This window comes from Paenibacillus graminis (assembly GCF_000758705.1).
Lineage (GTDB): Bacteria > Bacillota > Bacilli > Paenibacillales > Paenibacillaceae > Paenibacillus_AQ > Paenibacillus_AQ graminis.
Genome location: NZ_CP009287.1, coordinates 173,015 through 634,387 on the forward strand (window position 1 = coordinate 173,015; position 461,373 = coordinate 634,387).

A 461,373-nucleotide genomic window follows, 5' to 3' on the forward strand; every position below is an offset into this window, starting at 1 on the left:
TATGCGCAATTCCGTCAACCGGATCGTCAACTGCGAAACGGCCAACCTCAACAAGACCATCAGCGCGGCCGTGCGGCAGATCGAGAATATCAAGCTGCTGCAGCGTGAAGTGGGACTGGAAAGCCTGCCGGATAAGCTGCGTGAGGTAGCCGAGATCAGACTGGCACACCCCGACATTAACCTTAAGGAAGTCGGCGAAATGCTGAAGGGTACGGTCAGTAAATCCGGGGTAAACCACCGTCTGCGCAAAATTGACGAGCTGGCGGATAAGGTCCGGGGCGGCTGAATATTTTTTTTCTAGTGTGGTTGAGGTTATAATGATATAATATTATAAAATTAATGTGAAATTTTTGGGCAGATCTCAAATAGGGGGTAAGCGTTTCATGACAAAGCACCCGGTAGTTGTACGGTTGAAGACGGGGCTTCACGCTCGGCCGGCAGCATTGTTCGTGCAGGAAGCTAACAAATTCTCGTCGGAGATTTTCGTTGAAAAAGACGATAAAAAAGTGAACGCTAAAAGCATCATGGGTATTATGAGCCTGGCGATCAGTTCCGGCACGGAGATTTTTATCAGCGCGGACGGCGCCGATGCGGATCAAGCTGTAACCGCTTTGACAAGTCTTGTCAGCAAAGAAGAGCTTGAGAACCAGTAATTTGTTGCAGGATCGTACTTTTAAATGGTGTGACAAAAGGCCCCCTCGGGGCTTTTTTTAATATCCGGGTATAGACAAGCCTTTGTGGGGAATAAATTTTTTTGAAGCAACCAATAACCGTTATGCAACTTTTGCCAAGCCACTCCGTCTAGAGAGTACCAACAACTTATAATTAACGAAAGGGGATGGCAAACATGAAGGCATGGAGCAAAAAGCTCGGAGCAGTAATGCTGGCAGGAAGTTTGATGATTGGAGGTATGGCTTTGGGTGGAGTTATTCAAGGCCCTGAAAAGGCTTACGCCGCTGAGGATGTCCAGAGAAATGTTGTGAGTGTCGTCGGCAAGGGTGAACTTTCGCTCAAGCCGGATGTCGTCTATCTGTCCATCGGGGTTAACGCTACAGCAGCAACGGCGGAAGAAGCACAGAAGACCATTGGAGCCAAGATTAGTAAGATTTCAGCGTTGCTGAAGACGACTTGGGGCATTGCAGACAAGGACATTCAGAGCACACAATTCATCGTGCAGCCGAACTACAGTTATACTGAAAAAGAGGGTCAACAGATCAAAGGCTATATTGCCCAGCATTCGCTGAAGGTCACCTATCGTGATCTGAATAAGGTTGGACAACTGCTTGATGCGGCTTCCGCGGCAGGAGCAAACAACATCGGAAATACCCAATTTGCTATCGAAGATCCTTCCGCTTTAGAAGCGCAGGTGATTGAGAAAGCCATGGCAAATGCGGATGCAAAAGCCGGAGTCATTGCCAAAGCAGCTAAGCGGAGCCTGGGCCAGGTGATTACGGTCACGCAGAGCGATGATGGTAATCATCCGGTCGTTTATATGGAGAATGCGACGATGGCCAAATCATCGGCAGATGCAGCCGGCGGCACCTATGTTGAACCTGGGGAAGTTAGAGTCTCAACCCAGCTTAGTGTAATGTATGAGCTGAAATAAACAAAACTCCTAAGAGGCGCTTCTTCTGCTGGGTACAGCGGAGAGCAGTGCCTCTTTTTATTTTTACTGCGAAAGGTTGCGAAATCTCTCATTTTGTTTAAAGAAATGTAATAAGCAGACCTGGAATCACCGGCGAAGCTTAAAAAATTGTAAAGGGCTTTGTAACAACCGCCATCCCTAATGTCTTTATAATGGGAAGAGTGAATGGGAGACAGCAAGCTAGCTGTCACTTCGATATTATAGAAAACACATCAAGACTATCAACATTATAGAAAACACATCAAGACTATCAACGTACCAGCGGAAGGGGATACTATTATGAAGAACATCAAGAAGAATCAAGCCCGTAAATGGGGCGCAGGCATTGTAGCAGCAGGGGTTTTGCTCAGTGGAGGACTTTTGCCCGCAGAAGCCGGTCAGGCTGCAGCAGCTACGGTACAGTCCAAAGCCGACCAATCCCTGGTTGTGCTAAAAGTGAACGGGACAATCACCCCGCAGACCGGTATTGTCCGGGAGGGTAAAGTTTGGATTCCGGTTTCTTTTCTGCATGATTCCCTGGGCATGCCTTTAACCTACGATAAAGCGGAAAAAGCCTACACGATCGGTAAAGGAACATCTAAGGTTAAGCTGACAGTCTCCGAATACGAGAGTTCAATCTCGATCAACAACTTTTATCTAAATGAATATGAGGGCAAAAACATCAATAACAGGCTGTTCGTTCCGTTTGACCTGGTCAGCGATTTTCTGGGATACAAAGGGGAGTGGAATGCAGCAACGGGCCGGCTGAACGTGGTCAGCAAACCGCAAAATGCGATCACTATAAAGACGGAGAGCATCGTCAAGGACCATAAAGACGCACCGGTCAAGCTGGATTACCCGCAGTTCAGCGGGCTTGCGAATGCCGAGGCGCAGAAAACGATCAATGACACGATCAAGCAGACCTTTACCAAGTTTGCAGCCGAAGCGGAAAAAGAGATTGCGAATAAATCCTCAGATGATCGGCCATATGAGTATGACGGCGGATACGTGATCACTTACAACCAGGACGGCATCCTAAGTCTCATTACACAGCAGTATGAGTACACCGGAGGGGCTCATGGTATGACCTACCGCAATGCGTTTACCTTCTCTCTGAAGGACGGCAAGCGCCTGCTGATCGGGGATGTGCTGAAGGCCAACCCCAACTACAAAAAAGAGCTGAATGCCAAGCTGTCCAAGCTGTTTAAGGCTGACGGCGGCTACCAGGGCGGTTTCAACGGCCTTAACACTGAGAAGAACTTTTACGTGAAAGACGGGAAGATGGTAGTCTTCTTCCAGCTCTATGAATACACTGCATATGCTGCAGGTTTCCCTCAGTTTGAGTTCACCTTTAAGGAATTGCTGCCGGATGGCAGCAGCCCGTTCGCCGGGCTGAAATAGTACAATTTTTAATAAAATAACAGATGAGTCCGCTCCGCGTATGACGTGTATGGACACCTTTCTGTTACCTAATGCCTCCCCGGTTCATAAGCTAAAAGAGAAACCAGCTTATACGCAGGGGAGGAAAGAAGAGATGAGCTATCAGTACACGGCCATTGGCGATTCCTTGACGACCGGATTCGGAGCGCTGCCTGGGAACGGATTCGTGCCGGTGTACCGCAGAATGGCTGAGGGACGGCTGCGCGAGCCCGTCGGCGCTGTGAATCTTGGCATCAATGGATTAACTACGGCTGCGCTGGAGCAGCGTCTGAACAGTTACCCCATATTCCGCCAATCCATCCGGGATGCAGAGATCATTACTATATCGATCGGTGGGAACGATCTGATCAGGGCAGCCAAAGCTGTGTCATTTCGTCCGAGTGACCTGTCTCCTGCACTGGCGCGGGCGCTTCACGAATGCAAAAGAAATTTCGGTGGGATTATGGGTTCGCTCCGGCAATTGAAGAACGGAAGCCGACAGCCCTACATCATCCGGATAGTAGGACTTTATAATCCTTATCCTCAGCTAACGGAAGCTACAGACTGGGTACGCCAGTTTAACGCCTTTGCTGCGGGTTATAGCAGCAGTGTATGCGGGTTTGCCTCCATCTATCATGAGTTTGCCGGCAATGAGCGCAGCCTGCTGTCTCTGGATCATGTGCATCCGAATGGAAGAGGTTACCGTGTAATCGCCGGTAGGCTGGATTCTCTGGGTTACGGGCGGCTGGGATGACATGCTTGTTATGCAAATACAGAAGAGGCTGCACCAGACCAATGGTCCGGGCAGCCTCTTTGTGATGTGCTTAAATTATACGCCTGAAGGAAGCGTCTTCTCGATAACCTTATCGACAATACCATATTCAGCTGCATCAACAGCACTCATGAAGTAGTCGCGGTCTGTATCCTTCTCGATGCGTTCCAGCGGCTGGCCGGTACGTTCTGCGAGGATACGGTTGAGCTTGTCGCGAAGCTTAAGGATACGGCGGGCGCGGATTTCGATGTCCGTAGCCTGTCCTTGAGCACCGCCCAGCGGCTGGTGAATCATAATTTCGCTGTTTGGCAGAGCGAAGCGTTTGCCCTTGGCACCGGCATTCAGCAGGAAGGCTCCCATGGAAGCGGCCATACCCACACAAATCGTGGAAACATCCGGCTTAATGTACTGCATTGTATCAAATATAGCCATTCCGGCTGTAATGGAACCGCCGGGGCTGTTCACATACAGGTGAATATCCTTATCCGGATCCTCGGCAGCCAGGAAGAGCATTTGTGCGATGATGGAATTGGCTACCACGTCATTAACCTCCGTTCCGAGGAAAATGATGCGGTCCTTCAGCAGGCGGGAATAGATGTCATAAGCGCGCTCGCCGCGGTTGCTCTGTTCTACTACCATAGGAATATAACTCACGTGGAAAACCTCCTTGAATTGGTTCTTCGAATGTGTTCATTGTTACTGTTACCGTAATAACCACATGATAAACAAATTCAAACAAAAAGTCAAAGAAAGTCAAACTTAGTTAATAAAAAAAGAGCCAATCAGCGGCTCTTTGGTTAAATACTATAAGTAGGTGCTGCTAAATTATGTACAAAATAGAAATTAATGGCGCGCCCGCCAAGAATCGAACTTGGATCTCAGGCTTCGGAGGCCTACGTCATATCCATTGGACCACGGGCGCAACAAAAATTATTATAATCTATTTATGGATTAATTGCAATGGATTAATTCTGCTGCTGCAAAAATAACTTCGTCTTGCTCGTTATAGTGGCCGCTAGTTCGGGAGAGTTCCCGCATAGCCGTTCATACCTGCCGGGATTTTATGAGCTGGTCACGGGACTTTCAGCACTTTCCTTCGTGCGGCAGATGTATAAGATGAAAAGAGGTTGAGAATTATACTCTCGGAAGACTTGCACTCCGCGTAATATTTGGGTAGAATATGGGTGGGACTTAAAAAGTTAACCCGGGACGTTTTAAGACCATGTACAAGGGAATAAGAGGAAGACGAAGTTGCAGGAGTGAAGGCATGCGTAATTTATTAGAAATCCAAAAGCAGCTTCTGCCTGATCTCATGGAAACCCTTAAGAGACGTTACACGATTCTGCATCAGATCATGCTGTCCGATATTATTGGGCGCAGAACGCTGGCCGCTTCGCTTGATATGACCGAGCGGGTACTGCGCGCCGAGACGGATCTTCTGAAATCGCAAGGGCTCATTGAGATCGAGAGCGTAGGCATGCGCGTAAGCGATGCCGGACGCAGACTGCTTGACCTGCTGGAGCCAATCGCCAAGAGCCTGTTTGGCCTGGATGATCTGGAGGAGAAAATTCGTACAACGTATGGTCTGAACAAAGTTATTGTTGTACCCGGTGATTGCGAAACGTCGCCGTTCACCAAGCGTGAACTGGGACGCGCGGGCGCCAAAGCACTGCTCGGCGTACTGCGTTCCGAAGATACTGTTGCCGTTACCGGCGGTTCAACGCTTGCTGAAATGGCAGACCAGCTCACACCACCAATCCCCCTTTCCTATAAGAATGCCTGGGTTGTCCCGGCACGTGGAGGGCTGGGTGAGAGCATGGAAATTCAGGCCAATACGATTGCTTCAACAATGGCCAAGAGGATTGGAGCCAATTACCGCCTCCTCCATGTACCTGATTTACTAAGTGAAGATGCGTACCAGTCATTGGCGCTCGACTTCAACATAGGGGAGATCGTGCAAATCATCCGCAGATCGCGTATTATTGTACACGGTATTGGAGATGCCATTGAAATGACCCGCCGCCGGAAGCTGGATGAGGCCACCATCTCAGAAATCCAGGAAGAAGGAGCGGTTGCCGAATCTTTCGGCTATTATTTTAACGAAGAGGGGCAAGTTGTCCATACCATGCTGACCATGGGGCTCCGCCTGGAAGATATCATCCGCACCGAAGTGGTTATCGGTATTGCTGGAGGCAAACGCAAGGCTAAGGCGATTCATGCGATGCTGCGCTTTGGACAGGAGGATATACTCGTTACCGATGAGGCGGCTGCTGTCGAAATTGGCAAGGAAATTGACAATCAGAGCCATACGGTCCTATAGTTTCCACAATATGGGGAGCAAGCGAAGGTATTATGCATTATACTTAACATTGTTGTCTTGACAAGCTTAACGGCTTGTCTTGAATAAATAAAACGAAATCTAGGAGGAACTATTCAATGAGTGTAAAAGTTGGTATTAACGGTTTTGGACGTATTGGACGCCTTGCATTCCGCCGTATTCAAAATGTAGAAGGTATCGAAGTGGTAGCAATCAACGACTTGACTGATGCTAAGATGCTTGCTCATTTGCTTAAATATGATACAACTCAAGGTAAATTCCAGGGAGACGTTGAAGTACATGACGGCTTCTTCAAAGTGAACGGCAAAGAAGTTAAGGTTCTGGCGAACCGCAATCCAGAAGAACTGCCTTGGGGCGACCTCGGCGTTGACATCGTTCTGGAGTGCACAGGCTTCTTCACAACTAAAGAAGCAGCTGAGAAGCACCTGAAAGGCGGAGCTAAAAAAGTAGTAATCTCCGCTCCAGCTACCGGCGACATGAAAACCGTTGTATACAACGTTAACCATGACATCCTGGATGGTACTGAAACTGTAATCTCCGGCGCATCTTGCACAACTAACTGCCTGGCTCCAATGGCAAAAGTCCTGAACGACAAGTTCGGAATCGTTGAAGGCTTGATGACTACCATCCACGCTTACACTGGCGACCAGAACACATTGGATGCTCCACACGCTAAAGGCGACTTCAGACGCGCCCGCGCTGCTGCTGAGAACATCGTTCCTAACACTACCGGTGCTGCTAAAGCCATCGGTCTGGTAATTCCAGCACTGAAAGGCAAACTGGACGGTGCAGCACAACGTGTGCCTGTAGCTACTGGTTCCCTGACTGAGCTGGTTACTGTTCTTGAAAAGAACGTTACTGTTGAAGAATTGAACGCAGCTATGAAAGCAGCTTCCGACCCAGACACATATGGTTACACTGAAGATGAAATCGTATCTTCCGACATCAAGGGTATGACTTTCGGTTCCCTGTTCGATGCTACACAGACTAAGGTTATGACTGTTGGCGACAAACAACTGGTGAAAACTGTTGCTTGGTACGACAATGAAATGTCCTATACTGCACAGCTCGTCCGCACTTTGGAACACTTCGCTAAGCTTGCTAAATAATACCGATTTCACATAAGCAGCATCTATAGAGCGGAAACAGAAGTTCCTTGTTTCCGCTCTTTCTAAATGGATTCGTGAATGACCAATTTTGGGTGTGGAGGAAATGTTAATCATGAACAAAAAAAGTGTCCGTGATGTAGAAGTTAAAGGCAAACGCGTATTTGTGCGCGTGGATTTCAACGTGCCAGTGGAAGACGGCAAGATCACTGATGATACCCGTATCCGCGAAACCCTTCCAACGATTAAATACCTGATTGAGAACGGTGCAAAGGTCATTCTTGCCAGTCACATGGGCCGTCCTAAAGGCCAATTCGTCGATTCCATGCGTTTGACAACTGCTGCTGTGCGTCTGTCCGAGCTGCTCGGCAAACCGGTGGCAAAGGCTGATGAAGCTGTCGGCGAAGCTGTAAAAGCAAAAATTGCCGAACTGAACGAGGGCGATGTGCTTGTTCTTGAGAATGTCCGTTTCTATCCGGGCGAAGAAAAGAACGATCCTGAACTGGCGAAGCAGTTCGCAGAACTGGCTGACCTGTTCGTTAATGACGCATTCGGCGCGGCTCACCGTGCACATGCTTCAACAGAAGGCATCGCTCACTTCCTGCCGGCTGTATCGGGTCTGCTGATGGAGAAAGAACTGAATGTTCTGGGCAAAGCTCTATCCAATCCGGAACGTCCTTTCACTGCCATCATCGGCGGTTCTAAAGTGAAAGACAAAATTGACGTTATCGACAACCTGCTGACTCTGGCTGACAACGTTCTGATCGGCGGCGGCCTGTCCTACACGTTCACCAAAGCTCAAGGTTACGAAATCGGAAACTCGCTGGTGGATAACGATAAGATCGATGCGGCTCTCGGATTTATCGAGAAGGCCAAAAAACTGGGCAAAAACTTCGTGCTTCCGGTTGACGTTGTTGTTGCAGACAAGTTTGGTGCGGATGCTAACACCAAAATTGTAGATGTAACTGATATTCCTGCCGGCTGGGAAGGTCTGGATATCGGTCCTAAAACCCGTGAAATTTATGCGGACATCATCAAGAACTCCAAACTGGTGGTTTGGAACGGACCGATGGGCGTATTCGAAATCGATATTTTTGCCGAAGGTACAATCGCCGTAGCTAAGGCTTGCGCAACTACAGAAGGGTACACTGTAATTGGCGGCGGAGATTCCGCAGCTGCAGCAGAGAAATTCCACCTGGCTGACCAAATGGATCACATTTCCACTGGCGGCGGCGCATCACTCGAGTTCATGGAAGGCAAAGCGCTCCCTGGCGTAGAAGCACTGAACGACAAGTAAGACGTAGAAGGCAGAAGGAGGCAATTCATTACTATGAGCAGAACACCTATTATCGCCGGTAACTGGAAGATGTTCAAAACAGTTTCCGAAGCGGAGGGCTTTTTCGCTGAAGTCAAGGGCCAGGCCGAAGTGAAAGGCGTAGAGACCGTAATCTGCGCGCCATTCACGAACCTGCCTGCACTGGTTGCAGCGGCAAAGGGTACCAGCATCAAGATTGGCGCACAGAACCTGCACTTCGAAGATAACGGAGCTTACACAGGCGAAATCAGCGGCGTAATGCTGAAGGACCTTGGCGTAGATTATGTAATCATTGGCCACTCCGAACGCCGTGCATACTTTGGCGAAACGGACGAAATCGTGAACAAGAAGATGCATGCGGCATTCCGCCACGGCATCACTCCAATTGTCTGCGTAGGCGAAAAGCTCGAAGAGCGCGAAGCCAACCAGACGAAAGCTGTCTGCAAGGTTCAAACCGAAGGCGCATTTGCCGGACTTAGCGCTGAGCAGGCTGCAAGTGTAGTTATTGCTTACGAGCCCATCTGGGCTATCGGAACAGGCAAATCCTCCACTTCCCAGGATGCTAACGAAGTTATCGCCTACATCCGTACGCTTGTAAAAGACCTGTATGATGCAGCGACTGCTGAAGCAGTACGCATCCAATACGGAGGCAGTGTGAAGCCGGAGAATGTTACGGAGTACATGAGTCAAAGCGACATCGACGGCGCGCTCGTCGGCGGTGCCAGCCTGCAGCCTGCTTCGTTCGTTTCCTTGGTTGAGGGGGCGAAGTAAGGATGTCAGCACCCAAACCCGTTGCTTTGATCATCATGGATGGTTTCGGTCTGCGCAATACGACTGAAGGCAACGCTGTTGCCCAAGCCAACAAACCGAACTATGACCGTTACCTGAAGCAGTATCCGAACACCACGCTGACCGCTTGCGGCGAAGCTGTGGGCCTGCCGGAAGGACAGATGGGGAACTCCGAAGTGGGTCACCTTAACATCGGAGCCGGCCGGATTGTGTACCAGGACCTGACCCGCATCGACAAGTCGATTCGTGATGGAGAGTTCTTTGATAACGAAACTCTGGTTGCAGCTGTAAGAAGCGCCAAGTCAACCGGTAAGAAGCTTCACCTGTATGCGCTGGTATCCGACGGAGGGGTACATAGCCATATCAATCATTTGTTTGCTATGCTCGATCTGGCCAAGAAAGAAGATATGCACGATGTGTATATCCACGCTTTCATGGATGGCCGCGATGTACCTCCTGACAGCGGACAGAAGTTCGTTCAGGATCTGCTCGCCAAGATTGAGGAAGTGGGCGTAGGCAAGATTGCTACAGTATCGGGACGTTATTTCGCGATGGACCGCGACAAACGCTGGGAACGTGTAGAGAAGGCTTACCGCGCAATGGTCTACGGCGAAGGACCGCAATATACCGATGCGCTGCAGGCGATCACTGCATCCTACCAGAACTCTGTGTATGATGAATTTGTTGAGCCTAGCGTGATTGTGAACAGCGAAGGCAAACCGACGGCGACAGTAGAGAGCGGCGATTCCGTCGTATTCCTCAACTTCCGCCCGGACCGTGCCATCCAGCTGTCGCAGGTATTCACGAATTCGGATTTCCGCGGCTTCGACCGGGGTCCTTTGTTCCCGCAAAACCTGCATTTTGTATGTTTGACTACCTTCAGCGAAACGGTTCAGGGCTACGTGGCCTACTCGCCGAAGAACCTGGACAATACGCTGGGTGAAGTGCTTGTACAGCAGAATAAGAAGCAGCTGCGTATCGCGGAAACCGAAAAGTATCCGCACGTAACCTTCTTCTTCAGCGGCGGACGTGATGAGGAGCTTCCAGGCGAAACCCGCATCCTGATCAACTCTCCGAAAGTGGCAACCTATGATCTTCAGCCGGAGATGAGCGCATACGAAGTGGCGGCGGCCTGCGTAGCGGAAATCGAAGCGGACAGACAGGATGCCATTATCCTTAACTTTGCGAACCCTGACATGGTAGGACACTCCGGCATGCTGGAACCAACCATCAAGGCTGTAGAAGTTACGGATGAGTGCGTGGGCAAGGTTGTGGATGCAGTAGTTGCCAAAGGCGGCGTTGCCATCATCATTGCCGACCACGGCAATGCAGATATGGTGTTTGACGAGCAGGGACGTCCGTTCACGGCTCACACCACCAACCCGGTTCCTTTCATCGTAACGACTGAAAATGTTGTACTGCGTGAATCCGGTATTCTCGCAGATGTGGCACCGACAATTCTGGATCTGATGGGACTTCCGCAGCCTGCGGAAATGACCGGACAATCCATGATTGCCAGCCGCAAATAGGCTTACCCGACAGTATCTGCAAGACTATAACCGATAATAAAAGGAGATTAACTTACATGACTATTATTTCTGATGTGTACGCTCGCGAAGTCCTCGACTCCCGTGGTAACCCTACAGTAGAGGTTGATGTTTATCTGGAATCCGGCGCTAAAGGCCGCGCTATCGTTCCTTCCGGCGCTTCCACTGGCGCTCACGAAGCTGTAGAGCTTCGTGACGAAGACAAAAACCGCTACCTGGGTAAAGGCGTTCTGAAAGCTGTTGAGAACGTGAATGAAATCATCGCTCCAGAAGTAATCGGTATGGACGCTCTGGATCAGCTGGGCATCGACAAACTGATGATTACCCTGGATGGCACTCACAACAAAGGCAAACTGGGCGCTAACGCAATTCTGGCTGTATCCATGGCCGTGGCCCGTGCTGCAGCAACAGCTCTGGACGTGCCTTTGTATGTATACCTGGGCGGATTCAACGCGAAACAGCTTCCAGTTCCAATGATGAACATCGTAAACGGCGGCGCACATGCCGACAACAACGTTGACGTACAAGAGTTCATGGTTCTGCCAGTTGGCGCACCTAGCTTCAAAGAAGCTCTGCGTACAGGCGCAGAAATCTTCCACGCTCTGAAATCCGTGCTTAAAGGCAAAGGCCTGAACACTGCAGTTGGCGACGAAGGCGGATTCGCTCCTAACTTCACTTCCAACGAAGATGCACTGTCCTCCATCATGGAAGCTATCGAAAAAGCCGGTTACAAACCAGGCGTTGATGTATTCCTGGGTATGGACGTAGCGAGCACCGAGTTCTTCAAAGACGGTAAATACCACCTGGAAGGCGAAGGAAAATCCTTCACACCAGCTGAATTCGTAGACCTGCTTACTTCTTGGGCTGACAAATATCCAATCATCACCATCGAAGATGGCTGCTCCGAAGATGACTGGGAAGGCTGGAAATTGCTCACCGAAAAATTGGGCAACAGAATTCAGCTCGTTGGTGATGACCTGTTCGTAACTAACACTGAACGTCTGAACAAAGGGATCGAAGAAGGCATCGGTAACTCCATTCTGATCAAAGTTAACCAAATCGGTACTTTGACTGAAACTTTCGACGCTATTGAAATGGCAAAACGCGCTGGCTACACTGCTGTTATCTCCCACCGTTCCGGTGAGTCCGAAGACAGCACTATCGCTGATATCGCTGTGGCAACCAATGCCGGCCAGATCAAAACAGGTGCTCCTTCCCGTACAGACCGTATCGCTAAATACAACCAGTTGCTTCGCATCGAAGATGAACTGGGTGAATTGGCTCAATACAACGGCCTGAAATCCTTCTACAACCTCAAAAGATAATTGCTTTTGAGCTAAGCTTTTTCTAAAGAGTCTGTCTTAATGGCAGGCTCTTTTTTTGCATCTTATCCTCTGAGAAGGTATTCTATAATTGTGGATTACTGGAATGGAGTGGGATGATGAACGCCATTATAGCCGGCATAGGAGTTGGAGTGCTCCTGGTACTGATCAGCTGGTTGCTGTCACGGAACGGGGGCCAGAGGAAGGGCTTTATTTTTTATCCGGGGTTGGTAGGGCTGATAGGCAGTGCTGTTTTGCTGGCCTGCAGCTTTTCTGTAATTGGAGGGTGGGAGGGAATTGGAATGCCTTCTTTTCCGTGCCTATTCTTGTAATTTCCTTGTTGCTTTTGCTGTTTCTGCGCTCGTTCAAAAGACAAACTTAAGAAATTGCTAAAGTTATAAGGAGATCCGGAATTGTATAGTTGTATTCGTACTATGGCTATGATAAAATTAAAATGCTGTTTATGAAACGTAAAACCTAAATTAGCATAGATAGTGATGCTTGGACGTAGGAGGTGGAAGTGAATGGATATCTTTTTGAAAGTATTGCTCCTGATTTTTTCCGTCGGTCTAATTGCGGTCGTTCTTCTGCAAAAAGGGAAAAGCGCAGGTCTTTCCGGTGCCATCTCCGGCGGTGCTGAGCATCTCTTTGGTAAAACAAAAGCACGTGGTATGGAACTTGTACTGCAGCGTGTAACAGTTGGACTGGCAGCAGGATTCTTTATTATGTCGATTCTTGTGGCTGTCCTGGTTGACTAGATAGCTTACATTAAGCCTTTGCTCTGTTCTGAATGGAATGGGGCAGGGGCTTTTTTGTTGTGGATAAGTAAGTTTTGTGTTTTCGTTAACCTACGGTTGATCATTACAGGGATGCCTTGGATTAATTTCGTGTATACTAGGGTATGAGTATATACAGGTAAAATTTACTGGAATACGCACAGGCATTATAGGACAAGACATACATATATGCCAGCGGCATACGAAATGCTGCGGAGGGCCGAGGTGACGAAGTTGATAACACAGGAACAATTATTGAATTTCATGCGGGAGACCGCTTATAAGCCGCTCACTTATGACGAACTGGTGAGCCATTTCGCATTAGAGGACAGCGAGTCGTTCAAAGCGTTCGAGGAACTGCTGCTCGCACTTGAGCAGGATGGAAGAATGATACTGACCCGGAATGCCCGCTACGGGGTACCGGAACGAATGGATCTGGTGCGCGGACGTGTACAGGCTCATGCAAAGGGGTTTGCTTTTCTGATTCCCGATGACCGCGATCATCCTGATATTTATTTGAATGCCAATGATCTGAAGGGTGCGATGAACGGCGATATCGTGCTGGTGCGCATTACCTCGCGAAGCCCGTCCGGCGGGCGTATGGAAGGCGAAGTTGTGCGGATCGCCAAAAGAGGGGTGCTGCAGACTGTAGGCGTGTTCCAGAGTCTGGAGACCTATGGGTTTGTGCTGCCTGATGATAAGCGGATTAACCGGGATATTTTTATTCCCAAGCAATCCTTCAAGGGTGCGGTTGACGGAGAAAAGGTCGTTGTCCGTATTGTCAATTACCCGGAAGGCCGGGCAGCGGCTGAGGGGGAGATCATAGAGATCCTTGGTCACAAGGATGACCCGGGTGTGGATATTCTGTCGGTGATCCGGAAGCATCAGCTTCCGGAGGCTTTTCCGGCAGAAGTAATGCATGAAGCGGAGCAGGCTCCTGATTCAATTACGGAGGAAGAGATCGTCCAGCAGGGACGCCGCGATCTGCGCGGGCTGAACATTGTCACCATTGACGGTGCGGACGCCAAGGATCTGGATGATGCCGTGAATGTATCGCGTCTGGAGAACGGCCACTACAAGCTGGGCGTGCATATTGCTGACGTTGGATATTATGTGCGTGAAGGGTCTGAACTGGATAAGGAAGCTTTTGACCGCGGGTGCAGCGTCTATTTGGTGGACCGGGTCATCCCGATGCTGCCGCATCGCTTGTCGAACGGTATCTGCAGCTTAAATCCTAAGGTGGACCGGCTGACGATGTCCTGCGAGATGGAATTTGACGAGCATATGAAGGTCGTGAAGCATGATGTTTTTACGAGCGTAATCCGCACCAAAGAAAGAATGACCTACTCCGATGTCCGCAAAATTGTTGAGGACGAAGATCCGGAGCTGCTGGAGCGCTACAGTCCGCTGATCGATGATTTCCGCCTGATGAAAGAGCTGGCGATGAAGCTGCGTGGTGCGCGGATGCGCCGAGGTGCGGTTGATTTTGACTTCGAAGAGAGCAAAATTATCGTCGATGAGAACGGTAAGGCTATAGATATTGTAAAACGCGAGCGTTCCGTGGCTGAGCAGATTATCGAGGAGTTCATGCTGGCGGCTAACGAAACAGTCGCAGAGCATTTCCACTGGCTGAAGGTACCGTTCCTGTACCGGATTCACGAGGATCCGGACCCGGAGAAGCTGCAGAACTTCATGGCTTTTGCAGCGAACTTTGGCTATCATGTCAAAGGCCGGGGCAATTCGGTGCATCCGCGCGCCCTGCAGGATCTGCTGGAGCAGATTCAGGGGACGAAGGAGCAGACTGTGATCAGTACCATGATGCTGCGCTCCATGAAGCAGGCGAAGTATGATGCTGAGAGCACAGGCCATTTCGGGCTGGCTGCGGAGTTTTATTCCCATTTCACATCGCCGATCCGGCGTTATCCCGACCTCGTTATTCACCGCGTCATGCGGGAGGTCATTGAGAACGGCGGAGCGCTGACGGAGAAACGCCATGAGTATCTCGCCAGCCGGATGCCGGAGATCGCCCAGCAGTCCTCGGAACGCGAGCGTGTGGCTGTAGAGGCCGAACGCGATACGGAGCAGCTTAAGAAGGCTGAGTTCATGCAGGACAAGGTTGGCGAGGAATTCGACGCCATGGTCAGCAGTGTAACCAGCTTCGGGATGTTCATCGAGCTGGAAAATACCGTCGAAGGCTTAATCCGCCTCAGCGCGCTGAGCGATGATTATTACCACTTCGACGAGGCCCATATGGCGCTCATTGGCGAGCGCACCTCGAAGGTGTTCCGTATTGGCGACGAGGTGAAGATCCGTGTCGCCAAGGTCAACATGGACGACCACACGATTGACTTCGAGATGGTCGACATGAAGCCGCGCGCGGCGGGAGAGCACCGCAGCTATGGCGGGCGCGGCGGCAAGGGTGGCCGCACGGGCGGCGGCTTCGCCAAGCCGCCGGGAGCCAAAGCCGGCGGCAAGGGCCGCGCCGGCGGTAAAGGCAAGCCCGGCAGCGCAGCAGCGGGCCGGGGGAAGGCCGGCGGCGCAGCACACGCCGGCAAGTCCGGCGCGGTGGCACGCGCCGGAGAAGCTCCCCGCGCAGCGGAGGAAGCCAGCGGCGGTGCGCCGGCTGGCGGCCGCGGCAAGCGCGGGGGCGGCGGCCCGGCAGAGGCAGCGCGCCGGGCCTTCGCGGCCGTGAACCGCGGCGAGGCTGGCGGGGCCAGCGCGCCGCGTGAGCGGGACCGCAGCGGCGGGCGCAGCCGCAGCGGTGAGGCCGGAGGCGGTGCCGGGGGACGCGGCATCAGCTTCGGCTTCGGCTCCGGCAAGGGCGGCTATGGCGCCCCTACCGGCGGTGGAGCCGAGCAGGCCAGCGAGCTGCGCGGCGTGGACGCCAGCACGCGGTTCCGCAGCCGCGAGGATCTGGGCAGCGGGGCAGCGGCCAGCGGCGGCGAAGGCAAGAGCCGCCGCAAAAAGAAGAAAAAGGGCGGCGTTTTCATCAGCCCTTCCGTAACGCCGGGCAACGTGGAGCGGAGCGACAAAAGCGGCAACGCTGAGGGCAGCGGCCGCCGCAAGAAGAAGAAAAAAACGCAAGAGTAAACCGGAAACAATAAGAGCACTGCTTCCTGTGTGAGGGAGCAGTGCTTTTTTGACAGGCAAGAATATTTATTTTGGGGAAAGTGAGGACTACCTCTTATTACCAATCTGGAAATTATGATTTCCCCACCCTGTGTATAAAATGTGTATAAAGTTGGGGATAAGTAGGTGTGAATTCAGTTTATTCACCTAAAAGGGTGGAAATCAGCCGGATTTGATAGCCTTTTTCCAACTGGCGCTTGCGAGAAGCAGGAGAGCAGTGCTAGTTGGAAAAAGGGAACTTATTTTTCCCGAAAAACAACAATTGTGAGATTTAAGTGGAAATAGGGAACTTATCTGGGCCCTATTGCCACGCCGGGAGCGAAATGAGCTGAATTAGTGATTCTTTTTCCAACTTAGGCTGCGGAGAGCGGTTGCTCAAGCAAATTAGTGATCCTTTTTCCACTTGGGATTTCCGCAGGATTCATGAAGGGCGCTCAAGCAACGCATACCTGAAATCGAAAGCGGCTACCTGTGCAGCCAAGAACAGCGTAACCGTGTTTGTTTAAATTGGCATGAGACGTGTATGTTGTCATAGCTTTCCTTCTATGATTGCAGAGGTAGATGTGCCTCTGTTTTGTTTAGTGGATCATCCCTCCTTGCGTTAGCGCAATCGCATTTGATACAATATAGATCTGACGTTTGACTTTGTTCAAACAGGAAATCCGATGCAAGGAGTGACTTTCATGGGTAAAAAAGCAGACGGGAAAGTGCTCGCCCAGAACAAAAAAGCTTCCCATGATTATTTTATCGAGGACACTTATGAAGCGGGCTTGGTGCTGACCGGTACCGAAATCAAGTCGCTGCGTAACGGCCGCGCTAACATTGGTGATGCTTTTGCCACCATTCGAAATGGCGAGATTCATGTGCACAATATGCACATCAGCCCTTTTGAACAGGGGAACCGCAACAATCCGACGGACCCGACACGTACACGCAAGCTGCTGATGCACAAGGTGCAGATTCACAAGCTGCTCGGCCAGTCCAAGCAGGAAGGCTACTCGATTGTGCCGCTGAAGATCTATGTGCGCAATGGCTATGCGAAGCTGCTGATCGGCCTGGGCAAAGGGAAGAAGCAATACGACAAACGCGACACCGCCGCCAAAAAAGACGCTCAACGCGACATCCAGCGTGCGCTGCGCGAGAAGCAAAAGATCGCCAGATAAGCCGATTGCCCGGCTCTTCCTCACGTTCCAGATCTACCCTTCAATTCCTTTAACCCACGTGTTAAAGTGTTGATAAATGTGCTATACTGTGTAAGTAAGATTTTTGCTTCGTGACAGTCCTCTAAGACAGAGACTGCCTGGATCTCTCTTGCTGGAGGATCCGCTTGATCCGAAGCGCCCTTTTCTAATGAGGGGCCGTTCTTGGATTCGACGGGGGTAGTTCGAGCATGAGCAGCGAGTAGTGGGGACGCGTCCGCTTCATCAACGCTAAAGCCTATTAAACGGCAAACAACAAACAAACTACGCTTTCGCAGCTTAATAACCTGTGTGCGTGCTTCTACCCTGCATCGCCCATGTGACAGGGATAGGGGCTAACAAGTAGTGGGATACGCTGTCTGGTCTCCGCCTGGGGTCAGCAGAAGAAGATAATCAGGCTGACCCAACGTATAGCCGGTTACGGGGCGATACTCGGGTGACATCAAAACTGTAACTACACTCGTAGAAACTTATGTGCCGTTATCTTCGGACAGGGGTTCGACTCCCCTCGGCTCCATATGGAGTATCAGTGAAAGACACCTTTAGGGGTGTCTTTTTTCGTTTTTAGTTATTTCCTTCAAGGCTCAGTTTCCTTGAAAGATGATATAATAATAACCAATTGAGCTGATGCCGATGGAATTGTTGGATCCGCGTGTAGATTTTGTATTCAAACGGATATTTGGCAGCGAGAATAATAAGGATGTGCTGCTGGCGTTTCTTAACCGCATTTTTATGGAAGCTGGCGAGCCGCCGCTGACTGAGATCATTCTGATGAATCCTTATACAGATAAAGATGATCCACTCGACAAACAATCCATTTTTGATGTTTACGCCAAGACCTCAGAAGGTAAACTGATCGATATAGAGATGCAACTGTTTAATAAGTACGATATAGAGAAGAGAACACTCGTATAAAAATTTTTTTGAAAAGATTATCATCCGTAGAAAGGAAAATTATTCATCTTTTACTTTATGAAAATGATTTAAAAAAGATCTCAGATGAGTTAAAGCTTTCTTCAGGACATGTTGAATTTTATAGTGGAGCAGCTTCAAAGTAAAGCTAAGCATTATTTAGGTGTGGACTTAGAATAATATATGTTGGAGCATAATTGAAGGCTGTCTCATCTCCGCCTAGTGTCAGCAGAAGAAGATAATCAGGCTGACCCGCAGGGGACCCGGTTACGGGGAGCTTCTAGGGTGACATCAAAATTATAACTACACTCGTAGAAGCTTATGTGCCGTTATCTTCGGATAGGGGTTCTACACGGGTTAATAGAAGAAAGGTATAGTCATTCATAAAATGAACCCATAATCCCAAACCATATGGTTTGAAGATACGGGTTCATTTATTTTATATGGCTTACCCAGTATTCTTTTCTGGATAGCACCATTTACAGCCATTATATCCTTGAGCAAAGTAAACCTGGGCATTGTCTGTATCAATTCTATGTTGGGGTTTGATTTCATTAATTCTGCAGCGTGACTCTACTTTAGCAGTTTTGTGAACTTCCTTTGTATTCGTATTCACAATATAAGTCGTCATAGTACACCTCCTTTTAGGTGTATTTTACTGTATATTAATTCATTAAACAAGAACATTTGTTCTAACTTTTATTGTTTGTCTTGCTATATATAATAATCAGCTACCTGTCACTGTTCGTTGTTTTAAATCTAGTAAATAGGAAACACTAGTATTGTAGATTTGAAAGGGGGAATGGAATGAGAGAAATACTGAGCGAGGTAGCCGCTAGAAGACATCTTGAAACGTGGGGAGTGTGTTCTAACAATCCTCAATATCAGAAGGGCAAGCGAAGAGTCTTCTTATGCAATCAATCGCTGCACAGTAGTTGGACTCAACGTGAATTGTACGGATTCATGGAGGAGGCTATGAGCATAGAACAGGGTCTCGAAGAAGAGGAAGCTTTTGTAGTTGGATTTCTGGAGGGATACCGCTTTATAAAAGAGCTCCAAAGATCGGGTGGAGGTCTGACTCTGGTTTAGATGTTGACACCTGATATGCTATAATAATTGTAATTATTCAACCGGAGGTGTCCAAGATGCGATGGGATGAAGTTCAGGAGCGTTTTCCGAATGAATGGGTCGTTCTTGAGGCGACTAAGGCCTATTCTAAGGAAGGCAAGCGTTTTATTGAAGAGATGTCCGTGATCGACTCCTATGAGGACTCTACCAAAGCATTGAAGCGGTATAGTGAACTGCACCAGGAAGATCCCCACAGAGAGTATTGTTTCTTTCACACCTCCCGTCCTGAGGTTGTGGCACGAGAACGATATGTTGGTATCAGAGGGCCGAGATGAATATAACAGAAATCTATGGACTTCCCTTCGTAAGCATGATAGTTGTGTTTAGGGGGAGAGAATTAAAGCTGGGGAAGGTATTGCTTGACACAGGCTCTGCCAGCACACTTTTGAATGCGGATATTGTACAAGAAATAGGTATGGTCCCTGAAGGAAATGATATCGTTGATATTATACGGGGTGTAGGTGGTGTGGAGTATGTGTACACCAAATACCTGGACGCGATTATAGTCGATCAAGCAATACTTAATGATTTTCAAGTGGAAATCGGGAACATGGATTATGGTATGGAGATCGACGGAATACTTGGTTTTAACTTCTTGAAACAAGCAGGGGCTGTGATTGACACTGGAGAAATGCAACTGAAAACTAACTAAACGGCTATCTCGTACAGTTCTAACAGTCGTTCCCGCCGAATTGTGGCTCTGCACGTCCACGCCTCAGTTTCTAAAATCCCTTTCCCATCAAGGGTTTAAGGCCCTTTTTGGGAAAGGGGTTCTACACGCCCAGCCTATTTTTATACGCTTTGTTACAACTCCGCCCCCTTATATCCCATCTTCCGATATCCCTTTACTCTTTTCTTGAACATCGCCATTAACATTGGAACCTGAAGATCGATGTAATCATATATTTTCACTTCTTCTTTATTCACATGACTTCGGTGCAGGCGGCCTGCATATTGCTGCAAAGTACCTGTCCAAGAAATCGGATGGACAAGAAACAAGGTGTCCAGTCTGGCGTCATCGAAGCCTTCACCGATTAGCTTGCCAGTAGCAATAACTACACGCTCCTGATCATCTGGAATCGAGGCGATTTGGGCACGGAGAGCCTCTCTCTGCCTTTTCCCCATCCTGCCCCTTAGCACAATTACGTTTTTGGCGAAGCCATGTAATCTCTCTGCAAAATATTCAGCATGAGCGGTTCGTTCAACCAGCAGCAGCGGAGAGCGGCCTTCATCCAGACAGGTAAGTAAATCATCAAAAATAAGTGTATTACGTTCCTCGTTGTCTACAAGCTGCTGATAGATGTCCTGAATTCCGGAAACCAGCTCACCTGGCTTGATCTGAAAATGAGTATACCGGGGGACTACCCTTAATGAAAATCCTCTGGAACTGCTTAGGGTTTTGGCGTCCACCTTCAATAGCACAGGTCCAAGCTGGAACCGTACGATTGCTTCTTGTCCATCCTGACGTTTGGGAGTGGCAGTTAAGCCAAAAACATACTTTGCTTTGACTTCCCGAAGAACTTGTTCGAAGCTGTAGGCTGATACGTGGTGGCACTCATCCACAATGACCTGGCCGTATTCACTTACGAAGGGCTTAACATTCCCTTTATAGTTCAGGCTCTGAATGACAGCAATGTCGATGATGCCGGTTCGTTTATTTTTGCCGCCGCCGATCAACCCGATTGCCTGTTTAGGAACTTCAAGAAAGGTGTGTAACCGTTCCTGCCATTGTTCCATAAGCTCCCGGCGGTGCACTAAGATAAGGGTGTTTGTCTTTCTTGAAGCGATAATGCTGGCTGCTATGACAGTTTTACCAAATGCGGTTGCCGCCGAGAGAACCCCTATGTCCCGGTTTAGAATCGCTCTGGCTGCTGTATCCTGGAGAGTGGTCAGCGTACCGGTGAACTCTGCCTCTATTGAGGTTCCAGACGAACGTTGATCCTTAAGCGATACCTTAACCTGATTATGCTCGAAAAAAGATAACAAATCCGGCAGGCATCCCCTTGGCAGAACTACATAATTCTCCCGATCCTCTGCGCATGAGATCACCCGGGGTTTACCGTAGGTGGAGAGCCGCATCGCTTGTGCTTTATAAAAATCAGGGTTGGAGAAGGAAGCTAATTTGATCAGAGCATGAATTGCACTTGAGGGAAGTCCAGACTTGAGAATATAAAGGCGATCCGAATACAGGACCTGTATTTCAGCAGGTAAAGATTCCATTAGAACCTCTGCTGCCTGAGTCTGGTTCTCTTGTAACAAGGTCAATCCATCTGCTTCTTGGTCTGATCCCGCTGTAATGCTGTCATTGGTAAAAAGCCCACGCTCCGCGTACTTGTATATAAATTGCTTCACCTGGTCTTCGCCCATCTTACCAAGTTCGGATAATGTACCCCATTGGTCAGCATAGGGCTCAAAGCGCTCGTTAACAAAGACACTGTTTCCCTGTTTACGCGGCCCCCCCTGAAGGGGAAGGGCAATGAGGTTGCCGAATCCGCCTTTGGGCAGTGTATCCTGATTGGGAAACAGGCGGTCATAGGACTCCATGCCGATCTGATATCTGTTGTTCATGGTTAGACTCAGCAGGGTCATTCCAAATTTCCTGGCTGTAGCTGTCTCAATATTTTGACTGAAGAAAATCCAGATATGCCCCCCATTGCCGGAACGCGAGCGCTCTAAGAGGGCAGGAATTTCATGGCTTTTGCATAACTCTATCACGGCAGTCACATCCTGCTTCCAATCATGTTTGTCAAAATCCATGGCCAAAAACCAGCAGGTTTCATCCGGCAGCATTGGATAGATACCAACCGTCCGGTCTTGCCGTGCATCTAAATGGGCTGACAGCACTTCACTTGTAAGAGGCATGAAGCTCTGGTATTTGCAAACCGAACACTTTACCCGGGGTTTCTCGCAGACAGAAGTCCACTCATTAGCGCAGGCGGGCGAATATCCGGACTTTCCTTGCTTGTTACTCCAGCGAATCGGGTATACATCTTCTCTGCCGCGAAAATAACTTTTATATAGGGCGAGCTTCTCCTCTACGGTAGAGTACTGGTGAACATTACTATCTCCAACAGTGGTCTCTTTGCTTTCTTTAGCCGGTGAGGTGGAATAAGGCGTCATTTGTTCATTAGTACTTGTTGTATTGTCATCATCCAAAAGCCCCAGCAGACTTCTTAACCGGGTGACTTCCAGCTTAAGTTCCTCAATATGAGCCAGAGCCGCGTTATATTTGTCCTCGATATTGTCCATTTATAAGCCCTCGTGTTTTAATTATATTATACCTTGTAAGCTGTACAATAATAATGCTGGGAAGTATAACCGGATTAAGGAGATTATAATGCTGAAATTGGGTAAATCAACCATTAAGAAGCATTTAAAGAATCTAACGAGGGAAGAGCTTGAGGCTGAAATCTTAAATATAACCAGGATATATCCGATCATTCAGGAGCACTATTTTTCAATACTATTTCCTGAGAGTGAGGAAGTCTTAGAAAAGTACAAGAAAATTATTGAGAAGGAATTCGGCCACCACAAGGGAGAGATTCTGCGATACCCGATTGTGAAGCAAGCAATAAAGGACTTTAGTAATGTTTCAACAAATAAGGAGCAAATTGCAGAGCTAATGATTTTTACAGTGGAATGTGGAGTAGACTTTACGCTTTCATATGGAGACATAGATGAAAAATTCTATCGTACTATATCAAGCATATATGAACAAGCTTTAAAGTATATTGTGGACAATCAATTAGAAGAAGAGTTTGTTGATCGATGCAACGAATTGACGCAGAGCAGTCAGGGTATTGGCTGGGGTTTTGGAGATTGGATGATGGAGTTGTATAGTGATTATTTAGGACACATGGATGAAGAAGAAGACCTTAAGTAGCGTATACGAACGAATTATTTAACTATAAGGATTGTGTTATAATATTATAAAATAAATTCGAAATCCGAGCGAGGTGCTATCCTGATGCTGCCCCAAAGAGAAGAATTGCAACGGTTATTGAAAAAGGCCAACCAGCATGCAGTCGCAGAGGCCAAAAAGGCTGGAGCCTCCATTTATTATATAAAAGACGGCAAACGGATACGTGAAGATGCCACTGGGCAAAAATTCGAGATTACTTACGATGTAGCCGGAAATCGCACTGAGCTTATTAGTCATGACTGATCGGGAGTCTGTAATGACTGTTTTTGCTGGCACTAATGGAGCCGGGAAAAGCACAATCAGTTTTCAAATGAGGGATTATGTTGGAACCATTATTGATCCTGACCAGATTGCCAAAGGATTAACCCGGAGGACCCCAGAAGTGCAGACCTGTCTGCCGGACGAGAGGCTGTAAAGCAAATAAGGGAATTAATCGGGCGAAAAGAAAATTTTGCTATAGAAACTACTCTGTCGGGAAGTTTTGTTTTACGTCATATGAAGACAGCTAAAGAACAAGGTTATAAAGTCGTCATGTACTATATTGGTTTGCAGGATGTGCAAATGCATATTGATCGGGTAGCTTCAAGAGTGGAACAGGGAGGGCACTGGATCGCCGAAGAAGATATTCGGTGGAGATATGGTCAATCATTGAGTAATCTGAAGCCTGCCTTGGAGATTTCAGATGAAGTCACTATTATCGACAACACCAGTGAACCTGAAGTTGTGGCGGAGATCAAACGTTCACAGATTAGCTTTTGCCGTGATGAGATTCCTACATGGGCTAGGGGAGCTTTGGAATTGTACTTGTATTAAGTTGGTCCAAGTTAGGGCCAATTAAGCGGAGCAAGGGATTTATACGTCTTCGCTAACCGGCAACTGTGTACAGTTCTAACAGCGGTTTCCGTCGAATTGTGGCTCTGCACGTCCACCCCTCGGCTCCATATGGAGTATCAGTGAAGACACCTTAATCGGTGTCTTTTTTTATTCAGCGGCTGTTTTGAACAGGCCTTTCATACAAAAAGCCTCTCCTTGTTAAGGGTTGTCTCGTGCAACCATTTTAAGGAGAGGCTTATTTAACAAATGTATTAAAATCTGCCGTAGAACGCATTCCGGTAAATGTCTGCAAGCTCTTTGACTAGCGGCATGCGGGGATTGGCTGTGGTGCACTGGTCCTCGAAGGCACGGTCGGACAAATAATCGACCTTTGATTCGAAATCGGACGGAGCGAAGCCAAGATCCTGGAATTTCTCGGGAATGCCAAGCGACTGGTTCAGCTTGCGGATAGCCATAATCAAACTATTAACCCCCTCTTCGGTGGTGCGTGCTTCCATTCCCAGCATTCTGGCGATTTCTGCATAACGTTCATCGGCGATGAAATAGTTATATTTCGGGAACGATGCAAATTTTGACGGCTTCGTGGCATTATAACGGATAACATGCGGCATCAGAATTGCGTTCGTACGCCCGTGCGCCGTATGGTATTCACCGCCCCATTTATGCGCCAAGCTGTGGTTGATGCCGAGGAAGGCGTTGGCGAAAGCCATCCCTGCGATCGTTGAGGCATTATGCATTTTCTCACGGGCAACCGGGTCCGCCGTATGGAATGATTTCTCCAGGTACTGGAATACGAGCCTTATGGCATGCAGCGCAAGTCCATCGGTATAGTCACTGGCCATGACGGAAACGTAGGCTTCAATAGCATGCGTCAGCACGTCCATCCCGGTGTCTGCGACCGCCGCTTTTGGCAGGGAATAAACAAGCTCCGGATCAATGATCGCCACATCCGGCGTCAGTTCATAATCCGCAAGCGGATATTTCGTATGTCCTTCTTTTTTATCCGTGATTACCGCAAATGAAGTTACCTCCGAGCCTGTTCCTGAGGTTGTCGGGATCGCGACGAATTGGGCTTTGATGCCTAATCGCGGATATTTGTAGACCCGTTTACGGATATCCAGGAACTTCTGTTTGATCGAATGGAAGCTGGTATCCGGGTATTCATAAAATAACCACATCGCCTTCGCCGCGTCCATGGGTGAACCGCCCCCCAGTGCAATGATGCAGTCCGGCTGGAAGTTCTCCATCATGCGGGTTCCGCGTTCAACCGTCTCTACGGACGGATCGGGCTCGACATCCGCAAAGATCTCAACAGAAACTGGCTCGGTCCGTTTTCGCAAGTAATATTCGATTTTTTCCACATATCCGAGCTTAACCATCATGGCGTCAGTAACAATAAGCACCTTGGAGATGTTAGGCATTTTCTCGAGATACTGCGTGGACCCTTTTTCAAAATAGATCTTGGGCGGAATTTTGAACCACTGCATATTCACCCTCCGGTAGGCGACACGTTTGATATTGATCAGGTTAACTGCAGTTACATTGGAGGTGGTTGAGTTTTTGCCGTAGGATCCGCAGCCTAAGGTAAGTGACGGTAAATTGGTGTTGTAAATATCGCCGATAGCCCCTTGTGTTGAAGGGGAATTGACAATCACACGTCCGGTCTGCAACCGTTCCGCGAAGGCCTCAATCACTTTATTGTCCTTAGAGTGAACGACAGAAGAGTGTCCCAAACCGCCAAATGCGACGATTTCCGCTGCACGGTCAATGCCTTGTTCGGCAGAGGTTACTTTATAGCATGCCAGAACCGGGCTCAGCTTCTCAGCAGACAGCGGGAAGTCCGTTCCTACGCCCTCCAATTCGGCAACAAGAATTTTCGTATGCTCAGGAAGCTGAAGACCGGCCATCTCGGCAATTTTGTAAGCAGGCTGACCGACAATAGCGCCATTAACTGCACATTTCTCCCCGGTGATCACGAGACTCGAGACTGCCTCTGTTTCCGTTTTATTTAAAAAGTAGCACCCGTTGTCTATCATCATTTGGCGAACCTGATCATACACCGGTTCCTCAATGATGAGGGCTTGCTCGGAAGCACAGATCATCCCGTTATCGAATGTTTTGGAAAGAATAAGATCGGTGACCGCTTGTCTGAGATCGGCTGTTTTTTCAATAAAGCAAGGTACATTTCCGGGTCCGACGCCAAGTGCCGGTTTGCCTGTGCTATAGGCGGCCTTAACCATGGCGGAGCCGCCTGTGGCCAGGACCAGAGCTACATCCGGGTGGTTCATGAGCAGCTGCGTCGCTTCCAGCGACGGATTCTCGATCCACTGTACACAGTGTGACGGCGCTCCTTCTGCTACTGCTGCATCCAGCAGTGTTTTTGCCGACTCGCTGCTGCATTTCTGCGCGGAAGGATGAAAAGCAAAAATAATGGGATTTCGCGTCTTCGTGGCAATCAGTGTTTTAAAGATCGTTGTGGAGGTCGGATTCGTAACAGGTGTTACGCCTGCGATAATGCCAACAGGTTCCGCTACCCGCTGATAATTCTCATAAAGATTCTCCTCAATAATTCCGACGGTTTTGTTATGTTTGATACTGTTATAGATATACTCTGAGGCAAAAAGGTTCTTAGTGATTTTATCTTCGTACACGCCTCGTCCGGTCTCTTCCACGGCCATCTTGGCAAGCAGCATATGCTTGTCCAGTCCGGCGAGTGCCATTGCTTGTACAATGCGGTCAATCTGTTCCTGATTCATGGAAAGGTACGCTTCTTGCGAAGCCCGGGCACGTGCAACCAGACGGTTGACCTCTTCCTGGGCGGTAAGCTTTTTATCGGTGATGCTTTCGTTATTTTCTGCCTGGCTTTGTTTGACAGCCATCATTTTTCCCCTCCCTGGCATCTACTCGTGCTTCTTGATTCAGGTTGCAAAATCACAACAAGCCTTAACAAACACAGTTTTACCTGCATTCGTGTTATTATCCCCGTTTCCAGTCTCTACCGTTTAGGTCTTGTGTAAAAGTGGCGATATCCTCCATAGTATCCATTGATGTACCTCCTTTATATTAGGCAAGACGGATCATACTAAGCACAGCCCATAAACCCATGGCAAAGTAATAAAGGAGGAAATGTCACGATGCAGGCATGGGAAGACTTTAAATCAGGAAGCTGGCAGGAAGAGATTGATGTCCGCCAGTTTATTCAGCTCAACTACGAGCCTTATGAAGGAGATGCGTCTTTTCTGGCTGGTTCCACGGAAGCCACGTTACAGCTCTGGGAACAGTTCATGGAGCTCGCGAAGCAAGAACGTGATCAAGGCGGAGTTCTGGATATGGATACTGAAGTGGTTTCCAGTATTATTTCCCATGGCCCCGGCTATTTGAATAAGGAGCTTGAGGTCATCGTGGGTATTCAAACGGAGAAGCCGTTCAAGCGGGCCCTTCAGCCTTACGGCGGGATCCGAATGGCTAAGAATGCTTGTGAATCTTACGGTTATGAGCTGGATCCGGAAATCGAGCATATTTTCTCCACTTACCGGAAAACTCATAATCAAGGCGTATTTGACGGCTATTCACCTGCCATGAGCTTAGCCAGAAAAGCCGGCATTATTACAGGGCTCCCGGATGCGTATGGCCGGGGACGGATTATCGGCGATTACCGGCGAGTTGCATTATATGGCACGGATTTTCTCGCCAAAAGCAAAAAAGAGGAGCTCTCCTTCTTCGACGAACGCACGATGACTGAAGATGTAATTCGGGCACGTGAAGAAATCGCGGAGCAGCTGCGTGCCCTTACGGAGCTGAAGCAGATGGCGGCCAGCTACGGATTCGATATTACAAAGCCGACGGAGACCGCGCAGGAAGCTTTTCAATGGCTGTACTTCGGGTATCTTGCCGCGATCAAGGAGCAGAACGGGGCTGCAATGAGTCTTGGCCGCACCTCCACCTTTCTGGACATCTATATAGCGCGCGACCTGAGGGAGCAGAGGCTGACGGAGCAAGGGGCGCAGGAGCTCGTCGATCATTTTGTCATGAAGCTGCGTATGGTAAAGTTCGCAAGGACACCGGAATATAACGCGCTGTTCAGCGGCGATCCGACATGGGTCACCGAGTCCCTCGGAGGCATCGGCCTGGATGGTCGTCCGTTAGTCACCAAGAATACTTACCGGTTCTTGCATACGCTCGAGACGCTTGGTCCATCGCCGGAACCGAATTTGACCGTACTCTGGTCCACCCGTCTCCCTCAGAAGTTCAAGGAATATTGTGCACGCATGACGATTCAGACCAGTTCTCTTCAATATGAGAATGATGATTTAATGCGGACTTATTTTGGCGATGATTACGGGATTGCCTGCTGTGTGTCCGCAATGCGGATCGGCAAGCAGATGCAGTATTTCGGCGCTCGGGCGAATCTGGCAAAAGCACTGCTGTATGCGATTAACGGCGGGATGGATGAGCAGATGAAGGTGCAGATAACCCCGCCATTGCGGCCGATTCTGTCGGACAAGCTGGACTTTGACGAAGTGATGCCCGCTTTCGACCATGTGATGGAATGGCTTGCGGAACTCTATATCAACACCTTAAATGTAATTCACTACATGCATGATAAATATTGTTATGAACGTATCGAGATGGCGCTTCATGATCAGGAAACGATGCGGACCATGGCAACCGGAATTGCGGGTCTTTCGGTCGTAACCGACTCGCTCAGTGCCATTAAATATGCAGAGGTTCGGCCAGTCCGGGATGAGAACGGTCTTGCTGTCGACTATATAATTGAAGGCGAATATCCTGCTTACGGAAATAACGATAACCGCGCGGATGAGATTGCGGTAGATCTCGTCAAACGGTTCTACCGCAAGCTTAAGAAACACTCCACCTACAGACAGGCTAGGACCACGATGTCGGTGCTGACCATCACATCTAATGTGGTATATGGTAAGTTGACCGGGAACACCCCGGATGGGAGAAAAAAGGGCGAGCCATTTGCCCCGGGAGCGAACCCGATGCACGGCAGGGACCGGAAAGGTGCGATTGCTTCATTGGCCTCCGTAGCGAAGCTTCCTTATGAGTACGCTTTGGATGGCATATCGAATACGTTCTCGATTATTCCTGGCGCTCTTGGGAAGAACGAAGAGGATCGGGTCCGTAATCTGACCGCGCTGCTTGACGGGTATACAGCCAAGGATGGCCATCATCTTAATATTAATGTGTTTGACACCAAAACCTTGCTTGATGCGATGGAGCATCCAGAGGAGTATCCGCAGCTCACGATACGAGTGTCAGGCTATGCGGTTAATTTCATCAAACTGACAAGAGAGCAGCAGCTTGATGTCATCAACAGAACCTTTCACGAAAAAATCTGACGGGGGAAGCGCTATGGAGCAGCACGAAGGCCGCATTCATTCCATTGAAACATCCGGTATGGTAGATGGCCCGGGGATCCGGTTCGTTGTTTTTATGCAGGGATGCTTACTGCGCTGCCAATATTGCCACAACCCCGATACCTGGACGATTGGGAAAGGCCAACTGGTAACGGTACAGGAATTAGTTGAGGAAATTCGCGGATATCTCCCCTTCCTGCAGTTTTCCGGGGGCGGAGTAACGGTTAGTGGCGGAGAGCCTCTATTGCAGGCTGATTTTCTTCTTACTCTTTTCCGGGCTTTAAAACGAGAACTCGGTATTCACACTGCAATCGATTCTTCAGGCGGTTGCTTTAGCCGTCGCGGCCATTTCTTTGAGACGCTGCAGATGTTGATGCAGCATACCGACCTCGTTCTGCTTGACCTGAAGCAGATCGACCCGCAAAAGCATCTCGACCTAACCGGTAAGCCCAACGATCATATTCTCGACTTTGCCCGTTTTCTCTCAGAAACTAATATCCCCGTCTGGATCAGACATGTCCTAGTTCCCGGACTGACTGATGATGAATCGGATCTTCGGAAGCTGGCCGACTTTATTAAAACCTTGCGCAATGTAGAGCGGGTGGAGGTCCTGCCTTATCACGAAATGGGAAAGTACAAGTACGAACAGCTTGGTTTGAAATACCCTCTTGTCCATATCAAGCCACCCGATGAGAAGACCATTCGAATGGCGAGGGAGATATTAGGCGCACATTAGCACTGCTTCTCTGTCAGCTTCGTACATTGGGCGGCGGATCTTACTGAGTCCAGTCCCGGTTCTAAATGGAGTAAAGCAAAAGACACCTATGGGGTGTCTTTTTTTTCGCGCCCAGAGGCAGGCATTATCTATATCACCGAGGCTAAATGTATGCGTTTGGAGAATGGCTCCCTAATTTCGTAGTAATGCCAGCCCCCAAGACAATCGAAGAGAACGGCAAACAAAACGTAAACAATCCCTCATCCTGGTAACAAGTTAAGGGAATGTCTTTTTTATTTCATATTACTTGATATGCGAAGGGGTCGTTTTTTGAATATGAACCAAAATGTCGAATTGCTCTTGAAGGGAAACATCATCATCATATTGCGGTACGTTAGGAATGATCTGTGCACCGCCATCCAAGAATGGCTGCTTTTCTTTTGCCCATTGCTGTGCGGCTCCATTCAATTTGCGGAGATCTAACAGGAACTGATCGTAATGAACTTGTCCAAGCATATGATTGGAGCTGTTCTCGTTCTTCTGAATGGCATCCGCTCCAATCTTATTTTCACTGAGTGATATAAATGCCGTAAATTTGCCTTCCGTGGTGGTGGAGCCAATGGCTACATATTGATTACCTACACGTTCTTTCAGAAACTCCCCGGCGACTTTAGGATACATCTTCTCAGTGATAACACCTTTAGCTATGTGAATATTGTGCCCCCAAACCATCGTTTTACCGCCCAATTTTTCTTGAGCCCAAACAGCGTGCTCGGCTAGATACTGATCATGCAGCTTCACCAGGCTCGGATAGTCAGCCGGAATCACCATCTTTGTAAAATTCTCTATCACCTTAGCCGTCTCTTTCACCCAAGCTAGCTCGTATGAATCCGTCTCATTATTCGGCCTCGTTTTGTCTTCAAGTAGTTTGACTACTTTTTGCGCATTAGCCATATGCTTTTCTTTCACTTCAGTAGTCAGCTTCATATATTCCTGTAGATTACCTGCTACCGATGATAACTCTTTGTAGCTTTGCTCGACTTCGGGCAGCAAATCAGGATGATACTCTTTTACATAGTTGATCACTTTATCGAAGACACTTTGATCCAGCATTTTTAGGTCGAGTCCGATGAATTGAATTTTCTTTTTATTTACAGGATCAGAGTTGTATTCCCGCATCCATTCTACCATAGCGACGATCTCATCCGTTGGGTACAACAGCTTCAAAAACTCCCTAGGGTCGCCTTTTCCCGTTTGGATATACTCGTTCAGCTTTAAACCGCTGCCCCAATCCTCTTCAATCCCAAAATTGGTGAATCCCAGCTCAGTGACCAAATACTTCACGAGGCGATGCTTCATCATAAAAATCTCCGAGCTTCCGTGAGTAGCCTCTCCCAAACCAACATAATTTGCATTTCCTATCATGTCTTTTAGCGGTTTTAAATCATCCAATGGTTGTTTTGGATCTGACGTCTTCAGTTGCTTCGCCTGCAATTGGAGTGATTTTGCAATACTGTTTTGAGATATTTGAGCTGTCTCAACGGGTTGGGTTGTTCCTATTTGATCCGTCTTTTCAGCTGGTCCCGTACTGCAACCTGTAGTTATAATCGCAGTACTTAGCATTACGGCAACTCCACCGTAAATCATTTTTCTTCTTTTGTTCATGGTATCACCTCATGGATTTTTTTGAAGTAAGACTCTATCTGCATACAAGCAAATTGGGTCGTCTTCAGTAGTCCAATTGTCACTCCCTCCCTATCATTTAAGCCAGTTACAACTCTTCACTATTTCATGTGATGCAATCCACGCTAACGAATCGATCAGCCCCAACATATCACAAAGCAAATGATGACATGTTGTCACTGGTGGAGATGACAGCTGTGCGGTTAGTATGGAGCAGGTTGGATATATTCCGAATGTCACATAACATTTTTACACTGGTGCGGTTGACGGAAGAAGCTAACCATACAATACCGCTATTACACGGAGAGGAGCGATGAACCTTATGAAATCAGGTTTCATCCAAAATGGTTGTTTTTTAGTATTAACTTTCATTACAGGCTTATTTTACTTTTGCTTTTATATGTTAGCTCTGTCGTTCAGTTTAAGTCTTTCATTTATAGGAATCGGCATTCCACTATTTACACGGGTATTGCGAACTACGACAACCTTCATCCAATTCGAACGCACGCAGACGAAAATTTATACAGATATTACGACAGCACCTTACGACAAAAAAACAACAACGGATGCATCGATTTGGGTTCATGCCAAATTAGAACTTACGGATCGTCGCAATTGGCTCGCCGTCTTTTGGCTAATGCAGAAGTTGGGGATCGGACTCGTCAGTCTCGTCAGCGTAGTCGTTCTCTATTTAACACCGCTTGCATTCCTGTTGGCACCAATTTTGTATCGGTACATCGATATGAATGTCATTTTCATGCAAGTAGATACTTTTGCGAAATCACTCCTTATCATGGTTCTGGGAGCGGTGCTTGCCGCAATAAGCGTCAAGTTGGGTGACCGGTTGGCGAAAACATTCGGAGGTTATACGCGAACCATGATTCAACAGCTGGACCGATAGCTATTTTTTTCCGGCCTTATGCAGGTGACGGAGCGTAAACAGCCAATTACACACTGCATAAAGGTTTGGTTTATAATAACTATAGGAAACACACAGATAGCTGCTTAGGGGTTGAAAGAATTGTTGGAAATGATCAAAAAATGGTTTTGGTACGATTGGATTATGCTGGGGCTCCGCCTTATTACTAGCGTTTCGCTCATTCTCACGACGATCAGATTTCAGGAAGGTCTAGCGCTGCCTTTATGGACCGTTATTTTTTGGGAGATTGCCGCTTTCTCCATTCCCTGGGTTTGCTTGCTGCTCAACTACAAATATTATTTATTCACAGAGATACTGCTCTTTGGCGGGCTATGCGTACATTTAACCTCGTTGTTTCCAGAAGCTTTTCCTTCATTTCTTGTATCAGTCTTTCTGATCGCGGCGAATAGCGCCCGTCTGTCCTATCATTGGACGGCACCTGCAACGGTCTTGGTAATTCCCGGAATTTTTTATGTTGTTTCGCCAAATTACAGCTATTGGCTCATGGTAATCTACTACGGACTTGCTTATGTGATGGGATTCGCTTTTCATTTATTGACCGTCAATCATCGGCAAAATGAAACGATCCGCAAGCAAAACGCGGTGCTTGAGCAATATATGTCCCAAATCGAGCGTATTACGCTGGCAGAAGAGCGAAACAGGCTGTCGAAAGAGCTTCACGATACTGTCGGTCATGCATATACTTCCATCATCATGGGAATGGAAGCGTTCCGCTCCGAGCTTACTACTGAAAAGGGTAGACAGAGGCTGGATTCCTTGCTTGAGTTGGGCCGCAAAAGTATAGAGGAAGTGAGGGGCTACTTGCATCAAATGGAGTCTTCAGAGCAGTCGCTTTCCTTGGTCCAGGCTCTGCAAAAGCTTGGAGATGAATTTCAGGAGCATGCCCGGGTCGAGGTAAGCTTTCGTGCGTTCGGAGAGGAGTCCCGACTGTCCCAACAAGCGAAAATGGCGTTCATTCGCTGCTTGCAGGAGTCGCTCACGAATGCGGTTCGTCACGGCCAGGCGACGGATATCACTGTTTCTTTGCAATTTGGGCACCAAGATACAAGATTGGAGGTGCATGACAACGGAAGAGGGATGGAAGAATGGCAGGAGGGCTTCGGCATGAACGCGATGAAGGAGCGGGCCATGAATTTGCAAGGTCAAGTGTTCGTCTATACGAAACCAGGGGAAGGTACACTTGTCACCTGTACGTTGCCGCGACAAGCGGAAATGGAGAACGACCTTATTCAGCTGTTGATCGTCGACGACCAGCCTTTTATTCGGGAAAGTCTGCAGATGCTGCTCGGCAAATACCAAGACTTGAACGTAGTCGGCTCGGCAGAGGATGGCAAACAAGCCGTCGACCTGTGCGGACGCCTCCAGCCCCACGTAGTGCTAATGGATTTGGATATGCCACGCATGAATGGAGCCGAGACAACCAAAATGATCAAGCAGCAATGGCCGCATATCCGCATATTGATTTTCACGACGTTCCAGGATGCGGAGCAAGCATTGGACTTACTGCGCAGCGGTGCGGACGGCTTCCTGCTAAAATCAGCCGAACCGTTAGAGCTGGCCGATACCATCCGGCTTATACACAGAGGAGGCACATTAATCGATCAGGGAATGTCCCAAAAAATATTCGAGAAGCTCGATAAGAGCGTCGAATCAACGCAACTGAAAGCCGTCAACGACTATGACCTGACTTACAGGGAAATAGAAATATTGCAGCTTGTTGCCAAAGGGCTCGGGTACAAGACGATAGCGTCCAAGGTGTATTTGTCGGTCGGCACGGTCAGAAACTACGCCTCCTCAGCCTATATTAAGCTAGGAGTACGCAACAAGGAAGAAGCCGTCCAGAAAGCGTTGGAAATCGGGATCATCGTTAGCTAGAATTCGAAGGACAAAAGGGAAAGAACAGGCAACTGATTCTGAGAGAGCCAAATAAACGCGGCAAACCACTTAGGGCGTGCGCATCATAAAATAGAATAAGGGTCTTATCCATGGTGGGGATGAAGGCTAAACGGTACAGTGAACTGTACCAGAAAGATCCGCATCACGAGTATTGTTTTTTCACACTCCCGTCCTAAGGTTGTGGTGTGAGAGCAATATATGGGAATGCTATTATACGAGGTGTAGGTGGTGTGGATTATGTGTACACTAAGTTCCTGAAACTCCATTAAAGACGCCAAAATCTGTTGGATTCTTAAATATCCAGAGCTGAAGTAGCGGGATAGGCTATCTAGTCTCCGCCTGGAGCCAGCAGAAGTTAACTATGAAACAGGGCTCCTTGGTATATTTGAAAAGCCCAACCGTGAGGTCGGGCCTTTATCTACATGATTGTGTCACCTTATTTGGCATGCTTATCCGGCTGATGAATACCAAATATATTACCTTCTGTGTCCAGGTAATACCCTTGCCACGCCATCCCAGGTAATGCATACTTCGGCAATGCGAGCTTGCCCCCAAGTTTCAAAATTATTGCTTCAGTAGAGTCGTAATCCTCAACTCCCATAGTACAAGCATAACCATTCATTGCTTGTCCGGATTCTGGAGACGCACCCCGACGTTGCATCAAAGCCCCATTGATGCCGAGTTCGCTCGCATCTCCCGTGGTAGCTCCGAAATAGGGCGTTCCAGCATATTCACTCCAATCCTCAAAGGTCCATCCGAATACCTCACCATAAAACTTCTTAGCACGTTCCATGTCATCTACATGAATTTCGAAATGAACTAATCGGCCCATGATCTCCTCCAATGCTTTGACTTCAAACATCATGCCTTTATTATACTTTCCTTTTTCGCTAAATATATAAAATTTAATTGAAAATTTTCTTTAAGGTCAATTATATGGGTTCATGGAGGAGGCCAAGCACAGAACAGGGCCTCGATGAAGAGGAAGCCTTTGTAGTCGGATTTCTGGAGGGATACCGCTTGGATTCTTCCAGGATATGGTGCCGGGCTAAATCCCCGTGTATCAAGGGCTCGGGAGGCGCAAGCCTGTCCACGTTTACATTACTTGGAGATGAGTAGGGATACCATGTGAAAAACCGGCTTGTTCGCATTGCATGCGAACAAGCCGGTTTTTGGTTTTCTTCAGTTTGACTGAATCATTTCGGTCATTCGTTTTTAGCTTTACTTATTTCAATTTTCCTGCACGGATGTCGTCTGTCATCCCTTTATAAGGCGCTTTGGAAATCAGCTCTTGATTGTTAATACCGGCGTTTTCTAGAAAGGTGATATCAGCAAATTCAGGAACAACATACTTTGGATAAGTTTCATATTTTTCGCGCGATTCTTTCATTAATTCAAGATGATCATTTTGATAACAAACCGTAATTTCCGGATGTTCATGAACCCACTTTGGGAAAAAAATAACACCGTGCATTCGTTTTTCATGTGGCATAAAGTTCAGGGAAACGTCCGTTCCTGTTGGCTCGGTCCATGATACTTTATAAACGCCTTCTGTTAGTTTTACAATATCAACTTCCTGGTCGCGCACCCAGCGGCCCGCAACCATGCCGCTATGGATACGGTAATCAATGGTATGGTCATTCTTGATGTAGATTTCGTATTCCCAACCAATTTCATAAGTATAAATCATATGGCTTCCTACAAAGTCTTTTAAAGCTTCCTTCGGCTGCAAATGGATTCCTCCTTATTTAAATAGCTGCCTGCTTGAACGGTTTTATTTCATATCCCGCCAGTTTTGAATATTGTTCTCCCAAATATATTTATATTTTCCGACAATATCTCTTGCTGTTTTTGGCTTTTGTCCAGTCAAAGCTTCAATGGCACCGGATTGAACGTTTAAAAGCCCTTCTTTAATGCTGGCATCGGTTGTCACGAGATCATCGCCGCAGAATGGAACAGGCGAGCGGGAGAAATCACCGGTAATTTCTCTGGGAATGTGCAGTTTTTCCAGGTGTTTGTAATATTGCTCGGCATTCACAGGAGTATACTCCAGGTCTCTACCGGAAACCTCTTTAATGAGATTGCACAGATCCCTTACGGAAACAGACTCGGATCCTACAATATTATAAGCCTGGTTGTCTTTGCCTTTTCCAAGTAGGGCTGCGGCTGCGGCCCTTGCGCAATCATCCTTGTGAACTAAAGTAGCCCGGCCTTCGCCGGCAGTGCTTAACCATTTATTGTCGGACATTAGTGCCAACATCACATACATAGTCAGATAGTTTTCTAAATATAAGTTATTTCTCATTGCATTGTAGGCAATACCTGTTGACTTTAAGTAGTTTTCAGTTGCTGTATGGTCTGGAGTTACAAAAACATGAGCGTAGTTAGGATCTGTCGCACCGATAAATGAACTATATGTGATGTGAGAAATTCCTGCTTTGATTGCCGTATCAATCGCATTTTTGTGTTGTTGGACTCTTCTGCCTACTTCAAGGCCAGAGACAATATAGATACGATCACCATCTTGGAAAGCCCGTTCCATGGATGGAATGTCATCATAATTAATTTCAAAGATGTTGACTCCCGCATTTTCCCAACGTTGAACCGTATCCTGGGGAATTCTGTCTTTCTTCATGCATGTGAAGGTTAAATTGCGGCCATCTACTTCTGCGAGAACCGTTTCCGCCACACGGCTTGCAAGTTGGCCATCTACGCCTGTTACAATATAACGCATGTTTTAATCCCTCTTTTCTAGTGATAACTTTCACAAGGAAAGAATAGCATAGGTTGACACTAGAGTGAAATTACCCTATGTTATGATTTATAAAAAAGATTTATTAATAAAAGGGATGTTTCAAATGAATATTCAGCAATTAAAGTGCTTTGTTTCACTTGCCGAGACACTGAATTTTTCAAAAACGGCTGAGAAATTAAATTTGACACAACCTGCTGTAAGCCACAACATAAAAAGTTTAGAAAATGAGCTGGGAATCATTTTATTTGTTCGCAACAAAAGGACTGTTAATTTGACTTTAGCCGGCAATAGCTTTTACGAAGATATGGAAGGACTTCTATTTAGATTAGACCAATCCATTAAGAAAGCAAAACGGCTCTCCGGAGAATATGAAAGCACTTTGGTTATCGGATACACGGAGACTGTTTTTGAAAAAAAAGTTTTGCCGGACATTATTAAGCGATTTAAGGAAAAATACCCGCAGATTCAAATTCAGTTGAAAAAGTCTAATTTGACCAGAGAGAAAGAAGATTTATTAAACCAAAAGTTTGATATCATATTTACTTCGGAAGATAATTTGGGAAAGGACATTGATTTTTGTTTTTATCCGATACTTCAAGGGTCCTATGTTTGTGTACTGCCCAAAAATCATTCTTTCGCGAATGAAAGTGAGCTGGACATCGAACAATTAAATCATCAATCGATCATTTTATTTGACGAACACCAATCCCCCCCAACCCTAAAAAGGATGAACAGGAAAATTATTGAGAATTGTCCCGATTCCATTTATACCTATGGAGACACCATAAATACAGTACATACCATGATAAAAAGTGATCTTGGCGTTTCGGTTCTGCCGGACTTTGTGATTGGAGAGGATAGCGAGATCGCCATTGTTCCTTTAAGCTATACTGAAGAAGTGGTTTACGGCCTTGCTTGCCTTAGAAGCGAAGAGCGCTTAGAAGTAAAACGCTGGATTTCAATTATAAAAGAGTTACTCACTCTTTGACCCGGCAACGGGGCTGGCCCTCTCTTTAGTAGGGTAGTCAGAGCACACGGCATACACCGATAAGATTCTTCATTATTTTCTACTGTCGGTTCAACGTAAAATCCAGCTTCCGCCAATAAAGCCACACGGCAGGAATATCTCCACCACTCAACGAATCCCTTACATATTGAGCGATGGCATTAATCAAGTGCAATTGAGAAGGGAGGCTTCCTTATATGGGAACAGAAGCGGATCAGCGGTTGAACGATGGCCCTAAAATTCGAAAGGAAAAAGATATTGTTGCAAAAATGATTCGCATATATTGCAAGAAAAAACATCGTGAAAAAGAGCTCTGTGCGGAATGCCAGAGCTTAAATGAGTATGCTATGAAAAGACTGTCCCACTGCAAATTCGGTGAAGAGAAAACGGCTTGTGCGAAGTGTCCGATCCATTGTTATCAACCGGTTTACCGTCAAAAAATCAAGGGTGTTATGCGTTTTTCAGGCCCGTGGATGCTGCTATATCATCCATTGGAGTCCATAAGGCATATCCCTATACCCCATAAGTTAAGAAAATCAATTTCACGCTAGCTATCTTAGCAAGCTGCTCCAGACTCCGGCCGGTGACACGGAGGATGGAAGCAGGGGATGTGATTGACGTCAGAGCAATAGAACAATAACCGGCGGCTGCTGGCTGACCGGCCACTGCGTACAATTCTAACAGCGGTTCCCGCTGATTTTTGGCTCTACAGGTCCACCCCTCAGCTCCACGATGTAAATCCACACGCATGACCAGATTCTCTATAGATTCTCCAGGGTATCGCCATTTCTATGCTTTCTCCGATATTGGGCCGGTGTCATTCCATACACCTTTTTGAAGATGGAATAAAACGTATTAAGCGACGAGAATCCGGAATTTTGGACGATGGGCTCAATGGGCGAGTCGGAGGCAATTAACTCCTGACATATGAAATTTAGGCGTTTCTCCGATATCTTGTCCGTAATGGACTGGGTTGTCTCCGCTTTATACAAACTGCGGAAATAATTCACGGACAATCCCAAATGATCGGCCAGCATTTTTGCGGACAAGTTCGGATCGGTTAATTGTTCTTCAATGAACCGGTCCGCCTGCTCAATCAGGGCCACGTTTTTGGACAGACTGCGGGCAGCCACAATGTCTTCGAGCGTCTTGGTTACCAATGCTTCCATCCATGGCACCACGTTTTCCATCGTCTCCTGCTGGATGATCTGTTTCTCGATGGAAGTCAGCCCCCATGAACTCGGCAGCGGCTGAGCGGAGTGCTCTTGCATGAGCCGGCGTATATCCATAAACAACGTAATCAGCGACATTTTACATTCAAAATAGGGCATTCCCCGCAGCTTGACTACGGCTGAGCGTATGACTTCCAGAACCGTATCTGCATTCCCCTTGGGAAGAGCCTGAGCAATCTGCCGCTCTTTGTTCACAGGGAGGTGATACAGTTCTCCGGGCGCGCCGGGCAGCCATGCTTTTACGATGAGCGCTCTGTGTCCGAACCGGAACCGTTCCTGCGTCAGTTCATACGTCTCCATATATACCTCATGCATGTCGGTCAGGCTGGGCAGCGTCCTGCCCCAAGCAGCGGTCGTTCCAACTGACAAATACTGCTCTATTAACTGTTGGGATACTTGCAGCTTCTTCGCATATTCTTCGGACAATGGGGCGGATAAGACAACTGCCACGTGATCGTCCCCCATGTCCACCGTTTGCAGCTTGTGCTTGGACGACTGCAGCGACTCTTGAATAATATTGGACATTGCAAACCGGAGCAGACGCCGGTCCTTCTCCGGGTAGGTCTCCGAAAACTCCGAGAAGTGGTCAATCCGGAAGATGGCCACCGACAGCTGATCTTTCGGCAGGTCAATTCCCCATTCCAGAAACTGAGAACCAATTTCCTCTGCTGAATGGTAGGTCTCCCCCAGAAAATCCCGTAAAAACCTCTCTCTGCCCAAAAATTTATTAAGCCGCCATTGCTCAGTCAGTTCATTAATCTGATTACGCTGGGCTATAAACACATTGGATAAGTAGTCAAGTTCATTGGTGTCGTATCCTAGACCGGGCTTTTCCGCCTGATGCTGCCTCATTACTCTAGTAATCAGTTCTTGAATGGGCGAGTACACCCGTTTGGAAATCAGAACGATAACGGTCAAGGAGGCTACGAACAGGGCGAAGAACAAGATCAAGCTTGTGTTGCGAAGAACCGTGATTTTCCCCAAAATGACAGACTTCGGTATCGTTTCGATAAAGGTCCAATCCTGGATTCCTTTGATAGAGGTGCCTGCGTAAACCATTAGCTGCTCTCCCTGAGTGCGGGGATGAAAGAGCTTCCATCCGCTTTCACCCTTAATCACGTGGCTCCTCAGCTCCGCAATCTGTTCCTGATTCAAAGAAGTGCTGCTAAAAACCGTCTCATCCCGGTCATTTAGAACCGAAACCGATCTGTTGGCATAATTCGAATTGTTCTGAAGCAGGGTCATGAGATTATCTGTATCTACATTCATAACGAAAGCGGAGATGGAACTGCCTTTTTCGTAAAATCTTATGATGGTCATCACCTCTTTGGGCTTATTCCCGGTAAGAGGGAGGGACAAGGTTCTTGGAATGAGAACGCTGTGGTTCGCTGTAACAGGATCCCGTAAACGCTTAATAATGTCCTGATCGTAAAAAGCTGCCGCATCATTTAATCCAAGTCTGGAATCGACTACCGTATTCGTGTAATCGTTGATGAGGTATACCGAATCGATAGACGGATTAGCGTTCTTAATGTCCATAAGCCGGCTCCATACCTCGAAAGTTTCAAAATCGCTGTATTGTTCCGAAAGAGCATATACCTTGAGGGTGCTGTCATTGCTGGAGGAGAAGCTAAATTCCAGCGCCCATTCCATCAGCCGGGCCGTGTTTTGGGCGCTGTTCACCAGCAAGGATTCGGAATGATCGCCGATCTCTTCCAGAAGCGTTTTGGAGGACTGCCAATAGAGCAGTGCAAAAGAGATACCCAGCACCAGTACATTTGCACTGACAAAATAAAAAATGAGCTTCATATAAGTAGGATGCCGCTTTAGCGATGCGAAGAGTGGATGTCTGAATTTCATTGCTCTGGACCCCCGTAATCATGACTGTCGATTCATAAATTGTTAGGTTGATTATAGCATACGGGGCATTTCCGTCCTCAGAATCGTTTATTTTCGAAGTAGTGTTGTTTTTGGGAAGTTCGTAAATCTGCGCTTGCAGGATAAATTGGAGCTTTTCTGAATTGCCGTTGCCGTAGGGGCTTGATAAGGTAACGGCAGAGATAACGGGACGCCGATGCGTTTGCCGGTCTTGATGAAAGGGGGGATGTAACAAGATGCAATATCAACTTAATGCAAATAAAGGGTCCAAGCTGAAGCATATTATCCGGAATCCATTTCTATATGCTATGGCTGTACCGGGGCTGTTGTTTTTTCTCGTGTTCAGTTATTTTCCTATATACGGGATAATAATCGCCTTCAAAGACTATAATTTTGCCAAAGGCATTACGGGAAGCGATTGGGTCGGTTTTAGAAACTTCGATTATTTTTTTACTTCAGATGATTTCTGGATCATTCTGCGTAATACGCTGGTGCTGAACATGCTGTTCATTGTATTTACTACGGTGGCTGCGGTTATGATTGCTCTTATGTTCAATGAAATCCGCAATAAGTATTTCAAACGAATTTCACAGTCGCTCATCTTCCTTCCTTATTTTATGTCCTGGATTGTGGTAGGAATGATTGTCCAATCCTTATTTGGCGGGGAAGAGCCGATGATCAACACCTGGCTGCAGTATCTCAGCCTGGAACCGGTCAACTGGATGTTTGAGTCCAAGCTTTGGCCCTACATTCTGACGGTAATCCGTGTATGGCAAGGAGCCGGTTATCTTTCGATTATTTTTCTGGCGGCGATTACCGGCATATCGGAGGATTTGTACGAGGCTGCCCGGATTGATGGGGCTTCCAAACTGCAGATTGTGCTGCGCATTACGCTGCCGCTGCTCGTTCCTACCATCATGATCATGACTTTGCTGGCCGTAGGCAAAATTTTCAATGGTGACTTTGCCATGATCTATGCCATCATTGGAGACAATTCATCGTTGTATCCGACTACCGATGTCATTGATACCTTCGTCTTCCGCTCCATGAGACAGCTGCATGACTTCGGCATGTCCTCGGCGGTTGGCCTGTTCCAGTCGATAATGGGTCTAATCTTCGTCATTACCGCCAACTGGATAACCCGAAGGGTGTCTAAAGAATCTGCTTTATTCTAGGAGAAGAACTATGAGACAGAAACAGAGCGCTGCGGATCGAACTTTTACGGTATTTGCCCATACGTTCATTTTGTTGTTTACCTTATTTTGTGTGTTTCCTTTTCTGCTGATGATTATCGGCTCTTTTACAGACGAGGGGGAACTGATTGCACACGGCTATACTTTATTTCCGCAAACCTTATCGCTGGATGCGTATAAGGCGGTTTTGCAATCGGATGTGCTGTTCAACGGCTATTCGGTCACGATCTTTATCACTGTCGTAGGCGCATTAACCGCGTTGTGCATTTCGGCAATGCTCGGCTATTCGCTGGCTAACAAACGGAATGTCCTGCAAACACCGTTTCTGTTTTTTTGCTACTTGCCTATGCTTTTTTCCGGAGGCATCATTCCATTTTATATTGTGGTCAGCCAGTGGCTGCATTTGCAGAATACCATCTGGGTGCTCATTTTGACGATGTTATGCCAGCCGTTCCTCGTCTTTTTGCTGGTCAGTTTCTTCCGCACCATTCCCGAGGAATTGGAGGAAGCCGCAAGAATAGACGGAGCGAATGAAATGAGGGTTTTCTTTCAAATTATGATTCCGATCTCGAAGCCGATTCTGGCTTCCGTCGGCCTCTTCTATGCCTTGAGCTACTGGAATGACTGGTTTATGGGACTGATGTTCGTGGATAATGAGAAGTTGTTCCCGCTGCAGCTGATTCTGCGCCGGATGGTCTCCAATATGGAAGCCGCCAAAAATCTCATTCCCGCCTCAGCAGCCATTGCCGTGACGCCGCCGACCTATGGCGTACGGATGGCGACGACCGTGCTGACGATCGGCCCGATTGTCCTGCTGTATCCCTTGCTTCAGAAGTATTTTGTCAAAGGTCTAACGGTAGGAGCGGTAAAAGGCTAACGAAGCATTTCCGGCATTAACCGGATTAGTCCGGGTGAATCATAGATTGTTTTCCATAGACATGGGAGGGTTGCGGAATGAGGTTAAAAAAATGGTTTGGCACAACGACGACAGCGGTATTGGTATCCTCACTGATGCTGGCGGGCTGCGGCGGCAATACGAAGACTGGCGGCAATGAGGGAAGTTCTGGAGCGAATGCGCAAAGTGCTGCACCCGCAGCGAAGGAAACGGTGACGTTGAAAGCTTATTTTCCAGGGGATAAACCGGCCGGCTTTGACGCTGTGCTGCAGGCGGTCAACGACAAATTGAAAGCGGACAACGTCGGAGCAGCCTTGAATATCAACTTCTTGCCTTGGTCCGATTACGGGAATGCGGTATCCGTGAAGATGTCTGCCGGCGAAGACTTCGATATGTATTTGGATGCCCCATGGTTATCCATGAATCAGATGATCGAGGGCAATTCTTTAATGGAACTGGATGCCGCAGTGGCCAAACGTCCGGAGCTCAAAGCATCCATTCCCGAGGAAATGTGGGAATATAACAAATTCGGCGGAAAAATTATGGGAATTCCGCTGGGCACTACCCAGGGCCAGCTCTATGGCCTTCTGATCCGCAAAGACTTGCGCGAGAAATACGGACTTCCCGAGCTGAAAACCCTTGGCGATCTGGAGAAATTTTTGTATACGGTCAAGGAAAAAGAGAAGGATGTCAAGCCCTTCGTGATTAACGGCATCAAAGCCGATAAACTCCCGTTTGTCCTGAGCGAATCCGCTAATCTGGCGCTGGATGAAGTGCTTGAAATCGGTGTCAACATGTTCGCGTATTCCATCAAGGACAAGAAGGTAACCGGCCAATGGGCAAGTCCGATGATTGCCGATGGTTATGAACGCGTCACCAAATACTATAAGGACGGCATCATCTCCAAAAATATCGCGCAGGAGCAAAATGCAGAAACACTGTTCAAGCAGGGCAAATATGCAGCTACCTATTATGCGGCGGATGGTGTAGAGGGACTGAAATATTCGGAAATGCTGCAAGACGGCAGCGACAAGCTGGAGATTTTCATTCCGAACGGGGATAAGGCCAAGCCGTATACCGCTTTCCAGCAATGGAATTTCCTGTGCATTCCGGCTTCCTCCAAGCATGCTGATCTGGCTCTGGACGTAGCCAATTGGATGTCGATTAAGGAAAACCACGACTTGATGGAATACGGCATTCAAGGAAAGGACTGGGAACCAGTCGGCGATTCGAGCTATAAGGTGCTGTCCAGCTATTCATTCCCGGGCTATGTGTTGACCTGGCGGCCAACGCTCAACCGCACGCCGGACAAGATGATGAAGGATGACAAGAAGTGGTTCGACTTCTCTACCAACCCGGCCAATTTCACACTTAGTCCAACGGCGGGCTTCAACTTTAACGCTGAAAAGGTGAAGACGGAATATGCTAAAATCACTCCGCTTCATGATTCGACCTTCCTGCCGCTTAGCCAGGGCCTGGTGCCTGCCGAAGAAGGCAAGAAGATGATGGACAAAAAAATGGAGAGCCTCGGCGGACAAAAAGTAATTGATGAAATTCAGGCGCAAATCGACGCTGTCACATCCGGTAAATAACAGCATTTAAAATACTGAAAGAGGTATTTCACATGAACATAACACGCAGCGCGCAAAATCCTGTTATACGGGTTCGGGACGTTGTCCCCTCCCGCCCCGATTTTCGGGTGCTGGGTGCGTTTAATGCAGGAGTTGCGCAGTTAGGGGATGAAACGATCCTTTTACTGCGCATTGCGGAAGCGCCGATACCGGACCGGGCGGACGAAGTGCTCGTCCCCCGGCTGAATGAAGCAGGTACCGATGTACGGGTAGAGCGCTACGACAAAAACGATCCGGGCTATGATTTCTCCGACTCGCGCTTCATCGCAAGGGACGGACGAACGGTCATGCTCACATCCTTATCCCATCTGCGGGTGGCGCGAAGCAAAGACGGCATTCATTTCGACATCGAGCCGACGCCGGCCTTGTTTCCGGAACACGCTCTGGAAGCGTGGGGAATTGAGGATCCGCGCGTAACTCAAATCGGAGACATCTATTATATTACTTACAGCTCCGCCTCCGCCCACGGCGTTGGCGCCGGCCTGGCGGAGACCCGGGATTTCCGGACATTCAAGCGCCGCGGACTTATGCTGGCTCCTGAAAATAAGGACGTCATGATATTCCCGGATAAAATCAACGGCAAATACTATGCTTTGCACCGTCCGGTGCCGAAATCCTTCGGCTCTCCCGAGATGTGGATCGCCGAATCGCCCGATCTCGACCATTGGGGGAACCACCGCTTCCTGATGGGGCTCAGCGAACAAGGCTGGGATTCGGCCCGTATGGGCGGCGGGGCGGTTCCGATTCGAACCGAACGCGGCTGGCTCGCACTGTACCACGGAGCGGACAGCAAGCATCGCTATTGTATGGGTGCGGTGCTGCTCGATTTGGAGAACCCTGCCAAGGTAATCGCGAGATCCCGTGTACCGATATTGGAGCCGGAAGCTGCATATGAGGTGAATGGATTTTTCGGCAAGGTCGTGTTTTCGTGCGGAGCCCTATTGCTGGATCAGACGGTCCGCATGTATTACGGTGCTGCAGACGAAGTGATGGCAGTGGCGGACATACCGCTGGAGGATATATATAATACGCTTTTGTAAAAGGCTGGAGGCAGTGCGAACTGCCTTCTTCAATCCATAAAAAGGAAAGCGCTGTCATAAACGATTGAAATTAGATGGACAAAGGAGCGCATGTGCATGGCTGACAAGAAGCAAAGGGTTGTAATGAGGTGGACATGTCTGGTTATGGTTTGTTCAATGATATCGTCCATATGGTTCTATTCCTCTGCATCGGCAAGCACTTCCGGGACGATGAACGCTTCTCAAGAGACCGCTGAAATGAAACTGATGAAGAACCGGATGGTTGATTTTTACATCTCCAGAGATATCATCAACGACGGAACGAACGGCCGGGTCGAATGGACCTTCAAATCACAGGCTGGCACTTACTTATCCGATCAAAACGCTAATGGAAGCTGGGGGGATGTAGATTACGCGAGTACAACCTCCAGTGCCAATGGGCGGGCGTGGTCGCCTTATCTCGCCTTAGACCGGATGCAGTCGATGGCTCAGGCGTTTGCTGACCCGAATGGTCCCTACTATCATAGCGAAACCCTGCTAGGAGGGATTCAAAAGGGGCTGGACTATTGGTTTACGGTAAAGCCGACTTCAACCAACTGGTGGGAGACCGGAATCGGCAAGCAATTAAGGCTGGGGAAAATTGCGCTTTTATGTGAAGGCTATTTAACTGCAGCGCAAGTATCGAATATTATCGGCACGCTGGACAGCAGCCCGCACACTGTCGATGGAGCCAACTCGTCCTGGTACAATCAAAATTATATGATCCGCGGCTTATTGCTGGAGGATGCCCAGAACGTCCGGAACGCTGTGGAAGCGTTTAACGTGCTGTCGAATGTGACGACGACTGTGACGGGCATCCAGTCAGACATGTCATTTTTCATGCATGGGAAAACCAATTATACGACGGGCTATGGAAGAAGCTTTGCCAGAGATATGTCATTCTGGGCGTATGTAACCTCAGATACCTCATTCTCCTACAGCAAGGCGGCGATTGATTCGCTATCGTCCTACCTGCTGGACGGTACCCGGTATCTCGTGAGAGGCGATGTAGCCGATCTGGGTATGGGGATGAATGGACCGGAGTGGCCGGGTTATGAGAGCGCGGCTCTAACCTTCTATGAAGATCCGCTGCAGTGGATGCAGGCGGCCAACCCGAAGCGGGCTGGGGAGTTCGCGAGTTTTCTTGACAATATCCGCAGCTTCGGCACGAGCACGAGCAACGGCCTGGACGCCAACAATATGACGCAATGGCAGACGCTGGTCTCCTCCCATATGCGAAATGATTATGGAATTACGGTCAAGATGTCTTCCAAAACGGTCAAAGGCGGCGAATGGAGAACCATTAATCCCAGCGGATATAACCTGTTGTACTGGACGCCGCAAGGAGCCACTGCCATTCAGAGAACCGGCGACGAATACAGGCCTGTGTACCCGCTGATGGACTGGGCTCATGTTCCTGGCACGACGGCCCCGTACGTACTCACGAAGGATGGGAATTTCAACAATCCCAAAACGTTTGTAGGCGGCGTGACAAATGAGCGTTATGGAGCCACCGCGTTTGATTTTAACAAGCTGAGTACCAGCGGCAAAAAAGGCTACTTTTTTTTCGATGATGAAATGGTCGCGCTGGGCGCAGGCATCGCTTCGACGAATGCCGCACCGGTCCACACGACATTGAACCAAAGTCTGGCGGTAGGCGATGTGCTTGTAGACGGCGCTGTAATCCCAGACGGAACGGCGCAAGCTAACGGGCGCTGGGCTTATAATGATAAGATCGGCTATGTTTTCCCGAATCCCACGGATTTTCAAGTAAAGCGGGAGACGAAGATGGGGAAATGGAGCGACGTCATCACGGGAAGTTCAACGGAGCCGATCACCAAGCCGGTTTTTTCCATTTGGCTCGATCATGGCGTGAAACCGACAAACGCTTCCTATGAGTACATCGTATTGCCGAACAAAACCCCCGAAGAGGTCGGCAGCTACGCGAGCGTGAACCCGATCAGTATTCTTTCCAATACACCGTCGGTTCAGGCGGTACGGCATAATGCTCTGGGCATTGCGGAATTGCTGTTCTATCAGCCCGGGACAGTGACGGTAAGAGACGGCTTGACGGTCACAGTTGACCAGCCGTCCATGGTGATCATAGACGAATCTGTAACACCTGTCCGCATCTCGGTCGCTAATCCCGAAACACCGGGGATTACAGTGAACGTAACGCTGAACCGGGACGGAGAAAAAGCCACGACCACCTATAGACTCGGCAAGGATACGTTTACCGGCCGAAGCATGACCCTAAACGAGGGAACCTCCAGCGACGACAGCGGGTTCGATCTCGCTTACAGTAAAGGAGCAACCGCTTCCTCCAGCCAAGGCAAGCAATTTGCCTCGAATGCTACGGATCTATACAGAAGTTCTTATTGGAGTTCAAATGCCTCAGACAACGAATGGATTTATGTTGACCTGCAAAATCAATATACGATCGATAAAGTTAGGCTAAATTGGGAGAAGGCATACGGGAAAAGCTATAAAATTCAAGTATCCGACGATGCTGTCACCTGGACGGACGTTTATACAACTTCGATGGGGGATGGCGGAATCGACGACATTTCTTTCGGTAAGGCCAGTGCCAGGTTCGTCCGGATGCAGGGCGTTCAGCCGGGTACCGGAGACGGCTACTCGCTTGCTGAATTTAACGTATTTGAAGCGGTGGCACCCAATCTCGCCGAAGGCATGCCGGTAACGGCAAGCTCGACCAGAGCCGCCGACGTGTCGCCCGGGAATGCGGTGGATGGGTCATTGACGACCCGCTGGGGATCTAACTATGCCGATCCGCAGTGGATTTACGTTGATCTTGGCTCCAGCCAACCCATCGCGAAGGTCATGCTGCATTGGGAAAGTGCGTATGGCAAGGAGTACCAAATTCAGGTTTCCGACAATACGACGGACTGGACGACAGTATACAGCACCACAACCGGAGACGGAGAAATCGACGATATCTCCTTCGAACCGGTGACTGCAAGATACGTTCGGATGTATGGCACGAAAAGAGCGAGCACGTACGGCTACTCGCTCTGGGAATTTAAAGTGTATGGTACAGAGAACGTACAAAAGGTTCCGACCCGGGTCGAACTTCAAGCAACACCGTCTTCCGTGGCGGCTGGAGGCAAAGTATCCGTTACGGGAACCGTCTATGACGGCGACGATCTGCCGGTCCCCGGCGTAGAGGTTGAAATCGCGGCTGCCTCGGGCAGCATCGAAACGGCTAAAGCAGTAACGGACGCGAACGGCCGGTTCAGCACGGACTTTACAGCCCCGTCCACAGCCGGTGACGTGACGATCGCGGCCCTTCTCCCTGCAAGTCCGGCCGTGACGGATACGGTTACCGTGTCCGTGAACCAGGACGTACAAGTGCCCGCCCGGATCGAACTTCAAGTGGCGCCGTCTTCCGTGGAGGCTGGAGGTGAAGTATCCGTTACGGGCGCCGTCTACGACAGCGGCGGTCTTCCGGTATCCGGCGTAGAGGTCGAGCTCACGGCTGCATCGGGCAGTATCGAACCGGCTACAGCAGCCACGGACGCGAACGGCCGGTTCAGCACAGTCTTTACAGCGCCGCATGCTGCCGGAGAAGTGACGATTACGGCAGCCGTGACCGCGAATCCGTCCGTGAGGGGGACGACTGCCGTTTACGTAGATGGGGTCGTACAAGTGCCCGCCCGGATCGAACTCCAGGAGGCACCGTCTTCCGTGGTGGCCCAAGGCAAAGTACCCGTTACAGGAGTCGTCTACGACGGCGGCAATCTTCCGGTCCCGGGCGTGGAGGTCGAAATCGCGGCTTCGTCAGGCAGCATCCAGACGGCTAAAGCAGTAACGGACGCGAACGGCCGGTTCAGCACGGTCTTTACGGCGCCTTCCGCAGCCGGAGAAGTGACGATTACAGCCGTCTTGACTGCGAGTCCGGCCGTGACGGATAAGATTACCGTCTCCGTAATTAAGGCCGCACAAGTACCTGCTCTAATCGAACTCCAGGCGACGCCGTCTGCTGTGACGGTCGGCGACGACGTGTCCATTGCAGGAATCGTCTACGACGGTGACAATCTTCCGGTCTCCGGCGTGGAGGCCGAAGTCGCGGCTTCGTCGGGCAGCTTCAAAACTGCTACAGCAGTAACGGATGCGAACGGCCGGTTCAGCATGGTCTTTACGGCGCCTTCCGCAGCCGGAGAAGTGACGATTACAGCCGTCTTGACCGCAAATCCGTCCGTTACAGGGAAAATAAACGTTTCCGTAAACGAGCGTTCAAACGGCGGAAGCGGCGGAAGCGGAGGCAATTCGGGAGGGGGAGCTCCTGTGACCCCGCCGGTAACTCCCAATAATCCGAACGTTAATCCGAACGATGATCCAAACGATGGTCCAGGCACGCAGGACGTTCCGGTACCCGGTCATGCCTTCGCGGATATTGGCGGTCATTGGGCCGAAGCCAATATCTTGGAAGCAGAAAAGAAGGGGATTATTACAGGCTATCCGGACGGTTCGTTCCGGCCCGATCGCACAGTAACGCGCGCTGAATTCGCGGTAATGCTGGCGAAAGCGCTGAAGCTTCAGAACGAAGAAGCAGTCCTGTCCTTCAAGGACGCGGACCGGATCGGGCAGTGGGCCCGGACAGCTGTTGCGCGAGCCGTAAGCCTGGGTCTTATCCAAGGCGATAAGAACAGTAACTTCCGTCCAGATGCGCCTTTGACGAGATCGGAAATGGCCGTAATGCTGGCGCGAGCCTTAAACCTCGCACCTGAAGCCCGTTCCGCCGGATTCGCAGATGACCGCGACATACCGGTCTGGGCTGCCGGAGCGGCAGCCGAGATGAAGAAGCTGGGGATTATGCAGGGTAAGGGCAACAACAGCTTCTTCCCGAAAAATGCCGCGACAAGGGCGGAAACGGTCACGGTTCTGCTCAGGATGCTGGTTGCTAAGGATCAAGAATAAAAAGCAGAACAAGGAGGGGGACGGAGAGGCTGACGGTGATGCAAGAAAATCGCCTAGAGGAATTCATGCCGGCTTCGTTCCCAACCATGGTATGGTTCCTATCCGTTCGCCAATATGGAGGTTCAGCAGAGACACCTTAACCGGTGTCTTTTTGCGAAAAAGCAGGTGAGCAGTGCTAGTTGGAAAAAGGAAACTTATTTCTCCCACAAATCAACAATTATAAGAATGAAGTGGAAAAAGGAAACTTAATTAGGCGATATTACTCCGTTAGGAGCAAAACCAGCAGAATTAGTTCCCCTTTTTCCACTTAGCCAGTGGGGAACAGATGTTGCCGGGGCAATTAGTTATCCTTTTTCCACTTAGCCCCCCTTCGTTTGGATTCGTTTCCCACATAAGATCTACAGGGAAGATTTGAATAATTTGAAAAAGGGCTGGATCAGGGGTTTGATTGTCCCTGTATCCGGCCTCTTTCATTATTTTCCATTCAGCAGGCTGCAGCGGACCCCGAAATAAACCAAAACTGCCCGGTCCAGATTATTGGGTACTTGTACAACTCCCTGCATTTTCAAGATTACTATCACGAGGAGGAGAATCTCCTGAATCGAATGAATGATTAACGATAGCTATCAAACCCTCCAGTAAGACACCACCCTATAGATCATTTGTTATACTGACGTCCTAAGATTTATTTAGGAGGTTAGAACATGGTATTAAAGGTTGGGAATTTGACCGTTACATACGGTCAGAAAAAGGCTGTCGATCTCATTAGCTTTGAAGTAAAGCCGGGGCAAGCATTTGGATTACTGGGTGCGAACGGGGCAGGAAAGTCTTCAACCATTGCTGCAGTGCTTGGTATTGTGAAGAGCACTTATGATGAGCTTGTTATCGTGGGTAAATCGCCAATACGCAATCGGAAGGAGATATTTGAACAGGTAGGGGTGCAGTTTCAAGAAACCCATTTCCAGGATAAACTAACCGTTTCCGACGCATGTGAACAATGGCAATCACTCTATAAACAAACGGCGGACTTACCTGCTTTACTACAAACCTTTGGGTTGGCAGATAAGAAACAACAACCGGTTAAATTGCTTTCTGGCGGGGAGCGTCAGCGGTTGGCCGTACTCCTTGCCCTAATTCCTGAACCGAAACTTGTGTTTTTAGATGAGCTGACCACAGGGCTTGATACAAAGGCGCGTCGGATGTTGTGGAAACAGCTCGTAACAATGAAAGAAGATGGTTTGGCAATTGTTTTAACATCACATTACATGGATGAGGTTGAAGCGTTGTGTGATGAGATATTAATTCTGCGAGAGGGTCAAACCGTCTTTCGTGGAACCATTCAGGAAGCGTTAGCCGCTAGCGGGAAAACAACGCTTGAAGATGCATATTTACATTTTGCCGGCGAGGAGGACTGGGGATGAGTACAATGTTTACGCTTTTAAAAATAGAAGGTAAGCTGGTATGGAAAGGCATTGATATTTTAATCTTCGGGATATGCTTTCCGGTTATTTTGGCGGCCTTGTTTGGTTACGTGCTTAGTAAAGATGCATCTGCTGGTTCATCTGATTTTGAATTATCTTACGCAGCCGTTATAACGATTGGTGTGCTTGCAACGGGCGTAATGGGTCTGCCATTAACCATTGCTGATTATCGGCACCGGGGCATTCTGAAACGATTCCAAGTGACACCGGTATCACCTTTACAGATTTTATTCGCCCAAGGCATAATTCAGCTTTCCTCTGCCCTTGTTTCATTTATTGGGGTTACTCTCGGTTATTATTTATTTTTTGATTATCAGATAGCAGGCTCCTGGCTTATATTTTTGAGCGTATATGCCTTTGTTGTTTTAGCCATGTACAGTATTGGCACTTTTATTGGCAGTGTCGTACCTGATCAAAAGGCAGCTAATATGTGGAGTTCTATTGCGTACTTTACGATGTTGTTATTCTCAGGTGCGACCATTCCATATGAAGTAATGCCACGCTTCGTTCAATGGATCATGGATATCTTACCCTTGTCACATGGGATTCATTTATTAAAGCTAGTAAGTACAGGTAGAGAAACAGAGGGGATGATGGTACCATTTTTGATATTAGGCATTGTTACCGGAATCAGCTTGATTGGGGCATTCAAATTTTTTAGGTGGAAGTAGGGTTGAGGGATGTACCGGACCAAAGAAATTGCAGCAATGGTTGGGGTACATCCCAACACTGTGCGGATTTATGAAGAATGGGGATATATCTCAGCTGTTCCGAGAGGTGTGAACGGCTACCGCATTTATTCTGACTTGCATTTATTTCAACTGAACATAGCTAGAACCGCTTTTCGTTGTGAAATTGTTCAAGGACTCATTCGGGCAAAAGCTAGAGCCATTGTTGAAGCTAGCGGCAAAGCGGATTTTACTCAAGCACTAGAATATGCACAAAGCTACTTGTCCCATCTAGAAAAAGAATATAACCGGGCGCTAGAAGCTATTGAACTTTCGGAGCAGTGGTTATGTGGAATACAATCCACACCTGCTCAAACGTATACACGCAAAGAGACTGCCCAGGTTCTGGACCTCTCAACTGAAGTTATCCGAAATTGGGAGCGCAATGGATTAATAACTGTTCATAGACTTTCCAATGGCTCGCTGGCATATACAGAAAATGAAATAAGACGGTTGAAAATAATTCGGACCTTAAGGACGGCACATTATTCGATAAGTGCAATTCTCCGGTTGATGAATCAGGCAGAGAACATGAGGTGGACGAATCTTAATATTAAGAAAGTGCTCGACACACCAGAAGAGCATGAAGATATTATTTCAGTGACAGATCGGTTAGTCTATTCACTGGAACAAGCTATTGCGTCTGCTAAGGAGCTAATATGGATGCTAAGGGAAAAATTGAACTTGGAGAGATGACGTTGTAAACATGAGGCAGTGAGACTTCGAGTCCTACCTGTCTTAGAGCATCGGTCATCATAATGCCAAGGCTAGTGCCGAATTTTGAGACTTTTCGTTCCATTTCGATCACCCTTAAGAGGTTCAGAATCCTCGAAGGATGATATAATAATAACAAATGGAGCTGATGCCGATGGATTTGCTGGACCCGCGTGTGGACTTTGTGTTCAAACGGATATTTGGCAGTGAGAATAACAAGGATGTACTGCTGGCGTTTCTTAATCGTATCTTCACCGAAGCTGGCGAGCCGCCGTTGACTGAGATCATCCTGATGAATCCTTATACGGATAAAGATGATCCGCTCGACAAACAGTCCATCTTCTATGTTTTCGCCAAGACCTCTGAAGGCAAACTGATTGATATAGAAATGCAGCTTTTTAATAAGTATGATATAGAGAAGCGAACGCTGTTTTATTGGAGCAAACGGTACGCCAGTCAACTCAGTGAAGGCGACAAGTATCCGGAGTTAAAAAAATGCGTGACAATCAACATTTTGAACTATTCGTTCCTGAAAAACAATCAGTATCATAATGTGTTCCATCTGGGGGCGGATTGATCAATTGGCTGTTGTTTCTGAAAGGTGCCGATACATCACACTGGGAGGTGCTGAAGATGAATGAACCGGGTTTGGAAAAAGCGATGGATACCCTGCAATATTTGAGTCAGGATTCGGATGCCAGACGGTTGTATGAGGCCAGACAGAAGTATTTGCATGATGAAGCTTCCATGATTGAGGGAGCGAAGTCTGCTGGGATAATTGAGGGCAAGCTACAGGTCGCTCGAAATTTGTTGGCGATGGGAATGGATTATGTGGCTGTCGCTAAAGCAACTGGTCTGAGTGAAGATGAAATCAGGTCTATAAAGCTTTAATATTTGTATTTTTCCAGATGAATAATATTAATAAATAAGGACGTTGGAGGGCTCATCCACGTCCTTGTTTTTGTTTGTAGCGGCTCTCCGAAGGCGGTGGGTTTGAGGCTGTTTCTAAGTGTATTACTGCTTATTAAGCATGAGCACACATGTATGTTCTTTTGATTGTGATATGCATCTTATAATTCTCGTTGTTATTTTTTCTCGATTTATCTGATGAAAATGCCTGATATAGAATCGAAAATACAGATAATTCCCTGATCAAATAGGCAGTTAATTAAGAAGGTATCAATTTTAGATTTAAGGGTGGGGATGTCATTCTCGAACTGTAGGTATGATCTTCATAATCTAGGTGTTTTTGGATAGCCCTGTTTACAGTAATGGAGAGTAAAGCTAGATTCCCCGATTTTGAAAATGAGTTTAACTGAAGGAGAACGCATGTCTAGGCTTTACGATAAAATGGAAAAAATCTGACATCAAAACTGCCAACTACACTCGTAGAAGCTTATGTGCCGTTATCTTCGGACAGGGGTTCGACTCTCCTCGGCTCCACCATGTAAATCCACAACCGCATGAGGTTGTGGATTTTGATTTTCTTCCTACGATAATTTCGAGTTAAAGGCACAGGCGAAAGTTCGCCGACATCACTCAACATCGGATCAACCAGTATACGTTTACCGTGTATGGTTAGAATTGATGTAGCGTGCCGAATATGTTGAACTGAAATGAGCATACTAGACAACTCCTCTAATTTAAATGCGGACCGGTCCATTTTGAAAATATTATATTAATTTCATAGTATATAGGAAGCCGTTTCCCTCGGATGGCTAAGAGGAAAATGATGACCATATGGAACAACATCAATTTTACCAAGATGTAATGGAGCAGAATAGCTTCTATCATGATCTCCCCAAATAATATGAAGATTATACCTTGGTACTTTGGTGAAATCACCCTGAGAGTCTTTCGATAGAAAACGGTTAAGCTGAAGAGTTGTATTTAAAATTCTAGGCGAAGTAAAGCTACTGCTTACTTTTGCAATATAATGTTTCGGAATGCTCTCCGTATTTTCAAACAGACCATTTCCAATTAAAAAACGTTCTATTGAATTAGCAGTTGCTAACTTCAATGCCCATTTATTCATAAATTGAGGAGCATTAAACGACTTAGAGTTTTTTTTCACAACAGGTGGCTGAAGTAAAGTAATAGTATTCTTCGTATCTATGTACTCTCGCACTAATGATTCCAGCAGAATAACCGATCCGAAGGAATGGCCAATCCAGTGCGCGCCATTAGTAGTTTTTTCCAATAACGCTTTCACTAAATTCAAATAGAGATTCAGAAGATTTTTCTCTCGTTTAAAAGGGGAACGTCCTAAACCTGGAAGATCTACAATCCATATAGGTTGACCAGTTTTTTCATGAAGTTCTATTCCTAATGGAAATAAATCCTCTCCATCACTCAATAATCCGTGTAATAAAATAAACGGTTTACCCTCTCCTTGTATTTGATAAATCACAGTGTTTCCGATTAATGTTCGTTCAAATGCATGATTATACTGGTCATTTTGATACGTCAAGCGATAATCCAAATCCGCTACTACGACTGGAAAAAATTTCATTACACTCGTCTTTTTAAACCAATCTTCTCCCATGACTTTTTTCGATAAATCATTTGAAAACTTTCTATTTGTAATAAAGTTCAGTCCATCAGATGGAATTGTTGTTATTTTACTTATCCCACTTTTCATAAGTGCCTTCATAAAACGAATGGGCACAGAGATTTTAGGTGCTGCCATATTCATACTTTCTGACATAACATCTAATAATTCAGATATATCCGGATCAAGCTGTTTGTCTTGAACAAGTGTATATGTATGAATAGACGATTGCTCCAGCTTAAAAACCTGAACAATAAACTTCGCTAGCTCATCGTTTGAAATAAGCGGTAATTTATACCCCTTGCCTCCAGGAATAACTGGCATTAGCCCTCTTCGCATACTCGCCACAAGCAAGCCTAAGCCTGCTACTTGCTCCGTACTCCCTGTTTTACTACTGCCGACTACAGTTGGCGGATTAATCACAGAAAGCGGATAGCCTATTGCGGATGCCTGCTGGCGAATATAAAGGTCTGCTAAAAATTTTGTTCTTTCATAAGGATTTTTTATTTTCAAATAGTCGTGACCCACTTTAAACACATCAATCGCAACCTTGCTATTCTTATCATCAAAGGGGGTCATATATCCAACTACATGAATAAATTGCTGCAATCCCTTCAATTGATGAATACTTTTTGCGAATTCACTGATATGCTTGGCACCGTTTAAAAATACAGATATTGCCTCTTGCTTTGTTGCTTGAATATCCATTTGTCCACCTGCGTGAATAATAACATCCGTGTTCGATACCCGATCCTTATCTTCATCACTTAAACCTAAATCTGTTTTCGTCAAATCACCTTCAATAAAGTGCATGGCTGCTTCATTTAAAATGCCTTTTTCTTGAAAAGTACGTGTTGCTTTACTTTTCGACCTCACTAAAAGAAAAATCATAACATCTTCTTTAAGAAGTTCCTCTACTAATTGCCTCCCAATAAAGCCTGTTCCACCTGTTAAAAATATTGTCCTCACATCATCCACTCTCCCTTTTTAGTACTACCTAGTACTAATTTAGTGTAAAAAAAATGCTTCTCTTATCGAAGCAAGTTAAAAAATTGGCTGGCTGTTTTCGTGATAACAGTTGCATCCTTCAATGTTTCTGAAATAAACAGCGCTCCTTCAAGATTCGTTATAAAAAGTGCCGCTACCTCGTCAATATGAATCGTATTTCTAAACTCTCCTTTTTCTACTCCTTGTTTTAATAATAGAGAGACTTTCATTTGTAATCCTGTAAAAAAGAGACCTATTTTTTCTTTTATGTGCGTAGCATGTGTAGGACTTTGAATATAAAGAGTAATAAATGGACAGCCACCCTTATACTCTCTTGACTGAACTCCCTGCGATAAATGCTTTAAAAACATCTGGACACGATCTTCAACTGATAATTGGTTCTGAGAAAGTATTTGATCAATTGCACGCTGATACGTTTCAATCCAATAATCAACGACCCCTTCTAACAATTCTTCCTTGTCAGAAAAGTGATAATACACATTAGATTTTGATACTTTGCTTACACGCACTAATTCATCCATGCTTGTATAAGCAAATCCTTTTTCTAAAAATAATGTTGCCGCTACTTCAATCACACGTTTTTGATTCATTAATTTTACCTTTGTCATAACTAGAACTATACAGTACTAATTTGTATGTTGCAAGTGAGAAGATAGTGCAACTGAAATTTCATGTTTCTTGGACATGTCAACAATGGGAAAAAAGGGATAGGGATCAGGGCTAGAGATGATAAGTAAGTACGGAACTGGGCGGTGCGGGACTGCATACACACGGGGAGCCTTTGGGTGCCTTCGCAGACGGGATTTTTAAAGGCTTGAAAGAGGGGAAACAGGAGATCGGATACGGCACTTCTGTGGACCGCTTGCGCATGTCCCGGGATGAAGTGGACGAGTACACGGCAAATATGTATCAGGCTACGAAGGGCATGATCGAATAAGTGGCCAGAAGGTAAAATAGGGAAAGGCAAGGCCTTCGGAAGCCGGGGCCCTGCCTTTTTTTATGAGCAAATGAATAACTCCCAAGACGGATGGACTGCGCTCTTAAGCAACCTTTTATTTAGTGGCAGCTTCTATGTACGTGACACCTATTATCCGGGTTTCAGGACTGATGGGGTCCTTTATATTTTTTTGCAAGTATAAAAATAAATGAGATTGCCAGATAAACCATTTATAATAGGGATGATTTCAATATTTAACCATATTAGGGGTGCCGGATGAAAAAGGGAATAGCCACATTAGGGCTGCTGAGTTTAATTATGATTTTTACAATGGGCGCTGCCGTAGTCAAGGATCCGTTGGATGTGACCCGGAAGCTGTCTGTGAAGAACGACCAGAGCCACAATATCATTTTAAAAAATGCTGCCGAATATGAAATGAAATGGTCCTTCACCGATAAGAGCCCTTATCAAATGTACAGTTTGTACAAGGGGCCGAATGGACTGGTCTATGCCCAGAGTTTTGAAGAAATCTTCGCAATCAACGCCGCAACGGGGAAGGTGGTCTGGAGGCATCCAAGTGATTGGCAGAGTGAGCTTACTCCTTTGCTGGGAGCAGACGGTACATATTATAAGGTTTCATATGATGATGTCGAGCGCTTGTCCCCAAAGGTATATCAAACGGACGTTACCCGTCTTGCCAGTTCAGGCGAAGTAACCACTTTTCATGATGTCAAGCTGCGGGTAGTATCCCGCTTTGAGGATGGCTCTTTATTTGATCTTTTTCAGGCAGGGGATCATAAAGGGAATTACATAGTGCTCACAGATGAAGGATTGAAATCCATTCAAAAAGACGGATCAACGAACTGGTGCCTCACCACAATTCCTTTCAAGAACGGGGTTCTGGATGTCAACGATATAGAGCAGCTCTACACGGATTCCAAAGGCAATATTATTGCTGATTTTGAGAAAGTGGAGGCTACCCTGGATCTGAGCGGTAACACTCTGCGGGTTGCGGATTATAATCAAATCCAGAACGAACCGGTGAGTTACTCAGATATTATTGACAAGGATGAGCACGGGGGTTATTACATATTAGATGAAGATGAGGGGAGCATTACGGATAAGGATTTTAAGACAAGGAAGCAGAAGTGGAAATATTCATTGAGTACATATGAAAAGGCTGCTGGTATAGGTCTTTTTACAGGCAGCTTCACGACGGACAGTAAAGGTAATGTATACTTCGGCGCCAACAACGGCAATGTGTATTCATTGGATTATAACGGGAAGCCCCGCTTCACATTGTCGGTGAGCAGCAGTCAACTCTCCTATCCGGATATCATTGCCGTAAATGATAATTTTACGGTGATTAGTGTGAATAACAACATCATTTGCCTGCAAAAAAAGAGTAAATGATTCGTAAAAGATTATCCATTCTAAAAACCAAAGACACCCCAAAAGGTGTCTTTTTGCATTCCTGGCACCAACACTAATTCCTATTCTTGATTATGGCCCCTAAATATTAAGCATACTGTAACGTTTTTTGATCTAGCCAGTCTTATATACGTAAGGTGGTGAACCCTTGGATGAACTAGACGAATTAATTGAAGCCTACGATCACTATTTCCGGGATGTGTATATTTTTGTGCTGTCATTAAGCCGGAATGAACAGATCGCTGAAGAAATTACGCAGGAGACGTTCTACAAGGCAATAAAGCAAATTGAACAGTTTAGGGGGGACTGTAAAATTAGCGTCTGGCTGTGTCAGATTGCGAAGAATACTTACTTCACCTATATCGGCAAGCAGCGGCGGTTCGATCCGCTTCAGGATCAGGAGGAGACGTCGGGATTCAATCTGGAACAAAAGCTCATCGACCAGGCCGAGGCTCTGAATGTTCACAAGGTTCTACATGCGTTAAATGAGCCTTATAAAGAGGTATTCATGCTTAGGGTGTTTGGGGAGCTGTCTTTTGATCACATCAGCCAGATTTTTGGCAGAACGGAAAGCTGGGCAAGAGTGACTTATCACCGGGCCAGGCTGAGAATACAGAAACTTTTGATGGAGGATGAACAATGACCCGAATCTCATGCGATGTCGTTCAGGATATCCTGCCTCTGTACCATGACGATGTATGCAGTGCGGCTACCAGGGAACTTGTGGAAGAACACCTTGTGGAGTGTGAAGATTGTCGTTCTTATCTGAATCAGATCAAATCAAGCTTCAATGTGCCAGTACAAGCCATGGAGCAGAATCAACTGGAGGTGAACGGGCTGCAAAGGTTCAAAAGGATGTGGAGCCGTGCCCAATCGGCAGCGTTTGTGAAAGGATTAATCGTGACTGCTTCCGTAGCTGGAATATTGTTTTTGGGGTATTGGGGTCTTTTTCGCTGGAATGTCATTCCCGTTTCTTCCGATGATATAAGTATCTCTAATATAAGACTTAGACCCAATGGTGAAATCGCCTTTCAAATTCAAATCAAGGATGGATACGGCGCCGATCGAGTGATCTTTAAGGTTCACGATGATGGAGGCTATTATATTACCCCCGTCCATCCTGTCATCAGATTGAATAAATCTCCAAATTTTAATTTTGTCAGTGGCGAGTTGTTCACCAATCCTGATAACGTAAGGGCCTACGAGAAAAAGAATCACGGAAAGGATGTGGAGATTACCTCCATATACTACGGGCCTCCGAACAATCCCATTCTAGTTTGGAAGAAAGGCGATAAACTGCCTGTGAGAAAATGAGGGCAGATTGGATAGAGCGGGATTTACAGCTGCTGATGCAGCTAATCGAGTCCGACCCGAGTACAGGCTCCGCATGTCCCTGCCTTCTCAGTAGTATAACCAAAGACACCCTCCCCGGTGTCTTTTTCTTTCCCCTAATTTAAAGTAAGCTGTACCTAAACACTTTACTGTGGCGAAGCGCATTTCTGTATGAGCTCCCAACGGGAGCTATGGCCCGGTCCCAAATCAATCTCAACCGGGTCAGCAAAGCAATCTCGATCTTTTAGCATGCATATGCAATTTCTGTGGCGGACAGGCGGAAATTAATATATCGATATCGCAGCAAGAATGGAAGATAGCCAGGGCGGCGGGCTGGCTTTAAGGTGTAAGGGCAGGAAGCAGTTCAGGGCAGCAGGGGATTGGCGGTACAGGTGAGGTTAGGGTTGTCGGCGTAACGGCTAAGAAGGGTTAAATATGGTTGCGTTTTCAATTGGTGCTGGATCAGCAATTCAGCTTACCAATTTAGCAGTGTTCTGGAAGGGCCTTCCTTGCTTAGCATACGAACCGCTCAACAGCTTCAACACGGATGTGCTTCCTGCGCGTCTACCAAATAACACATGGGGGAGATGTGAAGCTATGAAGAGAACATGGAAACGGCGGCTTGCGCTTGGTACCTGCCTGATGCTGGGGATCACAGGACTGGCTGGCTGCTCAGACGGGAACGGTAATGGCGACGGGAATGGGGATGCGGGAAAGCAGGCAGCAGATGGCGGTCCGACCCCGATCTCGATTTGGGCGTCGCTGAATACGAATGTCTCCATTACGCTGAAGAACATGAGTGAGATTACGGCAATTAAGGAATGGGAGAAAAAGACCAACATCAAGACGGAATTCCAGCATCCCGCTGTGGGTGCGGAAACGGAGCAGTTCAATGTCATGCTGGCTTCCAACAAGCTGCCGGATGTGATGTTCGTCTATGGAGACTATTCCAAGCTGTATAATGACGGGTCGATCATCCGGCTCAATGAGCTTATCGACCAGTATGCACCGAATCTGAAGAAGATTCTGGATGACAATCCTGAGGTCGCCAAACAATTGAAAGCGGATAACGGCGACATCTATGCAATTCCCCATCTGCGGCTGGGCAAATACAAAACCTTCGGCGGCACATTCATCCGCCAGGACTGGCTGGACGAACTTAACCTGCAGCAGCCGGAGACGCTGGATGAATGGGAGACGGTGCTGAAGGCCTTTAAGGAAAAGAAAGGTGTCACCGCGCCGCTTCTGTTCGGTGCACCGCCAAAGATGACAACGATGGGACCGGCCGCGCCGACCTTTCTGGAGGCCTACGGTATTACGAATACGGTCTATCTAAAAGACGGCAAGGTGGCGTTCGGCCCGACCGAGCCTGAATTCAAGGAATTCCTGACCACGTTCCACCGCTGGTATGAGGAAGGCCTGATTGATCCCGATTTCGCGACCAATGACCAGAAAACCTATGATGCCAAGATTCTGGGCAGCGAAGCAGGCGCGTTCTTCGCTTTCATTGGCGGCGGCATCGGCCGCTATCTGCCTGCGCTGCAGGAGAAGGAACCGGATGCCAATCTGACGGCGGTCCAGTATCCGGTAGTGAACAAGGGAGATGAGCCGATGTTCACCGGGCGGTCGTGGGAATGGAGCGGAGCCGGGGCCACGATAACCAAGAGCAACAAACATCCCGAAGAAACGGTCAAAGCGCTGGATTACTTTTTTAGTGAAGTGGGCCATATGCTGAAGAACTTTGGCGTGGAAGGCGTCACCTATACGATGAAGGACGGGTATCCGACCTATACGGATGAGATCCTGAAGAATCCGGACGGACTGTCTGTGGTTCAGGCGATGGCGAAACATTTTATTGCCAATTACCCCTTAGTAGGCGAGGATGACGACCGGTATAACGAGCAGTATTATCAGCTGCAGCAGCAGAAGGATGCGGTAGCGCTCTTTTCCAAGTATAGCGACAACACGCTCAAGGTCAGCCTTCCCCCGGTCAGCCTGACCACAGAGGAGTCGAGCGAGTACAGCAAAATCATGAGCGACATCACTACCTACCGTGACGAGATGTTCATTAAGTTCGTCATCGGAGCGGAGCCGGTAGAGAACTTCGATAAATTTGTTGAGCAGATCAACAAATTCAATCTCAAGCGGGCGATTGAGATTCAGCAGGCGGCTGTGGACCGTTACAACGCCAGATAACAAGCCGGACAGCCTGCGGAGGGGCGGAAGGAGGCTTTTGCCCCCGCGGGACTTTTCATCCTAACATGAAGAAAGGAGGGAGACTATGCCGCACAAGCTTTCCCTGATATGGCTGAATTACAAAAAAAACAAAGCGATTTATTGGATGGCCCTTCCGGTGGTGTTATATTTTCTCGTATTCAAATATCTGCCGATGTACGGGGCGGTTATCGCTTTTAAGGAGTATACGGTAGGCAAAGGAATCTGGGGCAGTGATTGGGTGGGGCTGCAGCATTTCCGGGATTTTTTCCAGAGCTATTATTTCTGGCGGATTCTGAAGAATACGCTGGTCTTAAGCTTTTATCAGCTGCTGTTCGGATTTCCGGCCCCGATTCTTCTTGCCCTGCTGCTTAATGAGCTGAGGCAGGAAATGTTCAAGCGCACGGTGCAGACGGTTTCCTACATTCCGCATTTTATCTCGATTGTGGTCATCTGCGGAATGGTGGTCGATTTCTCGTCCCGCGACGGGCTGTTCAACTCCATTATTACCTTTTTTGGCGGTGAGAGCAGTGCGCTGCTGAGTGATCCGGGCAATTTCCGCACGATTTATACCGCTTCCTCCATTTGGCAGGAGCTCGGATTCTCGACGATTATTTATTTGGCTGCGCTTAGCGGGATTAATCCTGAGCTGTACGATGCCTCCAAAGTGGATGGAGCCAGCCGGATTCGCCAGGTTTGGCATATTACGCTGCCGGGGATCATTCCGATGATTGTCATTCTGCTCATTCTGCGCATTGGCGGACTGATGGAGATCGGCTTCGAGAAGATCATCCTTCTCTATAATCCGAATGTCTACGATACGGCGGATGTAATCTCCACCTTCGTCTACCGCAAGGGGATCAGTGAAAGCGCTGAGTTCAGCTATACCACTGCCGTGGGTCTGTTTCAGTCGGTCATTAACTTTATCCTGTTGATCGGCGCCAACCGTCTGTCGAAGGCGGTATCCGACAATAAGCTGTTCTAGGCACGCCCTAGAGACAAAGTGAGGGATTATCCATGAAAATAAAAAGAACGGCAGGAGAACGGCTGTTTGACGGGGCAAATGTGCTGCTAATGATCGCATTGATTGTCTTAACCCTGTATCCGCTGTGGCATGTTCTGAATGCATCGCTTAGCGACTCCGGCCGGCTGATGGCTCACCGGGGGCTGCTGCTGTTCCCTGAAGGGTTCAACCTGGACAGCTACAAGCTGGTGCTGAGCAATCCAAGCATTCTGTCCGGCTACCGGAATACCCTCGTGATTGTGGTGCTGGGGACGGCGCTGAATCTGCTCTTCACCATTCTGGGTGCCTATACCCTGTCCCGTAAAAGCTTCATGCTCCGCAATCCGATCATGCTCGCTATTGTGTTCACGATGTTTTTCAACGGCGGAATTATACCGACCTATCTGCTGATCAACAACACACTGCATATGGGGAATAGTCTGCTGGCCCTGATTGTACCGGGACTGGTCAGCAGTTATAATCTGATCATTATGCGGACAGCGTTCCAGGAGATTTCCGAGAGTCTGCTGGAATCAGCCAGAATAGATGGTGCGGGAGAGGTGCGCATCCTCTGGCGGATTGTAGTCCCCTTATCCATGCCGGTAATCGCCGTAATGGTTCTTTTTTATGGCGTTGCCCATTGGAACTCCTGGTTTGGAGCCATTCTATATATCCGCGACCGCAGCCTGTATCCGCTTCAGCTGGTGCTGCGGGAAATTCTGATCCAGAACAGTACGGACTCCATGACGACCAGCGCAGCCATGGGCGACAAAGAGGCGATCGGAGAAAGTGTGAAATACGCTACAGTTATGGTGGCTACACTACCCATTCTGCTGATCTATCCGTTTCTGCAGAAATATTTTGTGAAAGGCGTTATGATTGGTGCCATTAAAGAGTAATAAACCGTAAAGCCTGGCCAATCACTGACATGAGGAGGGGACCCATGAAAAAGAAGAGTATCCTAATGTCCTGGAGCATCTCTTATCTGGTGATCCTGCTCATTCCGATTACGATCGGGGCAGCGGTCTTTGCCGAGTCCCGCAGCCTGCTGAAGGAAGAAGTGAACCGCTCCAATATGGTTCTGCTGTCCCAGGTACAGGAGAACATCGACAGCCAGATCGGGGATATCGGCAGCATCAGCAGCCAGCTTATGGCGGATTCCCAGCTCAGCAGCTTCATCAATCACGCCTCCGAGCAGGATGCCAGATGGCGGCTGATGGCGCTTGATCTGATCAAAAATCTTAAATCTATCCGCAGCGGGAACGGTCTGATCCGTGAATTGTATCTCTATGTGAAGTCTGCCGATGTTGCGCTGTCTTCCTCATCGCTCGTGTCTAAGAACTTTTTGTATGAGATCTTTTATGAGGGGACCGGGGTCACCGAGCGGGAATGGACTCAGCTGATGCAGGAATCCCGTGAAAGTGTGTTCCGTAAGATGGAGGTACGCAGCGAGGACCAGCGCATTGAGGAAACGCTGGTGTATCTTCAGCCTTTTCCTATTCAGGTAGCGGAGGACAGTCCGGCGACGTTTGTGGTCACTTTGGACCCTGACCGGTTCCAGCAGGCGATTGATAATGTGCGTCTGGAGAAGGAAAGCACCGTATTCATACTGGACCGGGACGGACGGACGTTATTTTCCACCGGGCCTATTGAAACCCCTTACACCATCAATGCTTATTTGAAGCTTAACCAGGATATAGGAAAAAGGACAGGAACAACAGAGTGGAACGGGGAATCGGTGACAGTCTCGCAGATTTCCTCCAAGGTGCAGGACTGGCAATATGTCTCGATCATCCCCACGCGTATTTATGCTAAGAAGCTGACGGTGATCCGCAATATTACCTTTGCCGGGATAGCGGCGGGGCTGCTGATCGGAGGCATCGCGGCGTGGTGGTTCACCCGGAGAAATTACCGGCCGATTGGCCGGATCATGAATATTATCTCAGACAAAGTCAAATGGAAGCTGGAGCAGCCGGACAATGAGTTCGGCATTCTGCAGACTGTGCTGACCCGTGCCTGGGAAGAGCAGGACCAATTCGCTACGAGGCTAAAGGAGCAGCAGACCATGGTGCGCAGCAGTTTTCTGGCTAGACTGCTCAAGGGAAGGGTGCAGGCAGGGACAGAGCTTGCTGCGGAAATGGAGCGTCTGGGCATACGCTTCGACACGGATTCTTTTGCAGTGCTGCTTCTGCATATCGAGAACTATGAGGGGCTGTTCCGCACCAGAGAACCGGAGGACAAGGAGAAGAAAATTCAGTTTGTCCACCTGATTCTTACGAACGTGATGGAGGAGTTGATGGGCGCTGTCGGCCCGGTCTATTCTGCGGAGATGGATGGAAGAATTGCCTTTCTGGTCAATATCCGGGAAGGCGCTGAAGAAGCGTCTCAACGGTTGATTAAGGCTGCCGGGGAAGCCCGGCATTTCATTCAATCGCGGTTCTACGTGTATTTCTCGGTAGGCGTAAGCAGCATCCGCCAATCCATAGAAGAGATCGCCGTCTGCTTCCGGGAATCGGAGGAGGCGCTCGAATACCGGCTGATTCTGGGCATTGGCCAGATTATTGACCAGAACCGGATCCGCCAGCCCAAAGAAGAGCTGTATTATCCGCTCGATCTGGAGAGACAGCTCGTCAATTATATCGCCTCAGGCAACTATGCCCGCTCCACCGAAGTCATGAATGAGATCCTCATGACCAATTTTGCTGGGGAGCCCCTTTCCGTAGAGCTGGCCCGCTGCCTGATGTTCGAGCTGATCGGCACGATGCTGAAGGCCACCGAGCAGATTAAAGCGGATGACCGGAAGGAAATGAACCCGCGTAATGATCTGATCCGGCAGCTGTTCGCCTGTGAAACCTTCGAGGAGATTGAAGCGGAGCTGCTGCGGATTCTGGAGACGGTCTGCCAGCTGGTTCATGAGCGCAAGCGCTCGCATAATGCGGAGCTGAAGGATCAGCTCGTAGAATTCATTCATGAGAACTATGCGGATGTGAATCTGGGGCTGACGCATTTGTCCGAACGCTTCCGCTTTCACCCGACCTATGTCTCCAAGTATTTCAAGGAACAGACCGGAGTTAACGTCATCGATTATATCAACCAATACAGGATTGAAGCGTCAAAAAGGATTCTGCAGGAGGATGAACGGACTGTGCAGGAGGTATCCGAGCGTGTGGGCTTCCTGAACAGCAACTCCTTCATCCGTGTCTTCAAGAAATATGAGGGGATCACCCCCGGCCAGTATAGACAGAACAACCGGCTGATGCATCACGAAAGCTGATGGCCTGTTGGACTGCTGTGTACATTTAGCGCGGCATGGTGGACTAGTGGTCAGAGCCGGCGGGTCTTTAGCTTCCTTGCAACATTTAGCCTGAAGTATTTATTTTATGAGAGTAAAGGGGAGATCCGGCATGTGGACGAAAGCGATTGAAGATGCGCTTGGCGTAACTAAACGTAATATTGAGAGATTTGGTGACCGGTTCCCCCATGTAAGTATGGGCGATGAGCACTATTCGCTGAATAACAACACGGAATGGACAGCGGGATTCTGGTCGGGCATTCTATGGCTGTGCTCTGAATATGCTGAAGATTCCATCTATCGTGAGCAGGCGGTAAGAACGGTCCGGAATTTCCGTACCCGCATGGATCACAAGATTATCTTTGACCATCATGATATCGGCTTTCTGTACTCGCTGTCCTCTAAGGCGCAGTGGATACTCGAGCGGGACGCCGCAGCCCGACATCTGACGTTGGAGGCGGCGGACATGTTAATGAAGCGCTGGCGGGAGTCAGCAGGACTTATTCAGGCCTGGGGGCGGGAAGGCGACCCGGTCAATGGCGGGCGGATTATTATTGACTGCCTGCTTAATCTGCCGCTGCTGCTCTGGGCTTCGGAGCAGACCGGAGATCCTTCTTACCGCCGTGCGGCTGAGCTTCATGCCCGGAAGGCCCGCCGTTTTCTGGTGCGCGGCGATGATTCGAGCTACCATACCTTCTATTTCGATCCGGCTACCGGAGAGGCAATCCGGGGCGGGACACATCAGGGCTACAATGACGGGTCCACCTGGACCCGGGGACAGGCCTGGGGGATCTATGGCTTCGCTCTGATCAGCCGCTATTTGCAGAGTGCGGAGATGCTGGAGACGGCGAAGCGCCTGGGGCGTTATTTTGTGGCCCATCTGCCGGAAGACCAGGTGGCGTACTGGGACTTTAACGCCCCTGTGGGGCCAGATACGAAGCGGGATAGCTCCGCCTCAGCCATTGCTGCCTGCGGACTGCTTGAGATCGCCGGACAACTGCCGGCGGATGATCCAGAGCGGCGGGTTTTCAGGGGGGCGGCTGAGGCCTCCATGAAGTCACTGGCAGAGAATTATTCCACGCAAGGTGCTGAAGACGCAGAGGGTTTATTGAAGCATGGCTCCTACTCTGTAAGAGGTGGTGATTCCCCTGATGATTACACGATCTGGGGTGATTATTACTATCTGGAAGCGCTGATGCGCCTGGAGCGGGGAATCCCGGGGTATTGGTACGAGCGGTAGCATTCGCCGCGGCAGCGTTATTTCGAGGAGAGATTGGATAGATCGATAAAAGGGTGTCTCAGAAGCCATACAGGGCTTCTGGGACACCTTTTGTTGTGACCTTCCCTGATCTGCCCAGAGCGCCTCTAACCTAGCACCCGTAAAGAAGTGATTTTATGATTGCCGAATTGCTAGTACAAGCACAGCAACACCACAATCCAGAGGCAATATTACATATTTTGGAACACACCAAAGCTCAAAGCCTCCTTATTACAAGTACCCGCTGATCATCGTGAAGATTTAAAACAGGAACTCTATGTCAAAATGATTGAGGTGATACAAACTTTTGATATTAGTAAATTGAAATAAAATTCGAAAGTGGTTGTAAAATCAGAGGCTCATTTCTCTTTATATAGTGAGACGCCGGTGATCTACAAAAAAATCAATGGAGGTAATATTCATGGCAATTGGTGATCCACTAACTTCGAAAAGTCAGCTTTACGGGCGGGACAGCACTGATCTGTTGGCAAGAACACTACTCGGCGAAACAGAAAATGACTCTGCATCACGTGTTGGTGTTGCATGGGTTGTTATCAACCGGAAGAATGATAAAATATACGAATTCAAAAATCAGAATAGTATCGAAGAGGTTGTACTTGCTCCATGGGCCTTCTCCTGTTTTAATGAAGGTGATGTTAACTTAGCTAAATGCCTCAGACCAAATACATCAAGTCAAATTTGGAAAAACTGTGTTTCTGTCGCTCAAAATGTTGCTTCTCTTGAAAATCCAATCGGAGACAAATTGTTTTATACTCAAGTCGATGTTTTCAACGCAAATACCAAAACTGAAAATGGAAAACTTTTGTATAAAATGAGTGGTAAATGGGTAGTTATCACTTCTAAAGTTCTGAAAGGTGAACACATGTTTTTCAACTATCAGCACTAATAATCTTTAATAAAAAAGAAGCTGACCAGTTTGGGCCAGCTTCTTTTTTATTCATCAGGGGTAACTTCAATTTGATCTGCAACAAACTCATTTAGGGCTTCGTCATATTTATACGTTACATGAACAGTGCACACATAGTCAGGAAGCACGCCATTAATTGGTTTAACAAATCCGCCTATGTTAACTGTTAGTTTCTGATCCTTTAAATTATTTAAAATTATATCACCAAAGTAAAGTTTGTTTTCAAATTTATCATCCGGCTTATGTGCCAGCGCTAGCTCGCTGACATTCTTGCTGAATTTGTATTCTTTCCCTTGAGCTTTAGCTTTAATTAGAAGCTCATTACCATTTTGTTTGACTTCAGTTTCTAAATTTGCAACAATTCCATCAACATTTTGCACCTTTATTTCTGAAAGGTTTTCTCCGTTTAATACATGAGCTTCATTAGTATCTAAATTAGTACCATGTCCGGTAACAAGAATGATGACCGCTTCTTCTTTACCATCCCCTGTAAGATCAACATAAGATATCCTGGGTCCAGTTACTCCTCTTAGTATTTTCCAATTAAATTTTTTTTGGCTGCCGTTAATGTCTACAATTACTCCATCTTTTGTTTCATAGAGTTTTATTTGTTCCTTCTCGGAAGATGCAATCAATTTCGCATCCGTATCTTGCACCGACTGTGTTATTACTTGTTTACTGGGAGACTCACCCGAACCTTGCGTAACCGCTGCGGGCTTATCTGATCCACATCCTGAAAGTAAAACAACACTTAACAACATCACTGTACCAAGCTCTTTTTTCAATACATAATCCCCTTTCATCTACCCAGAAGAAATTATATCAAAGCAAATAAACTGATGAATGACATAATATTAACATTATTTACGAATAAAGTTAATATTATGTTATCTAATCGCAAACAGCAAAACGCCCAAATGAAGCCCCATTTACCTGAACCCTTCATCACGTGCTTAAACCATAAAACGGTTGACACCAGAAAACGAAAAAAAGGTGCTCCCCGACAATCCAGGAGCGCCTATCTCATCCTCAGTTATATATAATTGAGCGTTCTTCCACGACTTAGGAATATTGGGGAATAAGAGTCTTTTAATTCAGTTCGTCTTTAAGACGGGCTACTATACTTAACTTTCAGTGAGCAGCCTTACCACCCTCCAGAGCGGCGCCAAGGAATCTTGTAGAAAAGAAGGAGATTTGTAGAGTTAATGTAGAGGTCTGTCGGCTACTATTAGGAACTAAGAGAATATTATACACAAACCGGCTGCATCCGTTTAGCACGATTTGGTGAACGGCTGTATCTGAAGGGGGGAATTACGGGGATAGGAAGGCAGTAATGAGGCTTCGAAGTGTCGGCTGATCAAATAAAAGTATATTTATATGAGGAGTACAGAAAAAGATGACAACATCAAAGAAACGGAACAAAAAATGGTCCCGCAGTCTCGCAACCTCTTTATCATTTGCATTGGTTGCCGTTAACTTTGCAACACCCGGCCCAATGGCCCATGCGGCAATTGGAAATGACGGATCGGAACAGATTTTCACATCGGACAAGTATCGGGGTTTCACCAAGGATGGCGGAGCTGTAAACTTAACCTTCCCGGAACTCTTTATCACCGGGGATACCAGTGAAATGATGACGGGTGCCACTGTTGTGATTAACGGATATAAGACGGGTGATCTGATTACGTTCGTAGCGTCCGGTACAGGAATTGCCGTTAACTCCAGCAAAGGAAACGGCGTTTATATATTAACGGGCAACGCAAGCATTGAAGCCTATCAGACTCTATTGGAAAACGCCAAATTCACGATGACGTCACCTGGGGAGCGCAGCATAACCTTTGGCCTTGGCCCCGTTCTCGCTTTCAATAAAAATGGCCATTTCTATGAATATGTAACGGATACCGGCATCAAATGGCCGGAAGCCCGGGCGAATGCCGAGCTGCGGACCTACTATGGACGCCAAGGGTATCTGGCGACGATTACTGATCCCGAAGAAAACGCTTTTATTGCCGAAAAGGCTCAGGGGATAGGCTGGATTGGCGGTAAAGACGTGGATCGGGCTGAAGACGCAAACGGTAAGGCTACCATACGTGTTTCCACCTTGCAGAACAGCGGTATTGGCTATGGCGATTGGCGTTGGGTAACAGGACCGGAAGGTAAACTGCAGTACGGCAGCCAATTCGGGCTCCCCTTCTACAAGGGGTATATTGCTCAAGGCGGCATTAATGATGCTGCTACGGTCACTAATGCAACTTACGGTCTCGGCAGTAATAAGACCATGCACAATAACTGGGATGCGGGAGAGCCCAATGACTATACTTACGAGCACGTGATGCATATCTTTGCGAACGGCAAGTGGAACGATTATGCAGCCGACAACAAGGTGGATGCTTATCTCGTTGAATACGGCGGCATGGAAGGCGACGCAGCCACCAGTATCAACACCACTATAACGCTGGTGGACAACACACTGTTGAAGCAGGATGCCGATACAGCGCAGGGCTATCTTGACACTGCTCCGCCGGTCTATACGAAGGAGTCTCTGGCGGTTCTGAAAGCAACAACGGATGCAGCCAAAGCCGTCCTTGAAGGCGAGCATGCCTCCCCTGAAGAGATTGCGGCGGCCCGCAAGAGTCTTGCGGATGCGGTTGACGGACTGGTCAAACAGCCGCCAATAGCTAATAGCGCCAGCTACACAGAGGGAACGAACAATCAGGTATCGGTTGTTTTTGACAAACCGGTCAAGTTCAATAAAAACGATGCAGATTCTACGGATGACTTCCGAGTTACACTGGACGGTAAATTGGTTGATGTTGCGCATGCTGTAGTATCGGATACAGATCCACGGGTCATTATTCTGACCTTGGCCAGCCCGTTGTCCAATGACCCTGTGGTTAGAATCGAATATGATTCCCGACAATCGGCAATAGAGGCACAGGACCCCGAAGAAGCGCCGGTTACGGATTTTACGCTTATCGCAAACGGGCCATTCGGTGATTCTTTGCAGATTCAAGAGCCTGCCTCCGGTACAGAGGTGGATGGAGCCGATTTCCCGGTGCCCGTATCTGGACAGGCTGCGCTGGGTTCAACCGTAACGGCTAGCGTCTATAATGTAGATGCTCATCCCGATGCCTATCTGTTCGACCTTGAGGTGGGAATTACCGTAACCGATGATGTCTATAAATGGGATACCAAGCTGCCGGGTCCGCTTGCCCCGGGTTCATACCACGTCGCGGTAACTTCAACCAAAATGTTCGGAGACGAAATAAGAACGGAAACCAAGCTGGTGCCGTTTACCGTCCCGCAGCTTCAATTGACTCATGTAGCAGTAGACGACGAGAACCCGGCTCAGACAGTTCTGACATTCAATCAGAACATTGGCTCTGTGCTTAACGAAGCTGATTTCGCCGGACTCAAGATCGATGGCCGGAAAGTGGTCGCTGTCAAATCTATACAGGGTAACAAAGCTGAAGTCGTTCTGGAGGAAGCACTAGGTCCGGACGATGCGTTAACCGTAGAGTACGAACCTGCTGCCGGTAGTGTTACGGCTGAAGGAAACATCCTGAATGAGCTGCGGCCGGTCCATGCCGGCAATCAGGCAGGCATAACAAAGGAAAATGATATTATTCCGCTCCAGCTCATTGCCGCTTACCCTGAAGAGGGCAAGCTCAAGCTGGTATTCAACAAGCCCATCAACGACTTAACTGTTCTGTCCGGATTCACTTACGGCGGAGTGCCGCTTAAGGAACCTTTTGAGATTCATGGCAATGAACTTATTGTTTCAATCCCGGCTGATCATAAGGGCGGCCTATTGAGCTACGATCCTAAACTCGGCAATGTCACCGAGAATGGCAATGTGAATAACCCGCTTACGGGACTTCAGCCGGGAATTGATCTTGGCGATGATTCCACATATATCGCAGACGAAGGCAAGCTGCCGGCGAACGGTCTGGGATTGGCTGTTGGGGACAAGGCGGTTCCGCTGACTCCAGGCTTCCAACCGGATGTGCCAAGCGGCTATAAGGCGTCCGTGCCTAACGAAACGGATAGCATTGCCTTGAACCTCGCCCCGACAGGAAATGATAACACGCTGGTAAAAGTAAGCCTGAACGGAGTGGAAGTTCCTGGCGGAGACTGGAGCAAGCTTCCGCTGCAGGAAGGGCTGAATATCATTCAAGTGGATATTGTCGATGCGAAACATCCGGGCGTTAAGCTGGGACAATATCAGATTCAGGTAACTCGCGCAAGAGGAGTTTCACAGGAGCCTTCCAGCGGCGGGGGCAACGTCCCTGCACCTGACAAGTCCAACACCGAAGTCATTCAGGTGGATGTGGCGATCGGTGGAGCAAATGCGGTTGGCATCACTAAAGTGCCGGTTCAGCGGACAACCCGCAGTGATGGAACGCTTACGGATCTGGTCCGCTTTACCAGGGATAAGGCAGAGGAAGCGGTAAAGAAAGCGAAAGAGACGGGACAAAACATCGCCCGAGTGGTCATCCCGGATGCCGCAGACAAAGTCAGCGAAGTAAATGTCCAAATTCCCGCAGAGACAGCCAAATTGCTTAAAGAGAGCGGTATCGTGCTTGAAATATATACAGAGAATGCCATTGTCCGCATTCCGAACGCCTCTCTGGACGGAATCGGGAAGGACTTCTATTTCCGGCTTGTGCCGGTAAGAAGTGCAGCGGAGCGGAACGAAATCGAAAAGAGAGCCACGCTCGAAGCCGTTGTCCGCGAAGTGGCGAAAGACAATAGAATTGAAGTGGTCGCCAGACCGATGACCATCGAAACGAACTTGTCCAGCCGGGCGGTGACCCTGATCCTGCCGCTGAGAGATGTGAAGCTGCCGGCGAATGAAGCGCAGCGCAATGCGTTCCTGGCGCAGCTGGGCATTTTCATCGAGCATACCGATGGCCAGAAAGAAGTCGTAAAAGGAAAAGCGGTCACCTACAAAGAGGGATTGCTGGGGTTGGAATTCTCCTTAACGAAGTTCAGCACCTTTACAATCATCAATTTCAATAATCAGGCTGCCGCTTCACATGGGTCTTACATTATCGGATTTCCGGACGGCGAATTCAAGCCGGACGAACAAGTAACGCGTGCACAAATGGCGCTAATGATCGCCAGAAATCTGGGGTACGATGCCAATGCGGCTGTAAGCAGTCTTCCTTTCGGGGATGTGGCTGTACGGCATTATGCCGCTGGAGCCATTGCTTTTGTTAACGCGAAGGGTGTGATGAAGGGCGATCCGGACGGACAGTTCCGGGCGGCAACGCCGATTACGAGAGCGGAGATGGCAGCCGTCGCCGCCAATTACATGAAACTTGCAGTATCGGCAGACAGCAAGTCCAGCTTCAACGATACGACCGGACACTGGGCACAATCGGTGATCGAAGCGAACCTGACGGCCGGCCTACTCAAGGGATATCCTGACGGCAGCTTCAAACCGAATGCCTATCTAACCCGGGCTGAAGCTGTGGTAATGGTCAATCAGATGTTTGACCGCGGACCATTGTATGGAGCGGATGCCATCAAGTTCCCGGATGTTTCCGGCAGCCATTGGGCATACCGGGATATCCAGGAAGCTGTGAATGACCATCAGTACCGGATTGACAGTGAACAGAAGGAACAACTGGTCTCAGAATAAACCATGGGGGTTGCAGGAGAGGTTATTCTCCTTCAACCCCCAAATCATTACAAATTTAAAGTATAATGAAAATACGGTTGTACCGATTTACCCGTTGTGAAGGAGATTCCAATGAAAGCAATCCTGATTGACGATGAAGAATTGGCGTTGAAATATTTGGAGCACCAGCTGCTTATGCTCGGCGATTTTGAAATTGCCGGAAAATATACCGACCCGCTGCAGGGGAAACAAACAGTGGAAGAGACGGATATCGATATCGTATTTCTGGATATCCATATTCCCGAGCTGAACGGGATCGAGCTGGCTGAAATGCTGTTGGAACGCAAGCCTTGTCTGCAGGTTGTATTTGTAACGGCATATGATGAATATGCGATTAAAGCGTTTGAGCTCAATGCGCTCGATTATGTGCTAAAACCGGTTCACCTGGACCGCCTCAGACTTACGGTTCAGAGATTGAATTCCTACCGGAAGGCCGGCATGGCGGCTTCTTCAACGGCACAGTTCAAAAACTGGAAAATCCTAATGTTCGACGACTTCAGGATATACGAAGGAACGCAGGAGCATGCACCGCTTCAGTGGAGAACGGCGAAAGCGCAGGAAATCTTTTATTATCTTCTTCATCATCGCGGCAAAGTGGTCAGCAAAGCGACTTTAATCGAATTGCTTTGGGCCGATTTTGATTTGAACAGAGCCTATCCGCAGTTATATACCGCTGTTTATCATATCCGAAGAATGCTTGAGCCCTTTAGCAGAGACCGGATCCTTCTTCAAAACACAGCCGACGGCTATCTGCTGAAGCTGGAAGGGATCTATCTGGACGTCGACGAGTTTGACCGCTTTGTTAAGGCCGGCTTGGAGCTCTCAAAGGACACGGTGTCTGAATATGAACGCATTCTGAAATTGTTCAAAAGCGAATATCTGGAAGGGTATGATTATGTATGGGCAGAGCTTGAAAGGCAGAGATTCCAGCTGCAGTGGATCCGGCTGAAACAGAACCTGGTTCATTGGTATGTGGAGAGCGAAGAGCTGGAACAAGCGTTCAAGCACATTGAGCATGTTTGCACCCGCTATCCTTTAGAGGAACAGGCGCAGTTATTATATTTACAAATATGCGACCGGATGGGATTTCATTTTCTGGTGCAAAGGCAGTATGCGCTGCTGGAGGCGGTTATGGAAGCGGAGCTGTCCGAGAAGCCAAACCAGGAGATTGTGAAATGGTATAAGAATTGGGAAAAGAAGCGGCAAAAAGGATGAATCCGGGGATTCATCCTTTTTGGTATGGAATCTGAAAGCTGACCCGGGTTCCCTGCTCCAGCGAGCTTTGAATATCCAGACTCTTGCCGAACTGCTGCATCAATCGGCGGTTAATATTTATAAGGCCGATACCGCTGCGGCTGGAGGACCGGTTCGAATGGGTCAAAAGCTGGCTCAGATAATCCTTGTCCATTCCGTCGCCGTCGTCGACGATTGAAATGTCAACAATTTCGGATAACCTGCGGACGTTGACCGATACAGTTCCGCCCCGGTTTCGGCTCAAGAGCCCATGCTTAATGGAATTCTCAACCAGAGGCTGGATCGACAAGGGCGGAATGAGAATATCAATCCCGCTTTCGATATTCCACTCTACCGTTAACCGGCTGCCGAAACGTTCCTTTTCGATATAGACATAGGAACGGACGAGAGAGAGCTCATGCTCAAGGGGGACAAGAGGAGACGCATTCTTGAAATCAAAGCTTAGGCGCAGGTAGTTGCTGAATTCATCGAGCAGGGTCTGCATTTTATTGAAATCGATCATGCCTAATGCGGCAATGGAGTTCAAAGTGTTAAACAGGAAGTGAGGCTGAATTTGCGACTGCAGCCATGCGCTTTCCATTCGCAGACGGTCGTCGATGGAGGTCTTCAGCTGGGTCAATGCCTGCACCCGGGCCTTTAACTCCCAGGCATCTACAGGCTTTTTGACATAATCATTAGCTCCTACCCGGAATCCGGTTAAGATATCCTCTGTCCGGACTCTGGCCGTTAACAGCAGGATCGGCAGTTCCGAAAGATTGAACCGCTCGCGGATGAGCTCTGTCAGCTCGTAACCGGACATATGCGGCATCATGACATCCGTAATGACAAGATCGTACCGTTGCCGCTTGATTTCCGCGAGCGCCTGTTCCGGACTTGTAGCGGCATCGATCACATATCCTTCCGTTTCCAGCGTTTGGGTAAGCACATTCAGATTCACCGCATCGTCATCCACAATCAATATCCTGCACCCGGGTGCTGCAGATGCATAGGATAAGAAGGCCGTTTCAACAGGCATGTCCGCTGTGGCTGCAATCTTGTCCAAGGATACGGATAAATTCGTTATGGATAACGGATAGACCTCTTCTTCCACAGGGTTGCCTTCCGCTAATGGCAGCGTGAAACGGAAGAGGGTTCTTTCCCCCAAAGACGATTCCACAGTGATTGTTCCCCCATGAAGCTCCACTAATTGTTTGCAAATACTCAGCCCGAGTCCAAACCCGCCGCTGGCCCGCTTCAACTGGTTGTCCGCCTGCTCATAAGGATGGAAAATCTGGAGCAGCGCTTCGTCGGGAATTCCGATTCCGGTATCCTCCACCTGCACCTCTGCCATAAGCCCCTTTCTTACAGCGCGTACGGTGATGGCGCCTTTATCCGTAAATTTCACCGCATTATGCAGTAAATTGAACAGGATTTGGATCACCCGCTGTTCATCGGCCTGAACAGCAGGGAAGGCATCGTCAATGTCTGCCCGCAGCCGGATCGGTTTCCCATCCACCATGACCTTAATCATGTCCAGCACACCGGAGATGACCGACTGCAGCCGGACCGGCCTAAGCTCCAGCGGGATGGTCTGTTCCTTCAGACGGGTGATGTCGATCAGATCGTCCAGCATAAAGCTCATCCGGCTGCTGACTTTTTTAATGATTTCCACACGTTCCTGCTGCTTCGGATGAACCGGGTGGGTCTGATCATCCAGGATTACCTGCAGCATCGTTGAGATTCCCTGCAGCGGATTGCGCAGTTCATGCGACGTGTTGACCAGAAATTCATCCTTCCGTTTATCTTCAAGCTGGAGCTTCCCGGCCAGCAGCAACGACTGATCGATTGCGTGGAAGAACCGTTTGAACCAGAAGGCAGCAAAGGCAAGCAGGGCGAAAACCAGGTCAAACGGGTAATGAATGAGTTCATTCTCGGATGAAAAGTGCATAAATGCCGCCCACAGGATATTGACTCCTATGCCAATGCAGGCGAGCAGCAGGAAAATGACATCTTCTTTTTGCTGAATGGCTTTGCGGAGGGCGTGGCTGCCCAGAATGACCGAGGCGAGGCCGAGTACAAGCAGTAGTTTGGATGTAGTCTGAATATACGATGATGGGGCTATCAGAATAAACAGGGCATATAGGGTCCAGCAGACGGCTATAGCGGGCATGGTTGATTTAGGGACATGGGAAGGGAACAGGCTGCTGATCAATAGGCACATGAAGACATTGACACCGATATAGGTGAGATACACAATCTTTATCTCCCAGGCATCGCCCATATGGAACCATTGGAAGAGCAGCCTCTCATCGGAAATGAGTACGCTGAACAAGGTGAATATCATAAAAAAAGCGAAGTAGATCAAGCCTTTGCTGGAGCTCAGGAAATGCAGAACTATGCCGTAGAGGGCATTAATGAAAAGAATGACACAGAGCAGCAGCTGTAGTCCGGCCAGCAGGGAATTCCGTTGTTGAATGGCATCGGCCGTACCGAAGCGGATCGGTCTTTCAATACCCCCTTTGCCGGCATCATGGGACACCTCAATGACCAGATCCAGCGTGGCGCTTCCGGCAGGAATGGTTACGGTATAGGGAACGTTTTGCGCCCGATGCGTGCCGGGATCAGAGGACGGATGCCCGGAGGAGGCCAGCAATTGACCGTTCACATATACCGATGAGGCATTGCCTATTCTGGATATTTTCATGCCGAGGGTTTGCTTCGTCTCCGGATCGAGCCTGATCAGCAAGCGGTAAGTTCCATAATGGAATGCTGAGTCATCCTGCGGGAAGTATCCGTCCCATAAATCCGGCACGAATACCTTTTCCGCTGGGGCTGCCTTAACGATTCTATTATCGCTGCCCGAATCAGAAATCAGCAGAGCTGAGGGGTAGAAGGTCCATTCCCCCTTCAACTGCAGCGTTTGGTGCCCGGTAAAGCTGAAATTCCGCAAGTCCAATACGCCCTCTTGGGCGGCAGGAGCTTGCGGATAATCCATAGTCTTCAGGTAGTCCATCCATACCAAACGGACAGCGGTGATGAATAATATAAAAACAACGATAGCGATAAACGGCCTTTTTAGGATTCCCAGCATGTTTTTGACTTCAACCTTCGCCTTCTAGATGTGAAATGAACTGCAGTTGGGTCTATTATACTATTCAGCTGACCCAACAACTATAGAAGGCTGTAAAAAAGCATAAAATCCATTTGGCAGACAGCCCGGCTATGCCCGCCGGTTATTCAACCCTTGACAGCCGAACTCGCCACACCTTCAATGATGTATTTCTGTCCAATCAGGAAGACAATAATCATCGGAATAATTCCCGCGGTGGCAGCGGCCATCATGCCGTTGTAGTCCACGTTGTTCTCCAGAATGAAGTTTTGCAGACCCAGCGGTACGGTGAACAAGTCATGATCGATTAGGAAGACCAGGGCGTTCTCATAATCATTCCAGTGCCAGGAAAAGTCAATGATGGCCAGCGTAGCGATCGAGGGTTTGGCCATGGGCAGAATGATCCGGGAGAAGATCCGGAAGTGGCCGGCTCCGTCAATAAAGGCTGCCTCCGAAATCTCATAAGGCACAGAGAGAAAGAACTGCCGCATCATGAAGACCCCGAAGATGGTGAAAAACCCCGGCAGAATAAGCGCCCAGTGGGTGTTGTAGATGCCTGCCCAGTCGAACATGATGAATTTGGGCACGAACAGCACCTGAGGCGGTACCATCATCATGGACAGGTACACCATGAACATGGTATCCCGTCCTCTGAACTGGATTCGTGCGAAGCCGTAGGCGGCGAGTGAGGATAGTGTGACTGCACCAATGGTACTAAGCACTGCAACTTTAAGGGAATTTAAATAATAGAGCACGAAACTATTGTCTCCCGTCCATACCTTCACATGATGGCTCCAGTTGAAGTGAACGGGAATCCATTGAATGGGATATTGGAATACTTCGGACGGGGTCTTGAACGAGGTGCTGATCATCCAGAGGAACGGAACGATCATCACAATGCTCAGGAACAGCATTACAAGCGTGATAACACTTTTATTGAACACAGCTTTATTCATGGCCGCTCCTCCTTTAGTAGTGAACCCAGCGTTTTTGACCCAGCCATTGGACGACGGTGAAGATCATGATGATGACGAACAGCGCCCAGGACACGGCGGATGCATAGCCCATTTCGTAGTAGCGGAAGGCATTCTGGTAAATAAACAGGGACAATACGGTGGTGCTGTTCCCCGGTCCGCCCTGCGTGATCGCCTGAATAATCCCGAACTGCTTAATCGACATAATAAGTCCGGTAATCAGCAGCAGGAAGGTCGTGGGACTGACCAGGGGCCACAGGATGCTGCGGACGGTCTGCCAGGTGCGGGCCCCGTCGATTTTGGCCGCTTCCAGCAGTTCGCCGGATACCTCCTGCAGCGCAGCCAGATAGATGATCATATTGTAGCCGAGCATGAACCAGACCCAGATGATATCAATGGCATACATGGAAGATTCCATGGTAGACAGCCATCCGGGAGGGTGGGCAATGCCGATGGCCCGCAGGATGCCGTTGATAGGGCCGTTATTCGGCTGGAACAGGAGCATCCAGACAAAGGCAACGGCGACCCCGCTGGTAATGTAGGGCATGAAATACAGCGCCCGCAGCAGTTTTTTCAAATATACAGAACGGTTGAGAACTACTGCCACAATGAAGGCGAGTCCAATGGATACAGGTACGGACAACAGGAACATCAGGGTGTTCTTGATGGCAATATAGAATACTTCATCGCCCAGCATTCTTTGAATGTTGTCCAGGCCTACAAAATTTGTGTCGGGACTCATAAACTTGTAGTCTGTGAACATCAGATAAAAAGAATAGATGGCAGGTATAATAAAAAATAGAATCACGCCAATCATATTGGGCCCGATAAACAAATAGCCCAGATGCTGCTGCCGTTTCATCCAAGATGTTTTCACATCAGTTCACTCCTCTTCTTCATTTGCTTCTTCCTGTCAAGCATAACAAGCGGAATGAAAGCGGTTAAGGAACAAAACCTCCGACTTCATGCTACAGAAGTATACATTTGCGCCAGGCGGCTGCACGGCCCATTCGTAGTTTTGTTCTATTTTCTATGTGCACACCAAAACAGCGGCCTTCCTGTATGGAAAGCCGCTGTCTGTACAGCCGGGTGAAGTCAAGGCTCAGATGGTCATGGGTTCGGGTTTGCTTTTTTGATTCTGCCTGTACTGGCTTGGCGTTTGTGCGGTCAGGCGCTTGAATATTTTGATAAAATAATTATCGTTTACGAAGCCCACCCGGTTGCCAATCTCATATACGGGCAGGTCGGAATGGCACAGATACTGAATCGCCTGATTCACGCGCACCCGGTGCAGGTAATGGATTAGCGTTTGCCCGGTTTTCTTTTTGAACAAGGTGCTGACATAATTTTCACCCATCATGACATATTGGGACATCGATTTCACGGTAATATCCTCCGGGTAATGGACATGGATATACTGCAGAATTTTCTGAATCTCCGGATGGGAAGTGACTTCTTCATGGAGAAGCGGCTGCAGCCCTTTGGTGCTCCGCTCATCGGTTCCGGTTTTCTCCTGTACCGGGGCAGGACTACTGCCGCGCTTATCACCGTCCTTCAGCAGCTCATTGCTGATTTTGCGCAGCGTTTCCCGCAGCGAATTCACACTCATGGACAGCTTCAAAATGTAATTCGAAGCCCCGTATTCCATCGCCTGCCGGACATATTCAAAATCGCTCATGCAAGTGAGCATTACAAAACGGGAGCCATAGCCTTCTTCCCGGGTTCTTCTAAGCAGCTCAACGCCATCCATTTCAGGCATAATGATATCCGTAATTACCAGGTCGGGTACATCCCGCCGGATCATATCGAGGGCTTCTGCGCCGTTTCCTGCCTCTCCGCAAACCGTGAAACCGAGTTCTTCCCAGGCGATGATCTCCCGCACAGACTCCCGTACAAAAACTTCATCTTCAACCAGCAATACTTTCCACATGAATGATTACCTCCCGGTGTATAGGATGTATTAAGCCGGATGTTCCGTGCCGTAAGGTGTGGATAACAGAAAAGGTAGGGTGAACCGGACCGTAACGCCTTGGTCAGAGGAGAGGATGTCCATAGAGCCTTCCCCCCGGAACAGGAGCCGCAGCCGCTCCTCAATATTGCTGAGTCCGATGCCCGGACGCCTGCGTTCCGTACGTTTGAGCTTGGATTGCTCGATGCCCACTCCGTTATCCTTAATCTCCACGATAAGCTTGCCGGACCCCTCCCGGTATACTTTAATTTCAATTAAGCCGTTGCCCGGCAGCGGTCCGATCCCGTGAATAATGGCGTTTTCTACAAGCGGCTGCAGGCTGAGCTTGGGGACCAGCGCGTACAGAATGTCTTCATCATACTCACAGGTGACTTCAAATTTATGGCGGTACCGGACCTGCTGAATATGGACATAGGCCTGGACCAGCTCGATTTCATCTTTTAGATAGATCAGATCCTTATCGGTGTTCAGACTGGCCTCCAGCAGCTTGCCGAGGGAAAGGGTCATATTGGTGATGTCCTCATTCTGCTCCCGGATGGCGATCCATTTGATGGTATTCAGCGTATTCAGCAAAAAGTGAGGATTGGTCTGGGCCAGCAGCATTTGAAAATGGACGGCTTCCTTCTGCCGCTCTTCCGTCTTCAGCTTCTGAATCAGCAGGTTGGTGTCATCGAGCATAGTATTGAAGGTCCGGGTCAGATCCAGAATTTCACCTCTGAATTTGTGCTCCGGCAGCCGGATTTTCAGACTCTTCTGCACAGCAGCCTTCATCTTGTTCTGCAGGTGGGACAGCGGGCGGGTAATTGTTGTGGCAATGACGAAGGTCATCATCAGAAAAATACCCATCAGCGCAAAAAAAGTGATAAAGTACTGCCGCTTCAGCTCCTCAATCTCCACAAACAACACGGACTGGGGGATGCGGTTGACGATATACCAGTCCAGGGATTCCACATAGATATAATTAATCAGAGAGTTAGAATCTTGGTCGATAAAATATTGCTGCTGCGGATGCTCCGCGATCCTGGCCTTGACCTGCTCCGGCAATATGCTCTTGGGAACCGACTGGGAGATATCTTCTCCCGTATGCGTGATTAAAAAGTACTGCTGCTGAAGATCGGATTGCTTGTGAATGGACTGCAGCCAATAGGAATAGTCAATACTGATCCGGGCCATGCCGTAAGGCTTGTTCTGCGTATTCTCCAGATAAGCGTACAAGGACAGCAGGTAGGCACTGGTCGACACATCCCTCAGCACATAGTTGTTGTCATTGGGAACCCAATGGTACGAGCTGGGATTCATAAGTTTCCGGTCAAACCCGGGATTGCTGCGCAAATCCTTGTAAATCAGAGAATCTCTTGGCGGGTAAGAAGTGTATGCGCTTTCATATAAATCGAGAATCATAAAATAAACCGAAGGATTATAGAGAAAGAAGCTGTTATTCAGATTTTTGAAAATGTTCTCGATCCGCCTTTTGTTTTCAAGCCCGCTTTGCTGCTCGGGATGGGTCAATACGGATCTTACCGTCTCATCCTGCTTGAGGAAGATTAAGGTTTTGAAAGCGATGCTGATCTGATCCTCCAGTGTCCGGTACATCTGCTCCAGCTGATAGTGGCTCTGCTGGCTGATTTTTTTCTGAACCAGGCTTTCAATGCGCTGATAGTTGTATAAATTCAGGGCACAGAAGGGCAGCAGGATCAAAAAAACAAAGGCTGCGAACAAGCGGTATTTCAGCTTTTGGGGAACCAGTAAACGCATTAGTTTTGACACACGGATGCGACCTCCAATACGTTGTGGGTGTTGCTTAAATTATAGCATATTAAAAAAGCTGCAAGCGCAATATTTAAAATTGTATGGTTTTGTTTCAGGAAGGGGGTTTTGAGGCGGAATAATGCAAAGATTTGTTCTATTCGGGTGGCATTGTACATCAAAAATAGCGGAGAGGGAATCAGTCGGACTAAAAATCCCTTTTCACTAGCGCTTGCGAAGAAGCAGTCGGGCAAGCGCTAGTTGAAAAAAGGGAACTTATTTTTCCGGAAAATCAACTATAGTGAGAGCTAAGTGGCGCTGCATCAGCAGCCCGGGGATGACTCTTTTATTTGTTTTGCTTCAAATAACTATCATGCCGGGCCGCCATGGCATCAAGGGTCTGATCCAGCGACTGTGAACCAAGGAAGTATTTCTCATACTCTTGGGAACGCAGATCCATGACTTCCTGCGGCAGACTGCGCACATAAGTTGGCGTCTTGTCGTCGAACATGACATACATGAGTGAATCCAGGTCATAGGTATCGCGTTTATCACCGAGGAGGCTGTTCAGGGCATCGTCCTGGTTCGCATCCTTAGAGGCCGGGAGTCTTCCCCCTGCAGCCATTGGGGCCATCCCCCCGTCAGAGTACCATTTCAGGAATTCCCAGGCTGCCTCTTGTTTTTTGGAATTGGCGTTAATGGAGATGTAATCTCCCAGCCCTCCGCGGGTCACATATTGGTCTGCACTGTCTGCAAGCCGGGGAACCTGGGCAAAGGCAATCTTGAAATCGCGCGGGAAATCTGTGAAATTGTTCGAGCTGCGCAGCAGCCAGGCCCCGATGTTAAGCATAGGCACTTCACCGCTCAGGAATACCTGTTCAACGGGCATTTTGGAAGTCAATTGTTCTCCCAGCGGCGGGGTGGTCTTATCCTCCTGCATCATTCCATTCAGCGTTTCCAACCATTCCCGGACGAGCGGATGATTCAGATTTGAAGTGCCGTCGGCTTTGGTGTAGCCCTCCTGCGACAGCACAGAATCAATAGGGTCCACGAACGGTTCCATATTCTGAATGAATCCGTATTTGTCGCCTACCTTCAGCTTTTTCGCGTATTCACGCAGCTCATCCCAGGTCCAGTCCTTCGGGACCGGCAGGCCCGCAGCGTCAAGGGCATCTTTGTTCAGAGCAATGAAGAACGCGCTTTTTGTCGTGGGAACACCGTAATATTTACCGTCTATCTTCCAGCCTTCCGCGTCACTGCCCATTTTTTCATCAATATTGTAATCCGTGAATTTGCTGAGGTCGAGCGCCAGATTGGATTCTACCCGTTTGGCCGCATGGGAGACCGTATAGTTCACGTATAAATCTACATCCTGCCCGGTAATCATGGCCGTGTCGAGCTTGAGATTTCCGTCATCATCATTGACGAAGCGGACGTATTCCACCTGAATCTCGGGATGCGCCTTATTCCAATTGTCGATCACCTCTTGCGGACCTGATTCCGGCGGTACGCCGCCCCACATTTTCAGCGTAACCGTACCCTTGGATGATCCGGAAGCATTTTTGCCAGCGCTTTCATTATTGGAAGCAGATGAGTTGCTATTTCCGTTACCGTTGCCGGAACATCCTGCCAGCAGCCCTGTGAGAAGAACGAGTGATGTGATCCCCGCAAGCCATGATTTCTTTTTCAAAAGCGACAACCTCCCTTATGAACTTTGTAAGATCGCTTACAAATCAAGAATAGCAGATCAAGAAAACCGCCAGAAGTAACAAAATAACAGAGTATATGGAACATAACTTTACAATAAAGAGGCTTATACGAGCCGCCTTTGTATGAAAACGTTCTATTTTAGCGGTCCGGTATGAACCCTGTCCTAATTATGATATATTTAATCTTGATCGTTAAGTTCTGTATAGATTTGAAAAAGGAGTACCCCATGAGCCAATTTGTCTACAAGCAAATTATTGATGACCTCAAAATGAAGATCTTTGCGGGACAGTTTGCCGATATGAGGTTGCCGGATGAGCGCAGCCTTAGCGACACATACCAGGTGAGCCGCAGTTCGGTCAAACGTGCGCTGATGAAGATGGAGAATTCGGGAATTATTTTTAAAAAACGGGGTTCAGGCACCTTTATCAACCCGTTATACATAAAAAATGAATCGATCTTTAACTACGAGGGCTCCAATCTGGGGGTTACGGACAACTTTCAGATGCACGGCAAAAAGCCTAAGGTTAAAGTGCTGGATTTCGAAGTCATTCGGCCTACGGAAGAGCTGCAGCGGGATTTGTTCCTGCAGCCCCATGATTTTGTATACAAAATTATCCGCCTGCGCCTGTTCGATGACGAGCCGTTTATGATTGAAACAGGCTACATTCCCATCAAAATTGTCCAAAATCTGGACCAGACGATTATCGAAGGTTCGATCTTTCATTATTTGGAGGAGTCGCGGAATCTGGCGGTGACCAAATCCTTTTTATCTATTTTTGCCGAACCGTCCGGGACCCATGATCAGGAGCTGCTCCATCTGCAGGCAAATGAACCTGTGGGGATTATGGAGGGAATATTCTTCCTGGACAATGGCACGCCCTTCGAATTTTCGCATATGCGGTTCCACTATAAATATTTGAAGTTCAACACGTTTGTATCAGTTCAATAACGAAAGGACCGGGAAATTTCCCGGTCCTTTTTAGGTCGGCTCGTTAACTATAGCTTCGATTTAGCGCGGATTCACTGTTTTTTGGCTTCAAAGTTGTTCAGGTCATTCTCCTTAAACTTGATAGAGAAGCCCCCGCCCGTACCCGGATATTCCGCATCAAAAGCGTAGGATACCCGTTTGGCAATCCCCCCTCCAATCTGGCTTACCATCTTCTGTTTGAATTCCATTTCACTCAAAGCCCGGAACCCTTTTTTCCAGTGCTCTCCTACTTTGAACTCAAAGCCCGGCATTTCGAACCGCTGAGGCTCTGTGCCTGCATCTTCGGAGGAAAAGCTCATGTCATCCTCGAAGCGGAAAAACAGTTTTTTTAGACGATGGCTTTCCGCTTCACTGAAGAATGCTTTGGCTCTGGAGGCGATGTCGTCCAGATTCCCCCGGGTCACCACGATGAAATTTTCATCGGATATCTCACGGGATGAATCCGTCCCCCGATAAACCGAAACAGGAATATCCTGTAAGCCGATTCCAAAATGTTTTTTTACCAGGAGAGGGTAATACTTTATTTGTGCGGTTTCCTCATAATTGTCGCTGAGCTGTCTCCAAAGCGGAAGGCCGCCATCAACGTGGCCGTTGGCCCGGCTTACCGTAAATACCAGGCTGCGGTCATTCGCCGGTGACGCTTTTAACACCTGATACCCATCATTATTCAGTCCCTCTTTAGACACGATTACAAATTTAGATTGATACGTTGAATTTAAGGCCCGGATGATACCCTTTTGATAAAAATGTCCGCTTTTGGCAAAGAATAAGCCGAGTCCAATCCAAATAATCATGCCGATTGCAGCGATAGTGAGGAGTCCTATGATTGTAAGTATTACCGGATTGCGGAAGCGGGAGGGCATAAATGATGTTCTCACTGTTATTTTGTTCTCCTTCTTGATCGCAGTGTAAAAGCGGGTTGTTTTCTTTCCATATTTGCGGATAAATTCCACCAGAATAATACCGTATTTGGAATGAGGTTGTCCAGATCATCTAGTGAACTTAAGGCCTTTTTTTCTAAATATTGAATTGAATATAATTACATTTTGCATAAAATAAAATCTATTTTACAAAGTATTGCTCTGATTTTCATACTATGTTCAAAATTTCACAAAATTGGACCGTATCAATTGTTAAAATGATTGAATTTTATAAACGCAGAGGTATGATGTACTTGTGAAAGTAATTAGGTTCAGGATAAAGAAAAATGGATTAGGAGTGGATTGAAATGGGATTGTCAACTCTGCCTGTGGATTATTCATCAAAAACGTACTTAGCCAAACTCGACGCTTACTGGCGTGCAACTAACTACATATCGGTAGGACAGCTGTATTTGAAGGATAACCCGTTGTTAAGAGAACCTTTGAAGGATGCAGATGTCAAGGTTAAGCCTATTGGACACTGGGGAACCATTCCCGGCCAGAACTTTATTTATGCCCATCTGAACCGCGTGATTTGCAAATATGATCTGGATATGTTCTATGTTGAAGGTCCGGGCCATGGCGGCCAGGTTATGGTATCCAACTCCTATCTGGATGGAAGCTACACCGAAATCTACCCGGAAATCACGCAGGATATCCCTGGCCTCAAAAAATTGTTCAAGCAATTCTCCTTCCCTGGCGGTGTGGCATCACATGCGGCTCCGGAAACTCCAGGGTCGATTCATGAAGGCGGAGAACTCGGCTACTCCCTATCCCACAGCGTAGGTGCGATTCTGGATAACCCGGATCTGATCTCTGCAGTGGTAGTGGGTGACGGGGAAGCTGAAACCGGGCCGCTGGCAGCTTCCTGGCTCTCCAACCGGTTCATCAATCCGGTTACAGATGGCGCAGTGCTGCCGATTCTGCATTTGAACGGCTTCAAGATCAGCAACCCGACGATTCTGTCCCGGATGTCAAAAGAGGAGTTAACCGCATATTTCACAGGCATGGGCTGGGAACCGTTCTTTGTGGAAGGTGAAAATCCTGATCTGATGCACCCGGAAATGGCGAAGGTTCTGGATACCATCATCGAGAGAATTGCAGCAATCCAGAAGAATGCGCGTGAAAACAATGACACTGCCCGTCCATTATGGCCAATGCTTGTCTTCCGTACACCTAAAGGCTGGACCGGTCCAAAAGAATGGGATAAAGTGCCGAACGAAGGTTCTTTCCGTGCCCACCAGGTTCCTATTCCAGTGGATCAAAAGAACATGAAGCATGCACCTGCGCTGCTCGATTGGCTGAACAGCTACAGACCTGAAGAATTATTCGATGAGAATGGCCGTTTGAATGCAGAGCTTGCCGAAATCCTGCCTACTGGCGACAGACGTATGGGAATGAACCCTGTGACTAACGCCGGCAACCTGATTAAAGACCTGCACAAGCCAAATTTCCGCAACTATACGCTCGATAACTCCGTTCCCGGGCAAGTCATTGCCCAAGATATGGCGGTACTGGGCAAATACCTGAAAGAGGTTGTAACGCTCAACGAAGAGAACCGCAACTTCAGAATTTTTGGACCGGATGAAACGATGTCGAACCGCCTGGGTCCTGTGTTTGAAGTAACCAAACGCCAATGGATGGATGAAATCAAGGAACCGCACGATGAATTCCTCGCACCTTATGGACGGGTTATCGATTCGCAGTTATCCGAGCATCAGGCAGAGGGCTTCCTGGAAGGTTACGTATTAACAGGCCGCCACGGCTTCTTCGCAAGCTATGAAGCGTTCCTGCGTGTAGTGGACTCGATGATTACCCAGCACTTCAAATGGCTGCGCAAAGCGACAGACCAAAGCTGGCGTGCGGATATTCCGTCCCTGAATGTCATCGCAACATCGACAGTGTTCCAGCAGGACCATAATGGTTACACTCACCAGGACCCGGGCTTGCTCGGCCACTTGGCAGACAAGAAACCGGAATTTATCCGTGAATATTTGCCGGCGGATGCCAATACCCTGCTGGCTGTCTTCGACACGGTTCTGAATGACCGTCAGAAGATCAACCTGATTGTGTCGTCCAAACATCCCCGTCCGCAATGGTTCTCGGCTGACGAAGCACAAGAGCTGGTGGACAAAGGACTGAAAATCATTGACTGGGCAAGCACCGACAAGGGTGGAGAGCCTGATGTGGTTATTGCTTCGTCCGGTACTGAGCCTACCATGGAGAGCTTGGCTGCGATTTCCATCCTGCATGAAAAGCTGCCCGGCCTGAAAATCCGCTACATCAACGTGGTTGATCTGTTGAAGCTGAGAAGCCAGAAGCTGGACCCGCGCGGTTTATCTGACGCTGAGTTTGATCAATTTTTCACAAAGGATAAACCGGTCATTTTCGCATTCCATGGCTATGAAGGGCTGATCAAGGATCTGTTCTTCGACCGCCACAACCATAACCTGCATGTGCACGGGTACCGTGAGAACGGCGATATTACCACACCATTCGATATGCGTGTACTGAATCAGATGGACCGCTTCGACCTGGCGAAGGAGGCTGTACTGAGCTTGCCTGATGCCGGTAAATATCAAGCTATCGCGGACGAAATGGATGCTATGGTGAAGAAGCACAACCAATACATCCGTGAAGAAGGCATCGACCTGCCGGAGGTAGAGAACTGGGTGTGGAAGGCTTTGAACTAAAGGTATAAAAATCAATTATAGGGGTGTCCTGAACGTCATGAAAATGGCTGCCGGGGCATCCTTTTTTATTTTTTAGCAGGTGAGCAGTGCTAGTTGGAAAAAAGGAACTTATTTCTCCCACAAATCTATAATTTTTGGGAATTAGGTGGAAAAAGGAAACTTAATTGGGCCATATGGCTCCGTCAGGAGCAAAATGAGCTGAATTAGTGTGCCTTTTTCCACTTAACCTACGGAGAACAGGATACTCCGGCAAATTAGTTAACCTTTTTCCACTTGGAATTGTCGAAGAATTCAAAAAAGATTCTCCAGGCAACGCTAAACTGAAATCTTTCCAGTCAGGAACGGTGTAGCCGTTTTGTTCTTCCGATTACGGAGGGTATATGCCGGGTGGAGTTTACTCCTGCGACCTGGGGCTTTTGCTTACTGTGTGAAGAAGTGCTATTTTAATGTGAAACGGGTGAAGGAGGTTCTCAGAATGAATAAAGGTATTTCGGAAAAGGTATTGAACGATGGCTTGAAGGTCCCGGCGATTGGCTTCGGAACTGCCTGGATTAAGGGGGCAGAGGGGGTAAAGGTGCTGACAGGCGCGATTGATGCCGGCTATCGTCTGATTGATTCGGCGTTCAACTATGAGAATGAAGGAGCTGTGGGACAAGCGGTCCGTCAGAGCCCGGTGCCAAGGGAAGAACTGCTGATCTGCTCGAAGCTGCCGGGGCGTCATCACGCTTACCGGGAAGCGCTTGAAACGATTGAGGAATCATTATATAGAGGCGGTCTGGATTACTACGATCTTTATCTGATCCATTGGCCCAATCCCAAGGTGGATAAGTATGTGGAAGCCTGGCAAGCGATGATCGAGGCGAAAAAGCGTGGCTATATCCGTTCCATCGGAGTCTGCAATTTCCTGCCGGAGCACAACGAACGTTTAATTAAGGAGACGGGTATCGCCCCAAGCATCAATCAGGTGGAGCTGCATCCTTGGTTCAGTCAGGAGCATCAGCGTGCCAAAGATGCTGAACACGGCATTGTCACCGAGTCGTGGAGCCCGCTGGGCCGTGGCCATGATATGCTGAAGAATGAAGCGATTGGAAGCATTGCGGCAGCTCATGGCAAAACGCCTACCCAGGTGATACTGCGTTGGCATATTCAGCTTGGCGCGATCCCAATCCCCCGGGCAAGTACTATAGAGCACCAGAAGGAGAATCTGGATATCTTCGATTTCGGGCTGTCGGAAGCGGAGATGCAGGTAATCTCTGGACTCAGTAGGGAGGACGGCCGGTTGTGGGATCAGGACCCGGCTGTGTATGAGGAGATGTGATAGGATCGATTAATAGTTGAGATGTATTGAAAAATAGCAAAGAGGGGCTTCTGCCCCTCTTTTTTTATGACTTACTATTCGACCATTCGGAAAGAATGATTCCTAAGTGACAAACATCTTCGTATTTGCCCCATTTCAAAACTTCATTCCTCGCAAGTCCTTCAACAATTAATCCTGACTGTTCCATAACTCTTTTAGAACTCAATTTATCCTTTATCGTTGTATTTGAATCTCCTCCAGGATGATGATTTGCTGTTCTGATTAAATCGTTTTGGCTTGAACCTTCACCATCTTCCAGCCGGAACGGACTCTCTTCCAGCCTCGTGCAGCTGCCTGTGGGCTTGCTGTCCTTTATTGCTGTTGTGCTGCCTTTCATCTCCGTTAGGTGCTTCCAATACCGCTTGGGCATCAGCGAGGACCGCAGCCGGTCGTTCTTGCGCTCGCGGATACCGATGGCGTTATAGAATCCCTTCCACAGGCGGCGGTATTCTTCCTCAGCCGCATCCGGCTCCGGCGGTATCCATTCCTCGAGCGGAATAATGGCCTGCCGTCCGGGCTGGTGGATAAGGGCCATGCGGTGGGTTTTGTCGTAGATCATGAAGCTCTCGCCGTAGAACCGGTCGCAGAAATGATCCTGAATGACGGGCAGTACGAATCCCTTGGGTTCAATGACCGCCGCCATAACCGGTCCATACACAGAAAAGCGCACAAACCCCAGGTACAGATGTGCCTCCCGCTGGAGCTGCTGAACCGCCTTATGCAGGGTATTAACCGTATCGTCAGCAAGCATGTTCATTACCTTGCGGCCATGGGTGAAGCCGAGGTATAGAAAATTCAGCAGCAGCAGCTCCTTGTCCGGCGTGCATGACCAGAATCCCAGGCGCACCAGTTCCTCTGCCTCAGGACAGATGCGCAGCGGGAGCGATTTCAGCACCCGGTCCGCTCTGCTGCGGTCGGTAGCAATCCATTTCGATTCCAGCAGCAGGCCTTGTTCTTCTCCGTCCGAGTGAATGGCGAGCGGGGTTTCCTTCCACTCATAGCTCTCGAATACACAGCACAGAAGGCCTTCAAAGCTGCCGTCGTAGGTATAGGCCAACGAAGACGTTGTAAACATCAAGGCCAGTCTCCTCTCTTATGCGCCGCTATCCCAGCCGCCGGCAGCGCTGCGAGATCGGAGTCGTTGAAGAGGGTGAGCTGCTCGTACTGCGGCGGCTCTAGCGCGGCAAGCTCCTGCCCGGACATAAGTGAACGCAGCAGGGTGTGTTCACTTACTTTTAGGCCCTCAAGCATTTTGCCTTTGCAGGTAATGAAGAATTGTGCGCGTTTGAGTACCACGCCAAGCTTCTTCAGGGCAGCGAAGTCCAGAGCTCCGGCCCGGCGGGCCTTCACAATCCGCTGTGCACTCCTCACACCGATTCCGGGTACCCGCAGCAGCTGTTCATATGCAGCACGGTTGATTTCAACCGGGAATTGCTCCCGGTGGTTCACCGCCCAGCTGCATTTAGGGTCCAGCAGGGGATTGAAGTTGGGTGCTGCTTCATCCAGTAATTCACCCGCCTGAAAGCCGTAGAAGCGCAGCAGCCAATCGGCCTGATAGAGGCGGTGCTCCCGCAGCAGCGGCGGTTTGGTGTCTAGAGCAGGTAGGAGGGAATGCTCCACCACAGGTGTATAGGCAGAGAAAAACACACGTTTCAAGCCGTACTTCCGGTACAGCCCTTCGGTGAGGGTCAGAATACGGTAGTCCGTGTCAGGCGTGGCCCCTATAATCATCTGGGTGCTCTGACCGGCTGGAGCGAAGCGGGGGGCGTGGTTATATTTGACGAGATCCGATCGGTTCTCGTTAATCTTTTCCTTAATCAGGGACATGGGCTTCAGAATAGAGTTCTTGCTCTTGTCGGGAGCCAGCCGGCCGAGGCTTTCTCTCGAAGGCAGCTCGATATTGACGCTCATGCGGTCAGCCAGCAAGCCAAGTCTGGACAGCAGCACATCGTCTGCGCCGGGTATCGCCTTCACATGGATGTAGCCCCGAAAGTGGTAGGTGTTCCTTAGCCGTTCAAGAGCGGCAATCATTTGCTCGGTTGTATAATCGGGACTCCGCATAATCCCGGAGCTGAGAAACAGGCCTTCTATGTAATTGCGGCGGTAAAACTGCATGGTCAAATCCGCGAGCTCTTCTGGCGAGAGTGCAGCCCGGCGTGTCTGGTTGGATTTACGGTTCACGCAGTAAGCGCAGTCGTATATGCATCCGTTGGTCATCAGTACCTTAAGCAGCGAAATGCAGCGTCCGTCTGCTGCAAAGCTGTGGCAAATCCCCATGCTGACTGCATTGCCCAGGCCGCCGGCCTGGTTCTTACGATCTGAACCGCTGGAGGTGCAGGCGACATCATATTTGGCCGAAGCCGTTAAAATTTCTAGTTTCTCCATCATATCCATACAGAATCCCCCTCATATTGGGAATTATATACCGAACATGTGTTCTTGTCAAAGGTAGATGGAGTGAGTGATGCCGGGCTTTTTTGCGAAAATGTATGCGCATTCCTTCTTATGCTATAATAGCAACTAATAGCTAGGAGCATAAACATTATTAGTTGTCATAAATAATAGAACGGGAGTGTTGAGGGGATGAGAGGGTATAATATTTGGCGTCCATTGATGCTGATTATGGTTGCGCTGCTTACGAGAACATTGGTGAATAGCGTGTGCCTCATGTTTGGAATGTCACCGGATTCGGCAAGCAGTGTTGCGATGATCGGGATGATTATTGCCGCGCTGGTGATGTATAACCGGATGATGAAGCATCGGAGGAAATAACCGAATACGTCCGGCAGTCTGCATGACCAGGTTTTTTGGAGTTTTCATTTCACCCATGGGCTAATTGGAATGATATTGTGAGTATAACAGCCAAATAAGCTCTCTGCGGCTGCTGACGCCAGCTTTGGTGAAAATGGATTTCAGATGATCCTGTACTGTATATGCAGAGATATGGAGGTATTGGGCAAGCTCCTTGGTGGATTTCCCCTTCGACAGTTGGTCTACGATTTCTTTCTCGCGTTCCGTCAAGCCATATGCTTCGGTGATCAGGGGGAGCAGCTCTGATGCCTTTGTTGCCGTAAAAGAAACTGCAAGCTGAACAAGGCCGGAAGGTCCTTCAAGCTTGCTGGCTGTAAGCGTCAGGAATTGCCCGGTCTCCACTGGAACACAGAGCTTTGCTCCCGGAAAACTGCGGTCTGGAGTCTTCCCTTCAGCCAACGCTCTTAAGCTGACCGAACGAATGGGGCCGGGTAAGGACTGCGGTGCCTGACGCTCTGTAAGCCGCAGCTTGTCCAGCCAATATTTCCCTCCGGAATTAAGGCTTACTGGAACCAACTGCTCATTAAGCACTAGGATGCCTTCCTCCAGTGGCTGCTCAAGGCCAGAGCCGCGCATCCGGCTGAGAGCCTTTGCTTTTAGCTGGCTGGCTATTAAGGGGCCGGCATCGCTTATTAGTGTTATCTCCTCAGGCTGAAAATAGCCGCCACCCCTTTGGCGGAACAGGGTCAAAAACCCCCAGCAAGCGTTCCCTACCTTAAGAACCGCCCTCAGTTCATCCCCAAAACCTGCCTGATGCAGCACCTCACGGTAACGGCGGCTCCGCATCGGCTGTCCGGCGGTTGCCTCCCATAAGGACCCTGCAGCAACCGGAGCCTGTGCCAGGTCGGTGAATTTGTTGTAGTCGTCATCCAGATACTCATTATCCAGGAGATTGCCGTGAATGGCTTCAATGCCCTGTTCAGTCATGGCACCTGTGGTGAGCAGGGTAACAGGATCGACGGACGTACAGCAGGCCGCATCAAAAGGCAGCACCGTTCTTAGCCTTGTTAACATGATCTCCCTGTACATCAGAGATGACAGTTCCCGGTCCCCATCCAGTTCCTGAAGAAGTCTGGTAATCCGAATAGCTGCTTCTTTCATGATGCCGCCCTCCCTAAATCCCATAAATGTGGGATAGTGTATTTGATGTCCGGTCCTGATAATTGAGAATAGTTCTTATTATATCTGATGGTAACCGATCATCAAAATGGAGGGTTTGCTATGAAAGACGGTATGGGCCGCATGGATAGCTGCTGCAGGAGGAGCGCGGAATGAGAACAGATATTGTTGTGATTGGCGGATATGGCCATGTGGGGGCACAAATCTGCTTGCTGCTGAGTGACAGGTTTCCGGGCGTCGTCTATGCGGCAGGCAGAAGTCTGGATCGTGCGGAGCAGTTCTGCAAGAGCACCGGAGGCAGAGTTAGTCCGTTACAAATGGATGCCGCCGAAGCTTTTTCCGCAGAAAAAATGCGCGGCGTTAAAATGGTGATAATGTGTCTGGATCAGCAGGACAGCTCTTTTGCAGAGACTTGCCTGACCGGGGGGATTCATTATATTGATATTACGGCGAATCTTGCGTTTTTCGGACAAATGGCGCGCCTTAACCAATCTGGCAATAAGGTTGGAGCAACTGCGGTACTCAGTGTAGGGCTGGCCCCGGGGCTGACCAATTTGCTTGCGGGCGAGGCAAGGCTGATGATGGATGAGGTTCAGCAGCTGGATATTGCCATAATGCTCGGGCTGGGCGACAGCCACGGACAGGCAGCCATAGAATGGACCGTTGACAACCTCTCTGCGCGGTTTGAAATCTTGCAGGATGGCAAGATGGCCAATGTAGACAGCTTTACCGGTGCCAAAAGAACAGATTGGGGTGCAGGCCTTGGAATACGCCGGGCCTACCGTTTCCCCTTCTCCGACCAGCTGATTCTGCCGCAGACATTAGGCATCCCTTCGGTGTCTACCCGCCTATGCTTTGACTCCCGGGCGGCTACCGGCGGGATAGCATTGCTCCAGAAGCTTGGGCTGCTCCGCTGGCTCAGGCGCGGACGTTTGCGTGCGGCGGCTGTGCGTTCTTTTGGCAAAATCCGCTGCGGTACAGAACGTTATGCCATCAAGGTGGAGGCAACAGGTCTGAAGAATGGGGCAAAAGCAACCGCTGAGTATGTAATACAGGGCTTCCGGGAATCGGCGGTCACGGCTCAAGTGGCTGCCATTGCAGCCGGGGCTGTGTACAGTAATGGCAGCGGCACACCGGGAATTTATCATTTGGAGCAGCTGCTCCGGGTCCGGATGGGCGAAGACCGTATTTCGCTCTACTTGCCGGGTAAAGAGAGTGAGGGGGTGGAAGAGATTACAGGTCTGTATTGCTGGTCAAGGGTTTCTGTATAGATAACGTGGCAGAGGGGAAGATCAGATACTTACAGAGCGATAGAGTACAATACCTTTGCTTCTCGAAAGTGGATTCATTATAGTAATAGATATGCATAGGTTCGCAAAATCTTAGAGATTTCGGAAGGGGCAGGGCCTTCTATAGAACCTGCACTGGATAGGCAAATGACAATCAGGAGGAAAAGAAATTGACTACACAGTATTTAGGAGTTCCATTAGAAGGCTTTGCAGAATTCAGCCGGACTGTAGGTGCAGAAGGCGCGGTGCTGCTGAGCAATGAAGGCCAGGTGCTTCCGCTGCGGGATGGTGAAACCGTTTCGGTGTTTGGCAGAACCCAGGTGAATTATTATCGCAGCGGCACAGGTTCGGGCGGGAGTGTACGTGTCTCCTACACCACCAACCTGCTGGCTGGGCTGCGCAGCAAAAAGAACCTTGCTGTCAACGAAGAGCTGGCGGCGGTCTATGAGAAGTGGATCGAGCACAATCCCTTTGACAACGGCGGCGGGGCCTGGGCGGCAGAGCCGTGGAATCAGCAGGAAATGCCTCTGACCGATGAACTGGTAGCCCAGGCCAGAAGCAAGTCGGATAAGGCGGTTATTATCATCGGACGCACAGCAGGGGAAGATCAGGATAACGCCGATGCGCCGGGAAGCTACCAGTTAACGGCGGACGAGCAGACGATGCTGAAGCAGGTAACGGCTTATTTTGAGCAAACCATCGTCGTGCTGAATGTGTCGAATATTATGGATATGAGCTGGCTGAATGATACCAGCTATGTGCATCCTATTCCTTGTGTGATTTACTCCTGGCATGGCGGGATGGAGGGAGGCAATGCCATTGCCGACGTGCTGTCCGGAGAAGTGACGCCAAGTGGTAAATTAACCGATACCATCGCGTATTCCATCAACGATTATCCTTCAACTGCAAATTACGGCAATGAGTTCAAAAACTTCTATCAGGAAGATATCTATGTGGGCTACCGTTATTTCGAAACCTTCTGCCCGGAAAAGGTTCAGTTCGAGTTCGGCTACGGGATATCTTATACCACCTTCAATATCGAGCCGGAAGAAGCCAAGCTGGTCAGCCGGGACAGTAAGAAGTATGTTGAAATCGCGGTGAACGTAACCAATACAGGAACCGTTTATGCCGGAAAAGAGGTTGTCCAGGTCTATTACGAAGCACCGCAAGGCAAGCTGGGACAACCGGCCAAAGTGCTGGCGGCATTCGGCAAAACCGGGGTCCTCCAGCCGGGTGAGTCGCAGCGCCTCCTTGTGAGCTTCCCGGTTCACTCGATGGCCTCTTATGATGACGCCGGTGTGACCGGGCATCCTTCTGCTTATGTGCTGGAAGCGGGGACCTACCGTATTTATGCAGGATGCAGCATCAAGAAACTGGCGGAAGTGCAGGTAGAGGGACGCAGCGGATATGTGCTGGATGCTCTTGAGGTGGCTGAACAGCTGCAAGAGGCGCTGGCGCCAACCGAAAGCTTTACGCGGATGAAGCCGGGCGCCCGGAAGGAAGACGGCTCCTACGAACTGCTCTATGTTGACGTACCCACACGCAAGGTTTCGATGAAAGAGCGGATTGAGCAGAATCTGCCCGCAACGCTTGAACAGACCGGCAATCAAGGCTATACCTTAAGGGATGTCCGTGATGGAAAAGTAGACATGACCGCCTTCATCGCGCAACTGAGCGACCAGGATCTGGCCGTCATCGTCAGAGGGGAAGGGATGAGCAGTCCGCTGGTTACACCGGGGACGGCTTCGGCTTTTGGCGGGGTCAGCGACCAGTTGTTCAACTACGGGATTCCGGTAGCTTGTACGGCAGACGGCCCTTCCGGGATCCGGATGGACAGCGGACACAAGGCAACTCAGGTTCCAATCGGTACACTGCTTGCAGCTACCTGGAATGCCGAGCTGGTTGAAGAGCTGTATGTTATGGAAGGCCAGGAGCTGGTCAGAAACGGTGTGGACACTTTGCTCGGGCCGGGACTGAATATCCGCCGCAGTCCGCTTAACGGGCGCAACTTTGAGTATTTTTCGGAGGACCCGCTGATTTCCGGGGTTTTTGCGGCAGCATGCACGCGCGGGATTATGAGAGGCGGTTCTAATGCCACCCTCAAGCACTTTGCCTGCAATAACCAGGAGAAGCACCGCAGCAAGGTGGATGCCATCGTATCTGAACGCGCTGTCCGTGAGATTTATCTGAAGGGCTTTGAGATTGCAGTAAAAGAGGGTGGGGCCAACTCGGTCATGACCTCCTATAATCCGATTAACGGACATTGGGCCGCTTCGAACTATGACTTGAACACTACGATCCTACGCGGAGAATGGGGTTTCCAGGGCATCGTGATGACCGACTGGTGGGCAATCATGAATGATGTTGTGGATGGGGGACCGGCAGACCGCAAGAACACAAACTGGATGGTCCGTGCTCAAAATGACTTATACATGGTAGTAAGCAACTATGGCTCCGAAGTCAATGCCTATGATGACAATACGCTGGATTCGCTGGACAATGGCACGCTGACCCGGGGCGAACTGCAGCGCTCAGCGATGAATATCTGCCGATTCATTATGAATGCGCCAGTATTCTCAAGACCGCATGTGAGTGAGGAAACGGTCGAGAGCTTCAAGGCCAACCTGACTCTTTCAGCTGAACAGGCACAGTCGCTGGCCCACAATGCACAGGTGAAGCCGGATGCAGCCGGGCGGGCTGTTATCAATGTGGAACAAGCCGGGGAGTACCGGATTATCGTGGGCATCATGAGCACCGAAACGGAATTGGCGCAGAGTGCATGTAATGTGACACTGAACGATCAGATGCTGGCCACTATTCAGACGAACGGTACGGACGGCAGATGGATCAGACAGAAGCTGGTGAAGGTCCGGCTGGAAGCCGGCCTGTATGAAATGAAGCTGGATTTCGTTAAGCCGGGCTTGCAGATTGACTGGATTGAATTCAAATTATTGTAGTGCAAGTGTTCATCATATTTAAGAGTTAAGATAATCAGCATGGAGAAAAAACGGCCTCGCTATTACAGCAAGGCCGTTTTTATTTTTGGGGCCAGAGGGATTTGGAGATATTTGTCGAATTAGCTTAGGTATAGCTTGCATGTGAAGGAGGTGAATCCCGGTGCCGCTGGTGAAGTCTTCGGCAGGCATACGGGAGAGGCAATGTGGAACTGGCTGAGAACACCCAAAGCACTGGTGGCCGAGCAGGAGAGTGTGGACCAACTTGCGGAGACGCCAGCAGAAACCTTCGATCCCAAAATTGTTATCATAACCGGAACAAGCGGTGCAGGGCGGAAGCGTACGGCCAAAGAGCTTAGTGCCGCTCTTGGAATCCCTTATGTCATCCCCTATACTACACGTGCGATTCGTTCTCAGGAGCGGGACGGGGAGCATTATCATTTCATCTCTGAGGGTGACTTTCAAGCAATGGCCGATAAGCATGCCTTCATCCAGTCAGTCCATTTAGAGCGGGGGCGCTATGGCATTGCAGAGGTTGAGCTTGTGAAGGGTCTGGAACAGCATAATGCTGTCATTGTTGTGGTGAATCATGAAGGTGTCAGGGCATTTCGGGAGAAATACGGCGAGGATGCCTTGCGGATTTTTATATACGTGACGAAGAAGGATATCCAGCTGCGGCTGGAACGGGAAGCAGCTCCGTTTGACCTGATAGATGAGTACTTGGGAAATTATACGGAGCAAGTAGTCTATAAAAGAGAATCGGAGTTTTTAATTCAAAATATGGACCCGGAAGTCACGGTCCAGAGAATCAAGGAGTTTGTGGAGACGAGAATATCAAGGCAGATTTAGAGTGTGCAACCAGATATAAACGGCAAGAAGGCACCCTTAGAGGGTGCCTTCTTGCCGTTTATGTGCGCCCGGCATGGGCGATAACTCGGCGGTGAAAGTCCGCTACAGGCTTGGCAGTAGGAACTGTTAGCCAAAGGCAAGGGTGTCCGCCGCGAGGCGGAATCTGAAGGAAGCCGGAGGCAAAACCTCGGTCTGACGAACAGAAATCACATACAAGGCATACTGGGACGGACGAGCTTGCATATCAAAGCAAAGTCCAATACTGCCCGAATCCCAGCATGTAAATGTGGCAGATAGATGAGGGGAAGGTTATCGCTCTTACCCGGGGAGGTCTCACAGACGTCCGGTAGGAAAAAAAATCCGAACGACGGAGTAAAGCTTGCTGTGAGAAGTCAGCAGAGGCCATAGTACCGGGAAGTTTTTTTTTTCGGGAAGGGCCAAACAATCGTAAGTCTCGAGTACACACGGAAAGGAGAGTCGGTGCAATGAAAGCAGAATACCGAAAGGGCTGCCGGCAAAGGGATAGCGTGGAACGCGAAGAGTATGCGGGAGCGCGGAGTGCCGGCATTCGGGAACGTAGAGAAAGAGGCGGTGCAGCGGACCTGCTCGAACAGATTCTGGACAGAGATAACCTGAACAGAGCGTACAAGCAGGTCAAACGCAACCATGGAGCGCCAGGAATCGACGGAATGACCGTAGAAGAGGCGCTGCCGTGGTTGCAGGAACATAAGGACGAACTTCTGCAAAGGATCCGGGAAGGCGAATACAAGCCTAGCCCGGTACGGCGCAAGGAAATTCCCAAACCAGATGGAAGCGGAATGCGGAAGCTGGGCATCCCCACGGTCATCGACCGGGTGATTCAGCAGGCTATCGCTCAGAAGCTGCAGCCCTTGTTTGAGCCGCTCTTTTTAGACGGAAGCTACGGCTACCGCCCCGGACGGAGTGCACAGCAGGCGATCCGGAAGGTAAAAGAATATGCACAGGAAGGCTACGGCTACGCAGTCGAAATCGACCTCTCCAAATACTTTGACACCCTGAACCATGAGCTGCTAATGAATCTCCTGCGTAAACAAATTCAAGATAAGCGTGTAACCGAGCTGATTAAAAAAATATCTGAAAAGTGGGGTTATGGAGAATGGGGTACACTGCAAAACCGAGGAAGGCTCTCCGCAAGGAGGCCCCTTATCTCCATTGCTTGCGAATATTTATCTGAACGAATTCGACCAGGAGATGAAGGGCCGTGGAGTGAACGTCATCCGGTATGCGGATGACATCGTGGTGGTCGCCAAAAGCAAACGGGCAGCAACGCGGCTTCTGGAAACCTGCCGGAAGTACCTGGAGAATAAACTCAGACTCCAGATGAATCCGCAGAAGAGTAAGGTTGTGAGCGTTGTGGCCCGGAAGCATTTCAAGTTTCTCGGCTTTGCCTTGGGCAAGAACGGAAATGGGCTGTATATACGCGCCCACGGTCAATCCCTTGCCAAAGCAAAGAGGAAGTTGAAAGAACTGACGAGCCGCAGTCAGGGCAGGAATGTACGACAAGTCATGGAAAAGGTGAAAGCCTACATTCGTGGCTGGATTGGCTACTTCTACGTAGCCGATATGAAACGGACCCTACAAAGCTGGAGCGAATGGGTGCGTAGAAGGCTTCGAATGTACATCTGGAAACAGTGGAAGAAGCCCAAAACAAAGGTACAAAACCTAAAGAAACTGGGAATACCGGAGTGGCAGGCCCACCAATGGGGGAACTCCCGTCTGGGCTACTGGCGAGTGGCCGGAAGCCCGGTGCTGTCTCGGTCCATAACAAACGAAAAGCTCGTACAAGCCGGGTATTATGACTTCCCTGCACAGTACGAGCATCTACGTAAATTGCACTTATACGGTTGAACCGCCGTATACCGAACGGTACGTACGGTGGTGTGAGAGGTCGGCTGCTCAGTTAATGGGTAGCCTCCTACTCGATTGAGCGGGAGGAGGGAAAAGCTATGTTTAGAGCGGAAACAACTCGGTTACATTACAAGAAGTAAGGGCTCTCCAGACGGAATCAATTCAACTCAAGAGGAGGAAACATAAAATGACTGACCAATACAAGATGCAGGACCCGGTTAAGCAGTACACTAAGGCTGGTCCGGAATTTGAGCAGCAGCAGAACCCTCCAGGCCTTGAACAGGAAATGAACCCGCTGCCGGATGCGGGGCAAGATACGTACCGCGGAACAGGGCGTCTTGCCGGCCGCAAAGCGATTGTCACCGGAGCGGACAGCGGAATCGGCCGCGCGGTGGCGGTTGCCTTTGCCCGGGAAGGTGCAGATGTGGTTCTCTCTTATATGCCTGAGGAAGAGAAGGATGCTCAGGAAGTGATTAAGCTAGTGCAGGAAGCCGGCCGCACCGCAGTCGCCGTGCCGGGTGATCTGAAGGATGAGCAATACAGTGAACAGCTCGTGGCTGCCGCGGTGGAGAAGCTGGGAGGCATTGATATTCTGGCGAATATCGCGGGTATGCAGCAGTTTGTCCCGGAGATTGCCGACCTTACCACAGAGCAGTTCGATGCCACGTTCAAAACCAATGTCTACGGACTGTTCTGGCTGTGCAAAGCGGCGCTTAAGCATATGAAGCCGGGCAGCACGATTATCAACACCTCTTCGATTCAGGCTTATGAGCCTTCGCCGATTCTGCTGGATTACGCGACAACCAAGGCTGCGATCAATACGTTCAGCAAGTCTCTCGCGCAGCAGGTTGCCGGGAAGGGTATCCGGGTCAACGTTGTGGCCCCTGGTCCGGTATGGACGCCGCTCCAGGTATCCGGCGGACAACCGACGGAGGTGCTGAAGGATTTCGGAGCGAAGACCCCGCTTGGCCGACCGGGCCAGCCGGCCGAAATGGCTCCGGCCTATGTGTTCCTGGCCAGCCAAGAGTCAAGCTACATCAGCGGTGAAACGCTGAACGCCAACGGCGGCATGCCGACGCCATAAGCGTTGGTTCCGGGAGGCGGGCCAGGACAGCTGCCGCCTGCATTAAGCTGGATATGCCCGCCTGCGGGCATCGTGAATACTGTACAGACCGCCCCTTAAATAGGGGCTTTTTTTGAGATGTAAGGATTTATGTGTTTCACGCCACAAATCCTGGCTGCATACCCTCCCGTTCAGCCGAATAAAATGTAATATTCGTTGTCCGGGGATGGAGAGGGTGATACTATGCAAATTCATGTTGTGCAAGCAGGTCAATCGCTGTACGGTATCGCACAGGCTTATGGGGTAAGCGCAGGTGAGATTAGTGAGGCAAATCAACTGTCCGCACCTGGCAGACTGGTGGTTGGACAAACGCTGGTAATTCCAATAACAGGGATGTATTACTGGGTTCAGCCAGGAGACAGCTTGTATACTATCGCCCGAAGGTTTGGTATAGGCATAAGTGATTTGGCTGCAAGCAATCAGTTATCGTTGAATCAGCCATTGCAGATAGGGCTTCGCTTATATATTCCGCCTGGACCGAAGCGGACCGCCGAAATTAACGCCTACATAGAGCCAAGAGGGGAAGCAGTATCCCAGAGCTTGCAGGCCGCTGCCGCAGAAGCTGCGCCCCATCTCACGTATCTGGCTCCCTTCAGCTTCCAGGTGCAGCGGGATGGTTCACTGGAGGCGCCGCCTCTAGATGATCTGGCTTCGACTGCCGCACAGAACCGGGTAACCTTGATGATGGTTGTGACCAATCTGGAGAATGCGCAGTTCAGCTCCGAGCTGGGGCGGATCATTTTAAATGATCAGGCTGTTCAAAGCCGATTGCTGGAAAACATCATCAGCACCGCGAAGCAGCTGGGTTTCCGGGACATCCATTTTGACTTTGAATTTCTCCGTCCGGAGGACCGTGAGGCGTACAATGCTTTTCTGCGGAAAGCAGCGGGCCGGATTCATCAGGAGGGGTTCCTGCTGTCAACCGCTTTGGCCCCTAAGACCAGCAGAACCCAGACAGGTGCCTGGTATACCGCCCACGATTATAAGGTGCATGGCGAGGTTGCCGATTTTGTGATCATTATGACGTATGAGTGGGGGTATAGCGGAGGGCCGCCAATGCCGGTCTCGCCGATCGGGCCTGTCCGCAAGGTATTGGAGTATGCCTTAAGTGAAATGCCGGGCTCCAAAATCATGATGGGACAGAACCTCTACGGCTATGACTGGACGTTGCCTTATGTTGCGGGAGGAGCCTATGCCAAAGCACTAAGTCCCCAGGCGGCGATTGATCTGGCCAGAACCAGGAACGCGGCGATTCAGTACGACTATAAGGATCAGGCGCCGCATTTTGACTATACCGACGATGCCGGCAAGCGGCATAAGGTCTGGTTCGAGGACGCCCGGTCAATTCAGGCCAAATTCACGCTGCTGAAGGAGTTGGGTCTCAGAGGGATCAGCTACTGGAAGCTGGGGCTTCCATTTCCGCAGAACTGGCTGCTGATTGAGGATAATTTTCGGGTGGTTAAAAGATAACCGGATTAGGCGAGAGGATCTGTGGACGGATAAAAGGCAGACCCAGACACAGGCCCGAAAGACACCTCAAGGGGTGTCTTTCGGGCCTGTGCTCATCTGGGCCTACAAGCTTATCCGCCGGTTCCCATAAGGCCCTTCAGACCGTTAAAAAAGGGCCGGATGGTTTTGATCATACCGTAGCCCATCTTCATCACCGGCATCGCCTTTTGGATAAATCCCAGGAAGCGCAAGCCGCCGCTAAGCCCCGACGCTATGCCTCCGCCTGCACCTGCTCCCGAACCTCCCAAAAGTGAGCCGAGAAGCGGCATGAACGAGGAAACTTCAGCTTTCTGCTTACGGTTGGATGGTTTCCTGCCGGATTTCTGGGTTGTAGTTGTATAGGGTCTGGAGAGAATCAGCGCTTCCTTTTCCACCCCGGTGATATAACCTACATACGAACGTCCGTCATGAAGTGTAATGCAGACTGGCCGGCCCTTCAGCGCCTTGGCCCGCTTGCGGATCTTAGTTGGCTGTCCCATTTGCTATTCACCTCGTTGTACTATTTACTCCTATATTACTCAAGGAATGGGGTGCGGTTTGTGCGAATGGGAAAATTTTTAGGGGGGAATACCAGCGTCACTGTCACCAAGTGCAAGCGTACGGGTTAGATTGAAAATTTGTTGATAACCTTGTTGTACTCGTTTTGTATGACTTGGGCAGGTTCAATTTGGGCGTATTGTTGTTTGTGATTTAGATAACATAAAGTTAACCTTATTCATAAATAATGTTAATTTTATGTCATTCATCGCTTCAATTGCTCTGATATAATTTCTGCTAGGTAGATGAAAGGGGTATATAGTGTTGAAAAAAAATACTGAGGCAAAACTGATAAAAGCATCGGAAAATAAAGAAGAAGTATCGCCCCATTTGTTATACAGCAGTGAAGGATTACTCGCTGTATGGAAGTAGCTTTTAGCACATGGTGATATAAAAACGATGGAACAGGAGATTTTAATCCATACGGGGAATTAATTCAGAGTAGGAGTGTGAGATATGAAAAAAACATTATTGGCTTGTATTATGATCATGTTGATGCTGGCATCGGCGTGTGGAAATGTTGAAACGATATCGAATCCAAATACTTCCAGTGAGCCTGAACCTGAAACGGAAGAGTCTATTATTCCAAAAAACACATCCGAATATTGTGATTCAGAAAGTATAAATTTGGATAGTGAAACTGAAACATATTTCTATGGTACTTGGAAAGTTGAGAAGCTTTTAGGATTTGCAAATTCATATAATGATGCTTCTGAATATCCAACAGGGCAAAAATTTATTGGAGATGAAATTATAATCGAAAAAGATTTTTTTTCCTCAAAAGGACTTAAAAAGTATAAGAAATATCAATATGAACTAAAAAATCCATTATATGAGATTACAGAGACATGCAATAACTCTGACTCTTTTTATAGATTATATAAAATTGATATCCCCGACTTAAATATAAATGATGTAGTAAAAGTAATAGATATAAGTGACCCTTCTACAAAACTAAGGATACCTGTAAGTGTAGGTTTTTTTGTTGTTAATAACAATAGGCTTATCTTGTCATCAGAGGCAACTATTTTTGAGCTTAGAAAAATTACTGATTAAATGAATTAAGGTTATATTTTTTAAACAAGAAAGGTCAGCCTCTTTAGGCTGACCTTTCTTGTTTATGCCGTAATACGATTGAACTATAGTGTATATACTGGATATTTGTGAGTATACTTTCTGCCTTTACAGAATAAAGTTGCTTCTTCATTTCTTCGTCTTTGTAGCTTTATTTCATATGAAAATGCCTTGCTGACCAATCTTGAACAAGTATCAAGTTCATTTGCTGAAAGTGGACCACTAAAAGTTGGATATATTTGCTTATAATTAAGCAGAGCTGTTACATCGTTGGTTGCTAGCACCCTAGGGCCTGCATTAAAAGTGAGCGAAACAAGGGCATCAAACTGGGATTGTGACAAAGACATACCTGAAGGAAGTGACAATCTATTTACTGCCGTTACAGCCTCTGCAGTATCCTCAGCAAAAAAAGTTTTTGCCTTAGACTGAGAAATTGGTGAAGTATAACCTAGATTTAAAGAGCTTGATAGAGCATTAGCTTCTGCTTGGGTTAGAAGAGACGTTTTTGGATTACCTGATGTATTTTTAGTATATGTTTTAGTCCTTGTTATCAGATGCCCCCATCCAACTGTTGGATACCCAGCAGGATCTCCATAAAATTTCAAGGAAAATCCCTCATGCTTTTTGATAAGGGTTGATCCACCGGTTCCTAGATTCATAATAATCACTCCTGAAATTATTTTTAGTAGAAGAACAATAAGGAGGAATCATAGCCAGAGCACCATTCCCAAGTTTTCTGCAATGCCGTATTGCCTTCACATTATATAAAGAGAAATGAGTCTCTTTATTTACAACCACTCTCCTAATTTTATTTCAATTCACTACTATCAAAAGTTTGTATCACCTCAATCATTTTGACATAGAGCTCCTGTTTCAAATCTTCCGATGATCGGCGGGGACTTGTCGCAAGGAGGCTTTGATCTTTGGTGTGAAAGATTCTAGGATATGTAATGTTGCCCCCTGATCGTGGTGGTGCTGTGCTTGTACTAAAAGTTCGGCCAACATAAAATCACCGCTTTACATTTTTTTGTATTTCATTCTTCAAGCCATTAATGGCATCGCTTAGATCCGATATTTTTTTTTCAAAACGAATAAGTAGATACAAAGTAATTGCAATCGGGAAGCCTAAATTAGCAATAAAAGTAGCAATGTCACCCTCCGTCATCATTCATCCCCCTTCCGTTATTAAGCTGCGCAATTTAGTTAGAGCTTTTAAGCGGTGTTTCGAGACATTTTGTTGGGATACTCCCAATATTCTGGCTATTTCCTTGTCATTGAGCCCTTGAACATAAGCTAGTGATAGTATCTGTTGTTGTTGTTCTGGAAGGGATTCACAAGCTCGATAAAGTGAATGATCCGTAATGTGATCTTTTAAATTTGGTGGCACAGATTCTGAATCATGAACAGTAAGTAAGACAGATTCTAGGTTTTCATCGTTGTCTAAAGTCAGCGGGAATCGGCTGTCCCTCATTCGTCTCTTTTTGTCATAATTGATAGAGTTATAGTGAATAAGATTGGCCATATACTTGATAAAACGACGATTTACCTCATCATCCTTATTCAATATAAGCCCCCCCTTTCCTTATGAAGAGATTGCTCCTACTTAATAAAGAGAGATGAAACAGTGTTTTACAACCAATTTCTAAAAAAATAAGAACAAATGTTCTACATTTTATCATTAATAGAGCTAAGGTCAAAGTCTTATCTAGAAAGATCAGGGAAGGCATGGAGGCATCATGTCCGCTCTGCGTTGTTGTGCTCCCATCAAGCAGTCATACATAAAGGCAGCACCATAATTGTTAACATATAAACATTTTCTTTGCTTGTAGTACCAGCGAAGCTGACACTACAAGTAAGAACATGTATTAAAGCAGAACGTAAACGTTCAGTAAACGGTACCGGAGAAAAATCCATTTAATTACATTAACCTGCACTTGGTGACAGCGATGCTGGTACTACCCCGGGAAGGGGAAGAGAGGCTCTTTATAGAATTAAGGGCTAAAGCACTGCAATCCAAGTCAAAACTACAACTCCCGGCTCTGCTAAGATCAATAGAGAAAGGAGGGAACACGGCATGTACGAATGGAATGAGATGGTTCAACTCATGGTGGATTGGGTCGACAGCGATCTTGCCACAGTGCCATCGCTTCTGAAAATGTCGGAGCAGCTTGGCTACTCGCCATATTACTGCACGAAGCAGTTTCACTCGCTGACTGGAATGACCCTGCGGGATTACATCTGGCAGCGAAGAATCAGCCGCGCCGCTCTGGAGCTGCGGGATACGGATGCCCGGATTCTGGACATTGCCTTGAAGTTCGGCTTTTCGTCACAGGAAGCGTTCTCACGGGCGTTTGTGAAAGCTTTCAAGATTACACCGCATGCTTACCGGAAGGCACCCAGGCCCATTCCGCTCGCGATTCGCCCTGAAGTGTTCTCCCCTTATCACTACGTAATCAAGGAGCGGGATAAGATGAGACAGGTGCATTTGCAGGAAGCGGAAATCAAGATCGAGTGCATACCGGCCCATAAGTTCATTGGGATCTGGGATGCTGAGGTGGACAATTACGGCCAGTTCTGGAAACACGGTCATGATTGTGACGAGGTGTCGGGAACGCTGGAAAGTATGTCCCATCATACTCTGCCCGGACAGATTGGCCAAACGGCGGGCTGGTTCTACCAGAACGGGCAAAAAGGGTACCTGTACGGAATCCCTGTGGCGGCGGACTATAACGGGGAGATCCCGGAGGGAATGGAGGTCAGAGATATCCCTGAATCCGAGTATCTGGTCTTCTTCCACCCGCCGTTTGATTATCTGCAGGACAACGGTGAAGTGATGCGGACCGTAGAACAGGTGGCCTGGAATTATAATCCGGAAAGCATGGGCTATCAGTGGGATGAGGATACCAAGCAGGATTACCAGCGCCATTATCCGGAGGGTTACGGGTATGCGGTGCTGCGGCCGGTGAAGAAGCTGGAGTAGGGTTTAAAGGCCCGTCAAAAGTATTGCCTGAAAAAAGAGAAGCGCTCCTGCGCTTCTCTTTCATTAACCCTATAATCTTTCGGCTAATGTTCCAAAAACATTATTACAATAACTGCTCCCAGCTTAATGGAGTTCCAATTTTTAGATCTCTTTTAATTTGCTTTCCTAAGAGCAGATCATAGTATTTTGGATCTAAACCAAATCCAGGACGGATCACGCTTATATTTTCCATCGTCAACACTTCGCCAGCCTTTACATCCCTGGAAATATAAATTGATCGTCTGAATTGAAGTGAATGTTCTTCTTCCTTTGTGGGACCGATTGAAACCCCGCCTAGTGCTTTCCAGGCTGTATCCGTTTCTCTCACAAGTGCAGCAAATTCTTCAGGCTCCAGGGAAAAAGCAGAATCAACGCCACCTTCATCACGGTTAAGTGTAAAGTGCTTTTCAATGACTGTGCTGCCAAGTGCTACACTTGCAACGGCTGCCCCAACTCCCAATGTATGGTCCGATAGACCAACCTGACAATGAAATACATCTCTTAAGTAAGGGATTGTATTCAGATTCGTGTTTTCGGGTGAAGCCGGATAACTGCTTGTGCATTTTAATAAAATGAAATCATCGCAGCCTGCATCCTTAATAGTTTTTACTAAATTTTCAATTTCACCCAGGGAAGCCATCCCTGTAGAAATAATCATCGGCTTTCTCTTGGATGCAACTTTTTTTAATAAAGGGATATCATTATTTTCGAAGGAGGCAATTTTGTAGCATGCAACATCAAGGGTTTCTAAAAATTCAAGCGAAGTTTCATCAAACGGTGTACTAAAAGGAATCATCCCTAATTTCTTGCAGTAATCAAAAATTGGCTGATGCCATTCCCATGGGGTATACGCCTCTTTATAGAGCTCAAATAGAGACTTCCCTTTCCAAAGTCCATTGGATTCAATCATAAAATCCCCGTCTTGAATATTAAGGGTCATCGTCTCAGGAGTATACGTTTGAATTTTGAACGCATGTGCTCCTGCTTTTGCCGCTGCCTTAACAATACCCAGCGCCCGGTCGAGGGACTGGTTATGATTCCCTGACATTTCCGCTATGATAAAGGGAGGATTGCCGTTGCCTATACGTCTGTTACCGATCGTTATTTCCTTCATTTGCTTTTACAACCTCCTCTTTTAGAAATTCACTTTGCTTCTCCCATTGTTCCTTAAATATTCCCATGAACACCACATCGGCATATTTATTGTTTTGTAGAATTTGCTTTATTAGCCTGCCCTCTTCAGCAAAACCTAATTTTGTATGATAGGCTAAGCTCTTGCTATTAAAGTCTAGTATTTGAGCACAACATTTCCTCATATGCCTCTCCTTAAAAATTAAATCCAAAGCTAAGATCCCCATGACCTTCCCGGACCAGCGGGGACAGGTCTTATCCCCAATATAAAATCCCCATTCGCAGGTTTTGTTCTTGGGATCGATTTGTGAAAAGTTCACTACACCAATGGGGGTTTCTTTATACAAACACAGTTTTACTAGTTTATTTGCATCTTTTTCCACGGTCTCAAACCATCGGAAATGATCTTCTAACGGGATGAAATCATCATTCATCATAAATGGACGGATATAGTCTGCATTACGCCATTCCCATACAAGTTTTAGATCTTTTTGACCTAAATTCTCCAGTTTATAATCGTTAATGTCTGCCATTGTCCCCTCCCATGATCATTGCTATAACGTCATTAAATTTATCCTCTCCCATCAGCTGAAGGGCTTTGAGGGACATCTTTTTCACCAGTGACGGGTTGGCAAGCATGGAGTTTATTCCGTCCTCAATCCTTTTCGTTGTTACATCAGCACTAACCCCTAAGCAGCAAGCAGCCCCTTGATCATGCACCAGCTTAGTTATTTCCCTTTGATTATCTGCAGTTATAATTGAAAGTGAAGGTAATCCTAAATAACACCGCTCCCATGTGGAACTTCCGCCTGCTCCGATTGAAAAGTCGGCCTTTCTCATTAATTCGGCCATATAATCAATCTGACAATGAAAAATTACATTTGGCATATGATTGCATATTTGTTGAATGACATCCTTGTTTTTATTCATTTCACCTACAACGACATCGATGTGTAAACTGGAGAAATGGAAATCACTTAATGCCTGTAATGTTTTTAAGGTTTCATTGGTAGGGTCTGTGCCGCCAAAAAACACAAGAATTCTGTTGATCCTTCCATCACGATCCGCTAACTGCTTCTTAACTGTCCGAAATTCAGGCCGAAGTATTGCATAACGGGTCCCTACTAATTTCACGCAACCTTTGGGGACTAAATCCTGGTAACGGTCCTCAGTATACGAACAATTTGGATCTAGTAAAATGCTGCATTGATGCGGCCGGTCGGCTAAGTCATCAATCACCACAATCTTCGTCACATTCTTTTCTATTAATTTCTCCCATCTTTGATCAATCCCATAATGGTCAATGATCAAACAATCAACAGGCGGGGATTCCATAAGGATTTGTGCGGTTTCCATCGCATCTGTTTGGAAGTCCACTTGTAACCAGGAGGAATCCCCTTTGATGTGGAAAGGCAGCAAAAATACAGGATAACCTCTGTCCGTAATATAGTTTGTCAGATTTCCAGGCAAATCACGGCAAATGAACGAGACTTTTGCTCTTTCTTTTGTAAGTTCATCGGCAAGTGTTAGACAACGCATGACGTGACCCGTACCCATTTCATAGGAAGAATCCACTCGAAAGATTATATTCATATCAACAACTTCTCCTATTACCATGCTGTCCAGCCGCCATCGACAGAAATATTCTCACCTGTGATATAAGCAGAAGCAGCGGATGCAAGAAAAACCATAATTCCTTTTAGGTCTTCAGGTTTACCGATCCTGCCTAAAGGGTTTTTCTCTTCAAGGTGTTTAATAAAATTTGTATTCGCTTGAACCGATTGATTTGGAAAGGGGCCGGGTGATACTGTATTTGCCCGGATCCCATGTTTACCGTAGTGGCAAGCGATATAGCGGGTAAATTGATTAATGGCTGCTTTGCCTGCTCCGTAATTAGCCGGGTTATCCATTCCGCTATCGCCATAGACCTCAGGGTTTGGAGAAACTATGCCATACATAGAAGACATATTGATGATTGAACCCTTTTTCTGATCCATCATGTAGGGTAATACAGCTTGGGTACATCTAAAAGTTCCATTAATCGTTCCATCCATGCCCCTTAACCAATCCTCTTCACTCATGGTGACTAATTTTCCCGGTGAGCTAAATGCAGCATTATTCACTAAAATATCAATACTCCCGGCGGCTTCAAAAATTTCTTGAAAACACTTTTTGATGGAGGCTTCTTTTCGGATATCGATATATTTACCAAAGCATTCTGCTGCAGTTTTTTTGGCAATCTTTTCCGCTAAACCGATACATTTCATTTCATTTGGACTTACAATGTAAACATTAGCACCAGCCTCAGCAAGACCTTCTGATATTGCCTTTCCTAAATAACCCGCACCACCTGTCACTACTGCTGTGTTACCTTCTAAATTAAAAATTCTATTTCTTGTAGACTCCATTTTAGTTCCACATCCTAGGATCAATAATCTTTGAGGGAATATCTATAAATAATTGATGGATCTCTTTAATCACCTCTTTTTTTAAAGGAGGTAATTCCATCATCGTGAGGTTTTCCTTTAATTGATCTATCGTCTCACACCCAATGATGATTTTTGATACACCTGGAAGATCTCTTACAAACAGAAAGGAAAGCTCCTTTATGGATATCCCTGTTTCTCCGCAATATTGTAATAATCGTTCCAATGGTTTTTTGGCTTGTTTCAGCTTATCGGGAAGATGCTCTGGAGCCATCAATAATAATCCTTGAAGATAGATACTTCGTGCAAATACTTCTATTCCTTTTTCTGATAGTTTTTCAAGCATTCCATTTCGTATCAATCTTTGGTCAAATAAATTAATGGGTACCTGAATACTGTCAAAACAACCTAAGTTTAAATACATCTCAATATCTTGTGGATCATATACGGAAACACCAATTTTATGGATAATCCGTATTTGCTTCAGATCACTAAGAATGTTAATTATCTCGCCATTTTGGTAGGTCATATCCATAGGATCATGCAAAAGACACCTATCTAAAGCAGAAAGTTTTAAATTTTCCAGCGAAGAAACAAGGGAAGAATACACAAAGTTTTTTCGTTCTTCTTCAGTTCTGAAACCTAATGTCCGTACAGAGGGGAGCTTCGTCACAATAACCGGCTTGCTATTCAAATTTAAGTTATTCAAACAATCCCCAATCATTTTCTCACTTTCGCCATATCCCGGCGCTGTGTCCAAATAACCAATACCTGAGGTAACGGCATATTTGATTAATTCACAGCTTTTTTGTCTGGACGGCATACCTGCCACATTAGAAATCCCATATTTTGTGCCTAATTGAGCCGTACCCAACATAAGTTTAGAACCATTTCTCATCCGGCAACCTCACACTTTCATGGTTAAATAAACTTTGTCGCTTTATTCAACTCGTTAATTAGTGACGTATCCTCCAACCATTTCACTTTGATTCCCCTATTCATTTCCATCAGCTTCGGGTTATTCAACAAAAAGGACTTTAATTCTTCAAAGTAAAGCGGCCTTTTTCCAACATCTAACTCATTAAATATTTTCTCGAATAATTTCAAATCCTCAGCTTCATCCAGGGTTAATCGCCAATCCGGAAAAATCCATTGATCTGGAATATCGATAGAGTTTACATTGAACAGGGTTGGATTATTCATAAAATAAAAAGACAGATATTCTGTATAAGTGAGGTCTTCTGAATGCTGTAATAATTGCAATAATCTTCTAAGCGCTTCAACTGTAATCACATCACCAACAGTCCCCATTGTAGATTCCTTTGCATGGGAAAAATCGGCTCCGCTTTTTATATGATGATCTATCAAATAACTGAGCATTTCCGGTGAAATAAAAGGATCGTCACCAGTGACACGAACAACAATATCTGCATTGGTTTCTTCAGCAGATTTGAGTATTCTTTTAGGAACATTTGTTGGATCTCCAGTTACAATTTTCACCTTATGATCCAAAGTGAAGTTGGTAAGGGGTTGATCCTCTGGAAGATCAGAGGTTGCCAGGACAACCTGATCACAATTCGGGACTGCCAAACAATTCATTAGACATCTTTCAATGGAAGGGACACCATTTAGAGGAAGCAAGGCCTTCCGCCGAAGTCTTGTTGATTTCAATCTGCAAATCACTACAATGCAAACCTTGGGTTTATTAACCATGTCCGGGGTGATCGGGGTATCGGCGGGAATAACTGATTTTGAGATAAGCGGAAATCGTTCGGAAGTGTTTTGTGCCCTAAATGCATTGGGTACGGAAGACCGTTTATATCTTATTTTTTCGTCTGTTATAATCTCACCCGGGCTAATCCCTTTTCTCGAAACTATTTTTAAAGATGAATCCTCAAGATACTTTCTTTCTGATTCTTTTATGTCCAGGCTACCCCATACAACCTCTGCCCTGCGCAGCTTTTCAACCATTACTTTAAATTCGTGCGGTTCCAGTGCTGAATAATAATCAATCCCTTTACTCGAACGGTCAATGGTAATATGCTTCTCAATGATTCCTGCCCCCAATAAATAAGCATAGACAGGCAAGTCTATTGCCATTTCATTGCCGGCATCTTCGTGATCAGCAAAGCCAACTTCCAATTGATATCTTTGTTTGAAGTAAGCGAGACGACTCAGATTGGAATCCTCTGTTCGCGTAGGGTATCCTTGATAACCATGCATTAAAATGATTGGACCCTTAAAGTTATTTTTAATGTAGGATAGCTGTTTATCAATTTCTTCTTCATACCAACCTCCCACACCAATTAATAATGGTTTTTCAAACTTCTTTAGAGCTTGAATCAACGTATCGGACTGTAATACTGTTGATGCTAATTTCAGACCATCAACTGAACCTTCAAGCTCAGCTAATAACTGGGCTCCCCATTCATCGTATATGTCCACCCAAACTTCTAATCCCAAACCTTTCGCGAGGGTTAATGAATCGGCCCATATTTTGTTGTCGATGGATAAATCAATATAAGTTTGATAGTGAATAAAGTCCGGTGTAGCTATACTGTCGTATTTAAACCACTGAAATTTCACGCCATCTGCGCCACTATCTGCGGCAGCAATGATCAATTCTGCCAGCCTGGCAGGGTCACCCCAGTGGGCATTAGCAATCTCGGCAAGGACTTTCGCTGTTGCCACCTTGATCACTTCTTTCTTTATTTATTGGAATAGTAGGTTATAACCTTCTTCACAGCCTCCACAACATCCATCACATCGCGATGATCCATTCCTGCATATAAAGGGAGTGTAATGAATTCTTTATAACAGCTTTCAGCGATCGGACAAATTCCCTTTTGAAAGCCTAAGCTTTCGTAATAGGGGTGAAAATAAACGGGGATATAATGGACATTTACACCGATATTTTCTTTTTGCAGTGCTTGAAATATCTCTTTCCTGCCGGCAGTCAGTTGTGAGAGCTGGAGTTTTAGAATATAGAGATGCCAGCTCGAATCAACATCGGAAAGCTGATGCGGGAGGATGATTTCTTCTATCGAGCCCAGTTCCTTGGTATAGAGTTCTGCAAGTTGCTTGCGCTTCTCTATAAAACTCCCGATTTTCTTCAACTGTGATATGCCTAGTGATGCCTGAATATCCGTTATTCTGTAGTTGAACCCGAGAAACTGCATTTCATAATACCAGGGTCCATGGTTTTCCCTTAATAGTTTTTGCTCCCTTGTAATTCCATGTGTCCGGAATTGCAGTAATTTCTTATACAATTCTTCTTTATTCGTTGTAATCATTCCACCCTCACCAGTTGTTATATGTTTCACTGGATGAAAGCTAAACATCGTCATATCACTAATTGAGCCAATCCTTTTATTCTTATATTTTGCACCCAGCGCATGTGCGGCATCTTCGATCACAACTAAGTTGTTTTCCCGGGCAATTGTTATGATTTCATCAAGCTGGGCGGGCTGGCCTGTAAAATGAACTGGAATGATTGCTTTTGTTTTTTCTGTAATGTTTTCCTTTACCAATTTGGGGTCCAGGTTATACGTTAGCGGGTCGATATCGACGAATACCGGTTTTCCTCCTTGGTATAATACACAGTTAGCTGAAGCGGCAAAGGTCATTGGTGTTGTAATGACCTCATCACCCTCGCCAATCCCGGCAGCATGACAGGCACCATGCAACGCTGCTGTTCCGCTTGAAAATGCCACAGCATACTTCGCTCCTGTGAACCTTGCAATGTCAGCTTCAAATTGCTCAATGGCAGGACCGCTTGTTATGAAATCACTTTGCAATACCTCAACCACCGATTGGATATCCATCTCATCGATGACTTGTTTTCCATAAGGCAGATAGTGGGCACGTACGGGAGCTCCGCCATGGATTGCTAATTTACTTTTGCTCATGATTTGAAAGGCTCCTTTCTATGAAAGGTTGATTGTATCCATTTTTCCGTCTGTTTTATTCCCTCTTCAATCGTTACCTTTGGTGTCCAAGACAGCGTTTTTTCAGCTTTTTGAAAATTACATAACAGCTTTTGAATCTCACTTTGAGGATGAATATGGGGAATATGGTGAATAGGCACTTGCCCTTTTGAAATAAGCTCTGCTAACTGATTGATTGAAATATCTCTCCCTGTACCTGCATTAACAATTTCTCCATTTAACTGATCGCTGTAACCAGCTTCAACCACAAAATCAGCACAATCTGCTACATACAGCAAATCTCGTGATTGTGTACCCTCTCCATAGATATTCAGTGGTTCGCCTTTTAACTTATTATGAATAAAGATGGCCACGACTCCGCCTTCACCGCCGGTTCTCTGGAAAGGACCATACGTATTAAACGGTCTTACGACAACTGCCGGTAAACCGTATGCGAAGAAATAGGATAACACCATATTTTCAGCAGCAATTTTTGCTCCGGCATATGGAGAAGCTGGTTTGATCGGCGATTGCTCGTCAATTCCATGCTCATCACTTGCTCTGGCGTAAACCATGCATGTACTCATAAAGACAATTTTCACTTGCTGCCGTCTGCACTCTTCCAGTAAATAAAAAGTAGCAACAGTGTCGTTGTTAAAAGTAGTTTCAGGATCATCAATGCTGTCTTGAACATTGATGCTTGCTGCAAGATGGTAACAAAGCTCAAATGTGGTCTCCCGAAAAAGCTCGTGTAAGGGTTCCCGGTCTTTAAGATCCATGATTTTGACCATTTGCAGGTTTTTATTGTCAAGAAACTCGTTCACATTCTCAAGTGAGGAATTTGCTAAGTTATCTATTACCCATACCTTGTGTCCATCCCTTAACAAACGTCCAACGACCCATCTGCCAATAAAACCGGTGCCACCGGTGACTAATATATTCATATTTACCTCCACTAGATTAGATTTTGTTCAATCGTTAACTTCCGCACTTGTTCCTTAGTCAGCGGGATCGCTCCTTCCGAGCTATAGGTGCCGGGTTTCGGTCTGCTTGCATCCTCGTATGTGTTTCTAGGGGCAAACGGAGAAGGAACAATATATAAATCGGGTAATTCATAAGCACTTAATGATTCATCATACGTCATCAGTTCTTCATATCTTTTTTCGCCAGGCTTTAAGCCAATTTCAACGATACCAACCGTGGACGGGTCAATCCCGTATTTCTTCGGCGTTTCTTCTACAACAATCTCTGCTAAGTCCTGTAGTTTAATCACAGGCATTTTCAAAATAAACGTTTCTCCGCCTTTAGATATTTGCAGTGATTGGATTGTAAGTTTAGTCGCCTGTTCTAACGTCATCATAAATCTTGTCATCGATAAATCTGTTACCGTTATAGCTTTGCTTTCTCTGACTTGCTTAACAAATAACGGGATGACCGAACCTCTGGAGCCCATTACATTACCGAACCGCACAGTAGAGAATACGGTTTTTCCTGAACCTTTCGAATATTCTGCGGAGGAAATAAGTTTCTCAGCGGATAGTTTAGTTGCTCCATAATTGTTGGTCGGAGAGATGGCTTTATCTGTACTTGTAAACACTACTTTTTTTACGTTTTGTTGTTTCGCTGCTTTAATCACGTTATACGTGCCGATAATATTCGTAAGCACAGCCTCGAAAGGGTTATATTCACAAAATGAAACATGCTTCATTGCTGCTGTATGAAACACGTAATCAATATCCTCCATCGCACATAAGACACGATCATAATCACGAATATCCCCTATCAAGTAGCTTAACTTTGAATGTCCATTCACTTCATTTTGCAGCTCGAACTGTTTATACTCATCTCTACTAAAAATTCTGATAGCTTCAGGCTCCTCTTGTAAAATATGTTTCACAATACTTTTCCCGATTGTGCCTGTACCACCAATAACCAAAATTTTTTTATTCTTAAAAAACATACCAGCCCTCCTCCCTTTTTCATTTATTTATGTCTTTCATTGATCAATTGGTTAATCAACTCTGAGAGCTCTTTGCCAGAATGTTTTGTTGTATAGGATTTTAGTAAAAAGTTATTTTTCACACCTTCAAAATTTAATTTCTCTTCTTCACTTGTAAAATATGAAGAGACCGTTTTTATTAACTCTGTTGGCTCCTTCTGAATATAATTCTCCAGGGAATTATAATAATCGTATTCACGGTTTGCTTGAATGAAATCAAAGACAAAAACGGGTTTATTAAATAAAAAAGATTCCAGAGCAACGGTAGACAGTGAAGCGATGACACCGTCTGAATTGATTATCAGATCGCGTGTATCTGCTTTTTTATCCTTGATAACTTGGACGGATTTACACGTTCTTTCCAAGTCCGTGTAGAGTGAAATCAGCTTTTTTGAAAGCTCCCAAGGATGGGGTTTTATGATGAATTGAAATTTCTGATTCTTAGCCAACTCCGTGATTAGCGCTTGTATCTTATCTGCATCTAATCCCGGCCCTGTAGCAACTAATAACGTAATTCTATTTGGGTCAAGATCGTACGCTTCACAAAAAGTATCATTTGGCAGTCGGGTAGAAGTGAAGATTTCATCATATCGGGGGTGACCGATCACTGCGATTCGTTTTTCCTCAAGCCCCCTTGTCATATACCATTCTTTTTCGTACTCTCCGTATATCCCTATATGACTTGAAAAAACGGGGATAAACGCTTCTTCCCCCATTAAAATCCCATGTTGCAAACAAATGCTGGGAATTCCTTTTATAGCTCCAACGACCGCAAGAGACCGGCTAACAACATCTTCTGTCGTACCTATCAATACAGCACCTACCGGGATTTGCTCGTAAAGGTTATTAACAGTTTCTATTGCATCGACAATACCGGGAATTCGCTTAATGAATGTTTGGCAAAATAAGGGATTACTAAAAGCAGGATGTCCTTCGTATTCCGCTAAAATTGAAGTTGCCTGCTTGATTAACGCATTGGACGCCTCTCCGGTGTCGCTCTTAAAGCTTCCAATACATACATTTGGAATCCCGAAATATTCAGAAGCTCTGGAACGTGACAACATTATCGTATGATCTCTACTAAAATGATCACTTAGTGTTTTCACTGGAATTCTTGTATAGTCCAGATTGATCAATATCTTTCCATTTAAATTAGTCTTATAGGGTTGCCTTAAAGGTGCTACCATCTTCTCGAAAAAAGGTTGAATCTCGTTTGGTTTCTTAATCCTTGAATCGTTCAATTTCATCTCAAAATCTGTTCGCTCCATATCACTTCTAAGATCATCATTAATTTGTTGATAGAAATTCGTCATGAGGGCAATGGGGATGTCTCTATACTTTAAATCCTTCAGAACACTGATGAATTCACTATACAGAGACCAGTAATTCGATAGGTAGATAGACACTCCGTTTTATCCCTCCTTATTTTATGGTTTTTTGCTGTTTCATTGATCTTAGTTCTTCTCTAAGCTCTTTACATGTTCTTTGAGGGGGCAGCATTTGTATAAATTCACTCTTTTCTTGCTGCTGCAGTTGATAGTGAATGGATAATTCCGTGATATAGTTATCATCTAAAATATCCTCTATCGGATAGAAATCCCAAAACTGATTTAGCCGCCAGAAAAACCTGGCATCGCCAATTCTATAAAATTCCGGGTTCTCGTCCCAATAGGAGCCGAATTTTTCCTTTATGACAGGGAGAATGGAGCTTCTATGCATGACTGAACAATGATCTATTTGGCAGGGGGCTACCGGGACCATTCTTTTTGCATGTCTTAATTGTTGTTTCGTTATTTCGCTCCTCTCATTTAAGTAATTGACTAATGAGGCAGAGTAGACAATCATGGCACTCTGATCGCTCTCTAAATAATCCACCATTTTTTCCAGTCTATTTTTTCTATAACAGTTATCATCAGTTGCATATGAAATGTACTCACCCGACGCTTTGTGCAGGGCTTCATTTATTAGCGCAGCATATCTGACCTTCTCCACTCTTTCGTTCATGGTTTGTATATCACTCTGATAAAATTTGATTCTTTTATCATTTAAAAAAGGTTCAATTGCTTTAATTGTTTCTGCATTCGAGTTATCATCCATCAAGAAGAGTTCAAAGTCTGTAAAAGTCTGATCTACAATGGATTGAATGGACTTCGCGATATATCCAGGCTTATTGTAACTAGTCATTATTATGGATACCTTTGCCAAATATAAGACCTCCCTTGCTGTTTACTTTCTATACTATGTTTTGATAACCAAAATGTAATAGGTTATAAGGCTAAATTTTCCAAACTACTAATAATAGGGTAAATAAGCATCGGAATTACGAACCAAATAAGAGGGCGGTGTACCTTTGAAGGGGAATCGTAAAGAAAGTAAATGCAGCTTTAGGGCCGGGTGAGTTTTTTCGGGTGGGAAATTCGGTGAAGCGTAGGGGGAGCTGCTTGAGGGAAAACCTCACGGGCTGCTCTTATTTATAATTCTCATTGAAGCTTCATTAACAAATGATCGATTCGATGTTGAAAGGTGTGTGAAGTCAACACGCGTTTCCTTGCATTGTGAGCAATTTGTTTGCGTTCTTCGTCGTGGGCCATATAATAATGAATCTTCTCAAGTAAATCATGCTTATCTTTAAAACAAACAATTTCCTTCCCGTCCTCAAAATGATTGACCAGATCTTCTTTAGAATCAAGAAGTTGAAATGCTTCACAACTGGCAGCATCGAAGGTGCGGTTGTTGATACTTTTCGCAATAATACCCATACGGTTTTTATTATATTTCTCATCAGATGGACGGTGGATATTTAGAATGATTTTAGAACCATTATAATAATTCACAACGGTTTCGGGCTTTACCCAGGCATTCACTAAATCTAAATCCCGGTTTGAATTTTTTATCCATTCATATTTATGCTTGCTCCACCCTCTCCCAACGATTTGAATTTGATAATCTGTTCTCTTTAACAAGAATTCAATAAGCTCAATCCGATTACTATAGGGTACTCCTACTAAACAAATATCACTTGCAAACTCTTTAGAGACTAATGTGGAATGAAACACTTCTGGATCTGTTCCTAGCGGAAGATGATAGACATATGGATGCCCAAGTCTTTTATATTGTTCTACTGCAGCTTGATCGATGGTAAAAATATAGTCGAAATAAGGGATAAGCGGGAGGGTCCAGTCCATATAATAAGGATCTTCAGTCATCCAAATGGCCGACTTTGCCTTTGTTTCTTTTAAGAATTCTAGTATAGGTACGGAGATTTTCAAACCGGTCATTGCAAAAATAAGATCCGGCTGCAAAGACTGTTCCATAAGTTTCAGAGCATTTAAACCATTATTATTTAATGTGAAGGATTCACAGTAGTGACCCGCATTCTGAAATGCTTTTACTACACACTGTTCAAAAAAGTTATAAACTGCTTTAAAACCTGAAGTAATAAAAATAATATTCATTTTTTTCCTCCATTGTAAATTTGAGATTTTTTTAGTTGATAGGACATTGCCACAAACATAAAATGAGATAACTCATATGATGATTTATAAATAAGTGGAGGTGAAAATATGGCACAGACCTTAGTTGAATTCGGTAGAAGCTTCCAGACAAACCTAGATAATGGGGTTATTATTCCCATTAATGCAACAGCAAAGCTGATATTAGAATTTGGTATTAATGTTCCACAAGCAACCAACTTTGTAGAACTCACTACTACAGTAGGTTGGCAGGTGACGAACGTTTTTGCTACACCGCCAGATCAACCAAAACTCTTCCTTCAAGTCCTTATGGATGGGATCGTTGTTGGTAGTGCTGAGCAAGAGTCCATTTCAAACGATGAAGAAGAACCGCTTGAAATGACCACAACGTTCCAGTCCATTCTTACGAATGTATCAGTAGGTTTTCATGTACTTCAAGTGTTTGCTTCAAACCCGGAGGATATCCAGGGGGATATTACCTTAACTGGTCCAATCAATATTACTGGAAAAGTTTACACGCCTGTATAACTCGGCTGACTCTGTGGGGCTAAGAAATTTTCAGCAGTAAAAACTCCTTAGTAGAAGACTTGTTTGTTTTAGGGAACAAACAGGTTAACACCTTCTACTATAGGAGTTTTTTAATTATACTATGCATCAGAATGGCAGCGTATGCCAAAACAGTTGAACATAAACATATTCATCCCAAGAATCCTGCATTACATGTGCCCAGCGTCAAGTGCGATTACGCCATAAAGAAATAAACTTATTCTAAAAAACCTCTTGCGCTTACGTCATAATCATGATATATTACTTCTTGCGTTGCATTTCATAATTTGCGGTCATGGCGGAATTGGCAGACGCGCTGGCTTCAGGTGCCAGTGGTAGCAATATCGTGGAGGTTCGAGTCCTCTTGACCGCATAATAACCAAAAAGCTTCTGTACTGCTCATCCGGGCAGCGCAGAAGCTTTTTTATTGTTCAATAAGACATGAACAGAGGATAATAAAGGCCGGACATGTGATTTGCTTGACTTATGCAGCTCATATGTTAGAATAGCGAGGCCCTAAATTCTACTATAAAGAAGTGAACTTATGCTAGAGCCCAAGGTGAATGTGAAGCAGGGCCGCCTGTTTCTCGACAAGCATTTTTCCGGAGAATCCATCGACTACCGTCAAATTATATCGTTATTTCTTCCAATATTAGTAGACCAAGCCTTTGTAGTCGGGCTGAACGTCGTGAACACAGCGATGATCAGCTCTTCCGGAGTGGCCGCAATCAGTGCGGTGAATATGATAGATTCGCTGAATATTTTTCTGATCAGTGTGTTCATTGCCGTGTCAACGGGAGGTACTGTTGTAGTAGCGCAATACAAAGGCAGCGGAAACGAGTTAATGGTCTCCAAAGCAGCTGCAGGAGCCGTATCCTCCGTATCGCTGATGGCCTTTGCCATCGGCTTGTTTGGCATTGTGTTCCATGGCCCTCTGCTGCATTTGCTGTTCGGCGCGGCTTCGCCGGAGGTTATGTCGAACGCCCGCACGTATCTCATCGGCAGCAGCCTGTCCTATCTGGGGATTGCTGTGATGGAGGCAGTATGCGGCGCGCTGCGCGGCATCGGGAGGACCCGGGTCTCGCTTGTGCTCTCGCTGATTATGAACTTTTCGTATGTGCTGTTGAACTTTGTGTTCATCAACGGGCTGCATATGGGAGTGTTCGGGATGACCATTGCGATCAACACCTCCCGGTACCTGGCGGCGGTCTGCGCGCTGATCTACCTGTTCCGGCTGGACAGCAGTCTGCGTGTAAAGATCCGGGACCTGCTGGCCCTCAACTGGACTATGGTCAAAAGAATTATGTTCATCGGCCTGCCGTTTGCGGCGGAGCAGATGTTCTTCAATGGCGGCAAGATACTGACGCAGATCTTCATTGTCAGCCTAGGCACCTATGCGATTGCCACGAATGCAATCTCTTCCTCACTCGCCGGGGTGATGCAGATTCCGGCCAATGCGTTGTCGCTGACCCTGATTACCGTCGTCGGCCAATGTATGGGCAGCCGGAATACGAAGGATGCGCGCAAATTCGTCAAATCCTTTCTATGGCTGTCTTCCGCTTCCTTTGCGTTCATGGCGCTGCTGATCTTCCCGGTATTTCATCCGCTGGTATCGCTGTTTCATCCGCCGGAGGAGATCGTCCGGGATATCTTCATCGTTTTTCTGATTAACTCCATTGCCCAGATCCCGCTGTGGTCGGTCAGCTTCATTACGCCTTCTGCACTTCGGGCGGCGGGTGATTCCAAGTTCACCTCCATTGTGTCCATGCTGTCCATGTGGCTGTTCCGCGTTGTGCTGGGCTATGTCCTCGGCATCGTCCTGAATATGGGCATTGTCGGGGTATGGCTGGCAATGAACTGTGAGTGGGGCGTGCGCGGCTTCATCTTCCTCCGGCGTTTTCTCGGGGAGAAGTGGGTCCAGCATAAGGTGATTTAAGCCTTGAGTTAATGGATTGAATAGTAGAAAAAGAATCTATTATGACTGTGGGCTATGACCCGTAAGCTGGCAACTTTGAAAAAAAGCGGCCTTCTTACGGGTCATTTATATTTTAATGAACTAACGAATCAGCGCCGTTAATGTGCCAGGGGTTCAGATGGTACTTTTAACTCCGTTACCGGTCGTGAGCATTACTGTTTAACCGGGTGACCTCCGTTCTTCGGAAACTTGGGAGCATAATCAACATATACAAAAGTGCAACACAGCCAACAGAGAGATATGAAAGTTTCAGCCCGATGGCATCGGTCAGTACGCTGCCGGTCACTGGTCCTAAGATCATTCCGAATGAGTAGGCTGTGTTATAGATCGCAAAGGTAATTCCATAGGAAGGAAGTCCGCTTTGTTCCGAAATGTCCGCAAGTGCGGGAAGGCAAGGTGCAAGAACCATACCCATGCTGATTCCCAGCAGCACTAGAGAAGCGGCCTGCATCCACATGGAGTCCGGCAGAGCGGAGAGCGGCAGACTTATGGCAACTACTGCAAGTCCGATCAGCACAGCTTTCTTATATCCAATCTTGCTGGATAACTTGCCGATCCAAGGGGTGGCGAGCGCGTAGGATAATGTAGGAATAGCGAATAACATTCCGATAAAACCTGGCTCAGCATTAAACTTCTCCTGCAAATGCAGTGGCAGGGTAGGCTCCAATACACTGGGGATAGCCGAACCAATAATAACAACACCGCTGATTAGCAGCAGACTGCGGTTGCGCAGCAAACCGAATGAGGAGAGGAACGTCCCCGATGTTCTTTCTGGTAAATCACGCAACAGAAAGATCCTAAGCAGTCCATCAGCTATGGCCAGAACTGCTGCAAAGAGAAAAGGAAGCTTATAACCGCCTAATTGATACATCCAGCCGCCTAAGCTTGGCCCAAGAAGGATTCCTGCAGCCTGTCCTGATAAGGCCAGCCCCATCGCTTTGCCGCGCTCTTCGGAAGGGTAAAGATCAGCAAGTATAGCTAATCCGGATGTCCAGGTGATAGCTGCGGCAAGTCCCTGCAAGGCTCTTGCTGTTATAAGCATCCAATATTCTTCGGCAAATGCAAACAATAGTGTAGCTGCAGCCAATCCAAGCAATCCCCAAAGCATAGGGGTCCGTCGTCCAATTCGGTCAGATAAAGCTCCAAATATAGGTGTGGCGATGAACAATGCGATTGCGTAGCTCCCAAAGAGCAAGCCGATTCCGGTCTGGGAAGCCCCCAGAGCGCTTGCATATTTCGGAAGAATAGGCACCACCAGCCCATAAATCAGCATATCCAAAAAAATCGCTATCCCGACTACTAACAGAGCGGCTTTTTGTTTTTTTGGGGTAATCGTGTTCATAATAAGACCTTCTTTCGCTTGTTTGGTTGAAAATGAGTTTAAGATATTCCCATCGGGCAAGTCATTACTAAAGGTATAGTAGTAAAACTATAATACTAAACATTTAGTATTGGACTTACGATTGTATTATAGCAACTAACCCCTATGGTGTAAAGTGAGAGCCATTCGTAATGAATGTTCTTTACAGATGAAATGTTGAAATATAGAATTGAATGTAATAATTAGTACTATAGTTTTAATACTATGAATTTACTATTTGAGCGGAGCGAAGATCATGACAGATGTAATGGTACTTGGATTATTATTGAAATTCGGATCAATGTCCGGCTATGAGATCCAGCAAAAGATGATATCTGCACAAACAGATAAGTGGGCATACGTGCAGCCTGCCTCTATCTACCATGCCCTAAGAAAACTGGACAAAGATGAACTAATCCGTCTGGAAAAGCTTGAGCAAACGGGCAATCGCTCAAAAGCCATTTATTCCATCACCTCTAAGGGAAAACATGAGTTTAACAGCATGTTGATTAGCTCGTTTAAGAAGGCTTCCGTTGTGTTTCCTTCCGCTTTGTACACAGTTCTTACGTTCGTGGATGAAGCGCCGAAAGAAGAAATCATTGAAGCGTTGGAGGTACAGGAGCAGGCAATCCAGACTATATATGATGAAATGAAAGCAGGGCAAAAAGAAAAGGAGAAGTATTCCGAGGTTTCAAAGAATGTACTGTTAATTTTCGAGAATATGTATGAGCAATGTGAGGTGCAACTGCAGTTTTTACAGAAGCTTAAGCAGGATCTATTGAATGATTTGCTGTAGCGGGAATCTCTATGTTTCATAAGAAAAAGGCGTGCTCTTCTCAGGAAGGCACGCCCTTTTTGTGTTTTTTTAGACCGTTTTTGCCTGTTACATTTTCCAGATGTCGTCTACCTTCACCGGCTGGCCGGTACGCATGGAGCGGTTGGCCGCAATCCCGGTCATGATCGACATGGCGCCATCCTTGTGCGAGGCTGCACGGCCAAAGCGGTCCTCCTGTTTCTTATCGAAAATGTCGCGCAGCAGCACCGGATCACCGCCTCCATGGCCGCCTGCACTGCTTTCGAACTGGACGCGGTAAGGCTCCTTGAAGTGAGGGTAGATGGTGATGTTGACACCCTCCAACGCGCCTTCGTTTTCTTTTTTGCCGCCGGAATTGACGTAGGATTGTTCAGTGATGCGAACCTCCATACGGCCTTCCGTGCCGTTGAAGACGATAATGAACCCTTCCCAAGGCATATAAGCGTTCAGCGAATAGTTCATAACGGTCTTATTCTTGTACTTGACCATTACATTCATGGTATCCTCGATGCTGATATTGTCACCGAATACACTTTGGTCGCGCTGATACCCGTCTTCATGCTCTGCGTCCAGATACATGCTTTTCAGGTGCTCGTTGCGGTCCAGATGGAGCGCGAAGGGATCATTCTCGGCAGCTTTGCTGCCATAGGCACGCTGATAGAATTCGGTGATGCCTCTTTTCTCTGCATTTTCTTTGCCGTAGAACCGCAGATCGCCCATGGCGAAGACCGTATCCGGCTGTGAAGCCAGCCAGAAGTTCATCAGGTCGAAGTGATGCGTCGATTTATGTACCAGCAGGCCGCCGCTGTTCCGTTTGTCCCGGTGCCATCTGCGGAAATAATCCGCTCCATGCTGGGTGTTCAGCAGCCACTCGAAATTGACGGACAGGATTTCTCCCAGCACGCCGTCCATAATAACCTCACGGATCTTTGTGTTATGCGGTGCGTAACGGTAATTGAAGGTTACCCGCAGATTTTTGCCGGTACGCTGGATGGCATCGAAGATCTGCTGGCATTTCTCCTCATCAATGGTCATCGGCTTCTCGGATATGACATCACAGCCCAGCTCCATAGCGCGGATAATATACTTGTGGTGTGTACGGTCAATGGTCGTCACCAATACGAAGTCGGGCCGGGTCTCCTCAATCATGCGGTCGAAATTCCCGGCCTTGTAGGTAGGCACCTTATGGTAGCCGTATTTGTCCGTCAGCATATGGTTAGCAAAATTCATCCGCGTCTGATTGACATCACAGAAGGCTGCGAGTTCGGAGGTTTCGCTGTAAGCGGTAACCAGTGCGCCGTAAAAAAACTCGGCCCGGCCGCCGGTACCGACTAGCACATATTTCTTTTTGGACAAGGGGATCACTCCATTTACTTGGATTTGATTCTATTTTATAGTATAGGAAATGCAAAAAGTGAACGTTATTTAGTTCGATATAGAAAAAAGTATGCATATTTTATCCTAGAGGGAGGCGCGGTGTGGAGCCTTTTTTTCAGGTGGAGCAGCTCAGGCGGTCCGGTAATTTCAATATGGATACCGATCATTTCCATGATTCCTATGAAATCTATTATTTGCTGTCCGGGGAGCGGCATTATTATATCCATAACCGGATTTATGCCTTGCAGGCAGGCGATCTGGTCTTCATCAACAAAAATCAGCTGCATCGTACAACCAGCCGCAACCGCTCGCGGCATGAGCGGATTCTGGTCAATTTTGACGATTTGTTCCTGGAGCCTGCGGCAGGCCTTGTGCCGGACTTGGCAGAGATGTTCCAGGGAGAGAGCTTTTTGCTCCGGCCCAATGCCCATGAGCAGGGGGAGATTGCCGATCTGTTCCAGGCGATGCTGCAGGAGCAGCGGGAGGGAGCGCCGTGGAGCAGGCCGTATCTGCAGACGCTGCTGCTTCAGCTGCTGATCCGGCTGGACCGCATCCGTAATGCGAAGCCGGCGGTGGTGATTCCGGAGCAAAGTGAAGCACAGCACCGGGTCTACGGCATTATTGAATATCTGGATGCCCATTATGGCGAAAAGTTGACGCTTGGAGGCATTGCCGAGCATTTTTTCATCAGCTCTACGTATTTATGCCGGACGTTCAAACAGACGACAGGGTTTACAATGATCGAGTATTTGAATTATGTCCGCATCCGCGAGACGAAAGCCCTGCTCCGGACAACGGATTGGAGAGTGACCCGGATCGCCCGGGAGACGGGATTCGAGAGCATTGCCCATTTCGGTCGGGTATTTAAGGAAATCACCGGACGTTCGCCGCTGCAATACCGGAAGCAGAACCGGGAGTAGTCCCGGAAGTGTAATCCAAGCCGGTTTCCCAACATATCAAAACAGCTAAGAGGTGCTTTAATGAAATTTCATGAATTTTATGTCGGACAAGTCTTTAAAACCAAGTCTATAACAATCACTAAAGAGAGTATTACAAGTTTTGCAGCGGAGTTTGATCCGCAGTATATGCATTTGGATGAAGACAAAGCAAAGCAAGGGAGATTTAATGGAATCATCGCTTCAGGAATACAAACCATGGCAGTCTCATTTAAGATCTGGGTTGAAACGGGGAGTTATGGCGATGATATTATTGCCGGAACGGCTATGAATCATCTGAAATTTATAAAACCCGTGTATCCAGAGGATGAATTGCATACTGTTGTTGAAGTAACAGCGCTAAAAGAGAAGAAAAATGAAACAGGGAGCGTTACTGTATGGCTGTCAACGTTCAACCAGAAGGATGAGAAGGTATTTGAAGGTGAATTAACCGTTCTGGTTAAGCGGTAAACGTAATTACTCAGCTCCAAAGGTGAAGATGCACAGTAAAGGCGGCGAAGACTTCACGTACTCTAGTATTTCCAATATAGAGCCGCTCAAGAACGGTACGCTTGTCTATCTCGCTGAGGTGCCTGACGAAGTAAAGTCCGGCAGCAAACCACTCTATGCCGAGGTGAACATCGAAGGCGAAATCTATCGTTATACCATTCGTTGATAAAACCAAAAAGAGACTGGCCTCTCCGCAGAGTATTCTGCGGAGATAGGCAGTCTCTTTTTGCTGAACACAATTATTGTCTATTGTGCTGGTGTTCCGGCAGTCTCCTTAGCAAAAAAGTTCGGCAAATACTCCTTGTTTGCTTCCAGCATTTCGTCCAGCATGGCGATGGCTACTTCTACCGAAGGCACCAGCGGATGATGCGCCAGCGCTTGGATCGCCAGGCTGCGGTCGCCGGTCACGGCGGCGTCAATCGCGAGCTGCTCATAGGTTTTGACGGAATGGATCAGTCCTTTGGCCATCGGCGGAATCTTGGTCAGCGGCAGCGGCAGCGGTCCGGTCTTGGTCACCACACAGTTGACTTCAATGCTGGCATCCTCCGGCAGGAAATCAAGGATTCCGCGGTTTGCGACATTCAGCGTCTGGATATCGTTCGTGCCATTGTGAAGGGAACGCATCAGATTGACTGCGGCCTCGGAATAAAAGGCTCCGCCGCGCTGCTCCAGCTGCTTCGGCTTTTCGCTCAGCTCAGGATTGCCGTAGATTTCGAACAGTTCTTCCTCAACGCGTTTGACGACCTCGGCGCGGTTGCCGCCCTGCTTGAAGGATTCCAACTGCTCTGCGAGCATGGCATCGGTCATATAAAAATATTTCAGGTAGTAGGAGGGCAGAGCGTGTAAGGATTGCAGGAACTCGGGATTCCACTCCCGGGCCGGCACATTCTTTGCGCTGTAGCCTGCAGTATCAGCCAGCATGTCATCCAGTTTGTCTTCACCCTCTACATCAATGCGGGTAATCCAATGCAGATGGTTCAGGCCGACGAATTCGGCATAGATCCGGTCAGGCGCAGCATTGTATTTGGCGGATACCTGCTTGATCAGTCCGATCGGGGCATTGCACAGCCCTATACTTTTAACGTTCGAATACCGCAGCACGGCCTCGGTAACCATGCCCGCCGGATTCGTGAAATTGAGCAGCCAGGCATTCGGGGCCAGCTCTTCGATATCCCGGCAGATATCCAGGATTACAGGGATAGTGCGCAGAGCCTTCAGCATTCCGCCCGGGCCGGTCGTTTCCTGGCCGATCACACCGTATTTCAGCGGGATTGACTCGTCGCGGGCACGGGCATCCAGCATGCCGACACGAATCTGGGTGCTGACGAAATCGGCCCCTTCAATCGCCTTGCGGCGGTCCGTTGTCAGGTGGATTTCAATCGGAAGCCCTGATTTCTCTACCATGCGTTTCGCGAGGCTGCCGACAATATTCAGCTTGCGCAGGCCCGGTTCAATGTCCACAAGCCATAGCTCGCGGACGGGAAGCTCCTTGTGATGAAGAATGAAGCCTTCGACAAGTTCGGGGGTATAGGAAGAGCCGCCGCCGATGACGGCGATTTTGAGACCTTGGTTAGCTGCCAAGATAAATCACTCCTGTCTGGTTGTGATGGGAATTGCTTCGAAATCCTGAAACACACGCATTTTCTCATAAATCCCGTTGGTTACGATAATGCCGTCCTCCTCCAGTGCCGACCATACGGCACCAACGACAGGCTCCGTAGTTAAGGTGACTACCGAAGCATTCGGGGCTGCATTGTGAACCGCCTGCTCAATCGGGCCGCGGATCCAGCCCCGGTCGCCCCGGGTGAGCAGGCTTCCGGCCAAGACCACATCAAACACATCGTTTGCCATGCCCAGCCGATGGATGACAGCAGCAGCGGCTTTGCCCAGCTCCACGCCCTGGCGGTGCAGAATAGCCAGCGCGGCGGCGTCGCCTTCGGCCGCTGCCGGGAACAGCAGGCGGGCCGCGTCCAGCGGCACAGACTTCCCGTGATCGAGGAAGTCATTGAACATGTCCTCCACCTGTGCATAGCCGAGCAGCTTCAATAGCGGCTCTGTTAGCAGAGTGGGCGCCTCGCGCCCGTCCCAGGCCCGGAGCACAGTGCGGAATACCTCGATGTTCAGCGCTCCGCCGCCGCCGAAATCGCCGTACATGTAATCAAAGCCGCCGCATTGATAATGACGGCCGTCGCGGCTGCGCCCGGCGGCGTTCGTGCCGGTGCCGCAGATCAGGGCAACCCCGCAGGGGCGGCTCGTGCCCGCCCGCAGACCGATCATCGGATCGCCGCTGATCGTATAATTCATAAATCCGATGGTGCGGATCATCGGATGGAGGATATCGTAATCGGTCTTGCGGTCAGCACCGGCAAGTCCCAGGTAAGCGTGTCTTATATCGCTAAGCTGAAGTCCGGCTTCCGCAAGCGCCTCGAAGGCCGCCGCGCTGATGCTGGCGGCGGCCCGGCGGGCTCCCGTCTGGTGGTTGCCATTGCCGCTCCTGCCTTTGCCGAGCACATTGCCGTGCTCATCGCAGAGCAGGGCGTAGGTTTTGCTTCCTCCGCCATCGATGCCCATGTAGTAAGCCAATGGTCGTCACTCCTAAAGTTTTGTAGTCCACACTTCCTTAATATACTTCGCAAACCCTGCTTCGAAAGCATACGCTAAGTTTGGTTAGCTTTCGCATCCTGAAGTACTTCTAGTGAAACACGGTGTCTACTTGGATGAGGTAGATTCCCGCACAATCAGCTCCGGGTCAATCCTTACGTTGGCACCGCGCTTCATGGTCCCGCCTATGCGTTTCAGCAGCATATCGGCAGCGGCCAGCCCTATCTTGTCCGCCGGCTGGCGCAGGGTCGTCAGATGCGGGCGAAGCTGCGAGGCGATGTAGTGATCGTCATAGCCGACAATGGATACCTCTTCCGGGATGCGGACTCCTGCCTCCATCAGGGCGTTGATTACCCCGAGGGCGATATTGTCATCGCCGGTAAAAACAGCCGTGGGCAGATTGCCTTCGGACAGCCAGCGTTTTGCGGTATCGTAGCCCTGGGCGATTTCGAAATCGCCATGAACAACTTCGAAGGGCGCCAGCCCTTGTTCCTCAAGCGCCTTCAGGAATCCCGCGCGCCGTTCTCTGGTACTGCGGAACATCTCCTGTCCGCAGAGATGGGCGATAGAGGTATGCCCCAGCTCCAGCAGGTGGCGGGCTGCGGCATACCCGCCTTTTACATTGTCAATGGTAATCGAATAGCTGTCATTCTCGGGCTGCTGGTTATCAATCAGCACATAGGGGATGCCCCTCCGTTTCAGCTCTACAATATAATTATCCTCCTGCATCGGAGAGAGCAGAATTAGACCGTCTACCCGGTCCTCCTGGATCAGGTAGTGGTTCTCGTCGGAGCCGATGCCGGTTGAAATGGAAATGGCCAGAAAATATCCATGCAGCGCCAGCACCTCATTCAGCTCCTTGACCACCGCATCGAAAAAGGAGTCCTGCAGTGTAGTAACGATCAGGCCAATGATGCCGGTCTTGCCGCTGGCCAGGCTGCGGGCCGCCGCATTGGGGCGGTAATCCAGCTCTTTGATGGCTTCCAGCACCTTCTGGCGGTTTTTCTCGCGGACCGAACCTGCGCCGTTGATGACCCGGGATACCGTGACTACGGATAACCCGGATTTTTTGGCTACATCAAAAATACTTACTTTCATCTCAAACGCTCCTTGCAGCGGATTTTCCGAATCTAACCTTACCTTCAGTATACAGGGCTTGCCGGATATCCGCTAAACGTAGGGATTTATCTCTTAATAATCTCGGTCACTTTCTTCTGGATGACCGGCATAACCTCCTCCAGTGTCTTATGTCCGGTTTCGACCGGCTGCAGCTCATTGATGAACATGTCGTTGATCTGCGAGTAGTTGGTGATCAGATGGTTGTAGGATTCGAAGCCGTATTTGACCGCGCCCTCGTAGACCTTTTTCACATCCTGCGGATCAATGCCTTCAAAATGTTTATAATACGCTTCCGCGGCTTCGGTGTTGACCGGCGGGTTGCCGCCGCTCAGCTCGATGGACTTCTCCTGGACTTCGGTAGTCACCAGATATTTAATCCATTCAAAGGCTTCCTTCGGATGCTTCGAATCCTTCAGAATCATCAGCGGATCAACGAACAGTGTGCTGCGCACCTTGTCATTGCCTCCCCAAGGAACGGCGGCTACACCGATTTTGAATGGAAAATCATTTGCTCCCGCCAGGTTCCACGAGCCGCCGATGGACATGCCGATTTTACCTGCGACGAAGGGATCGCCGTTCTGGCCGGCCACGCTTTTGCTCCACTCGGAGGTCGGTGAGACTTTATCCTTGAATATCAGATCGAACAGCTTTTGATAAGCTGCAATCACCCCGGGAGAGTCGAAGTGAGTTTCGGAAGGCACGCCCCCGTTCGACCAGGTATCTTCAGAATAAGGCTCAGCTCCAAAATAAAGCGGCCGCATATCGCGTTCGGCCCAGGTGAAGTCCACACCGTACTGGGTCTTGGCAATATCATCAGAGACCACGGTCATTTTCTTAGCTTCTTCGACCATCTTGTCAAAGGTCCAGCTTTTGTCCTCGTAATCGCTTGGCGGGTAGGAGAGCTTCGCCGCATCGAACATGTCTTTGTTGTAGAGCATCAAGGTGACATACATGTTGACCGGAATGCCGTAGGTGCGGTCCTTGACGGTGTAGATCTTCATGAGATTGTCGGGGATGTGGTAATCCTCCTGCTTGAACCCGTCCTCTTTAATCAGATCTGTCAAATCCAGCAGCATGTCCTTGTTGTAATATTCGGCAAAACCGCCATATCCGTAATGGCTCGTGACATCCGGAGATTTGCCTCCGGCGATCAGTGTCTGCAGCTTGCTGTCAAACTGCTCGTAGGGCGCTTTTTCCACCTTGACCCGGATGTTCGGATGTTCCTTCTCGAAGTCGGGAATCAGTTTCTCAATAAACGTGCGGTCCTCGGAATCAATGGTATAGTGGGTGATCGTTACTTGTTCCCCTGAGCCGCCGCTGTCTGCTGCGCCATGATTTCCTTCAGCCACATTGCCCGCCGATTTGCCTCCGCTGCAGCCGGATAAGGCCGCCATTGCGGTTAGACCGGCTGCAAGCAGCAGGGCGGATGTTTTGCGGTTACGGTTATTCATCAGCTAATCCCTCTTTTCAAGTCGTATTGGGCCGCCGGATTAGGGCGGTAATTACTTGATGCCGGTTAGTACAATGCCTTCGACGAATTGCTTCTGGGCAAGCGCAAACAAGGTAACGATAGGAAGCATCGCCAGTACAGAGGCAACCATCAAGAGATGCCAGGGCGGAATGCGGAAGCGCGACGAGGTCAGGGAAGCCATGCCGACCGGCAGCGTGAACTTCTCCGACGAGCTTAAGTAGAGAACGGGCGTAAGCAAGTCATTCCAGCTGTAGATAAAAGCAAAAATCGCAACCGTTGCCAGCGCCGGAGCCGACAGCGGCAGGGCAATTGTCCACCACATCCGCAGCTCGCCGCAGCCGTCGATCCGTCCGGCATCGAACAATTCTTCCGGCAGGGTGGAGAAGAACTGCCGCAGCAGGAAAATGTTGTACGCCGAGCCGAAGAACGCGGGCACGATCAGCGGCAGGAAAGTATCAATCCAGTTCATGTGGGAGAAGAGCACGAACTGCGGAATCATAATCGCCGGATACGGCAGCATCATGGTGCTGAGCACCAGGACGAACAGGAACTGGTTGCCTCTTCCTCTGAACCGGGCGAATCCGTAAGCGACCAGCCCCGAGGAGATCAGGGTGCCGATGACCGTCAGCACGGCAATGATCAGGCTGTTCTTGTAGAGCGTACCGAACTGCAGCGTATCAAAAATATCCCGGTAGTTGCTCCACGCCCAGCTCTCAGGCAGAAAGGTCGGCGGAAACTTCAGCATCTCCTTCTTCGACTTCAGCGAGGTGGAGACCATGAAAAACAAGGGCAGCAGCATTAGAAAAGTGGTGATCAGCAGTGTGATGAAGCTGGCTGCCTTCACGGGATCGATTCTCCGGCGGTGCGCGGAAGCGGCAGGGCGGTGGTTGGCTGTTCGGACAATGCTCATCGGCGTCCGCCTCCTTCATAGTGCACATAACGGTTCGACAGCTTCATAATAATCGCCGTGAATATCATGACGACGATCAGCAGCACCCACGCCAGGGCAGAAGAGTAGCCGGCCCGGTATTCCTTGAAGGCGCTGGTGTAAAGATTGTAGACATAGAACCAGGTAGAGTAGTTCGGACCGCCTTGGGTCATGACGAACGCCTGGGTGAAAACCTGGAATGAATCAATCAGGCCCATAATGAGCTGGAACAGCAGCACCGGTGAGATCATCGGCAGGGTGATATTCAGGAAAATTCTGAACCGCCCGGCTCCGTCAAGATTGGCGGCTTCGATGAGGCTGGCTGGCACACCCTGCAGCCCGGCCAGGAAGAGGATCATGCCAGAACCAGCAGTCCAAAGGGACATGATAATCAAGGCATACAATGCTGTGTCCGGGTTCATCAGCCAGGCCGGGCCATGGATGCCGAACCAGGAGAGCATGTAGTTGAAGAGGCCGATCTGCGGGTTGAAGATCCAGTACCAGAGGAGCGACATGGCTACCCCGGACACCATGCTCGGAAAATACATCGCCGTGCGGAAAAATCCGCGCAGCGGGATCGTCTGGTGCAGCAGCAGGGCGAAGCCAAGACCCAGCAGCAGCTGTATCGGCACACTGACGAGGGTGTACCTCAGGGTAACCGTGACCGATTTCCAGAACAGCTCATTGTGGAACATCTCCGTGTAATTGGCGAGTCCAATGAATCTTGGCGGGTGAATGATGTCATAATCGGTGAAGCTGTAATACAGCGACGAAAGGATAGGATACAAGGCGAACACCAGAAAACCGACTAGCCACGGAGAGATGAACATATACATATAGAACGTCTGCCGCCTGCTCTCACTCTTAATCACTTACACACCAGCCCCTCATGTCATAAAGTATAAGCGCTTTAACTTTTATAATAAATAAACGTTGTAATATAGAATAAATAAAGGGTATTAATTTATAATTCGCTTTAAAAGTTTAATCGTTTAAACTTTATGTTCGACCTGATGAGAATATCATAGATGATGGCCGGAAAATAATCAACCCCTAATTTAAAATATAAAGCGCTGTCAGTGAAGAAATATGACACAATATAAAATTTACGTATTGTTTTGGAGGTGTGAATGCTGGAATTTCGAGGGTTTGTGTGAAGTAATATGACATTTTGGTGGCGTGAATATAAATAAAACAGCAAACCCCCTAATGATCGGTAGGCTGCTGTTTGTATTTTTGCTACTATGACCGGTTCTAACGTTCTTCCAAAATCAGTTAACGGGTAGTCCGCTTTGGGCGGCTACTATAGATATCACACCAACGGAAGTTCGTCGAGCCGTTCGTAAATCAGCAATCCTTTCTCTTTCGCCACCCTTACCATTTCGTCGGCACCCTGAGATGCTCCCCCGACTCGAAGCACGGCGTTACAGTAATCAAGCAGGCGAATGGAAGACGGATGAAAAATGTTGTTAAAAATCTCATCTCCCTGAGCAGTGGAACCGGCCGTCGCGATAAGAGGCAAAGCATACCACTCCCCCAGCACCGGCATGTGTCCAGCCTCGTAAACTTGAAGGGCGATTTCATTCATGTAGTTGACGTTTTTCTCGATTAATACATGATCATCATTCGTTCCAGAACGATAGGGGCCGGCGATGAGAATATGCAGTGGTTTTGATTGCACTTTTAAGAGGCCTTGAATCTGGACGTGCTGGAGCAGCATTATCGTCTTAGCGTCACGAATCTCCCCGCTTTCGACCATGTCTAGTGCTTGAGCAAACGGAAGTTCCACCACCTCAATGTTTTCCTGCTCCTCCTCAAGGCCCCCGCCGCGGCCCGTTGTCATATCTTCACTATATTCGGCTACATAGAAGTGCAGGATTTCGGTAACGGAGCCCGGCGACATATAAGCCTCGCCAACTTTTTGCACATGGCGGATACGGTACCCTGTCTCTTCCTCCGTCTCCCGCAGAATACCTTCTTCCGGTGTTTCTTTATCGAGCAGCCCCGCACAGGTTTCGATGAGCATTCCAGTCTCATTGCCGTTCCTGTAAGTAGGCATTCGGAACTGCCTGGTCAGTACAACAGTTTGTTTATGCCGGTTATAGAGCAGGATCGTCGCGCCGTTGCCGCGATCGTACACCTCACGGGATTGTGTCTCCCATTGTCCATTGTCTTTTTCAAACTCGAATGTAACCTTCTTTAAGGTGTACCAGTTATCCGATAAAAGCTCCTCTTGTACAATCCGTACTCTTGGGTAATCCTGCTGTGCCTTCATCTCATTTCCTCCCTAAAAAGATTCCGTTCTCTTTAGTCATTACGAGGGGCCCGTTCTGCTGCAGAAGCCCGTTGATATGGTCTCGAAACTTGTCATTAACCGCTCCGACAAGCCGCTGTCTTGCGTTCATCGGCGTAGAAATCATATATTCGATCAGGGGCTCCGCTTCGTCAACCAACAGCCGGTCTTCGTATCGAAGCAAGCGAAGATCGGAGAAGCAAGAAGACAGTAAGTCCCTTCCATTATCCAGGTGGAACCGTTTAATAGCCTGATCCAACACATGCAGGTCGGGGTCAAACGAGGCCGCCAAGTGTTCAATTTCTTGCAGGTGCTGCGTGCTCATCGTAGCGGTGCACACTAGACCTCCTTGTTTTAGGACACGGTGCATCTCGAGGATTGCTCCAGGGATGTCCGGCACGTGGTACAGCATGTTGTTAGCGATAACCATATCGAATTGCTCATCATGGAAAGGGATTTGCTGTGCATTAACAGATAAGAACTTAAACTGCGAATTGTTCCTCCCCAAGCTGGAACGCGCTTCTTCCACCATTCCGCCCGACATATCGGTAAGCGTGATGCGCCAGCTGCTTGGAATCCGTTCGGCGTTTCTTATCCAAAAGGTCCCGTCACCGCAGCCCAGCTCGAGAATGCGTGCTCCCGGTTGTCCCTCCAGTTGTTCAAAGATCCAGCGATGCCAGCCTTGGGGATTCGTACTATACCTGTCGTAAAGATGTATCCGCGTTTGCAGGCGGTTCGCCGTCTGATACTGCTCTCCCCAATTGTTCTCACTCTGCACGGTTTGAATAACATCCGCCAAACGGTTCCAATCGGACCCGTAAGCAGACATTTCCAGAGCATCCCGTATTGCATGCACTACGTGCTCCGTATGAGCGGCTTTTCTCTGTAGGACATCGAGTTGTGCTTGCAGGGAGTGTCTGATGTCCACGCTCGATAACGATTCTGCATCTAAAATGTCCTTTATTTTTTGAAGCGGCAACCCTAGATACTTCAACATCTGGATTTGCTGTAATCTTTCCAGGTCTTTCATGTTGTACGATCTTTTGGCTCCGGTGTGATGATCTTCTGGACTCAGAAGCCCGATTTGATCGTAATACCGCAATGTCCTGACCGTGATCCCTGTACGTTTGGCAAGCTGTCCTGTCGTCAGACCGTTCTGTTTGTCCATCCAATTCTCACATCCAATTGTTTACTCTTGCAGGTCGTTCTCAGTCAGTATAGCAAATGACGTAACGTCACCTTCAAGCAAAATAATAATTTACCCTAAAGGGACTTTTTACCAGTCCCCGGTGGGTCTTTGGTATGGTTGAAACAAGCGGCCGACTGAGACTATACGACGATTTTTTCCGATATGCGGTTGGAATGTTGTCATGGCAGGGATGGCTGGGTAATAGAGATGATTAGAACTATCAAATTTGGCTGGGCTTGGATTAGGAGCCAAGAAAACGGAGGGAAAGATCATGGTGGCACAGACAGTATCAGGCATCAGCCCGGTACAGGCCATTGCAGCTTACGGTGGCACACAAAGCGATGTCAGTTCCATGGAGAAGCAGCGGAACCAGTTGCTGATGGAACTGGACAAGGTGAATGCAGCGCAGGGCGGAGAGCGGCAGGCTCCATATCGCCGTGAGCAGCTGCAGCGGAACATTCGATTGCTGGAGGCCCGACTGGTGCAGAAAAGCGGGAGCAGCGCCTCAGCCAATTTTGTACCTGCTCCACCGCTTCAAGACCATCTCCCGCTCTGGCGGACTGAACGAAAGGGAGGCCTCCAGGGCATCGGTCAGACTGATCCCCGGACGGCGACGGTGAATTCAGAAGGCCGCTTCAACGTGTTGATTTAGACAAGAAAGCGAAGGTGCGAAAAGCGTCTGGTGATGAACCGGCTTCCCGCACCTTCTTTTTTTAACGCTGTTTCCGCAAAGTTTGTTGTTTTATACAGAATGCAATTGATTTATTTGTTGAATAACATATAATGTAAGTTGTGTTTTTTTAATCAAGTTTGGGTGGTGGTATTTATATGAAAGTGGTCATAGGAGCAGGGCAGACAAAGTATGATGATTGGCTCAATACCCAAGAAGATGAATTGAATTTACTATCTTTGGAAAGTTGGATCAATTTATCTGAACCAGAGAGTATTGATGCATTTTTGGCTGAACATGTATGGGAACATTTAACTTACGAGGAAGGGATTACGGCGGCGAAGCATTGTTATCAGTTTTTAAAACCTGGTGGGTACATTCGTTGTGCAGTTCCTGATAAAAATTTCCGTAACGATTGGTATCAACAGATGGTTCAAGTCGGCGGTCCTGGACCAGCGGATCATCCTGCGGCATCTCATAAAATAGTTTATGATGCAAAAACCTTTGTATCTGTATTTGAAATGGCAGGGTTTGAAGTAACGTTGTTGGAGTATTGCGATGAGAATGGAGATTTTCATTATACATACTGGAATGAAATGGACGGGAAGGTAGGGAGATCATTTCGCTTTGATACAAGAAATTCCATTAAAGAATTAGGAATGGTATCCATTATTATAGATGCAAAAAAGCCGTTACTAATAAAAAGTAATACTGCAGATTGACACGTTAGTTTATAAAAGGATCACCTCTTTCGGTAGTCCTTTTAACTTCGCAAATTTCTTATAGTATGTAGCTGTGTCAGTTAAACTCGCATTGATGCGTTGTTGGTTTATTCGACGAGAAGCAGCTTGCCGATACCTCTATAAGAAGTTAAAGATCCTCGTTATTTCCTTTGAATAAAGAGAATAATCTCAATATACAACTCTGTCATTTCTTTTGGGGTTTTATCTAAACCATTTCGAATCCATTGTTCAATTAATCCTAAAAAAGCAGAGGTTATAAAGGATAGAAAGTATTCCAGTGGGACCTCTAAATCTGCATAGAAACCTTCATGCTGTTCTAAATTAAAACGCACCTTTTTTGAAAAGGCATTCATAAATCGAATGTGGAAACCCGCTCTGCCATGATTGCCTAAAAATATCTTTATAATTGGAGCATTGATTTCGATGGAACTGAACAATGAATCAGCTAATTGTTTTTGTTCTATATCGATCGTGCGAGTAGGCAAGTACCGGGATTGTAATTCATCAATATGATTTCCTATATCTGAAAATAACTGCTCTTCCATTTGATTCAGTAAATCGAATTTATCTGAATAATGCAAATAAAATGTCCCGCGATTAATTTGCGCTATTTTCGTAATGTCCCCTATCGTAGTCAATTCGAACTTCTTTTTTTCTAAAACTTGGAGAAATGATTTTTGAATAAGATATTTTGTTTTTTGTTTCTTCTCTTTATATATACTCATTAAAAATCACCCTCTTCTTTAAATACAACAACTTCCCTACTTCTGTTCATTGCTTATGCTATCCCCAGATTATAAGATAATCACATGCTGGAAATCAACGTATTGAAAAATGAGAAGGACTAAAATCCATTGAGATTATTTAACGGAAAATTAGCATGCGCCGCTCCGGAGTCTGCATTAAATGCCTCAACGGCTAAAGAAGGCGCGCAATATTCTGCTAGCTTATTGGATCAAATGGGCAACTTCATGTTACCTCGAGAGAGACTAGATGGGAGTGAGGCATAATGAGAGGGAAGAAGTTCATGATGACCATCAGGAACAAAGTAATTCTAACGATTGCCGTTACTGTAATCACCAGCCTTGTGATCGGAGGCGTTGGGATTTACAATTTGAAGCGGGTACAATCCTCGCTTGAGGAGAGCCTCAGTGTCAGGGCGGAAGTCATTGATATCATTCGTACAGCGGATGTCGACCTATATCAGATGCTGTTGGCGGAACGATCGTTGTATAGTTATGAACCAGGGTCGGAACAATTTTTGCTGCAACTGGAGGATTACGGAAAACAAAAGGAGTCGGCAAAGAAGAAACTTAATAAGTATAAGTCGATCGGAACTATTTTTGATAATGAGGAAAAGTTGATTCAAGACTACGAAGCAGCGGTTGTAGCGTATGAATCGGTCTCCAAGAAAGTGATTGACGGATTATCGTCAAAGGATTCAACTGTCCGTGAAAGGGCGAATCTTCTTTCTTATCAGGAGGGCAACGAAAAGTTTGACCAGATGGAAGACACATTGGACCACATAGGCGATCTGTACTACGATGATAATCAAATTATGTTGGAAAGCACACAAAAGCAATACAGCTTCCTCCGATTGGTCAGTATCCTCTTAACATTGGCAGGCTTGATTGCATCATCGCTGCTTGGTTATCTGATCATCCGATCCATCCATCATCCGATCCGTTATTTGCGCGGGCGTGTCCGGGAGATGGCGGAAGGCAATCTGGCCGTCGAACTGCGTACCTTCTCCCGGGATGAGCTTGGGGAATTAACCGCTGATTTTAATATAATGGCATCTCATATGAAAGAACTCATTTCGACAGTAAGCCAATCGGTTGGCAATGTGAATACTTCCGCTCATGAACTTACCTCGATTGCGGAACAAACAACGGCAACCGGCGAGGAAATGTCGCTGGGCATTAATGAAATTGCAGTGGGTGCTTCCGAGCAGGCGTCCTTGGCAGAGACAACGAGCCGTGAAACGATGGCGCTGTCGGACACGATTGAAAAGGTAAATGTAAGAAACAAGAAAATGACCAGCTTGTCTTCGGAGGCGGAAATCGTTCTAAAAGGCGGCATGGATAAAGTAAAGAAATTGCAGGATCACAATCTCCAAACGACAGAAGCAAACCAACTGGTCGTACAACATATTGAAGGCCTGGCAGAACAGATGCTTACGATTTCCACAATCGTACAAACGATTAATGAAGTATCCGAGCAAACGAAGCTTCTGGCATTAAATGCGAGCATAGAAGCGGCGCGTGCCGGCGATTCCGGAAAAGGCTTTGCAGTCGTCGCTACAGAGATTCGCAAGCTGTCGACCATGACTTATGAATCAACAGGGAGAATTAATACAACTATTGAACGCCTCAAGGAAGAAGTCTCTCAAACGTTGCAGGTCATGAATCAGACAGAGGTGGTTATCTCCGAACAATCTCTTATTGTTCAGGAGTCGGGAACAGTATTTGAATCAATTACGGATATGCTAAGTGAAATCATAGGCTCGATTCAAGAGATGGATGGAGATATAGGGCAGATGAATGTTAACAGGGAACAGGTCGTCTCATCCATTATCAAGATATCCGATGTAGCGCGAGACGCAGCGTCTGCCACAGAAGAGATAAGTTCGGCTTCTAACGATCAGAGTCAGGCGTATTCCCATCTGCATAATGCAGCTGAACAATTGAAACAATCAAGCCAACAAGTGAGCGAAATGATCAGCAGGTTTCGGATTTCCGAGGTACTGTAACCCCAAATCTCTCCTGCCAACCCTTCATAGATGGCTGGTTCACAAAAAAAAGCCGCCGGGAACTCCCGGCAGCCCTGCTAGACTCTGACCTTTATTTTCCAGTCCACTGATGGTCGCCCGACAGATATTTCTCGGTAAGCACGGACAGCAGCTGGATCCCCACTTCATTCTGCCCGCCTTCGGGGATGATCAGATCAGCATATTTCTTGGATGGCTCTATAAATGCTTCATGCATCGGTTTGACGGTAGTCAAATACTGGGTATGGATGGAGCGGATGGTCCGTCCGCGCTCCTCGATATCCCGGAGGACGCGGCGGAGAATGCGCACATCCGGGTCCGTATCAACAAAAACCTTAATATTGAGCTGCTCGCGGAGCTTCTCGTCGGAGAGGACATGCAGCCCTTCCACAATGACGATGTTGTTCGGCAGCAGTTCAACAGTCTTATTGGCAGAGCGGGCATGAACGGTAAAATCATAGACCGGGGCATAGGCAGCCTGTCCGGCCTTGAGGCAGTCCAAATGCTCAATCAGCAGCTCGGTGTCAAAAGCAAGCGGGTGATCATAATTGATCGATCCGCGTTCCTCGAAGCTGAGGTACGAGTGGTCTTTATAATAGTTATCCTGAGATATGAACGTCACTTTATCTGTTCCCAAACGGTCAATGACGGAGCGCGCTACCGTCGTTTTGCCGGAGCCGGTCCCGCCGGCGATACCAATAATGAGCATGGTGTTGTAAATAACCTCCCTAAGCGATTGCCTTTGCAATTCCAATATTGTAGCACAGCGATGCATTAATTTCACCTGGACAGCAGGGGACAAAACGTGAACTTTCGAAAAAAAGCGGATTTGCGGCAGAAAATGATATAATTTTTTCGAATGGGTGAGATGCAGGCAGGCTGGAGAGGAGACGCAGGGTATGAATATCAGCAAAACATTGAGGGATGAGCGCAAATCGTTATCGGCAGCTTTTAATGCTGCACCTGTACAGCTGGCAGGCCACGGCAAACGGGAGATCCGGGTGCTGAAGGAGGCTTTTGCCGGGATCGGGGACAATAGTGTCAGTGATATGTACGGTGCAGGGGAGCTGATCGAGGAATTTCAGGCAGAGATGGCGGAGGTGCTGGGGAAGGAAGCGGCTGTGTTTTTTCCCAGCGGCACGATGGCGCAGCAGATTGCGCTTAGAATCTGGAGTGACCGCAAGGACAGCAAGCGTGTAGCGTATCATCCGCTGTGCCATTTGGAAATTCATGAACAGGACGGGCTAAAAGAGCTGCATCATTTGCAGCCGCTGCTGCTCGCGGACAAAGATCGTCTGATTACACTCGAAGATGTGGTGAACATGGGTGCCGGGATCGCCTGCCTCCTGCTGGAGCTGCCCCAGCGCGAGATTGGCGGACAGCTGCCGGACTATGCGGAGCTTGAAGCGATCTCCGCCTATTGCCGCGGGCAGGGCATTATGCTGCATCTGGACGGCGCGCGTTTGTTTGAGGTGCTGCCGTACTATGGCAGAACCGCCGCTGAAGTCTGCAGCCTGTTCGACAGCGTATATATCTCTTTTTATAAAGGTATTGGCGGGATCGCCGGAGCTATTCTTGCGGGAAGCGCCGATTTTACCGGAGAATCAAAGATTTGGAAACGGCGGCATGGCGGGGACCTGATCAGCCTGTATCCATACATCATTCCATCCAGGTACTATTACCGGCAGAGGGTGGACAAGATGGGGCAATATTATATGGAAGCTAAGGAGCTGGCGGAGCTGTTCAACGCCTGCCATAAGGTTGCCACTCTGCCGGAAGTGCCGGTGTCAAATATGTTCCATGTGCATTTTGCCCTGTCCAGGGAGCAGGTAGAACTGATTCTGATTACAGTCAGCGAAGAAACGGGTGTGGGATTTACCCCGCGTCTGAAGGATACCGGCGAGTTCTCCTGTTCTTGCGAAATGAGTATTGGAGATTTGTTCAGCAGCATTCCCAAGGCAAAGCTGGAAGCGGCGTTTGGGCTGCTGGATCGATTGCTGAAGGAAGTGTGAGGAGTGGAGAGTAAGGGGAATGCTTGTTGTTTCACCCCTTAACGGGGACACAAAGCAGCGATTCTCTCGTTATTGGAGAATCGCTGCTTTGTGTTTGCGGCTTAAGAACACCCGCGCCTTTGTCTTACCTGTTTGCTTTATCCTCCTTCTTATAGGAGAGAAATCTACCGGTTCAGCAATGCCCGGACAAACGACACACGCAGCAGCTGCTTTTTCATCAGCTTGGTGCGGAACTGGCGCTTCAATTGGCTGTAAGCCTTGGGGCAGTGGTCGCTGGCCCAGCTGTACATGGACTTGAAGTCGGTGTGGCTTTTGGCGGAATTCATCAGGTAGTACGAAATGGTGTCATACACGTTGTGGTTGAACCATTCATTCATTTCCGTCTTACTGTAGCCGTAGTGCTCGATGGCCATGTTGCGGATCAGCCGTTTTTCCTCCAGATTCTCGATCAGGAAGGACTGGCTGAGGTTAAACGTAATATTGTTTCCATGAATCCGGTACACTCCGGCAATGGTGTCAATAAACCCGGCATCCCCGATCAGCAGGGCGCGCAGGTAGATGGAAGCATCGTTGACCATGTTCATGTTCAGAATATCCATTTTCATCAGCGTGTCTCTTTTGAAGATGGCTGTCAGGGTAGAGGCTGGCTTGGGATAACCTTTTTGTTCAAAATTCTTGAAGTAAGCCTCCTTCGGGACAATCCGGCTGAGCTTCAGGCTGGAGGGTTTCAGCTGTTCTGTCTTGGAATACTCCAGGAACACATTCGCGGCCACAAAAGCGATCTCCGGGTGCTGCTGGTGAAAATAGACAGCTTTGCTGAAGTAGCTGCGGTCAATCAGATAATCATCATCATCCAGGAAAAGAATATACTCACCGTCGCCATGGGCTTCAAGAGCCTTGCGCCGATTATGGCCCGGGCCCTGGTTAGTCTCGTTCTGCATAAAGATCACCCGCGGATCATCACCGAAACTCCGGCTCATGAGTTCTGCGGTGCCATCGCTGGAGCAGTCGTCAATCACCGTGATCTCCTTATGGGGATAATCCTGCCGCAGGATGCTCTGGACAGCCTGGTGCAGGAAGTCTTTTCTATTGTAGGTAGTGATAATTACACTGACCTTGGGGAGGGTAGAAGGATCCGCCGATGAAGGAAAAAGAATCTCCTGCTCTCCAAGGTCCGCTCTTAACCCGGCAAGGCCTTTCATCAATTCAAGAACATTTACGGCTTGAATGTTGAATTGCTGAGACAAGTAATAATCCAGTACATCCTCTGAAGCCCTCTCCGACAGGTAGGCCTCAATCACCCCGGCCAGATTTTCGAGATTCTCCCGGACCCCGGCGTCGGCTTCGCTGCCAATGCTGTCCCTGCATCTCCGTATAAGCTCTTCGCTGGACAGCGCCCCGGTTGGCATATGCTGCATATCTTCGTTGAGCTGGTTCAGCAGGCGGTATCCGGCCTGGTGCAGTTCCTCGCTGTGAGCCATAATTAGACCTCCTCTAAGTTTTGTAAGGTTAAGCTTCCTTGAATTCCCGTCGTACAAAGCTTACCCCGTAACTGTAAGCCAGGTTTTGTGGCGCTGGGCGCCTTTTGCGCTGAACCTTCCAAATTGGCAATTACCAAGTTAGTTTATTTGGAGTGCTCTATCTCCGCCATTAAATTAGTGGGGATTTCGACACTTAATTTCGCTGGAGCAATGAATCTGTAGATACGAAGTGGAAAAAGTATACTTAAATCAGCGAATACAGGCTAATTTCGGTGAAAAGATAAGAATTAAGGTTACTTTTTCCACCTAAATTCCCAAAAAGAGCCGAAAGAGGGGAATTAAGTTTCCTTTTTCCACTAACGAGGATTAGCACGGTGGAGAGCAGACTGAAAATTGGTCACGACCAGTAATCCTGGGCGTATGCTGCCCGCGAATAGTGTCTTCGCAGCCAGCCGAACGCATAACAGGTGTCTCATCACCAGTAATCCCCGGCGTGTACCCTTACGCGGCTATCCTACGTCTGGCTAGCCGTAACCTTGCTCCGCTTGAGCTTCAGCTTCGTTCGGAAACGTTTGGCATAGCCCCAGGCGTAGAGGAACACCTCGCGTTCCATCAGAGAGCCGACGATGTAGTAAATGGGCAGAATCACCAGGCCAAGTACTACGCCCCATAGAATGACGCCGGTATACGAAGTGATGCTGAGGTCGAGCTTAGTGGTGATAAAGACAATAGCCGCGAACACGCCGACATTAATCAGCCATCTGCGGAAGGTTACCCAAGGGCTGCGCTCCAGCAGCACGCGGCTCGCGTAGATGACAATATCAATGGAGCGGTACAGCAGCGCTGCGATGGTTCCCATCAGCACGCCGTAGATCCCGAAGAACAGGACGAAGATAATTGAAGCGCCCAGGTTGATGGCCGACTCCATAATCGAGCGGAACTGGGTGTTGCGGAAATGCCCGGCGATCGTGATCAGATTGTTGGACGATGTGCGGGCATTGGTCAAGAGCTTGATGGCTACGAACAGTATCGGCAGCCAAAAGTTAATATAGTCCACATCGTTGACCCCGGCCGTATACAGCCGCATGAACGGCAGAATAAGAATGTATACGACCGTCAGAATGGAGAAGATCAGGCCCATGAAATAGACCTCATACGCATCGTAGAATTTGACAAAAGCCTCTTTGCCTTCGTGATAGCTCTGCCCCAGCGCCGACTTGATGCTCCCGTTGACGGTCTGGACAATGTTGTCGACAATCGTAAAAATCATATTGTACATGACGTAGATGCTGACCACCTTCAGGTTGGTGAAGATTGTCAGGATCAGCACATCGGTGTTGCGGAAAATCAGATAGGAGATCTCGTGCACCATAACTGAGTTTTTTTGCCCGATGGCTTCAAAGTCCGGTTTCCGGGTGAGGTCAATCCATTTGTAATTCCGCTTCGCGTAGATATGAAAGGCGGCGATCTGCAGGACCGTCAGCACGAAGAAGGACGCCTGTACAGCGATAATGTCCACACCCTGCAGCAGCAGGATGATCCGCACCACGTTGTTCAGAATGTTCGCAACCGTAACGATGGAGGTTTCAATATAGCTTTTGCCCTCGGCGATCAGCAGAACCCTGAATTTCCCCTGGTAATAATAATTGATCGCCCCGCCCAGACCCGAGAATAGAATGATCGCCATAATGCTCAGCTTACTGATTTCGGAATGGATCACCAGCGGGTAGATGACCGCCAGCAGCACGACCGAGATGAAATAGTAAATCCCGGTTTTCTTGTAGTAACTGGAGGTGGCGGCGAGAATCGAATTGATATGATTGTAGTCATTCTTGGCAACCGGCTTATACAGGGCCTGCAGCGAAGCTGCGCCGACACCGGCTTCCAGCAGGGCGAAGTAGCTGATGATCTGCACAATGGATGCGATCAGACCGTTGGCCTCAGAGCCGTAATTGACCATGATCAGCCGGGGGATGAAGAAGCCGAGAATAATGGTGATGACCTGGCTCGTAAGTCCGAAGCCGAGGTTCAACATACTGCGTTTAGCTTTCATAACTTCTTCTCCCTTCCACAAGCGGTGCCGGTAAGAGGTAGGCATCGAGCTGTTCGAAATGCTTCTCCGCCTGGTTCGCCTGCAGCGTCACATCCAGGCTGTTCCGAGCCATGCTCTCATACACCTGCTCCGGAGTAACCTCAGCCAGATGTGCAAAATCCGTATACCGTCCGTCAAAATGAGCATCCTGCATGACGTTGATCATTTTGCTGCTGTACGCCACCGGAAACACAGGTTTGCCAAACACCCAGCCGAGGATCATCGCGTGGAAGCGGGAAGCAACGATGAAGCTCGCGCCTGCCAGCGCACCCAGAATCTCATCGATGTCCGTCTTATAAAAGTGAACCTGCGTCTCACGCTGCAGCTCCGCCGGAATAAGGCTAAGAATCTGTCCGATCGCTTCCTGGTCCCCTTCATGCTGGCAAAACGACAGAAAATGCACGGCATAGCCCTGCTGAATGAAATGAATTGCAACATCTTTCATTTTTTCATAATAGAGGTTGTCAAAACCGCTCAGAGCTTTGGAGGAAGGCTTAATCACCGAGATGGCGATATACCGCTTCTCCGGAGCATTTCCTGCGGCCTGATCATACTGGAGCTGAAAAATAATGTCCGGGGCCATCCGGACGTTGCCCAGATCCTTGAACAAATCATAGGAGTACTGCTCTCTGAACGAGATGTCGGTATATTCCTGGAAGATCCGCCGGTGTTCCTCATAATAGGCCTTATCGGTAAAGGGGCCAAAGTTAGCGCCCATCAGGTAATACGGTTTGCTTTTGTTACGCAGGCTTTCCTTATTCGCTACGTATTCAACCCATTGCTCCCCCTGCATAAAAATCGACCCGCCAATATGCACAGTGCCGTCTCCCTGATCCGCCAGAAACTTCTGCATGAAATTTGGATGCAGCTTCAGCTTGCGGAAGAAGTAGTTGATCCCCCGGAACAGTACAGAGTCGGAAGCATAGACCTTTAGATTGCCTAGGTCCTTAAAGACTACTTTATACAGCCGCGGGGCAATAAGCAGGAACTGGGTATCGGGGTAGCGTTCGCACAGCACCTTAATAAACAGATCATCGCCGAGGTTAAATTCAGTGTATGCGTAGATCATCATTTTCTTCTTCATATCTTAATTTCCTTTCTGCTGATCACGGCTTTGAGCTTCTGTTTGAACTGCAGCCAGCTGCGGTCCAGATGAATCAGCCTCCCGTACAGGGCTGGAGAAATTAAGAAGGCTTTGATCTGAAAGGCAAGCTGCCGGTCGTCCCCCTGATAATTCCGCATGACCGCCAGCATTTCCTGATTCACACCGGGGTAGGCGAGTTCGATGTCACGAAGCAGCTTGCGGGTGCCGATGCCGCTCGTGCCGTTCAGGCAGGTCTTGAGATTGTAAAAGTAGTTCTCGGTCATTTCGCGGTTCAGCAAGAGATCCGATATCGTGTGAACCTCATGGAAAGGATGGGCGCTGAAATACTCAGCCACCCGCTTGAAGGCGGCGACTACATCGAATTTGTTCACATTGTACGTTCCTGTGATCGATGAGGTCCGCTGGAGATAATAAGACAACACATCAGGGATGGAGATGACCCGGGAGGCCCTGGCCAACGCCTTATAGATAAATTCCTGATCCTCTCCATTTACGCAGCGCTCGGTATACGAGATGCCGTTCTCCAGCAGGAAGGTGCGCTTGAAGGCAATGCTGCCGGTCCAGATCCGCAAGGTTTTATGCACAAAAATATTCTTCAGCGCTTCGCTTCCTGTAGTATCGGAAGATGCTGAAGTAAAGCTCACGATCGTTGATCCATCCTCGCGGACCAGGTTATAGCCCCAGCAGAGAATGTCTGTTTTCCCCCCGGCAGTAGAGGACTCTATCCGCTGCACCAGACTGCGGTCCGCGTAATCGTCACCGTCCAGGAACAGCACATAATCGCCGCTTGCTGCGGCCAGCCCTGTATTTCTGGCGGCACTGACCCCGCCATTGGCCGTTCGGATCAGCTTCCCCCGCAGAATGGGATGGCGCGCGAGCATCTCCTCGGCAACCTGGGCTGTGCGGTCCCTGGACCCGTCATCCACCAGAATCAGCTCGAACTGCTTCTCGCTCTGATTCAGGAGTGAATTCAGCAAGGGCTCGACATAATGTTCTAAATTATACATGGGAACTACAATGCTTAGGCTCATGCGGCCACTCCCTTCCTGAAGTAGTGATCGGTTATCCGGCGGTCTGTCTGGAGAAGATTTCTTTCAGTCCTTTTTTGTAGCCTTTGATGGCTGCGACATTCTTTTTGGGCTGTTCCCGGAGGATGAGATAAAGTGTGGTCCAGACAAGAGCAAGATATCCGATAGGACCTGATTTCTTATCCTTCAGCAGATATACATGGTTCAGCACCCGGGTATAGGCCACGTCTTCAAGATTGTCTCTGGAGGCCGGTGACTCGTGATGCAGAAGCTTCAGTTCGGGATTGATATAGAGGGGGCCGGATTTTTGGGCGATGCGTGACATTAGAATGTCTTCACCGACGCTGTAGCTTTTGAGCCAGGGCACGGGTCCCAGATCCTTAATGGCCTCCTTCTTGAACGACATGTTACAGCCGTGCTGGAATTCGGTCTTGAAGATCTTCCTCGCCTTATGCCAATTGTACATGGAGCCTGCTTGGCCGCTTAGAGAGAGCTTGCCGCTCGATAGAGATTGCTGGAAGGACAGCAGACAGCGGATTGTGCCCAGGAAGCTGTTGCTCATCCCGATGGCAATACCGCCAACCCCTGCGCAGTTTGGATAGTCGAGGTAGGTTTGTATCAATGTGGACAGATAGTGTCCGGGGATTTCGACGTCATCGTCAAGGAAGAGAATCTTATCCATCGTGGACAGTTCCACAGCCTTGATCCGGGACAACCATAATCCCCGGTCTGTCTTGCTGTGATAAATAAAAGAATAACCGCATGCGGTCAATAACGCTTCGAATTCGCTTAGAATTTCTTTGGGTATGTCGCCGTCATCTATAATGATAACCTCGATCGGGGAGGTCCGGCCTATGTCCTGTTTGGTGATAGAATGAATGCACCGTGTCAGGTCCTGTACCCGATTCCTCGTGCAGATAACCACTGACAATCCTTGCATATACTCCACTCCCTTATCCATTTCTCCCATTCTATGTTTGGTATTATAACCTGGGATTATAAGCTAACTTAAGCTTACTATTGGCAGAGAAAGGTTGTATATACTACTTTAGTTTACTTATTGGCTGCCGCGGTTTTGAGGGTCAAAGGCCCGGATTTTGATGATCAAATGGTTCTGGGACCAGACGGAGGTTTTCCGTGAGTAATTAGTAATAGTTTTTTTGATAATTAACATAAAATTCTATAAATTCGACATAAAATGCAATGCGCAACAATCCGATAGAGTAAATTATGAAGACAAAGAAGGCCGCTAGTCACCTGTCAGGTGCTGCGGCCTTCTTTGTCTTATTCAAAGGATGAAAAACTGTGGTGGCGCGAGCGGCCGTTAATCAATTTTTATGGTCAATGAACTGGTGAAATGATCTTCTGGTGCCAGGGTGACAATACCTTCTTTTTCCGGGAGCTCGCCTTCGAATCCATCGCCGTCTGCGAATCCCTGCCAAGGCTCGATGCATAAAAAAGGCGCATTCGGCTTCTGCCAGATGCCGAGATCCGGGAAGCCTTCGAAGGATACGGCGACGCTTTTTGCAGTGAGCTTGCTCTTCAGCGTAATGGTCCGGGAGGCTACATTCTGGAAGACCAGCGCGTCGTCCTTGAACATTTCATGGGTCAATGGAAGGATGCGCTCATCCTTCAGCACTGGCTCTGATTTACCGCTGATCCGCAGTCCGGCACTATTCAGGAACTCCCGATCCAGCGTTTCGTTCCCGGAGAACTCAAGTACATAATCGCTGAAGCTTCCGTTCTCATCCAGCGGGCAGTTGAAGGCAGGGTGTGTGCCAAGCTGAAAGAAGATGTTCTGTCCATCGATGTTCTCCACCCGGTATTCCAGCTTAAGGGTGCTTTCATTCAGCGTGTATGTAATATACAGGTTGAATTGAAACGGATAGCTGGACAGGGTATGCTCGCTGCTGGTAAGCCGGAAGACCGCGCGGGATTCGTCCGCTTCAACGATTGTAAATTCGCTGCGTCTGGCGAAGCCGTGATTGGCAAGCTTATACGCTTGTCCCTGCACCCTGATCTCTCCGTTACGGACAGCGCCGATGATTGGGAACAGCACCGGAGAACGGCCTGTCCAATAGGCGGCATCGCCGCTCCAGATATATTCAGTGCCGGTATCGTTTTTGGTGAAGCTGACAAGCTCTGCTCCAAGGCTGCTGATCTCAGCCTGGGCGGAGCCGCTGCGCAAAATAGTGTTCATATACTTACTCCCCTTTCCATTGGTTGGCCAGCTCCGTTCACTGCTGACTGCTCATATTCTACCAAACTTCTGCAGGACCGTTGTAACACATCGTGTACAATTTCAAAAAATAATTATTACAGAATGTAAAATGACAATGAAACGGAAAGGTATAACATATATAGAAAGCAGTGATTCTGTATAAGCCAGCGTTCGAAACGGAGGGATAGGCCATGCAGCTTAAGCAAATATTCGTGAACGGCGGGAGATTGAAGGATACGATTGAGGCCTTTGCCGATTTTGGGCGTACGGAGAACAATGGGGTAACCCGGCTGTCGTTGTCCGAGCAGGATGTGGAGGTGCGGAGTTACTTCAGTGCATGCTGCGAAGAGCTGGGAATGTCGGTAAAAATCGATGACATGGGAACCATGTACGCTACGCTCGAAGGAACAGAAGCGGGGCCGCCGGTGGTGATTGGCTCGCATTTGGACACGGTCAAAAAGGGCGGCCGCTTCGATGGTGTGCTTGGAGTCATTGCCGGTCTGGAAGTGGTGCGGACCCTGGTTGACCATGGCATCAAGCCCCGGCTGCCGGTGACGGTGATGAACTTCACGAATGAGGAAGGCGCGAGGTTCGAGCCTTCAATGATGGCTTCCGGCGTGCTGTCCGGCAAATTTGACAGGGCGGAGATGCTGAAGAAGAAGGACCCGGAAGGGACGACATTTGCGGAAGCGCTGGAAGCGAGCGGGTATGCGGGGGAGGCTGCGAACCGGATTAAGGAAGCAACGGCCTATCTGGAGCTGCATATCGAGCAGGGACCTGTGCTGGAAAAAGAAAATCTCTCCATCGGCCTGGTCGACTGTGTCGTGGGCATGGCCTGCTATGAGATTGAGGTGACAGGCGAATCTGACCACGCCGGAACCACGCCGATGGCTATGCGGAAGGATGCCCTTTTTGCCGCGACCGATCTGATGACGGAGCTGCGCCGCAAGCTGGGCATACTGGATTCGGAGCTGGTCTTCACCATGGGCCGCATGAACGTGCTGCCCAATATTCATACGGTCATCCCGAACAAAGTGATTTTCACCGTCGAAGCCAGACATAAGAATATGGACATCGTACACACGGTGGAAGAGATCCTGAATGGCCTGCCTGAAGAGCTGCTGGGCTGTACCCTGTCTAAGACCAAGCTGTGGGGCCGGGATACGGTATGGTTCGATCCTGCAATCTGCGCATTGGTAGAACAGGCGGCTTCGAAACTGGGCTACAGCAGCAAAAAAATGGCCAGCGGAGCGGGGCATGACGCTCAGTTCGTGGCCGGTTTTCTGCCGGCAGCCATGATCTTTGTGCCCAGCGTCAACGGCAAAAGCCACTGCGAAGAGGAACTGACCTCTTATGAGGAATGCGAGCAGGGAGTCAATGTTGTACTGGAAACGGTCCTTGGTATAATAGCCAAAGAATAAGTGTGAAGAAAAATAACATTAATTTTGAGTTTTCGTGTAATTCCACTTGTGGAGATAGAGAATGACTTCTAATGTGTGATATAAGTTGCTAAACAAACAGACCCCGGAGACGGTGTCTGTTTGTTTGGTTTGATGATGATTTTGTCAGGTGCCCCAGTCAATTGGGTGTTTAACATAGGGTTACATAGAGTTTTTACCCCTTTCATTGTGTTAAAACACAATCATGGCAGATAAAGTTTTTCTTTTTACCCAAAATGAAAAGTGAATTCGTGTGTTATCATTCTTTACATAAGAGAAACCCACTAGACAGGAGCGATGAGCTATGATTATTGGAGTACCCAAGGAAATTAAAAATAACGAAAACCGTGTCGCCATTACGCCTGCAGGAGTCGTAAGTCTGGTAGCCGATGGACATAAAGTGCTGGTGGAAGCCGGAGCCGGAACAGGCAGCGGATTCCTGAATGAAGAGTATGCTGCAGCCGGGGCTGAGCTGATGACTGAAGCCTCCGCTGTATGGGCTGCCGCAGAGATGGTCATGAAGGTCAAAGAGCCGCTCGAAAGTGAATACAGCTACTTCCGTCCGGGCCTGATCCTCTTCACTTACCTGCACCTGGCACCTGAGCCGACGCTGGCTTCCGCGCTGAAAGACAAAGGCGTCTTCGCCATCGGATATGAAACGGTTGTGGACGGACGGACACTTCCGCTGCTCACTCCCATGAGTGAAGTGGCCGGACGCATGTCCGTGCAGCTCGGTGCCCAGTTCCTGCAGAAAAACTATGGCGGCCAGGGCATCCTGCTCTCCGGCGTTCCCGGTGTCAGCAGAGGCAAGGTCAGCATTATCGGCGGCGGCGTAGTCGGTACAAATGCAGCCAAGATGGCGATTGGACTCGGTGCCGATGTGACGATTGTTGATCTCAGTGCGGACAGACTCCGCCAGCTGGATGATATTTTTGGCGCACAGATTAACACGCTGATCTCCAATCCTTACAACATTGCCAGGGCTGTAGCCGACGCGGATCTGCTGGTAGGCGCAGTGCTGATCCCGGGAGCGAAGGCACCGAAGCTGGTTACCGAAGAAATGGTCAAGACGATGAAGCCGGGCTCTGTCATTGTTGACGTAGCGATTGACCAAGGCGGTATTGTAGAAACCATTGACCGGGTAACCACCCATGACCATCCTGTCTTCGAAAAATGCGGCGTACTGCATTACTCGGTAGCCAACATGCCGGGTGCTGTAGCCAAAACCTCGACCATAGCGCTAACCAATGTTACGGTTCCTTATGCCCTGCAAATTGCCAATAAAGGCGTGTTCAAGGCGATTGAAGACAATGCCGGCCTGAAGAGCGGCGTCAACGTAGCCAATGGCAAAATCACCTGCCGGGCCGTGGCCGAGGCTCTTGGGGAAGAATACTGCACGGTAGAGCAAGCCATAGAGCAGAATTTCACCCTGATCTAGAGCAAACGAACCGGTCACAGGCAGAAGTAGAGAGAACAGAGGAGAACAATAATTGGAGCAGTCCGGCGAGCGATCATCCGGGCTGTTTTTTTGTGGTTTAGGAAATTATGATGTATTTCGCCTGTGAATATAATGTGCATAACGCGCTGGCGAAGAAGCAGGTGAACAACCGCTAGTTGGAAAAAGGGAACTTATTTCCCCCTCCGAATCAACAAATGAGAGAAATAAGTGGAGAAAGGAAACTTAATTGGGTAATTTTACTGCCTCAGGAGCGGAATGAGCTGAATTAGTGTTCTTTTTTCCAACTTAGGCTGTGGAGATCCGCGTGCAGGGCGAATAAGTGATCCTTTTTCCACTTGGAATTGCCGCCGGATTCATGAAGGGTCCTCCAGACAAAATCAGGCTCGCTCTGAAATCCTTCTTCCGTTTGCATTATCGAACTATACAGGCTTGAAGGGGAGCCGCCCTATAGTCAGCCGCACAGCTGCGGGCTATAATGAAATCACTAATAAGACAAGATTTCGGCTATTTTTCAGGTTGGGGCGGGTGGGGACAATGACAGAATCTGAGCCATCATTTGATCGTTTTTTTGACAGTATGGAATCCCTGGCGGATACCCTCAGCGAGTCGCTGCAGTCGCAGGTGACAATTGAGGACAGCAATCATCACGTGATCGGATATAGCTCCCATCAGTTCGAGAGCGATCCTGCGCGAATCTCCACCATTATCGGCAAACGTGTGCCGGACACGGTCATCGTCGGCCTGCGCAAAAAAGGCGTGATGCACCAGCTTGAGCATACCGCGCATCCGATCCGCATTCCGGCGGTCATGGAAGTGGGGCTTGGTCCAAGGCTGGCGATGTGTATCCGGCATCATCAGGAAATCCTCGGCTATATCTGGGTCGTGGACAGAGGCAATCTGGCCGAGGGGCATGCCGAGCGCGTGGTCGAGAAGGCTGCCGGGATTGCCGGCCGCTACCTGCTGAAGCAGCGCGGCTGGAAGACCAGGCAGGAGAAGGTGCATGAGGACTTTTTCTGGAAGCTGCTGACCTCCCATTACGAAACAGAGCCGCGTATCCGCCAGGAGGCCGAAGGCTCCTCGATACTTTTGCCCGAGAGCTATTATATCGGAGTGCTGGAGAGCGACAAAGCCATCGATGAACGGTTTATGCAGCGGTTCCGCCGGCTGATGGAAACCGATGCCAACCAGCGGCTGCTATTTCTGACCGCCGAGCATAACCGGCTAATTATCCTGTTCACCTTTTTATTTCCGGTGGCGGAGCCGGAGCGGCTGTCTTCGTTCGTGCACAAGCTGCTTCAAGAGCTCAGCCAAAGCGAAAGCTGTGTTCTGACGGCGGGCTGCAGTCCCGGCTACCGGGAATACCTCTCTGCTGCTGCTGCATATCAGGAAGCTCTCACCATTTTGGAGGTCAAAAAACTCCTGCCCTATCATACCCGCCACCTGCTGCTGTATGAGGAAATCGGTTTTTGGGCATACATTCCGGCGATTATGGAGCAAAAGCGGAGCCGGATGCACAGCAGCCGGCTGCTCTATCCGCTGAAAGCGCATGACCGTGAGCATAAAAGCGATTTTCTCAAAACCATCGCTGTCTATCTGACGCTGAACGGCAATCTCAAGGAAGCTGCGGCTTTTCTGCATATCCACACGAACACCTTGATGTACCGGCTGAACCGGATCGCTGAGATTACGGGCCGAACCCTGAAGGAAACCGATTACCGCACCTCGGTTTATCTGGATATTCTGACGGAGGAGACCGCCCGGGTCAACGGCTGGTTTCAGGAAGGACAATGACTGTACCCAAACTGCTGCGCACCAACCGGAGGCCCGACACGTACAATAACCTATCTATTGTGACAAGAAAGGGGAAATGGATAGTGGCCTATGGATATGGGAATCCTGACTCGGGATTCGAGCGGAGTATGAGGGAACGGATCATTGAAACAGCCAAGGCGATGAGTGTTGGGGGCACGGATTTTTCCACATTTAAAGATTCGCGCTGCAACCCGAAATATTGGATTCGTACCGCGAACGGAGGGTTCCAGCTGCGGAGCGACGTCACCCCTTCGGCAGCAATCAACGATATTTTTGTGAACGGGCGGCTGTACGCTTTCGAATGCGCCATGGCGATGGTCATGATTTTCTACAAGGCAACAATTGATATGATTGGGGAAGATGCATTTAACCAGCATTTCACCGATCTGTTCCTGTGGGACTGGAACTATGACAGCAACCTGCGGCTGATCACTACCTTTGATCCCTCGGAAATGCAGCCTGGAGACGTGGTATACTTCAAAAACCCTGACCATGATCCGGATAAGCCGGAATGGCAGGGTGAAAATGCGGTGCTGCTCGGAAACAACAGCTATTACGGACATGGGCTGGGAATCAAAGGGGCAGAAGGGATGATTGCTTCACTCAACCGGGAAAGAGTCCCGGGAAGCCGAATCTCTGCATATCTCACGGATGAAGCGCTTCACCCGGATTTTGCCTATCTTCAGACACTGTCCAGCCGGGCTGCCGGGCCTCTGAAGAGAAATGGTGATGCACGGAATAAGATTTTCTCCAGAATTGGGGTTAAATCCTACGTCAGTATATAGGAGACGGAGTGTTGGCTCCGCCCCGGAATTATTTGGACTGCTGCTCCGTATTCGCCAGCTGCTCCTGGGCCAGGCGGATCATTTCCCGGACCATGGAACCGCCGATTTTACCGCCGACCTGGCCTGCCGATTCTGTAGTCAGCGTCCCGTTGTTGCCAGGCTGCAGAGGGATGCCAAGCTCCTTGGCCACTTCATATTTGACGTCATCCGGCCGGTCTGGATCAACCCTGTAGCCTTCATTTTTCATTACATTGGCCTTAAGTGTCTGCATTCCCTGCGCTGCCCCTGGCACTGCATATCTTCTGTTTCTTCTCGCCATGCGGACTCACTCCCTTGCTGTCTTTGCCTTAACTTGCCCGGAAGTGCAAGGGTTCATTCCCTTCTCGTCTGCTGGCTGCCCGACCGGTATTTGAGCGGATGTACACCGACGGACTTTTTGAAGACCGTGCTGAAATAATGGGGGTTCTCATAACCGACAAGCTCGGAGATTTCCATGACTTTAAGATCCGTGGTGCTAAGCAGTTCCTTGGCCTTGTCGATGCGGATTCTGGTGATGTAGTCCGTCAGTGTTTCGCCTGTTTCTTTTTTGAAAATAAGGCTGATGTAGTTGGGAGTCAAAAAAACCTCCTCGGCAATCCGGGCAATGGACAGCTCTTGGGCATAGCCTGCCTGGACTATAGCTTTGATCCTGTTGATGGTTTTGCTGTTCCTGGAGCTGTTTTTGCCGGCCATATAGGTGCTGAGATCATAAAAAAGAGAAAGCACGTAAGTCTTTAGCCCGGATAAATTCCTATGCCTGTAAAGAGTATCCATGATCGTCAGCCGATCCTGCAGCACCAGCTCAATATCCTCATCCAGCTCATAGAGGGCTCTTGCAGAGGTGAAAATCATCTCGGCGCAGATGCTCTGAACATAATCGATTTGCAGCTTGGGGGCGGCCAGCCGGTCGAACAGCTTCTCCAGCAGTTCCATCACTTGCCCGGTATGCCCTGCCTTCAGCTCATTCATCAGCCGGGCATGAAATTTGTAAAAAAAGGCGCTTTGCAGGGTTTCCGTACCGGGCTGGATATCCTTGATGTAAAGAATGGAGCGGCTGCCGGTATAAAAGGTATGCACCAGCGCAGCCAGCGCATCTTTATAGGAGTCCTCCAGTTCACTTACGCGGGTGCAGGCTCTGCCGACTCCAATGGAAGCATCCAGCCGCAGATACTCGTGAATGCTGCCAATGATCTTTTCACAGTAGCCTGTAATGGCGCCGCCGCCGGGAGAAGCATCCTCGTCCGGGCCAAAAATGATCATAAATTCATTCTCGCTGGCGGCAAAAGAAACTCCGCCGGGCGGGTGCTCCAGGCATTCGCTGATGATATTCTGAATGGAAAAATACAGCAGCTGCTTATCATCCTCCGAAAACTTGTTGACCGCGCTCTGATAGTCGTCCAACTGCAGTACACCTGCCGTCAGGATGCCGCCCGGCTTGAAGGGAAGCTGGAAATAGCGAATCTTCTCCCACAGCTCCCCTTCATCCCGGTAAAGACCTGCAACCCAGTTCTGAAGAAATTTCTCGCGGATCAGCGGCATATGGGTCTGCATTTGCCTGCGCAGCTGTTCCACATCCATCTGCTGGTCTTTCTCCCCGCGGAGCCGGGAGACGACTTCCTGAAACACCTCACGTAGTTCGGGTAATTTGACGGGCTTCAGTATATACCCCTCGGCATTCACCTTCAGCGCACTTTGGGCATAGGAGAAGTCCTGGGCTCCGCTGATAATAATGATGCGGGTCCGGCATTGCCCGGCTTTCAGCTTCTCGGCCACTTCCAGCCCCCCCAGCAGGGGCATCATAATATCTGTAAAAAGAATGTCCGGCTGCAGCTCCATACATAATTCATAGGCCTCCTGTCCGTCCGAGGCTTCTCCGATAATCTCGATGCCGAACTCCTCCTGCCAGTTGAACACTTGGATCAGACTTCTGCGGATAAACGGCTCATCATCCGCCACGATCATCGTCAGCATCTTCCATCACCTCGTTCCATGTAGTCACGACCGGAAACCGGACCACGGCCAAGAGGCCGCGCTGATCTTCGGTATTGGCATAATAACGGATGCCATAGGCCTCGCCAAAAAATTGCTGGATTCTGGTATGCACATTGCGGATGCCATAGGACTCATTGCCTGGCTGCTTATCTGTCAGCAGCTGGTTCAGCCGCTCCGGATCTGCGCCCGCTCCATCGTCAAACACCGACACACAGAGAATATCCTGGGACCGCTCCACACGGATGCGGATTCTGCCCTTGCCCCGCCGCTTCTGTATTCCGTGGATAATGGCATTTTCCACCAGCGGCTGAAGGCTCAGCTTGACGACTAGGCATTCCTCAAGCACCTGGGGGTCCGTCTCCTCCAGCCCGTAATCCAGCTTATCCTGGAAGCGAAACTGCTGAATTTGCAGGTAGCTGTCCACCTGCCGCAGCTCATCGCGCAGGGGGATGATATTCCGGCCTTTGCTCAGGCTGTACCGGAAGAAATCGGACAGCGAGGTAACCATATTGCTGATCTCAGGAATGTCATGATTGATCGCAATCCAGTTGATCGAATCCAGTGTGTTGTAGAGAAAATGGGGATTGATCTGGGCTTGAAGTGTTTTGAGTTCGGCTTCTTTTTTGCGCAGCTCCGTAACGTAGAGCTTGTCGATGAGTGCTTTGATTTGCTGCAGCAGCTTATTATAGCGGTTGAACAAATAAGAGAATTCGTCCTTGCGCCGGTAGCGGATAATAATGTTGAAGTTGCCGCTCTCGGCATGGGACATCGACTGGATGAATTTCCGGATGGGGGCCGAGATATTCTCCGACAGCAGCAGGGCCATCATCAGTGAGATGAGCATACAGATGCCGATGGCGATATACATGACACGCTGGAATGAAGCCAGCTCTCCATTAAGCTCTTTTACGGGTGAAAAGGAAAGGATGGTCCAGCCCGTTTCGGGTATTTTGATGTAGGAGACCAGCATGTTCTCTCCCTGGATTACCTGACGGAAGGAATGGAGGGTTCCGCCGCCTTCAACAGTTTTCATTTGGCTGTAATAGTCCTGTGTGCTGATATTCTGTCCTAGGAGTGCCGCGTCCGGGCTGATGGCAATCGTTCCGGTCTGGTCGGCGATATAAATCCGGCTGCCTGCCGTGGGCTTGTAATGGTCGAGCAGATTATCGAATTCCGTTACAGGAATATCAATGGTCAGCAGCCCGACATAGGGAAGCTGGGCATGGCGGATGCCGAACAGGCGCTTTGCGAACTTCAGGGTGAACCTGGCGTCCAGGGAGCTGAGCCCGACCACGGTGAAATCGGATCTGGCCGGAATGCTAAGGTACCACGGCTTCAGTGAAATCAGATCAATATTGAATACCCGTCTGGAAAAATTATACTGTGTATATTCCGGGCGGTTCAGCATATATAGCATAGGAACAAAGCTGCTTTCCGCTGTTCCGCTGCCCGAAAAGTTCTCCAGAATTTTGTTCAGTGCGGCCAGTTCATTGATGATTCCTGTGCTGTCCGTCGGACGGTTAGAGGAGATCAGGTCAGCGAACTCTGTATTGAGGTATAGCGAGATCATGGCATTATCCGCAGCGGCGAACCGCTGGGCCAGATTATCCTGAACCAGGTTCAGGTTGTTTTCGATCGATGTATGGACATTGCGGGTGATGATATCGGCTGATTTGTTATATACCGTAACGGAGATGATTGTTGTCGGTAAAAGGACGAGAAAGAGGAAGTAGAGGATAAGTCTGCTGCGAATACTGAAGTTGTACAGGAAGAGGGTTTTGGACAGAGTATCAAATAATTTCTTCATCTGAACCCCCTTCAGTTCTGCGGATAATCTTCACTTGCCATTTACCAGGGATTAATGGAAAATATCATTCAATAGATGGTATACATTGTAAAACGGGGACGCCACGCTGTCAACGCAGGAGGTGAAGGATGAAAAGGCTGCTATTCTATATTATTGGCCTGGCTCTATGCGGTCTTGTCGTGTATGCCCTCGCCTATGACCGTCCGCTTCTGGTGGAGTTTAGTCCGGAACCGGTGCCTAAGGCCGCCCCCAAGATTCAGGTCCGGATTGCGCTATACGACTGGACGGAGAACCTGGAGGTAAAAAACGCGATCCGGCAATTCAACGAGACCAATCCTGATCATATTGAAATTGTAATAGTCAACCTGTCTGCGGATACTTACAATGACATGCTCAACATGCTGATGACCTCTGGTCAGGGGCCGGATGTGTTCAGCGTGGACAACAGCTGGCTGGCAACCTATGTAAACAAAGGGTATCTAACCAATTTGACTGCCTACCTGGGCCCTGCTGATCTGAACAGATTTCCGGAGTGGGCCCGTGATTATGCCCACAGCCCCCTGTTCAAGGGAGGAGTCTACTTCATACCCTCCAGTATTGAGACTGTCCGGCTTATCTATAACAAGCAGCTGTTCCGCAGTGCCGGTCTGGACCCGGAGCAGCCGCCCATTACCTTCGCGGAAGTGAAGCAGGCCGCTGCCAGGATCAGCCGGGCCGGGGTAGGCGTGAATAAATACGGCTTTGCACTGGCTGCGGGAGACAGCCAGGACAGCTTGCAGACGGGGCTGGAGATGTCCAATACTTACAGCGGGATCTATCTGTATAACTACCGGACAGGTCGTTATGATCTCAGCGTGTATGCCCCCTGGCTGCAGCTGCTGCTGGACATGAAGGCAGAGAGCAGTCTGTATCCTGGTGAGGCTCTGCTGAAGCGGGACAGTGCGCTCCGGCAATTTGCCGATGGCAACATTGGCATGATGTATGCAACCAGCAAAGATTATGTGAAATTGCAGGAATATATGCCAAAGGATGACTGGGGGGTGGCTTTGCCGCCCGTGACCTCTTCAGCCAGCAAAGGCAGCGGAGCGCTCATGATGATTCCCCACTCGCCGCTGGCGGTGAATAGCAGTGCCCCGGATCAGGAAGCAGCAGTGAAGGTATGGAAGTTCCTTCAGTCTGAATCCTTCCTGAACATTTTGTTCCAGCAGGCTTTGGCGCTGCCTGTGGTAGACGGCATCACGGACCTGCCCGGCCAGGTTCCAGGTCTGGGCCATTTTAAGGAGTTTTATCCTACCGCAGAGGAATCTATTTATCCGCTTTCTCCGCAGATTATGGACCAGTACGATCCGAACACCGTTTCAATTGAGCCGCGTGACTCTGGAGACCGCCCCCGGATGCAGCTCTACCAGCAGATCCTTTCCGGAGGGGTAAATGCAGGCAAAGGGCTCCGCGCGGAAAGCGACCGTCTGAATCAGATGCTGGACATTGCGGCTACCGGATATTCGTTCAAGCATGATGAGTATATCTATCCGGACTTCAATCCCCGTTCGCCGCTGAAGGCCGAGAGCCTGGAGAGCCGGTTGAATGCAGGGCAGGAATAAGGAAAGAGGAGAGGGCTGGAACGTTGTCATTCGTGCAGGGTGCGGATAGAGGAGGATAACAACTCGTTGCATCAGTTAAAGGGAAGGACTGTTTCTCAAGGCCGAACGGCTTAGAAACAGTCCTTTTTGCTTTGGAGTCGAATAGCCGTCAACCCGACGACCCGGCGAACTTGACGAGCCGTTAAACCGATGAACCGACAAACCGATGAACTTGGCGAACCGACGAACCGACGAACCGTCAAAGTGTCAAACCGACGACCGACGAACCGTCAAAGCGTCAAACCGACGACCGACGAACCAACGAACCGTCAAGTCGTCAAACCGTCCGGGGGGCGAGGATTAGGTGGAAAAAGTATAACTATTCTAAGAAAAATCGCTCTGCAGCGAGGGTTAGTGGGAATTAGTAGACTTATTTTCGGTAAATCAGGCGTTGATGAAGGAAGATGAACATATTAGTGGTACTTTTTCCCACTAAAGGTCGCTTGAAGCTCAAATTATTTGGATTAGTGGTACTTTTTCCACTTTGTCTTGTTGCAGCTGTCCGTGCAGATCCAAAGAGGTACAAGTTGTGCGGAAGCTTGCAGTCGTTACGTCCACGCATTATGCCATACGTTGGAATATTACTATATAAATCGCTCTGGAGTGCTGCTAGTGCTAGATTCCTTAAAGAACGGGGCCATGCCAGCCAGAGCTGAGGGATTTGAAATTCATTATAAAGGAGAACTGGAGAGATGAGCTTTTTTTCAACAGGTCCAATAGAAAATAATGCGGTCAGCGGTGTAAGACCTACTCAGTCAGTGACCCTCCGAATCGATAACCGCAGCAGCTCACAAGCTTCCATGGTGTCAATTGAAGGTTACTACATGAGCGGAGGATTACGGAACTTATATGTGAGCCAGTCCTTGAATTTGGCTCCTAATCAAGTGGTGACCAACAACTACTTTGCTGATCTGGATGCATTTGAGTTTATTATTACAACGCCAAGTCCAAGCCCGGCAGATGATCCTGTGCAGGTTTCATTATGGGGGAAGAGCAGCACGGGGCAGCTTGTAACAGCCCACCGGCTGGTATCCGCTGAATTGCTCGGAGATACCCCAGGAGCAACAGGAGCGAATGGGGCAACAGGTGCAACAGGAGTGACTGGAGCAACCGGGGTAACGGGAGCGACAGGGATTACAGGTGCGACGGGAGAAACCGGAGCAACTGGTGTAGGAGTGACTGGAGCAACCGGGGCAACGGGGGCGACAGGGGTAACAGGTGCGACGGGAGAAACCGGAGCGACTGGTGTAGGAGTGACTGGAGCAACCGGGGCAACGGGGGCGACAGGGGTAACAGGTGCAACGGGAGAAACCGGAGCAACTGGTGTAGGAGTGACTGGAGCAACCGGGGCAACGGGGGCGACAGGGATTACAGGTGCGACGGGAGAAACCGGAGCGACAGGTGTAGGAGTGACCGGCGCAACCGGGGCAACGGGAGCGACAGGGGTAACAGGTGCAACGGGAGAAACCGGAGCGACTGGTGTAGGAGTGACCGGCGCAACCGGGGCAACGGGAGCGACAGGGGTAACAGGTGCAACGGGAGAAACCGGAGCGACTGGTGTAGGAGTGACTGGAGCAACCGGGGTAACGGGAGCAACAGGGGTAACAGGTGCAACGGGAGAAACCGGAGCGACTGGTGTAGGAGTGACCGGCGCAACCGGGGCAACGGGAGCGACAGGGGTAACAGGTGCAACGGGAGAAACCGGAGCGACTGGTGTAGGAGTGACTGGAGCAACCGGGGTAACGGGAGCAACTGGTGTAGGGGTGACTGGAGCAACCGGGGTAACGGGGGCGACAGGGATTACAGGTGCGACGGGAGAAACCGGAGCGACAGGTGTAGGAGTGACCGGCGCAACCGGGGCAACGGGGGCGACAGGGGTTACAGGTGCGACGGGAGAAACCGGAGCGACAGGTGTAGGAGTGACCGGCGCAACCGGGGCAACCGGAGCAACTGGTGTAGGAGTGACTGGAGCAACCGGGGGAACGGGAGCGACAGGGATTACAGGTGCAACGGGAGAAACCGGAGCAACTGGTGTAGGAGTGACTGGAGCAACCGGGGTAACGGGAGCGACAGGGCTAACAGGTGCGACGGGAGCAACGGGAGCGACAGGGATTACAGGTGCAACGGGAGAAACCGGAGCAACTGGTGTAGGAGTGACTGGAGCAACCGGGGTAACGGGGGCGACAGGGCTAACAGGTGCGACGGGAGCAACGGGAGCGACAGGGGTAACAGGTGCAACGGGAGAAACCGGAGCGACAGGTGTAGGAGTGACCGGCGCAACCGGGGCAACGGGAGCGACAGGGGTAACAGGTGCGACCGGAGCAACGGGAGCGACAGGAATTACAGGTGCAACAGGCCCGAATATTGCGGCGGAAGGGTTCTCGGCATTTCTGCCCACAGTCTCGGCCAGTGCCAGCACCCAGCTTGCCGGCTGGACGGTGACATCACCGTATTACGACAGCACCTCGTTTAACGAAACAACGGGGAACTATACGGTTCCGGTTACGGGCCGGTACTCTTTTGAAGCAACGATCAACTACTCTACCACCGCAGCAATTTCGGTTGCGTTAGGTGCGGGAGTTAACCCTGCATTTGTGATCCGGAGAACATCTCCTACGGCTATAGATTTGGTAACCGGACTATTCCCTCTGCTGAATGTTAACATTGCGCTTGTATTGTCCCTTAGAACGATCCTGGGCAACGGGACAGTCACCTTGACCGGTGAGTTTGATCTGACAGCAGGCGATGTGATCGGCCTCTTCTATGAGGCGGATGGTTTAACGGTTCCACTTGATCTGGGAAGCACATCCTCTGGCGTGGTCTGGTCAGTCCACAGATTCATTTAATGCATCCTAAGAAGAAACAAATATAAATTACAACCGGAAGGGGCCGACATCCACAGGGTGAAGGCCTCTTCTTTTTTTTCGTGGACCAGCGATCTTCAAACTCTGTAGATTATCGAACTTTTATTATAGATGGCCTTATTTAGCATCCGCCGTTCTCCGGCTACACTTAAAGCATAGAAGAGAGAGACTGCTGAAGAAATCAGGAGGCGTAAGCGATGATCACTCATGAAAAAAGAAACGCGCTGGACACCAGGCAGCATCTGCCAGTGCGGATACATCCGAAAAGAAGCTCCATGCTGGGGCATCTGCTGAAGCATAAGGTGCTGCTGCTGATGCTGCTGCCGGGTGTAGTGTTCCTGCTCATTAACAACTACCTGCCGATGTTCGGGATCATCATTGCCTTCAAAAATATCAACTATGTCGACGGAATTCTCGGAAGCCCTTGGGTAGGGCTGGATAATTTCAAATTCCTGTTCGCCACCTCGGACGCCTGGATCATCACCCGGAACACGGTGCTGTACAATTTCGTGTTTATCATTCTCAATCTGGTGATTGCCGTATCCATTGCGATTGCCCTGAATGAGCTGAAGAATAAGCTGGCCGCGAAATTTTATCAGAGCATTATGTTTTTTCCGTATTTCCTGTCGATGGTGGTGGTGAGCTACCTTGTATTCGCTTTTCTAAATGTTGAATACGGTTTCATTAATAAAGGAATCCTGGCCATGTTCGGGCTGAATGAGCTGAACTGGTACTCGGAGCCGAAATATTGGCCGTTTATACTGCCGCTGATCAACCTCTGGAAAGGGGTAGGGTACGGCTGCGTCATTTATCTTGCGGCAATTATCGGTATTGACAGCGAGTATTATGAAGCAGCGCTAATCGATGGGGCCAGCAAGTGGAAGCAGATTCTCCATATCACGATCCCGCTTATCCGTCCGGTCATCATCATTACAACCATACTTGCCATCGGCGGCATTTTCCGCTCTGACTTCGGACTGTTTTACCAGACCACACTCAACTCCGGGGCGCTCTATCCGACAACGCTGGTTATCGACACCTACGTCTATAATGCCTTAATCAATATGGGCAACCTGGGCATGTCCGCTGCAGCCGGGCTATACCAATCCATCGTCGGCTTCTTCCTTGTCCTAGGCTCGAACTGGATCGTGCGCAAGGTTGACAAGGACCAGGCTGTTTTCTAAAACTTTAAAAAGGGTGCGAGCACCTTTGAAATAGCAATTTAGAAGGAGGATGGAACCAGTGACCAACAATGAAATATCCCGGCCGGCGAATGTTATACTCCATATTATTTTTATCATCCTGGCGATCACCTGCCTGCTGCCCATTGTGCTGGTGTTCATGATTTCGATTACCGACTATGATTCCATTGTGCTGAACGGGTATCAGTTTATCCCGGAGAAGCTAAGTCTGGAGGCGTATGCATATATCTTCAAGGATTATACTGTCATTGCAAAAGCCTACGGCGTATCCATCTTCGTAACCGTTGTCGGCACCCTGCTCAGCGTATTTATCTCTTCCCTGTATGCGTATCCGATCTCGCGGGCTGACTTCAAGTACAGAGGTTTCTTTGCTTTCCTGATTTTCTTCACGATGCTGTTCGGCGGCGGGCTGGTGCCCTGGTACATGGTCTACACCCAGGTGCTCGATCTCAAAAACTCAATATGGGCGCTCATCGTTCCGATGCTGCTGTCCCCGTTCAATGTGCTGATTATGAAGACCTATTTCCAGATGAGTGTGCCGCCTGCACTGATTGAGGCCTCCAAGATTGACGGTGCCGGAGAGCTGCGGACGTTCTTTCAGATTGTGTTCCCGCTGTCGCTGCCGGTATTCGCTACGATCGGCCTGTTCAACACCCTGCATTACTGGAATGACTGGTTTAACAGCATGATCTTCGTCACGGATACGGATCTTTATTCCCTGCAGTACCTGATGTACAAAATGATCTCCCAAGCGGACTACCTGAGCCGCAACGGGGCTTTGATTCAAGGCTCGGCGACCGAGCTGGCCAAACTGCCGGGTGAAACTATCCGCATGGCCATGGCGCTGATCGGCATTGGTCCGATTGTGCTGGCATATCCATTTTTTCAAAGATATTTTATCAAAGGCCTGACGCTGGGCTCCATTAAAGGCTAACCTCGGATTCTACCGATTTAGCATATATTGATTCACCTAGGGGAGGAAAACAAGATATGGCGGGAAAAAAGGGAACGGGTCTACTGCTTTCATTTGTACTGTTGATTGGGCTATCTTTAAGCGGGTGCGGCGGAAATAACAGCAATAATGAGGCGGCCCCGGCTGGGACACAGGCGGACAGCACCGCTGCCCCGGCTGCTTCGGATAAGGCGGCGGCCACCGAAAAAACAAATGAGCTCGAACAGGTGGAGCTGTCGCTGTATCTGCCCGGCGGGCCGGATAAGGATGTGGCCTCCGTCGAGCAGGCGATCAATGAATATCTGAAGGATAAGATTAACGCCACGATCAAGATCAACCAGCTCAGCTGGGATAAACCGGCCGACAAAGTGAATCTGATGATCCAGTCCGGCGAAGTGTTCGACATGGTCTATACCTGGAACTTTATGACCAACGCCGCAAAAGGCGCTTATCTGCCGCTGGAGGAACTGCTGGACACTTATGCCAAGGAGACCAAGGCACAGATCAATCCGGCCTACCTGCAGGCCGCTACCGTCAACGGACATTTGTATGCGATTCCAACTGAGAAGGAGCTGGGCCAGTCGGTAGGTTTTGCTTTTGACAAAGCGATTGTCGACAAGTATGGGTTCGATGTCAACAGCATCAAGAAGCTCGAGGATATTGAACCGATGCTGAAGACGATTAAGGAGAAGGAGCCTGCTATCACCCCGCTGTTCATGAACCACACCGACAGCCTGAACTGGTTCACCGTGTACCCGGACAGCGAGGACCTCGATGGCAGCAATGAAATTCCGACACTGCTCGATTATAAGACGATGAAGGTTTTTAACGAATATGACACCCCGGACATTCTGGCTCGTCTGAAACTGATCCGGGAATGGTACAAAGCCGGTTATATCAACAAGAACGGGGCCACCGACAAAACCGAGCTGAAGGATGCGGTAAAAAGCGGCAAGGCCTGGTTCACTTATGGCAATATGAATCCAACCTCTACCAATGACTGGTCCCGTCTCGCCGAGAAGCCGATGGTCATCAAAACTCTTTTGCCGGTACAGGTCAGCACCAAAAGCCTGCAGGGCTCAATGCTCGCCATCTCCAGAACTTCCAAAAACCCAGAGCGGGCCATGATGTTCATGAACCTGATTCATACCGATCCGGTCCTGTATAACCTGTTAACCTTCGGCATTGAAGGCAAGCATTATAAGAAAGTAGGCGACAATACGGTTGAATTTATCCCGGACAGCGGCTATAACTCCGTATCTTCGTGGATGATCGGGAATGTGCTGCTGAACTATCTGAACAAGGACGAAGACCCGAAACGGGTACAGCTCTATACCGACTGGAACAAAAACTCCAAGGTGTCCCCGGTGATCGGCTTTGTGTTTGACTCGACCAAGGTGCAGTCGCAGATCGGCGCGCTGATCAACATTACGAAGCAGTATAAGAATACCCTGTACTCCGGGGAAAAAGACCCTGAGCCCATCCTGAAGGAAATGAACAGCAAGCTGAAGGCTGCTGGACTGGATGCCGTCATAAGCGAAATTCAGTCGCAAATGGATGCGTTTTTGGCCGCCAAATAAGATGTTGAATGATTAGCAGACCCAATATCCGGTACAGTTCGGCCGCCTCCCTGATTCTTACTTCAGCTTGCTGCGGCCGCTTGCCTGGGTATCGGGTATTCCTATTCGCCGAATTAGCAATTGGGGGCCCTGTTTCTATTCTAATAGAAGAGGGTGTTAATGTGCGAATGATTAAAAAAACAGCTGTACTGCTTACCCTGTTATGTGTGCTGATGACGGTTCTGATGCCGGGCGGGCGCATAGTATCCGCTGATCCTCCAAGTAAGTCGGGAGTGGGCCGGGAGATCTCAAAGACCGCGAAATCCGAAGACTTGGTTACCCCTCCGGATTTCGAAGCCCCGCTTCCGTTGACCGCTACAACCGCCACCTGTGAGTGTGAGCCTTCGGGCTTGCTGTGGCAGGTGGGCGAACCGGACAATAGCTCGGCCGAATTTACAGTGTACAATAATGTGTACAGCAACCTTACCCTGCCTCTCCCCGCTGACAGCTGGAATACGGTATCCAAAGGAATGAAGGCCGATGTCAATCCAGCGATGAGCCTTACGTTTGATTTGACGGCGGTTCCCCAGTATGGAGTGGAGTTCAGCTTCAAGGTGATTGACGCAAGCACAGCAATTCCCCAGCTTGCCGTATTCACAAATGGTCTGATGAGCGGGCTCATTCAAATCACAGGTCTGAATAACGGAGAAGCCTCCCTGGAGAATACCTGGAAGCAAACCTACAGGCTGTATATCCCGAAAGAACAGCTGCACACGGGTCAAAATGAGCTTGAACTAGTGGTTGACCGCGGTTTGTATGCGGACCCGCAGGCACCAGGCTATGACGGTGACCGGTATTTATGGTTCGAGTGGGACTATTTCAAGCTGAAATCCCGGCATCAGCAGGCTGATGAGCCGATACATGGACGGTACGTGCATCTGGGAACCACACTGGCGGCAGCAACCTTCAAATATGACGAGAATGCGATACGCCATCTGGCGCCGATGACCAAATGGATGGGCATCGCCTACAGCGGCAATTGGATGCGGGCCTCCTTCTGGTCGGATACGAGCGCAGGCTGGGATCCGCAGGGCCGGAACTATCTGGAGACGCTGCGTGATCTGAATCTGGAACCCATGGTGAATATCATCGGGGGCAATTGGAAGAACAATGCCGATCTGGTGGGCGGAACGATCAGCACGGCACTGAGGAGCTATTACTCCGCGTTTGTCAGCAAATTCGGGGATTTGTACCAGTATGCGGAATCGGGCAACGAGCCCGGCTTGTTCAGGTGGTCCCAGCAGTCTGTGCTGGCAATCCATGAGCTGATGGATCAGGAACGTCAGACCAACAACCAGCCCTATCTCAAGATTGTGGCACCGGGCTGGGCCTATTGGCCGTACAACGGAATTCCTGACGGGTGGGAGCGGGACGCTGCCCAGCGCGAAGAAATTGAAGCGCTTTCAGATGTGACAAACGGACACAGCTATGGCGGAACCGGCGTCCAGCCGCTGCCGGGCGGCAGCCTGTACGAGAATCTGCAGGTGTACGGCGAAGCGGATGAGGGCTTTGGCAAAGAGATGGCGATGAGTGAAACCGGCAGCAACGACAATCATTCCGACAATACGAAATACGGCACATATGCCTACAGGTTCGCATCGGCATTTGACCGGGAGCTGCGGGGCGATATCGGCTATGTCGACCATATTATGCAGCATGCAGCCTTCTTCAATGACGGGACGGAGTTCGGGTTGTTCGATTCCGGCATCAACTGGAATACACACCGCTTCGAGGATACGGCGGCTGTAGCGGCCAATAGCAACGAACCGGGGGAGACGCGGCTGAAGACATTCCGCAGGCTTGCCGCCGCGTATGCCACCCATGGGCGCCCGCTCAGCTACGAGATTATGAATCCATCTGACCTGAGCGGAAAAAAAGCGTATTTCCGCGCGGTCGACACCTCGGCGCTGGATACTTCGGAGATCGGGGCATCGGCAGATAAGATCCTGCTGAATTTTGTGAACTTTGAGACGCAGCCTGTGACGATGCAGGTGCGGGTCACGATGCCAGAGGGCGGGGAATACGCCGGAGAGCGGTTCGGCCCGGGCGACACCTATGCCGCCGCCCACTCCAATCTCCAGCTTACGGCAACGCCGGATCTTACGCTTACAGTAACCCTCGGCGCAGGCGAAACCGTGCAGTATATTCTGGATGAACGGGAGACAGAATCGCCTGCCGCTCCAACCAGTCCGGCAGCGGTGGCGGTGAGCCACGAACAGGTGAAGGTGACCTGGAATGCCGCAACGGACAACGACAGTGTTGTGAGTTACAATGTGTACCGGGACGGCGGGACAGAACCGGTAATGACGATTCCGGGGCGGATTACCTTCTATAATGACTACACCGTAGCTCCTGAGACGTCATACAGCTATAGGGTTCAGGCGGTGGATGATTCCGGCAATGTCTCCCCCTTAACTGCAGCCGTATCTGCAACCACACTGCCGATGCCGATCACGCCGCATGTGGCGGGAGACCCGACCAAATTTGAGGCAGAAGCGACTTCCTTTGCCCCGCCGCTCAAAATCGGCTACTACAGCATCGCTTCCGGGGGAAGAGTAGTGGAGCAGACCCATGCCGGAGGTTTGACAGTTCAAGGGTTCTATTCGGAGAACGGCGGAAGTTACACTTTAACAATTGCATACGCTTCCAATCAGGAATCGAAGAAAAATATCCTGATCAACGGCAAAAAACAATCGACCGTAACCCTGCCTTCCACCGGAAGCTGGACCTCTAACTTTACCGCGAAACAGTACGGCATTACACTCCAGCCGGGGTATAACATGATCAGCTTCACCTCTGCCGGGAACGGCGCAAATCTTGATTACTTCAAGCTTGAGGAAGGGGCTTATGTTCCTGTCTCGGCCTGGTATCCCGTGGAGCACGATCACCCTTATATCGACTATACCGGCTTCACGACAGCTTCCAATAGTGTATCTCACGTGACCTATGCGCCTGACGCCACAGCGATGTTTAATTTCAAAGGCATCGGGGTCCGCTGGAGATCCGATGTCAAAAGTGATATGGGCAGCGCCGATGTCTACGTCGACGGGCAGTATAAGGAGACGGTAGTTATTCCCCAGGCTGGTCTTGAGGGAGATAACAAAATTGTCTATGAGCTTACCGGTCTGGAGTATGGCCTGCACCGGATTGAGATCAAAGGGACTAACGGGCTGGTGATGGTCCATGGGTTCGAGTTTGAGAGCTATGAATCCACACTTCCTGCCCCGCTTCCGGACCTGACCGTTACAGATATCGGCTGGAACATCGTTAATAGCGACGGCACTCCATCTTCGCACACCACTCCGCAGCTTGGTGATTCCTTAATTTTCTGGGCTAAGGTAAAAAACATTGGAGTGCGCCCAACGCCGCTGAACACCTCTACAGGACTTGGTCAAATAACAGGCGGCGCTTTTTCCGTCAATGGCGGAGTGGTCTCGTGGACGGATACGAACAACACCGTGATCCAGCCGGGAGAAGAGATTACCCTGACCGCCAACAGCAGTGCCCAAGGCACGCCAAGGTGGACAGTTCCCACCATCGGCGAATTCACCATCGGCTTCTTCGTGAACGATATCTGGCGGTATGAGGAGATGAACAAGGAGAACAATAAATGGAGTGAGACGCTGAGCATCGGTTTGGACTGAGTGAGCTTGGGTCTGAAGCGCATAAGTCTGCAATAGCGTCCCGCCGCCCTGTGAAGTGTGGCGGCGGGGATTTACATAGGGGACAGTCAACGGATGGCGTTTCCCCATTCTAATGTGTTTCCTGCAACAGAATTTGATCCCAAGGGGTCAAAATTGGATTTGATTGCACTTTGTGCAGCAGTTTTGGGCAGCGAAAGCTTCCCGTGCCTTTACAATTTGGTGGGGAGCGCTCTCCGCACACAGCAAGCCCGGGAGCACAACGCCCCCGCCCCTGCCAGCCATCCGGGTGTCCAGAGGGCCGGGGCCCTTGGAGTCCCCCTTGGCTAAGGGGGATTCAGGGGGATCGAAAATCCAATAGGATTTCGAACTTTTATTATAGATGACCTTATTTAGTCACTGCCGTCTTCCGGCTACACTTAAGACAGTGAAGAGATGCCGCACTGCATGATCTGAGTATGGAGATGTCTGGTCTTTTTCTGAAAGGGTTAGGGGCAGCGCAGCGTACCCTTGTTTTTTGCAGCAGGCGGACAACAGCCAAAGCGTCCCCGCAGGGGTGAAGCGCTCTCCGCACACAGCAGCCGGGAGCACAACACCCCCGCCCCCGCCAGCTATCCGGGTGTCCAGAGGGCCGGGGCCCTTGGGGTCCCCCTTGGCTAAGGGGGATTTAGGGGGATCGAAATGCCTTTAGGGGGATCGAAAACTTATCGGGAGGAAATCACACATGCAAAGGGCGCTGACAAGGGAAGAGCAGGATTGGATAGAGCATACGCTCGCGTCCATGAGCCTGCGGGAAAAGATTGGGCAAACGATGCAGGATCATGCGGGTCGGCTGCCCTTCAAGGGCAATGACGAGGCGGCGCTTGCGGCATATTTGAAAACGTATCCGGTAGGCAGCTTTTTTATCGGCGGAGAGGTCATTCAGAAGGCAGCGGGCAAGGCAGAGGAGTACCGGGATTGGGCGGAGCAGCTGCAGCGGATCAGCAAATATCCGCTGCTGTTCTCCGGTGATCTGGAGTTCGGCGCGGGGTCGGCGGTGAAGAGCCTGACCGCGTTCCCGCCGCTCCTTGGGCTCGCTGCTGCCGACGATGAGGCTCTGGCCTATGAATACGGCAAATTTACAGCAATGGAAGGGCGGGCTGCGGGTTTCACCTGGGCGCTGGCACCCGGCACAGATCTTTTGCTGAACTGGATGAATCCTGTAATTACCACGCGCTGCCTGGGGGATGACGCCAAACGGGCGGCCAGACTGGCGGGCGCAGTCATGCGGGGGATGCAGGACCATGGCCTGGCGGCATGTGCCAAGCATTTTCCGGGAGACGGGGTGGACTATCGGGACCAGCATATTGTCACCACTATTAACGGCTTGTCTGAGGAAGAGTGGTTCGCCACTTACGGGCAAGTGTCGCAGCATATGATCGATCAGGGTGTCCTGTCGTATATGACCGGACATATTGCCCTTCCTTGGCTGGAAGGGAATGTGCAGGGAGAGATTCCTGTGCCGGCAACGGTGTCGGCGCGCATTACCACGGAGCTGCTGCGGGGGCGTATGGGTTTTGAGGGCGTGGTGCTGTCAGATGCGCTGGACATGGGCGGATTCCTGGCCTGGGGCGGTTATGAGAAGCGGATGGTGGACTGCTTCAACAGCGGAACGGATGTGCTGCTGTGGCCGGGTGTGGATTATTTCGAGGTTATGGAGCAGGCAGTCAGGGAAGGGACCGTCCGTATGGAAAGGCTGGATGCCAGTGTCCGCCGGGTGCTGGAGCTGAAGGCCCTGCTTGGGGTACACCGGGTGGATCAGAAAGGCCGGGACCCGCAAGCGGTTCCGCTGCTGAACGACCGGTTGCCGCCGAAGCTTGACCTGGAAGCCAGACAGCTGAGCCGGACGATTGCGGAGCGCTGCATTACACTTGTCCGCAATCGTGGCGATATCCTGCCGCTTAACCCGCAGACCACCCGCCGGGTGCTGGTGATTCTGCTGAACAAGGTGACGGAAGGCCGCAAGTATGAGCGGATGAATGTCTTTGTGGAGCTATTACGGGCGAGAGGGTTACAGGTGGATATCCTCGATGAATTTGAGCCGCTGAGCACACTGCGCAAATGGGAGCTGTCGGGGATTCGCTGGGATGCTGCGTTTGCGCCTTATTTTCTGCCACTGCACGGCATGATGAATACAGCCCGGCCGGTGGGCGAGGCGGCCAAAGCGATCTGGGCGATGCAGCATGCGGAGACCATCCGTCCGATTGGAATTTCTTTTGCCACGCCATATTTGCTGCAGGATATGCCGTTTCTGGATGCGCTAATTAATGCCTATTCACTGCATGAAGAGACGGTGGAGCTTACGGTTAAAGCGCTGTTCGGAGAGGTGCCCTTTCAGGGGCAGTCTCCGGTGAAGGCGGACCCGCAGGACGGTTCTTTGGATTTAAGGGGGCTTCATCATCATGAACACTGAGCGGAAGCTTGCGGAGACGCTGGATGTAATGTTTCAATACATGATTTTGGAGGAGCATAAGGGACACTGGGGAATGGACATCGATCACTGGGATTGGGTGCCGGGGGTCGGCGTGATTTCGTTGATGGAGTACGGCACAGCCAGCGGACGGAGGGAAGTTCTGGATTATCTGCTGCAGTGGGTGAACCGTAATAAGCACAAGGCCGAAGGGGCAAAAGTGATCAATTCATTGGCACCCTTTGCGCTTTTTCCAGAGCTGTACCGCCAGACAAAGGACCCATGGTTTCTGCAAAAGGCCATGTCCACCGCCGATTGGATGCTGAACACTGCTCCGGTCACGCGTGAAGGCGCATTGGAGCATACCGTAACAGAAAATGTGGATTTCCCGGAGCAGGTATGGGCGGATACAGTCTATATGGCTGTTTTGTTCCTGGCGCGCCTGGGTGGACTGACTGGAGAATCCAGGCTGGCGGATGCTGCAGTCCAACAGGCGCTGCTGCATCTGCAATTGCTGCAGGACCCGGAGTCGGGACTGTTGTACCACGGCTGGAACAGCCGGGAGAAGAATCATATGTCGGCTGTCCATTGGGCGCGTGCCAATGCATGGATTACCCTGACGGTTCCCCAGATCATAGCGGAGGTTAGAGGTTTGGCTGCAATACCGGAAGAGCTGCGGAGCCGGTACTGCTCGCTTGCCGCAGGCCTGCGGTCCTGCCAGGCGGGGAATGGGTTATGGCATACGGTTTTGAACAGACCGGATTTTGTTCAGGAGACTTCAGGCAGTGCGGGAATAGCCTGCGGGTTCTTCAAAGGCGTGGAGCAGGGCCTGCTGGATTCCTCTTTTCTGGAGGGTGCCCGGCAAACCGTTCAAGGCATTCTTCCGCTCATCGCGGAGAACGGAGAAGTGCAAGGGGTGTCCGGCGGGACGCCTGTCATGCCCTCGGCAGATGCTTACAATACCATCGAAACCTACCCTACGCTGTATGGACAGGGGCTGGTGATGCAGCTGTTCACGCACGCGCCGGATCTGTTATCGGGTACACATCCGGCATGGAAAGTGTGATTTGAGTCTGAGTCCCCTTACCTTGAGGAAAGGAAGATCATCGTGAAGAAAACGGCCGAACAGCTAAATAAGCATGAAGCCATAGATCATCAGCGGATGCTGATCCGCAAAATACAGTCGCTCGGTTCCCGCTATAACCCGGAGCTCCGCATGCTTCAGTCGCCGTTCAGCAGTCCGGGTTATCATACCGCGCTGCGGGATGTCGAATTCATCCATTCCACCCGGGATTCGCTCTCGTATGCGCTCGGACTGCTGGATACGGAGCTTGCAGAGTTTGAGCTGCGGGCCTTCGAGATTATCGGCCAGGTGGTGTCTCTTCAGGATACTGACCGCAGTCAGGATACCTTTGGGATCTGGTCCTGGTTCTACGAAGAACCGCTGGCACAAATGGCGCCGCCCGACTGGAACTGGGCGGACTTCTGCGGCAGCCGCCTGGTTCAGGCCCTCAAGCGCCATGGGAACAGGTTCCCCGAGGCTCTGCGCAAGGCCGTTGCCGATTCCATTGGCTATGCCTGCGAGGCCATTATCAAACGGAATGTCGGGCCGGATTACACTAATATTGCGATTCTGGGGGCCTTCGTTACGAGAATTGCAGGAGAGCAGCTGGAGCGTAGGGATTTCGCGGACTATGGATTAAAGCGTCTGCAGAAGCTGTATGAGTATACGATGAAACGCGGTGCCTTTCAGGAATACAACAGCCCGGTCTATACGTATATCGCCATCCTGGAGTTGTCCAAGCTGCATTCCGAAACCATGGACGACAAGGTGCGCGGGCTCACCAGAGAGTTGATTGATCTTACCTGGAGGACGGTGGCCGGTTATTACCACCCGGCGACCAGGCAGTGGTCCGGCCCTCATTCCCGCTCCTATGAGACACTCTTGAATAAGCAAAGCAAGGCTTTTTTGCAGGTTGCCACCCGGGGTGCAGTGATGTTTTTTGGCTGGGAAGAGCTGCCGTACGAAGAAGAATGGTACAAAAGCGGCTTCGAATGTCCGGCAACCTGCCTGGAGGCCTTCCGCGTTCCGCGTACACAAGAAATCAGGCAGCTCTATGCAGGAGATGAGACGGATGGCACCGGCAACTGGGCCGTTACTTATATGACCCCCCAGATCAGCATCGGGTCTTTTACAAATAGTGATCTGTGGAATCAGAGGCGGCCGCTGCTGGTCTATGCGGATAACAACGGCCTCCCTGCTTATATACAGCTCCGCTGCCTGCACGATGGCTATGACTTTTGCTCGGCCCGCTTCAAGTCGAAGCAGGAACAGGGGCAGGTGCTGTTCGGCATTGACTTCATCACAGACGGGGGGGATACCCATCCCAATCTGGATCTTACAGGCGGCGCAATCGAGGCTGGAGATTTACGGCTGCGGCTGGAAATTGGAGGCCAGCTCGAGGGAGTGGTTGCCGAGTCTACGGAAGCAGGGGCTTCCATTCGGATCGGAGAGGCGCACTGTGTGCTCACGACATGGTTTGCGGCGTTTACCGGGCACGCAGGTAGGGGCCGTGACTGGACCTGGGAGGTTCAGGAGACGGGGGACCGGATTCTGGTGGAACTGATTCTGTACACCGGCCCGCGCAAACGCATAGACCTTCATGCCCTTCAGCAAGCGGCAATGGTTTTTTCTCTGGATATGGAGCAGGCGCCGGGAGGCCCCGGTCCGCAAATAGAGGTGACAGAGGGCAAGCTGCGGGTGAGCGCCAGCGGGGAAGAGGCGGAAGCCTTCTCGCTTCGTCTGCGTCCTGGTCAAGCGGAGTAGAACTGCTGCCGCGTGCAGTCGTCGCAAAAAGAATAAAGCAGTAAAAGAAGGCCGGGAGTTCCCCCGGCCTTCTTTGCTGCTTCCAGATAGATGGACAAGTATAAATTTGGGCCGGGGCAACGGGGGATTCAAGCGTGCTCTCTCCACTTATTCATTCTCTAATAAGAACACAGAAGAGGAAGAGGGATGATGGGAGCATTAATAGAAAGTGAGGTGGAATTAGTACACTTAAATGGACGCATGAGCTTCTTTTAGAACGGTTAGTGGGAAAAAGTAAAGTTAATTTAAGTGGATTCCCCTCAAAGGGCACGGTTCGCTAGGATTAAATATCCTTTTTCCAACTAACGCTAGAATAGAAGTGGCATGGGGAGGAATTAAGTGTACTTTTTCCAATTGGGCTTGCCGTCAGGTCCCAGAATTGTGGAAAGTCTGGAGGGCCTTAGGCTCAGGTGGCGAGACCAACTACGTGACAGTGAGAGTCCACTACACGGTCACCAGGTAAAACAGAACCTATAGTCCATAACGGCTGCGCGTCCAGTGAAGGACGGCGCAACCCGTGTGTTCATTCTGTTCTCCCCTACTGAGAGATCACAACAAAATCGCTTTTGAACCGCTCATAATCGGCGGCCCGGCATTCCAGCTTCAGGCGTGTGCCTTGTTCTTCATAGCTGATCTCCTGCACATCGGCATGGTCATTGAAGTAGGAAACCACGCTGCCGCGGTCGAACGGCACCAGTATTTCGCACTTGATATAATCATTGAAGACATGCTGCCGGACCAGGCCGATCAGCTCGGCGATTCCGCGTTCCTGCTTAGCGGAGAGGGTGACGGTATTCTCCTTTACTACAGGATAAGGCAATTCCGTCAGGTCAGCTTTGTTATAAGCCTTAATGGCCGGGATTCCGTCCGCGCCCAGAGCCTTCAGGGTCTCCTCCGTAACAGCGATGTGCTGGCTGACCTGCGGATCGGAAATATCGGCTACATGAATCAGCAGGTCAGCCTCGGTAACTTCTTCGAGCGTAGAGCGGAACGCCTTGACCAGATGATGGGGCAGCTGGCTGACAAAACCGACCGTGTCGGTCAATAAAAAGGTTTTACGGTCAGGAAGCTCAATGCTGCGCACTGAGGTTTCCAATGTGGCGAACAGCATATCCTTGGCCAGTACCCCTTTTTGAGATCCGGGATGGTAGGTTTCCATTATGGTGTTCATTAAGCTGGACTTGCCGGTATTGGTATAGCCGACGAGACAGACCACAGGCACCTCGTTTTTGCGCCGCTGCTTGCGCTGGACCTGCCGCCGGGCTACTTGAGTCTGCAGCTCCAGCTGCAGCGCCGTGATGCGTTCCTCAATCCTGCGCCGGTCCAGCTCCAGCTTGGTTTCCCCGGCGCCGCGATTTTTCAGTCCAGCTCCGCCGCCTTGTCTGCCGAGGGACTCGCGCATTCCGGTCAGCCGGGGGAGCATGTACTGCAGCTGTGCCACCTCCACCTGGAGCTGGGCCTCCTTGGTCTTCGCACGTTCGGCAAATATATTCAGAATCAGCACGGTCCGGTCAATGACCTGACGGTCCAGCGCCGATTCCAGATTGCGGATCTGGGAAGGGGAAAGCTCATCATTAAAAATAACAATCGGCGCCTCCAGTGCTTCCAACAGGGCTTCCAGCTCCCCGATTTTGCCTGTACCGATATAATGCGACGGGTTAATGCGGCTGGATTTCTGGGTCAGCTCTCCGGCCACCTCAAGCTCACAGGCGGCCGCCAGATTGCGCAGCTCTTCCATGGAATAAGCGAAATCCTTGTCATTCTGCAGCTGAACACCAACAATCACTGCCTTTTGCTGTGCGGTTTCCATATATTCATTCAACCTCCATTAGTAAAATTGGACATAAAAAAGCACAGGCGGTCTGCCTGTGCTAACAGTATCAATAGAGGACAACAGAATAGGGCTGCCGGGGGAATCTGCATTCCCCCAGTCCCTTCGCCGGCATTTCCATAGCAACAATGAATGTATGCCAAAATACAGCAGCCCTGCAGAACAGCAGCTGTTACGCCTGCCTGCGGGAGGGTTCATTGTTATTGCCGAATGGAGCTGCGAATATTCCTAAAGGCCGAGGCCGGCGGGCCCGATTTGTCCGCCGGACGGGTGGTTCAAGCTATGGGCTGCCTTCAAAAATAGATAGACCTATCCTGAGTCCTCTGCACGGGGCAGAGCTTTAGCGCTATACAATTAGCTTAGCCGCGTAAAGTGCGAATCCGGATATAGTCTATCACACGCAACCCTCCGTTCTTAAAAAGTTACGTTGATTTTAACACATCTGCGTAGGTGCTGGCAACTTGCTCCATTTCAGGAACCGCCGGAATGCCCTGCCGTGCTGCCAATCTGCCGTTTTATCTAGAAACTTCCAAATCGTGCCGCATACGATATAAGAACGGCATTACTAGAAGGAGGAAGGACTGTGCCTTATTTAACGACTAATACATTAACAAGCAGACCCACCAAGGGACTGGGTGCCATTAGCCAAGTAATAATTAAAGCAGTCAATAACGGATCGTCCAAAGCTGTGGTGTATATAACAGGCCTGAATAATGATGTAACCCCGGAAACGCTGTTTGCCCAGGAATTATTTGAAGTGAATTACCGGGAAGTAGTAACCAAAACCTATAACATCACCCAGACTTACTTTCAGTTCAATGCCGTATATTCCCAGGAGCTGCTGCAGATCCAGATTTTCCTTGTGGATAGTGCAGGTGTCTTGTCGCCGGTTACGCAGAAGCAGCTTGAAGTCAGCCGGATCACCTCGGAATTCCGGGAAAATGTCGCTGTCACAACGTCCGACTTTGCCCTTATCAGCTTCCGCAGAAATGCTGCAGTCGTAATTCCGGAGGCTGCTGCTGCTGAAATCAAGCCGGACAGCAGCTTTTGTACAATCTGACGGATGAAATCATCACGCTGGTCGTCAGCTCGCTTGCGGGTTCAGACAATCTGGCGGCGGTCTTCAGAATGTCCGAGGAATAGTGAAGGCTTAATGCGCCAGCTTAGGGCCGGTCAGCCTACCCACTCCCTACGCAGCGTGAACAGGTCCTTCAGGGCATCGGTGGACAGCTCGGTAATCCAGCTCTCCGAGCTGGAGATCACATCATCGCTGAGCTGCTGCTTGCTCTCCAGCATTTCGTCGATTTTTTCCTCCAGCGTTCCCAGGGAGATGAACTTGTGCACTTGCACATCCTTGGTCTGGCCCATCCGGTACGCGCGGTCCGTGGCCTGATTCTCAACCGCCGGATTCCACCAGCGGTCGAAATGGAAGACATGATTGGCTGCGGTCAGGTTCAGGCCGACCCCTCCCGCCTTCAGCGAGAGGATGAACACATTGGGCTGATCAGACTGCGGCTGGTGGCCAGCCGGCGGGGCTTCGCCTTGTGGCGGCGCAGGTGTCTGGAATTGCTCTATCATGCGGTCGCGGGCGCTTTTGGGTGTGCTGCCGTTCAGATACAGCACGGGTTCCTGCAGCTCCTGGGACAGCACAGCCTGCAGCATCTTGCCCATGCCGACATACTGGGTGAAGATCAGGCAGCGCTCATTCTCCTCGCGCAGCTCACGCACCATAGCGAGCAGCCGCTCCAGCTTCGCTGACCGCTCAATCAAGACAGCGGTATCGAACCGGCCCTCCGTTTCTGTCCCGGGCAAGGCATCCTTGCTCAGCAGCAGCGGGTGATCACAGAGCTGCTTAAGACTGGTCAGTGCAGCCAGAATGGCCCCTTTGCGTTCAATTCCCTCCAGCTTTTGCATCCGTTCCAGCAGTCCGTTGACGTTCTGGTCATATAGGGCAGCCTGTTCAGCCGTGAGGTGAACATAGGTTTTCATCTCGTTTTTGTCCGGAAGATCGAGCTGGATTGCCGGGTCTTTTTTCTTGCGGCGCAGCATGAACGGCTTAACCATCTTCTGCAGATCCGCCGTCCGCTTCGCATCCCGTTCCTTCTCTATAGCATTTGCGAACCGGTCCTGGAAGGATTTAGCGCTGCCGAGGTACCCCGGGGTGATGAAATCATAGATCGACCACAGCTCCGAGAGCCTGTTCTCGATGGGCGTTCCTGTCAGCGCGATCCGGTGGAGTGCCGGGAAGCTGCGTACAGCCGAGGACTGCTTGGTCCCGGCGTTTTTGATGTTCTGTGCTTCATCCAGGCAGATCGCTGCCCAGGTGAATTGCTTCAATAACTCTTGATCGAGCGCAGCCGTGGCGTACGAGGTCAGGACCACATCCGCCTGAGAAGCTGCGCCGTAGAAGTAGCCGGCATCCAGCCGCTTACTTCCATAGTGCAGCATCACCTTCAGGGAAGGGGCAAACCGCTGCAGCTCCTTCTGCCAGTTGCCGAGCACGGAGGTCGGGCAGATGATCAGGGAAGGCCAGCCGGGCGGGTCCGTCTGCCGTATCCTGCCGGCAGCGGGGTCAGCTTCGGCTGCCTCCTCCAGCTCCTTCAGATGGAGCAGATAGGCAATGAGCTGCACAGTTTTGCCCAGGCCCATGTCATCGGCCAGCACGGCCCCCAGGCCGAAACGGCGCAGGAAGGCCAGCCAGGCAAAGCCCTCCTGCTGGTAGCTTCTCAGCTCAGCATGCAGCCCCGCAGGCACAGCGGGCTGCGGCCACCGGTCACGCTGCCCGAGCTGGCCGATCAGCTTGACCAGATGCGCGTTCAGCTCCACCTCCAGCCGGAAGCGCGCCGCGTCCTCTTCAGCCTGCTCCGCCGCAGCTTCAGCGGATTCATCTTCGCTGCTGCCGAGCAGATGCAGCTGCAGCACATCCTGGAAGGACAAGCCCTGCGACTTGTCCATTCCGGCCATGGCCCGCTGGATCTGGGCCAGGAGAGCAGGGTCCAGGGGAATCCACTGGCCCCTGAACTTCACAAGCCGTTCGCCGCGCGCGACCAGCTCAGCGAACTCCGCCTCGGAGAGGTCGGCGTCGCCGATGGAGATGCGCCAGTCGAAGTCGACCAGCGCATCCAGCCCGAACAGCGACCGGCCTCCGCGGCTGCCCTCGCCGGAGCTGATCTTGGCGCGCAGGCGCGGCTTTTTGCGGCTGGCGGCTTCCCACCATGCCGGCAGCAGCACCTGCCAGCCGGCCTCCAGCAGGCGCCGGCTGTCGACCGTGAGGAACCGCCATGCGACCTCGTCGCTAAGCGGCTCCCCAAGCACATCGCGCCCGCGGCCGATGTGCTCGCCGGGCAGGCTCTCCCGCAGGCGCGACAGCCACCCGGCCGCCCGCTCGCGGACGTGCTCCGCCCACGGTGCGGGCCAGCGCCCATGCGGCTCTCCGTCGTCCGAGAGCCGCAGCGGCACAAGCGCGGATTCGTCGCGCTTGTCCTGCAGCAGCAGCTGAAGTCGCCAGAAGGACGAGTCCCCGTCCGGCTCCAGCAGCTGCAGCACGGGACGGAACGGCGCGGAGTCCGCCTTCCAGCCGATGGACATCAGCCAGCTGTCCGCGTCCATCCCCGCGGCCGCCAGCCCGCTGCGGCTGAACAGCAGCGGAAATTCACTCCGCAGGTCGCCCGCTTCAGCTTCCGTGCTGTAATACCGCTGAAAGACCGCCGCCGAGAAGGCGGCCTGCAGCCCTTCCTCAAATCCGCTGCGTTCCCGTAGTCCGCGCAAGCCGGCTTCGGCTTCCGGGTTACCTCCCGCCGCGCCTGCAAGGGCCTTGCCGTCCCAGGCCCAGCGCAGCTGGCCTTCGCGGAAAGCGGAGAAGCTGGGAACATACTGTTTCTCATCCAACAGTGCGGCCAGAACCGGGGCCAGCGCAGTCAAGATTCCCGCATTGCCTTCCCAGCTCCATCCGATATGCCGGAGCACCTTCAGATCCGCGAAGAATGGGATTACCTGTTCGGCAGGAAGAATGACCAGTTCCACGCCGTCGGCGTTCTGGGTAGTTAATTCCGTACCATAGAAGGATTCCTCATGCCAGGCGAATAGCTGCTGCTTCAGCAGCAGGCCGGAGACATAGTCATCCCGTTCATTGATGCCGTAGATCAGGGCATCGCCATATTGGCTCAAGGCCAGCTGGACGGTAATATTTCGTGTATACATGCTCATGGGATCAGCTTTCCTTTCCTCAGCTCCTCCTGCAGTGCGCGAAGCCGGCTGTGCCGGCCCGTGAAGGCATCCAGGAATTCTGCCCACCGCTCCTCGCGCTTCATCTTTTTGTACAGCTTGGCAAGACGCTTCAATAGTTTCACCGCAGCTTTATAGCTGTGGCGGTTTTTCTCCAGCACGAACCGTTCCGCAGCCTGATGGTAGAACGGCAGCAGCAGCTCCGGCGCATTTTTCTCTACCGGCTGCAGGTCGCTCACCCGGAAATCGGAAGGCTCCTTGCCGGAGGACAGCTGATAGTCCATCCATTCCCGCCACTTGCCGTGGTCCAGCAGCTTGCCTTCATAGATATCGCCTGAGAGCGGAAGCATCGCGGACAGCGTGTCCCACATTCGGGGTTCCGTCTCTGGCAGGCGGCGGACCACTTCTTCCCAGTATCCGGCATATCTGTGCAGATTATATAAGCGGCTGCTCAGCAGAGGTCCTGTCGTTTCAAGCCAGGCTGCAAGACGGGACCAGTGCCCGGCTTCGGCGAGCGGCTCCAGGCAGCCAAGCAGCTCGTCCGGATGCAGGCCCGGCCGTTCAGAGGCGGCAGCCAGCCGTTCCCAGGCGGCTTTGTCGTCGCTCAGGTAGAAGTACATCCGGCTCTCAGCCAGCAGCAGTGCCGAGCGGTTAACAGCAGCGCCCAGCCCGCCAGCCCGTTCACGGAGCGCTTCAAGCTCCTCCAGATAGAGCGCCGGATCGCTGGCGTTCGGGGCAATCCAGCGCTGCCAGAGCTGATCGTAGCAGAAAGAGAAATAAGGCTGCTCCCGCAGACGGTCGCGTGATTCCGTCAGCATCTCAAGCTGTACATGAGCCAGCGTATCCTTAAGCCTCGGCCATGCCTCCGGCTCAGAGGCGAGCGGCAGGCTGCGCTTCATGAGGCTTGTAATCGCTTCTTGAAGCTCAGAGACGGCAATGGCGGTATAATATCCCAGCGAGTAACCAAAAGATGAGAGGGACCCTGCGTTATGCGAGCCGCTAGGTGTAATCAGGCTCTCCAGGATGAACAAATGCGCATTAAGCTGAAACAGCAGCTCAGCGCCAGGGGGGAGGTCGGCCTTTGCCTGCGCAATGGCGCTGAGCGCCCGCTCCGCATAGTGCGGATTGCGCACAGTCTGCGCCAGCGGCGCGGTGAGCAGCGCCATGTAGTTACGCCACTCTTCTACCGTTGCCCCGGGAATCAGCCCGGCGAGCTCTTTCGCCTGTTCCCGGCGGCCGCCGGAAACGCCGGCAGCAGCGGCAGCCTCCAGAGCCTCTGCCTTCTTCCGGTCGATGACGGCCTTGGCATTGGCCAGCATATTCACGGACCGTTCCTGCGACTCGGCAACACTCATCAGCACAGCCGCCATATGCTTGCAGGGTCCCTGAACGGGGCAATCGCAGTGGCTGTCCGTCAAGCTGTCCAGCTCCATACTGACAGCGTAATCCTCTCTGCCCTCGACAACCGCCATCACTCTCCGGGACGAGATCATCCGAAAGGAACGGACACGGTTCTGTTTATAATATTGAAATCCCCGCTTGAGGGTCAGATCCTCAAAATAGTAAGCCACATCTGAGATGAGCTTATCCCACTCGGCATCGTTTATCATTAAATTAGGCTGCATTAGGGTTAATCTCCTGTATAAAGGTCTTTTTGAACCTGGAACGCTTTTTTAGCTCCTACTATTATATCATTTATCAGGTTCTTCACTCTAAACGTTTAAAACCTTAAAGAGTATGATATGCTCCATATTGAAGGATGGACGACACATGCTACTCTATGGTCTGGAACAGAGAGACCTGCGGAAGGATGAAGCAATACCAATGCTGCGCTTTAAGTTAAAATATTTGCTGAACAACAAACAAAACCGGCTGATCCTGATGTTGACCGTCAGTGTGTCGCTGCTGATTATACTGATTGGCCTGTTCTCCTACAGAGAGTACCGGAATGCGCTCGATACGGAGCTGAACACGCCAAATATTGAACTGCTGCAGATCAATCTGGATGTCACCAACAGGGCATTCCGCGAGGCGGACAATAAAGCGGTGGATTTATCCTTTCACCAGGCTGTTCTGAAATACATCAATGCAGACGCTGAAGATGCGGAGATCGCCGCCGAGCCGCAGGATGTACTGAAAACGCTCGCCACAGAGCCGGACATTCATGCCATCAGCGTGATCAAATTCAAAGATCATTCCGTGATTTCGAGCGGCTACGGCTACAAGGCCTCCTGGGAGGAAGCGCCGGAGCATGCCTGGACCCCGTGGATTGAGAAGATGAAGGAGAAGCCGCTGCTGATCAAAAGAAGAGTCTACACCGGCACCGACCCCCAGCTCAGCAATACGGAGCTGCTCTCGTTAGCCCGTCCAATCGTCCGGAACGGGGAGGTTGCGGGAGCGGTATTGATTGATCTGGATTACGACATGCTGTTCTCCAAACTGTACAGCCATTTGTCGAGCTATCAATTTGTGTACAATCTGGAAGGCGAATTGATCTATCCCAAGCTGAACCTCCCGTTTCCCCTTACGGAAATGGATAAGGTGCTGAAGGATATTGATGTAAGCCCTTTTACCCACGTGAAGATTGAAGGCAAGGCTTACATGGCCAACCAGACCTTCTCCAATGTGACCGGCTGGCGGATGCTTTCACTGGTTCCCATGGAGCAGCTGCTCAAAAATGTGACCACCGCGCGCAATATGATGCTTATGCTGTCATTGATTTCCATCGCTGTAGGGTGCTCGGCCATTTACTATTATAATTTCGCGGCCTTCCGGCCTTTGAAACGGATCAACAAGCTGTTGACTCCGGATATAGCGGCAGCCGGTCATGGCAATCTGTATGATCTGGAGCCGGTGATCGGCAAGCTGGTGGGTGATTTCCAGAGCAAATCGCTGGTCGCGGATTGGAGTCTGCCGGAGCTGCGGTCCAAATACGTAAATGATCTGATCAGCCGGAGCATGGGCACGCAGGAAATGCGGACCAAATGGGAGCATTATTTTGCAGATTGGGAGGAAAACCCCCTCGAGCTGCTGATAATATCCATTGACCGCCATGCACAGTGGGCAGCGGCCTTTGTGGAAGAGGATCAGATGCTGCTGAAATATGCGATGAACAATATTGTACTGGAATATTTCGAACCAGCCTGGAGAGCCGTGACCACTGCTCCGCAGAAGGACAGTCTGGCCGTGCTGCTTCAGCCCCGGGAGCTGGAAGAGAAGGAGCTTAAGGAGGAATCGGCCAGACTGGTCGTTCTACTGCAGGAGGTGCTGAAGATCTCTGTGTCCATCGGTGTGGGCAGCACGGCTTCAGGCGTTGCACAAGCGGCCCGTTCCTACGATCAATCCATGCACGCCTTGTCCGGTCGCTTGTATGAGGGGTACGGCCTGGTTCATGCTTACCCGGAAGCGGAGAGCAAATATACCGAAAGTGTCGGTGCTGCGGATGAAGCCTGGAGGCAGGAAGTGCTGCACGCGCTGAAGTCATCGGATGGGGGGACAGCCCTGGAGTGGGTACGCAGAGGTACAAAAGATACACGCAAACTAGGCATACAGCCGCAAAAGGTCTTCCGCTCCATCAATGACCTGCTGGAGGAGATTATGAGTATGGCCACAACCGGAGGGTATCCGCTTCCCGCTGAGCTTGCGGATTACACCAGGCATCAGGTGACAACTATGGATCTGGCTGAAATTGAGGATATGCTGTGCCGCATTGCCGTTCATATGGCGGGTGTGCTGGGAGCGCACCGTCAGTCCAAGGAATATCTGCTTGTGCAGAATCTGATTGCGTATATGGAGAGCCACTTGCAAGAGAATATCGGGCTTCAGGATATCGCAGGGCATATCAATATGGGGGTATCTTCTGTCAGCACGATCTTCAAGGAAGAGACCGGATCAACGGTATATGACTACCTCACCAACCTGAGAATTGATAAAGCCTGCGGGCTTTTGCAGGATAGCGGCCTGAAGATTGCCGACATCGCCCTTCAGGTGGGGTACCAGAATGAGAACAGCTTCATCCGGGCCTTCCGCAAAATCAAATCGACGACACCGGGCAAGTTCCGGGAGAGCAGCAAATATCCCAGCGGATATGCAGATCGGCCAAAACCGCGCCGTTCCGGCGTTTCTGAGGATTCAGAATAAGATAATATGATTGTAGGGCATCCCCGAATGCGATAAAGTTCTACTTGAGAAAACTTTCACAGCTATGCAGCGCAGGAGCTGATGTTTAGAAATTCGGGGGTGGGGCGAAAGAGCAAACGGCAGGATTTGCAGGTTCCGGCCAGCAGCCCGATATCCTTAATAAAGAGAAGAGGGATGCTTTTGAAACGGGGAATGCGAATAGGAGTCTGGACAGCATCGTTACTGGCTGTGGTCAGCCTCTTTCTTATTGGAAGCCGCATAGCGAACGATCGCGGCAACAAGGGGAATAACGCTGATTTCCCCGAGAAGCCGATCACATTAATTGTGCCGTACGCTGCAGGCGGAGGAACGGATGCAACAGCAAGGGCATTAGCCAAAGCAGCAGAGAAGATTCTGGGACAGCCCGTTATCGTTGTCAACCGGACAGGCGGAGGAGGCTCCGTCGGACTGATGGAAGGTGCAGGGGCCAAGGGTGACGGATACACGGTGACTTTTTTGCCGGCCGAATTGACCATTCTTCCGCATCTGGGCTTGCTGCCGATTACCTATGAGAAGTTCAAACCCATCGCTCAGACAAATTTTGACCCTTCCGCCATTACCGTAAGGCAAGGCGCGCCGTGGCAAACCGTAAATGAATTTCTCGACTTTGCGAAAGCGCATCCAGGCGAATTGAAAATGGGAAACGCAGGAACGGGAAGTATTTGGCATTTAGCTGCCATAACGTTGGAACGGGAAACAGGTGTGAGGTTCGCACATATTCCCTTTGAAGGTGCCGGGCCCGCCGTTTCCGCTTTAATGGACGGTTTTGTGGATGCGGTGCCGGTGAGTCCCGCTGAAGTGAAAAAGTATGTGGACGAAGGAAAGCTGCGGACACTGGCGGTTAACGCCGACAAGCGCTCTGATGCGCTGCCGGGCGTTCCCACTCTGGAGGAGCAGACCGGAATACATGTGAATTTCACAGGTACATGGAGGGGACTTGCTGTACCCAAGGATACACCGGACGCGATTGCGGATATACTCGCCGGGGCATTTATCAAGGGAACCGAAGACAAGGCCTTCCGTGAGTATATGAACGTAAATGGACTTGGCCTGCTGGTTAAGGACGGCAAAGCCTTCTCCCGGCAATTGAAAGAAAGCGATGATACATTCGCCCAAATGATTCCGGAGCTGGGACTCAGCCGCAAGTGATGTGAAAGCGCAGTCAAGCAAACTTTTTCTCAGAGACAGCTGCTCGCAGGTTTAACAAACTGTAGCGGACAGCTAGGCTCGTGGGACTGATTTGCTGCGCCCATAACATACAAAATATTCATTAAATGCAAAAAATAAGTGGAGAAGGGTATGATCATTCACATGAAAATTAAACAGACCTTAGATAAGATTCCCGGCGGTATGATGCTGGTTCCATTATTTCTTGGAGCTGTCATCCACACGGCTTTTCCGAATGCGGGCGAGTACTTTGGCGGCTTCACCAAAGGCCTGATGACAGGAACTGTGCCTATTCTGGCCGTCTGGTTCTTCTGTATGGGCGCTGCCATTGATGTCAGGGCAACCGGAACTGTCATCCGTAAATCCGGTACACTCGTATTGACCAAGATTGCCGTAGCCTGGGTAGTCGCCATGATTGCCATTCGGTTTCTGCCTGAGGGCGGTGTGCAAAGCGGATTTTTTGCCGGATTATCTGTTCTGGCGATCATTTCCGCAATGGATATGACCAACGGCGGCCTGTACGCTTCCATTATGCAGCAATATGGAACCAAGGAAGAATCCGGCGCATTTGTACTGATGTCATTGGAATCCGGGCCGCTCGTAACCATGCTGATTCTGGGCAGCACCGGGGCAGCCGTATTCGAACCGCATCTGTTTGTAGGCGCTGTGCTTCCTTTCCTGATCGGCTTCCTGCTGGGTAACCTGGACCATGATCTGCGCGCCTATTTCGGCAAAGCTACACAGACACTTATTCCCTTCTTCGGGTTCGCACTGGGCAGCTCGATCGACCTGGGTGTAATTGTAGATACAGGCCTGCTCGGTATTCTGCTGGGTGTCGTTGTCATTATTATTACAGGTGTCCCGCTGATTTTGGCGGACAAATTCATTGGCAAAGGTAACGGGACTGCCGGACTTGCCGCCTCCAGTACTGCCGGTGCTGCTGTAGCGAACCCGATGCTGGTCGCCAACATGAAACCCGAATTCCTGCCAGCCGCCGAGTCAGCAACCGCGCTTGTGGCTGCATCGGTTATCGTAACCTCCATTCTTGTACCGATCATTACAGCGTACTACTCCGATTATATGAAAAAGAAGAACCCGCCCCTTACTAAGGGCCCTGTAGATATGCAGACTCAGAAAACTGCAATATAATATATTCATATAACAACCTGAATTATACATTAATAAAATAATCATGTGACAGATTCAGCCCCTCCAACCGCTGTCATGGCGGCACTGTCGTAATCTTGCTCTCCTGTTCCAAAGGGCTGCATAAGGTATATTGAATCGTATATACTGGCGGTATGAGGTGATTACCGATGGAACAGGCATTATTCGAGCGGGTCTACGAATCCGTTGTGCGGCGTGAGCCGACCTATGATGGCGTATATTATACGGCGGTGCTGACGACACATATTGTCTGCCGCCCGTCCTGCCGGGCGAGGACGCCGAAGCCGGGCAATGTGGTTTTTTATGAATCCTTGGAGCAGGCGGTAGCCGCCGGATTCAGGCCCTGCAAAAGATGCCGCCCGGAGGAAGGCGGCGTGCTGCGCCCGGACGCAGTGCTGGCGGCCGAGGCAGATCAGCTGATGGAGGCACAGTTCGGGCAGAAGGTGACATTGGAGATGCTTGCCGGATGGCTGAGGGTCAGCCCGTTCCATCTGCAGCGCACCTATAAGCGGGTCACCGGGCGGTCGCCCGCCGGGCGGCTCGATCAGCTGCGCATAGAGAAAGCCTGTGCGCTGCTCACAGATACAGAGCTAGCGGTTGCCGAGGTGGGACAAGCGGTCAGCTTTCGCGGGCCGTCCCATTTTACCGCATGGTTTACGCGGAAGACCGGTCTGCCGCCGACAGAATACCGTGCCCAATTCAAAGGAGGGATTCATCATGAGTGAAATTACGATTTATCGTCATACCCTGAACCTGGGGAGCCGGGATTGGACCCTGTGGGCCAGTGAGAAGGGCGTGGTCCGTTTGTCTTTCGGGCTAGAAGAGCGGCTGCCTGAAGGGAAGTGGCTGAACACCTATGTTCCACGGCACCGTTATCAGGAAGATCAGACGGTGTTCGAGGAGCTGGGAATTACCCGGGAAATGGAGAACTATTTCGCGGGAGCAGCAGTCAGCTTCAGGGATATCCCGCTGGATATCTGGGGAACTCCGTTTCAGCAGGAGGTCTGGAAGGGACTGGCCACTATTGGGCATGGTGAAGTCATTACCTACCGGGAGCTTGCTGAGAGAATTGGCAGACCGCAAGCCATGCGCGCCGTGGGGACAGCCAACGGACAGAATCCGCTGCCGGTCATTCTGCCTTGTCACCGGGTCATTGGCACGAATGGCACATTGACCGGATACCGGGGAGGGCTCAAGCTGAAGCAGGAGCTGCTTGCCCTGGAAGGCATTAATCATGTGGGGGCGGCGGGCCATGAACGATTTGCTTTTTGAGCTGCCGCTGCCGGAATTTTTCGATTTCGGGGTCTGCCTGGAATACCTGAACCGCTCGCCGCTTGAGTGCCTATACCGGATGGATCAGGAGGGAGTGACCCGTTATTTCAATCTGGATAACCAGCCGCTGCTTATCAGGCTGACAGTTCCCGGGGAGAACAGAATGCATGTAACACTGCTGCACGGAGACATTCCCGATCCAGGGGCGGCAGAATGGCTGGCCCGCTATATCCGGGAATGGTTCGATCTGGACCGCGATCTTGCGCCATTCTACCATCTGGCGCAAGCTGATCCGCTGCTGGCACCGCTTGCTGAGCAGCATAGGGGACTTCGGATCGTCGGAATTCCCGATCTGTTCGAGGCGCTATGCTGGGCCATTCTGGGCCAACAGGTGAATCTGGCTTTTGCCTACAGGCTGAAACAGCAGCTGACCGCTGCCTACGGCGGATCGCTGGAATGGGAAGGGGATGTCTATTATGCATTCCCCGGCCCGGAAGTGTTCGCGGATGTGCAGCTGGAGGAGCTGTGCGCCCTGCAATTGTCCCGCAGCAAAGCACGGACGGTGCTGGACGTGGCTGCGCTTATAGCCAGCGGCGGCTTAAGCCGCGAAGCGCTGCTGGCGCTGCCGTCCCCGGACGCCGCCGAGCAGCGTCTGCTGCAGATCCGCGGTATCGGTCCATGGACCTCGCAGTATGTAAGGATGCGATGTCTGGATGACACCACAGCCTTCCCGGTGGGAGATGTGGGGCTGCAGAATGCGGTCAAATTTCTGACCGGCATGGACCGGAAGCCTACCCCGGCAGAGCTGCTGAAGCTGGCAGAGCCCTGGCGCGGCTGGGAGGCTTACGCCACGTTTTATTTGTGGCGGGCGCTTTATTAATTTTAAACAAAATTTAAACAGCCCCTGCCCCGGTATTTAAACTAAGCCCCTTACAATGAAGTAATGAAGAGAGGATATGAGAGCAATCATCTTCATTCATCCATCATTGGGTAAAGGGGCTATTCATTTTATGAAAACGAAGAAAAAGTTCAAGTTATTGAAAATAATCAGGAACATCATGCTGTTTGTAGTCGCAGTCCTGCTTATAGTTATGTCGGGTAACGGCATAATGACAATGTATGAGCATAAGCAATATCCGGCATGGGGCCAGTATGTTGAAGTGAAGGGCAAAAAAATGCATGTGTACACGAAGGGAACAAAGGGCCGCACAATTGTAATGTTACCCGGGCTGGGGACAGCCGCACCTGTGCTGGATTATGAACCTTTGCTTAATGAATTGGCCAAACACAATAAAGTGGTAGTCGTAGAGCCTTTTGGGTATGGCTGGAGTGATCTTACCAATGAAAAGCGGACGGTGGACAACATCGTCGGGGAACTCCGCAGCGCGCTGCAGCAAGCGGGCATCCCGGGCCCATACACGCTTTTGTCCCACTCTGCATCCGGCATCTACAGTGTGTATTATGCCAATAAATATCCCGATGAAATCGAAGCGATTGCCGGAATTGATATCACCCTGCCGCAGGCTGTGGAGTATTTCAAGGAATCTGTACCTGGGATCCCTGCATATATGAGCCTGATTGCACCAAGCGGTGTGGCCAGACTTGTAGCCTATATCAATCCGTCAGATTTCCTGCCAAAAGCGGACAAGGGCACGTATTCTGATGAGAATATAAAACTGACCAAAATGATTACAGCCTGGAAAGCGTACAATAAAGACGTAGTAAATGAAGCGAATGAAATGGAGCGTAACATCAACGCAACGAAAGAAATGACCTTTCCGCCCAATTTGCCTGTGATAATTTTTGCGCCCAAGATAGATAAGGTAACTGAAGACGGCAAGTCCAATATCACCTTCTACGAAGAGCAGCTCAAGAATGTAAGCACCCATCAACTTATCGTATTAAAAGGGCATCATTATCTGCATTGGACACACTATAAGAAAATAGCCGATGATGTGAATGCATTCTTAAGTGCTTCCCCGGCTCGCCCTTTTTGATCTATGAATAATATTGGCATGCGTGATTGCACTTCGTGCAGTAGAATGCTCACTGTTCTGCGCCGAATCGCCTTCTGCTGTATTTTGTGCAGCAGATTTGGAGATTTGGAGCCAAACCCGGTTTTTTCGGGGGATTCTAATGTACAAAGTGCAATAAAGACGACATTCATTCTGAATTCCGGATGAAGAGTCGTCTTTTATTTTTGAAAAAAGCTCTGCGTATTTCTATAAGAATTACGTAAAGCTCAAAAAAATGATTTACGAAATTGAACCTTTTCATTAATACCGGACTTACATTCAGTAGTTAATCTGTTTGATGTGGGAACGATCTCATATGGGAACGGTCTCACAGAGAAAGCGAGGGTAATCCGTGAGAAATATCAAAGAGATTGCGCAGCTGTCTGGTGTATCCAAATCTACAGTTTCCCGGGTAATTTCGGGCAGCGGATATGCAAGCCAGGAGGCAAGAGACAAAGTGCTTAAAGTCATTCAGGAGCTTCAGTACAAACCCAATGCGGTTGCGCGGGCGATGGTTTCGCAGCGGACACACAATATCGGCGTACTGATCTATCGGCGTGAGTATCCTGTTGCGTCGCATCCTTTTTACGGAAAAATACTGGATGCCATCCTTGCGTCGGCTTCCTCCATGAACTATTCGGTATTTGTGACCACCGATCATGAGATGTCGCTGCGCTCCGCTGACTTTATGCTGGAGAAAAGGGTGGATGGGCTGATCCTGATCAGCCGTCTTGAACAGAATGTGATCGACCACATCGGCAAATTTGGCGTTCCGTATATCATGGTGAACGGGTCCACGGATGTTCCCGGGGTCATTCATATCGTCAACCGCGACCAGAGCGGAGGCCTGGAAGCCGCCCGTCATTTGAGCGGACTCGGGCACAAGCGGATATTCATGCTCGCCGGACCGCAGTCCCACCGGAGCCATCATCTCCGGCTGGAGGGCTTCCGCGCCTATATGAACGGGCAAAGGGTAGAGTTTGGCGACTCCGATATTGCTTATCTGCTGTCATCAACCTTTGAGGAGGGCTATCGGATGATGAAAGAGCATTGGGAGCATTTCCGAAGCCGGGCGTACACTGCGATCTTCGGCACCAACGATATGATCGCGCTGGGGGCGATGAAGTTTCTAATGGAGCATTCCATTAGTGTTCCCGGGCAGGTAGCTGTTATGGGCTTCGATGATAATGATGTTGCATCCATTCTGACACCCTCACTGACTACGGTGAGAGTCGATACGGAGAAGATGGGGAGGCTGGCCTGCGTAATGCTGGACAAGCTGATCCGGCATGAGCCGGTAGAGGAAACAGCGGTCGAGCTGGAACCGGAGCTGGTGATCCGCGACTCCACCCAACGATTCTAATAACGGCGTGATGCTGATGCAGAGAGGAGAAACCCCTGTAATGAGATGGTATTTAAAAGCTGTTGGCCCCAAAAAAATCATCGAGTTTTTGTTGCTGGCCGCCTTCGTGATTTTCTTTATGGGGCCTTTGTTAAATCTGGCGCTCCTGGCTTTTACCGGAAATTGGAGCTATCCAGATCCGCTTCCCAGAGAGTGGTCGCTGAAATGGTGGTCCTTTGTGCTGTCAAGGGACGGTATTGCCGAGTCGATTGGACTTTCATTCGGTATTGCTGCCATCGTCACCGCAGTGTCGATCCTGCTGTGCGTTCCTGCAGCTTATGCGTTCGCACGGATCCGGTTTCCGCTCAGCCGTTTCTTCCTGTTCTCGTTCCTGCTGACACACGCTTTTCCCAAAATGGGCCTATATGTTTCGATCGCTGTATTGTTCTACAAAATCGGCCTGATGAACACCCTGCTGGGAGTGGTGCTCATCCATATTATCAACGTGCTGATGTACATGACCTGGATTCCCACCGCTTCCTTCCGGAATGTCCATACGGCACAGGAAGAATCGGCAAGGGATGTGGGAGCAAGCCCGTTCCGCGTATTCCGCAGCATTACTCTTCCGCTGGCGATGCCGGGAATCATTGTCGCTTCAATCTTCACCTTCCTCAGTTCATTGGACGAAGCGCAGGGGACCTATCTTGTAGGGGTGCCTAATTTCAGGACAATGCCCGTGGTCATGTATGGCATTATCACGGATTATCCCGCTTATGCCGGCGCAGTGTTCTCCATTATTTTGACAGCTCCGACCTTGATTCTGCTGCTCGCCGCCCGGAAATTTGTCAGCGCAGATGTCTTGTCGAGCGGCTTCCAAATGAAATAACAGGCGTAATTCCGCAGTCACTTTGACAGGAGGTCATTATGGAGGCTCATTTATCGATACAGAAGCTGACGAAACGGTACAAGACTGGCGACGGTGTCACCGGTATTTCATTGGATGTGAAGAAAGGAGAGATGATCACCCTGCTTGGTCCTTCCGGCTGCGGTAAAACGACGGTGCTTCGCAGCGTCGGCGGTTTCCTGGACCCGGACTCCGGTGACATCATGATCGAGGGGAAAAGCGTTTTAAGCACTCCTCCGGAGAAGCGGCCGACATCCATGGTGTTTCAGGGCTATAATTTATGGCCGCATATGACGGTTTATGAGAATTTGGCCTTTGGGCTCAAAATCAGAAAAATCCGGAAGGCTGAACGCGATAAAGCGATTTCAGAGGTGCTTGAGCTGGTCCGGCTGCCCGGCTCGGAGAAGAAATATCCCGGGCAGCTGTCAGGAGGACAGCAGCAGCGTATTGCGGTGGCGAGATCGCTGCTGCTGAAGCCGGCGGTACTGCTGCTCGACGAGCCGTTCTCCGCCCTGGATGCCAAGCTGCGCCACGAGATGCGTGAGGAGCTTCGGGAAATCCAGGCCGAGCTTGGACTGACGATGGTGTTTGTCACTCATGACCAGGAGGAGGCATTATCTATTTCCGACCGGATCGTAGTCATGAACCATGGACAGATCGAGCAAATTGCAACACCGCAGGAAATTTACGATGAGCCGAAATCCTTATATGTCGCTCAATTTATCGGGAAAATGAATTTTATGAAGGGGGTGATCACTGAAGATGGCATTCAAGTAGGTTCACTTCACTTTCCCAATGCCACAGGCCTTTCAGGCGAAGTAACTGTAGCGGTTCGGCCTGAGGATATTGTATTGGAGAGCTCGGCAGGAAGCGGACTTCATGGAATCATTAAACAAATTATGGTGCTTGGGCATTATGCCGAAGTTTCTGCTGACATCCGGAATTATGGCGTGATCCGTGCCTTCATGGCCCGTGACAAGGTTAAGGAACTGCAGCAGGGTCAAGAGATTTCTGTCCAGTTCTCGAAAATATTGGCGTACCCGCAAGGGTAAGTCCATTTCTAAGACTTTTACAAATTCATAAATCCTGAGGAGGCATTTGTGTATGTTGAATAAGAAAAAGGCTCTATCCCTGACGGCAAGTCTGGTTCTGGCGGGTGCGGTGCTGGCTGGCTGCAGCTCTGACAAGAAAGCCGAATCCGCTGCGGACGGGGGCGGGAACTCCACTTCAGCTCCAGCCGCTCCATCGACAGAGTTCACTTTCTATTATACAGGTTCGCAAAATGTGGATGATTTATGGAAAACGCTGATTCCAATGTTTGAAGCGAAGAATCCGGATATTAAGGTTAACCCGGTCTACGTTGCTTCCGGTACAGCTGCTCAGCCTACCTATGATAAAATCATGGCTGCCAAGCAGGCGGGCAAAGGCTCGGGCGGTGTTGATCTCTATGAAAGTTCAATTGATGACGTAACTAAAGGCAAAAATGATGATCTGTGGGATTCGCTCAGCGACGGCCAGATTCCTAACTTGAATAACGTTGACCAGAAAACCATGAATGACGTATCCAACCTGGCCGTTCCTTACCGTTCGTCTGCGGTAGTCCTCGCTTATAACAGCGATAAAGTTACTGCGCCTCCGCAAACACTGGACGAGCTTTACGACTGGATTCATGCCAATCCTGAGAAGTTCGCCTACAATGATCCGTCTACCGGTGGTTCAGGCAGCTCGTTTGTGATTACGTCAATCTACAAATTTCTGCCGGAAGAGGCTATCCACAACTCCGATCCAAGCATGGAGAGCCAGTGGACGCAAGGCTTTGAACTGCTGAAGGACCTGGGTAAATATGTATACGGAAAAGGAATTTATCCAAAGAAAAACCAGGGAACACTCGACCTGCTCGCCAGCGGCGAAGTAGACATGATTCCAGCCTGGTCGGATATGGTTTTGGATCAGATCGCCAAGGGACAGCTGCCGGCTTCCACCAAAATGCAGCAGGTGACGCCAGGCTTTAATGGCGGCCCTACTTATCTGATGGTACCTAAACTTTCTGACAAAAAAGATGCGGTGTACAAATTCCTCGATTTCACGCTATCGCCTGAAGCACAGGCGGAAGTTGTGAATAAAATGCAGGGCTTCCCGGGCATTAAGCTGTCCAATATGCCGCAAGACATCCAGGAATCCTTCAAAGGCGTGTCCGAAGGCTACCGGACATTCAGCCTTGGGGATCTGGGCAAGGATATCAATCAAAGATGGCAAAGTGAAGTTGCTGCCCAATGAGCAGACAAGCCAAAAGGGGGCTGCTGGGGATTTCCCTGGTGCTCCCTTCCTTTCTAATTCTGGTGTTTATCGTCGTCCTGCCTATTATAGGCTCTTTGAAGGAAAGCCTCACGAATGATGGGGGCGGCTACGACCTGTCCAATTATAAATTTCTGTTTACAGACAAGCTTATGCGCTCCAACATCATCTTCACCCTTAAGGTCACCGTGATTTCTTCATTGCTTGTACTGGCGGTCAGTTATGTTCTTGCGGTCTATATGCGTTTCAATAACGGCTTTGCTGTGCGCTGGATCCGCCGGATGTACATGATTCCGATTTTTATTCCTACCGTTATTGCTACTTACGGCCTGATGCAGCTGCTCGGCAATCATGGCTGGGCGGCGCGAATTTTGTACCATCTGGGGCAGGACAGCTTTCCGCGGATGATTTACGACATGAAGGGCATCATTATCGCAAATTTATGGTTCAATATACCGTTTACGACGATGCTGCTGGGCTCCGCTTTATCGTCCGTGTCAGATGCCGTTATTGAAAGCGCCAAGGATGTAGGCGCAGGACGGCTCCGGATTTTCTGGAGATTAATTCTTCCATTGACCTATAAGACACTGCTAGTGGCGGTCACCTTCGTGTTTATGGGTGTGATCGGCTCCTTTACGGCGCCTTATCTGGTGGGTCCCAATGCTCCACAAATGCTCGGCGTGTCCATGGAGCAGGTCTTCGGTGTTTTCCAGGACCGTCAGCTTGCTGCAGCCTTAGCCTTCTTCACCTTCCTGTTATGTTCGTTTATCGGATACTTCTATGTCCTTTCCATGATTAAAGAGGAAGGGATGCGGCGGTCATGAAAACGGCAATCTTGGATGCACGGGGCAGAGTAACGCCTGCAAGCTCGAAATCGCATATTATCCACCGGTTCTTTCTGACTTCGGCGGGAGGGCGGCTAGGGATCGATTTTTCGTACGGACCCAAGCAGCTGGAAGATTTGGAGAAAGCGAGGACTTTGATCGAGCGCAGTATTGATCTCTACTTTGAAGAAGAAACCCTGGCACAGGCCAAAGCGCACTTTAAATCGTATTTGCCGCTTAACAATCTGATTACGGTCTCGGTTGATAGTCCCCATGGGCATCTTGGTGCTGCGCACCGGCATGATCCGGAACAGTTTCTGCATGTATCCAGACATGAGGCCTCTCCCGGTCTTGTCTCCGGGGATATCGTGCCGGGAATGTGGGAGGTTACCTTAAGCCTGCATGCTATCGTAACCGACTACTGTGAATATTCGCTGCAAATCTGGCAGGAAGAGGAGGAGGCGAAATGACCTGGATAGCCTGTGAGCTTCATACGCATACGTTCCACAGTGATGGCAGGCAGTCTTTGAACGAGCTGGCTTTGGGGGCCAAAGCGCTTGGTTTTGACTGTATTGCCCTGACCGACCACAATACGATGGCAGGACTGGCGCACAAAGAACAGATTGAACGTGAAACCGGACTGTTGATTATCCCGGGTATGGAATGGACCACTTTCTTCGGTCATATGGTTACAATCGGGGTCAAGGATTACCAGGATTGGCGGAGGGCGGGGCCGGGAGATATCCATGCCGGACTGGCCCGGGTTCATGAGCAGGGCGGCCTTGCCGGCATGGCTCATCCTTTCCGTCCGGGCAGTCCGATGTGTACGGGCTGTTTCTGGGAGTTTGAAATCCGCGACTGGAACGAGATCGATTATATCGAAGTCTGGTCCACGACCTTTGCCCCGGTGAAGAAGAACAACATCCGTGCTTACCGGCTGTGGACGGACAAATTGAACGAAGGTTTCCGGCTTGCTGCTACTTCGGGAAGGGACTGGCATTTCCAGGAGCAGACGGATGCACCTTTATCCGTGACCTACTTGCGGATTCAAGAGGGGGAAGCGCCTAGTACTGAACGGGCGATAGCAGCGTTGTCCTCCGGCCGGGCTTCTGTCACCTTGGGACCCAGGCTTGATCTGGAAGTGAATGTTAACGGGGAAGTGTATCAAATCGGTGATGCAGTAAGTAGCTCGGACGAAAGGGAGCGGCTGGCGTCTGTTAAAGTTCCGGCGGATTTCACCTCCCGACATGAGCATTGGCATTTGCCGGAGCAGTCATTTACGGTCAGTCTGAAGAGCAATTTAGGCGTACTGTACGAGCATGCCGGTATACCGGAGCAGTTTCCGCTTCATACTGAAATCTCCGTTCAAGGCTTGCTGTGGATGCGCGCCGAGCTGTGGGGGATTATTCAGGGTGTGAGAACGCTGATTGCGTTTACGAATGCCATATATTTCGACTGAACAAAGAATTTATTCAACAAGAAGGCGAGGGATCGGAGATGGATGCAGAGGGAAGGAAATGCTTCCCATTCATAACAGCGCATACTGGCTGTATGGAGACGCTGGACAATACCCTGGACGCTGTTCGGATGGGGATTAAGCTTGGAGCAGATATCGTTGAGGATGATGTGCGGGTGACGAAAGACGGAATTCCCATACTGGCCCATGATGATATCTGGACTACGGCAGCAGGGCGGAGCATCAGCATCTCAGAGATGAGTTTCGTTGAGCTGAAGAATGTAGAGGTCGCTGTAGATTATGCCGGCAAGCGGGGCAGCATGACCTTCAGCACGCTGGAAGAGATGCTGCGGTTAATCAAGCCGTCCGGAGCAATCGCCAATCTCGATCTGAAAGTGGATGAAGCCGTGGACGCTGCTGCAGAACTGGTCCATAGATTAGGCATGCTGGAACAGGTCTTTCTGTCAGGCTGCGAAAGGGAGCGTGCCCTGTTGGCACAGCGCAGACAGCCTCAGCTCAGAAAGCTGCTTAATGCGGACATCCGGCTCTTCAGAACCTCACCTTATGAGCTTGCCGTGGAACAGACCTGCCGGGAGGCACTGGAGGCTTCTTGTTTTGGAATCAACATTTATCATGAAATTGTGACTCCCTGGTTTATGGAGCGCGCCCATGCTTCCGGGCTGCCCGTGTATGTCTGGACCGTGAACGAGACGAGGCTTATGGAGCGTTTCGCCGATCTGGGCGTTGCCTCCATCACGGCCCGGAATGTGCAGGCGTTGGCGGACTTGAAGCAGGAGAGAGCCATTGAAGCATGACCATATTCCTCAATCCAAACTAACCTGCAAACAAGAGAAAAGGCTTGAGCAGTGGAGTCTGCATCAAGCCCAAAACCTACTTTGGGGCATTCACCGTCCCCGCTTCGTGAATATCTGGAAAGCCACACCGAACTTGTCAGTGACCATACCATAAGCGGGACTGAAGTAGACGGGGGCAAGCTCAATATCAACTTGGCCGCCTTCTTTTAAAGAGTGGTACAGCTGCTCAGCCTCTGCGGTGCTGTCTGCCGTGATACAGATGTTGATGCCGTTGCCCGGAAGCAGTGCCTGTCCTTCCTCCAGATCGGCCACAAAAAAATCCGTTGCTCCCACACGCAGCACAGAATGGGCAATGCGTGCCTTGGCTTCCTCAGATATCGGTGCATCGGGATTCTGCGGCCCTTCTCCGGCGGTTTGCTTGAAGAGCAGCTTAGCCCCCAGCACCTCCTGATAAAATTCAATCGCCTGCTGTGCATGGCCGTCGAGCAGTATAAAAGGGTTCAGCTGTAATGTCATATTCCAATCTCTCCCTGCTAGAGCTGGGCTATAAGTTCATTGTAGGGTATAATAGTGACAAGTATTGTCACATATAAAAAATTATTGGAGCTATGATATGTCAAAATCCAAACGGCTGCTGGATCTGATGATGACCGTCAACCGCAAGCGAAAGTTCACTGTAAAAGAGCTGGCAGGGGAGTTCGGCGTGTCCCCGCGGACCATCCTCAGGGATTTGCAGGAGCTTGGGGAGCTGGGGGTTCCGCTATATTCCGAAGTGGGGCCGCATGGCGGCTACCAGGTGTTGAACGAAAGAATCCTCCCGCCGATTGCGTTTACAGAGGAGGAAGCGGTGGCGATCTTTTTTGCCAGCCATGCCCTGCGCCACTACAAGTACCTGCCCTTCAAGGAAGAGTCTGTGGCCGCATTGCAGAAGTTCTATCATTATATGTCCGGGGATGTCCGCGACCGTATTGACGAGATGAAGCACCGGATAGATTTCGTAACCCCGGCGCGGCAGGCGGAGTTTCCATATCTCGCTATTCTGCTGGAAGCCGCCACAGGACAGAAGGTGCTGCAGATTGATTATGAAACGAAAGGCAAACGTATGGACCGGGCCATCCAGCCGATCGGCATTTATGCCAGCAATGGGCTGTGGTATTGTCCGGCCTATTGTTTCCTGCGGGGCGGCATCCGCGTGTTCCGCTGCGACCGGATTCATACAGCTGATTATGCAGTCTCCGGGCCTGCGCCGCTGGATTTGCGGCATGTGCATCTGGGGAATAGGGATAATTACAGCAATGTGCAGCAGAGAGAGGAGGCAGAGGGGCAGAAAGAGCCTAGGCAGGGAGCAGACCGGAAACGGGTTCAGGTGCCAGTCAAGGAGCCGGGTTGCAGGCAGGCCGGAATATACATAGAGCTGACGCAGGAAGGTGTTCAGGCTTGTGAGGCGGAGCTGTGGTCGTCATCGCTGCTGCATATCCGCGAAGACGGCACCGGCTGGCTGGAAGGCGGGGTCCCGCACAAAGACCTGTCCTTCTTCGCCCGGTTTGTGATTGGCCTCTGCAATGAAGCCGAGGTGCAGGAGCCGCCGGAATTGGCCGGGATGGTAAAGGCGCTGCTTGCCGGGATGCTGGACAGATACAAGTAGAGCGGTGCAGGGAGTCCTGTTCAAGCTGCACACCCCGGCTAGAAGCTGAACACCCTCCTCAATCCTGTCCTCGGCAATGCCGCCGCTGTGAAGGGTGAGCAGAATGTGGAATCCTGCCCCTTGGCCGCGTACCGATGCTTTTCCCCCGAAATTCCGCTGGATGGCACCCAGAAGCAGATCATGTTTCCTCTGGTAGACCAGACGCATTCTCCGCAAATGCTTCGCAAAGTGCCCCCTCTCCATGAAATAATGCGGCGCAATCTGATTCAGACGGGAAGCGGAATGCTCCAGGTATAGCTCGCTTTTCAGGCGGTGATAATCCGGCACAAGTGACTTGGGCAGCACCATATAATGAATACACAGCGCCGGAGCCAGCGATTGGGCGAAGCTGCACATATAGATCACAGGACTGTCTTCCAAAAGTCCCTGCAGCGCGGGAATCGGACGCCCATGATAGCTTGAACTCGCCGTCGTAATCATCCTCTATAATATAGCCGCTGTTTCCCCGTGCCCACTCCAGCAGCGTCACCCGCTTCGCTATTGGCATCACCATCCCCCGGGGGAACTGGTGGGAAGGTGATACATAATATCCGCTGCGCGGCTTGCTCACCATGAAGCCCTCGGACAGCAGCTGCTGGTAGGCCAGCTCTACCGGAGTGGTGCTGAGCTGAAGCTGGGCAGCCATGATGCGGATGGAGGGCAGGCGGGTGCCCATAGGCAGCGAGCCGCTGATGATTTCTTTTTTGAAATAGTCATATAGCTGTATGTAGTAAGGCACTCCGCCAGTGTCGCTGAGATTCGGGACAAGCAGCATAGGAACTCCAATCTGTCCTTCGAAAAAGGACGGTTTTGTCTATATGTAAGTATACAATTCAGTCATATCATAGAGTAGAGCTACATTAACGACAGGGGATGAAGAGAATGAGCAGGAACTCCGGCATGTTATGGGGGGAAAAGGTATATCTGCGCCCGCTGAACGGGGAAGACGCCGAGCTGTATTACCATATGTTCTACGATGCGGAGACCCGCAGGCTTACAGGAACGCAGAAGCATATTACGAAGGAGCAGATCGCGGCATATATTGGGCGCAAAGCGGAAGATGACAGCGCGGTGCTGCTGCTGATTGCACTTAGGGACAACGATGAGACGATCGGTGATATCGCCATTCAGGATATGGACCGCAATAACCGTACGGCCAATCTGCGGATTGCTATAGGAGACGAAACCCATCAGGGCAAAGGCTATGGCCGGGAAGCGCTGCTGCTGATGCTTGACTACGGCTTCGGTATTCTGAATCTGCACCGGATTGAACTCGAGGTTTATGCATATAATAAGCGCGCAGCGCATGTGTATGAGTCGGTTGGTTTTGTCCGGGAGGGTGTGCGTCGCCAGACGCTTTTCTATAACCATGAGTACCATGATGTAGTAATGATGAGCATGCTGGAGAACGAGTATCGGGAGCGCTACCTATCCTCTAAGGTCAAATAAGGTCAAAAAGTGAAATACACTAAAATTTGGTTTGCAAAATGAGCTGAAATGCCGGATTATCCCGGTTTTTCGGCTTATACAGGTTTTGTCTTCCCCGAGGAGGGGGACTATAATGAAGCCATAGGTCAAATAAAGTCAAAGTCAAAGTCAAAGAGAGGAGAATGTAAAATGTTTGATTTGGTTCCTTTTGGAAAACGCAGAGATGATGCTTTTGGTGTGCTGGCCAAGTCCCTGAATGAAGTGTTTAATGATGATTTTTTTGCACCCATTAAAAGCTCCACCATGTCCTTCCGTACGGATATCCGTGAGAACGAGCAGGCGTATCTGATCGAGGCTGAACTGCCCGGCTTCAAAAAAGAAGAAATCGACATTGATTACGCCAGCCCTTATTTGACGATCAAAGCGGTACGCAAGGAAGACAACAGTGAGGAAAACAAGGACCATCAGGTGGTGCGCAGGGAACGCCGGTATGGGGAGTACGTCCGCCGGTTCTATGTGCAGGATGTTGCCGAGGATGGAATTCGCGCTTCGCTGAAAGACGGTTTGCTGACCCTGTCGGTACCGAAACAGCAGAAATCGCTGGGTAAACGCATTGAGATTCAAGACGATGGTTCTTCCGGAGAGCGGCTTCAATAAATGCTTCATAAAAAGCTTCAATGAACTAGAAAAAGCTTCAATAAACAGAAAGTTGGCACATGCGGCGTTATGCGGCAGGCATCCGGGGGAAGCGGAGCGCGTTGCTGCATCGCTGCAGTGTAGAAGAAAGCAGATGTTCAAGTCCGGCCGGACCGGCTGGTAAAAGGGGTCCCTGGGACGGCGGCAGCGCCCTCCCTCTAAGCTCCCTGCAGGAACAGCGGATTCGCCGGGCTTTTCATATAGCACCATCATACAGGCGCATTGTAGTGGGAATTCCGGCTATGGTGCGCCTTTTTACGGAATTGGAAATTTCTATATTGCAGCAGAGTGAGACACAGCAATATAAACAGGCCGGAAAACAGGGTAATAAATAATAAGGAACAGATGGACGGTACGGCTCAGCTTATGAAAGGAGGAGATACCATTGGCGGCAAACTTTTACGAAGCATTGGGTGTAGGGGAAAAGGCTTCCAAGCAGGAAATCAAAAAAGCCTACCAGAGGCTTGCCAAGAAGTGGCATCCCGATGTCAATAAGGCTCCGGAGGCGGAAGCCAAATTCAAGGAAGCGGCGGAAGCGTATGAGGTGCTGGGCAATGAGGAGAAGAGAAAAGCCTACGATCAGGAACTTCACTACGGGTTCGGCGGTGCGGCCAGCGGCGGGACGCGGCGCAGCGGAGCTTCTTCGTCGGCGTATGGGGATTCGCCTTTTGGCGCGGGGTGGGGCGGGAGCTCCTCCTTCGGCGGGAGTATTCCCGATGATGATTTGTTTGGAATGTTTTTTGGCAGCCGGGGAGCGGCGGACCGGGCGGGGTTTGATTTCTTCTCGGGCAGCGGCAGCGCCGGCAGCCCTTTCGGCGAGGCCCGCAGCACGATGCAGGCGCAGCTTGAGATTTCACTGGAGCAAGCATACAAGGGCGGCAGCATTCGGGTTCAGGTGGGCGGCAAGGATGTGAACGTCAGCATTCCGCCGCGTTCCGCTGAGGGGACGGTTATCCGGGTTCCCGGCAGCAGCGGGAGTGGGGCGGTGCAAGGCGGGGATCTGCTGATCTCCCTGCACCTGCTGCCGCATGACATTTACGAGCCGGACGGCGGTGATCTGTACGGCACAGTAGAGATCGCGCCTTGGCAGGCCGTGCTCGGCAGCGAAGCCAAGGTTCCGCTGCCGGACGGCAGCAGCGTGAAGCTGAAGATCCCTGCCGGGATGGCGGGCGGCCAAACGCTGCGCCTCTCCGGTAAGGGGCTGAAGCGCCCGAATGGCGCGAACGGAGACATTCTGTTCGCAGTAGAGATTGTGATTCCCGCCGGGCTGACGGAGGCGGAGAAGAAGCTGTACCGCCAGCTGGCCGAAGCTGGCAGCTTCCAGGCCGGGCCCAAGCGGAAGGGTCCGGGTGCATCGCGGCGCAAGGCTGCGATGGGCTAAGCGTGGGCGCGGCTGCGCTGGCGTGGACGGGCGGCGCGCGCCCTGGGGGGCTCGAAAAGAACGGCAGAAATGCCGTTGTTGGGCATCCAACGGCTGGAAATGAGGGAATGAGAGGTATAAGTACCTTTGAATTTGACGCAGGCGGGCGATACGAGGGAATGAGAGGTAAAAGTACCTTTGAATTCGACGCAGGCGGGCGATACGAGGGAATGAGAGGTAAAAGTACCTTTGAATTCGACGCAGGCGGGCGATACGAGGGAATGAGAGGTAAAAGTACCTTTGAATTCGACGCAGGCGGGCGATAGGAGGGAATGAGAGGCAAAAGTACCTTTGATTCCGGCGCAGGCGGGCGATAGGAGGGAATGAGAGGTAAAAGTACCTTTGATTTCGGCGCAGGCGGGCGATAGGAGGAAATGAGAGGTAAAAGTACCCTTGATTTCAGCTTAGGCGAGCGATTTGAGGAAATGAGAGGTAAAAGTACCTTTGATTTCGGCTTAGGCGGGCGATACGAGGAAATGAGAGGTAAAAGTACCCTTGATTTCGACTTAGGCGGCTATTGATGGTTTGAACAACATATCTGCCGTTGTTGGGCCCCTACGCCCGCCCGAACGGGCCTATCATCGACGTGGGCGGCCGCCCAGAGTCACGGCGAACAAGCAAAATACAGAAAGGTGATGAAGGAGATGGACTTCAACAAGTTAACACAAAAGCTGCAGGAGGCGGTTGCCGCAGCGCAGTCGCTGGCAGCGGCTGCCGGGCATCAGGAGATTGACAATCTCCATCTGCTCAAGGCGCTGCTCCAGCAGCATGAAGGGCTTCTGCCGCGCCTGCTGCAGAAGATGAATATTCCTGTACCCGAGCTGCTGCAGGGTACGGAGGCGCTGCTGCAGCGGAAGCCTAGCGTCAGCGGCTCCGGGGCGGGGACGATGCGGCGGTATGCATCGCCGTCGCTGATCGCTGTGCTGGAGCAGGCCGAGAAGGAAGCCGCACAGATGCAGGATGAATTTGTGGCGGTGGAGCACGCTGTGCTTGCGATGGTGTCTGATTCCAGCAGCGGGAACCGGGAGCTGCGCGGGCTGTTTACCAGCCGCGGCGTTACGCGCGACAAGCTGCTGGAGGTGCTCGCCGAGATCCGCGGACATCAGCGTGTGACCAGCCGTGAGCCGGAAGCAACCTATGAGGTGCTGGAGAAATACGGCCGCGATCTGGTGGCCGAGGTGCGGGCGGGCAAGATTGATCCCGTCATTGGCCGCGATGGGGAGATCCGCCGGGTCATCCGCATTCTCTCCCGCAAAACGAAGAACAACCCGGTGCTGATCGGGGAGCCCGGCGTAGGGAAGACAGCGATTGTCGAAGGGCTCGCCCACCGGATAGTCCGCAAGGATGTGCCGGAGGGGCTGAAGGATAAGACGATTTTTTCACTCGATATGAGCGCGCTGATCGCCGGAGCCAAGTACCGGGGAGAATTTGAGGAGCGGCTGCAGGCGGTGCTGAAGGAAATCCGTGAGAGTGACGGACGGATCATTCTCTTCATCGATGAGCTGCATACGATTGTCGGCGCGGGCAAAACGGAGGGGGCGATGGACGCCGGCAACATGCTGAAGCCCATGCTGGCGCGCGGCGAGCTGCACTGTATCGGTGCGACGACGCTCGATGAATACCGCAAATATATTGAGAAGGACCCGGCGCTGGAACGCCGTTTCCAGCAGGTGCTGGTCAGCGAGCCGGATGTTGAGGATACCATTTCGATTCTGCGCGGGCTGAAGGAACGTTTCGAGGTCCATCACGGAGTGAAAATCCATGACAGCGCGCTTGTGGCGGCCGGTGTATTGTCGAACCGGTATATCACGGACCGTTTTTTACCGGACAAGGCGATTGATCTGGTCGATGAAGCGTGTGCGATGATCCGCACAGAGATTGATTCCATGCCGGGCGAGATGGATGAAGTAACCCGCCGCCTGATGCAGATGGAGATCGAAGAAGCTGCGCTCAAAAAAGAAACCGACGATGCCAGCAAGCGCCGCTTGGAAACCCTGCAGCGTGAGCTGGCCGATCTTAAGGAAAAGCATCTGGAAATGACAGCACGCTGGGAGAAGGAAAAGTCAGCCATTCAGGGTCTGCGTGAACTGAAGAAGAAGCTGGAGCAGGCCCGCAAGGACCTGGTGGATGCACAGGAGGTTTACGATCTTAACAAATCTGCCGAGCTGAGCTACGGCATTATCCCCGATCTCGAGCGGCAGCTCAAGGCAGCGGAGGAAGCGGCGTCGCAGGATCAGGAGAGCCGGCTGCTGCGTGAAGCCGTGACCGAAGAGGAAATCGCCGACATTGTATCCCGCTGGACTGGCGTTCCTGTAAGCAGACTCGTGGAAGGCGAACGGGATAAGCTGCTGCGGCTGGAGGATACGCTGCATGAGCGGGTAGTTGGGCAGGAGGAGGCCGTCCGGCTGGTAGCCGATGCTGTGCTCCGGGCCAGAGCGGGCATCAAGGACCCGAACCGGCCCATTGGCTCATTCCTGTTCCTGGGGCCGACGGGGGTGGGTAAGACCGAGCTGGCGAAGGCGTTGGCGGTATCGCTCTTTGACCGCGAAGATGGCATGATTCGCATTGATATGTCAGAATATATGGAGAAGCACAGTGTTTCCCGTCTCGTCGGTGCGCCTCCTGGTTATGTCGGCTACGAGGAAGGCGGCCAGCTTACCGAAGCGGTACGCCGCCAGCCCTATACGGTGGTGCTGCTGGATGAGGTGGAAAAGGCCCATCCTGATGTGTTCAACATCCTCCTGCAGCTGCTGGATGACGGGCGGCTTACGGATTCGCAGGGCCGGATGGTGGACTTCAAGAATACGATTATCATCATGACCTCGAACATCGGCTCGCCGCATCTTATCCAGGGGACCGATGACAACGGGGAGCTTACGAATGCGGTCAAGGACCGGGTCATGAAGGAACTGGGCGGTCATTTCCGGCCGGAGTTTCTGAACCGCGTGGACGACATCGTGATGTTCAAGCCGCTCCAACTGGATGAGATTGAACAGATTGTTGTCAAATTGGTGGATGGACTCCGGCTGCGTCTGGCTGACCGCGGTGTTGGCCTTGCGCTTAGCGAATCGGCAATACGGTTTATCGCCAGGGAAGGCTTCGATCCGGTATACGGCGCAAGACCGCTGAAACGGTTCATCCAGCGCAGTCTGGAGACCCGTGTGGCGCGTGCGCTGATCGCCGGTGAGGCAGAAGAAGGCTCCGTAATGGAGGTCAATGAAGCCGGAGGAGAGCTATCCGTATCAATTACGCACCCGAAGCCGGCGGAGGCGCTGAACTCTATCTAATTGAAGGGGATGTGAGCCGAATTCTGGATTGTAAAGGGCCGATAGCTGCACTTTACACAATGAAACAGGCTGTGAATGATGAGTTGAAGTGGGGAAGAACAAAGACGGGTTATGTCGAATATATTGCAGGCTGCAGGCAGGACTAGGTTTGGCGGTTGCGAGAGAGCAGAAACGGAGGTTCGTATCTTATGTGCGCGGAGAAAGATATACCCTTTGTGTCAAAAGACAACCCGCTGGCTGTTTCCGTGATTAAAGCGATTCGTACTGGCGATGTACCATCGCTAAGGCGGATGCTTGCCGAGAATTCCGGGCTGGTCACGTCAAGAATTGCCGGAATAAACGACGAGTGCAGCAGCAAGGGGGAGTCGCGTACTCTGTTGCATATTGCCACCGATTGGCCCGGCCATTTCCCAAACAATGCTGCGACTGTTGCCGCGCTGATAGAGGCCGGTGCCGAGGTGAACGCTCGATTTAACGGACCGCACAGCGAGACACCGCTCCATTGGGCGGCGAGCTGTGATGACATCGAGGTGCTTGACATGCTTCTCGGTTCCGGTGCCGACATCGAGGCTCCCGGCGCTGTCATCGCCGGTGGAACGCCCCTGGATGACGCAGTGGCGTTCGCGCAGTGGCGGGCGGCGCACAGGTTGATTGAGCACGGGGCTAGATTCGCTCTTTGGCATGCGGCTGCGCTGGGTCTGCTTGACGCCATGGAGGCACATTTCGCCGGAATATCGCTTTCACAGCGGTACCCTTGGGGAGCAGGACATCCTTCACCTCCGGACGAAGTGACCGTCGCTTTCTGGTGTGCTTGCCACGGAGGGCAGCAACACGCCGCCGAATACCTGCTTGACCGAAAGGCTGATCTGAACTGGATTGCGGTGTGGGATGGCCTCACCCCCCTGGACGCTGCTAAGCGCAGTAATGCTGCTGATTTGGCAGAGTGGTTGCGCGGGCTGGGCGCCAAATCCGCAAAAGAGCTAGGCTGATCAGTCGTGCTATGAAGGCCTAACGGAAACAAGCGTCCACAAGCCGTAAAGGCGGGGACGCTTGTTTTTTGGCGCGGAACCCGTATCCGCCCAGGGCAGCTTGTGGTATAAGCTGCCCTACATTAGCTGCCCTCTGATTTTCAGATGGCGGTACAACCAATATGCCGAAACCGAGCACAGCAGCGCGCACAGTCCGATGAAGCCGTAGCCGGCCTGCAGCCCGCGCAGCAGCCCGGCTCCATCCTCCTGCCCCCCGGAGAACAGCTGCTTGATCCCCTCGGTGATCGCACCGATGAAGTAATTGCCGAGGACGCTGGCCACACCCATCAGAGTGACGATAAAGGTGATGGCCGTATCGCTGCCTTGGCGGTAACGGTCGGCGATCAGTGCCATAATGGTCGGGTAGATGGGGGCGATGCCGACACCGGCGATGGCGAACAGGATCGCTCCCGATTCGCCCCAGAGAATGGCAGCGAATGTGCAGATGCCCGAGAAAGCGGAGAACAGAATCAGGGACAGGGCGAAGCCGATTTTGTCGGTGACAGGACCCAGTACGAGCCGGGCCAGTGTGAAGCAGAGGAAAAAGGCCGACAGCATGCCCGCAGCAGACGAAGCCGTCCAGCCGTAGGCTTTTTCCAGAAAGTTGACCAGCCAGCCGCCCACAGCCAGCTCCGAGATAACGCCGAACGAGAGAACAGCTACCAGCAGCCAGATGACCGGATCACGGGAGATAGCGGACAGCGGAATCCGGTCCTCTGTAAGTGTGGCATCACCTGGAAATTTACCCAGAAAAGCTGGAATCATAGGAATCATGGACAGCATCAGAATAATCAGATAGACTCCCCGCCAATCCAGCATATGGCCAAATACGGTTACTGTCATCAGCCCGGAGGAGATCAGCGGAGCGACTGTCGAGCTTAGGCCGTAGAAGAAGTGCGACAGGTTCATCATGGTCCCGGTATTCTTCACAAAGATTCTTGCCCCAAGCACAGCCAGCCCGATTTCCAGCATGCCGTTGCCGATATACATCAGGAAAAAAGAGCCCGACAATACCGGATAGCTGTGGGACAGAAAGATGAACACACCGGAGACGGCCATGGAGCCGAAAGCGAGCAAGCTGACTGCCTTGATGCCGATCTTGCGGATCAGCAGGGCGGTGAAGGTGCAAGCCAGCAGGTATCCAAGTGAGTTCAGGGACAGCAGAGTGCCGAGCTGCATTTCGTCCAGCCGCAGGTCGCTCTGGATGCGCGGGATGGCGGGACCTTTAATATTTTCAGAGAAGCCAAAGACCAGAAAGCCGACGAATACCGTCAGCAGCTGCAGAATATAATTGCGTTTGGATGAGGCGGGATGGAGAGTCGTGTCAGCTTTCAAGATATACCTCCAGGTGAAAGTAAGACATAGGTTAATGGAAAAAGCGCATAGGGTCCATTATACCACCGTTTACTCTATCCAGGGAACAAGGTTCGGATGCTGGTCAAGAATGGATGAATACTGTTCTTTCCAGCCGTACTGCCCATCGGGATCAAGCAGCATATAGCGCAGATACTTATCCAGGCGGTATTCCGCCTTGGACCAGCCCAGATGCTTCAGCCGCAGGTTGCTTAACAGATGGGGGAGCTCAAAAATATTCTCCGGCAGCCGCCCGCAGTGCTGGGGAAGATCATTCCACGCAAAGTTGAAATCTTTACGGTAGCGGAGCAGAAAGGGCCGGTACCGCAGGTGGGAGCGCCAGTATTCATCTTCACGGTAATGCCGGTCGTCCCAGAAATCGTACAGCCTGAAGCAGAACAGGTCGCAGCTCTCATCACCAAGCAGGCTGTCGATATCACTGGCAAATCTGTCTTCAAAAATCTCATCCGCATCGAGACAGAGAATCCATTCAGGATTGCTCTTCACGACCTCCTCCCACTGCTGCCTGCGCAGCTCGGATTCATTGCTGAACTTGGAGACGCTGTTGCGCACAAGGTGCAGCGGAATACCCTGCAGAACCTCCCGGCAGATATCAGCCGTGTCATCGGTGCTGCCATCGTCAATGATAACGGCCTCATCGATGTACTTGCGGTGCATCTGCAGAACCTGCCGCAGGAAGCGCCGGCCTTCATTTTTGACCACCATGGTTAAGGTCAGCTTGGGCCGGGGGGAAGCGCTCTGCCCTGTAAAAGCCGCGGCAAATTCAGCCGCCGCCCGGCCGGTTTTCTGGACACCTGTCTCCTCTTGCTGCAGCGGGTCCTTGCTCAGGCGCTGCCGGGCCCTATCCTCTGTCCAAGGCCGGGCCCCGTCCCGGGCGGCGGATGGTGCCGCTTGCCCTTCCATGTCTGCCGTTGTCACTGTCACTGTATTGGCTTCCGTTCCCCCCGGTACATCCGCCTTGTCTGCTGATTGGGCCTTAGATCCCTGTATGTCTTCTGCCGTCCTTTCATGGATTGCGTCCTTCCTGGCCGGGGCATCCGGCTCGATTACCGTCGTAAGCCGGATGAAATCCGGTACCTTGTCAAGGTCGCTGTCTCTGTACAGGTGCAGTGCGGGATAATGGGTATCCACATACAGCGGGATACCCAGGGCGGCGGCACGGATGCAGAAGTGGCGGTCTTCGCCCCAGTAGGAGATATTGCGGATTCTGTCATAGCTTGCGCCTGAAGCGATGGCCCGGCTGCTGATCAGGGTGCAGGCGCCCAGGCCGCCGACTTCATAAATGCCCGGCACCTGCAGTTTGGCCAGAAATTCATGGAATCTGTGGTTGATCTCCTCCTGGCTGAGCTGTTCGCCCGGTTCTGCTTCCCATTGGTTGTATTCATCATGCATCCAGACCTGAGGCTGCAGTATAGTTCCCGGTTGCCAATGCGTCCAGAACACCTCGGAAATAATATCCCTGCCGGTTCCGGTCAGATGCAGGAGGGTGTCCGGATGCAGGATCAGATCGGAATCGATCAGGAACAGATAATCGTAGCCGAAGGCTTCGGCCCGCCGGATCATCAGGTTTTTGAAGCCTGCGACCTTCCAGACCAGGTTCGAATTCCAGAAATGGGTGGTATCATTGCGGATATAGGCATCATGCAGCCCGGAGGATTGGAGGAAGACTTCATTTCCGCCGGCTGCGAAGGTTTCAAGCAGACGGCTGGATTCCTCCTCGTCGTTGTCATCGATCAGATAGAAGTCCAATTCCAGGCCCTCGCGGTTCAAACGCAGCAGAGAATCCAAAAAATGCTGCAGAATATGCGGCTTCTGGTGGATCGGGCTGCCGATCAGCACCCGCTTCTTGCTCTCGCTCATTATGGTCCACTCCAGTACAAAGAGGTGTAATGGTTATACGTATTCAATATATTTACAGAAGTACTAGACTAACCCTCATTTTAGCGGAATCCGTTAAAAGATTGGGTCTGCGGTAGAATGTTATGCAGGACCATTCATAGGAGGGGAAGGCTGCCAAGATCTCGCTTTTCATTTTCCTGCGTGTTACAGTAATGTTAATTCTAATCCATTGTAATTCCGACTATTCCGATATATAATTCAAAAACAAAGAGTGAAGCTGCTCATAGACAATGGAGGAGAGAGATATGCGTAAAGGGTTATCTGGGGTTATAGCTATAGTATTGTTAACATTTTTGATTAGTGCGTGCTCCGGGGGGAATAACGCGGCAGCACCGGCAGCAAGCGGTACACCTGCGGAATCACAGCAGCCGGCCGAAGGGCCAAAGGATGGAGGAAACCTGATTATCGGAGTTGCAGCCGATCCGGTAGTGCTCAATCCTAACTATGCGGGCGACCGTGTCAGCCTGACCATTGACCAGGCGCTGTACGCACCGCTGTTCCAGGTCAACAACGGGAAGAAAACCTTTTATCTGGCGGACAGCCTGACACCATCTGCCGATAATCTTACCTATACATTGAAGCTGAAGAGCGGACTTACCTGGCATGACGGGGAGAAGCTTACAGCCGATGACGTAGTGTTCACTATCGAGAAGATTCTGGATGAGAAGCAGAACAGCTTCCTGCGGGCCAACTTCCTGATTAACGACAAACCGGTCACAGCCACGAAAGTGGACGATCTCACTGTGGAGTTCAAGCTGCCGCAGGTCAGCCCGGCTTTTGAAGCTACGCTGGTGCAGGTCACTCCGATTCCCAAGCATATTTTTGAGAACGAGACTGATATTGAGAAAAGCACCAAAAATGCTGCTCCCGTCGGCTCCGGTCCCTTCAAGTTCAAGGAATACAAGGCAGGCGAATATCTGACGCTGGAGCGTTTTGACAACTACTTCGGCGGCAAGCCGCACCTGGATTCGGTCACCTACCGGATTGCCAAGGATACGAATGCTGCCAACCTGGCCCTGCAGAATGGCGAAATTAATGTGCAGTACCTGGATCCAAAGGATGTAAGCACCATTCAAGCTACCAACAACTTTGAAATCCTGCCGTACGCCGAAGGACGCTTGTCCTATCTGATGTTCAATGCGAACAGTGATACCGGTGCCCTGGCCAAAAAAGAAGTCCGTCAAGCCCTGTCACTGGCGCTCAGCCGTGATGAATTGATCCAGACGGCCTACACTTCGGGCGAATATGCCGATCCGGCCAAGTCTTTCCTGACTCCGGATGCACTGTACTTCACCAATGATGTGCCTACCTACGATAACGATCCTGCCAAGGCCAAAGAACTGCTGCAATCGGCAGGAGTCAGCAATCTGAAGCTGAGATTTATCGTACAGAGCGGCAACAAGGCGCAGGAAGCCATCTCGCTGTATGTGCAGCAGAAGCTGAAGGCAATCGGCGTGGAGGTTAAACTGCAGAATATGGATTCCTCTGCCTGGGTACAGAAGTTCATCGACCTGAAATCTGCCGATTATGAACTTGCTCTGACCGGATATATTATGGGCTATGATCCGGATGCTTACCGCATTCTGTTCACCTCTGGCGGGTCTTCGAACTATTCGCATTATGCGAACCCGGAAGTCGATAAGCTGCTGAATGAAGGTGCGGGTGAAGCCGACACAGCCAAACGTGCGGAAATTTACAAAAAAGCGCAGGAGCTCGTCGCCCAGGATGCGCCGATCTATCCAATTGCTTATACCAAAACCGTTGTCGCTGTATCCAAGAACTACGGCGGTCTTGAAGAAGCGGTGCTGAAGCCTGTTGTTATTTTCGAAGACCTGTCCAAGATCTACCAGAAGTAAGCGCGGGGAAAAATAAGTGCGGGAGAAAATAAGCTGGGCGGCCCAGCTTATTTTTTTGCCGATAGGGAGCGGGAGAAGCTGCGTATGAGACAACTCATCGTCCGAAGATTGCTGCAAACACTGCCGATGCTGTTTTTTGTATCAGTAGTGTGCTTTACCATGATTAAACTGGCTCCGGGAGATCCGGTGCTGTCTTTTGTTACACCGAATATGCATGCGGATGACATTGAGCGTATCCGTCATAACCTGGGACTGGACAAACCGGCCTATATTCAATATTTTATCTGGCTGAAAGAAATGGCTAAAGGGAACTTTGGGTATTCCCTGGTTAATCACCAGCCTGTACTCGGGCAAATTCTGGAGCGTCTGCCGGCAACGGCCGGTCTGATGGGCAGCGCAATTGCACTGGCTGTACTGCTGGCGATTCCGCTCGGCCTGATTGCCGGCGCGAACCGCAACCGCTGGGCCGACAAGCTGATTAACTTTATTTCCTATGTAGGAATCTCCATTCCTTTATTCTGGCTGGCGATTCTGCTGATGTATCTGTTCGCCATTAAGCTGCATTTGCTTCCCAGCATGGGAATGCGCACGATTGGTGTCGAATCGGCAGCGGATGTGCTGAAGCATGGAATTTTGCCCTGCTCGGTGCTGGCCTTTGGTTTCCTCGCCGGGTATGTGCGCTATATCCGTTCCGGTACAATTGGGCAGCTGAAGGAGGAATATGTGCAGATTCAGTATGCCTTCGGCTCCAAGAAGTCGACGATCCTGTTCCGGCATGTCATGAAGCATGTGCTGCTTCCGGTCATTACGCTGCTGGGGATGTCCATGGGCGATCTGGTGGCGGGCGCCATCGTGACTGAGACGGTTTTTTCCTGGCCGGGCATCGGCTCGCTGGGCATGACAGCGGTCAAAGGAATGGATTACCCGGTGATTATGGGGATTACCCTGTTCTCTTCACTGATGCTGATCTTTGGCAATATGGTAGCGGATATACTCTACAGCTTCGTGGACCCACGAATCAAACTTAAGGGGTGATCTCATGAACCGCAGTAAATGGAAAAATGTAAAAGACGAACTGTTTGCCAACGGTCTGGGCGTCGCCGCTGTGCTGATTCTGGCGGTCTTCACGCTTGGGGCAGTGTTTGCCTTTCTGTCCGGCTATGATCCGAATGCGATGGACGCCATGGCCCGTCTCACGCCGCCGGGGGCCGGCCACTGGTTCGGGACGGATGACTATGGCCGCGATTATCTGGCGCGGGCGCTGTATGGCGGGCGCATCTCTCTCTTGGTCGGCTTCGCTTCAATGATCGTGGCAACCGGCATTGGAGTAACGATTGGTGTATTCAGCGGCTATTTTGGCGGCTGGCTGGATAATCTGCTGATGCGGATGGTGGATGTGGTCCTGTCGATCCCGTCCTTTCTGATTCTGCTGCTGCTCAGCGTGTATTTGAAGCCAAGCGTCGGTAACATTATCATTATTATTGCCCTCTTAATGTGGATGAACGTAGCCCGGGTCGTCCGGGCCGAGACCATGACGATTAAGGAACGCGAATATGTGCTGTACGCCAAAGCCTCAGGCCAAAGTGCCTCCGGCATTATATGGCGGCATATTCTTCCCGGCCTGGTGCCGGTCATTATCGTAGGCGCGACCAACAATATCGCTTCGGCGATTATGATGGAATCGTCGCTGAGCTTTCTCGGCTTCGGGGTGCAGCCGCCGAATGCGACCTGGGGCAGCATGCTGAACAGCGCACAGGGCTATATTGCCCAGGCGCCTTATCTCGCGCTGTTTCCGGGTCTTTTGATCCTGCTGACTGTACTGAGTTTTAATGTACTGGGTGATATTTTGCGTGTCGGCTTTGAACCGAAGCTGACGCGGAGATAGGGAGAGTGAAGTTATCATGACGAAGCGGCTGCTGTCTGTTGAGAATTTACAGGTTTCGTTCGCGACCCGGGATGGGGAGAACCAGGCCGTCCGGGGGGTCAGCTTTCATATAGATACCGGTGAAACAGTAGGTATTGTCGGGGAATCCGGCAGCGGCAAAAGCGTAACGGCCAAAGCAATCATGTCGCTGATTACTCCTCCGGGCCGTATAACGGCCGGGAATATCAGGTTTCGCGGCGAAAATCTGACCGGACTATCGGAGAAGGAGTGGCGGAGTCTGCGCGGCAACCGGATCGCGATGGTTTTTCAAGACCCGATGACCTCCTTGAATCCGGTGAAAAAAATCGGCCAGCAATTGACGGAGGTCATCCGCAGGCACCGTGGACTGAACAAAGAAGCGGCGTTTGCCGAAGCGGCCAAGCTGCTGCGCCAGGTAGGCATCCAGCATCCGGAGCAGCGGCTGAAGCAGTATCCGCATGAATTCAGCGGCGGGATGCGGCAGCGGGTAATGATCGCGATGGCGCTGTCCTGCCAGCCGGAGCTGCTCATTGCCGATGAACCGACAACGGCACTGGATGCCACGATACAGGCGCAGATTCTCGATCTGTTCAAGGAGCTCAAAGAAAGTTCCGAGACGGCGATTGCGTTGATTACGCATGATCTCGGAGTAGTGGCGCAGGTCTGTACCCGTGTGATTGTCATGTACGGCGGGTTGATTATGGAGGAAGGAACGGTGGAGGATATCTTCTACCGCCCCCAGCACCCATATACCCAAGGCCTGCTGCGCTCCATTCCGAAGCGCGGCGGAGGCTCGCGCGAGCGGCTGATTCCGATTGAGGGCACTCCGCCCGATCTGCTCGACCCGCCGCCCGGCTGTCCGTTCATGGAGCGCTGCCCCCATGCTTTTGGCCGCTGCAGCGAACGTCCGCCTGTCGTAGAGCACGCTGCAGGCCACCGCTCTATGTGCTGGCTGTCCGAGGGGAAGCGGAATCAGGCGGCATATGCCGAGGGGAGGATTTCCGGTGAGTGAGAGCAAAATATTGGTAGATGTGAATAACCTCCAGAAGCACTTCTCCAAAGGCAAGGATTTGCGCGGACGCGATACTGCTGTATTGAAGGCAGTCGATGGTGTCAGTTTCCAGATCCGCCAGGGGGAAACCTTCGGGCTGGTGGGTGAATCCGGCAGCGGGAAGTCTACAGTCGGGCGCTGTCTGCTCCGGCTGTACGACTATACCGGCGGAGAGGTGTTCTTCGATGGACAGCCGCTCGGCAAGCTGGGAGAGAAGGGGCTGAAGCCTTTCCGCCGCCGCATTCAGTCGATCTTTCAGGACCCGTATTCTTCGCTGAATCCGAGTCTGAATGTGCTGGAGCTGATCAGCGAGCCGATGAAAATCCACGGCATTTACCAGGGGGAAGAGCGCAAGGAAGCGGCTGCGGCGCTTTTGGAACGGGTAGGACTGAAGAAAGAGCATCTGTACCGCTTTCCCCATGAGTTCAGCGGCGGGCAGCGCCAGCGCATCTCCATTGCCCGGGCGTTATCGGTCCGGCCTGAATTTGTCGTCTGCGACGAGCCGATTTCGGCACTGGACGTTTCGGTTCAGGCCCAGGTTGTCAATATGCTGGAGGATCTGCAGTCGGAGTTCGGGCTGACCTATTTGTTCATTGCCCATGACCTGTCGATGGTCCGGCATATTTCGGACCGCATCGGCGTCATGTATAATGGACGCCTGGTTGAGGTAGCGGACAGCGATGAATTGTATGACAACCCGCTTCATCCCTACACCAAAGCACTGCTGTCCTCTATATTGGAGACTGACCCGCGCAAGGGCAGCCAGAGAATCAGGCTGGAAGGTTATTCTGGAGGAAGCGGTGCGGATGCCCAGGCAGTGCTCAGGGAAGTAAGCCCCGGCCACTATGCGGCTGTTGACTGAGCGTGGACAGCACCAATGCAACCTACAGGGAGTACTCAGGGAAGAAGCTCCGGCTACTATGCGGCTGTTGATTGAGCATAGCCGCACCCATGTACAATCTCAGGCAGTGCTCAGGGAAGCGAGCCCAGGCTACTATGCGGCTGTTGGCTGAGCATAGCCGCACCATATGCACAACCATAGTGGGAGGTTTTGAGATGATAGGGACGATAGACAAGATAAAATGGGAGGTTTTGAGATGACAGAGACGCTAGGCAAGGTGAAGCTGTCGCAGTGGGATGCGCTGCTGGTAGAATCACTCCGTTCCCTCGGCTGGTCCGATGAGGAACTGCTCCGCAGAGTAGAGGCAGGCGAGCTGCCGGTAGATGAGAGCGAATACCATTTTGATTATGCCCAGCTGACCCATCTTGCGGGGGAGCAGCCGGAAGTGTTCCGGCAGGCGGTAACGCAAGGCTACCAGATCAAATACAATACGATTCGCGGCATCCGCAGCTGGATTTTCGTTGCCCTCGGTAAAGAGGCCGAGCTGGAGCTGGAGGAAGGCAAGGAAGCGGCGGAAGTGACATTGACCGAGTCTGAGCATGAAAGACTCGAAGCCGTGATCTCTTTCGGCTGGCGGATTACAGGTGGTCCTTCGGGCACAGAGGGTACCGGAGTATACCGGATTGAACCTATCCAGAGATAAATTCAATGTGAAGAATAACTGCCCCCCGGCTTTGCACCGGCGGGGTTGTTTTGTATTTATTTAGGTAATTAGATTTTCTCATTTTGGATAAGATGTGTATAAAGTTGGAGGTAATTTGAGGTGGAATTTAGCGTGCTCACTCAAAAGAGGTGGAAATTAGTCGAATTTGATAGCCTTCATGAGCCTTTTTTCTAAATAGCGCCTTTCGTAGAAGTGGCTGAGCAGGGCTAGTTGGAAAAAGGGAACTTATTTCTCCTCAAAATCAGCAATTGTGAGATTAAAGTGGAAAAAGGGAACTTAATTGGTCCATATTTTCTCGCAAGGAGCGAAATGAGCTGAATTAGTTATCCTACTTCACCTGCGGAGATAGGGTGCACGGGCCAATTTAGTTATCCTTTTTCCACTTGGAATGGCCGAAGGATTCATAAAGGGTTCTCAAGGCAGCGCTAAACTGAAATTCCAAACGGCTACGTTGTCCGGTGAAGGAGGGGGCAGCCGTATTTAGTACAAATATAAGGATGTATATGTTTCACGCTACAAATCCCTTATATTCCTCGCTGAAATGGTATTGTTGTTCTTTTAGAGGACAGTGAAGCCGTTTCTGCTTGAAGGGAAGTTCAAACGTCTCCGGTGCTGATCTGCCGGTAGCGGGTTCACTGATTTAGCCTGGGGCAATAGTTGTACCGTTGACTGTATGGTTGTTCTTTCATTGGCTGTATTGGGATTTACTTGGGTGTATTTGGTGTATGGGGTTATATTGGTGTTTTTAGCTGTATTGATTGTCTTAATTGTATTGATTGTAGTGGCTGTATTGATTGTATTGATTGTATTGATTGTATTGATTGTATTGATTGTATTTGCTTATTCCATTCTGTTTCCTTCTGAAACGCACGCTGCATAATAGACGTATGATAAGAAACAAAAAAATGGCAAGAGCTGTTGAGAATTAGATAAGAACAAAACCTGTTAAGTTAGAGCGAACTGAAGAGTGGCTGAGTACAGCCGGCAAGTTTATGATTAGGGAGGGGAAAATCAAGTGCTGAAGTGGAAGCGTAGTGACATCACCTTGTTCCAGAGTGAGCTTTATGAGACCAATTCACTGGTTATTGAGAGTGCCGAACATGTGCTGGTCGTTGATCCTTGCTGGCTGCCGCGCGAGGTAGAGGAGATCCGTCAATATGTCAGCGGCATCCTTGGCGGAAAACGTCTGCTGCTGTTGTTCACTCATTCTGATTTTGATCATATTATCGGATATGGGGCCTTCCCGGAGGCTGAAATTATAGCAAGCAGGGGCTTTGCAGACAAAAGCCTGGAAGCGCGGGAAACGATTCTGGAAGAGATCCGTATCTTTGATGATGATTACTACCTGACAAGGCCTTATGAGATCGCTTATCCAGTTGTGGATCATATCATGGAGCAGGATGGCCAGGAGATGATATTCGGGGAACTGCGGCTTACGGGTTATATGGCGCCGGGTCATACCAATGACGGTTTGTTTACGGTGATCGATTTACCCGGAGTGGTCATTGCCGGAGATTATTTGTCGGATGTAGAGTTTCCTTATATTTATGACAGCAGTACTGCCTATGAAGCTACGCTTGACAAGGTGGGGCAGATTATAGCTCAGCATCCTATCCCGCTGCTCATCCCCGGACATGGGGAGGCAGCAGAGAGTCTGCTTGAGATCGAGTGCCGCAGGGCAGCGGGACTGGGCTACATCCGCAGCCTGCGCGCGGCTGTCGCTGCCGGGGACCGGGCTGCGGCGGATCAGCTTATTACAGGCTGTGCCTTCCCCCGCAATATGCGCAAATTCCACCGCAGCAACCAGGAACTGATGCAGCAGGAGCTGCTCTATGGGGCGAATGAAACTGCCGGTTTTGTTTGATGGCAGCTCTGCAGTGGATCAGAGCACAATTACCGGGGAACGTTGCGGTAACGTCCTTTGAAGTCTGTGCCCATGGCCCAGCCCGAACAGTACGTGCGGCCCCGGGCTAGCGTAAGACTGCAGCCCCAGTACCGGGTTTCCTGTCGTGGTTCGTCTGTCACCGCTAGCGGTATTCATGCCCTGATCCCCCCGTGTTGGAAGCACCCTTACATATTCAACTGGATTTTGCGGATGCTGAGCACCCCCTCCAGACCGGTAGGGTCTGTGCTTACTTTGCGGGAGACAAAGTTCTCTGCCTGTTCCGAAGTGCGGATGCGGAGCGGCTTGGTCTCCATATGCACCAGGTTCCACATAACTTCGGCTACAGAATCTGCCGTCTGAGGCACCACATTACGCTGGAGGAACGCCTGGGTATATGCCTCAATTACCGGTTTGTATTCGTCATCGAGCACCCCTCCGGTATCGGATACATGCCCGAGCACGGTGTTGTTGAATTCCGTCGCAATAGCGCCCGGCTCAAGCAGGGAGATGTCAATGTTGAACTGCGGCTTATAATATGTAGCCATACTTTCAAGAAGGCCTTCCAGTGCGAACTTGCTCGCACAGTAGATCTCATTCATGGGCTGGCCCACCAGTCCGCCTACGCTGGAGGTGGCTACGATATGTCCATAGCCGGTCTTGCGCAGCAGCGGAAGCGCTGCCCGGATCGTATGCATGACTCCATAGACGTTGGTATCAAACACGCGGTGAATATCCTCTACCGGTGCTTGCCCAAGCGCTCTGAGGTAGCCGAATCCGGCATTGCAGAACAGCACATCTAGCGCGCCTTGCTCCTGCTCAATCTGATCGATGACCTGCTGAATACTCTCAGGTTGTGTAACTTCCAGCTCTACAAATTTCAGATGCGCCACATCGCTGTACCGCTCCTGATCGCGCTCCAGGTTGCGGGTTCCGGCATAGACGGTCCAGCCTTCCTTGGCGAATTTCAGGGCCGAAGACAGGCCGATGCCGGATGAAGCGCCGGTAATACAGATAATTTTACCCATAAAGGATACCTCCATTTTTTTACACATTATAGCACACTGAGGCCTGGTTTTTGTCATGCTCGACATAAAGTTTGTTTTTTCGCAGATTTGACAGGTCATTCAGTTGCTATAAGTGATTTCGGTACTGTAGACTGTATATAAAGACCTAATCGCAAGCGAATAGAGAGGAACAGAGGAATAATGGATGTGTTTAAGCGTTATTATGCCAATTTAACAGTCCGGCGCTTTTTGATCCTGGCGCTGATTGCACTGCTGCTGTACAGTATCCGGGATATGCTCAATCTGGTGCTGCTGACGTTTCTGATTGCTTATGTGATGAACAGCTTTCAGGTGCTGCTGTCCAAGCGGATCGGCAAATTCGTCAAGGTGAACAGCAAGGTTATTATTATCATTTTATACCTTGCGCTAATTACGATGATCGTGCTGGCGCTCGTCAAATATCTGCCCAAGGTGTATACGCAGATTAAGCAGTTAACTGATTTTTTGACCACTCTAACTCCTGATGATCTCCCGCAGAACGAAATTACACAGTACATATTCAATCAGCTGAAGGATTTGAACTATGAGTCCTATGTGACCCATGGCATTGGATATGTGCTCAAAATCAGCAACTGGGGGACCACCTTCGTATTAGCAACCATTCTGAGCTTTGTCTTCATTCTGGAGAAAAACCGTATTGTAAGCTTCACCTCCCGCCTGAGAGACAGCAAGATTTCCTGGTTTTATGTGGAACTGGAATACTTCGGCAAGAAATTCATCTCTTCTTTCGGCAAAGTCATTGAAGCGCAGATTCTCATTGCCTTGTTCAATACCTTGTTTACTGTAATTGGCTTATGGATACTGGGCTTCTTTTTTGAGCCGTTTCCGTATCTGTTCGCGCTGTCGATTATGATCTTCCTGCTCAGCCTGATTCCGGTAGTAGGGTTTGTGATCTCACTTATTCCACTATGTATTATCGCGTACAGTATCGGCGGGCTGGCGATGACGCTATACGTGCTGGGACTGATTGCCGTGCTGCATTTCATGGAGGGCTACTTCCTGAATCCGAAGCTGATGTCCTCCAAAATGAACCTGCCCATGTTCTACACCTTCATCGTGCTGCTGTTCTCCGAGCATTATATCGGCGTATGGGGACTAATCCTCGGTATTCCCATTTTCGTCTTTTTCCTTGATATTCTGGATGTTACCCGGGAGAAGCCGGAAGTGTAGGCCGCACCAAGACATAGCAATTTCAGCATACTATAAAAGTGACATTCGACTGATTCTGGTTTGAATGCCGCTTTTTTTAGTTCGTGTGGATATAAGAATAATCGTTGCAGCCAAAAGATAACGGGAGGATTTCAATGATCAGATATCCGTCTTTACAAGCAGGAGCTGTGATGGGGACAACCGCCCCTTCATCCGGGGTGCCAACGGAAACGCATGCATTGCTTAAGCTTGCGGTTAGCCGCATGGAGTCCAAGGGCTTCAAGATGGTATGCGGAGATACAGTATGGACACAGGCCAAAGCTGCATCAGCGCCGGCGAAGGTGCGTGCGGCCGAATTCAATCAGATGATGGCAGACGAGAGCATTCAGCTGATTATTCCTCCTTGGGGCGGAGAGCTGCTGATTGAAATTCTGGAGAATATTGCTTGGGATCAGATAAAGAATAAATGGATCTTGGGATATTCGGATATTAGTGTGCTGCTGCTGGCCGTCACTCTGAAAACGGGAATTGCTACGGCACATGGGACAAATCTGATTGATCTCAGAGGGGGAGTTACGGATGAGACTACAGGGAAGTGGCCAGAGGTGCTCGCTGTGCAGGTGGACGAATCCATTCTTCAGCATTCATCTTCGTTGTATCAAAAGGAATGGAACTTTGCGGAACCCTCGCCTTGTGTATTTCATTTGACGGAGCCAACCTGCTGGAAATCCGTATCCGGTGCGGATGTGCATATGCGGGGCCGCCTGCTTGGCGGGTGCATCGATGTGATCAGACACTTGATTGGGACACCGTTCGGGGATGTGCGGCATTTTCAGCAATATTACACCGGGAACGAACCGATCCTGTGGTATTTGGAAAATTGCGAGATGTCAGTAACCGACCTGCGCCGGTCGCTGGTTCAAATGAAGCTGGCAGGCTGGTTCCACAATTCGGCAGGGCTGATGTTTGGCCGGAGTGCTGCGAACCGTCCAGTGGAAGACTATACAGTGGAAGATGTGTACCGGGCCTTGTCGGAAGAACTCCAGATTCCGGTTATCTACGATATCGATTGCGGGCATGTCCCGCCACAGCTTACCTTCATCAACGGCGCGTACGCCGAGGCAGGGCTGAAAGCCGCTGAGGGCAGCGGCTCAGTGAAGCAGACGTTCAAGCCGTAGCCTGCTGGCAAAAGGATGGCGCTGTCCCAAGGGATAAAGGATCTCTGATTTCGGAGAACCGGGCTACTGGGCCAAATGAGAGTCAGAAATACCTTTTGATTTCGCCAGAAGTAGGCTAGTGGTGGAATGAGAAGGTAATCCAAGTGGAAAAAGGGAACTTAAATTCCTCAGAAATCAACAATTTCGAGGCTCAGGTGGAAAAATGGACTTCCGTCAAGAAAGTGGACACAAAAAAATAGATTTATGCAGTCTTTCTCTTCTTGAACTTCGCTGCAAATTGGGCAGGGGAAACATAACCCAGCGCACTGTGGATTCGCTTGCGGTTATAAAAAAATTCAATGTACTGGAACATCTCGTCCTGCGCGTGCTGCTTCGTTTTGAACTTGGTGCAATAAACAAACTCTTTCTTTAGTACGCTATGAAAGGATTCGATGCAGGCATTATCATAGCAATTTCCCTTACGGCTCATGCTCGCCTTCATGTGATATTTTTTCAGACGTTTACGGTAATCGGCAGAGGCGTACTGTGATCCCCGATCGGAGTGATGGATGAGTCCCTTTGGGGGCCGCTTGGCCTTGTAGGCGTCGTCCAGTGCGCCCAGTACCAGATCCGTCGTCATTCGTTCCTCCAGTCTCCAGCCGACAATTTCTCTCGTGCAGAGGTCGAGCACACTGGCCAGGTACAGCCTTCCTTGCCGGCAGGGAATGTAGGTAATGTCTGTGACCCAGACTTTGTTAGGCTCAGCCGTCGCAAATTTTTGATTCAGCAGATTGGGAGCAATGGGCAAATTGTGATTGGAATCCGTCGTTTTTACACGAAACCGCTTGGCTACACAGGAACGTAATCCGAGCTCTCGCATGTATTTTCCTACCGTCCGCTCGCTAATGGTGAACCCTTCTTTCAGCAAAAGCTCGGTAATTTTGGGGCTAACATAACGTTGTCTGTTGTCCTTGAAATGATAGATGATCCGCCGGAGCACTAGCGCCTTACGCTCGGCTTGAGGGCTCGAGGTAGCACTTCGCCATTTGTAATACCCGCTCCGGGACACTTCAAAAACGCTGCACATCTTCTCCATTCGAAACTCGGAGCGATGATCTTCGATGAACTGAAATCTCAGTTCTTTGGTTTGCTGAAGATGTGCACAGCTTTTTTTACGATGGCGAGCTCCTCTTCGACGTCTGCAATTCGCTGCGCCCTTGCCTGTAATTCTTGTTCTTGTTCCGCCAGTCGCTGCTCAAGTTCGCGAACTTTTTCCGCACTGTTTACAGGTTCATTCCCGAACTCCCGATACTTTGCCAGCCAGTTGTGCAGTACGCCAGGGGAGATGCCCAGCTCCTCCCCAATCTCCGTCACCGTCTTCGTCTGTTCCTGAATGTACTTGACCGCTTCTCTTTTAAATTTTTCATTATACCGTTGCCGTTGTTCACCCATGTGAACACCTCCTCGTTAAGTTCATTATTCATACTCTCTTAACGGGTGTCCACTTTTTATTCTACTTTCAAAAGGGAACTTAATTCAGCAATATTCCCTTATCTGGAGCGAAACGGACTGGATTAGTGTCCCTTTTTCCACTTAGCCTGCCGGGCTGCTTGGTGCTTAAGCAAATTAGGGATACTTTTTCCACCTAAGCAGCAAACGAAGGGCCAAGAAGGCATACCCTCCTCACACAAACTTCTTGACAGGACACTGCCTGCTGCAAGCGGCAGGGCATGAAACAACGGCAGAAGTGCCGTTGTCGGAGCCGCCGCAAGCGGCAGGGCGTGAAACAACGGCAGAAGTACCGTTGCTGGAACCGCCGCAAGCGGCAGGGCGTGAAACAACGGCAGAAATGCCGTTGTCGGAGCCGCCGCAGGCCGCAGGGCATGAAACAACGGCAGAAATGCCGTTGCTGGAACCGCCGCAAGCGGCAGGGCGTGAAACAACGGCAGAAATGCCGTTGTCGGAGCCGCCGCAGGCCGCAGGGCATGAAACAACGGCAGAAATGCCGTTGCTGGAGCCGCCGAAAGCGGCAGGGCGTGAAACAACGGCAGAAATGCCGTTGCTGGGGCCGCCGAAGCGGCAGGGCGTGAAACAACGGCAGAAATGCCGTTGCTGGGGCCGCCGAAGCGGCAGGGCGTGAAACAACGGCAGAAATGCCGTTGCTGGAACCGCCGCAAGCGGCAGGGCATGAAACAACGGCAGAAGTGCCGTTGTCGGGGCCGCCGAAGCGGCAGGGCGTGAAACAACGGCAGAAATGCCGTTGTCGGAGCCGCCGCAAGCGGCAGGGCGTGAAACAACGGCAGAAATGCCGTTGTCGGAGCCGCCGCAAGCGGCAGGGCATGAAACAACGGCAGAAGTGCCGTTGTCGGGGCCGCCGAAGCGGCAGGGCGTGAAACAACGGCAGAAGTGCCGTTGCTGGAGCCGCCGAAGCGGCAGGGCGTGAAACAACGGCAGAAATGCCGTTGTCGGAGCCGCCGCAAGCGGCAGGGCGTGAAACAACGGCAGAAGTGCCGTTGTCGGAGCCGCCGCAGGCCGCAGGGCGTGAAACAACGGCAGAAGTGCCGTTGTTTCACGGCCCTCCTCACGGCCCTCCTCACGGCCCTCCTCACGGCCCTCCTCACGGCCCTCCTCACGGCCCTCCTCACGGCCCTCCTCACGGCCCTCCTCACGGCCCTCCTCACGGCCCTCCTCACGGCCCTCCTCACGGCCCTCCTCACGGCCCTCCTCACGGCCCTCCTCACGGCCCTCCTCACGGCCCTCCTCACGGCCCTCCTCCAGGCCCCTGCCTCCCGTAGGCCGCCCGCCGCTGGCAATAAACAGGCTGTCCCCTAAGCAGATATTCTGCGGAGAGGACAGCCTGTTTTTCAAGACCCTATAGAGACGGAACGGCCCGTCGGGTGTAGAGTGTATGTACCCTCTGTCAACCGAATGAGGTCATCACACTTTGTGTTACGATCTCTTTCAATTCGGCTTTTTGCGCGGTGTATTGCTGGCGGGTGATGCTGCCGCTTGCAAGGCGCTGATTCAACTGCTCTGTGAGCTGGCTCACCTGCAAATCAATGACACCTGCAATATTCCCGCCGTTCTCTTCGGCGATATCCATCAGAGACTTGCCATCATACAGTGCGTCATACAGTTCCACATCGGAGGACTGATTCAGCGCTTTTAATAAATCATCTTTATCGGCTACACTAGTGGCAGACCATTTGGCGACCGGACTCGCATTTAGGGCGGGCTTGCCCCAGGCAGTCCCTCCAAAGGAGATGGCCACAATCATTGTCCCGACAATCATCACTCGTTTAATATTCATCATTCATCCTCTTTTCAGATTTTATTATATCGGTCAGGGTCATTAGTTACGGTAGTTAAGGGCTTTAGGCTTATTTTCATTCTAACCGGCAAAGCTGAGGTTAAGCTTAACTCTTCTTTAAGATAACCTAAAGAAATGAATCTCTCCCCGGTACTACGTTTATGATTACAAAGAGGGCTCAACTATTTTTAGCCAGCGGGAACTTTTCAGGGCCAGGCACATCTGGAAATATACGGCCTCCGCAGTGTATTTGCCAATACACAAACAGCTGACATTTTGATGTATCTTATTAGCAAAGACCATTATTACTAGGACCAGACCGGAATCGTACCGCAGGAGCATACCATGAGTAGTTGTAGAGTTCAGGGACAAAGGTAAAGGGCATGGGCCTGCGTGTATATTATGATTTTATTAGGAACAAGCAGGATGTATAGGCTCTTGGTGCCATAGATTTACTTGGGGGACATGAGTTCGCCGGTGAGGACCAGGGCCATGAAATAAATAACCGCAAGCGGAAGAGGTGAACCTACAATGACCAAAAAAGTGCTGGTAGTTGATGACGAGCCGGGTATTGTAAATGCGATTGCCTATGCGCTGAGGCGTGAAGGCTATGAGGTGGATACCGCCGGGGACGGCGAGGAGGCGCTTGCCAAGGCGCAGACTTTTCATCCGAATGTGATGGTGCTGGATGTGATGATGCCGAAGCTGAATGGCTATGAAGTGTGCCGCAAGCTGGAGGACCGCGATGACATCGGAATTATACTGCTTACCGTCAAAAATGATATCGTTGATAAAATCGTCGGCCTGGAGCTGGGTGCGGATGATTATATGACCAAGCCGTTCGAGGTCCGCGAGCTGCTGGCCCGGGTGAAGGCGCTGCTGCGCAGGCTGGACAAGAATACGGCCGAGGTCAAAGGCGGGCTGATCCAATATGGTGCGCTGCGGGTTCACGCGGACCGGCGTTCCGTTCAGCTTGGGGAGGAGCAGCTGGAGCTGACACCGAAGGAATTCGACCTGCTGCTCCTGCTGCTCTCCCATCCGCAGCGCGTCTATATGCGGGAAGAGCTGCTGGAGCAGGTCTGGGAGATGGACTATGCGGGCGGCACGCGCACCGTGGACATCCACATCCAGCGGCTGCGCAAAAAGCTGGGCGACCCCTACCAGAATATCCTCCAGACCGTCTATGGGGTCGGCTATAAGGCCGTTCCGGCGGGGAGCTTCGCATGAGGATCAGCATCAAGCTGAAGTTCAGCCTGTTCCTGGCAGTGCTGCTGATTTTATCGGTTAGCATTCTGAGCTATTTCGTGCTGCACGGAGTTGGTCGGAACCAGCAGGCGCAGACGGAGAACGCGCTGGCCCAGCATGTCAAAACGGTGAATCTGCGGGTCAAGCAGACCTATTATACCGGGACCCGCCTTACGCCGCAGGAATTCATGCGTCAGCGGGGGAAAGCGCTGGCCGCAGAGCTGTCCGGGTTCACCGGGCTGCAAGTGACGCTGTACGACACCAAGGGACAGCAGGTAGGGACGTCGCTGCAGAAGGGAGAGCCTGCTGCGGAGCGGAAGCCTGCTGATGCGCTGGCCTATGCGCTGCAGAACAAAATCGCCTACCAAAGCTCAGGCGATACCCTGCTCTATCTGGCGCCGCTGCAGGGACCGGAGCACCAGATGGGGGTAGTGCAGCTGGAGTATCCGCTGCAGGAGGCCCGGAGCTTCCAGCGGACGCTGCTGAATCTTTTCCTGACCACAGGCGCCGCAGTCCTGGTCCTGAGCTTTATTGGCGGCTACCTGTATTTCAACAAGGCCGCAGCGGCAATCGGGCGGCTGAAGAAAGCGGCGGAATCGATCCGCCGTGCCGAGTACATTTCCGCGCCGCCAGTGAAGCGGAAGGATGAGCTGGGCGAGCTGGCCGAAGGCATTTACTTCATGAGCCGGGAGATTGACACCAGCATTGCCGCGAAGGATGAGGAGCAGCGCAAGCTGCAGCTAGCCGTGCAGAAGCTGCAGGCGCTGGAGCAGCAGCAGAAGCAGTACATCGGCAATATCAGCCATGAGTTCAAGACGCCGCTGACTTCGATCAAGGCTTATGTCGACCTCTTGAATATGTACGATGATGATCCAAAGCTGCTGTCCGACGCGAAGCTCAGCATTGCCAAGGAGACCCAGAGGCTCTATGAAATGGTGGAGAAGGTGCTGCAGCTGACGGCGCTGGAGAAATATGATTTTGAATCTCAGGCTGAGCTGCTGGAGGTGGCGGACGTACTGCAGGATATCTGCAGCCGCATGAAGGGCAAGGCGGAGCGGTATGGTCTGAAGATTACATTGGACGCAGAGCCTGCGCATATCTGGATCGATAAGGAAAGCTTCATGCATATCTTCATCAATCTGCTGGATAATGCGATCAAATATAATATCCCGCAAGGGACGGTGTATCTTCACAGTGAAGTCAGGAATCACCGGGTCTGGATCACCGTCAGGGATTCCGGCATTGGCATTCCGGCAGCGTCCAGGGACAAGATCTTCGAGCCCTTTTACACGGTCAACCGCGACCGTTCCAGACAATCGGGCGGTACAGGACTGGGACTGTCCCTTGTCCGCAATCTGGTGGAGAAGCAGAACGGAACGATTGAACTGCTGGAGGCGGACGGTGAGGGAACGGCGTTTCAGCTGTCTTTTCCCGTAATGCCCTGAAGGGCTTAAGTTTACAACTTGGATACATTTGGCGGGTCATTTGGAAATAAGCATCCGGTATGCTGGGAGCAACACAACCTGGGGGGATCATCTATGAATTCGAATAAAAGGCGCAAGCTTAGAAAAACGGGCATGATTCTGCTGTGCAGTGCGGTTCTGCTATCCATGGCTGCCTGCCGTCCGGAGAATACCGAAACACGGCAGACGGTCGAGAAATCCGGCCAGAAAATCACAGTCATAGACAACACCAGCGAATCGGTCTACACGAAGCTGAAGCTGGAGGGCATCGACAAGATTGAGGGCGTTCGCGGGACCGATTTTGCCGGTGAGGATACGATCGTGGTGGATAAAGAAAACCGCAATCTCTCCCCGCAGACAGTGGAAGGGCAGGAACGTTATCCGCATAATCTCTACCTCCGTACACTGTCTTCAGGCACCGAAACGCCGCTGCAGGAGGGTGAAAAAAATTACGGTGCGGCACAGGTGTCTCCGGACAAGAAGCAGCTCTTTTACAAAGAGCTATATGACGCTACCGGCCTCGGCTTTATTATGAATCTGTCCACGGGAGCATCTGTGAAGGTGGGCGATGCGGAGTTCAGAAGCGAGGAAGGGAGCTGGGCCGACAACGAGCATGTGATTTACCCGGATATGGAAGGGACTATCGTAAATGCGGATGTGAACGGGAAGCAGGAAACGGTGGTGAAGACCGGGGTCCCCTATGTTCATGAGGTGATTCAGACCGGCAGCCGGATTCTGTATGTCACAGGGGAAGACAGCCAGTTGAGTGCTTATGACATGGAAACGAAGCAGACGAAGGTGTTGAAAAAGAATGTGCTGTGGGCTATTCCGTCCCCCGATGGAAGCAGGCTGGCGATTGTCGAACGGGTGAAGCCTGGAGAAATGGTGCTGCTGCTCTGCGACAGTGAAGGCAGCGAGCAGTCCCGGCTGGCTGCGGGCCAGCAGATCTTCGGGACCAGCTGGTCGCCGGACGGCAGCAAGCTGGCTTATGCAACGACTGCCGCAAGCGCTGCTGAGGACCAGGACGGCCTGTTCATCACCGAAGTGGAGACCGGGGAGCAGACGCCTGTGCTGAATGACATCGAGGTGGCTGACCAGCTCCGCTGGAGTCCCTCGGGCAAGAAGCTGCTGGCCTCCGTTTCAGTCCTGAAGGATAATGTGTATCAGTTTATTACGTATGTTGTAAGGCTGTCTTGATGTGTCAAAGTCATCGGATCTTATATGTTCAAGTACGGCCGGCTAATCTCCCGGAAGGGAGGTGATGCCATGAAGTTGTATCAAGTGTTTATTCCTGGCAGTTTCCCTTTTTAGAAAAAAATCTTACTTGACAGGTATGAATAAAGGGTTATATGATAGCAGCAATCCTTCACTGCTAATTAAATGAACAGTGAAATAAAACCTTTGAAAATAATAACCGAGCTGATTGGACCGCCAAAGGCTCCCGAGTATCTTCCCGCATCAGGGAATATTTCGGGGGCCTTTTATAGTTGGCCTATGAGTGGAAAGCAGGGGAAGAGCATGGATGATAAGCAGTGGGAACGGCTGCAGGAGGCCGACTACCTGTTCCGCAAAATGGTGCGCAGGTTTGTGAAGGAACGCGACCGCGTGAGCGTGGAAGGGATTGCTTTGCCGGGCATGCTGATTCTGCAAAAGATCATCCGCGACGAAGAGCAGCGTCTCGGCGATCTCGCGGAACAGCTGGATTTCACCTCGGGTGCCATTACGGCCCTGAGCGATAAGCTGGAGGCGGGCGGATATACGGTGCGCAGGCGCAAGGAGGATGACCGCCGGACGGTACTGATGGGCATAACAGCCAAAGGCCGGGAGATGGTGAAGCGCAACGGCAGCATCGGGGAACGATGTATTACGCTTCTGTTCGATGGGTTCACGGAAGAAGAGCTTGAACAGCAGAGCCGTTTCTATGAACGGATCATCAGCAATCTGGAGGGATTCTCGGAGACTCTGCTTAAGCTGGCACAGCAGAATGCGGAGATTCGTGTCCCGCAGGCCCCTGAACAGAAGCCGCGGACAGCCGCGAAGAAAAATTATCTTAGCTACTGAAGCTACTAAAAACGGGAGCATCGGCTTAAAAAACTTAAGCCAATGCCTTCAGGGCAAGTTTTGCACGAAGTGAAATTAAGGACACGGGTGCTGACAAAACTATAAGGAGAGATGATCATGGGACATTCGACGGTATATCCGACAGGAGCAACAGTATATAATCCTGCCAAGGCATGGAGTGGCTACACAGTTTTCCAGGCGGGCGACGAAGGGGTTGTGCTGATCGATATGAGCGGCAAGGAGGTGCATTTGTGGCAGGGCCTGATCGGCTTTCCGGCCAAAATCCTCCCCGGAGGCTACGTGCTGGGCAGTACGGGCAGAAGAGATCCGAAATTCGGCATTCAGGACAATGTTGATCTGGTTCAGGTCGACTGGGACGGCAATGTAGTCTGGAAGTATAACAGCTATGAGCAGATCGAGGACCCGGGCTATGAGCCGCTGTGGTACGCACGCCAGCATCACGACTACCAGCGGGAAGGAAATCCGGTCGGCTACTATGCTCCCGGCCTGGAACCTTCTGCTAACAGCGGTAAAACACTGATTCTGGCTCATAAGAATCTGCATAACCACCAGATTTCCGACAAGCAGCTGCTGGATGACACAATTATCGAAGTGGACTGGGAAGGAAAAATTATCTGGGAATGGGCGGCCAGTGACCATTTTGATGAACTGGGCTTTGACGAGGCAGCACGCAATGTCCTGTTCCGTGATCCTAACACGCGTTCCTTCGGTGATCTGGGCGGCGGTGTAGGCGACTGGCTGCATATCAACTCGGCTTCGTATGTGGGACCGAACAAATTTTATGATCTCGGAGATGAGCGTTTCCACCCGGACAACATTATATGGGACGCCCGGGAGGCGAATATTATCGCTATCACCGACAAGCGGACCGGGGCTATCGTCTGGCGGCTGGGGCCGGACTATTCATCGCCGGAAGTAAAGCATATCGATTGGATTATCGGCCAGCATCATGCCCACATCATTCCGAAGGGGCTGCCAGGCGAAGGCAATCTGCTAGTGTTCGATAATGGCGGCTGGGGCGGCTATGGCCTGCCTAATCCCTCTTCGCCTTTTGGACAAAAGAATGCGCTGCGCGACCACTCGCGGGTACTGGAGATCAATCCGGTGACACTGGAGATCGAGTGGCAGTATACCTCGGCAGAGGCGGGGTTTTCCGTTCCGACCGATTCCTACAAGTTCTATAGTCCGTATATCAGCTCGGCGCAGCGGCTTCCAAATGGCAACACGCTGATTACCGAAGGCTCCAATGGACGCCTATTCGAGGTGACGGCGGAGCATGAACTGGTATGGGAGTATATTTCGCCTTACACTGACCGCAGAAATACGAACATGGTGTACCGCTCCTACCGCGTACCGTACGTTTGGGTGCCGCAGCTGGTGAAGCCGGAGGAAGCTGCCATTGAGCCGATCGATGTATCAACGTTCAGAGTGCCAGGTGCAGCTCCCAAAGGTTCGGATTCTGTAGTAGTGGTAGCGACATCACTGCCATTTATGGAGGGCGCCGCTTGTGTGGCTACTGCCAATGAGGGCAGCGGCCGGAGGACCAGTTAGAGCAATCAGGAAAATCCATAATGAAGAGGTGCATAGTGTGAAAAAACCATGGTACGGCTCTGCTTTTCTGTTCTTATCCATATCTCTGGTTCTGGTTCTCTCGGGCTGCAGCTCCAAAGGGGACGCGGCGGCGTCCTCTGGTGCGGACGGCGGCAAGCCAAAGACGCTAAAGATCAAAATTGCCGACATTAATACCAACCCGACCTTCCGGGTCGCGCTGGACAAAGGCATCTTCGCTAAGCATGGCATTGCTGCGGAGATCATTAACTTCGGCACTCCGGCGGAAGGAGTGAATGCGCTCTTCATTAAGCAAGTGGATATTGCCTTCGGTGCAGACTTCCCGGTACTGAACGCCGTTGCCAAAGGCGATTATTCGATTATCGCTTCGGCCGGCCAGGCCACAGACCAGGCAGCGGCGGTATGGAAGCTGTACGTCAAAGATGAAATCAAGTCAGCCGCCGATCTAAAAGGCAGGAACCTAAGTTTCATGCGCGGCACTTTTCTGCCGTACCTCTGGGATGAATACCTGAAGGAGCAGGGCATCGCATTGGGCGATGTAACGCTGACAGGGCAGGGGGCGTTCGACGAAGCCTTCATTGCACTGAAGCAGGGCGATGTGGATGCCGCCTGGTTCAGTGGCTCGGCGCTGACCGATAAGCTGGCTGCGCTGGAGGGTGTGCATGAACTGACCGACATGTCCAAGACCCCGGTTCGGCTGGGGATGGGGATAGTGGCTGGGAATGCTTTTGTGCAGGCCAACCATGACGGAATCGGGCAATTCCTCGCAGCGGTGGAAGAAGCTTCGGCGTATGCACAGGAGCATCCCGGGGAAGTGGCCGACCTGATGTTCAAGGAATTGAAGCAGCCCAAGGAAGCCACGCTGAAAGATCTGCCGGTCAACCCCTGGAAGGTCGGATTCACGCAGGCCGCGTATGACAGCCTCGCCGGACAGAAGAAATATATGGTCGATACAGGCATTATCGAACAGGATTTTGACCTGGACAGCAAGCTGAATCTGGAGCCGCTCAGGAAAGCGCTGCCGGATAAATTGACGTACACGAAATAACGAAAACTTCAGGAGGTGCCCCATGTCTTTACCTGCCAAGCAGAATGCGATTCATATCGAGCAGCTCCGTAAAAGCTACAGCGAGCCTGCAGCCGGGGACGTTCATTACATCATCAAGGATGTGAACCTGGTCATAAAAGGCGGCGAGTTCTTCGTGCTGCTCGGTCCGAGCGGCTGCGGGAAATCGACACTGCTGAATATGATCGCCGGTTTTGTCTCCAAATCGGGCGGCAACCTGAGGGTGGACAACGTGGAGGTGGATAAGCCCGGCCGTGACCGGGCGGTTGTTTTTCAGCAGGCGGATTCTTCCCTGTTCCCTTGGCTTACCGTACGTGAGAATGTGGAATTCGGACTGCGGATGAAAAAGACGCCCAAAGCGGAGCGCAAGACGATCTCGGACCGCTATATTGCACTGGTGGGATTGAATGGTCATGAGAACAAGTTCCCCAAGGAGCTGTCCGGCGGCATGAAGCAGCGGGTGCAGCTGGCCCGGGTGCTGGCGAATGACCCGGCGATTCTGCTGATGGATGAGCCTTTCGGCGCACTGGATGCGATGACCCGGCGGACGATGCAGAAGGAACTGGTCCAGATTTGGCGTGAGACTCATAAGACCGTTATTTTCGTGACCCATGATATTCAGGAGGCACTGCTGCTGGGCGGGCGCATAGGCATCATGTCTGTTGGCCCTTCCTCCAATATTACCGATATTTACGACAATCCGCTGCCTTTCCCGCGGGATGTGGCCTTACCGGAATTTTACGCGCTGTACCACCAAATTCAGAGCCATTTTGAAGAATAGGATCGGGGTGTGACTGTTAATGAAATGGGTGGAGAAAAAATGGGTGTCCGTCCCCCTGCTATGGCTTGCCGCACTCTGCATCTGGCAGTTTGGCGCTCTATTGTATGGCCCTGATGTCATTCCCGGACCGTGGGCTACGCTGAAAGGCGGACGGGAGCTGGTTCAAGATGGCACGTTGATGCAGTATATCGGCATTAGCTTTTACCGTGTGCTTGTCGGCTGGGTGCTGGGCAGTCTGCTGGCTGTTCCGGCGGGGCTGATGATTGGAAAGGTGAACGTCATCCGCATTTTTGCCGAGCCTTTCCTCAATTTTATCCGCTTCATTCCGCCGATTGCCTTCATTACGCTGTTCCTGGTCTGGTTCGGCATCGGGGAGCAGTCGAAGATTGCACTGATTATGTACGCCACCTTCTTTATCGTCGTGCTGAACACCTTGACGGGGGTAATGTCCGTGGAGGAGGATAAAGTCCGCTCCGCCCGCAGCATGGGAGCAAGCGAGTGGCAGATTCTGCTGCATGTGATTGTTCCTGCTACCATTCCTTATATTTTTACGGGGTTCCGGCTGGCGATGGGAACCTCCTATATGGCCATCATCGGCGCGGAAATGATTGCTTCGAACGAAGGTGTAGGCTATCTGATCTGGAATTCACGGCTGTTCTTCCGCACGGACTGGATTTTTGTCGGGCTGTTCTGCCTGGGGTTCATGGGTTTTGCGACAGACCGGCTGTTCGGCTGGTTTGGCCGGAAGGCACTCTATCGCTACGGTGTGGTCAGTGTAGCGGCGCGGAGAAGATGAAGTGGCGGGGGCCTGCTGGCCGCAGCAAAAGTCCTTGACAAATAAAGGTTGTTACAGCTACTATAGTTGTGACAACTTGTTGAGGACGGTGAGGATATGCCTGACGGATTTGATTATACAGAACTGATTGGATTCCGGATTATCAAGGGCGAGGTGCTGATCAAGCGCAGGATGCTGGCTATTTTTATGGAACAGGGCTACGATCTGACCTTCGAGCAATGGATGGTGCTGAATGTGCTGTATGCGGAGCCTGGAATTATTCAGAGCGAGATTGCTGCCAGAACCTTCAAGGACAAGACGAATGTTACGCGTATTCTGGATGTGCTCGCCAAGAAGGGATATGTGGCCCGCGAAGCGCATGGCAGGGACCGCCGGAGCTTTCAGATCTATCTGACAGCAGCGGGACAGGAAATATTCGCTGATCTTATCCCCCATGTGCAGCAGTTAAATGAACAATTTAAGCAAGACATCCCTGATGAAGAATTGGCACAGTTCATTCATACCTTAGAGAAAATTTGCCGGAACGTGCAATAAATTTTTTTGTCCAAATGGTTGTTATAGCTATTATATATATAACTACTAAATCTTAACTACGAAAGGGATGAGCGGTCATGACAGAGCTTACCATGAAGGAAAAATTTGCATTCCGCTTTATTTTTAATGAAAAGAGAGTGTATCAGCGCTGGTATGGCCGGTTTCTAATGTTTGGCACAGATTATGGGAGACTCAGAAGAGTAGTGGCGAGAATTGGAGAATGGCGGAAATGGTGCGAGGTCTGGACAGCGGAGGGTGATGAGGTGTACCGGATAGCAGAAAAGGCACTTGCAGAAGGCAGTCTGGGTAAAGCCAGAGCCTTGTTCCATGAAGCGGTGGCCTGCTACCATGCGGGTCAGCATATCTTTTTTATCGACAGCCGGCAGAAAGAAGCCACACAGGAAAAAGCAAGGAAAAGCTATACCCGGGCGCTCTCTCTGTATAACGAAAAGGAGAAGCCTGTCCGAGTGGATATTCCATACCGCGGCATATCCATCCCGGGCTATTTACGAAAAGCGGACATGGAGGGGAGGCCCCTGATTATTTTCGTGAACGGCATGGATAATATTAAGGAAGCGGAAGGGCATCATTTCGGCTCGGTGTTTAACCGGCAGGGCTTCAATTTCTTTACGTTTGACGGCCCGGGCCAGGGGGAGATGTGGAGCTCGCAGAAATTCGATGCCCGGGATTACCATACGGCGGTATCGGCAGTCATCGACTGGTTTGAACAGCAGCGGCCGAGCGGGATTGACCTCGGAAGAATCGGACTCGTCGGCTTCAGTCTGGGCGGGTATTTGGCGCCTGAGGCTGCAGCCCACGATCCCCGGGTGAAATGTACGGTAGGCAACAGCGGGTTGTGCTATATCGGCGGCATCCGGGGATTGAAGCAGCTTAATCCGATCTGGCAGCGGGGCGTCACCTATATAACAGGCTGTGAAACGCTGGAAGCGGCGCTCCCGCAGTTCAATTATGATATTGAAGACGCTCCGTCCCTGCGCTCGCCGCTGCTCTTTTTCCATGCGGGGCGTGATGAGGTGATGCCTTCACCCAAGAGGCATGCAGATAAAATGATGAACTGGGCCAAAGGGGAAGCAACGCTGAGATATATGGAGGATGCGGAGCACTGCACGATGAATTATCTGGATGAAGTTTTTCCGGAGATGATGGACTGGTTTATAAGGAAGCTGCGCATCTAGCCCTGACAGCTAAGCCCAATATAAAAATACACAGCAACTGCCCGGTATTCGGGCGGTTGTTTTTTTACATAGCAGAAAGAAGATATTGGGGTCCCCGCAAAGTACCTGAATCAGCTTCCACATAAAGGCACCACTTTTTGGGGGCATTTTACAAATGTTACTATTGCACTTAATGCCTGGCGAACAGTGGCCCCCTATACTTCAGTTGGGCAGCGAACCAGCTTGGATCAGAGATGAAGCCCGTAAATCAGAAATAGGAGTGATAGGGAAATCATGAAAAAGAGATTCACACAATTCTTGTCCATGGGTCTGCTGTTGTCCTTGCTCGTCCTGTTGCTTGCCGCTTGTGCCAACTCGGAAGCCAAAGCTGATGAAGGGAACGGCAATGCCCCGGCCAAGGAGCTGAGCTTAAGCGAAATTGAAGCGGAAGCTACCAAAGAAGGTGCTGTGGTCAGTGTAGGCATGCCGGATTCCTGGGCCAACTGGAAGGATACCTGGAATGATATTACGGCTAAATACGAAATTACACATACCGATACTGATATGTCGAGTGCGGAGGAGATTGCCAAGTTCGAAGCGGAAAAGGATAAGCCGACAGCGGATATTGGCGATGTGGGCATTGCCTTCGGTCCGGTTGCAGTAGATAAAGGCGTAACCCAGCCCTATAAAACCTCCTACTGGGACGAAATTCCCGCCTGGGCCAAAGATAAGGACGGCCACTGGGTCGTTGGCTATCAAGGCAGTATCGCGTTCCTGACTAATACCAAGCTGGTCGCAAATCCGCCCAAAAGCTGGGAGGACCTCAAGAACGGCAGCTATAAAATCATCGTCGGTGATGTAACCAAAGCGGCCCAGTCCCAGATGGCTATCCTGGCCGCAGCGATTGCCTTTGGCGGGGATGAGTCGAACATTGAGCCGGGGATTGCTTTTTTTGAGGACCTGGCCAAAAAAGGCCGGCTGTCGAACGCCGAAGCTTCGCTTGCGAACATCGAGAAGGGCGAAGTGGAAGTTACGCTGCTGTGGGATTTCAACGCGCTGAACTATAAGGACCAGATCGACAAGAACGGGTTTGACGTAGCGATTCCGCAGGAAGGCAGTGTCGTAAGCGGCTATGCGACCGTCATCAACAAATGGGCGCCGCATCCCAATACGGCCAAGCTGACGCGTGAGTATATTCTCAGTGACGAAGGGCAGATCAACCTGGCAAAAGGTTACGCCCGTCCGATCCGTGACAGCGTGAAGCTGCCGGAGGATGTGGCCGCGAAACTTCTGCCTCAAGAGGAATACGCCAATGTGAAGCCGGTTGGCGACTACAAAGTGTGGGAAGAAACCGCGAAGAGCCTTCCGCAGCTGTGGCAGGAGCGTGTGCTTGTGCATTTGAACTAACCGTTCCGGAAGCGGGTTTTATACAGAACATGAGGGGGCGCCTTTGCTGTAGCCTAAAGGCGCCCGCTTGCTATTCCATACGAGAGGAGCATGCAGGATGAAAAAGAGACAACGCGGCCTGATCCTGGCCCTGGCTCCATTCGTGCTGATGGTGCTGGCGTTCCAGGTAGTGCCCGTCTTTTCCATGCTGACGGGCAGCTTCCGCCATGCGGACGGAGCGGGCTTCACGCTGGGCAACTATCAGCATGCCCTGAGCAGTGCCTATTATCTGCAGGCGATCAAGAACAGCCTGCTGATATCCGTCTTCTCCAGCCTGATCGGGCTGGCTGTAGGGCTTGTGTGCGCGTACTGCATCACGCGCTTTGCCCCTGCGGTGCGGGACCGGCTGCTGATGCTGTCCAATATGACCTCGAACTTTGCCGGCGTCCCGCTGGCTTTTGCCTATATCATTCTGCTTGGCAACAATGGTGTGTTCACGCTGCTGTTCAAGCAGTGGGGCTGGAACGTGTTTGACGGATTCAATCTGTACAGCTGGTCCGGGCTGATTCTGGTGTATGTCTATTTCCAGATTCCGCTGGCTTTATTGCTGCTATACCCGGCATTCTATGGCATCAGGGAGCAATGGAGGGAGGCGGCGGCTCTGCTGGGAGCAGGGTCCTGGCAGTTCTGGCGAACGGTCGGGCTGCCCGTGCTCTCTCCGGCGATCTTCGGGACGCTGGGCATTCTCTTCGCCAATGCCATGGGAGCCTATGCCACCGCCTATGCGCTGGTTGGGGGCAACTATAACCTGCTGGCCGTCCGCATCGGCTCGCTCGTTGCCGGTGATGTGGTGACCCAGCCGCAGATGGGCAGCACCCTGGCGGTTCTGCTGGCGCTGAGCACGCTGCTGGCGGTGTTTCTGAATCAGCGGATGGTCCAGCGGATGGAAGGGCTCGGCGGCAGGAATTCTGCCGGGCGGGAGCGCAGCAGCGGTTTATTGCGGCGGCGCTGGCCCGCTGTCCGGGAGGAGGCAGGACAATGAATACGCGCAAGGCGGGTATTGCCCCGCGTACCTTCATGCTCCTTCTCATGATCTATTTGCTGCTGCCGCTGCTGGCAACGGGGCTGTACGCTTTTGCCCAGGATTGGCAGAATACGCTGCTCCCCCGCAGTTGGACATTAGGCTGGTTCCGCGGCATGTTTCAGGATATCCGTTTTCTGGAGGCGCTGTGGAATTCATTGTATCTGTGTGTGATCAGCGTGCTGCTCAGTCTCGCTGTGATGCTGCCGGCAGTTTTTGTAATTACAGTATATTTTCCGCGCTGGGAGAGCTTCATGAAGGGGGTTGTCGTTCTGCCTTATGCCGTGCCGGGAGTGGTGGCGGCAGTGGGGCTCATCCGTGCGTATTCCTCCGGCCCGTTCGACATTTCCGGGACTGCCTATTTGCTGGTCGGGGCTTATTTTGTGGTCATTCTGCCTTATATGTATCAGGGCATCCGCAACAGTCTGCTCAGCGTATCCGCTGTAGAGCTGCTGAACGCCGCCGAGCTGCTCGGGGCCAGAAGACGGTCCGCTTTTATCAATGTGATTCTGCCGAATATCTGGCCGGGGGTTATGGTCTCCGCGCTGTTGTCCTTCTCTGTGCTGTTTGGGGAGTTCGTGCTGACGAACATGCTGGTCGGGGGGCACATCCAGACGATTCAGGTTTATTTGTTCCGGCGGGTCGGCGAAAGCGGACATTTGGCCAGTGCGATAGCGATCTCCTATTTCGTGTTTATTCTGCTGCTGTCGGCGGTGCTGATGAAGCTGGGGATGAAGATTAAAGGGCAGGCGAAGTAAGGCGGCCCCCTGAGAGCTATCCAGAGGAAAGCTAACATCGGAAAAAGTTCAATTTATATAAGGAGGGTCGCGGAAATGAATGATTATCTGAAGCTGCATGGCATCCGAAAAATGTTTGGCGATGTTCCGGTGCTGGCCGGCGTGGAGCTGAGCATCGCTGAAGGGGAGCTTGTCACACTGCTGGGCCCTTCGGGCTGCGGCAAAAGCACGCTCCTGCGCTGCATCGCCGGACTGACCGATCTGGACAGCGGCAGCATTCTGCTCGCAGGCCAGGAGCTGACGAAGCAGCCGCCCCGCAGCAGGGATGTGGGCATGGTGTTCCAGTCCTATGCGCTGTTCCCCAATCTGACGGTCAGCCAGAATGTGGAATACGGGATGCGTATGCGCGGCGTTGCTCCGGCCGCCCGGCGCAGCCGGTGCGAAGAGCTGCTGGCGCTGGTCGATCTCGAAGACAAGCGCGATGTCTATCCGCAGTCGCTGTCCGGCGGACAGCAGCAGCGGGTGGCGCTGGCCCGCTCGCTGGCCGTCCAGCCCAAGCTGCTGCTGCTGGACGAACCGCTCAGCGCGCTCGACGCCAAAATCCGCAAGAATCTGCGCGCGGAGATCCGCGATATCCAGCGGCGGCTCGGCATGACGACGCTGTTCGTCACCCATGACCAGGAGGAAGCGCTGATTCTCTCGGACCGGATCTGCATCATGAACCAGGGACAGATGGTTCAGGAAGGCTCACCGGAGCAGCTATACACCGCGCCGCGTACGGAATTCGCCGCCCGGTTCATGGGCAGCTACAACGTCTTCAACCGGGCGGAGGCGCTCAAGCTGTTCCGCAGAATTGACAGCCGCTCCGACCGTTTTGCCATCCGCCCCGAGGCGGTAACACTGCTGGCCGAAGGCGAAGCGATCCAGGATGATGCGGATGGCATGATGGATGTGCGCGGACAGGTTCAGACCGTGTCGATTCTGGGCAATATCATCCGCGCTGCTGTCGTGGCTGAAGGCGTTCACCTAACGGTAGACCTGCTGAATGACGGCCGCTGGCTGCGGGTGCGGGAAGGGGATCGTGTGACCCTTCTGCTTGATCCTGCCCAACTGCTGCATCTGGAGCAGGAAGGGGCATAGAAGGGCGGCTTGTGCGTCAAGGCAGGCTAAGAGTGAAGCAAATTGTGAATCCAGTCCCTATCTTTGTGTACAGGAGCAATTTGCAGTTACTGGTTGTGTAATGAAAGTTCCAGGGCAAGAGTCACTGCAAGCGTATAGTCTGCAGCGCGCTATAAGATGCTAAGGAGGCGGAGATATTCATGACGGAAACAGCAAGCAAGCTTATTGTGGTTGTGCTCGACGGGCTGCGCTATGACGCTGCCCGCAAATATCTGGGGTACATGGAGCATCTGGTGGAGCAGGGGCAGCTGTCGTGCTACAAGGTGCAGTCAGAGCTGCCGAGTCTGTCACGTCCTCTCTATGAGGTGCTGCTGACAGGCACACCGGTATCGAAAAATGGAATTACCGCCAATCATATCGTCAGACTGAGCCGTGAGCAAAGTGTGTTCCATCTTGCCGTTGCCGCCAATTTGCGTACGGCGGCTGCCGCATATCACTGGGTTAGCGAGCTGTACAGCTCGGCTCCTTTTCATCCGGTTGCTGACCGGCACCAGCACAATGTCCTGAAACCGATTCAGCACGGCAGCTTTTATTTCGAGGATCATTACCCGGACAGCCATGTATTCGCGGATGCTGAATTTTTGCGGGCGGCCTACGACCCCCATTTTCTGTATATTCATACAATGAATATCGACGATGCCGGACACCGCTATGGCGGGGAAAGCAAAGAGTACGAGGTGGCGGTCCGCCGGGTTGACGGATTGCTTGCCACGCTGCTGCCGGAGTGGATGGAGCAGGGGTATACGGTGCTGGTTACTGCTGATCATGGGATGAATGCGAACGGCTGCCACGGCGGGGTCACTCCAGCGGAGCGGCATATTCCTTTATACACCTTTGGTGAACAGGTATTGTCGCCGGAACAAGAGATTCAGGCGCTGCCCCAGCTGCGGCTTGCCCCGTTAATGTGCCATTGCCTTGGCCTTCAGCCTTCGGCGGCGATGACTACGGAGGGCTTGCCGCCTTTCGTGCCGGTCGTACCGGGACAAGAGGAAAATGCAAAAATGATGAAGCTGAATAGTTTGGCATAGATACAATTTTAATGTTTTAACCATCCGTTGTCAGAATTCCCCCATTTCTAAAATGGTGGGATGAATGGCAACGATCCTGCTTATACAAAGGAAATCAACTTCCATCAATACGAACATTTGTTCTATGATAGATTCGTAAATTCCTGGAAAGGAGTTGCGAGGCATGTTCGTACTTCAAGCGTATAAGTACCGGATCTACCCCACCCATGAGCAACAACAATATCTGGCAAAGGTGTTCGGATGTGTCCGTTTTATCTACAACAAAATGCTTGCGGATAAGATCGAACACTATAAACAAACGGAGAAAATGCTCCATACTACACCTGCCAGATACAAGAAGGCATTCCCGTTGCTGAAAGAAGCGGACAGCCTTGCATTAGCAAACGTTCAGCTCAACCTGGAGAAAGCCTATAGGCATTTTTTTCGGGATAAGAACGTGGGCTTCCCTACATTCAAAAGTAAGAAAACGAACAACAATAGCTTCACAACGAACAATCAAAACGGAACGATAGCCATTGAAGCCGGAACGATTAAAATTCCGAAACTAAAGACAAGAATCCGAATGAAGGTACATCGTCTATTCAGGGGGCGAATCAAATCCTGCACCCTATCCAAAACACCATCAGGAAAATACTTTGCATCCGTACTGGTGGAAACAGATATCGCTCCTTTGCCCAAAACAGAAAAGAAGATTGGCGTAGATCTGGGACTAAGAAACTTTGCGATTACTTCGTGTGGCGAAGTGATCGCAAATCCGAAACATCTACGTCAATCTGAACAACGATTAGCCAAACTGCAAAAGGACTTGTCAAGAAAGAAGAAAGGAAGCCATAACCGAAATAAAGCACGTTTGAAGGTCGCCAAGCTTCATGAAAAATAGCGAATCAGCGTAAAGACTTCTTGCACCAAACGTTCACCCAAATGATACGCGAAAACCAAGTGATCGTGATGGAAGACTTGCGTGTAAAGAACATGATGCAGAATCACAAATTAGCGAAAGCTATTTCTGAAGTATCCTGGAGCCTGTTTCGAGCGATGCTCGAATACAAGGCGAACTGGTACGGGAGAACATTGATGATTGCCCCAAAACACTTTAAGAGCAGCCAACTCTGTTCCTGTTGCGGCTACAAAAACGCAGAAGTGAAAAACCTGGCTGTACGTGAATGGACTTGTCCTGAATGTAGTACACAACACGACAGAGATGTAAACGCAGCTAAAAACTTACTACAATTAGCAATGTAATATTGCAACAATTGGGCTAGGAACTCGCCTCTGAGCTTGGGTAAACTTGGAGCAGTAGCTCCATTGACCAAGAAGCACCCACCTCTTAGGTGGCGTGTAGTTCACTACAAAAAAATGTATATCTATATACAGGATGATTTTGTATAATCTAAAGTATATTAACGATTAGGGGGGTTGCTTGTGACTAGTTCGAGAGCTTTGAAATGGATTACGGGTTCATTTGAGATTCTTTTGGCCATTCCGATTCTTGGTGCTGCCATTGTAATCGGGAGCTGGTACACCGTATTGGGATTAACTTTCATTCTGCATGCCGTAACGCTGGTTCTATCGGCCAAGAATAAAGAGCCGTTTTATGGTTCAGTGCTCGGAATCGTGACTTCCGCGCTGGCGTGGATTCCATTCCTGGGATGGATTCTGCATCTGATCACCGGTATCCTGCTCATGGTAACCGCAGCGCAAAAACCGCGTCAGGTATCCAATCATAATACATATCAGGCTTAAATGCCGGCAATAGTCAAGGCAAGCCATAACACAGCCCGATTCGGATGATTCCCGAATCGGGCTGTGTTCATGCTATAATGGGGAGGCATTTGAGAGGGATTTACAGGAAGGAGCAGTACCTGGATGGAAGCAACCGCACAAGAGGTAGCGGAATGGATGGTCAAGGAGATCCGTTTTACGGGAACCCTGCACCAGAGCGCCGCGATTGAATATGTGAAGGCCAACTTTGGCGAGCAGTTTGTATTTGTGAATGAGAACGGGAACGCGTCCTTGTCCAAGGACGTGAAGAAGGCCTTCCGCAAGCTGCACGGCGGGAGAATCGCCTGGGACCGGGACGGATTTCTGTGGGCCTGGACCTAAACATAAGCCCCCGGCAGAGATTCACGGCCCTGACACAGCACCAGATGATTATCTATGCTTATACCAAAAGTGACCGTTCCCTTATCGAAAGGACGGTCACTTTTTTTGATTCACTTTAAATATATTCGGTCATGCCCTTCTCCTTAAGCAAATCGACGATATCCTTGACGGACTGGGCTTTATCTTTGGGGCAGATCAGGACTGCATCGCCGGTGTCGGCAATGATGAACCCATCCACGCCGATGGTGGTAATCAGTCTGCCGTTCCCATAGATGATCGAATTGCGGGTATCGATACCCATGTGATTGGCTTTGATGATATTGCCGGCGTCGTCGGGAGGGAAGATCGCGCCCAGCGCATCCCAGCTGCCGATGTCATTCCAGCCGAATTGGCCTGATAGGACAACCACTTCATCGGAACGCTCCAGAATCCCATAGTCGATTGAGATATTCTGCAGCAGCGGATAGATCCGGGCTATCGTCTCTGCTTCCTGTGCTGTACCGAGCGCCTCGCTGACCGGCAGCATCATATTGTACAGCCGCGGCAGATACCGTTTGAAATTATCGATAATGACCGAGGTCTTCCAGATGAAAATCCCGCTGTTCCATAGGTAGTTGCCGGACGCTAGATAGCCCTGTGCCTTCTGGAAATTCGGCTTCTCTACGAATTCCGCCACATCGTACACCGCTACCGGATGGACGGCGATAGGCTCTTTATCATAAGCGATATAGCCATAGCCGGTGGAGGGGAAGGTGGGCTTGATGCCGATGGTGACGATTTTGTCGCTCTCCATGGCGAAAGTGCACGCTTCATCCAGCGTGAGCCGGAACTGCGGTTCATCGGTGATATAATGATCCGAAGGCAGGACGACCATCAGTGAGTCCTCCTGGCTTGTATGCATGATGGAGAAGGCGGCGAACAAAATGCTGGCCGAGGTATTCCGCGCTACAGGCTCAATCAGAATGTTGCTCTTCTGAACACTGCTGTGCATGATGCTCTCCAGCAGCACTGCCTGTGTGCGGTTCGTTACGATGACGGTATTTTCCTGCGGGATAATGCCCTTGAAGCGTTCAATTGTATCGTTCAGCATGATGTCGTTTCCGCTGATATTGAGCAGCTGCTTGGGAATTTCCTGTCTGGACAGCGGCCAGAAGCGGGTGCCGCCACCGCCTGCGAGAATCGTCGCGAATTTATCCATGATAAGTCACCAGATGGGCGATGGAGAAGGAGATAATGCTCTCCGAGCCTTGGTTCAGATTCAGCCCTGCGCTGTGGATGCCGTCATAGCAGGCACCGGTCTGAGCGTCAATCAAAGGAAGCTTCAGAGAATTATGCCCGGTATACCAGGCATAGCAGAGGTCGGCCCGTTTCTGATAGGCCGGGTCCTTAAGCACTACAGCAGCTTCGCGGCAGGCGAGCAGCATTTCGCAGGCTTCAATCGGCTGCTCGTCATACTCCGCAGGTTTGCCGCCGCGCAGCAGCCAGCCATGACTGCCGATAGGCCTGTAATAGCCTTCAGGCGCGAAAGTCTGGGAAGCCAGGAAATCCAGGCTTTCTTTGGCTGTCGCCTGAAGATCGGGATTGCCGGAAATGCCGAAGGCCTTAAGCAGCGCCCAGGGCAGCATGGAATTGCCGTAGGTCAGGCTGTCCTCGTACCAATTCCAGCCATCGCCCTTGGTCCGTATATATTGCTTGTGGAGCCGGACGGCGATAGTCTCAATAAGCTCAGTGATGACAATTTTTGGCAGGAAGGCGGCTTCTTCTGCTGTATGCCCTGCCGCGTGCGGATACGGGAAGGAATAAGTTAATGCGCCGGGTGTATTAACGAGATAGCTGAGGCCGATGACGGCGTAGGCTGCGGCCCGGGGAGAGCCGAGTTTCTCTAAATACGGCAGCGATTGGTTGATGAGATAGCGGCAGGTGTTCAGCAGGTTATCCGGCAGGATGGAGGCGTTGGAGAGCATGAATCCCAGCGCCCACAGGGTGCGTCCCTGGCAATCCTCGGAGCCGCTTTCTTCCATGAACGAACGGTTGTAGTCCATGAAATTACGGAAGTTGCCCTGTTCATTTTGTGCGTGATGGATGAAGGACAGGTACGTATGAATCAGATCCAGCGTTGCGGATTGCCGATTTTGCTTATACATGAGTACAGCCGCAATCAAGGCCCGGGCGTTGTCATCGGTGGTATAGCCCTTAGACCGGTCGGGAACGCCAAACTTGGTATGCTGAAAAATCCCCGTGTCATCGGTTATTCTGCGCAGATAGCTAGTTTTGAGGGGGACAGCTACAGGTGTCTGCATCAAATCACACTCCGGTCCGCCAGTTTGAAGAGGGCTATTTTATCTTGAAAGATGGCGGCATACGTCTTCGCCACCTCACTCCACATCATCGTTCTTCCAAGCGCAAGCGTACGGTTTTCCATATCCTTGACCTTGCCGGGATCATCCAGCAGTTCCAGAATGCAGGCTTCCAGTGAAGCGGAATCCCGGAAATTGGCCAGCAGGCCGCGGCCTTCGCCAAGCATCTCCTCCGCATACCGGTAAGGTGTAGAAACAATTACCCGGCCATAGCCGATACCGTAGGCGAGCGTTCCGCTGACCGCCTGATCCTTGCCCAGATATGGGGTCATATAAATATCCGACATCACCAGCGACTCAATCACTTCCTCCTGTGTCAGCAGCTTGTCGACGAAGAGTACATTGTTGGTCAAGCCCAGCTCATGAACGAGGTCCGTCAGCTTTTCCCGGTAAACTTCGCCGGTTTCGAGCTTGACTACGGGATGGGTTTTGCCCCAGATGATATAGAGCGCATCCGGATGCTGCTTGACCACACTGCTCATGGCCTCGATGGCGTATTCAATCCCCTTGCCTGGACTCAGGAAACCGAAGGTGGAGAGAATCTTGCGTTCCCCGAAGCTGTACTGCACTTTAAGCTCCGCCCGGGATGCCGTCTCTACATAGGGTACTCCGTGATGGATGAATGCAATTTTGGCGGCATTGATATGATAGACGGAGATTAAATCCTGCACAGTAGACTGGGCCATCGTGACCACCTTGACGCTGAGCTCGGCAATCCGGGTAATAATCTGGTGCTGCTTGGGGGTAGGATTGGTTAATACGGTATGAAAAATGGCCACATAGGGCACATGAAGCTTTTCGATGAAATCCAGCAGGTATTCGCCGCTTTCTCCGCCATAGATCCCGAATTCATGCTGTATGACCAGCAGATCGGTATCGGAATGATTGATTGCTTCAGCGGCATCTATATAATCGGACAGCGTGTTTTGGCTGATTTCCCTCATTACCTGGTCACTGTAACGGTAAGATTCGTTATTGTTCATCGCGAGGATCTTCGGCTTGTTCCAGCCCTCAAGCTTCGAGAACTCATCTAATAAATCCTGGGTGAACGTAGCAATTCCGCATTCTCTGGGCAGGCTGGTGGACAGAAAAACAATGTTCCTGTTGCTGCTGGTGTGTTTCATAATGAGGAGCCTCCCTATTCAATTTTTGTAATTTGAAATAAAAAAAGAAAATAAAGAGGACTTTATTTTCCGGGCAAAAAAGTGGTATAAAATTTTGGATCTGCAAGTTATTTCCTTCCGCAACTATAACATGACCATTTTTTCTTGTCAATTTATTGACTACCCTTCATTCTCCAGATATAGTGTTGTTGGAGGTGTATGAATGCCAGTCATACGCAGTAAATTAAGTGAGGTTATGGAACGCCATGACCCCAAATTATCCATTCGCAAGCTCGCCAAAGATATCAATTACCATTTCGACTCCGTCCGGCGGATGTACAAAGACGAGATGGTGCAGTATCCCCGGGATTTGCTGCTGAAGCTGTGCATCTACTTTAATATTCAGCCGGGTGAATTGATTCGCATGGAGTTGGATGAGAACGATTGGGCAATAGATAAAGCAAACGAATATGAGGAGGAAGGCAATGACAAGGAACCCGGTCAAGACGGCAACATGTAACGAACTGCTGGATACCTTCTATGCCAATCTTCGAACAGTGCGCGTGGAGAAGCTGGCCTTCTCCGGTGTAGGCAAACGTGACGTATACAACATCACCGCCCCGTTTACGCACGGTGGGGAAACGGTAATTCTTGGAAGAGTTGAGGAACGGGACAGTGAGTTCTCTCAAGTCTTCTTTTTTATACTCCGGGAGGGGGCCTGGATTCCCCGTGCGCATACGCATACCTATAATTTGCAGGACCCGTGTGTAGCCCTTATACAAGGGGAACTCATTGTAGGCGGGGTAGAGGTAATTACCGCAGCGGATGATCCGTACCGGATCGTCTCATGGGTGACCCAGTTCTACCGGGGCTACCGTATTGACTCCATGCGCCATTTCTCTTCCGGTCCCGGAACGATGAAGGATATCCGGCTTATTGAGCTGCAGGATGGCAGAATAGGCATATTTACACGGCCGCAAGGAGCCAGGGGCGGAAGAGGGCAGATCGGATTTACCATTATCGATTCATTGGAGGAGCTGAACGAGCAGACCTTCATCGAAGCCGAGGTGCTGCAGGATCAGTTCGTGCCCGAGGAATGGGGCGGGGCGAATGAAGCCCAGTTATTGAAGAATGGGCATATAGGCGTACTAGGGCATATTGCCTGCTTCGACCGCTTGGGCCAAAAACACTATTATTCTATGGTGTTTTCTCTCAATCCCGGCACCTATGAGACGACACCGGTCAAAATCATTGCCGCCAGAAGCGACTTCCCCATTGGTCCCGGCAAACGGCCGGACCTGCAGGATGTCATTTTCAGCGGCGGGCTGGTGCGGGGAGACAATGGGCGTGCGGTGCTGTCAGTAGGGGTTAGCGATGCCGAGGCATATCAGATTGAGATCCCGGACCCTTTTATAGAATATGAACAGTAAGCCCAAGGTTTGACTAGATTCTATGGTCATGTTATACTTTCGATGACAAGAATTTATGGTCAAAGAGAGCGGGAAATCAAAAATGAGTAAATTTATTCAACTGAGCAATCGTACGGCTGAAACCAAGTCCAACCTGAACGTCGCCAGAAAACTGGGGCGTATCCCGGCTGTATTGTACGGAATTAATAAAGATACTCTAAGTTTAGAAGTCAATGAAAAAGAGCTTTTGGATGTTCTAAAAACCAATCCGCGGGCTATTCTGCAAGCCAAGCTGTCCGATAATACAGCTGTTCCAGTAGTTGTACAGGATATCCAGAAGGATTCCATGTCGGGCAAGGTACTGCATATTGACTTTCAGCATGTGAACATGAATATCAGCATGGACAGCAAGGTTACAATTCATTTTGCGGGAGAAGCGGCCGGTATCAAGGCAGGCGGTTCATTGCAGGTGGAAATATACGAAGTTGAAGTCCGCTGCATGCCGGGGGATCTGCCAACCTCGATGGAAGTGGATATCAGCGGCCTTGCCATCGGCGACCAGCTGCTCGTCTCCGATCTGATCTTCCAGAACGGCGTTGAAGTCCTGACTGATCCAAGTACAGTGATGATTCAGATCAAGACGGTACATGAAGAAGAAGCGGAAGAACCGGCGGCGACTCCGGCTTAAATACAAGATGACAAATACAGCCCCTTCGGACAGAACGTGCAGGGAACTCATGATTTCATGATTCCGGTTACGTCTGTTGAAGGGGCTTTTGTTGTTTTATTAAGGAGGGCGTAGCCGTTTTCCCTGTTCTTGTTCGTTACACAGGAACTTCCCTCATACTCTTCTCCATGGGAGCACTGCAGAGCGGGCAGGGCTTGGAGGACAGGTGATCCTCGGCTCCCCCTGCCTTCATGCGCGTCCAGCCCGGGCAGCTGCTCCCGGTGCACTTCCAGATGGGGACAGTGTGTGTTCTTCCCCCGGAGGATCTGCCGGAGGTGTGCCTTACCGGTGCCGGGGTTCTGTTTACAGCTGCGGCAGACGGGGCAGCCGATGCAGCAGAACGGAACGCAGACAGCATAAATCTGGAGACCTCCGCCTTCTTGCCCCGGTGCCGTGCCGGGGAGCTGATGAACAGCTCCTCCCGGGCTCTGGTCACGGCCACATAAGCCAGCCTCCGCTCCTCTTCAAGTGCAGCGAAGCCCGCTGTATTGCCTACAATGACTTTGCTGTCCCGTGCGCTTGGTGGAGGGGATGTCTTCCGGTCCTTCAGCCGCTCGCCTTCCAGTGCGGAACTGTGGGGAAGAATGCCTTCTGACGCACCGATCAGAAAAACAACCGGGAACTCCAGCCCCTTCGACTTATGAATCGTCATCAGGGCAACCCGGTTCCCTTGTTCTTTAAGTCCCGGCTGGCGACTCAGTTCATTACGTTCGGTCACATTGCCGATGAACTCCAGAAACACCGGAAGACTGTCGAACCGTTCCGCCGAGGCTTCCAGCTCATCAAGCATTTCTTTCAGCATTTCCCGGTGGAGCGTGGCCTGATGCCGCTCGTTGGCTTCAATGAAATAGTCATAGAAGCTTGAGCGGATCTGGCGGATCGCCTGCACCGGTGTCAACTGGATCAGGCCCCGGATTAGCTCCAGCCGTTCCTTCAGCTTCGCACCCTTGAAGTCCTCCATTCCCGGCAGAGACAGCAGGTGGATCAGCGGTCCCTGCTTGGGCTGAACGGCCTCCATCCGGCGGATGTGGTTCATGCCCTTTTCCCGGTTCAGATACAGCGTCGGCAGGATATTCTCCATTGCCGCAAAATTGCGCCGGTTCAGCGACAAACGCAAATGATCCAATACCGGTGAGATCAGCCAATGCTCGTAGAGCAGCTGGCCTTCTCCGTAATCGACGTAGGGGACATCGCGGAGGAGCAGCCGCTCCAGCAGGGCACGGTTGCTGCTGGAAGCACGGTAGAGCAGGGCGAAATCGCTGTATGCTCTAGCCCCGCTGGCTACCTCGCTCAATATATGCTCCACGATTTGCTCGGCTTCCTCGTCGGCCGTCTGCGGGCGCAGGTACCGGGGCTGGCGGCCGCTGCCTCGGGCCGCTTGCAGCGTTTTGGCCCGCCTCCGCATATTATGGCGGATAATGCCATTGCCGAGGCCGACAATCGCGGGGCCGGAACGGTAATTGATATCCAGCGTGATGACCCGTGCACCCGGATACAGCTTCTCGAACTCCAGAATGAACTCGCTGCGCGCTCCGTTGAAGGAATAGATCGTCTGGTCATCGTCCCCGACCACCATCAGATTATGCTGCGGGTGGGCGATCATTTTGACAAGCTCATATTGCAGCGCATTGGTATCCTGAAACTCATCGACCATCACATACAGAAATCTCATCTGCAGCTCCAGCAAAAGCGCAGGTTTCTCCCGCAGCATCCGGTATGCGATCAGCAGCACATCGTCGAAGTCGATTTTGAAATTGTCGGTCTTCCATTGCTCATACAGCAGCAGGACCGTTTTCATTTCCTTCTCGGCGGTTGACGTCTCCGGCAGCTTCTCCGGTTCGCCCAGATTCATCTTGCAGGTGGAGAGCAGAGCGAGCAGGGTCTCCGGCGGATAGGCATCCTTAGGCAGACCCAGCTCGCGCATGATCTGCTTCAGCAGAATGTGCTGGCGGCGCGTCTCATTGAAGATTTCCTGCTGAAGACCCTGACGGCGCAGGAAATAGAGAAAAAAAGAATGGAACGTACGCGCCTGCAGGCGCGCGGCATCGCTCTCGCGGACGCCTGGCAGCAGAGCAATCCGTTCACGCATTTCCGCCGCAGCCTTGTTGGAGAATGTCAGCAGCAGCAGCTGGCTTGGGGAGATGCCCCGGACTGACAGCAAATACCCGGTTCTGCAGATCAGTACCGAGGTTTTGCCGGAGCCTGCCCCGGCCAGTGTCAGCAATGGGCCTTGATGATGCCGCACCGCCGCGATCTGCGGGGAGTTGAGCAGAATCCCGCCCTCCTCCAGCCTGCGGAAGTAAGCAGCATCGGAGTCCCCGGGCTTTACCATCTCCCGGCTTGTCCGGGCAGAGGCGGTCTTCGCCTGCGGAATGCGTTCGCCGGTAGCCCCGAGCGGTATATTGTGAAATAAAAGCTTGTTCATTGGATGGATTCACCTTCGTTTGTCGCATTGCGGGTTAAACTAAATTTTAGCCGATCTATCTTGTAATAACGATGTCCGATTCTTACGGCATTGTTATGGAAGCCTCGAATTTGGCGAACCCAAATGGAGGGCCTTCTCTGAGATTCCATCGTCTGAAGTGCCGCCACTGGGCGGCATGAATGTTTATACTATACCATCCCGCTCGCAGCGCTGTCCCGTATTCTAATAATACTGCTCATGTTTTTGGTGTCACACTCCTGGGTGTATGAATATTCTGACTATTATACGTATGTACTGAAATTCATTCCCGGAAAGGTGTGATTGTGATGAAGCCTATGGCCCGGATCAAAAAGCCGGCTGTACTAAGGAACCGTTCCGTTCCCCGCGCAGGTTCGTCCAGAACAGTGCTCTACCGTAACTCCAAGTATGGCTTCAGCATCAGGCTCCCCCGCAGATGGAAATGCTACACAGTGGTTAGAAGAAGCTCCCGGCTGGACGATGCGGAGTACGCTGTGTATTTCCTTTTTAAATATAAAGGGAAGATTTATGAATCGGCGCTCACTTTGCTGGTGTACCGGATGTCGCTGAAGAAGTGGATAGAAGAGGGCTATGATGAGTCCCCGATCATCCGGCTGGCTGTACGTAATGGGCGGATTTATGCCTATGCGGTTCCCGGTGAGCTGCCTGAAGAGTTCCTGAATGCCAAAGGAGATGACTATGATTACAAAAAATACGGCAGACCCATCCGCATCCTGTCCCGCATGGTGAATGACGATGTGCCAAGAATCGTTAAAACCTTCAAGCTCCGCTGACTTGTTCCCCCAGGCTGGAGAGCGGTCTTCATTGTAATTGTCCAAGAATAGCATTAATCTTGCGCTCGTATAGCCTCGGATTGTCCTCTTTGATTTCCTCCAGGAGAAAAGCCAGCGATCTTTTGATCCTAGGCGTCATGCCGGCGGCGATATCGGTGTACTCTCTGCGGCAGAGGTCATCCTCAAGGATTCTCTGATTCAGTACAATGGCCCAGTTGCGTGCATTCTCCAGCATGTCCGGCAGCGACTCCAGCAACTGGGTAAGGTACATCTCCATCTGGTAGCTTTCCACGAAATGGACAAGTCCGAACATAATCTCCTCCTGCTCGGTGTCGTCATCGAAAACTTTGAAGATTTGCTGGATCACCGCATCCTCCATGTCTCCGGCCAACCCCTCCAGCGCCAGATCAAAAGCTTCACATTCCAGCTCCGTCCGCAGCAGACGGTTATGATATAACTGGGCAATCCCAGGGTACATATTCAACGTGTGATTCCCCCTATGTTAGTATGGTTTACAATCCGGAGTATACCAACATTTTAACATATTACGGTTTGCCCCCTGAAAAGTCACCAGAGTGTTCAGAAAGTCGCGATGGTAAGTATTGACCGCTGTTATATTTTGTATAATAATAGGAGTATTATTCTAGATATTGGGTTTAATTGTGAAAGGTGGCCGTAAAATGGGGACTATTCAAGATCATACAGGCTGCTAACCGCTATGAGGCCAACGTCGATGATGTTCTTCTAAAGTTTAACAGCCATCTATCATATAGAGAACAGCGCAGCCGTTTAGGGAAATTTAATCAGCAGCTAACCGATGACAGATATACACGCTCACTTATTGAATTAGCTACATATTATTTGAGACATGAAAGATTTGAGAATGGATTTAATTACTTAATGGGTAATTTGGAATTATATGTTAAATAAGAAATGATTGCAATATAGTTAGGTGTGTAGGGTTGTTTAAAAAATATCACTCGGCAGCACCGCAGGAACAAACAAGTTTGTACAAAAAATTATATGACTCATGGTGCTGGGGGCTAAGTAGAGAGTATCCATTTTACGATAACAGGGAGCAGTATACTTAGAAGAACCGGAAACAACCGGTTCTTTTCTTTTGCCCCTTTCTTGGCGGTGCCCAGCTGTTTTCACTTTATTCGAATTCCGCTTTTTGACAGCTTGTACTAAAATATTACAAGAAGGGGGTGGAACTATGCTGAACAATGAGAAGATGGTGCTGCTTCATGTAGAGAGCGCCAGGGAAAAGCTGCATCAGGCGCTGAAAAAGTATGGCTTCTTGACGCATCCCAAAGTTATAGAACAATCTGTTGCTTTGGATCATCTGCTTAATCAATACAGCTCCCAAAAAACAGTTTGTTGATCTGTATATAATCTTTTCATAAGGAGGAAAACTGTGTTTATTCCAATTCTCACAGCCCTGACTACGACGCAGCAGTGGGTCCTTTTGATCCTGCTGGCGGTGAACATAGGCGCAATATATTGCTTTGTCAAGTTTGGAGCAGGCAAACGTTAATAGCTTCTCTTATCTTTTCTCCAAAAGAAGATGCTGCAGCCCCTCAGCTACACCATTCTCCGCATGATTCCCCGTTATAAAGTCGGCCGTTTCTTTTAGAATCGGTGCGGCGTTCCCCATGGCAATTCGGTAGCCGGCCATTTCAAACATCGGCAGATCATTATAGCTGTCGCCCATAACAGCCACCTGTTCGGCGGGAATGCCGTAATGCGCCGCCAGCATTCCCACACCTGAGCCTTTATTGGCATCCTTATGGTTAATCTCGATATTGTTTACATGCGAGGCAGTAATAATCAGCCCGGGAATTGCCGCGAACCGTGTGGAGGCTTCCTTCAGCAGCTCCCGGTTTAGCGAAAAAGCCAGCGTTTTAAAGATTACATACTCGTCTTTGCTCCAAATCTCCTCCATGCTCTCTACATAGGTGACAGAAGCTTGCTGGAACTGCTTGTCGATCATAGCTTTCAGCAGCCAGCGGAGCTCCCCGGGAACATCCTCATCGCTAAGCTCGGACAGCTTCTCCAGCCGCACCCGCTTGTCGAGCTCCACATATACGTTATCCTCAGTGTATACCTCATAGTACAGTTCAGGAATTTTGCTCATCCAGCGTAAAGCCGGAATGATATCCTCTTTATTCAGCGGCTTGCTTGCTGCCAGTGTCCGGTCAGGCAGCGTCACTACCGCTCCGTTCAGACTGACCACAGGGCATTCCAGATCCACCAGCCGGAGCTGCCGTTCCGCGTCCATATAAGAGCGGCCTGTAGCGATAATCACGATGTGGCCCAGGCTCTGGGCGTGCACAATGGCCTCGCGGTTCTCCGGGCTGATCTTGCCCTCCTCATTCAGCAGCGTTCCGTCCATATCGAGTGCGATCAGCATGTTGATGTTCTCCTTTCTTTTATGGGGCTGTTCTTCGTAAGGGCGATGAAATTATTGCTTGTATCTTATCATTAACTCTCTGAAAATTAAAAATCCATGTACATGCCATGATTTCAGGCTGTTTGCTGTGAGCGGGGAGGATTTTCAGAAAAGAGTTCCGTCGTGGTACAATATAAGGCGGACCACTTAGCATACATCGAATCATCTCAAGAGATCGGGAAGCCATGCTCACAATACTTTTAGGGGGAACTGTGATTGAAATCCAGAAATTTAGCTACGATTTCGCTGGCGGTTATGGCCTGCGGCTTTCTCATTACACTATTTTTGCCGGAAAATCTGGCAGTTGTTCTGCTGAGGGGGGGCTTTGAGGCCGGACTGGTCGGGGGGATTGCGGACTGGTTCGCCGTGACTGCGTTGTTCCGCCATCCGCTGGGCCTGCCGATTCCGCATACCTCCCTGCTCTTGAAGAACCGGGACAAAATTATCCAGTCCCTGATCTCCGCGATGGAGAACGAGCTGCTGAACAAGGAGAGTATTGAAAACAAGCTGCGCAAAATACGCATAGTGTCGCTTGGCAGCACCATGCTGACGCGACTGTTCGCCCGCAAAAAAGCGAGAGCCGAAATGCTGGAACAGGTCAGCACCTTCCTGCAGAAGCTGCCGGTGGAACAGGCGATACCTTACATCCAGTCTGCTGCAGCCAACTATATCCGTGAAGCCAAGCTTGGAACGGCTGCCGATACCATTGTCACCAAGCTTATGAATGACGGGAAGGATGTCGCGGCTCTGGATTTTGCGCTCGAAGGCATCTCTGGTTGGACGGCCCGTCCCGAAACCCGGGCAATGCTGGGCAAGATCGCCAGTGAGAAGCTGGCCGAGGTGAAGCTTGGCGGCTTGAAGGGGATGGCTTTTCAGGCTTTCGTCGGTTTCGTGGATGCCGAGATGCTGGGGGAAATGCTGCAAGGCATGGTGCAATCCGGAATCAATGATTTCCGCAACGAAGACAGCCCCTACCGCGAAGAGATTATCCGGGAAATTCGTGTGGCCATCTTCCAGATGGTGAACGACGAGGCGCGGATCGCTGCCATTAAGGAGTGGGGACTGAACGAGCTTCAGAGTGAAGCTTCTGCGTCGTTCCTGCGGGTGCAGCTTGAGCATATCCGGGACAAGGCGGTTGCCTTGCTGGAAGAAGAGCGGTCGGCGGGCGGACGCAAGCTGTTTGGACTGTATGCCATGCTGGCCCGCCGTATCGGCCAGGAGCAGCAATGGATACAGGAATGGGAGGAACGCATCCGTGCTTCTCTGATCAGCTTCGTCGAAGCCAACCATTACCGGGTGGGGCTTCTGGTCAAGGAGAATCTGGATCTGATGGATGATGCCAGTCTGGTGAATATGCTGGAGGATAAAGTGGGCAAGGATCTGCAGTGGATCCGGGTCAACGGTGCGGTATGCGGTTTTGTCGTAGGTCTGGTGCTTACGGTAATCCAGTTGTTTTGAACATAAAAGCAGCGGCAGCCTGGAATCAGCAAGCTGCATCTCTTGGGTCAGAGATCTGAGGCCGGATAGGGCTAGGGGGAAGCAGACTTCACCCGGCAGGGGCGGATTATATCCCCCAGGTACCCGAACCTAATCCAAAATTCAAAACGGCTGTGCTGTCCTTCTATGGACAGCACAGCCGTTTCTGTTTGACAGTTGCTTTTCGAATATGGATATGAGCTCTACAGCTGGCCTTTACCGTTGCTGATCGTGTAGGCTTCCTGCACAGGCAGCACGAAGATTTTGCCGTCACCGAAGGAGCCCTGCTCACCGGTTCTTGCGGTTCTCATAATAATGCTGATGACATCCTCTTTCTCATCGTCATTGATGACAATCATCAGCAGCTTCTTGGAGATTTGATTATAGTGATTGGTTCCGACCTGAATTCCCTTTTGTTTACCGCGGCCGAGCAGATCCATCTTGCTGATGGAAGGAAAGCCGGCAAGCAGCAGTTCAGCCATAACCGCATCCGCTTTCTCGGGTCTAACTATAGCTTTGATCATTAACATAACGGTGCACCCTTTCTACAGCGAATAATGTGTTGTAGGGGGTTGCCAATGTCTGGGTGGCCTTATTTGCGATCTATTTGCATAATGGCAACGCTTACAATCTGAGTATAATATTAACTGCAGCTGGTTCCTGCGAATAAGGTCACAAATTCCATTGTACATAATGTCGCATAGCGCAGAAGCGGGCAGCAGCATAATATTGCTAATTCAGCAAAAGAAAACGGTACAGCTCTTCCAGTGCCGCTGCCGTATGCTGCCACCCAAAATTCTGAAGCGCGTCCCTCCGTCCCTGCAGTCCGATTCTGGCTGCAAGCTGCGGCTCGCGGCCGAGCTGCAGCAGGGCTTTGGCGAACGGTAGCGCTTCGCGGTACCGCTGCACCAGATATCCATTATGGCCCGGTACAATAATCTCCCGGATGCCGCCGTTGTTCGAGGCAATGACAGGAAGTCCGGAGGCCATGGCCTCCACATTGACCAGCCCGAAGGATTCATGCCGCTGGGACGGGCAGACAAAAACGTCGGCGGCATGGTACAGACCGTGAATATCTTCATGGGCAACCCTGCCGATAAAAACAGCCCGGACTCCCAGGCGCCGGGCCATGGCCTTAAGCTGCCGGATGTACGGCGGCTTGCCGTGTCCGGCGATAATCAACTGGGCCGGCAGGCGTTTATTAAGCAGGCGCGTAGCTCTAATCAGCACAGGAACGCCTTTGCGCGGAATGATCCGGCCGACGAATAGCACAGTGAATACCGGAGACAGGCGGTACAGCCGGCGCATCTGCTGCTTCTCCGGCAGGTTTGCCGGAGAGAACCGGCTTAAATCGGCGCCGAGCGGCACGACACGGATGATTCCGCCCAGGCCGGGAAAGCGGCGGGCAAGCTTGCGCTGCAGGGAGCGGCTGTTGACAGCGATAAGATTGGCTCTCGCCAGGCTGCGTGCAATTCTCAATTCAGCAGGAACAAAAGTCAGGGAATGAAGGAACAGGACAACCGGCGTATATGGATGCCGGCGCTTGACGGAAGACATCAGGAGCGGCCGGTTATCGACTTGAATGACATCGAAATGCTCTGTTTCAAGATAGTCCAGAACGGATGCAAGATAACGTGCAGGCGTACCTGAGGCCAGGCGGATGATACGTACCTGCTCTTGTTCTTCGGTGTCAGGAAATCCGGGAGCCTTTCTGCTCACGATAGTTACTTTATGCCGCCGGGCCAGTTTTCTGGCAATCGCCCAGATGCAGATTTCCACAGAGCCGTCTCCCGGCACCGGAAACTGTTCCGGTGCAATCATGCAGATATGCATAGGTATTTGCCTCCTTCACCCCATAGCTGTAACCTCTTACCTAACATATGCCGCCAAACAGGGGGAAGACACATTTATGAGGAGGATCAGGTGATTTGCTTCGAAGCTGCAGCGATTACACCGGCAATCTTTTGTTCCAGTTCGATGATTTTTTGCTTGCTTGCTGCAATTTGCCGGTGGCCGGAGAGCAATGAGTTCAAGGACAGGCTGGTTAAGGAAGGATTTTGTTTGCGGATGGCCGATTTGAAGTCGCTCCAATCTGCAGACAAGCGCTTGTTCAGGGAAGAGATCACACTTTTCTGGGATTTGATCGACGTCTGCGGGCTATCGGTCCCGGCAAGGGTTTTGCGTGCCGCAGCTATTTTCTTGGCCCTGGCCTCTTTGGCGGCTTTCAGCCGTGCCTCTTGGTCGCGGATGTCCTGGCGGGCCATCTGGACGAGAATTCTCATGGCATCGGACTGGGCGCGCAGCACGGAATTCAGGGACTTGTCCCGCATTCCCCTGAGCAGGGAAATGCGCTTGTTAAGCGCGCTGTATTGGTCAAACAGCGGCTGATACCGGGCCTTGGTGCTGGCAACCACAGCGGTAAGCCGGGTCAAGGTGGCCTGGTCAATGCTCTTGATCTTCTCCTTCACCGTTAGGAGTGACTGCGCATTACTCTCATGAAGCTTCCGTATTTGTTCTTCTCTGCTGTTATATTGTGCTGATAATGCGGATAGCTCGCTATACAGACTGTTCAGCTTGCTTCTTGAGGATGAATCCGCAACGGCAGCTGTCAAATCAAAAGCGGCCTGGATTGAAGGGGTCAGCTCTGTCCCGGAAGCCGCCGCCTTGCCTGCCAGGGGCAACGTTAGCAGCAAAACCGATAAAAGTGTAAGAAAAAAAGTCTTAAGGTTAGTCATCGTTCTCCTCCTTTTTTAGCATCCGTAAGCCTGTATAAAAAGACAAAAAAGCACCCGCAGCAAAGGCTAATAAGCCTTCATTACGGGTGCTTCCAGCGTAACAGGACACGAATAAAATATATATTTAAACTATAGATTAATCTCCTATATCAGTCAATATTTTCAATTTAAGATTTTTCTGGTTTGAAACAGATCCGTTCATTTCTTTCCGCACTTCTCTTATCGTATACTGGGGTAATAGGATAACAGAGAGTCTGCAAAAGCAGCGGCTCGTGATGAAGGAGGCCTGGCTGAATTGGATGAGAATAACAGGGAGCTTTTGGATTATGCATTCCTGATGTCTCCGCTTGGAGTGGGGGTACTGTCTCAAGAGGGCAAGTGGCTGAAGGTCAATCCCGCTTTTTGCCATATGATCGGCTGCAGTGAACAGGAGTTTCTGGCCGGTGGCTTACTGCACAACACTGTTGCCCAGCAGGAGGAGAGCCGGCAAATGGATATGAATCTTCTTATCAGCGAGCTTGCCTCTTCAGCGGAGGATTCTCTGGTCAAAGAGAAGAAATTTCTAACCCGCTCCGGCCGCACGGTGTGGCTTCTGCTTACGTTCGTAAGGGCTGCGGAAGGGCAAGCTTTTTCGCATATTATTGTATACGCCCAGGATATTACCGACCGCAAAATCGCCGATCAGCTGACTGTGGACAGCCGTGATCTGTATGATTTATTTATAAAAGATGACCAGACGATGATTTCGTTCACCCTGCCCGATGGAACGCTGAGCTTCATCTCACCTTCTTCAAAGCTGCAGATTGGCTTTGCGCCGGAGGAGATGATCGGCAGGAACAGGCTGGAATTCTACCATCCGGATGATGTTGAAGGGGTGGACCAGTCCCAAGGTCTGCTGGAGAACAAAACCTATACCCGCCGGCTGCGCCATAAAGACGGACATTATTTGTGGTTCGAAACTTCCTTTCATGTAATCCATGATGAAAATAATGAAATTGCAAGGATCATGGGTATTGGACGCAATGTGACCAGCCGCAAGCAGAACGAGGAGGCTCTGGCTACCGCTCAGCGTGTGGCGAAGATTGGGTCATGGGTCTGGGATTTGTCCAAAGACCGGCTGGTGTTTTCTGAAGAACTGCAGCGTATGCTGCACTATAGCACAGGGACGGAGGTAGAGTACGAAACCTTTTTGTCTTTGGTTCATCCGGACGATCTGGAGCTGCTGAAAGCGGGTGTTGAGCAGGTTGTGAAAAAGGGGGAATCCGGTGAATCCTCCTACCGGCTGGTTCTTCCTGACGCTGCGCTGCTTACGGTACATATTCAGTGGGATGTCACGCGCGGCCCTAGCGGCAAGCCGGTGCAGCTTATCGGCATGATGCAGGATATTACCGAGCGGCGTCAGATGGAGCAGCAGCTTAGAGAAAGCGAGCAGCGCTACAAGTCCCTTTTCGAGTATAATCCGTCGGCGGTCTACTCCATGAATCTGAACGGGGATTATTTGACGGCCAATGCTAATCTTGAGGAACTGACAGGGTATGCTCTTGATGAACTGATCGGAATGTATTTTGGACCCATTGTGCATGAGAAGGACATGGAGAAGACCCTGCATCATTTCAAACTGGCCAGCCAGGGAGAACCGCAGAGCTATGATCTGACCCTGATCCATAAAGATGGCCATCTGGTCGAAATCAATACCCTTAACATTCCAATCATCGTAGACAAGCAAGTAGTAGGGGTGTATGGGATTTCCCGCGACATCACAGAGCGCATCAGGTATACCGAGCAAATCGAGAAGCTGAGCAATGAATACACGCTGATTCTGTATGCGGTGTCTGAAGGCATATTCGGATTGGATACCGAGGGAAGAATCACATTCATCAATCCGGCTGGTGCATATATGCTGGGTTTCGAGCAAGATGAAATTATGGGCCGCTCCTATTTGAACCATATCGGGCAAACGGCGTCTGACGCTGTTCATTACCGGACGGAGGCTTCCCCTCTGATCCGGGTTATTCAGGCCGGAGAGTCCCAGCGGAGCACGGATGCGGTGTTGTGGCGCAAAGACGGGTCGAGTTTTCTTGCTGAATATCAAGCAACACCTCTGTTTGACAAAGGAGAGCGCAAGGGTGCGGTTGTGGTATTCCGGGATATTACGGACGAACAGGAAATTATCCGTGCCAAGGAGTCTGCCGAGAAGGCGGACAAGGCCAAATCAGAGTTCCTGGCGGTGATGAGCCACGAATTGCGGACTCCGATGAACGGGATTATTGGCATGACGGATTTGCTGGCCGAAACGGAGCTTGATGAGGAGCAGCGCGGTTACGCGGAGATCATCAGCCAGAGCAGCGCTTCCCTGCTGTATATTCTCAATGAAATTCTTGATTTCAGCAAAATCGAAGCCGGTAAAATGACCCTTATGCATGAGCCGGTCAGTGTGGAGTCCGTGATGGCTATTGTAACCGAGCTGTTCTCACCCAAAGCCAAGGAAAAAAATGTCCGGCTGTCCAGCCGCATAGCGGAAGATGTACCTGAGCTGATTATGGGCGACGCGGACCGTTTGCGTCAGGTACTCGTTAATTTGGTAAGCAATGCAGTCAAGTTTACCGAGGAAGGACAGATCTCTATTGGCGTAGAAACGGAATTTTGCCCGAATGCAAAGAAGCTTAGCCTGAAGTTTAGCGTGCAGGATACCGGAATCGGTATTCCATCCGAAAAGCAGCCGCTGCTCTTTCAAACCTTCTCCCAGCTGCATCCGTCCATTAACCGCAAATATGGGGGGACAGGCCTGGGACTTGCGATCTGCAAACGCCTCGTCGAGCTTATGGGCGGTGCGATTGGGGTGGAGAGCGTAGAAGGAAAAGGATCAAATTTCTGCTTTACGCTTCCCATCGTCTCCGGTGGGGAATGGGAAGAGAATGAGGCGGAGGATCATGAGCCGCGAGAAGATTTAAATGCGCCGGATAGCGGTGTAAATATTGATGCCTATGCGGGCCGGAATCACTTGCAACAGGTGGGGAGCAGTGGTTTATTGCCTGCCGGAGGGCTCCCCCCCGGACTGCCTGAAGCGAAGTATGGGCCCCTGCGGATTCTAGTGGCGGAGGACCATCCCGTCAATCAGAAGCTTATACTGACGATGCTGGAGAAGCGGGGGTATAGAGCTGATCTTGCCGAGAATGGCCAGCAGGCGCTGCAGGCCATTCTCAGGCAGCCGTATGATCTGGTGTTCATGGATGTGCAAATGCCGGTGATGAGCGGGCTGACGGCGGCTTCAAGAATCAGGGAGCAGGCACCGCTGAATCATCAGCCGTTAATCGTTGCGGTAACCGCTTATGCCAGACCGGAGGATCGGGAACGGTGCCTGGCTGCAGGCATGGAAGACTTTGTGAGCAAGCCGTTTCTCTCCTCCGACATCGAGCGGATACTCCGGAAGCGGGCGGGAAAGATACCGCTATGAAAGAGAAACAGCCTGAAATCCGGCTGGATGTGGAGCCGTACACACAATGGGAACCGGGCGTATCCTCGCCCGGTTCTGCCTGCGGCCCGGCGACCATGGCGGCCTTAATGGAATATTGGCACACGCGGAGAGGGTGCAGCTTAATTCCTGGAGCAGGTTATTTCCACTCCAAAGCGGCGCATATCAATTATATATACAGTCATCACGGAGGAACTCCGTGGGGGATGAGTGCGCGCGGTTTTGTCAAAGGGCTGCAGGATTACCTCGGAGCTGCTCTTCCGCATGAAAATCGCAAGCCGTTTTCGGTATCCCTTTTTAATCATATGCAGAGGTACCAAGCCGAGATTGACGCGAAACGCCCGGTCGCGTTGAAGTTCGACCGATGGTTCAGCCTCCGCTGGAGGGGGAGGTATGCCTATGATTATCATTGGGTGCTAGGAACCGGCTACGATATGACAGATAAGGCAGCGGGACCCGTGCTGATTGTCCAGGATAATGGCATACGCCATAAAAATGGAGGGTTTACACCTGGCCGGGAACGCCGGATTCCTTTTTTGCCCAATCAGAGCATTCTCACCATGGTAGCTTTGCATATAGACCTCTAAGTACAAACGTTTGCACAAACTTGTTAATCAGGGTATAATATCCAATTAATAAGGGGAAAAGGGGAATATTTGGATGTCAGTACAAAGGGAAATGGAAGAACCTATCTACTTTGGGGATCCTGCGGCTACCAGCGGGGTTTCCGTATTCGACCAGGATTTTGACATGCTGTTCAGCTATGACGGAGATGACCTTGGCCTCGCTTATACACCGGCCTGCTCAGCATTTTGCCTATGGGCTCCTACCGCCCAGGAGGCGGAGGTTGTGCTGTATGACTCCTGGCAGCAGACGGCCGGCCGCCGCCTGCCTATGACCCGCGAGGTGCGGGGGACCTGGAGACTGACGGTTTCCGGTGATCTGGAGGGCAAGCTGTATACCTACCGTGTGCGTATCGGGGAGCAGTGGAATGAGGCGGCGGACCCTTATGCCCGGGCTGTCGGTGTAAATGGGGATAGAGCGGCGATTATTGATCTGCGCAAAACGGACCCGGAGCGGTGGGCTGAGGATAAGCTGCCTTCAGATACACCGCCTTTGGCTCATCCAGTGGACGCGGTTATTTATGAGCTTCATCTGCGGGATTTGTCCATTCATCCGGCCAGCGGGATTGCCCACAAAGGACAATATCTGGGTCTCGCCGAAAGCGGAACGCGGGGTCCGGGGGGGATCCTGACCGGACTGGATCATATCGCTGATCTTGGGGTAACACATATTCAGCTGCTGCCTATCTACGACTATTCCACAGAGAGTGTGGATGAGACCAAGCTGGATCAGCCGCACTTTAACTGGGGTTATGATCCGAAGAATTTCAACGCGCCGGAGGGCTCCTATGCAACAGACCCCTATCTGCCGGGGCTGCGCATCACCGAGCTCAAAACCATGATTCAGGCGCTCCATGACCGGGGTCTTCGCGTTATCATGGATGTGGTCTACAACCATGTCTATGACGGGTACCGTGTGAATTTCACTAAGCTCGTTCCCGGCTATTATCTGCGCTATAAGCGGGATGGCAGTCTCTCCAACGGCTCGGGCTGCGGCAACGATACGGCGTCTGAGCGTATGATGATGTCCCGTTTTATTGTGGATTCGGTGCTTTACTGGGCCAAGGAATATCATTTGGACGGTTTCCGTTTTGATCTGATGGGCCTGATTGATATTGATACTATGGCGGAAGTCCGCAGACGTCTGGACGAAATCGACCCTTCGATCATGACTATCGGCGAGGGGTGGATCATGGAGACCGAGCTTGCTATGGAACGGCTGGCTAATCAGAGCAATGCGGATGCGCTGCCGGGGATCGGACAATTCAATGATGGTTACCGGGATGCAGTGAAGGGCAACATTTTCCTGCCGGATGACCCAGGCTTTATCGGCGGCAGATCGGGACTGGAGCAGGCAGTCAAGACAGGGATTACCGGAGGAGTGGTGTACGGGCAGACAATCGGCCAATTTGCCGATGAACCCCAGCAATGCGTGAACTATATGGAGTGCCACGACAACCATACTCTGTGGGATAAAATCGTCTTGTCCTCCCCTGAAGCCAGCAACGAACAGCACCGGGCGATGCACCGTCTGGCTTCCGCCATGATCCTGACGAGCCAGGGAATTCCATTCCTTCACGCCGGGCAGGAATTTCTGCGCACCAAAGAAGGTGTGGAAAACAGCTTCAGGTCACCGGTCGAGATCAATTGGCTGGACTGGGAGCGCTGTGCAGCGTATGCGGACGATGTTGCTTATATGAAGAAGCTCATCGCGCTGCGCCGGGCACATCCTGCCTTTCGACTGCGCAGTGCAGAAGAAATCCGCACGAAGCTGTTTTTTGAGAAGGCGCCGGCGGGTGCTATAGCCTATACCCTGCGGGAGCATGCCGGTGGCGATGAGGCGCAGTATCTGTACGTTGTCTACAATACCAATCCTAAGGGATCAACGCTTGCGCTGCCGCCGCTGGGAGGCTGGGAGCCGCTGCTGGGCGAAGAACTGGCGGAGCTCCAGACAAACGGGCGGCTGACTGTTAAGGGTATAGGAACGGTTATATTGGCTGTTCAGGCTTAGCCGGACTAAGGCCAGAATGGCGTGAGTGAAGAATATAAAGACTGTCTTATGGGTAGAGTCATCTGCCTACGGGACAGTCTTTTTGCTGTATAGGAAACCATACAAGCAAAAATGAGGATCACTTGGAAGCCTCGATGACAAGATGTAGGCGGTGCAGAAGGGTTGGTGATTGCTCACCGCCTTCTTCGTAAACGCTAGTTGGTAAAAAGGAACTTATTCCTCCCCTAAATCAACAATCGAGAGATTTAAGTGGAAAAAGGAAACTTAATTCGTTGATATTTCTTTATATGGAACGAAATGAGCTTAATGAGTGTACCTTTTTCCACTTAATCTTCAGGGAACAGGGTGCCGGGGCCAATTAGTTAACCTTTTTCCACTTGGGATGCCCCGATCTGCCGGTTCAGAACAACCAGGCTCATTTTTCCAAAATTAATACTACACCTGTCGTAGTAATTATGCTACAATGCAATTACTACGACAGATGTAGTACGACAGATGTAGTAAGGAGGAAGGTCATTGATCAGCAGCGATGTGATCCGCGGATACAACGATACATTTATTTTATACCTGCTATTGGACGGAGAATCCTATGGTTACGAGATCGCCAAGAATATCAGGAAGCTGTCGGATGAGAAATATATTATGAAGGAAACCACCCTTTATTCAGCGTTTACCCGGCTGGAGAAGAATGGGTACATCTGCTCTTTTTATAAGGATGAGACACAAGGAAAGCGTCGTACCTACTACCGCATCACTCCGGAGGGGCTGGCCTATTACCATGAGAAATGTGCCGAGTGGCTGATTACCCAGGAAGTTGTAAATAAATTCATTAAGGAGCTGTGATCAGGAATGGACACCATCATCGGTTATTTGAACAATATGTTTGCCGCTCTGCCTAAGACCGCGCAGATAGAGGGGGTCAAGCAGGACTTGCTGGCGAGCATGGAAGAGAAGTATCGTGAGCTGAAAGAAGAAGGCAAAACCGAAAATGAGGCCGTTGGCATCGTGATCTCCGAGTTCGGCAACATTGATGAACTGATGGAAGAGCTGGATATTGCGGTTGAAGGCGAGGAAGGCATTCTTCCTGTGCTGGCGCCGGAGGATACATGGGACTACATGGTTGCCAAGAAGAAAGCGGGGTTCATGACAGGAATTGGTGTGATGCTGTGCCTCATAGGACCTGCGCTGCTGATTCTGCTTCATGTCCTGGCTGAGACCGGTTTTCTACAAGGAATCCTCTCAGAAGATGCTGCAGGAATCTTAGGTGTGGTTGCTTTGCTTATACTGGTGGCCTTGGCGGTGGGGCTATTCATATTCAGCGGCATGATGCTGGAGAATTATAAGTATTTGCACAAAGGCTTTAACCTGCCGCATCATTTACGGTCCGAGATCCAGCAGCGCAGCAGTGCATATGCCTCGACGTATACTTTGTCCCTGGTGATGGGCGTATGCCTGTGTGTATTAAGTCCCGTTCCGGTCATTGCGGAGTCCCTCATCAATAACGATTCTTCCGGTTATGGCGTGGTGCTTTTGCTCTCACTGATTGCTGTGGCTGTTTTTCTGTTCATTTACTACGGGAACATCAAGGAGAGCTTCAGCTTTCTGCTTAAGGAGGGGGAGTATACCCGGGAAAAGTAAAAGGAGAACCGGGCCATGGGCAGCGCTGGAGTCATTATCCGGCCGCTGCCCGTCGTCATTTTCCTGATCAGCGGGTTTGTTTTTGGAAGCTGGGATGTCAATTGGAACGTGTTCCCGGTAACCGCACTTCTGCTGAGAGTGCTCAACTCTATACATCATGCAGCCAAGGAGAAATAGCGTATTAAATAGCTTTGCCCATCCCCGGAATTTTATTTAAAAAATGTGACATTACTCATTTAGGCTGTAGAGGATAGATGATAATATGAAGTCATTTCAGGCGGAAACCCGCCTTGTCACAGCTTTTTGCTTTGCTGCTTTACAGTGACAAATGATCAGTCGGTGACAGAGAGTAACTGTCTTTTGGAGCCGAATGGGGCAAGAATGCCGCCCTTAATATACGGCGGCCAATCAGAGAGACTCGGAGGATGACAGGGATGGGTAAAGCAACAGGATTTCTCGAATATCAGCGGCAGACTCCTGCGGAGTGCGAGCCTTTGGAACGGATCAAGAACTGGAATGAATTTGCACAGCCGATGGATGAGGAGAAGCTGCGGGAGCAGGGCGCGCGCTGCATGGATTGCGGTACGCCGTTCTGCCATGTGGGGCGAATGCTATCGGGGATGGCTTCCGGCTGTCCGCTGCATAATCTTATTCCGGAATGGAATGATATGGTTTACCGCGGCAACTGGGAGGTAGCCCTGAAGCGGCTGCACAAGACGAATAACTTTCCGGAGTTTACCGGACGTGTCTGCCCTGCGCCCTGCGAGGGTGCATGCACCGTGGGCATGAACGGCAAGCCGGTCACCATCAAATCCATTGAGAAAGCCATAGTCGATAGAGGTTTTGAGGAAGGGTGGATCGTTCCCCAGCCGCCGCTCACCCGTACGGGCAAAAAGGTCGCCATCGTCGGCTCCGGCCCGGCAGGCCTTGCTTGTGCCGCACAGCTGAACAAGGCGGGACACAGTGTCACTGTATATGAACGTGCGGACCGCATCGGCGGCCTGCTGACTTACGGAATCCCGAACATGAAGCTCGACAAAAAGACTGTACAGCGCCGCGTGGATCTGCTGGCGGCAGAAGGCATTACCTTTGTTACCCGTACCGAGATCGGCAGAGATATTGCCGCATCGCAGCTGAAGGAGGAACATGATGCAGTGGTGCTCTGCGGCGGTTCCACGCAGGCGCGTGATCTGGCACTGGAAGGGCGCGGGCTGCGGGGCATTCATCAGGCGATGGAGTTCCTGACACTGAATACGAAGAGTCTGCTCGACTCCAGTCTCGCAGACGGCGAGTACATCTCGGCGGCCGGCAAAGATGTGGTCGTCATTGGCGGCGGGGATACAGGCACGGACTGTGTGGCGACTTCCATCCGCCACGGCTGCCGCAGTGTGATCCAGCTGGAGATTATGCCGCAGTCTCCGCTTACCCGCCAGGCGGGCAACCCTTGGCCGGAATGGCCGAAGGTGCTGAAGGTCGATTATGGCCAGCAGGAAGCGGCTTCGCTGTATCACGAAGATCCGCGCCGGTATCTGGTGAACACGAAGCGTTTTGTCGGCGACGACGGCGGACATGTGCAGGAGCTGCATACTGTGCGTATTGAATGGAGCCGGAATGAGCAGGGCCGGATGGTGCCGGTTGAGGTTCCGGGCAGTGAAGAAGTCATCAAGGCGCAGCTTGTGCTGCTCGCCCTGGGATTCACCGGACCGGAAGAGACTGTGCTCGGCCAGCTTGGAGTAGAGCGTGATGAGCGCTCCAACGCCAAAGCAGAGTTTGGAACACAGGCAACTAATGTGGAAGGCGTATTTGCCGCAGGGGATATACGGCGCGGCCAGAGCCTTGTGGTGTGGGCGATTAATGAAGGGCGGCAGGCAGCACGGGAAGTGGACCGGTTCCTCACGGGTTCCTCGAATCTGCCTTAAGCCATTGCTGGATAAAAACCTAAGGTTCAGGACGCCCTGCGTGGCGTCCGCTTTGCGTTTCCGTTCCCTTGCAGGTTAAGATAAATAGTTACATAGACCACATAAAAGGAGAATGTATCATGAAACTGATGTTCATTTCGGATATTCACGGATCGCTGCATTGGCTGGAGCAGGCTTTGGCGAAGGCGGAGGAGGAGCAGCCGCATACGCTTGTTGTGCTGGGCGACTTCCTGTACCACGGGCCAAGGAATCCTCTGCCGGATGGCTATGATCCACAGGGAGTCGCCGCTAAGCTGAATGCCTATGGCAAATCGCTGGTGGCCGTGCGCGGCAACTGTGACGCCGAGGTCGACCAGATGCTGCTGCAGTTCCCGATGATGGGTGACTATGTGCTGATCCTTCATGAAGGCCGGAAGATCTACGCTACCCACGGGCATGGCTTCAGCATCGACAATCTGCCCCCGCTTGCGCCGGGTGATGTTTTTATTCAGGGGCATACCCACCTCCCGGTAGCTGAGGTCAGAGAAGGCATCACGGTACTGAATCCCGGCTCAATCTCGCTGCCAAAAGAGAACAATCCCAACTCCTACGCGATCCTGGAGAATGGGGAATTTATTATCAAGGATTTTGCCGGAAAGATAGTGAAGCAGATCCAGCTGTAAAATATAGCCTAGCCCGAATCCCCCTTGATTTTCCCAGGGGGATTTTGCTTGTCCGGCAATTGAGCGGACCCCCATATTATTGTATGATGGGTAAGGAGCTTTTTCAGCGACAGCCGTTCCGCTCCAAATATAAATAACATGAGGTAATTATAAGAATGTATCCCAAAGATTTAAACTATACCATGCCGCCGGAATGGGGCGAGCATGAACGTACATTTATTTCCTGGCCGGTCCAGGCATCAATGGTGTTTCCAGACAATTATGAGGCTGTAAGCGCGGGTTATGCCGAGATTATCCGGGCCATTGCCGAATTCGAGCCGGTAACCGTGATCGTCAATCCCGAAGAGCTGGAGCAGGTAGAGAAGCTGTCTCTGGGCGACAACGTTACATTGCTGCCGATCCGGCATAATGATGCCTGGCTGCGTGATAACGGTCCGACCTTTGTGAAGGGGACGGATGGAGCTCTTGCAGGAGTGAACTGGAAGTTCAATGCCTGGGGCGGCAAATATTCGCCTTGGGATCTTGATGATGAGGTGGCTCCGCAAATTCTGGAGCAGGTGCAGGTGACCCGTTACGATGCTCCGCTGGTCATGGAAGGCGGCTCGATCCATACCGACGGTGAAGGAACGCTCCTAACCACGGAGGAATGCCTGCTGAACAAAAACCGCAACCCGGAGCTGGACCGGGAAGAAATTGAAGAATACGTGCGGAAATATACAGGTACAGAGACCATCATTTGGCTGAAGCGCGGCCTAAGCGGGGATGAAACGGACGGCCATGTTGACAATATTGCCTGCTTCGCTGCGCCTGGGAAGGTAATCATCCAGGTCTGCGATGACCCGCAGGACGAGAATTATGAAATTACGCGGGAGAATTTGCGCATTCTGGAGAATGCCGTGGATGCCAAAGGCCGGAAACTCGAGATTGTACCCATCCAGCAGCCGCCTCGTACCGACTATGACGGCAGCCGTCTGACACTCAGCTATTTGAATTTTTATTTTGTGAACGGCGGGATTATCCTGCCGGTGTTCGGAGGCACTGCCGCTGAGACGGATGCGCTTGCCGAAGAGAAGCTTGCTGCACTGTTCCCGGGCCGCAGAATCCGCACAGTGAACGGAATGGCCGTGATTGGTGAAGGCGGCAATGTACACTGCACCACCCAGCAGATGCCTGCCGGGAAATCATCTATTTATGCAAGGAGGACAGAACTGTGAGAAACGTAAAAGTAGCCGCGACGCAAATGAGCTGCTCGGGCGACATTGAAGAGAATATCCGCAAGGCCGAAACACTGGTTAGAGAAGCTGCAGCCCAAGGTGCGCAGATTATTCTGCTGCAGGAGCTGTTTGAAACCCCGTATTTCTGCCAGAAGGAGAAATCCGATTATTATGCTTATGCCACCGAGCTTGAGCACAACAAAGCGGTGAACCACTTCAAAGCCATCGCCAAGGAGCTGCAGGTGGTGCTGCCGATCAGCTTTTATGAAAAGAAAAACTATGCCCGTTACAACTCCTTGGCTGTAATTGATGCGGATGGCACGGTGCTGGGCAAGTACCGCAAAAGCCATATCCCGGATGGCCCTGGCTATGAAGAGAAGTTCTACTTCAATCCCGGGGATACCGGATTTAAGGTGTGGAACACCCGGTATGCCAAAATCGGCGTAGGTGTCTGCTGGGATCAGTGGTATCCGGAGGCAGCACGGGTAATGAGCTTAATGGGTGCGGAAATTTTGTTCTACCCTACGGCCATTGGTTCGGAGCCGCAGGATGGCTCCATTGATTCGAAAGACCACTGGCAGACCTGCATGCTGGGCCATGCGGCGGCGAATCTGATTCCTGTCGTAGCCTCGAACCGGATCGGAGAAGAAACCGATGAGGAGTCCAGCATTAACTTTTACGGTTCCTCATTTATCGCTGGTCCACAGGGCAACAAGGTCGTTGAAGCCGGACGGGATGAGCAGGCCGTACTGGTCAGCGAATTCGATCTTGACGCATTGGAGGTCGGCCGGATTGAGTGGGGAATCTTCCGCGACCGGCGGCCGGAGCTGTACCGGATGATCGCATCGTATGACGGAGATTTGACGTTTTAAGCAAAAGTAAGGCACCGACCGGAAGAGGGCTATTTTCCGGCGGTGCTTTTTTTGATGCAAAAAACGGTTGTATGGCAGGCTTGCTGCCATATTGCCGGATCACCGGACGGGGGAAACATCAAATTTCACAACCCATCAATAATGTGTTATGTAACATTACATAAGTGCGAAAAGTTAATTGTCATCACCGCTTTGATCTGATAAAATCTCCTTAAGTTATCTTACAAACCAGTAGGGGGATTGGAGAATGGGGATGAAAAAGAAATGGGCAGTGTCAGCTTTGGCGGCATTTTTGGTGCTTGCAATGGCAGGCTGCGGTTCCGGCAATAAGGCGGATAGCGGCAGCGCCGGCGGGGATACAATCAAGTTCGCCAGTGACGCGAGCTATGCGCCGATGGAGTACATGGATACCGATAAGATTAAGGGCTTTGACATTGATTTTATCAAGGCGGTTATGGAAGAAGCGGGTATCGATTACACTGTTACGAACACAGGCTGGGATACCATGCTGTCCAGCGTGAAGCAGGGCACGGAATATCAGGCCGGGTTATCATCGGTGTCCATTACAGATGAACGTAAGGAGACTTATGATTATTCCATTCCTTATTTTGAATCCACCAACATGATCATGGTTAAGGAAGGCAGCGACATTAAGAGTGCGCTTGATCTGAAGGACAAAAAGGTCGCCGTGCAGGCGGCGACTACGGCGGATGAATTGATGAGCGGGATTATGGGTGTGGACAACGGCAACCTGAGGCGTTTTGACAGCAACGCAGTGGCCCTGATGGAGTTGAATAAAGGTGGAGCGGATGCAGTGGTAGCGGATATTGCCATCGTGAATGAATACATCAAGAACAACCCGGATGAGAAATTGACGGGGATCATCGACAAAGAGAACTTCGGTTCTGAATATTACGGCATCCTCTATCCGAAGGGCAGTGAATGGAAAGCCAAGCTGGACCCGGCGATCAAAAAAATTATCGAGAACGGCAAATATACCGAAATCTACAAAACCTGGTTCGGTGAAGAGCCGGATACCCAGACCCTTTTGAATGCAGAGTAAGCGTCGGAACAACTATATAGATTGAACTTGAAAATATAAGATTAGGGAGAAGTGGCGGAGGAGAAGTTTGGAACTGCAGGAGCGGAAGTCCAACATTCTCTGTAGTCAGGGCCAATCCCATAAATAGATAAATCTACAAGTTCAATCTATATAAGCATGCGTAATGATTGCTATTGCGCATGCTTCTTTTTTTGAAATAGAGAGATGAAATAGAGAGGAAGCAACAAGTAGATGAGAAGAGAAGAGAAGGGAAGGTTTCTATGGATTTCAGATTTGACATCATTGCTCATTATATACCTGTATTGCTTAGGGGTACGGCATTTACAATTGGTGTATCTATCGTCTCGATTATCTTCGGCTCCATCCTGGGACTGGGCATCGGCTTTGGCAAAATGGCTCCAAAAGCGTATTTCCGCTGGCCGTTTCATTGTTACATCAACTTTTTTCGCGGAACCCCCTTGTATGTGCAGATTTTGATTGTCCACTTCGGGGTGGTCCCCGCATTTTACGGCAGCACCAATGTTCTGATGACTTCGTTTATAGCGCTCTCTCTGAACTCAGCAGCCTATTCAGCCGAGATCTTCCGGGCGGGCATCCAGTCGATTGATCCTGGGCAGCGTGAGGCGGCGGTTTCACTGGGGATGACCAGATTTCAGGCGATGCGGTTTATCATTCTGCCACAGGCGGTTAAACGGATGGTGCCTGCGTTCGGCAATGAGTTTATCGTTCTGGTAAAAGACTCCTCGCTGCTCGCACTGATTGCCGCCCCGGAGATTATGTACTGGAGCAACACGATGAAAGGCCAGTATTTGCGGATATGGGAACCTTATTTGACTGCTGCACTCATTTATTTCATTCTTACTTACTCACTCAGCAAGCTGCTTAATTTTATTGAACGGAAGGTGTAAGCGCACATGGAGCCTATGATCTCAGTTAGACATCTGCATAAATCATTTGGGGCCCACAAGGTGCTGACCGACATTAATGTCGATATTCACACCAAGGAGGTTGTGGTGGTGATCGGTCCTTCGGGTTCGGGCAAATCAACCTTTCTGCGCTGCCTGAATCTTCTGGAGCAGCCGCAGGAGGGCGACATCGTTATTGAAGGCACGTCCCTGATGGCCAAAGGCACAAGAATTAACGATATACGCACAGAGCTTGGAATGGTTTTTCAGCAGTTCAATCTGTTCCCCCACAAAAAAGTGATCGAGAACATTATGCTCGCCCCGGTCCAGGTCCGTAAGTGGCCTGCGGAGCAGGCACGCCGGAAGGCGCTGGAGCTGCTGGACAAGGTCGGTTTAAGCGAAAAAGCCGAGGCGTATCCGGCCTCGCTCTCCGGCGGTCAAGCCCAGCGGGTGGCAATTGCCCGTGCGCTGGCGATGGAGCCGAAGATCATGCTGTTTGATGAGCCCACCTCTGCACTTGATCCGGAAATGGTCGGTGAGGTGCTTGCGGTAATGAAGGATCTGGCCCGTGAAGGGATGACCATGGTAGTGGTTACCCATGAGATGGGGTTTGCCCGCGAGGTGGGAGAACGTGTGCTGTTTATGGAGCAGGGTGCAGTTATCGAGGAAGGCCATCCGGAGCAATTGTTCGGTTATCCGTCGCATGAGCGTACCCGGGCCTTCTTATCCAAGGTGTTGTGAAATCCTGGCAAAGTAGAATCTTGGCGATTAATCGGTTATATTAGAGGGGTAAGGATTGAGAGCTGGAACTTTAAGTAAATATCTGTCGAAACGGCTGAGAGGAGGCTCGGGGATATCTTTTGTTTATCATAACTTATAATGATAGAAGGAGAATACGATGAGCACATTTAAAAACTGGTTGAACACAACAAAAAACGGACTGACTGAACAGGTGAAAAAGTTCAAAAATAAAGATTTTATGAACGCTGTTGTCGCGGGCTGCGCCCTGGTGGCTGCGGCTGACGGCAAAATTGAGGAAGCTGAAAAGAATAAAATGGCCGGATATATGAACCTCAGCAACGAACTGAAGGTTTTTGACATGAGGGATGTCATTGCCCAGTTCAATTTCTATGTCAGCAATTTCGAATTTTCTCCGGAGATCGGCAAACAGGAAGCGCTGAAAGCCATCGCCAAGTTCAGCAGCAAACCGGAAATTGGGCGCGTAATTGTAGGTGTATGTTCTGCAATCGGTGCGGCTGACGGCGATTTTGACGAGCAGGAAAAAGCGGTGGTGCGGAATATTTGCAGCGTGCTGGGACTCAGTCCAAGCGAATTCAGCCTGTAAGTACAGAATTGAAATTTACCGGGAAACGGATGAAACGTAATTGCTTCTGTGTCGTATCACTGGTATAACACCCACAAGTTAGACTTTTAACTGCTATTCTTTTCGAAACGGAGGTACGTAAATTTGGCTGGTATTAATTTGGTAAAAGGTCAAAAGATTGATTTAACAAAGGGAAACGCCGGACTGTCCAATGTCATTGTAGGACTTGGCTGGGACCCTGCTGAGCCGGCACGCGGATTCTTCGGTGTTAAGAAGCAGGCCAACGTCGACTGCGATGCATCGGCATTGCTCTTGAGCGAAAATGGCAAGCTGACCAACAAGCTGAACCTGGTCTGTTTCCACAACAAGCAGAATCCGAACAGCTCCGTTGTCCATTCCGGGGATAACCTGACAGGCGAGGGAGACGGGGACGACGAGCAGATTAAGGTGAATCTGAAGGCGATTCCTGCCGATGTGCACAAGGTTCTTGTCGTAGTCAATATCTATGATGCCGTGAACCGCAAGCAGGATTTCGGGATGATTAAATCGGCGTACATCCGGATTGTGAACGCGTCGGGGAACAGTGAACTGGTCAAGTTCAACCTGACGGACAATTACACAGGTTTTACTGCATTGATCTGCGGAGAGCTCTACCGTCATGGCGAAGAATGGAAATTCGCAGCCATCGGTGAGGGAGCGCACGCAGCACATATCAACCAATTGGCTGAACGCTACATCTAATTCTAATATAAGAAAAGAGGTTTCTATTCATGGCGATTAATTTATCCAAAGGGCAAAAAATCGATCTGACCAAAACCAACCCGGGTCTTTCCAAAATCACAGTCGGCCTCGGCTGGGACACCAATAAATACGATGGCGGTAAAGATTTCGACTTGGACGTTTCCGTCTTTTTGACCAATGCCAGCGGTAAAGTGGATAAAGAGAGCAACTTCATTTTCTTCAACAACAAGCAGAACGAGAACGGTTCCGTCATCCACACCGGTGACAACCGCACAGGCGAAGGCGACGGGGACGATGAGCAAATTCAAGTCGATCTGCTGAACATTCCGGCAGATGTGGATAAAGTGGCCTTTACGATTACCATCTATGAAGCTGAGGCCAGAAGCCAGAACTTTGGACAAGTCTCCCGCTCTTATGTGCGTATTGTAAATGATGCCAACAGCGAAGAATTGATCCGGTTTGACCTGGGAGAAGACTTCTCCATTGAAACCGGCGTAGTGGTAGGCGAACTGTACCGCAACGGCGCAGAATGGAAATTCAATGCCATCGGCAGCGGGTACAAAGATGGTCTTGCCGGCTTGACCCGCGATTACGGGCTGCAATAAAATCTGTGGCTTCTGTTAAATGAAACTATTCACGAAAGAAGGTTGTTACCAGTGACGATCAGTCTTTCCAAAGGACAGCGGATTGATCTTACCAAGACCAATCCGGGCCTGACGAAGGTTGTTGTGGGACTCGGCTGGGATACGAACAAATATAGCGGCGGCAAGGATTTTGACTTGGACGCTTCGGCATTTTTGCTCCATGAGGATGGCAAAGCCAAAGGTGAGGATGATTTTGTCTTCTACAATAATCCTTCCGGCGGCACCGGATCTGTAACCCATACGGGGGATAACCGTACAGGGGAAGGCGATGGGGATGACGAGCAGATCCTTGTGGATTTCAGCAAGGTTCCCGCGAATATTCAGCGTATCGGCATTACAGTAACCATTTATGATTATGAGGCAAGAGTCCAGAACTTTGGACAAGTCTCCAATGCATTTGTGCGTGTTGTAGATGCTTCCAGTGACCGTGAGATTCTGCGGTTCGATCTGGGTGAGGATTTCTCAACAGAAACTGCTGTTGTATTCTGTGAATTCTACCGCCATGGTGCGGATTGGAAGTTCCAGGCGGTGGGAAGCGGGTTTGCCGGCGGCCTTAGTGCCTTGTGCAGGAACTACGGACTGGACGCGCAATAGTAGCTTCAAAGGCGGGATCTTAGCGATCCTGCCCTTTTTATAAATATTAGCAGATTTATGCTTCTCAAAAGGTGGCGTAAGAATGAGCACTCAAGTGGTTAAAGGACAGAAGGCAGACCTGACCAAAGGCAATCCGGGACTCCGTCACATGATTGCAGAGATCGCCTGGAATGCCCCTTCTTCGATGGAAATTGACGCCTCGGCGTTCCTGCTTGGTTCTGAGGGTAAGGTGCGCGGGGATGATGACCTGATCTTTTATAATAATCCGTCTACATCTTATATCCGGTATAAGGACGTGCCGGGCCAAGCTTCAGGGGGCCTCAGGCAGTTCGAAGTCGAACTGGACAAGATTCCCCCGGACATCATGAGAATTGCATTTACGCTTACACTCTATGACGGCGAGAACCGCAAGCAAAGCTTCGGGCAAATGAGTGAAGCTCATTGCCGGATTCTGAATCAGGCGACAGGCTCGGAAATCCTGCGATGTAATCTTGAAAGTCATTTCTCCGTAGAAACGGCTGTTGTGGTAGGAGAATTATATAGATACAGCGGTGAATGGAAGTTCAGCGCCATTGTGGCGGGTTTTGACGGCGGGCTGCAGGCGCTCTGCAGCAATTATGGAATTGAGGTGTCGGAGGAGCCGGCTCCAGCTTCCCCCAAGCCGGAGCCGGCAGAGCGGCAGAGAGCCCAACCGGAGGCTCCGGTGATACCGGTGATCCAGCCGGCGGCCGGATCTGCTGCGCCTCCTTCCGGGCGGCAGGAGATTTCTTCCTCTGCGCCGCTGAATCTTAATCTGAAGAAGATTGAGCTGAAGAAAAAAGGCGACTCCATTAACTTGAAGAAATCCGCTGCGGGACTGGGTGAAGTGTTGGTCAACCTCAACTGGAATCAGAAGCAGGGCGGCGGACTGTTCAGCCGCAAGGGCGGCGTGGATTTGGATCTAGCCTGCCTCTATGAACTCAAAAGTGGCCACAAGGGCGTTGTGCAGGCGCTTGGCAATGCCTTCGGCCACTTTCAGCAGCCGCCCTTTGTAATGCTGGATGGAGATGACCGGACAGGCTCCGTAACCTCTGGAGAAAACCTGCGTATAAACGGGAGTAAGGTTGCGGAAATCGAAAGAATTTTAATTTTTGCTTTTATCTACAAGGGCGTTACCCATTGGTCCGAAGCAGATGGTGTAGTTACCATAACTCAAGGCGGCGGGCCGGATATTATTGTCCATTTGGACGAGCATAACAACCGGAAGGGCATGTGCGCCATAGCCATGGTCCAGAATGTCGGGAATGAAACGTTCAGTATTGAAAGACTTGTGCAATATTTCAGCGGGCATCGCGAAATGGACCAGGCATATGGATGGGGCCTGCAGTGGGTAGCGGGCAGTAAATAAACTATTTTACCGGAGGCAAGATGGAATGGACTGGTTCAGCGATTTTTTTAGGAGTATAAGCGAAAACTACGGGCACTTCTTCTCGTGGAGCGATATTGTAGGCACCCTCTCTGACCCTGTAAGCTGGGGGATCATTGGAAGTCTGGTGCTGCTGGAAGGTCTGCTCTCCGCAGATAATGCACTCGTACTGGCGGTTATGGTCAAGCATTTACCCAAAGAACAGCAGAAAAAGGCGTTGTTCTACGGGATTTTGGGTGCGTATTTATTCAGATTCCTGGCCATTGGCCTCGGGACCTTCCTGATTAAGTTTACGCTCGTTAAGGTTCTGGGTGCGCTCTATCTCTTCTATATCGCCTACAAAGGTTTGTTTAAAGGCGGCGAGGAAGATCACACAGAGAATAAAGGCACCTCTTTTTGGCGAACGGTGCTGATGGTTGAGTTAATGGATATTGCCTTCAGTATTGATAGCGTTGTGGCCGCTTTCGGACTTAGCGATAAGGTCTGGGTACTGTTCCTGGGCGGTATACTCGGCGTACTGATGATGCGCGGTGTGGCCCAGCTGTTCCTGAAGCTCATTGCCAGATTCCCTGAATTGGAGCAGACGGCGTTTCTGCTGATCGCTATTATTGCCGGCAAAATGATGGCTGGAGCCTTTGGCTACGAAATGTCGCATGTGGTGTTCTTCACTATTCTGATAGCAGTCTTTGTGGGAACAATCTTGTACAGCTCGGGCAAGAAAAAAAGAGAGGCTAACCGTAAAGTTTAACTGAAGCGGCAGTCTTGATGCGAGTCACTGTTTTATAGGCAGAGGAGACGTCCACAGGGAAGGTGGATCTCCTCTGCTAGGTAATCGTATAGATAATAGCATGGCCTTTGCTTGTATTTGAGAAAGCCGGATGCCGTCCCCGAGAGGACGGCGCAGCCGGTTCTACTGCTCTCTATAAGGAGAGGTTATTCGTTTTTGCAGCGCTTCTTCGTGAACCGATAAGGGGGAAAGGCCTTGAGATACTTCGATTACCTGACCAAAGAACAAGAAATGTCCTTATTCTACTCTCCGCCTGTTTCATTTAACTCTGCCACACATAAGGAGCTCCTGGCGTATGCTGTTGGAGCGGCCCTATATATGCCGGCTACCCGTCCCAGTGTCGCTGAAGATATTTTGAAGCTTAAGGCTTCGGGATTGGTAACGGTGATTATGGATCTGGAGGATGCCATTGGCGACGGCGAAGTTGATTTTGCCGAGGAATCTATTGTGAGACATCTTGCGTTCCTCTCGGCCTATGCCGACAATGAGCCGGAGCTAAGGAATAGTCTCCCGCTGCTGTTTGTCCGTGTACGCAATCCGGAGCAGCTGCAGCAGCTGATTTTCCGGCTGGGCACTTTAATTACTATGCTGACCGGCTTTGTATTTCCCAAATTCACTTTGGAGAACGGAGTGGAATACTTCGAGGCAATAGCGGATTATAACAGCTCCCGCAGCTATTCGGCTCCTGTGCTGTACGGTATGCCGATCCTGGAGAGCGCACCGGTCATATACCGGGAAAGCCGGCTTGACACGCTGCTTGGTATCCGCGATTTGCTGGGTGAATACCGTGAGTATGTACTGAATGTCCGCATCGGGGCGACGGATTTCTCCAGTCTGTTCGGGCTGCGGCGCAGTCCGGATATCAGCATTTATGATCTGACGCCGATCCGTGACTGCATCTCCGATATTATCAATGTGTTCGGCCGGGTGGAGGAGGGATATGTCGTCTCGGGCCCGGTATGGGAATACTTCGCGAACAAAGGGCACCGGGTCCTGCGTCCGCAGCTCCGGCAGACTCCTTTTGAGGATACCTATGGCAAGCAGGGCCGCGAAATCCGCAATCACTATATTACCAGCGCCATGGACGGGCTCTTCCGTGAAGTGCTTTTGGATAAGGAGAACGGGATTGTCGGCAAGACGATCATTCACCCCTCCCACCTGAGACCTGTGCAGGCCATGTATACGGTGATGCATGAGGAATATGTGGACGCCTTAAGTATTGTCGAGAGCAATGATGGCAGCCGCGGGGTGTTCAAAAGCGAGTATTACAACAAGATGAATGAAATTAAGCCCCATCTGAACTGGGCGAAACGTGTCTTACTACGATCTCAAATATACGGGGTGTTACATGAACAACAGCATTTTGTCGGATTATTGCCCGAGAACGAATACACACACGTTTAATATTGTTGAGAACCTGCAGGTTACGGTAACTGAAACCTCCAACCCTTTTCAAATTCCGGTCCACGCCTTGTTCGCGATGGCGGCCCGGATTAATAAGAAACGCTCATTTCTGTTTGTCAGCAAGGTGCTCGGGAAGCATATCCCAGTCAATCCGTATACTCCGCTGCTCAGCGGTGCCGCGCTGGCACTACTGCTCTATCAGGAGATGGGCGGAGAGGCGGCGGACGGCGGACGGATGGACAAGCTGCTAAATCAAGCCGTTCACGGACTGATTCATCCGGAGCATGCAGAGGCGGCCTACCGTGATCTGCTGGATGCCCGGCTGGTTCTCCCGGAGCGTGTTTTGTTTATCGGCTTTGCCGAGACCGCAACAGCCCTGGGCCACAGCATGTACCATATGTTTGCCAAAGGTGCATCCTATATTCATACTACCCGTGAAGACATACCGGAACTTGTATCAGTGGTCAGCTTTGAGGAAGAGCATTCCCATGCGGTTGATCATTTATGTTATGCCCTGAATGCTGAGCTGCTGTCCGGGGAAGATCCTGTGGTGCTGGTAGATGATGAAATTACTACCGGCAATACGGCGGTCAATACCATTCGTGATATCCAGTCCAAGTTTCCGCGCAAGGAATATGTGGTTGCTTCCCTTCTCGATTGGCGCAGCAGCGCCAACATTCAGGCTTACCGTGATCTGGAGCAGGAGTTGGGTATCCGCATCAGGGCTTTAAGCTTGCTGCAGGGGACAATTGAAGTGAAAGGCACGCCTCAGCTGAGCCTGGTAGAGGTTGGGGCGAAGCCCTCCATTGCCACTGAAGCTCCGGTGATCCTCACCTATGTGCAGGACGGCCTGGAGCGGCTGAACGTGACCTCCTCAGACTCCTCTGGAGAGATCAACCCGTCACCTTATCTGAAGCACAGCGGACGGTTCGGGTTAGAGTCAGAGGATAACAAGCGGTTGGATCAAGGGATTGCACAGGCAGCTGCACAGCTTCGCGGGCACCGTGAAGGGGGAACTGCACTCGTGCTTGGAGTCGGCGAGTTCATGTATCTGCCGATGAGAATCGCGGCGGAGATGGGGGAAGGGGTCAGGTATCAGTCCTCGACCCGCAGCCCGATCCACCCCGAACGGCGATCCGATTACGGCGTCCACAGTGCGGCAGCCTATCCGTCAGCCGTGGACCCGGGGATTACCAATTATATCTACAACGTGGAACCTGGCCAATATGATGAGATTTTTGTGCTTCTTGAGCGTGACGTGCCCCGCCGGAGGATTGAACCGATGACGGATATTCTGAAGCGGCTGGCGGGGAGCAAGGTGCATCTTGTTGTCCTGGCCTCTGATTCAGAAGAGGGAGGTTTGACCGGATGAAGGGAACAGATCTGGACAACATCATGAATAAAAAAATTGCGCCGCCTGTGGCGCTGGGCAGCTATCGTCCGTCTGATGTTACGTTTCTGCTTAAGGATCTCAGTGATGTGCATTTGGAGCGCGGGACCACTGAGCGGGAAGCAGCCATCCAGTCGGGTGTGCATTATTCGGAGATGCTCCCTGTTGAATATCAGCCGACCGCGCAGTATATTGCGCTGTTCCATGAGACGCTTCAGCAATCGGCAGAGAAGGTAGCGCTGGCGGTCGCAGCTGTCTCCGAAATGATTGTGGCTCAGCGGGGAACCGGGGGTACGGTCCTGGTATCCCTGGCGAGAGCCGGCACTCCCATTGGTGTACTGATTAAACGTTATATCTCTGCGCGTTACGGGGTCGAACTGCCTCATTACAGCATATCGATTATCCGGGGCAAAGGCATCGATGAGAACGCTATTCTCTATATGCTGCAGCAGCATGGAATGGAAGCGAAGCTGCAGTTCATCGACGGCTGGACCGGCAAAGGAGCTATCCGCCAGGTCTTGATAGAAGCCTGCCGCAGCATATATAACAAATATGGAATTGTTCTTAGCGATGATCTGGCAGTACTTGCCGATCCGGGCCACTGCTCGGGTACCTTTGGCACCCGGGAAGATTATCTGATTCCGAGCGCGTGTCTGAACTCCACCGTGTCGGGCCTGATGAGCCGCACTGTTCTGCGGGACGATCTCATCGGGCCTGATGAATTCCATGGAGCAAAATTCTACAGAGAATGGCTGGAAACGGACCTCTCCAATGTGTTTATCGATGCAATTACACCGTATTATCCTTCAGTTAGTGAAGAGGCTGGGGCTATCGCTGCAGGAATGCTGGCCGCTCCCCCTGAGATTACCTGGCAGGGCTTGCGTGATATTCAAAAGATTCAGGAAAAGTTCGGCATAGCGGATATTAATCTGGTGAAGCCCGGGGTCGGCGAAACTACCCGCGTGCTGCTCCGCAGAGTACCCTGGAAAATTCTTGTCGATACTATGGATAATCCGAATCTGCGCCATATTCTGCTGCTGGCGGAGGACCGCGGTGTTCCGGTGGAAATTTTCCCTGAACTTACGTATTCCTGCTGCGGGATTATTAAGCCGCTGAAAGGGGAGTGCGAATGATCTACGCCAGCGATCTGGACCGCACCCTGATCTATTCGCCGAGTGCAATTGGCGTTCCCGAGGATTCCCAGGGTCTTGTTCCGGCAGAGATTGTTGACGGGAAGACAGTCTCCTATATTTCACAGCATGCGCTGGAGCTGCTTAAGGACCTTGCAGCCAAAATCATTTTCATGCCGGTCACTACACGTACAGTGGCACAGTACAGACGGATCAATCTGTTCCAGTACACGGTTATTCCCGATTACGCGATAACCAGCAACGGCGGGAATATTCTGGTGAATGGGGTAGTGGATCAGGAGTGGCGGGCTGCTGTAGCCAGACTGGTGGAACGGGGCTCTGCTTCGGCTGAGGAAGCCGGGAGGCTGGTGCGGTCGGTGGTCCGGACCGAATGGATCATCAGTGAACGGTATTGCGACGAGCTGTTTTACACGTTTGTTGTTCATCGTGATTTGCTGCCTCTGGATGAAATTACACGGCTTTCAGAGCATCTGAACAGCTGGGGCTGGAAGGTTTCGCTTCAGGGCCGCAAGCTGTATGTGGTTCCGGAGGCGGTAGACAAAAGCGATGCAATCCTCCATGTGCGGCGCACAGTTAATTCCGGTCCGATGGTTGCGTCGGGCGATTCCCTGCTGGACAAGAGTCTGCTGGCAAGCGCCGATTATGCAATCGCTCCTTGCCATGGAGAAATATTTGCCGAACAGCAGGCAGGTCTAGTAAAATTGGAGTATCCCTTTACGAAGCAGGCCGGTGTATTTGCCGGGGATGAGATTATGGAATATGTACAGAGGCTGTATAACAATTTGACAGCACTAGGAGTTGGGCCACAATGAAAAAGGTAAACATTTATTTTAACCGCTGGTTTTCCGTGGCTTATCATTATATGAACCTCATCCGCAATAATGAGGACGGCATCCCTGTTCAAATCTTTGCCACCCATTCCGATATCCGGCATATGTCGCTGCAAGGCGCTGATGTTGCCGCAGCGGAGCCTGAACTTGAAGGGATTGAATATGTGCAATTCTGTGTAGACTTCTGCCGCAGCCATGAGATCGATATCTTTATTCCCCGTCTGCACATGCTGGATATTGCCTTACACGCTTCTATGTTCGATGCCATAGGCACAAAAGTGCTGGTCTGCCGTGATCTGGACCTGCTGGAGAAGATTATGGACAAGGGCAAATTCTATGAGAGTGTCAAGGAAACCGGAATCATGACGATCCCGGATTACCATGTGGTCAGCACAGCGGAGCAATTCCAGGCAGCTTACGAGGATCTTGCAGCCCAAGGACATCAGGTCTGCTTCAAGCCAACCGAAACCGAAGGCGGGCTTGGCTTCCGCATTATTAATAATGACCGTAATCCTTTGCAGGATCTTTTTGGCCATGTTACGCCGTACATATCTTTCGAGGAGGCCTACCGCATACTCTCCAGTGTGGATTCTTTTCCGAATCTGATGGTGATGGAGTTTCTCGAAGGCTTTGAGTACAGCATTGATTGCCTGGCCGATGAGAGCGGCAGACTGCTGGCGGCGGTGCCTCGCCGCAAGGCGGGCGGACGCCTGCGGCTGATGGAGCATATCCCGGAGCTGGAGGATATCGCTTCCCGGGTAGCCGGGGCTTACCGCATTCCATTCAATTTCAATATCCAAATGAAATACAGCGGCGGGGTTCCGAAGCTGCTGGAGATCAATCCCCGGATGTCCGGGGGGCTGCATATCTCCTGCCTATCCGGAATTAATTTCCCTTATTTGGCGGTCAAAAGCGCACTGGGCGGCGAGCTGCAGCCAGCGGAATTCGCCGGCAATGTGTTGGCCAGCCATGTAGAGCAGCCGCTGATTATGAGAATAAACGGCGAGTCCGTGGTCACGGATGCCGTGAACCTGAGCGGCAGCAGTTCATAAACCGCGCACAAGAGGTGAGAACAATTCATTTGAAATGGAAAGTATTGTTGTACGCTGGAGCCGGTTATATAGTTGCTTTGTTGACGAGTGCTTTTGTACCCGAGCTAATCTCTTTGCTGCTGCCGGTGGCCGGTGCTGGTGCAGCGGTTATCGGCGGGGGGCGGAACCGCATCAATCTGCCGGCGGAGATTCTTCCCGCCGGACAGGAGCAGGAAGCGCTCGCCCCGTCTCCCGCAGCGGGCAGCCTTGAGCGGGGCGGTTCCGCAAGCGGAGCTGCTGCTGCAGGTGGACAAGCTCCCGCCGGACGGGGAAGTGCTGAGGTCAGCCCAGAGTTCGCTCCGGTAGTGGAGTATTTGAGCATTTTGGAGGATATGATCATCTCCGAAGGGCAGAAGGATACGCTCGACAATGAGATTGTCGAGAAATCGCTGGCGCTGTTCGCCAGGCTTCAACGCGTGATTCCGCTGCTGCAGGAGCTGGGCAACGGCGAGATTAACCATACGGTCCGCAGGCTGGTGCTTAAGGATCTTAATGGTGTGATTAATCCGTTTCTGCGCCTGGGCGGAGAAGCCAAAACAAGAAACCGGAGAATGCTGCTGAACGGCCTGCGGGATGTCGATTCCAAGATATCGGAAATCGCCTCAACGATTGAGCATAAAGACCTGATGGAACTTCAGACCAAGGCGGAACTGATTCATCAGCGGTACAGCAGTTCCGAATTATAGGAGGAGGGAAACCCATGTCCACGCAGTTGATAGAGCTCAAAAAAGAAGATGAGCAGAAGGTTGTGGAAGAAGCCTCGCAGCTGATTGAGAAGGTCGCCAAAACAGACACCGTTGCCCTGGATTCCTTAATGGATGATATCGGCAAGCTGGGAGTGAAGACGCAGGAGAAGGCAGGGCAAACCCTGAAGCTGCTGGACCGCCCGGTGAATGATCTGATGTCCGGCAAACGGGTGGAAGTGCCGAACATGATTATGAAGCTGCGCAATGAGTGCGAGACGCTTCAGCAGAGCAAGAACGTCAGCTTTTTTGGCAAAATGCTGCGCAAGAGTCCACTCAAGAATTACGTATACAAGTATCAGTCGGTCCGCACCAATATTGACGCGATTGTTACCGGGCTGCGTGACGGGCGCGATACACTGGAAGAGAGCATCGTCAACATGCGGCAGCTCAAACGCACCTCCATGGAGGAGATTTACAACCTGCAGACCAAAATCGCCTTCGGCAACAAGCTGAAGGAGCTGTTCGAGGTTGAAATCGCCAAGCCGGAGAATGAGTTCCGCAAGGCATACCTGGAGCGCGGACTGCGCAAGGTGATGGTTCGTATCCAGTCCATGACGGAAATGATTCTCCTCTACAATCAGGCGATTGCCGCTACGGATATTATTAATGACAACAACGACAAGCTGATCGATTCCGTAAACAACGCGATTGATAAGACTTCGAATCTGATTACAGTCTCAGCGATGATTGCCATGTCCCTGGCGGATCAGGAGAATGTCATCTCTGCGGTGGAGGCGACAAATAAGACTATCGAAGATCAATTCAAAGAAAATGCGCGTCTGCTGCGTACCACTACGGAGAAAACGACGGAACTCCTCTCTAAGCCCTCTATGTCACTGGAGGCTGTGAATCAGGCTATTGGCGATCTCTTGAGCGCCCTGGATACTTCCGAACAGTCCAACCGCCGGATCATTGAGAGCTGCCAGGACTATACATCCAAAATGACAACCATCAACACGCAGCTGAACAACCGCCTCGGACTCAATGAAGCTTCGCAGCCGCAGGCCTTGAAGCAGGCCGGCAAAGACAGTGAGCTTAGCAGCTTTCTGAATTAAGAATCAAACCTCCCCACTCATAATCCCCTGCTCCTCCACATAAGTTGTCACTGAGGCGGCATATGGAGGAAGTGAGGATAAGCGGATGATTCTGGGATGTCTGGTACTGGTGCTTATCGTCGTTGCCAGCAGTGAGAAGGCAGAAGCGATTGTCAAACTGAACGATCCGGGCGATGACAGCTAAAGCGGCAACGGCGGGGTGCTCCGGTGGATACTCTGCAATTTTTGGACGGACCCTGGTTCAAGCAATTTCCAGCGGTTTATTGGGTATAATAACCCGGAGGCAGTACTTAGCCTCACATCGCTGAAAATATAAGCTGAATCGGAGGTCACATGGAGAACGAGGCACTGCTGCAGGTTGAGAAATTAGCGTTAAAGAAACAGAAAATCTATCAGCAAAGCATTTTCCGTTATATCGCCCGGGCAATGCTGGCCAGTATGTTTATTGGATTCGGCGTCATTGTTGCGTTTAAGACAGGTAACTTTTTCTACATGGAACATTCGCCGATGACGTATCCGATGGCTGCGATAACGTTCGGGGCAGCCATCATTTTGATCTCGTATGGTGGAGGCGATTTGTTCACCGGAGATACCTTTTATTACACGTATGCCGCCTTAAGACGCAAGCTGCAGTGGACCGAGGTGGTGCGGATGTGGGTTATCAGCTACATCGGCAATATTCTCGGGGCCACGGCCTTTGCGCTGCTGATTTTTTTGACAGGATTGTTCTATGATTCCAGTGTGAACGGATTTCTGCTCAATGTGGTGGCCCACAAGATGGAAGCCCCGGCAATGCAGCTGTTCTTCCGCGCGATTCTGTGTAATTGGCTGGTATGTCTAGCCTTTTTTGTTCCTATGTCTATGAAAAGTGATGGAGCCAAAATGTTCGCCATGGTTCTGTTCGTCTTCTGCTTCTTTATTTCCGGCTATGAGCACAGTATCGCCAATATGTGTACGTTTGCGATTGCCCTCGTGCTGGATCATCCCGGTACGATATCCTGGGGCGGTGTGGTGCACAATCTGGTGCCGGTCACGCTTGGGAATCTGATTGGTGGAGGCGTGCTGATGGGCGTGATGTATTATTATGTGAATAAGCCTTTTCTGGATGAGCCCCATGATGAGCCCAAGGATACGCATTAACCGGAGACACAACAAGCCCGCTTCTCCCGGATTGGGGAGAGCGGGCTTGTTGTTGGGGACGGCGGTGTTTGGAATTAGCCAAATACCGGGGTTACCGTTTTGCTCAGACGGAAATGGCCTTCAAGTTTGACGGGATCAACAACTTTGCCCCGGTTGCCTTTTGAACGTCCTCCACCGACAAACCCGGGGCAATTTCCTTCAGCATCAGCCCTGTGCCCGGAATCACATCGATGACCGCCATTTCAGTTACAATGGTTTTCACAACATTTACAGCAGTCAGGGGCAGCTTGCAGTTTTCTAATATTTTTGGCTCCCCATTTTTGTTCACATGGTCCATGGCTACAATGACACGTTTGGCCCCGACGACCAAATCCATAGCTCCCCCCATACCCGGCACTTTTTTTCCTGGAATCATCCAGCTTGCAAGATTGCCGTTCTCATCAACCTCCAGGGCGCCCAAAACAGTGATGTCCACATGCCCGCCACGGATGATGGAGAAGGAAAGCGCACTGTCAAAAAAGCAAGCTCCTGTCATGGTTGTAACATAACTTCCGCCAGAATCGATACAATCGATATTTTCTTGTTCCTTGGTGGCTTTGGGGCCAACACCGAGGATTCCGTTCTCAGCCTGCAGCATAATATGAACATTATCGGGAATATAGTCTACCGCCATGGTAGGCAGGCCAATACCCAGGTTGACCACATCGCCGTCTTTGAATTCCTGGGCGATTCTTCTTACAATGAATTCCCGGTTATTCATGCGTATCCCCTACCTTTACAATAGCGTCGATAAAAATTCCCGGTACGTTGACATGATTGGGATCAATTTCCCCGAGCTTTACATATTCGTCCGTCTGGGCAACTACATAATCTGCCGCCATAGCCATAACAAAGTTGAAGTTGCGTGAGGAGCCGTTGATCACAAGATTCCCCGCTTCATCTGCCTTATGGGCTCTGATTAGCGCCACGTCCGCTTTGAGCGGCAGTTCGAGCAGATATTCCCTTCCGTCAATATCTATTTTCTTTTTACCTTCCTCTACAATGGTACCTACACCTACAGGTGTTAAAACACCGCCCAAGCCCGCTCCTCCTGCACGTATTTTTTCAGCTAACGTGCCTTGCGGGAAGAGGTTTACCTCAGCTTCTTTGGTCATAAGGAGTCTTCCTGTTTCCGGATTGGAGCCGATATAGGATGCATAAATCCGTTTGACTCTGCCGCTTTTTACAAGCTTATATATAGATAATTCTGTAGTGCCTGTATCATTGGAAATAATGGAGAGATTTCCGGCGGAATGGGTCTCGACAAGCGCTCGCACGAGCTGTTCCGGGTGGCCTCCGGCCAGAAAACCGCCAACCATCACCGTGTCTCCGTCTTTGACCTTCTGAACGGCGTCTTCTGCGGAGATTAATTTGTTATTCATGGTTTCTGACTCCTTGTATATTTTTTTGAAAATATAAGAATTTAGAGGTTACTGGAGATAGTCATGAATGACTCTTGCGTATGGCAGCGTTAAATCGGCAATAAAATGTTTGCCGCCGATATACGCCTTAACCGGCAAATCTGCCACAGGAGCATTGACATGGGGAATCAGGCTTAACCGGGCCGGGCCTGACCAAGCGCCTTTTACTGTAATATTCTCGAGATTATACGCCACTAACTGCGCAATTTTAGGGGTACCGTCAACGTCGGGAATTAATTTTAAATTCACTTGTGTTTTTGCAATGGCTGTAGCCGTGTCCTTTTCGTCGAGAATGTTATGTTTGAAAGGCATGGTTCCCATGGCCACCAGGACATGGTTATAATGTAATGTACCGGTCAGCGTCTCCGTACCTTCAACGCTTAGGCGGGGATTCGCCCATTTTTTGGGGAACCCCCAAACTTCACGTCCTCCAAGAATAGCAGGCGCGTTATCCAAATACATTTGGGCAACAAAATTGCAGGGTTCCCCATGAAAGGTACACGGGATGACAATACCGCTCTCCTCATAGCTTCCTAGACCGGATGAATCAGGCATCTTGATCCATTCATAGGAAACGGTATTGCTTCCATCGGGCTGAAGCGGCTCCGGGACCGCCTGTCTAATCGCAGCGGGGTCGGATTCATAAGTAATGATAAAAAATTCCCGGTCGATGAAGCGGTAGGGGGGACGACCGTAACTGGGGCTGGCCGCAGGCATGGACTGCAGTGAAAGAACCTCTTTTGGATTCATAACAATCTTGACTCCCTTTCTTTTAGACGAATGTTAGATGAGTGCATTCTCAACCAGCATTGCGATTCCCATTCCCGTTCCAATACATAACGAGGCTACGCCGTAACGCGAAGATCTTCGTACCATTTCATGCACCAATGTAACCAATATTCTGGCTCCGCTTGCACCGACAGGATGTCCAATCGCGATTGCGCCGCCATTGACATTCACCTTCTCCGGGTTGACCCCAAGCTCTTTTATTACCGCTAATGCTTGTGCAGCGAAGGCTTCATTAATCTCAAATAGATCAATGGAATTGAGGGAGATTCCCTGATCTTTAAGCAGTGACGAAATAGCTCTCACCGGACCCATCCCCATATATGCAGGGTCAACGCCAACCAGTGAATAACCCCTGATATAGGCCAATGGTTGTACCGCATGTTCCTTGCATTTGTCTTCCGACATCACAAGTACAGCCGCCGCTCCATCATTGATCCCCGAAGCATTTCCGGCAGTAACCGATCCATTTTCCTTAAATACAGGTTTTAAATTAGAAAGTTTTTCTTTGCTTGTATCCCCTCTTACATGTTCATCCTCCGAGAACCAAATATCTGCTTTTTTGATTTTGGTCCTAACGGGAACAATCTGTTCTGCAAAGACCTGCTTTTGTTTTGCCTCTTTGGCCTTGACCTGGCTTCCATAGGCAAATTCATCCTGCTCAAGCCTTGAAATGTTATATTTCTCGGCAATATTTTCTGCGGTAATTCCCATGTGATATTTATTGATGGGACACGTAAGGCCGTCGGCTACCACGCTGTCTATCAATTCGCCGTTGCCAAGCTTGTAACCATTTCGTGCATTCCTTAGCAGATATGGGGCGTTCGACATGCTCTCCATACCTCCAGCCAAGAGGATGCTGCCTTGTTCTGCCAGAATAGAGTTGTAAGCTAAAGCGACGGCATGAAGCCCTGAACCGCAAACCGTGTTTATGGTTGATGCAGGTACGTCAATGGGGATGCCGGCTTTTAGTGCCGCCTGTCTGGCAGGATTTTGGCCAGTGCCCGCTTGAAGGACATTCCCTAAATAAATCTGATCAATCAACGCAGGCTCTAATTGGCTTTGCTGAAGGCAGGCTGACATCACGTTAGCTCCCAATTCTGTAGCGCTAAGTGTTGAAAGTCCGTTGTTAAAAGAACCCACGGCTGTTCTTAATGGGCTCACCAATGCAACTTTTTTCACAAAGTCTCACATTCCTTTCACTGTGTTTAAGTAACCTTTACATGCTTACATGCGGCTATATATCATGGTGCATGAGAGCGAGGGTTTTACGGTTTGATCGCCTTCCTTCGTCCTTTTATGGAATTTATTAACATATCAATCGTAAGGCTAATGTTTATTTTACTCAATGTTCAAATAAATACAAAAATTTACATATCAATATGTGTAAGGCCTTGTATACTCACATAATGAAGTCGTTCTTTCATTTCCTTGGTTTTTCTGGTTATTTCTGGTTATTTCTGAAAAGACGAATAAAAAGAGAAAAGCGTTCAAGTTAAAAACGCCACCGGCCAGTTATTCTGGGCCGGTGGCGTTTTGTAAAGATAGGTTCGCTGTCTACCACTTGGAGCCGCCGGAGGAATTTCTGCCGGATTTGCCGCCGCCACCGCCCCAGGATGACCCGCCGGACGAGCGGCCGCCATCTCCCCAAGAGGAACCGCCGGATGATCTGCCGCCGCCGAAGCCGCCCGAAGAGGAGGCGCGCTTACGAGCCTGCTCCCGGCGCTGCTGCTCCCGCAGGATGGCCAGCTGTGCCAGACGCTCTTCTTCTTCTTTCTGGTGTACGAGCCGGTTCGCTTCCTCCACGAAGGAGGAAATTTGGGACTCGTAGGCATGTGCAGCGGCTTCCAGCTCATCCAGGTTATAAGGGCGGATGGACAGCCGCTGCTCCAGTTCACCATATTCAGGGAGCAGGGAGAGCTGGAATTGGCTTCTGGAGGCGATTCCCTTGCTCTGCAGCCGCCGCTGGGCCGCATCCACGCGCTCCTGGCCTTCAGCCAGGAGCCGGGTGACGTTAGCCAAGCGTTGGCTCAGCATATCAAGGCTCTCGCCGGCATTGTCGAACTTCTGGGCGGTTTCCTCCTGAAGCTTGAGCAGCTGGTCCAGGCTATTGCGGGCATTGCCGTATTCCCCCCGCTGGTCACTGGTCCAGGTTTCAATCTGCGGAACTTCTCCGGCACCCTGGCGGAGCTGTGTTCCTGCAGTCTCCAGCATCTCTTCAAGCGGGGCCAGATGGTGTTCCGCAAACCGGCTGCGGGCTTCGGCAAACCGGCTGTGCAGCTCATTGCGCCGCTGAGACAGCCCGCTCCAACGGCTGCGGATTGTCTCCAGATCCCTCAGGTTGTTCTGGCGGATCAGGGCCTGGCGTTCTGTCATGGCAACGGCATCCCCCAACAGGGTATCCATGTGGGCAGCGATTTTGCGTACCTCATCCATGTCTCCGCTGCGCAGGGGAGCTTCAAGTGTTGCCGCAGCTGCGGAGGCCTGGTCCAGATTCTCATAAGGCTTAACTTTCATATTGTGGAGGGAATTCTGTTCGATCAATGCAGCGATTGTGCTGCGGGCAGCCGCCAGAACTCCAGGAAAACCATTCAATTTGTCGTCATACGTATCGACATCCTGCAGATCCTTCTCGATCTGTGCCTGCTTCTCCTGCGCCTCCCCGGTCATATCCTGTGCGGCAATCGGGTCGAACAGCTCCAACTCATCCGCTTTGGCAGTCTCTTCAGCCAGCTCTTTCAGATCCTCGGCAATTTCCTGCAGCTCATAGCCGGTCTCCTTGACCGTACTCTGAAGCTGAAGGTTGAGTTCAGGCTCTTCCTTCTTCAGTTCGGTAATCTGCTGCTTAACATTGCGGTCAGCATCACTGATTACGGCAATGCGCTGCTCTTCTTCCTCTAGCGAGGAGCGGAACGCTGTTTCAGTCTGCTGCAGCTGTGAGCTGGCAGCTCGGAGCGCCTTCAGACGGTAGAAGGGAGGCTGTGAGCTTTGGCTGCCCTGCAATGCGGAGATCTCCACCAGCTGTGCAGACAGCCGCTTGGCGATTCCCTCGACCATTTCCCCCGTCTTGCCTTGAACAATTCCCTGGAACGGCTGCAGGGATTCCAGCGCCCGGTTCGCACGGACCAGCAAGTCGGCCAGCTGCTCCTGCTGGCTGCGGAGCTGTCCCCGCCTGCGCAGGCCGGTGAACAGCACATACAGCAGCAGTGCCAGCAGCGCTATTCCAATGACAATGCCGGCCATCTTCAGCAGCCCGGGGCCTGAGCTGCTGCCTTCATTCCGGCCGGCTGTCCCGCTGTTTCCGCTGTCCGTGGTACCGGCTGTGCCGCCGCCCGAAGCCGAACTGCTGCCAGTGCCGCCGAAGGAGTCCAGCTTCTGAATCATGGAACGGATTCCCCCGGCAAAATCCCCTTCCCGGGCATATGGATTAAAATACGTGTCCAACAGCCCGGTAATGGCTGCGGTATCCAAAGATCCGCCTTGGGCTTGAGACCAGGTGTTGATATAACCCTGCAGGCCCGGATTCTTGAAGTTCAGTTCAACCCTCTGGTCTCCGGCAGAGATCAGGAGAAGGACATCCCGCGGTGTCAGGCCCCAGGAATCATAGACTTCAGTTGCATAGGCCCCAGGCTCCGCGCCGTCCAGAGAATCGACAGTCAGTACCCGGATAGTATAGCGGTCTCCCTCAGCAATTGCTGCAATAGCGGCTGTCTCCTGCTTCGTGAGCAGGCTGGCCTCATCGGTAACTATTCCTTGTTGGGCGGGAATTCCCGCCGCGTACATATTAGGCATCCATAACAGGCTGAACATCAGAAACAAGACAAAGGTTTTTTTCAAACTGGCACGCTCCGATCTGCAGGTAGACTATTTGCTGTTATTATGCTGATTGTTACATTATATCATTAAACATCCTGAGGCCTATTTGTGGCCCTGCACCATTAAAAGAACCAACCAGCTACTCCGTCCTTCACCGGATAACATACCGGGTTTGGATTTCAATTTAACATTTGCCTAAAGGACTCTATTATGAATCCGGCGGCAGTTCCAAGTGGAAAAGAGATCACTAAATTTGCCTCGGCACACGGATCTCCGCACCTAAGTTGGAAAAAGGGTCACTAATTCTTCTCATTTCGCTCCTGAATGGATAGAATCACCCAATTAGTTTTCCTTTTTCCACCTTAAATTCCTGATTTGTTGATTTCTAAGGGAAATAAGTTCCCTTTTTCCAACTAGCGGTTGTTCACCTGCTTCTTCGCCAGCGCTGGCTGGAAAAAGGCAATCGATTCCGGCTGAATACCAACCTGCTTGGTGAATTCGCTGAATTCACGTCTTCTTCTCCCCGGCTTTATGCACATTTTATTCACTGGTGAAAGAAGTCATCTTTTCCTGAGAAATAAAAAAGCCGCCTTCCCAGCCGGGAAGTGCGGCGTAACTGCATAAGTGCTATCTGGTTTGCAGGCAGAGTATATATTGCAGTCTGGATTTGATTTCCTTTTGCCATTTCAAATCTCCAACTTTTACAGCAAGATTGAGCAGATCCAGATAATCGTCAACCTGCAGTGCTGTCCGGGTAGTGGCTGCGTTCATGGGTGTTCAGTCTCCTTTATTTCAATATAGTGAAGGGTAGGATTGAATGTCTCCAATAATGATAATCATTATCAACCATTACTGTTATTATCCACGCTTTTTACCTAAAAAGCAATATAAAAAATAAAAGGACATTAGTTTTTTGAATAAATATTTTATCGGCAGATTTTGCATATTTTATCACCCTAGTGGGGGCATCTTGCAGGAAACATACCATTTTTTGTCGAATAAAGCTTCTTATAAGTGCTGTTAGCTGATTTCTTGAAAAAAGGAGAATTGCGATGAAGCGGTGTCAACTCTTGCTTCTGATTAGCATTATGTTCATGCTCGCGCCCCCTGCATCCGCTCACGCCGAAAGACAGGAAATCCGATACCAGGCAGAACTGGGTTATCCGCCATACAAGTACATTCAGAACGGATACCTGACCGGCTTCGATATGGACCTGACGAGTATGATTTTTGAGAAGCAGTCGTATTTAATTCATTACAGTACGGGCGAATGGGAGGAAACATACAAACGGCTGGCCCGGGGAGAGATTGATACTACAGGCCTTATGGCTGTAACAGAGGAACGCAAGAAGGAAACCCTGTTCTCCAAGCCCGTGCTTACAAGCTATATCTCCGTATACTCCCGGCAGGCGCTCCAAGATGAGATCAAGCTAAGCACCCTGAAAAATTATAAAATCGGCGTAGGGAAGGAACAATATGCCGAGACCGTGCTGCGAAGTCAAACAGATGTTTCACAATACATACCGTATGCAACAGTACCGAAAGCGCTGGAAGCCCTGCAGAAGGGTGAGATTGACCTGCTTTTTGAGAATCAGGAGGTAGTTGACTACTTAATCGTTGAACAGGGCCTGACCGGCAATATTGTCCGCAGATTAAGCAATTTGTACCCCCAGGATGTGGCTTACGGCATCAGCAAATCCGAACCCCAGCTAGTCACTTACATAAATGCCCGGCTGGAACGGCTTCAGCGGTCGGGAGCTTTTGAAGAGCTGTATCAGCAATATTTTTTTACCCATTCCGAGAATTACACATCGATGGTCCGCGGCCGGCTGATTTCCGGAATTATTATCGGTCTATTTCTCTTAGTTACAGTGATCGCTGCGCTTAGAATCTACATCAGGCATCTTCGGCGGACCATCCATTCGGAACAGGCGTTTTTCAGGGATGTAATTGAGCATAGCGGGATGATCGTATGGGCGGTGCATGCCGATAAGCGGGTTATACGGTTCAACCAGTATGCGGCAAGCATGACGGGACTGAACGAGAAAGATGTGCTCGGGGTAAGTCTCGATGAGATACCCGGCCTCTCCGGCGGGGCCGCAATGCTTAGAGAGCTGCTCGTCAGAGCCGTCTACCAGGATTATGTCAGCAATGTGGAGCTGAAGCTTCCGGACCATTTACCTGAAGCGCGGTACTTCTCCTTCCGGACTACCCTTATTCAGGGGATGGACACGCAGGCGGAGGATATATACGTATTGGTCGGGGTGGACGTTGAAGAGTGCAAGCAGAACGAACTCAAGCTGCAGCTTAGCTACCAGGAGCTGGAAGCGACATATGAAGAGCTTGCGGCCACTGAAGAGGAGCTGCAGGATCAGTTCAACAGGCTGGAGGCCAGTGAACGGCGCTTCCGGCTGGCATCCGAAGGGTCGGGTGCCTACATGTGGGAGCTGGATTGGGAGACCGGCACGTATACCCTGTCGGAACGCTGGTATGAGGTGATGGGATATACGAAGGAGGAGATCAACTACTTCGAAGGCGGCGTTCTCAGCATTATTCATCCCGATGATCAGGAACCGGCCCGCCAGGCGCGCCAGGAGCACCTGGCCGGATTGACGCCGATCTATGAAATAGAGTACCGTATGCGCACCAGGGACAACCGTTATGTCTGGTTCGAAGTGCGCGGGAAGGCGATTGTAGACCCCAAGGACAAAATTGTGCTGTTCCTGGGTTCCCTAATCGATATCAGCAAACGCAAGCAGGCCGAGTTCCAGCTGGGCAACAGCTACCAGGAGCTGGAGGCTACCTATGAGCAGTTGACAGCTACGCAGGAGGAGCTTAAAGGGCAATACGATATGCTGCTGGAGAATCAAAAACATATGCACCGTTTGGCGTATATGGATTCACTCAGCAACCTGCCCAACCGCATCTTTCTGCTGGACGCCATGGAGAGTTATTTCCACCGTCCGGGAGGGAAAGCGGCGCTTCTGTTCGTGGATACTGATAATTTCAAATATATCAATGACACCCTGGGCCACAAGTCGGGAGATATTCTGATCCGCCAGGCCAGTGAAAGGCTGCAGTCGGTTATGCGCCAGGGGGACATGCTGTCCCGGCTTGGCGGGGATGAATTTGTGGTCTTTATCAAAGACGTGGAAGACCGCGCAGAGGTGCTGAATCTGGCGGAGAATATCCTCCGCTCCTTCCGCAGGTCGTTTCTGATCGGCGAGAGCAACCTGTATATCTCCGTGAGTATCGGAATCTCCTTCTATCCTGAAGACGGGGAGACTACGGAAGAAATCCTGATGAATGCCGATGTTGCCATGTACAGGGCCAAGGAGGAAGGGAAAAACACCTTTGTGGTTTACGACAAGTCCATGCACATGTCATTTAATGAACGGATGAACATTGAGAAGCATCTGCGCAGTGCGATGAACAACAATGAATTTGAGCTGCATTACCAGCCTCAGGTGGAGATCAAGACGGGGCTCATTACAGGCTTCGAAGCGCTGATCCGCTGGAACAGTCCGGTGCTGGGCTTTGTGTCTCCGCTTTCCTTTATCAAAATTGCCGAAGACTCCAGACTTATCATTTATATCGGGGAGTGGGTGCTTAGAGAAGCCTCCATTTTTATGAAAAGCATGAATGACCGCACAGGCCTCCCCTACAAAATTTCAGTGAATATCTCCATTATCCAACTGCTGCAGGATGATTTTGTGGATATTGTGCTGGACAGTCTGGAGAAAAGCGGGCTTGCGCCCAATTGTCTGGAGCTTGAAATTACCGAGTCTATCTTTATGGAATCTTTTGAAAACACAGTAAGCAAGCTGGAATTTCTGAAATTGCGCGGAATCCGCATCGCTCTTGATGACTTTGGCACAGGCTACTCTTCTCTAAGCTATTTGCAGCAGCTGCCGATCTCCACACTCAAAATGGATAAAATCTTTATCGACTCTCTGGCAGACGAGGGGTACAGTCAATCCTTTGTGCAGACCATTATTATTCTGGGACACAAAATGGGGCTGGATGTTGTCGCAGAGGGAGTGGAGGATGCCAATCAATTGGCGTTCCTTAAGGAGGCGGAGTGTGACAAGGTGCAGGGCTATCTGATAAGCCGTCCAGTACCGCAGCGCGGAGTCATTGAGCTGCTGGAGCCGCAGAGACGTCATGGGCCGGGAAATTCACAGTAATACAATCAGAATAAGTTTGCCATGCAAAACAGGCCTCAGAGCATATCCGCTCTGAGGCCTGTTTTGGTGTGACGGCTCTGCAAGCTGTCCGGCCCGGATCAGGCAACGACAATTTTATTTTTCCCTGTTTTTTTAGCCTCGTACAGGGCATCGTCCGCCTGCTGAAAGGTAGAGCTTTTGGAGTCCGTACCAGCATAGTCATGCATGCCGATACTGACGGTTACGGAGTTTCCCTCCATCTCCGCAACAGGCAGCTCGGCAATGCCATGCAGAATCTGCGTCATGATCCTGCGCGAATCCTCCAGCGGCTTGGCTGTCAGAATTACAACGAATTCTTCACCGCCATACCTGGCGGCGAAGTCATCTGCGCCGATATGCTTCAGCACAATCCCGGCAACCTGTCTCAGCACAATGTCTCCGACCCAGTGTCCGTATTGATCATTTACTTTTTTGAAGTTATCGATGTCCAGCACTGCCAGCTGCATGGGAAAAGGATTGCTCTGCTGATGCTCAATCAGCCAGCCCAGGTATTCATGGAAGGTCTTATGGTTATACAGTTCGGTCAAAGGATCAACCTTCGACAGGCGGTCCATGATGATATTCTGGATGCGTAAATCCTGCTCCGATTTCAGCGAGCTCTCCAGAGACTGCATCAGATCATGCCCCCGGGCAATGATCCCAAAACCCGCAAGGGCAGTCCCGGTTAAGATGAATGCGATGATCATATTCTGGATGTGCAAGCTATTACCATAGACCGAAGTATCCAGCAGCAGCAGGATCATGTACGTCACGCATAAAATGGAAGTGGCTTTTAAGTAGATACTTCTCAAATAGAGCATGGATACCAGCAAAGGGATTAGCATGATGAGCGGCTTCACATAGAAAATATCATTTAAATTCAAGATCATCAGTATCGCGATCAAGTGGCTTGCGGCAACATTGCAAATTTCTGATAACAGGGGGCGCCATTTATAAATGGTCTCAAGGGTAAGTATTATTCCCAGTATCATAATGACGGGAATCAGTACATTGCCGGTCAGGTAACTTGTGCCCGATAACCAGGGATAATCTCCTTGCATCGAACAACAGATAATGATTTGAGTGAGCAGATGGACAAGCAGTACCAGCCAGAAAGCATTGAGGATCATACGGTTCCAGTACGTTTGGCGAGGAGTAGGCGGTGGGATGTGCATAAGATGTTCCTCTTTTCCAGTGGCAATATATCTATATATTCGACAATAATCATGTTTTTCCTCCAAATAATGACGCGAGGTATACATTGGGAATAATGTTCGTGTTTTTATTATTGTTTAGCATTGTATAGATACTTATCGTCTATAATGGAAGCAAAACACGAATTATTAGGGTTAAACTTCCTTGACACATTCGTCTATATTCGGTAATATTTCAAGTGGCTCAACAAACAATGATTAGCTGTTCGTATATCCTCAAAGATAAGGTTTGGGGGTCTCTACAGGGAACCGTAAATTCCTGGCTACGAATAGGGTGCATTTGGCATACCTATGAAGTGGTCAGGATTTTTTGTGCTGCGTTCTGCAAGAACTATTATGATCGCAGAAACGGACAACGCCCCTTGCTAGATAAGTTGAACTTGAAAAATTCATAAAAAGGGTAAAAGTGCGGAGGGGACAACAGCGGCTGGAAGTCCAAACATTCCCCGCAGTGACGTCTATACCCACAATGTAAAACTAAAGTTCAACTTAAATAAAGGACAGCGATACCGTTTCTTCCTGGGAGGAACAGAGAAACCAATGAGTAAATATGATGTGATTGTGGTGGGTGCCGGACCGGCTGGAATTTTTGCCTGCTATGAATTGACGCGCAAGGCCCCCGCGCTTAAGGTGCTGCTGGTGGACAAAGGTCACGATATTTACCGGCGCAATTGCCCGATTCTGGAGGAGAAAATCAAACTCTGCCCGCCGGCCTCGGGACGGAAGGAATTCGCCGGCTGTCTGCCTGCGTGTTCGATTACCGCCGGTTTTGGGGGAGCGGGCGCTTACAGTGACGGGAAGTTCAATATTACCACCGAATTTGGCGGCTGGATGACAGATTATCTGGCACCCTCCAAAGTGCTCGAGCTGATTCAGTATGTAGATGCCATCAATCTGGAGCATGGGGCTACGCCGGTAATTACCGATCCGACCACCGAAAGCATCCGGGGCATCGAGCAGCGGGGATACGCTGCCGGGCTTAAGCTGCTGCGGGCGCAGGTACGCCATCTCGGAACAGAGCAGAACCTGGAAATTCTGAAATCCATATATGAATATTTGCGGGTGCGGATTGATATGCTGTTCAAAACTGAGGTTCAGGATATTGTTACGGTTAAGGAAGAGGGCAAGCACCGGATTACGGGCATTACGCTGAAGAATGGCGAAAGCTATGCGGCAGACAAAGTGATGATCGCACCGGGACGCGACGGGTCTGCTTGGCTGACGGAAGTGCTGAAGAAACGCCGGCTCAAGATGTACAACAATCAGGTCGATGTAGGTGTAAGGGTAGAGACATCGGATGTCGTCATGAGAGAGATTAATGAGCATCTCTATGAAGGCAAGTTCATTTTCAATACATCTGTAGGCACGCGTGTCCGCACCTTTTGCAGCAATCCTTCCGGACATGTTGTTGTGGAGAACCACAGCGGCGTGATGGCGGCCAATGGCCATTCCTACAAGGACCCTGCGCTGGGTTCCATGAATACCAACTTTGCGCTGCTGGTCTCGCATACCTTCACGGAGCCTTTTGACAAGCCGAATGAATATGCCCGGGAAATCTGCAAGCGGGCCAATGATTTGTCCAGCGGCGGAGTCATTGTACAGAAATACGGGGATATCCTGCGCGGACGGCGCTCGACTGAAACCCGGATTAAGGAAGGCTTTCTGGAGCCTACGCTGAAGGAAGCGGTGCCTGGCGATCTCGGGCTGGTGCTGCCTTATACTACAATGAAGAGCCTGATCGAAATGGTGGAGGCCCTGGAAAAAGTCACTCCGGGCATCGCCTCCGAACATACGCTGTTCTATGGCGTAGAGGCCAAATTCTATTCGGCCCGTCCGAAGCTTACAGAGAACCTGGAAACTGAAATTTCAGGCCTCTACTGTGGCGGTGACGGCGCGGGCATCACCCGCGGGCTGGCCCAGGCCGGAGCTGCCGGGGTGTGGATTGCGCGGGGAATGCTGGAATAAGACAGAGCCTGCGGCTTAGGTACCGGTGAGGAACATGAAGAGCTGTCTCGGAGTAGCAATTGTCTACGATGAGGCGGCTCTTTTTCAGGTATCGGGAGGATACTTGTGGATTTCTTTTTTTCTGACTAATTCTCCAGTACAGAAAGCACTTGCAGCTGAGTCCATACGGCCCGCCAGTTCTTCTTTGCAACCCGGGCTTCATAAATAGGATGCAGCTGCGGGTTGGCCATAAAGTGTGGCGATGGGCGGACGATCATATTCAGCGTATCCGAGACGCCATGCGGAGCGGCTAACCTAAGCCCTCCATGTTCATCCATAGCAAGGCCAAGCGCAGTAGCCGTTTCAGGGAACTTGGACATGCCGTCCGTAGACGAAGAGTATGGGGCAAGACCGTTAACCGCGTGCATCCTTGCTTGATTTTTGACCGACCAGGGAACAGAGGGATCAACGCTCCGCAGCTGCGCTTCCCAGGATTTTTCCACTTCCTCGCGGATATCGCCCGGATCGTAATAGATTACATCCACATCCCCCAAGGGGGTTCTTTCGGTATAACCGTGCTGCACATCCCACACTTTGGAACGCACAAAACCGGCGCAGACCCAAGAGTCCGGCAAATGCAAATCCCTCACAGCGGCGAGGATGTTCATCATCCAGCCGTCTTCCTTCACAACCCGCAGCAGGTCCTCTTCATGATGTATCCGCAGCGTTAGCACCTCCATCATATAGTCCGTATTTCACATAATTCGTACGGAATGCCCGGGTACTATTTTGTCATGCTCTTTTATTATAAGACTGAATCTACAAGGAGGGGTAGTATAAAAGGAATTGCAGGAACGGCAGATAAATTGCTAATCTGGAACAGCACTCTTATAATGAACCGGTAGATTGACCTTTGGAGGCGTAACTGTGGAGCATAACCTGACGATACTGCTGCAATTGTTCGAAAGAGCGGCGCTGCTGCTGATGTGCCTCTTCGGGCTGACACGGGTGCCGCGGTTTAAAGAGATTTTTGTCCAAGGCGCTTATGCTCCCCAGGAGCTGGCGATGGTGACGGTTATCTTCAGTCTGTTCGCGATCTTCGGGACCTACACGGGGATTAATGTCGAGGGGTCGCTGGTGAATGTGCGGATCATCGCTATCGTGGCCGGCGGGATCCTCTTCGGTCCCTGGGTGGGCTTGATCACCGGGGTCATTTCCGGGGTTCACCGTTTTCTGATTGATATTGGTGGAATTACTTCGGTGCCCTGCCTGATTACGAGTATTGCAGCAGGGATTGTCTCGGGTGTCATTTACCGCCGTACTTCGGCCGAGCGCCGCTGGATTGCGGGCATCCTGGCCGGGATGGCCTGTGAAGCGCTGACGATGGTGCTGATTCTGGTTATGGCGAATCCGGCGTCGCTTGGCGCGGACATCGTTTCGAAGATTGCTTTTCCGATGATTGTCGGCCAGATCAGTGTAGGACTTATCGTCACGCTCGTTCAGAGCGTGGAGGGGGAGAAGGAGCGGATTGCCGCAAAGCAGTCCAAGCTGGCGCTGGATATTGCCAATAAGACCCTGCCTTATTTCCGCAGTATCACTCCCCAGTCGCTGCGCATTATCTGCGGGATTATTAAGGAGGACATCGGGGCCGATGCGGTAGCCATTACCGACACCCGCTACATCCGCGCCTATGTTGGCGTTGGAGAGGAATATTATGCCGAAGCGAATGAGATTATCAGTGAAGAAACGAAGATGACGATCAGCAGCGGCGAGATTACGATCCGTGACGATGATACGGAGTATATGAACCGGGCAATCCGCTCGCTGATTATCATTCCGCTGAAAGAGAAGGGTGAGGTCACAGGTGCGCTCAAAATTTATTACACCAAAGCCCATAAAATCACTTATTCACTGCAGGCAATGGCGGTGGGGCTGTCGCAGATCATCTCAACGCTGATGGAGGTGTCGCGGGTGGAGGGCATCAAGGAGATGGCGAACAAAGCGGAGTTGAAGGCACTGCAGACAAGCATTAACCCCCATTTTCTGTTCAATGCGCTGAACGCCATTATTTCCTCCATTCGTATTGATCCGGATAAGGCGCGGGAGCTGATCGTCAATCTGTCGGGCTATATGCGCTACAATCTGGAGCTGACCGATGAATTCATCGATATCGGGCGCGAGCTGCAGCAGGTCCAGCAGTACGTGGAGATTGAAAAAGCGCGCTTCGGCAGCCGCCTTGCTGTGGGATATCATATCGACGAAGTGGAGGTGCGTATTCCCAGTCTGATCATTCAGCCGCTGGTGGAGAATGCGATTGTCCACGGTATTTTGAAGATGAGAGGCCAAGGTACGGTGACCATCTGGGTAAAAGATCTGGGAAGCGCCGTGCGGATCGGCATCACTGATACCGGGATAGGGATCAGCGAGGAAACGATAGCGAAGGTCTACAGCGGAAACATGCCTGATAATAAAATAGGGCTGTACAATGTGCATCAGCGGGTGAAGCTGATTTACGGCAGAGGCCTGACGATCCACCGGCTGGATCAAGGGACGGAAATTTATTTTGACGTGACAAAGGAGCAGCCATGAGAGCGATAATTGTAGAGGATGAAGTACTGGCAAGGCAGGAGCTTGCCTTTCTGATCGGAGCAAATAGCGCCATAAGGATTGCCGCCGAGTTCGAGGACGGGCTGGATGCGCTGAAGTATCTGCAGACGGAGGAAGTGGATGTGATTTTTCTGGATATCAATATTCCTTCCATCGATGGGGTGCTGCTGGCCCAGAATATCAGCCGCTTTTCGGTCAAGCCCTATATCGTCTTTATTACCGCGTACAAGGAGCATGCTGCCGAGGCCTTCGAGATCGAAGCCTTCGACTATATTTTGAAGCCCTACAGCGAAACGCGGATCAAGGCGATGCTGCATAAGCTGGAGGGGGCATTTGCTGCGCGTGGACACCAAGGGGAAGAGGAGCATGTGAAGCTGAGCGACAAGGTCAACCTGTGGAAAAATGAGAAGATCATCGTCGTCGATGCAGATGAGATCTATTATGCTTCGGCTCAGGAGAAAACGACGAGTGTCATCACCAAGGGAGAAGTGTACAGCATGGCGCTCAGCATCAGTGAGTTTCACAGCCGTCTGCCGCAGGACCGCTTCTTCCGCTGTCACCGCTCGTATGTTGTGAATCTGTCCAAAATCAAGGAAATTATCCCCTGGTTCAACAATACCTACCTGCTCCGGCTGCGCGATCTGGACTTTGAAGTGCCGGTCAGCCGCAGCAAGGTGAAGGAATTCAGGCAGATCATGCGCATTTAGCGGCAGTTCATTCCCCGTAGATGTCATCTCATTCCGGATTTCTCTCAAGAAAGTGCAAGTTCGCTACAATGAAGAGGCAAAGAAGGCCTTGAAGCGATCAATAGAGAGAAAGAAGGAATTGTCCATGACAACGACTACAGCGGGCAGCAAGCGGTGGCTCATTGTGTTAGGTACAGTGATTATGCAAATGGGACTGGGCACGATCTATACCTGGAGCCTGTTTAATGCACAGCTTGTCAGTAAATTCGGCTGGGAGCTCAGCTCTGTTTCGATAACCTTTTCCATTACCAGCTTTGCCCTGGCCTTCGCAACACTGTTCGCGGGGAAACTGCAGGACCGGTTCGGCCTCCGCAGACTGACCGCTGCCGCAGGGATTATGCTGGGGCTGGGTCTGATCCTAAGTTCGCAGGCCAGCTCCCTTCCGATGTTTTACCTGCTGGCGGGTGTAGTTGTTGGTTATGCGGACGGAACGGCGTATATTACGTCGCTGTCCAACCTGATTAAATGGTTCCCAAAGAACAAAGGCTTAATCTCCGGTGTATCGGTGGGGGCCTATGGAACAGGAAGCCTGCTCTTCAAATATATTAACGGCAGTCTCATTGATTCGGCAGGCGTATCAAATGCCTTCCTGTACTGGGGCCTTATGGTCATGGTAATGATCGTGATCGGCTCGATGCTGGTTCGGGAAGCGCCTGTGGCCGTAAAGGTTCAAGCGGCTGCGGGATCAGCGGCTCCTTCAACTGCCGGTTCAACTGGCGGTGGCCCGCGTGCGGCCGTTTCAGCGGTGGCGAAAGACTATACCGTCAAAGAAATGCTCCGCACCAAGGAAGCTTATCTGCTGTTCGTGGTCTTTTTCACCGCATGCATGAGCGGCCTCTACCTGATTGGCGTCGTCAAGGATATCGGAGTTCAGCTTGCAGGGCTGAATATCGCTGCGGCGGCTAATGCGGTGGCAATGATCGCCATCTTCAATACCGCCGGGCGGCTGATTCTCGGAGCGCTGTCTGACCGGATGAGCCGGCTGAAGCTGGTCAGCGCCACGCTTCTGGTCACTGCCATCGCGATGCTGACGCTGAGCTACGCTGCCCTAAGCTACGGGCTGTTCTTCACTTGTGTAGCTGCGATTGCGTTCTGCTTCGGGGGTAATATTACAGTGTTCCCGGCGATTGTTGGCGACTTCTTCGGCCTTGCCAATCACAGCAAGAACTATGGCATCGTCTACCAGGGCTTCGGAATCGGCGCGTTGTCCGGCTCGTTTGTCGCTGCGTTCCTCGGCGGCTTCAAGCCTACCTTCACCGTCATCGGCCTTCTATGCCTTCTGGCCTGCATCCTTGCGGTTTCCCTGAAGCCTCCGGTGCAGAAGCAGGCTGGAGAAAAGGGAATCAGCCTGAAGCCTTCACGGCATACGGCTTGATCCATATATAGATTTATGCCGGCTTGAAGTAAACTACAGACAAAGAGAATGATTCGGGAAAGAGATATCCAGACCACCGTGACGGGGGAGGGTATCTCTTTTTGCTGTGAATTGGTGCAGGTTGGCAATAATTTTGCACGATATGTAACAATGTGTGCCGTGAGCAGACAGTTTGGCAATAATTTTGCACGATTTGCAACAATGTATGTCGCGTGCCCACCAAATTGACAAATATGCTGCACCCTGTGCAACAATGTGTACTCTGAGTACGCGATATTCGCTATAATCTTGCATGTTGTACAACAATGTCGCATCGCAACCTCTAACGTCTTGTTCACATCAGTTTACATAAAGTATGGCTGAAATGGCACTTTTTAGGGGAGTCAGTGTTATAGAGGTATACAAGCAAAGGAGGTGCTGGCAACGTTGCAGGAGCATGTACCCGATGTGAAGGAAGTCGAAGCTGTAATAATCAGGGTTCAGAAGGGGGAGACAGAGCAGTACAGATGGATTGTTGCTGCTTTTCAGCAGCCGGTTTACCGGTATTGCTGCCGCCTGTATCGGCGGGGCCGGAGCAGCTGATGGACAAGCGGCTGTACAGTCCGGCATTATCAGCGGCACTTGCGCAGCTGTCACTGGAGGAACGGAACATTCTTGTGCTGCGCGTGTTCGAGGAGCTGACCTTTTCAGGAGATGGGCGAGATCTTGAACAGCAGCCCCAATGCGCTGCACAAGCGGATGGAGCGCATTAAGCGGAAAGTAAGAGCGAGCATGGAAGCGGAGGAGGGGATTTCATGGGACGAGAAGGAATCAGCCATGAGTACCAAGATATAAGGGGCGAAGCGGCCTGCGGAGAGCAGCTGCCAAGTATTGAGGTGACCGGGCAGGTGATGGCCCGCGTAAGAGGGCTAGAGCGGGTGCAGAACCGGGGCAAAGTGAGGTTTGGAAACAAAACTGCTGCAACCTTAGGCATGCTGATCCTGCTGCTGATGATCACAGTCACAGCCTATGCGGCCTCAGAATATATTCAGATCCGCAATAAGGCCGGGGCGGTCAAGGTGCAGCATTTTGCGCCGGACCTGAAGCCGAAGGGGGGTGCCGCTTATTACGAGTATGAATGGAAGCTGATGGATTTTGCCAAGCCGGGTGAGCAGATCGCCTTTTATTTCAGAGGAGAGCCGATCCCGGAGGGAGGAAGCCCGCTGCAATTTGCCTACAAGGAGCAGCGTATAACGGAATATTCCGCTTTTCTCGAACAAATGAACCGGAAGAACTCGCCTGTTATACTCCCTGAGACAGCCGGGGGTATGCATTTAAATATGGCACAATGCATCCCAGATATCCTACAAAGGCTGAGCGGGACAGCAGCCCGTTCTACCGCCAGATATTAAGTGAGCTGATTAACGAGGCGAAACAGGATCAGAAGCGGAATCTGTTCATGAAGGTGGTGCCTTGGACCGAAGCGGGAGGCGTGCAGGCAAAATATACCAGGCAAGGAGCTCTTATCGATCTTAGTGCCACCCTGCTTCATAGGGGCGATGTGCAGGTATATCAGGAGCCGGGAAACAAGCCGGAAAAGCTCAAGGTAAAAGGCCGGGATATAGTCTACAATTATGTGGACAGGCCAGATGTCAAGCCGGGCTTCAGCTACCATTATCTGACCTGGTACAACGAAGTGCAGGATGCGTATTATATGCTTACCACCTATGGGGACCGGATATTGACCAAGGAGCAGCTGCTGAAGCTGGCGGGGGCTCATGGAGACAGAGCGGTAGCACTATCTTAACTCGTGCAGCTATAGAAATATAATTGTAAAATGGCCCCGACTTCCACAAGCTTTGCGAAGTCGGGGCTGTTTATTGTGGCCGTCTTTTGCACTCAGCGGTGGAACATCTCTCCTGTGTCTGTTACCGCCCGCTGTCTCCCGGTACTTCACAGTCGTAAGCATCCGTATGCGGATTCTCTGCCAGCTCGCGGAAGTGGCGGAGCTTATAGCGGATAACGTCTTGTGTTTCCTGAAGCTTAGCGATCTCGCAGGCGATTCGGTCATTGTGGGCCTCTAGCAGAGTATATCGTTCGGATAGGGTGCTATCCCCCTGATGGGTCAGTTCCAGATAATGCCGCATTTCTTCCAGGGTCATCCCGGTAGCTTTCAGGCGCATCAGAAAACGGATGCCGAGAATCTGGTCCCTGCTGTATTGCCGGTGACCGTTAGGTTTGCGGTCAGCATAGGGCAGCAGACCAATGCGCTCATAATAGCGTATTGTATCCTCAGTCAGGCCGGTCAGCTCGGCAGCTTGGCTGATGGAAGTGACGGTCTCCGGAATGTTCTGCGTGGTGATATCCATGGAAACCTCCTTGAGTAGTGTTACCAAGGAACTTCTCCATTCTCATCAAAAAATCCTCCTGTCGGCCCGTCTGCATCCAGTGTAGCCAGCCGTACAGCAATTCCGGCCCCTTGCTCTACGGTGCGTTGACCGGTAAAGCCATTGAGGTCGGTCGCAGTAAAGCCGGGATCGGCGGAATTGATTTTCAGCGGAGTATCCTTGAATTCCTTGGCAAAAGCAACCGTAGCCATGTTAACGGCTGCTTTGGAGCTATTATAGGCAAGCAGATTAAACTGTGCATGCTCGTGATCGGGATCACTGTTGAAGGTCAAGGACCCCAAGCCGCTGGACATGTTGACAATCCGGCCTGCCGGCGACTGCAAGAGTAGTGGAAGCATAACCCTCGTTACGGAAACCGTACCGAAAAAGTTGGTTTCGAACGTTGCTCTAAGGTCATTCATCGGCAACTGGCTTGGAGCAGCGCCTCCTCCAAGGGAAATGCCCGCATTGTTAATTAGCACATCCAGACCGGAGTAATCCTTAGCAATAGTCTGCGCTGCGGCTGCAATACTATTTTGATCGTGCAGATCAAGCTGGATAAAGTGTGCATCGGCGCCTTCCTTTGCCAGAGATGCTGCCGCTTCGCTGCCCCGCTGTTCATCCCGTGCGCCAATCAGAATTCTATGCCCGAGGACTCCAAGCTGCCGGGCCGTTTCATAGCCAATACCTTTATTTGCACCAGTGATCAGAATGGTTTTTGGTTGTGTCATGGGTTGCGTCATTTCCTATTTCCCCTTTTCCTCTTTCAAATTACGGTGGCCACCTGCCATGAATGTACTACTTGGAGTATGCTCAAAGTCAAGCAACAAATTTTAAGTGAGTTTGTCTGCGAGGGGGCATTATGCCGTTAGGCGTTAATTAGGGGGAGGCAACGGGAATTAGAGATATTAAAAGGATGGAGTCAGGCAATGAGAATAGGAAGAGGAGGAAGAGCAGGAAGAGGGGGAAGAGGAGGCAGAGCAGGAAGAGCAGGAAGAAGTAGAGAGGAGGAAGAAGAGTAGAAAGAAGAAGAGGAAGCGGAATAGGAAGTGGAGCTTGTGGGGAAATGAGGAAGACAGCTGGGTGGCATGTAGTTTTAGATCGATCATCAGGATTGTCAATTTAATCGATTGGGGTATGGAGAGAACTGCGGCTGCGGAGTTTATCCTTTTGAGCTTAAGCATAGAGAGCGTCGGGGGTTATCCCGCCTTACCTAACCATGAAGTCCATAGATTTAATTTTGCTGTTTAGCTTACTCTGTTTAAGTGGAAAAAGTATCACTAATCCGGGCCCATTCGATCCGAATAATAATTTAGTGGGAAAAAGTAGAACTAATTTGTGCGCTAGGGCGGATAGGTGGCTAAATTGCCTGGATTAGGTGGAGAAATTCCCGCATAATCTCCTCTGCGGAGCGGATTTTGGCAAATTAGGTGGAGAAATTCCATTTGCCTTATTGCTGGGGATAGCAGTGGGAGGGAATTAATGGTATGCGTTACCATGCAGGCAGGCTTAGTAGTGTTATAAAAAAGAGGCTGCGCGTACGTTGCAACAGTCCGCGCAGCCCTCTTGAATGAAATTATCCCTGGATTTGTGGTGATTTTGTGTCGCCCAAATAAGGGGCTCTGCCTTCTAAAGGCAAAGCTACCCTTCCAGCAGCAGCGCTTCAGGATCTTCCAGCAGTTCCTTGACCTTCACGAGGAAGCTTACCGCTTCGGAGCCGTCTACAATGCGGTGATCATAGGACAGCGCGATGTACATCATCGGGCGGTTCACGGTTCTTTCTTCGTCCAGAGCGATCGGACGGAGCTGGATCTTGTGCATGCCGAGAATGCCGACCTGCGGGGTGTTGAGGATCGGTGTCGACATGAGTGATCCGAATACCCCGCCGTTGGTGATGGTGAAGGTGCCGCCCTGCAGCTCCGGAAGGCTGAGCGTGTTGGCGCGGGCCTTGGAGGCCAGCTCGCCGATCCGCCGCTCAATTTCCGGGAAGCTCAGGCGGTCCGCGTCGCGGACGACCGGCACCACGAGACCTTCTTTGGCAGACACAGCAATGCCGATGTCGTAGTATTTCTTGATCAGGAGATCCTCGCCGTCAATCTCCGCGTTCAGCAGCGGATAGGCCTTGAGCGCACCGATCACGGCCTTGGTGAAGAAGGACATGAAGCCGAGTCCGACATCATGCTTCTCTTTGAAGGCGTCCTTCCGGCGCTTGCGGAGGTCGAGGATTGCAGTCATGTCCACCTCGTTGAAGGTGGTCAGCATCGCCGCAGTCTGCTGCGCCTCGACGAGGCGGCTCGCGATCGTCAGCCGTCTGCGCGACATGCGTTTGCGCTCGACGGCTTTGCCGTCTTCCTGCGGCGCAGAGCCCGCCGCCGCAGGCTTCGCCGGAGCCGGCCTCACTGCCGCCGGCGGAGCGCTTGGCGCAGCGGCCTCCGGCCGGGCTGCGCCGTGGTCCTTCACATCGGCCGCAGCAATCCGGCCGATAGGGTCGCGGGCGCTGACCTCGCCGAGGTCGATGCCCCGCTCCCGCGCAAGCTTGCGCGCCCCCGGCGAAGCCAGGGCCGCAGAGCCTGCCGCCGCTCCTTCCGGTGCGGCGGGAACAGCTGGCACTGCGGCCTGCGGCGCGGCCGCGGCTGGCGCGCCGCTGTCCGGTGCCGCCGCTTCCGGCTTGCCGCCGTCAGCGGCCTGCGGAGCATCGGCGACTGCCGTCCCGGCGCCGATGATGCCGATCGCTTCGCCGACGGCTACATTCTCGCCGGCCTGGCGCAGGATGGAGGAGATGACGCCGTCCTCCTCCGCACTGATCTCCAGGTTGACCTTGTCGGTCTCCAGCTCAGCCAGCACATCCCCCTGGCCGACCGTGTCGCCTTCTTTTACCAGCCACTTGTAGATGGTTCCTTCGGAAATGGATTCGCCCAAATCGGGTACTTTAATTTCGGACACTGGCCGTTACCTCCCCAAATAGAATAGTTTCATTATCGTGACACCGCCCTCTAGCGGGAAGACGGTACAGCCGCTTGTACTTGCGAATTCAATTTCAGGGCTTCTGTAACTATACGACGCTGCTCAAAAGTATGCACGTCAGCATAACCGCTGGCCGGGCTGGAACGATCCGGACGGCCGATATACTGCACCTTGACATTCTGCGGAGCGATAGCCCGCAGCCGGGGCTCGGCATAACTCCAGCCGCCCATGTTCTTCGGTTCTTCCTGCACCCATACGATTTCTGTAAGGGAGTCCAGTGCACTCAGGTGCGCGGCCAGTTCCCGTTCAGGGAAAGGATAAAGCTGCTCCAGGCGGAGAATATGCAGCCAGGACCAGTCTTGATCTTTGCCTGCCTCCAGCTCGGTCTGCAGATCCAGAGTCACCTTGCCGCTGCACACCACCAGCCGTGTGACCCCGCCGGGATTGCCGCCGAGAAGCGGTTCGGGCAGTACCGGCTGGAATTCGCCCGCAGCCAGCTCGGCTCCGGAGGAAGTGCTGCGCGGGTTGCGGATCAGGCTCTTGGGGGCCATGATCACGAGCGGGCGGGCATCGCTCTTGCCGCACAAGGCGGCCTGGCGGCGCAGCAGGTGGAAATATTGTGCGGCGGAGCTTAGGTTCGCCACGGTCCAGTTCTCCTCGGCGGAGAGCTGCAAATACCGTTCCAGCCGGGCGCTGGAATGCTCAGGGCCCTGCCCTTCATAGCCATGCGGCAGCAGAATCGTCAGATTGCTGCGCTGCGTCCATTTGGCGCGTCCGGCAGCGATGAACTGGTCAATAATGACCTGTGCGGCATTGGCGAAGTCGCCATACTGTGCTTCCCAGATCACGAAGGTTTCGGGTGCGAACACATTATAGCCGTATTCGTAGCCCAGCACCGAGGCTTCCGAGAGCGGACTGTTGTATACCCCGAAGGAAGCCTTGGCACCGCTGAGCTGGTGCAGCGGGGAGAACAATCCCCCTGTCTCGCTGTCGTGCAGCACCAGATGGCGGTGGGCGAAAGTGCCGCGCTGGGAATCCTGGCCGCTTAACCGGATCGGTGTGCCATCCTTCAGGATGGTGGCAAAGGCCAGAGTCTCGGCCAAGGCCCAGTCGATCCGTTCCCCGTCATTCAGCGCATCCTTGCGGCGCTGCAGAATCCGCTCCAGCTTCGGATAGACCTTGAAGCCGTCCGGCACGGTCAGAAGCTCGCGGTTGATCTGCTGCAGCTGCTCCAGCTGCACTGCCGTCGATTGCGGCTGGGAGGCTTCACGCTGTACCGGAACGGAGGTCTTGGTTTCACCGTTTTTATGCTTGCCATCCTTCATCAGATCGTAGGCTTGCTGCAGTACTTTCTCCGCCTCAAGGTTCATCTGCTTCACATCATCCGCTGTGATGATATTGTCCCGCTGCAGGCGTTCTGCGTAGACGCGGTACACGGTAGGATGGTTGCGCACTTTGCCGTATACAATCGGCTGGGTAGTCTCCGGATCGTCCATCTCATTATGGCCATGGCGCCGGTAGCCGATCAGGTCAATGACGAAATCCTTCTTGAACTGGTTGCGGTAGGCGCTGGCCAGACGGACGGCGGCGATGCAGGCCTCCGGATCATCGGCATTCACGTGGACGATAGGGATTTCATAGCCTTTAGCCAGATCGCTGGCATAATGGGTGGAACGGGAATCTTCACTTTCAGTGGTGAATCCGATCCGGTTATTGACGATAATATGCACGGTGCCGCCATTGGAATACCCTTTAAGTTTGCCGATGTTGAGTGTTTCTGCGACGATGCCTTCACCAGGAAAAGCAGCATCCCCGTGCATCAGCACAGCCATGGCCCTGTTCGTGTCAAGCTGCGGCAGTCCCGGAGAATTCCGGTCCTCTTGGGCTGCGCGGGCAAAACCCTCAACAACAGGGTTAACGAATTCCAGATGGCTCGGATTATTCGCCAGTGTAATGCGGGTGCGGACGGTCTCGCCTTCGCGCACGGCACGGTCTGCGCCCAGATGGTATTTCACATCTCCCGTCCAGCCGTAGTTAATGCCCATGGAGCCTTCGGAAGGGAACAGCTCCTTGTTGGGAGAATGATGAAATTCCGAGAAAATAATGTCATAGGGCTTCCCGAGAATATGAGCCAGCACATTCAGGCGTCCGCGGTGGGCCATGCCCATCAGAATATGTTCCGCGCCATCATGTGCGGCGGCACGGACAATCTCGTCCAGCATGGGCACCAGCGCATCATTGCCTTCCAGGCTGAAGCGTTTTTGGCCGACAAAGGTCTTATGCAGGAAGGTCTCGAACTGCTCTACCTGGATCAGACGGTTCAGAAGTTCCTTGCGCTCGGTATTATTCAGAGGCGCCGGAGAGCTTGTGGACTCTGCCTGGCCGTTCAGCCAGCGCAGCTCCTGTTCGTCATGCACATGCCCGAATTCGTAGGCGATAGTCTGCGTATAAGCCTGGAGCATCCGGTGAACCGCATCCCAGGCGGTATGAATATCCGGCGGCGCATTCTCCCAGATCAGCGAGGCGGGCATAGCAATCAGGTCCTCGCGGGTAAGATCGTAGGTTTCATAATCCAGCCATTTCGCCATAGGGTTATTCCCCTGCTCAAGCGGATCGGTATTGGCGGCCATATGGCCATATATGCGGATATTGGCGATTAGCTTGGAAGCTCTTACGGCCTTTCTCAGCCACTCGGTGCCTCCCGAAAGAGCCGGCTGCGGGGCCTCTACGGCATCCGGAGCAAGTGGAGGAGGGCCGGAAACAGTAAATAGGTCACGGTAATGATGTTCTACTGAAGAGGGATCTTTAACGAATTGCTCATATTTCTCTTGAATATAGCCTAGATTGGGGCCGTGATACTTACTCCAAATGGATTCGTTATAGGGCTCTTTGACTGCCATGAATACATCCTCCTAACGGATGAACTCCACGTGGCCGCATGTGTCTTGAGCGCCCAGTGGAGCTGCGATGTTTACGGTTTCATTTCACATCCTATTGTGCTACTTTCAAGACGTGTAATCAATTCATACTTTCGGGGAATCCGTTCGCAAAACGGCATGATTCAGTCCGGAAATGATGAAGAACGGATATTGGTTGCAGATACAGGATTTGAAGCCAGTCCAACCAGTAATAATTACCCATTTATTAACCAGGAGTATTCATAAACAGCTCCTTAAGACATATAGATTGGACAAAGGTTAGCAAAAAAAGCTATTCTTTTGCACAACTCAGCATAAAATATTCCAGAAAACGACACACTTCTCATGTGAGATCTTATATAATGTTATTGCGGATAACGGTTTCATGGTTTCTAACCAGATCCTTTCATGTAAAGGATCCAGTAAAGGGTAAACCTGCCGAAAGGCAGGGACACAAAGTCTCGGGTCTAATGTAGAGATGCTGCAGCTACTACGACGGCCGGACTGCCTGGGGACGCATAAATTCTAGGAGGAGATATTCTTGGATAAGTCCAACCAGGGGAATGACGGAGAACTGCTGATGGGTGATCTGGATCTAGAATGGGTATATTTGCTGATGTCGGCCAAGAAGGCAGGGATCGATGCGGATGAAATCCGCCGGTTTTTAAACGAAAAAACAGCATTACAGGCGATGTAGGGGCGTTTGCTATGCGGGAATACATACAGAAAAAGGCACAGCGTCCATACGCTGTGCCTTTTTCTGTATCGCTGGAGCTTCGGACGACCATCCATTATTGATCCTTCTGCTCCAGCCGCCATTTTTGGTAATCGAGAAACTCTTTGAATTCCCTCTTGCTTATACCTGAGGCCATGGCTTCCTGAACGAGCCGGAACCATTCGCCGTCCAGGGAGGATTCGTCAGCATCCGAAGGTTCGCCATAGAGCAGACTGTGGATGGAAACCTGGAGCGCGTCAGCGATTTTTTCGATAAATTGGATAGAGGGGTTGGATTGGATATTTCTTTCTACATTGCTTAAGTATGATTTCGCAACATCAGCCTTGTCCGCCAGTTCGGATAAGGACCAGCCTTTTTCCAGACGGAGATGGTGGATGCGACTTCCCATATTATCCGGCACGATTACAACGCCCCTCCGTACTTTGTTAAAATATAAGGGTTGATATGGTTTGCGCCAACAATCATCCTTATATTTCTCGCTGAAACGGATGCCGCCGTTAAGGACGCATAGCCGTTTCCACTTGTCAGTATAACAAATTTCCTTACAACGAACAAAAATCGTTGTTACAAGGGAAAACAGCCTAATCTGCTTCCGAATCCGGAATCAGGGTAGGCTGCTTCATATAATGCGGTCCGTTATGAATTAGTAATCTTTTTTGGGGCCTTGTTTGGCCTCGAAATTCCAGGTTAACTTCAGCTTATCCTTTTGAAAATAGTTTTGTGCTTCGCCAGTATCCACGAATTCGAACTTGACTGTAAAGCTGTCGCTGCTCTGTGCTTTGATGCCGTCGGCTTCAGTGAGAATTTGATCCCATCCGGTATTGTTCACAAGATCCGGGGTTTGCCCCTTCAAGGCATCCAGTGTAGTTTCGTACACAACAACTTCCGGTGAGATAATCGTTCCTTTGTCATTGTTCTTCAGAAATTTGACCTTGATGAATTTGCTGAGATCGGCACCGTTGTTGTCGCCTAGGGTATCTGTAACCTCAGTGGTGGTTTTCAGCAGAATCGAACCGATATCGAGGGTACCGTCATTTTTAAGTTTAAAAGTTTTGGTTACGGTGTCACCCGGTTTCAGGTTTTGGATATCCACGATTACGGAAGGATCGGAGTTCAGATCCAGTGTGCCTGCTGCAAAGGTAGCCGTACTTGTTGCAGTATCACTGAAGTATGCGAAGGTCCCTCCGCCAATCAAAGACAAACCGAGTGCTGCCGATGCGATGCCAAAACCCAATGTTTTTTTGATACCCATATTCGAATTCCTCCTCTGATTTGTGTAGCTGCTGATAAATGTATTATTGTATCTTCCGTTTCGTAGGCGGAAGCGGACAATCTGTTCAGGACTGTATGTCAGTTCCCGGCGGCGCTTGGGGGAGTGCGGTGTTTTTGCGCTCAAGGGCGGTCAGTGCCTTCCATGAGCTGTAGAGTGCATAGAGCAGGAGCAGCAGTCCGGGAACGATCATCAGGACCACACTGCCGGCTTTGGAGGCGGCAAAATTCATGGCATATCCTATATAAGGAACGGTGACTCCGGTATACTCGGCTACAACATTCCCCGAACTGACAGGCGTCATATCGACAGCATCATTGTTATCGCCTTTTGTATGATAGACCACTTCTCCGGCAGCGTTTTTGGCAGAAGCGTCCACAATGCGGTGAGTGATCAGAATGTTATCCCCGCTAATGAAGGTAATGACGTCGCCTTTTTTGAACCGGGTCATATCTCCTCCGGGCTTCAAGGCGACTATGGAGCCGGTCTGAATGCCAGGTTCCATCGAACCGGACAGCACCGTTTTGATCTCATATCCGAAAAGGGAAGGTTCACCCCCTGAAGCTCTGGAAACTACTACGGCTGCTGCCAGCACCACGAAAATCAAAATCATCACTGCGGATATTGTATGGCTGATTATTTTTTTGATAAGCATGTCATTCTCCACCTTTAATGGGTTGTGGCTCCGAAGGCGATGCGGTCGGTTCAGGACTCTTAATCGGAGGCTCTGTTGCCTGTGGTTCTTGGGAAGGTGTTTTGATCACGTCCCCATCCGGAGTTGTGATTTGGTTATCGGCGGTTGGTGCCGGAGTGGTGCCGGCTGCCGGTTCTTCAGAAGCTCCAGCAGGTATTGCCTCAGATCCAGGAGCAGCTTCCGGCGTATTTATAGGAGTTGCCTCAGGTGTAGCTGGTGTGGCCGCAGGTGAGGCTCCCGGCGTGGTTTTTGGTTCAGCCTGGGCCTTCGCTTCGTTTTCCTTTTGCTGCTTCTCATATTCCAGTTTTGCTTCTTCGTCCTTTTTGGCCTTTTCCAGTGCTTCCTGACGGGTTTTCTCAAGCTCTTCAAGCCGCTTGCTCCGGGTCTGGCTGAGAAGCTGCTGCTGGAGCTCCAGTCCTGAAATATCTGCGGTTACTGCATCCCTGATATTGTTCAGCTCAGCTTCCAACTGCTCATATGAAGAAATCAGTTCATTGGACAGTTCTCCCGAAGGCTGGACCCTTGGAGTCAAGATCGGCAAGGAATGTAAGGGTTCTTCCGCGCTAAAATGAAGTTGGTTGTAAACAGCTTCGTTAACGGTTAATGGGGATGAAACCGTGTTGTTCTGAATTGCCTTCAGGTAGCTGACAATTCCGGTTATGGAAGCACTGAAGGATGCGGAGAGCACACCGCTTTGGCTTACACTGCTTTGCAGCTCGTTAAAGAATTGCCCATCCTTGATTTCCAGACAATTGGGATCCAAATCGGTCATGTATCCTCCAATCTGTACCAGGACCGCCGCCGCCGCGCTGATCTCTGCATGAATTCCATTCCAAATCTCGTTGTTAGCCGCTGTTTGCCCGTTGATGGCATTCAGATCCGACTGAAGCGCTGCTATCTGCCTTGAAATCTCCTGTTCCGCTGTCTCAAGCTCTTCTAAAGACATGGACTCTACTCCGGAAAGGCCTGGAACACCTGCCTGCGGAGTGTAACTTTTCAAGGATGCCTTTAGAGCTGCAGCCGCATTGAGATGATCTTTCAACGCATTGAGCAGCTGCTTCACGGATTCAGGGAATACCTTGCAAAAGCCAATCGTGCTCACTGTCTCTGCGGTACCGCTAAACCCTCCGTAAGTACTGCCTATCTGGCCGGAGGTATACAGCAGCAGAGCAGATACGGCCATTCCAGACTGCAGGATGCGAAGACCTTTTTTGTGGTTTTTTCTTTTACGCCGTTTGGCGGATCTGGGGTACAGAGGCGGGCCCTCCTCTCATGGCTTCCTAAGGATCTTATTCGCTATATTCGTTCTTTATTAAGAACAAGTTCGTAAGGAAATCATACACCGTCGTCCTTAGAAAAGAAAAATACCGATTTCGTCTAAATGTTCGCAATAAAGATCGTATATTATTGATTACCTGCGTATATCTGCATATATCGCTGTTTTTTGAAAATTGTTCTTAATTAAGAACGAATGGATAGAGGGCTAGTCCGTCTGATTAGGAACATGCATGAGGCGCTGGATAGGAATGGATTCAGGGACTGGAATGGCGGCCTAGAGGGAGGAAACAAAGGCAGAAATACCTTTGATTGGAGCCAGAACGGGCCAGAGGGAGGAAACAAAGGCAGAAATACCTTTGATTGGAGCCAAGATGGCCTGGGGGCTGGAAACAAAGGCAGAAATACCTTTGATTGGAGCCAGAACGGGCCAGGGAGAGGAAACAAAGGCAGAAATACCTTTGATTGGAGCCAGAACGGGCCAGGGGGAGGAAACAAAGGCAGAAATACCTTTGTTTGGAGCCAGAACGGGCCAGGGGGAGGAAACAAAGGCAGAAATACCTTTGTTTGGAGCCAAGATGGCCTGGGGGCTGGAAACAAAGGTAGAAATACCTTTGTTGGGAGCCAAGATGGCCTGGGGGCTGGAAACAAAGGCAGAAATACCTTTGATTGGAGCCAGAACGGGCCAAGGGGAGGAAACAAAGGTAGAAATACCTTTGTTTGGAGCCAGAACGGGCCAGGGAGAGGAAACAAAGGTAGAAATACCTTTGATTGGAGCCAGAACGGGCCAGGGAGAGGAAACAAAGGTAGAAATACCTTTGATTGGAGCCAGAACGGGCCAGGGGGAGGAAACAAAGGTAGAAATACCTTTGATTGGAGCCAGAACGGGCCAGGGGGAGGAAACAAAGGTAGAAATACCTTTGTTGGGAGCCAAGATGGCCTGGGGGCTGGAAACAAAGGTAGAAATACCTTTGATTGGAGCCAGAACGGGCCAGGGGGAGGAAACAAAGGTAGAAATACCTTTGATTGGAGCCAGAACGGGCCAGGGAGAGGAAACAAAGGTAGAAATACCTTTGATTGGAGCCAGAACGGGCCAGGGAGAGGAAACAAAGGTAGAAATACCTTTGATTGGAGCCAGAACGGGCCAGGGGGAGGAAACAAAGGTAGAAATACCTTTGTTGGGAGCCAGGATGGCCTGGGGGCTGGAAACAAAGGCAGAAATACCTTTGTTTGGAGCCAGCACTGTGGCCAGGGTTGCAAGATAAGCCGGTTTAAGTAACCGGATCATTGATGGAGTCGCGCATGTGCTTAACGTCGCTGATCGGCGGACGCCCAAACATGCGGGCGTATTCCCGGCTGAACTGGGAGGGGCTCTCGTAACCGACACGGTAGCCCGCGTCAGCGGCGTCCAAAAACTCTGTAAGCAGCAAGCGGCGGGCGACTTGCAGCCGGATAGCCTTTTGATACTGGAGCGGGCTCATGGCGGTGACCTTTTTGAAATGCTTGTGCAGCGCTGAAGGACTCAGGTTGACCTCCTTTGCCAGGTCTTCAATCAGAAGAGGCTTGGCATAGTCGCGGTTGATTAGCTGGATTGCTTCGGAGATGCGGTAGGCATGGCTGCCGATAAAAGCAAACTGTGTGATGGACGCACCTTGCTCGCCTTGCAGTACCCTATAAAGAACCTCACGGGTAACCAGCGGTGCGAGAATCGGAATATCTTCGGGAGTATCCGCAAGTTTGACCAGCCGGAGAACGGCATCCAGCAGCGAAGGAGTGGACTTGCTTACGATAATCCCACGGCCTGTTTTTCCATCCCATTGCGGAGGGTTCCCTTTGACGATATCCAGGATGATATCCGGAGTGAAATTTAACTGGAGGCTGAGGTAGGGTACTTGCGGCGACGCCTCCGTGATTTTGCCGATAATGGGCAGATGAACAGGAGTGACCAGATAGCTGGCCGGATCATAGGTGTAGCTTTCATTGCCAACGGTGGCTGTCTTGGAACCTTGCACGATAATGCATAGGGAGGGGACGTTAATGGAATGCCTTGGCTCCAGCACATAAGAGGAGCGTCTGAAAAAAAGTGAAGGCACAGCCGAAGGATTTACACCTTCAGAAGGTGTATGACGTTGAATCCGCAACGCCAGTTCATGCTGATACTCTGAAATCGAAGGCTCGATGGCGGATAGGTTCATGGTTCTGTGTCCTCCTTTCTGTACGGTCAGATGAGCATAGTGTAACCACCAGGGGCAGGATTAGGCAAGGATTGAACATAAATGGTCTACCTCCGGGCCCTAAAAAATCCCCATAATGGACAGGTAAGCTACGGCACAGGCTGTGGCAAATAAGCAAACGGAAGAGGGATTCGGATATGTCAGGAATCAAAGGCAAGGTTATAGCGATTACAGGGGCAAGCAGTGGGATCGGTGAAGCAGCAGCGCTCCTTCTCGCAGAGCGTGGAGCGAAGGTTGTGCTGGGAGCGCGTGGAGCCGGACGTTTAGAGGCGCTGGCGTCCCGCATTGCGGATGCAGGCGGTGAAGCTGCATATGCAGTTACAGATGTGAGACGCCGTGACGATGTGCTGGGTCTAGTTAACCTGGCCTGTGAACGGTACGGCAAGCTCGATGTTCTGATCAACAATGCCGGCGTGATGCCGATATCTCCCCTTGATGAGCTGCGCGTTCAGGATTGGGAGGATATGATCGATATCAATGTAAAAGGGGTACTGTACGGAATTGCGGCTGCCCTCCCAGTGTTCCGTAAGCAGGGATTTGGGCATTTCGTCAACACGGCTTCTACCGCAGCCTTTCGCATTGTGCCGAACATGGCCGTGTATGCCGGGACGAAGTTTGCTGTGCGCGCCATCTCTGAAGGGCTGCGCCAGGAGGCTGGCGACAAGCTGCGCGTGACCATTATTTCACCGGGCATGACCCGGACGAACTTTGCGGAATCCATGACAAACCCGGAAATCAAGGCCAAGCTGGAGGAATCCCGGGATGAGATCGCGATGCCGGCAGACGCCATTGCCCGTGCTGTCGCGTATGCGATCGAGCAGCCGGAGGACGTAGATGTAAGTGAGGTTATTATCCGTCCCACGGCCCAGGGATGAGCGGTGCACAATAGTGCAGAGTAAATGAAAAAGGTTACGATTCTTCTGGGCAGCACCACAATTCAAAATACCCAAAAGTAGACTCTCAGGAGCCGTGACAGATTGAGGTGGAATAAGTCCACTTCAGGGGACGAAAAAGCTTCCCCAGGTAGGATTAGTGGGAAAAAGTAGAGTTAATTCAAGCGAATTCGGTGGTAAGGGGCCCAAACTGCCCAATTAGTTATCCTTTTTCCAGCTAGTGCTTGCGGGAAAGCGGGACGGCGGAGAATAAGTTTACTTTTTTCACTTAGGCTTGCGCAGATCCCTGGGCTTGCTGGAGCCAGAGCTTAACAGAGAGAACTGGAGGTTTCGGAGGACTGAGAGGTCTAGGAGGACTGAATGAAGGAAGAGTTTATCCGATAAGGGATAGTTACTTAGATCCCTCCCCTCATCGTGGAGAGGGGAGGGATCTTCTTACTAAACCCAAAAACCCAGCCTCCATCAAGAGGGCCGGGTCATCGTGGGCAGACATGTTTTATATTATGGCAGCTTCTCGCCGCGCGAGCTGACGTACAGGTCGTACCATTCCCTGCGGGACAGCTCCAGCTTGCCGGCATCCCTGCAAGCGGTGATCCGCCCAGGATTCACCGTGCCGATGACCGGCTGGATTGCAGCCGGATGGCTCATCAGCCAGGAGAGGACAATCGCCTCGGGCGTAGTGTTCTTCTCCTCGGCCAGCGTCTTGACCATGGCGGCTGTATTCACGATATTCTCCGGCTGCCCATCCAGAGAGCGTCCGCTGAATATTCCCTGGGCCAGCGGCCCCCAGGCCTGAAGCTGAATGTTCTCTGCCCGGCAGTATTCAATGGTGCCCTCTGGAAAAGTGATATCCTTCCATGGCTCCCGGTTGACACTGATTACCGCATCGACCCAGCTGATTTTGGCCAGGCTCATATGCAGCTGGTTAACGATAAAGGGTTCATCGCAATAGACCTGAAGCAGCTTGATCTGGGCCGCGCTCATATTGGAGACGCCGAAATGGCGCACCTTTCCCGCCGTTTTGAGCTGGTGCAGCGCCTCAGCGACTTCCTCAGGGTCCATCAGCGGATCGGGCCGGTGCAGCAGCAGGATATCGATATACTCCGTTCCCAGGCGGGTGAGGGTTCCATCGACACTGTTCAGGATATGCTCTTTGGAAAAGTCGAACACATTGGAGCGGTCGCCCGGCTCCATTAGCTTGATTCCGCATTTGGACTGCAGAATGATCTCTTCCCGCAGACCCGGACGCTCCCTGAAAATCTGTCCGAATACCTTCTCGGCTTTTCCGCGGGTGTAGATATCGGCATGGTCAAAAAAGTTAATGCCGATGTCCAGCGCGGCTTCCACCGCCTCATGGCCCTGCTTCACATTTTCTGCTGTAACCGGTTCGCGGTTCCAGCCTCCGCCCAGTCCCATGCATCCCAGGGCAATGCGGCTGGCGGGGATGCCGCGTTTGTTCAGTGGCAGCGTTTTCAGCAAGATGATCCCTCCGTGACAACAAAATAGCAATTCAAAGAGTATTGTACATCTTCAGAATCCGGTATGGTACTTCTTATCACTGGAGGAGCGGTGTTTGGTGCCTTCCTTATCCTTCTCTTCCTGCTTCTCCAGGTTCAAATCCTCCACCGGAATGGGATCAACATTCCGTTCACTTTCATCCAGATCGAACAGACTGGGATTCTCAGTGGGGTATTGCTCGGGATGGTCCCGCTTGTCTCCTTGGAGTTTGTTGTCTTTGTCCATGCGTCTTCTCCTCGCTTTCTGGCAGTTTGCTCATTAATAAACGGATTTCCTCCCCTGTAAACAGGAAAGAGGCCATTGGGGGCCTCTCTCCAAACTTAAGGATGTATTTTCTCCAGTGAGAAACGATGCTATCCAGACTTCACTCGGAAAGGCCGCTTCAATGAAGGTTGTGGCAGGGTTATTGCAGGCATGCTCACAGATCAAGCGGTGTGCCGACATCATTAAGCTTCCGTTCGGTTACATCCGCATAGAGACGCTTCAGCCATTTCAGCTCGGTCAGACTATGCTCGTATTTGCCGTACATCGCATGCAGTGCCGAGCGTGGAACAACAGCAATATGCTCCTCATACACCTGATAGGCATAGTTCACCCGATGCTCGGTTTCACGAATCCGTTCCTCCAGCAGCTTCTCCACCTTGCTCTGATCGATGTGGCGCGAGAACGCAAGGGCGGTGTAGAGCGGATGGTAGAAGATATCGGTTTTTTTGATCTGCTGCAGGACCAGCTGCTCGAACAGGGTTTTGCCTTTATCGGTAATGCGGTAGATGGTCTTGTCCGGACGGTCGCTGCTGTGGATGACCTCAACGGATTCAATATGACCTTCCCCGGCCAGCTTGTCCACGGCATAGTATAAGGACCCCATTTGCAGCTTCATCATCTGGTCCATGGTGCGTTCCTTCATCACCAGCTTAATCTCATACGGATGCATATTCCGTTCCAGCAGCAGGCCGAGAATTACCATTTTCATCGACATGGCAGGTTACCTCTGCTCACCGGCCGGCTGCTGTTTTTTGCTGTGATCGGTAAGACGGTCGCCCGGCATCAGGAGGACAAAAACAAATCCCAGCACGGCCGGAACCAGCGCCCACAAAAAGGTATGGGCAATCGAGCCGGATAGCGCATTGGTGATTTTCTCCAGCACGGGGGCCGGAATCTGGGCTCTGGCTTCAGGAGTCAGGGCCGCGCGCGGATCACCGAACGACGAGGTGGCACCTGCGCCGAAGGCGTCACTTAGCCCATTCGTGAAGCTGTTGCGCTGAATAATGCCAAAAATCGTAATGCCGAGCGTCATGCCCAGCGACCGCATGAAGGTGCTGGTCGAAGTGGCGGAGCCCCGCTGGCGCATGTCGAAATGATGGATCGAGGACATGCTGAGCACGGAGAAGGAGAAGCCTACGCCAAAGCCTGTCAGCGCCATGAACATATTCAGCATTAGCCGGGAGGTATCCGGGGCCAGCGTGCTCAAAGAGAACACCCCGGCCACAAAGCAAACAGCCGACAGCAGCATGATATTGCGGAAGCTGGTCTTGGTGGTCAGCAGTCCGCCGGTCTGGCTGCCGATTACGGTGCCGATCATCATCGGCATTAGAATCAGGCCGGAGTTAGTAGCCGAGCCGCCGTATACCCCCTGCACGTAAATCGGGATGTAAACTGTGGCCACGATAAAGGCAGAGCCATAGAACAGCCCCAGGATACTGCTGGTGGCGAATAGCCGGTTGCGGAACATGGCGAAGGAAATGACCGCCTCAGGCGCCACCCGTTCAATGAACAGGAACGAAATCAGCAGCACAGCGAAGCCGCCGAACAAGCCGAGAATTTGCGCTGAATCCCAGGCATATTGATTGCCGCCCAGTTCCAGGGCAAACATCAGGCAGATCACTGCCCCTACCAGCGTGAAGGCGCCGCCCCAGTCAATGCGCTGCTTGGCGTGGGAGACGGATTCCTTGTAGGACAGGGTGATCAGAATAAAAGCAACAACGCCAATGGGCAGATTGATATAGAACACCCACTGCCAGCCGACATAGTCAGTAATGTAAGCGCCGAGAAGAGGACCTACCACGCTGGAAATACCAAAGACAGCGCCGAAGAGTCCGGTCAGCTTGCCTCGTTTTTCCGGGGGATAGATATCGAACATAATGGTGAAGGCAATCGGCATAAGCGCACCTCCGCCAATCCCTTGAACCGCCCGGTAGATACTGAGCTGGGTGATGCTGTTTGCGGTTCCGCACAGGGCGGAGCCAACCAGGAATACAATCAGGCCAAAGATAAAAAACCGCTTCCGGCCATACATATCGGACAGCTTGCCGAAGATCGGCGTTCCGGCCATTACCATGACCATATAGGCCGAGGTCACCCAGACGATTTTATCGAGTCCGCCCAGATCGGAAACGATGGTGCCCATAGCTGAAGCTACAATGGTGTTGTCCATAGCGGACATAAGGATACCCAGCAGCAGGCCGACAACTACAAGCTTAAGGTTACTTTCTTTACTATTCATGCTTTGCAGACTCCTTCTGAAAAAGTTTCGTGAGCCTCATTATAGTCAAATTTGAATAGGGTGGCAAGCATTATTTTCTGAAAATTTTAACGGATTTTCTTCTGTCCAGATGTCTGTCAATCAGGGGGAAACACAAAAAAACCGCCGCCCATAGGGAAGAACGGCAGTAGAACTAAGTATTCCAATAATGCGGCGAAATCATAACCGCTTCTTCTAGATTGCCGTTTCGCTCCCGCACACCTCTCTTTTTTCAATATATCGGATGAAGAATTCGGTTAGCTCAGGATCGAACTGGCTTCCGGCACAGGCACGCAGCTCAACAATGGCTTCTTTGAACGATTTGGTCGGCTGGTAGGGCCGTTCGGTGGTCATCGCGTCGAAGGAGTCGATAATGGTCAGCATGCGGCATAACCGGGGGATTTCTTCGCCTTTGAAGCCGTAGGGATAACCTTTGCCGTCATAACGTTCGTGATGCAGCTCGATATAGGGGGCCAAATCTCTGAATTTTTCGTTGGTCAGCGCCATTTCCTTGCCCCAGATAACATGCCATTTGACCATTTCCCATTCCTCCAGCGACAGCTTGTCCTTTTTATTGAGGATTCCCCAGGGAATCTCCAGCTTGCCGATGTCATGAATGAGTGCGCCAAGTGTAAACTGCCGTTTGGAGAGGGTGTCCAGATTCAGCAGCTCGCTGATGTCCACTGCATAGCGGAAGACGCGTTTGGAATGCTTGAAGGTCTCCAGATCCTTGTACATGAACAGGTTCAGCTGCTGCTCAATATCGCGGACGTCCTCGCTGAAATCAACATCCCGCTCCAGCGGCGACTGGCTGCCATAGGTATGAACGAGGTTTTTACCTTGTCTTTTGGCATAATAGAGCGCCTGGTCGGCATGGTCTACGAGCTCTGATTTGAAATGGACATCCGGCTGGTATGCGGCGATGCCGGCAGAGAAGGCCAGACAGCCCTGGGGAAAAATTTCACTCCCTTCAAAACGGGAATGGTTAAGGGTTTTGCGCAGGGACTCCATGAAGTTTTTGGCCGCTAGAGCATCATAGCCCGGCATCAAGAGTGTGAATTCTTCCCCGCCATAGCGGGACACAATAATGTTCGTGTTCTCCGTCTCCCTCTTCAGCAGCTCCGCCAAGAAAACGATCAGCCCGTCGCCCTTGAGATGGCCGAACTGATCATTGTACTTTTTGAAATCATCGATATCGATCATTGCCAGGGAGAGGGCGGCGCCGCTGATCTTGGAGCTGCTCATCTCCTCTTCCAGCGCCAGCTCAAAATAACTATGGTTGAACAGCCCCGTTCGCGGGTCGCGGTTGGACCGTTCCTCAATATCACGGTACATGCTGAACAGCCGCTTGAAGGAATAGGAAATGAGAATGCTGAGGCACAGGAACAGTCCCAGGCCCACCATGTGATTATGGTACAGCAGAATCGTCAAGACCAGCGACAGCACCAGCGTACAGGCATAGGCGAGGATGGTGTCAGTAAGCATTCCTTTGAGGGTATTGTACAGATTTTTGTGGTAAACAACGTAATAATAGAAGCCGATCAGCAGTGTGTTGAGAATAAAATATACAGCCATAGCGCTTATATATGCTTCCAGGCGGCTGCTGAGCAGCGGCCCCTGGACACCCCCTAGCGCGGTAAAGACAATCGAAGCAGAAGCAACCATGATGCAATAGACGGCAAAATTATTGAGGTGCTTCCACCACACCGTACTGCCCCATTCCAGGAGCAGCAGGACAAGGGAGCTAAGCAGCAGTACCATAAGGGTGAACGAGAGGCCAAAAATAAAAATGCAGGCTAAATAAACGGAGGAGTCGAGTGACAGTCCGTTTCCTTGTGGAGGAAGCTGAAAGGTGAAGACGGTCAGGATCACTGCCGCTCCCGCCATGGCGGTAATCCAGCCCCAGGCGGAAGATGAGAAATGCAGAAAAGAACCTCCACCGTAAATAACAAACAAGCCTAGCCCGATCAAGCATATGATAAAGGAGTACAAGTGTCCCCTGTTGTGCAAGAAGCTGCTGTTTATCCGTCGGAACAACGCTGCCCCTCCTCTGCGTTCGTAATAGAGTAGTATGCCGGGTTCAAAGGAGCCTTTAAGTATACATTCGCTTTCTGATAGGAAACTCCTGCTAAATCATGACAAATGTAGTGGATGTCCGGGAAAGTGCGGAAAACAAAACGAAGGTATTGACATACCCATGGGGGGTATATTATATTGATATTGAGGAGGCTGATTCCTGTGTCTACTAATGAGAAAGAGCACGCTGGGCATTCCTGCGGAGACGATTGTCATACTTCTGCCCCCGGCGTACGCAAAAGTCACCATTCAGCGGAATTCAAGAGCGGGCTTACCACCCGGCTCAACCGGATCGAGGGCCAGATCCGCGGCGTCAAGGGCATGATCGAGCGGGATACTTACTGCGATGATGTGCTCAACCAGCTGGCGGCGGTCCAGGCTGCGCTGAACAGCGTCGGCAAGCTGCTGCTTGAAGGGCACATGAAGAGCTGTATTATTGAGCGGATCGAGGCCGGAGAACATGAGGTGATCGACGAACTGCTGGTCACGGTCAACAAGCTGATGAAATAAATGTATACGCTAATCATACTTAAGCAGATGCTTCCGAGGCCAGTTTTGTACGAAGTAAATTCAGGAAGCACCCATAAAAATTTTAGGAGGGTTTATAAATGTCTAATGTAACGTTGAATGTAGAAGGAATGTCCTGCGGTCATTGTGTCAGTGCGGTAGAGAAGGCGGTAAGCGGTGTGGGCGCCGCTGCGAAGGTGGATCTGCAGGCCAAGACCGTAGCTGTGGATTATGATGAGAACAAAGTGAGCCTCAGCACGATCAAAGCGGCCATTGAAGACCAGGGCTATGATGTAGTCTAATTGGAATTGCACATATAAGGGCTTGGAGCGGGGAATCCTTGTGATTTCAGAGGCGCCAATGCCCTTTCTTCTACAAAAAATTATACCCCATAGGGGTATGGAGGTGGAGAACATGGAAAAGACAGCGGAAACCTCACTGCAGCAGACCACACTGCAGATTACGGGGATGACCTGTTCGGCTTGCGCAGCACGGATTGAAAAGGGGCTCTCCCGTATGGAGGGAGTGTCAAAGGCCAATGTAAATCTGGCGCTGGAGCAGGCGACCGTCGGCTATGACCCTGCTGTTGCAGGCGTACCGCAGATTGAGGAGAAGATCCGTTCGCTGGGCTATGATACCCGTAAGGAATCGGCGGATTTTGATATTTCGGGCATGACCTGTGCGGCTTGCTCCGCGCGGATTGAGAAGGTGCTGGGACGCACGCCCGGCATTGCGGCAGTGAATGTGAATCTGGCGCTGGAAACGGCGCATGTGGAGTACGCGCCAGGGAACATTGGCGTATCCGAGATTATGGAGAAGGTCAGCAGCATCGGTTACAAGGCAACACTGAAGCAGGACCGCAAGGAGCAAGCCGATCAGCGCGGGCAGGAGATTCAGCGCAAGCGGAATAAGTGGATTATTTCTGCAATTCTCTCGTTCCCGCTGCTCTGGGCGATGGCAGGCCACTTCTCCTTCACGGACTGGATCTGGACGCCGGAGCTGCTGATGAACCCTTGGTTCCAACTGGTGCTGGCTACACCAGTGCAGTTCATCATCGGCTGGCAATTCTATGTCAGAGCCTATAAAGCGTTGAGGAACGGCAGCGCCAATATGGATGTCCTGGTAGTGCTAGGCACCTCAGCAGCCTTTTTCTACAGTCTGTATCTGACAATAGACTCCTTGAGCATGAGCGGTATGAGTCATACGGTAGACATGTATTATGAGACCAGTGCTATTCTGATTACGCTGATTCTTGTCGGCAAATGGTTCGAAGCCCTGGCGAAAGGCCGTTCCTCCGATGCGATCCGCAGCCTGATGGGGCTGCAGGCCAAGACCGCGCTGGTCGTTCGTGACGGTGCCGAGCTCAGCATCCCGGTGGAGGAAGTTATTCCGGGCGACCTCGTGCTGGTGAAGCCGGGAACGAAGGTCCCCGTCGACGGGGAGGTTGTCGAAGGGTTGTCCTCCGTGGATGAATCCATGCTGACCGGGGAGAGCATCCCGGTGGAGAAGAAACCGGGGGACAGTGTAATCGGAGCTACACTGAACAAAAACGGCATGCTGCGGATCAAAGCGCGCAAGGTAGGCCGCGATACCGCGCTTGCACAAATCATTAGAGTCGTAGAGGAAGCCCAGGGCTCCAAAGCGCCGATTCAGCGGATCGCTGATGTGATTTCCGGCATCTTTGTGCCGATTGTCGTGGGGATTGCCGCTGTCACCTTTGTGATCTGGTACATTTGGGGCGCTCCCGGCCAGTTCGCCGAGGCGCTGGAGAAAGCCATTGCCGTGCTGGTCATTGCCTGCCCGTGTGCGCTCGGTCTGGCTACGCCGACCTCGATTATGGCCGGTTCGGGGCGTGCGGCTGAATTCGGGATTTTGTTCAAAGGCGGGGAGCATCTGGAAGCGGCTCAGGGAATTCAGGTGGTCGTGCTGGATAAGACAGGTACCGTTACGAGCGGCAAGCCGGTGCTGACGGATATTCTGACGACCACCGGCATTGCAGCACATGGCAGAGAAGCCGCAGAGAACCGCCTGCTGGCCCTTACAGCGGCTGCTGAGAAGCTCTCGGAGCATCCGCTGGCTGATGCGATTGTCGCCGGTGCTGCCGCCAGAGGTCTTGAACTGCCGGAAGCCGGGGAGTTCCAGGCCGTACCGGGCCGCGGGATTACCGCAGTTGTCGGCGGACAGACCGTAAGCGTAGGCACCCGCAGAATGATGGAGGAAGGCGGTTTAGAGCCTGGTTTATGGGCCCCCCTCATGACGAAGCTGGAGCAGGAAGGCAAAACTGCGATGCTTGTGTCCGTGGAAGGCGTGATCGCCGGGGTAGTAGCGGTGGCCGACACCATCAAGGAAACCTCGCGGGCAGCGGTAGCCAAGCTGCATGACATGGGCATTGAAGTGGTGATGATTACTGGAGACAACCAGATCACCGCCCAGGCCATTGCGGAGCAGGCCGGTATCCGTAAAGTGCTGGCCGAGGTGCTGCCGGAGGGCAAGGCTGCGGAGATCCGCAGGCTGCAGAGCAGCGGCGTCAAGGTAGCCATGGTCGGCGACGGCATCAACGATGCGCCTGCCCTGGCGATAGCAGATACCGGGATGGCCATTGGCACCGGTACCGACGTCGCGATGGAAGCGGCGGACATCACGCTGATGCGCGGTGACCTCATGAGCATCCCGGATGCGGTCATGATGAGCCGCAAAACGATGCGGAACATCAAGCAGAATCTGTTCTGGGCGCTTGCCTACAATACGATTGGCATCCCGATCGCCGCTCTGGGTTTCCTGGCCCCATGGCTGGCCGGGGCAGCGATGGCCTTCAGCTCTGTCTCGGTAGTCCTGAACGCGCTGCGGCTGCAGCGGGTGAAGCTGTAATTAGAATAAGCACGCCAAGTCTCCTGTCTTACGGGGCTTGGCTTTTTTTATGGGTTAAGAATTGATTATACAATGCCAAAAACATGGATTTCCAAGCTTCAGCTAAAATGCTGAATGATGCTGAATACGGCGCAATGATGCTGAATGACCTGCGAAGAAACAGGTGGGCAAGCGCTAGTTGGAAAAAGGGAACCTATTTCCCCAAAAAATCATCAATCGTGAGTTTTAAGTGGAAAAAGGAAACTTAATTGGGCTATATTTCTCTATTTAAGGCGAAATGAGCTGGATTAGTTGACCTTTTTCCACTTAGCCTGCATGCCAAGGTAGTTTCGAGCACATTAGTTTACCTTTTTCCACTTGGATTGCCGCAGGGTTCGGGTAGAGGGTGCTCCAGGCAACGCTGAACGGAGATCCCTAAAAGCTAAGTTTTCCATTAAAGGCCGCGTACCCGATTTACTCTGAATGTTCCATGCTTTCCAGGTAATATGAAGGTTAGACTCGATCCATGTCCCGATTTCAGGAGCGTAAGTGTTATAAAAACAGCCAACTCTCCGGCGGTTAACAACAGCCAGGATGCGCAGTATCTGGAATGGACAGATTCCCCAACCAAGATAAGTTATACTATCTATGTCTCCGGAGGGAAGATTACAAAGGAGGCCCTGGTATCACTTGCTGAGCAGATTATCACCGGGCAATCGTAACCCGCAATTATCGGAAAAGAGTTGTTCCGCAGACGGGAAGGATGCGGGACAACTCTTTTTATTGGATATTCATGCGCATCTGCTCATCAAGCAGCTTCTCACCTGCTTAAAGGCTCCGTCCGATCAGCGCCGGGTTTAGCTTTTGCTTTTTTCCGGCCCAGCAGGTTTGTGCCAACTACGCCTGCTATAATCAGGAACGAGCCGATCCAGTGATACACTGTGATCTCTTCCCCGAGAAAGAGGGCTCCGGCTGCAATGGAGACGATCGTCGAGAGATTGGTGAACACACTCATAAGGGAAGCTTCAATTTTGGACAAAATATAGGTGGAGGTCAGGGTGGTGACAAGGGATGCTATGACCCCCAGGTATACAGCGGACAGGATAAAGGTGCCGCTCTTGAGCGGGCTTAGGAAATCGCTGAACGTTCCGCCGGCCGCATGTCCGGTGAGCGAAATGATCAGGAAGGTGGCGAAGCCAATCCCCATCATCAGGTAGCTGAGCTCAGCGGGGCTGAAGTGCCTGGAGAGCGAACGGGCCAGCACGCTGTACCCGGCAAAAGCCAGACAGGTCATGAACAACAGCACAATCCCGGTCATATTGGACAGCTGAATGCTGCTCCCTTTCATCACGAAGATAAATACAACGCCAAATACAGACAGGAAAATACATAGCTTTTGCAGCAGAGTCGTCGTTTCCTTCAAGAAAATAGAGGCGATGATCATCGTCACGACGGGAGTAAACGAATAAAGAATTCCTCCCTCGGCAGAGGTGGCATGCTGGAGTCCGAATACCTGAAGGGTGAAAAATCCGAGCGGGTACATGGCTGCCAGCAGCAGCGCCCGGCCAATGGGCTTGCCGCGGTAGGAGACTTTGACCCAGCCGAGAGCGACCGGGACCGACATCACTGCAAATGAGGCAGCGAAGCGGTAGGTTAGTGTGTCTAGCGGTCCGGCATGGCCGAGTGCCACTTTGGTAAACAAAAATGAGAATCCGATAATAACCGCATTGAGCACGGCAAAGGCATAAGCCAGCTTGAGTCCTTGTTTCTGCATAGGTGCATCTCCCTTTTGTGAACATGACAGGATCGTATAAACGTCTTATCTGTTATTTAAAATTAAAGGGAAATCCGCAGCCCAACAATATCTGTTTTTCGCTACTGTACCGATACAGTTTCCTGATTCCTGTATAATGAATGAACAAGAACAATGATAATATGAACAGCAAATCCTAAGCTGAAGGCGAGGTGAGGCGTACCATGAAAAAGTATCTGGCGGTCTTATCCGACATGGAGAAGCGGATCAAGGGAGGAGAATACAGCCCGGGGCAAAAGCTGCCTTCCGTGCGCAGCAGCGCAGAATTCTACGGGTGCAGTGTCAGCACCGTTTTGCGGGCTTACGGGGAGCTGGAGAGAACACATGCGATTTATTCGATTCCGCAGAGCGGCTATTACATGGTGGAAAAGTCAGAAGAGCCGGGACCTGCCGGGAGCAGCGGGATGGTTGATTTTGCCTCGGCTTCGCCGGATCTGAACGTATTTCCGTATTTGGATTTCCAGCATTGCCTCAACAAAGCGATTGACCGGTACAAGTATCACCTGTTCACCTATGGTGATGCGCTGGGACTGGATACACTGCGGCATACGCTGGTGTCGCATCTGGTGGAGTATCAGGTTTTTGCCAGGGTGGAGCGTATCATCATCACTTCGGGTATCCAGCAGGCACTGGAGATTCTGGCCAGAATGCCGTTTCCTAACAGCCGGACAGAGATTCTGGTCGAACAGCCGGGATATGATATTTATCTGCGGTATCTGGAGGCGGAGGGACTGCCCGTGAGCGGGATCGCCCGTTCGGCAGCCGGCATTGACCTGCGGGAGCTGGAGGCTTGGTTCGCAAGCGGCAGATTTAAATTTTTCTATACCATGCCCAGGTATCATAATCCGCTTGGAACGTCTTACAGTACGGAGGAGCGGAAAGCCATTGCCGCACTAGCCGGCAAATACGATGTGTACATCGTGGAGGATGATTACATGGCCGATCTGGGTGCAGAGCAGCGTTTTGATCCAATATTTGCGTATGACCAGACTTCACATACCGTGTATCTGAAAAGCTTCTCCAAAATCATTTTTCCGGGACTCAGGCTGGGTGCGGCCGTGGTGCCGGAACCGCTGCTGGAGACCTTCCGGGCGTATAAAGGATACACGGACACCTCGTTGTTATCCCAGGCAGCGCTTGAGGTGTACATCAAGAACGGCATGTACGGGCATCATAGGCACAAAATAAAAGCTATGTACGCAGAAAGAATCCAAGCGGTATATGAGGCGCTTGCGCGGCACAATACGGAAGGCCTGATAGAGGTGTCTGCGGCCAGCTCGGGCGTCTATCTGCAATTCAAGCTGCCGGTAACCGTGAATTTGGAACGTCTGGTCAAGCGGCTGGCGGAGCGGAAGATCAGCGTTGTGTCCGGCAATGGATTCTATCTATCCGGTTACCGGAACCGGGAAAAGTTCATGCGCATCAGCATCTCCCGCGCCCGGATGGATCAGATTGATGAGGGTGTCAGGGCCATTGTCCAGGAGGCGGCACGGGGAAGCGGGTGGTAGAGCGGGCTGTTCCTGTTGTCGGAACACTCTTTTGTGTTCATAATATGCCTATAACAGAAAAAAGAGAGGCGAACCTATTGTGAAACCGAATAACGAAACCCTTGAGCTGTTGAACCGCCACACCTCTGTCCGCCAGTTTCAGGACAAGCCCGTGAGTGATGAGCAGCTTGCAGCTATTATCGGGGCAGGCCAGATGGCTTCCACTTCAAGCAATGTCCAGGCATATTCGGTCATTGCCGTGACGGAGCCGGATCTGAAAGCCCGGCTGTCCAAGCTGTCCGGCAATCAGGCCTATATTGAACAATGCCCGGTGTTCCTGGTCTGGTGTGCCGATCTGTACCGGCTGCGGGAGATCAGCGGCCCGCACCTGCAGGGGGCAGCTTCCTATGAGGGGTCCACAGAAAATCTGATCGTGGCCACCGTCGATGTAGCGCTTGCCGCGCAGAATGCGGCGGTTGCGGCGGAATCGCTGGGTCTTGGCATCGTGTATATTGGCGGGGTGCGCAATAATATCGCAGAGCTGTCAGAGCTGCTGGGCCTGCCGGAGCTGGTCTATCCGGTTTTTGGCATGTGCCTCGGCTATCCCGCCGGAGTGAACGGCATCCGTCCGCGTCTTCCGCTTCAGGCGGTGCTTCATCATAACGGCTATCAGGCAGATGCCTCGGTAGAGCAGGTTAAGGCCTATGATGAGGTCACCCGGGATTACATGCGGCAGCGGACCGGGGGGCAGAAGGATACACCGTGGTCGGAGATGATGGCGGGCCGTCTTGCCCAGCCTTCCCGGCTGCAGATGAAGGAGTTTCTGCTGCAAAAGGGGTTTATGCAGAAATAAGGCCGGATGGTATAGTGCCCTTCAAGTTCTAACTGTAATAATCATATCTAAGCCTTTCTGTCAGCGCTGGACGCCTTGCAGGAAGGCTTTTTGAATGTTTAGGAAATTATGATTTCTTTCGCTTGTGAAAATATTGTGCATACAGTTAGGGATAAGTAGACGTGAATTCAGCGAATTCACCCGGCAGGGTGGTAAACAGCCGGATTCGATAGACTTTTTTCCAACTCGCGCTGGCGAAGAAGCAGGTGAACAACCGCTAGTTGGAAAAAGGGAACTTATTTCCCCTCAAAATCAAAAAAATGGGATATTTAAGTGGAAAAAGGAAACTTAATGGGGTGATTTTACTCACTCAGGAGCGAAATGAGCTGAATTAGGGATCCTTTTTCCAACTTAGGCTGCGGAGATCCGTGTGCTGGGGCAAATTAGTGGTCCTTTTTTCCACTTGTGTGCGCAAAATCGATTACATATCCTGGTGGAAACATCTTGCTGCACCATTTATGAAAATTAATAAATTCCTTAAAAGTCCAGAAACGAAAATTCAGGTGACAATTGTCACCCGAAAAAAATGACAGTCTATACTGATGTCATCTTCCGTTTTTTAATACCATGGAAGTACAGCAAAAACATACGGTGACGGAGGAAAAAGACATGAGCCATGTGATTGAAATGAACAGGGTCAGCAAGATCTTTAATGATAAAAAGGCCGTTGACGGCATCAGCTTCACCATCGGGAAAGGCTCCATTACAGCCGTACTCGGGCCAAACGGCGCAGGCAAAACAACCATGCTGTCGATGCTGCTGGGGCTGCTTACGCCCACAGAAGGCACGGTGAAGGTATTCGGGCTTGCTCCAAAGGATGTGAAGGTGCGCGAACGCTGCGGGGCCATGCTGCAGGAGGTGAGCGTAATGGACCGGCTGAAGGTCCGCGAGATCATCGCTCTGATCCGCAGCTACTACCCGCAGCCGATGGATATGGAGTTTCTGGTCAGGGCGACAGGGCTTGCTCCGGCCGATCTGAACCGCTATGCCGAGAAGTTATCCGGCGGCCAGAAGCGCAGCCTGGCCTTTGCGCTGGCGCTGGCGGGAAATCCGCAGCTGCTGTTCCTGGACGAACCGACGGTTGGCCTGGATACTACGGCCCGTCGGCAGTTCTGGGACACGGTGCGGGAGCTGGCTGCGGGGGGAACAACCATTTTGTTCACGACTCATTACCTGCAGGAGGCTGAGGAGATTGCGGACCGGATTCTGTTGTTCAGCCAGGGGACGCTCGTAGCGGATGGCAGCCCGGAAGAGATCAAAGCGAGAATGATCAAGCAGTCGCTGTCCTTCCTGCCGGCCGGAGATGCGGCAGCTCTGCGCGGACAGCTGCTTAAGCTGGCGCCCGTTGTAGACTGCTATGACAAGGACGGCCGTATCCATGTGGCAACAGAAAATACGGACGAGGCGCTCCGGGCGATTTTTACAGGCGGACTTGCCGTGAGGAATGTGCGTATTCACCAGGGAAGCCTGGATGAAGCATTCGAACAATTGACCCGCAACCACGAGGAGGATATGAAACGATGAGAATTGTTGCTATGCAGTGCAAAGCAGAAATGCTGCGGATATTCCGCAATCCCTATTATGTATTCTGGTCTTTATTAATGCCCATCCTGTTCTATTTCATCTTCACCAGAGTGGTGAATACAGGGACGGATGATGTATCAGAATGGCAGGCGCACTACCTGATGTCCATGGCCGCATTCAGTGTAATGGGGTCCGCTATAATGACGCTGGGCATCCGGCTGGTCCAGGAACGGACACAGGGCTGGAACACATTTATCCGCATTACCCCGCTTCCGTCTCCCGTCTATTTTGCCGGTAAAATGTTCGGCCAGACCCTTATGCATCTATTTTCGGTGATCTGTATTTTTGCCGCGGGATATCTGATTAACGGTGTATCGCTGACCGCCGGACAATGGGTGCTGAGCGGAGTATGGATTCTGGCGGGCTCGCTGCCTTTTCTCGCGCTTGGCACACTTGTGGGCTTCATGAAACGGGTCGATACGGCGAGCGGTATCAGCAACGTGCTCTATATGGGTCTGGCGGTTGCCGGAGGCATGTGGATGCCGCTTGAGATTCTGCCAAAGGTAATGCAGCAGATCGGCCATTGGCTGCCTTCTTATAATTACGGGGAGGGGGCTTGGAAAATTGTTGGCGGGGGTTATCCGCAGTGGAGTAATATCCTGATTTTGCTCGGATATCTGGCTGCCTTTATGTTACTATCGGTCTATATCCGAAAAAAACAGGAAGCGGTGTAATCTACTATGGCGCGCAGGCAGTTCCGGTTGTTTCCGCAAAGATTCGGCTTTTTCCCTTATATGTGGCTCCTATACTTGTTGTTTCCGGTCATCAATCTGCAAGAGGAGCATGGAATCAAGCTGGTGCTTGGCGCAGCGATGCTGGTCCTGTTCGCCGTGACCTACCGGCAGCTTTATTGGGCCACCGGCAGAGCTTTTACCCTGTGGCTGGCTGTGCAGATGCTGATTATTGTAATTCTAAGTGCAGCCTATACGCCTTACGATCTGTTTATGGGCTTCTTTACCTCGAATTTCATCGGCTGGTACACAAGGGAGAAGCATTTTAAAATGGCTTTTGCTGTATTCGCGGCCATGGTGCTTGTCCCGCTGATCGCGGCTACTTGGGGAATGGCGGTAGGGGATTTGCTGTTCCTGTACCCATTCATGATTATTATGCTGGTCTTCCCGTTTGGCATACGCTCACTGTACCGCAAAAGAATGCTGGAAAAGGAGCTGGACCAGGCCAACGAAGTCATCAAGGAACTGGTTAAACGCGAGGAACGGATGCGGATTGCCCGGGACCTGCACGATACGCTGGGGCACACGCTGTCGCTGATTACCCTCAAGAGCCAGCTGGTCGAAAAGCTTGCGGCCAAGGATGCCGAACGCACGCAAGCCGAAGCCAGGGAGATCCAGCGGATTTCACGCGCGGCGCTGCGCCAGGTCCGTGAACTGGTGTCGGAGATGCGGGCCGTATCCGTAGCTGAAGAGCTGGCGGAAGTGGGGGAAATGCTGCGTACAGCGGATATAGCCATGGAAATCGAGGGCGATGCCCAGCTTGAGGGCGTATCAGACCTTACTCAGAATATTCTAAGTCTCTGCATCAAGGAGGCTGTGACCAACATTGTGAAGCATAGTGGAGCGGACTGGTGCCGGATTGCCCTTGCCATGACAGAGGGAGAGGTACAGATCTCCATTGAGGATAACGGAGTTGGACTGCACCCGCAGGAGCAGGAAGGCCATGTGCGGGACGAAGGCAACGGGATGAAAGGGATGGCTGAACGGCTGTCATTGATTGACGGTTCTTTGAAGCTGAGTTCAGGCGAAAAGAGGGGGACGGTCTTGACTGTTGCCATCCCGAGAGTCGTCAAGGAAAGAAAGGATGGAGTGACTGCATGATACGCATCGTAATTGCCGAAGATCAGCGCCTGCTGCGCGGGGCCATGGCTTCGCTGCTGGATCTGGAGGACGATATAGAAGTGGCAGGAGAAGCCGGGGACGGGGCGGAGGCGCTTGCTGTCATTGAACGGCTTCAGCCGGATGTATGCCTGATGGACATAGAAATGCCCTATAAAAGCGGGCTGGATGTAGCGGAAACCTTGAAGGCAAAAGGCTGCGCCACCAAAATCATTATACTGACCACCTTTGCCCGTCCGGGCTATTTGGAGCGCGGCGTGAAGGCCGGGATTCAAGGGTATCTGCTGAAGGACGAGCCGGTAGACAAGCTGGCGGATGCGATCCGCCGGGTCATGGACGGCCACCGGGAGGTGTCTCCCGAGCTTGTCTTCGGCAGCCTGCGGGAAGAAAATCCGCTGTCTGACCGGGAGCGGGAAATCCTGAAGCTGGCCGGCGGCGGCCAGAGCGCCGGGGAAATCGCAGCTGCGCTGCACCTCTCCTATGGTACTGTCCGCAATTACATATCCGAGATTCTGAACAAACTGGAAGTGAAGAGCCGCATTGAAGCCGTGCGGCTGGCGGAGGAGAAGGGCTGGATTTAGGGGAGTGCGCAGTGGAACTGAAGTGCAGATTTCCCCGGGTAGACCGGAGGGAAAGTGCGGTGGCGATTTTTACCAGATTGCCCGGGCATACTTTCTTAAACCGCAGCTGGGTGGTTGTGCTGGAAAGTTGGAAAGTAAAGAAGTTGGAAAGCAGGAAAGTCGGGAGTCGGAAAACAGGAAAGTCGGGTGTCGGAAAGTGTGGAACCCGGAAGGCAGTAAAGCTGGGAGTCCAAAGCCGGGAAGTGTGAAGGCCCGAAATCGGCGGGGGAGTAGGAGAAAAGTGCATGTGGGAGGAGTTAGTTGGAATTTGTACACTTAAATAGCTGGAATTTGCGTGTTTTTGGGATTTAGTTGGATTTCCTCCACCTAATTTAGGCTATGGACCAGCGAATAGGCTTCAGGAGCCGATTTAGTTGTACTATTTCCCACTAATGATTAAGTATCCTTGTTATATGCAGATTTAAGTATACTTTTTCCCACTAAATGCTGACCCGGCATAGCAAACCAGGCCCGGCTACCCTGATATAAAGGGCAACCGGGCCTGTTTATTGCAGCTGGGCCTAGACAGCTGGAATTTAAACTGCTTGAACCGCAAATTGCAATGGCGCAGGCTTACTTGGCAGCCTTCGCCTGCTCCTCGCGCATCCATTGGGACAGCTGGCGCTTCAGCTTCAGGAATTCGGGCGATTCCGTAATTTCCTCGCGGCGAGGGCGCGGGAAAGGAACATCGACGGTATGCAGGACGGAGCCGGGACGTCCGGAGAAGACGTAGATGCGGCTGGAGAGGAGCAGCGCCTCCTCGATATTGTGGGTGATGAACAGCACGGAGCGGCGGTTCTCCTCCCACAGCTCCAGCAGCCAGCGCTGCATTTCGCTGCGCGTCAGCGCATCCAGCGCGCTGAACGGCTCGTCCAGCAGCATCAGCTCCTGCGGCGCCAGCAGCGCCCGCAGAAAAGCGGCCCGCTGCTGCATGCCGCCAGACAGCATATGCGGGTAGGCGCGTTCGAACCCGCCAAGGCCGACCTTGTCCAGCCAGTGGCGGGCGGCCGCCCGCGCTTCCGCCCGCGGCTTGCCCTTCAGCTCACCCGCGAGCAGGACATTGTCTTCGATGGTCCGCCACGGGAACAGCGCAGGCTGCTGGGGCATATAGCTGATCTCGCCGCGCTGTCCGGTGACCGGCTTGCCGTTCATGCTTATGGTTCCGGCATCGGGCTGCTCCAGGCCGCCGATAATGTGGAACAGTGTGCTTTTGCCGCAGCCGGAGGGGCCCACGATGGAGACGAATTCCTGCGGCTCCACCTTGAGCGAGACATGGTCCAGCACCAGGGTTTCACGGCGGCGGTGGAAGAAAGCCTTAGTCACGCTGTCCACTTCCAGCGCTGGCGGCGCTCCGGCCATGCGGGCTGCATCAGCCCGCTCCGCCTCAGTCCGGCCCCCGTCGGGTCCGGCCATGCGGGCCGCATCAGCCCGCTCCGCCTCAGTCCGGCCCCCGCCGGGTCCGGCCATACGGACCGCTCCAGCCTGCTCCGCCTCAGCCTGCCCCCCGCCGCTGCAGCCCCGGCTGCCGTCAGCACTTGAGCCTGCGGCTCCATCGCGGCCGGTATCCGTAATATGAGTCATGTTCATTCCTCTTTCTTTCCGGAAAGCCTAAACCGGTTATTCTGTAACGTAGTGCTCAGCCTGTATCAAGAGGTCTTGCGCGGCTTCCAGCGGACCAGCCACTTTTCCAGCAGGGCGATCAGGGCGAACAGCACCAGACTAAGAAGCACAATAATTACAATGGCAACGAACATCCGGTCTGTGCGGTAGGAGGCCTTCTGCAGCAGCATGTAGTAGCCGATGCCCTTGTCCGCGCCGATCCACTCCGCGACCACCGCGCCCATGACCGCGTAGGTTGCGGAGATTTTCAGGCCCGAGAACAGGGAGGGCAGGGAGCCGGGCAGCTCCAGCTTGGTAAAGATCTGCCACTTATTTGCCCCGGCCATTTTCATATAATTCATCATGATCCGGTCGCTTTGGGCCAGCCCGCCCATGGCGGCGACGGCAACCGGGAAGAAGCAGACGAGTGTGATGAGGACGATTTTGGGCATCAGCCCGAACCCGAACCAGATGATCAGCAGCGGCCCGAGGGCAATCGATGGCACATTCTGGCTGAGAATCAGCAGCGGGTACAGCGCTCTTTTCAGCCAGGGCACTAGATGCAGCAGCAGAGCTACAATAAGGCCCACCCCTGTGCCGACAGGAAAGCCGATCAGGGTCAGCCGCAGCGTAGCCGCCGTATGCGCCCAGATGCCCGAAGCATTGCCCCGGGATTCGCGGGCGATATCGCCGGGGCTTGGCAGCATCCAGGAAGGTACATGGAACACGGAAACCGCCAATTGCCAGGCCCCCAGAAAAAAGATGACCGCCACAAGGGGCGGCCAGATTTGGTTCCAGTATGATCTCACGGCCGGTATTTTTCCGTCAGCTTGTCCATGCTGATCCCGGTGGGGTTATGGGCGATCTTGATCTGTGAGATGACGCTGGGGCTGCCGGAAGCGATCAGTGCTTCGTGCATTTGGCGCACCACTTCGAGCAGTTCGTTCAGTTCACCTTCCATCGTGGTTTCGAGCGGGTTCACCTGGTGTTTGACACCGGATTGCTGAATCACCTCAATGGCCTTGTCTACATAAGGAATGGAATCCTCGTTGTTCGGAGTTTTAGGGATGACTTGAATGCTGAGCAGGGTATTGGCCATGTCAATCAGATCCTTTCAGGTTTGGTATCGTAGGTTTGCACAGTAGAATTACTGGCCTTGCGGCAAATAATCATTGGTGAACGCTGAAGCGGCATCCAGCGGTTTGTCCAGCAGCTTCAGGCCGTACATCCAGTCGGCGTAATTCTTCCAGACCTCTGCTTTTTGCTCACCCCAGCGGGCGGCATCGTCTTTATATTTCGGGCTCAGCCATTTCTGGCTGGCGAGGACCAGCTTAGGGTCGAGATCCGGCACAGCCTTGGAGAGGATAGCGGCCGCTTCTTCCGGCTTGTCGATCGCATATTGATAGCCTTTGGTTGTAGCCGCAAGGAAAGCCTTCACCAGCTCCGGATGCTTGGCAATTTCCTTTTCGCTGGTGGTCAGAACCGGGGTGTAGTAATCCAGCTGCGGCGCGTAATCCTTCAGATACAGCATGTCAACCGGCTCGCCGCGCAGCTCGGCTTCGATACCGGTCCATGCATAGAAAATCCACGCAAAATCGATGTCGCGTTTTACGGCAGTGAAGAAGTCGGCTTCTCCGATGTTGACCAGCTTCACCTTTTTGACATCGCCGCCTTCAGGGTCCATGATCGCTTTCATGGCAGCTTCTTCAGCCGGGGAGCCCCAGCCGCCGTAGGTTTTGCCTTCAAAATCTTTGGGCGTCTTGATCTTGCGGTCTTTCGGAGCGGCAAACCCCGAGGTATTATGCTGGATGATGGCAGCGATTGAGACGAGCGGCACATCCTGCAGCCGGGCCAGTGTGAGCGCCTCCTGGGCACTGATGCCAAAAGCGGCTTCGCCTGAGGTGACCATTGTGTCGGCTCCGGCTGCACCAGGCTGCACTATTTCTACATCCAGGCCTTCCTCCTCATAATATCCCAGCTCCTTGGCTGCATAGAGGCCGGTATGGTTGGTGTTTGGCGTCCAGTCCAGAGCGACCTTAATTTTAGTCAGCTCTTTTGGAGCGTCAGCCGCCGGGGCGGTGGCCTCAGGCGCGGCGGAGCTGTCTCCGGATGGAGCAGCGCTATTCCCGCCGGAATTTGCATTATTGCTGCCGCAGCCGGCCATTACGATGACCAGCATGCAGCTGATGCAGAGCATTAGTGTTTTTTTGACTCCCATTTCTTCTCTCCTTCCAGCTCTCCCCAGTCTTCCAAATTCTGATGATGTCCATACCCAAAAAAGCGCCCCGGAGATCGGGACGCCTGCATTTGCGTTAGGGACCGCTTAAGCCAATTGGCTGAATAGCGGGTGATGGATTCCTACGCTGGCATTATCCAGATCAGGTATAAGGGTCAGTATCTTTGCGGGATACACTCTCAGCCGGCCCATTCCAGCCCCCCTGGTACTATGAAGTTATGGGTATTGCTGTGTTCTTACGGTGTATTATAGCTGTCGCCTGCGGGGTTGTCCAGTAGCCGTCTGCCAGAATGCGGAAATGTGCCCAGAACGTCCAGACCGCCGGGGTAACCTGGCCTTATGTTATAATACGGACAAGGCTCTACAATTCCGTTTCTGAAAAAGGAGTGACCCTATGTTCGCTGACCAGCAACATGCCGGAGAACGGCTGAAGGCGCTAGCGGAGCAGTTGGCGGAAGAAGTCACTTTGCGTCAGTATGAGCGGCAGCCCGGGCTGCGGCAAAGATTCGGCCCTTCCGGCATAGCAAGAACCAAGCAGGATTCTCTTTATCATTTCCGGTATCTGGCCCAAAGTGTGGCGCTGGATAGCCCGCTTTTATTTATAAATTATATTATCTGGCTGAAAGTCCTGCTCGCACAGTATAAGATTACGGCCGAGGATCTGCAGATCAATTTGGATCTGATGAAGGATGCTATAAGTTCCCAGGTGGAAACACCAGAAAAGGAGCTGATTATAAGCTATCTCGATATGGGGATACACCACGCACGCGGAGAGGACAGCCTGCCTACCTTTCTTCTTCCGGAAAAGCCCTATTACCACGAGGCAGAGGAGTACCTGAAGCTGCTTCTGGCCGGTGAACGCCGTAAGGCTTCGGAGTTCGTGCTGGGGCTGCATGAGGACGGTGTGCCTATCCGTGATCTCTATCTGCATCTCTTCCAGAACAGCCAGTATGAGATTGGCCGTCTATGGCAGCTAGGCCGCATCACTGTAGCCCAGGAGCATTACTGTACAGCCTGTACCCAGAGTATCATCTCCCAGCTCTACCCGCGTTGGATTGAGGCAGCACAGAAAAGCAAAAAAACGCTGGTAGCGGTCGGCGTGGGCGAGGAGCTGCATGAAATCGGATTGCGGATGCTTGCTGATTTCTTCGAAATGGAGGGCTGGAACACCTGCTACTTGGGTTCCAATATGCCCGCAGAGGGACTGATCCGCTATTTAAAAGAGCAGCCTGCCGATCTCCTGGCCGTCTCGATTACCATGACTTATCATGTGTCGGAGGTTCAGCGTTTGATTGCCTCGATCCGCACGCATGCCGGACTGGACCGCATGAAAATTCTAGTCGGCGGAATGCCGTTTAATATCGACAGAGCATTATGGGAAAAGGTTGGAGCCGACGGCTACGCCCCGGACGCCAAAGGGGCGCTGGAAATGGCGGCACAGCTGATTCCCCGGAACTAGCACCCAGAGAACTTATACAAAAGGCGGGATATAGAAATGGCCGACCACGAGCAGGAAGTCCGGAAACTGAGGGAAACCATTGAGCGGCTCTCGCATCAAGTAATTCAGGGACAGCAGAGAGAAGAACAGACCCTCGCAGAATTCTCCGCGATGAACAATGAATTAATTACGATGCACCGGCTGCTTGCGAAGAACAGTGCCGGCCTTAAGGAGATGAAGGAGGAGGCGGAGGAGGCCAACCGGGCGAAAAGCCTGTTTCTGGCTACAATCAGCCATGAAATCCGCACGCCGATGAACGGCATTCTGGGAATGACCGAACTTCTGGAGGCTGAAGGTGCGACGGACGGGCAGCGGGCTCATCTGGAAGTTATCCGGGAATCCGCACAATACCTGCTGCAGATGATCAACAACCTGCTGGATATCTCGAAGATTGAAGCCAGTAGAATGGTACTGGAGAAGACACCGCTTAACCTGCGTGGTCTGCTTGAGCATGTGGTCCGGCTGCTCTCTACGGCTGCCGTGAAGCGCGGGAATATTCTGAAATGGCAGGTTGCGGACAGAGTAGACCATACTCTAAGCGGTGATTCGTCGAAAATTCTTCAGGTCCTCATCAATCTGGTGGGAAATGGACTAAAGTTCACACAGAACGGTGAAGTGGAAGTGACTGTAAGGCTGCTTCGGGAGGATGCGGCCCAGCAGTACCTATGCTTCGAAGTCAGGGATGAGGGTATCGGCATTCCACTGAAGGATCAGGCAACGCTGTTCCGGCCCTATTCACAGATCAGCAGCGAGTCGGCAATGGCAGTGGAGGGCACGGGGCTTGGCCTGTCGATCTGCAAGTCCATGGTGGAGCTGATGGGCGGGACGATTATGGTGGACAGCGCCCCTGGCCGGGGCTCAACCTTCCGGTTTGAGGTTGCGCTGGATAAGACGCTGAGCCTGAAGGAACCGGCTCCCGCGGGTGAAGCGGTATTGCCGGAGGCCCGCTTCAGCACGCAGCCGGTGCTGGTTGCAGAAGACAACGGACTCAACAGCACCCTCTTGCTGCTGCAGCTGAAGAAGCTGGGCATTACAAATGTGCAGATGGTCGGCAGCGGCAAGGAAGCTGTCGAAGCCTGGCAGCAGGGAGAGTACGGGCTTATTCTGATGGACAGCAGGCTTCCCGGTATGAACGGAGGGGAAGCGGTCCGCAGAATCCGGCAACTGGAGTCTTCCGGGGCAAGGCCGAGAATTCCCATCATCGGGGTGACCGGGGATGGATCGGAGGAGAGCCGGGCACAGTTTTTCGAGGCTGGTCTGGACGACTGGGCGGTTAAGCCTTTGAACCTGGAGCGGCTGAGGCAGCTTCTGGACAGATGGTTCAGCCCCGGGCCTTATATCCCGGTGCTGGATGCGGATACCATTTCCGGTATCCGGGAAATGGACGGGGAAGAGGCGCCGCAGCTGCTCCAGGCGCTGGTGGAGATGTTCAAGGATGATACGCCGCTCCGGCTGACATCCCTGGAGGCAGCCTTTGCTGCAAGGGACCTGCCTGAGATGGCGGCCGTGGCCCACGGCCTGAAATCAGGCAGCCTGAGCATAGGAGCAAAGCACTTTGCCCATTTGTGCGCAGCGGTTGAATGCCATGCCAGAGAGGGTGAGTATGAACCGGCTGCACGGGTGCTGCCGAAGCTTGCCCCTGCGTATGCGGAAGCGTGCCGGGAACTGGAGAGCCTGCTGTAGTTTTGGCGGGCTGTTTTTTTTGCACAGTTAGTCATGTCCCTGATATCTTTTTCTCCGGCGGCTGCGGATTCCGCTCCACAGCTGCTTCAGGCTCAGGCCGATACTGACGGCAATGCCGGTTAAGGCAACGAACAGCGCCAGATATTCAAACGGGGAGTACTCCAGCATCTTGCTCCATTCAATCTTGCCCTTAAGGTCTTCGATCACTTGGTTCATGCCATAAATACCGCTGACTACCGTGAACACCGTCAGGATCATCAGCAGCGTATCCCTTCGTTTGGCCTGGAATTTCTCCTGGTATTGAAACAGGTCATTCAGGGTCATTTTGACCTCTTCGAACAGGGCATCATTGCCGTAAACCTTGCGGAGCTGGAAAAAAATCTCTCTCCCCTGGGACTGCGAAATCAGCTCCAGAAAATAAAATTTGGCCGAGAACTTGTTAATCAGAAAAATCAGCTTCTCAATTTCGTCATAATCATGATTAATCCGCAGGCGGGAATGCATGTTGGCCAGCTTCAGCAGTACTATTTTGTGAAAAATACTCAGCAGCAGCCCGTAATAGTATTCCCCATACATCTGGTTCACAAGCTGGGTGGCCAGCCCTGGTTCGGCCCGGCTCAGGCAGCAGAATGTCTGCTCATTCGTCATATAGTAGGTTTCCGGTCCCCAGCGGCTGTAGGAATGCTCACGGCAGTAATCCTCAATATAACCGGGGTCGCTGGCGCTGATGTGGGGCTTGCCTTCCGCAGTCAGGCCGTCCAGCTGGGAAGCCCGGTAGCGCAGCGCCTCGCTGATTTCCCCTGCTTCCTCCTGCCGGTCAAAACCATAAAAGGCTTGAACCAGCATTCTTTCATCGACAAAAAACGGCAGGGTTTCGAAGTACGCCCCGTTGATTTCCGAAGGGTCCAGAAAAGGCTCCAGTCCGCGAGCCAGATTCCGGAACACAAAATCCTCTACTTGCTCAAAGGACCTGTCATGGCAATGAATGGTGGTCTGTTTGTCCTGGTAGGAGACATCCTCCAGCGTGCGGAAGCGGTCAGCGAATTCCAGGGCAACACTGAATGGGAGAATCTCTTCCTCTACGCGGATTCTGACGGTCAGGAAGCCCAGCTCGAAAGGACAGATGAACACATCTGTAGAGAGTACCTTAAAATGAACGGACTGGGCTGGCATATCCAGCCTGCAGGACAGATTGTTGGCCCGGGAAAAACGGCGGAAGGAATCCCTGTCCTTCTCCCGCGGGAACAGCACATGGGCGGCAAACGGGAGGTAGCTGCGCTCCATTTTTTCATGGGACACGCAGTAGCCTTCGCCGTAATAAGCATCCTCCAGCTCTTTGTTGCTAAGAAAAAACCGGGTGAAGCCATCCAACGTCAATTGCCGGATTAAATTCATATCCTCGCCCTCTTTGAGGGAGAAGGGGAAAATAAACTGCAGCAGCGCGGTATGTAATGTTGGTTCGGCATCTGCCGGGTTAAGTTCTGGCATTATGGGTTCCACCCTTACACACAGGATAATTACACGTTCTATATTACCCTAATTTCCAGGCTGCCACGCTAATCATGAACCGTAGGGCAGCAAAAGCGGCCAGGCCAAGCCCGGGGGCTCTTTCTGTAATGGGTTATGGCTGGACGCGGGATTCAATACCCTCAGTACGGGTACACTATTACAAGCAACGTGTGTATCATCAATCCAAACTGCGGCGTGGATATATAAACTTATATCCGCATGAATTGAAAGGAGCTATGTCGTCAATGGATAACAGAGAGCTGGAACAGACGATCATCAAGACGCTGGATGACAACAAGTTCGGGTCCTTCGGCACGATAGAAGCCGGCAACAAACCTAAGGTGCGTTATATGGCGGTATTTCATGACGGACTTCAGATTTATTTGGCTACCAACCGCAAAACGCATAAGGTAGAGGAGCTGAAGGATAATCCGAATGCTTTTCTGCTGCTTGGATATGAACAGGGCGGCGGCAAGGATGTACTGGAGATTGAAGCGACAGTTGCCGTGACCAAGAATGAAGGCCTCCGTTCCAAAGTATGGAACAAAGAACTGGAGAAGTGGTTCAAGGGTCCGGAAGATCCTGATTACGTGATCCTTGAGCTGCAGCCGACACGGATAGAATATATGGGCAAGGACCAGCAGCATGGGGTCTGGGAAGGTTCGGCGGCGGTCTCCGGCTAATAGGGGAAGCAAGGCCAGCAACCCCCCGGATTTATGGCAGACGCTATCTTTGGAATACACTTATAGCCATCTTTGAACCTTACGGTTCCGGGATGGCTTTTTACTTTCTATTGAGGATAAGATACGCAAGCCCAATGACGATAATCCTGCTTATTGTACAACAATCGGATTATGCGGCCTGCTCCAGTTGATTTTGGAATGGTGGGGAATCTCTGCGGTCGTAGGCTTTAGATGTTATTCACCCGCCAGGGCGATTTTGTTCCTGGACTGGAATGGAATTGATTGTGCCCCCTTGTCCGGTTGACTTACTTATTGGGCCATGGCTGGCTTACGGGAAATCATGATATACTTTATCCGCAGGAAAACCCGCATCGTAAGCATAAGCTGCCTAGAATCCTACCGTCAATAACGTATAAATTCAAGAAAGCTGCAGCAAGGGATTGAAGTGGAATTAGTGCACTTAAATCGGCCCGAAAGCGTCCAAAAGAAGGTATAAGTTGGAATTAGTAGACTTATTTGAAGTGATTTCACCTGAAAGGCCGGAAATGGGCCGGATTAGGTTTACTTTTTCCAACTAGCGCCGGCAGATGAACGGGTGGGGCGATGTTAAGTTCACTTTTTCCACTTGGGCTGGGCCGTCTAGCTTAGAGGAATATGAAATTACTAGGAGAAACATCAGATAACCGGCAGGCGAAAAAACTGGAGGCTCCCAAAGGACATCGGAGCCATTTTTTGCTTTTTTCAGAAAAGAGAAAGGATTTGACTTGTATGAGTGTTACCTTGCTGTATGTTGAAGATGACCGGGAGATCGGAAGCGCCGTCTCCGCCGATCTGCGGGAACGAGAATATGCTGTCCGCTGGCTGGAGAGCGGGGAGGGTGCTGTAGAGGCTGCGGCGGGCTGCCAGCTGGTCATTCTGGACGTCATGCTGCCCGGGCTGGACGGCTTCACTGTAGGCCAGCGGCTGAAGCGGGCGTATCCGAACCTGCCGGTCCTGATGCTGTCCGCGCGGGCTTCCATCGATGACAAGCTTCAGGGCCTGGAGTTCGCCGATGATTATTTGACCAAGCCTTTTCATCCGGATGAGCTGGCGGCGCGGATCGAAGTACTGTTAAGACGGACAGGAGCTGTCCTGTCCATCCCGTTGAAGCTGAAGCATCTGATGGTGTACGAAGGGGACAACCGGATCATAGAGGCAGCCAGCGGCAAAGAAATTTTGCTTACCGGCAAGCAGTTTCAGATTTTCTCCTATTTGCTGCGCCATCTCGGCCAAATACTGACGAAGGAGCAGATCTATGAGGCGGTCTGGGGAGAAAGCTACATAGAAGGCGATAAGACACTGATGGTGCATATCCGGTATCTGCGTGAGAAGCTTGAGCTTGATCCGGCTGCTCCGGAGATTATCGAGACAGTCCGGGGAATCGGCTACCGGGTGAGAGCATGAGACAACCGGGTTTTTTTCGTAAGCTGCATGCTTCACTCCTCTCACGTTACCTGCTGATTATTATGACAGCGATGCTGTTCATTCCCGCTGTGCTGGTGATCATTCCACTGACTCTGAACACGGCGCAGGAAGATTTGCCTAAGGAATACAGGAAATATCAAAACATTGCAGAAATGGAAGAAAAGTGGCATAAGGAAGCGGCAGGCCTGCTTGGCAGCTCCCCGGAGAGAATCAATAATCGGCTAAGGGCGTTAAGCTCCACCTACAGCCTGGCTGCGATGTTCTGGGTGGATGGGGAGGGGCGGACCCGGCTGTCGCTGGAGTCCGCTGATCCGCAGCTTTGGCAGCAGAATGAACGGCGCTCTATCCCCCCGGTATGGACCGCTGCAGAGGCGATTTCCTTTATGAAAAAAAGCATGGTGTATAATCCAAAGCCATTAAGTATTGTCGCTTTTGTGGGGGACCGTGCTGAAGCCGGGGAAGGTTTTATGGTCATGCAAATTCCCGGCGCCCTCAGAGAGCGGCATTCTTTCGACGGGATGAGTTTAAGATTTACGCTGGTGATGTTTGTGCTTTTTACAGGCTTCATGGTTGTTTCGCTGCTGTTCTTTATCCAAATCCGCAAAAGGCTGCTGCGGCTGGAGACGGCCATGGCCTTCACCGGAGAAGACGGTGTGCCGCAATTGATTGATCCGGGCAAGCCCGATGAGATTGGCCGTCTGGAGACGGCCTTTAATACCATGGTAACCGAGCTTGCCGCCAGCCGTACGCGTGAAGCGGAGGAAGAGGGGCTGCGCAAGCGCCTTGTCTCCGATTTGTCGCATGATCTGCGGACCCCGCTCACTGTGATCCGCAGCCATCTGCATATTCTCGGCAAGGAACAGCTGACCGTGCGGGGGCATGAATCCCTGAAACTGATGGATGAACGGATTGAAAGCCTCGGTGTCCTGATCGAAAATCTGCTGTCCTACAATCTGCTCAGCAGCGGACGGATGACTCTGAAGCCGGAGCGCAAAGATGTTCTGCGGCTGCTCAGGGAAAGTGCTGCAGCGTGGTATCCGCTGTGGGAGAAGGAAGGGTTCCAGATTGAGATTGAACTGGAGGGGGAGCCGCTGTATTGGAATGTGGATGAGAGCTGGTTCCGCCGCATTCTGGATAATCTGTTCCAGAATATAGTCCGGCACGCGCGGAGCGGACTCTTCGTGGGGGTGGCTGTGGAGGACAGGGAAGGCGAACGTGTCATCGTCATCCGCGACCACGGCCATGGCCTGGGCAGCAGCTCCGGGTCGAAAGGTGCAGGCCTGGGCTTATCGATTGTCGATCTGCTGCTGAAGCGGATGGAGCTGGAATGGAAGGTGGACAGCACCAAGCAAGGCACCACTATAGTAATCCTAAGTTTGCCGCACGGAAATTTAAACAAAACTTAAACTTGGCTGCCCCGTGCTTTTAACCTTGGAACGATATGCTGGTTACCGAGGTGAAGAAAATGGCGCAAGCAGTGATTGAAACGACAAATTTATTGAAGGAATACCGTGGCCGGGCTGCGGTGGAGCATTTGAATCTGAATATAGGCAAAGGGGAAATCTACGGCTTCCTTGGTCCCAACGGTGCGGGCAAAACAACCACCATCCGCATGCTGCTGGGGCTGATTAAACCGACTTCGGGAAGCATTAAGATCTTCGGCCAGGATTTGAAACGGAATAAGCTGCAAATCCTGCGCAAAGTGGGTTCGCTTGTAGAATCGCCCTCCTATTACGGGCATTTGAGCGCCTTGGATAATCTGGAGGCGATCCGCCGCATCCTGAATGTGCCAAAGTCCCGAATTGCTGAGGTGCTGGATATTGTATCCTTAACAGGTGAAGAAAAGCGTCCGGTCAAGGGCTTTTCCCTGGGTATGAAGCAGCGGCTTGGCATCGCCGCCGCACTGCTCGGCAGCCCCGAGCTGCTGATTCTGGACGAGCCCACCAACGGACTGGACCCGTCAGGCATTCAGGAGATCCGCTCGCTGATTAAGCGGCTACCCGTAGAAGAGGGGATTACGGTCCTGGTATCCAGCCATCTCCTTAGTGAAATTGAGCAGATGGCTGGAACGGTCGGCATTATCCGTGCCGGCAGGATGGTGTATCAGGACACGATCGCCCACCTGCAGCAGCAGGCGGCCGGAGATTTGCGTCTTGCCGTGTCAGAGCCGGAAGAAGCACTGATTCTGGCCAACCGGAGGGGCTGCGGAGGCACATTGCAGGAAGGGCGCATTACCCTGCCCCGGATGAGCGATGTCCGGGTGGCGCTATTGATCAAGGAGCTGGTCGAAAACGGCCATGCCATCTACCGCGTGGAGGAACACAGACAATCGCTGGAGGACTTCTTCCTTCAGGTCGTCGAAGGAGGCCAATCCGTATGATGTGGCGTTCCCTCTCGGCGGATTGGCTGAAAATCCGCGGCAAAGGCTTATGGTTCCTGGTCTTCCTCGGCCCTGTGGGACTCCTTGCCATGCAGGGGCTGAACTTCGGCATGCGCTATGATTATCTGACAGGAGAGTATCAATCCGACCTGTGGGGCGGACTGCTGTCTAACCTGGCCGACTTTGTGCCCGTGGCGCTGTATCTGGGAGGAACGCTGGTCTGCTCGCTGCTGGCGAATGTGGAGCATCAGATGAGCTCCTGGAAGCAGCTGCTGGCCCTGCCTATCTCCCGGACCTCCGTATTCATGGCCAAGCTGCTGATCTGTCTGCTGCTTGTCGCCGTCTCCTGCGCGCTGTTGTCTGTAGGGACGGTAGTCTTGGGGCTGCTGCTTGGTTTTGGTTCACAGCCGGTTCCCTATGCGGATGTGCTGCGGATTGGCTTTGCTTCTTATGCCGCTGCACTGCCTGTGATCGCTCTGCAGCTGTGGCTCTCCTTGTCGAGCCGCAACCAGACGCTGCCTGTATCGCTTGGCCTTACCCTGTCACTGTTGAGCCTCTTCTCGACGTTCCTGTCTGAATGGGTTCCTTTGTCCTGGCCTGCCCTCGCCTGGAGCACTTCCCGGCCTTGGCTGTTCAGCGGGGCGGGACTGCTGCTGGGTCTGCTCGTGCTGCTGCCGGGCGCTGTGCATTTTGCACGAAAGGATGTGAACTAATCATGGGGATCTTCTGGAGAGTTCTGTCCGCAGAAAAACTCAAAATGTCCAAATCTTATATCTGGTTGCTGATTATAGGTAGCCCCGTAGTAGCTATGCTCATTGGAGCGCTTGCCAATATGGAGGAAGAAGGGCAGCCGATTACCTGGGAAGTACTGCTTAGTGTGATGTCGCTGTTTCATGCCATGTTCTTCCTGCCGGTGCTGTCAGGGGTTTTTGCTGCGCTGATCTGCCGTGCAGAGCATGCCGACGGTGGCTGGAAGCAGCTGCTGGCCCTGCCGGTTACGCGAACTTCCGTATATCTTGCCAAATACACTATGATTATGGCGCTGCTGGCTGCTGTGCAGCTGCTGTTTTTTGCAGCGGTGCTTGGTGTGGGCGCGCTGCGTGGTGTAGATGTGCCGATCCCCTGGACGATGTTCCTTGCAAGCATCTTCGGCGGCTGGCTGGCCTGCATGCCGCTGGCTGCAATGCAGCTGGCGATATCTCAGAGCTGGAGCAGCTTCGGTGCTCCGCTCGCGCTGAATGTGACCCTGACCATGCCGAATATGCTGATTGCCAATTCTAGCACCTATGGACCTTATTATCCCTGGCTTCAGCCTATGCTGGCCATGTCTCCTTTTGGGAAGGACCGCTTTGGAGCCTTCAATTTACCGCTGGAGAGCCTGATAACCGTTGTACTGGGCAGTTTGATTTTATTCTTAGCCGTCGGCCTGCTCTCCTTCCGGCGTAAAGCCGTCTAGGCCTGGCAGCGCTGCTGCTTGCGCTCTTCCCGTCCCCTGCTGTTCCATGGACATCGGGTAAAGTTTTGTTATAATTAATCGTAGAAGCTTCGATTAACCATCGGTGAAGCCGGGTGAATAGATGGAGGAGGGCGAGAGCATGGAGCCAGCGGCACTTGAAGAATGCGACAATACATGCAACGGTTCGGAGCTGGAACCGGAATCTATGGCGTTGATCCTGCCTGACCGCGGGACCACGGATAAAATGGCGGAGATGTTCAAGGCTTTGGGCGATCCAACAAGAGTACGGATGATCTATGCCCTGTCGCAAAGAGAGCTGTGTGTGCATGATTTGTCATCCATCCTGGATATGGGGCAGTCGGCGGTATCCCACCAGCTCCGCTATCTGCGCAATCTGCGGATTGTGAAACGCCGCAAGGAAGGCAAAACCGTGTATTATTCGCTGAATGATGCGCATGTGGAGCAGATTTTCCTGCAGACCCATGAGCATATCCGGCATGAATAGGTGAAAAAGACTGCCCCAATTGCTTGAGGGCAGTCATTGACAGTACAGGACAACCGGAGATTGGCGGTTGTCCATCTTTATTTTAACCCTATACCCGCAGCTCCCCGTGTTTCACGGAAGAATTCTCGATCTGCAGTGTTGTATGCTGTATCGCAAAATGGTTCTCCACTACATTAATTGCCTTCTGGAGTATGCTATGGGGGTCAGCGTGATCCTTGATCAGCAGATGTCCGCTGAGTGCATCAAGTCCGGATGTGATGGTCCAGACATGCAGGTCATGGACATCTTCGACCCCGTCGATGTTCAATAAGGCTTCTTTGATATCATTGGTGTTAACGGAAACCGGCGTCCCCTCCATCAGAATATGGAAAGCCTGCTTCAGAACCCCCCAGGCCCCTCTAAGGATAAGCAGCGCTACCAGAACGCTAATGATTGGATCGGCGATATACCAGGAGAACAAATTCATGATCAATCCTGCCAGCAGGGCACCAACGGAGCCGAGGGCATCACCCATGATATGCAGGTATGCGCTGCGTACGTTGATGTTCTCCTTGGTATCGCTTTTGCGCATAAGGGACCAGGCGCTGATCAGATTGGCCAAAAGTCCTACAGCCGCTATGATCATCATAGTGCCGCTTGCCACTGCCGGTGGTTCAAAAAACCGCTGCCAGGCCTCCCGGATAATAAATCCGGCAATTACAAACAGCGTAACACCGTTGAATAATGCAGCCATAATTTCGAACCGGTAGTAGCCGTAGGAATTCTTCAATGAAGGCGGTTTGACGGCAAAAATCATTGCCACAAGACTTAAGGCTAATGAAGCGGTGTCGCTCAGCATATGCCCGGAATCCGAGAGCAGAGCCAGACTGCCGGTAACTAATCCGCCGAAGAATTCGAGAAACATAATGCCTCCGGTAATGATCAGGGCGATCAGCAGTCCTTTTTTGTTATTTGGCGCGTGGGAATGGCTGTGACCGGAATGGCTGTGTCCGTGTCCGTCATTATGTACATGCTTCTGCTTCCCATTATGCTCGTGATGCTCGTGGGCATGCCCTTGGTGGCTGTGGTTATTCATAAAAATGACCCCTTTCCGCGAAAACATATGAATGATTGCTCATATGTTAATATTAAACGGGATGAAAGCAGATTACAAGGGACAAGTTAACTGTTGGCTGTATGTTAGTATAGCTCCGCGGGGTGTTTTTGCCGTATCTCTCAATAATTATGAAGTCAAAGTCCTGCAATGTAAAAGCCTTGCGACGTAGATTATCCTTCTCCTTCTCACGGGAACGTATACTTTTACGAGTTGAAGCCGGACAAGCCGTGAGTTCATGGAACCTATTGAGGCTATGAGGGGACTTAGTGGAAAAAGTAAAACTAATTTCCCGGAATTCGCGGCTTACTGGGTTTTAGTGGGAATTTGTAAACCTAATTCATGACAATTACCCCCATACGGGTTATTTCGGCTGGATTAGTGGTACTTTTTCCATCTACCTCACATCCAAGGGCCGGCAGAGAGGAATTAGTGATCCTTTTTCCACCTAACCTACGGTGTGCGAACAGGAGCTGCCTTTCGTTCATCATAACCAAGGATGCCTCAGGAGCAATAAAAACGTGCACTGGGCGGATAGTGATGGTTCCTGCTATAGCAGGCTGCTTCCTGAGGATCATCAATAAAACTATAGTCCAGTTAAGCGAGGCAGGGCAGCTCGTGCTTGTGAGTAAATTGGAAAACTATGCTGTTTTTCGCATTGACACCTCAAGATTAAGAGGCATATAATGTGTGTAAGTAAACATATGAACAAATACTCATATATAGGTTTGAACAAGGGAGATGGGTGTTTTGAATGTGGTTCAAGGTAATGTGAGACGTCAGTGGATGCTCGAAGGACTGGACTGTGCCAATTGCGCCATGAAGATCGAAAATAAGGTCAAGAAAATCGAAGGAGTAACGTCCTGCTCGGTAAATTTCACCATGAAGATGATGACCCTGGAAACTGCGGCGGCCGATGCCGAGGCAGTGTCCGCCGAGGCCCGGCGGGCGGTGAACATTCTTGAGCCTCACGTGAAGGTAAAGGAAGTGAAGCCGGCAGGGGTGCGCAGGAACCTGCAGCCAGGCCCCGGCCCGCAACATGGTCACAGCCACGAAGCGCATGCTCACACCGATGCGCATGGTCACAGCCACGAAGCGCATGCTCACACCGATGCGCATGGTCACAACCGCGAAGCGCATGCTCACGCCGATGCGCACGGGCACAGCCATGAACATGGGGAGGGCAATACCCGCCGTATCCTGCTGCGCCTGGGAGCCGGAGCCATCCTTGCGGCGGCCGGAATGTTCCTGCCGGTCAGCGGAATCCTGGAGCTGCTGGTTTTCCTGGCCGCTTACCTGATTGTCGGCGGCGAGGTCGTCTGGTCTGCTGCCCGGAACATCGTCCGGGGACAGGTTTTCGACGAAAATTTCCTGATGGCACTTGCAACGATAGGGGCCTTCGCTATTGGAGAATACCCTGAAGGCGTAGCCGTTATGTTATTCTATCAGGTTGGCGAGCTGTTCCAAGGGATGGCTGTCAACCGTTCCCGCCGCTCCATCACGGCGCTGATGGATATCCGCCCCGAGTTCGCTAATTTGAAGGAAGCCGGCAGTCTAAGACGTGTGGCGCCGGAAGAAGTAGGGATTGGCGATCATATTGTGGTCAAACCGGGGGAAAAGGTGCCGCTGGATGGAATGATTATTGAAGGCAGCGCGATGATGGATACTTCGGCGCTGACCGGGGAATCGGTCCCGCGTACAGCTGAACCGGGCAGCAAGGTGCTGAGCGGATTTATTAACCGCAATGGTGTGGTTACGATTGCGGTTACGCAGACCTTTGGGGAATCGGCCGTCTCCAAAATCCTGGAGCTGGTACAGAACGCCTCCAATAATAAGGCAAAAACAGAGAATTTTATCACCAAATTTGCCAGAGGCTATACACCTGTAGTGGTTATTACCGCGCTGCTGCTGGCTGTAATCCCTCCGCTCGTGCTGAGCGGGGCCACTTTCTCGGACTGGATCTACCGGGCGCTGGTGTTTCTCGTCATCTCCTGCCCCTGCGCGCTGGTCGTCTCCATACCGCTTGGCTTCTTCGGCGGCATTGGCGCAGCCTCCAAAAGCGGTATTCTCGTCAAAGGCAGCAACTTCCTGGAGGCCTTGAACGATGTTAAGGTGGTTGTGTTTGATAAGACAGGAACGCTCACCAAAGGCGAATTTAAGGTAACGGGGACCTACCCTTCGGAGGGCTTTAAGGAGAACGAGCTGCTCCGGACAGCCGCATATGCCGAGAGCCACTCCAGCCATCCGATTGCGGAGTCCATCCGGGCGGCTTACGGCAAAGAAATTCCCGGTGACGCTATAGCGGACTACAACGAAATATCCGGGCACGGCATTGCCGTTATGGTGGAGGGCAAGGCGGTACTGGCCGGGAACGCACGGCTGATGGCGCGTGAAGGCATTGCCAGCCGGACGCCTGAACAGAACGGAACAGTGGTCCATATCGCCATTGATAAGCAGTATGCGGGTTATCTGGTCATTGCTGATGAAGTAAAGGAGGATTCGCTTCAGGCGGTTCAGGCACTTGGACGGCTGGGCATCCACAGAACCGTAATGCTGACGGGCGATGCCTCAACGGTTGCGGAAGCCGTTGGGCAGCAGCTAGGGATTGAGGAGATTCACGCTGAACTGCTGCCACAGCACAAGGTCGAAGCTATCGAGAAGCTGGAGCGGGAGAAATCACAGCGGGAGAAGGTTATTTTTGTCGGCGACGGGATTAATGATACTCCGGTACTGGCCAGGGCGGATGTCGGCATCGCTATGGGCGGACTGGGCTCGGATGCGGCGATTGAAGCGGCAGATATCGTCATTATGACTGACGAACCGTCAAAAATTGCCACAGCGGTCAGCATTGCCAAGCGCACGCGCACCATCGTTTGGCAGAATATTATTTTTGCCCTGGCGGTGAAGGCCTTATTCCTGCTGCTGGGAGCTTTCGGAATTGCCACGATGTGGGAAGCCGTCTTCTCGGATGTGGGTGTGACTGTGCTTGCGGTGCTAAACAGCGTCCGGGCGCTGCAGGTTCCCAAATCTGTGTGAACCCTGGGCAATAGTTATGGGAAGCAAATAAATAATATGAAAAAAATAAGCATTCGAGATCCCATAATGTGGGTCTTGAGGCTTATTTTTTATGCTGAAACTAATGGTCTTTGTCTGTTATTGCCGATATAACACTATAGATTTACAGCATATGGAAGATTATTATCAGTTTTGCTGGGGGGAACTATGGTGGATAAGACAGATGTACAGGAAAAAATGAAAATGAAAGCAAAAGAAAGAAAAACAGCATCCGTTCAAACCAAATGGTCGCTTGTGATTCTTGCCATTGCCATTGTGCCTTTACTGGGAACAACCATCTTTTTCATGCAGTATTTTGGCGGGGTAACCCGGTCGAACAGCGAGGAGCTGGCCACTAAAATATTAGAGATGAACACTTCGCGCATCGATGAATGGTTGAAGAGCAGGACCTCTGCCGTGCAGGAGCTTATTGCGCAGCATCCGGAGTTCGATACCGCGCAGCCGCAGAGTATTTTTCCGGTGGTTAAGATCCTTGAAGAGAGTGATAACCAATCGGAAGGCTACAGTGTCATTAACAAAGATGGCTTGCTGACCAATACGATGAACCTGACGGCCGATATGGCGAAATCCGCTTATTTCTTAAAAGCCAAGGAATCCCTTGCGCCGGCATTGGGAGATATGTCGTACCTGGAGCCGCTTAAAAAATACATCATTCCGCTGCTCGTTCCTGTAGTAGATAAGGAGCAGCAGTTTAGCGGGGCAATTGCGTTTTCGGTTACCCCTGATATTTTAAATGAGATGAGCAAAAGTATCCATGTGGCTGAGAGCGGCTACGGCTATGTAGTCTCCGGCAAAGGGGACTATTACGCATATTCCGATATGAGCCGGATCGGGAAAAATATGGCTGATTATGCCAAGAAGCCGGAACTGAAGAAGGCTGTCACCGCCATGCTCAGCCGCGAAAGCGGTTCGGAGACCTATACGGGTGAAGACGGAAAGACAATTATTACATATTACAAGACCATTCCCGGTACGGATTGGAAGCTGATGATCAATGTGCCGAAAAGCGAGATTTTTTCCAAAGTGAATGCGGCTCAGCGCTTGGCTACCCTATTAATCATCGGCATCATCCTGCTGGTGACATTGATTTCACTCTATCTTACCCGTATGGCGGTTAAGCCGCTTGTGGCTATCTCCGGTGTTATGAAAAGAGTGGCCGAAGGCCATCTGAGTGAAAGGGTGGAAGTCCGTTCGGGGGATGAAATCGGACAGATGAGCAAAAGCATCAATGATACGGTCAGTTCGCTGTCTGGAATTGTCGGTACGATTGATACCACCGTGCTGCAGGTAGCCGCCGCTGCCGAGGGGCTGCTGGAATACGCCAACCATTCTTCAAATACCTCCGCTGAGATTGCTACCGTCATCCAGGAGGTAGCGCAGGGTATGGAGGAGCAGTTCAAGGGATCGGAGCAGTCGGCCCGGGCTACCGAAGAAATGGCTGTGGGGCTGCAGAGAATTGCGGAATCCTCCGTAAGTGTGTCCGATCAGGCGGAAACGGTAAGTACAGAGGTTCATAACGGCTATCTGGAGATTCAATCCACGCTTGAACAAATGACGGTCATCACTACAACCGCAGGCCAAACTGCTGATCTGATCCAGACCCTGACGCAGCAATCGGAACATATCGGACAAATCATCGATGTCATCTCCGAGATCGCTAATCAGACCGGGCTGCTCTCGCTCAACGCTTCAATAGAAGCAGCCCGCGCAGGCGAGCATGGACGGGGCTTCGGCGTAGTGGCAAATGAAGTGAAGAAGCTGGCTGAACGCACCAATGCCTCGATTGTTGATATTGTCGATCTGATCAAGCAGATTCAGGCCTCCACAACCAATGCTGCACAGTCCATGGAGAAAAGCATCGCCGAGATTGGCGACGGTATGGGCAAAATGAAAAATGTGGGAATCTCCTTTGAACATATCCGTTCCTCTATCCGTGAAGTTTCGCTGCAGATCCAGGACGTTTCCGCCATCAACGAAGAAATGTCTGCGGGAACCGAGGAAATCACTGCTTCAGTCTCCGATATGCTGACCATTGCCAAGGATTCGGCGGATAATGCCCAGGCGGTATCCCACGCTTCTTCCGAACAAATGGAGCTTATGAAAAAGGTAGTCAGCTCGGCGCAATCCCTCAATGAGATGATGACCACGCTGAAAGGCGAGATTGAGAAATTCCGCTAAGCTTACTTAAAAACCACAAAAACACCCCTGGGCCCTGCACACTCCCGTGTGTGAAGTTGAGGGGTGTTTTCTGTTATTTCAGACCTTTTCTTCTAGGTGCAGGCTCTCAATGCCCCGGCGGATAATGCTGCAGGAAGCCTCAAGCTTCTTGGATTCCTCTGCACTCAGGTTCAGCTCCAGCAGTTCCTGTATGCCGCCCCTGCCGATGATTGCCGGTGCTCCGGCGCATACACCGCTTTGGCCGTATTCCCCGTCCAATATGGCGGAGACGGCAATGATTTTATGCTCATCATTCAGGATGGAGCGGGTGATGTAAGCCAGCGCGCTGCCGATGCCAAAATGCGTCGAGCCCTTGCGCGTGAAGATCTCCCAGCCGGCATCCTTGGTTTTGCGGGCGATGTCTTCCAGATCCAGTGTGCTGAACCGTTCCCGGTGCTGCTCTATGATCTGCAGAACCGGTTTGCCGCCGATGGTCACATGGGACCAGGCAACAAACTGGGACTCGCCGTGTTCCCCGAGCGCATAACCGTTGACACTGCGGGGATCGATGGTAAAGACCTCCGACAGCAGCGTCTTCAGCCGCGATGAGTCAATAGATGTTCCGGTGCCGATGACTCTGTGGCGGGGCAGGCCGGAAATTTTCCATACCATATAGGTGACAATATCAACAGGATTGGCGGCAATCACGAAGATGCCATCGAAACCTCCGGCCATAATTTCGGTAACAATATCCTTGGTGATCACTGCCGCAGCATCAAGGACATCCAGTCTGCTCTGTCCCGGCTTGGGATTGGCGCCCGCTGTCAGAATGACAACGTCCATTCCGGCGCAATCGCTGGAGGTGCCGGCATAGACCTTGGTGCGTGTTCCGGTAAAATCCATGCAGTGCGAGAGATCAAGCGCTTGTGCCATGGCGCGGTCATAAGTACGGTCAATCATCATGATTTCGTCGCATATAGCCTGATTGACCATGGAATAGGCACAGCTGGAACCGACCATTCCCGAGCCGACGATCGCCACTTTTCTTGATTTACTTTTCAATTGTCTTGTCCCCACTCTCTAAAAGTATGCTTATATTCTAACTGATCTCATCGTAAGTTACCTGACATCAGGAATAAAAAAACTTGCTGTTTCGTGCGAGTTTGGTCAAAAGTGACATGAGAGGTTAGGAATGTCTGGGCGGATTATTAGTAGTATATGCATATTAGCGGAAAAGGGGGAATGTAAGATGACAATGAACCGTAGAATGATCCATTAAAAATAAAGGAGCATTCTTGAGGCTGCGAGGCTCCCGAATGCTCTTTTTTATAATTAAATGATGTTGTCAGCCCCGGGGCTCAGGGATATGGGCCTGCGGAGGAACCAGCCGGATGTAACGCTTATACATGAATAATCTCCAGTGCAGAATCATGCCGAAGGCCAATATGAAGAAAAGACCGCCTGACTGCGGAATGGATATATATTGATTGATAAACTCATGCAGCACTGTGCGGATCAGCAGCAGTCCAAGCAGGATGAAGGCGAAGCTTTTGGAGCGCCGGGCATAAATCAGGCCTTCCCGTTCTTCAAACTTGGTGCTGCGCATCAGAGGGTAGGCAAAAATAAACCAGCCGACCAGAAAAGCTGCAACCGCCCACCACCAGGGAAATCTGACCTCGGGAACAACAAACATGGCAAAACCGGTGGACATGCCCAGCGGGGGAATCCAAATTTTGCGGATCGTCACCGGACGCGCGCTAGCTTTCAGGCGGATGAAAATAACCATCAGTGCCATGAATACAGCCCCCAGAGTAGAACCGACATGCAAAAGTGAAGGGTTGATATTGCCCATGATTCACTTTCCTTTCTGTGATTTGTGTCACTTATTTTTCCATTATAGCAGAAAAAAGAAGGCAAAACATTGAACCCTATCAGCGGGAATCCCGCAGCTGTTTCTCCTGAAGCCACAGCTTAAGCCGCAAGAAACCCGCCAAGGGAGACCTTGGCGGGTGTAAGTGCCAGCCCTGCTAAGCAGGTCTGGTTGCATATAAGGTTATTCCTTAAGAACGGCTGCGTCCGCCGACCGAACGGAGGATCAGGCTGACGATAAAGATCAGGACAATCGCACCGATAAGTGACGGGAAGACATAGAAATCGCTGATCTTAGGTCCCCAGCTTCCCAGCAGCATGCCGCCGAGCCAAGAACCGAGAATACCGGCGATAATGTTGCCGATAACACCGCCCGGAATATCTCTGCCCATAATCAGACCGGCCAACCAACCAATGACGCCACCAACAATCAACATCCACAGAAAACTCATTATGCTTCAGCTCCTTCATGTTTTGTTATCTTCGATGGTTACTATTAACCTCATGCCGGACGTTTAAACCAGGTGTCAAATATTGTCGGCAGCTTTATAATTAGTATTCAAGTATGTCCAAAAATATGCTGTTTAAACCCGGTGAGGTAGTGGGTACATAAACATGTTATAGTGAAAAAAGTGCGGAACCCTGAGGTGTATTCCTTAACTTAAAGGGTATATAAGAAGTAAGTGAAACTACGCGCGAATATACAATAGAAGGAGCCGCTGCCCATGCAACAGCCAAATGAAGTCCTATTTTATGCAGGAACCTACAACAGCGTTGATCAAGATGCGATTATACTGGGGGCTTTGAACAAGGATACCGGAGAAATGAGAATCCTGAACAGCACGAAGGGGATTGAGAATCCATCCTATCTGGCAGTGAACAGCTCAGGGACTGTGCTGTATGCCGTAAGTGAGAAAGATGAGGGCGAGGTCTATGCGTACGCCATTGAGCCCGGCAGCAAAGCGCTGCGCCTTCTGGGAAGCAGGCCAACGGAGGGGGGCGCTCCGTGTTACGTGTCTATTTCCCCGCAAGAGGATTACATATTTGTCTCCAACTATTCGGGAGGCAACGTCAACATTTTTCCGGTGGAGGCCGATGGCTCGCTTCAGGAGATGTCCGCCCAGGTAAAGCACACGGGGTCCGGGCTGCGTGAAGACCGGCAGGAAGCGCCTCATCCCCATTCGGTCATTCCTGACCGGTCGGGACGACATGTGCTTGTCTGCGATCTGGGCCTGGACCAGATTGTATTCTACCGTGTAGAGGACGGCAAGTTGGCTACCCATCGCGAAGTTCCGCTTCCGCCGGGTTCGGGTCCACGCCATCTGGCCGGACATCCGTCGGGACAATGGTTGTACCTGATCAACGAGCTGAACAGCACAATTACTGTGTTCGCGAGTGATGAGCAGTCCGCTGATCTGAAGATTCTGCAGAACATCAGCTCCCTTCCGGAGCATTATGCCGCCGGCAGCGACGACACTGCCGCCGACATTCATGTATCGCCGTGCGGCCGTTTCCTGTACGCCTCCAACCGCGGGCACGACAGCATCGCAGTGTTCCATATCGACGCATCCACGGGCCTGCTGGAAGCGCAGGATTGGGTCATTTCCGGAGGTAGGACGCCGCGGAATTTTGCCATTATCGGGGGGATGCTGCTTGCGGCCAACCAGAACAGTGATAATATTGTCTCCTTCAGAATCGACCGTGAGACCGGCAGACTCATTCCTACCGGCAATGAGCTGGATCTCACATCACCGGTCTGCCTGAAGCTGTTGAATTTACAATCGGACTAGCAGGGAGTGGCCTTGGCTGCAATGAAAAGTAGAAAAGTTCGTTGCTGGGCCGAGAGGGCCTGAATTCAACGAATTCACCCAGCAGGGTGGTATTCAGCCGGATTCGATAGCCGTTTTCCAACCCGCGCTGGTGAAGAAGCAGGTGAACAACCGTTAGTTGAAAAAAGGGAACTTAATTGGGTAATTTTACTCCTCCAGCAGCGAACTGAGCTGAATTAGTGGTCCTTTTTCCACTTGGAAGGGCCGCGGATTCATGTTGGAATTGAAATCCACAACAGCTACGTTATCTGGTGAAGGGCGGTTGCCGTTTGGGTCCTCTCAAATGAAGTTATTTTTCTGTTTGTTGTATAATAGCGGTTTGCTTGGACCCTTCCATACTGGTGCTTTTAAGGTAGAAGCCGATATCATCCAGCATAATTTTGTCGCCCTCTCCTCGCAGGTAGAAGGTGATTTCGCTTAGTTTTTTCGGGTCAAGCCCGGGTTCTTCCTCCACAAAACGTTCAAAAGGCAGCTCATAAGTCTGAAATACGGCTTCCGAGAGATCGCCGTATTTACCGTCGCTTATCCGCTCCTCAAGCCAGGGGAGGAGAGTGAACCGGGTCTGCGGCAGAGGCAGGATATCCATCACTTCATTCAGCGGAAGGCGGGCTGCTGCATGATTGCTGTCCTTCAGCTCGACTTCCACATCGGGGGATGCCGCCGTCTTTGCCGCATCCGGGGTATCCTTGGTGTCGGCATTGCGGTTAGCCATCGAGAACGTTAGCCCGGCAGCACCAGACCCGGCAAGCCCGCTCGCAAAGCTATTCTTCAGCTTGATGCTGTAGTAACTCTCACCGCCGTCCTTTGCGCTGTGTTCCAGCAGCAGCCCATTAGTGGCTTTGCTCTTGGATTCCCGGTCCTTGGCGGCCTCCTCACTCCAGATTAGCCCCGCTGCTTCCGCGGTTCCGCCGGTGAGGGTGTGCTTGTTGCGGTCCTCATCAAAGGTGGCTACAACGATATCACCGCCGCTCTGAAACCGGTTATAGTATGCGGTGCCGGGAAGCCACTGTAGTCCGCTGCGGTAATCGCGGAACAGATCCTGGTAGACTTCCTTTCCATCCAGGGTAGTCTCCAGAAAGGCGGTGACATAGACCTTGGCGATTTGGCGCTGCGCGTCTCCATCCATAATATCCGTGCGGTCCAGAAACAATCCCGCCGGCAGCGACTGGTCGTACAGCCCCCAGCTGGTATTGAACTGGCTGTGATTGGCATCGGCGATGTATAGCGAGCTTTTGAATGACGAAGCGGCTCCCGTAAAGGAAGAGCGGATATACTGCCGGTCTCCGTAGAAATCATGCACATCGCCATCGCGGGCACCTTGAAGGGTCAGGTAATTAACGTCCACCAGACGGGCCTGCTGATCATCAATGGCTTTGTCCGTAGGAGCAAGCGCGATAACCGAAGCGATGTGAAACTGTGCGGTTGCGGCAAGAGCAGGATCATTCTTGAACCAGCGGCCGGCATCTGCAGCCATGGCTACGGCCTGCCCGCCCCGGCTGTGTCCGAGCAAGGCAGTCCGGCTATAATCCACTTTCTGATAGAAAGGATTGCCGGATTGCCCGGCAAAAATGCCGATCTGCTGCAGATGCTTCAGGATCATCCAGGTGCGTACCTTGAAATCATTATCCGGAATGCCCGACCAGGCGGAATAGTTCAAAAAGTTCTCATCGAGAGACACCGCGATAAACCCCCGGCTGGCCAGCTGTTCGCCCAAGTAGGCATAACCCCCCTCTGAATAATCCTCCATCATATGGTTGCCGTGCACCATCAGCACAAGCGGGTAAGGTCCTGCGCCATCAGGCATCCAGACCCGGGCGTTTACAGGAAGCGCGCTGTAATCGAAGCCCCAGAATAAGGTGCGCAGCTTGGGCCAGCTTGTAATATAAGCAGAGGCATCTGCCGCAGAAGTGATAAGCTCAGCCCCATCGCCATACTCGCTTCGGTGGAGATCCTGCCCGCTGCCGTAAGTGAAGCTGTGAAAAGTATAGTTCCCCGGCTCTCCCGGATTTTCGGCATGGATGGGAGCCGGGCTTCCGCCGGATACGCTCGCCTCAGGCAATGTATCGCCATTGCCCCGGGTAGAGAGGGCGAGCGGAGAAGCGAGCACCACGGCTGCCAGCAGCAGTCCCATGGTGAACCGGCGTCTGCGCAGGAGCCCTATGGCCAGGCCCCCCAGGCCGCCGAGCAGGACGGTGATTCCAGCAACGGCTGCTGCAGCTTCAAGCTCCAGATCGGCATAATAGAAGACTAGCAGGACAGCTCCTGAAGCGCTCAATAAAGAGCCCGCGTAGAGGCGCGGGATGCGCAGTCCGGACAGGGCCAGCAGCACTGCCAGAATATTTCCGGCACCAGCCAGGACCAGGGTTGCCGCACAGGTGGCCAGCATCACATCGGCGGCAGTTCCGAGGCCGGTAGGGATGCCCAGAACTGCTGCGGCAAACACCAAAAAGCATATTAACCAGGGTCCGGCAAGCGCCGTTCGCCATAGTTGGGTATCGTAGCGGTACGTGTCCAGAATGCGCCTTGCCAGCTCCCTAAGGATACGCTTGTGCAGCCGTGGCCGCTGCGGTGCGGGCGCAGGTACAGGCACATATTCCAGATTCATTCCCATGATTCTCTCCCCCGGTAATTGCGCTGATTTCACACGTTTTAACCTTTGTTTTTAACCTGTTTTTTGACCTATAAGATGTAGCAATAATATTACTTTGGCGCCGCAATAACAAGTGATTTTTGCAGGAACAGCCGCCACATGCTTCCGTCAGGCCGGCTGAAAAAGACTTTTCGCTATTTTGAAAAAAAGGTTTGACAGGGTGCTGAGGTTTCAGTATTATATCTTCATAACCTACTAAGTTGGTAGGAATAATTGAATAAGTTCTTACCGTACAGACGGAGGAACGCCCGCCATAGCTCGCAGACACGTGTCCACAGGACCGGTCTGACCTGCCGTAAGCGGGCCTTCCTCCGTCTATTTTTTGCGTAAAGGCAGCAACGCTGAATGACGGGAACTTCATGGGGTGTCAAGAGAAAATGACAGGGGAGTGGCTTGTGATGAAAATAGGGATCAAAAAGGGACTTATCACAGGATTCGCATTATTATTGACGGCAGGTCTTGCGGCTTGCGGCAATAACAATGCAGGCAATGGGGCGGCCGCAGCAACAGATGCACCGGCAGCAAGCAATGCGGCAGGAGCAGCAGAAACTACTAAGGCTCCGGCAAAAGATCCGGTAGAACTGCTGAATGTATCCTACGACCCGACACGCGAGCTGTACGAGAATTATAACAAGGCGTTCTCCGCCTATTGGGAGAAAGAAACGGGCCAGAAGGTTACGGTCAAACAGTCGCATGGCGGTTCCGGAGCCCAAAGCCGGGCGGTGCAGGAAGGTCTGGAAGCGGATGTGGTCACTCTTGCCCTCGGCTACGACATTGACGCACTGAAAGACAAGGGGCTGATTAATGAAGGCTGGGAAAGCAAATTCGAGCATAACAGCTCCCCGTACACCTCGACGATTGTGTTCCTGGTACGCAAAGGTAACCCCAAAGGCATCAAGGATTGGCCGGATCTGCTGAAAGCAGGGGTGGAGGTCATCACTCCGAACCCGAAAACCTCCGGCGGGGCACGCTGGAACTATCTTGCCGCCTGGGGCTATGCGCTCGACCACAACAACAATGATGAAGCCAAGGCGCAGGAATTTGTCCAGGAGCTGTTCAAGCACGTACCCGTGCTGGATACCGGGGCGCGCGGGGCAACCACAACCTTTGTAGAGCGTGGAATCGGCGATGTGCTGATTGCCTGGGAGAATGAAGCCTACCTGTCGATCAAGGAGCTGGGCCCGGACAAATTCGAAATCGTCAACCCGTCCGAGAGCATTCTGGCCGAACCGCCGGTGGCCGTAGTAGACAAGGTCGCGGATAAAAGAGGCACCCGTGAGGTAGCCGAAGCTTACCTGAAGTACCTGTACACCGAAGAAGGACAAAAGATCGCTGCCGACAACTACTACCGTCCGACCCTGGAGAGCGTGAAAGAGGAATACAAGGACAAATTCCCTGAGATCAAGCTGTTCACACTCGCAGATAAATTCGGAACCTGGAAAGAAACCCAAGAGAAGCATTTCAATGACGGCGGGATTTTCGACAAAATTTACGTGCCTGGTGGCAAATAATAACCAAAGCGGCTGAGAGCGGGAGAACAGCAGCAGGAGTTGCTGTAACCAAGTTCGTGTATGGTAGCTGATCGGCCGGCAAGCCGAAGGCAGGAAAGGGATGAACAGGTCAATGAATGTCACCACTACGGCTGCGGTGCCGCGCAAGGTGCTGCCGGGCTTCGGACTTACGATGGGCTACAGCGTACTCTATCTGAGTCTTGTCGTATTGCTGCCGCTGTCGGCATTGTTATTCAATTCGACGGGGCTGAGCTGGGCCAAATTCTGGGATATCGCAACGGACCCGCGCGTTCTGGCCTCGTACCGGGTCAGCTTGAGCACTGCGGCAATGGCAGCCTTGGCCGATGCTTTTCTGGGGCTGCTGCTGGCTTGGGTGCTGGTGCGTTATGAGTTTCCGGGCAAAAGAATCTTTGATGCCCTGATCGATCTGCCGTTCGCGCTCCCGACAGCTGTAGCAGGTGTCTCCCTGACAGCACTGTATTCGCAAAATGGCTGGATCGGCTCTCTGCTGGAACCGCTGGGGCTTAAGATCGCCTTCACACCGCTGGGCATTACGCTCGCGCTGATGTTCATCGGTATTCCCTTTGTCGTCCGTACCGTTCAGCCGGTGCTGGAGGACTTGGACCGGGATATGGAGGAAGCTTCGGCAACGCTGGGAGCGGGCCGCTGGCGGACCTTCCGCAGCATCGTGATCCCGGAGCTGATCCCGCCGCTGCTTACCGGCTTTGCGCTGGCGTTTGCCCGGGGAATCGGGGAATACGGGTCCGTGGTATTCATCTCCGGCAATATGCCGATGCGCACAGAGATTGCTCCGCTGCTCATCATGTCGAAGCTGGAGCAGTTCGATTATGCCGGAGCGACAGCAGTAGCGCTGCTGCTGCTGCTGATCTCCTTCCTGATGCTGCTCGTGATCAACACGCTGCAGCGCTGGGCCCGCAAGACTTCGCGATAAGCAGACCAATAATTCAGGAGGTATAATCATGGCTGGTACTGTCCCTATGGCTGCCCCCCGTCCGCACCGGACTGCAGCATCCCCTGCAACAACGGAATCTTCCACCGTGAAGTGGGTGCTGGTCGCAGCGGCTGGTCTTGTGCTGTTCTGGCTGATTGCACTGCCGCTGATCGTGGTGCTGACAGAGGCGCTGAAGCGGGGCTGGGATGTCTTCCTGGCAGCGCTGACCGATCCGGATGCCGCTTCCGCCCTGCGGCTGACGCTGCTGGTTGCTGTAATCACCGTGCCGCTGAATACCCTGTTCGGGGTGATGGCTGCTTGGGCGGTGACCAAGTTCTGTTTTCGCGGTAAAGGGTTTCTAATTACGCTGATTGACCTGCCTTTTGCCGTATCGCCGGTCATCGGCGGGCTGATCTTTGTGCTTGTCTTCGGTTCGAACGGCTGGTTCGGGTCCTGGCTCAGCGCCCATGACATTAAGATTGTCTTTGCCCTTCCGGGCATCGTGCTCGCCACACTGTTTGTGACTTTTCCTTTTGTGGCCCGCGAGCTGATTCCGCTGATGGAGGACCAGGGCACTCAGGAAGAGGAAGCGGCCATTACACTCGGGGCTCATGGCTGGCAGATTTTCTGGCGCGTAACGCTGCCGAATATCAAATGGGGGCTGCTGTACGGAATTATCCTCTGCAATGCGCGGGCGATGGGAGAGTTCGGTGCAGTATCCGTTGTATCCGGGCATATTCGCGGTGAGACGAACACGCTGCCGCTGCATGTTGAAATTTTGTATAACGAATATCAGTTTTCGGCTTCCTTCGCCGTTGCTTCGCTGCTGCTGCTGCTCGCTTTGGTAACGATGATCGTAAAAAGCTGGCTTACACGCAAAAATGCACATTGACAGTCTGTTTGCTTCCATGCTAAGTTAAACCATAGTATACAGGTTGGTTATAACGGAATTAGCGCATAATCCCCCTGTCCGGGGAGAGGGAGGCTGGAGAATGGCTAAGCCACTGAAAGTGGATGAGGTATGGCTTGCGCGGATTACGGAGCTTTTGGACGATATGGAATTCGGTTCCCTGCACATCGTGGTGCATGAAGGGCAAATTGTGCAGATGGAGCGGACCGAGCGCAAGCGTTGGGAGAACAGCACTGCTAATACACGTTATAGTGGAGAGGCCGGAAGCCGGCGGACCGATTCCCGTTCTGCGGGACGAGGATAGTTGCTTAAGAAAGACCTTCATCCGGGTGAAGGTCTTTCTGTTTCACTGTTTAGGGCGGGGGAGATAAAAAAAACGGGTGCGCTGTCCCATGAAGGACGGTGCAGCCGTTTTTTTCTGAAATGAGAGATTTCCTCTTGCGTTTTGTACAATCCATTTATCATGGCTCGTGAGTGCGCTCCTCTTTTTAAGCTTCCCCGTTAGTAGCGCGGTGTGCGCCGTGAGGCGGATATCCCCTCAATGAGCAGAATAATTGCAGTCACAGCGTGCATAATCCAACCAACAAAAGGAATTAACGCGACAACCGAGGTAACAATCCCAACCACGTTGCCGACAATAGGTCCACGCTCTCTCAACAGCAGTACTACGGCAACTGCGTGCAGAAGGAACGCAACACCCAGCGGTGCCCAGGCATTAGCGACGACAAAAGCTCCGCCGATGAACGGCAGCGCCAAAAAAGCCTCATAAGCAAAGGTCCCCCATTTGAACAGTTTTCCTATTGGAGTCATGATGACTTCACCCAACCTTTCGGCATAATAATATGATCCTATTCCACAGTTTACCCAAGAATACGGGCAGAGAATATTCCAGCTGTAAAAGAACAGCGGCTTTGAGTCATTGTACGTTCTGAAATGGATAATGTTTCAAGATGCAGTGTATCTGTCAGACTATTCTTGCTTGCCGGCAGTGGTGTCATATATATTGATAGCAGCTGCAGGTCTCACAGCAGTACAGCGGAGTTATAGAGAGGAGCAGGCGTGATGATGGAGGATAAGCTGGAAATCCGCCATGAGCGGCCTTCGGTAGAACAATATCTGGCGCTGCGGATGGAAGCAGGATTGAGCGCAATGAGTGCCGGGGGAGCGGAAATCGGGTTGCCCCGGTCCGTATTTGCAGTGACTCTGTATGAAGAGGGCGCGCTTGTCGGAATGGGGCGCGTGGTCGGGGACGGAGGCTGCTTTTTTCAAGTGACCGATATTGCCGTGAAGCCATCCTGTCAGGGACGCGGCCTGGGGAAGATCATAATGCGGGAAATCCGCAGTTTTTTGGATACGGTGCCGGACAGGTCTTATATCAGTCTGATTGCCGATGGAGAGGCCGCAAGGCTGTATGCGCAGTACGGCTTTGAGCCGGTCATGCCTGATTCGCAGGGAATGTTCCTGCGGCGCTAATCTTGGAGATAATAAGAACAAACTGCGAATAGAAAGTGAGGGTTTCTGGTATGGATGTTGTGGTTTTTGGAGCCACGGGAACGATCGGCAGAGCCATTGTGCAGGAAGCGTTAAATAGAAAACATGAGGTCACCGCAGTGGTCCGCAATCCGGCTTCACTGGAGCTGGAACATGAGCGCCTGCAGGTCATTGTTGCAGATATTCTGGACCCGGTGGCGGTAGCAGAGGCTGTACGCGGGCATGAAGAGGTAATCAGTGCTTTTGGTCCCGCAGCCGGAAGGGAGAACGATCTGGTGCGCGCGGCGGAGAGTCTGCTGGAGGGTATGCAGGCTGTAGGGCTAAAGCGCCTGCTGGTGATTGGCGGCGCGGGAACCCTGAAGACGGAGTCGGGCGAGTGGCTGATGGATACGCCGGGGTTCCCCGGGAAATTCCGGCTGCTGGCGGAGGCGCATGGACATGCCTATGAAATCTATAGCGCCTCTTCATTGGACTACACGTATCTCAGCCCGCCTGCCGTCATCCGCCCCGGCCGCCGGACCGGACAGTTCCGCATCGGCCTGGACCGTCTGGTGGTAGATGAGGACGGAGACAGCAGCATCAGCGTGGAGGATTTTGCTGTAGCTGTCATTGACGAACTGGAGGAAGGAAACTTCAGCCGGTCCCGGTTTACGGTGGGATACTGAGCGGGGACAGGCCTGTCCGGAGCGTATGCCGAACCAAATATGAAGTAAGGCCTTCCGTTTTCGGGAGGTTTTTTTTGGTAACAGGGCAGTAGAACCCTTGGAATATTCGGAGTAAACAGGATTTGCTTGAGTCCCCTGTACCAAGTACAATCGAATCAACTAAGGGGGCTGGGCTAATGTATATAGTGACTGCGCAGGAAATGCGGGAGCTGGACCGCCAGACGATTGAGCGGCTGGGCATCCCGGCGGTAGCGCTGATGGAAAATGCGGGCAGGGCCATTGCGGAGGAGATCCTTAAGCTTTGCCGCCACAGATCCGGCAAAGCTGATACCTCTGCTGCATGGACACTTGGGACAGGCGGAGGTGTGCACCAGCCGGGCCGCACTGAGGCTGGCACACCGGGCAGGAGCGCGGACGGCGGAGCGTACAGTCCGGGTGGAATGCGGGGCGGCGGCGTGTACGGACCAGGTGGAGCGCGGGGCGGCGGCGTGTACGGACCAGATGGAGCGCGGGGCGGCAGAGTGTACGGACCAGATGGAGCGCGGGGCGGCGGCGTGTACGGACCAGATGGAGCGCGGGATGGCAGGGTGTACGGACCAGATGGAACGGGGGGCGCAGGCGGCCCGGGGATCAAGCCGCCGGGCTTCACGGTCAGCGGCGATAGCGCGCTGACCCTAGAGCATGCCGGCGCCGAGCATTGGCTCATCCTGGCCGGCAAAGGCAATAACGGCGGCGACGGACTGGCCGCCGCCCGGCACCTGCGTGAGGCGGGCATCGCCGTCACGCTGGTGTACGCGGCCGCGCCGGAGTCGCTGGCCGGCGAAGCCGCCCTGCAGCGTGATGCCGCTGCAGCCCTGGGCCTGCCCGCCGTAGTCTACGGCCGGGACCGGGTGGACTTTGCCGCATGCAGCGGCATCCTGGATGCGCTGCTCGGCACCGGCAGCGCGGGCGCCCCGCGCGGTGCCTATGCGGAGCTGATTGCCGCCGCAAATGGCAGCGGCAAACCCATTGTGTCCGCAGACATCCCCAGCGGGCTGGATGCGGACACGGGCCAGACGCATGAGCCATGCATTCATGCGGCGGTGACAGTCTGCCTCGCGTTTCTCAAACGCGGGCTGCTGCAATATCCCGGCGCGGGCAACGCCGGGCAGGTGGTGGTCCGCTCCATCGGCATTCCCGCTGCCTTGGCGCAGAAGAGCGGCGTGCCGGCGAGCCTGCTGACGCCGGAGGTGCTGAAGGCGCGTCTGCAGGTCGACGTTTCGCGCCGCCGTTCGCCCGAGGGCCACAAGGGCACCTACGGGCATGTTCTGCTGGCAGCGGGAAGCCTGGGCATGAGCGGTGCAGGACTCCTTGCCGCCCGGGCCGCTCTCCGCGCAGGCTGCGGCCTGGTGACCTGGACGCTGCCTACAGCGCTGCTGCCCTATGTCATTGGCGCAGCCCCGGAGCTGATGCTGGCAGCGGCCGGCGGTGAGAATGGCACCTGGAGCGCCGGGACTGCCGCAGAAGTGCTGCGGTTAAGCAAGGGCAGAGATGTCACTGCTGTAGGGCCGGGGCTTGGACGGTTTGAGGGCGATCAGGAATGGCTGCGGATGCTGTGGGAAGGCATCGCTGCTCCGCTTGTTATCGATGCCGATGCGCTGAATATTCTTGCGGACAGCCATTACAGCTCCTGGGCAAGCCGCCGCCATCCGGTGATCCTGACGCCTCATCCGGGGGAGATGGCCCGGCTGGCCGGAATATCTACGGCTGAGGTGCAGAGGGACCGGATCGGCCTGGCGCTGGCTTATGCCCGGGAGCATGGGGTAACCCTTGTGCTGAAGGGGGCCCATACGGTGGTCGCCACGCCTGAAGGGGAGGCTTATGTGAATATCACGGGCCATCCGGGTATGGGAACCGGCGGTGCGGGCGATGTGCTGACCGGCATCATTGCGGGGTTGCTTGCGCAAGGGCTCCATGCTGCGCAGGCAGCGGCCTTTGGCGTCTATCTGCACGGCCTGGCCGGGGAACGGGCTGCCCGCCAGCGCCATGATCCGTCGGCATTGATCGCCGGAGATATCATCGAGGCGCTTTGATTCCGGAGGCGAGGGCGTTGTGATACTTATGAAGAGCAACTGTTGCCTCCTGTATCACCTTGTCTGAAATGCACACCGTAGCCAAGCAGAAGTCTTTTTAGCCATAGGCAGTATTCAGAACAACACCAGACAGATCAGCGGGACAAACAGGGCGAATACCGGAAGCAGGAGCGGCTGACGTTCTCCGGCCAGCTGGGAAAGCCGGAACAGCAGCAACGCAAATATCCCGGCGATACCGCAGGTCACAGCGTCCCCACCCTGCTCCGCGGCCAGCCATACGCCTGCGCCATAGCCGCAGGCCGCATACAGCACAAGGGCCGGGGTGAGCGAATCGAAGCGGAACACGCGCAGCAGGGCATCCGATACCAGTGCGGCCGGCAGCCCATAGGCATAGATGGCATAAGGCACCGAGGTCGGCCAGCCCTCCGGTACACCCTCGGTATGCGGAAATGCGAGCATAACCAGAGAGACCAGCATAAATGTCAAACCGGCGGCAGACAGCTTCGTCAGTGCATACATCCCTGCACTCAGCCTCACGGATGGAAGATCATAATCCTTCAACTTGTTCATGAGTTTAACATCCTTTCTGGAGTGAACATGGCGTTAGCTGGTCACCATGTCCCCTCCGTTAACATGAATGCAGGTTCCGGTAACGTAAGTGGAGTCGGGTCCGGCCAAATAGACGTAGGCTCCCGCCAGCTCGTAGGGCTGGGCGGCCCGCTTGAAGGGGGTATCAGTACCGAATACACTGACTTCTTCGGCGGGGTAACTGGACGGAATCAGCGGGGTCCACACCGGACCGGGAGCCACGCTGTTGACACGGATTCCACTGTCGGCAAGCGACAGGGCGAGGGAGCGGGTGAACGTGACAACAGCGCCTTTGGTGGATGAATAATCAATGAGCTTCTTATTGCCTTGGTAAGCGGTGATGGATGCGGTGTTAATAATGGAGGCCCCAGTGCACAGATGCGGCAGCGCGGCTTGCGTCAGGAAAAAGAACGGAAAAATATTCGTGCGGTACGTCTCGTACAACTGCTCTTCCGAGATATCCAGGACGCTCTGCTGCGGATACTGTACCCCGTGATTGTTGACCAGGATATCCAGTTTGCCGAAGGTCCGCACGGTATGCTCCACCGCCTGGATACAGTTCGCTTTATACCGTAAGTCGGTCTGAATCCGCAGGCAGCGCTGTCCCAGCTCTTCAATACGCCGCTGTGTGGCTTCGGCATCGGACGCCTCATAGAGGTAGGCAATGGCGACATCCGCACCTTCTTTGGCAAAAGCAATCGCAGCGGCTTTCCCGATCCCGCTGTCTCCGCCGGTAATCAGCGCAACCTTGCCGTCCAGCTTTCCGCTGCCGCGGCTGTCCGGGTTTTCGCTGATTGGCCGGGGCTGCATCAGACTCTCCAGTCCAGGCTGGCGGTCCTGATGCTGTGGGGGAAAGGCTATGGGCTGCACACGGCAGACCGTACGTTCTCCGTAATAGGGATATACAGGATTCATTAGCGACACTCCTCGGGTGCATTCTGTGATTCTGTATATTTTTATGCATGCGCCCAGAAAAGCGTGCGCCCCCTCCTGTCCCCGCTACGCAGCTTGTGTCTGCCGGACATGCACATCTGAAGGAGCTGTACATGGAGAAATTGAATGCTATATGAGTCTATATGAGCTGACTGGAGCACTTGAAAGCCTGGGGAGCGCCAAAAGGCTCATCAAATGCTAAGGCTAAGTGGAAAAAGTAAAGCTAATTCGCTGAAATCCTGGCTGCAGAAGGTTTTAGTTGGATTTTGTACACCTAATTCGTGCATACTCATCCCTTACGGTCACTTTTAGTCGAATTAGTGGTACTTTTTCCAACATAATATGTACCATAAGCTGTGTGAGTCGGATTAGTGATACTTTTTCCAACATAAAATGCACCATTAGCCGGATGAACCCGATTAGTTTCGACAGGAGGTGAAGCAGGCTGGAAAAGAACAACAGTCTGGTCCAGGCAGAAGATGAGGCGGGTAATGCGGTGCTTAGAGAGGTCCGGCAATTACTGCGGGAGCTGCGCATTCTGGAGCTGCTGGCAGAATATCATCCGCGGCTGGCAGGAACAGTGCCCCTGGGCATTCAGGTGGAGGGCAGTGACCTGGATATCATTTGTGAAGTACAGGGCCCCCGGCGCTTTACCGCAGAGGCCCGATGTCATTTCGGTCAGTTGGAGGGTTTTAATGCGGTGACCCGTACAGTGGGGGGTGTAGTACGCACCAAAATTAATTTTGTGGCGGGCGGTTGGCCGATTGAACTGTTTGGGCAGCCCTTGCCCACGGAAAAACAGAATGCCTGGCTGCATATGCAGGTGGAGGAACGGATACTGAAGCTGCTTGGACCCGGCTTTGCAGAGAAAATCCGCTCCCTGAAGTCCGGCGGCATGAAGACAGAGCCCGCGTTCGCCAAGCTGCTGAAGCTCGAAGGTGACCCTTATGAGGAAATGCTGTCTCTTGGCAGGCTGAATCCGGAGGAATTCAATGCTGTGTGCAGACGGGCTCAACCCTACATATAAAACAACGGAATTGGAGAGGAAACTATGAATTACAGACCAATGACTGCTGAGGATTACGAAGCCGCCTATCAGTTATGGGAGAATACCGGAGGTATGAAACTCAGCGGGGCGGACTCCCGGAAAGAAATACTCCGCTATCTGGAGCGCAATCCGGGATTGAGCCAGGTAGCCGAGAACGGGGACAACACGCTTGCCGGTACAGCAATGTGCGGGCATGACGGACGCAGAGGGTATATGTATCATGTTGCTGTCAGCGAAGACGGCCGCGGCCAAGGCGTTGGCCGTGAGCTGGTATCCCGCTGCCTGGCCGGCCTGCTTCAGGAAGGGATCGAAAAATGCCATTTGATGGTCATTGAGAATAATGCCCTAGGCCGTAGCTTCTGGACAAGTATTGGCTGGGAGGAGCGGGACGGTATTGTCCTGTTCTCCAGTAATACCTTTTAAGTTACAGACAATGTCATGGTGTAGCTTTTACGCAGCTGCAGTATAATATAATGGAAAAGTATATTGTCGAATTTTGATAGGTGGGATTTGAACAATGCGGTTCAAAGATGTATTCTCAATTATTGGCCCGGCGATGGTCGGACCTTCCAGTTCGCATACAGCAGGCGCAGCAAGGATCGGAAGGGCTGCCCGGCAGGTACTGGGTGAGCCGGCGCGTGAGGCCGAGGTGACTTTCTTCGGTTCTTTTGCCGCTACGTATCAAGGGCATGGGACGGACCGGGCGATTGCCGGGGGCCTGCTGGATTTCGCTACGGATGATTCCCGTCTGCCTGATTCCATAGAACTGGCAGCCGAGGCCGGGATGGAGATTTCCTTTGGTCAAGGAACGGGCCTGTTCCCTCATCCCAATACGGTACGCTTGCGTCTGGTTGGTGCGCAGACAGGGACGGAACTGACACTTACAGGAATATCTATCGGCGGCGGAAATATTGAAATTGTGGATATTGACGGCTTTGGAGTAAAGCTTACAGGAATGTATCCGACGGTGCTGATTCAGCATATGGACTACCTTGGAGTGCTGGCCAGTGTTACAGAGGTGATGCGCAAAGGCCAGTTCAATATTGGGCACATGTCGCTGGACCGTAAAAATCGCAGTGGTGCGGCTCTTACGGTGCTGGAGCTGGATGAGGCGGCGACGCCGGGGCTGCTGTATGAGCTGAGGGCTCTGTCTGCTGTCAAATCCGTCAAAGTGGTGGATCTGAATGAATCCGCGCAAGAACTGAAAGGGAAGGACGACACACCATGAATTTTCAAACCTTAAGCCAGCTGGCTGTATTATGCGAGGAGCGGGGAATGGGCATCGGTGCCTTGATGCTGGAGGAGCAGAGCGAGGAATCCGGCCGTTCCAAGGAACAGGAATTCGCCACCATGAGCCAGTATTACGGGGTAATGAAGGAAGCTGTATACCGCGGCATGACAGAGGATACTACCTCGCGCAGTGGTCTGACGGGCCTGGATGCCCAGCGGGTTGCGTCTTACAATACGGCAGATGAGCCTTGTCTGGGCGGGCCTGCCGGCCAGGCCATGGCTTATGCGCTGGCTGTATCGGAGGTCAATGCGTCCATGGGCCGCATTATTGCCACGCCGACGGCCGGCTCCTGCGGAATTATTCCCGGCGTGTTTTTGAGCTGCCAGGAGCGTTTTGGCTGGGAGGATGACTACATGGTATCCGGCCTGTTTGCCGCGGGAGCTATAGGGTATGTTATTGCCAATAATTCATTTGTTTCCGGAGCTGAGGGAGGCTGCCAGGCCGAAGTCGGTTCAGCCATCGGAATGGCGGCGGGAGCACTAACCGAGCTGCGAGGCGGCACGCCGGCGCAGGCCGTTCATGCTGTTGGCCTTGCGCTCAAAAATACACTTGGACTGATCTGTGATCCTGTAGGCGGACTTGTAGAGATCCCCTGCATCGTGCGTAACGGCTTCGGTGCCGTTACGGCGCTGGCCGCCGCTGATATGGCACTGGCCGGGGTGCGCAGTGTGATTCCGTCCGACGAGGTCATCAAAGTCATGCTGGAGGTTGGCTCGGCCATGCCCGAGAAGCACCGGGAGACGGCCGGGGGCGGGCTGGCCCAAACCCCGACCGGACGGAAGATTATGAGGGATCTGCGCAACAAGAAATAGCGGCAGTCTTTATGATTTCTTGGCATCGGCATATATTTGCTGATCCGCGGGTCAGAGCAGACGGAATCTTTCAAGCTGCTCCCATTGCCCTTCCTGCCGGAGAATTTCCGGCTGCTTGGGTCCCATAAGATCGAAATGCGGGAAGGGCCTGCGGTTATGAATGTACTGGGAAGGCAGCCCATGCTGCTCGCACCAGCTTCTCAGGCGGGACAGGTTGCTGCAGCCGACTTTGGTTACTGTTGTCATTCCCGGAAAGCGGGGGTCCAGCCAATAATGGGTCAGGAAAGCGATCTCTCCTGCAGAAACCGCCTGTTTCCAGCGGGTTAATTCTTCTCTGTTAATTCCGAAGGCCATTGTTGTCTCATCCTTATCTTTAATCCGTAATAGTAGTAACTCCATTATAACTTAAGAAAGGGGAGCGCATCATGAACGGGCAAGTTAGAGCGGATATCCGCGCCGGACTTGAAGTGGATATTGTGCTGAAGCAGGACCAGGCTACAGGCAAACTTACCCACGGCGTGGTCAAAGACATTCTTACCAACTCGCCCCGCCATCCGCACGGGATCAAGGTACGGCTGGCTGACGGTCAAGTCGGGCGGGTCAAACATATCACGTAATTGCAAAAGCGCTCCCGCCCTCAGATGCTGGTCTCTAGAACAGCATCTGAGGGCCGTGAGCGCTTTTTTTACTGTTGGGCAGAAACAACGGCAGAAACGCCGTTGTTGAAGAGCCGCCGGCTGTCATGGGCAGAAACAACGGCAGAAATGCCGTTGTTGAAGAGCTGGCGGCTGCCATGGGCAAAAACAACGGCAGAAACGCCGTTGTTGAAGAGCCACCGGCTGTCATGGGCAGAAACAACGGCAGAAACGCCGTTGTTGAAGAGCCGCCGGCTGCCATAGGCAAAAACAACGGCAGAAACGCCGTTGTTAAAGAGCTGGCGGCTGCCATAGGCAAAAACAACGGCAGAAACGCCGTTGTTGAAGAGCCGCCGGCTGTCATGGGCAGAAACAACGGCAGAAACGCCGTTGTTGAAGAGCCGCCGGCTGCCATGGGCAGAAACAACGGCAGAAACGCCGTTGTTGAAGAGCCGCCGGCTGCCATGGGCAGAAACAACGGCAGAAACGCCGTTGTTGAAGAGCCGCCGGCTGCCATGGGCAGAAACAACGGCAGAAACGCCGTTGTTTGAGAGCCGCCGGCTGTTTTGCTCTTCTCAGACGTTAGCGCCCCATAAATTCCTCCACATACTGGTCGGCTTTGGTCTGGTTGCACAGGTTACAGGCGCAGACGCAGTTATCCGGCGTGGTGTGGCCGCCTTTGGCACGCGGCAGCAAATGATCGATGGTGTCACCGTATAAACCGCAGAAGTGGCAGGTGTAATGATCCCTGTTCAGAATAAATGCGCGAAAATCCTTGTTGCTGTACAGGCGGCGGATCGTACGGCGGTTCACCACCACAGCGGCATGTTCTTTGACGAGCGTTACGGCAAGCTCCAGGTCGATTTCCTGATGCCAGCGCCGGCCCTTGTCGCTATGGCCGCGCATCAGAATCATGCCTTTGGCCGAAGGAATCAAGGCTGATGCATCCTGCGGATCAGGCTTCGGTCCTCTATGCGGCGGGGTCTTCCGCCGGGCGGTGTCGGCTCCGCGGGGCCGCGCTTTACCCTTGATTCCGTGTGCGGGAAGAGCTGCTGTGCCTTCCCTGGAGCGTTCCGGTGCGAAAGCCTGCTGGACTCCAGATACAGCGGGCTTGGAGGCTGCAGCCGCCGTGGCGGAAGGGACCGGAAGGCGTGTGAGTACGAGCGTATCGGTCATTCCGGTATCGGAGATCACGGTGGCTGATATAGCTGCTGTCCCTTTTCCCCGCGCAGACGGCTTGGCTTTGCCCGCTAGAAGCTGCTTGCGGCACTCCCGGCAGGCACCGCGGCGTGACTGGCCCTTAGAGCGTTTGCCTGTGCGTCTGCGGAATTCAGTTAGAGGTTTATACTGCCGACAGTAGGCGCATTGTTTGGATAATGGCGGATGGGTATCAGTCATAGGTATGTGTGGAAGGCCGCATTGACGCCTGTCCAATCCCCTTCTTTTTTATGATAGCTTTAGTATAGCGCAAAGTGCGGTGAATCACACAGGAGGCGGTGTCAGGTGGATATCTCCTAATTTCTGCTGGACGGCGGCGTCCAAAGGCGTTAGAATGGCAGTGAATATAAAAGGGCTTTCATTGTGGGCCGGCGGGAGTGAACCGGATTGACGACGATTTATGATATTGCCAAAAAAACCGGCTACTCGCCAACCACGGTTTCCAAGGCGTTCAACAATTATTCCGATGTGCGGGAGAAGACACGCCAGGAAATCCTCAGGACGGCGCAGGAAATGGGGTATCTGCCCAACGCGCATGCCCGTACCCTGACGACCAAAAAGTCATGGACCATCGGCGTGCTGTTTGTGGAGGGGACCGGTGCGGGTATCCGCCATCCGTTTTTCAGCGCGGTGATTGAGAGCTTCAAGCAGGTTGCGGTAGCCAAAGGCTATGCGCTGATGTTCATTTCCAAGGATGTCGGGGGCAAGCAGAGCGGTTATCTGGAAAATTGCCGGATTCGCGGGGTGGACGGGGTTGTGGTGTTCCTGTCCGACTATGACGACCCTTATTTCCTGGAGCTGCTGGAAAGTGATATTCCCACGGTTATTCTGGATTATAATACGCCGCAGTCCCATACAGTCTGCTCGGATAACAGGGCGGGAGCACTGCTGGCGGTCAATTACCTGGCATCCTTGGGGCACCGGAGAATCGGCCATATTTCTGGAGGCGGGAACTCCTTTCCGGGAAGCGAGCGTGAGCTGGGGTACATAGCGGCCATGAAGGAGCTGGGCTTTGACGTGCCGGACGGCTATATCGTCGAGGGCGCTTTTTTCTCCAGAGAAAGCGGCTATGATGCCATGCTGAAGCTGCTTGAACTGCCGGAGTGTCCGACGGCTGTATTTGCTTCGGGTGACCTGCTGGCTCTCGGCGCGGTGATGGCAGCCAAAGACAAAGGCTTTGCTGTTCCGTCTGACATTTCGGTGATCGGCTATGATGATATCGAGCTTGCTGCGTATGTATCACCGGCGCTCACGACCATCCGGCAGGATACCGATATGCTCGGGACACGGGCGGCTGAGATTCTGATCGCCTCCATCGACGGCAAAGGGCAGGACAAGGAAGCGCTGATGCTTCCTGTTGAAGTGGTTGTGCGGGACTCCTGCGCGCCGCGGGGCAGAGAATAAAACGGTTCTGCCGGGCGCGCATTTTTTTTCGGAATAATCGAAACCGGTTTCGATTATGCATATAAAACAAAGGAGATGGCTGAAATGACAAAAGTCCGAACAGTGATTACCGCTAAGGATACGGGGGAGCGTCTAAGCCCAAGAGAAGGAATTGTTTTCAGAGTCCGCAATACCGGCGAGAAAGCCGATGTGCAGCTGCAGCCGGAACAGGCGTTTCAGCAGATGCTCGGGTTCGGCGGCGCTTTTACGGAAGCGGCGGCCTACACGCTGTCACGGATGAGCCCCGGGAAACGGGCCGAGGTGATCCGGCGTTATTTTCACCCGGAGGAAGGGTTGAACTACAGCATGGGGCGTGTGCACATCCACAGCTGTGATTTCGCACTCGGCAATTATACCTATGTGCAGGATGGGGATACGGAGCTGGCGACCTTTGATATTGCCCATGACCATAAGTGGGTGCTTCCGCTGATTAAAGATGCAATGGAAGTCAGAGGCGGCCCGTTCAAGATGCTGGCTTCCCCTTGGAGTCCTCCTGCCTGGATGAAGACCAACGGTGAGATGAATAACGGCGGTTCACTGAAGCCGGAATTCGCGAATGTATGGGCGCGGTATTACACGAAATTTATTGAAGCTTACCGCCGGGAGGGCATACCGGTCTGGGCTGTCTCGGTGCAGAATGAGCCGGCAGCGGTTCAGACCTGGGATTCCTGTGTGTACAGCGCAGAGGAGGAGCGGGATTTTGTCAAAAACCATCTCGGCCCTGTAATGCATGAGGCGGGATTGGCGGATGTAAACATCGTCATCTGGGACCACAACCGCGATATCATGGTCGAACGCGCCTCCACCGTGTTGTCCGACCCCGAGGCGGCCCGTTATGTCTGGGGCACAGGCATTCACTGGTATGGCGGTGAGGAGTTCGGCAAGGTGGCCCGGGTGCACGAGCTTTTCCCGGAGAAGCATCTGCTGTTCACGGAAGGCTGCCAGGAGGGCGGTGTGCGGCTGGGTGAATGGTTCACCGGTGAACGTTACGGGCGGAACATGATCGGTGATTTAAATGCCTGGACGGAAGGCTATCTGGACTGGAATCTGGTGCTTGACGAGACCGGAGGGCCGAATCATGTGGGTAATTTCTGCGATGCTCCGGTGATTGCCGATACGGCTACCGACGAGGTGCATTACAACAGCTCATATTACTACATTGGGCATTTCAGCAAATTTATTGCTCCGGGCGCTGTGCGCATTGGACTTGCAGCTGCGGCTGAAGGTGTTTTGTCTACTGCCTTTCGAAATCCGGACGGCAGCCTCGCTGTAGTCCTTATGAATGAGGGTGAGAATGCGCGCAGCGTGACATTGGGACTGGGTGATGAGCTGGCCGAATGCGAGCTGCCGCCGCACTCTATTGCCACACATATTATTTCGCAGATGGGCTGAGGAATTGCTGGAATGATCAGATTTACAGACAGCATATTTTTGAGGAGGCAGGGTTTATGAGCCATTATTATTTTGATTCCGGTAACTTTGTAATCGAGCAGTTTCATGAGGGTAAGCCTTTCGCCAGTTTCTTGCCCGGTCTTGCGGGATTGAAGGGGATTCCGATGTGGACCTTCTATGTGAACCGGGGTCAGGCGATTAGCAGCTTTGGGGTGCGCGACAAAAACTCGCCGATCATGGAATTTTCTCCCGCGAACATTTCCTATAAGAACGTAGCCTCTTCCGGCTTCCGCACGTTTATCAAGATTAAGGGTGTTCCGGAAATGTATGAGCCGTTCCAGTCGGCCCGGCCTGATCCCAGGGCGAAACGCAAGATGACGATTCTGCCGAACGGGCTGACCATCGAGGAATCCCACGCCGGGTATGGACTAAAGACAACCGTCCACTACTTCAATCTGCCGGGTGATGACTACGCGGCACTGGTCCGGCGTGTGGAGGTTGAGAATGCTGGAGGCGGGGAGCTTGATCTTGAAATGCTGGACGGTCTGCCGGAGATCCTGCCGTACGGTGTGGAGAACAGCGGATATAAGGAGATCGGCAATCTGCTGCGCAGCTGGATGGAGGTATACAACCTGGAGAACGGAATTCCGTTCTATAAGCTGCGCTCCAGCACGAATGATGATGCGCAGGTCAGCGAAATCCGCAGCGGCCATTTCTACCTGTCGTTTACGGCGGAAGGAGAGCGGCTGGCACCGGTTGTGGACTTCGAGACGGTGTTCGGAGGCAATACTTCGCTTGGCTTCCCGGAGCGGTTTGCCGGCTTGCAGCTGGCAGAGCTGCTTGCGCAGCCCCAATACCCCGTCAACAAAGTTCCCTGCGGCTTCAGCGGTGTGGCGCGGACCCTCGCTCCGGGCGGCAAGCTGATCCTGAACACCATTATTGGGCATGTGAACGACATCGGTAAAATCAACCGCAAAGCGGAAGCCCTCTGCCGTGATGAATATATTACGTCCAAAGCCCTGGAAGCGGCCAGCCTGATCGGCGAGCTGACGGAGGACATTGCCACCCGAACCGCCTCGCCTATATTTGATGCGTATTGCCGGCAGTCCTATCTGGACAATTTCCTGCGCGGCGGTTATCCATTCATATTCGACAACGGGGGAGAAGGAGCTGTCGTGCATCTCTTCTCGCGCAAGCATGGGGACATGGAGCGCGACTACAACTTTTTCTCGCTGGCGCCGGAATATTACTCTCAGGGTAACGGGAATTTCCGCGACATGAACCAGAACCGGCGCAATGATGTATTCTTCAATCCCCGGGTCGGCAGCTTCAATATCAAGATGTTCTACAGCCTGATCCAGGCAGATGGCTACAATCCGCTGAGTGTGCAGGGAACGACCTTTGAAATCCTGCCGGGCAAGGCGCCGCAGCTTGCGGAATGGATTCACACGGCGGCAGCCGACCACCAGGAGGAGCTGGTGAAGCTCTGTGCAGGCCGTTTCACACCCGGACGCCTGATTAATTACATTGCCGACCATAGTGTCACGCTGAAGGCGGGCGAGCAGGAATTCCTGAGCGGAGTGCTGGCCCTGTCGCAGCAGAACATTGAAGCCGCCTTCGGGGAAGGCTTCTGGTCCGATCACTGGACCTACAACCTCGATCTGGTGGAGGGGTATCTGGATATTTTCCCTGAACGCAGGCAGGAGCTGCTCTTCGGAGATGAGACTTATTCGTTCTACGACAGCCCGGCCTATGTGCTCCCGCGCAGTGAGAAATATGTGCTGAGCGACGGCAAGGTCCGGCAATACGGTGCCCTGCTGGAGGATGAAGAGAAGCTGCACCGGCTGAAGCGGAAGGCTTCGGAGACGCACTGGCTCCGTACGGAAGGCGGCCATGGAGAAATCTACCGCACCAATCTGTTCGTGAAGATGCTGTCTCTTGCTCTGAACAAATTTGCCACACTTGACCCGTACGGCATGGGCGTAGAGATGGAGGGCAACAAGCCGGGCTGGAACGATGCTATGAACGGCCTGCCGGGATTATTCGGTTCAGGCATGAGCGAGACATTTGAGCTGAAGCGGATGATCGTCTTTCTGCTGGAGGCTCTGGAGCGCAGCGGGAATGGAGCTGGAGCTGCGGAATCATCCGTTAAGGTTCCGGCCGAAATGTCTTTGCTGCTTGAGCAGGTGGACAGCGCCACGGCCGCCATATTGGCCGGGGAGATCACGCAGTTTGATTATTGGCACAACGTAGCATCCGCACGTGAGTTCTACCGTGAACGTATACGCTTCGGCATCACCGGGGAACAACAGCCGGTAGCCTTTGCGTTGATTCGTGAGGCGCTTGGCCGGTTCCTGCGCAAGCTTGATATCGGTATCAGCCTTGCTGTAGAAATGGGCGGGGGACTGGTTCCGACCTATTTCCGCTTTGAGGCAACGCGGTTCCAGGCGGTGACCGATGGGGACGGACAGCCGGTACTCAGCGGCTATGGGCTGCCCAAAGCGGTGGTGGAGGAATTCGAGGCCTTTCCGCTGCCACATTTTCTGGAAGGGCCGACACGCTGGCTGAAAACGCTCGACAGCCCGGGAGAGGCGCGGGATATCTACAACCGGATCAAGCAAACGGAGCTGTATGACCCGGTTACGTCGATGTACCGGACATCGGTCAGTCTGGATGGGGAATCCAATGAGATCGGGAGGATTCGTGCCTTCACGCCGGGCTGGCTGGAGCGGGAGTCGAACTTCCTGCATATGTCCTACAAATATTTGCTGGCGCTGCTGAAAACGGGACTGTATGAGGAATTTTACGGGGAGCTGAAAACCTCGCTCATCCCCTTCCTGGACCCTGCAGTCTATGGACGGAGTACGCTGGAAAATTCCTCTTTCATCGCTACAGGCGGTAATCCGGACCCGGGGACGCACGGAAGAGGTTTTGTCGCCAGACTTAGCGGTTCCACCGCAGAGTTCCTTAGCATGTGGCGGACGATGATGGCCGGAAGCCATGTGTTCTCGGTCATTGACGGGGAATTGGCCGTGTCCTTTGCCCCGGCGCTCCCGGGCTGGCTGTTTAATGAGCAGGGAGAAGTGTCCTTCACCTTCCTGGGGCATACCAAGGTAACCTACCACAACCCCCGGCATCTGAACACCTTTGGTGAGGGAGGGGCGTTAATCCAGAGTTTGTCGCTGACCTACTGTGACGGCACCGTAAGCTGTATTTCCGGATCGCTGCTGCGCGGTGCTGACGCTGAGGCGCTGCGCCGGGGGGACATCGCCGAAATCCGGGCGGTGCTGGAATAGAAGTAATGCGGGAGTGTCTAGTGGATTTTCACGTAGTAATTCCGCTCCCGCTTCCCTTCACCCTGCGCAGACGCAGATTATGCACCAGTACAATCAGCTTGGCAGCCCCGATCACGAGTGAAAGAATACTCAGGATAAACGCGATATGTCCAAGTCCAGGCAGAAAGGAGAACACCACACTCCATGGAGCAAAAGTATGACTAAAGCCGTATAAAACAGTAATTGGCAGCACTACATTAAACAAAACCAGACAGAAAGCGAACAGGATAACCCGCAGCGGGGTAAGTCTAAAGCTTTTCTTGCGTTTGAACAGATTAAAAGCCGACACTCCCAGCGTAATCATCACTGCCGCACTACCGGTATCAATTAGAATATGGGTGCCGGTAATGCTTCCGGCATCCTCCACCGGCTCCCGCCCATGCATAATGTCAAGAATTCCGTCAGCAACCATGCTTAGCTTGGAGACGCGGACCAAATAATCATGGGCATTGATTAATACCGCAACACCTATGTTCCCGTCCAGCTTCATATCGGAGTGAAAGCTCTCAACATCACCCGGATGCTGAACAACACCATGAACGATTTCCCAGCCCATGCCATATTCACCGCCGGTAGTAGGGTCTTTTATGGCCGACTGATGCATCTGGGCAACACTTTCCGCGGTAGCCACGCTGATATCGTGGAACTTTCCGCCATTGAGTTGAGCCATTACATAATGGCTCATATCTTCTGCGCTTGAAATCAGATAAGCGGATGCGAGCATAGAGGGGTTATCCGGCTGCTCAAAAGGGACCATAAAACCAAAGATGGACTGGTAACCTGTGGCTAACCCATGTTTTTTCGCTTCGGATGTAGAAGTATAGCTGTTCTTCATATCCAGAGGAGAATACACATGGTCCTGGATATATTCTGCATAAGACTTGCCGGAAACGGCCTGAATAATTCCGCCCAGTATATCGTAATTGGCATTGGAATATTGAAACTGGGTGCCAACCGGCTCGGTTAAGGGGGTGTTTTTTAGCCCATGTATGAGTTCATCAATAGTAGGTACCGTGTTGGAAAAAGCCGTCCGGCCATGAAAAGTGGATATTCCGCTGTTATGATTCAGCAAATGCCGGACCCGGATGGTTTTGGACGCTTCCTTGTCTTCAAGCTCAAACTCCGGCAAATAATGCTGCACCGGTGCATCCAGATCAATCTTTCCTTGTTCAACCAGCTGCATGATGGCCAGCGCCGTAAACGATTTGGAGCTGGAGCCCAGAATAAAGGGCGTTTGCGGTGTAACAGGCTGTCCATCCGGACCCGAATGTCCATATCCCTTGGTGTAAATGATCTGGTCTCCCTTCACAATGCTGACCGCCATGCCGGGAACATCCAGCTTGTCTAGCATCGATTCAACAAATTTATCAATTGTGGCCGTGTCTACAGCGTGTGGAGCTGCTTCTGCGTGGGCTGTCCCCGTTTGCAGCAAGGGCAGTATGCTGCCTGCGATCATAAACAGTACGATCATTAGGGTTTGAATTTTAGGGCAAATAGTTCCTTTCATTTCTCTGTACCTCTTCTCCTGATCTTATCTCTTTTTTCTTGTTTGACGTATGAATCAAAGATATTCCTTCAATCTTTCAGCTGTCTTTCGTGAATCTTAAATTAATCTTACATGTACCTCTCTATGCAATTTCCGGGCCACCCGTTTGACGGGTGGTTTCCTCTGAGGTTATAAGCTGCTGCTGCTTTAACACTCAACTTATCCAGAACTTCACCAACTAATTTGTTCAAATCGGCCAACCCGTTTAAATCTCAGAGTTAGGTGGAAAAAGGGAACTTAATTTGTGCGTTTTTGAGGTTTTTGGGTATTTAGGTGGAAAAAGTATGCTTAATTCGCTCTATTTCCTCGATTTCTTGTTTTGGGCTTGGATTAAGTCTACTTTTTCCCACACGATGATCAGGAAGCTGGATCTCAAAAGTTAGTTATACTTTTTCCACTTAGGAAGACGAGCGGATTAGCGACCAGAAGCCACGAGAAGGCTTAAGGGAGAGGGTCAAGGTGAAAATGCGTGGTACCCACCGAAGTTGATGGAGTCACGGGAGTTACTGGAGCCACTGAAGTTGATGGAACCACTGAAGTTGATGAAGCGACCGAAGTTTACGGAGCCACCGAAGCTGTTGAAGTCACCGAAGGGGTTGGAAGCCACGGAAGTTGATGAAGCGACCGAAGTTGATAAAGCCACCGAAGTTTACGGAGCCACCGAAGCCGTTGAAGTCACCGAAGGTGTTGGAAGCCACGGAAGTTGATGAAGTCACAGAAAGTTACCGGAGCTACTGAAGTTGATGAAGCCGCCGGAGTTGCCACAATCACCAAAGCTATAGAAGCCACCGGGTACAGGTGGCAATCGAATCAACGGAAACCTGGCAAAACAAGGTTCCAGTGGATTCGGCAGCATGGGTGCAGTAAAGCAAGGGGAGGCTGTACAGGCCTCTCCTTGTCCTTGTACGTCCAGCATGAGCGTCATCTCTAGGGTGAAAGTCCCGAGCGGGGGCTGGCAAGCGCCTACCGTTAGCCAAGAGCAAGGGTGTCCACCGTGAGGCGGAATCTGAAGGAAGCTGGAGGCAAAAGCACGGCCTGAGGTACACGAATCCAATTTGAGGCGGTTGCAGCCGGATAAGTCACCAAGTCATGACGAAATCCTAAGCTGCCAAAGGCAGCAGCCGTAAACTTGGGCAGGCGCGGGCGGAAAGATGGCGTTCTTATCTGGGGAGACCTGCTGGATACGCAAGAGAAAAAAAACCTTGGTAACCGTAGCCGAGAGGCTGCGCTGAACTGGCAGGAGTCAGCAGAGGCCATAGTACGTAAACTGTTGCAACAGTTTACGGAAGGGCTGAACCGAAAGGAGAGAGGAAACCGATGCGTTCACACGAAGAGCAACGACAGCCGAATATCTCGCAAGAGAGCTGCCAGCAAAGAGAAGCGGTGAAGCCGTCAGGGTATGCTGGAGCGCCGAGTTCTTCGTCGGCACAAGTCGCCCCTTCCTCTCGCGAAGACCAGAACAACTTGCTGGAGCGAATGCTCGAAGGGGACAACCTTCGGCTCGCTTACAAACGAGTGGTGCAAAACGGAGGAGCGCCCGGCGTGGACAATGTAACGGTAGCGAATCTACAAGCTTACTTGAAAACACACTGGGAATCGGTGAAAGCCGAACTCCTAACGGGAACGTACAGACCTGCGCCAGTCAAACGGGTGGAAATCCCCAAACCCGGAGGCGGTGTACGGCTGCTAGGGATCCCGACCGTGATGGACCGTTTTCTCCAGCAAGCACTTCTGCAAGTCATGAATCCGATCTTTGACGCGCAATTCTCGTGGTACAGCTACGGTTTTCGTCCGGGGAAGAGTGCGCATGACGCAGTCAAGCAAGCTCAAAGATATATCCAAAGTGGCCTAAGATGGGTCGTGGACTTGGATCTAGAGAAATTCTTTGACCGGGTAAACCACGACATGCTGATGGCAAGAGTGGCGCGGAAAGTGACAGACAAAAGAGTGCTGACACTGATTCGTGCTTATCTGAACGCTGGGGTTATGGTGGACGGAAAGCTGGAGCAGAGCCAGGAAGGAACGCCACAAGGCGGTCCCCTCAGTCCGCTTTTGGCAAACATTTTCTTGGACGATTTGGATAAAGAATTGACAGGACGAGGTCTGTGTTTCGTACGCTACGCGGACGACTGTAATATCTTTGTGGGCAGTAAGCGAGCAGGTGAACGCGTTATGGAATCGGTAAGTCGGTTTGTAGAAGGAAAGCTAAAACTGAAAGTGAACCGGGAGAAAAGTGCGGTAGCCAGACCCTGGCACCGGAAGTTCCTGGGGTTTAGTTTCCTGAGCCAGAAACAGGTGGGTATTTGAATCGCACCGAAAAGCCTCGAAGCATGTAAAGAAAGGATTCGGCAACTCACGAGTCGGACCTGGTCGATCTCAATGGAAGAACGGATAAAGCAATTGAACCGCTATCTAATGGGATGGCTAGGTTATTTCCGCCTGGCTTCGGCGAAGACGCAGCTCCAAAAACTGGACCAGTGGATTCGGAGGAGACTACGGATGTGCCTGTGGAAACAATGGAAACGAGTGCGAACACGAATCCGCGAACTCCGGGCACTTGGAGTACCCGAGTGGGCCTGTTTCACGATGGCAAACTCGCGGCGAGGCGCATGGGAAATGTCCCGGAACACGAATAACGCCCTTCCGACTTCCTATTGGGAAGCGAAAGGGCTGAAAAGTTTGCTTTCACGTTATCTGGAACTTTGTTAACCTTTTGGAACCGCCGTATGCGGACCCGCATGTACGGTGGTGTGAGAGGACGGGGGCTAGCCGCCCCCTCCTACTCGATTACGCACCGCTTGATTTTCTATATCATTTGAACTTTGAAACCCCATTATGGGTATAGCAGCGGAGGGGGAGTTTGGAACTGGAGGAGCGGCAGCGTTCGCCTTTGTATCCGGATTTCATCCGTTTAATAGCGGTGTAAATCAAAGAAATCTGGATACAACAGCGACCGGAAGTCCAAACATTCCCCGCAGTCACGGCTTTCACCGGCCCAGCAGCACTTTACTTCAAATCCTATAGCCGAAAAATCAGCCCCCAAATACGAAATCTCGGCCCTTACACCCCAGACTGAAAGCCTATACAATAAACACATAGAGCTGTAAGCGCTTCATAGCAAAAACAGAGATAGATTTTGGAGGCCATATGATGGAGAACAAAAGCAGCACCGAAGCAAATCCGGCGATGAAACCGCTTCTTTCGCCAAAAATCGAAACCGGTTCAGGTCCGAAAAGTCCGCTATGGAGGCGGCTGCTGGCCCAGCGCCATTTACAGACAATGGCTCTGCTCGGCGTGGTCTGGATGATTATTTTCAACTATATTCCGATGTATGGTTTGATTATTTCCTTCAAGGATTACAACATCGTAAAATCCATTGCCGAAGCGCCCTGGGTGGGGCTGACGCATTTCAGGGAGTTCCTGGATGATGAGGATTTGGTCAATGTCATCAGGAATACGCTGGGCATCAGCTTAATCAAGCTGCTGATCGGATTTCCGCTGCCGATTATTTTCGCCCTTTTTCTGAACGAGATCCGTTCCTTAAGGTATAAAAAAGCGATCCAGACCATCTCATATCTGCCGCATTTTCTCTCGTGGGTAGTGCTGGGCGGGATTCTCGCCACTTGGCTGGCGGATGTGGGGATTGTGAACAATATTCTGCTGTCGCTCCATCTGATCGATCAGCCGATTACGTATCTCGCCGAGCCCAGCTATTTCTGGACGATCATTATTTCCTCCGATATTTGGAAGGAGCTTGGCTGGTCCGCAATTATCTACCTGGCGGCCATTTCCGGGGTTTCTCCCGAAATGTATGAAGCTGCGACTATTGATGGAGCCGGTCGTTTTCAGAAAATGTGGTTTGTTACCCTGCCGGCGATTAAATCGACGATCAGCATTCTGTTCATTCTGGCAGTCAGCGGGGTGCTGAACTCCAACTTTGACCAGATTCTGGTCCTGCGCAACTCCCTTAACGACAGCGCCAGCAATGTAATCGACTACTACATCTACTATACAGGGATTGTCTCAAACCGCTTCTCCTACTCTGCGGCGGTCACTCTGATCAAGGCGGTCATTGCACTGATTCTGCTGCTGATTGCCAATCAGGTATCCAAAAAAATCAACGATACGTCGCTGTTCTAGACAAGGAGGACTTACTATGTTTGCTCTCAAACGCAAAACAAAGGGCGAGGCCCTGTTCGATATCGTCAACAATCTGATTATGCTGTGTGTCTGTTTCCTGACACTGTACCCGATCTGGTACGTGCTGATCAATGCCTTCAATGACGGAAATGACGCTATGCTGGGCGGGATTTACTGGTGGCCGCGCGTGTTCAGCCTGAAAAATTTCGATGCGGTGTTCGCAAGCCCCGGCATCATGCAGGCCATGGGGATTACGGTAGCCAAAACGGCGCTCGGTGTACTCGTGCATGTGTTCTTCACGGCGATGGTAGCTTATGCACTGTCGCGCAAAGGGCTGATCGGCGGCAAGTTCTATATCCTGCTTGGCACGATTACCTTATTCTTCAACGGTGGACTGATCCCGACCTTTCTGCTGAACAGGGACCTGCATCTGCTGGATAATTTCCTGGTCTATATCATTCCGGTAATGTTCAGCTTCTTCGATCTCATTATCTTCATGACCTTCTTCCGGGAGATTCCCGAGGGGCTGGAGGAGGCTGCACGGATTGACGGAGCGAATGACTGGTCCATCTTTCTGCGGGTCGTGCTTCCGGTATCCATGCCGGTTATTGCCACGATTGCCCTCTTCCATGGTGTGTATCAGTGGAATGATTATTTTGCCGGCATCATCTATGTCAACAATCCCGATCTGCAGCCGATCCAAACTTATCTGTTCCGGGTGGTGGCCCAGTCCAGCTCCAACCAGATGATGGTGGCCGTCCAGGGCAGCAGTCTTACCAAAAGCGTGACCTCGCAGTCCATCAAACTGGCGACGATGGTGGTCACCACGCTCCCGATTGTGTTCGTCTATCCGTTCCTGCAGCGCTATTTCGTGAAGGGTATGATGATTGGCTCAATCAAGGGCTGAGGTTTGGTTCTGGAGCAAGCAAAGGTCAAGCGAAGGTACAACCAGGTAACTCCTCCGGTGCTTGGACACATTCGGGTGCCGGAGTTGAGCTTATAATTTACTACAATCTTAGAAAAGGGGTAAATAAGCATGGGCATGAAACGCAAGCCAAAAGCAATGGTGCTGCTGCTCTTGGGGCTGATGCTGGCATTCTCGGCAGCGGGCTGTTCAAGCGGCAATAATGCCGGAAACAATGGCAAGGATAATACGGGAGGCGCGACGAATGCAGCAGAGGCTACCAAAGCACCGGCAGAACCGGCAGCGTCTGCGGTCTCGGCGGATGAGCCGGGCTGGAAAAGCGACACCTCACCGATTACGTTCGACTGGTATCTGAATTTTGCCTGGTTCCCGAATAAATGGGGTGTAGATCCTACCTCCCAATATGTAACGAAAAAGACCGGTGTGAACATCAACTTCATCGTTCCCGCAGGGAATGAGAATGAGAAGCTCAACACGCTGATTGCTTCCGGCAAGCTGCCTGACTTCATTACGCTGGGCTTCTGGGAAGATGCGATCAAGAAGATGATCGAAGGCGAGCTGGTGCTGCCGCTGAACAAGCTGGCTGAAGAATATGACCCTTACTTCTTCAAGGTGTCGGATGCCGACAAGCTGGGCTGGTATACGCAGCCGGACGGCAATGTATACGGTTATCCGAACTCCTCTTCCTCTCCTGCTGATTATAAAAAATATGGCGATAAATATGTCTCCAACCAGACCTTTGTAGTCCGCAAGGATATCTATGAAGCGATCGGCAGTCCCGACATGCGTACTCCGGAAGGTTTCCTGAATGCGCTGAAGCTGGCCAAAGAGAAATACCCTGAGATCAACGGCCAGCCGATTATTCCGCTCGGTCTGCATGAGTTTACTGAGAACGGCAACGACTCGCTGGAAGGATACATTCAGAACTTCCTGAACATTCCTTGGGAAAAGGACGGCAAGGTCTATGACCGCGAAACCGATCCTGAATATGTACGCTGGATGAAAACGCTCCGCCAGGCTAACCAGGACGGACTGCTGGCCAAGGATATCTTTATCGACAAACGTGCCCAAATGGAAGAAAAGATTGCGCAAGGCCGCTATTTCGCCATGCTCTATCAACGGACGGACTTTGCTTCCCAGCTCGGTACTATTTTCCAAAAGAACCCTGAACAAACCTATATCGCTATAGACGGACCTGCGAATACCAAGCTGGACCCTCCGGCGCTGAACGGCCCGAGCATTGCCGGCTGGACCGTAACCCTGATCTCCAAGGATGTTAAGGATAAAGCCCGTGCGATTAAATTCCTCAGCTACCTGAACAGTGAAGAAGGCAACAAGGATCTTTACCTGGGTGAAAAAGGGGTCAGCTATGATACAATTGACGGCAAAGACCAGTTCCTTCCTGAAGCCTTTGCTCTGATGAACAAGGACCGCGCGGCATTTGACAAGAAATACGGTTCGTCCTTCACGTTCTGGATGCTGCAAAATTCGAATATCACCGACCAATGGGCGCCGAAGTCCGTTGAGCCGTTCAAACAGCTGGAAGACTGGACCCGCGGTAAAACTAAAAACACTTCTGAATTCCAGCAAATTGATCCTACAGGCAACTCGCCGGAAGGCATTATTGCCACCAAGCTCAAGAACCTGCGCGGTAAAACGCTGCCGAAGCTGCTGATGGCGTCCTCGGATGCCGAGTTCGATAAGCTCTGGAGCGATTATCTGGCGAAGAAGGAAAAGGAAGGCCAGGCGACCTTCGATGCTTACCGCCAGACGAAATATGAGGAGAACAAAAAGAAACTCGGAATGTAACTTCTACACAGAATGCCCAATTGCCCGCTGACCGCGGGCTTTTGGGTTATTTTCTTCAAATATAAGGATGTACGTCGGGTGAGGTGTACAGGGCACAGATGAGCATACGCAAACGAACGGGGACCCTATGGAGCTCCTTCAATTATTGGTGGGGACGAAGATCGCTGCAGAGCCGGCTGGTGGCGGCCTATATTTTTATTATTCTGGGTCCGTGTCTGCTGGTCTCCCTCTATTCCTACAGATCGATCAACAATACGTATGTCCGCGATGCCGTGGACAAAAACAGCTATTTGCTGCAAATGGAAAAGCTGCATATTCTCAACCAGATCGAGGCTATGGAGCGGGCGGCGCAGATGGCCTATTCCGACAAGGCGGTCCAGAATTATCTGCTCAATGAGAATGATCCCTCCCTCGGCGAGCTGATTGATTTCAATACGACAACTTTTGTGAATCTGAGCAGAATTCAAATCAACAATCCCAATATTGAGCATTTGCGCCTTTATTCAGGAAGCAGGGAGGTTCACGAACTCTGGCCGATTATATTCCGGGAGGACCGGGTATCCATGGAGCCTTGGTTCCAGCAAGCCTTAAAGCTGCAGGGGCAGGAGCTGTGGTCCTTTCAAAATGAAGACCCTGATCTCATGCAGCGTTATTCGGGCGATCCCCCGAAGGGGCAGCCAAAGGTCTCTTTATTGCGCGAGATCAGCATTCCTGCCGGCCATCATGTCGGGATGATTCAGGTGGATATGCTGCTCAGCCGGTTCACGCCGAAAACCTATACCGATGTGCGCGACAACCAGTCGCAGATGTTCATCGCGGGCGAAGAACAGCAGTTGTTTACACGGGCCGACAATTCTTTTGTACAGGATAATCCGCAGCTGACCGGAGCGGTTGCCGGACGCCTGCGGCAGTATGCGGAGAACGGGGAGTGGGACATCCACTATAAGGAGAATGGCAACTCTTTTCTGCTGATTCATACCCCGCTTACGGAGATCGGCGCTTCGCTGGTGAACGTGGTGTCCATGGAAGGGGTTATGAAGGATATATCGCATACCCGCAATCTGATTATCGGACTCAATATCGGCTTTATTGTGCTGGTTACAGTTATTGCCTATGTGCTGAATGCCTTTATCCTGAAGAATCTGCGCCGGTTGACTGAGACGATGAAAAAAGCGCGCAGAGGGGAAGCGTATACGGGGATCAGTATCCGCGGAGGCGGGGAAGTCGGGGAGCTGGCCCATCATTTCTCCAAGCTGATGAACACGATTAATACGCTGGTAGCCCAGGCTGTGAACAAGGAGGCTCTCTCGAAGGAGGCCGAGCTGCGGACGCTGCATAACCAGATCGATGCCCACTTTCTCTATAACACGCTGGAAAATATTAAAATGCTGGCCGAAATCGAGAACCAGCGGGGCATCTCCGATGCGCTGACTTCGCTTGGCGGCATGATGCGCTACAATTTCAAATGGTCAGGGGAGTATGTGAAGCTGCGGGATGAAATCCGCCATATCGAGAACTACATTGAAGTGATGAATATCCGGTTTGAGTACCCGATTCTGCTGGAACTGGAGATTGATGCTCCTTATCTGGAGCTTGAGGTGCTGAAGATGTCGCTGCAGCCGGTAGTAGAGAACAGTGTGAAGCACGCCTGGGCAGCCGGAGAGGAAGAGCTTCAGAACCGCTCGATCCGCATCCGGATTTCGGAGGCCGAGGGGGATATCCTAATCGCTATCCGCGATAACGGGTTCGGGCTGACCCCGGAACGGCTGACGGAGCTGCACAGTTCCATCTATGCCAAGGAGGAGCCGGGGGCAGATGCTTCAGGTTCCTCAACTGGCGGTTATAGAGGGGGAGGCATAGGGCTCCGGAATGTGCATCAGCGGCTGCAGCTGTTCTATGGGGAAGCCTACGGGCTGGAAGTGCAGAGTCAAGCGGGGGAATGGACGACAGTGTTCATGACGCTGCCCAAAGTTCTTTTGACGGGGGATAGACAGACATGAAAAAGCTGCTGATTATAGATGATGAAAAGATGATCCGTCAGGGCCTGCAGGCCATGATTGAGCGGGAATACCCGTCCTGCTACAGCATCGCTCTGGCGGGGAATGGTGCAGAGGCGCTTGCCCTGTATCAGCAGGAACGCAGAGATATCATCATTACCGACATCCGCATGCCGGTGATGGATGGCATTACGCTTCTGGAGCGGCTGTCCGCGGAAGCAGAGCCCGGCGGGGAAGGGCCGGCGGTCGTGATCTTAAGCGGTTATGATGATTTTGAATATGCCAAAAGCGCGATCCGCTACCGCGTTAAGGATTATCTGCTGAAGCCGATCCGGCGGGAGGAGCTGTTCGGGGTTCTGGAGCAGATCAGCCGGGAGTGGAAGGAGCAGGAGTCCAGCTCCCGGAGGCTTGCGGAGGAGGCTGAGGGCTACCGCCAAGAGCTGCGTACCGCCCGGCTGCGCGGTCTGCTGATGCAGGAGCCCGTGGAGCCGTCGCTGGAGCAGCAGCAGGAACTGGAACGGCTGCCGGTTCCTTTTACGGTTGGGGTGCTGAACTTCTATTATAATGACGGGACACGGATGAAGCCTGGGGAAGTACAAGGGCTGATTGAACGGATGAGCGGACCGCTCTCCGGCCGTTTTACTGAGATTCTGACAGACTGGGAAGGGAAGCTGGTCCTTGTCGGAAGGGGCAAGGAGGCATTCCGGGAGCTGGACCGGCAGGCAGCGGCCAAGGATTTGAACGGGCCGCTCATCGGCATCGGCGGCGAAATGCGCAATCCGGCAGATTTCCGCACAGGATATAAGGAGGCCTGCCGCGCGCTGCAGTATACGTTCCTGCCGCCGCAGGCCAGCCTCATGGACTACGCAGATCTGCGCGAAGGGCGGCTGCAGTTTCCGGCGCCGGAGGAGGAGCTGCGCAAGCTGCTGAACATGCTCGGGACCGAACGCGAGAAGGAAATCAAAAGTTTGCTGGGCGCTATTTTTCAGCTGGAGCATTTGCAGCATTTGGATTTGGCATATCTTGAACATGTGGGCCGCAGCATCAATGAACGGGTGCTGGATGAGGTTTTCCGTTTGCACGGGGAAGCCTCGATAGAGGTGCTGAAGCTGTACCGTACAGTAGGCAATCTGTATAATTTCCGCCATTTTCACGACTATTACCGGACACTTGAGCATTTGCTCATTACGGTGAACGAATATATCATAGGAATTAGATCCGCTCACACCGAGCATACCGATATGGAGGAAGCGCTGGCCTACATTGAGGCGAATTATGCCCGTCCGCTGAATATGGCCATGGTCAGCAACTATGTGTCGCTTAACTATTCTTATTTCAGTGAGGCCTTCAAGGCCTACACCGGAGAGAGTTTTGTGCTGTATCTCAAAAAAGTCCGCATCCGCCATGCCAAAGCACTGCTCTCCGAGAACCGCATCAAGCTGGCCGGTGTCTCCGAAGCCGTCGGCTTCGAGAACAGCAAGCAGTTCGCCCGTGTATTCAAGGAGCTGGAAGGCATCTCGCCCGGCGAATACCGCGCCAAGCTGCTGCTGGAGCGTTACTCGGAACGTCCCGGAGATAAGGAATCGTAAGAAGCCGGTGCCATCAGCCGCTTGGGCTGAGGCAAGGACGCTGCTGCCGGCATTGCGGGGTGAAGCGCCGCTGACGGAGAGCAGCCGTGCTGCTGGAGAGCAGCCGCTGACGATGAAGAGCCGCTGATGGAGAGCAGCCGCTGACGGTGAAGAGCCGCTGATGGAGAGCAGCCGCTGACGGTGAACGCCGCTGCTGGAGAGCAGCCGCTAACGGAGAGCGGTTGCTGCTGGTAGCAGCCGCTGACGGTGATCAGCACTGACGGCTACAATAATGGGCCGCTTGGGGGGCTACGGTAGTGAGAGGTATCTGGGTGACCGGGCAGGAACGGAAGCAGAGGGGGCTCCGCTGGATCTAAGTACCTCTCTGCCCGGAATACAGCAGTTCCGTCTCTAGGAAACGGTTCTGACTGCAACTAACTTTTTGTTAGTGGGAATTAGTACAACTAATTTAACGGAATTGTGCTCATTTTTCGATTTAGGTGGAAAAAGGAAACTTAAATATTCAGCGAACAGCTAATTTAGGGGTATTTTAACGATTACGGAAAATTTAAGTGGACTAATTCCCGCTAAATGCGGATTAAGTTTGTTATAAGAAGAATTAGTGGGAGAAATTCCACCTAATGAGTATGAAATCGAGTCCGAGGTTGGGCAGGATGGGCAGGACAGGATGGGCAGATAGATAGCAGATGTCCTCTAGGCACGGTGATTTTTCCCCGGATGACCGGAAGCTCACTGTGCTGAACAGTTGGGCTGCCCAGGTCTGTTCAAGTCTTCAAGTCTGTTCAAGTCTGTTCGATTCTTCAAGTCTGCAAGGCTCGAGGTATGCTCTCAAATTACAGAGAGTAAGTCCTCAGATATGGAAAGTTGAGGTGAGACGCCCGGGTGGAAGAAGTTCAAGGGGAATTAATTACTGTAGAGACGCTGGCTGCGGATTTTCAGAGGCTGGGTGTGCGCGAGGGGATGACGCTGCTGCTGCATTCGTCTTTCAAGTCGCTGGGGCAGTGGGTGGCAGGCGGACCGGTTGCCGTTATTTTGGCACTGGAGCAGGTGCTTGGGGAAGAAGGGACATTGGTGATGCCGACCCATTCCTCGGACCTGACCGATCCGTCAGGCTGGAGCAACCCGCCGGTGCCGGAAGCATGGTGGCAGAGCATCCGGGAGCATATGCCGGCCTATGACCCGGACCTCACGCTGCTGCGCGGGATGGGCGTGATTCCCGAAACCTTCCGCAAGCAAAAAGGCGTGAAGCGCAGCAGCCATCCGATAAGTTCTTTTGCCGCCTGGGGCAGGCACAGGGATGAGATTATCGATGGGCATGCGCTGGACTATGCTTTTGGTGAACAATCGCCTCTGGCCAGGATTTATGATCTGAAGGGAAGCGTGCTGCTGCTCGGCGTAGACAGTCTCAACAATACCTCTCTGCATCTGGCTGAATACCGGGCGGAGTATGCCGGGAAGCAGGAGGTCACTGCGGGAGCGCCTATGCTGGTTGATGGGGCCAGACAATGGGTGGAGTTCAGGGACTATAACTGGAATTCGGATGATTTTGCCGCGATTGGCGGGGACTTTGGACAAGAGACGGGACAGATTACATATGGGAAAGTTGCCGCAGCACCCGCCCAGCTCATCCCGCAGCGGGAGATCGTGGATTATGCGGTGAAATGGCTGGAGCAGAGGCGGGTGTGACGGAAACGGATCAGGTTGCGTGTGCAGCTGGGAAGAGCAGCTCTTCAGCGCAGTTAGGGGTAATTTCCTGAATTTAGGGAGAACAAATTTGACTTATAACTTATAGGATGAACTATAAAAGGAGTGTGGCCTCTTGACTGTAACAACAGTATTTATAACCCGGCACGGTCAAACAGAATGGAATGTCCAGAACCGGATGCAGGGGCATCTCGATTCACCGCTTACCCCGCTTGGCGAGCAGCAGGCACAGTGGCTGAACGCGGGGCTGCAAAAGGAGCCGCTGGATATCGTATACTCCAGCTCAAGCCCAAGGGCATTCCGGACGGCGGAGATTATCCGGGGGGAACGGGACATCCCGCTAACTGCCTGCGATGAATTCAAGGAAATCGGCATGGGGGTCTGGGAAGGATGCGACTCCGGCGATATCGAAGCCCGGGACCCGGTGCAGCACTTTAACTTTTGGAAGGACCCGGAGGAATTCAGGGTGGAAGGCAGCGAGAGCTTTGCCGGTGTGCAGAAGCGTGCGCTGGACAAGCTGCAGGAAATTGTGGCCGCACATGAGGGGCAGCGCATCCTGATTGTTACCCATACGGTGGTTATTAAAGTGCTGATGGCTTATTTTGAACAGAGGGCCATGGAAAAGCTATGGGATCTGCCCTATATTTATCCTACCTGCCTGTGCCGGGTTGATTTTACGGACGGAATGGCGGAGATCCTGCTGCACGGGGATACAAGCCATTATGTGAGAAGCACGGAAGATGAACTATTTGATTAGTCCTAAATAGATCCTGTTTGCTTAAAAAGCTTCAGCCGCAGGCGATACTCCGAATGACACGGGTATCGCCTGTTTGGTATGGGGAATATGGATCGCCCCGAATGCGGGCGGATCAAGGCAGTCCCTGTAGCCCCGTGGCCGGGCTTACCTTTTGGCTAAAACGCCTGGAGCCACGGCGGGCGGCCTGCTGTTCTGCAAATGTCTGGCTTCAAGCATCGACAGGTCCCCATCAAGCATCCGGAGGCCGGGGAGAAGCAGGGCGGTTCCGGCAAATACAGCCGGCAGCAGTCCTGCAGCGAGAAATAAGGCAGATATGCCATAGGCCTCGGCAATGGCCCCTCCGGCAAAAGCGCCTAAGGGCGTCAGGCTGCCGCCAATCAGAAACCGGATGGAATTCACCCGCCCCTGGAGATTCCCGGGAACCAGACGCCCGTGCAGGGAGGAGCTTAACGAACCGAAGAAGGGTCCCAGGGCACCGGATACAAATACGGCAGCAAGCGCGAAGGGGAAGCTGGGGACCAGCCCCCATATGGATGTGATGACTCCGATGGTGCCCAGACTGCCGAGCATGACCAGGCGCCTGTGTGTAATCTCGCCCAGCAGGGAAATCACACCAAGCCCAGCCAGCGTTCCCAATGCCGAAGCTGTGGTGAGCGTGCCCATGGCTGCGGCATCGCGGTGGAGCACCTCGCGCACATAGGGAACCATCATCGTCCAGACGGCGATGGAGCTCAGATTGCTGACCGAAGCCATGAGCATAATGGTGAACATTGCCGGGAACTGCTTGTAGAAGGTGAAGCCTTCCGCAATTTCACGCATATATGCGGTGAGGGTGAAGCTGCCTGGAGCTGTATCCGGCTTGGGCAGCTTCGGCAGGCAGAGCAGCGTGGCAATGGCGGCGGTGTAGCACAGCATATTGATGCCAAGGGCCGGCAGCGCTCCGCTGGCGGCAGTAATTACACCGGCCAGCGCAGGCCCAAGCAGCGCCGCCGCTCCCTTGCAGCCGTCGATGACGGCGAAGGCGCGCACCAGCTTCCGGCTATCTGCGACGCCGGGAATAACAGCCATCGCCGTGGGCATGAACAGCGCGGCGCAGGCGCCGCTAAGCCCGGCTGCGGCGAACAAATGCCAGAGCTGGAGCTGGCCGGCGAGGCCCATACCCAGCGGCAGGGCAATGGCCAGCAACCGGACGGCGGCCAGGCAGGCCATGAAGCGCACGCGGGGCAGCCGGTCGGCGAGCGGCGAGCCGATTAAGCGAAGCAGCAGCTCCGGGATGCCGGAGCTGAGTGCCAGCGCGCCCATGGCCAGCTTGGAGCCGGTCAGCTCGTAGACCAGCCACTCCATCGCCAGCAGGCCAAAGGCATCCCCGAAGGCGCTCAGAGAAATCGTGGACAACAAACCATAGTAGCTGCGTTTCAGCATGGGGAAATCACTCCTTTTTCACGTATCCCCAAGCCAGGCGCTCAGGCCACAAATGGGATATGACCGTTAAGCGGCGGTTCATCCGGGGGATTGCTCGTTTACCGCATAATCGTCTGCTCCTGCTCACTTCTCCATATAATCGGCAATCTGCTGCGGCAGACCGTTCAAGGCCTCCATACGCAGGCTGTAGGAGGCGCTTTTGCCGCTGGTATGGACAATGACTAATCCAGCCGAGCGCAGTGTGATGAGATGGTAGTGGATCGTGCTTTTGGACAGGCCAACCTGCCGGACGATTTCAGTGAAGCCCAATTGCTTCCCAGCCAGCAGACGGAGAATGGAGAGCCGTGTCTCATCGGAGAGCGCCCGGGTTAGCCTCAGCAGCGAAGGAGCGGGCCGCCCTTCCTCCGGAGGCAGCGCGTCACAGGCATAGCTGGTAAAAACAAATTCATCATATAACGAAGAGGTCACCAGCGGGCGGGCATGATACTGTGGGATCAGTATGATGTGCTGCAATAGTTCGCCGGGGTACAGCCGCATTCCCTGTGTCGCCTGTTCGTAAACCTCCAAAGCATTCGTACCGTTCAATCCGGCCCGTCTGGTGTCTGCCTCCCGGCTCAGCGAGTCTAAAATGGCGGGATCAATTTCACGGAAGTACTGTTCATTCCATTCCCGCAGAACCACGGAAGCTTGGCTGCGCATATCTGTGAGATTGGACGGAACCGTTGATCCGAAGCGTGCGGTAATTTCGAACAGCTCTCCCGGAGAGAGACCGTCGAACCAATCCAGGAAACCAGATACGGTACGGTCCCCGGTGCAGCTCCAAATGTATGGGGTGAGCGTGAAATCGGAATAATCCCTGTAGAACTCCTGCATGTTCCGAAGCTGGGCCGTGGTAAATTTTTTCTGGACCTCCTTAACCCAGAGCTTGCCGGACTCCAGAGCGTTATGATTCTGCTTGCCCAGGAAGGCAGTTAAACTGGTGAAGCATTCATACATAGGAGCAAAATCCACTTCTACCTTATAATTCATGTGCATTCCTCGTTTCCTTATGATTGCGCCATGCAGGCGTTAGGGGAGGCGAAAGGCGGAATTCATATACAGCAGCGGGTGCTGGCCGAAGTAGCTCACCATTACCAGAACTTTAAATATTTAGTTCTATAAATATAGAACTTTAATTTAGTTTATTATAAACGAACTAATTTACGATATCAAGGATGTCGAACTAAGTTCCGGAAAATAAATTATAGCCCACTGGCACATATGACACCGTTTTTCAGTTATACAGACACAGGCAGAGGGGGCTTGTTGATAGGGAGCTTGGTGATAGGAGCTTGTTGATAGGGAGCTTGTTGATAGAGGGCTTGGTGATAGAGGGCCTGGCGATAAAGAGGTTTGCGTTAAAGGGCCGGGAGGATCACAGGGAGCCGCAGGTAAGTAAAGTGGAAATAGTACAGTTAAATAAACGTAAAAACTTCCTAAAGAAGGAATAGTGGGAAAAAGTAGAGTTAATTTGAGCATATTCACGGGTGGGCGGGTAAATTGGCCAGATTAGTTGCCCTTTTTCCACTAACGTTTGCGGGGAGAGGGATAAGGAAGATTTAGGTTTACTTTTTCCACTTAAGGTTGTTACCGAACCGGGCAGATCCAAGCAGGGGGGACCGGGGGAATGGGGGACATTACCTCACCCTGGCAATCACAGTTTACAGGATTTTTAAGCGATCTTAAAACTAAAACGGCTGCACTGTCCTGTGAAGGATGGTGCAGCCGGTTTGTTCCATTGACGATGAGCTTCCTGCCTCGCAGGAACTCTTGACTCCGATAGTGTTAATTGATAAATTGAAGCGACTTCAGGGTCTTCTCCAGCATCGTTGCTGCTTCCGCCCGGGTAGCCAGCGCCTGCGGTGCGAACGAGCCGTCCGGTCTGCCCTGAATGATGCCTTCAGCAGCAACTCCGGCTATAGCGGTCCGGGACCAGGCCGGAATGACGGAAGCGTCGCTGAATTTAGCCAATGCTGCAGGCTCGCCATTCAGGGATTTGCCCGTGTACTTCATGGCCTTGGCCATAATTGTGGCCATCTCCTGGCGGGTAATCGGGCTGGCCGGCTTGAAGCTTCCGTCGGTATAGCCTGTAATGAGGCCTGCCGCGGCTGCTGTCTTCACAGCATCCGTATACCAGGTATTTGCCCCCACATCACTGAAGGTGATTCCGCTGCTCATGGACGCAAGTCCGAGGGAGCGGGTAATCAGTGCGGCGAATTCCGCACGGCTTACCATCTGCGATGGCTGGAAAGTGGCAGCGCCCGTGCCGGTAATAATCAGCTTGGAGGCCAGCAGATCAATGGATGCTTTAGCCCAGTGTCCGGTAATATCTCCGAACGTCTTACTTGATTTTACGACGGTATAGAAGCTGTTGCTGTTACGTTTGATCGTAACTTCGGTGGTTCCGTCAGGCTTACCGGAGAAGACGGAAGGCACGAAGGACAGCTTGCCGGTGGCCGGATCAAACGATACAGCGGTCGAACCCAGCGGGTTCAGCACTCCTGGTGCAGTAAGGGTCCGCTTCACATAGGTGCTGCCGAAATTGTTCAGCGAAACGCTGCTGCTTCCAGCCTGTGCTGTAACTGTAAACTCCATTACGGGTGCAGCCAGGCTAAGCGAGCCGTTCTGGGCTGCAAGAGCCTGATTCAGACTGCTGAGTGTTGAAGCACTCGCCTGCAGCAGGGACACGGTTACGGTGAAGTTGCTGGTGCCGAGTTGGGCGGCCAGCGCTGTTCCGTTCAGTACACTGAGCGGGAGTGAATAAGAAGCTCCCCCAGGGGTCGTGAACGTAAGGACGGCAGCAGGATTCGAAGCTGCCTGCTGTACAAGCACGCTGCCCGGAAGCACCACCTGAGCTCCGCCGCTTGAAGCGGTGAGCGGGATCACCAGCTCACTGGTTCCGTCAGGCAGGGCCGCCAGTCTGCTGGTCAGATCTGCTGCGGTGATCGTCGTCACCTGCGGCGGAGCCAGCGCAGAGGCGGTTGCGCCAGGCGTTGGCGTTGGTGCTGCCGTTGCCGGTGTGCCGCCACCTCCTCCCGATGGGGTAGTCGGAGTCGGTGTTGGTGTTGGTGTTGGTGTTGGTGTAGTTGAAGGAGTAGGCGTCGGGTTAGGGGTTGTGCCCTTCAGATCCGTAATCCGTCCCTCAACCTTGCTGTTAATTGGATGGTGCAGCTTCAAATAAGATAAGAGAACCTCAAAATCCGGAAGACCCAGCTCATAATAACGCCCGTCGGCCTTAGCTCCAGCCAGTGCGCGGTAGAAGTCACCGCCTCCGGCCATGAAGGAGTTGGTGGACAGGAGATAGTAAGCATTCGGATCAATCGCCAGATAAGAACCATCCGCCTGCCGGATTTCCACAGACACTATGCGTTCTCCGGCCTGGGTGACCTGACCGGTCAGCGAATCTACAATTTCCGGTTTCTTCGTGGAATCATACGTATATTTCATCCCGGAAACCTGTGCAAAACGGCCCTGGTCGGAGCTCAGTCCGCTGACAGAGTTCTCCAGGGAGGAGATAATTTCCGCACCGGTTACTTTAAGGGCGACCAGACTGTTGCCGAACGGCAGCGTGGTCAGCACTTCGCCCATCGTAATGTCACCTTTGTCGATGGCTGCGCGGATACCGCCGCCATTCTGGATAGAAACAACGCCTTTGATGGAAGCGAGATCGCCTGCAGATACGAAGTTTGGCATCAGCTCTCGGACTTTCTCTGCGATGCTGTCGGCAATCATGTTGCCGATTGGGGTTTCTTCCTGGCGTACAACCCGGACGGACTTGCCGTCGATCATGCGGTTAGTATAAAGGTCGACGTCTGAGTATCCGACGACGGTGTTGCGTACGGTGGCAAGTTTGGCATCATAAGGAGCAAGCAATTCTTTAGCCCTGCTGTCCTCACCGAACAGATTCACGTCAAGCAGCTTGCCGTTGTAAGCAAGAATTTCGCCTTCTTTGTCAAACGTTACATTCAGTTCACCGAGGAACTGGCTGTATTCACCAGTCTGTACGATCAGCACATTTTTACCGGTGCCGGCGTTGACGATTGGGGTCGGGGGATTATCGATCTTCGTATGCGAATGTCCGCCCACGATGATGTCAATTCCCGGTACAGCTTTGGCCAATTCCTGATCTACAGTGTAGCCCAGGTGGGTGACGGCGATAATTTTGTTGATGCCCTGCGCTTGCAGCATTGCTACTGTATTTCTGGCACTTTCCACATGGTCCTTGAAGCTGATGTGATCTCCCGGCGAGGACAGCCCAACGGTATCCTCAGTGGTCAGGCCGAAGATGCCGACCTTTTCACCATAAACATCCTTAATAACAGAAGGATAAATGTGGCCGTCTTTCGCGGTGCTCTTGGTCTCGTCGGTTTCAAGCGTGCCGATGGCATCGTGATAGAGTTCCGCCAGCTCGCTGCCCTTTGTCGTAAAGTCAATGTTTGCGCTCGCGAACGGGAATTTGGCGGCGGTCACGAAGTTCTTCAGGACTTCAGGCTGCTCCTTGTTCAGATCGAACTCATGGTTGCCGAACGTCATCGCGTCATAGCCGATATTGTTCATGAACTCGATGTCGGCTTGCCCCTTGAACTGTGTGAAATACAGGGTTCCCGAGAAAACATCGCCTGCATCCAGGAGAACTGTGTTGCCTGTCCGTTCACTGCTGATGGCCGAGGTCCGCTTGGTGATATTCTCCAGATGACCGTGCGTATCGTTGGTATGCAGGACACGCAGGTTGAAATTTTCTGTGCCAAAATCAATTTGCGTCAGCAGCGGATCATGATCGCTCACGCGTCCTTCTTTCTCATCAAAGTCGGCATTGATATGCACAATGTCCAGTACCGATCTGTCCGCCAGCTTATTGTTGACCAGCATATGATCCAGCGTCTGGGAATTGCCCTGGTATACGTAGGAATAACGCTCTCCCAGCGGCAGGGTGTCGACCAGGTTGGTCAGAGCGCTGCCTTTCAGAATCTTTAAAGTATTCGAGAACTGGAAGTCGTTCAGATCGCCAAGCACAACAAGATTAGCGTCGGGATTCTTGGCCAGCACGCCGGAAACGAAACCGTTCACCACGGCGGCAATTTCCGCCCGCTGGGCTTCACTTGGCAGAACCGGAGGCTGGATGCCGCCGTAAAGTGCGGAATCTCCCGTCTTGGAGTTGAAGTGGTTGGCAATGACCATTACCTTTTCATTATTGAAGATGAATTCCGCTGCAAGCGGCTTCCGGGAATTGGCGAACGCGGGATTGGTTGGATCAATGCGCCCCGGATTCAGGCTGAGTCCGCCATCCTTGGTATAGGCTACCGCAGTGGTGGCATCGCCCTTAGTGCCTTCCGCCAGCTGCACGCGTTCAGTGTTGTAGATAAATCCGGCACGGATATTCCCGCCCGGCGCACCGCCGTCCATATTATTCACAGGAGCAATATCGGTAAACGCATAGGTTGGACCACCCTGTTTTTTAATGGCATCAATCAGTGCTTTATAGCTATCGGTGGCATCAACGGTTCCGGTATTCTCTCCGCCGTCATTGTCCTGAACCTCCAGAAGGCCGATGATATCCGGTGTGTTCAGATTAGTCACGATGGCCTTGGCAATATTCTCGATTTTGGTGGAGCCGCTTTTTAAGGAGAAGTTTTCCACGTTAAAGGAAGCTACCGTCAATTTGTCTGCTCCGGCTTTCAGAGGGGTTGTCTCCCGCTCGATAGAGGTTCCTTTGTCGACCTCCGGCAGAGCGCCTTCCGGATGCACCTTGAAATTGCCGTAGTCATAACCGAGGACACCGGTGATGTTTCCTTTAAATAGCTGTCCCGTTCGAACCGGCGTGCTTGGCTGGGCGGCGATCAGAATACGCTGGGGATTGAAGTCTGCTCCAGTTAGTACCAGACCGCCTGCAGGTGAAGAGACTTCGGTTGTACTGGCGCCGTTGTTCACAGTAACCGGAATTTCAAAATCGAAAGGCCCGATAATCTTCGGGGTGTTGAGCTGAACGCGCATCCCCTCCAGACTCTCATAGAAATCGAGCGCATATTTGGCCGGGTCAAGCTCTTTGTTCAGCCCTGCAGAAATCGTAGTGGCCGGAATTGCGCGCCCGCCCGTTCCAATAAACGTGGGTGCAGGGAGCGGGTTATTGCTGGACAACACGGTTGCCTGAGTCGCCGCAATTTCAGTGGTCAGCAGATCAGTGGCATCTGCATATCCGCTTTCTTTATATTCCTTAACCCATCCATCCACAAGAACGGAATCGGCTGTGTTCACCTTGTTGCCCGGCAGGTAGACCATAATCGCCTCGGAGGTCCGGGGATCGCTGTCCGGCGTTGCCGTTTGAATGTAGAACGTGCTGCCGCTCTTGTATGTGACAATCCCCGCCACATCCTTCACGAGCTGCCCTGCATAGGTCGAGGATTGGACAGTGCCCTGGATCTTGGGAATCGTCAGTCCGCTGACGGCTTCCTTGGTGGTATAACTGAATTGGGAGAGGCCGCTGTCCGTTTTGCCTTCTTCCGCAGAATAAGCCTTAATCAGTACGGTATCATCCTGGAGCAAAATAGGAGTATTGTAGACAGCATAGTCTTCCAAAGCACTGGTGCTGCCGTCAACGTACACGCTGTAATATACGCTTGCCGTTACACTGCTTGTGCTCAGGGACAGCTTCGTGCCCTTGGGCACCGTCTGCCCGGAGGCGATGGATGCAGAGACCGCCGGAGCCTTGGTGCTGTCCGTACCGGAAGTACGGGGTTCCGGTGCCTGTACTGTGAAGTCGGAAAGGTTCCTGTCCGTATCCAGTCCGCGGTTGCCATCAGGGAGCAGGGCGGAGGAATTGCGCACGGCTGCGGTGGTGTTGGAGAGGGCTGGAGCCGGGCCAGCCCCTTCAGTACCCGGGGTGCCTTCATATTCACCGGCTGATCCATAGCCGACCAGATCGGCCCGGGTACCGGAAGCATCGAGCAGTTCAACTTTGCCGTTCGTGCCGCCCATAGCAATAACGGCATCGCCTTCGGCGATTAGATTGGGAGCCGGAAGATCGTCAGCACCCCCGGTGCCGGCGGCTTCCTGAATCAGGAAGTATCCTCCTGCAGGAATACTTCCGCTGAGCGGGGTGAACAATTTGGCGTTATCACTAAAAGAGCCAGAGGCGGAAGCATACCTCACTTTCCAGCCGGTCAAATCAATATCTGTATCCGTAGGGTTGTACAGCTCGATGAAGTCATTTTTGTACTTGGCTCCAGAGTTGCCTCCGCCGCCATACACCTGGGAGATCACGGGAGCGCTGTTATCCGTTGCCGCTGAAGCCGTTGGAGCTGCAGGCAGGGCCATACCGGCGACCAGCATAAATGAGAGCGCTGCCGACCACCATTTTGTTCGCCTTGAGGGAATGTTCATTTGATACAATCTTCTCCTCTCTAGATACGATATTGTTGTAGCCTTCTCCCAATCTATCATTTGCAGATTAAATGAGAGATTGTCTAACGTAAATATATAGTAAACAATGGCTGTTTAACATCAATTTACAAGGAAAATTGTCATAATGCACAAAAAAACTATGAATTTCTCCTGCTCAGGCCGATGAAGCAGCTGAATAGGTAAATTCATAGTTTTATAGCTCCTGTGAGGCGAGTTGAAAGCTTATTGGTGTGTTGGCTGTGTTAGGTTAAATGAAAGCCATCTCCTTCTGGCTATTCGGCAATTTTACTCCTATCCACCGTTACTGGCTCCGCATGAATTAACCTGCTGAAGAAGTCCGTGCCCCCAAAAAAGCCCCGGCCGCTTTATGGCCAAGGCTCTGTCATGCAATTATTCCGCTGCCGGCGCAGCAGCGTGAAGATACTCACGCCCGTCCATATACTTGCGCAGTGCCTTCGGTATATAGACCGAGCCATCCTCCTGCTGGTGATTCTCCAGCAGCGGAATCAGAATCCGCGGCGTGGCCACAGCGGTATTGTTCAGGGTGTGGCAATAGTGCAGCCGCCCGTCTTCATCGCGGAAGCGGATGCCCGAGCGGCGGGCCTGAAAATCCAGCAGATTGGAAGCTGAATGGGTCTCCCCATAGGCCCCCCGGCTGGGCATCCAGGTCTCAATGTCGTATTGCTTGTGCGTCTTCAGCGCCATATCCCCGCTGCAGACGGCCACTACGCGGTAGGGCAGCTCCAGCAGCTGGAGGATATGCTCGGCATTCGCCAGAATTTCCTGCAGCAGCTGCTCCGAGACTGCCGCATCACTCTTGCAGATTACAACCTGTTCGATCTTCGAGAACTGGTGCACCCGGTACAGGCCGCGTACATCGCGGCCTGCCGAGCCGACCTCGCGGCGGAAGCAGGCCGACATTCCGGCCAGCCGCAGCGGTGTATCCGCCTCGACGATTTCGTCGCTGTAGAGCGAGACGAGCGACACCTCCGAGGTTCCGGCCAGCCAGCGCTTTTCTCCATTCAGCTCATAGGTCTGGTCCATCCCTCCCGGGAAAAAACCGGTCCGCTCCAGCGCCTCCGGGCGGACAATAACCGGCACGTCCATCACGGTGAAGCCGCGTTCGGCCAGCACATCCAGCGCCAGCCGCTGCACGGCAAGGTGCAGGTACAGACCCGCGCCCTTCAGCACGTAGCTGCGCGGTCCTCCGGCTTTGACGCCGCGCGGAATATCGATGATGTTGTGAAGCTCGCCGAGCTCCACATGATCGCGCGGCGTGAAGCCGAAGTCCGGCAGACGGCCGTATCGCCGCAGCTCCACGTTCCCGCTGTCGTCTGCGCCAATCGGCGTGTCAGCCGATACCGGATTTGGCGCAAGCAGCAGCAGCTCGCCGCAGCGCTGCTCTGCTTCGGCCAGATCGGCTTCCAGCTTCGTAAGCTGAACGTTGATCTCGCGCACCTGCGCCTTGGCTGCTTCTCCGGCAGCGGCCTCTCCCTGGCGGAGCAGGCGCTCGACCTCCTTCGTCAGCCCGTTGCGCTCCGCACGCCGCCGCTCGGTCTCCCGGCGCAGCTCCCGCCGTTTATCGTCCCATTCCAGGAGATCCTCCAGCGGGAAGTCCACCTTTTTCCACGCCGCCGTGTTTCTTACAAGCTCCTCATTGTCCCTGATCCAGTTCATGTCCAGCATGCCGCTTCGCTCCTTTTTGTCTTATAAAAATACAAAAAACGCCCTCATCCATGGGACGAGGAGCGTCAGCTCGCGGTGCCACCCAGGTTGACCGAATCCTCTGAAATCACAGCAGGACAAGGCCCTCTTTGGTCTTCGCGGTAACGGGCGAAACCCGGTAAACTTAGGGAACAACAGAATTGCTCCGGTCGCAGACGCCTCACGGTTGGATGCCGCTCATTGGCCTGATCGGGATGTAGTATTGCCGCTTATTATAGCTTAGGATGTTGCCGGGTGCAAGAGGCTGTTTTTGTTTGACAATATTCCTTGTGCTCTGCTAGGATTATTACTAATTTAAAGGGTTTTTGCCGGAAGTAGCGGCAGGAGCATATTGTGGATAACGAACGGAAGAGGTGGAAAAGTGGCTAAAATAGTTGTCATCAACGGAACACCATCCCTGGTCTCGCGGGTGAATGCAGTTATTGAATATGCGGAGGCCAATTTGCGCGGGCGTGGATTTGAAGTGGAGCGGATCAATGTGGCCGAACTCCCGGCTGAGGATCTGATCCATACCAAATTCGAAAGTGAAGCCATTGTCAAGGCTAACGGCCTTGTAGCTGAAGCCGATGCAGTAATCGTGGTCAGCCCGGTATACAAAGCTTCTTATACGGGGGTCTTGAAGACTTTCCTGGATCTGATCCCGGAAAAAGGGCTGGCCGGCAAAATCCTGCTTCCCCTCTTTATGGGCGGCAGTCTGGCACATCTGCTTACCATTGAATATGCACTGAAACCGGTGCTGTCCGTACTGGGGGCGCGCCATATCCTGGGCGGCGTGTACGCGGTGGACTCCCAGGCTGTGCGTAATGACCAGGGTGTCGTCGAACTCGCCGGCGAACTCAAGCTGCGCCTGGACAGCGTCCTTGCGGAGCTGGCGGAAGAGACGTCGCACAAGGCAGCGCGTAAATCTGCAGAGTAGCTGAACTAGAAAGCGCCGCCTAAGGTTTCTTGGCACCCCTGTCTACATTTAACGTGAGTGTTCTGCGGCATCCCGACAGTATCGGTGTTGTTTGGACTCTATAGAATAGGCCAACAGAAACAGTAGACGGCTGTACGCTGCGCAGCTTCCACGGCTCAGCGATAGAATCAGAAAAGCCCTTTACTGCCGGGACTCCGGCGGTAAGGGGCTTTTGATAAATGTAGGAATTTATAAGGTTGTGGCGAAAATCTGCCTGCTCACGAAATGCAACAGCTCCTTACAAATCGTCGAACCCGTTGTCGTCGCCCACCTTGCCGTAGTTGCGGGACTTGGCTTCGAAGAAGTCGGTTTTGGTCGCGTTCAGCGCTTCGTCGGAGAAAGGCTTGATCCATGGCATGCAGTTGACGTCTACGCCGCTGTAGGCTTTTTCCAGACCCATCAGGGTGAGGCGCTTGTTGGCCGTGTATTTAATGTAGTCACTCAGTTCGTTCATATCAATCCCGCGCACGTTGGTCAGCGTGTAGTGGCCCCAGTTGGTTTCCAGCTCTACGGCGCGGTCGATGGTGCGGTAGACATAATCCATATTTTCTTTGGTATTCAGCTCAGGGAAATCCACCAGCAGCTGCTTGAACACTTCAGCAAAAAAGTAGCAGTGCTGATTCTCGTCACGCTGAATGTAGGAGATCATCTGGCTGGTTGCCATCATTTTCTGGTCACGGGCCAGGTTATAGAAGAAGGCAAATGTACTATAGAAGAAAATTCCCTCCAGAATCAAATCAGCCACCATCGCCCGAAAAAAAGTCTCCTTGGACGGCGCATCGCGGAACTCCTGATAAATGTCCGAGATGAACTGGTTGCGTTCCAGCAGCACCGGATCATGCTTCCAGTATTCAAAAATCTCCTTCTGCTCGCTCTCCGAGACAATGGAAGAAAGGACGTAGGAGTAGGACTGGTTATGCACAACCTCCTGCTGCCCGATGATGGCCGAAATCGCCTCCAGTGAGGAGTCGGTAAAATAACGTTTCACATCGCCTACGAACATCGTCTGCATGGAATCCAGCACCGCCAGCAGGGCGATGTTGATCTTGAACACGCGCTGCTCTTCCGCTTCCAGCTGCGGGAACTGCTGCGCATCCTTCGACATCGGGATCTCATCGGCGATCCAGTGGTTCAGCAGCAGCACCTTGTACAGCTTGTACATGTGCGGCATGCGGATATCGTTCCAGTTCAGAATCCCTGAGCATTCCCCGTCGATGATTCGGGTGGATTGGTTCGGGGCTTCGGTATTAAAAATCTTTTGCAGTTGCATTTTGTTTCCCTCCTGTATTTTGCGTGAAGCTAATCTTCTGTAGTGGTTTACCCATGAAAAAGGTGACGAACAAATCACCGGTTTTTTCTGTTCAAGGCACGAAGACAATTAGCTCGCGCAAGACTCACACTCTTCAATCGTTAAGGCACGGCTCCGCACATAATACGTCGACTTCAATCCGCCCTTCCAGGCGTTCAGGTGCAGGTTCAGGAAATCGGTGGCCTTGATGTCCGGCGTCACGTACAGGTTAAAGCTCTGGCCCTGGTCAACATGGCGCTGGCGGGCCGAGGCCATGCGGATGGACCAGTTCTGGTCGATCAGGAACGCCGTTTTGTAGTACCAGATCGTCTTCTCGGACAGATCCGGTGCCGGATTGGCGATCTTATAGGTGGTTTTCTCCTCATAGGAGAGCAGCTCATACAGCGGATCGATGCTGGCTGTGGAGCCGGCGATGATCGAGGTCGAGCCGTTCGGGGCAATCGCGAACATCCAGGCGTTGCGCACGCCGTCCGCAGCCACTTGCTCCTGCAGCTCACGCCACTGTTCGGTGGTCACGTATTTGCCTTCCTGTTCGCCGCTGGTATAGCCGCGCGAGGTGAAGTAGGCCCCGGTCTCCCAGTCGGAACCGGCGAACTTCGGATAGCGGCCTTTCTCGCGGGCCAGCTCCATGCTGGAGCGTACTACCAGATAGTTGATATGCTCATACAGATGGTTGTTGTATTCCACGGCTTCATCGGACTCCCAGCGGATGCCCTCCAGTGCCAGCAGGTGATGCAGGCCGAAGGTGCCGAGGCCGACCGCACGGTATTGGCTGTTCGTGTACTGCGCCTGCAGCACTTCAATATTGTTGATATCGATGACGTTGTCGAGCATGCGGACCTGAATCGGCACCAGCCGCTCCAGCACGCCTGCCGGAATAGCACGGGCCAGGTGGATGGAATTCAGATTGCAGACAACGAAGTCGCCGGGAACCTTCGAGATCACGATCCGGGTCTGTCCGTCCTTCGTAACCAGCTCTTCACTCTCAATAACCGTTGCCGACTGGTTCTGCATAATTTCTGTGCACAGGTTGGAGGAGAATACCATTCCCTGGTGACGGTTCGGGTTGGAACGGTTGACCGTATCGCGGTAGAACATATATGGCGTGCCGGTTTCAAGCTGGGATTTCATAATCCGCTTCATGATGTCGATGGCCGGAACCGTGATGCGGGAAAGCTCCAGATTGGCGGTGGCTTCGGCATACTTTTCCCGGAATGAGCCTTGTCCCAGCTGTTCATCATAGAAATCCTCCAGACCCAGCGCGCGTCCTTTGGCATCTTTCCAGCCCATCACCTTCTTCACTTCATGCGGGCAAAAGAGATTCCAGTGTCCCCGTGCTTCCACAGCCTCCATGAACAGATCGGGCAGGCAGACGCCGTGGAATACGTCATGCGCGCGCATCCGCTCGTCCCCGTTGTTCAGCTTGAGGTCGAGGAAGGCGAGAATGTCTTTATGGAAGACGTCGAGGTAGACGGCGACGGCGCCTTTGCGCGTGCCGAGCTGATCGACGCTGACCGCGGTATTGTTCAGCTGGCGGATCCACGGGATAACGCCGGAGCTGGTGTTCTTGTGGCCGCGGATATCGGAGCCGCGGGCCCGCACCTTGCCGAGGTAGACGCCGATGCCTCCGCCCATTTTGCTGAGCCGGGCCACATCGGTATTGGAGTCGAAGATGCCTTCGAGCGAGTCATCCACGGTGTCGATGAAGCAGCTGGAGAGCTGTCCGGCGACCTTTTTGCCCGCATTGGACATAGTAGGGGTGGCAGCAGTCATATAAATGTTGCTCATGGCCCAGTAGGCCTCTTTTACCAGCTCCAGACGTTTCTCTTCAGGCTCTGTATGCATGAGGAACATGGCGATAACCATATAACGCTCCTGCGGCAGCTCCATGACACGCCCGTCAAAATCATGAGCCAGATAGCGGTCCGAAAGGGTCAAGAGGCCGATATAATCGAACAGCAGGTCGCGCGTGTGATCGATGCAGCTGCCCAGCTCCTCAATCTGCTCCTTGGTATAGTGGGAGAGCAGCTCTTCGCGGTAGATGCCTTTTTTCACCAGATCGGTAATCAGCGGGTATAGCTCGCCGTAAGGCTCCTCCGGGTAAGCTTTGTAGCGGCGGTTGACGGCTGCTTTTTTGTACAGGGAGGTCAACAGGGAACGCGCAGCGGCGAATTTCCAATCCGGCTCTTCTTTGGTAACCAGTTCAAGCGCGCTCATCGTGAAGGCATTGCTGATCTCTTCTCCGCTGACCTCTTCACGGCGCAGCTTGGACTGCACACCGCGCAGCAGGGTTTCTTTGCTTAGCTGATCCAGGCCTTTCAGGATACGGTCGGCGTACACGGAGAGACGGATTTCATCAAAAGCCAGTTGGCGGTTGTCGGGTTTCACTACGAGCTGTGGCATAAGTTCATACATCCTTTCATTTTTGGGTTTAATTTTCAATATCAAAAATTAAAGTATATGGTCGCAGAGAGCGGCCCGCACCAAGGCTTGGCCTGCTCTTTGATAGTTACCAAATTTATAATGCAGCCGGCTGCCAATGTACGATTTCGGTACCGGCAAGACTGGCCTGAATATCAATAATGCGCTGGTTGCTGCTTCCCCGGTAGGGAAGAGTGGTATCCTTGAGCTCTTCTACAAAACGTCCGTCGATCACGACCTGGCACAAGGCCAGCAGGTTCCATTCGGGTGAACCCGGAGCCGCTGTAAGCTCCTCATACGTATAGCCGGTGTAAATCCAGATGGAATAGTCCGGCAGGACGCTGCGCAGCTCCTGGATGAAGCCCGCAGCCTCCTCTGCCGAGAAAAAGGGGTCGCCGCCCGCCAGCGTCAGTCCGTCCAGCAGCGGATTCGCCGCCATCTCGGCGATAATCTCCCGCTGGCGCTCCAAGGTGAACGGTTCGCCGTAATTGAAATTCCAGGTCTTCGGGTTGAAGCAGCCCGGGCAACGGTGACGGCAGCCGCTGAGGAAGAGGACGGCCCGCATGCCCTCTCCTTCGTTGATTGATTCCGGGTAGTAGCCGCATATATTCATAGATGTTTAACGCGGTCCCTTACTTCAGCTTGCTTGGCGGCATTGAAGCGGGTCTGGTAGTCGCCGGTCAGATAGCCGGTTACCCGGCGCAAGCGGCGGATATGCACATCCTTCTCATGCGCGCCGCAGGAAGGGCAGTTTGTGCCGATCACGCCTTCGTAGCCGCAGTCTGAGCAGCGGTCTATCGGATGGTTAATGCTGAAGTAGCTGACCTGCTGCTCCAGCGCATAACGGATGATCTTCACAAAAGCCGCCGGGTTGCTGCGGGCATTGCCGTTCAGCTCCACATAAGAGATCGCGCCGGCATTGCAGTATTCGTGGAACGGCGCTTCCAGGCTGATTTTCTGTGCAGCGCTCAGCTCATGGTAGACCGGGATATGGAAAGAGTTCGTATAATATTCACGGTCGGTGACGCCCGGAATCGAGCCGATCACCTTGCGGTCCACCTTGGTGAACTTGCCGGACAGGCCTTCAGCCGGTGTGGCGAACAGCGTGATGTTGAGGTTCAGCTCCTCGCTCTTGCGGTCGCAGTACTCCCTCATATGGCGGACAATGGCCAGCGCTTTAGCGTGAATCTCCATGTCCTCGCCGTGATGTTTGCCGTACATGGCCTTCATGCATTCCGCCATGCCAATGAAGCCAATCGACAGGCTGCCGTGCTTCAGCAGCTCGCCTACACTGTCTTCGGGAGCGAGCGCTTCGCCGCCTTCCCAGACGCCTTCGCGCATCATGAAATCGGAAGCTTTGGCCTTCTGGGAAGCTTGGATGCGGAAGCGGTGGAGCAGCCCTTCCAGAGCGATGTCCATATAATGGTTCAGATCGTCATAGAAGCCTGCCTCGTCGGCGGCAAGGCGGCGTCCTGTGGCGATGCCGTATGCCAGTCCCAGCCGCACCAGGTTGAGTGTATTGAAGGACAGGTTGCCTTTGCCGGAGCAGTGGTTGCGTCCGAAGCGGTCGCCCAGCACCCGGGTGCGGCAGCCCATAGTGGCAAATTCGGTATCCGGATCCGCCGGATCGTAATATTGCAGATTAAGCGGTGCATCCAGATTGGCGAAGTTCGGATACAGTCTCCGGGCGGAGCATTCCGCCGCCTTGAGGAACAGCCCGTAGTTCGGATCACCCTGCTGCTGGTTCACGCCCTGCTTGCATTTGAAGATCTGGATCGGGAACACCGGCGTTTCGCCGCTGCCGAGGCCGTTCATCGTGGCGGTCAGCAGCGAGCTGATGACCAGCTGCCCCTCTGGTGAGGTACAGGTGCCGTAGTTGATGCTGGTAAAAGGAATCTGTCCGCCCGACCGGCTGGACATTGTATTAAGGTTATGTATCATGCTCTCTGCGGCCTGGAGCGTTTCACTTTCCGTCTCCTTCAGCGCAAAGCGGAAGGCCCGCGGATATTGCTCCGCCAGATCGCTGCGGCTCATAGTGACTTCCCCGGTGAGCTCTCCTGCAGCGCCTTCTTCGAAATACTCCAGTCCCTTGCGGAACAGCTTGGCGAAGGACTTGGTCACATATGGAGCCAGATCATAATCCAGCTTGTTGGCGGAGACGCCACCGTATTGGGCATTCTGCTGTGACTGGAAAATAATCGCCACAAGCGACATCGCAGTCATAATCGAGTTGGGAGGGCGCACACTGCCGTTGCCGGTGTTGAAGCCTTCCCGGAGAAGACGCTCGAACGGGATAAAGATGCAGTTGGTGGTTCCGATCGCGTATTGATCCAGATCGTGGACATATACCACATTATCGAGGGTAGCCTGCACCAATTGAGGCGGCATCGTGAAGTTGCGGGCGTACCACTTGGAATACTCACTGCCGAACTTGCTCATTTTGCCGGAAAAGCTCTCACCGTTCAAATTGGCATTCTCGCGCAGCAGATCCAAATCCCGGCTGTCGATAATATCGCGCCCCAAATGGATCACTTCCTCCAAAAGAACCTCCTGTGCAGCTTGTCCACCGTTGTACCGTTTCTCCAGCAGCGTCATTGTCTAGCTCTCCTCTCCATATATGAAACATATTCTGATTGTAAAAAAAGGCATCTCCCGCCGAGGAAGGCGGAAAATGCCCGGATGCGTAGCGCAAATAACCTGAGCGGATATTTGCGGATGGTCTCCATGGAAATATGCTTTCCCGCAGAAGCCGATACCTGAGCGCGATAAGGCTTATCGCGCTCAGGTACCGGCAGCCTTGGCTCCCTGGCATAAGGGAAGGCTAAATCTGCTTGTGCAGGCCGCATGCGGACACCTATCCTGTTCCTCGCAGGCGTAAATGATGGTGCCCGGAAACAGGCAGGTCTCCTGGCTTCCGGTGAATCCGGGGCGCCTTCCCAAGGGTAGATGCCCCTCAGTGGCGTGAGCCTCAGGATCTGCTCCGCAGGGCTTCTGGGAGCCTGTGGAGCATCCGGTTACAGTGGCGGGACCACAGCGGATTTGCACCGCGCTTCCCTATTAAGCTTCAACTCTCCTGGGAGAGCAAAGCACCTGTTTCCACTATATTTTGTTGTCGCTAGATAAAAATAACCCAATATCTTGTGTTTGTAAACATTTTTTTGCGAACCCGCGCCCGGTGCGGACTCCGCCCGTTTACTCACAGATGATCCACAGTCCATCCACAGATTACCCGCCATTCGTCCACAATTTGCCCACAGGTAATCCACAGCAAAGGGACAAATTTTGCCGGAACTGATTCATAAATTGTCCAAAATACGCCACAAAGGTTCCGGAATTTTCCAATCCTTCTTTTACGGCCTTTTTCCGTGTCCGTTTGTGTGTCCCGAATATAGTAGGACTTTAGGTGATTTGTGGGGGGAGGCCGGAGTTGCTACAATAGAGAGGACTAGAGACATATCTAACGCGGTGTATAAATAAGGCTTATATAGGAGGGAATTCAGGATGGCGATTGGCGAAGTAACCGTAATTCCGATTGGTACAGGCAGCACCAGCCTCAGCAGCTATGTGGCTGACATGCAGCGCGTGCTGGAGACGGTGGAAGGCATTACCTACGAGCTGACATCCATGGGCACGATTATCGAAGGTCCGCTGGCGCGGATTCTGGCGGCTGTCGAAGCGCTGCACGAGTCCCCTTTTACTGCCGGAGCACAGCGGGTGTCCACCTCGCTCAAGATTGATGACCGGCGGGATAAGCCGTCCACAAGCCGCAGCAAGCTGGAATCGGTGGAACGCAAACTGCAGGCGGATTAATTCAGGTTAACAATAACAGCGAATAGGAGCGGATGCTTAATGGCGGCTATCAAACAGCAGATCGGGATACAGATGTACACCCTGCGAGACAGGGCGGAGAAGGATTTTCTGGGGACGCTGCGCAAGGTGGCGGAGATCGGTTACAAGTCGGTGGAATTTGCCGGGTATTTTGGCGTATCGGCTGCAGAACTGCGCAAAACGCTGGATGAGCTTGGACTGTCGGCCCCCTCAGCGCATATCGGGCTGGATTTCAGCAGTCTGGAGAATATGCAGTCGGCATTATCCAGAGAGATCGAATATGCCCGGGAGGTTGGGCTGGAGTATCTCATCACACCTTCTGCGCCTCTTCCGGAGCAACCTGCGCTGGACGATGTGCTGGCTCTGATTCCATTCTTTGAAAAGGCTTCCGGGATGGTGCGGGCAGCAGGGCTGAAGTACGGCTACCACAACCATGACTTTGAGTTCAAGCAGGTCAACGGGCAGGCCGTCATCGACATCTGGCTGGAGCGGATTCCTGCTGAGCATATGGTGGCAGAGTTTGATTTGGGCTGGGTGCATGTGGGGGGTGCAGTACCGGCGGAGTATATCTCCCGGTATGCCGGACGTGTGCCGCTGGTTCATATCAAGGATTTCGGTGCGGGCCATGAGGAAGCCGATCTCGGGAAGGGCCAGGTCGATTTCGAGAGCGTCTTTAAGGCTGCGGATGAAGCCGGAATTCAGCACTACATCGTGGAGCAGGAGGTTTTCGCTTCTTCGTCACTGGAGAGCGCCCGGCTGGCGCTGGATTACTTCCGCAAGCGGGGAATGGTGTAACCGTTTCCTGATTCGTTCTGTAAGTGCTTGCCGCCGCAGCTGCCTGGGCGGATTGGCTCACCCTTTCCAGCCTGCGGCCTGAAGCCGCCCTTCGTGGGTTCTACCACAGACTTTTGAGAGAGACAGGACTGTGAGGGAAAGGGTTGCGTTTTTCTCCAGACGATGTATAATGTATTTTGTTTGACAGAAAAATGCTGTAAGCTGGTGTAGCTCAGGGGTAGAGCAACGCACTCGTAATGCGTAGGCCGGGGGTTCAATTCCCTTCACCAGCATCCTTAATAGTTCAATCATGGCGCGGTTTCCCGGGGTTTCGGGGGCTGCGCTTTTCTGTGTTTACATAAATCTCCGTACAAAACTCTATCTGGTTCATTGACAAGTAAACTTTGCATATTATAATAAAGGTGCCAAGTTTACTTGTCGGTTAAAAAGGAGGATTTCTAATGGATAAGGAAATCATATTAGAAAAAATCAGACAGGAAAAAAAGGATGAGGGAAAGGAGTTTATTTTTAATAGAGGCAGAAAATTTGGAGTCATAGGCACGCTGAGTATATTTTGCATTTTAGCTGTTTTCAATTTATACAATAATCATCAGGGGACAAATGCTGCATTATTAGCGGTGGTTATGGGGTATCTTGGCTGTGAAAGTTTCGGAATCTATAGTATAACTAAAAAGAAAATGGATTTAATTAAGATCATTTTTGGATCTGGTTTAAGCCTCTTTTTTTTCATAAAATACTTCTTAATTGTAGGATAGGGGCCAAGATGAATGAAAAGTTGATGTTGAAAAATAGATTGCGAGAGGCAAGAGCAGAACAAAAATTATCCCAAACCCAATTGGCAGAAATGGTGGGCGTTTCAAGAAATACAATAAGTTCTATTGAAACAGGGCAGTTTAATCCTACCGCAAAATTGGCTCTAGTCTTATGCATTGCTTTGGACAAAAAATTTGAAGAGTTATTTTATTTTGATATGTGAATATGAGAAGCCCTGGGCCGTTCTGGTCTGCATGGCAGGCAACTTTGAGGCTTTTTTACCAGTCGACGCTGCTGAGCAGTGCCAGCTGGAAAAAGGGAACTTATTTCTCCCCAAAATCAACAATTGTGAGATTGAAGTGGAAAAAGGAAACTTAATTGGGCCATATTACTTCATCAGGAGCGAAATGAGCTGAATTAGTGTACCTTTTTCCACTTCACCTGCGGAGAACAGAGGGTGCTTAAACCGACCTTTCATAATATTACCATTAATTTTAAACGGATATGGAGGGGAGAAGTATCAACAAATCTGGCTGATCTTATGTACATAACTGGTGAATCCGGGTTGGATGCCGCAGGAACAGCGTATAACGCTTTATCTATAAAAAGTCTGGATAAATCTGATATAATAAATAGAAAGTAAATTCAAGAAAAAGGAGAAAAAAGAAATGTGAGGAATAAACACAAAATTATATTCACGTTCACCTGTTTCGCTGCTTTCATCCTATTGTTTTTGCAACCGGCACTCGTCCATGCAGCGGATGCAGGAACAATTGTGGACAGCGGCACAAAAGAACGGCTAATGGAGCAGTACGGGCTTGAGCCGCCCAAGCCTTCTTTTTCCATCAGCTGGACCGGAATGGATGCCCGGATGAGTACACCAATTCAAGTCTTTTTAGCCATCTGCGGACTGGCGGCCAGCCCTTATTTAGCTGTAATCTGGAAGTTTATTCTATTCCGCTTCTCGTAAAAGTTGCACAGAATCCCATAGCGTCATACAATACAGTAGTAGAAAGCACACACATTGCGCAGGCAGGGGCTTTGTCCCTTCCAGCATCCCGATAACTATAGGCGGCGCGGCTTTCCGGATGTTCGGCGGCTGCGTTTTTTGCTGTTCAGAGAGGAGAAAAGGCAGAGATGAAATGTCTGACAATCCGGCAGCCCTGGGCCGCATTAATTGTGCTTGGGGAAAAACAGTTCGAAACCCGTTCCTGGCAAACAGCTTATCGCGGTGAACTGGCTATTCATGCCGGAATGGGGATCGACAAAACTGCCTGCAGGCAGGAGCCTTTCAAGTCGGCCTTGGCGCGGCATGGCTTCACTGTGGACAATCTCCCCTCTGGGAGCCATCGTCGCCACAAGCCGTCTGGCCGATTGCTATAAGGTGACGCAGGCGGATGCCGCCCATGGCTGGCCTGGCGGCAATGAGTTGGCTTTCGGCGATTATGCGCCAGGACGCTATGCCTGGAAGCTGGAAGATATAACGGCACTTGCCCGGCCCATACCGGCCAAAGGCAGGCTGAGCTTCTGGGAGTACCCTGTGCTGGAGGGAGAGCAGTGACCGGCCGGGACTGTACAGCCTTTTGGCGAAACAAGAAAAATTATTTAGCGGCCCAAGCCATAATTGGGTATGAACCGGCTGACTCGCGGGTAATCTTCTTATAGGATGTTTGGTGCTGCCACTGTCCCGCGCGATCATCAGGATGTATAAGAAAGGGCGTATGCATAGGAAATGGGAAGTCTCCTTATTGCGTGGCTTTGTATGCTGTGTTTGTATTTTTCGTTTGAGGATAAGGTGAGCCGGAAAATTATTCTTCCTGTGGCACTGGTCGTTTTTTTCGGCACACTGGGCTATTGGAAGCTCTTAATGTAATTTTTATGCAGCTATCAGCTTATTTTCAGGTTGAGTATATATATTGAATGTACCAAACACTCCCCGGTGTTTATAGATAGCTTGCAGGGCCTTGCCTACTCCCATGGTGAGGCCCGTTTTATTTTGTCAGGCTGACCCTTGCGCTATCATGAGCGGGATTTGATTCTATACTGCTCCCCAACGTAACCGCTTTTGATACCCCGGCAGATGAACTTGGCTTCGATTCAAAAAATAACCACTGGAATTTATAAACAAAGAAACTTTATGTGACATTTTTCACAATAAAATAAGAAGAATTATTTTATATTAAAATTGAAATATAAAAGATTGAAGTGTAACAAAATAAAGCACCTCAAAGAGGAGAATTATGATGAGTCATGAAGGAAGTCTCCGCCGTGGGTTGGCATTCGGGTTGTTTTTGAGTATTCCGTTGTGGGTGTCCATGATTGGCTGGATTCAGCTGTTATAAATCCCAATCCGCTATATCCGCAATGTCTGGTTATGGGAGCGTATATAGCATTACATAGAAATGGATGAAGAACTGCTGCCGGTGGATTCCGGGCAGTTTTTTTTGTAGTGCGTTCCTAATTCGAAAGGACGTTCTTGCTCCTTAAGGAGTAGAAATAGCTAAGAATGAATAGGATGGATAGAATTTGAAATTATAGTTCTAATATACTATATTTTAATATTGAAAATTGCAAATAAATACGGGATGGGGTGCTGTGAAAAAGGCGGTAACCCGTTCTGCGGTGAGACTCTCTTCTGGACAGGTAAGCTGAAAAGCCTTATGAATAGCGGGTTTGTCCAGGATCGTCTAAATGGTCACATGAAAAAATAATTAAGGAATAGATTGACAATAGGGCAGGGGAACCGCTAAACTGAAATTAGTTCAAAAGTAACAAATGTCATAGACTACATAGGTTTCACTGAAATCTATATTCCTCATGTATAAACGCAAACCGTCCGAAAGGACGGGACGCAAAGTCAGGAATCTAATGCCCAACCAGGGCTATGATCGTCCGGCCGCCGTGAAGCTAACCCTTCGTGGCGGTCTTTTTGTTGTTATAGTTTTTCCGCAAAATCATAGAATAAGTTACTAGGAGGTGCAAGGCGATTGAAAAAAAGATCACAGAAAGCAGCAGCTCTGATTCTGACAGGGGTGTTGGCATTGGGCAGCACGGTTACTTGGGGTTGGAATGTTAAGGCTGCGGGAAATATGCCGTATACCCCTACTCCTGTCCTGGGTGTTGCCGGCAACTTTAACGCATTTATCTTTGGAGATTTCACGCAATCTTACGATCAGATTCATGGAAGGCTCGCGGCAGAAGGAAATATTACTTTGCAGGGGTACGGTGTTTCCAAAGATGCGCCCGGTGGGGATGTACTGGTTGCCGGCAAAAATCTCAGCCTAACAGACGGAACTATATATGGAGCAGCTGTATATGGAGGCACTATAAGCAGCACACGGGCAGATCTTAAGGAGACTCCCCGCCAAGGGACACCGATTGATTTTGCGGCTGAGGAACAGTTTCTGATCCAGCGTTCGGATGAATTGGCCGCATTGACACAGACACAGCCTTTTGTAAAAGAATATGGAAAAATCACTATCAACGCTCCGGATGCCTATAATGTCATTCATCTGGCTGCTGCTGACCTGGCCGACGCCAACGGGCTGCAGTTCAACATAGCAGGTGATGCCACCGTCATTATTAATGTGGGCGGAAGCACTGTGAAAATTCCTAATTTTCAATTCTGGGGAGGCAAACCCCGCAAGGTCCTGTTCAATTTCTATGAAGCTGCTTCTGTGAATATCGGGAATACAACCATCGAGGGCACTATATTGGCTCCTCATGCCAGTGTCTTTTATGATCATGCAGAGCTTCATGGCACGCTGATCGCAAAAGCGTTCAGCGGTTATGTGCAGATGCACCACTATCCGTATGAAGGCTCCGAACCGCCTGTAACGCCGACGCCAACGCCGAGTGCAACGGCGACGCCAACGCCGAGTGCAACGGCGACGCCAACGCCTAGCGCAACGGCAACACCGACGGCGAGCGCAACGGCGACGCCGACGCCAACGCCGAGCGCAACGGCGACGCCAACGCCGAGTGCGACGGCGACCCCGACGCCGAGTGCGACGGCGACGCCAACGCCGAGTGAGACGGCGACGCCAACGCCGAGTGCAACGGCGACGCCGACGCCGAGTGAGACGGCGACGCCAACGCCAACGCCGAGCGCAACGGCGACGCCAACGCCGAGCGTAACGGCGACGCCAACGCCGAGTGCAACGGCGACGCCAACGCCAACGCCGAGCGCAACGGCGACGCCAACGCCGAGTGAGACGGCGACGCCGACGCCGACCGCCATCGTCACGCCAACGCCGACCGCTGTCGTAACACCGACGCCGACGCCGACCGCAGTCGTAACGCCGACGCCAACGTCTAGCGTGTCACCGAGTGCCACTGCATCAGCAACACCGACACCGGGTGCAACACCAACAAGTGAAGTTACACCGGCACCAACGCCAGACACTACAGTAATTTATGTTCCGGTAACGTTCCCGACGCCAACACCATCATCCGTTATCGGCACGATTGTGGATGATACCCTGATCAATGATGACCCATTACCCTTGGGGCCTGTGGTAACAATTGCTCCGGTACAACCAACGGCGTCAATAGAACCAACAGCCTCAATAGAACCAGCGCCAGTCCCTGCACCGGCCCCAACGGTAACACCGGAGCCGGAGGAAATAGTTATAACAGATGACGAAGTTCCTGTAGGCAGCGTGGATACACCCGATAAACTGCCGCAGACTGGAGAAGCAAGTCCAGCGCCTTATTACATCGCAGGTCTGGGAATAGCTGGTTTGGGACTACTGCTCAGCAGAACTGCAGGAAACAGCAGTAAACGCAAACGGTAATAGAAGCCGTAAATTGTAGCTATAGTGAGGGGATAGCGAATTAGAAAAAATGCTGCCCCATAAGTAGGTTTACTCGAAAGGGTGCACCTTTGTCCCACAGCAGCATAACAAGCCAACAGCAGGATTTCTTCAGTAATGGAGAAGTCCTGTTTTTTTGTGCTTGTTCCACTACATCTTATTGAAGTAAGGTGTCTGGCGTATGGGTTTCCACTCTGAACAGCTTCAGACGAGCCGAAACAAAGGTATATCTGCCGTTGTTTTCGCCAATCCGGGCTGGACGAGCCGAAACAAAGGCATATCTGCCGTTGTTTTCGCCAATCCGGGCTGGACGAGCCGAAACAAAGGCATAACTGCCGTTGTTTTCGCCTTCCAGGGCTGGACGGGTCGAAACAAAGGCATATCTGCCCTTGTTTTCGCCGCCGTAGCCCGTCCAGTCTCATGGCCCCGGCCTTCTCTGCATTTCCAACTGCTCCCCGAGCCATGTTATACTATGCTGAAAATCGGGGGGCGTGTAAGGCTTGCCCTGAAAGTGGGATTCCATTATGCCGGAAGAAAGGTGATATTGTTCATGTGGAGTGTTATTATACTTGCCGTTGTGATTATTATTGCCGGCGGCTTGACGTATGCGGGGTTCTTTTTTTACGGAATCGCAATCAAGCGGGCACCCAAGGAGTTCCTGGCCAAAACTCCTGATCTTAAGGTGGACCCGCCGGTTGCCGGGCCTTCGTGGGGAGAAGGTGCGGACTGGGTATCCCGCCACAGCTTCAGGAAAATTGAGATTACTTCTGACGATGGGCTTACCTTGCGCGGCTATTATCTGCCGTCAGCGCGTGCCGGAGGGCGGACTGCCATTATAGCCCACGGCTATTCCGGGAAAGGCAAGGATATGGGGGCATGCGCCAAAATCTATTACGAGACCATGGGGTATAATGTGCTGCTTCCCGATGCCCGCGGACATGGCGACAGTAAGGGGGATTACATCGGGTTTGGCTGGCCGGAACGCCTGGATTACTTGAGATGGATTGAGTATATCCTCGCAGAGAGCGGGCCGGAGGCCCAGATTGTACTGCATGGGGTATCCATGGGGGGAGCCACTGTGATGATGACTTCCGGGGAAGAACTTCCCCCACAGGTCAAAGCCATCGTAGCCGACTGCGGCTATACCTCTGTCAAAGCGCAGCTGTCGTACCAGCTGTGGCGGATGTACCATCTGCCGAGTTTTCCTTTTGTCCATATGGCGAGCCTCATTACCCGGATCAAGGCAGGGTATTTCTTCGGAGAGGCTTCGGCGCTGAAGCAGGTCCGTAAAGCCCGCGTGCCGATACTGTTCATACATGGTGATGCCGACAAGTTCGTACCGTTTTATATGCTGGATGAGCTTTATCAAGCGTGCAGCAGTCCCAAGGATAAGCTTGTGATTCACGGTGCTGGGCATGGCGTGGCTTATGATACGGATAAGGCGGCGTATGTAGGGAAGGTAACTGATTTTGTGACCCGGTACGTTCAAATATAAGAAAGTATAAGTTTCACACGATACTTTATCCTTATATTTCTCGCTGAAACGGATACCTGAAAGCGATACGGAGTATCGCTGCTTCGGAAGCATATGCTTTTTCAGAGGACGGCGTAGCCGTTTCCACTTGATTGATCCGGAAAAAAGTCTCCTGAAACGTAGACGCGCCCGATATCCGCAAACTGCGGTTATCGGGCGCTAATATGTTCCACACATGGAACTGCATTATGATCGCCAAATGCAGCGAAGCCATGTCTTCTCTGTATGTTTAATCCCCCGCGTCTGTGAGCAAGACGGGTGTATTAATTCCTTGTTATTTCCAGCAGCCGTGTGGCGAGAATAATCCTTCCAAAACGACAAAAGCCCTACCTCTCTTTTGTCCTTACGGCTCCGTGGCCGTGCCAGTGTGAATCGGAAAACTATATTCGAATTTAATCTCATAAAAAGGAAGAGTACTGCAAGAAAACGTAAGATTTTGTGTCCAAAATGCCGATAATAGATAAACGGGCAACGAATCGGCTTGACATCTTCTTGATGGGGATAATGTATACAGTAAACAAATATTCTTTTATTATAGCACGGGTTATACAGAAATGCAAACAGTTTAAGCTGGGTGGGCAGGCTGGAAACGGAGGACCTGATGAATTTATACGGGGGTTTTTTGAAAAGGCAAATTCGCAACTACATATTCGGCTCCGTTGTTGCCGTGTTTGCGGTGGGGAGCCTGATCCTGCTCTCTTCACTTGAAATAAGTGCGACAGAGTATTATCGGCTGCTGCTGATCCTGCTGATCTCGTTCGCCATAATGGCTGTTGTGGAGATCAGTGTTTTTATCAGGCAAATCCGGCCGATCCGGACCGCACTTACGGAGCATAGGCCCACACTTGCCATGCTGGAAGAAGCCTACCTGCATACTCACCGGCTGCCGAAGCTTGCGGTGCAGCGGATATTGGGTCCGCATTTTCTGGGGCTGTCTCTGCCTGCGTCGATCCTGACCTTATGGATGATTCGTACGGGATTAATCAGTCTCCCCTACATCTACCTTGTGCTTGCGGTGGCCGGGTCCATCCTGGTAGCGTGTATGCATGCGTTGATTGAATTTTTTCTGACCTCCTCGGCAATTATTCCACTAATTAAGAATTTCAGAAACCGGGCTTTGGAATTGCACATGGTTGATTTTTCTCTGGAAGGGCATGTGTTTGTGCCGATTCGCCCCAAATTCCTCATTACTTGTATGCTGATTGGAACCTTTCCGCTTGTGCTATTCATTATGGCGACCCAGATCCGGCTGGAAACACTGGGGGGAGGGGCGGCTGAGAGTATGCGGAGCTACTGGGAATGGGCCGGGCTTGTGCTGCTGATCGGCACCCTTTTTTCTTCCATAGCAGCCTGGCTGCTGACCCGGAGCGTGCAGCATCCAATCAACGAATTATACCGGGCGATGAACAATATCAAGAACGGACGGCTGCTGCAGGTGCAGGATGAATACTCGGATGAATTTTCGAAGCTTGTGGCCGGGTTTAATATGATGGTCCGCGGACTCCAGGCCCGGGAACAGCAGAGCAGGCAGCTGCTCGACAGCTATTTCACCACCCTTGCCGTAGCCCTGGATGCCCGTGATCCATATACCGCCGGACACTCGCTGCGGGTAGCGGAATATTCGGTCATTATTGGCCAGCTCGCCGGGCTTACAGGACAGCAGCTGGATAATTTGCGCAAATCGGCCCTGCTGCATGATATCGGCAAAATCGGTGTGCGGGACAGCGTGCTTTTCAAGGAGGAGGAGCTTACGGAGGAGGAGTTCGACCAGATCAAAAGCCATCCCGTTCTTGGAGAAAATATTCTGCGGCAGATTGAGCCTGAAGAAAAAATGGCGCCTTATCTGGGCGGAGTCCGATCCCATCACGAACGTTATGACGGCAAGGGATATCCCGATGGCCTGGCCGGAACAGCCATTCCCCTGCATGGACGGATTATCGCCGTGGCCGATGCCTATGATGCCATGACCTCGGACCGGCCTTACCGCAAAGGAATGGACCATGACCGGGCGCTTGCTATTCTGGAGCAGGGAAGAGGCACCCAGTGGGACCCTGAGTTTGCCGGATTGTTTCTGGCTTATTTCGGAAAAGCTGATAAATCCGGTAAAGCGGATTATCCAGGCCGGGCAGGATAGCAGGGGAATGGATGTCCGGGGTGTAACGCGGCGTTATCCTTATATTTCTTGTTAAAGCGGATGCCATCCAGTTTATCTTCGGTATCCGCTTCTGCTTGCGTGCCTATTTTGTGAACTGCCCCCTAAAACCGGCAAATCCCAAGTACATTCATTGAAGGATTGCAGACGGACCGTTATAATTAATAAGTCTGGATTTTAATTAAAAAATAAGGGAGATCATTATGAAACGCGCAGATGTGCTGCTGATTTCCATCGTGCTCATTGCCGCGCTCGCTTTTATCGTGCCGAGATGGCTCTCGAGCGATAAAGACAAGGCGGGACCGGACAATAATCTTGTTGCCAATATAACGGTGGATGGCAAGCTGTATAAGACAGTGAAGCTTACAAAAGAGGAACAAACCATTGATGTCCGCACGGAACGCGGCTATAACATTTTGAAGGTGCATGATTACGGGATTGAAATGTACGATGCAGACTGCCCTGACAAGGTATGCCTGGGTTTTGGCCATATTACCCGTCCCAAGCAGACCATCGTGTGCCTGCCGCACCGGGTGTTAGTAGAAATTGCAGGTGCGGGTTCAGGGGAGGATGATATAGATGCCTATGTCCAGTAGCGAATCGGCAACGGCTCTGAAGCGGACGGTGATTGTGGCGATTTTTGCTGCAGTAGCTGTAGTGCTCAGTCTGCTGGAAGCCCAGATCCCGCTGGTCGGGGTCGGGCTGATGCCTGGGGCTAAGCTTGGCTTCGCCAACATTATGATTTTGACTTGTATTTTCTTTTTACGGGGCAGGGACGCGTTTGTCCTTGTTATTCTAAAGACGTTGCTTACCTCATTCCTGCTCGGCACATTTTCCAGTCTGCTCTTCAGCCTGTTCGGCTCGCTTCTCAGCTTTGTGGTGATGTTCCTGCTGGTGAAATGGGGGGGCAAAAAATTCAGTGTGATCGGAATCAGCATCGCCGGCGGACTGGCCCATAACACCGGGCAATTGTTCGCGGCAGCCATAGTGTTTAAATCCACGAGTATTTTCTACTACCTGCCGGTGCTGCTTATTACCGGAATCGTAACGGGGATTGTCGTCGGCTATGCGGTCCGCTATCTGGTAGCGTCGCTGTCCAAAATATCGCTGTTTGAAGAATTTTTGGGCTGAGCCGAATCATCAGCGGAAGGATGACTAACATGAGTGAAGCATATCAAGAGGTGGAGGCCGCAGAAGAGGTGCCGGCTGTGATTAAGCTGGATGGGGTATCATTCGGATACGATCCGGAGCATCCCATTCTCCATAATATCTCTTTATCCATTCCCCAGGGAGAGTGGGTTAGCATAGTTGGGCCCAACGGCTGCGGCAAATCCACACTGGTCAAGCTGATGAATGCCCTGCTGCCGAAGAGCGGCGGCGAAATCACTATTTGCGGCCATCAGCTGGGTGAGGAAACGATCGGAGCCATCCGGCAATGCATCGGCATGGTATTCCAGAACCCCGATAATCAATTTATCGGAGCCACGGTAGAGGAAGATATATTATTTGGCCTGGAAGGGCTGTGTTTGCCTTACGCCGAGATGGAAGGACGCCTGAAAGCCTATACCGTGAAGCTGGGGATTGAGGCGCTGCTGTCCAAGCATCCGGGCGAGCTGTCAGGCGGACAGAAGCAGCGCGTAGCTATCGCATCCATTCTAGCCATGAAGCCAGGCATCGTCATCTTTGACGAGGCCTCTTCCATGTTGGATGAGGCGAGCCGCGATGAGCTGCTGCGCATTCTGCAGGGGATGCGGGAGGAAGGACATTATACCATCCTGATGATTACGCATGATGCAGACGAGATTCTGGCCTCAGACCGGGTGCTCGCCCTGCATGGCGGGGGTCTTGCCGCTGATACTAGCCCCCAAGAGCTTTTCCGGGATAGAGAGCTTCTGGAGAAATGTCATCTGCTGGAGCCGTATCCTTGGCGCCTTGCCCGTGAATTGCAAAGCCGGGGAATCAGGGTGGATGTTCCCGCCAGTGAAAAGGAGCTTATCGATACATTATGGCCATACAACTACAGCAAGTAAGCTATACCTACGCCGAGAATAGTATGTGGAAGCAGACGGCGCTGCATGATATCACCCTGGGCATTCCCAAAGGCTCGCTGACCGGGATCGCGGGTGCGACCGGCTCCGGCAAGTCCACACTGCTGCAGCTCTTCAATGGCATTCTGAAGCCGACACAGGGCACGGTACAGGTGCTGGATGTGACTATGCGCGCCGGTGAGAAGTCGCCGAAGCTGCTGCCGCTGCGCCGGCGGGTTGGCCTGGTCTTTCAATTTCCGGAGCAGCAGATGTTCGAAGATACGGTGGAAAAGGATCTGTGCTTTGGACCGCTTAATTTCGGCATGAGTCCGGAGGAGGCCAAGGAGCGGGCGCGCAAGGCCATGCTCGAAATGGGCCTGGACCTCAGCCTGCTCGCGCGCAATCCCTTCCGGTTAAGCGGAGGGCAGATGCGTAAGGCGGCTATCGCCTCGGTGCTTGCTATGGACCCGGAGATCGTTGTGCTGGACGAGCCGACGGCTACATTGGACCCGGTCAGCCGTGCTGAACTAATCTCACAATTAGAGCGTCTCTGCCGTGAACAGGGGCGGACGATTATTATCGTAACCCACCGGATGGACGAACTGCTGCCCTATGCCGACCGCTGGGTTCTGCTGAAAGACGGGAAGACTGTTTTTCAGGGCAGCGGCGGGGAGCTGGCGGCAGATCCGGACATCCTTGCGCGCTGCGGCCTTGGCGTTCCGCATTCCCTCCGGTACTGGCGCGGAATTGCCGACCGTTTCGGGCTTGCAGGAGAGAAGCCGCGGCTTACTCCTGAGAGCCTTGCCGAACGGATCGCTTCCTTGCCGGGGGCAGGTACTGCGGACAGACCGGAAGAAGAGGGGGATGCCCATGAATGAGCGGCTGCTGCTGGGACGCAGCATTGAGACCGGCTCATGGGTACATAAGCTGGATGCGCGTTCCAAGCTTACGGGGATGCTGCTGTATGTAGCTGTGATTCTGCTGGCGGATTCATGGCCGTCCATGGCGCTGCTGGCTGTGTTTTCGATTGCGGTCATGGCTTCAACGCGTATTCCGCTAAAGTATTTCATTAAGGCGGCCAAGCCTTTGCGTTATCTGATGCTGTTCATCTTCATCGTACAGCTTCTGTCAGTCAAAACGGGGGCTGTACTGTGGTCCGCCGGCTTCTTCTCGCTGCATGAGGGCGGGCTGCGCCTGGCAGCTTTTTCTGTGATCCGCATGCTGTTTCTGATCACGTTCACGGCGCTGCTTACCTTTACCACAACGCCGGGCAAGCTGAATCAAGGGCTGGAGGGTGTCCTGTCGCCATTCAAGAAACTCGGGCTGTCGCCGGACCGGATCACACTGATGATCAGCATCGCCCTGCGGTTCATTCCTACGATTCTGGATGAATCGCAGATTATTATGAAAGCCCAGGCCTCTCGCGGTGCGGATCTGCAGGAGCTGCCTCTGAAAGAAAAAGCGCGGATGCTGGTGTCGCTGCTGGTGCCGGTGATCTCCAGCGCCTTCCGGCGGGCTCAGGACCTGGTCTATTCCATGGAAGCCAGAGGTTTCCGCATGGATGCCCCGCGCAGCCGGTATCACCGCCTGAGGTGGGGCGCTGCCGATACTGTTTTTGTCGCTATGTTCGTCATTATGGGAGTTGCAGTTGCATTATTGTAATATTTTAGGGGGAATTGGCAATGGCAAGATTTTTTAACGGTAAAGAAATTGAACTGCTCGCACCTGCGGGAACGTTCGATATTTTCACAGCAGTCGTGGAGTCGGGCTGTGATGCAGTGTATTTTGGCGGTCCTGTACTTAATATGAGAATGATGCGCAAAGGCTATAATCTTTCGCATGAAGAAATTATTGAAGCCCTCGCTATGGCACATAAACTGGATAAAAAGGTATATATCACCGTAAACAATCTTTTCAGCGAAGATGATGTGGAGGAAGCCAGAGCTTACCTGCAGTTTCTGGACGAAGCCCGGCCGGATGCGCTGATCGTTCAGGATATGGCAGTGCTGGAGCTGATCCGTGAGATGGGGCTTACCGTTCCTATCCATGCTTCAGTCATGATGAATGTGCACAATCTGGAGATGATTTATGCTCTGCGGGAACTTGGAGTAAGCCGGGTGGTGACCTCGCGGGAAATGGATCTGCAGACGGCCAAGCTGCTGGGTCAGAAGAGCGGCATGGAGCTGGAGTACTTCGTTCATGGCGATATGTGCTCTGTGCACGGGGCGAACTGCTACTTCAGCTCCCAGGTTTTTGGGATGAGCAGCAACCGGGGCAAATGCATGAAGCCTTGCCGGTGGGATTACCGGATTAAACGTGACGGATATGTGTTCCCGGCGGAATATCCGCTGGCCGTTAAAGATATGTTCATGTATGAGCATCTTCCGGAGCTGATCGAATCGGGGATTACCTCGTTCAAAATCGAAGGCCGGATGCGCGATAAGGAATTCATGGTCTCGCTGGTTAACAGCTACAGTGATGCGATTGACCGTTATATCGAAGATCCTATCGGTTTTGACCGCACAGTGGACACCAAGGAGCTGTATAAAAACCGCAAACGTGATTTCTCCACTGCCTACGCTTTTGGCAAACCGGGTCTGGCGAATATTAACCGCCGTTACGAGGGTACAGGCAAGTTCTACAGCACAGGCAAGGTATTCAGTACACCAACAGCCGAACGTGAGCTGTCCGAGTCCCGTGTGCTGGAGCTGCGCGGACGTCTGGCCCAGGCGGGGAAAGCACCGGTAGCCGCACCGGAACTGGCTGTACGTGTAAACAACATGGCGCAAGCCCGGCTGGTCATCGAAATGGGCGCAGACAGCCTGTATCTGCCTGGAGATGTATTTGAACCAGACCGGCCGTTTACGAAGCAGGATATTAAGGAGCTTGGTGCGATTAAAGGGCAGACCAAGCTGTATCTCGGATTGCCGCGGATGATGAACGAGCTGCATTTTAACCAATACGACCACTTGCTGAACGGAGAACGGCTGCCCATTGACGGGCTGATGATTACCAATCTGGGAGCGGTCCGGCGTTACAGGGCTGCGGGATATCCTATGATCGGCGATGCCAATCTGAATGTCTATAATCACCTCTCGGCAGGGCTGTACGCCGGAATGGGACTGGAAAAGCTTACGGTTTCGCCCGAGATGACGATGGAGCATTTTGCCGCCTTCACTTCACGCTGTGATCTGCCGCTTGAAGTTGTTGTTCACGGGACACCGGCGCTGATGTACATGGAGCATGATCTTTACGAAAATACTGAGGTGATGGAGCCTATTGCGGAAGAGGATAATTTATATGTCAGCAATGATGTGCTGGTACTCAAAACCGATAAAGGCGAAAATCCGGTCTACCGCGACCAATACGGCCGCTGCCATCTGCTCTTCTCCAAAGAACTCTGCTACTTGCCAATGCTGAAAGAAATGAGCGGACTGGGCATAGCCAGCTTCCGGATCGAAGGGGCCACATACAGCACGGAAGAGCTGCGGGCAATCATTACTGCCTACCAGGCTGCCATAAGTAGTGCAGATCAGCAGAAGGATTTACTGGGCGGGCTTACGCCTGTTTATGCAGGTTTTACGCTGGGATCGCTGCAGTTCAATTGATATATTTAAATTTTAAAATACTAAAATAGAGCGTATAATAACAATAAGTGGCAGACTCATAAGTTACTTTTTTCACAAGGAATGTCTGAAAGAGAGGGAACCCATCATGAAGCAAGAGGAGACGGTCATCGGAAGAACAGCGGTTGCCGCGAAAAGAAAAGAATATTTCTATCCATGCACTGCACACTTTTACCGCGATGCACCGCAGCTTGTACGCGGCAGCATGCAGTTTATCTATGATGAGCACGGCAAGCAATATACGGACTTTTTTGCCGGAGTATCGGTTGTCGCCTGCGGCCATTGCAACCCGGTGATTACGTCGCGCACGATTGCGCAGCTCCAGCAGCTCCAGCATACCTCAACGGTCTATCTTACGCAGCCGAATGTGGACTTGGCCGAGCGGCTGGAAGAGGTGCTGCCGGGTAAGCTGCGCCGCAGCTTCTTCGTCAACAGCGGCTCCGAGGCCAATGAAGGCGCACTGCTGCTGGCCAGAATGCATACGGGACGCAAAGGCTTTATTGCCCTGGAGAGCGGGCTGCACGGACGCACCAATCTGACGATGAGTGTTACCGGACTGCAAATGTGGAGAACGGATAAGTACCTGGACGAAGATGTAACATTCATTGAGCGGCCTTATCATCCTGAACTGAGCCTGGAAGAGGCTGCAGCGGTTTCTCTTAAGAGCCTGGAACGGGTGCTGAAGGAGAAGGGCGATACAATTGCGGCCATGATTGTAGAGCCGATACAGGGAAACGGGGGCATGATTATGCCTGCCCCTGCGTATTTCCGCGAGGTCAGAACGCTGCTGGATCAATTCGGCGTGCTGCTGATCGACGATGAGATACAGACGGGCTACGGCCGTACGGGAGCTATGTTCGCCATGGAGCATTTTGGCGTTGTGCCGGATATTATCAGTATGGCCAAAGCGCTGGGCAACGGGGTTCCGGTAGCCGCCTTTGCGACAACGGATGAAATTGCGGCGTCCTTGAACCGGCCTTCGGCTTCGACGTTCGGGGGCAACCCTGTATCGGCGGCAACGGCACTTGCGGTGCTGGATTATATCCGGGACGAACGCCTGCCGGAGCGTGCGGCTGAGCTTGGTTCGCACCTGAAGAAAGGTCTTGAATCGCTTCAGGAACGTTATCCGGGAATGATCACTGATGTGCGGGGAACCGGACTGATGCTGGGCGCAGAACTTGCGGGTTCGGACGCAGCCGGATCAGCTGAACTGACCGATAATGTGCTCGAAGCGATGAAGGACCGCGGGTATCTGATCGGCAAAAACGGTGTAGGCCGCAACGTGCTGGCCTTCCAGCCGCCGCTGGTCATTACCTCTGAAGATGTCGACGGGATGCTTACTGCCTTGAATGAAGTGCTGCTGCAAGTTTCTACAGAAAAGGAAGAATAATATGGTGATCTTAAACGCTGTCAAAACCTCTGCGCTCAAGCTGAAAATGTTCAGCGAGCTGGTGATGTTTTCCCACACGCTGTTCTCCTTGCCCTTCGCCATCATCTCGATGGTCTGGGCGGCGGGAGGCTGGCCGTCCGGCCACATGATGCTGTGGGGACTGATTGCCCTAATCGGGGCGCGGAATGGCGCCAACGCCTTCAATCGTCTCGTCGACCGTACCTTTGACAGGGAAAATCCGCGCACCGCGCACCGGCATCTGCCGCAGAAGCTGCTGGCGGAGAAAGAAGTTATCTTTTTCATCATCATCAACTATGCTTTGTTCATTGTCGCCTCCGGCATGCTGAATCTGCTCTGTCTGCTGCTGTCGCCGGTGGCCATCGTCCTGATCTCCAGTTATTCCTATACCAAACGCTTCACGTTCTTAAGCCACCTGTATCTTGGTTTCGTAATTGCTTCGGCGCCGATTGGCGCTTGGTTTGCAGTGACAGGGAATATTGCGTTCACGCCGTTTGTAATCGGTACGGTGGTTATGCTCTGGATTGCCGGCTTTGATATTATCTATGGCACGCAGGATATCGATTTTGACCGCCGGAACGGATTATGGTCCATTCCCAGCTTCTTCGGACTGGAGAATGCGCTGCGTATTTCCAAAGGGCTGCACTTCATCATGATCCTGCTGCTGCTGTTCCTGTACCTCTGGCGCGATCTGGGCTGGATGTACCTGGTCGGCATCGGCATCGCCACGCTGCTCTTGATGACGGAACACCGGATTATTAAGCCGCATAACCGGCGGCTGATGAAGGTGGCTTCCTATAATTTGAACCAGGTGATCAGTATGGTGATATTGCTGTGCACGCTGACTGACTATTTTTATGTCAGCTAGGGTCGGGAGATCGGTTAGAAAGAAGGAGGCTGCGCTCCTCCGGGGAATGCTTGGCTTCCGGCGGCTGTTGTTTCCAGAGTTTCGATTAGATCGCTATTAGCGATACTATCCGGAGACAAAGGCGGACGTTACCGTTTCTGCGGTCCCGAGCTTCCCCTCTGCTTTGAACTCTGGTTAAGTGGTAAAAATAACTTTCCTGTTAACAGATAACGTTAGCGCAAAAACTCATCATGAGGCCGCCGAGGACCAATCGGGCGGCCTTATTAAGCTATCGGGACGGATAGTAGAATAGGATACCACGGCAGCTGACCAGAAATCAGCTGCCGTTTTCATTAAGCTAAGGGCCGGTTTGTTTAGTGCTAAAGCCTGCACAAACTCATATGAATCTTGCATAGTATTATTACATGTGTTATATATGTAATATAACAGACAAAAAAAGGAGGCTGGTTTGATATGGAACCGCTTAGACATGTCAAAAACACACATGGTTAATGTTTGCCGGCACCATTGCCGGCGCGCTGCTGCCCTATGCGCTCGTAGTGCTTCCAAAGGCCGAGAACCCGGCGATGTCGCATCAGCAGTATGTGATCGTGCTAACGGCTGCTCAGGTTTTCCAGAACGGCAGCCTTGGCTTCTTCGCCGTATGGGGCGGGTTGGCGCTTTCGAGCGGCGCCGGAATGGATACACCCTTACTCCGTTATTGAATCTACGGCGTCGGCCGTCCCGCAGTATTGCCGAAATGGTTCCTGACCGGTATTGCGGGTGCATTCGTCATTATGCTGTTGATTATCCTTCCACCCGTAGTATGAAGACACGCAGCTGCCTTAAGGAGAGAAATTCATGTTCATAGAGCTCGATCTGCAATCGGAAACCCCGATTTACGCACAACTGGTTGACCAAATCGTTGAAGGGATCGCCTCCGGTGCCTTGCAGCCGGGGGACCCGCTTCCCTCAGTCCGGAGATTGGCGGAGGATTTGGGGATCAACCTTCATACCGTCAACAAATCCTACAATTTGCTCAAGCAGGAGGGCTTTCTTCAAGTGCACCGGAAAAAGGGCGTTATCGTTCAGCCTGACGGGATGCCCGGCGTGACTGAGGCTTTCGAAGAGAAGCTCCGGCAGCAGTTGAGGTCTCTTGCGGCAGCAGCTGCGGTACGAGGCATGACGGAAGAGGCATTCGCGCAGGAGAGCAGGTCGGTGTACCGGAATACCATTACAAATCGCGGAGGGGAACAGCGTTGACTGTACTAGAGACGATCATGATATCCAGCTTTTATTTGTTTATCGCGTTGATGATCAGCATACAGGCCCATATTGGCTTGCGGACCCTGCTGTTCGGCATCACGCTGCCGGCGGAGGCCCTGCAGGATACGGACGTCCGGGGCATTCGCCGGAATTATGTTTTGCTCACCGGCGGATTTGCGATTGTCATCGGAGTAGCTTGCTTTTTAGTGGCGCGTCACCAAACGACGAGCCGGAGTTTCCTGTTTTGGGCGATAGCCATCATGCTTTTGATAATGATATCGTTCTTCGCCATTCGGATCAGCAGGAAGTCCGCGCAGCGTTTGAAGGCGGCCAGAGGCTGGGAGGTTGCCGTACAGACGAAGCGCGCAGCAAGCCTCGCGGCCAGCCGGACACATGGTTCGGTGCTGGGCTCTTGGTGGTATGCGGCGCATATCGCCGTGATGGCGTTATGCATCTTCTTTGCCGCCACGAGATGGAACGTTATTCCGCAGCAGATCGCGGTGCATATGGGGCCGGACGGTTTTCCGGATCATTACATTTACAAATCCGTACGAACCGTAATCATGATGAACATCGTGCAAGCGCTGATGATCGCGTTTTTCGCCGGCTATAATCTGATGATCAGCCGTGCCAGAATATCACTGGACCCCCAGGACCGGGAAGGTTCGTTACGAAAACAGTTAAAGCTTAAGAAAATCCACTCGATTACAGCTTGGGGCATTTCGCTGTTGGGCATTGCAAACTTAGGGTTATTGCAAGCCGTAATGCTATACGGCTGGAAGCTCGATCTGCTCATCCGCTACAACCTCTCGTTCATGGCGGTGTTCTTCTTGGCATTGATTGGTGTCTTGTTTTACCTTCGTTTCAGAGGTCTTGATCAGCAAAGGGACATTCCGTCACAGGAGGAGAGGCACTGGAAGTGGCTCGGCAGCATTTACGCGAACCCTGAAGACCCGGCGTTGTTCGTTCAGGATCGATACGGATTCTTATGGACGATCAATATGGCTAATCCGCCCGGTAAGATCATAGCCGCCGCAACGATAGCCGTTCCGGTAATCGCCATTCTCGTAGCCCTGTTCAATTTCCGATAAATAAAACAATCTTGGAAGGAGAGTTCAAATGATGAAAAGCCGATGGATAACGGGCGCTTTGCTAGCTTCGTGTCTGGTGCTGAGCTCCTGGGACGGCAACACAGCACTGGCTGCAATGCAGAACATAGCAGCGGCACTGCATGCATCTGAGGTAATCGAGTCAAGCTCTGTCCCGGTAAACGTGCAAACAACGGCAATAGGCATGCCTTCGAACAAGGGTGTGATCACCTATGAAGCAACCCGGAAAGCTGCTCAGGAGAAAGCCGACCTCCTCACGAAAACTTACGGCACGAACAGTGTGCAGTACGCCATTATCGATCATGGCCACATCGTCGTATCGGGCCAGTCCGGCAAGAATGATGAGCAGGGACAGAAGCCGCTCACGAAAGACACGATGTACGGGATTAGCTCTACGAGTAAAATGTTTACCACGGTTGCCGTCATGCAATTAGCCGACCAAGGGGAAATCGGCCTCGATACGCCCGTTGTCCAGTATATCCCCGAGTTTACGATGAAGGATGAACGCTACAAGCAAATTACCCCGCGCATGCTGCTGAATCATTCATCCGGACTGAACGGATCGTCGCTGACGAACGCTGTTTTATTCGAAGATAACGATACTTACGCCCACGACACCCTGCTGGGGCAGCTGGCCGGTCAGACCTTAAAGGCGGCCCCGGGTGCTTATTCGGTTTACTGCAATGACGGATTTACGCTGGCCGAGATTCTAATCGAGCGAGTCAGCGGCATGGACTTTACCTCTTACATCCATAGATATATTACGGAACCTCTGGGTATGGCCAATACGAAGACGCCGCTCGATTCTCCGGACACAGCGAAGATGGCGGGACTCTATTATCCTGCCTACGCTGGACAACTCCCCAACGAGACAAGCAACGTGATCGGAGCGGGAGGCATATATTCCACGGCGGAAGACTTGGCCCGATTCTCGCAAATTTTCACGGGGGAAGCGGAGGGGGTTTTGTCCGGTAAATCGGCTGCGTCCATGGCACAAGACGAGTACAAGACGCCTTTGTGGCCTGACGATGCGGACAGCTCATTCGATTACGGATATGGTCTTGGCTGGGACAACGTTAATCTGTATCCCTTCAGCGAATACGGGATAAAGGCGTTGACCAAAGGCGGGGACACACTCTATCACTCGTCGCTCGTTGTGCTTCCCGAACAGGGCATGGCGGCAGCTGTTATCACTTCCGGCGGGAGCAGCACGATCGACCGGCTTCTGGCGAACCAAATCCTGCTTCATGCGCTGAAGGAGAACGGGACAATTGCCGAATTCAAGCCTGAAAAGTCATACGGTGTACCGGTAAAAGCTGATATGCCGGAGTCCGTGCAGCAGTATTCGGGAATCTACGGCGCGACTAATACAACGGTAAACATTGATATTACAAAAGGCGGCGTTATGTCCATTACTTCGGAGCAGTCACCCGGTAATCCGGCCCAGATCTTCGGGTATTCGGCGGACGGCACGTTCCGGAGTGCGGATGGGAATACGAAGATCAGCTTCGTGACGGAGGAGAACGGCCGCACCTACTTATGGATACGTCAATACGCTTCATTGCCGGGCCTTGGGCAAATGTCTACATCCGTGTACAACGCCGAGAAGCTCCAGCCCCAAAATCTTCCGGCAGAGACCAAAGAAGCATGGGTAAAGCGTGATGGCAAGAAGTATTATCTGTTGAATGAGAAGTATACGTCGTTCGTTTATTTGGTGGTGCCGCCCATCCAATTGAATGTGTCGAAACAATTGCCGGGGTATGTGTTGGATAAGCGAATAACAGGCCCGAATACGGCCATCTCCGAATTGCAAATTCCGGGAATGAGCGGGCGGGATCTCTCAGGTTATACGTTCTTTACTCAGGACGGTGTTGAGTACCTGGATACTGGTGGAAGAATCTTAATGAACGAGGACGCTGTGAAGCCTATCTACATCGCTAAGAAGTCAATCGTTACGATTCCGCCCGGCGGATACGCCCGATGGTATACGATAAGCGACAAAGACGGGGGTAAGACCGTTAAGGTGAGTACGTCCTCGAACACCTCCTTCGCTGTTTATAATGCAAAGGGATCATGCATCTACTTCAGTCTTATCGGAGGCAAAGATCAGGTCGAACTGCCTGCGGGAGGGTCGATTGTTTTCGCCGGAGATGCCGGCACGAAGTTCGAGATTTCCGCGCAGTAACGCCGTAACAGCTATTTCATAACTGGCCAAGATACAGTCCTGCGTATAAGAAAGAAGGAGATTCTTCAAGAAAAATCGGATAAACTCCAGCTAAAAACATCTATAAAATGTACCTTAATTCATTCCAAAAGGTGAACATTCACAAGGGGGGCGATTGTAGACTACAAGCTGGACCGGAAAATGTTTTCAGCTATCGGCCCTGCGTCCGTCAGAAAGACTCAACGGTCGCGTCCGGCAAAATACTGCAGCAATGTCTCGAGATCGGCATGTGCCGGGTAGCTGGAGAGCCGCTGGATAATTGCGGCAGCCTGGTCGAGATAATCCTGGCTGACCCCCTCGGTACGGGCCAGGGCGTCGCTGCGGTTAATCAGGGCTAGCACATCAGCCACCTCTTCCTCTGAAGAGGCAGGGCCAATGGTGCGGATAACAGGCGCCAGTTCAGGGTCCTGCAGGGCAAAAAGCACAGGAAGGGTAACCTGCCCGTTGCGGAGGTCGCTGCCAGCAGGCTTGCCAAGCACATCGGCGGACTGGGTGAAGTCAAGCAGGTCATCCTGGATTTGAAAGGACATGCCCAGCGCCTCGCCAAAGTTGTAGAGCAGGTCCGCGACTTCTTCCGGGCTCTCTGTAGAAAGTGCGCCCACCCGCAAGCAGGTGGCCATCAGCATGGCTGTTTTGTTGCGGGATTTCTCCAGGTATTCCTCAAAAGTGAGATTATAGTCGTAGGCATGCTCCATTTGCTGGTACTCTCCCAGACACAGCTGGGCAGTAGCCACGGAAGACAAGTCGTGGACATAACGGTTTTTGTCACCGGTGTATTTGCTGAGCAGCTCAATCACCCGGGCAGACATATAATTCCCGATATGGACTGCGGAGAGCACGCCAGTTCTGGTATGCAGGGCAGGAGCGCCCCGCCGCAGTTCGGCATCATCAATAATATCATCATGAATTAATGAGGCAGCGTGAATAAATTCTGCAGCAGCAGATAATTGAAGCGTTCTCCGCCCCGAAGGTTTACGTCCAAAACGGCTGCCGACGATGACCATCAGCGGCCGGAGACGTTTCCCCCCGGAGCCGGTCAGCTCCAGAATGCTCTGCGCGAGCTGCGACTTTTTGGGTACGTCTTTATCACGGGCCACAATATTCTGAATTTCATGGTTAATTTCGTCCAGGTCTATATTTAAGGCTTCATGCAGCTTCATCGTTTTGGTTCCCACCTGTCAAATGGCTTTGCTTGTGCGGCTTTGCTGGTTTTGCTCCTGAATCAGGAACCCTTCAATGCCCGCCGCCGGGTTTTGAGCCGCGAAGTCCCCATTTGACCGCGCGATTTGCATTTTTTTAATCGAAGGAGCCAGATAAGCAACCAGGTCCAGTTCACGGCATTTTACTGCGAATTGCAAATAAAAGCTGTACAAATAATCTCCATCCAAAATGTTGCGGGTCAGGTCAGGATGATGTGGGGCACATTCCATATGGCGTTCAGCCGCCACGGTAAGAATGATATAAATACCTAGCAAATGGACTTTGCGGTCATATTCCAGATCATGGCGTTCCAGTACCGAGAACAACTGCTCACATTCTGCCGGAGAGAGATGCAACTGAATTCCGGCGATCGGTGACATTTCAGCCTGAAGCAACCGGAAGCTGTCTTCCATAAGTTTTCTGTTCACAAGATTCTCTCCTTCTTGTCGGTTTTGCCGGAAGCAACCATAGCCTTGATTATCCCTACAAAACCTTTTGTAAAAAACAAGACCCGGGACGGTTTCAGGAGTCCCTGTCCGTTGAAGAAGTAAACTATTAAACGGTTGGTTAGGCCTAAGCCTTAATAAATAAGGAGAGTAATGTGTCCATGGACACATTACTCTTAAGAACATCATATTCAGCTGCAGCAACATAAAATACACATAAGTTGCTGATATACTTAATTAAACGGCGTCAGAAACGCTAAACAGCAGGGTTAATATCAGTCCGTATATAGATACCAGCGCCGCACAAGCGGGATTCGTTTCCATTGCTTCTTGAGCCAAGGCAGGACATAGTAGTCCAGACCGAAGACGCTGCCTGATCCTCCGATGCACGCGATAGCCGCTCCAACGTACCAGAGCATTTCTGTCGCTGCCATCTTGGTAGACCATATCATGACTGCCATTGCAATGGTGGCAAGTGAAGAGATGGCAGTAAAGAGACCTACGATAAGCATAATACCAAAGACGATTTCGGCACAAACCATGCCGATTTGGAACCATTTAGCCAAGAATGTATAACTTCCGTCATTGTTGTAGAACATCAGATCCATGAACCAGTTCGTAATGTCATACACAAAGCCTGGTACCGGAAGAGCCGATACAGCTTCTTTGGCAGTGGAAACTGCGGAAGCCGCGGACTGCGCATCTACTGTTGTTTTTACAGCATCTACGGCCACGCTCGCTGATGAAGCAGCATCCGTAGCAAATGGAGCAGCAGGAATCAGGAAGATTTTGTCCGGGTCAACCCAGATCTTTCTGAGTTTATCGATCCCTTCATATAACCACATGCCCCCGAGCAGCATACGAAGCGGAACGAGCCAGAAGTTCGGCGAACGCTTGGAGAAGTAGCCGCCGACGAAGCTCTTGCGGTTCTCCACATGGAAGAACTCGTGCATCATATAGGTCCATACTTTGTTAAAACCTACCACTTGAGATAGATAGAACATATTGATAAAATGCTTGGACAACATAGCCATGAAGCCTGTAAGCATAAAGAGCTTGCCTGGAAGACCAACGTTGGCTACACCATAGCGGCTTCCGATGGAGACCATCGTGCCGTGAAATCCTGGTTTGTACGCTTTTTTGGCAGTACCGCTGATGTCAGCGGCGATGTTGCCGGCAACGAGTGGAGCCGCCTGTTCAGCATTTTCAACCATCTGTGGAACCGGACGGGTTTCGCCTTCAGGAATAAAGAAGATGTTGTCCCCTACAACGTAGACGTTCTTATGGTCAACACTTTCCAGATGTTCATTGGTTACGATGCGTTTGCGTCCCTGCTGCTGGACTTCAAGGCCGCCGACGATTTCGGAGCCTTCCACACCGGCAGTCCAGACAATGGTTTTGGCGTCAACGACATTCTTCTCGCCGAGAGCCACACTGCCTTCGCCTACTTCGGTGATTTTGGCACCGGTCACGATTTCAACCTTCAGCTTGCGCAGGCGGGCTTCAGCTTTCTGAATAAGCTTATCCGGCAGGATAGGCAGAATCTTCGGAGCCATATCGGCAACAATGAGCCGTACTTCGGATGGATCAATGAAGAATTCTCTGCACAGCTCTTCGCGCTGCTCGGCCATTTCCCCAACCAGCTCGACACCAGTGAAACCGGCACCAATGATGACGAAGGTCAGCATTGCGCGGCGGACGGCAGGGTTCTTTTCTTTGGCAGCTTGGGTGTACATATCGCGGATTTGGCGTTTGAGCGCAACCGCGTCATCGTAGGACCAGAACGAGAAGGTATTTTCTTCTGCTCCGGGAATTCCGAAGAACGTTGGTTTGCTGCCTGTGCCGATTACCAGGTAATCATAAGCATAGGTTGCCTTGTCGGATTTCAGCTTCTTGTTTTTGAAATCAATATTGCTGATTTCATCCAGAACAACATCCACTTTCAGACCGGCGAAAATTTTCTTCAAATCAACCTTGATTGAATCCTCAGGCGCACGATTCGCAGATACCTCATGCAGCTCAGTCAAGAGAGTGTGATAAGGATTTCGGTCGATCAGCTTGATTTCTACATCTTTGTTGTTCTTATACTTCTTTGCCAGTTTCTTAGCCGTGAGTACGCCGCCGTAGCCGCCGCCCAAAATGACTATTTTTTTCAAGAGAAACTCACCTCATTCATCTGATTAGCTGCAAAAGGTAAACGAATATTATTTCGCGCCTTCAAGTGCTTTTTCTGCAAGTGTAAAGTATTCGCCAACATGGATAGATACACCGGAGATGGCGTCGGTTTTGCCTTCAGCATCCAGCTTAGGAGCAGCGCCTTTGTTTTCAAGGAAATATTTTTCGGCAAGGGCGATTTCTTCGTGCCATTCAGCAGAAGCGCCGCCGGCTTTCATGCCGTATTTGCCATCTATTGAATATTGCTTCTTGTCATCCCCTGCAGCATTCACGCCGCTGAAGTTAGCTGCAACGATATTGCCATTGGCAACAGTAAGAGCAACAGTGGATTTCCAGCCGGATTCTTTATCCATTTCGCCTTCTGCGAAGTATCCGCCATCTTTGTAAGGGCCAGCTTGTGCAGGGCCTGCAGCAAGAGCAGCTTGAGCAGCAGAAACAAAGTCATTAACGTGTACAGATACACCGGAGATAGCATCGGTATGTCCTTCAGCATCAACTGCGATAGCTGCCGGATCTTGTTTTTCAATCAGGAATGCTTCAGCTTTGGCTGCTTGTTCATGCCATTCAGCTTGAGCGCCGCCTTTTTTGACCAGACCGTATTTGCCGTCCTCGGATACTTTTTTCTTCAGGTCGCCAGCTGTTTTGATATTGAAGGCATTCCAGTCGGCCTTGGTGATCTTTCCGCCTTCTACAGTCAACAGGGCATAGGTCTGCCAGCCTGTTTCCGGATCGGCTTCAATGGTTCCGTAATATGTTCCATCTTGATACTTGCCTGTTTCAGCAGTGCCGGCATCGGATGCGGCAGGTGCAGTGGTCGTGGAAGGTGCAGCGGATTCTGCAGGAGCGTTGGTTGCTGCCGTGTTGTTACCATTGTTGTTGCCGCAGCCCGCGAGCAAAGTACCCAGTACGAGAGCACTCGACAAAATTACAGAAGCTTTTTTCATTTTAGTATGACCTCCAAAGAAATAGTTTAAAATATATATATTAAAATGTAAAACATTTTAATAATTATTGGAAGTGATAAAAATCACTTTATAAATGACATATATCACTTTTGAATCGGTCTTAAGTCCCTTTTTGTAGCAGACATATGACATATATCGGCATACAATAGAAAAAAATTTAATCATCTCGTTTCATGTTCGATGGCATTTTAGCACAAGAAAGATGTTAGTCATGTGAAAATAATCACTTGAGCATAAAGTATTTTATTAACACCTGAATTATATCAAATTTTAAAATATATAGATACGGAATTTAAAAGACTATTATGTGACAAAAAACGACGGGTGGCTGTTCTTTTCCCGGACGGTATCCGATTCAATTTTGGGGGCCGGGGGTAATGTCTTTTTAAGACATGAGCCTCTGGTCATACTTCAAAAGACACCTAAGGAGATGAGCATGTATGGACAGCAACATTATCAAAGGAAAGTGGATGCAGCTTAAGGGCGAAGCCAAGAAGCAGTGGGGACAACTGACGGATGATGATCTGGATGTCATCGACGGCGAGAAGGATAAACTGGTCGGCAAGCTTCAGGAGCGTTACGGCCATACCAAAGATGATGCGGAAGCGGAATACCGCAATTGGGAACAGTCCATCCGCCACTAATATAAGAGAATAAAACCTCGGAACAGGATAGTCACCTATGCAGGAAGAGGCGATGTCTATGTATAAATCTCATGTCGTAACCGGCAGAATTATCGAGATACATGCTGACCGGGTACTTACACAGCAGGGGGAGATGTTATGCACCTTTCATCCCCGGTACTATATGCTGCCGGAAGTAGAGACATGGACACCTGAGAAATGTGACTTGAAAGAGGAGCCTGTAATGGTATTGCATGATCAGAGTGGAGGCAGGAACCGCAAAAGGCGCTGGAGCGCCGTAAGGCCCTGGTCTCCGCAGCAGAAGAAGAGCGCAAATCGAATCTGATTTGCGCTCTTCTTCTGCTTGAAACCCGCAAAGAGCGATGCGTTAGTCCATGTGCCATATCTAAAAAAACATTCAATATTTCCTCTATAAGGAAGAAAAGTAATCACTTTGCATGTGAACAAGCGAACGTATGTGCTATGATGGGGTCGCGCGGCGGCAGCGACATAATCGACCATTCCCAAAGCGTTAACCCAGGAATGGGAGTATTCTATAGGACTGTGATTCCATGTATTGGTTCTACTAATATGGTACTATGAATCATAAGGATTACATTTCTGTAATCATTGAAGGAGTGATGCTATGGAGTATCTGAAGATTTTTTGTATGAATACGGCTCTGCTTATTTCTGTCGCTTACATCGCGAATTTAATATACAAACATATGATTACGCACGCCCCGGAGCCTGTCAAACAGGCAAGCTGGGTGGTACTTTCCATTTTTGCCGGCTGGGTCAATATATTTTTTGGATACAGGCTGGATGAGCATGTGATCTTCGATTTGAGATTTTTGCCGCTGATTATTTCCACCATTGCCTTCCCCCAGCCCTTCAGTCTTATCATCATCGGAGTTGGCATAGGTCTGAGCCGTCTGATCTTCGGAATGAATGAGGCGGCGGTGGCAGGCGTGCTCAATTTGTCGATTCTGGGATTCGTCTGTGCCGGGCTAAGCTTCTGGGTGCGCCGCACGCCAGCCACGATCATGGTCAAGTCCCTCATTGTGATTATGGCTGTGAATCTGATGAATGCGGTGAATATCACTGTTTTTGGAGTCATCCCCGAACAGGAGTACATAACGAAGATCTTGCCTGTAACGCTGCCTGCAGGGCTTGCTCTCAGCATGCTGTTTGCACTGATTATCCGTGACTTTCAGCTTGATCTGCAGCGCACTGTCCAGGTGGTAAGGGCGAATGAGCTGCTGTCTGCACAGGCCGAGGAGCTGCATAAGAACAAGATTGTACTGGAGGAGCGGGCGAAGCAGCTGATGATGGCCTCCCAGTTCAAATCAGAGTTTTTGGCCAATATGTCGCATGAGCTTAGAACTCCGCTGAACAGCATTATCAATTTGTCGCAGATTATTGAAGACAGCGATGAGGGGCTCAGCAGGGAGGAAATCACTGAATATGGCGCCATTATCCACCGGTCGGGTGGTGATCTGCTATCGCTTATTAATGATATTCTTGATCTGTCCAAGGTAGAAGCGGGCAAGCTGGATGTTGTTCACGAGGAACTCAATGTCAGTGAGATTCCGGAAATGCTGGCCCTGCAGTTTACGGTGGCGGCCAAACAGAAAGGCCTGGATTTCAACATTACGCTGAGTGAGGATGTGCCGCATGTGATTCATTCCGATCCCCAGCGGGTGCAGCAGATTCTCCGCAATCTGCTCTCCAATGCCTTGAAGTTTACTATGAACGGCTTTGTATCGCTGAATATCCGGGTGGTGGAAAAGCCGGAGGGACCGGCGCTGAGGCGCTGGGTGGTCTTTGAGGTGCAGGACAGCGGTATTGGCATCGCTGCCGACAAGCACGCGGTAATCTTTGAGGCCTTTCAGCAGGCGGATAGCAGCATCAGCCGGAAATATGGAGGAACAGGACTCGGGCTGTCCATCAGCAGTGACCTGGCCAAGCTCCTGGGCGGTTACATTACACTGTCCAGCAAAGAGGGGCAGGGAAGTCTTTTCTCCCTGTATTTGCCATTGTGAGTCAATGAAACTTAAAGGGTGCACAGAAATCCAACTTAATTTGTGATATTGGCTTATTGACAGGAACTTGGTGCGGAGTAGAATGAAGCAAAAGCCGCATCAAAGGAGTGTCATCACCCCCATGAACATCATGAGAAACAGACTTGGCGGCGCCCGCCCGAAAGGTCTACGCAAAACCTCGGTACATCGCAAGAATCTGCAGATTGCTACGTTTGAGGGGATTCCGTCAACGATATTTCAGGTGCTGCTCCAAGGGCAGTTCCTGACAGGCTTTCTGTTATATTTGGGGGCCAGTTCCAGTCAGATTGGTTTTGTAATAGCGCTTACTACATTGGTTAATGTAGCGCAGATTGGTGTGGCTTTTCTGATTCAGAAGCTCCCAAGCCGCAAATGGGCTATGGTGACATTCATCGGCCTGCACAGGCTGCTATGGGGTTCAACCGGACTGGTGCCGTTTATTTTTCCAAAAGAGCATTGGGTTACTGCATTTATCGTTTTGTATACGATTGCATTTATTGCGAATACGGCGGGTGGCGTACTGTGGAGCTCGGTGATCAGCGATCTGGTTCCTGCGCGGGTACGCGGCCGGTATTTTGGAATCCGCAATACCTTCCTGAATGCCCTGGGAAGCCTTGTGATGTATGGAGGCGGTTTAGTGCTTGACCGTTATCCCGGCGGGCACGGGTTTCTGATTCTGTATATTGTGGTCTGGATCTTTTCCATATCCAATGTCATCGTGTTCTTCTTCTATCCGGACGTGCCGTTTGAGAAATCGGAAGAGAAGGATTTTCTGCCGATGCTGAAGAAACCGCTTCATGATACGCTGTTTATGAAATCGACACTGTTTCTGTCCGCGTGGCTGCTGCTGCAGAATCTGACGGTGCCGCTCTATTCCTATGTCATGCTGCAGCTGCTTCACATCAATTATGAGACATTGTCCCTGCTGAACGTATCGCAGACGATTTTTATGATGGCAAGCTTCTATGTATGGGGCAACCTAAACGCCAAATACAGCAATAAGCGGCTGCTGCTCTGGACACTGCCGATTATCGCTGTATCCTCACTGCTCTGGGGACTGCTGTCCGTACTGCCAATGCTGCTGGTGCTGTTTGCCGCGCATATTGTATTCGGGATGGGAGTAGGGGGCTTTAACCAGTTGGCGTTCAACTTCATCATAGGCGATACGCCGAAGAAGGAACGTCCGATGTACATGGCGATGTACGCAGCGCTGACGGGACTTGCTGCGTTTTTTGGACCGCTGATCGGCGGGCGGATCTATGAATGGATACATGAATGGCCGCACTGGACACAGGTATACGGGATGCAGCTTATCGTAGGGGCGCTAATGCTGGCTCTTGCACTGCTGCTGGGCCGGCGCATTCTGAAGGACTAATATAGAGGAGGGTCAGGCCTTCCTCCAACTTCGGGAAGGGGACCGTTCAATGACTAGAATCGCGGTAGTACTGGGGGCCACGGGTCTTGTAGGCAGTGCGCTTACGAAGGATCTGCTGAATGGGGGCTGGGCGGAGGTGCGTGTGCTGCTGCGCCACCCGATGAAGATCCGGCATCCCAGGCTGAAGCAGGTGATCACCGACTGGGAGAGGCTGGCGGAATATAAGGAACAGTTTGCCGGGGCTTCGGCCGTCTTCTGCTGCCTGGGCACAACCATCAAAAAAGCCGGCTCGCAGGAGAAGTTCGAGCGGGTGGATCTGGAGTATCCGCTTGCTGCCGCCGCACTGGCCAAGACATGCGGGGTGAAGCAGTTTCTGGCGGTTTCGTCGATGGGGGCAAATGTCAGGTCGCGGGTTTTTTATTCCCGTACCAAAGGAAAACTGGAGAACGGGCTCGGTGTCTTCGGTTTTCAAGGATTGCATCTGTTCCGCCCCTCGCTGCTGCTTGGAGACCGTGCGGAATCCCGCCCCGGTGAACGGGTGGCTGCCATAGTCATGAAGGCGCTGGACTTTGCGATGGTCGGCAAGGCAGCTAAGTACCGGGCGATTCCGGCTGCCAAGGTGGCCAGAGCGATGATGAATATCGCCCAAGCAGATACCGGGGGCGTGCATATCTATACCAATGAAGTGATTCATGTAATTGGAAAAAGTTGAAGTCCGGGGTTTGCAAAAAGCTTGGTGCAGGACGTACAATGGGACATAAATCATACGTACATAGCGGATTCAATGTCTTGTACAGCAAACAGGAGGAGAACATGAGTAAAAAACAGGTAGCAACTGAAAAGGCCCCTGGTGCCATCGGCCCATACAGCCAGGCCGTCATCGCCGGGAACTGGGTATACACTTCAGGTCAGCTGGGGCTGAACCCGGAAACGGGAGCATTGGCAGAAGGCGTAGTGGAGCAGGCCCGTCAATCGCTCAGCAATGTTAAGGCGATTCTTGAAGAAGCTGGCGCATCCCTCGAACATGTTGTGAAGACAACGGTATACCTTAAGGATATGAACGATTTTGCAGCAGTCAATGAGGTGTACAGCAGCTTCTTCACTGAGCCATATCCGGCCCGCAGTGCTGTTGAGGTAGCGCGTCTGCCAAAAGACGGACTTGTGGAGATAGAAGCGGTAGCCCGCAAGAAATAATACTCCGGAGATTGAAGTATCCCTGAGCGCCTTCTGTAGGAGGAGCGCTCAGGGATTTTTTGTGTGAGGGACTTGATGCAGAGGCCCTATTGTCTATCTGCTCCGGCTCGGTGTCAGCAGCAGCCAAATGCTGTAGAGCAGCAGCAGGCAGGCTGTCACCAGACCGGCTATAAACACGCTATTGGTGTCCTTGTGCTCCAGGGCAATGGCGGTAAAAGCCCACATGAAGACAAGCGGATACATACAGTCCCGGAACGGAAAGCTGACGGCAACAGCAAGCAAAGTGCCGGCACAGAGCATAATTACGGCCCAGGCGGGGCCGCTTAAGCCGAAGCCTTCCCAATGGTTTTTTTCCAGTACGACACTGACATTCACAATCGTCGCTACCGAGATCCAGCTGAGATAGATGCTGAACGGCAGCTTAACCAGCCATTGCTCCCCGGAGGTGGGGGTTGTGATGCTCCGGGTTCTGCGGTAGATGACGATCAGTGTGATCAGCATCAGCACCATGGCAGCGAGAGACAGCTCAATATAGAGGTAATGCCAGAGGAACAGCCAGCCCATATTAAAAATACAGCTCAGCACAAACCAGATGCCGACCGAATGCACGGAATCACGTGAGCCAGTGTCCTGCCGGAATTGATACACAACGAAGCCGGCAAGCAGCAGATAGATCAGCGACCAGATGGAAAAAGCATAACCGGCTGGCGTAAGGTAAGTGTGATACCTGTCCGAAATTTCGCCGGTGCTGTTCCCGCCAAGGGGCAGAGTCACCGACAGTGTATTCACGGTAAGTACGCCAAGGAAGAACAGCAGATTCCACCACTTATAAGGATTA

General features: G+C 51.4%; 384 protein-coding genes, 3 tRNA genes, 1 other RNA gene, 5 pseudogenes and 5 riboswitches (2 of these 398 only partly in view). Of the genes and pseudogenes, 256 read left to right on the forward strand and 137 right to left on the reverse strand.

Features of this window, described 5'->3' with window-relative positions; genetic code table 11:
• The 5 genes from whiA to PGRAT_RS00875 form a co-directional block, all read left to right on the forward strand.
• Positions 1 to 286: the 3' portion of a DNA-binding protein WhiA gene (gene whiA, locus PGRAT_RS00855; protein ID WP_020425594.1), read on the forward strand. 644 nt of this gene lie to the left of the window's left edge; the window shows 286 of its 930 coding nt (coding positions 645-930); its start codon lies off the left edge, out of view; it ends in the stop codon at positions 284 to 286.
• Positions 287 to 383: 97 nt separating this feature from the next.
• Complete coding sequence (locus tag PGRAT_RS00860; protein WP_020425593.1) at positions 384 to 653, forward strand: HPr family phosphocarrier protein; 270 nt, start codon at positions 384 to 386, stop codon at positions 651 to 653.
• Positions 654 to 847: 194 nt separating this feature from the next.
• Positions 848 to 1,606 carry an SIMPL domain-containing protein gene (locus PGRAT_RS00865; protein ID WP_025704353.1) on the forward strand — a complete coding sequence of 253 codons (759 nt, stop codon included), beginning with the start codon at positions 848 to 850 and terminating at the stop codon, positions 1,604 to 1,606.
• A 318-nt stretch (positions 1,607 to 1,924) separates the two neighbouring features.
• A complete protein-coding gene (locus PGRAT_RS00870) occupies positions 1,925 to 3,025 on the forward strand; it encodes a PdaC/SigV domain-containing protein (RefSeq protein WP_025704352.1) in 1,101 nt (366 codons plus the stop codon).
• Between the two features lie 133 nt (positions 3,026 to 3,158).
• A complete protein-coding gene (locus tag PGRAT_RS00875; RefSeq protein ID WP_025704351.1) occupies positions 3,159 to 3,797 on the forward strand; it encodes a GDSL-type esterase/lipase family protein in 639 nt (212 codons plus the stop codon).
• 75 nt (positions 3,798 to 3,872) lie between these two features.
• On the opposite strand, the gene clpP is transcribed toward PGRAT_RS00875, so the two are convergent.
• Positions 3,873 to 4,469, reverse strand: a complete 597-nt coding sequence (gene clpP, locus PGRAT_RS00880) for an ATP-dependent Clp endopeptidase proteolytic subunit ClpP (RefSeq protein WP_025704350.1) — start codon at positions 4,467 to 4,469, stop codon at positions 3,873 to 3,875.
• 193 nt (positions 4,470 to 4,662) lie between these two features.
• A tRNA-Arg gene (locus PGRAT_RS00885) sits at positions 4,663 to 4,737 on the reverse strand.
• A gap of 345 nt (positions 4,738 to 5,082) precedes the next feature.
• On the opposite strand from PGRAT_RS00885, the gene PGRAT_RS00890 reads away from it, so the two are divergent.
• From PGRAT_RS00890 to PGRAT_RS00940, 11 genes and pseudogenes are all read left to right on the forward strand, one after another.
• Positions 5,083 to 6,135, forward strand: coding sequence for a sugar-binding transcriptional regulator (locus PGRAT_RS00890; RefSeq protein WP_025704349.1), 1,053 nt, complete (start codon positions 5,083 to 5,085; stop codon positions 6,133 to 6,135).
• A 116-nt stretch (positions 6,136 to 6,251) separates the two neighbouring features.
• Positions 6,252 to 7,262, forward strand: coding sequence for a type I glyceraldehyde-3-phosphate dehydrogenase (gene gap, locus PGRAT_RS00895; protein WP_025704348.1), 1,011 nt, complete (start codon positions 6,252 to 6,254; stop codon positions 7,260 to 7,262).
• Between the two features lie 112 nt (positions 7,263 to 7,374).
• Complete coding sequence (locus tag PGRAT_RS00900; protein WP_025704347.1) at positions 7,375 to 8,556, forward strand: phosphoglycerate kinase; 1,182 nt, start codon at positions 7,375 to 7,377, stop codon at positions 8,554 to 8,556.
• Between the two features lie 33 nt (positions 8,557 to 8,589).
• Complete coding sequence (gene tpiA, locus PGRAT_RS00905) at positions 8,590 to 9,345, forward strand: triose-phosphate isomerase (RefSeq protein ID WP_025704346.1); 756 nt, start codon at positions 8,590 to 8,592, stop codon at positions 9,343 to 9,345.
• 2 nt (positions 9,346 to 9,347) lie between these two features.
• On the forward strand, positions 9,348 to 10,892 hold the full coding sequence (gpmI, locus tag PGRAT_RS00910) for a 2,3-bisphosphoglycerate-independent phosphoglycerate mutase (RefSeq protein WP_025704345.1): 1,545 nt from the start codon (positions 9,348 to 9,350) through the stop codon (positions 10,890 to 10,892).
• A gap of 56 nt (positions 10,893 to 10,948) precedes the next feature.
• On the forward strand, positions 10,949 to 12,235 hold the full coding sequence (eno, locus tag PGRAT_RS00915) for a phosphopyruvate hydratase (protein WP_025704344.1): 1,287 nt from the start codon (positions 10,949 to 10,951) through the stop codon (positions 12,233 to 12,235).
• A 521-nt stretch (positions 12,236 to 12,756) separates the two neighbouring features.
• Complete coding sequence (gene secG, locus PGRAT_RS00925) at positions 12,757 to 12,990, forward strand: preprotein translocase subunit SecG (protein ID WP_020425581.1); 234 nt, start codon at positions 12,757 to 12,759, stop codon at positions 12,988 to 12,990.
• A gap of 252 nt (positions 12,991 to 13,242) precedes the next feature.
• The gene (gene rnr / locus PGRAT_RS00930) at positions 13,243 to 16,098 is read left to right on the forward strand and encodes a ribonuclease R (protein ID WP_042267728.1); all 2,856 of its coding nucleotides are present in this window, start codon (positions 13,243 to 13,245) and stop codon (positions 16,096 to 16,098) included.
• Positions 16,099 to 16,820: 722 nt separating this feature from the next.
• On the forward strand, positions 16,821 to 17,300 hold the full coding sequence (smpB, locus tag PGRAT_RS00935; protein ID WP_025708157.1) for an SsrA-binding protein SmpB: 480 nt from the start codon (positions 16,821 to 16,823) through the stop codon (positions 17,298 to 17,300).
• A gap of 191 nt (positions 17,301 to 17,491) precedes the next feature.
• Positions 17,492 to 17,856: a transfer-messenger RNA gene (gene ssrA / locus PGRAT_RS32045) on the forward strand.
• Positions 17,857 to 17,969: 113 nt separating this feature from the next.
• A pseudogene (locus PGRAT_RS00940) lies at positions 17,970 to 18,245 on the forward strand (Rpn family recombination-promoting nuclease/putative transposase); the annotation flags it as partial.
• A 451-nt stretch (positions 18,246 to 18,696) separates the two neighbouring features.
• On the opposite strand, the gene PGRAT_RS00945 reads toward PGRAT_RS00940, so the two are convergent.
• Positions 18,697 to 18,879: a hypothetical protein gene (locus PGRAT_RS00945; RefSeq protein ID WP_025708159.1), complete on the reverse strand. Its 183-nt coding sequence runs from the start codon at positions 18,877 to 18,879 to the stop codon at positions 18,697 to 18,699.
• A 514-nt stretch (positions 18,880 to 19,393) separates the two neighbouring features.
• Here PGRAT_RS00945 and PGRAT_RS00955 point away from each other — a divergent pair.
• Together PGRAT_RS00955 and PGRAT_RS00960 are read left to right on the forward strand one after the other, a co-directional pair.
• Positions 19,394 to 19,651: a hypothetical protein gene (locus tag PGRAT_RS00955; RefSeq protein ID WP_025708161.1), complete on the forward strand. Its 258-nt coding sequence runs from the start codon at positions 19,394 to 19,396 to the stop codon at positions 19,649 to 19,651.
• Complete coding sequence (locus PGRAT_RS00960; RefSeq protein WP_025708162.1) at positions 19,648 to 20,028, forward strand: retropepsin-like aspartic protease; 381 nt, start codon at positions 19,648 to 19,650, stop codon at positions 20,026 to 20,028. Before PGRAT_RS00955 ends, PGRAT_RS00960 begins: the two co-directional genes overlap by 4 nt.
• Before the next feature lie 152 nt (positions 20,029 to 20,180).
• Here the strand turns inward: PGRAT_RS00960 and PGRAT_RS00965 are convergent, their stop codons facing one another.
• Entirely contained in the window at positions 20,181 to 22,625 is a 2,445-nt protein-coding gene (locus PGRAT_RS00965; protein WP_025708163.1) for a TOTE conflict system archaeo-eukaryotic primase domain-containing protein, read from the reverse strand.
• An 88-nt stretch (positions 22,626 to 22,713) separates the two neighbouring features.
• Here PGRAT_RS00965 and PGRAT_RS00970 point away from each other — a divergent pair, with 88 nt between their 5' ends.
• The 4 genes from PGRAT_RS00970 (at position 22,714) to PGRAT_RS34145 (ending at position 24,111) form a co-directional block, all read left to right on the forward strand.
• The gene (locus tag PGRAT_RS00970; protein WP_025708164.1) at positions 22,714 to 23,259 is read left to right on the forward strand and encodes a DUF6155 family protein; all 546 of its coding nucleotides are present in this window, start codon (positions 22,714 to 22,716) and stop codon (positions 23,257 to 23,259) included.
• Between the two features lie 84 nt (positions 23,260 to 23,343).
• Positions 23,344 to 23,541: a hypothetical protein gene (locus tag PGRAT_RS00975; protein ID WP_025708165.1), complete on the forward strand. Its 198-nt coding sequence runs from the start codon at positions 23,344 to 23,346 to the stop codon at positions 23,539 to 23,541.
• 13 nt (positions 23,542 to 23,554) lie between these two features.
• Positions 23,555 to 23,713 carry a dephospho-CoA kinase gene (locus tag PGRAT_RS34140; protein ID WP_238326898.1) on the forward strand — a complete coding sequence of 53 codons (159 nt, stop codon included), beginning with the start codon at positions 23,555 to 23,557 and terminating at the stop codon, positions 23,711 to 23,713.
• A gap of 80 nt (positions 23,714 to 23,793) precedes the next feature.
• Entirely contained in the window at positions 23,794 to 24,111 is a 318-nt protein-coding gene (locus PGRAT_RS34145) for a hypothetical protein (protein WP_081758969.1), read from the forward strand.
• Between the two features lie 272 nt (positions 24,112 to 24,383).
• On the opposite strand, the gene adhE is transcribed toward PGRAT_RS34145, so the two are convergent.
• Complete coding sequence (gene adhE, locus PGRAT_RS00985) at positions 24,384 to 27,011, reverse strand: bifunctional acetaldehyde-CoA/alcohol dehydrogenase (protein ID WP_025708166.1); 2,628 nt, start codon at positions 27,009 to 27,011, stop codon at positions 24,384 to 24,386.
• Positions 27,012 to 27,266: 255 nt separating this feature from the next.
• Between adhE and pflB the strand changes: the two genes are divergently transcribed.
• Together pflB and pflA are read left to right on the forward strand one after the other, a co-directional pair.
• Positions 27,267 to 29,495: a formate C-acetyltransferase gene (pflB, locus tag PGRAT_RS00990; protein ID WP_025708167.1), complete on the forward strand. Its 2,229-nt coding sequence runs from the start codon at positions 27,267 to 27,269 to the stop codon at positions 29,493 to 29,495.
• Between the two features lie 13 nt (positions 29,496 to 29,508).
• Positions 29,509 to 30,249, forward strand: a complete 741-nt coding sequence (gene pflA / locus PGRAT_RS00995; protein ID WP_025708168.1) for a pyruvate formate-lyase-activating protein — start codon at positions 29,509 to 29,511, stop codon at positions 30,247 to 30,249.
• 282 nt (positions 30,250 to 30,531) lie between these two features.
• Here pflA and PGRAT_RS01000 read toward each other — a convergent pair whose 3' ends face one another.
• Entirely contained in the window at positions 30,532 to 31,893 is a 1,362-nt protein-coding gene (locus tag PGRAT_RS01000) for an erythromycin esterase family protein (protein ID WP_025708169.1), read from the reverse strand.
• A 340-nt stretch (positions 31,894 to 32,233) separates the two neighbouring features.
• Between PGRAT_RS01000 and PGRAT_RS01005 the strand changes: the two genes are divergently transcribed.
• Together PGRAT_RS01005 and PGRAT_RS01010 are read left to right on the forward strand one after the other, a co-directional pair.
• Positions 32,234 to 32,812, forward strand: a complete 579-nt coding sequence (locus PGRAT_RS01005; protein ID WP_025708170.1) for a sensor domain-containing protein — start codon at positions 32,234 to 32,236, stop codon at positions 32,810 to 32,812.
• Positions 32,813 to 32,932: 120 nt separating this feature from the next.
• Positions 32,933 to 34,726 carry a helix-turn-helix transcriptional regulator gene (locus tag PGRAT_RS01010; RefSeq protein ID WP_025708171.1) on the forward strand — a complete coding sequence of 598 codons (1,794 nt, stop codon included), beginning with the start codon at positions 32,933 to 32,935 and terminating at the stop codon, positions 34,724 to 34,726.
• Positions 34,727 to 35,183: 457 nt separating this feature from the next.
• Here PGRAT_RS01010 and PGRAT_RS01015 read toward each other — a convergent pair whose 3' ends face one another.
• The 3 genes from PGRAT_RS01015 to PGRAT_RS01025 form a co-directional block, all read right to left on the reverse strand.
• Positions 35,184 to 35,579, reverse strand: a complete 396-nt coding sequence (locus tag PGRAT_RS01015; protein WP_025708172.1) for a VOC family protein — start codon at positions 35,577 to 35,579, stop codon at positions 35,184 to 35,186.
• Positions 35,580 to 35,972: 393 nt separating this feature from the next.
• Positions 35,973 to 36,479 (reverse strand): phenolic acid decarboxylase, encoded by a 507-nt coding sequence (locus PGRAT_RS01020; protein ID WP_025705145.1) that lies wholly within the window; start codon positions 36,477 to 36,479, stop codon positions 35,973 to 35,975.
• A 42-nt stretch (positions 36,480 to 36,521) separates the two neighbouring features.
• Positions 36,522 to 37,481, reverse strand: coding sequence for an NmrA family NAD(P)-binding protein (locus tag PGRAT_RS01025; RefSeq protein ID WP_025705144.1), 960 nt, complete (start codon positions 37,479 to 37,481; stop codon positions 36,522 to 36,524).
• A gap of 64 nt (positions 37,482 to 37,545) precedes the next feature.
• Here PGRAT_RS01025 and PGRAT_RS01030 point away from each other — a divergent pair, with 64 nt between their 5' ends.
• The gene (locus PGRAT_RS01030) at positions 37,546 to 38,490 is read left to right on the forward strand and encodes a LysR family transcriptional regulator (RefSeq protein ID WP_238326784.1); all 945 of its coding nucleotides are present in this window, start codon (positions 37,546 to 37,548) and stop codon (positions 38,488 to 38,490) included.
• 215 nt (positions 38,491 to 38,705) lie between these two features.
• Entirely contained in the window at positions 38,706 to 39,059 is a 354-nt protein-coding gene (locus tag PGRAT_RS01035; protein WP_025705142.1) for a nitrous oxide-stimulated promoter family protein, read from the forward strand.
• 210 nt (positions 39,060 to 39,269) lie between these two features.
• Here the strand turns inward: PGRAT_RS01035 and PGRAT_RS01040 are convergent, their stop codons facing one another.
• Positions 39,270 to 41,600 (reverse strand): helix-turn-helix transcriptional regulator, encoded by a 2,331-nt coding sequence (locus PGRAT_RS01040; protein ID WP_025705141.1) that lies wholly within the window; start codon positions 41,598 to 41,600, stop codon positions 39,270 to 39,272.
• 254 nt (positions 41,601 to 41,854) lie between these two features.
• On the opposite strand from PGRAT_RS01040, the gene PGRAT_RS01045 reads away from it, so the two are divergent.
• The 9 genes and pseudogenes from PGRAT_RS01045 to PGRAT_RS32060 all read left to right on the forward strand — a co-directional run bounded on the left by PGRAT_RS01045 (position 41,855) and on the right by PGRAT_RS32060 (position 55,147).
• Positions 41,855 to 42,793, forward strand: a complete 939-nt coding sequence (locus PGRAT_RS01045) for an ABC transporter permease (RefSeq protein WP_025705140.1) — start codon at positions 41,855 to 41,857, stop codon at positions 42,791 to 42,793.
• 10 nt (positions 42,794 to 42,803) lie between these two features.
• Positions 42,804 to 43,688, forward strand: a complete 885-nt coding sequence (locus tag PGRAT_RS01050) for a carbohydrate ABC transporter permease (protein WP_025705139.1) — start codon at positions 42,804 to 42,806, stop codon at positions 43,686 to 43,688.
• 77 nt (positions 43,689 to 43,765) lie between these two features.
• Positions 43,766 to 45,298, forward strand: a complete 1,533-nt coding sequence (locus PGRAT_RS01055) for an ABC transporter substrate-binding protein (protein ID WP_025705138.1) — start codon at positions 43,766 to 43,768, stop codon at positions 45,296 to 45,298.
• Positions 45,299 to 45,330: 32 nt separating this feature from the next.
• Positions 45,331 to 46,377: a glycoside hydrolase family 130 protein gene (locus PGRAT_RS01060; protein WP_025705137.1), complete on the forward strand. Its 1,047-nt coding sequence runs from the start codon at positions 45,331 to 45,333 to the stop codon at positions 46,375 to 46,377.
• 96 nt (positions 46,378 to 46,473) lie between these two features.
• The gene (locus tag PGRAT_RS31370) at positions 46,474 to 51,333 is read left to right on the forward strand and encodes a polysaccharide lyase family 8 super-sandwich domain-containing protein (RefSeq protein WP_167337216.1); all 4,860 of its coding nucleotides are present in this window, start codon (positions 46,474 to 46,476) and stop codon (positions 51,331 to 51,333) included.
• A gap of 704 nt (positions 51,334 to 52,037) precedes the next feature.
• Positions 52,038 to 52,754 carry an ABC transporter ATP-binding protein gene (locus PGRAT_RS01075; protein WP_025708608.1) on the forward strand — a complete coding sequence of 239 codons (717 nt, stop codon included), beginning with the start codon at positions 52,038 to 52,040 and terminating at the stop codon, positions 52,752 to 52,754.
• Positions 52,751 to 53,485 (forward strand): ABC transporter permease, encoded by a 735-nt coding sequence (locus tag PGRAT_RS01080; protein ID WP_025708606.1) that lies wholly within the window; start codon positions 52,751 to 52,753, stop codon positions 53,483 to 53,485. Before PGRAT_RS01075 ends, PGRAT_RS01080 begins: the two co-directional genes overlap by 4 nt.
• 9 nt (positions 53,486 to 53,494) lie before the next feature.
• Positions 53,495 to 54,238: a MerR family transcriptional regulator gene (locus tag PGRAT_RS01085; RefSeq protein ID WP_025708605.1), complete on the forward strand. Its 744-nt coding sequence runs from the start codon at positions 53,495 to 53,497 to the stop codon at positions 54,236 to 54,238.
• A gap of 172 nt (positions 54,239 to 54,410) precedes the next feature.
• Positions 54,411 to 55,147 (forward strand): annotated as a pseudogene (locus PGRAT_RS32060) (Rpn family recombination-promoting nuclease/putative transposase).
• A 793-nt stretch (positions 55,148 to 55,940) separates the two neighbouring features.
• Here the strand turns inward: PGRAT_RS32060 and PGRAT_RS01105 are convergent.
• Positions 55,941 to 57,776 carry an alpha/beta fold hydrolase gene (locus tag PGRAT_RS01105; protein ID WP_036706941.1) on the reverse strand — a complete coding sequence of 612 codons (1,836 nt, stop codon included), beginning with the start codon at positions 57,774 to 57,776 and terminating at the stop codon, positions 55,941 to 55,943.
• Between the two features lie 62 nt (positions 57,777 to 57,838).
• On the reverse strand, positions 57,839 to 58,405 hold the full coding sequence (locus PGRAT_RS01110; protein WP_025708602.1) for a TetR/AcrR family transcriptional regulator: 567 nt from the start codon (positions 58,403 to 58,405) through the stop codon (positions 57,839 to 57,841).
• 143 nt (positions 58,406 to 58,548) lie between these two features.
• On the opposite strand from PGRAT_RS01110, the pseudogene PGRAT_RS32065 reads away from it, so the two are divergent.
• The 10 genes and pseudogenes from PGRAT_RS32065 to PGRAT_RS31380 all read left to right on the forward strand — a co-directional run.
• Positions 58,549 to 58,752 (forward strand): annotated as a pseudogene (locus PGRAT_RS32065) (short-chain dehydrogenase); the annotation flags it as partial.
• 276 nt (positions 58,753 to 59,028) lie between these two features.
• Complete coding sequence (locus PGRAT_RS01115; protein WP_025708599.1) at positions 59,029 to 60,165, forward strand: PQQ-binding-like beta-propeller repeat protein; 1,137 nt, start codon at positions 59,029 to 59,031, stop codon at positions 60,163 to 60,165.
• A gap of 166 nt (positions 60,166 to 60,331) precedes the next feature.
• Positions 60,332 to 60,826, forward strand: a complete 495-nt coding sequence (locus PGRAT_RS01120) for an RNA polymerase sigma factor (protein ID WP_025708598.1) — start codon at positions 60,332 to 60,334, stop codon at positions 60,824 to 60,826.
• Positions 60,823 to 61,497 carry a zf-HC2 domain-containing protein gene (locus PGRAT_RS31375; RefSeq protein ID WP_025708596.1) on the forward strand — a complete coding sequence of 225 codons (675 nt, stop codon included), beginning with the start codon at positions 60,823 to 60,825 and terminating at the stop codon, positions 61,495 to 61,497. Before PGRAT_RS01120 ends, PGRAT_RS31375 begins: the two co-directional genes overlap by 4 nt.
• A 615-nt stretch (positions 61,498 to 62,112) precedes the next feature.
• Positions 62,113 to 63,711, forward strand: coding sequence for an extracellular solute-binding protein (locus PGRAT_RS01130; RefSeq protein ID WP_025708594.1), 1,599 nt, complete (start codon positions 62,113 to 62,115; stop codon positions 63,709 to 63,711).
• Between the two features lie 85 nt (positions 63,712 to 63,796).
• On the forward strand, positions 63,797 to 64,714 hold the full coding sequence (locus PGRAT_RS01135; protein ID WP_025708593.1) for an ABC transporter permease: 918 nt from the start codon (positions 63,797 to 63,799) through the stop codon (positions 64,712 to 64,714).
• 32 nt (positions 64,715 to 64,746) lie between these two features.
• Positions 64,747 to 65,631, forward strand: a complete 885-nt coding sequence (locus tag PGRAT_RS01140; RefSeq protein WP_025708592.1) for a carbohydrate ABC transporter permease — start codon at positions 64,747 to 64,749, stop codon at positions 65,629 to 65,631.
• Between the two features lie 44 nt (positions 65,632 to 65,675).
• Positions 65,676 to 68,006, forward strand: a complete 2,331-nt coding sequence (locus tag PGRAT_RS01145) for a helix-turn-helix domain-containing protein (protein ID WP_025708591.1) — start codon at positions 65,676 to 65,678, stop codon at positions 68,004 to 68,006.
• A 130-nt stretch (positions 68,007 to 68,136) separates the two neighbouring features.
• Positions 68,137 to 69,264 (forward strand): glycoside hydrolase family 88 protein, encoded by a 1,128-nt coding sequence (locus tag PGRAT_RS01150; protein WP_025708589.1) that lies wholly within the window; start codon positions 68,137 to 68,139, stop codon positions 69,262 to 69,264.
• A 439-nt stretch (positions 69,265 to 69,703) separates the two neighbouring features.
• On the forward strand, positions 69,704 to 70,189 hold the full coding sequence (locus tag PGRAT_RS31380) for a cell wall hydrolase (RefSeq protein ID WP_025708588.1): 486 nt from the start codon (positions 69,704 to 69,706) through the stop codon (positions 70,187 to 70,189).
• Between the two features lie 47 nt (positions 70,190 to 70,236).
• Here the strand turns inward: PGRAT_RS31380 and PGRAT_RS01160 are convergent, their stop codons facing one another.
• Positions 70,237 to 70,995, reverse strand: coding sequence for a hypothetical protein (locus tag PGRAT_RS01160; protein ID WP_025708586.1), 759 nt, complete (start codon positions 70,993 to 70,995; stop codon positions 70,237 to 70,239).
• A 611-nt stretch (positions 70,996 to 71,606) separates the two neighbouring features.
• Between PGRAT_RS01160 and PGRAT_RS31385 the strand changes: the two genes are divergently transcribed.
• Positions 71,607 to 75,857: an S-layer homology domain-containing protein gene (locus tag PGRAT_RS31385; protein ID WP_025708584.1), complete on the forward strand. Its 4,251-nt coding sequence runs from the start codon at positions 71,607 to 71,609 to the stop codon at positions 75,855 to 75,857.
• A 111-nt stretch (positions 75,858 to 75,968) separates the two neighbouring features.
• Positions 75,969 to 77,111 carry a response regulator gene (locus PGRAT_RS01170; RefSeq protein ID WP_025708582.1) on the forward strand — a complete coding sequence of 381 codons (1,143 nt, stop codon included), beginning with the start codon at positions 75,969 to 75,971 and terminating at the stop codon, positions 77,109 to 77,111.
• A 10-nt stretch (positions 77,112 to 77,121) separates the two neighbouring features.
• Here the strand turns inward: PGRAT_RS01170 and PGRAT_RS01175 are convergent, their stop codons facing one another.
• The 6 genes from PGRAT_RS01175 to PGRAT_RS01200 all read right to left on the reverse strand — a co-directional run bounded on the left by PGRAT_RS01175 (position 77,122) and on the right by PGRAT_RS01200 (position 86,617).
• Positions 77,122 to 80,220 (reverse strand): hybrid sensor histidine kinase/response regulator, encoded by a 3,099-nt coding sequence (locus PGRAT_RS01175; RefSeq protein WP_051424798.1) that lies wholly within the window; start codon positions 80,218 to 80,220, stop codon positions 77,122 to 77,124.
• A 146-nt stretch (positions 80,221 to 80,366) separates the two neighbouring features.
• On the reverse strand, positions 80,367 to 81,194 hold the full coding sequence (locus PGRAT_RS01180) for a carbohydrate ABC transporter permease (RefSeq protein ID WP_025708578.1): 828 nt from the start codon (positions 81,192 to 81,194) through the stop codon (positions 80,367 to 80,369).
• Positions 81,195 to 81,207: 13 nt separating this feature from the next.
• The gene (locus PGRAT_RS01185; RefSeq protein ID WP_025708576.1) at positions 81,208 to 82,089 is read right to left on the reverse strand and encodes a carbohydrate ABC transporter permease; all 882 of its coding nucleotides are present in this window, start codon (positions 82,087 to 82,089) and stop codon (positions 81,208 to 81,210) included.
• Positions 82,090 to 82,314: 225 nt separating this feature from the next.
• Entirely contained in the window at positions 82,315 to 83,142 is an 828-nt protein-coding gene (locus PGRAT_RS01190) for a response regulator transcription factor (protein WP_025708575.1), read from the reverse strand.
• A 30-nt stretch (positions 83,143 to 83,172) separates the two neighbouring features.
• Positions 83,173 to 84,948 carry a sensor histidine kinase gene (locus tag PGRAT_RS01195; protein ID WP_025708574.1) on the reverse strand — a complete coding sequence of 592 codons (1,776 nt, stop codon included), beginning with the start codon at positions 84,946 to 84,948 and terminating at the stop codon, positions 83,173 to 83,175.
• A 325-nt stretch (positions 84,949 to 85,273) separates the two neighbouring features.
• Positions 85,274 to 86,617: an ABC transporter substrate-binding protein gene (locus PGRAT_RS01200; protein ID WP_025708572.1), complete on the reverse strand. Its 1,344-nt coding sequence runs from the start codon at positions 86,615 to 86,617 to the stop codon at positions 85,274 to 85,276.
• 246 nt (positions 86,618 to 86,863) lie between these two features.
• On the opposite strand from PGRAT_RS01200, the gene PGRAT_RS01205 reads away from it, so the two are divergent.
• Entirely contained in the window at positions 86,864 to 87,586 is a 723-nt protein-coding gene (locus PGRAT_RS01205) for a GntR family transcriptional regulator (RefSeq protein ID WP_025708571.1), read from the forward strand.
• Between the two features lie 71 nt (positions 87,587 to 87,657).
• Here the strand turns inward: PGRAT_RS01205 and PGRAT_RS01210 are convergent, their stop codons facing one another.
• Positions 87,658 to 88,503, reverse strand: coding sequence for a hypothetical protein (locus tag PGRAT_RS01210; RefSeq protein WP_155990541.1), 846 nt, complete (start codon positions 88,501 to 88,503; stop codon positions 87,658 to 87,660).
• 350 nt (positions 88,504 to 88,853) lie between these two features.
• Between PGRAT_RS01210 and PGRAT_RS01215 the strand changes: the two genes are divergently transcribed.
• Entirely contained in the window at positions 88,854 to 91,238 is a 2,385-nt protein-coding gene (locus PGRAT_RS01215; protein WP_036706934.1) for a phosphoketolase family protein, read from the forward strand.
• A gap of 475 nt (positions 91,239 to 91,713) precedes the next feature.
• Complete coding sequence (locus PGRAT_RS01220) at positions 91,714 to 92,556, forward strand: aldo/keto reductase (RefSeq protein ID WP_025708567.1); 843 nt, start codon at positions 91,714 to 91,716, stop codon at positions 92,554 to 92,556.
• A gap of 64 nt (positions 92,557 to 92,620) precedes the next feature.
• Here PGRAT_RS01220 and PGRAT_RS01225 read toward each other — a convergent pair whose 3' ends face one another.
• On the reverse strand, positions 92,621 to 93,670 hold the full coding sequence (locus tag PGRAT_RS01225) for a TIGR03915 family putative DNA repair protein (protein WP_025708566.1): 1,050 nt from the start codon (positions 93,668 to 93,670) through the stop codon (positions 92,621 to 92,623).
• A complete protein-coding gene (locus tag PGRAT_RS01230; protein ID WP_042265851.1) occupies positions 93,670 to 94,989 on the reverse strand; it encodes a putative DNA modification/repair radical SAM protein in 1,320 nt (439 codons plus the stop codon). Before PGRAT_RS01230 ends, PGRAT_RS01225 begins: the two co-directional genes overlap by 1 nt.
• A gap of 189 nt (positions 94,990 to 95,178) precedes the next feature.
• Between PGRAT_RS01230 and PGRAT_RS01235 the strand changes: the two genes are divergently transcribed.
• Positions 95,179 to 95,367, forward strand: a complete 189-nt coding sequence (locus PGRAT_RS01235) for a hypothetical protein (RefSeq protein WP_025703394.1) — start codon at positions 95,179 to 95,181, stop codon at positions 95,365 to 95,367.
• A 60-nt stretch (positions 95,368 to 95,427) separates the two neighbouring features.
• Here the strand turns inward: PGRAT_RS01235 and PGRAT_RS01240 are convergent, their stop codons facing one another.
• Positions 95,428 to 96,507: a helix-turn-helix transcriptional regulator gene (locus PGRAT_RS01240; RefSeq protein ID WP_025703393.1), complete on the reverse strand. Its 1,080-nt coding sequence runs from the start codon at positions 96,505 to 96,507 to the stop codon at positions 95,428 to 95,430.
• 170 nt (positions 96,508 to 96,677) lie between these two features.
• On the opposite strand from PGRAT_RS01240, the gene PGRAT_RS01245 reads away from it, so the two are divergent.
• From PGRAT_RS01245 to PGRAT_RS01270, 7 genes are all read left to right on the forward strand, one after another.
• Positions 96,678 to 97,796 (forward strand): saccharopine dehydrogenase family protein, encoded by a 1,119-nt coding sequence (locus PGRAT_RS01245; RefSeq protein ID WP_042265855.1) that lies wholly within the window; start codon positions 96,678 to 96,680, stop codon positions 97,794 to 97,796.
• 188 nt (positions 97,797 to 97,984) lie between these two features.
• Positions 97,985 to 100,771 carry a glycoside hydrolase family 3 C-terminal domain-containing protein gene (locus PGRAT_RS01250; protein ID WP_025703221.1) on the forward strand — a complete coding sequence of 929 codons (2,787 nt, stop codon included), beginning with the start codon at positions 97,985 to 97,987 and terminating at the stop codon, positions 100,769 to 100,771.
• A 141-nt stretch (positions 100,772 to 100,912) separates the two neighbouring features.
• Positions 100,913 to 101,617, forward strand: coding sequence for a guanylate kinase (locus PGRAT_RS01255; protein WP_238326726.1), 705 nt, complete (start codon positions 100,913 to 100,915; stop codon positions 101,615 to 101,617).
• Between the two features lie 485 nt (positions 101,618 to 102,102).
• Positions 102,103 to 102,888 carry a reverse transcriptase domain-containing protein gene (locus tag PGRAT_RS34615; RefSeq protein ID WP_202903662.1) on the forward strand — a complete coding sequence of 262 codons (786 nt, stop codon included), beginning with the start codon at positions 102,103 to 102,105 and terminating at the stop codon, positions 102,886 to 102,888.
• Positions 102,809 to 103,504, forward strand: coding sequence for a group II intron maturase-specific domain-containing protein (locus PGRAT_RS33950; RefSeq protein WP_202903663.1), 696 nt, complete (start codon positions 102,809 to 102,811; stop codon positions 103,502 to 103,504). The genes PGRAT_RS34615 and PGRAT_RS33950 overlap by 80 nt, the downstream gene beginning before the upstream one ends.
• 205 nt (positions 103,505 to 103,709) lie before the next feature.
• A complete protein-coding gene (locus PGRAT_RS01265; protein ID WP_238326888.1) occupies positions 103,710 to 104,588 on the forward strand; it encodes an SDR family oxidoreductase in 879 nt (292 codons plus the stop codon).
• A gap of 222 nt (positions 104,589 to 104,810) precedes the next feature.
• Positions 104,811 to 106,097 (forward strand): glycoside hydrolase family 18 protein, encoded by a 1,287-nt coding sequence (locus PGRAT_RS01270; RefSeq protein WP_025707943.1) that lies wholly within the window; start codon positions 104,811 to 104,813, stop codon positions 106,095 to 106,097.
• Between the two features lie 110 nt (positions 106,098 to 106,207).
• On the opposite strand, the gene PGRAT_RS01275 is transcribed toward PGRAT_RS01270, so the two are convergent.
• Positions 106,208 to 106,615 carry an LSm family protein gene (locus PGRAT_RS01275; protein WP_025707915.1) on the reverse strand — a complete coding sequence of 136 codons (408 nt, stop codon included), beginning with the start codon at positions 106,613 to 106,615 and terminating at the stop codon, positions 106,208 to 106,210.
• Positions 106,616 to 107,129: 514 nt separating this feature from the next.
• On the opposite strand from PGRAT_RS01275, the gene PGRAT_RS01280 reads away from it, so the two are divergent.
• Positions 107,130 to 107,729, forward strand: coding sequence for a hypothetical protein (locus tag PGRAT_RS01280; protein WP_025707914.1), 600 nt, complete (start codon positions 107,130 to 107,132; stop codon positions 107,727 to 107,729).
• 83 nt (positions 107,730 to 107,812) lie between these two features.
• Here the strand turns inward: PGRAT_RS01280 and PGRAT_RS32070 are convergent, their stop codons facing one another.
• The 3 genes from PGRAT_RS32070 to PGRAT_RS01285 all read right to left on the reverse strand — a co-directional run bounded on the left by PGRAT_RS32070 (position 107,813) and on the right by PGRAT_RS01285 (position 109,311).
• Positions 107,813 to 108,406, reverse strand: coding sequence for a lysozyme (locus PGRAT_RS32070; protein ID WP_081758952.1), 594 nt, complete (start codon positions 108,404 to 108,406; stop codon positions 107,813 to 107,815).
• A 350-nt stretch (positions 108,407 to 108,756) separates the two neighbouring features.
• Positions 108,757 to 108,915, reverse strand: a complete 159-nt coding sequence (locus PGRAT_RS32075; RefSeq protein WP_081758636.1) for a YvrJ family protein — start codon at positions 108,913 to 108,915, stop codon at positions 108,757 to 108,759.
• Positions 108,916 to 109,311 carry a sigma-70 family RNA polymerase sigma factor gene (locus tag PGRAT_RS01285; protein WP_052415679.1) on the reverse strand — a complete coding sequence of 132 codons (396 nt, stop codon included), beginning with the start codon at positions 109,309 to 109,311 and terminating at the stop codon, positions 108,916 to 108,918.
• Positions 109,312 to 109,821: 510 nt separating this feature from the next.
• Here PGRAT_RS01285 and PGRAT_RS01290 point away from each other — a divergent pair.
• Positions 109,822 to 110,727, forward strand: coding sequence for an AraC family transcriptional regulator (locus PGRAT_RS01290; RefSeq protein ID WP_025703200.1), 906 nt, complete (start codon positions 109,822 to 109,824; stop codon positions 110,725 to 110,727).
• A 103-nt stretch (positions 110,728 to 110,830) separates the two neighbouring features.
• Here the strand turns inward: PGRAT_RS01290 and pseI are convergent, their stop codons facing one another.
• From pseI to PGRAT_RS01350, 12 genes are all read right to left on the reverse strand, one after another.
• Entirely contained in the window at positions 110,831 to 111,880 is a 1,050-nt protein-coding gene (gene pseI, locus PGRAT_RS01295) for a pseudaminic acid synthase (RefSeq protein WP_025703198.1), read from the reverse strand.
• Positions 111,858 to 112,430 carry a UDP-4-amino-4,6-dideoxy-N-acetyl-beta-L-altrosamine N-acetyltransferase gene (gene pseH / locus PGRAT_RS01300; RefSeq protein ID WP_025703196.1) on the reverse strand — a complete coding sequence of 191 codons (573 nt, stop codon included), beginning with the start codon at positions 112,428 to 112,430 and terminating at the stop codon, positions 111,858 to 111,860. Before pseH ends, pseI begins: the two co-directional genes overlap by 23 nt.
• Positions 112,417 to 113,490, reverse strand: a complete 1,074-nt coding sequence (pseG, locus tag PGRAT_RS01305) for a UDP-2,4-diacetamido-2,4,6-trideoxy-beta-L-altropyranose hydrolase (RefSeq protein ID WP_025703194.1) — start codon at positions 113,488 to 113,490, stop codon at positions 112,417 to 112,419. Before pseG ends, pseH begins: the two co-directional genes overlap by 14 nt.
• 17 nt (positions 113,491 to 113,507) lie before the next feature.
• A complete protein-coding gene (locus PGRAT_RS01310) occupies positions 113,508 to 114,305 on the reverse strand; it encodes an SDR family NAD(P)-dependent oxidoreductase (RefSeq protein WP_025703192.1) in 798 nt (265 codons plus the stop codon).
• A gap of 1 nt (position 114,306) precedes the next feature.
• Complete coding sequence (locus PGRAT_RS01315) at positions 114,307 to 115,221, reverse strand: aldo/keto reductase (RefSeq protein ID WP_025703190.1); 915 nt, start codon at positions 115,219 to 115,221, stop codon at positions 114,307 to 114,309.
• A gap of 23 nt (positions 115,222 to 115,244) precedes the next feature.
• A complete protein-coding gene (locus PGRAT_RS31390) occupies positions 115,245 to 117,014 on the reverse strand; it encodes an N-acetylneuraminate synthase family protein (protein ID WP_155990290.1) in 1,770 nt (589 codons plus the stop codon).
• Positions 117,015 to 117,031: 17 nt separating this feature from the next.
• Positions 117,032 to 118,231 carry a UDP-4-amino-4,6-dideoxy-N-acetyl-beta-L-altrosamine transaminase gene (gene pseC, locus PGRAT_RS01325; protein WP_025703186.1) on the reverse strand — a complete coding sequence of 400 codons (1,200 nt, stop codon included), beginning with the start codon at positions 118,229 to 118,231 and terminating at the stop codon, positions 117,032 to 117,034.
• Positions 118,228 to 119,193, reverse strand: coding sequence for an NAD-dependent epimerase/dehydratase family protein (locus PGRAT_RS01330; protein ID WP_025703184.1), 966 nt, complete (start codon positions 119,191 to 119,193; stop codon positions 118,228 to 118,230). The genes pseC and PGRAT_RS01330 overlap by 4 nt, the downstream gene beginning before the upstream one ends.
• Before the next feature lie 11 nt (positions 119,194 to 119,204).
• Entirely contained in the window at positions 119,205 to 120,209 is a 1,005-nt protein-coding gene (locus PGRAT_RS01335; RefSeq protein WP_025703183.1) for a polysaccharide biosynthesis protein, read from the reverse strand.
• Between the two features lie 23 nt (positions 120,210 to 120,232).
• Positions 120,233 to 121,654 carry a glycosyltransferase family protein gene (locus PGRAT_RS01340; RefSeq protein WP_025703181.1) on the reverse strand — a complete coding sequence of 474 codons (1,422 nt, stop codon included), beginning with the start codon at positions 121,652 to 121,654 and terminating at the stop codon, positions 120,233 to 120,235.
• Positions 121,655 to 121,670: 16 nt separating this feature from the next.
• Entirely contained in the window at positions 121,671 to 122,453 is a 783-nt protein-coding gene (locus tag PGRAT_RS01345; protein WP_025703179.1) for a glycosyltransferase family 2 protein, read from the reverse strand.
• 275 nt (positions 122,454 to 122,728) lie between these two features.
• Positions 122,729 to 123,703: a CgeB family protein gene (locus PGRAT_RS01350; RefSeq protein WP_025703176.1), complete on the reverse strand. Its 975-nt coding sequence runs from the start codon at positions 123,701 to 123,703 to the stop codon at positions 122,729 to 122,731.
• Positions 123,704 to 123,811: 108 nt separating this feature from the next.
• Between PGRAT_RS01350 and PGRAT_RS01355 the strand changes: the two genes are divergently transcribed.
• From PGRAT_RS01355 to PGRAT_RS01365, 3 genes are all read left to right on the forward strand, one after another.
• Positions 123,812 to 124,249: a hypothetical protein gene (locus PGRAT_RS01355; RefSeq protein WP_025703174.1), complete on the forward strand. Its 438-nt coding sequence runs from the start codon at positions 123,812 to 123,814 to the stop codon at positions 124,247 to 124,249.
• Between the two features lie 307 nt (positions 124,250 to 124,556).
• Positions 124,557 to 124,640 (forward strand) — tRNA-Leu (locus PGRAT_RS01360).
• Between the two features lie 171 nt (positions 124,641 to 124,811).
• Positions 124,812 to 126,203 carry an MATE family efflux transporter gene (locus PGRAT_RS01365; RefSeq protein ID WP_025703172.1) on the forward strand — a complete coding sequence of 464 codons (1,392 nt, stop codon included), beginning with the start codon at positions 124,812 to 124,814 and terminating at the stop codon, positions 126,201 to 126,203.
• Positions 126,204 to 126,378: 175 nt separating this feature from the next.
• On the opposite strand, the gene PGRAT_RS01370 is transcribed toward PGRAT_RS01365, so the two are convergent.
• Positions 126,379 to 127,584, reverse strand: coding sequence for an MFS transporter (locus PGRAT_RS01370; RefSeq protein WP_025703170.1), 1,206 nt, complete (start codon positions 127,582 to 127,584; stop codon positions 126,379 to 126,381).
• A 274-nt stretch (positions 127,585 to 127,858) separates the two neighbouring features.
• On the opposite strand from PGRAT_RS01370, the gene PGRAT_RS01375 reads away from it, so the two are divergent.
• Positions 127,859 to 128,398, forward strand: a complete 540-nt coding sequence (locus tag PGRAT_RS01375; RefSeq protein WP_025703168.1) for a PadR family transcriptional regulator — start codon at positions 127,859 to 127,861, stop codon at positions 128,396 to 128,398.
• 87 nt (positions 128,399 to 128,485) lie between these two features.
• On the opposite strand, the gene PGRAT_RS01380 is transcribed toward PGRAT_RS01375, so the two are convergent.
• Complete coding sequence (locus tag PGRAT_RS01380) at positions 128,486 to 129,772, reverse strand: Gfo/Idh/MocA family protein (protein ID WP_025703166.1); 1,287 nt, start codon at positions 129,770 to 129,772, stop codon at positions 128,486 to 128,488.
• Positions 129,773 to 129,945: 173 nt separating this feature from the next.
• Here PGRAT_RS01380 and PGRAT_RS01385 point away from each other — a divergent pair, with 173 nt between their 5' ends.
• Genes PGRAT_RS01385 through PGRAT_RS32925 form a run of 3 tightly spaced genes read left to right on the forward strand, consistent with a single transcriptional unit; the run spans position 129,946 to position 131,404 of the window.
• Positions 129,946 to 130,713 carry a helix-turn-helix transcriptional regulator gene (locus tag PGRAT_RS01385; protein ID WP_042267733.1) on the forward strand — a complete coding sequence of 256 codons (768 nt, stop codon included), beginning with the start codon at positions 129,946 to 129,948 and terminating at the stop codon, positions 130,711 to 130,713.
• A gap of 60 nt (positions 130,714 to 130,773) precedes the next feature.
• Positions 130,774 to 131,199, forward strand: a complete 426-nt coding sequence (locus PGRAT_RS01390; protein WP_025703162.1) for a MaoC family dehydratase — start codon at positions 130,774 to 130,776, stop codon at positions 131,197 to 131,199.
• A 28-nt stretch (positions 131,200 to 131,227) separates the two neighbouring features.
• Positions 131,228 to 131,404: a hypothetical protein gene (locus PGRAT_RS32925; protein ID WP_174469017.1), complete on the forward strand. Its 177-nt coding sequence runs from the start codon at positions 131,228 to 131,230 to the stop codon at positions 131,402 to 131,404.
• An 80-nt stretch (positions 131,405 to 131,484) separates the two neighbouring features.
• On the opposite strand, the gene PGRAT_RS01395 is transcribed toward PGRAT_RS32925, so the two are convergent.
• The 8 genes from PGRAT_RS01395 to PGRAT_RS01430 all read right to left on the reverse strand — a co-directional run bounded on the left by PGRAT_RS01395 (position 131,485) and on the right by PGRAT_RS01430 (position 140,818).
• Positions 131,485 to 132,819 (reverse strand): 6-phospho-beta-glucosidase, encoded by a 1,335-nt coding sequence (locus PGRAT_RS01395; protein WP_025703156.1) that lies wholly within the window; start codon positions 132,817 to 132,819, stop codon positions 131,485 to 131,487.
• A gap of 6 nt (positions 132,820 to 132,825) precedes the next feature.
• Positions 132,826 to 133,821 carry an N-acetylglucosamine kinase gene (locus PGRAT_RS01400; protein ID WP_042265863.1) on the reverse strand — a complete coding sequence of 332 codons (996 nt, stop codon included), beginning with the start codon at positions 133,819 to 133,821 and terminating at the stop codon, positions 132,826 to 132,828.
• 126 nt (positions 133,822 to 133,947) lie between these two features.
• The gene (locus PGRAT_RS01405) at positions 133,948 to 134,937 is read right to left on the reverse strand and encodes a LacI family DNA-binding transcriptional regulator (RefSeq protein ID WP_025706689.1); all 990 of its coding nucleotides are present in this window, start codon (positions 134,935 to 134,937) and stop codon (positions 133,948 to 133,950) included.
• A gap of 86 nt (positions 134,938 to 135,023) precedes the next feature.
• Positions 135,024 to 136,409 (reverse strand): ABC transporter substrate-binding protein, encoded by a 1,386-nt coding sequence (locus tag PGRAT_RS01410; RefSeq protein ID WP_042265866.1) that lies wholly within the window; start codon positions 136,407 to 136,409, stop codon positions 135,024 to 135,026.
• A gap of 51 nt (positions 136,410 to 136,460) precedes the next feature.
• Entirely contained in the window at positions 136,461 to 137,339 is an 879-nt protein-coding gene (locus tag PGRAT_RS01415) for a carbohydrate ABC transporter permease (protein WP_042265869.1), read from the reverse strand.
• The gene (locus tag PGRAT_RS01420) at positions 137,336 to 138,193 is read right to left on the reverse strand and encodes a carbohydrate ABC transporter permease (RefSeq protein ID WP_042265872.1); all 858 of its coding nucleotides are present in this window, start codon (positions 138,191 to 138,193) and stop codon (positions 137,336 to 137,338) included. The genes PGRAT_RS01415 and PGRAT_RS01420 overlap by 4 nt, the downstream gene beginning before the upstream one ends.
• Positions 138,194 to 138,669: 476 nt before the next feature.
• Positions 138,670 to 139,632 (reverse strand): GDP-mannose pyrophosphatase NudK, encoded by a 963-nt coding sequence (gene nudK, locus PGRAT_RS01425; protein WP_025706069.1) that lies wholly within the window; start codon positions 139,630 to 139,632, stop codon positions 138,670 to 138,672.
• 1 nt (position 139,633) lies between these two features.
• Positions 139,634 to 140,818 (reverse strand): MerR family transcriptional regulator, encoded by a 1,185-nt coding sequence (locus PGRAT_RS01430; RefSeq protein WP_025706068.1) that lies wholly within the window; start codon positions 140,816 to 140,818, stop codon positions 139,634 to 139,636.
• A 292-nt stretch (positions 140,819 to 141,110) separates the two neighbouring features.
• On the opposite strand from PGRAT_RS01430, the gene PGRAT_RS01435 reads away from it, so the two are divergent.
• Both PGRAT_RS01435 and PGRAT_RS01440 read left to right on the forward strand, forming a co-directional pair.
• Positions 141,111 to 141,491, forward strand: a complete 381-nt coding sequence (locus tag PGRAT_RS01435) for a hypothetical protein (RefSeq protein WP_025706067.1) — start codon at positions 141,111 to 141,113, stop codon at positions 141,489 to 141,491.
• Between the two features lie 176 nt (positions 141,492 to 141,667).
• Positions 141,668 to 142,231, forward strand: coding sequence for a class I SAM-dependent methyltransferase (locus tag PGRAT_RS01440; RefSeq protein WP_025706066.1), 564 nt, complete (start codon positions 141,668 to 141,670; stop codon positions 142,229 to 142,231).
• Between the two features lie 161 nt (positions 142,232 to 142,392).
• Here the strand turns inward: PGRAT_RS01440 and PGRAT_RS01445 are convergent, their stop codons facing one another.
• Complete coding sequence (locus tag PGRAT_RS01445) at positions 142,393 to 142,977, reverse strand: TetR/AcrR family transcriptional regulator (protein ID WP_025706065.1); 585 nt, start codon at positions 142,975 to 142,977, stop codon at positions 142,393 to 142,395.
• A 284-nt stretch (positions 142,978 to 143,261) separates the two neighbouring features.
• Between PGRAT_RS01445 and PGRAT_RS01450 the strand changes: the two genes are divergently transcribed.
• Positions 143,262 to 145,004 (forward strand): methyl-accepting chemotaxis protein, encoded by a 1,743-nt coding sequence (locus PGRAT_RS01450; protein WP_238326817.1) that lies wholly within the window; start codon positions 143,262 to 143,264, stop codon positions 145,002 to 145,004.
• 91 nt (positions 145,005 to 145,095) lie between these two features.
• Here the strand turns inward: PGRAT_RS01450 and udk are convergent, their stop codons facing one another.
• On the reverse strand, positions 145,096 to 145,731 hold the full coding sequence (gene udk, locus PGRAT_RS01455; RefSeq protein WP_025706063.1) for a uridine kinase: 636 nt from the start codon (positions 145,729 to 145,731) through the stop codon (positions 145,096 to 145,098).
• Between the two features lie 190 nt (positions 145,732 to 145,921).
• Between udk and PGRAT_RS01460 the strand changes: the two genes are divergently transcribed.
• Entirely contained in the window at positions 145,922 to 147,034 is a 1,113-nt protein-coding gene (locus tag PGRAT_RS01460; protein ID WP_036705255.1) for a threonine aldolase family protein, read from the forward strand.
• Between the two features lie 164 nt (positions 147,035 to 147,198).
• On the opposite strand, the gene PGRAT_RS31395 is transcribed toward PGRAT_RS01460, so the two are convergent.
• The 6 genes from PGRAT_RS31395 to PGRAT_RS01490 all read right to left on the reverse strand — a co-directional run bounded on the left by PGRAT_RS31395 (position 147,199) and on the right by PGRAT_RS01490 (position 154,940).
• Positions 147,199 to 148,515, reverse strand: a complete 1,317-nt coding sequence (locus PGRAT_RS31395; RefSeq protein ID WP_025706062.1) for a glycosyltransferase family 2 protein — start codon at positions 148,513 to 148,515, stop codon at positions 147,199 to 147,201.
• Between the two features lie 514 nt (positions 148,516 to 149,029).
• Complete coding sequence (locus PGRAT_RS01470) at positions 149,030 to 150,568, reverse strand: lipopolysaccharide biosynthesis protein (protein ID WP_025706061.1); 1,539 nt, start codon at positions 150,566 to 150,568, stop codon at positions 149,030 to 149,032.
• The gene (locus tag PGRAT_RS01475) at positions 150,558 to 151,691 is read right to left on the reverse strand and encodes a polysaccharide pyruvyl transferase family protein (RefSeq protein ID WP_025706060.1); all 1,134 of its coding nucleotides are present in this window, start codon (positions 151,689 to 151,691) and stop codon (positions 150,558 to 150,560) included. The genes PGRAT_RS01470 and PGRAT_RS01475 overlap by 11 nt, the downstream gene beginning before the upstream one ends.
• Positions 151,688 to 152,743, reverse strand: a complete 1,056-nt coding sequence (locus PGRAT_RS01480) for a glycosyltransferase family 2 protein (RefSeq protein ID WP_025706059.1) — start codon at positions 152,741 to 152,743, stop codon at positions 151,688 to 151,690. Before PGRAT_RS01480 ends, PGRAT_RS01475 begins: the two co-directional genes overlap by 4 nt.
• A 31-nt stretch (positions 152,744 to 152,774) precedes the next feature.
• A complete protein-coding gene (locus PGRAT_RS01485) occupies positions 152,775 to 153,680 on the reverse strand; it encodes a glycosyltransferase family A protein (RefSeq protein ID WP_025706058.1) in 906 nt (301 codons plus the stop codon).
• A gap of 384 nt (positions 153,681 to 154,064) precedes the next feature.
• Positions 154,065 to 154,940 (reverse strand): aldose 1-epimerase family protein, encoded by an 876-nt coding sequence (locus PGRAT_RS01490; protein WP_025706057.1) that lies wholly within the window; start codon positions 154,938 to 154,940, stop codon positions 154,065 to 154,067.
• A 212-nt stretch (positions 154,941 to 155,152) separates the two neighbouring features.
• Between PGRAT_RS01490 and PGRAT_RS01495 the strand changes: the two genes are divergently transcribed.
• The 4 genes from PGRAT_RS01495 (at position 155,153) to PGRAT_RS01510 (ending at position 160,456) form a co-directional block, all read left to right on the forward strand.
• Positions 155,153 to 156,382: a Zn-dependent hydrolase gene (locus PGRAT_RS01495; RefSeq protein ID WP_025706056.1), complete on the forward strand. Its 1,230-nt coding sequence runs from the start codon at positions 155,153 to 155,155 to the stop codon at positions 156,380 to 156,382.
• Positions 156,383 to 156,704: 322 nt separating this feature from the next.
• Positions 156,705 to 157,838 carry an alanine dehydrogenase gene (ald, locus tag PGRAT_RS01500; RefSeq protein ID WP_025706055.1) on the forward strand — a complete coding sequence of 378 codons (1,134 nt, stop codon included), beginning with the start codon at positions 156,705 to 156,707 and terminating at the stop codon, positions 157,836 to 157,838.
• 555 nt (positions 157,839 to 158,393) lie between these two features.
• Positions 158,394 to 159,650 carry a PucR family transcriptional regulator gene (locus PGRAT_RS01505; protein ID WP_025706054.1) on the forward strand — a complete coding sequence of 419 codons (1,257 nt, stop codon included), beginning with the start codon at positions 158,394 to 158,396 and terminating at the stop codon, positions 159,648 to 159,650.
• Positions 159,647 to 160,456: a protein-glutamine gamma-glutamyltransferase gene (locus tag PGRAT_RS01510; RefSeq protein WP_042265880.1), complete on the forward strand. Its 810-nt coding sequence runs from the start codon at positions 159,647 to 159,649 to the stop codon at positions 160,454 to 160,456. The genes PGRAT_RS01505 and PGRAT_RS01510 overlap by 4 nt, the downstream gene beginning before the upstream one ends.
• 28 nt (positions 160,457 to 160,484) lie before the next feature.
• Here the strand turns inward: PGRAT_RS01510 and PGRAT_RS01515 are convergent, their stop codons facing one another.
• From PGRAT_RS01515 to PGRAT_RS01525, 3 genes are read right to left on the reverse strand one after another with little or no spacing between them, the layout of a single operon-like run.
• Entirely contained in the window at positions 160,485 to 160,775 is a 291-nt protein-coding gene (locus tag PGRAT_RS01515; RefSeq protein ID WP_025706052.1) for an alpha/beta-type small acid-soluble spore protein, read from the reverse strand.
• A gap of 53 nt (positions 160,776 to 160,828) precedes the next feature.
• Positions 160,829 to 162,466, reverse strand: a complete 1,638-nt coding sequence (locus tag PGRAT_RS01520; protein ID WP_025706051.1) for a response regulator — start codon at positions 162,464 to 162,466, stop codon at positions 160,829 to 160,831.
• Complete coding sequence (locus PGRAT_RS01525) at positions 162,441 to 164,294, reverse strand: cache domain-containing sensor histidine kinase (protein ID WP_025706050.1); 1,854 nt, start codon at positions 164,292 to 164,294, stop codon at positions 162,441 to 162,443. The genes PGRAT_RS01520 and PGRAT_RS01525 overlap by 26 nt, the downstream gene beginning before the upstream one ends.
• Before the next feature lie 128 nt (positions 164,295 to 164,422).
• On the opposite strand from PGRAT_RS01525, the gene PGRAT_RS01530 reads away from it, so the two are divergent.
• The 9 genes from PGRAT_RS01530 (at position 164,423) to PGRAT_RS01575 (ending at position 181,488) form a co-directional block, all read left to right on the forward strand.
• Entirely contained in the window at positions 164,423 to 165,895 is a 1,473-nt protein-coding gene (locus PGRAT_RS01530) for an ABC transporter substrate-binding protein (protein WP_025706049.1), read from the forward strand.
• A 731-nt stretch (positions 165,896 to 166,626) separates the two neighbouring features.
• Positions 166,627 to 168,780, forward strand: coding sequence for a hypothetical protein (locus PGRAT_RS33955; protein ID WP_081954713.1), 2,154 nt, complete (start codon positions 166,627 to 166,629; stop codon positions 168,778 to 168,780).
• 215 nt (positions 168,781 to 168,995) lie between these two features.
• Positions 168,996 to 169,982 carry an ABC transporter permease gene (locus PGRAT_RS01540; RefSeq protein WP_025707217.1) on the forward strand — a complete coding sequence of 329 codons (987 nt, stop codon included), beginning with the start codon at positions 168,996 to 168,998 and terminating at the stop codon, positions 169,980 to 169,982.
• A gap of 49 nt (positions 169,983 to 170,031) precedes the next feature.
• Positions 170,032 to 170,934, forward strand: coding sequence for a carbohydrate ABC transporter permease (locus PGRAT_RS01545; RefSeq protein ID WP_036706003.1), 903 nt, complete (start codon positions 170,032 to 170,034; stop codon positions 170,932 to 170,934).
• Positions 170,935 to 170,990: 56 nt separating this feature from the next.
• Complete coding sequence (locus PGRAT_RS01550; RefSeq protein WP_025707215.1) at positions 170,991 to 172,532, forward strand: ABC transporter substrate-binding protein; 1,542 nt, start codon at positions 170,991 to 170,993, stop codon at positions 172,530 to 172,532.
• Between the two features lie 167 nt (positions 172,533 to 172,699).
• Positions 172,700 to 176,215, forward strand: coding sequence for a carbohydrate-binding domain-containing protein (locus PGRAT_RS31400; RefSeq protein ID WP_052415680.1), 3,516 nt, complete (start codon positions 172,700 to 172,702; stop codon positions 176,213 to 176,215).
• Positions 176,216 to 176,936: 721 nt separating this feature from the next.
• Positions 176,937 to 178,664: a glycoside hydrolase family 3 protein gene (locus PGRAT_RS01565; protein ID WP_025703845.1), complete on the forward strand. Its 1,728-nt coding sequence runs from the start codon at positions 176,937 to 176,939 to the stop codon at positions 178,662 to 178,664.
• Entirely contained in the window at positions 178,654 to 179,727 is a 1,074-nt protein-coding gene (locus PGRAT_RS01570; RefSeq protein ID WP_025703844.1) for a glycoside hydrolase family 88/105 protein, read from the forward strand. The genes PGRAT_RS01565 and PGRAT_RS01570 overlap by 11 nt, the downstream gene beginning before the upstream one ends.
• A gap of 42 nt (positions 179,728 to 179,769) precedes the next feature.
• Positions 179,770 to 181,488, forward strand: coding sequence for a DUF8769 domain-containing protein (locus tag PGRAT_RS01575; RefSeq protein WP_025703843.1), 1,719 nt, complete (start codon positions 179,770 to 179,772; stop codon positions 181,486 to 181,488).
• 577 nt (positions 181,489 to 182,065) lie between these two features.
• On the opposite strand, the gene hflX is transcribed toward PGRAT_RS01575, so the two are convergent.
• The gene (gene hflX / locus PGRAT_RS01580) at positions 182,066 to 183,337 is read right to left on the reverse strand and encodes a GTPase HflX (RefSeq protein WP_025703842.1); all 1,272 of its coding nucleotides are present in this window, start codon (positions 183,335 to 183,337) and stop codon (positions 182,066 to 182,068) included.
• Positions 183,338 to 183,941: 604 nt separating this feature from the next.
• Between hflX and PGRAT_RS01585 the strand changes: the two genes are divergently transcribed.
• A complete protein-coding gene (locus tag PGRAT_RS01585; RefSeq protein ID WP_025703841.1) occupies positions 183,942 to 184,418 on the forward strand; it encodes a hypothetical protein in 477 nt (158 codons plus the stop codon).
• 113 nt (positions 184,419 to 184,531) lie between these two features.
• Here PGRAT_RS01585 and PGRAT_RS01590 read toward each other — a convergent pair whose 3' ends face one another.
• On the reverse strand, positions 184,532 to 187,564 hold the full coding sequence (locus tag PGRAT_RS01590; RefSeq protein ID WP_042265886.1) for a DEAD/DEAH box helicase: 3,033 nt from the start codon (positions 187,562 to 187,564) through the stop codon (positions 184,532 to 184,534).
• Positions 187,561 to 189,207 carry an SWIM zinc finger family protein gene (locus PGRAT_RS01595; RefSeq protein ID WP_042265887.1) on the reverse strand — a complete coding sequence of 549 codons (1,647 nt, stop codon included), beginning with the start codon at positions 189,205 to 189,207 and terminating at the stop codon, positions 187,561 to 187,563. Before PGRAT_RS01595 ends, PGRAT_RS01590 begins: the two co-directional genes overlap by 4 nt.
• Positions 189,208 to 189,406: 199 nt before the next feature.
• Between PGRAT_RS01595 and PGRAT_RS01600 the strand changes: the two genes are divergently transcribed.
• The 15 genes from PGRAT_RS01600 to PGRAT_RS01670 all read left to right on the forward strand — a co-directional run bounded on the left by PGRAT_RS01600 (position 189,407) and on the right by PGRAT_RS01670 (position 205,018).
• Positions 189,407 to 191,722 (forward strand): helix-turn-helix domain-containing protein, encoded by a 2,316-nt coding sequence (locus PGRAT_RS01600; protein WP_025706370.1) that lies wholly within the window; start codon positions 189,407 to 189,409, stop codon positions 191,720 to 191,722.
• Positions 191,723 to 191,896: 174 nt separating this feature from the next.
• A complete protein-coding gene (locus PGRAT_RS01605; protein WP_025706369.1) occupies positions 191,897 to 192,910 on the forward strand; it encodes a tripartite tricarboxylate transporter substrate binding protein in 1,014 nt (337 codons plus the stop codon).
• A 162-nt stretch (positions 192,911 to 193,072) separates the two neighbouring features.
• Positions 193,073 to 194,077, forward strand: coding sequence for a 2-keto-3-deoxygluconate transporter (kdgT, locus tag PGRAT_RS01610; RefSeq protein ID WP_042267739.1), 1,005 nt, complete (start codon positions 193,073 to 193,075; stop codon positions 194,075 to 194,077).
• 167 nt (positions 194,078 to 194,244) lie between these two features.
• Positions 194,245 to 194,820: a bifunctional transcriptional activator/DNA repair enzyme AdaA gene (locus tag PGRAT_RS01615; RefSeq protein WP_025703316.1), complete on the forward strand. Its 576-nt coding sequence runs from the start codon at positions 194,245 to 194,247 to the stop codon at positions 194,818 to 194,820.
• Positions 194,813 to 195,367: a methylated-DNA--[protein]-cysteine S-methyltransferase gene (locus tag PGRAT_RS01620; protein WP_025703315.1), complete on the forward strand. Its 555-nt coding sequence runs from the start codon at positions 194,813 to 194,815 to the stop codon at positions 195,365 to 195,367. Before PGRAT_RS01615 ends, PGRAT_RS01620 begins: the two co-directional genes overlap by 8 nt.
• Entirely contained in the window at positions 195,348 to 196,247 is a 900-nt protein-coding gene (locus PGRAT_RS01625; protein ID WP_042265888.1) for a DNA-3-methyladenine glycosylase family protein, read from the forward strand. The genes PGRAT_RS01620 and PGRAT_RS01625 overlap by 20 nt, the downstream gene beginning before the upstream one ends.
• A gap of 130 nt (positions 196,248 to 196,377) precedes the next feature.
• Positions 196,378 to 197,364, forward strand: a complete 987-nt coding sequence (locus tag PGRAT_RS01630; protein WP_025704243.1) for an alpha/beta fold hydrolase — start codon at positions 196,378 to 196,380, stop codon at positions 197,362 to 197,364.
• 370 nt (positions 197,365 to 197,734) lie between these two features.
• On the forward strand, positions 197,735 to 198,745 hold the full coding sequence (locus PGRAT_RS01635) for a LacI family DNA-binding transcriptional regulator (protein ID WP_025704242.1): 1,011 nt from the start codon (positions 197,735 to 197,737) through the stop codon (positions 198,743 to 198,745).
• A gap of 40 nt (positions 198,746 to 198,785) precedes the next feature.
• Positions 198,786 to 199,610, forward strand: a complete 825-nt coding sequence (locus tag PGRAT_RS01640; RefSeq protein WP_025704241.1) for an ABC transporter permease — start codon at positions 198,786 to 198,788, stop codon at positions 199,608 to 199,610.
• A gap of 38 nt (positions 199,611 to 199,648) precedes the next feature.
• Positions 199,649 to 200,680, forward strand: coding sequence for an ABC transporter ATP-binding protein (locus PGRAT_RS01645; protein WP_025704240.1), 1,032 nt, complete (start codon positions 199,649 to 199,651; stop codon positions 200,678 to 200,680).
• Between the two features lie 52 nt (positions 200,681 to 200,732).
• Entirely contained in the window at positions 200,733 to 201,905 is a 1,173-nt protein-coding gene (locus PGRAT_RS01650) for an extracellular solute-binding protein (protein ID WP_025704239.1), read from the forward strand.
• Positions 201,902 to 202,747: an ABC transporter permease gene (locus tag PGRAT_RS01655; protein ID WP_025704238.1), complete on the forward strand. Its 846-nt coding sequence runs from the start codon at positions 201,902 to 201,904 to the stop codon at positions 202,745 to 202,747. Before PGRAT_RS01650 ends, PGRAT_RS01655 begins: the two co-directional genes overlap by 4 nt.
• The gene (locus PGRAT_RS01660; protein ID WP_025704237.1) at positions 202,744 to 203,217 is read left to right on the forward strand and encodes a hypothetical protein; all 474 of its coding nucleotides are present in this window, start codon (positions 202,744 to 202,746) and stop codon (positions 203,215 to 203,217) included. The genes PGRAT_RS01655 and PGRAT_RS01660 overlap by 4 nt, the downstream gene beginning before the upstream one ends.
• Positions 203,214 to 204,206, forward strand: coding sequence for a CehA/McbA family metallohydrolase (locus PGRAT_RS01665; protein WP_025704236.1), 993 nt, complete (start codon positions 203,214 to 203,216; stop codon positions 204,204 to 204,206). The genes PGRAT_RS01660 and PGRAT_RS01665 overlap by 4 nt, the downstream gene beginning before the upstream one ends.
• Positions 204,207 to 204,244: 38 nt before the next feature.
• The gene (locus tag PGRAT_RS01670; RefSeq protein ID WP_025704235.1) at positions 204,245 to 205,018 is read left to right on the forward strand and encodes a glycerophosphodiester phosphodiesterase; all 774 of its coding nucleotides are present in this window, start codon (positions 204,245 to 204,247) and stop codon (positions 205,016 to 205,018) included.
• A gap of 90 nt (positions 205,019 to 205,108) precedes the next feature.
• On the opposite strand, the gene PGRAT_RS01675 is transcribed toward PGRAT_RS01670, so the two are convergent.
• Positions 205,109 to 205,534 carry a VOC family protein gene (locus PGRAT_RS01675; RefSeq protein ID WP_025704234.1) on the reverse strand — a complete coding sequence of 142 codons (426 nt, stop codon included), beginning with the start codon at positions 205,532 to 205,534 and terminating at the stop codon, positions 205,109 to 205,111.
• A 97-nt stretch (positions 205,535 to 205,631) separates the two neighbouring features.
• Here PGRAT_RS01675 and PGRAT_RS01680 point away from each other — a divergent pair, with 97 nt between their 5' ends.
• Positions 205,632 to 206,663: a helix-turn-helix transcriptional regulator gene (locus PGRAT_RS01680; protein WP_025704233.1), complete on the forward strand. Its 1,032-nt coding sequence runs from the start codon at positions 205,632 to 205,634 to the stop codon at positions 206,661 to 206,663.
• Positions 206,664 to 206,841: 178 nt separating this feature from the next.
• Here PGRAT_RS01680 and PGRAT_RS01685 read toward each other — a convergent pair whose 3' ends face one another.
• Positions 206,842 to 207,477 carry a GntR family transcriptional regulator gene (locus PGRAT_RS01685; RefSeq protein ID WP_025704232.1) on the reverse strand — a complete coding sequence of 212 codons (636 nt, stop codon included), beginning with the start codon at positions 207,475 to 207,477 and terminating at the stop codon, positions 206,842 to 206,844.
• A gap of 107 nt (positions 207,478 to 207,584) precedes the next feature.
• Here PGRAT_RS01685 and PGRAT_RS01690 point away from each other — a divergent pair, with 107 nt between their 5' ends.
• The 7 genes from PGRAT_RS01690 (at position 207,585) to PGRAT_RS01720 (ending at position 214,522) form a co-directional block, all read left to right on the forward strand.
• Positions 207,585 to 208,151: a GNAT family N-acetyltransferase gene (locus PGRAT_RS01690; protein ID WP_025704231.1), complete on the forward strand. Its 567-nt coding sequence runs from the start codon at positions 207,585 to 207,587 to the stop codon at positions 208,149 to 208,151.
• A gap of 168 nt (positions 208,152 to 208,319) precedes the next feature.
• The gene (locus PGRAT_RS01695) at positions 208,320 to 208,787 is read left to right on the forward strand and encodes an Hsp20/alpha crystallin family protein (protein WP_025704230.1); all 468 of its coding nucleotides are present in this window, start codon (positions 208,320 to 208,322) and stop codon (positions 208,785 to 208,787) included.
• 424 nt (positions 208,788 to 209,211) lie between these two features.
• Positions 209,212 to 210,207: a DnaJ C-terminal domain-containing protein gene (locus tag PGRAT_RS01705; RefSeq protein WP_042265889.1), complete on the forward strand. Its 996-nt coding sequence runs from the start codon at positions 209,212 to 209,214 to the stop codon at positions 210,205 to 210,207.
• A 107-nt stretch (positions 210,208 to 210,314) separates the two neighbouring features.
• Positions 210,315 to 210,512, forward strand: coding sequence for a hypothetical protein (locus PGRAT_RS01710; protein ID WP_156124042.1), 198 nt, complete (start codon positions 210,315 to 210,317; stop codon positions 210,510 to 210,512).
• Positions 210,513 to 210,620: 108 nt separating this feature from the next.
• Complete coding sequence (locus PGRAT_RS32930; protein WP_156124043.1) at positions 210,621 to 210,767, forward strand: hypothetical protein; 147 nt, start codon at positions 210,621 to 210,623, stop codon at positions 210,765 to 210,767.
• Positions 210,768 to 210,890: 123 nt separating this feature from the next.
• Positions 210,891 to 213,533, forward strand: coding sequence for an ATP-dependent chaperone ClpB (gene clpB, locus PGRAT_RS01715; protein WP_025705168.1), 2,643 nt, complete (start codon positions 210,891 to 210,893; stop codon positions 213,531 to 213,533).
• Between the two features lie 188 nt (positions 213,534 to 213,721).
• Positions 213,722 to 214,522: an ankyrin repeat domain-containing protein gene (locus PGRAT_RS01720; RefSeq protein ID WP_042265892.1), complete on the forward strand. Its 801-nt coding sequence runs from the start codon at positions 213,722 to 213,724 to the stop codon at positions 214,520 to 214,522.
• A 117-nt stretch (positions 214,523 to 214,639) separates the two neighbouring features.
• Here PGRAT_RS01720 and PGRAT_RS01725 read toward each other — a convergent pair whose 3' ends face one another.
• Both PGRAT_RS01725 and PGRAT_RS32080 read right to left on the reverse strand, forming a co-directional pair.
• A complete protein-coding gene (locus PGRAT_RS01725) occupies positions 214,640 to 215,896 on the reverse strand; it encodes an MFS transporter (RefSeq protein WP_025705166.1) in 1,257 nt (418 codons plus the stop codon).
• Positions 215,897 to 215,965: 69 nt separating this feature from the next.
• On the reverse strand, positions 215,966 to 217,795 hold the full coding sequence (locus PGRAT_RS32080) for a glycosyltransferase family 2 protein (RefSeq protein ID WP_025705165.1): 1,830 nt from the start codon (positions 217,793 to 217,795) through the stop codon (positions 215,966 to 215,968).
• A gap of 284 nt (positions 217,796 to 218,079) precedes the next feature.
• On the opposite strand from PGRAT_RS32080, the gene PGRAT_RS01740 reads away from it, so the two are divergent.
• The 7 genes from PGRAT_RS01740 (at position 218,080) to PGRAT_RS01770 (ending at position 226,073) form a co-directional block, all read left to right on the forward strand.
• Complete coding sequence (locus PGRAT_RS01740; RefSeq protein ID WP_025705164.1) at positions 218,080 to 219,690, forward strand: ABC transporter substrate-binding protein; 1,611 nt, start codon at positions 218,080 to 218,082, stop codon at positions 219,688 to 219,690.
• 84 nt (positions 219,691 to 219,774) lie between these two features.
• On the forward strand, positions 219,775 to 220,725 hold the full coding sequence (locus PGRAT_RS01745; RefSeq protein ID WP_025705163.1) for an ABC transporter permease: 951 nt from the start codon (positions 219,775 to 219,777) through the stop codon (positions 220,723 to 220,725).
• Positions 220,726 to 220,729: 4 nt separating this feature from the next.
• On the forward strand, positions 220,730 to 221,575 hold the full coding sequence (locus tag PGRAT_RS01750) for an ABC transporter permease (protein ID WP_025705162.1): 846 nt from the start codon (positions 220,730 to 220,732) through the stop codon (positions 221,573 to 221,575).
• A 16-nt stretch (positions 221,576 to 221,591) separates the two neighbouring features.
• Positions 221,592 to 222,605: an ABC transporter ATP-binding protein gene (locus PGRAT_RS01755; protein WP_042265894.1), complete on the forward strand. Its 1,014-nt coding sequence runs from the start codon at positions 221,592 to 221,594 to the stop codon at positions 222,603 to 222,605.
• Positions 222,577 to 223,506, forward strand: a complete 930-nt coding sequence (locus PGRAT_RS01760) for an ABC transporter ATP-binding protein (RefSeq protein ID WP_042265896.1) — start codon at positions 222,577 to 222,579, stop codon at positions 223,504 to 223,506. The genes PGRAT_RS01755 and PGRAT_RS01760 overlap by 29 nt, the downstream gene beginning before the upstream one ends.
• A gap of 235 nt (positions 223,507 to 223,741) precedes the next feature.
• Positions 223,742 to 224,188, forward strand: coding sequence for a hypothetical protein (locus PGRAT_RS01765; RefSeq protein WP_025704012.1), 447 nt, complete (start codon positions 223,742 to 223,744; stop codon positions 224,186 to 224,188).
• Positions 224,189 to 225,224: 1,036 nt separating this feature from the next.
• Positions 225,225 to 226,073: an MBL fold metallo-hydrolase gene (locus PGRAT_RS01770; RefSeq protein ID WP_025704761.1), complete on the forward strand. Its 849-nt coding sequence runs from the start codon at positions 225,225 to 225,227 to the stop codon at positions 226,071 to 226,073.
• A gap of 206 nt (positions 226,074 to 226,279) precedes the next feature.
• Here the strand turns inward: PGRAT_RS01770 and PGRAT_RS01775 are convergent, their stop codons facing one another.
• Positions 226,280 to 227,119, reverse strand: a complete 840-nt coding sequence (locus tag PGRAT_RS01775) for an SDR family oxidoreductase (protein WP_025704760.1) — start codon at positions 227,117 to 227,119, stop codon at positions 226,280 to 226,282.
• A gap of 180 nt (positions 227,120 to 227,299) precedes the next feature.
• Here PGRAT_RS01775 and PGRAT_RS01780 point away from each other — a divergent pair, with 180 nt between their 5' ends.
• Together PGRAT_RS01780 and PGRAT_RS01785 are read left to right on the forward strand one after the other, a co-directional pair.
• Positions 227,300 to 228,328 (forward strand): AI-2E family transporter, encoded by a 1,029-nt coding sequence (locus PGRAT_RS01780; protein ID WP_025704759.1) that lies wholly within the window; start codon positions 227,300 to 227,302, stop codon positions 228,326 to 228,328.
• A 134-nt stretch (positions 228,329 to 228,462) separates the two neighbouring features.
• Positions 228,463 to 229,485 carry a S66 family peptidase gene (locus tag PGRAT_RS01785; protein ID WP_025704758.1) on the forward strand — a complete coding sequence of 341 codons (1,023 nt, stop codon included), beginning with the start codon at positions 228,463 to 228,465 and terminating at the stop codon, positions 229,483 to 229,485.
• A 241-nt stretch (positions 229,486 to 229,726) separates the two neighbouring features.
• Here PGRAT_RS01785 and PGRAT_RS01790 read toward each other — a convergent pair whose 3' ends face one another.
• The 4 genes from PGRAT_RS01790 to PGRAT_RS01805 form a co-directional block, all read right to left on the reverse strand.
• A complete protein-coding gene (locus tag PGRAT_RS01790; RefSeq protein ID WP_218918645.1) occupies positions 229,727 to 230,692 on the reverse strand; it encodes an IS3 family transposase in 966 nt (321 codons plus the stop codon).
• Positions 230,599 to 230,916 carry a transposase gene (locus tag PGRAT_RS33960; RefSeq protein ID WP_042265905.1) on the reverse strand — a complete coding sequence of 106 codons (318 nt, stop codon included), beginning with the start codon at positions 230,914 to 230,916 and terminating at the stop codon, positions 230,599 to 230,601. The genes PGRAT_RS01790 and PGRAT_RS33960 overlap by 94 nt, the downstream gene beginning before the upstream one ends.
• A gap of 231 nt (positions 230,917 to 231,147) precedes the next feature.
• Positions 231,148 to 232,332, reverse strand: coding sequence for a hypothetical protein (locus tag PGRAT_RS33920; RefSeq protein ID WP_179945396.1), 1,185 nt, complete (start codon positions 232,330 to 232,332; stop codon positions 231,148 to 231,150).
• A 52-nt stretch (positions 232,333 to 232,384) separates the two neighbouring features.
• Positions 232,385 to 232,774, reverse strand: a complete 390-nt coding sequence (locus tag PGRAT_RS01805; RefSeq protein WP_025708420.1) for an SHOCT domain-containing protein — start codon at positions 232,772 to 232,774, stop codon at positions 232,385 to 232,387.
• A 531-nt stretch (positions 232,775 to 233,305) separates the two neighbouring features.
• On the opposite strand from PGRAT_RS01805, the gene PGRAT_RS01810 reads away from it, so the two are divergent.
• The 18 genes and pseudogenes from PGRAT_RS01810 (at position 233,306) to PGRAT_RS01895 (ending at position 250,999) form a co-directional block, all read left to right on the forward strand.
• Positions 233,306 to 234,001 (forward strand): response regulator transcription factor, encoded by a 696-nt coding sequence (locus tag PGRAT_RS01810; protein ID WP_025708421.1) that lies wholly within the window; start codon positions 233,306 to 233,308, stop codon positions 233,999 to 234,001.
• Entirely contained in the window at positions 233,998 to 235,464 is a 1,467-nt protein-coding gene (locus PGRAT_RS01815) for a sensor histidine kinase (protein WP_025708422.1), read from the forward strand. Before PGRAT_RS01810 ends, PGRAT_RS01815 begins: the two co-directional genes overlap by 4 nt.
• Positions 235,465 to 235,557: 93 nt before the next feature.
• Positions 235,558 to 236,679, forward strand: coding sequence for a TolB family protein (locus tag PGRAT_RS01820; RefSeq protein ID WP_025708423.1), 1,122 nt, complete (start codon positions 235,558 to 235,560; stop codon positions 236,677 to 236,679).
• A gap of 321 nt (positions 236,680 to 237,000) precedes the next feature.
• Entirely contained in the window at positions 237,001 to 237,543 is a 543-nt protein-coding gene (locus PGRAT_RS01825) for a MarR family winged helix-turn-helix transcriptional regulator (protein ID WP_025708424.1), read from the forward strand.
• 117 nt (positions 237,544 to 237,660) lie between these two features.
• The gene (locus tag PGRAT_RS01830) at positions 237,661 to 239,115 is read left to right on the forward strand and encodes an aryl-sulfate sulfotransferase (RefSeq protein ID WP_025708425.1); all 1,455 of its coding nucleotides are present in this window, start codon (positions 237,661 to 237,663) and stop codon (positions 239,113 to 239,115) included.
• A gap of 37 nt (positions 239,116 to 239,152) precedes the next feature.
• Positions 239,153 to 240,181 (forward strand): ABC transporter substrate-binding protein, encoded by a 1,029-nt coding sequence (locus PGRAT_RS01835; protein WP_025708426.1) that lies wholly within the window; start codon positions 239,153 to 239,155, stop codon positions 240,179 to 240,181.
• Between the two features lie 22 nt (positions 240,182 to 240,203).
• Entirely contained in the window at positions 240,204 to 240,980 is a 777-nt protein-coding gene (locus tag PGRAT_RS01840; protein ID WP_025708427.1) for an ABC transporter ATP-binding protein, read from the forward strand.
• 19 nt (positions 240,981 to 240,999) lie between these two features.
• Positions 241,000 to 241,776, forward strand: a complete 777-nt coding sequence (locus tag PGRAT_RS01845; protein WP_025708428.1) for an ABC transporter permease — start codon at positions 241,000 to 241,002, stop codon at positions 241,774 to 241,776.
• Positions 241,777 to 241,872: 96 nt separating this feature from the next.
• Complete coding sequence (locus PGRAT_RS01850; protein WP_025708429.1) at positions 241,873 to 242,310, forward strand: MarR family winged helix-turn-helix transcriptional regulator; 438 nt, start codon at positions 241,873 to 241,875, stop codon at positions 242,308 to 242,310.
• Positions 242,311 to 242,387: 77 nt separating this feature from the next.
• Complete coding sequence (locus tag PGRAT_RS01855) at positions 242,388 to 243,506, forward strand: alpha/beta hydrolase family protein (RefSeq protein WP_025708430.1); 1,119 nt, start codon at positions 242,388 to 242,390, stop codon at positions 243,504 to 243,506.
• Between the two features lie 273 nt (positions 243,507 to 243,779).
• Positions 243,780 to 244,892 carry an ABC transporter substrate-binding protein gene (locus tag PGRAT_RS01860; RefSeq protein WP_025708431.1) on the forward strand — a complete coding sequence of 371 codons (1,113 nt, stop codon included), beginning with the start codon at positions 243,780 to 243,782 and terminating at the stop codon, positions 244,890 to 244,892.
• A 97-nt stretch (positions 244,893 to 244,989) separates the two neighbouring features.
• Positions 244,990 to 245,913 carry an ABC transporter permease gene (locus tag PGRAT_RS01865; protein WP_042265910.1) on the forward strand — a complete coding sequence of 308 codons (924 nt, stop codon included), beginning with the start codon at positions 244,990 to 244,992 and terminating at the stop codon, positions 245,911 to 245,913.
• Positions 245,910 to 246,710 carry an ABC transporter permease gene (locus PGRAT_RS01870; RefSeq protein ID WP_025707356.1) on the forward strand — a complete coding sequence of 267 codons (801 nt, stop codon included), beginning with the start codon at positions 245,910 to 245,912 and terminating at the stop codon, positions 246,708 to 246,710. The genes PGRAT_RS01865 and PGRAT_RS01870 overlap by 4 nt, the downstream gene beginning before the upstream one ends.
• 75 nt (positions 246,711 to 246,785) lie before the next feature.
• Positions 246,786 to 247,829 (forward strand): ABC transporter ATP-binding protein, encoded by a 1,044-nt coding sequence (locus PGRAT_RS01875; protein WP_042265912.1) that lies wholly within the window; start codon positions 246,786 to 246,788, stop codon positions 247,827 to 247,829.
• Positions 247,830 to 248,008: 179 nt separating this feature from the next.
• Positions 248,009 to 248,896, forward strand: a complete 888-nt coding sequence (locus PGRAT_RS01880; protein ID WP_042265915.1) for an alkaline phosphatase family protein — start codon at positions 248,009 to 248,011, stop codon at positions 248,894 to 248,896.
• A 163-nt stretch (positions 248,897 to 249,059) separates the two neighbouring features.
• Positions 249,060 to 250,138 (forward strand): annotated as a pseudogene (tnpB, locus tag PGRAT_RS31070) (IS200/IS605 family element RNA-guided endonuclease TnpB).
• 180 nt (positions 250,139 to 250,318) lie between these two features.
• Positions 250,319 to 250,639, forward strand: coding sequence for a hypothetical protein (locus PGRAT_RS01890; protein WP_025705563.1), 321 nt, complete (start codon positions 250,319 to 250,321; stop codon positions 250,637 to 250,639).
• Positions 250,640 to 250,762: 123 nt separating this feature from the next.
• Positions 250,763 to 250,999 (forward strand): DUF6953 family protein, encoded by a 237-nt coding sequence (locus PGRAT_RS01895; protein ID WP_025705564.1) that lies wholly within the window; start codon positions 250,763 to 250,765, stop codon positions 250,997 to 250,999.
• A gap of 115 nt (positions 251,000 to 251,114) precedes the next feature.
• Here the strand turns inward: PGRAT_RS01895 and PGRAT_RS01900 are convergent, their stop codons facing one another.
• Genes PGRAT_RS01900 through PGRAT_RS01910 form a run of 3 tightly spaced genes read right to left on the reverse strand, consistent with a single transcriptional unit; the run spans position 251,115 to position 254,480 of the window.
• Positions 251,115 to 252,197 carry a mannose-1-phosphate guanylyltransferase gene (locus PGRAT_RS01900; protein ID WP_025705565.1) on the reverse strand — a complete coding sequence of 361 codons (1,083 nt, stop codon included), beginning with the start codon at positions 252,195 to 252,197 and terminating at the stop codon, positions 251,115 to 251,117.
• Positions 252,190 to 253,299 carry a hypothetical protein gene (locus PGRAT_RS01905; protein WP_025705566.1) on the reverse strand — a complete coding sequence of 370 codons (1,110 nt, stop codon included), beginning with the start codon at positions 253,297 to 253,299 and terminating at the stop codon, positions 252,190 to 252,192. Before PGRAT_RS01905 ends, PGRAT_RS01900 begins: the two co-directional genes overlap by 8 nt.
• Positions 253,299 to 254,480: a glycosyltransferase family 4 protein gene (locus PGRAT_RS01910; RefSeq protein WP_025705567.1), complete on the reverse strand. Its 1,182-nt coding sequence runs from the start codon at positions 254,478 to 254,480 to the stop codon at positions 253,299 to 253,301. Before PGRAT_RS01910 ends, PGRAT_RS01905 begins: the two co-directional genes overlap by 1 nt.
• 202 nt (positions 254,481 to 254,682) lie before the next feature.
• On the opposite strand from PGRAT_RS01910, the gene PGRAT_RS01915 reads away from it, so the two are divergent.
• The 3 genes from PGRAT_RS01915 (at position 254,683) to PGRAT_RS01925 (ending at position 256,556) form a co-directional block, all read left to right on the forward strand.
• Positions 254,683 to 254,979 (forward strand): helix-turn-helix domain-containing protein, encoded by a 297-nt coding sequence (locus tag PGRAT_RS01915; protein WP_025705568.1) that lies wholly within the window; start codon positions 254,683 to 254,685, stop codon positions 254,977 to 254,979.
• Positions 254,945 to 255,889 carry a DUF1861 family protein gene (locus PGRAT_RS01920; protein WP_025705569.1) on the forward strand — a complete coding sequence of 315 codons (945 nt, stop codon included), beginning with the start codon at positions 254,945 to 254,947 and terminating at the stop codon, positions 255,887 to 255,889. Before PGRAT_RS01915 ends, PGRAT_RS01920 begins: the two co-directional genes overlap by 35 nt.
• An 82-nt stretch (positions 255,890 to 255,971) precedes the next feature.
• Positions 255,972 to 256,556 (forward strand): 50S ribosomal protein L25, encoded by a 585-nt coding sequence (locus tag PGRAT_RS01925; protein ID WP_025705570.1) that lies wholly within the window; start codon positions 255,972 to 255,974, stop codon positions 256,554 to 256,556.
• A gap of 136 nt (positions 256,557 to 256,692) precedes the next feature.
• Here the strand turns inward: PGRAT_RS01925 and PGRAT_RS01930 are convergent, their stop codons facing one another.
• On the reverse strand, positions 256,693 to 259,020 hold the full coding sequence (locus PGRAT_RS01930) for a UvrD-helicase domain-containing protein (RefSeq protein ID WP_025705571.1): 2,328 nt from the start codon (positions 259,018 to 259,020) through the stop codon (positions 256,693 to 256,695).
• Between the two features lie 326 nt (positions 259,021 to 259,346).
• Between PGRAT_RS01930 and PGRAT_RS01935 the strand changes: the two genes are divergently transcribed.
• On the forward strand, positions 259,347 to 259,832 hold the full coding sequence (locus PGRAT_RS01935; protein ID WP_025705572.1) for a hypothetical protein: 486 nt from the start codon (positions 259,347 to 259,349) through the stop codon (positions 259,830 to 259,832).
• Positions 259,833 to 259,860: 28 nt separating this feature from the next.
• Here PGRAT_RS01935 and PGRAT_RS01940 read toward each other — a convergent pair whose 3' ends face one another.
• On the reverse strand, positions 259,861 to 260,310 hold the full coding sequence (locus PGRAT_RS01940; RefSeq protein ID WP_036704929.1) for an Imm30 family immunity protein: 450 nt from the start codon (positions 260,308 to 260,310) through the stop codon (positions 259,861 to 259,863).
• Between the two features lie 738 nt (positions 260,311 to 261,048).
• On the opposite strand from PGRAT_RS01940, the gene PGRAT_RS32100 reads away from it, so the two are divergent.
• Positions 261,049 to 261,216: an aspartyl-phosphate phosphatase Spo0E family protein gene (locus PGRAT_RS32100; RefSeq protein WP_081758818.1), complete on the forward strand. Its 168-nt coding sequence runs from the start codon at positions 261,049 to 261,051 to the stop codon at positions 261,214 to 261,216.
• Positions 261,217 to 261,378: 162 nt separating this feature from the next.
• On the opposite strand, the gene PGRAT_RS01950 is transcribed toward PGRAT_RS32100, so the two are convergent.
• The gene (locus PGRAT_RS01950) at positions 261,379 to 262,245 is read right to left on the reverse strand and encodes a Cof-type HAD-IIB family hydrolase (RefSeq protein ID WP_025705575.1); all 867 of its coding nucleotides are present in this window, start codon (positions 262,243 to 262,245) and stop codon (positions 261,379 to 261,381) included.
• A 255-nt stretch (positions 262,246 to 262,500) separates the two neighbouring features.
• On the opposite strand from PGRAT_RS01950, the gene PGRAT_RS01955 reads away from it, so the two are divergent.
• Positions 262,501 to 263,742 (forward strand): DUF445 domain-containing protein, encoded by a 1,242-nt coding sequence (locus PGRAT_RS01955; RefSeq protein ID WP_042265919.1) that lies wholly within the window; start codon positions 262,501 to 262,503, stop codon positions 263,740 to 263,742.
• A 221-nt stretch (positions 263,743 to 263,963) separates the two neighbouring features.
• Here PGRAT_RS01955 and PGRAT_RS01960 read toward each other — a convergent pair whose 3' ends face one another.
• From PGRAT_RS01960 to PGRAT_RS01970, 3 genes are all read right to left on the reverse strand, one after another.
• Complete coding sequence (locus tag PGRAT_RS01960) at positions 263,964 to 264,290, reverse strand: P-II family nitrogen regulator (protein ID WP_025704245.1); 327 nt, start codon at positions 264,288 to 264,290, stop codon at positions 263,964 to 263,966.
• A gap of 202 nt (positions 264,291 to 264,492) precedes the next feature.
• Positions 264,493 to 265,593 carry a glycosyltransferase family 4 protein gene (locus PGRAT_RS01965; protein ID WP_025704246.1) on the reverse strand — a complete coding sequence of 367 codons (1,101 nt, stop codon included), beginning with the start codon at positions 265,591 to 265,593 and terminating at the stop codon, positions 264,493 to 264,495.
• An 86-nt stretch (positions 265,594 to 265,679) separates the two neighbouring features.
• Positions 265,680 to 266,495, reverse strand: a complete 816-nt coding sequence (locus tag PGRAT_RS01970; protein ID WP_025704247.1) for a hypothetical protein — start codon at positions 266,493 to 266,495, stop codon at positions 265,680 to 265,682.
• Positions 266,496 to 266,790: 295 nt separating this feature from the next.
• On the opposite strand from PGRAT_RS01970, the gene PGRAT_RS01975 reads away from it, so the two are divergent.
• From PGRAT_RS01975 to PGRAT_RS02100, 27 genes are all read left to right on the forward strand, one after another.
• Positions 266,791 to 269,949 carry a PAS domain S-box protein gene (locus PGRAT_RS01975; RefSeq protein WP_025704248.1) on the forward strand — a complete coding sequence of 1,053 codons (3,159 nt, stop codon included), beginning with the start codon at positions 266,791 to 266,793 and terminating at the stop codon, positions 269,947 to 269,949.
• On the forward strand, positions 269,946 to 270,554 hold the full coding sequence (locus PGRAT_RS01980; protein WP_042265920.1) for a C39 family peptidase: 609 nt from the start codon (positions 269,946 to 269,948) through the stop codon (positions 270,552 to 270,554). The genes PGRAT_RS01975 and PGRAT_RS01980 overlap by 4 nt, the downstream gene beginning before the upstream one ends.
• Before the next feature lie 73 nt (positions 270,555 to 270,627).
• Positions 270,628 to 272,601 (forward strand): type I pullulanase, encoded by a 1,974-nt coding sequence (pulA, locus tag PGRAT_RS01985; RefSeq protein ID WP_042265921.1) that lies wholly within the window; start codon positions 270,628 to 270,630, stop codon positions 272,599 to 272,601.
• Positions 272,602 to 273,117: 516 nt separating this feature from the next.
• On the forward strand, positions 273,118 to 273,444 hold the full coding sequence (locus tag PGRAT_RS01990; RefSeq protein WP_025708833.1) for a PadR family transcriptional regulator: 327 nt from the start codon (positions 273,118 to 273,120) through the stop codon (positions 273,442 to 273,444).
• A gap of 6 nt (positions 273,445 to 273,450) precedes the next feature.
• Positions 273,451 to 274,239, forward strand: a complete 789-nt coding sequence (locus tag PGRAT_RS31075) for a permease prefix domain 1-containing protein (protein ID WP_051424800.1) — start codon at positions 273,451 to 273,453, stop codon at positions 274,237 to 274,239.
• A 15-nt stretch (positions 274,240 to 274,254) separates the two neighbouring features.
• Complete coding sequence (locus PGRAT_RS32940; protein ID WP_155990550.1) at positions 274,255 to 274,416, forward strand: hypothetical protein; 162 nt, start codon at positions 274,255 to 274,257, stop codon at positions 274,414 to 274,416.
• Positions 274,417 to 274,673: 257 nt separating this feature from the next.
• Positions 274,674 to 276,158: a glutamate synthase subunit beta gene (locus PGRAT_RS02000; protein ID WP_042265923.1), complete on the forward strand. Its 1,485-nt coding sequence runs from the start codon at positions 274,674 to 274,676 to the stop codon at positions 276,156 to 276,158.
• A 119-nt stretch (positions 276,159 to 276,277) separates the two neighbouring features.
• Positions 276,278 to 276,820, forward strand: a complete 543-nt coding sequence (gene yfcE, locus PGRAT_RS02005; RefSeq protein ID WP_025709026.1) for a phosphodiesterase — start codon at positions 276,278 to 276,280, stop codon at positions 276,818 to 276,820.
• Positions 276,821 to 276,975: 155 nt separating this feature from the next.
• Positions 276,976 to 278,034 carry an agmatine deiminase family protein gene (locus PGRAT_RS02010; protein WP_025709027.1) on the forward strand — a complete coding sequence of 353 codons (1,059 nt, stop codon included), beginning with the start codon at positions 276,976 to 276,978 and terminating at the stop codon, positions 278,032 to 278,034.
• On the forward strand, positions 278,031 to 278,906 hold the full coding sequence (gene aguB, locus PGRAT_RS02015; protein ID WP_025709028.1) for an N-carbamoylputrescine amidase: 876 nt from the start codon (positions 278,031 to 278,033) through the stop codon (positions 278,904 to 278,906). Before PGRAT_RS02010 ends, aguB begins: the two co-directional genes overlap by 4 nt.
• Positions 278,907 to 279,153: 247 nt before the next feature.
• Entirely contained in the window at positions 279,154 to 279,969 is an 816-nt protein-coding gene (locus PGRAT_RS02020) for a transporter substrate-binding domain-containing protein (RefSeq protein WP_081759043.1), read from the forward strand.
• A 260-nt stretch (positions 279,970 to 280,229) separates the two neighbouring features.
• Positions 280,230 to 280,877, forward strand: a complete 648-nt coding sequence (locus PGRAT_RS02025; protein ID WP_025709030.1) for an amino acid ABC transporter permease — start codon at positions 280,230 to 280,232, stop codon at positions 280,875 to 280,877.
• 15 nt (positions 280,878 to 280,892) lie between these two features.
• Positions 280,893 to 281,615, forward strand: a complete 723-nt coding sequence (locus PGRAT_RS02030; protein WP_025709031.1) for an amino acid ABC transporter ATP-binding protein — start codon at positions 280,893 to 280,895, stop codon at positions 281,613 to 281,615.
• 157 nt (positions 281,616 to 281,772) lie between these two features.
• Positions 281,773 to 282,219, forward strand: a complete 447-nt coding sequence (locus tag PGRAT_RS02035; protein ID WP_025709032.1) for a tellurite resistance TerB family protein — start codon at positions 281,773 to 281,775, stop codon at positions 282,217 to 282,219.
• Positions 282,220 to 282,342: 123 nt separating this feature from the next.
• Positions 282,343 to 282,939: a TerD family protein gene (locus tag PGRAT_RS02040; protein ID WP_025709033.1), complete on the forward strand. Its 597-nt coding sequence runs from the start codon at positions 282,343 to 282,345 to the stop codon at positions 282,937 to 282,939.
• 29 nt (positions 282,940 to 282,968) lie between these two features.
• Positions 282,969 to 283,544 (forward strand): TerD family protein, encoded by a 576-nt coding sequence (locus tag PGRAT_RS02045; protein ID WP_025709034.1) that lies wholly within the window; start codon positions 282,969 to 282,971, stop codon positions 283,542 to 283,544.
• Between the two features lie 51 nt (positions 283,545 to 283,595).
• Positions 283,596 to 284,177 (forward strand): TerD family protein, encoded by a 582-nt coding sequence (locus PGRAT_RS02050; RefSeq protein WP_025709035.1) that lies wholly within the window; start codon positions 283,596 to 283,598, stop codon positions 284,175 to 284,177.
• A gap of 82 nt (positions 284,178 to 284,259) precedes the next feature.
• Positions 284,260 to 285,564: a TerD family protein gene (locus PGRAT_RS02055; protein WP_025709036.1), complete on the forward strand. Its 1,305-nt coding sequence runs from the start codon at positions 284,260 to 284,262 to the stop codon at positions 285,562 to 285,564.
• Between the two features lie 25 nt (positions 285,565 to 285,589).
• The gene (locus tag PGRAT_RS02060; RefSeq protein ID WP_025709037.1) at positions 285,590 to 286,330 is read left to right on the forward strand and encodes a TerC family protein; all 741 of its coding nucleotides are present in this window, start codon (positions 285,590 to 285,592) and stop codon (positions 286,328 to 286,330) included.
• Positions 286,331 to 286,564: 234 nt separating this feature from the next.
• Entirely contained in the window at positions 286,565 to 287,773 is a 1,209-nt protein-coding gene (locus PGRAT_RS02065) for an HpcH/HpaI aldolase/citrate lyase family protein (RefSeq protein WP_238326924.1), read from the forward strand.
• Positions 287,774 to 287,849: 76 nt separating this feature from the next.
• The gene (locus PGRAT_RS02070; RefSeq protein WP_042267747.1) at positions 287,850 to 289,145 is read left to right on the forward strand and encodes a phosphoribosyltransferase family protein; all 1,296 of its coding nucleotides are present in this window, start codon (positions 287,850 to 287,852) and stop codon (positions 289,143 to 289,145) included.
• A complete protein-coding gene (locus PGRAT_RS02075) occupies positions 289,142 to 290,296 on the forward strand; it encodes a cysteine protease StiP family protein (RefSeq protein ID WP_025709040.1) in 1,155 nt (384 codons plus the stop codon). The genes PGRAT_RS02070 and PGRAT_RS02075 overlap by 4 nt, the downstream gene beginning before the upstream one ends.
• Positions 290,293 to 291,126, forward strand: a complete 834-nt coding sequence (locus PGRAT_RS02080; protein ID WP_025709041.1) for an HAD family hydrolase — start codon at positions 290,293 to 290,295, stop codon at positions 291,124 to 291,126. Before PGRAT_RS02075 ends, PGRAT_RS02080 begins: the two co-directional genes overlap by 4 nt.
• On the forward strand, positions 291,123 to 292,196 hold the full coding sequence (locus PGRAT_RS02085) for an ATP-grasp domain-containing protein (RefSeq protein WP_025709043.1): 1,074 nt from the start codon (positions 291,123 to 291,125) through the stop codon (positions 292,194 to 292,196). The genes PGRAT_RS02080 and PGRAT_RS02085 overlap by 4 nt, the downstream gene beginning before the upstream one ends.
• A 23-nt stretch (positions 292,197 to 292,219) precedes the next feature.
• Complete coding sequence (locus PGRAT_RS02090; protein WP_081954783.1) at positions 292,220 to 292,921, forward strand: hypothetical protein; 702 nt, start codon at positions 292,220 to 292,222, stop codon at positions 292,919 to 292,921.
• 14 nt (positions 292,922 to 292,935) lie between these two features.
• Entirely contained in the window at positions 292,936 to 294,036 is a 1,101-nt protein-coding gene (locus PGRAT_RS02095) for a toxic anion resistance protein (protein WP_025706988.1), read from the forward strand.
• Positions 294,037 to 294,369: 333 nt separating this feature from the next.
• Positions 294,370 to 295,176 carry a formate/nitrite transporter family protein gene (locus PGRAT_RS02100; RefSeq protein WP_025706989.1) on the forward strand — a complete coding sequence of 269 codons (807 nt, stop codon included), beginning with the start codon at positions 294,370 to 294,372 and terminating at the stop codon, positions 295,174 to 295,176.
• A gap of 103 nt (positions 295,177 to 295,279) precedes the next feature.
• On the opposite strand, the gene PGRAT_RS02105 is transcribed toward PGRAT_RS02100, so the two are convergent.
• From PGRAT_RS02105 to PGRAT_RS33645, 7 genes are all read right to left on the reverse strand, one after another.
• Positions 295,280 to 295,936, reverse strand: coding sequence for a 3-oxoacid CoA-transferase subunit B (locus PGRAT_RS02105; RefSeq protein ID WP_025706991.1), 657 nt, complete (start codon positions 295,934 to 295,936; stop codon positions 295,280 to 295,282).
• Positions 295,929 to 296,597 carry a CoA transferase subunit A gene (locus PGRAT_RS02110; protein ID WP_025706992.1) on the reverse strand — a complete coding sequence of 223 codons (669 nt, stop codon included), beginning with the start codon at positions 296,595 to 296,597 and terminating at the stop codon, positions 295,929 to 295,931. The genes PGRAT_RS02105 and PGRAT_RS02110 overlap by 8 nt, the downstream gene beginning before the upstream one ends.
• A 48-nt stretch (positions 296,598 to 296,645) precedes the next feature.
• Positions 296,646 to 297,386 carry an acetoacetate decarboxylase gene (locus tag PGRAT_RS02115; protein WP_025706993.1) on the reverse strand — a complete coding sequence of 247 codons (741 nt, stop codon included), beginning with the start codon at positions 297,384 to 297,386 and terminating at the stop codon, positions 296,646 to 296,648.
• Positions 297,387 to 297,419: 33 nt separating this feature from the next.
• Positions 297,420 to 298,604 (reverse strand): acetyl-CoA C-acetyltransferase, encoded by a 1,185-nt coding sequence (locus tag PGRAT_RS02120; RefSeq protein ID WP_025706994.1) that lies wholly within the window; start codon positions 298,602 to 298,604, stop codon positions 297,420 to 297,422.
• 375 nt (positions 298,605 to 298,979) lie between these two features.
• Entirely contained in the window at positions 298,980 to 301,259 is a 2,280-nt protein-coding gene (locus PGRAT_RS02125; protein WP_042265927.1) for a TPM domain-containing protein, read from the reverse strand.
• A 392-nt stretch (positions 301,260 to 301,651) separates the two neighbouring features.
• The gene (locus PGRAT_RS34620) at positions 301,652 to 301,777 is read right to left on the reverse strand and encodes a hypothetical protein (protein WP_272945731.1); all 126 of its coding nucleotides are present in this window, start codon (positions 301,775 to 301,777) and stop codon (positions 301,652 to 301,654) included.
• Between the two features lie 88 nt (positions 301,778 to 301,865).
• Entirely contained in the window at positions 301,866 to 302,009 is a 144-nt protein-coding gene (locus tag PGRAT_RS33645) for a hypothetical protein (protein ID WP_167336675.1), read from the reverse strand.
• Between the two features lie 281 nt (positions 302,010 to 302,290).
• Between PGRAT_RS33645 and PGRAT_RS31405 the strand changes: the two genes are divergently transcribed.
• Positions 302,291 to 305,425 (forward strand): EAL domain-containing protein, encoded by a 3,135-nt coding sequence (locus tag PGRAT_RS31405; protein WP_025708282.1) that lies wholly within the window; start codon positions 302,291 to 302,293, stop codon positions 305,423 to 305,425.
• A gap of 98 nt (positions 305,426 to 305,523) precedes the next feature.
• Here the strand turns inward: PGRAT_RS31405 and PGRAT_RS02135 are convergent, their stop codons facing one another.
• On the reverse strand, positions 305,524 to 306,618 hold the full coding sequence (locus tag PGRAT_RS02135; protein WP_025708283.1) for a GGDEF domain-containing protein: 1,095 nt from the start codon (positions 306,616 to 306,618) through the stop codon (positions 305,524 to 305,526).
• Positions 306,619 to 306,843: 225 nt separating this feature from the next.
• Positions 306,844 to 306,943, forward strand: a riboswitch (purine riboswitch).
• Between the two features lie 254 nt (positions 306,944 to 307,197).
• Between PGRAT_RS02135 and PGRAT_RS02140 the strand changes: the two genes are divergently transcribed.
• Positions 307,198 to 308,622 (forward strand): NAD(P)/FAD-dependent oxidoreductase, encoded by a 1,425-nt coding sequence (locus PGRAT_RS02140; RefSeq protein WP_025708284.1) that lies wholly within the window; start codon positions 307,198 to 307,200, stop codon positions 308,620 to 308,622.
• A 125-nt stretch (positions 308,623 to 308,747) separates the two neighbouring features.
• Here PGRAT_RS02140 and PGRAT_RS02145 read toward each other — a convergent pair whose 3' ends face one another.
• Positions 308,748 to 309,344, reverse strand: coding sequence for a nucleotidyltransferase family protein (locus PGRAT_RS02145; RefSeq protein ID WP_238326906.1), 597 nt, complete (start codon positions 309,342 to 309,344; stop codon positions 308,748 to 308,750).
• Positions 309,345 to 309,585: 241 nt separating this feature from the next.
• On the opposite strand from PGRAT_RS02145, the gene PGRAT_RS02150 reads away from it, so the two are divergent.
• The 7 genes from PGRAT_RS02150 to PGRAT_RS02170 all read left to right on the forward strand — a co-directional run bounded on the left by PGRAT_RS02150 (position 309,586) and on the right by PGRAT_RS02170 (position 315,115).
• The gene (locus PGRAT_RS02150) at positions 309,586 to 311,190 is read left to right on the forward strand and encodes a sensor histidine kinase (protein ID WP_174469045.1); all 1,605 of its coding nucleotides are present in this window, start codon (positions 309,586 to 309,588) and stop codon (positions 311,188 to 311,190) included.
• Positions 311,187 to 311,915: a LytR/AlgR family response regulator transcription factor gene (locus PGRAT_RS02155; protein ID WP_025708287.1), complete on the forward strand. Its 729-nt coding sequence runs from the start codon at positions 311,187 to 311,189 to the stop codon at positions 311,913 to 311,915. Before PGRAT_RS02150 ends, PGRAT_RS02155 begins: the two co-directional genes overlap by 4 nt.
• A 124-nt stretch (positions 311,916 to 312,039) precedes the next feature.
• Positions 312,040 to 313,329: an L-lactate MFS transporter gene (locus PGRAT_RS02160; protein ID WP_042265929.1), complete on the forward strand. Its 1,290-nt coding sequence runs from the start codon at positions 312,040 to 312,042 to the stop codon at positions 313,327 to 313,329.
• A 426-nt stretch (positions 313,330 to 313,755) separates the two neighbouring features.
• Complete coding sequence (locus tag PGRAT_RS34155; protein ID WP_244884046.1) at positions 313,756 to 313,911, forward strand: hypothetical protein; 156 nt, start codon at positions 313,756 to 313,758, stop codon at positions 313,909 to 313,911.
• Positions 313,911 to 314,081, forward strand: a complete 171-nt coding sequence (locus tag PGRAT_RS34160) for a hypothetical protein (protein WP_244884047.1) — start codon at positions 313,911 to 313,913, stop codon at positions 314,079 to 314,081. Before PGRAT_RS34155 ends, PGRAT_RS34160 begins: the two co-directional genes overlap by 1 nt.
• A 42-nt stretch (positions 314,082 to 314,123) precedes the next feature.
• Positions 314,124 to 314,720, forward strand: a complete 597-nt coding sequence (locus PGRAT_RS02165) for a hypothetical protein (protein WP_025703546.1) — start codon at positions 314,124 to 314,126, stop codon at positions 314,718 to 314,720.
• Between the two features lie 47 nt (positions 314,721 to 314,767).
• Positions 314,768 to 315,115, forward strand: a complete 348-nt coding sequence (locus PGRAT_RS02170; protein WP_025703547.1) for a hypothetical protein — start codon at positions 314,768 to 314,770, stop codon at positions 315,113 to 315,115.
• 121 nt (positions 315,116 to 315,236) lie between these two features.
• On the opposite strand, the gene PGRAT_RS02175 is transcribed toward PGRAT_RS02170, so the two are convergent.
• The 4 genes from PGRAT_RS02175 to PGRAT_RS02195 form a co-directional block, all read right to left on the reverse strand.
• Positions 315,237 to 315,677, reverse strand: a complete 441-nt coding sequence (locus PGRAT_RS02175) for a MerR family transcriptional regulator (protein WP_025703548.1) — start codon at positions 315,675 to 315,677, stop codon at positions 315,237 to 315,239.
• A 20-nt stretch (positions 315,678 to 315,697) separates the two neighbouring features.
• The gene (locus PGRAT_RS02180; RefSeq protein WP_042265930.1) at positions 315,698 to 316,438 is read right to left on the reverse strand and encodes an SDR family oxidoreductase; all 741 of its coding nucleotides are present in this window, start codon (positions 316,436 to 316,438) and stop codon (positions 315,698 to 315,700) included.
• A gap of 898 nt (positions 316,439 to 317,336) precedes the next feature.
• The gene (gene odhB / locus PGRAT_RS02190) at positions 317,337 to 318,638 is read right to left on the reverse strand and encodes a 2-oxoglutarate dehydrogenase complex dihydrolipoyllysine-residue succinyltransferase (RefSeq protein WP_042265932.1); all 1,302 of its coding nucleotides are present in this window, start codon (positions 318,636 to 318,638) and stop codon (positions 317,337 to 317,339) included.
• Between the two features lie 50 nt (positions 318,639 to 318,688).
• On the reverse strand, positions 318,689 to 321,559 hold the full coding sequence (locus PGRAT_RS02195) for a 2-oxoglutarate dehydrogenase E1 component (RefSeq protein ID WP_025705242.1): 2,871 nt from the start codon (positions 321,557 to 321,559) through the stop codon (positions 318,689 to 318,691).
• 436 nt (positions 321,560 to 321,995) lie between these two features.
• A riboswitch (cyclic di-GMP riboswitch) is annotated at positions 321,996 to 322,089 on the forward strand.
• 29 nt (positions 322,090 to 322,118) lie between these two features.
• On the opposite strand from PGRAT_RS02195, the gene PGRAT_RS32110 reads away from it, so the two are divergent.
• Positions 322,119 to 322,274, forward strand: a complete 156-nt coding sequence (locus PGRAT_RS32110; protein WP_081758931.1) for an anti-repressor SinI family protein — start codon at positions 322,119 to 322,121, stop codon at positions 322,272 to 322,274.
• 94 nt (positions 322,275 to 322,368) lie between these two features.
• Here the strand turns inward: PGRAT_RS32110 and PGRAT_RS02200 are convergent, their stop codons facing one another.
• From PGRAT_RS02200 to PGRAT_RS02225, 6 genes are all read right to left on the reverse strand, one after another.
• A complete protein-coding gene (locus tag PGRAT_RS02200; protein ID WP_036706095.1) occupies positions 322,369 to 322,701 on the reverse strand; it encodes a helix-turn-helix domain-containing protein in 333 nt (110 codons plus the stop codon).
• A 255-nt stretch (positions 322,702 to 322,956) separates the two neighbouring features.
• Positions 322,957 to 323,565, reverse strand: coding sequence for a TasA family protein (locus PGRAT_RS02205; protein ID WP_025707650.1), 609 nt, complete (start codon positions 323,563 to 323,565; stop codon positions 322,957 to 322,959).
• An 85-nt stretch (positions 323,566 to 323,650) separates the two neighbouring features.
• Positions 323,651 to 324,238 (reverse strand): signal peptidase I SipW, encoded by a 588-nt coding sequence (sipW, locus tag PGRAT_RS02210; RefSeq protein ID WP_025707649.1) that lies wholly within the window; start codon positions 324,236 to 324,238, stop codon positions 323,651 to 323,653.
• Position 324,239: 1 nt separating this feature from the next.
• Positions 324,240 to 325,460, reverse strand: coding sequence for a hypothetical protein (locus PGRAT_RS02215; protein WP_025707648.1), 1,221 nt, complete (start codon positions 325,458 to 325,460; stop codon positions 324,240 to 324,242).
• A gap of 369 nt (positions 325,461 to 325,829) precedes the next feature.
• A complete protein-coding gene (locus PGRAT_RS32945) occupies positions 325,830 to 326,840 on the reverse strand; it encodes a hypothetical protein (RefSeq protein ID WP_156124044.1) in 1,011 nt (336 codons plus the stop codon).
• Positions 326,824 to 327,747, reverse strand: a complete 924-nt coding sequence (locus PGRAT_RS02225; protein WP_036705013.1) for an AraC family transcriptional regulator — start codon at positions 327,745 to 327,747, stop codon at positions 326,824 to 326,826. Before PGRAT_RS02225 ends, PGRAT_RS32945 begins: the two co-directional genes overlap by 17 nt.
• A 176-nt stretch (positions 327,748 to 327,923) precedes the next feature.
• On the opposite strand from PGRAT_RS02225, the gene PGRAT_RS02230 reads away from it, so the two are divergent.
• Entirely contained in the window at positions 327,924 to 328,661 is a 738-nt protein-coding gene (locus PGRAT_RS02230; RefSeq protein WP_025705676.1) for an SDR family oxidoreductase, read from the forward strand.
• A gap of 519 nt (positions 328,662 to 329,180) precedes the next feature.
• Here the strand turns inward: PGRAT_RS02230 and PGRAT_RS02235 are convergent.
• The 5 genes from PGRAT_RS02235 to PGRAT_RS02255 all read right to left on the reverse strand — a co-directional run bounded on the left by PGRAT_RS02235 (position 329,181) and on the right by PGRAT_RS02255 (position 334,755).
• The gene (locus tag PGRAT_RS02235; protein WP_025705675.1) at positions 329,181 to 330,158 is read right to left on the reverse strand and encodes an aldo/keto reductase; all 978 of its coding nucleotides are present in this window, start codon (positions 330,156 to 330,158) and stop codon (positions 329,181 to 329,183) included.
• Between the two features lie 51 nt (positions 330,159 to 330,209).
• Positions 330,210 to 330,422 carry a hypothetical protein gene (locus PGRAT_RS02240; RefSeq protein ID WP_025705674.1) on the reverse strand — a complete coding sequence of 71 codons (213 nt, stop codon included), beginning with the start codon at positions 330,420 to 330,422 and terminating at the stop codon, positions 330,210 to 330,212.
• A gap of 193 nt (positions 330,423 to 330,615) precedes the next feature.
• Complete coding sequence (locus tag PGRAT_RS02245) at positions 330,616 to 331,176, reverse strand: PadR family transcriptional regulator (protein WP_025705673.1); 561 nt, start codon at positions 331,174 to 331,176, stop codon at positions 330,616 to 330,618.
• A gap of 6 nt (positions 331,177 to 331,182) precedes the next feature.
• Positions 331,183 to 332,700: an MDR family MFS transporter gene (locus PGRAT_RS02250; RefSeq protein ID WP_025705672.1), complete on the reverse strand. Its 1,518-nt coding sequence runs from the start codon at positions 332,698 to 332,700 to the stop codon at positions 331,183 to 331,185.
• Between the two features lie 213 nt (positions 332,701 to 332,913).
• Positions 332,914 to 334,755, reverse strand: a complete 1,842-nt coding sequence (locus PGRAT_RS02255; RefSeq protein WP_025705671.1) for a bifunctional diguanylate cyclase/phosphohydrolase — start codon at positions 334,753 to 334,755, stop codon at positions 332,914 to 332,916.
• A gap of 195 nt (positions 334,756 to 334,950) precedes the next feature.
• Here PGRAT_RS02255 and PGRAT_RS02260 point away from each other — a divergent pair, with 195 nt between their 5' ends.
• The 3 genes from PGRAT_RS02260 to PGRAT_RS02270 all read left to right on the forward strand — a co-directional run bounded on the left by PGRAT_RS02260 (position 334,951) and on the right by PGRAT_RS02270 (position 338,169).
• Positions 334,951 to 335,304, forward strand: coding sequence for a metal-sensitive transcriptional regulator (locus PGRAT_RS02260; protein ID WP_081758827.1), 354 nt, complete (start codon positions 334,951 to 334,953; stop codon positions 335,302 to 335,304).
• Positions 335,305 to 335,402: 98 nt separating this feature from the next.
• Positions 335,403 to 335,603 (forward strand): copper ion binding protein, encoded by a 201-nt coding sequence (locus PGRAT_RS02265; protein WP_020427222.1) that lies wholly within the window; start codon positions 335,403 to 335,405, stop codon positions 335,601 to 335,603.
• 112 nt (positions 335,604 to 335,715) lie between these two features.
• A complete protein-coding gene (locus PGRAT_RS02270) occupies positions 335,716 to 338,169 on the forward strand; it encodes a heavy metal translocating P-type ATPase (protein WP_081954717.1) in 2,454 nt (817 codons plus the stop codon).
• Positions 338,170 to 338,968: 799 nt separating this feature from the next.
• Here PGRAT_RS02270 and PGRAT_RS02275 read toward each other — a convergent pair.
• Positions 338,969 to 339,922: a DMT family transporter gene (locus PGRAT_RS02275; RefSeq protein WP_025708418.1), complete on the reverse strand. Its 954-nt coding sequence runs from the start codon at positions 339,920 to 339,922 to the stop codon at positions 338,969 to 338,971.
• A 203-nt stretch (positions 339,923 to 340,125) separates the two neighbouring features.
• On the opposite strand from PGRAT_RS02275, the gene PGRAT_RS02280 reads away from it, so the two are divergent.
• The 6 genes from PGRAT_RS02280 to PGRAT_RS02305 all read left to right on the forward strand — a co-directional run bounded on the left by PGRAT_RS02280 (position 340,126) and on the right by PGRAT_RS02305 (position 346,355).
• Positions 340,126 to 341,469: an aminotransferase-like domain-containing protein gene (locus tag PGRAT_RS02280; RefSeq protein ID WP_025708417.1), complete on the forward strand. Its 1,344-nt coding sequence runs from the start codon at positions 340,126 to 340,128 to the stop codon at positions 341,467 to 341,469.
• Between the two features lie 79 nt (positions 341,470 to 341,548).
• Positions 341,549 to 342,301, forward strand: a complete 753-nt coding sequence (nfsA, locus tag PGRAT_RS02285) for an oxygen-insensitive NADPH nitroreductase (RefSeq protein WP_025708416.1) — start codon at positions 341,549 to 341,551, stop codon at positions 342,299 to 342,301.
• Between the two features lie 648 nt (positions 342,302 to 342,949).
• Positions 342,950 to 343,864 (forward strand): ABC transporter ATP-binding protein, encoded by a 915-nt coding sequence (locus PGRAT_RS02290; RefSeq protein WP_025708415.1) that lies wholly within the window; start codon positions 342,950 to 342,952, stop codon positions 343,862 to 343,864.
• On the forward strand, positions 343,861 to 344,598 hold the full coding sequence (locus PGRAT_RS02295; RefSeq protein ID WP_025708414.1) for an ABC transporter permease: 738 nt from the start codon (positions 343,861 to 343,863) through the stop codon (positions 344,596 to 344,598). The genes PGRAT_RS02290 and PGRAT_RS02295 overlap by 4 nt, the downstream gene beginning before the upstream one ends.
• Positions 344,599 to 344,604: 6 nt before the next feature.
• Positions 344,605 to 345,756, forward strand: a complete 1,152-nt coding sequence (locus PGRAT_RS02300) for a sensor histidine kinase (protein ID WP_025708413.1) — start codon at positions 344,605 to 344,607, stop codon at positions 345,754 to 345,756.
• Positions 345,753 to 346,355 (forward strand): response regulator transcription factor, encoded by a 603-nt coding sequence (locus PGRAT_RS02305; protein WP_025708412.1) that lies wholly within the window; start codon positions 345,753 to 345,755, stop codon positions 346,353 to 346,355. The genes PGRAT_RS02300 and PGRAT_RS02305 overlap by 4 nt, the downstream gene beginning before the upstream one ends.
• Before the next feature lie 612 nt (positions 346,356 to 346,967).
• On the opposite strand, the gene PGRAT_RS02315 is transcribed toward PGRAT_RS02305, so the two are convergent.
• The 4 genes from PGRAT_RS02315 to PGRAT_RS02330 all read right to left on the reverse strand — a co-directional run bounded on the left by PGRAT_RS02315 (position 346,968) and on the right by PGRAT_RS02330 (position 350,211).
• Positions 346,968 to 347,753 carry an ABC transporter ATP-binding protein gene (locus PGRAT_RS02315; RefSeq protein ID WP_042267753.1) on the reverse strand — a complete coding sequence of 262 codons (786 nt, stop codon included), beginning with the start codon at positions 347,751 to 347,753 and terminating at the stop codon, positions 346,968 to 346,970.
• A gap of 287 nt (positions 347,754 to 348,040) precedes the next feature.
• Entirely contained in the window at positions 348,041 to 348,802 is a 762-nt protein-coding gene (locus PGRAT_RS02320) for an ABC transporter permease (protein ID WP_025704911.1), read from the reverse strand.
• Entirely contained in the window at positions 348,799 to 349,092 is a 294-nt protein-coding gene (locus PGRAT_RS02325; protein WP_025704910.1) for a thiamine-binding protein, read from the reverse strand. The genes PGRAT_RS02320 and PGRAT_RS02325 overlap by 4 nt, the downstream gene beginning before the upstream one ends.
• Before the next feature lie 48 nt (positions 349,093 to 349,140).
• Positions 349,141 to 350,211, reverse strand: a complete 1,071-nt coding sequence (locus PGRAT_RS02330) for an ABC transporter substrate-binding protein (RefSeq protein WP_052415681.1) — start codon at positions 350,209 to 350,211, stop codon at positions 349,141 to 349,143.
• A gap of 120 nt (positions 350,212 to 350,331) precedes the next feature.
• Positions 350,332 to 350,443, reverse strand: a riboswitch (TPP riboswitch).
• A 180-nt stretch (positions 350,444 to 350,623) separates the two neighbouring features.
• Here PGRAT_RS02330 and PGRAT_RS02335 point away from each other — a divergent pair.
• Both PGRAT_RS02335 and PGRAT_RS02340 read left to right on the forward strand, forming a co-directional pair.
• On the forward strand, positions 350,624 to 351,688 hold the full coding sequence (locus PGRAT_RS02335; protein ID WP_025706046.1) for a cobalamin-dependent protein: 1,065 nt from the start codon (positions 350,624 to 350,626) through the stop codon (positions 351,686 to 351,688).
• 36 nt (positions 351,689 to 351,724) lie between these two features.
• Positions 351,725 to 353,410 (forward strand): ATP-binding protein, encoded by a 1,686-nt coding sequence (locus PGRAT_RS02340; RefSeq protein ID WP_025706045.1) that lies wholly within the window; start codon positions 351,725 to 351,727, stop codon positions 353,408 to 353,410.
• 27 nt (positions 353,411 to 353,437) lie between these two features.
• On the opposite strand, the gene PGRAT_RS02345 is transcribed toward PGRAT_RS02340, so the two are convergent.
• Complete coding sequence (locus PGRAT_RS02345; RefSeq protein ID WP_025706043.1) at positions 353,438 to 354,898, reverse strand: hypothetical protein; 1,461 nt, start codon at positions 354,896 to 354,898, stop codon at positions 353,438 to 353,440.
• A 266-nt stretch (positions 354,899 to 355,164) separates the two neighbouring features.
• On the opposite strand from PGRAT_RS02345, the gene PGRAT_RS02350 reads away from it, so the two are divergent.
• The 7 genes from PGRAT_RS02350 (at position 355,165) to PGRAT_RS02380 (ending at position 361,407) form a co-directional block, all read left to right on the forward strand.
• Entirely contained in the window at positions 355,165 to 355,602 is a 438-nt protein-coding gene (locus PGRAT_RS02350; protein ID WP_025706042.1) for a pyridoxamine 5'-phosphate oxidase family protein, read from the forward strand.
• Between the two features lie 768 nt (positions 355,603 to 356,370).
• The gene (locus PGRAT_RS02355) at positions 356,371 to 357,045 is read left to right on the forward strand and encodes a response regulator transcription factor (RefSeq protein WP_025706041.1); all 675 of its coding nucleotides are present in this window, start codon (positions 356,371 to 356,373) and stop codon (positions 357,043 to 357,045) included.
• Positions 357,042 to 358,472: a sensor histidine kinase gene (locus PGRAT_RS02360; protein WP_025706040.1), complete on the forward strand. Its 1,431-nt coding sequence runs from the start codon at positions 357,042 to 357,044 to the stop codon at positions 358,470 to 358,472. Before PGRAT_RS02355 ends, PGRAT_RS02360 begins: the two co-directional genes overlap by 4 nt.
• A gap of 59 nt (positions 358,473 to 358,531) precedes the next feature.
• Positions 358,532 to 359,446, forward strand: a complete 915-nt coding sequence (locus tag PGRAT_RS02365) for an ABC transporter ATP-binding protein (RefSeq protein WP_042265940.1) — start codon at positions 358,532 to 358,534, stop codon at positions 359,444 to 359,446.
• Positions 359,443 to 360,159: an ABC transporter permease gene (locus PGRAT_RS02370; RefSeq protein ID WP_025705628.1), complete on the forward strand. Its 717-nt coding sequence runs from the start codon at positions 359,443 to 359,445 to the stop codon at positions 360,157 to 360,159. Before PGRAT_RS02365 ends, PGRAT_RS02370 begins: the two co-directional genes overlap by 4 nt.
• A gap of 2 nt (positions 360,160 to 360,161) precedes the next feature.
• Positions 360,162 to 360,902: an ABC transporter permease gene (locus tag PGRAT_RS02375; protein ID WP_025705627.1), complete on the forward strand. Its 741-nt coding sequence runs from the start codon at positions 360,162 to 360,164 to the stop codon at positions 360,900 to 360,902.
• A 139-nt stretch (positions 360,903 to 361,041) separates the two neighbouring features.
• Positions 361,042 to 361,407: an ArsR/SmtB family transcription factor gene (locus PGRAT_RS02380; RefSeq protein ID WP_025705626.1), complete on the forward strand. Its 366-nt coding sequence runs from the start codon at positions 361,042 to 361,044 to the stop codon at positions 361,405 to 361,407.
• 88 nt (positions 361,408 to 361,495) lie between these two features.
• Here PGRAT_RS02380 and PGRAT_RS02385 read toward each other — a convergent pair whose 3' ends face one another.
• Positions 361,496 to 362,482 carry a cation diffusion facilitator family transporter gene (locus tag PGRAT_RS02385; protein ID WP_025705625.1) on the reverse strand — a complete coding sequence of 329 codons (987 nt, stop codon included), beginning with the start codon at positions 362,480 to 362,482 and terminating at the stop codon, positions 361,496 to 361,498.
• Between the two features lie 768 nt (positions 362,483 to 363,250).
• On the opposite strand from PGRAT_RS02385, the gene PGRAT_RS02390 reads away from it, so the two are divergent.
• Positions 363,251 to 365,536, forward strand: coding sequence for a heavy metal translocating P-type ATPase (locus PGRAT_RS02390; protein ID WP_042265943.1), 2,286 nt, complete (start codon positions 363,251 to 363,253; stop codon positions 365,534 to 365,536).
• Positions 365,537 to 365,758: 222 nt separating this feature from the next.
• Positions 365,759 to 367,753: a methyl-accepting chemotaxis protein gene (locus PGRAT_RS02395; protein ID WP_238326866.1), complete on the forward strand. Its 1,995-nt coding sequence runs from the start codon at positions 365,759 to 365,761 to the stop codon at positions 367,751 to 367,753.
• 78 nt (positions 367,754 to 367,831) lie between these two features.
• Here the strand turns inward: PGRAT_RS02395 and PGRAT_RS02400 are convergent, their stop codons facing one another.
• The 3 genes from PGRAT_RS02400 to PGRAT_RS02410 all read right to left on the reverse strand — a co-directional run bounded on the left by PGRAT_RS02400 (position 367,832) and on the right by PGRAT_RS02410 (position 370,053).
• On the reverse strand, positions 367,832 to 368,794 hold the full coding sequence (locus PGRAT_RS02400; RefSeq protein ID WP_025707401.1) for an L-lactate dehydrogenase: 963 nt from the start codon (positions 368,792 to 368,794) through the stop codon (positions 367,832 to 367,834).
• Between the two features lie 283 nt (positions 368,795 to 369,077).
• Positions 369,078 to 369,584 carry a CcdC family protein gene (locus PGRAT_RS02405; RefSeq protein WP_025707400.1) on the reverse strand — a complete coding sequence of 169 codons (507 nt, stop codon included), beginning with the start codon at positions 369,582 to 369,584 and terminating at the stop codon, positions 369,078 to 369,080.
• Between the two features lie 208 nt (positions 369,585 to 369,792).
• Positions 369,793 to 370,053, reverse strand: a complete 261-nt coding sequence (locus PGRAT_RS02410) for a GlsB/YeaQ/YmgE family stress response membrane protein (RefSeq protein WP_020426595.1) — start codon at positions 370,051 to 370,053, stop codon at positions 369,793 to 369,795.
• 273 nt (positions 370,054 to 370,326) lie between these two features.
• On the opposite strand from PGRAT_RS02410, the gene PGRAT_RS02415 reads away from it, so the two are divergent.
• Positions 370,327 to 371,391: a lactonase family protein gene (locus tag PGRAT_RS02415; protein ID WP_025707399.1), complete on the forward strand. Its 1,065-nt coding sequence runs from the start codon at positions 370,327 to 370,329 to the stop codon at positions 371,389 to 371,391.
• Positions 371,392 to 371,719: 328 nt separating this feature from the next.
• On the opposite strand, the gene PGRAT_RS02420 is transcribed toward PGRAT_RS02415, so the two are convergent.
• Complete coding sequence (locus PGRAT_RS02420; RefSeq protein WP_025707398.1) at positions 371,720 to 374,041, reverse strand: alpha/beta hydrolase family protein; 2,322 nt, start codon at positions 374,039 to 374,041, stop codon at positions 371,720 to 371,722.
• A gap of 437 nt (positions 374,042 to 374,478) precedes the next feature.
• On the opposite strand from PGRAT_RS02420, the gene PGRAT_RS02425 reads away from it, so the two are divergent.
• From PGRAT_RS02425 to PGRAT_RS02440, 4 genes are all read left to right on the forward strand, one after another.
• Positions 374,479 to 375,591: a sulfate ABC transporter substrate-binding protein gene (locus PGRAT_RS02425; protein WP_025707397.1), complete on the forward strand. Its 1,113-nt coding sequence runs from the start codon at positions 374,479 to 374,481 to the stop codon at positions 375,589 to 375,591.
• A gap of 100 nt (positions 375,592 to 375,691) precedes the next feature.
• Positions 375,692 to 376,543 carry a sulfate ABC transporter permease subunit CysT gene (gene cysT / locus PGRAT_RS02430; protein ID WP_411830836.1) on the forward strand — a complete coding sequence of 284 codons (852 nt, stop codon included), beginning with the start codon at positions 375,692 to 375,694 and terminating at the stop codon, positions 376,541 to 376,543.
• 28 nt (positions 376,544 to 376,571) lie between these two features.
• Positions 376,572 to 377,435 (forward strand): sulfate ABC transporter permease subunit CysW, encoded by an 864-nt coding sequence (gene cysW, locus PGRAT_RS02435; RefSeq protein ID WP_025707395.1) that lies wholly within the window; start codon positions 376,572 to 376,574, stop codon positions 377,433 to 377,435.
• Between the two features lie 100 nt (positions 377,436 to 377,535).
• Positions 377,536 to 377,757, forward strand: a complete 222-nt coding sequence (locus PGRAT_RS02440) for a YezD family protein (protein WP_025707394.1) — start codon at positions 377,536 to 377,538, stop codon at positions 377,755 to 377,757.
• A 197-nt stretch (positions 377,758 to 377,954) separates the two neighbouring features.
• Here PGRAT_RS02440 and PGRAT_RS02445 read toward each other — a convergent pair whose 3' ends face one another.
• Complete coding sequence (locus tag PGRAT_RS02445; protein ID WP_025707393.1) at positions 377,955 to 378,263, reverse strand: hypothetical protein; 309 nt, start codon at positions 378,261 to 378,263, stop codon at positions 377,955 to 377,957.
• Between the two features lie 255 nt (positions 378,264 to 378,518).
• Here PGRAT_RS02445 and PGRAT_RS02450 point away from each other — a divergent pair, with 255 nt between their 5' ends.
• The 3 genes from PGRAT_RS02450 (at position 378,519) to PGRAT_RS02460 (ending at position 381,681) form a co-directional block, all read left to right on the forward strand.
• Complete coding sequence (locus tag PGRAT_RS02450; protein ID WP_025707392.1) at positions 378,519 to 378,926, forward strand: GNAT family N-acetyltransferase; 408 nt, start codon at positions 378,519 to 378,521, stop codon at positions 378,924 to 378,926.
• Positions 378,927 to 378,976: 50 nt separating this feature from the next.
• Positions 378,977 to 379,609, forward strand: a complete 633-nt coding sequence (locus PGRAT_RS02455; RefSeq protein WP_025707391.1) for an NAD(P)-dependent oxidoreductase — start codon at positions 378,977 to 378,979, stop codon at positions 379,607 to 379,609.
• Positions 379,610 to 379,785: 176 nt separating this feature from the next.
• Positions 379,786 to 381,681, forward strand: a complete 1,896-nt coding sequence (locus tag PGRAT_RS02460; RefSeq protein WP_042265947.1) for an NAD(P)H-hydrate dehydratase — start codon at positions 379,786 to 379,788, stop codon at positions 381,679 to 381,681.
• A gap of 114 nt (positions 381,682 to 381,795) precedes the next feature.
• Here the strand turns inward: PGRAT_RS02460 and PGRAT_RS02465 are convergent, their stop codons facing one another.
• Complete coding sequence (locus PGRAT_RS02465) at positions 381,796 to 382,251, reverse strand: hypothetical protein (RefSeq protein ID WP_025707609.1); 456 nt, start codon at positions 382,249 to 382,251, stop codon at positions 381,796 to 381,798.
• 33 nt (positions 382,252 to 382,284) lie between these two features.
• Positions 382,285 to 383,184, reverse strand: coding sequence for an SDR family oxidoreductase (locus PGRAT_RS02470; protein ID WP_025707610.1), 900 nt, complete (start codon positions 383,182 to 383,184; stop codon positions 382,285 to 382,287).
• Between the two features lie 514 nt (positions 383,185 to 383,698).
• Between PGRAT_RS02470 and PGRAT_RS02475 the strand changes: the two genes are divergently transcribed.
• The 4 genes from PGRAT_RS02475 to sdaAA all read left to right on the forward strand — a co-directional run bounded on the left by PGRAT_RS02475 (position 383,699) and on the right by sdaAA (position 386,353).
• Positions 383,699 to 384,229, forward strand: a complete 531-nt coding sequence (locus PGRAT_RS02475) for a DUF4269 domain-containing protein (RefSeq protein WP_025707611.1) — start codon at positions 383,699 to 383,701, stop codon at positions 384,227 to 384,229.
• Positions 384,230 to 384,253: 24 nt separating this feature from the next.
• A complete protein-coding gene (locus tag PGRAT_RS02480) occupies positions 384,254 to 384,673 on the forward strand; it encodes a GNAT family N-acetyltransferase (protein ID WP_025707612.1) in 420 nt (139 codons plus the stop codon).
• Positions 384,674 to 384,767: 94 nt separating this feature from the next.
• On the forward strand, positions 384,768 to 385,478 hold the full coding sequence (gene sdaAB / locus PGRAT_RS02485) for an L-serine ammonia-lyase, iron-sulfur-dependent subunit beta (protein ID WP_025707613.1): 711 nt from the start codon (positions 384,768 to 384,770) through the stop codon (positions 385,476 to 385,478).
• Positions 385,475 to 386,353: an L-serine ammonia-lyase, iron-sulfur-dependent, subunit alpha gene (gene sdaAA, locus PGRAT_RS02490; protein WP_025707614.1), complete on the forward strand. Its 879-nt coding sequence runs from the start codon at positions 385,475 to 385,477 to the stop codon at positions 386,351 to 386,353. The genes sdaAB and sdaAA overlap by 4 nt, the downstream gene beginning before the upstream one ends.
• Before the next feature lie 51 nt (positions 386,354 to 386,404).
• On the opposite strand, the gene PGRAT_RS02495 is transcribed toward sdaAA, so the two are convergent.
• A complete protein-coding gene (locus PGRAT_RS02495) occupies positions 386,405 to 386,707 on the reverse strand; it encodes a hypothetical protein (protein ID WP_025707615.1) in 303 nt (100 codons plus the stop codon).
• Positions 386,708 to 386,778: 71 nt separating this feature from the next.
• Here PGRAT_RS02495 and PGRAT_RS02500 point away from each other — a divergent pair, with 71 nt between their 5' ends.
• Positions 386,779 to 386,970, forward strand: a complete 192-nt coding sequence (locus PGRAT_RS02500; protein WP_020426781.1) for a YwbE family protein — start codon at positions 386,779 to 386,781, stop codon at positions 386,968 to 386,970.
• Between the two features lie 34 nt (positions 386,971 to 387,004).
• Here PGRAT_RS02500 and PGRAT_RS32950 read toward each other — a convergent pair whose 3' ends face one another.
• On the reverse strand, positions 387,005 to 387,517 hold the full coding sequence (locus PGRAT_RS32950; RefSeq protein ID WP_156124045.1) for a hypothetical protein: 513 nt from the start codon (positions 387,515 to 387,517) through the stop codon (positions 387,005 to 387,007).
• 53 nt (positions 387,518 to 387,570) lie between these two features.
• Positions 387,571 to 388,422 (reverse strand): HNH endonuclease, encoded by an 852-nt coding sequence (locus tag PGRAT_RS32125; protein WP_244884048.1) that lies wholly within the window; start codon positions 388,420 to 388,422, stop codon positions 387,571 to 387,573.
• A 171-nt stretch (positions 388,423 to 388,593) separates the two neighbouring features.
• On the opposite strand from PGRAT_RS32125, the gene PGRAT_RS02515 reads away from it, so the two are divergent.
• The 3 genes from PGRAT_RS02515 (at position 388,594) to PGRAT_RS02525 (ending at position 394,337) form a co-directional block, all read left to right on the forward strand.
• Positions 388,594 to 389,610, forward strand: a complete 1,017-nt coding sequence (locus tag PGRAT_RS02515) for a LacI family DNA-binding transcriptional regulator (protein WP_025707429.1) — start codon at positions 388,594 to 388,596, stop codon at positions 389,608 to 389,610.
• A gap of 84 nt (positions 389,611 to 389,694) precedes the next feature.
• Positions 389,695 to 391,041: a glycoside hydrolase family 30 protein gene (locus PGRAT_RS02520; protein WP_025707430.1), complete on the forward strand. Its 1,347-nt coding sequence runs from the start codon at positions 389,695 to 389,697 to the stop codon at positions 391,039 to 391,041.
• A 56-nt stretch (positions 391,042 to 391,097) separates the two neighbouring features.
• Positions 391,098 to 394,337 carry a hypothetical protein gene (locus PGRAT_RS02525; RefSeq protein ID WP_025707431.1) on the forward strand — a complete coding sequence of 1,080 codons (3,240 nt, stop codon included), beginning with the start codon at positions 391,098 to 391,100 and terminating at the stop codon, positions 394,335 to 394,337.
• Between the two features lie 28 nt (positions 394,338 to 394,365).
• On the opposite strand, the gene PGRAT_RS02530 is transcribed toward PGRAT_RS02525, so the two are convergent.
• On the reverse strand, positions 394,366 to 395,883 hold the full coding sequence (locus PGRAT_RS02530; RefSeq protein WP_025707432.1) for a serine hydrolase domain-containing protein: 1,518 nt from the start codon (positions 395,881 to 395,883) through the stop codon (positions 394,366 to 394,368).
• 560 nt (positions 395,884 to 396,443) lie between these two features.
• Here PGRAT_RS02530 and PGRAT_RS02535 point away from each other — a divergent pair.
• From PGRAT_RS02535 to PGRAT_RS02570, 7 genes and pseudogenes are all read left to right on the forward strand, one after another.
• Complete coding sequence (locus PGRAT_RS02535) at positions 396,444 to 396,629, forward strand: hypothetical protein (protein ID WP_156124046.1); 186 nt, start codon at positions 396,444 to 396,446, stop codon at positions 396,627 to 396,629.
• A 610-nt stretch (positions 396,630 to 397,239) separates the two neighbouring features.
• Positions 397,240 to 398,631 (forward strand): annotated as a pseudogene (gene ltrA, locus PGRAT_RS31080) (group II intron reverse transcriptase/maturase).
• 477 nt (positions 398,632 to 399,108) lie between these two features.
• Positions 399,109 to 400,062, forward strand: coding sequence for an ABC transporter permease (locus tag PGRAT_RS02550; protein ID WP_411830735.1), 954 nt, complete (start codon positions 399,109 to 399,111; stop codon positions 400,060 to 400,062).
• Between the two features lie 16 nt (positions 400,063 to 400,078).
• A complete protein-coding gene (locus PGRAT_RS02555) occupies positions 400,079 to 400,969 on the forward strand; it encodes a carbohydrate ABC transporter permease (protein ID WP_025707436.1) in 891 nt (296 codons plus the stop codon).
• A 129-nt stretch (positions 400,970 to 401,098) separates the two neighbouring features.
• Complete coding sequence (locus tag PGRAT_RS02560; RefSeq protein WP_025707437.1) at positions 401,099 to 402,796, forward strand: type 2 periplasmic-binding domain-containing protein; 1,698 nt, start codon at positions 401,099 to 401,101, stop codon at positions 402,794 to 402,796.
• Between the two features lie 98 nt (positions 402,797 to 402,894).
• Positions 402,895 to 404,796, forward strand: coding sequence for a sensor histidine kinase (locus PGRAT_RS02565; RefSeq protein ID WP_025707438.1), 1,902 nt, complete (start codon positions 402,895 to 402,897; stop codon positions 404,794 to 404,796).
• The gene (locus PGRAT_RS02570) at positions 404,793 to 406,382 is read left to right on the forward strand and encodes a response regulator (RefSeq protein WP_042265959.1); all 1,590 of its coding nucleotides are present in this window, start codon (positions 404,793 to 404,795) and stop codon (positions 406,380 to 406,382) included. Before PGRAT_RS02565 ends, PGRAT_RS02570 begins: the two co-directional genes overlap by 4 nt.
• Here PGRAT_RS02570 and PGRAT_RS32955 read toward each other — a convergent pair.
• A complete protein-coding gene (locus PGRAT_RS32955) occupies positions 406,349 to 406,639 on the reverse strand; it encodes a hypothetical protein (RefSeq protein WP_156124047.1) in 291 nt (96 codons plus the stop codon). The genes PGRAT_RS02570 and PGRAT_RS32955 overlap by 34 nt on opposite strands.
• Before the next feature lie 625 nt (positions 406,640 to 407,264).
• On the opposite strand from PGRAT_RS32955, the gene PGRAT_RS02575 reads away from it, so the two are divergent.
• Positions 407,265 to 408,068 carry an AAC(3) family N-acetyltransferase gene (locus PGRAT_RS02575; protein ID WP_025705285.1) on the forward strand — a complete coding sequence of 268 codons (804 nt, stop codon included), beginning with the start codon at positions 407,265 to 407,267 and terminating at the stop codon, positions 408,066 to 408,068.
• 133 nt (positions 408,069 to 408,201) lie between these two features.
• Complete coding sequence (locus tag PGRAT_RS02580) at positions 408,202 to 408,843, forward strand: histidine phosphatase family protein (RefSeq protein WP_025705287.1); 642 nt, start codon at positions 408,202 to 408,204, stop codon at positions 408,841 to 408,843.
• A gap of 144 nt (positions 408,844 to 408,987) precedes the next feature.
• Here the strand turns inward: PGRAT_RS02580 and PGRAT_RS02585 are convergent, their stop codons facing one another.
• From PGRAT_RS02585 to serS, 4 genes are all read right to left on the reverse strand, one after another.
• On the reverse strand, positions 408,988 to 410,265 hold the full coding sequence (locus tag PGRAT_RS02585; protein ID WP_042265963.1) for an MFS transporter: 1,278 nt from the start codon (positions 410,263 to 410,265) through the stop codon (positions 408,988 to 408,990).
• Positions 410,266 to 410,388: 123 nt separating this feature from the next.
• A complete protein-coding gene (locus PGRAT_RS02590; protein ID WP_162165050.1) occupies positions 410,389 to 411,294 on the reverse strand; it encodes an ArsR/SmtB family transcription factor in 906 nt (301 codons plus the stop codon).
• A gap of 795 nt (positions 411,295 to 412,089) precedes the next feature.
• Positions 412,090 to 417,681: an S-layer homology domain-containing protein gene (locus PGRAT_RS31415; protein ID WP_052415682.1), complete on the reverse strand. Its 5,592-nt coding sequence runs from the start codon at positions 417,679 to 417,681 to the stop codon at positions 412,090 to 412,092.
• Positions 417,682 to 418,092: 411 nt separating this feature from the next.
• A complete protein-coding gene (serS, locus tag PGRAT_RS02600; protein WP_042265965.1) occupies positions 418,093 to 419,388 on the reverse strand; it encodes a serine--tRNA ligase in 1,296 nt (431 codons plus the stop codon).
• A gap of 400 nt (positions 419,389 to 419,788) precedes the next feature.
• Here serS and ssuE point away from each other — a divergent pair, with 400 nt between their 5' ends.
• Positions 419,789 to 420,343, forward strand: a complete 555-nt coding sequence (gene ssuE, locus PGRAT_RS02605) for an NADPH-dependent FMN reductase (RefSeq protein ID WP_025704094.1) — start codon at positions 419,789 to 419,791, stop codon at positions 420,341 to 420,343.
• A gap of 277 nt (positions 420,344 to 420,620) precedes the next feature.
• Here ssuE and PGRAT_RS02610 read toward each other — a convergent pair whose 3' ends face one another.
• From PGRAT_RS02610 to PGRAT_RS02625, 4 genes are all read right to left on the reverse strand, one after another.
• A complete protein-coding gene (locus PGRAT_RS02610; RefSeq protein ID WP_025704095.1) occupies positions 420,621 to 421,652 on the reverse strand; it encodes a ribonucleotide-diphosphate reductase subunit beta in 1,032 nt (343 codons plus the stop codon).
• A gap of 108 nt (positions 421,653 to 421,760) precedes the next feature.
• On the reverse strand, positions 421,761 to 424,094 hold the full coding sequence (locus PGRAT_RS02615) for a ribonucleoside-diphosphate reductase subunit alpha (RefSeq protein ID WP_025704096.1): 2,334 nt from the start codon (positions 424,092 to 424,094) through the stop codon (positions 421,761 to 421,763).
• Between the two features lie 115 nt (positions 424,095 to 424,209).
• Positions 424,210 to 424,725: an anaerobic ribonucleoside-triphosphate reductase activating protein gene (gene nrdG / locus PGRAT_RS02620; RefSeq protein WP_025704097.1), complete on the reverse strand. Its 516-nt coding sequence runs from the start codon at positions 424,723 to 424,725 to the stop codon at positions 424,210 to 424,212.
• Positions 424,722 to 426,707: an anaerobic ribonucleoside triphosphate reductase gene (locus PGRAT_RS02625; RefSeq protein ID WP_042265968.1), complete on the reverse strand. Its 1,986-nt coding sequence runs from the start codon at positions 426,705 to 426,707 to the stop codon at positions 424,722 to 424,724. Before PGRAT_RS02625 ends, nrdG begins: the two co-directional genes overlap by 4 nt.
• A 285-nt stretch (positions 426,708 to 426,992) precedes the next feature.
• A riboswitch (cobalamin riboswitch) is annotated at positions 426,993 to 427,221 on the reverse strand.
• A 392-nt stretch (positions 427,222 to 427,613) separates the two neighbouring features.
• Between PGRAT_RS02625 and PGRAT_RS02635 the strand changes: the two genes are divergently transcribed.
• From PGRAT_RS02635 to PGRAT_RS02750, 23 genes are all read left to right on the forward strand, one after another.
• A complete protein-coding gene (locus PGRAT_RS02635) occupies positions 427,614 to 427,922 on the forward strand; it encodes an MTH1187 family thiamine-binding protein (RefSeq protein ID WP_020425678.1) in 309 nt (102 codons plus the stop codon).
• Positions 427,923 to 427,961: 39 nt separating this feature from the next.
• Positions 427,962 to 428,735, forward strand: a complete 774-nt coding sequence (locus PGRAT_RS02640; protein ID WP_042265974.1) for a sugar phosphate isomerase/epimerase family protein — start codon at positions 427,962 to 427,964, stop codon at positions 428,733 to 428,735.
• A 200-nt stretch (positions 428,736 to 428,935) separates the two neighbouring features.
• Positions 428,936 to 429,007, forward strand: a tRNA-Thr gene (locus PGRAT_RS02645).
• Between the two features lie 168 nt (positions 429,008 to 429,175).
• Positions 429,176 to 429,490, forward strand: a complete 315-nt coding sequence (locus tag PGRAT_RS02650) for a DUF6442 family protein (protein ID WP_025709143.1) — start codon at positions 429,176 to 429,178, stop codon at positions 429,488 to 429,490.
• Between the two features lie 8 nt (positions 429,491 to 429,498).
• Complete coding sequence (locus tag PGRAT_RS02655; protein WP_025709145.1) at positions 429,499 to 429,711, forward strand: helix-turn-helix transcriptional regulator; 213 nt, start codon at positions 429,499 to 429,501, stop codon at positions 429,709 to 429,711.
• A 447-nt stretch (positions 429,712 to 430,158) separates the two neighbouring features.
• Positions 430,159 to 430,458, forward strand: a complete 300-nt coding sequence (locus tag PGRAT_RS02665) for a hypothetical protein (protein ID WP_025709149.1) — start codon at positions 430,159 to 430,161, stop codon at positions 430,456 to 430,458.
• A gap of 167 nt (positions 430,459 to 430,625) precedes the next feature.
• Positions 430,626 to 430,871, forward strand: a complete 246-nt coding sequence (locus PGRAT_RS34745; protein ID WP_337588182.1) for an ASCH domain-containing protein — start codon at positions 430,626 to 430,628, stop codon at positions 430,869 to 430,871.
• Entirely contained in the window at positions 430,801 to 431,049 is a 249-nt protein-coding gene (locus tag PGRAT_RS34750) for a hypothetical protein (RefSeq protein WP_337588183.1), read from the forward strand. The genes PGRAT_RS34745 and PGRAT_RS34750 overlap by 71 nt, the downstream gene beginning before the upstream one ends.
• A 1,255-nt stretch (positions 431,050 to 432,304) precedes the next feature.
• Positions 432,305 to 432,392, forward strand: a riboswitch (cyclic di-GMP riboswitch).
• 83 nt (positions 432,393 to 432,475) lie between these two features.
• On the forward strand, positions 432,476 to 434,284 hold the full coding sequence (locus PGRAT_RS32130) for a choice-of-anchor A family protein (RefSeq protein ID WP_081954719.1): 1,809 nt from the start codon (positions 432,476 to 432,478) through the stop codon (positions 434,282 to 434,284).
• A gap of 199 nt (positions 434,285 to 434,483) precedes the next feature.
• Positions 434,484 to 435,797, forward strand: coding sequence for an alpha/beta hydrolase (locus PGRAT_RS02685; RefSeq protein WP_342342269.1), 1,314 nt, complete (start codon positions 434,484 to 434,486; stop codon positions 435,795 to 435,797).
• 661 nt (positions 435,798 to 436,458) lie between these two features.
• Positions 436,459 to 437,970, forward strand: coding sequence for an HD-GYP domain-containing protein (locus PGRAT_RS02690; protein ID WP_244884049.1), 1,512 nt, complete (start codon positions 436,459 to 436,461; stop codon positions 437,968 to 437,970).
• Positions 437,971 to 438,191: 221 nt separating this feature from the next.
• The gene (locus tag PGRAT_RS02695) at positions 438,192 to 438,584 is read left to right on the forward strand and encodes a NusG domain II-containing protein (RefSeq protein WP_025703377.1); all 393 of its coding nucleotides are present in this window, start codon (positions 438,192 to 438,194) and stop codon (positions 438,582 to 438,584) included.
• On the forward strand, positions 438,568 to 439,119 hold the full coding sequence (locus PGRAT_RS02700) for a Gx transporter family protein (RefSeq protein ID WP_025703376.1): 552 nt from the start codon (positions 438,568 to 438,570) through the stop codon (positions 439,117 to 439,119). Before PGRAT_RS02695 ends, PGRAT_RS02700 begins: the two co-directional genes overlap by 17 nt.
• Positions 439,120 to 439,148: 29 nt before the next feature.
• On the forward strand, positions 439,149 to 440,018 hold the full coding sequence (locus tag PGRAT_RS02705; protein ID WP_025703375.1) for an ATP-binding cassette domain-containing protein: 870 nt from the start codon (positions 439,149 to 439,151) through the stop codon (positions 440,016 to 440,018).
• The gene (locus PGRAT_RS02710) at positions 439,994 to 440,893 is read left to right on the forward strand and encodes an energy-coupling factor transporter ATPase (protein WP_042265982.1); all 900 of its coding nucleotides are present in this window, start codon (positions 439,994 to 439,996) and stop codon (positions 440,891 to 440,893) included. The genes PGRAT_RS02705 and PGRAT_RS02710 overlap by 25 nt, the downstream gene beginning before the upstream one ends.
• Positions 440,886 to 441,677, forward strand: a complete 792-nt coding sequence (locus PGRAT_RS02715; protein WP_036706467.1) for an energy-coupling factor transporter transmembrane component T family protein — start codon at positions 440,886 to 440,888, stop codon at positions 441,675 to 441,677. The genes PGRAT_RS02710 and PGRAT_RS02715 overlap by 8 nt, the downstream gene beginning before the upstream one ends.
• A gap of 20 nt (positions 441,678 to 441,697) precedes the next feature.
• Positions 441,698 to 443,623 carry a peptidase U32 family protein gene (locus tag PGRAT_RS02720; RefSeq protein WP_025708155.1) on the forward strand — a complete coding sequence of 642 codons (1,926 nt, stop codon included), beginning with the start codon at positions 441,698 to 441,700 and terminating at the stop codon, positions 443,621 to 443,623.
• A gap of 106 nt (positions 443,624 to 443,729) precedes the next feature.
• Positions 443,730 to 445,031, forward strand: a complete 1,302-nt coding sequence (locus PGRAT_RS02725; RefSeq protein WP_025708154.1) for an aspartate aminotransferase family protein — start codon at positions 443,730 to 443,732, stop codon at positions 445,029 to 445,031.
• Between the two features lies 1 nt (position 445,032).
• Positions 445,033 to 445,917: a UbiA-like polyprenyltransferase gene (locus PGRAT_RS02730; RefSeq protein WP_036706464.1), complete on the forward strand. Its 885-nt coding sequence runs from the start codon at positions 445,033 to 445,035 to the stop codon at positions 445,915 to 445,917.
• Between the two features lie 491 nt (positions 445,918 to 446,408).
• Complete coding sequence (locus PGRAT_RS02735; RefSeq protein WP_025708152.1) at positions 446,409 to 446,621, forward strand: hypothetical protein; 213 nt, start codon at positions 446,409 to 446,411, stop codon at positions 446,619 to 446,621.
• A 136-nt stretch (positions 446,622 to 446,757) separates the two neighbouring features.
• A complete protein-coding gene (locus tag PGRAT_RS02740; RefSeq protein ID WP_025708151.1) occupies positions 446,758 to 447,159 on the forward strand; it encodes a GntR family transcriptional regulator in 402 nt (133 codons plus the stop codon).
• Entirely contained in the window at positions 447,156 to 448,253 is a 1,098-nt protein-coding gene (locus PGRAT_RS02745; protein WP_025708150.1) for a DUF5808 domain-containing protein, read from the forward strand. The genes PGRAT_RS02740 and PGRAT_RS02745 overlap by 4 nt, the downstream gene beginning before the upstream one ends.
• Before the next feature lie 115 nt (positions 448,254 to 448,368).
• The gene (locus PGRAT_RS02750) at positions 448,369 to 450,456 is read left to right on the forward strand and encodes a serine hydrolase domain-containing protein (RefSeq protein ID WP_025708149.1); all 2,088 of its coding nucleotides are present in this window, start codon (positions 448,369 to 448,371) and stop codon (positions 450,454 to 450,456) included.
• A 218-nt stretch (positions 450,457 to 450,674) separates the two neighbouring features.
• Here PGRAT_RS02750 and PGRAT_RS02755 read toward each other — a convergent pair whose 3' ends face one another.
• The 4 genes from PGRAT_RS02755 to PGRAT_RS02770 all read right to left on the reverse strand — a co-directional run bounded on the left by PGRAT_RS02755 (position 450,675) and on the right by PGRAT_RS02770 (position 455,260).
• Positions 450,675 to 451,655: a polyprenyl synthetase family protein gene (locus tag PGRAT_RS02755; RefSeq protein WP_025708148.1), complete on the reverse strand. Its 981-nt coding sequence runs from the start codon at positions 451,653 to 451,655 to the stop codon at positions 450,675 to 450,677.
• Positions 451,656 to 451,673: 18 nt separating this feature from the next.
• Positions 451,674 to 452,123, reverse strand: coding sequence for a hypothetical protein (locus tag PGRAT_RS02760; RefSeq protein WP_025708147.1), 450 nt, complete (start codon positions 452,121 to 452,123; stop codon positions 451,674 to 451,676).
• Between the two features lie 293 nt (positions 452,124 to 452,416).
• A complete protein-coding gene (locus PGRAT_RS02765; protein ID WP_025708146.1) occupies positions 452,417 to 454,297 on the reverse strand; it encodes an FAD-dependent oxidoreductase in 1,881 nt (626 codons plus the stop codon).
• Positions 454,298 to 454,345: 48 nt separating this feature from the next.
• The gene (locus tag PGRAT_RS02770) at positions 454,346 to 455,260 is read right to left on the reverse strand and encodes a hypothetical protein (RefSeq protein ID WP_025708145.1); all 915 of its coding nucleotides are present in this window, start codon (positions 455,258 to 455,260) and stop codon (positions 454,346 to 454,348) included.
• Positions 455,261 to 455,721: 461 nt separating this feature from the next.
• On the opposite strand from PGRAT_RS02770, the gene PGRAT_RS02775 reads away from it, so the two are divergent.
• The 6 genes from PGRAT_RS02775 to PGRAT_RS02800 all read left to right on the forward strand — a co-directional run bounded on the left by PGRAT_RS02775 (position 455,722) and on the right by PGRAT_RS02800 (position 460,535).
• The gene (locus tag PGRAT_RS02775; protein ID WP_025708144.1) at positions 455,722 to 455,925 is read left to right on the forward strand and encodes a CsbD family protein; all 204 of its coding nucleotides are present in this window, start codon (positions 455,722 to 455,724) and stop codon (positions 455,923 to 455,925) included.
• A gap of 58 nt (positions 455,926 to 455,983) precedes the next feature.
• A complete protein-coding gene (locus tag PGRAT_RS02780; protein ID WP_155990524.1) occupies positions 455,984 to 456,250 on the forward strand; it encodes a hypothetical protein in 267 nt (88 codons plus the stop codon).
• Positions 456,251 to 456,550: 300 nt separating this feature from the next.
• Positions 456,551 to 457,948, forward strand: coding sequence for a sensor histidine kinase (locus PGRAT_RS02785; RefSeq protein WP_036706461.1), 1,398 nt, complete (start codon positions 456,551 to 456,553; stop codon positions 457,946 to 457,948).
• 121 nt (positions 457,949 to 458,069) lie between these two features.
• On the forward strand, positions 458,070 to 459,341 hold the full coding sequence (locus tag PGRAT_RS02790) for an MFS transporter (RefSeq protein WP_042265987.1): 1,272 nt from the start codon (positions 458,070 to 458,072) through the stop codon (positions 459,339 to 459,341).
• Between the two features lie 49 nt (positions 459,342 to 459,390).
• Positions 459,391 to 460,053 (forward strand): NAD(P)H-binding protein, encoded by a 663-nt coding sequence (locus PGRAT_RS02795; RefSeq protein WP_025708141.1) that lies wholly within the window; start codon positions 459,391 to 459,393, stop codon positions 460,051 to 460,053.
• 101 nt (positions 460,054 to 460,154) lie between these two features.
• Entirely contained in the window at positions 460,155 to 460,535 is a 381-nt protein-coding gene (locus PGRAT_RS02800) for a RidA family protein (RefSeq protein ID WP_025708140.1), read from the forward strand.
• Positions 460,536 to 460,628: 93 nt separating this feature from the next.
• Here the strand turns inward: PGRAT_RS02800 and PGRAT_RS02805 are convergent, their stop codons facing one another.
• Positions 460,629 to 461,373, reverse strand: partial view of a TspO-related membrane protein gene (locus PGRAT_RS02805; RefSeq protein WP_025708139.1) — the 3' portion only. 11 nt of this gene lie beyond the right edge of the window; the window shows 745 of its 756 coding nt (coding positions 12-756); its start codon lies off the right edge, out of view — the gene reads right to left on this strand; it ends in the stop codon at positions 460,629 to 460,631.

Excerpts from the sequence above, each read along its gene's own strand:
- PGRAT_RS00860 (WP_020425593.1), top strand. The coding sequence starts at position 384 with ATGACAAAGCACCCGGTAGTTGTACGGTTGAAGACGGGGCTTCACGCT.
- PGRAT_RS00865 (WP_025704353.1), top strand. The coding sequence starts at position 848 with ATGAAGGCATGGAGCAAAAAGCTCGGAGCAGTAATGCTGGCAGGAAGT.
- PGRAT_RS00870 (WP_025704352.1), top strand. The coding sequence starts at position 1,925 with ATGAAGAACATCAAGAAGAATCAAGCCCGTAAATGGGGCGCAGGCATT.
- PGRAT_RS00875 (WP_025704351.1), top strand. The coding sequence starts at position 3,159 with ATGAGCTATCAGTACACGGCCATTGGCGATTCCTTGACGACCGGATTC.
- PGRAT_RS00890 (WP_025704349.1), top strand. The coding sequence starts at position 5,083 with ATGCGTAATTTATTAGAAATCCAAAAGCAGCTTCTGCCTGATCTCATG.
- gap (WP_025704348.1), top strand. The coding sequence starts at position 6,252 with ATGAGTGTAAAAGTTGGTATTAACGGTTTTGGACGTATTGGACGCCTT.
- PGRAT_RS00900 (WP_025704347.1), top strand. The coding sequence starts at position 7,375 with ATGAACAAAAAAAGTGTCCGTGATGTAGAAGTTAAAGGCAAACGCGTA.
- tpiA (WP_025704346.1), top strand. The coding sequence starts at position 8,590 with ATGAGCAGAACACCTATTATCGCCGGTAACTGGAAGATGTTCAAAACA.
- gpmI (WP_025704345.1), top strand. The coding sequence starts at position 9,348 with ATGTCAGCACCCAAACCCGTTGCTTTGATCATCATGGATGGTTTCGGT.
- eno (WP_025704344.1), top strand. The coding sequence starts at position 10,949 with ATGACTATTATTTCTGATGTGTACGCTCGCGAAGTCCTCGACTCCCGT.
- secG (WP_020425581.1), top strand. The coding sequence starts at position 12,757 with ATGGATATCTTTTTGAAAGTATTGCTCCTGATTTTTTCCGTCGGTCTA.
- smpB (WP_025708157.1), top strand. The coding sequence starts at position 16,821 with ATGGGTAAAAAAGCAGACGGGAAAGTGCTCGCCCAGAACAAAAAAGCT.
- PGRAT_RS00945 (WP_025708159.1), bottom strand. The coding sequence starts at position 18,879 with ATGACGACTTATATTGTGAATACGAATACAAAGGAAGTTCACAAAACT.
- PGRAT_RS00955 (WP_025708161.1), top strand. The coding sequence starts at position 19,394 with ATGCGATGGGATGAAGTTCAGGAGCGTTTTCCGAATGAATGGGTCGTT.
- PGRAT_RS00960 (WP_025708162.1), top strand. The coding sequence starts at position 19,648 with ATGAATATAACAGAAATCTATGGACTTCCCTTCGTAAGCATGATAGTT.
- PGRAT_RS00965 (WP_025708163.1), bottom strand. The coding sequence starts at position 22,625 with ATGGACAATATCGAGGACAAATATAACGCGGCTCTGGCTCATATTGAG.
- PGRAT_RS00970 (WP_025708164.1), top strand. The coding sequence starts at position 22,714 with ATGCTGAAATTGGGTAAATCAACCATTAAGAAGCATTTAAAGAATCTA.
- PGRAT_RS00975 (WP_025708165.1), top strand. The coding sequence starts at position 23,344 with ATGCTGCCCCAAAGAGAAGAATTGCAACGGTTATTGAAAAAGGCCAAC.
- PGRAT_RS34140 (WP_238326898.1), top strand. The coding sequence starts at position 23,555 with ATGACTGTTTTTGCTGGCACTAATGGAGCCGGGAAAAGCACAATCAGT.
- PGRAT_RS34145 (WP_081758969.1), top strand. The coding sequence starts at position 23,794 with ATGAAGACAGCTAAAGAACAAGGTTATAAAGTCGTCATGTACTATATT.
- adhE (WP_025708166.1), bottom strand. The coding sequence starts at position 27,011 with ATGGCTGTCAAACAAAGCCAGGCAGAAAATAACGAAAGCATCACCGAT.
- pflB (WP_025708167.1), top strand. The coding sequence starts at position 27,267 with ATGCAGGCATGGGAAGACTTTAAATCAGGAAGCTGGCAGGAAGAGATT.
- pflA (WP_025708168.1), top strand. The coding sequence starts at position 29,509 with ATGGAGCAGCACGAAGGCCGCATTCATTCCATTGAAACATCCGGTATG.
- PGRAT_RS01000 (WP_025708169.1), bottom strand. The coding sequence starts at position 31,893 with ATGAACAAAAGAAGAAAAATGATTTACGGTGGAGTTGCCGTAATGCTA.
- PGRAT_RS01005 (WP_025708170.1), top strand. The coding sequence starts at position 32,234 with ATGAAATCAGGTTTCATCCAAAATGGTTGTTTTTTAGTATTAACTTTC.
- PGRAT_RS01015 (WP_025708172.1), bottom strand. The coding sequence starts at position 35,579 with ATGGGCCGATTAGTTCATTTCGAAATTCATGTAGATGACATGGAACGT.
- PGRAT_RS01025 (WP_025705144.1), bottom strand. The coding sequence starts at position 37,481 with ATGCGTTATATTGTAACAGGCGTAGATGGCCAACTTGCAAGCCGTGTG.
- PGRAT_RS01035 (WP_025705142.1), top strand. The coding sequence starts at position 38,706 with ATGGGAACAGAAGCGGATCAGCGGTTGAACGATGGCCCTAAAATTCGA.
- PGRAT_RS01040 (WP_025705141.1), bottom strand. The coding sequence starts at position 41,600 with ATGAAATTCAGACATCCACTCTTCGCATCGCTAAAGCGGCATCCTACT.
- PGRAT_RS01045 (WP_025705140.1), top strand. The coding sequence starts at position 41,855 with ATGCAATATCAACTTAATGCAAATAAAGGGTCCAAGCTGAAGCATATT.
- PGRAT_RS01050 (WP_025705139.1), top strand. The coding sequence starts at position 42,804 with ATGAGACAGAAACAGAGCGCTGCGGATCGAACTTTTACGGTATTTGCC.
- PGRAT_RS01055 (WP_025705138.1), top strand. The coding sequence starts at position 43,766 with ATGAGGTTAAAAAAATGGTTTGGCACAACGACGACAGCGGTATTGGTA.
- PGRAT_RS01060 (WP_025705137.1), top strand. The coding sequence starts at position 45,331 with ATGAACATAACACGCAGCGCGCAAAATCCTGTTATACGGGTTCGGGAC.
- PGRAT_RS31370 (WP_167337216.1), top strand. The coding sequence starts at position 46,474 with ATGGCTGACAAGAAGCAAAGGGTTGTAATGAGGTGGACATGTCTGGTT.
- PGRAT_RS01075 (WP_025708608.1), top strand. The coding sequence starts at position 52,038 with ATGGTATTAAAGGTTGGGAATTTGACCGTTACATACGGTCAGAAAAAG.
- PGRAT_RS01080 (WP_025708606.1), top strand. The coding sequence starts at position 52,751 with ATGAGTACAATGTTTACGCTTTTAAAAATAGAAGGTAAGCTGGTATGG.
- PGRAT_RS01085 (WP_025708605.1), top strand. The coding sequence starts at position 53,495 with ATGTACCGGACCAAAGAAATTGCAGCAATGGTTGGGGTACATCCCAAC.
- PGRAT_RS01110 (WP_025708602.1), bottom strand. The coding sequence starts at position 58,405 with ATGAATCAAAAACGTGTGATTGAAGTAGCGGCAACATTATTTTTAGAA.
- PGRAT_RS01115 (WP_025708599.1), top strand. The coding sequence starts at position 59,029 with ATGAAAAAGGGAATAGCCACATTAGGGCTGCTGAGTTTAATTATGATT.
- PGRAT_RS31375 (WP_025708596.1), top strand. The coding sequence starts at position 60,823 with ATGACCCGAATCTCATGCGATGTCGTTCAGGATATCCTGCCTCTGTAC.
- PGRAT_RS01130 (WP_025708594.1), top strand. The coding sequence starts at position 62,113 with ATGAAGAGAACATGGAAACGGCGGCTTGCGCTTGGTACCTGCCTGATG.
- PGRAT_RS01135 (WP_025708593.1), top strand. The coding sequence starts at position 63,797 with ATGCCGCACAAGCTTTCCCTGATATGGCTGAATTACAAAAAAAACAAA.
- PGRAT_RS01140 (WP_025708592.1), top strand. The coding sequence starts at position 64,747 with ATGAAAATAAAAAGAACGGCAGGAGAACGGCTGTTTGACGGGGCAAAT.
- PGRAT_RS01145 (WP_025708591.1), top strand. The coding sequence starts at position 65,676 with ATGAAAAAGAAGAGTATCCTAATGTCCTGGAGCATCTCTTATCTGGTG.
- PGRAT_RS01150 (WP_025708589.1), top strand. The coding sequence starts at position 68,137 with ATGTGGACGAAAGCGATTGAAGATGCGCTTGGCGTAACTAAACGTAAT.
- PGRAT_RS31380 (WP_025708588.1), top strand. The coding sequence starts at position 69,704 with ATGGCAATTGGTGATCCACTAACTTCGAAAAGTCAGCTTTACGGGCGG.
- PGRAT_RS31385 (WP_025708584.1), top strand. The coding sequence starts at position 71,607 with ATGACAACATCAAAGAAACGGAACAAAAAATGGTCCCGCAGTCTCGCA.
- PGRAT_RS01170 (WP_025708582.1), top strand. The coding sequence starts at position 75,969 with ATGAAAGCAATCCTGATTGACGATGAAGAATTGGCGTTGAAATATTTG.
- PGRAT_RS01175 (WP_051424798.1), bottom strand. The coding sequence starts at position 80,220 with ATGCTGGGAATCCTAAAAAGGCCGTTTATCGCTATCGTTGTTTTTATA.
- PGRAT_RS01180 (WP_025708578.1), bottom strand. The coding sequence starts at position 81,194 with ATGAATAAAGCTGTGTTCAATAAAAGTGTTATCACGCTTGTAATGCTG.
- PGRAT_RS01190 (WP_025708575.1), bottom strand. The coding sequence starts at position 83,142 with ATGTGGAAAGTATTGCTGGTTGAAGATGAAGTTTTTGTACGGGAGTCT.
- PGRAT_RS01205 (WP_025708571.1), top strand. The coding sequence starts at position 86,864 with ATGAGCCAATTTGTCTACAAGCAAATTATTGATGACCTCAAAATGAAG.
- PGRAT_RS01215 (WP_036706934.1), top strand. The coding sequence starts at position 88,854 with ATGGGATTGTCAACTCTGCCTGTGGATTATTCATCAAAAACGTACTTA.
- PGRAT_RS01220 (WP_025708567.1), top strand. The coding sequence starts at position 91,714 with ATGAATAAAGGTATTTCGGAAAAGGTATTGAACGATGGCTTGAAGGTC.
- PGRAT_RS01225 (WP_025708566.1), bottom strand. The coding sequence starts at position 93,670 with ATGTTTACAACGTCTTCGTTGGCCTATACCTACGACGGCAGCTTTGAA.
- PGRAT_RS01230 (WP_042265851.1), bottom strand. The coding sequence starts at position 94,989 with ATGGATATGATGGAGAAACTAGAAATTTTAACGGCTTCGGCCAAATAT.
- PGRAT_RS01235 (WP_025703394.1), top strand. The coding sequence starts at position 95,179 with ATGAGAGGGTATAATATTTGGCGTCCATTGATGCTGATTATGGTTGCG.
- PGRAT_RS01240 (WP_025703393.1), bottom strand. The coding sequence starts at position 96,507 with ATGAAAGAAGCAGCTATTCGGATTACCAGACTTCTTCAGGAACTGGAT.
- PGRAT_RS01245 (WP_042265855.1), top strand. The coding sequence starts at position 96,678 with ATGAGAACAGATATTGTTGTGATTGGCGGATATGGCCATGTGGGGGCA.
- PGRAT_RS34615 (WP_202903662.1), top strand. The coding sequence starts at position 102,103 with ATGAAAGCAGAATACCGAAAGGGCTGCCGGCAAAGGGATAGCGTGGAA.
- PGRAT_RS01265 (WP_238326888.1), top strand. The coding sequence starts at position 103,710 with ATGCAGGACCCGGTTAAGCAGTACACTAAGGCTGGTCCGGAATTTGAG.
- PGRAT_RS01270 (WP_025707943.1), top strand. The coding sequence starts at position 104,811 with ATGCAAATTCATGTTGTGCAAGCAGGTCAATCGCTGTACGGTATCGCA.
- PGRAT_RS01275 (WP_025707915.1), bottom strand. The coding sequence starts at position 106,615 with ATGGGACAGCCAACTAAGATCCGCAAGCGGGCCAAGGCGCTGAAGGGC.
- PGRAT_RS01280 (WP_025707914.1), top strand. The coding sequence starts at position 107,130 with ATGAAAAAAACATTATTGGCTTGTATTATGATCATGTTGATGCTGGCA.
- PGRAT_RS32070 (WP_081758952.1), bottom strand. The coding sequence starts at position 108,406 with ATGAATCTAGGAACCGGTGGATCAACCCTTATCAAAAAGCATGAGGGA.
- PGRAT_RS32075 (WP_081758636.1), bottom strand. The coding sequence starts at position 108,915 with ATGATGACGGAGGGTGACATTGCTACTTTTATTGCTAATTTAGGCTTC.
- PGRAT_RS01290 (WP_025703200.1), top strand. The coding sequence starts at position 109,822 with ATGTACGAATGGAATGAGATGGTTCAACTCATGGTGGATTGGGTCGAC.
- pseI (WP_025703198.1), bottom strand. The coding sequence starts at position 111,880 with ATGAAGGAAATAACGATCGGTAACAGACGTATAGGCAACGGCAATCCT.
- pseH (WP_025703196.1), bottom strand. The coding sequence starts at position 112,430 with ATGGCAGACATTAACGATTATAAACTGGAGAATTTAGGTCAAAAAGAT.
- pseG (WP_025703194.1), bottom strand. The coding sequence starts at position 113,490 with ATGAATATAATCTTTCGAGTGGATTCTTCCTATGAAATGGGTACGGGT.
- PGRAT_RS01310 (WP_025703192.1), bottom strand. The coding sequence starts at position 114,305 with ATGGAGTCTACAAGAAATAGAATTTTTAATTTAGAAGGTAACACAGCA.
- PGRAT_RS01315 (WP_025703190.1), bottom strand. The coding sequence starts at position 115,221 with ATGAGAAATGGTTCTAAACTTATGTTGGGTACGGCTCAATTAGGCACA.
- pseC (WP_025703186.1), bottom strand. The coding sequence starts at position 118,231 with ATGAGCAAAAGTAAATTAGCAATCCATGGCGGAGCTCCCGTACGTGCC.
- PGRAT_RS01330 (WP_025703184.1), bottom strand. The coding sequence starts at position 119,193 with ATGAATATATTAGTCACCGGTGGCACCGGTTTTATTGGCAGATGGGTC.
- PGRAT_RS01335 (WP_025703183.1), bottom strand. The coding sequence starts at position 120,209 with ATGTTTTTTAAGAATAAAAAAATTTTGGTTATTGGTGGTACAGGCACA.
- PGRAT_RS01350 (WP_025703176.1), bottom strand. The coding sequence starts at position 123,703 with ATGAATATTATTTTTATTACTTCAGGTTTTAAAGCAGTTTATAACTTT.
- PGRAT_RS01355 (WP_025703174.1), top strand. The coding sequence starts at position 123,812 with ATGGCACAGACCTTAGTTGAATTCGGTAGAAGCTTCCAGACAAACCTA.
- PGRAT_RS01365 (WP_025703172.1), top strand. The coding sequence starts at position 124,812 with ATGCTAGAGCCCAAGGTGAATGTGAAGCAGGGCCGCCTGTTTCTCGAC.
- PGRAT_RS01370 (WP_025703170.1), bottom strand. The coding sequence starts at position 127,584 with ATGAACACGATTACCCCAAAAAAACAAAAAGCCGCTCTGTTAGTAGTC.
- PGRAT_RS01375 (WP_025703168.1), top strand. The coding sequence starts at position 127,859 with ATGACAGATGTAATGGTACTTGGATTATTATTGAAATTCGGATCAATG.
- PGRAT_RS01385 (WP_042267733.1), top strand. The coding sequence starts at position 129,946 with ATGGATACCGATCATTTCCATGATTCCTATGAAATCTATTATTTGCTG.
- PGRAT_RS01390 (WP_025703162.1), top strand. The coding sequence starts at position 130,774 with ATGAAATTTCATGAATTTTATGTCGGACAAGTCTTTAAAACCAAGTCT.
- PGRAT_RS32925 (WP_174469017.1), top strand. The coding sequence starts at position 131,228 with ATGCACAGTAAAGGCGGCGAAGACTTCACGTACTCTAGTATTTCCAAT.
- PGRAT_RS01405 (WP_025706689.1), bottom strand. The coding sequence starts at position 134,937 with ATGAAAGTAAGTATTTTTGATGTAGCCAAAAAATCCGGGTTATCCGTA.
- PGRAT_RS01410 (WP_042265866.1), bottom strand. The coding sequence starts at position 136,409 with ATGAATAACCGTAACCGCAAAACATCCGCCCTGCTGCTTGCAGCCGGT.
- PGRAT_RS01415 (WP_042265869.1), bottom strand. The coding sequence starts at position 137,339 with ATGAGCATTGTCCGAACAGCCAACCACCGCCCTGCCGCTTCCGCGCAC.
- PGRAT_RS01420 (WP_042265872.1), bottom strand. The coding sequence starts at position 138,193 with ATGTATATGTTCATCTCTCCGTGGCTAGTCGGTTTTCTGGTGTTCGCC.
- nudK (WP_025706069.1), bottom strand. The coding sequence starts at position 139,632 with ATGAAGGCACAGCAGGATTACCCAAGAGTACGGATTGTACAAGAGGAG.
- PGRAT_RS01430 (WP_025706068.1), bottom strand. The coding sequence starts at position 140,818 with ATGGACAAACAGAACGGTCTGACGACAGGACAGCTTGCCAAACGTACA.
- PGRAT_RS01435 (WP_025706067.1), top strand. The coding sequence starts at position 141,111 with ATGGTGGCACAGACAGTATCAGGCATCAGCCCGGTACAGGCCATTGCA.
- PGRAT_RS01440 (WP_025706066.1), top strand. The coding sequence starts at position 141,668 with ATGAAAGTGGTCATAGGAGCAGGGCAGACAAAGTATGATGATTGGCTC.
- PGRAT_RS01445 (WP_025706065.1), bottom strand. The coding sequence starts at position 142,977 with ATGAGTATATATAAAGAGAAGAAACAAAAAACAAAATATCTTATTCAA.
- PGRAT_RS01450 (WP_238326817.1), top strand. The coding sequence starts at position 143,262 with ATGAGAGGGAAGAAGTTCATGATGACCATCAGGAACAAAGTAATTCTA.
- udk (WP_025706063.1), bottom strand. The coding sequence starts at position 145,731 with ATGCTCATTATTGGTATCGCCGGCGGGACCGGCTCCGGCAAAACGACG.
- PGRAT_RS01460 (WP_036705255.1), top strand. The coding sequence starts at position 145,922 with ATGAATATCAGCAAAACATTGAGGGATGAGCGCAAATCGTTATCGGCA.
- PGRAT_RS31395 (WP_025706062.1), bottom strand. The coding sequence starts at position 148,515 with ATGGCTCACAGCGAGGAACTGCACCAGGCCGGATACCGCCTGCTGAAC.
- PGRAT_RS01470 (WP_025706061.1), bottom strand. The coding sequence starts at position 150,568 with ATGAAAGCTAAACGCAGTATGTTGAACCTCGGCTTCGGACTTACGAGC.
- PGRAT_RS01475 (WP_025706060.1), bottom strand. The coding sequence starts at position 151,691 with ATGAAGAAGAAAATGATGATCTACGCATACACTGAATTTAACCTCGGC.
- PGRAT_RS01480 (WP_025706059.1), bottom strand. The coding sequence starts at position 152,743 with ATGAGCCTAAGCATTGTAGTTCCCATGTATAATTTAGAACATTATGTC.
- PGRAT_RS01485 (WP_025706058.1), bottom strand. The coding sequence starts at position 153,680 with ATGCAAGGATTGTCAGTGGTTATCTGCACGAGGAATCGGGTACAGGAC.
- PGRAT_RS01490 (WP_025706057.1), bottom strand. The coding sequence starts at position 154,940 with ATGAACACTATTTTGCGCAGCGGCTCCGCCCAGGCTGAGATCAGCAGC.
- PGRAT_RS01495 (WP_025706056.1), top strand. The coding sequence starts at position 155,153 with ATGCAGCTTAAGCAAATATTCGTGAACGGCGGGAGATTGAAGGATACG.
- ald (WP_025706055.1), top strand. The coding sequence starts at position 156,705 with ATGATTATTGGAGTACCCAAGGAAATTAAAAATAACGAAAACCGTGTC.
- PGRAT_RS01505 (WP_025706054.1), top strand. The coding sequence starts at position 158,394 with ATGACAGAATCTGAGCCATCATTTGATCGTTTTTTTGACAGTATGGAA.
- PGRAT_RS01510 (WP_042265880.1), top strand. The coding sequence starts at position 159,647 with ATGACTGTACCCAAACTGCTGCGCACCAACCGGAGGCCCGACACGTAC.
- PGRAT_RS01515 (WP_025706052.1), bottom strand. The coding sequence starts at position 160,775 with ATGGCGAGAAGAAACAGAAGATATGCAGTGCCAGGGGCAGCGCAGGGA.
- PGRAT_RS01520 (WP_025706051.1), bottom strand. The coding sequence starts at position 162,466 with ATGCTGACGATGATCGTGGCGGATGATGAGCCGTTTATCCGCAGAAGT.
- PGRAT_RS01525 (WP_025706050.1), bottom strand. The coding sequence starts at position 164,294 with ATGAAGAAATTATTTGATACTCTGTCCAAAACCCTCTTCCTGTACAAC.
- PGRAT_RS01530 (WP_025706049.1), top strand. The coding sequence starts at position 164,423 with ATGAAAAGGCTGCTATTCTATATTATTGGCCTGGCTCTATGCGGTCTT.
- PGRAT_RS33955 (WP_081954713.1), top strand. The coding sequence starts at position 166,627 with ATGAGCTTTTTTTCAACAGGTCCAATAGAAAATAATGCGGTCAGCGGT.
- PGRAT_RS01540 (WP_025707217.1), top strand. The coding sequence starts at position 168,996 with ATGATCACTCATGAAAAAAGAAACGCGCTGGACACCAGGCAGCATCTG.
- PGRAT_RS01545 (WP_036706003.1), top strand. The coding sequence starts at position 170,032 with ATGGAACCAGTGACCAACAATGAAATATCCCGGCCGGCGAATGTTATA.
- PGRAT_RS01550 (WP_025707215.1), top strand. The coding sequence starts at position 170,991 with ATGGCGGGAAAAAAGGGAACGGGTCTACTGCTTTCATTTGTACTGTTG.
- PGRAT_RS31400 (WP_052415680.1), top strand. The coding sequence starts at position 172,700 with ATGATTAAAAAAACAGCTGTACTGCTTACCCTGTTATGTGTGCTGATG.
- PGRAT_RS01565 (WP_025703845.1), top strand. The coding sequence starts at position 176,937 with ATGCAAAGGGCGCTGACAAGGGAAGAGCAGGATTGGATAGAGCATACG.
- PGRAT_RS01570 (WP_025703844.1), top strand. The coding sequence starts at position 178,654 with ATGAACACTGAGCGGAAGCTTGCGGAGACGCTGGATGTAATGTTTCAA.
- hflX (WP_025703842.1), bottom strand. The coding sequence starts at position 183,337 with ATGGAAACCGCACAGCAAAAGGCAGTGATTGTTGGTGTTCAGCTGCAG.
- PGRAT_RS01590 (WP_042265886.1), bottom strand. The coding sequence starts at position 187,564 with ATGAGCATGTATACACGAAATATTACCGTCCAGCTGGCCTTGAGCCAA.
- PGRAT_RS01595 (WP_042265887.1), bottom strand. The coding sequence starts at position 189,207 with ATGCAGCCTAATTTAATGATAAACGATGCCGAGTGGGATAAGCTCATC.
- PGRAT_RS01600 (WP_025706370.1), top strand. The coding sequence starts at position 189,407 with ATGCTGCGCTTTAAGTTAAAATATTTGCTGAACAACAAACAAAACCGG.
- PGRAT_RS01605 (WP_025706369.1), top strand. The coding sequence starts at position 191,897 with ATGCTTTTGAAACGGGGAATGCGAATAGGAGTCTGGACAGCATCGTTA.
- kdgT (WP_042267739.1), top strand. The coding sequence starts at position 193,073 with ATGAAAATTAAACAGACCTTAGATAAGATTCCCGGCGGTATGATGCTG.
- PGRAT_RS01615 (WP_025703316.1), top strand. The coding sequence starts at position 194,245 with ATGGAACAGGCATTATTCGAGCGGGTCTACGAATCCGTTGTGCGGCGT.
- PGRAT_RS01620 (WP_025703315.1), top strand. The coding sequence starts at position 194,813 with ATGAGTGAAATTACGATTTATCGTCATACCCTGAACCTGGGGAGCCGG.
- PGRAT_RS01625 (WP_042265888.1), top strand. The coding sequence starts at position 195,348 with ATGAACGATTTGCTTTTTGAGCTGCCGCTGCCGGAATTTTTCGATTTC.
- PGRAT_RS01630 (WP_025704243.1), top strand. The coding sequence starts at position 196,378 with ATGAAAACGAAGAAAAAGTTCAAGTTATTGAAAATAATCAGGAACATC.
- PGRAT_RS01640 (WP_025704241.1), top strand. The coding sequence starts at position 198,786 with ATGAGATGGTATTTAAAAGCTGTTGGCCCCAAAAAAATCATCGAGTTT.
- PGRAT_RS01645 (WP_025704240.1), top strand. The coding sequence starts at position 199,649 with ATGGAGGCTCATTTATCGATACAGAAGCTGACGAAACGGTACAAGACT.
- PGRAT_RS01650 (WP_025704239.1), top strand. The coding sequence starts at position 200,733 with ATGTTGAATAAGAAAAAGGCTCTATCCCTGACGGCAAGTCTGGTTCTG.
- PGRAT_RS01655 (WP_025704238.1), top strand. The coding sequence starts at position 201,902 with ATGAGCAGACAAGCCAAAAGGGGGCTGCTGGGGATTTCCCTGGTGCTC.
- PGRAT_RS01660 (WP_025704237.1), top strand. The coding sequence starts at position 202,744 with ATGAAAACGGCAATCTTGGATGCACGGGGCAGAGTAACGCCTGCAAGC.
- PGRAT_RS01665 (WP_025704236.1), top strand. The coding sequence starts at position 203,214 with ATGACCTGGATAGCCTGTGAGCTTCATACGCATACGTTCCACAGTGAT.
- PGRAT_RS01670 (WP_025704235.1), top strand. The coding sequence starts at position 204,245 with ATGGATGCAGAGGGAAGGAAATGCTTCCCATTCATAACAGCGCATACT.
- PGRAT_RS01675 (WP_025704234.1), bottom strand. The coding sequence starts at position 205,534 with ATGACATTACAGCTGAACCCTTTTATACTGCTCGACGGCCATGCACAG.
- PGRAT_RS01680 (WP_025704233.1), top strand. The coding sequence starts at position 205,632 with ATGTCAAAATCCAAACGGCTGCTGGATCTGATGATGACCGTCAACCGC.
- PGRAT_RS01685 (WP_025704232.1), bottom strand. The coding sequence starts at position 207,477 with ATGCTGCTTGTCCCGAATCTCAGCGACACTGGCGGAGTGCCTTACTAC.
- PGRAT_RS01690 (WP_025704231.1), top strand. The coding sequence starts at position 207,585 with ATGAGCAGGAACTCCGGCATGTTATGGGGGGAAAAGGTATATCTGCGC.
- PGRAT_RS01695 (WP_025704230.1), top strand. The coding sequence starts at position 208,320 with ATGTTTGATTTGGTTCCTTTTGGAAAACGCAGAGATGATGCTTTTGGT.
- PGRAT_RS01710 (WP_156124042.1), top strand. The coding sequence starts at position 210,315 with ATGAGAGGTATAAGTACCTTTGAATTTGACGCAGGCGGGCGATACGAG.
- PGRAT_RS32930 (WP_156124043.1), top strand. The coding sequence starts at position 210,621 with ATGAGAGGTAAAAGTACCCTTGATTTCAGCTTAGGCGAGCGATTTGAG.
- clpB (WP_025705168.1), top strand. The coding sequence starts at position 210,891 with ATGGACTTCAACAAGTTAACACAAAAGCTGCAGGAGGCGGTTGCCGCA.
- PGRAT_RS01720 (WP_042265892.1), top strand. The coding sequence starts at position 213,722 with ATGTGCGCGGAGAAAGATATACCCTTTGTGTCAAAAGACAACCCGCTG.
- PGRAT_RS32080 (WP_025705165.1), bottom strand. The coding sequence starts at position 217,795 with ATGAGCGAGAGCAAGAAGCGGGTGCTGATCGGCAGCCCGATCCACCAG.
- PGRAT_RS01740 (WP_025705164.1), top strand. The coding sequence starts at position 218,080 with ATGCGTAAAGGGTTATCTGGGGTTATAGCTATAGTATTGTTAACATTT.
- PGRAT_RS01745 (WP_025705163.1), top strand. The coding sequence starts at position 219,775 with ATGAGACAACTCATCGTCCGAAGATTGCTGCAAACACTGCCGATGCTG.
- PGRAT_RS01750 (WP_025705162.1), top strand. The coding sequence starts at position 220,730 with ATGAACCGCAGTAAATGGAAAAATGTAAAAGACGAACTGTTTGCCAAC.
- PGRAT_RS01755 (WP_042265894.1), top strand. The coding sequence starts at position 221,592 with ATGACGAAGCGGCTGCTGTCTGTTGAGAATTTACAGGTTTCGTTCGCG.
- PGRAT_RS01760 (WP_042265896.1), top strand. The coding sequence starts at position 222,577 with ATGCCGAGGGGAGGATTTCCGGTGAGTGAGAGCAAAATATTGGTAGAT.
- PGRAT_RS01765 (WP_025704012.1), top strand. The coding sequence starts at position 223,742 with ATGACAGAGACGCTAGGCAAGGTGAAGCTGTCGCAGTGGGATGCGCTG.
- PGRAT_RS01775 (WP_025704760.1), bottom strand. The coding sequence starts at position 227,119 with ATGGGTAAAATTATCTGTATTACCGGCGCTTCATCCGGCATCGGCCTG.
- PGRAT_RS01780 (WP_025704759.1), top strand. The coding sequence starts at position 227,300 with ATGGATGTGTTTAAGCGTTATTATGCCAATTTAACAGTCCGGCGCTTT.
- PGRAT_RS01785 (WP_025704758.1), top strand. The coding sequence starts at position 228,463 with ATGATCAGATATCCGTCTTTACAAGCAGGAGCTGTGATGGGGACAACC.
- PGRAT_RS33960 (WP_042265905.1), bottom strand. The coding sequence starts at position 230,916 with ATGGGTGAACAACGGCAACGGTATAATGAAAAATTTAAAAGAGAAGCG.
- PGRAT_RS01805 (WP_025708420.1), bottom strand. The coding sequence starts at position 232,774 with ATGAATATTAAACGAGTGATGATTGTCGGGACAATGATTGTGGCCATC.
- PGRAT_RS01810 (WP_025708421.1), top strand. The coding sequence starts at position 233,306 with ATGACCAAAAAAGTGCTGGTAGTTGATGACGAGCCGGGTATTGTAAAT.
- PGRAT_RS01815 (WP_025708422.1), top strand. The coding sequence starts at position 233,998 with ATGAGGATCAGCATCAAGCTGAAGTTCAGCCTGTTCCTGGCAGTGCTG.
- PGRAT_RS01820 (WP_025708423.1), top strand. The coding sequence starts at position 235,558 with ATGAATTCGAATAAAAGGCGCAAGCTTAGAAAAACGGGCATGATTCTG.
- PGRAT_RS01825 (WP_025708424.1), top strand. The coding sequence starts at position 237,001 with ATGGATGATAAGCAGTGGGAACGGCTGCAGGAGGCCGACTACCTGTTC.
- PGRAT_RS01830 (WP_025708425.1), top strand. The coding sequence starts at position 237,661 with ATGGGACATTCGACGGTATATCCGACAGGAGCAACAGTATATAATCCT.
- PGRAT_RS01840 (WP_025708427.1), top strand. The coding sequence starts at position 240,204 with ATGTCTTTACCTGCCAAGCAGAATGCGATTCATATCGAGCAGCTCCGT.
- PGRAT_RS01845 (WP_025708428.1), top strand. The coding sequence starts at position 241,000 with ATGAAATGGGTGGAGAAAAAATGGGTGTCCGTCCCCCTGCTATGGCTT.
- PGRAT_RS01850 (WP_025708429.1), top strand. The coding sequence starts at position 241,873 with ATGCCTGACGGATTTGATTATACAGAACTGATTGGATTCCGGATTATC.
- PGRAT_RS01855 (WP_025708430.1), top strand. The coding sequence starts at position 242,388 with ATGACAGAGCTTACCATGAAGGAAAAATTTGCATTCCGCTTTATTTTT.
- PGRAT_RS01860 (WP_025708431.1), top strand. The coding sequence starts at position 243,780 with ATGAAAAAGAGATTCACACAATTCTTGTCCATGGGTCTGCTGTTGTCC.
- PGRAT_RS01865 (WP_042265910.1), top strand. The coding sequence starts at position 244,990 with ATGAAAAAGAGACAACGCGGCCTGATCCTGGCCCTGGCTCCATTCGTG.
- PGRAT_RS01870 (WP_025707356.1), top strand. The coding sequence starts at position 245,910 with ATGAATACGCGCAAGGCGGGTATTGCCCCGCGTACCTTCATGCTCCTT.
- PGRAT_RS01875 (WP_042265912.1), top strand. The coding sequence starts at position 246,786 with ATGAATGATTATCTGAAGCTGCATGGCATCCGAAAAATGTTTGGCGAT.
- PGRAT_RS01880 (WP_042265915.1), top strand. The coding sequence starts at position 248,009 with ATGACGGAAACAGCAAGCAAGCTTATTGTGGTTGTGCTCGACGGGCTG.
- PGRAT_RS01895 (WP_025705564.1), top strand. The coding sequence starts at position 250,763 with ATGGAAGCAACCGCACAAGAGGTAGCGGAATGGATGGTCAAGGAGATC.
- PGRAT_RS01900 (WP_025705565.1), bottom strand. The coding sequence starts at position 252,197 with ATGGATAAATTCGCGACGATTCTCGCAGGCGGTGGCGGCACCCGCTTC.
- PGRAT_RS01905 (WP_025705566.1), bottom strand. The coding sequence starts at position 253,299 with ATGCAGACACCTGTAGCTGTCCCCCTCAAAACTAGCTATCTGCGCAGA.
- PGRAT_RS01910 (WP_025705567.1), bottom strand. The coding sequence starts at position 254,480 with ATGAAACACACCAGCAGCAACAGGAACATTGTTTTTCTGTCCACCAGC.
- PGRAT_RS01915 (WP_025705568.1), top strand. The coding sequence starts at position 254,683 with ATGCCAGTCATACGCAGTAAATTAAGTGAGGTTATGGAACGCCATGAC.
- PGRAT_RS01920 (WP_025705569.1), top strand. The coding sequence starts at position 254,945 with ATGACAAGGAACCCGGTCAAGACGGCAACATGTAACGAACTGCTGGAT.
- PGRAT_RS01925 (WP_025705570.1), top strand. The coding sequence starts at position 255,972 with ATGAGTAAATTTATTCAACTGAGCAATCGTACGGCTGAAACCAAGTCC.
- PGRAT_RS01930 (WP_025705571.1), bottom strand. The coding sequence starts at position 259,020 with ATGAACAAGCTTTTATTTCACAATATACCGCTCGGGGCTACCGGCGAA.
- PGRAT_RS01935 (WP_025705572.1), top strand. The coding sequence starts at position 259,347 with ATGAAGCCTATGGCCCGGATCAAAAAGCCGGCTGTACTAAGGAACCGT.
- PGRAT_RS01940 (WP_036704929.1), bottom strand. The coding sequence starts at position 260,310 with ATGTACCCTGGGATTGCCCAGTTATATCATAACCGTCTGCTGCGGACG.
- PGRAT_RS32100 (WP_081758818.1), top strand. The coding sequence starts at position 261,049 with ATGCTGAACAATGAGAAGATGGTGCTGCTTCATGTAGAGAGCGCCAGG.
- PGRAT_RS01950 (WP_025705575.1), bottom strand. The coding sequence starts at position 262,245 with ATGCTGATCGCACTCGATATGGACGGAACGCTGCTGAATGAGGAGGGC.
- PGRAT_RS01960 (WP_025704245.1), bottom strand. The coding sequence starts at position 264,290 with ATGTTAATGATCAAAGCTATAGTTAGACCCGAGAAAGCGGATGCGGTT.
- PGRAT_RS01965 (WP_025704246.1), bottom strand. The coding sequence starts at position 265,593 with ATGCATATCTGCATGATTGCACCGGAACAGTTTCCGGTGCCGGGAGAC.
- PGRAT_RS01970 (WP_025704247.1), bottom strand. The coding sequence starts at position 266,495 with ATGACTAACCTTAAGACTTTTTTTCTTACACTTTTATCGGTTTTGCTG.
- PGRAT_RS01980 (WP_042265920.1), top strand. The coding sequence starts at position 269,946 with ATGAAAGAGAAACAGCCTGAAATCCGGCTGGATGTGGAGCCGTACACA.
- pulA (WP_042265921.1), top strand. The coding sequence starts at position 270,628 with ATGTCAGTACAAAGGGAAATGGAAGAACCTATCTACTTTGGGGATCCT.
- PGRAT_RS31075 (WP_051424800.1), top strand. The coding sequence starts at position 273,451 with ATGGACACCATCATCGGTTATTTGAACAATATGTTTGCCGCTCTGCCT.
- PGRAT_RS32940 (WP_155990550.1), top strand. The coding sequence starts at position 274,255 with ATGGGCAGCGCTGGAGTCATTATCCGGCCGCTGCCCGTCGTCATTTTC.
- PGRAT_RS02000 (WP_042265923.1), top strand. The coding sequence starts at position 274,674 with ATGGGTAAAGCAACAGGATTTCTCGAATATCAGCGGCAGACTCCTGCG.
- yfcE (WP_025709026.1), top strand. The coding sequence starts at position 276,278 with ATGAAACTGATGTTCATTTCGGATATTCACGGATCGCTGCATTGGCTG.
- PGRAT_RS02010 (WP_025709027.1), top strand. The coding sequence starts at position 276,976 with ATGTATCCCAAAGATTTAAACTATACCATGCCGCCGGAATGGGGCGAG.
- PGRAT_RS02020 (WP_081759043.1), top strand. The coding sequence starts at position 279,154 with ATGGGGATGAAAAAGAAATGGGCAGTGTCAGCTTTGGCGGCATTTTTG.
- PGRAT_RS02025 (WP_025709030.1), top strand. The coding sequence starts at position 280,230 with ATGGATTTCAGATTTGACATCATTGCTCATTATATACCTGTATTGCTT.
- PGRAT_RS02030 (WP_025709031.1), top strand. The coding sequence starts at position 280,893 with ATGATCTCAGTTAGACATCTGCATAAATCATTTGGGGCCCACAAGGTG.
- PGRAT_RS02035 (WP_025709032.1), top strand. The coding sequence starts at position 281,773 with ATGAGCACATTTAAAAACTGGTTGAACACAACAAAAAACGGACTGACT.
- PGRAT_RS02045 (WP_025709034.1), top strand. The coding sequence starts at position 282,969 with ATGGCGATTAATTTATCCAAAGGGCAAAAAATCGATCTGACCAAAACC.
- PGRAT_RS02055 (WP_025709036.1), top strand. The coding sequence starts at position 284,260 with ATGAGCACTCAAGTGGTTAAAGGACAGAAGGCAGACCTGACCAAAGGC.
- PGRAT_RS02060 (WP_025709037.1), top strand. The coding sequence starts at position 285,590 with ATGGACTGGTTCAGCGATTTTTTTAGGAGTATAAGCGAAAACTACGGG.
- PGRAT_RS02070 (WP_042267747.1), top strand. The coding sequence starts at position 287,850 with ATGGCGGCCCGGATTAATAAGAAACGCTCATTTCTGTTTGTCAGCAAG.
- PGRAT_RS02075 (WP_025709040.1), top strand. The coding sequence starts at position 289,142 with ATGAAGGGAACAGATCTGGACAACATCATGAATAAAAAAATTGCGCCG.
- PGRAT_RS02080 (WP_025709041.1), top strand. The coding sequence starts at position 290,293 with ATGATCTACGCCAGCGATCTGGACCGCACCCTGATCTATTCGCCGAGT.
- PGRAT_RS02085 (WP_025709043.1), top strand. The coding sequence starts at position 291,123 with ATGAAAAAGGTAAACATTTATTTTAACCGCTGGTTTTCCGTGGCTTAT.
- PGRAT_RS02095 (WP_025706988.1), top strand. The coding sequence starts at position 292,936 with ATGTCCACGCAGTTGATAGAGCTCAAAAAAGAAGATGAGCAGAAGGTT.
- PGRAT_RS02100 (WP_025706989.1), top strand. The coding sequence starts at position 294,370 with ATGGAGAACGAGGCACTGCTGCAGGTTGAGAAATTAGCGTTAAAGAAA.
- PGRAT_RS02105 (WP_025706991.1), bottom strand. The coding sequence starts at position 295,936 with ATGAATAACCGGGAATTCATTGTAAGAAGAATCGCCCAGGAATTCAAA.
- PGRAT_RS02110 (WP_025706992.1), bottom strand. The coding sequence starts at position 296,597 with ATGAATAACAAATTAATCTCCGCAGAAGACGCCGTTCAGAAGGTCAAA.
- PGRAT_RS02115 (WP_025706993.1), bottom strand. The coding sequence starts at position 297,386 with ATGAATCCAAAAGAGGTTCTTTCACTGCAGTCCATGCCTGCGGCCAGC.
- PGRAT_RS34620 (WP_272945731.1), bottom strand. The coding sequence starts at position 301,777 with ATGTGCATAAAGCCGGGGAGAAGAAGACGTGAATTCAGCGAATTCACC.
- PGRAT_RS33645 (WP_167336675.1), bottom strand. The coding sequence starts at position 302,009 with ATGAACGCAGCCACTACCCGGACAGCACTGCAGGTTGACGATTATCTG.
- PGRAT_RS31405 (WP_025708282.1), top strand. The coding sequence starts at position 302,291 with ATGAAGCGGTGTCAACTCTTGCTTCTGATTAGCATTATGTTCATGCTC.
- PGRAT_RS02135 (WP_025708283.1), bottom strand. The coding sequence starts at position 306,618 with ATGCACATCCCACCGCCTACTCCTCGCCAAACGTACTGGAACCGTATG.
- PGRAT_RS02140 (WP_025708284.1), top strand. The coding sequence starts at position 307,198 with ATGAGTAAATATGATGTGATTGTGGTGGGTGCCGGACCGGCTGGAATT.
- PGRAT_RS02145 (WP_238326906.1), bottom strand. The coding sequence starts at position 309,344 with ATGATGGAGGTGCTAACGCTGCGGATACATCATGAAGAGGACCTGCTG.
- PGRAT_RS02150 (WP_174469045.1), top strand. The coding sequence starts at position 309,586 with ATGTGCCTCTTCGGGCTGACACGGGTGCCGCGGTTTAAAGAGATTTTT.
- PGRAT_RS02155 (WP_025708287.1), top strand. The coding sequence starts at position 311,187 with ATGAGAGCGATAATTGTAGAGGATGAAGTACTGGCAAGGCAGGAGCTT.
- PGRAT_RS02160 (WP_042265929.1), top strand. The coding sequence starts at position 312,040 with ATGACAACGACTACAGCGGGCAGCAAGCGGTGGCTCATTGTGTTAGGT.
- PGRAT_RS34160 (WP_244884047.1), top strand. The coding sequence starts at position 313,911 with ATGGACAAGCGGCTGTACAGTCCGGCATTATCAGCGGCACTTGCGCAG.
- PGRAT_RS02165 (WP_025703546.1), top strand. The coding sequence starts at position 314,124 with ATGGGACGAGAAGGAATCAGCCATGAGTACCAAGATATAAGGGGCGAA.
- PGRAT_RS02170 (WP_025703547.1), top strand. The coding sequence starts at position 314,768 with ATGAAGGTGGTGCCTTGGACCGAAGCGGGAGGCGTGCAGGCAAAATAT.
- PGRAT_RS02175 (WP_025703548.1), bottom strand. The coding sequence starts at position 315,677 with ATGGATATCACCACGCAGAACATTCCGGAGACCGTCACTTCCATCAGC.
- PGRAT_RS02180 (WP_042265930.1), bottom strand. The coding sequence starts at position 316,438 with ATGACGCAACCCATGACACAACCAAAAACCATTCTGATCACTGGTGCA.
- PGRAT_RS02195 (WP_025705242.1), bottom strand. The coding sequence starts at position 321,559 with ATGGCAGTCAAAGAGCCCTATAACGAATCCATTTGGAGTAAGTATCAC.
- PGRAT_RS02200 (WP_036706095.1), bottom strand. The coding sequence starts at position 322,701 with ATGGGAAGTCGCATCCACCATCTCCGTCTGGAAAAAGGCTGGTCCTTA.
- PGRAT_RS02205 (WP_025707650.1), bottom strand. The coding sequence starts at position 323,565 with ATGGGTATCAAAAAAACATTGGGTTTTGGCATCGCATCGGCAGCACTC.
- sipW (WP_025707649.1), bottom strand. The coding sequence starts at position 324,238 with ATGCTTATCAAAAAAATAATCAGCCATACAATATCCGCAGTGATGATT.
- PGRAT_RS02215 (WP_025707648.1), bottom strand. The coding sequence starts at position 325,460 with ATGGCCGTATCTGCTCTGCTGCTGTATACCTCCGGCCAGATAGGCAGT.
- PGRAT_RS32945 (WP_156124044.1), bottom strand. The coding sequence starts at position 326,840 with ATGATCCGGTTACTTAAACCGGCTTATCTTGCAACCCTGGCCACAGTG.
- PGRAT_RS02225 (WP_036705013.1), bottom strand. The coding sequence starts at position 327,747 with ATGAACCTATCCGCCATCGAGCCTTCGATTTCAGAGTATCAGCATGAA.
- PGRAT_RS02230 (WP_025705676.1), top strand. The coding sequence starts at position 327,924 with ATGTCAGGAATCAAAGGCAAGGTTATAGCGATTACAGGGGCAAGCAGT.
- PGRAT_RS02240 (WP_025705674.1), bottom strand. The coding sequence starts at position 330,422 with ATGGACAAAGACAACAAACTCCAAGGAGACAAGCGGGACCATCCCGAG.
- PGRAT_RS02245 (WP_025705673.1), bottom strand. The coding sequence starts at position 331,176 with ATGTCGATGAAAATGGTAATTCTCGGCCTGCTGCTGGAACGGAATATG.
- PGRAT_RS02250 (WP_025705672.1), bottom strand. The coding sequence starts at position 332,700 with ATGAATAGTAAAGAAAGTAACCTTAAGCTTGTAGTTGTCGGCCTGCTG.
- PGRAT_RS02265 (WP_020427222.1), top strand. The coding sequence starts at position 335,403 with ATGTCTAATGTAACGTTGAATGTAGAAGGAATGTCCTGCGGTCATTGT.
- PGRAT_RS02270 (WP_081954717.1), top strand. The coding sequence starts at position 335,716 with ATGGAAAAGACAGCGGAAACCTCACTGCAGCAGACCACACTGCAGATT.
- PGRAT_RS02275 (WP_025708418.1), bottom strand. The coding sequence starts at position 339,922 with ATGCAGAAACAAGGACTCAAGCTGGCTTATGCCTTTGCCGTGCTCAAT.
- PGRAT_RS02280 (WP_025708417.1), top strand. The coding sequence starts at position 340,126 with ATGAAAAAGTATCTGGCGGTCTTATCCGACATGGAGAAGCGGATCAAG.
- PGRAT_RS02290 (WP_025708415.1), top strand. The coding sequence starts at position 342,950 with ATGAGCCATGTGATTGAAATGAACAGGGTCAGCAAGATCTTTAATGAT.
- PGRAT_RS02295 (WP_025708414.1), top strand. The coding sequence starts at position 343,861 with ATGAGAATTGTTGCTATGCAGTGCAAAGCAGAAATGCTGCGGATATTC.
- PGRAT_RS02300 (WP_025708413.1), top strand. The coding sequence starts at position 344,605 with ATGGCGCGCAGGCAGTTCCGGTTGTTTCCGCAAAGATTCGGCTTTTTC.
- PGRAT_RS02305 (WP_025708412.1), top strand. The coding sequence starts at position 345,753 with ATGATACGCATCGTAATTGCCGAAGATCAGCGCCTGCTGCGCGGGGCC.
- PGRAT_RS02315 (WP_042267753.1), bottom strand. The coding sequence starts at position 347,753 with ATGGCCGGAGCGCCGCCAGCGCTGGAAGTGGACAGCGTGACTAAGGCT.
- PGRAT_RS02325 (WP_025704910.1), bottom strand. The coding sequence starts at position 349,092 with ATGGCCAATACCCTGCTCAGCATTCAAGTCATCCCTAAAACTCCGAAC.
- PGRAT_RS02330 (WP_052415681.1), bottom strand. The coding sequence starts at position 350,211 with ATGGGAGTCAAAAAAACACTAATGCTCTGCATCAGCTGCATGCTGGTC.
- PGRAT_RS02335 (WP_025706046.1), top strand. The coding sequence starts at position 350,624 with ATGTTCGCTGACCAGCAACATGCCGGAGAACGGCTGAAGGCGCTAGCG.
- PGRAT_RS02340 (WP_025706045.1), top strand. The coding sequence starts at position 351,725 with ATGGCCGACCACGAGCAGGAAGTCCGGAAACTGAGGGAAACCATTGAG.
- PGRAT_RS02345 (WP_025706043.1), bottom strand. The coding sequence starts at position 354,898 with ATGCCAGAACTTAACCCGGCAGATGCCGAACCAACATTACATACCGCG.
- PGRAT_RS02350 (WP_025706042.1), top strand. The coding sequence starts at position 355,165 with ATGGATAACAGAGAGCTGGAACAGACGATCATCAAGACGCTGGATGAC.
- PGRAT_RS02355 (WP_025706041.1), top strand. The coding sequence starts at position 356,371 with ATGAGTGTTACCTTGCTGTATGTTGAAGATGACCGGGAGATCGGAAGC.
- PGRAT_RS02360 (WP_025706040.1), top strand. The coding sequence starts at position 357,042 with ATGAGACAACCGGGTTTTTTTCGTAAGCTGCATGCTTCACTCCTCTCA.
- PGRAT_RS02365 (WP_042265940.1), top strand. The coding sequence starts at position 358,532 with ATGGCGCAAGCAGTGATTGAAACGACAAATTTATTGAAGGAATACCGT.
- PGRAT_RS02370 (WP_025705628.1), top strand. The coding sequence starts at position 359,443 with ATGATGTGGCGTTCCCTCTCGGCGGATTGGCTGAAAATCCGCGGCAAA.
- PGRAT_RS02375 (WP_025705627.1), top strand. The coding sequence starts at position 360,162 with ATGGGGATCTTCTGGAGAGTTCTGTCCGCAGAAAAACTCAAAATGTCC.
- PGRAT_RS02380 (WP_025705626.1), top strand. The coding sequence starts at position 361,042 with ATGGAGCCAGCGGCACTTGAAGAATGCGACAATACATGCAACGGTTCG.
- PGRAT_RS02385 (WP_025705625.1), bottom strand. The coding sequence starts at position 362,482 with ATGAATAACCACAGCCACCAAGGGCATGCCCACGAGCATCACGAGCAT.
- PGRAT_RS02395 (WP_238326866.1), top strand. The coding sequence starts at position 365,759 with ATGAAAGCAAAAGAAAGAAAAACAGCATCCGTTCAAACCAAATGGTCG.
- PGRAT_RS02405 (WP_025707400.1), bottom strand. The coding sequence starts at position 369,584 with ATGGGCAATATCAACCCTTCACTTTTGCATGTCGGTTCTACTCTGGGG.
- PGRAT_RS02410 (WP_020426595.1), bottom strand. The coding sequence starts at position 370,053 with ATGAGTTTTCTGTGGATGTTGATTGTTGGTGGCGTCATTGGTTGGTTG.
- PGRAT_RS02415 (WP_025707399.1), top strand. The coding sequence starts at position 370,327 with ATGCAACAGCCAAATGAAGTCCTATTTTATGCAGGAACCTACAACAGC.
- PGRAT_RS02420 (WP_025707398.1), bottom strand. The coding sequence starts at position 374,041 with ATGGGAATGAATCTGGAATATGTGCCTGTACCTGCGCCCGCACCGCAG.
- PGRAT_RS02425 (WP_025707397.1), top strand. The coding sequence starts at position 374,479 with ATGAAAATAGGGATCAAAAAGGGACTTATCACAGGATTCGCATTATTA.
- cysT (WP_411830836.1), top strand. The coding sequence starts at position 375,692 with ATGAACAGGTCAATGAATGTCACCACTACGGCTGCGGTGCCGCGCAAG.
- cysW (WP_025707395.1), top strand. The coding sequence starts at position 376,572 with ATGGCTGGTACTGTCCCTATGGCTGCCCCCCGTCCGCACCGGACTGCA.
- PGRAT_RS02440 (WP_025707394.1), top strand. The coding sequence starts at position 377,536 with ATGGCTAAGCCACTGAAAGTGGATGAGGTATGGCTTGCGCGGATTACG.
- PGRAT_RS02445 (WP_025707393.1), bottom strand. The coding sequence starts at position 378,263 with ATGACTCCAATAGGAAAACTGTTCAAATGGGGGACCTTTGCTTATGAG.
- PGRAT_RS02450 (WP_025707392.1), top strand. The coding sequence starts at position 378,519 with ATGGAGGATAAGCTGGAAATCCGCCATGAGCGGCCTTCGGTAGAACAA.
- PGRAT_RS02455 (WP_025707391.1), top strand. The coding sequence starts at position 378,977 with ATGGATGTTGTGGTTTTTGGAGCCACGGGAACGATCGGCAGAGCCATT.
- PGRAT_RS02460 (WP_042265947.1), top strand. The coding sequence starts at position 379,786 with ATGTATATAGTGACTGCGCAGGAAATGCGGGAGCTGGACCGCCAGACG.
- PGRAT_RS02465 (WP_025707609.1), bottom strand. The coding sequence starts at position 382,251 with ATGAACAAGTTGAAGGATTATGATCTTCCATCCGTGAGGCTGAGTGCA.
- PGRAT_RS02470 (WP_025707610.1), bottom strand. The coding sequence starts at position 383,184 with ATGAATCCTGTATATCCCTATTACGGAGAACGTACGGTCTGCCGTGTG.
- PGRAT_RS02480 (WP_025707612.1), top strand. The coding sequence starts at position 384,254 with ATGAATTACAGACCAATGACTGCTGAGGATTACGAAGCCGCCTATCAG.
- sdaAB (WP_025707613.1), top strand. The coding sequence starts at position 384,768 with ATGCGGTTCAAAGATGTATTCTCAATTATTGGCCCGGCGATGGTCGGA.
- sdaAA (WP_025707614.1), top strand. The coding sequence starts at position 385,475 with ATGAATTTTCAAACCTTAAGCCAGCTGGCTGTATTATGCGAGGAGCGG.
- PGRAT_RS02495 (WP_025707615.1), bottom strand. The coding sequence starts at position 386,707 with ATGGCCTTCGGAATTAACAGAGAAGAATTAACCCGCTGGAAACAGGCG.
- PGRAT_RS02500 (WP_020426781.1), top strand. The coding sequence starts at position 386,779 with ATGAACGGGCAAGTTAGAGCGGATATCCGCGCCGGACTTGAAGTGGAT.
- PGRAT_RS02520 (WP_025707430.1), top strand. The coding sequence starts at position 389,695 with ATGACAAAAGTCCGAACAGTGATTACCGCTAAGGATACGGGGGAGCGT.
- PGRAT_RS02525 (WP_025707431.1), top strand. The coding sequence starts at position 391,098 with ATGAGCCATTATTATTTTGATTCCGGTAACTTTGTAATCGAGCAGTTT.
- PGRAT_RS02530 (WP_025707432.1), bottom strand. The coding sequence starts at position 395,883 with ATGAAAGGAACTATTTGCCCTAAAATTCAAACCCTAATGATCGTACTG.
- PGRAT_RS02550 (WP_411830735.1), top strand. The coding sequence starts at position 399,109 with ATGAAACCGCTTCTTTCGCCAAAAATCGAAACCGGTTCAGGTCCGAAA.
- PGRAT_RS02555 (WP_025707436.1), top strand. The coding sequence starts at position 400,079 with ATGTTTGCTCTCAAACGCAAAACAAAGGGCGAGGCCCTGTTCGATATC.
- PGRAT_RS02560 (WP_025707437.1), top strand. The coding sequence starts at position 401,099 with ATGGGCATGAAACGCAAGCCAAAAGCAATGGTGCTGCTGCTCTTGGGG.
- PGRAT_RS02565 (WP_025707438.1), top strand. The coding sequence starts at position 402,895 with ATGAGCATACGCAAACGAACGGGGACCCTATGGAGCTCCTTCAATTAT.
- PGRAT_RS02570 (WP_042265959.1), top strand. The coding sequence starts at position 404,793 with ATGAAAAAGCTGCTGATTATAGATGATGAAAAGATGATCCGTCAGGGC.
- PGRAT_RS02585 (WP_042265963.1), bottom strand. The coding sequence starts at position 410,265 with ATGCTGAAACGCAGCTACTATGGTTTGTTGTCCACGATTTCTCTGAGC.
- PGRAT_RS02590 (WP_162165050.1), bottom strand. The coding sequence starts at position 411,294 with ATGAATTATAAGGTAGAAGTGGATTTTGCTCCTATGTATGAATGCTTC.
- PGRAT_RS31415 (WP_052415682.1), bottom strand. The coding sequence starts at position 417,681 with ATGAACATTCCCTCAAGGCGAACAAAATGGTGGTCGGCAGCGCTCTCA.
- serS (WP_042265965.1), bottom strand. The coding sequence starts at position 419,388 with ATGCTGGACATGAACTGGATCAGGGACAATGAGGAGCTTGTAAGAAAC.
- PGRAT_RS02610 (WP_025704095.1), bottom strand. The coding sequence starts at position 421,652 with ATGCAACTGCAAAAGATTTTTAATACCGAAGCCCCGAACCAATCCACC.
- PGRAT_RS02615 (WP_025704096.1), bottom strand. The coding sequence starts at position 424,094 with ATGCCACAGCTCGTAGTGAAACCCGACAACCGCCAACTGGCTTTTGAT.
- nrdG (WP_025704097.1), bottom strand. The coding sequence starts at position 424,725 with ATGAATATATGCGGCTACTACCCGGAATCAATCAACGAAGGAGAGGGC.
- PGRAT_RS02625 (WP_042265968.1), bottom strand. The coding sequence starts at position 426,707 with ATGACGCTGCTGGAGAAACGGTACAACGGTGGACAAGCTGCACAGGAG.
- PGRAT_RS02635 (WP_020425678.1), top strand. The coding sequence starts at position 427,614 with ATGGCGATTGGCGAAGTAACCGTAATTCCGATTGGTACAGGCAGCACC.
- PGRAT_RS02640 (WP_042265974.1), top strand. The coding sequence starts at position 427,962 with ATGGCGGCTATCAAACAGCAGATCGGGATACAGATGTACACCCTGCGA.
- PGRAT_RS02650 (WP_025709143.1), top strand. The coding sequence starts at position 429,176 with ATGGATAAGGAAATCATATTAGAAAAAATCAGACAGGAAAAAAAGGAT.
- PGRAT_RS02655 (WP_025709145.1), top strand. The coding sequence starts at position 429,499 with ATGAATGAAAAGTTGATGTTGAAAAATAGATTGCGAGAGGCAAGAGCA.
- PGRAT_RS34745 (WP_337588182.1), top strand. The coding sequence starts at position 430,626 with ATGAAATGTCTGACAATCCGGCAGCCCTGGGCCGCATTAATTGTGCTT.
- PGRAT_RS34750 (WP_337588183.1), top strand. The coding sequence starts at position 430,801 with ATGGCTTCACTGTGGACAATCTCCCCTCTGGGAGCCATCGTCGCCACA.
- PGRAT_RS02685 (WP_342342269.1), top strand. The coding sequence starts at position 434,484 with ATGGGTTTCCACTCTGAACAGCTTCAGACGAGCCGAAACAAAGGTATA.
- PGRAT_RS02695 (WP_025703377.1), top strand. The coding sequence starts at position 438,192 with ATGAAACGCGCAGATGTGCTGCTGATTTCCATCGTGCTCATTGCCGCG.
- PGRAT_RS02700 (WP_025703376.1), top strand. The coding sequence starts at position 438,568 with ATGCCTATGTCCAGTAGCGAATCGGCAACGGCTCTGAAGCGGACGGTG.
- PGRAT_RS02705 (WP_025703375.1), top strand. The coding sequence starts at position 439,149 with ATGAGTGAAGCATATCAAGAGGTGGAGGCCGCAGAAGAGGTGCCGGCT.
- PGRAT_RS02710 (WP_042265982.1), top strand. The coding sequence starts at position 439,994 with ATGGCCATACAACTACAGCAAGTAAGCTATACCTACGCCGAGAATAGT.
- PGRAT_RS02715 (WP_036706467.1), top strand. The coding sequence starts at position 440,886 with ATGAATGAGCGGCTGCTGCTGGGACGCAGCATTGAGACCGGCTCATGG.
- PGRAT_RS02720 (WP_025708155.1), top strand. The coding sequence starts at position 441,698 with ATGGCAAGATTTTTTAACGGTAAAGAAATTGAACTGCTCGCACCTGCG.
- PGRAT_RS02725 (WP_025708154.1), top strand. The coding sequence starts at position 443,730 with ATGAAGCAAGAGGAGACGGTCATCGGAAGAACAGCGGTTGCCGCGAAA.
- PGRAT_RS02730 (WP_036706464.1), top strand. The coding sequence starts at position 445,033 with ATGGTGATCTTAAACGCTGTCAAAACCTCTGCGCTCAAGCTGAAAATG.
- PGRAT_RS02735 (WP_025708152.1), top strand. The coding sequence starts at position 446,409 with ATGTTTGCCGGCACCATTGCCGGCGCGCTGCTGCCCTATGCGCTCGTA.
- PGRAT_RS02740 (WP_025708151.1), top strand. The coding sequence starts at position 446,758 with ATGTTCATAGAGCTCGATCTGCAATCGGAAACCCCGATTTACGCACAA.
- PGRAT_RS02750 (WP_025708149.1), top strand. The coding sequence starts at position 448,369 with ATGCAGAACATAGCAGCGGCACTGCATGCATCTGAGGTAATCGAGTCA.
- PGRAT_RS02755 (WP_025708148.1), bottom strand. The coding sequence starts at position 451,655 with ATGAAGCTGCATGAAGCCTTAAATATAGACCTGGACGAAATTAACCAT.
- PGRAT_RS02770 (WP_025708145.1), bottom strand. The coding sequence starts at position 455,260 with ATGAAAAAAGCTTCTGTAATTTTGTCGAGTGCTCTCGTACTGGGTACT.
- PGRAT_RS02775 (WP_025708144.1), top strand. The coding sequence starts at position 455,722 with ATGGACAGCAACATTATCAAAGGAAAGTGGATGCAGCTTAAGGGCGAA.
- PGRAT_RS02780 (WP_155990524.1), top strand. The coding sequence starts at position 455,984 with ATGTATAAATCTCATGTCGTAACCGGCAGAATTATCGAGATACATGCT.
- PGRAT_RS02785 (WP_036706461.1), top strand. The coding sequence starts at position 456,551 with ATGGAGTATCTGAAGATTTTTTGTATGAATACGGCTCTGCTTATTTCT.
- PGRAT_RS02790 (WP_042265987.1), top strand. The coding sequence starts at position 458,070 with ATGAACATCATGAGAAACAGACTTGGCGGCGCCCGCCCGAAAGGTCTA.
- PGRAT_RS02795 (WP_025708141.1), top strand. The coding sequence starts at position 459,391 with ATGACTAGAATCGCGGTAGTACTGGGGGCCACGGGTCTTGTAGGCAGT.
- PGRAT_RS02800 (WP_025708140.1), top strand. The coding sequence starts at position 460,155 with ATGAGTAAAAAACAGGTAGCAACTGAAAAGGCCCCTGGTGCCATCGGC.